This window comes from Daejeonella lutea (assembly GCF_900168015.1).
Taxonomy (GTDB): Bacteria; Bacteroidota; Bacteroidia; order Sphingobacteriales; family Sphingobacteriaceae; genus Daejeonella; species Daejeonella lutea.
Map to the genome: position 1 here is coordinate 1 of NZ_FUYR01000003.1, position 371,614 is coordinate 371,614.

The 371,614-nt window shown below is 42.4% G+C and carries 306 protein-coding genes, 4 tRNA genes, 1 pseudogene and 1 riboswitch; of the genes and pseudogenes, 190 read left to right on the top strand and 121 right to left on the bottom strand.

The features are described from left to right. Window positions 1-363: 363 nt before the first annotated feature. Window positions 364-1,281 (bottom strand): class I SAM-dependent methyltransferase, encoded by a 918-nt coding sequence (locus B5X60_RS13615; protein WP_170878459.1) that lies wholly within the window; start codon window positions 1,279-1,281, stop codon window positions 364-366. A gap of 113 nt (window positions 1,282-1,394) precedes the next feature. Further along, entirely contained in the window at window positions 1,395-3,323 is a 1,929-nt protein-coding gene (gene dxs / locus B5X60_RS13620) for a 1-deoxy-D-xylulose-5-phosphate synthase (RefSeq protein ID WP_079703281.1), read from the bottom strand. 572 nt (window positions 3,324-3,895) lie between these two features. Between dxs and B5X60_RS13625 the strand changes: the two genes are divergently transcribed. The 3 genes from B5X60_RS13625 to B5X60_RS13635 all read left to right on the top strand — a co-directional run bounded on the left by B5X60_RS13625 (window position 3,896) and on the right by B5X60_RS13635 (window position 9,516). Further along, complete coding sequence (locus tag B5X60_RS13625; RefSeq protein ID WP_079703282.1) at window positions 3,896-4,648, top strand: segregation and condensation protein A; 753 nt, start codon at window positions 3,896-3,898, stop codon at window positions 4,646-4,648. A 455-nt stretch (window positions 4,649-5,103) separates the two neighbouring features. After that, complete coding sequence (glyA, locus tag B5X60_RS13630; RefSeq protein ID WP_079703283.1) at window positions 5,104-6,375, top strand: serine hydroxymethyltransferase; 1,272 nt, start codon at window positions 5,104-5,106, stop codon at window positions 6,373-6,375. A 12-nt stretch (window positions 6,376-6,387) separates the two neighbouring features. Further along, window positions 6,388-9,516, top strand: coding sequence for a PAS domain S-box protein (locus tag B5X60_RS13635; RefSeq protein ID WP_079703284.1), 3,129 nt, complete (start codon window positions 6,388-6,390; stop codon window positions 9,514-9,516). A gap of 169 nt (window positions 9,517-9,685) precedes the next feature. On the opposite strand, the gene B5X60_RS13640 is transcribed toward B5X60_RS13635, so the two are convergent. The 3 genes from B5X60_RS13640 to rlmN all read right to left on the bottom strand — a co-directional run bounded on the left by B5X60_RS13640 (window position 9,686) and on the right by rlmN (window position 11,983). Then, the gene (locus B5X60_RS13640) at window positions 9,686-10,414 is read right to left on the bottom strand and encodes a ComF family protein (RefSeq protein ID WP_245803526.1); all 729 of its coding nucleotides are present in this window, start codon (window positions 10,412-10,414) and stop codon (window positions 9,686-9,688) included. Next, window positions 10,411-10,803: a GxxExxY protein gene (locus B5X60_RS13645; protein ID WP_245803527.1), complete on the bottom strand. Its 393-nt coding sequence runs from the start codon at window positions 10,801-10,803 to the stop codon at window positions 10,411-10,413. The genes B5X60_RS13640 and B5X60_RS13645 overlap by 4 nt, the downstream gene beginning before the upstream one ends. 139 nt (window positions 10,804-10,942) lie before the next feature. After that, window positions 10,943-11,983: a 23S rRNA (adenine(2503)-C(2))-methyltransferase RlmN gene (gene rlmN, locus B5X60_RS13650; protein ID WP_079703285.1), complete on the bottom strand. Its 1,041-nt coding sequence runs from the start codon at window positions 11,981-11,983 to the stop codon at window positions 10,943-10,945. 141 nt (window positions 11,984-12,124) lie between these two features. Between rlmN and B5X60_RS13655 the strand changes: the two genes are divergently transcribed. From B5X60_RS13655 to B5X60_RS13755, 20 genes are all read left to right on the top strand, one after another. After that, on the top strand, window positions 12,125-13,297 hold the full coding sequence (locus tag B5X60_RS13655) for an amidohydrolase family protein (protein ID WP_079703286.1): 1,173 nt from the start codon (window positions 12,125-12,127) through the stop codon (window positions 13,295-13,297). Between the two features lie 146 nt (window positions 13,298-13,443). Continuing rightward, on the top strand, window positions 13,444-14,388 hold the full coding sequence (locus B5X60_RS13660) for an NAD(P)H-dependent flavin oxidoreductase (RefSeq protein WP_079703287.1): 945 nt from the start codon (window positions 13,444-13,446) through the stop codon (window positions 14,386-14,388). Between the two features lie 352 nt (window positions 14,389-14,740). Next, window positions 14,741-15,013, top strand: a complete 273-nt coding sequence (locus tag B5X60_RS13670) for an acylphosphatase (protein ID WP_079703289.1) — start codon at window positions 14,741-14,743, stop codon at window positions 15,011-15,013. Window positions 15,014-15,031: 18 nt separating this feature from the next. After that, entirely contained in the window at window positions 15,032-16,582 is a 1,551-nt protein-coding gene (locus B5X60_RS13675; RefSeq protein ID WP_079703290.1) for an oligosaccharide flippase family protein, read from the top strand. A gap of 55 nt (window positions 16,583-16,637) precedes the next feature. After that, on the top strand, window positions 16,638-17,072 hold the full coding sequence (gene dut / locus B5X60_RS13680; protein WP_079703291.1) for a dUTP diphosphatase: 435 nt from the start codon (window positions 16,638-16,640) through the stop codon (window positions 17,070-17,072). A 264-nt stretch (window positions 17,073-17,336) separates the two neighbouring features. Continuing rightward, window positions 17,337-19,067: a tetratricopeptide repeat protein gene (locus tag B5X60_RS13685; protein ID WP_079703292.1), complete on the top strand. Its 1,731-nt coding sequence runs from the start codon at window positions 17,337-17,339 to the stop codon at window positions 19,065-19,067. Beyond that, window positions 19,045-19,866: a DUF4292 domain-containing protein gene (locus B5X60_RS13690; RefSeq protein ID WP_079703293.1), complete on the top strand. Its 822-nt coding sequence runs from the start codon at window positions 19,045-19,047 to the stop codon at window positions 19,864-19,866. Before B5X60_RS13685 ends, B5X60_RS13690 begins: the two co-directional genes overlap by 23 nt. 14 nt (window positions 19,867-19,880) lie before the next feature. After that, window positions 19,881-21,146 (top strand): murein hydrolase activator EnvC family protein, encoded by a 1,266-nt coding sequence (locus B5X60_RS13695; RefSeq protein WP_079703294.1) that lies wholly within the window; start codon window positions 19,881-19,883, stop codon window positions 21,144-21,146. A gap of 53 nt (window positions 21,147-21,199) precedes the next feature. After that, entirely contained in the window at window positions 21,200-21,580 is a 381-nt protein-coding gene (locus tag B5X60_RS18580; RefSeq protein WP_079703295.1) for a Sec-independent protein translocase subunit TatA/TatB, read from the top strand. A gap of 11 nt (window positions 21,581-21,591) precedes the next feature. Continuing rightward, window positions 21,592-21,795 (top strand): twin-arginine translocase TatA/TatE family subunit, encoded by a 204-nt coding sequence (gene tatA / locus B5X60_RS13705; RefSeq protein WP_079703296.1) that lies wholly within the window; start codon window positions 21,592-21,594, stop codon window positions 21,793-21,795. A 156-nt stretch (window positions 21,796-21,951) separates the two neighbouring features. Next, window positions 21,952-23,391, top strand: coding sequence for an Asp-tRNA(Asn)/Glu-tRNA(Gln) amidotransferase subunit GatA (gatA, locus tag B5X60_RS13710; protein ID WP_079703297.1), 1,440 nt, complete (start codon window positions 21,952-21,954; stop codon window positions 23,389-23,391). Between the two features lie 147 nt (window positions 23,392-23,538). After that, window positions 23,539-24,921, top strand: a complete 1,383-nt coding sequence (locus tag B5X60_RS13715; protein WP_170878460.1) for a lytic transglycosylase domain-containing protein — start codon at window positions 23,539-23,541, stop codon at window positions 24,919-24,921. Window positions 24,922-25,020: 99 nt separating this feature from the next. Beyond that, complete coding sequence (locus tag B5X60_RS13720) at window positions 25,021-27,345, top strand: NADP-dependent malic enzyme (protein WP_079703299.1); 2,325 nt, start codon at window positions 25,021-25,023, stop codon at window positions 27,343-27,345. Window positions 27,346-27,350: 5 nt separating this feature from the next. Next, on the top strand, window positions 27,351-27,935 hold the full coding sequence (gene ruvA, locus B5X60_RS13725; protein WP_079703300.1) for a Holliday junction branch migration protein RuvA: 585 nt from the start codon (window positions 27,351-27,353) through the stop codon (window positions 27,933-27,935). Between the two features lie 45 nt (window positions 27,936-27,980). After that, complete coding sequence (gene sov / locus B5X60_RS13730; RefSeq protein ID WP_079703301.1) at window positions 27,981-35,012, top strand: T9SS outer membrane translocon Sov/SprA; 7,032 nt, start codon at window positions 27,981-27,983, stop codon at window positions 35,010-35,012. A 109-nt stretch (window positions 35,013-35,121) separates the two neighbouring features. After that, the gene (gene gcvH / locus B5X60_RS13735; protein WP_079703302.1) at window positions 35,122-35,502 is read left to right on the top strand and encodes a glycine cleavage system protein GcvH; all 381 of its coding nucleotides are present in this window, start codon (window positions 35,122-35,124) and stop codon (window positions 35,500-35,502) included. After that, window positions 35,503-35,907, top strand: a complete 405-nt coding sequence (locus B5X60_RS13740; protein WP_079703303.1) for a VanZ family protein — start codon at window positions 35,503-35,505, stop codon at window positions 35,905-35,907. A 245-nt stretch (window positions 35,908-36,152) separates the two neighbouring features. Further along, window positions 36,153-36,368, top strand: coding sequence for a FeoA family protein (locus B5X60_RS13745; protein ID WP_079703304.1), 216 nt, complete (start codon window positions 36,153-36,155; stop codon window positions 36,366-36,368). Between the two features lie 3 nt (window positions 36,369-36,371). Further along, window positions 36,372-38,486: a ferrous iron transport protein B gene (feoB, locus tag B5X60_RS13750; RefSeq protein ID WP_079703305.1), complete on the top strand. Its 2,115-nt coding sequence runs from the start codon at window positions 36,372-36,374 to the stop codon at window positions 38,484-38,486. A gap of 2 nt (window positions 38,487-38,488) precedes the next feature. After that, window positions 38,489-39,097: a SprT family zinc-dependent metalloprotease gene (locus B5X60_RS13755; RefSeq protein ID WP_079703306.1), complete on the top strand. Its 609-nt coding sequence runs from the start codon at window positions 38,489-38,491 to the stop codon at window positions 39,095-39,097. A 189-nt stretch (window positions 39,098-39,286) separates the two neighbouring features. Here B5X60_RS13755 and B5X60_RS13760 read toward each other — a convergent pair whose 3' ends face one another. Both B5X60_RS13760 and B5X60_RS13765 read right to left on the bottom strand, forming a co-directional pair. Continuing rightward, window positions 39,287-41,269: an alpha-ketoacid dehydrogenase subunit alpha/beta gene (locus B5X60_RS13760; protein ID WP_079703307.1), complete on the bottom strand. Its 1,983-nt coding sequence runs from the start codon at window positions 41,267-41,269 to the stop codon at window positions 39,287-39,289. 126 nt (window positions 41,270-41,395) lie between these two features. Beyond that, window positions 41,396-42,775: a LutB/LldF family L-lactate oxidation iron-sulfur protein gene (locus B5X60_RS13765; protein ID WP_079703308.1), complete on the bottom strand. Its 1,380-nt coding sequence runs from the start codon at window positions 42,773-42,775 to the stop codon at window positions 41,396-41,398. A 157-nt stretch (window positions 42,776-42,932) separates the two neighbouring features. On the opposite strand from B5X60_RS13765, the gene B5X60_RS13770 reads away from it, so the two are divergent. Then, window positions 42,933-43,586: a hypothetical protein gene (locus B5X60_RS13770; RefSeq protein WP_079703309.1), complete on the top strand. Its 654-nt coding sequence runs from the start codon at window positions 42,933-42,935 to the stop codon at window positions 43,584-43,586. A 165-nt stretch (window positions 43,587-43,751) separates the two neighbouring features. Here the strand turns inward: B5X60_RS13770 and B5X60_RS13775 are convergent, their stop codons facing one another. From B5X60_RS13775 to pdxA, 10 genes are all read right to left on the bottom strand, one after another. Next, window positions 43,752-45,356: a M28 family peptidase gene (locus B5X60_RS13775; protein ID WP_139377485.1), complete on the bottom strand. Its 1,605-nt coding sequence runs from the start codon at window positions 45,354-45,356 to the stop codon at window positions 43,752-43,754. A 22-nt stretch (window positions 45,357-45,378) separates the two neighbouring features. Further along, complete coding sequence (gene rpiB / locus B5X60_RS13780) at window positions 45,379-45,813, bottom strand: ribose 5-phosphate isomerase B (protein ID WP_079703310.1); 435 nt, start codon at window positions 45,811-45,813, stop codon at window positions 45,379-45,381. Between the two features lie 47 nt (window positions 45,814-45,860). Continuing rightward, a complete protein-coding gene (tatC, locus tag B5X60_RS13785; protein WP_079703311.1) occupies window positions 45,861-46,736 on the bottom strand; it encodes a twin-arginine translocase subunit TatC in 876 nt (291 codons plus the stop codon). Window positions 46,737-46,878: 142 nt separating this feature from the next. Further along, window positions 46,879-48,219, bottom strand: a complete 1,341-nt coding sequence (gene accC / locus B5X60_RS13790) for an acetyl-CoA carboxylase biotin carboxylase subunit (RefSeq protein WP_079703312.1) — start codon at window positions 48,217-48,219, stop codon at window positions 46,879-46,881. A 90-nt stretch (window positions 48,220-48,309) separates the two neighbouring features. Further along, window positions 48,310-48,789 carry an acetyl-CoA carboxylase biotin carboxyl carrier protein gene (accB, locus tag B5X60_RS13795; protein ID WP_079703313.1) on the bottom strand — a complete coding sequence of 160 codons (480 nt, stop codon included), beginning with the start codon at window positions 48,787-48,789 and terminating at the stop codon, window positions 48,310-48,312. A 168-nt stretch (window positions 48,790-48,957) separates the two neighbouring features. Next, the gene (locus tag B5X60_RS13800; RefSeq protein WP_079703314.1) at window positions 48,958-49,944 is read right to left on the bottom strand and encodes a beta-ketoacyl-ACP synthase III; all 987 of its coding nucleotides are present in this window, start codon (window positions 49,942-49,944) and stop codon (window positions 48,958-48,960) included. A 15-nt stretch (window positions 49,945-49,959) separates the two neighbouring features. Then, window positions 49,960-50,895 (bottom strand): phosphate acyltransferase PlsX, encoded by a 936-nt coding sequence (plsX, locus tag B5X60_RS13805; RefSeq protein WP_079703315.1) that lies wholly within the window; start codon window positions 50,893-50,895, stop codon window positions 49,960-49,962. A 12-nt stretch (window positions 50,896-50,907) separates the two neighbouring features. Continuing rightward, entirely contained in the window at window positions 50,908-51,099 is a 192-nt protein-coding gene (rpmF, locus tag B5X60_RS13810; protein WP_079703316.1) for a 50S ribosomal protein L32, read from the bottom strand. A 19-nt stretch (window positions 51,100-51,118) separates the two neighbouring features. Next, the gene (locus tag B5X60_RS13815) at window positions 51,119-51,652 is read right to left on the bottom strand and encodes a YceD family protein (RefSeq protein ID WP_079703317.1); all 534 of its coding nucleotides are present in this window, start codon (window positions 51,650-51,652) and stop codon (window positions 51,119-51,121) included. Window positions 51,653-51,797: 145 nt separating this feature from the next. Continuing rightward, window positions 51,798-52,853 (bottom strand): 4-hydroxythreonine-4-phosphate dehydrogenase PdxA, encoded by a 1,056-nt coding sequence (pdxA, locus tag B5X60_RS13820; RefSeq protein WP_079703318.1) that lies wholly within the window; start codon window positions 52,851-52,853, stop codon window positions 51,798-51,800. Between the two features lie 253 nt (window positions 52,854-53,106). Here pdxA and rsmA point away from each other — a divergent pair, with 253 nt between their 5' ends. The 4 genes from rsmA to B5X60_RS13840 all read left to right on the top strand — a co-directional run bounded on the left by rsmA (window position 53,107) and on the right by B5X60_RS13840 (window position 56,125). Beyond that, window positions 53,107-53,886, top strand: a complete 780-nt coding sequence (rsmA, locus tag B5X60_RS13825; protein ID WP_079703319.1) for a 16S rRNA (adenine(1518)-N(6)/adenine(1519)-N(6))-dimethyltransferase RsmA — start codon at window positions 53,107-53,109, stop codon at window positions 53,884-53,886. A gap of 6 nt (window positions 53,887-53,892) precedes the next feature. Continuing rightward, window positions 53,893-54,816, top strand: a complete 924-nt coding sequence (locus tag B5X60_RS13830) for an NAD(P)-dependent oxidoreductase (protein WP_079703320.1) — start codon at window positions 53,893-53,895, stop codon at window positions 54,814-54,816. Between the two features lie 336 nt (window positions 54,817-55,152). Then, window positions 55,153-55,626 (top strand): transcription elongation factor GreA, encoded by a 474-nt coding sequence (greA, locus tag B5X60_RS13835; protein ID WP_079703321.1) that lies wholly within the window; start codon window positions 55,153-55,155, stop codon window positions 55,624-55,626. Window positions 55,627-55,732: 106 nt separating this feature from the next. Next, on the top strand, window positions 55,733-56,125 hold the full coding sequence (locus B5X60_RS13840) for an HIT family protein (RefSeq protein WP_079703322.1): 393 nt from the start codon (window positions 55,733-55,735) through the stop codon (window positions 56,123-56,125). A gap of 24 nt (window positions 56,126-56,149) precedes the next feature. On the opposite strand, the gene ruvC is transcribed toward B5X60_RS13840, so the two are convergent. Further along, window positions 56,150-56,716 (bottom strand): crossover junction endodeoxyribonuclease RuvC, encoded by a 567-nt coding sequence (gene ruvC / locus B5X60_RS13845; RefSeq protein WP_079703323.1) that lies wholly within the window; start codon window positions 56,714-56,716, stop codon window positions 56,150-56,152. 86 nt (window positions 56,717-56,802) lie between these two features. On the opposite strand from ruvC, the gene B5X60_RS13850 reads away from it, so the two are divergent. From B5X60_RS13850 to B5X60_RS13875, 6 genes are all read left to right on the top strand, one after another. Next, on the top strand, window positions 56,803-57,777 hold the full coding sequence (locus tag B5X60_RS13850) for a lysylphosphatidylglycerol synthase domain-containing protein (RefSeq protein ID WP_139377486.1): 975 nt from the start codon (window positions 56,803-56,805) through the stop codon (window positions 57,775-57,777). Next, on the top strand, window positions 57,758-58,891 hold the full coding sequence (locus tag B5X60_RS13855; RefSeq protein ID WP_139377487.1) for a glycosyltransferase: 1,134 nt from the start codon (window positions 57,758-57,760) through the stop codon (window positions 58,889-58,891). The genes B5X60_RS13850 and B5X60_RS13855 overlap by 20 nt, the downstream gene beginning before the upstream one ends. 61 nt (window positions 58,892-58,952) lie before the next feature. Beyond that, window positions 58,953-60,197 carry a PP2C family protein-serine/threonine phosphatase gene (locus tag B5X60_RS13860; RefSeq protein WP_079703325.1) on the top strand — a complete coding sequence of 415 codons (1,245 nt, stop codon included), beginning with the start codon at window positions 58,953-58,955 and terminating at the stop codon, window positions 60,195-60,197. A 49-nt stretch (window positions 60,198-60,246) separates the two neighbouring features. Beyond that, window positions 60,247-60,852: a ribonuclease HII gene (locus tag B5X60_RS13865; protein ID WP_079703326.1), complete on the top strand. Its 606-nt coding sequence runs from the start codon at window positions 60,247-60,249 to the stop codon at window positions 60,850-60,852. Between the two features lie 65 nt (window positions 60,853-60,917). Then, the gene (gene gcvT / locus B5X60_RS13870; RefSeq protein WP_079703327.1) at window positions 60,918-61,994 is read left to right on the top strand and encodes a glycine cleavage system aminomethyltransferase GcvT; all 1,077 of its coding nucleotides are present in this window, start codon (window positions 60,918-60,920) and stop codon (window positions 61,992-61,994) included. 15 nt (window positions 61,995-62,009) lie between these two features. Further along, window positions 62,010-62,729, top strand: a complete 720-nt coding sequence (locus tag B5X60_RS13875; protein ID WP_079703328.1) for a 2-phosphosulfolactate phosphatase — start codon at window positions 62,010-62,012, stop codon at window positions 62,727-62,729. 59 nt (window positions 62,730-62,788) lie between these two features. On the opposite strand, the gene B5X60_RS13880 is transcribed toward B5X60_RS13875, so the two are convergent. From B5X60_RS13880 to rsgA, 3 genes are read right to left on the bottom strand one after another with little or no spacing between them, the layout of a single operon-like run. Next, window positions 62,789-63,115: a nucleotide pyrophosphohydrolase gene (locus tag B5X60_RS13880; RefSeq protein WP_079703329.1), complete on the bottom strand. Its 327-nt coding sequence runs from the start codon at window positions 63,113-63,115 to the stop codon at window positions 62,789-62,791. A gap of 3 nt (window positions 63,116-63,118) precedes the next feature. Then, the gene (dtd, locus tag B5X60_RS13885) at window positions 63,119-63,571 is read right to left on the bottom strand and encodes a D-aminoacyl-tRNA deacylase (protein WP_079703330.1); all 453 of its coding nucleotides are present in this window, start codon (window positions 63,569-63,571) and stop codon (window positions 63,119-63,121) included. Then, window positions 63,572-64,492, bottom strand: a complete 921-nt coding sequence (gene rsgA, locus B5X60_RS13890; protein WP_079703331.1) for a ribosome small subunit-dependent GTPase A — start codon at window positions 64,490-64,492, stop codon at window positions 63,572-63,574. Between the two features lie 386 nt (window positions 64,493-64,878). Here rsgA and thrA point away from each other — a divergent pair, with 386 nt between their 5' ends. The 4 genes from thrA to B5X60_RS13910 all read left to right on the top strand — a co-directional run bounded on the left by thrA (window position 64,879) and on the right by B5X60_RS13910 (window position 69,966). Continuing rightward, window positions 64,879-67,329, top strand: a complete 2,451-nt coding sequence (thrA, locus tag B5X60_RS13895) for a bifunctional aspartate kinase/homoserine dehydrogenase I (protein WP_079703332.1) — start codon at window positions 64,879-64,881, stop codon at window positions 67,327-67,329. Between the two features lie 75 nt (window positions 67,330-67,404). Further along, window positions 67,405-68,340: a homoserine kinase gene (locus tag B5X60_RS13900; protein WP_079703333.1), complete on the top strand. Its 936-nt coding sequence runs from the start codon at window positions 67,405-67,407 to the stop codon at window positions 68,338-68,340. Next, the gene (gene thrC / locus B5X60_RS13905; RefSeq protein WP_079703334.1) at window positions 68,341-69,648 is read left to right on the top strand and encodes a threonine synthase; all 1,308 of its coding nucleotides are present in this window, start codon (window positions 68,341-68,343) and stop codon (window positions 69,646-69,648) included. Window positions 69,649-69,696: 48 nt separating this feature from the next. Further along, window positions 69,697-69,966: a (2Fe-2S) ferredoxin domain-containing protein gene (locus tag B5X60_RS13910; protein WP_079703335.1), complete on the top strand. Its 270-nt coding sequence runs from the start codon at window positions 69,697-69,699 to the stop codon at window positions 69,964-69,966. Between the two features lie 37 nt (window positions 69,967-70,003). Here B5X60_RS13910 and B5X60_RS13915 read toward each other — a convergent pair whose 3' ends face one another. The 6 genes from B5X60_RS13915 to murQ all read right to left on the bottom strand — a co-directional run bounded on the left by B5X60_RS13915 (window position 70,004) and on the right by murQ (window position 78,320). Continuing rightward, on the bottom strand, window positions 70,004-70,531 hold the full coding sequence (locus B5X60_RS13915) for a ferritin (protein ID WP_079703336.1): 528 nt from the start codon (window positions 70,529-70,531) through the stop codon (window positions 70,004-70,006). Window positions 70,532-71,052: 521 nt separating this feature from the next. Continuing rightward, on the bottom strand, window positions 71,053-72,009 hold the full coding sequence (metF, locus tag B5X60_RS13925) for a methylenetetrahydrofolate reductase [NAD(P)H] (protein ID WP_079703338.1): 957 nt from the start codon (window positions 72,007-72,009) through the stop codon (window positions 71,053-71,055). After that, entirely contained in the window at window positions 72,009-75,680 is a 3,672-nt protein-coding gene (gene metH / locus B5X60_RS13930; RefSeq protein ID WP_079703339.1) for a methionine synthase, read from the bottom strand. The genes metF and metH overlap by 1 nt, the downstream gene beginning before the upstream one ends. Before the next feature lie 160 nt (window positions 75,681-75,840). Beyond that, a riboswitch (SAM riboswitch) is annotated at window positions 75,841-75,943 on the bottom strand. 174 nt (window positions 75,944-76,117) lie between these two features. Beyond that, window positions 76,118-76,855, bottom strand: a complete 738-nt coding sequence (locus tag B5X60_RS13935) for a Bax inhibitor-1/YccA family protein (protein WP_079703340.1) — start codon at window positions 76,853-76,855, stop codon at window positions 76,118-76,120. A 33-nt stretch (window positions 76,856-76,888) separates the two neighbouring features. Further along, complete coding sequence (locus tag B5X60_RS13940) at window positions 76,889-77,455, bottom strand: hypothetical protein (protein ID WP_079703341.1); 567 nt, start codon at window positions 77,453-77,455, stop codon at window positions 76,889-76,891. Window positions 77,456-77,495: 40 nt separating this feature from the next. Next, the gene (gene murQ, locus B5X60_RS13945; protein WP_079703342.1) at window positions 77,496-78,320 is read right to left on the bottom strand and encodes an N-acetylmuramic acid 6-phosphate etherase; all 825 of its coding nucleotides are present in this window, start codon (window positions 78,318-78,320) and stop codon (window positions 77,496-77,498) included. Between the two features lie 217 nt (window positions 78,321-78,537). Here murQ and B5X60_RS13950 point away from each other — a divergent pair, with 217 nt between their 5' ends. Beyond that, entirely contained in the window at window positions 78,538-80,127 is a 1,590-nt protein-coding gene (locus tag B5X60_RS13950) for a S41 family peptidase (RefSeq protein ID WP_245803528.1), read from the top strand. 4 nt (window positions 80,128-80,131) lie between these two features. Here B5X60_RS13950 and B5X60_RS13955 read toward each other — a convergent pair whose 3' ends face one another. From B5X60_RS13955 to era, 3 genes are all read right to left on the bottom strand, one after another. Continuing rightward, on the bottom strand, window positions 80,132-80,335 hold the full coding sequence (locus B5X60_RS13955) for a hypothetical protein (protein ID WP_079703344.1): 204 nt from the start codon (window positions 80,333-80,335) through the stop codon (window positions 80,132-80,134). Between the two features lie 22 nt (window positions 80,336-80,357). Then, window positions 80,358-81,659, bottom strand: a complete 1,302-nt coding sequence (gene der, locus B5X60_RS13960) for a ribosome biogenesis GTPase Der (RefSeq protein WP_079703570.1) — start codon at window positions 81,657-81,659, stop codon at window positions 80,358-80,360. Between the two features lie 138 nt (window positions 81,660-81,797). Beyond that, a complete protein-coding gene (era, locus tag B5X60_RS13965) occupies window positions 81,798-82,676 on the bottom strand; it encodes a GTPase Era (RefSeq protein WP_079703345.1) in 879 nt (292 codons plus the stop codon). Between the two features lie 108 nt (window positions 82,677-82,784). On the opposite strand from era, the gene B5X60_RS13970 reads away from it, so the two are divergent. From B5X60_RS13970 to nhaA, 4 genes and pseudogenes are all read left to right on the top strand, one after another. Next, window positions 82,785-82,857: transfer RNA gene (locus tag B5X60_RS13970), tRNA-Met, on the top strand. Window positions 82,858-82,935: 78 nt separating this feature from the next. Next, a tRNA-Glu gene (locus tag B5X60_RS13975) sits at window positions 82,936-83,007 on the top strand. Between the two features lie 376 nt (window positions 83,008-83,383). Beyond that, window positions 83,384-84,499, top strand: coding sequence for a cyclopropane fatty acyl phospholipid synthase (gene cfa / locus B5X60_RS13980; RefSeq protein WP_245803529.1), 1,116 nt, complete (start codon window positions 83,384-83,386; stop codon window positions 84,497-84,499). Between the two features lie 113 nt (window positions 84,500-84,612). Continuing rightward, window positions 84,613-85,785, top strand: a pseudogene (nhaA, locus tag B5X60_RS13985) (Na+/H+ antiporter NhaA). Between the two features lie 16 nt (window positions 85,786-85,801). On the opposite strand, the gene B5X60_RS13990 reads toward nhaA, so the two are convergent. The 3 genes from B5X60_RS13990 to B5X60_RS14000 all read right to left on the bottom strand — a co-directional run bounded on the left by B5X60_RS13990 (window position 85,802) and on the right by B5X60_RS14000 (window position 90,012). After that, complete coding sequence (locus B5X60_RS13990) at window positions 85,802-86,473, bottom strand: DUF2490 domain-containing protein (RefSeq protein WP_079703346.1); 672 nt, start codon at window positions 86,471-86,473, stop codon at window positions 85,802-85,804. Window positions 86,474-86,486: 13 nt separating this feature from the next. Next, the gene (locus B5X60_RS13995) at window positions 86,487-87,059 is read right to left on the bottom strand and encodes a hypothetical protein (protein ID WP_079703347.1); all 573 of its coding nucleotides are present in this window, start codon (window positions 87,057-87,059) and stop codon (window positions 86,487-86,489) included. Window positions 87,060-87,201: 142 nt separating this feature from the next. Next, the gene (locus B5X60_RS14000) at window positions 87,202-90,012 is read right to left on the bottom strand and encodes a TonB-dependent receptor (RefSeq protein ID WP_079703348.1); all 2,811 of its coding nucleotides are present in this window, start codon (window positions 90,010-90,012) and stop codon (window positions 87,202-87,204) included. 147 nt (window positions 90,013-90,159) lie between these two features. Between B5X60_RS14000 and B5X60_RS14005 the strand changes: the two genes are divergently transcribed. Next, window positions 90,160-90,726 carry a hypothetical protein gene (locus tag B5X60_RS14005; RefSeq protein WP_079703349.1) on the top strand — a complete coding sequence of 189 codons (567 nt, stop codon included), beginning with the start codon at window positions 90,160-90,162 and terminating at the stop codon, window positions 90,724-90,726. A gap of 53 nt (window positions 90,727-90,779) precedes the next feature. Here the strand turns inward: B5X60_RS14005 and B5X60_RS14010 are convergent, their stop codons facing one another. Next, on the bottom strand, window positions 90,780-93,038 hold the full coding sequence (locus B5X60_RS14010) for a penicillin acylase family protein (protein ID WP_079703350.1): 2,259 nt from the start codon (window positions 93,036-93,038) through the stop codon (window positions 90,780-90,782). 174 nt (window positions 93,039-93,212) lie between these two features. Here B5X60_RS14010 and B5X60_RS14015 point away from each other — a divergent pair, with 174 nt between their 5' ends. From B5X60_RS14015 to B5X60_RS14025, 3 genes are all read left to right on the top strand, one after another. After that, window positions 93,213-93,422 (top strand): hypothetical protein, encoded by a 210-nt coding sequence (locus tag B5X60_RS14015; protein WP_079703351.1) that lies wholly within the window; start codon window positions 93,213-93,215, stop codon window positions 93,420-93,422. Between the two features lie 117 nt (window positions 93,423-93,539). Then, entirely contained in the window at window positions 93,540-95,399 is a 1,860-nt protein-coding gene (locus B5X60_RS14020) for a mucoidy inhibitor MuiA family protein (protein WP_079703352.1), read from the top strand. Between the two features lie 283 nt (window positions 95,400-95,682). Beyond that, the gene (locus B5X60_RS14025) at window positions 95,683-95,991 is read left to right on the top strand and encodes a hypothetical protein (RefSeq protein WP_139377488.1); all 309 of its coding nucleotides are present in this window, start codon (window positions 95,683-95,685) and stop codon (window positions 95,989-95,991) included. A gap of 218 nt (window positions 95,992-96,209) precedes the next feature. On the opposite strand, the gene B5X60_RS14030 is transcribed toward B5X60_RS14025, so the two are convergent. Together B5X60_RS14030 and B5X60_RS14035 are read right to left on the bottom strand one after the other, a co-directional pair. Beyond that, window positions 96,210-96,575: a hypothetical protein gene (locus B5X60_RS14030; RefSeq protein WP_079703354.1), complete on the bottom strand. Its 366-nt coding sequence runs from the start codon at window positions 96,573-96,575 to the stop codon at window positions 96,210-96,212. A 164-nt stretch (window positions 96,576-96,739) separates the two neighbouring features. Further along, window positions 96,740-97,438 carry an SMUG2 DNA glycosylase family protein gene (locus B5X60_RS14035; RefSeq protein WP_079703355.1) on the bottom strand — a complete coding sequence of 233 codons (699 nt, stop codon included), beginning with the start codon at window positions 97,436-97,438 and terminating at the stop codon, window positions 96,740-96,742. A gap of 68 nt (window positions 97,439-97,506) precedes the next feature. Between B5X60_RS14035 and B5X60_RS14040 the strand changes: the two genes are divergently transcribed. Beyond that, window positions 97,507-97,935, top strand: a complete 429-nt coding sequence (locus B5X60_RS14040; protein ID WP_079703572.1) for a DUF1810 domain-containing protein — start codon at window positions 97,507-97,509, stop codon at window positions 97,933-97,935. Window positions 97,936-98,088: 153 nt separating this feature from the next. Here the strand turns inward: B5X60_RS14040 and B5X60_RS14045 are convergent, their stop codons facing one another. After that, window positions 98,089-98,385, bottom strand: a complete 297-nt coding sequence (locus tag B5X60_RS14045; RefSeq protein ID WP_079703356.1) for a Dabb family protein — start codon at window positions 98,383-98,385, stop codon at window positions 98,089-98,091. A 173-nt stretch (window positions 98,386-98,558) separates the two neighbouring features. Here B5X60_RS14045 and B5X60_RS14050 point away from each other — a divergent pair, with 173 nt between their 5' ends. The 6 genes from B5X60_RS14050 to B5X60_RS14080 all read left to right on the top strand — a co-directional run bounded on the left by B5X60_RS14050 (window position 98,559) and on the right by B5X60_RS14080 (window position 104,041). Next, a complete protein-coding gene (locus B5X60_RS14050) occupies window positions 98,559-99,248 on the top strand; it encodes a TerB family tellurite resistance protein (protein ID WP_079703357.1) in 690 nt (229 codons plus the stop codon). Between the two features lie 44 nt (window positions 99,249-99,292). Beyond that, complete coding sequence (locus tag B5X60_RS14055) at window positions 99,293-99,667, top strand: hypothetical protein (RefSeq protein ID WP_079703358.1); 375 nt, start codon at window positions 99,293-99,295, stop codon at window positions 99,665-99,667. 6 nt (window positions 99,668-99,673) lie between these two features. After that, on the top strand, window positions 99,674-100,123 hold the full coding sequence (locus B5X60_RS14060) for an SH3 domain-containing protein (RefSeq protein ID WP_079703359.1): 450 nt from the start codon (window positions 99,674-99,676) through the stop codon (window positions 100,121-100,123). Window positions 100,124-100,327: 204 nt separating this feature from the next. Further along, the gene (locus tag B5X60_RS14065) at window positions 100,328-100,858 is read left to right on the top strand and encodes a hypothetical protein (protein ID WP_221406254.1); all 531 of its coding nucleotides are present in this window, start codon (window positions 100,328-100,330) and stop codon (window positions 100,856-100,858) included. A 220-nt stretch (window positions 100,859-101,078) separates the two neighbouring features. Then, window positions 101,079-102,866 carry a c-type cytochrome gene (locus B5X60_RS14070; RefSeq protein WP_221406255.1) on the top strand — a complete coding sequence of 596 codons (1,788 nt, stop codon included), beginning with the start codon at window positions 101,079-101,081 and terminating at the stop codon, window positions 102,864-102,866. A gap of 323 nt (window positions 102,867-103,189) precedes the next feature. Continuing rightward, window positions 103,190-104,041, top strand: a complete 852-nt coding sequence (locus tag B5X60_RS14080; RefSeq protein WP_079703362.1) for a UDP-2,3-diacylglucosamine diphosphatase — start codon at window positions 103,190-103,192, stop codon at window positions 104,039-104,041. A 3-nt stretch (window positions 104,042-104,044) separates the two neighbouring features. Here the strand turns inward: B5X60_RS14080 and B5X60_RS14085 are convergent, their stop codons facing one another. The 3 genes from B5X60_RS14085 to B5X60_RS14095 all read right to left on the bottom strand — a co-directional run bounded on the left by B5X60_RS14085 (window position 104,045) and on the right by B5X60_RS14095 (window position 107,780). Then, on the bottom strand, window positions 104,045-105,400 hold the full coding sequence (locus tag B5X60_RS14085) for a GH1 family beta-glucosidase (RefSeq protein WP_079703363.1): 1,356 nt from the start codon (window positions 105,398-105,400) through the stop codon (window positions 104,045-104,047). A gap of 9 nt (window positions 105,401-105,409) precedes the next feature. Continuing rightward, on the bottom strand, window positions 105,410-106,435 hold the full coding sequence (locus tag B5X60_RS14090) for a glycosyltransferase family protein (protein ID WP_079703364.1): 1,026 nt from the start codon (window positions 106,433-106,435) through the stop codon (window positions 105,410-105,412). Between the two features lie 505 nt (window positions 106,436-106,940). Continuing rightward, window positions 106,941-107,780 (bottom strand): ThuA domain-containing protein, encoded by an 840-nt coding sequence (locus B5X60_RS14095; protein WP_079703365.1) that lies wholly within the window; start codon window positions 107,778-107,780, stop codon window positions 106,941-106,943. Window positions 107,781-108,061: 281 nt separating this feature from the next. Between B5X60_RS14095 and B5X60_RS14100 the strand changes: the two genes are divergently transcribed. The 7 genes from B5X60_RS14100 to B5X60_RS14130 all read left to right on the top strand — a co-directional run bounded on the left by B5X60_RS14100 (window position 108,062) and on the right by B5X60_RS14130 (window position 118,458). Next, window positions 108,062-108,433: a PadR family transcriptional regulator gene (locus tag B5X60_RS14100; protein WP_079703366.1), complete on the top strand. Its 372-nt coding sequence runs from the start codon at window positions 108,062-108,064 to the stop codon at window positions 108,431-108,433. Beyond that, the gene (locus tag B5X60_RS14105; protein ID WP_079703367.1) at window positions 108,379-109,461 is read left to right on the top strand and encodes a permease prefix domain 1-containing protein; all 1,083 of its coding nucleotides are present in this window, start codon (window positions 108,379-108,381) and stop codon (window positions 109,459-109,461) included. The genes B5X60_RS14100 and B5X60_RS14105 overlap by 55 nt, the downstream gene beginning before the upstream one ends. A 61-nt stretch (window positions 109,462-109,522) precedes the next feature. Continuing rightward, window positions 109,523-110,863, top strand: a complete 1,341-nt coding sequence (locus tag B5X60_RS14110; protein WP_221406256.1) for an amidohydrolase family protein — start codon at window positions 109,523-109,525, stop codon at window positions 110,861-110,863. A 48-nt stretch (window positions 110,864-110,911) separates the two neighbouring features. Further along, complete coding sequence (locus B5X60_RS14115; protein WP_079703368.1) at window positions 110,912-111,094, top strand: hypothetical protein; 183 nt, start codon at window positions 110,912-110,914, stop codon at window positions 111,092-111,094. A gap of 637 nt (window positions 111,095-111,731) precedes the next feature. Then, entirely contained in the window at window positions 111,732-114,158 is a 2,427-nt protein-coding gene (locus B5X60_RS14120; protein ID WP_079703369.1) for an outer membrane beta-barrel family protein, read from the top strand. A gap of 144 nt (window positions 114,159-114,302) precedes the next feature. Then, window positions 114,303-115,520 carry an exo-beta-N-acetylmuramidase NamZ family protein gene (locus B5X60_RS14125; protein ID WP_317043759.1) on the top strand — a complete coding sequence of 406 codons (1,218 nt, stop codon included), beginning with the start codon at window positions 114,303-114,305 and terminating at the stop codon, window positions 115,518-115,520. A 232-nt stretch (window positions 115,521-115,752) separates the two neighbouring features. Then, window positions 115,753-118,458 (top strand): FG-GAP-like repeat-containing protein, encoded by a 2,706-nt coding sequence (locus B5X60_RS14130; RefSeq protein WP_170878461.1) that lies wholly within the window; start codon window positions 115,753-115,755, stop codon window positions 118,456-118,458. A 169-nt stretch (window positions 118,459-118,627) separates the two neighbouring features. Here B5X60_RS14130 and B5X60_RS14135 read toward each other — a convergent pair whose 3' ends face one another. Next, the gene (locus B5X60_RS14135; protein WP_221406257.1) at window positions 118,628-119,179 is read right to left on the bottom strand and encodes a DUF1349 domain-containing protein; all 552 of its coding nucleotides are present in this window, start codon (window positions 119,177-119,179) and stop codon (window positions 118,628-118,630) included. A gap of 490 nt (window positions 119,180-119,669) precedes the next feature. After that, the gene (locus B5X60_RS14140; protein ID WP_079703373.1) at window positions 119,670-120,092 is read right to left on the bottom strand and encodes a winged helix-turn-helix transcriptional regulator; all 423 of its coding nucleotides are present in this window, start codon (window positions 120,090-120,092) and stop codon (window positions 119,670-119,672) included. A gap of 93 nt (window positions 120,093-120,185) precedes the next feature. Between B5X60_RS14140 and B5X60_RS14145 the strand changes: the two genes are divergently transcribed. The 5 genes from B5X60_RS14145 to B5X60_RS14170 all read left to right on the top strand — a co-directional run bounded on the left by B5X60_RS14145 (window position 120,186) and on the right by B5X60_RS14170 (window position 128,130). Next, window positions 120,186-120,827, top strand: coding sequence for a nitroreductase family protein (locus B5X60_RS14145; protein ID WP_079703374.1), 642 nt, complete (start codon window positions 120,186-120,188; stop codon window positions 120,825-120,827). A 197-nt stretch (window positions 120,828-121,024) separates the two neighbouring features. Next, complete coding sequence (locus B5X60_RS14150) at window positions 121,025-121,615, top strand: TMEM175 family protein (protein ID WP_245803530.1); 591 nt, start codon at window positions 121,025-121,027, stop codon at window positions 121,613-121,615. Between the two features lie 398 nt (window positions 121,616-122,013). Continuing rightward, window positions 122,014-123,315 (top strand): MFS transporter, encoded by a 1,302-nt coding sequence (locus B5X60_RS14160; RefSeq protein ID WP_079703376.1) that lies wholly within the window; start codon window positions 122,014-122,016, stop codon window positions 123,313-123,315. Between the two features lie 69 nt (window positions 123,316-123,384). Further along, a complete protein-coding gene (locus B5X60_RS14165) occupies window positions 123,385-125,361 on the top strand; it encodes a DUF2075 domain-containing protein (RefSeq protein ID WP_079703377.1) in 1,977 nt (658 codons plus the stop codon). A gap of 1,461 nt (window positions 125,362-126,822) precedes the next feature. Next, the gene (locus tag B5X60_RS14170; RefSeq protein ID WP_170878462.1) at window positions 126,823-128,130 is read left to right on the top strand and encodes a sensor histidine kinase; all 1,308 of its coding nucleotides are present in this window, start codon (window positions 126,823-126,825) and stop codon (window positions 128,128-128,130) included. A gap of 309 nt (window positions 128,131-128,439) precedes the next feature. Here B5X60_RS14170 and B5X60_RS14175 read toward each other — a convergent pair whose 3' ends face one another. Further along, window positions 128,440-129,039 (bottom strand): cupin domain-containing protein, encoded by a 600-nt coding sequence (locus tag B5X60_RS14175; protein ID WP_079703379.1) that lies wholly within the window; start codon window positions 129,037-129,039, stop codon window positions 128,440-128,442. 242 nt (window positions 129,040-129,281) lie between these two features. On the opposite strand from B5X60_RS14175, the gene proB reads away from it, so the two are divergent. After that, window positions 129,282-130,316, top strand: a complete 1,035-nt coding sequence (proB, locus tag B5X60_RS14180) for a glutamate 5-kinase (RefSeq protein ID WP_079703380.1) — start codon at window positions 129,282-129,284, stop codon at window positions 130,314-130,316. 199 nt (window positions 130,317-130,515) lie between these two features. Next, the gene (locus B5X60_RS14185; RefSeq protein ID WP_079703381.1) at window positions 130,516-131,763 is read left to right on the top strand and encodes a glutamate-5-semialdehyde dehydrogenase; all 1,248 of its coding nucleotides are present in this window, start codon (window positions 130,516-130,518) and stop codon (window positions 131,761-131,763) included. Window positions 131,764-131,856: 93 nt separating this feature from the next. Here B5X60_RS14185 and B5X60_RS14190 read toward each other — a convergent pair whose 3' ends face one another. The 3 genes from B5X60_RS14190 to B5X60_RS14200 are packed head-to-tail and all read right to left on the bottom strand — an operon-like array spanning window position 131,857 to window position 138,244. Beyond that, a complete protein-coding gene (locus B5X60_RS14190) occupies window positions 131,857-134,649 on the bottom strand; it encodes a carboxypeptidase-like regulatory domain-containing protein (RefSeq protein WP_079703382.1) in 2,793 nt (930 codons plus the stop codon). 9 nt (window positions 134,650-134,658) lie between these two features. Next, window positions 134,659-135,438: a GLPGLI family protein gene (locus B5X60_RS14195; protein ID WP_079703383.1), complete on the bottom strand. Its 780-nt coding sequence runs from the start codon at window positions 135,436-135,438 to the stop codon at window positions 134,659-134,661. Between the two features lie 4 nt (window positions 135,439-135,442). Further along, window positions 135,443-138,244 (bottom strand): outer membrane beta-barrel family protein, encoded by a 2,802-nt coding sequence (locus tag B5X60_RS14200; RefSeq protein WP_079703384.1) that lies wholly within the window; start codon window positions 138,242-138,244, stop codon window positions 135,443-135,445. A gap of 1,112 nt (window positions 138,245-139,356) precedes the next feature. Here B5X60_RS14200 and B5X60_RS14205 point away from each other — a divergent pair. Beyond that, on the top strand, window positions 139,357-139,944 hold the full coding sequence (locus B5X60_RS14205; protein ID WP_079703385.1) for a TetR/AcrR family transcriptional regulator: 588 nt from the start codon (window positions 139,357-139,359) through the stop codon (window positions 139,942-139,944). A 227-nt stretch (window positions 139,945-140,171) separates the two neighbouring features. On the opposite strand, the gene kduI is transcribed toward B5X60_RS14205, so the two are convergent. Together kduI and B5X60_RS14215 are read right to left on the bottom strand one after the other, a co-directional pair. Continuing rightward, the gene (gene kduI, locus B5X60_RS14210) at window positions 140,172-141,002 is read right to left on the bottom strand and encodes a 5-dehydro-4-deoxy-D-glucuronate isomerase (RefSeq protein WP_079703386.1); all 831 of its coding nucleotides are present in this window, start codon (window positions 141,000-141,002) and stop codon (window positions 140,172-140,174) included. Between the two features lie 211 nt (window positions 141,003-141,213). After that, window positions 141,214-142,350, bottom strand: a complete 1,137-nt coding sequence (locus B5X60_RS14215; protein ID WP_079703387.1) for a DUF4861 family protein — start codon at window positions 142,348-142,350, stop codon at window positions 141,214-141,216. 161 nt (window positions 142,351-142,511) lie between these two features. Between B5X60_RS14215 and B5X60_RS14220 the strand changes: the two genes are divergently transcribed. The 3 genes from B5X60_RS14220 (at window position 142,512) to B5X60_RS14230 (ending at window position 144,929) form a co-directional block, all read left to right on the top strand. Beyond that, window positions 142,512-143,702, top strand: coding sequence for a glycoside hydrolase family 88 protein (locus B5X60_RS14220; protein ID WP_079703388.1), 1,191 nt, complete (start codon window positions 142,512-142,514; stop codon window positions 143,700-143,702). An 80-nt stretch (window positions 143,703-143,782) separates the two neighbouring features. Continuing rightward, window positions 143,783-144,571 carry a HipA family kinase gene (locus B5X60_RS14225; protein ID WP_079703389.1) on the top strand — a complete coding sequence of 263 codons (789 nt, stop codon included), beginning with the start codon at window positions 143,783-143,785 and terminating at the stop codon, window positions 144,569-144,571. Continuing rightward, on the top strand, window positions 144,549-144,929 hold the full coding sequence (locus B5X60_RS14230; protein ID WP_079703390.1) for a DUF3037 domain-containing protein: 381 nt from the start codon (window positions 144,549-144,551) through the stop codon (window positions 144,927-144,929). The genes B5X60_RS14225 and B5X60_RS14230 overlap by 23 nt, the downstream gene beginning before the upstream one ends. A 101-nt stretch (window positions 144,930-145,030) precedes the next feature. On the opposite strand, the gene B5X60_RS14235 is transcribed toward B5X60_RS14230, so the two are convergent. Both B5X60_RS14235 and B5X60_RS14240 read right to left on the bottom strand, forming a co-directional pair. After that, entirely contained in the window at window positions 145,031-146,590 is a 1,560-nt protein-coding gene (locus tag B5X60_RS14235) for a M56 family metallopeptidase (RefSeq protein ID WP_221406258.1), read from the bottom strand. An 8-nt stretch (window positions 146,591-146,598) separates the two neighbouring features. Further along, window positions 146,599-146,964 carry a BlaI/MecI/CopY family transcriptional regulator gene (locus B5X60_RS14240; RefSeq protein WP_079703392.1) on the bottom strand — a complete coding sequence of 122 codons (366 nt, stop codon included), beginning with the start codon at window positions 146,962-146,964 and terminating at the stop codon, window positions 146,599-146,601. 333 nt (window positions 146,965-147,297) lie between these two features. Here B5X60_RS14240 and B5X60_RS14245 point away from each other — a divergent pair, with 333 nt between their 5' ends. Both B5X60_RS14245 and B5X60_RS14250 read left to right on the top strand, forming a co-directional pair. Next, window positions 147,298-149,127 carry a MutS-related protein gene (locus B5X60_RS14245; protein ID WP_079703393.1) on the top strand — a complete coding sequence of 610 codons (1,830 nt, stop codon included), beginning with the start codon at window positions 147,298-147,300 and terminating at the stop codon, window positions 149,125-149,127. A 286-nt stretch (window positions 149,128-149,413) separates the two neighbouring features. After that, window positions 149,414-150,841 (top strand): ATP-binding cassette domain-containing protein, encoded by a 1,428-nt coding sequence (locus tag B5X60_RS14250; protein WP_245803531.1) that lies wholly within the window; start codon window positions 149,414-149,416, stop codon window positions 150,839-150,841. Here the strand turns inward: B5X60_RS14250 and B5X60_RS14255 are convergent. Then, entirely contained in the window at window positions 150,834-151,538 is a 705-nt protein-coding gene (locus B5X60_RS14255; protein ID WP_079703395.1) for a DUF4397 domain-containing protein, read from the bottom strand. The genes B5X60_RS14250 and B5X60_RS14255 overlap by 8 nt on opposite strands. A 166-nt stretch (window positions 151,539-151,704) precedes the next feature. On the opposite strand from B5X60_RS14255, the gene B5X60_RS14260 reads away from it, so the two are divergent. Next, window positions 151,705-153,081 (top strand): MFS transporter, encoded by a 1,377-nt coding sequence (locus tag B5X60_RS14260; protein WP_079703396.1) that lies wholly within the window; start codon window positions 151,705-151,707, stop codon window positions 153,079-153,081. 289 nt (window positions 153,082-153,370) lie between these two features. Here the strand turns inward: B5X60_RS14260 and B5X60_RS14265 are convergent, their stop codons facing one another. The 4 genes from B5X60_RS14265 to B5X60_RS14280 form a co-directional block, all read right to left on the bottom strand. Further along, the gene (locus B5X60_RS14265) at window positions 153,371-154,447 is read right to left on the bottom strand and encodes a L,D-transpeptidase family protein (RefSeq protein ID WP_079703397.1); all 1,077 of its coding nucleotides are present in this window, start codon (window positions 154,445-154,447) and stop codon (window positions 153,371-153,373) included. Window positions 154,448-154,506: 59 nt separating this feature from the next. Then, window positions 154,507-154,692 carry an ATP-binding protein gene (locus B5X60_RS18385; protein WP_079703398.1) on the bottom strand — a complete coding sequence of 62 codons (186 nt, stop codon included), beginning with the start codon at window positions 154,690-154,692 and terminating at the stop codon, window positions 154,507-154,509. A 206-nt stretch (window positions 154,693-154,898) separates the two neighbouring features. Then, window positions 154,899-155,564: a response regulator gene (locus tag B5X60_RS14275; protein WP_245803532.1), complete on the bottom strand. Its 666-nt coding sequence runs from the start codon at window positions 155,562-155,564 to the stop codon at window positions 154,899-154,901. Between the two features lie 183 nt (window positions 155,565-155,747). Continuing rightward, window positions 155,748-155,927 (bottom strand): hypothetical protein, encoded by a 180-nt coding sequence (locus B5X60_RS14280; protein WP_079703399.1) that lies wholly within the window; start codon window positions 155,925-155,927, stop codon window positions 155,748-155,750. Window positions 155,928-156,123: 196 nt separating this feature from the next. Between B5X60_RS14280 and B5X60_RS14285 the strand changes: the two genes are divergently transcribed. Further along, complete coding sequence (locus B5X60_RS14285; RefSeq protein WP_139377489.1) at window positions 156,124-156,978, top strand: DUF6929 family protein; 855 nt, start codon at window positions 156,124-156,126, stop codon at window positions 156,976-156,978. Window position 156,979: 1 nt separating this feature from the next. Here B5X60_RS14285 and B5X60_RS14290 read toward each other — a convergent pair whose 3' ends face one another. Next, the gene (locus B5X60_RS14290) at window positions 156,980-158,086 is read right to left on the bottom strand and encodes an amidohydrolase family protein (RefSeq protein ID WP_079703401.1); all 1,107 of its coding nucleotides are present in this window, start codon (window positions 158,084-158,086) and stop codon (window positions 156,980-156,982) included. Window positions 158,087-158,291: 205 nt separating this feature from the next. Between B5X60_RS14290 and B5X60_RS14295 the strand changes: the two genes are divergently transcribed. Both B5X60_RS14295 and B5X60_RS14300 read left to right on the top strand, forming a co-directional pair. Beyond that, window positions 158,292-159,284, top strand: a complete 993-nt coding sequence (locus B5X60_RS14295) for a carboxypeptidase-like regulatory domain-containing protein (RefSeq protein ID WP_079703402.1) — start codon at window positions 158,292-158,294, stop codon at window positions 159,282-159,284. A 47-nt stretch (window positions 159,285-159,331) separates the two neighbouring features. Continuing rightward, window positions 159,332-160,621, top strand: a complete 1,290-nt coding sequence (locus tag B5X60_RS14300; RefSeq protein ID WP_139377490.1) for a glucoamylase family protein — start codon at window positions 159,332-159,334, stop codon at window positions 160,619-160,621. Between the two features lie 92 nt (window positions 160,622-160,713). On the opposite strand, the gene B5X60_RS14305 is transcribed toward B5X60_RS14300, so the two are convergent. From B5X60_RS14305 to B5X60_RS14325, 5 genes are all read right to left on the bottom strand, one after another. Beyond that, window positions 160,714-161,949, bottom strand: coding sequence for an amidohydrolase/deacetylase family metallohydrolase (locus tag B5X60_RS14305; RefSeq protein WP_079703404.1), 1,236 nt, complete (start codon window positions 161,947-161,949; stop codon window positions 160,714-160,716). Window positions 161,950-161,977: 28 nt separating this feature from the next. Continuing rightward, window positions 161,978-164,197 carry a pyrroloquinoline quinone-dependent dehydrogenase gene (locus B5X60_RS14310; protein ID WP_079703405.1) on the bottom strand — a complete coding sequence of 740 codons (2,220 nt, stop codon included), beginning with the start codon at window positions 164,195-164,197 and terminating at the stop codon, window positions 161,978-161,980. 150 nt (window positions 164,198-164,347) lie between these two features. Next, window positions 164,348-166,015 (bottom strand): alkaline phosphatase PafA, encoded by a 1,668-nt coding sequence (gene pafA / locus B5X60_RS14315; RefSeq protein WP_079703406.1) that lies wholly within the window; start codon window positions 166,013-166,015, stop codon window positions 164,348-164,350. A 184-nt stretch (window positions 166,016-166,199) separates the two neighbouring features. Continuing rightward, window positions 166,200-166,574 (bottom strand): bactofilin family protein, encoded by a 375-nt coding sequence (locus B5X60_RS14320; protein WP_079703407.1) that lies wholly within the window; start codon window positions 166,572-166,574, stop codon window positions 166,200-166,202. A 7-nt stretch (window positions 166,575-166,581) separates the two neighbouring features. Next, entirely contained in the window at window positions 166,582-167,430 is an 849-nt protein-coding gene (locus tag B5X60_RS14325) for a M23 family metallopeptidase (protein ID WP_079703408.1), read from the bottom strand. 261 nt (window positions 167,431-167,691) lie between these two features. On the opposite strand from B5X60_RS14325, the gene B5X60_RS14330 reads away from it, so the two are divergent. From B5X60_RS14330 to B5X60_RS14345, 4 genes are all read left to right on the top strand, one after another. Further along, the gene (locus B5X60_RS14330) at window positions 167,692-168,708 is read left to right on the top strand and encodes an acetate and sugar kinases/Hsc70/actin family protein (RefSeq protein ID WP_079703409.1); all 1,017 of its coding nucleotides are present in this window, start codon (window positions 167,692-167,694) and stop codon (window positions 168,706-168,708) included. Next, window positions 168,705-169,331 carry a bactofilin family protein gene (locus B5X60_RS14335; protein ID WP_079703410.1) on the top strand — a complete coding sequence of 209 codons (627 nt, stop codon included), beginning with the start codon at window positions 168,705-168,707 and terminating at the stop codon, window positions 169,329-169,331. Before B5X60_RS14330 ends, B5X60_RS14335 begins: the two co-directional genes overlap by 4 nt. A 286-nt stretch (window positions 169,332-169,617) precedes the next feature. After that, window positions 169,618-170,655, top strand: coding sequence for an LLM class flavin-dependent oxidoreductase (locus B5X60_RS14340; RefSeq protein WP_139377491.1), 1,038 nt, complete (start codon window positions 169,618-169,620; stop codon window positions 170,653-170,655). Between the two features lie 21 nt (window positions 170,656-170,676). Beyond that, on the top strand, window positions 170,677-171,834 hold the full coding sequence (locus B5X60_RS14345; protein WP_079703411.1) for a putative sensor domain DACNV-containing protein: 1,158 nt from the start codon (window positions 170,677-170,679) through the stop codon (window positions 171,832-171,834). Window positions 171,835-171,933: 99 nt separating this feature from the next. Here the strand turns inward: B5X60_RS14345 and B5X60_RS14350 are convergent, their stop codons facing one another. The 7 genes from B5X60_RS14350 to B5X60_RS14380 all read right to left on the bottom strand — a co-directional run bounded on the left by B5X60_RS14350 (window position 171,934) and on the right by B5X60_RS14380 (window position 176,819). Further along, the gene (locus tag B5X60_RS14350; RefSeq protein WP_079703412.1) at window positions 171,934-172,293 is read right to left on the bottom strand and encodes a four helix bundle protein; all 360 of its coding nucleotides are present in this window, start codon (window positions 172,291-172,293) and stop codon (window positions 171,934-171,936) included. Window positions 172,294-172,392: 99 nt separating this feature from the next. Beyond that, window positions 172,393-173,433, bottom strand: a complete 1,041-nt coding sequence (locus B5X60_RS14355; protein WP_079703413.1) for an agmatine deiminase family protein — start codon at window positions 173,431-173,433, stop codon at window positions 172,393-172,395. 1 nt (window position 173,434) lies between these two features. Further along, on the bottom strand, window positions 173,435-174,319 hold the full coding sequence (locus B5X60_RS14360; protein WP_079703414.1) for a carbon-nitrogen hydrolase: 885 nt from the start codon (window positions 174,317-174,319) through the stop codon (window positions 173,435-173,437). 120 nt (window positions 174,320-174,439) lie between these two features. Continuing rightward, window positions 174,440-174,847 (bottom strand): DUF1801 domain-containing protein, encoded by a 408-nt coding sequence (locus B5X60_RS14365; RefSeq protein WP_079703415.1) that lies wholly within the window; start codon window positions 174,845-174,847, stop codon window positions 174,440-174,442. Between the two features lie 154 nt (window positions 174,848-175,001). Beyond that, entirely contained in the window at window positions 175,002-175,718 is a 717-nt protein-coding gene (locus tag B5X60_RS14370; protein ID WP_079703416.1) for a DNA alkylation repair protein, read from the bottom strand. 90 nt (window positions 175,719-175,808) lie between these two features. Further along, entirely contained in the window at window positions 175,809-176,183 is a 375-nt protein-coding gene (locus B5X60_RS14375) for a response regulator (RefSeq protein ID WP_079703417.1), read from the bottom strand. A gap of 93 nt (window positions 176,184-176,276) precedes the next feature. Continuing rightward, window positions 176,277-176,819, bottom strand: a complete 543-nt coding sequence (locus B5X60_RS14380) for a hypothetical protein (RefSeq protein ID WP_139377492.1) — start codon at window positions 176,817-176,819, stop codon at window positions 176,277-176,279. A 125-nt stretch (window positions 176,820-176,944) separates the two neighbouring features. Here B5X60_RS14380 and B5X60_RS14385 point away from each other — a divergent pair, with 125 nt between their 5' ends. Next, on the top strand, window positions 176,945-177,814 hold the full coding sequence (locus B5X60_RS14385; RefSeq protein ID WP_079703419.1) for an MBL fold metallo-hydrolase: 870 nt from the start codon (window positions 176,945-176,947) through the stop codon (window positions 177,812-177,814). 2 nt (window positions 177,815-177,816) lie between these two features. Here B5X60_RS14385 and B5X60_RS14390 read toward each other — a convergent pair whose 3' ends face one another. Beyond that, window positions 177,817-178,464 carry a response regulator transcription factor gene (locus B5X60_RS14390; RefSeq protein ID WP_139377493.1) on the bottom strand — a complete coding sequence of 216 codons (648 nt, stop codon included), beginning with the start codon at window positions 178,462-178,464 and terminating at the stop codon, window positions 177,817-177,819. 173 nt (window positions 178,465-178,637) lie between these two features. Then, entirely contained in the window at window positions 178,638-181,064 is a 2,427-nt protein-coding gene (locus B5X60_RS14395) for an outer membrane beta-barrel family protein (protein WP_079703421.1), read from the bottom strand. A gap of 223 nt (window positions 181,065-181,287) precedes the next feature. On the opposite strand from B5X60_RS14395, the gene B5X60_RS14400 reads away from it, so the two are divergent. Together B5X60_RS14400 and B5X60_RS14405 are read left to right on the top strand one after the other, a co-directional pair. Next, window positions 181,288-182,286, top strand: coding sequence for a sensor histidine kinase (locus B5X60_RS14400; protein WP_079703422.1), 999 nt, complete (start codon window positions 181,288-181,290; stop codon window positions 182,284-182,286). Next, window positions 182,287-182,994 (top strand): LytR/AlgR family response regulator transcription factor, encoded by a 708-nt coding sequence (locus B5X60_RS14405; RefSeq protein WP_079703423.1) that lies wholly within the window; start codon window positions 182,287-182,289, stop codon window positions 182,992-182,994. It begins immediately after the preceding gene. A 396-nt stretch (window positions 182,995-183,390) separates the two neighbouring features. Here the strand turns inward: B5X60_RS14405 and B5X60_RS14410 are convergent, their stop codons facing one another. The 3 genes from B5X60_RS14410 to B5X60_RS14420 form a co-directional block, all read right to left on the bottom strand. Next, complete coding sequence (locus B5X60_RS14410; RefSeq protein ID WP_079703424.1) at window positions 183,391-183,642, bottom strand: hypothetical protein; 252 nt, start codon at window positions 183,640-183,642, stop codon at window positions 183,391-183,393. Window positions 183,643-183,651: 9 nt separating this feature from the next. Beyond that, window positions 183,652-184,050, bottom strand: coding sequence for a hypothetical protein (locus tag B5X60_RS14415; RefSeq protein ID WP_079703425.1), 399 nt, complete (start codon window positions 184,048-184,050; stop codon window positions 183,652-183,654). A gap of 123 nt (window positions 184,051-184,173) precedes the next feature. Next, the gene (locus B5X60_RS14420) at window positions 184,174-185,019 is read right to left on the bottom strand and encodes a bifunctional helix-turn-helix domain-containing protein/methylated-DNA--[protein]-cysteine S-methyltransferase (protein ID WP_079703426.1); all 846 of its coding nucleotides are present in this window, start codon (window positions 185,017-185,019) and stop codon (window positions 184,174-184,176) included. A 183-nt stretch (window positions 185,020-185,202) separates the two neighbouring features. Here B5X60_RS14420 and B5X60_RS14425 point away from each other — a divergent pair, with 183 nt between their 5' ends. Together B5X60_RS14425 and B5X60_RS18320 are read left to right on the top strand one after the other, a co-directional pair. Beyond that, the gene (locus tag B5X60_RS14425) at window positions 185,203-185,748 is read left to right on the top strand and encodes a YciE/YciF ferroxidase family protein (protein ID WP_079703427.1); all 546 of its coding nucleotides are present in this window, start codon (window positions 185,203-185,205) and stop codon (window positions 185,746-185,748) included. A 127-nt stretch (window positions 185,749-185,875) separates the two neighbouring features. After that, the gene (locus B5X60_RS18320; RefSeq protein ID WP_170878464.1) at window positions 185,876-186,052 is read left to right on the top strand and encodes a DUF6496 domain-containing protein; all 177 of its coding nucleotides are present in this window, start codon (window positions 185,876-185,878) and stop codon (window positions 186,050-186,052) included. Here the strand turns inward: B5X60_RS18320 and B5X60_RS14430 are convergent. Together B5X60_RS14430 and B5X60_RS14435 are read right to left on the bottom strand one after the other, a co-directional pair. Then, complete coding sequence (locus B5X60_RS14430; protein WP_079703428.1) at window positions 186,049-188,175, bottom strand: M56 family metallopeptidase; 2,127 nt, start codon at window positions 188,173-188,175, stop codon at window positions 186,049-186,051. The two genes, B5X60_RS18320 and B5X60_RS14430, sit on opposite strands and share 4 nt — an antisense overlap. Window positions 188,176-188,178: 3 nt before the next feature. Further along, complete coding sequence (locus tag B5X60_RS14435; protein ID WP_079703429.1) at window positions 188,179-188,577, bottom strand: BlaI/MecI/CopY family transcriptional regulator; 399 nt, start codon at window positions 188,575-188,577, stop codon at window positions 188,179-188,181. 276 nt (window positions 188,578-188,853) lie between these two features. Between B5X60_RS14435 and B5X60_RS14440 the strand changes: the two genes are divergently transcribed. From B5X60_RS14440 to B5X60_RS14505, 14 genes are all read left to right on the top strand, one after another. Then, a complete protein-coding gene (locus B5X60_RS14440; protein ID WP_079703430.1) occupies window positions 188,854-189,129 on the top strand; it encodes a hypothetical protein in 276 nt (91 codons plus the stop codon). A 155-nt stretch (window positions 189,130-189,284) separates the two neighbouring features. Next, window positions 189,285-189,659 (top strand): transmembrane 220 family protein, encoded by a 375-nt coding sequence (locus B5X60_RS14445; RefSeq protein ID WP_079703431.1) that lies wholly within the window; start codon window positions 189,285-189,287, stop codon window positions 189,657-189,659. 220 nt (window positions 189,660-189,879) lie between these two features. After that, window positions 189,880-190,737, top strand: a complete 858-nt coding sequence (locus B5X60_RS14450; protein WP_079703432.1) for an EboA domain-containing protein — start codon at window positions 189,880-189,882, stop codon at window positions 190,735-190,737. A gap of 85 nt (window positions 190,738-190,822) precedes the next feature. Continuing rightward, on the top strand, window positions 190,823-191,809 hold the full coding sequence (locus B5X60_RS14455) for a TatD family hydrolase (RefSeq protein WP_079703433.1): 987 nt from the start codon (window positions 190,823-190,825) through the stop codon (window positions 191,807-191,809). Continuing rightward, window positions 191,810-192,691 carry a UbiA-like protein EboC gene (gene eboC, locus B5X60_RS14460; RefSeq protein WP_245803533.1) on the top strand — a complete coding sequence of 294 codons (882 nt, stop codon included), beginning with the start codon at window positions 191,810-191,812 and terminating at the stop codon, window positions 192,689-192,691. Window positions 192,692-192,757: 66 nt separating this feature from the next. Further along, on the top strand, window positions 192,758-193,903 hold the full coding sequence (locus B5X60_RS14465; protein ID WP_079703434.1) for a 3-dehydroquinate synthase: 1,146 nt from the start codon (window positions 192,758-192,760) through the stop codon (window positions 193,901-193,903). Next, window positions 193,903-195,111: a metabolite traffic protein EboE gene (gene eboE / locus B5X60_RS14470; protein WP_079703435.1), complete on the top strand. Its 1,209-nt coding sequence runs from the start codon at window positions 193,903-193,905 to the stop codon at window positions 195,109-195,111. Before B5X60_RS14465 ends, eboE begins: the two co-directional genes overlap by 1 nt. A gap of 1 nt (window position 195,112) precedes the next feature. Then, complete coding sequence (locus B5X60_RS14475) at window positions 195,113-196,468, top strand: alkaline phosphatase family protein (RefSeq protein ID WP_079703436.1); 1,356 nt, start codon at window positions 195,113-195,115, stop codon at window positions 196,466-196,468. Between the two features lie 100 nt (window positions 196,469-196,568). Then, a complete protein-coding gene (locus tag B5X60_RS14480) occupies window positions 196,569-197,135 on the top strand; it encodes an RNA polymerase sigma factor (protein WP_170878465.1) in 567 nt (188 codons plus the stop codon). Window positions 197,136-197,250: 115 nt separating this feature from the next. Further along, window positions 197,251-198,294, top strand: coding sequence for a FecR family protein (locus tag B5X60_RS14485; RefSeq protein ID WP_079703438.1), 1,044 nt, complete (start codon window positions 197,251-197,253; stop codon window positions 198,292-198,294). Between the two features lie 97 nt (window positions 198,295-198,391). Next, window positions 198,392-201,781 (top strand): SusC/RagA family TonB-linked outer membrane protein, encoded by a 3,390-nt coding sequence (locus tag B5X60_RS14490; RefSeq protein ID WP_079703439.1) that lies wholly within the window; start codon window positions 198,392-198,394, stop codon window positions 201,779-201,781. A 21-nt stretch (window positions 201,782-201,802) separates the two neighbouring features. Next, on the top strand, window positions 201,803-203,251 hold the full coding sequence (locus B5X60_RS14495) for a RagB/SusD family nutrient uptake outer membrane protein (protein WP_079703440.1): 1,449 nt from the start codon (window positions 201,803-201,805) through the stop codon (window positions 203,249-203,251). Window positions 203,252-203,439: 188 nt separating this feature from the next. After that, a complete protein-coding gene (locus B5X60_RS14500; protein ID WP_079703441.1) occupies window positions 203,440-204,717 on the top strand; it encodes an amidohydrolase/deacetylase family metallohydrolase in 1,278 nt (425 codons plus the stop codon). A gap of 112 nt (window positions 204,718-204,829) precedes the next feature. Beyond that, window positions 204,830-205,276, top strand: coding sequence for a c-type cytochrome (locus B5X60_RS14505; protein ID WP_079703442.1), 447 nt, complete (start codon window positions 204,830-204,832; stop codon window positions 205,274-205,276). A gap of 48 nt (window positions 205,277-205,324) precedes the next feature. Here the strand turns inward: B5X60_RS14505 and dinB (B5X60_RS14510) are convergent, their stop codons facing one another. Then, window positions 205,325-206,476 carry a DNA polymerase IV gene (gene dinB / locus B5X60_RS14510; protein WP_079703443.1) on the bottom strand — a complete coding sequence of 384 codons (1,152 nt, stop codon included), beginning with the start codon at window positions 206,474-206,476 and terminating at the stop codon, window positions 205,325-205,327. 245 nt (window positions 206,477-206,721) lie between these two features. Here dinB (B5X60_RS14510) and B5X60_RS14515 point away from each other — a divergent pair, with 245 nt between their 5' ends. After that, window positions 206,722-207,702, top strand: coding sequence for a sulfite exporter TauE/SafE family protein (locus B5X60_RS14515; protein ID WP_079703444.1), 981 nt, complete (start codon window positions 206,722-206,724; stop codon window positions 207,700-207,702). Window positions 207,703-207,849: 147 nt separating this feature from the next. Here the strand turns inward: B5X60_RS14515 and B5X60_RS14520 are convergent, their stop codons facing one another. Then, entirely contained in the window at window positions 207,850-208,137 is a 288-nt protein-coding gene (locus B5X60_RS14520; protein ID WP_079703445.1) for a hypothetical protein, read from the bottom strand. Between the two features lie 245 nt (window positions 208,138-208,382). Here B5X60_RS14520 and B5X60_RS14525 point away from each other — a divergent pair, with 245 nt between their 5' ends. Further along, on the top strand, window positions 208,383-209,117 hold the full coding sequence (locus tag B5X60_RS14525) for an energy-coupling factor ABC transporter ATP-binding protein (protein WP_139377494.1): 735 nt from the start codon (window positions 208,383-208,385) through the stop codon (window positions 209,115-209,117). Between the two features lie 18 nt (window positions 209,118-209,135). On the opposite strand, the gene B5X60_RS14530 is transcribed toward B5X60_RS14525, so the two are convergent. Then, window positions 209,136-210,314: a glycosyltransferase family 2 protein gene (locus B5X60_RS14530; RefSeq protein ID WP_079703447.1), complete on the bottom strand. Its 1,179-nt coding sequence runs from the start codon at window positions 210,312-210,314 to the stop codon at window positions 209,136-209,138. A gap of 57 nt (window positions 210,315-210,371) precedes the next feature. Beyond that, on the bottom strand, window positions 210,372-211,271 hold the full coding sequence (locus tag B5X60_RS14535; RefSeq protein ID WP_079703448.1) for a glycosyltransferase family 2 protein: 900 nt from the start codon (window positions 211,269-211,271) through the stop codon (window positions 210,372-210,374). 197 nt (window positions 211,272-211,468) lie between these two features. Here B5X60_RS14535 and B5X60_RS14540 point away from each other — a divergent pair, with 197 nt between their 5' ends. The 5 genes from B5X60_RS14540 to B5X60_RS14560 all read left to right on the top strand — a co-directional run bounded on the left by B5X60_RS14540 (window position 211,469) and on the right by B5X60_RS14560 (window position 222,485). Next, entirely contained in the window at window positions 211,469-211,954 is a 486-nt protein-coding gene (locus B5X60_RS14540; RefSeq protein WP_079703449.1) for a hypothetical protein, read from the top strand. Window positions 211,955-212,191: 237 nt separating this feature from the next. Next, entirely contained in the window at window positions 212,192-217,276 is a 5,085-nt protein-coding gene (locus B5X60_RS14545; RefSeq protein WP_079703450.1) for a tandem-95 repeat protein, read from the top strand. Beyond that, a complete protein-coding gene (locus B5X60_RS14550; RefSeq protein WP_079703451.1) occupies window positions 217,276-218,199 on the top strand; it encodes a PorP/SprF family type IX secretion system membrane protein in 924 nt (307 codons plus the stop codon). Before B5X60_RS14545 ends, B5X60_RS14550 begins: the two co-directional genes overlap by 1 nt. Before the next feature lie 8 nt (window positions 218,200-218,207). Next, entirely contained in the window at window positions 218,208-220,277 is a 2,070-nt protein-coding gene (locus B5X60_RS14555) for an OmpA family protein (RefSeq protein WP_079703452.1), read from the top strand. A 42-nt stretch (window positions 220,278-220,319) separates the two neighbouring features. Next, window positions 220,320-222,485: an LruC domain-containing protein gene (locus B5X60_RS14560; RefSeq protein ID WP_079703453.1), complete on the top strand. Its 2,166-nt coding sequence runs from the start codon at window positions 220,320-220,322 to the stop codon at window positions 222,483-222,485. 28 nt (window positions 222,486-222,513) lie between these two features. On the opposite strand, the gene B5X60_RS14565 is transcribed toward B5X60_RS14560, so the two are convergent. Beyond that, window positions 222,514-223,854: a flippase gene (locus B5X60_RS14565; protein WP_079703454.1), complete on the bottom strand. Its 1,341-nt coding sequence runs from the start codon at window positions 223,852-223,854 to the stop codon at window positions 222,514-222,516. 238 nt (window positions 223,855-224,092) lie between these two features. Between B5X60_RS14565 and B5X60_RS14570 the strand changes: the two genes are divergently transcribed. After that, on the top strand, window positions 224,093-225,253 hold the full coding sequence (locus B5X60_RS14570; protein WP_079703455.1) for a glycosyltransferase family 4 protein: 1,161 nt from the start codon (window positions 224,093-224,095) through the stop codon (window positions 225,251-225,253). Window positions 225,254-225,278: 25 nt separating this feature from the next. On the opposite strand, the gene B5X60_RS14575 is transcribed toward B5X60_RS14570, so the two are convergent. The 12 genes from B5X60_RS14575 to B5X60_RS14630 form a co-directional block, all read right to left on the bottom strand. Beyond that, window positions 225,279-226,061, bottom strand: coding sequence for a glycosyltransferase family 2 protein (locus B5X60_RS14575; RefSeq protein ID WP_079703456.1), 783 nt, complete (start codon window positions 226,059-226,061; stop codon window positions 225,279-225,281). A 12-nt stretch (window positions 226,062-226,073) separates the two neighbouring features. Further along, complete coding sequence (locus tag B5X60_RS14580) at window positions 226,074-226,928, bottom strand: glycosyltransferase family 2 protein (protein WP_079703457.1); 855 nt, start codon at window positions 226,926-226,928, stop codon at window positions 226,074-226,076. Between the two features lie 24 nt (window positions 226,929-226,952). Beyond that, on the bottom strand, window positions 226,953-227,567 hold the full coding sequence (locus B5X60_RS18585; RefSeq protein ID WP_079703458.1) for an acyltransferase: 615 nt from the start codon (window positions 227,565-227,567) through the stop codon (window positions 226,953-226,955). Then, complete coding sequence (locus tag B5X60_RS14590) at window positions 227,567-228,775, bottom strand: glycosyltransferase (RefSeq protein ID WP_079703459.1); 1,209 nt, start codon at window positions 228,773-228,775, stop codon at window positions 227,567-227,569. The genes B5X60_RS18585 and B5X60_RS14590 overlap by 1 nt, the downstream gene beginning before the upstream one ends. Next, on the bottom strand, window positions 228,768-230,189 hold the full coding sequence (locus tag B5X60_RS14595) for an O-antigen ligase family protein (protein WP_245803534.1): 1,422 nt from the start codon (window positions 230,187-230,189) through the stop codon (window positions 228,768-228,770). Before B5X60_RS14595 ends, B5X60_RS14590 begins: the two co-directional genes overlap by 8 nt. A gap of 183 nt (window positions 230,190-230,372) precedes the next feature. Beyond that, window positions 230,373-231,560 carry a glycosyltransferase gene (locus B5X60_RS14600; protein ID WP_079703460.1) on the bottom strand — a complete coding sequence of 396 codons (1,188 nt, stop codon included), beginning with the start codon at window positions 231,558-231,560 and terminating at the stop codon, window positions 230,373-230,375. Then, on the bottom strand, window positions 231,561-233,756 hold the full coding sequence (locus B5X60_RS14605) for an exopolysaccharide transport family protein (protein WP_079703461.1): 2,196 nt from the start codon (window positions 233,754-233,756) through the stop codon (window positions 231,561-231,563). Between the two features lie 2 nt (window positions 233,757-233,758). After that, window positions 233,759-234,433, bottom strand: a complete 675-nt coding sequence (locus tag B5X60_RS14610) for a TolC family protein (protein ID WP_079703462.1) — start codon at window positions 234,431-234,433, stop codon at window positions 233,759-233,761. Further along, a complete protein-coding gene (locus B5X60_RS14615) occupies window positions 234,430-235,521 on the bottom strand; it encodes a sugar transferase (RefSeq protein ID WP_079703463.1) in 1,092 nt (363 codons plus the stop codon). Before B5X60_RS14615 ends, B5X60_RS14610 begins: the two co-directional genes overlap by 4 nt. After that, window positions 235,502-235,888 (bottom strand): response regulator, encoded by a 387-nt coding sequence (locus B5X60_RS14620; protein WP_079703464.1) that lies wholly within the window; start codon window positions 235,886-235,888, stop codon window positions 235,502-235,504. Before B5X60_RS14620 ends, B5X60_RS14615 begins: the two co-directional genes overlap by 20 nt. Before the next feature lie 316 nt (window positions 235,889-236,204). Beyond that, window positions 236,205-236,699 carry a hypothetical protein gene (locus B5X60_RS14625; RefSeq protein WP_079703465.1) on the bottom strand — a complete coding sequence of 165 codons (495 nt, stop codon included), beginning with the start codon at window positions 236,697-236,699 and terminating at the stop codon, window positions 236,205-236,207. A gap of 139 nt (window positions 236,700-236,838) precedes the next feature. Continuing rightward, a complete protein-coding gene (locus tag B5X60_RS14630) occupies window positions 236,839-237,618 on the bottom strand; it encodes a sulfite exporter TauE/SafE family protein (RefSeq protein WP_079703466.1) in 780 nt (259 codons plus the stop codon). A 269-nt stretch (window positions 237,619-237,887) separates the two neighbouring features. On the opposite strand from B5X60_RS14630, the gene B5X60_RS14635 reads away from it, so the two are divergent. Beyond that, window positions 237,888-238,187, top strand: coding sequence for a hypothetical protein (locus B5X60_RS14635; protein ID WP_079703467.1), 300 nt, complete (start codon window positions 237,888-237,890; stop codon window positions 238,185-238,187). Between the two features lie 5 nt (window positions 238,188-238,192). Here B5X60_RS14635 and B5X60_RS14640 read toward each other — a convergent pair whose 3' ends face one another. Genes B5X60_RS14640 through B5X60_RS14665 form a run of 6 tightly spaced genes read right to left on the bottom strand, consistent with a single transcriptional unit; the run spans window position 238,193 to window position 245,545 of the window. After that, complete coding sequence (locus tag B5X60_RS14640; RefSeq protein ID WP_079703468.1) at window positions 238,193-239,050, bottom strand: N-acetylglucosamine kinase; 858 nt, start codon at window positions 239,048-239,050, stop codon at window positions 238,193-238,195. 9 nt (window positions 239,051-239,059) lie between these two features. Then, entirely contained in the window at window positions 239,060-239,452 is a 393-nt protein-coding gene (locus B5X60_RS14645; protein ID WP_079703469.1) for a response regulator, read from the bottom strand. Window positions 239,453-239,506: 54 nt separating this feature from the next. After that, window positions 239,507-240,820 (bottom strand): TolC family protein, encoded by a 1,314-nt coding sequence (locus B5X60_RS14650; protein ID WP_079703470.1) that lies wholly within the window; start codon window positions 240,818-240,820, stop codon window positions 239,507-239,509. A 37-nt stretch (window positions 240,821-240,857) separates the two neighbouring features. Beyond that, a complete protein-coding gene (locus B5X60_RS14655) occupies window positions 240,858-243,971 on the bottom strand; it encodes an efflux RND transporter permease subunit (protein ID WP_079703471.1) in 3,114 nt (1,037 codons plus the stop codon). Between the two features lie 4 nt (window positions 243,972-243,975). Next, window positions 243,976-245,085: an efflux RND transporter periplasmic adaptor subunit gene (locus B5X60_RS14660; protein WP_079703472.1), complete on the bottom strand. Its 1,110-nt coding sequence runs from the start codon at window positions 245,083-245,085 to the stop codon at window positions 243,976-243,978. Next, window positions 245,075-245,545 carry a MarR family winged helix-turn-helix transcriptional regulator gene (locus tag B5X60_RS14665; protein WP_079703473.1) on the bottom strand — a complete coding sequence of 157 codons (471 nt, stop codon included), beginning with the start codon at window positions 245,543-245,545 and terminating at the stop codon, window positions 245,075-245,077. Before B5X60_RS14665 ends, B5X60_RS14660 begins: the two co-directional genes overlap by 11 nt. 116 nt (window positions 245,546-245,661) lie before the next feature. On the opposite strand from B5X60_RS14665, the gene B5X60_RS14670 reads away from it, so the two are divergent. Continuing rightward, the gene (locus tag B5X60_RS14670) at window positions 245,662-247,476 is read left to right on the top strand and encodes a M61 family metallopeptidase (protein WP_079703474.1); all 1,815 of its coding nucleotides are present in this window, start codon (window positions 245,662-245,664) and stop codon (window positions 247,474-247,476) included. A gap of 33 nt (window positions 247,477-247,509) precedes the next feature. Here B5X60_RS14670 and B5X60_RS14675 read toward each other — a convergent pair whose 3' ends face one another. Next, window positions 247,510-247,983, bottom strand: coding sequence for a hypothetical protein (locus tag B5X60_RS14675; protein WP_079703475.1), 474 nt, complete (start codon window positions 247,981-247,983; stop codon window positions 247,510-247,512). A gap of 464 nt (window positions 247,984-248,447) precedes the next feature. Here B5X60_RS14675 and B5X60_RS14680 point away from each other — a divergent pair, with 464 nt between their 5' ends. Both B5X60_RS14680 and ggt read left to right on the top strand, forming a co-directional pair. Then, window positions 248,448-250,220, top strand: a complete 1,773-nt coding sequence (locus B5X60_RS14680; RefSeq protein WP_079703476.1) for an AMP-dependent synthetase/ligase — start codon at window positions 248,448-248,450, stop codon at window positions 250,218-250,220. Then, window positions 250,207-251,910 (top strand): gamma-glutamyltransferase, encoded by a 1,704-nt coding sequence (gene ggt, locus B5X60_RS14685; protein ID WP_079703477.1) that lies wholly within the window; start codon window positions 250,207-250,209, stop codon window positions 251,908-251,910. The genes B5X60_RS14680 and ggt overlap by 14 nt, the downstream gene beginning before the upstream one ends. A 2-nt stretch (window positions 251,911-251,912) precedes the next feature. Here the strand turns inward: ggt and B5X60_RS14690 are convergent, their stop codons facing one another. Continuing rightward, on the bottom strand, window positions 251,913-252,500 hold the full coding sequence (locus tag B5X60_RS14690; RefSeq protein WP_079703478.1) for a hypothetical protein: 588 nt from the start codon (window positions 252,498-252,500) through the stop codon (window positions 251,913-251,915). Between the two features lie 71 nt (window positions 252,501-252,571). Further along, a complete protein-coding gene (locus tag B5X60_RS14695; RefSeq protein WP_245803536.1) occupies window positions 252,572-252,973 on the bottom strand; it encodes a hypothetical protein in 402 nt (133 codons plus the stop codon). A gap of 179 nt (window positions 252,974-253,152) precedes the next feature. Between B5X60_RS14695 and B5X60_RS14700 the strand changes: the two genes are divergently transcribed. The 8 genes from B5X60_RS14700 (at window position 253,153) to B5X60_RS14735 (ending at window position 262,481) form a co-directional block, all read left to right on the top strand. Then, window positions 253,153-253,584 (top strand): MarR family winged helix-turn-helix transcriptional regulator, encoded by a 432-nt coding sequence (locus B5X60_RS14700; protein ID WP_079703479.1) that lies wholly within the window; start codon window positions 253,153-253,155, stop codon window positions 253,582-253,584. A 38-nt stretch (window positions 253,585-253,622) separates the two neighbouring features. After that, a complete protein-coding gene (locus B5X60_RS14705) occupies window positions 253,623-256,028 on the top strand; it encodes a 3-hydroxyacyl-CoA dehydrogenase/enoyl-CoA hydratase family protein (RefSeq protein ID WP_079703480.1) in 2,406 nt (801 codons plus the stop codon). Between the two features lie 68 nt (window positions 256,029-256,096). Further along, window positions 256,097-257,275: an acetyl-CoA C-acyltransferase gene (locus B5X60_RS14710; protein ID WP_079703481.1), complete on the top strand. Its 1,179-nt coding sequence runs from the start codon at window positions 256,097-256,099 to the stop codon at window positions 257,273-257,275. A 135-nt stretch (window positions 257,276-257,410) separates the two neighbouring features. Continuing rightward, a complete protein-coding gene (locus B5X60_RS14715; protein ID WP_079703482.1) occupies window positions 257,411-257,761 on the top strand; it encodes a four helix bundle protein in 351 nt (116 codons plus the stop codon). Window positions 257,762-257,861: 100 nt separating this feature from the next. Next, window positions 257,862-259,652: an acyl-CoA dehydrogenase family protein gene (locus tag B5X60_RS14720; RefSeq protein ID WP_079703483.1), complete on the top strand. Its 1,791-nt coding sequence runs from the start codon at window positions 257,862-257,864 to the stop codon at window positions 259,650-259,652. Window positions 259,653-260,508: 856 nt separating this feature from the next. After that, window positions 260,509-260,979: an FKBP-type peptidyl-prolyl cis-trans isomerase gene (locus B5X60_RS14725; protein ID WP_079703484.1), complete on the top strand. Its 471-nt coding sequence runs from the start codon at window positions 260,509-260,511 to the stop codon at window positions 260,977-260,979. 8 nt (window positions 260,980-260,987) lie between these two features. Beyond that, window positions 260,988-261,860: an FKBP-type peptidyl-prolyl cis-trans isomerase gene (locus B5X60_RS14730; protein ID WP_079703485.1), complete on the top strand. Its 873-nt coding sequence runs from the start codon at window positions 260,988-260,990 to the stop codon at window positions 261,858-261,860. Between the two features lie 306 nt (window positions 261,861-262,166). Beyond that, entirely contained in the window at window positions 262,167-262,481 is a 315-nt protein-coding gene (locus tag B5X60_RS14735) for a (2Fe-2S) ferredoxin domain-containing protein (protein ID WP_079703486.1), read from the top strand. A gap of 67 nt (window positions 262,482-262,548) precedes the next feature. On the opposite strand, the gene B5X60_RS14740 is transcribed toward B5X60_RS14735, so the two are convergent. Further along, window positions 262,549-262,977 (bottom strand): CBS domain-containing protein, encoded by a 429-nt coding sequence (locus B5X60_RS14740; RefSeq protein ID WP_079703487.1) that lies wholly within the window; start codon window positions 262,975-262,977, stop codon window positions 262,549-262,551. Window positions 262,978-263,186: 209 nt separating this feature from the next. Here B5X60_RS14740 and B5X60_RS14745 point away from each other — a divergent pair, with 209 nt between their 5' ends. From B5X60_RS14745 to odhB, 3 genes are all read left to right on the top strand, one after another. Further along, a complete protein-coding gene (locus B5X60_RS14745) occupies window positions 263,187-264,605 on the top strand; it encodes a DASH family cryptochrome (protein ID WP_079703488.1) in 1,419 nt (472 codons plus the stop codon). A gap of 282 nt (window positions 264,606-264,887) precedes the next feature. Further along, window positions 264,888-267,677, top strand: coding sequence for a 2-oxoglutarate dehydrogenase E1 component (locus tag B5X60_RS14750; RefSeq protein WP_079703489.1), 2,790 nt, complete (start codon window positions 264,888-264,890; stop codon window positions 267,675-267,677). Window positions 267,678-267,698: 21 nt separating this feature from the next. Continuing rightward, the gene (gene odhB / locus B5X60_RS14755) at window positions 267,699-268,931 is read left to right on the top strand and encodes a 2-oxoglutarate dehydrogenase complex dihydrolipoyllysine-residue succinyltransferase (RefSeq protein ID WP_079703490.1); all 1,233 of its coding nucleotides are present in this window, start codon (window positions 267,699-267,701) and stop codon (window positions 268,929-268,931) included. A gap of 168 nt (window positions 268,932-269,099) precedes the next feature. Here the strand turns inward: odhB and B5X60_RS14760 are convergent, their stop codons facing one another. Then, complete coding sequence (locus tag B5X60_RS14760; protein ID WP_079703491.1) at window positions 269,100-269,837, bottom strand: head GIN domain-containing protein; 738 nt, start codon at window positions 269,835-269,837, stop codon at window positions 269,100-269,102. A 249-nt stretch (window positions 269,838-270,086) separates the two neighbouring features. Between B5X60_RS14760 and B5X60_RS14765 the strand changes: the two genes are divergently transcribed. Then, window positions 270,087-275,153 carry an Ig-like domain-containing protein gene (locus tag B5X60_RS14765; protein ID WP_079703492.1) on the top strand — a complete coding sequence of 1,689 codons (5,067 nt, stop codon included), beginning with the start codon at window positions 270,087-270,089 and terminating at the stop codon, window positions 275,151-275,153. Window positions 275,154-275,155: 2 nt separating this feature from the next. Here B5X60_RS14765 and B5X60_RS14770 read toward each other — a convergent pair whose 3' ends face one another. Beyond that, entirely contained in the window at window positions 275,156-276,796 is a 1,641-nt protein-coding gene (locus B5X60_RS14770) for a M1 family metallopeptidase (RefSeq protein ID WP_079703493.1), read from the bottom strand. 209 nt (window positions 276,797-277,005) lie between these two features. On the opposite strand from B5X60_RS14770, the gene lpdA reads away from it, so the two are divergent. The 8 genes from lpdA to B5X60_RS14810 all read left to right on the top strand — a co-directional run bounded on the left by lpdA (window position 277,006) and on the right by B5X60_RS14810 (window position 283,581). Then, window positions 277,006-278,409, top strand: coding sequence for a dihydrolipoyl dehydrogenase (lpdA, locus tag B5X60_RS14775; RefSeq protein ID WP_079703494.1), 1,404 nt, complete (start codon window positions 277,006-277,008; stop codon window positions 278,407-278,409). Between the two features lie 166 nt (window positions 278,410-278,575). Next, window positions 278,576-279,037 (top strand): sterol desaturase family protein, encoded by a 462-nt coding sequence (locus tag B5X60_RS14780; protein WP_079703495.1) that lies wholly within the window; start codon window positions 278,576-278,578, stop codon window positions 279,035-279,037. A gap of 4 nt (window positions 279,038-279,041) precedes the next feature. Then, a complete protein-coding gene (murB, locus tag B5X60_RS14785; protein ID WP_079703496.1) occupies window positions 279,042-280,055 on the top strand; it encodes a UDP-N-acetylmuramate dehydrogenase in 1,014 nt (337 codons plus the stop codon). Between the two features lie 176 nt (window positions 280,056-280,231). Next, the gene (locus B5X60_RS14790; protein WP_079703497.1) at window positions 280,232-280,768 is read left to right on the top strand and encodes an RNA polymerase sigma factor; all 537 of its coding nucleotides are present in this window, start codon (window positions 280,232-280,234) and stop codon (window positions 280,766-280,768) included. Window positions 280,769-281,280: 512 nt separating this feature from the next. Beyond that, the gene (locus tag B5X60_RS14795) at window positions 281,281-281,961 is read left to right on the top strand and encodes a lycopene cyclase domain-containing protein (RefSeq protein ID WP_079703498.1); all 681 of its coding nucleotides are present in this window, start codon (window positions 281,281-281,283) and stop codon (window positions 281,959-281,961) included. Next, window positions 281,961-282,194: a cytochrome b5 domain-containing protein gene (locus tag B5X60_RS14800; protein ID WP_079703499.1), complete on the top strand. Its 234-nt coding sequence runs from the start codon at window positions 281,961-281,963 to the stop codon at window positions 282,192-282,194. Before B5X60_RS14795 ends, B5X60_RS14800 begins: the two co-directional genes overlap by 1 nt. Before the next feature lie 225 nt (window positions 282,195-282,419). Next, window positions 282,420-282,899: a RidA family protein gene (locus tag B5X60_RS14805; RefSeq protein WP_079703500.1), complete on the top strand. Its 480-nt coding sequence runs from the start codon at window positions 282,420-282,422 to the stop codon at window positions 282,897-282,899. Between the two features lie 142 nt (window positions 282,900-283,041). Next, entirely contained in the window at window positions 283,042-283,581 is a 540-nt protein-coding gene (locus B5X60_RS14810) for a RidA family protein (protein ID WP_079703501.1), read from the top strand. Window positions 283,582-283,879: 298 nt separating this feature from the next. On the opposite strand, the gene B5X60_RS14815 is transcribed toward B5X60_RS14810, so the two are convergent. Both B5X60_RS14815 and B5X60_RS14820 read right to left on the bottom strand, forming a co-directional pair. Beyond that, window positions 283,880-285,874, bottom strand: a complete 1,995-nt coding sequence (locus B5X60_RS14815; RefSeq protein WP_079703502.1) for a DUF4476 domain-containing protein — start codon at window positions 285,872-285,874, stop codon at window positions 283,880-283,882. A gap of 236 nt (window positions 285,875-286,110) precedes the next feature. Continuing rightward, the gene (locus B5X60_RS14820; protein ID WP_079703503.1) at window positions 286,111-286,992 is read right to left on the bottom strand and encodes a bestrophin family protein; all 882 of its coding nucleotides are present in this window, start codon (window positions 286,990-286,992) and stop codon (window positions 286,111-286,113) included. Between the two features lie 103 nt (window positions 286,993-287,095). On the opposite strand from B5X60_RS14820, the gene B5X60_RS14825 reads away from it, so the two are divergent. Together B5X60_RS14825 and B5X60_RS14830 are read left to right on the top strand one after the other, a co-directional pair. Continuing rightward, complete coding sequence (locus B5X60_RS14825; RefSeq protein ID WP_079703504.1) at window positions 287,096-287,980, top strand: M48 family metalloprotease; 885 nt, start codon at window positions 287,096-287,098, stop codon at window positions 287,978-287,980. 59 nt (window positions 287,981-288,039) lie between these two features. Next, window positions 288,040-288,237 carry a DUF2188 domain-containing protein gene (locus B5X60_RS14830; protein ID WP_079703505.1) on the top strand — a complete coding sequence of 66 codons (198 nt, stop codon included), beginning with the start codon at window positions 288,040-288,042 and terminating at the stop codon, window positions 288,235-288,237. A 61-nt stretch (window positions 288,238-288,298) separates the two neighbouring features. On the opposite strand, the gene B5X60_RS14835 is transcribed toward B5X60_RS14830, so the two are convergent. The 3 genes from B5X60_RS14835 to B5X60_RS14845 all read right to left on the bottom strand — a co-directional run bounded on the left by B5X60_RS14835 (window position 288,299) and on the right by B5X60_RS14845 (window position 291,682). Then, window positions 288,299-288,928, bottom strand: coding sequence for a DUF4412 domain-containing protein (locus B5X60_RS14835; RefSeq protein WP_170878468.1), 630 nt, complete (start codon window positions 288,926-288,928; stop codon window positions 288,299-288,301). A 122-nt stretch (window positions 288,929-289,050) separates the two neighbouring features. Beyond that, window positions 289,051-289,794, bottom strand: coding sequence for a glucosamine-6-phosphate deaminase (locus tag B5X60_RS14840; RefSeq protein ID WP_079703507.1), 744 nt, complete (start codon window positions 289,792-289,794; stop codon window positions 289,051-289,053). An 85-nt stretch (window positions 289,795-289,879) separates the two neighbouring features. After that, complete coding sequence (locus B5X60_RS14845; protein ID WP_139377496.1) at window positions 289,880-291,682, bottom strand: GAF domain-containing sensor histidine kinase; 1,803 nt, start codon at window positions 291,680-291,682, stop codon at window positions 289,880-289,882. Between the two features lie 89 nt (window positions 291,683-291,771). On the opposite strand from B5X60_RS14845, the gene B5X60_RS14850 reads away from it, so the two are divergent. After that, window positions 291,772-292,092 (top strand): cupin domain-containing protein, encoded by a 321-nt coding sequence (locus B5X60_RS14850; RefSeq protein ID WP_079703509.1) that lies wholly within the window; start codon window positions 291,772-291,774, stop codon window positions 292,090-292,092. Window positions 292,093-292,135: 43 nt separating this feature from the next. On the opposite strand, the gene B5X60_RS14855 is transcribed toward B5X60_RS14850, so the two are convergent. Beyond that, the gene (locus tag B5X60_RS14855) at window positions 292,136-292,864 is read right to left on the bottom strand and encodes an SOS response-associated peptidase (protein WP_079703510.1); all 729 of its coding nucleotides are present in this window, start codon (window positions 292,862-292,864) and stop codon (window positions 292,136-292,138) included. Window positions 292,865-293,113: 249 nt separating this feature from the next. Further along, a complete protein-coding gene (locus B5X60_RS14860) occupies window positions 293,114-294,034 on the bottom strand; it encodes a PfkB family carbohydrate kinase (RefSeq protein ID WP_079703511.1) in 921 nt (306 codons plus the stop codon). A gap of 127 nt (window positions 294,035-294,161) precedes the next feature. On the opposite strand from B5X60_RS14860, the gene B5X60_RS14865 reads away from it, so the two are divergent. Continuing rightward, window positions 294,162-294,235: transfer RNA gene (locus tag B5X60_RS14865), tRNA-Asn, on the top strand. Window positions 294,236-294,550: 315 nt separating this feature from the next. Here B5X60_RS14865 and B5X60_RS14870 read toward each other — a convergent pair. After that, on the bottom strand, window positions 294,551-295,618 hold the full coding sequence (locus B5X60_RS14870) for a PAS domain S-box protein (protein ID WP_079703512.1): 1,068 nt from the start codon (window positions 295,616-295,618) through the stop codon (window positions 294,551-294,553). 296 nt (window positions 295,619-295,914) lie between these two features. Here B5X60_RS14870 and B5X60_RS14875 point away from each other — a divergent pair, with 296 nt between their 5' ends. From B5X60_RS14875 to B5X60_RS14900, 5 genes are all read left to right on the top strand, one after another. Then, a complete protein-coding gene (locus B5X60_RS14875; RefSeq protein ID WP_079703513.1) occupies window positions 295,915-296,472 on the top strand; it encodes a TetR/AcrR family transcriptional regulator in 558 nt (185 codons plus the stop codon). Window positions 296,473-296,523: 51 nt separating this feature from the next. After that, on the top strand, window positions 296,524-297,171 hold the full coding sequence (locus B5X60_RS14880) for an NAD-dependent epimerase/dehydratase family protein (RefSeq protein WP_079703581.1): 648 nt from the start codon (window positions 296,524-296,526) through the stop codon (window positions 297,169-297,171). Window positions 297,172-297,259: 88 nt separating this feature from the next. Beyond that, window positions 297,260-298,360 (top strand): MBL fold metallo-hydrolase, encoded by a 1,101-nt coding sequence (locus B5X60_RS14885; protein WP_170878469.1) that lies wholly within the window; start codon window positions 297,260-297,262, stop codon window positions 298,358-298,360. A gap of 799 nt (window positions 298,361-299,159) precedes the next feature. Next, window positions 299,160-301,547 (top strand): TonB-dependent receptor, encoded by a 2,388-nt coding sequence (locus tag B5X60_RS14895; protein ID WP_079703582.1) that lies wholly within the window; start codon window positions 299,160-299,162, stop codon window positions 301,545-301,547. Window position 301,548: 1 nt separating this feature from the next. Further along, on the top strand, window positions 301,549-302,676 hold the full coding sequence (locus B5X60_RS14900; protein WP_079703516.1) for a PepSY-associated TM helix domain-containing protein: 1,128 nt from the start codon (window positions 301,549-301,551) through the stop codon (window positions 302,674-302,676). A 1-nt stretch (window position 302,677) separates the two neighbouring features. On the opposite strand, the gene B5X60_RS14905 is transcribed toward B5X60_RS14900, so the two are convergent. Together B5X60_RS14905 and B5X60_RS14910 are read right to left on the bottom strand one after the other, a co-directional pair. After that, window positions 302,678-302,902, bottom strand: coding sequence for a hypothetical protein (locus B5X60_RS14905; protein ID WP_079703517.1), 225 nt, complete (start codon window positions 302,900-302,902; stop codon window positions 302,678-302,680). A 298-nt stretch (window positions 302,903-303,200) separates the two neighbouring features. After that, entirely contained in the window at window positions 303,201-305,630 is a 2,430-nt protein-coding gene (locus tag B5X60_RS14910) for an outer membrane beta-barrel family protein (protein WP_079703518.1), read from the bottom strand. Between the two features lie 457 nt (window positions 305,631-306,087). Between B5X60_RS14910 and B5X60_RS14915 the strand changes: the two genes are divergently transcribed. The 12 genes from B5X60_RS14915 (at window position 306,088) to B5X60_RS14970 (ending at window position 318,900) form a co-directional block, all read left to right on the top strand. Next, complete coding sequence (locus tag B5X60_RS14915) at window positions 306,088-307,374, top strand: PAS domain-containing protein (protein ID WP_079703519.1); 1,287 nt, start codon at window positions 306,088-306,090, stop codon at window positions 307,372-307,374. A gap of 65 nt (window positions 307,375-307,439) precedes the next feature. Continuing rightward, window positions 307,440-308,183 carry an ImuA family protein gene (locus B5X60_RS14920; RefSeq protein ID WP_079703520.1) on the top strand — a complete coding sequence of 248 codons (744 nt, stop codon included), beginning with the start codon at window positions 307,440-307,442 and terminating at the stop codon, window positions 308,181-308,183. A gap of 1 nt (window position 308,184) precedes the next feature. Next, a complete protein-coding gene (locus tag B5X60_RS14925; protein ID WP_079703521.1) occupies window positions 308,185-309,687 on the top strand; it encodes a Y-family DNA polymerase in 1,503 nt (500 codons plus the stop codon). Continuing rightward, on the top strand, window positions 309,684-312,911 hold the full coding sequence (locus B5X60_RS14930) for an error-prone DNA polymerase (protein ID WP_317043760.1): 3,228 nt from the start codon (window positions 309,684-309,686) through the stop codon (window positions 312,909-312,911). The genes B5X60_RS14925 and B5X60_RS14930 overlap by 4 nt, the downstream gene beginning before the upstream one ends. Before the next feature lie 424 nt (window positions 312,912-313,335). After that, window positions 313,336-313,719 (top strand): GreA/GreB family elongation factor, encoded by a 384-nt coding sequence (locus B5X60_RS14935; RefSeq protein WP_079703523.1) that lies wholly within the window; start codon window positions 313,336-313,338, stop codon window positions 313,717-313,719. Window positions 313,720-313,779: 60 nt separating this feature from the next. Then, window positions 313,780-313,962 carry a hypothetical protein gene (locus tag B5X60_RS14940; protein WP_079703524.1) on the top strand — a complete coding sequence of 61 codons (183 nt, stop codon included), beginning with the start codon at window positions 313,780-313,782 and terminating at the stop codon, window positions 313,960-313,962. Window positions 313,963-313,972: 10 nt separating this feature from the next. Then, window positions 313,973-314,362, top strand: a complete 390-nt coding sequence (locus B5X60_RS14945) for a GreA/GreB family elongation factor (RefSeq protein WP_079703583.1) — start codon at window positions 313,973-313,975, stop codon at window positions 314,360-314,362. Window positions 314,363-314,425: 63 nt separating this feature from the next. Further along, the gene (gene dinB / locus B5X60_RS14950) at window positions 314,426-315,547 is read left to right on the top strand and encodes a DNA polymerase IV (RefSeq protein WP_079703525.1); all 1,122 of its coding nucleotides are present in this window, start codon (window positions 314,426-314,428) and stop codon (window positions 315,545-315,547) included. A 53-nt stretch (window positions 315,548-315,600) separates the two neighbouring features. Next, window positions 315,601-315,939, top strand: coding sequence for an LptA/OstA family protein (locus B5X60_RS14955; protein ID WP_170878470.1), 339 nt, complete (start codon window positions 315,601-315,603; stop codon window positions 315,937-315,939). Window positions 315,940-315,959: 20 nt separating this feature from the next. After that, complete coding sequence (locus B5X60_RS14960; protein WP_079703527.1) at window positions 315,960-316,850, top strand: phytanoyl-CoA dioxygenase family protein; 891 nt, start codon at window positions 315,960-315,962, stop codon at window positions 316,848-316,850. Window positions 316,851-316,860: 10 nt separating this feature from the next. Then, window positions 316,861-317,676, top strand: coding sequence for a sugar phosphate isomerase/epimerase family protein (locus B5X60_RS14965; protein WP_245803537.1), 816 nt, complete (start codon window positions 316,861-316,863; stop codon window positions 317,674-317,676). A gap of 33 nt (window positions 317,677-317,709) precedes the next feature. After that, a complete protein-coding gene (locus B5X60_RS14970) occupies window positions 317,710-318,900 on the top strand; it encodes an App1 family protein (RefSeq protein ID WP_221406261.1) in 1,191 nt (396 codons plus the stop codon). 99 nt (window positions 318,901-318,999) lie between these two features. Here the strand turns inward: B5X60_RS14970 and B5X60_RS14975 are convergent, their stop codons facing one another. Together B5X60_RS14975 and B5X60_RS14980 are read right to left on the bottom strand one after the other, a co-directional pair. After that, window positions 319,000-319,701 (bottom strand): hypothetical protein, encoded by a 702-nt coding sequence (locus B5X60_RS14975; protein ID WP_079703528.1) that lies wholly within the window; start codon window positions 319,699-319,701, stop codon window positions 319,000-319,002. Between the two features lie 150 nt (window positions 319,702-319,851). Continuing rightward, window positions 319,852-320,415 carry a GNAT family N-acetyltransferase gene (locus B5X60_RS14980; RefSeq protein ID WP_079703529.1) on the bottom strand — a complete coding sequence of 188 codons (564 nt, stop codon included), beginning with the start codon at window positions 320,413-320,415 and terminating at the stop codon, window positions 319,852-319,854. Between the two features lie 365 nt (window positions 320,416-320,780). Here B5X60_RS14980 and B5X60_RS18325 point away from each other — a divergent pair, with 365 nt between their 5' ends. The 19 genes from B5X60_RS18325 to B5X60_RS15070 all read left to right on the top strand — a co-directional run bounded on the left by B5X60_RS18325 (window position 320,781) and on the right by B5X60_RS15070 (window position 345,578). Continuing rightward, on the top strand, window positions 320,781-320,954 hold the full coding sequence (locus tag B5X60_RS18325; RefSeq protein WP_221406262.1) for a hypothetical protein: 174 nt from the start codon (window positions 320,781-320,783) through the stop codon (window positions 320,952-320,954). Window positions 320,955-321,057: 103 nt separating this feature from the next. Next, complete coding sequence (locus tag B5X60_RS14985; protein WP_079703530.1) at window positions 321,058-322,002, top strand: glycerophosphodiester phosphodiesterase family protein; 945 nt, start codon at window positions 321,058-321,060, stop codon at window positions 322,000-322,002. A 322-nt stretch (window positions 322,003-322,324) separates the two neighbouring features. Continuing rightward, window positions 322,325-324,034, top strand: coding sequence for an FAD/NAD(P)-binding protein (locus tag B5X60_RS14990; protein ID WP_079703531.1), 1,710 nt, complete (start codon window positions 322,325-322,327; stop codon window positions 324,032-324,034). Between the two features lie 94 nt (window positions 324,035-324,128). Beyond that, a complete protein-coding gene (locus B5X60_RS14995; RefSeq protein WP_079703532.1) occupies window positions 324,129-325,964 on the top strand; it encodes a sulfatase family protein in 1,836 nt (611 codons plus the stop codon). A gap of 105 nt (window positions 325,965-326,069) precedes the next feature. Continuing rightward, on the top strand, window positions 326,070-326,669 hold the full coding sequence (locus B5X60_RS15000; protein WP_079703586.1) for an OmpA family protein: 600 nt from the start codon (window positions 326,070-326,072) through the stop codon (window positions 326,667-326,669). Between the two features lie 12 nt (window positions 326,670-326,681). Continuing rightward, window positions 326,682-327,218, top strand: a complete 537-nt coding sequence (locus B5X60_RS15005; protein WP_079703533.1) for an NADPH-dependent FMN reductase — start codon at window positions 326,682-326,684, stop codon at window positions 327,216-327,218. A gap of 227 nt (window positions 327,219-327,445) precedes the next feature. Beyond that, a complete protein-coding gene (locus tag B5X60_RS15010) occupies window positions 327,446-328,042 on the top strand; it encodes an RNA polymerase sigma factor (RefSeq protein WP_245803538.1) in 597 nt (198 codons plus the stop codon). 295 nt (window positions 328,043-328,337) lie between these two features. Beyond that, a complete protein-coding gene (locus B5X60_RS15015) occupies window positions 328,338-328,874 on the top strand; it encodes a hypothetical protein (RefSeq protein WP_079703535.1) in 537 nt (178 codons plus the stop codon). A gap of 126 nt (window positions 328,875-329,000) precedes the next feature. After that, the gene (locus B5X60_RS15020) at window positions 329,001-329,495 is read left to right on the top strand and encodes a hypothetical protein (RefSeq protein ID WP_139377498.1); all 495 of its coding nucleotides are present in this window, start codon (window positions 329,001-329,003) and stop codon (window positions 329,493-329,495) included. Window positions 329,496-329,769: 274 nt separating this feature from the next. Next, window positions 329,770-330,588, top strand: a complete 819-nt coding sequence (locus tag B5X60_RS15025) for a fimbrial biogenesis chaperone (RefSeq protein WP_139377499.1) — start codon at window positions 329,770-329,772, stop codon at window positions 330,586-330,588. A 6-nt stretch (window positions 330,589-330,594) separates the two neighbouring features. Further along, window positions 330,595-332,130 carry a hypothetical protein gene (locus B5X60_RS15030; protein ID WP_079703538.1) on the top strand — a complete coding sequence of 512 codons (1,536 nt, stop codon included), beginning with the start codon at window positions 330,595-330,597 and terminating at the stop codon, window positions 332,128-332,130. A gap of 60 nt (window positions 332,131-332,190) precedes the next feature. Continuing rightward, window positions 332,191-334,998 carry a carboxypeptidase-like regulatory domain-containing protein gene (locus tag B5X60_RS15035; RefSeq protein WP_079703539.1) on the top strand — a complete coding sequence of 936 codons (2,808 nt, stop codon included), beginning with the start codon at window positions 332,191-332,193 and terminating at the stop codon, window positions 334,996-334,998. A gap of 174 nt (window positions 334,999-335,172) precedes the next feature. Continuing rightward, window positions 335,173-335,568, top strand: a complete 396-nt coding sequence (locus tag B5X60_RS15040; RefSeq protein ID WP_079703540.1) for a hypothetical protein — start codon at window positions 335,173-335,175, stop codon at window positions 335,566-335,568. Between the two features lie 126 nt (window positions 335,569-335,694). Beyond that, complete coding sequence (locus tag B5X60_RS15045) at window positions 335,695-336,534, top strand: ThuA domain-containing protein (RefSeq protein WP_079703541.1); 840 nt, start codon at window positions 335,695-335,697, stop codon at window positions 336,532-336,534. A gap of 30 nt (window positions 336,535-336,564) precedes the next feature. Beyond that, window positions 336,565-337,113 (top strand): hypothetical protein, encoded by a 549-nt coding sequence (locus B5X60_RS15050; RefSeq protein ID WP_079703542.1) that lies wholly within the window; start codon window positions 336,565-336,567, stop codon window positions 337,111-337,113. Between the two features lie 261 nt (window positions 337,114-337,374). Continuing rightward, window positions 337,375-343,041: a HAMP domain-containing protein gene (locus B5X60_RS15055; RefSeq protein ID WP_079703543.1), complete on the top strand. Its 5,667-nt coding sequence runs from the start codon at window positions 337,375-337,377 to the stop codon at window positions 343,039-343,041. Window positions 343,042-343,058: 17 nt separating this feature from the next. Beyond that, on the top strand, window positions 343,059-344,279 hold the full coding sequence (locus B5X60_RS15060; RefSeq protein ID WP_079703544.1) for a hybrid sensor histidine kinase/response regulator: 1,221 nt from the start codon (window positions 343,059-343,061) through the stop codon (window positions 344,277-344,279). 31 nt (window positions 344,280-344,310) lie between these two features. Then, window positions 344,311-344,526, top strand: coding sequence for a hypothetical protein (locus B5X60_RS15065; RefSeq protein ID WP_079703545.1), 216 nt, complete (start codon window positions 344,311-344,313; stop codon window positions 344,524-344,526). A gap of 95 nt (window positions 344,527-344,621) precedes the next feature. Then, window positions 344,622-345,578: an acetyl-CoA carboxylase carboxyltransferase subunit alpha gene (locus tag B5X60_RS15070; RefSeq protein WP_079703546.1), complete on the top strand. Its 957-nt coding sequence runs from the start codon at window positions 344,622-344,624 to the stop codon at window positions 345,576-345,578. Between the two features lie 95 nt (window positions 345,579-345,673). On the opposite strand, the gene B5X60_RS15075 is transcribed toward B5X60_RS15070, so the two are convergent. Next, the gene (locus tag B5X60_RS15075) at window positions 345,674-348,829 is read right to left on the bottom strand and encodes a glycosyltransferase family 117 protein (RefSeq protein ID WP_079703547.1); all 3,156 of its coding nucleotides are present in this window, start codon (window positions 348,827-348,829) and stop codon (window positions 345,674-345,676) included. 320 nt (window positions 348,830-349,149) lie between these two features. On the opposite strand from B5X60_RS15075, the gene B5X60_RS15080 reads away from it, so the two are divergent. The 7 genes from B5X60_RS15080 (at window position 349,150) to B5X60_RS15110 (ending at window position 356,704) form a co-directional block, all read left to right on the top strand. Then, window positions 349,150-349,223: transfer RNA gene (locus B5X60_RS15080), tRNA-Gln, on the top strand. A 94-nt stretch (window positions 349,224-349,317) separates the two neighbouring features. Then, the gene (locus B5X60_RS15085) at window positions 349,318-350,262 is read left to right on the top strand and encodes a ribose-phosphate pyrophosphokinase (protein ID WP_079703548.1); all 945 of its coding nucleotides are present in this window, start codon (window positions 349,318-349,320) and stop codon (window positions 350,260-350,262) included. A gap of 83 nt (window positions 350,263-350,345) precedes the next feature. Continuing rightward, entirely contained in the window at window positions 350,346-350,921 is a 576-nt protein-coding gene (locus tag B5X60_RS15090) for a 50S ribosomal protein L25/general stress protein Ctc (protein ID WP_079703549.1), read from the top strand. 89 nt (window positions 350,922-351,010) lie between these two features. Continuing rightward, the gene (gene pth / locus B5X60_RS15095; RefSeq protein WP_079703550.1) at window positions 351,011-351,571 is read left to right on the top strand and encodes an aminoacyl-tRNA hydrolase; all 561 of its coding nucleotides are present in this window, start codon (window positions 351,011-351,013) and stop codon (window positions 351,569-351,571) included. A gap of 265 nt (window positions 351,572-351,836) precedes the next feature. Further along, window positions 351,837-354,266, top strand: coding sequence for an outer membrane beta-barrel family protein (locus tag B5X60_RS15100; protein ID WP_079703551.1), 2,430 nt, complete (start codon window positions 351,837-351,839; stop codon window positions 354,264-354,266). A 17-nt stretch (window positions 354,267-354,283) separates the two neighbouring features. After that, the gene (locus B5X60_RS15105) at window positions 354,284-354,634 is read left to right on the top strand and encodes an ArsC family reductase (protein ID WP_079703552.1); all 351 of its coding nucleotides are present in this window, start codon (window positions 354,284-354,286) and stop codon (window positions 354,632-354,634) included. Between the two features lie 63 nt (window positions 354,635-354,697). Beyond that, the gene (locus tag B5X60_RS15110; protein ID WP_079703553.1) at window positions 354,698-356,704 is read left to right on the top strand and encodes a M1 family metallopeptidase; all 2,007 of its coding nucleotides are present in this window, start codon (window positions 354,698-354,700) and stop codon (window positions 356,702-356,704) included. Between the two features lie 55 nt (window positions 356,705-356,759). Here the strand turns inward: B5X60_RS15110 and B5X60_RS15115 are convergent, their stop codons facing one another. Further along, entirely contained in the window at window positions 356,760-357,047 is a 288-nt protein-coding gene (locus B5X60_RS15115; protein ID WP_139377500.1) for a hypothetical protein, read from the bottom strand. A 129-nt stretch (window positions 357,048-357,176) separates the two neighbouring features. Further along, the gene (locus tag B5X60_RS15120; RefSeq protein WP_079703555.1) at window positions 357,177-359,618 is read right to left on the bottom strand and encodes an HRDC domain-containing protein; all 2,442 of its coding nucleotides are present in this window, start codon (window positions 359,616-359,618) and stop codon (window positions 357,177-357,179) included. A 185-nt stretch (window positions 359,619-359,803) separates the two neighbouring features. Between B5X60_RS15120 and B5X60_RS15125 the strand changes: the two genes are divergently transcribed. From B5X60_RS15125 to B5X60_RS15150, 6 genes are all read left to right on the top strand, one after another. Beyond that, window positions 359,804-360,583 carry an NIPSNAP family protein gene (locus B5X60_RS15125; RefSeq protein ID WP_079703556.1) on the top strand — a complete coding sequence of 260 codons (780 nt, stop codon included), beginning with the start codon at window positions 359,804-359,806 and terminating at the stop codon, window positions 360,581-360,583. Between the two features lie 342 nt (window positions 360,584-360,925). Further along, on the top strand, window positions 360,926-361,339 hold the full coding sequence (gene rpsL / locus B5X60_RS15130; protein WP_079703557.1) for a 30S ribosomal protein S12: 414 nt from the start codon (window positions 360,926-360,928) through the stop codon (window positions 361,337-361,339). 19 nt (window positions 361,340-361,358) lie between these two features. Then, window positions 361,359-361,826, top strand: coding sequence for a 30S ribosomal protein S7 (gene rpsG, locus B5X60_RS15135; RefSeq protein WP_079703558.1), 468 nt, complete (start codon window positions 361,359-361,361; stop codon window positions 361,824-361,826). A gap of 15 nt (window positions 361,827-361,841) precedes the next feature. Further along, window positions 361,842-363,947 carry an elongation factor G gene (fusA, locus tag B5X60_RS15140; protein ID WP_079703559.1) on the top strand — a complete coding sequence of 702 codons (2,106 nt, stop codon included), beginning with the start codon at window positions 361,842-361,844 and terminating at the stop codon, window positions 363,945-363,947. A 134-nt stretch (window positions 363,948-364,081) separates the two neighbouring features. Continuing rightward, on the top strand, window positions 364,082-364,387 hold the full coding sequence (rpsJ, locus tag B5X60_RS15145; RefSeq protein WP_079703587.1) for a 30S ribosomal protein S10: 306 nt from the start codon (window positions 364,082-364,084) through the stop codon (window positions 364,385-364,387). Window positions 364,388-364,451: 64 nt separating this feature from the next. Beyond that, on the top strand, window positions 364,452-365,618 hold the full coding sequence (locus tag B5X60_RS15150; RefSeq protein ID WP_079703560.1) for an MFS transporter: 1,167 nt from the start codon (window positions 364,452-364,454) through the stop codon (window positions 365,616-365,618). A gap of 79 nt (window positions 365,619-365,697) precedes the next feature. Here B5X60_RS15150 and B5X60_RS15155 read toward each other — a convergent pair whose 3' ends face one another. Together B5X60_RS15155 and B5X60_RS15160 are read right to left on the bottom strand one after the other, a co-directional pair. Beyond that, complete coding sequence (locus tag B5X60_RS15155) at window positions 365,698-366,198, bottom strand: hypothetical protein (RefSeq protein WP_079703561.1); 501 nt, start codon at window positions 366,196-366,198, stop codon at window positions 365,698-365,700. A 69-nt stretch (window positions 366,199-366,267) separates the two neighbouring features. Further along, entirely contained in the window at window positions 366,268-366,789 is a 522-nt protein-coding gene (locus tag B5X60_RS15160; protein WP_079703562.1) for a hypothetical protein, read from the bottom strand. A 366-nt stretch (window positions 366,790-367,155) separates the two neighbouring features. On the opposite strand from B5X60_RS15160, the gene B5X60_RS15165 reads away from it, so the two are divergent. From B5X60_RS15165 to B5X60_RS15180, 4 genes are all read left to right on the top strand, one after another. Next, window positions 367,156-368,439 carry a gliding motility-associated C-terminal domain-containing protein gene (locus B5X60_RS15165; RefSeq protein WP_079703563.1) on the top strand — a complete coding sequence of 428 codons (1,284 nt, stop codon included), beginning with the start codon at window positions 367,156-367,158 and terminating at the stop codon, window positions 368,437-368,439. Between the two features lie 3 nt (window positions 368,440-368,442). Next, window positions 368,443-369,378: a PorP/SprF family type IX secretion system membrane protein gene (locus B5X60_RS15170; protein WP_079703564.1), complete on the top strand. Its 936-nt coding sequence runs from the start codon at window positions 368,443-368,445 to the stop codon at window positions 369,376-369,378. Between the two features lie 5 nt (window positions 369,379-369,383). Further along, the gene (locus B5X60_RS15175; RefSeq protein WP_079703565.1) at window positions 369,384-370,154 is read left to right on the top strand and encodes a hypothetical protein; all 771 of its coding nucleotides are present in this window, start codon (window positions 369,384-369,386) and stop codon (window positions 370,152-370,154) included. Window positions 370,155-370,205: 51 nt separating this feature from the next. Next, window positions 370,206-371,614: hypothetical protein (locus B5X60_RS15180; protein ID WP_221406263.1), on the top strand; the 1,409-nt coding region annotated here is incomplete at its 3' end.

Consider the following 371,614-nt stretch of genomic DNA (forward strand, 5'->3'; position numbering starts at 1 on the left):
CGCTATAATACGACGATCACTATTGCAGTTCTCCAAATAACCAACCAGCATAAGCTTCATAAATACAACCGGATCAATGCTACGCTGGCCCTCTGAACCATAATACTTATTCGTTGCTTTATATAAAAAGCTGAAGTCGATTATCTGATTTAATCTCCTGTAGAAATTGTCCTCAGGTACAGCTGAAGAAAGTTGAAAATTGAGGAAGAGCTTTTCTTGATATTTTTTCTTTCCCTGCATGATCTAATTTCAGGAAAAGTGCCTTTTTAGAAAAACATGAATTATCAACCGATGTTAGTTGTGCAACGGTCACCTAAAGCAAAAAGTATGTGAATTTCCGCCGGCAAGAGGCGGTAACAAACGTCATTCTTCAGCCGAATACCTAAAACCCCGATAAGAAGCAAGCAACTCCCTATCACTCAACAAATATCCCTCTTCCTTTCTCCCTAAAAAATAAAAGCCACTAGCTGCATCAATGGTTCCTGTGCTCTTGTTAAGTATAATATCGAAGTATTTTATCCAAAAAAATAAAAATGTTCCGCCATAACTTAAGATGCGGTCGACTTTTTTGGTGTTAGCAAAGCTCGTAAGAAAATATTTTAAAGACCATACCAGTGCAGAACCAGCTCCGGCAACGACACCGCTGCTGATTTCATTGAATTTCCGGAACATGCGGCGGTGGCCAAGATGGGTAAATCTTAAAAAGTCATATTTGCCCCCGTGTACCTGCTGCATAAACGGTGTTTCAGCATAGATAAGGCCTTTGTTTTTCAGAACACGGTGCATCTCCCTTACACATTGAAATGGATCAAGTACATGTTCCAGGACGGCCTGGGCGATAATCAGATCAAAGCTCTCGTCTGCGAATGGAATTTCATGGGCATCGCAAATTACCGTGGTATTTGGGCCATAAGAAACATCGGTCTCGACCAACATGTCGTCTGTATCCAGAATTTGTTTTAGGTGTTTAATGCCCACCCCGTCCACACTACCACCCAAAATCAAAATCCGCAGGGGTTTTTGGCCTTGGAGGAGGAAAGCCATATCCTGATAGTTTTTCTCACTAACATTGTTGTAAGTTATATCTGGCTGAACCTTTTTGAGAAAACGTATTGTCTTATTATTGTAGGTCTTAAAAAATATATCGCCTTCAACTTCAAAATCTTTTTGTTCAAAAAGATCGTTTTGCGGGTTTATAAGAATGGGGATGCCGTTAAAAACAGGGTATGTGGCGTTACAACCAGCATCTGTGCATTTGAAAATATCATCTCTAAATTGCATTGGTTTTTTACACGCAGGGCAGACAATGATTTGCTCTAAGGCAGATTGATCCATTCTAATTTATTCAGATAAGGTTGGGGAATTTACTACTTGTTTAAATAAATCTAAACGTCTCAGGAAGCGATTGATTTCGTCGTCCGGCTTACAGCTAGTTTTTCAACGGACTTAACTATACCCTTGCTGTCATAACCACATTCTGCCCATAGCTCTGGCTGTTCGCCGTGTTCAACTACTTTATCAGGTATACCCAGGCGAATGACATTGGCAGAATAATTATTATCAGCCATAAACTCGATAACTGCGCTACCCATGCCGCCTTGTATGCAACCATCTTCGACGGTAATTACGTTTTTGAATTTGCTGAATACCTGATGAAGTACTGTTTCGTCGAGAGGTTTTGCGAAACGCATGTCGTAGTGGGCTGGATGGATCCCCTCGGAGTTTAATTCGAGACAGGCTTTAACTGCTTCATTTCCGATATGTCCAATACTTAAAATGGCCACGTCCTCACCATCACAAATCATCCTGGCTTTTCCTACCTCGATGGCTTTCATAGGCCGTCTCCAGTCAACCATAACACCATTTCCCCGCGGGTACCGGATACTAAATGGTCCCATATTTTCCTGTTGAGCAGTGAACATCAGGTTTCTAAGCTCTTCTTCGTTCATTGGGGCCGATACGATCATATTTGGAATACAACGCATGTAAGCCAGATCATAAGCACCGTGGTGAGTTGGTCCATCGGAACCAGCGAAGCCGGCACGATCCAGGCAAAAAACCACATTAAGCTTTTGTATTGCAACATCATGAACGACCTGGTCATACGCCCGCTGCATGAATGTGGAGTATATATTGCAAAAAGGAACCATTCCCTGAGTAGCTAGCCCGGCCGAAAACGTAACAGCGTGCTGTTCTGCGATACCCACGTCGAATGCGCGGTCAGGCATCGCCTTCATCATTATGTTTAGCGAAGATCCGGAAGGCATTGCGGGGGTAACGCCCATGATCTTTTTGTTTTGCTCAGCTAATTCGACAATGGTATTGCCAAAGACATCCTGATATTTAGGAGCTAAAGGTTTGTCTGAATTAGTTTTTTTGATTTCACCCGTTATTTTATCGAATAGGCCTGGAGAATGCCATTTTGTTTGGTCTTTTTCTGCCAGAGCATAACCTTTTCCCTTAACGGTTACGCAATGGAGCAATTTCGGTCCAGGGATATCTTTAAGGTCATTAAGAACTTTAACCAGGTGTTTAACATCATGGCCATCAATTGGTCCGAAGTATCTGAATTTAAGCGCTTCGAAAAAATTGCTGCGTTTTAATAATCCGCCTTTTATGGTTTTTTCCACTTTCTTGACCATTTCATGGGCATTAGGACCCAGATCGCTGATTTTAGTCAGGACGTACGATATGTCATCCCTAAAGCGGTTGTATGATTTCGAAGTGGTAATGTCTGTCAAATATTCTTTTAAAGCGCCAACATTTGGGTCGATTGACATACAGTTATCGTTTAGGATAACCAGGATATTCGAATTTTCAATTCCACCATGGTTTAATGCTTCAAAAGCCATCCCGCCTGTCATGGCGCCGTCGCCTATTACTGCAACATGCTGACGGTCGGTTTCTCCTTTATATTGTGATGCGACTGCCATACCCAGCGCAGCTGAGATGGAGGTCGAGGAATGGCCTACTCCAAACGTATCATATTCGCTTTCGGATCTTTTTGGGAAGCCGCTTATTCCTTTATAAATGCGGTTGGTATGGAACGAATGTCTTCTTCCCGTCAGGATCTTATGACCATAAGCCTGGTGGCCAACGTCCCATACAAGCTGGTCGTACGGGGTGTTAAGTACATAATGAAGTGCAACTGTTAATTCAACAACGCCCAGGCTAGACCCAAAATGGCCACCGTTAACCGAGACCGTATCTACAATAAACTGTCTGAGTTCGTTGCAGATCCGAACGAGGTCTGCCTCGCTAAATTTTTTAAGATCAGCAGGATAGTTTATCTGCTCAAGAAATTCGCCCGCCTTAACTTCCATGTAGGTTTTGTAATAGTTGAATTTACAAAATTAAGTTATTTAATGGGAAGTAGAAAATGAAGAAGGAGGAATGAAGGAGGAGGAATGAAGGAGGAGGCAGGAAGTAGGAAGTAGCATGCAGGAGGCACGAGAAATTATGATATTGAAGTTCCGCTTCCCCCTTATTAATCGCAACACCCCATTCTTACGCGATTATTTCGACGAACGGCCAAAACTTCAATGTATAAGTTCTCCCGTCAAGCTCGGAGAAATCTCAATCTCCCCACTACCGCCCGTCGTCATTCCGACCGAAGGGAGGAACCTCTTGATCTATATTGGGTTCCTCCCTTCGGTCGGAATGACGTTTATATGCCATAAGGAATAGAGATTTCTTCTCGCATCACATTTCTCGACGAATTAGAGGAACCCGCCCGCTCGTCGAAATTCTCATAAGTTAAGGTAGGATACTTTGTTAGTCCTCTCCGCCCAGCTCTGACTTCAGACCTCCGACTTCCGACTTCATTCTTCATTCTTCCTGCCTCATACCTCATACTTCCCATCTTTAAAACATTTCTCGTAACTTAACCTGCCCAATGCAACCCGCCGACAACTTCGAAATCCGTCTCCCACAATTTGAAGGCCCTTTTGACCTTCTCTTATTTTTCATTGAGAGAGACGAGCTTGATATTCAGGATGTCCCGATTGCAAAAATTACGGACGACTTTCTCGAGTATCTGCATCACATGAACAGCCTCAATATCGAGTTGGCAAGCGAATTTATTTTTGTTGCTGCCACGCTGATGCGGATCAAAGCGAAAATGTTACTGCCGCGACCCGACCTTGACGAGGAAGGAAACGAGATTGACCTCAAGCGGGATCTGATACAAAAGCTTATTGAGTATAAAAAGATAAAACTTGTAACCGAAGAGTTTAGACTCCTCGAGAACGAGCGCTTTCAACTGGAAAAACGCGGTAACATCCCGTTCGATCTGCAGCAGGTTGCTTTAACCTCCGAACCGGGTGAGGAACTTGAATCTTTTGATTTGTACAAATTGATGATGACCTATGTGAGGGTTCTCAATAAAAGCAAGCAGCGGGATAGTCATGCAGAACATATCGTAGAGCAATATCCTTATAATATTGAAGATCAAAAAACTGTAATAAAGCAGCTGCTCGAGATAAACAAAAGACTTGATTTTAAACACCTGCTGTCAAACTCTGAGAATAAGGTACATTTTGTTTATAATTTCCTGGCATTACTGGAGATGATCCAGCAGGATCTGATCACGATACAGACGGGGCTGGGGTATAATAATTTTTGGGTTGAAGGGAAGGGTAATCAATAAAATTGGTGGGAGATTCCCGCTTTCGCGGGAATGACAATTGTATCTATAAAGTTGGTGGGGTGAGGATTTTGCGGCAAGGGCCGCAAAATCCTCACCCCACCCAAACAGCACAGCGCCCGTGTCATCCCCACGAAAGTGGGGATCTCCTCTGCGTGTACTCTGCAGCTTTGCATGCTAGTTATCTGCGCTTTTGCTGGTTCTCTGAGAGCTCTGTGTTATTATTAGCTGTGCAACTCTGTGTCCCTCCGTGCTCTTTGGGGTTAAAAAAACTAATACGGCGACCTCTGCGTCCTCTGTATGTACTTTGCGTTTTCTGTGGTAAAAATCGATGGTCAGGCAAGCGCCAAGCGCTCAACCAAAGCTTTTCCCCCCTTACTTTAATGTCAATCAAATCTTAATTTGTATTTTTACCCTTAGTATTTATTTTATATCCCCCAAAACACTTTATTACATCCATGAAGAGAGATAAACTTATTTTTAGTCTGATTGAAGAAGAACAAGAACGTCAGGAAACTGGCCTGGAGTTAATAGCATCAGAAAATTTCGTAAGCAAGCAGGTAATGGAAGCTGCTGGTTCAGTTCTGACCAACAAATACGCGGAAGGTTTGCCTGGAAAGAGATACTACGGGGGATGTGAAGTTGTAGATGAAGTTGAAAATATTGCAATAGAACGTGCAAAAGAATTATTCAATGCCGCCTGGGTAAACGTGCAGCCGCATTCAGGTGCTCAGGCTAATGCTGCAGTGCTTCTTGCACTTTTAAACGCTGGTGACAAGATTCTTGGATTTGACCTGTCTCATGGTGGACACCTGACCCATGGCTCGCCAGTGAATTTTTCGGGAAAACTCTATCAACCATTTTTCTATGGTGTTGACAAGGAAACGGGCCTGATCGATTATAAAAACCTGGAAAAAGTAGCTCTTAAGGAAAAGCCTAAATTGATCATTTGCGGGGCTTCGGCATATTCCAGAGACTGGGATTATAAGTTTATCAGAGCTGTAGCGGATAAGATCGGTGCTTTGGTGATGGCTGATATTTCTCACCCGGCAGGGCTTATCGCACGTGGTCTGCTTAACGACCCGCTTCCGCATTGCCACGTAGTAACTTCAACCACGCACAAAACTCTAAGGGGACCACGTGGTGGTATGATTATGATGGGTCAGGATTTCGAAAATCCAATGGGGCAAAAGACTCCAAAAGGAGAAATCAGAATGATGTCATCTGTATTGGATATGGCAGTGTTTCCAGGTACTCAGGGTGGACCATTGGAACATATTATAGCAGCAAAAGCGATAGCCTTTGGCGAGGCTCTTAGTGAAGGATATATGAAATATATTATCCAGGTAAAGAAAAATGCCGAGGCAATGGCCGAAGCATTTGTGGAGCGTGGATATCAGCTAATATCAGGAGGGACTGACAACCATATGATGCTGATTGATCTGCGGAATAAAAATATCACAGGTAAGGACGCCGAAAATGCTCTCGGCGAGGCGGCTATAACTGTTAATAAAAACATGGTTCCATTTGATGATAAATCGCCGTTTGTAACTTCAGGAATACGTGTTGGAACTGCCGCAGTAACCAGCAGGGGTATGAAAGAAAAACAAATGATCAAAATTGTTGAACTAATTGATGAAGTGATTTCTAACCCTGGAAGTGCTTCCAATTTTAAGAAGATTCGGAAAAAGGTTAACGAGATGATGGAAAAATTCCCATTATATTCTTAAAATAAACATCGAATGCTTGATTCTGTTGCAGGGGACCTTGAGAGTTTCCGGTTACAATCTTTGGAGAGTTACCGGATCATTGATTCTTTGCCAGAAGAAGAGTATGACCGCATTACGCGGCTAGCTTCATACATCTTTAAGAAGCCGATTGCGGTCATTGCTTTCGTTGATCATAGTGGTGTTTTCATTAAGTCGCAGCATGGTATCCAGATTGAAAATTACCTCAGGAACGAATCAATTTGCAGATTCACCATTGAAGAAAATCAATTAGTAGTAATACCTGATGCCAGCCTGGATCCCCGTACAGCGAATCTTTCGGGTGTGCTGGCCGATCCTAAAATAAAATTTTATGCCGGTGCTCCTTTACGGTCTCCAGACGGACAAGCCCTGGGCTCCTTAGCCTTAATGGATGTTGTCCCCGGCGATCTTAACAACGAGGAAAAACAGGCATTAACCGATCTTGCGGATGAGGTGGTCGCTCATCTTGAAGCCCGGAAAAAGAATTTGGAACTTCAGGATCTCATCTCCAAACATGAAGAGATCAGCACGATGTTTAATAATTCGGCAGAGCTGCAAAGTATTATGGACCGGAATGGGACCATCCTTGTAGTTAACAAAGCTGTTGAGAAAATGCTGGGCTATACCCCTGAAGAAGGGGAAGGTAAAGCAATATGGGATTATTTCCCTGAAGAGGACCTGCAGAGGCTTGTTCCTATTTTTACTGAAGGCTTGTCTGCCGGAAAGAAGAACTTCGAAGTTGAGGCCAGGATAAAATTGAAAGATGGTACCGCAAAATGGATGGGATGGTCGCTCGCTGTCAAGAACAATAAATGGTATGCAAATGGCAGGGATATAAGCGAACAAAAGAAAATGATTGCGGAGCTGGAGCAGTTATCACTTGTTGCGAATAAAGTCAACAATGGAGTGGTAATTAGTGATAGCAGGAGCCGCGTCATATGGTCCAACGAGGCTTCGGAAAACATCACAGGGTATAGTCTTAAAGATCTACAAGGACACCGGCTGGGCGATATATTATCCGGCGAAAAAACCGATAAAGAAGTTTTGGGAAGTGCCCGGGAGAAGACAAAAAACAAACTTCCCTTCAATGTCGATCTTTTGGCTTACAGGAAAGACGGAACACCTATCTGGTTATCAATATTAAACTCCGTTGTTCTTGACAGTTACGGAAATATTGATAAAGAGGTTGAGGTGATTATCGATATAACATCGCGGAAAAAAGTAGAAGAAGATCTCGAAACTCTTTCGCTGGTTGCCAGTAAGTCTGCCAGTGGTGTAGTTATTCGTGATGGCCAGGGCAAGGTTATATGGATAAATTCTGCTACAGAGGCCATGCTGGGATACAATCTTGAGGAGCTTCAGGGTAAGCGATTGAGTGAAGTGGTGGTCGGTAATGTCACTGATACAGCAACATTGGAAGAGGCCCGGCAAGCGATTGCAGAGAACAAATCTTATCGGATTGATCTGCAGATATACAGGAAAGATGGAACACCAATCTGGATTCACGCGTCTACAACCCCGATACTGAATGATGCGGGCGAAATTGAGCGGCAGGTCGAAATCATAACTGATATAACTGAACGGAAAAATACTGAAGAGCAACTTACCCTACTGTCTCTGGTAGCAAGCAAAACAATAAATGGCGTAGCTATTAGTACAAGTGATGGAAAAATAAAATGGGTCAATGATGCCCTCGAAAAGCTTACTGGCTACACTCTTGAGGATTTCAAAAATACACGTCCCGGTGACTTACTGGCCGGTGAAGGGACAGATAAAAATTTGCTTGAGGCAGCCCGCAAGAATGCTATGGCGTCTATTCCCTCGACCATTGAAATACTAAATTATAAAAAGGACGGTACTCCTATCTGGCTTTCAATTTCGAATACGCCTACTTTTACTAAAGATGGAACACCAGATCAGCAGGTGGAGATCATAAATGACATTTCAGAGCGTAAATTAGCAGAGCAGGAACTAATTAAGACCCGCGAGGAAGCGCTTCAGTTGAGCAAGGCGAAAGAAACCTTTTTGTCAGTCATGAGCCACGAGATAAGGACACCTCTAAATGCCGTTATCGGGATGTCTCATATTTTGATGGATGATAATCCTACGGAGTCGCAGATGGAGAATTTGAAGATTCTCGGCTTCTCTGCTCAGAATCTGCTCAAGTTGATAAATGACATTCTCGATTTCACAAAAATTGAGACCGGGAACATGGTTCTGGAAAATGTAAATGTTAATCTTAAGGAACTGGTGTCTCAGACTTTGAATTCACTTCAATTCAAAACCGCAGAAAAGGCGGTAGTTCTTAAATCAGAAATAGATCACCGTATCCCCACATACGTTAAGGGTGATAATACGCGTTTATATCAGATACTGATCAATCTGTTAGGTAATTCTGTTAAATTCACTGAAGTTGGAGAGGTCAAGCTGAAGCTGGACCTTGTCCAGGAAACGAAGAAAACGGTAAGAGTTCGTTTTGAAATTTCAGATACAGGGATTGGGATAGAACCTGATAAAATTGACTTAATATTCGAATCATACACACAGGCTAGTTCAGACACGACACGGAAATATGGGGGTACAGGATTGGGGCTTGCTATTACCCGAAGCCTTCTGCTTTTGCACAATTCCAGTATCGAGGTTGAAAGCGAGCGTGGAAAAGGCTCGAAATTTAGTTTTATTATCGACTTCAATCGCTCTCAGGAATCAATTATGTTAGAAGAAAATAAATCTCCCGTTGAGCAGTTACAGGCGACAATACTGGTAGTTGATGACAATGAAATCAATCGCATACTAGCCAGTAAAGTTCTTTCGAAATGGGGTGTGAAAGTAGATTTTGCCGAGAACGGAAAAGTTGCTCTTGATAAAGTTGTTGACAGTCAATATGATCTCGTGCTGATGGATCTGCACATGCCGGTAATGGACGGTATGGATGCTGCCCGTGCAATTAGAAAATTAGGAGGAGCTTATACAAAATTGCCAATCGTTGCCCTTACAGCATCTCTTTTTGCCCATGAGCTAGAAACAATTAGTGAATGTGGAATGGACGGATATGTAATGAAGCCATTCGTTCCTGGCGAACTTTATGCGAAGATAAGCACGCTTCTTAAGCGCCGGGGCTGATAAAGAAGAAAAAGCCGGAACCTAAAAGGTATCCAGCTCTTTCTATCTAAATTAACGCTCTCGATATATTATACGCTGAAACCTTCGATATGTTTCATGAGTGGTAAAAAAAACTTCAATTAGTTTTCAAGCATTTGATTTTCAGCCGAATAAATTTTTAAGGAAAGAGCTATTCAGCAAAAGCAATTGTAGCGACACTAATTCTGACGTTATTGAGCTCGAGCAACACGATGCAACATGCCTCCAATGTTGCCCCTGTCGTCATGACATCATCAACAACAAGAATGTGTTTATTCCTCAATGCATTTTCATCCAGGCACATAAATGCTCCACTAAGATTCTCATACCTGGCGAATCGTGATTTTTTTGTTTGTGTGTCCGTGTTTTCTATGCGGATTAAATTGTTCGATTTCATAGGTACAGCCAGGGTTGATGCTATCCCATTTGCGATATATTCACTCTGATTGTATCCGCGTTTTTTTAATTTTCCTGGATGGAGTGGGACGGGAATAATAAAATCCGGGATCTGCCATGACTCGGAAGTTCTTAATGCATGGGCATATAGCTGGCCCATTCTGAAACCTGCCTCAGGCTTCTTATTATATTTCAGCTGATGCATGATATTCTGCACTCTTCCCCCTTTGTTGAAATAGACAAATGACGATGCCTGGACGAATGAAAATCTGCCCCAGAGCTGTTTCGCGAGTCTGTTTTGCGGATCGTTATGGAAGTTTGTTACTGGAAGATGATAAATGCAGTTTGTGCATATTGATTGTTCGTTGTTAAACAGGTTTGTGCCGCAGCCGGCGCAAAGGTCTGGGAAGAAGAGGGAGATGAAATCGTGAAGGTATGGAATAATTTTACCACGGAGAACACGGAGAATTACACAGAGTTTCACAGAGAGTATGGGCCGTTAAGCAGGCGTTTGATGCCATCTTTTAATCGAACGACATTAAAGTTTATTAGCAAACCAATTTTATAGTTGCCCAACTTCATATAGTTTATCGTTTGTGCAAGGTGTACATCACTAAGAGATGCAACACTTTTTATTTCAACAACTAAGGTTCCCTCTACTAAAAGATCCACTCTATAACCACATTCGAGTTCTACGTCTTCAAAGATTAAAGGGACGGATTTTTCTGTTTCAACGAAGATCCCTGATTCTCTAAGTTTATAGGCCAGGCATTCACTATAGGCCCTTTCCAGCAGTCCAGGGCCTAAAGCCGAGTGAACTTCAATTGCTGCCCCGATAACGATACCCGTAATTTCATTCTTGGAAATGTCCATTCTCTGTGTCCTCCGTGTCTTCTTCGTGCTCTCTGTGGTTTGCCCACTAAGTCTGTCAAAGTCGCCTATTGGATTTGAAAATAACTATTTCTCTTAGCGGTTAAAGTTGGGTGGGATATACTATTTAGAAAACGGAGAATTAACTCTTCACCGCCAGCTGTCCGCAGGCCGCGTCAATGTCTTTACCCCGGCTTCGGCGGATATTGGTATTGATACCTTGCTTGCGCAGATAGGTAGCAAATTGATCGGTTTTATCGATGTCAGCATTCTCAAAATCAGCAAAACTGATTGGATTATATTCAATAATATTTACTTTACAAGGGATGTGTTTACAGAACTTTGCGAGTTCCTCAGCGTCTTGTAAATTGTCATTAAAGCCATTAAAAATGATGTATTCGTAAGTGACCGGATTCCTGGTTTTGGAAAAATAGTATTTAAGAGATTCTGCGAGTGCCTTCAAAGAATTTTGCTCATTGATCGGCATAATTGTATTTCTTTTTTCATCATTGGCAGCATGCAGCGATAGCGCAAGGTTAAATCGTACCTCATCATCACCAAGTTTACGGATCATCTTTGCAATCCCAGCCGTGGAAACCGTAATCCGTTTCGCAGCCATGTTCAAACCATCTTTCGCGGTTATCCGTTCGATCGATTTAAGAACATTAGCGTAGTTTAGCAGCGGCTCGCCCATTCCCATGTATACGATGTTCGTGAGAGGAGCCTGGTAGTTTTCTTTCGCCTGGCGATCAATCAGCACAACCTGGTCATAAATCTCATCGGGATTAAGATTTCTCTTTCTATCCATGTAACCTGTTGCACAAAATTTACAGGTGAGGCTGCAACCGACCTGGGAGCTGACACAGGCGGTCATTCTATCTGTTGCCGGTATGAGTACACCTTCAATTATATTATCGTCATACAATTTGAAGGTATTTTTTATTGTTTTATCAGAGCTGAACTGAGATTGGTGAATGTTTACATTATTAATTGTGAACGAGCTCTTCAATTTCTCCCGCAAAGGCTTTGATAGATTAGTCATTTCTTCAAAGTCAGTACAAGATTTTTCCCACAGCCATTCAAAAACTTGTTTAGCGCGAAACGCGGGTTCACCCAGTGCAGAAAAATGCTCCCTAAGCTTATCTATAGATAAGGCCCTGATATCAGTTTTAGAATTCTCCATGAGATTCTGCAAAGTTACCAATCAAAATTTGGAAAAAAGTATTAACCTTTTTACATGATGTTCGTATGACCGAGTGACAAATTGTTATATTTAAATATTTATTTAACCTGTGATTAATCATTTCCCTTCCGCAACCTCGGCATGATCAAATATGTTAGTGCTGATTACATTTTTCCCATTAATGCCCCGCCGCTAAAAAATGGGATTGTTTCATTTGATGAGCGAGGAGAGATCCTTAACTTATACGAAAAAGCTAATGCCGAAATAAATGGACCTGTTGAACGCCTTGAAGGGGTAATTGTTCCGGGATTCATTAACTCCCATTGCCATCTGGAGTTGTCGCATATGAAGGGTAAAGTTGCTCCGGGTTCCGGACTTATTCCTTTTCTTACTAATGTTATCACTCACAGATCATCGGAGGAGAAGGAAATCCTGGAGGCCATGAAGGACGCGGATCAGGTTATGCAACAGAACGGGATAGTTGCAGTTGGTGATATATCGAATAATCTGCTTTCTAAAAACATTAAAAAGGAAAGTTACATTCATTACCACACATTTGTTGAGTTTCTGGGCTTCGAGCCAAAAAATGCGGAAAGCATATATAAAAAAGCCATTGCTTTATTAAGAGATTTCTCGCCGAGCCCGGCATCGCTAGCGCCCCATGCGCCATATTCTGTTTCTAAAGATTTGCTAAAGTTATTTCAAAAGAATTCTGAAGGGCGTTCGGAACTTACCAGTATGCATAATCAGGAAAGTGATGATGAAAATCAATTATTTCGATACAAGACTGGGAAGTTTCTTGATTTTTATAAGGCACTGAACATAAATATTGATTTTTTTAAGCCGCAGGCACGAAATTCCATCCAGTCGGTAATTCCCATATTTGCACCTCAGCAAAGGATACTGCTCGTTCACAATACATACACCAGTTTGAAAGACATTTATTTTGCTAACCGTTTTAATCGTGATATTCACTGGTGTTTTTGTCCAAAAGCCAATATTTACATCGAGGGAAGACTCCCCAAAATCGAGATTTTCCAGTTTCACGACTTTAACATCACAGTAGGAACTGATAGTCTTGCATCTAACGATAAATTGTGTATTCTTTCTGAATTGAAGATGATTAAGCAGCATTTTCCTTCCTTGGCCTTTCCGGACATCCTCCGTTGGGCGACAATTAATGGAGCACGATTTTTAGGTATCGATAATAAATACGGTTCGATAGAGCAGGGGAAAAAACCGGGACTGAACCTTATAACGAATACGGATGGTTTGGAGATTACATCACAATCTGAAGTGAGGAGAATAGTTTAGTGAGTTGAGAATTGAGAATGGAAAGTTGAGATTGAAGATTGAGAATTGGGAGTTTGAAAATAAGGATTGACACAACGTTTAAATTTCTCAACTCTCCATTTAGCTATATTTGCTCTTTGTCGGGAAAAGATCCAACTTTACTTCTCATGAATGCTATAAAAAAGCTTTTCAACATCGAATTCCCAATTGTTCAGGCCGGTATGGTGTGGTGCAGCGGGTGGCGTTTAGCTTCAGAGGTTTCAAATGCTGGCGGACTCGGTCTTATTGGGGCCGGATCTATGGGGCCGGACTTATTGCGCGAGCACATCAGGAAATGTAAACAGGCTACTTCAAAACCATTCGGGGTAAATGTACCCTTATTGTATCGTGATATCGACCGGGTTTTCGAGATTTTGGTAGAAGAAAAAGTCGACATCGTTTTTACTTCTGCCGGGGATCCTTCAAAATGGACAACATATTTAAAGGAAAATCAAATTAAGGTCGTACATGTGATCGCAAACAAAAAATTTGCCCTGAAAGCGGAAAAAAGCGGCGTTGATGCCATTGTGGCTGAGGGCTTTGAAGCAGGTGGACATAATGGAAGGGAAGAAACGACTACCATGTGCTTGATTCCCGAAATCTGCGATTCTGTTAGAATCCCTGTTATTGCCGCAGGAGGTATCGGAAGCGGGAGAGCTATGCTTGCGGCCTTCGCACTTGGAGCTGAAGGCGTGCAGGTAGGTTCGCTGTTTGCAGCTTCAAAAGAATCGTCGGCTCACGATAACTTTAAAAGGGCAATAATTAACTCAAACGAGGGTGATACCAAATTGAGTATGAAATCACTCATTCCCGTAAGATTAATGAAAAACGACTTCTTTCATGAAGTGGAAAAGGCCGAGGCCAATGGAGCTACCCGTTCGGATTTAATGGAACTTTTGGGTAAAGGAAGAGCAAAAGCGGGTATGTTCGAGGGTGATCTGGATGCGGGTGAACTGGAGATAGGTCAAATTGCATCAAGTATTCGTGAGATAAAACCTGCCCGGGATATTTTAATGGACTTGTGGCAAGAATTTATTAGTGAAAAAGAGAGGATTCGGAAGATGGTGGTTTGAGTGGGGTCTAATGTTTATTTGATGTTATTTACAGAAGTAAAAAATTGGTCGGGCTTTGCCGATGTTTGAAATTGGATTTTATAGAGAGCTGAGAGGTTCCAGCGTTCGCTGGAATGACAAATCGTTGGGGCAAAATAGGGAGATTCCGGCCATCGCCGGAATCTGAGTTTATCACCTTTCACTTTTTGTAACATGCCGTTTTCAATTGAGTTGCAGGCTCAGATTCCAGCGAAAGCTGAAATCTCCATACTCAATATTAATGCGTTGTCATTCCGGCGAAAGCCGGAACCTCCGGTCAATTATTTTAATAAGTTAAAGTACATTTAGTAGTTTGCCTTTTTTTAAAGTACTTATGAAACATTTAGATATTATCATCTCAGGTCGTGTTCAAGGTGTGTTTTTTAGAGCTACAAGTAAGGCAGTCGCCGATCAGCTTGGTATCAAAGGAACAGCACGTAACAGACCGGATGGGACAGTGGCCATAGAGGCAGAAGGCGATGATTTCTCCCTTGAACTCTTTCTGGAGTTTTGTCATAAAGGCTCTGATCGCTCAGCAGTGGAAAATGTCGAAGTGAAGGAAGGCGAAATGAAAAACTATCGTAATTTTGAAGTTGTACGAAAATAATGCTAATCATTCTCCCCATTGTCAGTAATTAAGAAATTTGCAGGCCAGACTGCTATTTATGGGTTAAGCACTATTATTTCCCGGCTTCTCAACTTCATACTGACGCCGATTTACGTTCGTATTTATCCGGCCAAGGTCTACGGGATTTTTACTGTGATGTTCAGTTGGGCTTCAATTCTAAATGCTGTACTAGCGTTCGGAATGGAAACCACCTTTTTTCGCTACCTCAATAAATATGAAAACGACAAGCAAAAGGTTTATAATAATACGTTTATAGCAATTCTGGCCCTGTCGACTGTTTTCCTGGCTTTCTCTACGCTTTTTGTGGGGGAAATTGCCGCCTGGATGCAGGAAGGAAAACGTTATGATGAAGATTACGCGACATTTATCAAATTCTTCATTTGGATACTTGTCGCCGACGCCTTAGCTGTTATACCGTTTGCAAAGGTTAGAGCTGATGGTCGGCCTGTTCGCTACAGTTTTTTAAAGTTTGTCAATATTCTAACGTTTGTCGGACTGAACCTTTTCTTCATTTTTGTAGCCCCTACGATAATAAGCAAAAATCTTCCCGGTGCAGCTTTCTTATCCGAATGGTTTCGCCCAGGTTGGGTGGGATATGTCTTTCTTTCCAACCTTATTGCAAGTGTGTTGACCCTGATATTGTTGATTCCAGAACTTTTACAAATTCGCTTAAACTATGATGGTAAGCTGCTGAAGGACATGATGTATTATAGCATTCCAGTCCTGATTGCCAACATATCATTTATAATCAATGAAAATTTAGATAAGGTATTTCTTGAAAAATTGTTGCCTCCAAATATCTCGACAACTGAGGTGGGGATCTATGGCGCCTGCAGTAAGATTGCGATATTCCTCAGTATTTTCATCCAGGCTTTCAGGCTGGGGGCCGAACCATTTTTCTTTAGTCACTCAAAAAACAAAAATTCAGGAGTGACGTATGCCAAGATCATGAACTACTTCATAGTAGCCGTCTGCCTGATATTTGTATTGTTAGTAGCGAACATCGAACTTCTCAAATATTTTATTGGGGGCGGTAATAGTATTCTTGCCTACTTTTCGGGAGAAGCCACAGATACGAGCGCCGAAGCTTTACGTCAACAGGCTTTGTACTGGTCGGGCTTGAAGATCGTACCTGTGCTGCTCTTCGGATACCTTAGTCTGGGAATTTATATTAATTTGTCTATTTGGTATAAATTATCCGACCAGACCCGATATGGGTTGTATATATCTGGCATCGGGGCATTACTTACAATTGTCTTGAATTTAATTTTTATACCGCAATTTAGCTTTGTTGCCTCCGCCTGGATATCCCTGACAGTTTACTCCTCAATGGCGGTCCTATCGTACATCTGGGGGCAAAAGAATTACCCTATTCCCTACGAGATAGGGAAAAACATCAGCTACATACTAACATCGGTGACAATCGTTTTTGTATCATTTGTAGTATTTGACCGTAATTTAATCATTGGAAATACCCTGTTTGTTATATTTACGTTAGTTACTTTTTATATTGAGAGAAAAGAATTAAGAAACCTGCTAAGATCATAGAATTAGCGTAATAACTGTATCTCATTTCTCATATCTTTTCTCTCACATCTCAAATATGAACATTAAGATTATCAACAAGTCCGAACACCCTTTACCTGCTTACGAAACCCAGGCGTCTGCTGGTATGGATCTTCGGGCAGATCTGACGGAGCCGGTAATAATTGCCCCGATGGAAAGAAAACTTATCCCAACCGGATTGTTTATCGAGCTTCCTGTAGGCTTTGAGGCGCAGATCAGACCGAGAAGTGGATTGGCACTAAAGCATGGCATTAGTATTTTGAATTCGCCGGGAACTATAGATGCGGATTATCGGGGGGAACTAAAAATATTACTTGTTAATTTTTCAGATAAAGAATTTGAAGTAGAAAATGGCGACCGTGTCGCGCAGATGATTATCTCAAGGCACGAACAGGTAAGCTGGGAAGAAGTCAATATCTTAACAGAGACTGTTCGGGGTGAAGGGGGATATGGGCATACGGGCTTTGTTTAGGTTGAAAGTTGAAAGTTGAAAGTTGAAAGTTGAACGTGGAAAGGTGAAAGTGGAAGGTGGAAGTTGGAGAGTTGAAAGTGGAGAGTGGAGAATTGAGTCGCGCCTGGGACTGATTACGGATTACCAAACTCGGTCAGGTAGACTATTTCCTCTTCCCTATTTCCTGATTCCTGACTACTGATCACTGTTTACCTGATTACTGCTTACCGATTACCCGATTACCAGTTTACCTGACTACTGCTTACCCGATCACCGATACAAAAAATGAAAACAAAACTCCTCTTTACATTTGCCCTGGCGATCATCGTGATAGATGCTGCTGCTCAGAAAGTCCCGGGCGGCCCGGTAATCGTAGTGGGTAAGGTTTTAAGCCAGAAAGATAGTTTGCAGGCACGGGAAATCTATTTCGACGGTTTGCATGAGAAATTGATGGAAAATTATCCTCGTGCAGCTGTTTCGTTTAACAAAGTTCTCGAAATAGATCCCGCCAATGATGCCGCGATGTACGAGCTCGCAAATATGAGTTTTGCTCAGAATAAACAAACTGAAGCTGAGCGGTTAATCCGGAATGCAGTAACTGTAAAGCCCGACAATGAATGGTACTGGTCGTTTTTATCACAGATATATAAGAAAACAAATAATATTTCGGAACTGATCCTAGTTCTCGAAGAGCTTATCAGACTTAGGCCGGATAAAGAGGACAATTATTACGATCGCGCAAATGCTTTTATGATCCTTAAAAAAACTGATCAGGCAGTTGCTGCATACGACGAAATTGAATCCAAATTCGGCTCATCACAGGATCTGTCTGCAGCAAAACAGCGAATACTACTGCAACAAGGGAAGCCTGAAAAGGTCGAGCAAGAACTTGAGAAGCAAATCAAAGATCAGCCGGACGATGTGCGCAATTATTTATATCTCAGTGAAGTTTATACCAAATCCGGGGATAGAAATAAAGCTATAGCAGTATTAAATAAGGCAAAGGCTGTGGATCCTGGGAATGCGATGATCAGGCTAGCCCTTGCAGACAATTATAAAGCTCTAAAGCAGTTTGACAACACATTCATCGAGTTAAAGGTTGCATTTGCTGATCCGAACCTTAATGTTGATGAGAAGGTGCGGATAGTGCTCTCTTTCTTCCCTATGTTTGCTGATTTCAAGGCACAAGCTTATGCTAACGAATTATCGTCTATCATGACAGCGACTCATCCTGAGGAAGCAAAGGCTTTTGCAGTATATGGTGATGTGCTTTTTCAGCAAAAAAAGTATGCTGAAGCACGCGATTCCTACAAAAAAGCACTCAAGCTTAATGACCAGATCTATCAAATCTGGGAACAGCTTTTAAGGATCGAAGTTAGTCAGGGCGATTTCCAGCAGGCCATCGCTGATGGAGAACAGGGGCTTGCTGTTTTTCCAAACCAGGCGGAATTATATCTGTATACCGGTATCGCTTATGCCCAAACCAAAAAGCACGAAAAGGCCGTTTCTTACTTAAAAAACGCGGCGGACCTGGAAACTGAAGATCAGGAAATTCGCACACAGATCTTTTCCACTCTCGGTGATTCCTATAATGCGTTAAAAAAGTATAAAGAGTCTGATGAATCCTATGAAAAAGCACTTGAAATACATCCCGACAATAGTTATGTCCTGAATAATTATGCCTACTACTTATCATTGCGCGGTGAAAATTTGGACAAAGCGGAAAAAATGTCTAAACGGGCGGTGCAATTAAATCCAAATAACGCATCCTCCGAAGATACATATGCCTGGATTCTGTTTAAGCTTAAAAGATATACTGAAGCGAAAACCTGGATCGAACGTGCTCTCAGGAATGATACCACAAATAGTTCAACTCAAATGGAACATTATGGGGATATTTTGTATTTATTAGGAGAGAAAGATCTCGCATTACAGCAATGGATAAAGGCGAAAGGAACGGGTGCCGGATCAGAACAATTAAATAAAAAAATTAATGAGAAGAGATATGTTGAATAGGGGGCTTGCTATTTTATTAGTGTTGGGCTTGCTTGCATCATGTAAGGCGAAGAAAGCAATTATAACGTCGGACCCTAGAAGCGATACGGCAGCTGTGATTACGAGCAATCAGCCTGCCGATTCAAATAATGCAGGTATTGCTCAGAAGATCGCAGACATTAAGAGTAAGCAGGCGAATTTCAACACCATGTCGGGAAAAGCAAAAGCTGCCCTCAGCATCGGCAATAATTCCAATGATGTGACAATGAATATCCGGATCAAGAATAACGAAGCGATATGGGTTTCTGTTACTGCAATTGCCGGACTCGAAGTCGCGAGGGCTTTAATAACCCCGGACAGCGTCCGTGTAATTAATCGTCTCGAAAATGAATATATAAAGAAGCCTTTTAGCTATCTCTACGAGTTTACTAACAACAAGATAAATTTCGCGACCTTACAATCCGTGTTTGTGGGAAACCTTATTCCAGAATTTGTTTCAGATTCCACAGAACTGAAGGTTACTGGAGCTGAAACGGAACTGGAAAGTATTATAGGGTCGATGTTATACAAGTTGACGCTGAACGACCAAAGTAAAGTAACACATTCTGATTTGCGTGACACCAATGCAGGGCAATCGCTATTTGTGGGTTACGGTGATTTTCAGCTGGTTTCTCAACAAACTATTCCGCATTCGATGGTTATGAAGTCCCAGGCAAAAAATAAAAGTATAAGTCTGGATCTCAAATTTTCTAAAATTGAACTTGATGTGCCGATTGACATACCATTTCGGGTTCCGGATCGTTATACGATCAAAAATTAGATACATTTGTATTAATGAAGTTGCTGAGGTATTTCTTATTCCTTTTTATTTTATGTCTGGGTTCTGTGGCCTTTGGGCAGAGCAGCTCGGAGCTGAAGCGGCGCAAGGAAGCTTTAACCCGTGAAATAGAGTCGCTCAATCGAAGCCTAAATCAAACTTCTAGCAGTAAAAATCTTTCATTAAAACAAATACGTGCATTAAACGCGCAGATCCGTCTCAGGGAGGAAAAAATCAGCACGATTAATTCTGAAGTAAGGCTTTTAGATAACCAGATTTCTGATAATACTAATGTTGTTCGCTCACTTCAAGCCCAGTTAGACAAGTTGAAGAAAGAGTATGCAGGAATGGTGCTCTTCGCTTTCAGGAATCAAAGCTCGTACAGTAAATTGATGTTCATTTTTGCGTCTCAGAATTTTAACCAGGCATATAAACGGTTAAAATACCTTCAGCAATTCAGTGAATATCGCAAAAAGCAAGCAATGTATATCGAAGGTACATCTAAGGACCTTAACATTAAAATCGAACAGCTGGACCGCAATAAACAAGAGAAAAGCAACTTGTTAAGCGATCAGGAAAAGGAGCGACGTACTTTAGGTGTACAGAAGAACAGCAAGTCAAAGGTTCTCACCGGACTTAGTCGTGAAGAAAAGAAGTTAAAGCAAGAGCTTTCCCAAAAACAAAGAGAATCTGCGACTTTGAACAGGGCAATCGCAAATGCAATTAATCGTGAGATTGAAGAAGCCAGGAAGCGAGCTGAAGCGGAAGCCAGGGCGGCAGCGGCCAAAGCAAAGGCCGAAAATAAGGAAGCACCGGACGCTAAACCGATTTCGAGAGGGTCAAGTATCCTAGCTGCAACGCCTGAATCAGCCAAACTATCATCTGATTTTCTGGGCAGCCGGGGTAGTTTGCCCTGGCCGGTAACGAATGGGATAATTATTGAAGATTTCGGGAATCATACCTATGGGCGAAATGTGACAACTGAGAATAATGGAGTGGATATAAAAACTGCTCCGGGATCTGCCGTGAGAGCTGTGTTTAGCGGGGAGGTAGCTGCAGTTCAGAACTTCGCCGGGTCATATGCCGTATTGATCCGTCATGGGGAATATTTCACTGTTTATTCAAATTTACGCACAGTCAGTGTATCAAGAGGACAAAAAGTCACGTTAAAGCAGAACATTGGTACAGTGATCACTGATGCGGTGGATGGAACCACAGAAATCCATTTTGAAGTAAGGAAGGGTGCCGAGCCTATGAATCCTGCGGGCTGGCTGGCAAATTAATTTGATTTTTAGGTATTTTTAATGCCTATATTTGTATATTGATTTTTTGAAAAATGTATAGTTCAATTTTATTGTTTTTAAATATGGGCGGGCCGGAAATGATTGTCATTTTCCTGGTTGTCCTGTTGTTGTTTGGCGGGAAGAAGCTTCCGGAACTTGCACGTGGGCTTGGTAAAGGTTTAAGAGAATTTAAAGATGCTTCTGACGGTATAAAGCGGGAAATTCATAATAATATTAATACGGTATCTGAGGCTACAGCAGATATGGATAAAGTTAAGACTGAAACCACGTACAATGTGGATCCTGGTTCACCGGATTATGATCATGGGGTTCAGCCAGACGGAAGTTTTAATGTTGATCCTGAAGCGCCAGTTGTACCAGAATCCGATAATTCAGGAAAAGTCAGTACTGAAGAAACAAAAATCGCACACTAAATAAAGAAAATATGTTAAGCTCAACTTTGTTGATTGCAGGACTTGGAGTTACTGAGATTATTCTGATTGTGGTAGTTGTTCTGCTGTTATTTGGTGGTAAAAAGATACCAGAACTTATGCGTGGATTGGGAAAAGGGATTAAGGAATTTAAGACCGCTCAAAATGGTGAAGGTGATAATGCCGCTGCCACACATAAAGACCAGGATAATAAGTAATTAGTCATTATAATCTCCCAATATCCATGCTACTGGATTTTGCTGGAAATTATTTTAATTTGCCAGGAGAAGTTGCTTTAGAGACGATGAAGTAATTATCCCTGGCAGGCAGTTTGTTATCTAAGCTGTTTTATCTAATAATACCACATTCCATTTATGGAAGGTTTTTCATCTCTCGCCCAAGTACAATCCGCTTTAGTTTCCCGTGATCTGAAATTACCAGATCTTGTTACCGGCTACCTTCAAAGGATAGAGGAGCGAAAGGAACTTAATGCGTTCCTTGAAGTGTTTCCCGCAGAGGCACTTTCTGCCGCCTCCCGCATACAAGAGAAAATTCTAGCCGGAAAGGCGGGCAAACTTGCTGGCATGGTTATCGGCATAAAGGATAATATCTGTTATCTCGATCACAAGGTCTCCGCGTCATCCAAAATCCTGGATAATTATACTTCTCCTTTTTCATCAACAGTTGTAGAACGACTTTTGGCTGAAGATGCAATTATCATCGGCAGACTTAATTGTGATGAATTCGCGATGGGAGCATCGAATGAATCGTCCTTTTATGGACCGGTTAAAAATAATGCGGATATAACAAAAGTTTCTGGAGGTTCTTCAGGCGGTTCGGCTGTGGCTGTGCAGGCGGGTCTTTGCCATGCTGCCCTTGGCACTGATACGGGAGGCTCAGTGCGTCAGCCAGCATCGTTTTGCGGCGTGGTTGGTTTGAAACCGTCTTATGGACGTGTTTCACGTCATGGAATAATTTCTTATGCATCATCGTTCGACCAGGTCGGACCGCTCACCCGTTGCGTGGACGATGCTTCCCTGCTTCTTGAAGTAATAGCCGGTGTAGATGAAAAAGACAGTACTACCTCAAGTTGCCCGGTTCAAAGCTATTCTAAGATGCGCGAGTCAGGAGGAAAAAGGAAAATAGCTTATTTGTCGGAAGCGCTTCATTCCAGTGGTTTGGACGAAGATGTAAAACTTGCTTTTGAAAGAAGTATTAACTCGTTACGGGAAGAAGGTCACATTGTGGAGCCCGTATCATTCGCGTTGCTCGAATATGTCGTTCCTGCCTATTATATCCTGACTATGGCTGAAGCGTCATCAAACCTTGCGCGTTATGACGGAGTTCATTATGCCTATCGGAGTGATCAAGCAATTGATCTTGAAACAACCTACAAGAGATCTCGTTCTGAAGGATTTGGGCCGGAAGTGAAAAGGCGTATTGTGTTAGGAACATTCGTTCTTTGTGCGGGTTATTACGACGCCTATTATGCCAAGGCGCAAAAAGTTCGAAGACTTATCCGCGATAAAACGGATGAAATATTAGCTGAATTTGATTTCATTATGTTACCTACAGCGCCCACCCCGGCTTTCTCAATTGGAGGAGCAAGTGATGATCCTGTTGTTAATTATCTTGCAGATATTTTTACTGTCCAGGCATCTCTAGCGGGAATTCCTGCAATATCTTTACCCGCGGGCAATAATCCCGATGGTCTTCCGTTAGGTATTCAGTTTTTGGGGAAACGTTTTGAGGAGGGTGACTTGTTATCGTTCTCGAAAAATATTGAGGAGCTGCTCAAGGGAAGCAGGAAGTAGGAGGCAAGAGGTTGGAAGTAGAAGGTAGGAAGCAGGACATGCCAGTTCGAACCGGGCCTAAGTCTTGATACCTGATACCTGATACCTGATACTTGATACTTTCTAAAGTTGTTTAACTGGCGGTTTCTACCGCGTTTCTGAGAATATATGATAAGAACCTTTACTTTTGTCATTCTTGTATTGCTTTGCATGCTCGATAGGGCTACAGCCATTGCGCATGGAGTTTCAGGCAATCCCGTGAACATAGAATCTATTATTCATTTCCCTGCTGATACCGCTTTTCTATCAACCTCCATTGGTCACCCTTCACTTTCAGCTCAAAATTTGACCTTTAAACGCAGACTTGATTCGCTTGAAAAATCTGTGCCCCTAAATTATAACGAGTACGTTCAGAGCTATATTGACATCTATCTTAGCCGGGGTGAGCAAATGGGTAAAATGCTGGGATTGTCAAAATATTACTTTCCAATTTTCGAAAAAGCATTAAAAGAAGCCGGGCTTCCGGATGAGATTAAATTTGTTACCGTAATTGAGTCTGCACTCAACCCTCACGCAGTTTCTCGATCCGGTGCAGTCGGACCATGGCAATTTATGTATACAACCGCTAAGGGCTATGGTTTGGTAATGGATAATTACGTTGACGAACGCAAAGATCCCGTGAAAGCAAGTTATGCCGCTGCACATTATTTTGTTGATGCATATAAACGAATAGGTGACTGGCTGCTTACAATTGCCGCATTCAATTGTGGTACCGGTGCGGTAACCAGGGCAATTGAGAAGTCGGGTGGCATAGCTGACTTTTGGAAAGTACGGTCTTTTCTGCCGAGAGAGACCCAAAATTATGTCCCAGCGTTTATAGCCACTGTTTATGCCATGAATTATTATCGAAGTCATGGAATTCAATCGAAAGCAGCCGATTTTAATGTGCTCACAGATGTGATCGAAGTCAATCGGCATGTTTCCATTGCAAGTATTGCAAAAGCAGCAGATTTCGATCTTAAAGAATTGCTGCTTTTGAATCCATCTTATAAAAAGCAAATTATTAATGGCTCCATTCAATCACCCAAGTCGCTTGTGATCCCTGGGGTAAATAACAATGCATTTGCTTCATTATATGACGTGCTTAATGGGGGCACAAATACCAATGCATCAGTGATCGCGGCTTCAATGAAAGAAGCATTTGCCGAATTGCCAAAAACTAATCCAGTATATCATCGCGTTCTGCCGGGTCAGACTTTAACGTCTATCGCGAATAAGTATGGAGCGGAGGTTCAGGACCTGAAGGTTTGGAACAGATTAAAAACTTCCACCTTAGTTCCAGGTCAGAATATTCGGGTATCGGCTGCTTCGAAACCATATGCAGAGCCTAATGAGAGCAGCTCCATGAGTTATGTTGTGAAAGTAGGTGATACCTTGTCTGGTATAGCCGACAAATTCAGCGGTATGACCGTCTCAAAAATTAAAGCTCTGAATGGCTTAAGTAAATCGGTTATTTCTCCAGGCATGAAATTGATAATCAGCCAGTTGTAATTTTAAATTGCAGGCGGCAATTGGCGCTCATTCCAAGTTTTAAATCATTATATAAAGAAAAGAATTGTAATTTTGGGGGACTAACCAATTCAAACCTTAATGAGTAAGACTAATCGTAAACAAGATGCACTTGACTATCATTCCCAGGGCCGTCCTGGAAAGATCCAGGTAGTTCCAACAAAGCCTACAAATTCACAACGCGATCTTTCTCTTGCATATTCTCCAGGAGTTGCAGAACCGTGTTTAAAAATAGCCGATAATAAAGAAGACGTTTATAAATATACTGCTAAAGGTAATCTGGTTGCAGTAATAAGTAATGGGTCGGCAGTGCTCGGCCTTGGCGATATAGGTCCTGAGGCTGGTAAACCTGTTATGGAAGGTAAGGGTTTGCTTTTCAAGATATTTGCGGATATCGACGTATTTGATCTTGAGCTCGATACTAAGAACATTGACGAATTCGTCATGATTGTCAAGGCTCTTGAACCAACTTTCGGCGGTATCAACCTGGAAGATATCAAAGCACCTGAATGTTTTGAAATTGAACAAAGACTGAAAGAAGCGATGTCTATCCCGGTCATGCATGATGACCAACATGGTACCGCTATTATTTCTGCCGCTGCCCTTATTAATGCCTGCGAAATCCAGAAGAAAAAGCTTGAAAGAGTAAAGATAGTTGTGAATGGCGCTGGGGCAGCTGCTATTTCATGTACACGTTTGTACGTAAGTCTCGGTGCTAAGAGAGAAAATATTGTCATGCTCGATCGCTCAGGTGTTATTCGTACAGATCGTGATAATCTTGAAGGTACCAAGGCCGAATTTGCAACCTCAAGGAAGATCAGTACGCTCGCCGATGCTGTAAAAGACTCAGATGTTTTTATTGGCCTTTCTTCGCCCGACGTGCTTACCGCTGAGATGCTCAGGACGATGGCGAAAAATCCCATTGTTTTTGCAATGGCTAATCCAAATCCTGAAATTGCTTATGATCTTGCTTGCAAGACCCGCAAGGATATTATTATGGCGACCGGCCGGTCTGATTACCCGAACCAGGTAAATAATGTTCTCGGATTCCCATATATATTTAGAGGTGCTTTGGATGTAAGGGCGACTGGTATCAATGAGGAAATGAAGAAAGCGGCAGTTTTTGCAATTGCCGACCTTGCAAAGAGGACAGTACCTGAGGCTGTGAATCTGGCGTATAATTCCAGAAACCTGAAATTTGGTAAAGACTATATTATTCCGAAGCCAATTGACTTCAGACTCATCACATCTGTATCGCCAGCCGTTGCTAAAGCTGCGATTGATTCAGGAGTGGCACGGAAAATCATTACAGATTGGGAAGCTTACAATGAGGAGCTAAAAAGCCGGTTGGGGATGGATGATAAGTTGCTGCGGGCAGTTACAAACAAGGCCAAGACATCTCCCAAACGCGTTGTATTCGCTGAGGCGGATAACTATAAAATATTAAAGTCAGCTCAAATTGTTAAGGATGAAGGGATTGCAATTCCTATTTTGCTTGGCAATAAAGAGAAGATCAAACAGATCATCGCCGACCATGAACTTGAGTTGGATGGTGTTGAGATCATCAATCCCCTTGAGGAAAAGAATGTATGTGCCCAGTATGCCGAATTCTTGTACAAGAAGCGTCAGCGCCGGGGTGTAACTCTTTACGAGGCTAAAAAGCTGATGCGCGACCGTAACTATTACGGGGCGACAATGGTTCAGTTTGGTCAGGCTGATGCGCTTATTTCCGGGCTTACGAAAGATTACGCAACCACAATTAAGCCGGCCTTACAGGTTATCGGTATTGAAGAAGGTGTTAACAGGGTTGCGGGAATGTATATGATGCTTACCCAAAAAGGCCCTGTATTTTTCGGGGATACCACGGTTAACGAAAATCCTACTTTAGAGGAGCTGGTTGATATTACAGTTTTAATGGACAGGTCGGTTAAGAAGTTCAACATCCAGCCTAGGATTGCTATGCTTGCTTATTCGAATTTTGGCTCCAATGATGGTAATGTACCAGAGAAAGTTCGCCAGGCAGTTAAAATATTGCATAAAAATTATCCGGAGATCGTGGTTGACGGTGAAATGCAGGCAAATTTTGCGATGAATCCTGATCTGTTAAAAGATAACTATCCATTCAGTACTTTAATAGGGGCGCCTGCCAATGTCCTGATGTTTCCCAACCTCGAATCGGGGAATATTGCGTATAAATTACTACAGGAATTAGGTGGTGCTGAAGCGGTAGGGCCTATTCTTCTGGGACTTAAGAAACCGGTTCATGTATTGCAGCTGGATAGTTCTGTTAGGGAAATTGTTAATATGGTGACTATCGCAGTTGTTGATGCACAAACCAAAGAGGAGCAGGCAGCATCCTCCAGAAAAAAAGGCATTTTCAGTCGCGCACCTAAAACTCAGAATTAAAAAGCATGTACGCCTATATAGACGGAAAACTTGTTTTTAAGTGCCCTACGTATGTTGTAATAGACGCAGGCGGAGTTGGTTATCAAATCAACATTTCGCTCAATACCTATGCGTCATTGGGTGAGGTAGAGCGATGTAAACTTTTTACCTGGCTTCACGTGAAAGAAGACGGGCATACCTTATATGGCTTTCATGATGAGGGAGAAAGACGGCTGTTTCTACATTTGATTTCGGTATCGGGCATTGGGCCCAATACCGGAAGAATGATACTTTCATCTATTACACCTGCAGAAATTCAGACGGCAATTGTGAAAGGTGATGTTCCCCTGATTCAACGGATAAAGGGGATTGGACCAAAATCGGCGCAAAGGATGATACTGGAACTACAGGATAAGTTAAAGAAGGAAGGACCAGATTCGCTCATTTCGATGCCACATAATAATACAGCAAAAGACGAGGCACTTTCGGCGCTTGTAATGCTTGGCTTCACCAAGAATGTTGCAGAGAAGGCTTTGGATGCCGCTATAAAATCAGAAGGTGAAAATTTAACAGTTGAGCGCCTGATAAAAATTGCTCTAAAAAGCTTATAATTACTATCAATACTAACGAAATTGAAAAGTGCTGCGTCGTTTTACTTGACTAAGGTTTGCTTTGTCTTCCTTGCGCTTTTTAGCATTACAGCTTTTGCACAAAACACTCCTGCGGCCACTGACACGTCAAAGTTAAAATACCCTTTCGAAGATTCCAGGTACATCCAACTTAAGCGACCTTCGGGAATAACACTTCCAAACCCTTCGAATATTCAAAGAAGCGTGGAATTCGACCCGGTTTCAAAACGATACATTATCAGGGAGAAAATTGGGGAGAGATTTTACCGTTCGCCTCAATATTTGAGCATTGAGGAATATCAGAAGTATGAGAATGAACTTATCAAAAAGAACTATTGGAAACAACTGGCGGACCTTCCTCTGGCGGAAGCAAGAGAACCAGGTTTTATCCCTCCGGTTAAAATAAACAGTAAATCCTTTGAGAAGATATTTGGTGGATCTACCATCGATATCCGGCCCCAGGGCTCTGCCGATCTTACTTTCTCGGGAAGAATTAATAGGAACGAGAACCCTTTATTCAATGAAAGACAAAGGACACAGGGGAACTTTGACTTCGACCAGCGGATACAAATGAATGTTGTTGGACAGATTGGGGAGAAGCTGAGGATAACTACAAATTATAATACTGAAGCACAGTTTGATTTTGAGAATCAGGTAAAACTCGACTATACTGGAAAAGATGACGAGATCATCCGAAAAATTGAAGCCGGGAATGTTAGTCTTCCTCTGAGTACCTCTTTGATATCAGGAAGCCAGGCATTGTTTGGTGTTAAAACACAGCTCCAGTTTGGCCGACTCAATGTCACTACAGTATTTTCCCAGCAGAAGTCGCAGCAACGCGAAATTACGATCACTAATGGGTCTCAACAGAATGAATTCAGCATTTCTGGAGATAATTACGAAGCAAACCGACATTTCTTTCTAGCTCAATATTTCAGAAATAACTACAATCGTGCACTTGAAAACCTGCCGATCATTAGCTCAAACATTAATATCACCAAAATTGAAGTTTGGATCACTAACCGTGCTAATAACTCTGCAAATTCAAGAGATGTGCTTGGTTTAATTGATTTGGGTGAAAATAATGTTTACAACAGTGTTCAGGTAAGAGGTGGTGCGGGATTTTCAGGCTTGCCAGCCGGATTTTCGGGACCGGGCTTTAACCAGCAATCTAACAACCTGCTTCAAATTTTGCCTCCCGGGGCACGTCAGACAAACAGCAATGATGCCAATGCATTTTTTCAGGCAAATGGCGGAACTGACAATTTTGCGAAGCTCACGTTTGCTCGAAATCTTACAGATAAGGAGTTTACCCTGAACTCCAGACTAGGATACATTTCCCTGAACACTGCTTTAAATGCCGATGAGGTGCTCGCAGTCGCTTTCCGTTACACTGTGAACGGCGAAGAATATCAGGTTGGGGAATTTTCAACCGACGTGTCGGTCGATAATACAACTCCCCAGGTATTATTCGTCAAACTCCTTAAGAACGAAACTTTGAAAACGAGTTTACCGACCTGGGATCTAATGATGAAGAATATTTATTCATTAGGTGCTTACTCGGTGAGCCGGACAGATTTTAGGTTAAATATTTTCAGATTGGGCGAAGATACCGGTGTCGAGACACCTCAAATTCTTGAAGGGCAGAACACAAATGGAAAACTCTGGCTGCAGTTGACTAACCTTGATAATTTAAATCAACAAAATGACAGAAAGCCCGATGGCTTCTTTGACTTTGTAGAGGGGATCACCATTGATGCGCAGAATGGACGAATAACTTTCCCCTTGGTTGAACCATTTGGTTCAGACCTGGCCCGACGTTTTAACCCGGTGTCAGAAAGAAATCTGATCGATAAATATGTTTATCAGCCATTGTACGATTCGACTAAGGTACTGGCCCAGCAATTATTCCCACGACTTAACCGATATCAAATCCGAGGTACCTACCAGTCACAGGCAAGTTCAGAATTTCAGCTTAACGCGATAAATGTTCCCCAGGGGTCGGTGCAGGTTATCGCAGGTACATTGCCTTTACAGGAAGGTGTCGACTTTACGGTGGATTATAATGGGGGTATGGTGCGAATCCTTAACCAGGCACTTCTAAATTCAGGGCAGCCCATCCGCATTAAGCTTGAGAACAATGAGCTTTTTGGGTTGCAGCAGCGATCGCTAACCGGGTCCAGATTTGACTATCGGGTTAATGACAAGCTTAACCTGGGCGGGACATTTATGAACCTCACCGAAAAGCCGCTTACTGAAAAAGTTAATATCGGAGAGGAATCTATTTCAAATACTATTTGGGGTTTTGACGCAAATTATAGCTCTCCGTCGAGATGGCTTACGCGGATGGTGGACAAAATTCCGTTTATCAATACTAAGGAACCATCTTCCCTAACCTTTAATGGTGAATATGCTAATTTAATCCCGGGTCACCCAAGAGCACTAAATTTTGCCGGAAGCAGAAATGGAGCCAGCTACCTGGATGATTTCGAGGCAAGCCGATCTCTTATTGATATTAAAAGTGCTATCGCATGGCAAATCTCAGGGACACCGCAACTTTTCCCAGAATCGCGTTTGAACAATGATTTATCTTACGGATATAACCGAGCACGACTGGCGTTCTATAATATTGACCCGATATTCTTTGTAAGCGGTAATTCTCTCACTCCGGATAATATTAAAAAGGATAAAAATGAACTTTCTAACCATTATGTCCGGCAGGTTTTTGAAAGAGAGGTTTTTCCATTCAAGGAATCGTCGACAGGGCAGGCGATAATACTGCCAACGTTTGACCTTGCATTTTATCCAATGCAGAGAGGCCCTTACAACTTTACCACTACAGGCTTGAACCCTGATGGAACGCTTAACAATCGCAGGAACCGCTGGGGAGGTATTTTCAGAAAATTGGAAACGAACGACTTTGAAGCGCTGAACATTGAATTTATTGAGATGTGGATGCTTGACCCCTTCATTGGAAAACCCTTGCATCAGGGAGGGGACATGTATTTCAATCTTGGGAATATTACTGAGGATATCTTAAAAGATGGTCGTAAAAGTTTAGAAAACGGCTTACCCGTAGATGGGAATGTTGCAAAAACTGATGCAACTCAGTGGGGCCGGGTTCCGAAGCTGCAACCAGTTATTCAGGCATTTGATAATAATTCCGGAGCTCGTGCTTTCCAGGATGTTGGACTTGATGGTTTGTCGAGCGTCGATGAAGGCACACAATTTGGAACGTTTGTTTCCCAGGCAAGGTTAGCGATTAGCGATCCGCAGGCGAGAGCACTGTTGGAACAAGATCCGGCTTCTGATGATTACCAATATTATCGAGGCTCAGATCTGGATCAGCAAAATGCAGGTATTCTAAAACGGTATGAAAAGTATAACAATCCCGAGGGAAATTCAAAAACCCCCGAACAATCGATAGCGCAGACTGGTATCGAAAATACTGCTGCAACATCCCTTCCGGATGGGGAAGACATTAACAGGGATAATAACTCGACCCAGGCTGATGAGTATTACCAGTATAAAGTATCGATCCGCCCGGGCGACCTGGCTGTAGGCAGAAATTATATCACTGATATCGTTAATGCAAATGTAAAATTGGCGAATGGAAAAACTGAAACGGTTCGCTGGATCCAGTTCAAGATTCCGGTAAATGATTACATACAGAAAGTTGGAAATATTGAAGATTTTAAATCGATACGCTTCATCCGTATGTTCATGACAGATTTTGCGGATACTGCTATTTTGCGTCTTGCAAAGCTGCAGTTGGTACGGGGAGAATGGAGAAGATATAACTCTGAAAATAATCCAACGAAAGTTCTTGCAGATCCGTCATTGTTAAGCCCCGGTCTTGACAATTCTTCAATCGATGTAACTGCCGTCAATATTGAAGAAAATGGGAAAAGGAGTCCGATACCCTATGTTTTGCCTCCTGGAATCGAGCGTGAGCGTGATATTACTAATTTCCGCGGCGAGTCAAGGCAGAATGAGCAGTCACTTGCATTAACTGTTCGAAATCTTAGAGATGGCTATGGACGAGCTGCCTTCAGAACTACTTTTAACGATTTCCGTTCTTATAAAAGGATTGAAATGTTTATACATGCCGAATCTGATCAGTCAGGCTCCACCAGAGACAATGATCTCCGGGCATTTCTACGGGTAGGTACCGATAATCAGGACAACTATTATGATTATGATATTCCTCTCAAAATAACTCCCCAAAACACAAGTGATCCTGAAGCAATCTGGCCTTCGCAAAATAAAATTGATGTCCAATTGAGTTTGTTTCAGGCTGCTAAAGCGGCGCGGAATAAAGCCATATTTAATGGGCAGCCCTGGCCAATCAATCGCCCTTTTGTCTACCAGGATGGTGTAAATACAATTATTGTGAAGGGCCAGCCGGATTTAAGTAAAGTCCGGGTTTACATGCTCGGTGTTAGAAATCCTCTTAGAAATCCTGCTAGTCCCGGGGGAGATGATGGACTCGATAAAAACGCAGAAATTTGGTTCAATGAACTTCGTTTAACTGATTTTGATGAACGAGGCGGATGGGCAGCAACAGCACGCCTTAATGCTAAACTCGCCGATTTTGCGGATATAACGATTTCAGGAAGTAAAAGCACAGTAGGTTTTGGCTCGATCGATAAAAGAGTAAGCGAACGTAACCGGGAAGACGATGTCTTGTTTGACCTGTCAGGAAGCATGGAGCTTGGAAAGTTTTTCCCTGAACGTACCGGAATCAAAGTTCCTATGTATATAAATTTTTCGTCGCAGGTAGGAAGTCCGCAATATGATCCACGGAACCAGGACACGGAGTTCAGGCAGGTATTGGAAAATACACGCAGGGCCTCGAGAGATTCTTTACGGTTTATAACGGAAGATTACAGCTCAAGGAAAAGTATCAATTTTACGAATGTTCGTAAAATTAAAACTAATCCTCAAAGTAAGACACACCTGTGGGATATTGAGAATTTGAGTGCCACTTACGCATTTAATTCATTTAATCATCGCGATTATATTAATGAGAGCACTATTCAAAAAACCTATCGCGCGGGTCTTCAATACAACTATTCAAAGCAGGCAAAATCTATAACGCCTTTCGAGAAGCTTATAAAATCAAAAAGTCTTGCGCTATTACGTGACTTTAATTTTAGCCTACTGCCTTCGGTACTTAATTTTAACATAAGTGTAGACCGGCTTTATTCTGAAAATACCTTACGGGATAACGACCCTAACAATTTTCTGCCGATCAATACAAACTTCAACAAGAACTTTCAAATGTCACGCTTATACGGTGTCAGCTGGAACTTAACGCGTTCAATGCAGCTGGATTTCAATGCGACAAATTTTTCTGTTATTGATGAGCCAGACGGACGTATCAATGGTTTGAAACGAGATACTTTATGGCAAAATTTGAAGCGGCTTGGGCGGACAACTGATTATAATCACAGTCTGAACCTTACGTATAACTTGCCTGTCAATAAGATCCCTGGTCTCGACTGGATTAACATCGCAACTGCATATCAAGCCGGCTTTAACTGGCAGACGGAACCACTTATAACGCTCAGAGATCCTTTGATTGACGTTGGGAATACGATTCAGAACGCACGTACCATTAAAGTAAATCCCGGCCTGAATCTTACGCAGTTGTATAATAAGTTTGGATTCGTACGTTCTGCCGCTCAGGCGGAAAGCGGCCCGGGAAAGTTCCTGATAAATTTACTAACGAGTTTAAAGACGGTAAATGGGACATATTCAAGAAGTCAGGGAACTTTTCTCCCAGGTTACCTGCCTTCAACTGATTTCATTGGTCAGGATCTGGATGCAAGTGCTCCGGGCTATGATTTTCTCTTGGGCGGCCAACGGGATATTCGAGGACGAGCAATTGCAAATGGCTGGATTACCAGAGACTCTCTTCTGAACCAGCTTTATATCACAACCAAACGAGAGGATATGAATTTTCGGGCCCGGATTGAGCCTATACGTGACATGATTATTGACCTAAACGCCATCAGGGGTCAAAACTTTAATTATTCAACCAACTTTAAATTTGTGCCTAACAGGAACAATTTTGAGAACCTGACCCCGGTGACAACCGGAGATTATACCATTTCATTTTTTACGCTAAGGACAGCATTCAGCAAAGAAAATAAGAGCAATAATTCCTCCAGGCTTTTCAGGCAATTAGAGGAGAACAGGGCAATTATTTCAAGAAGACTGGGGGAAACTAATCCCAACTCCACAGGAACCACGGGCGGCTTTGCTGATGGATATAACAAGGCATCCCAGGATGTATTGATTTCCTCATTTCTCGCCGCATACACTGGCAAAGACGCTAATAAAGTTTCGCTAAATCGTTTCCCCAAAATACCAGTACCTAACTGGAATATAACTTACAATGGTTTAAGCAAACTTGGCATTTTTAACGAAATGTTCACATCTTTCGACTTGAGACATGGGTACAGATCTTCATATACCGTTAACGGTTTCAACTCACTGGCGCGTTATCAGGAAACAAACGGAGCTGTAAGTGTCCGCGATGCTAATGGTAATTTCCTTCCCTTTTACCAGTTTTCTCAGGTCACCTTATTCGAGCAATTTCAGCCACTCCTTGGTGTGGATGTGAGATTAAAAAATAATATGACGTTTTCAGCTGAATACCGGAAGTCACGAGCATTGAGTTTTAGTCTTTCAAATAGCCAAATGGCGCAACAAAAGGAAGATAATGCTGTTTTTGGATGGGGTTATCGGACAACCAATTTCAGGTTTCCATTTGGATTATTCAAAGGACTTAAACTGGACAACGACATGGCATTCAAACTTGATTTCGCATTGAGTGACCGGAAGCTGGTGATATACAGAGCTGATGTCCTTGATGCGGAGGTTACCTCCGGTGACCAACGTATTACGATCCGGCCAAATGTTGATTACGTACTTGACCAGAGGTTTACTATCCGGATGTTTTACGATGGAAATATCACGAAGCCATATACATCACAAACATTCAATACCTCTTTCAGTAATTTTGGGGTGAATTTGAGGTTTACACTGTAAAAGGAATAAGGAGCAAAGATCAAGGAACAAAGACCTGTCTTTGTTCTTCTTTTGCCTTGGTTCTTTGTTCTCTTTAAAGTACTTTTGACCTATAACAAAACCATATAAAATGAATTTTCCTGAAGAACTGAAATATACTAATGACCACGAATGGGTACGGGTTGAAGGTAATGTTGCCTATGTTGGTATTACCGACTTCGCACAGCATGAGCTTGGTGATATCGTTTACATAGAAATTGATACACTTGGTAAGGAAGTTACAAAAGAGGAGCAATTTGGCACAGTTGAGGCAGTAAAAACTGTTTCGGATCTATTAATGCCTGTCACAGGTAAAGTCACCGAACTAAACAAAAAATTGGACACCAATCCTGAGCTTGTAAACACCGATCCTTATGGCGATGGCTGGATGGTAAAAGTTGAGCTTTCCGATCCCTCACAAGTAGACAGTCTTTTGTCTGCATCTGCTTATAAATCGCTTGTAGGAGCATAAATGTTAAAAACAATCCGTCATCAGTACCTGGCCATTCTATGGGCGATTTTTACCGTCGTTATGTGCGAGATGCCTATGTCGGATACACAAAGTAAGCTGGGATTTACATTTTTTGAAGGTTTCGACAAACTTGCTCATACAGGCTTCTTCTTCGTACTTACTGTTCTTTTGTTTTACGGAAAGATCAGGGAACAGAGCAGTTATTCTTATCGCGCTGTGACCATTCTGAAGATCTTGTTAATAACTACAGCCTTAGGGGTGTTAATTGAGGTTTTGCAAATGAAGTATTTCACTTATCGTTCGGCAGAATGGTGGGATATATTTGCTGATCTTACAGGAGTAGGGATGGGAATTTTTAGTTATATTTTTTTACATAGAGTCAGGTTCAATGAAAAACTTATATAGAATTGGCTGTCTCCTGATTGTTTTGAGTTTAGGATCCTGCAGTATTTTCAAAAAGGGTTGTAAGTGTCCTAAAATTAGCAAGTACCAAGCGACAAGCTTAAAAATTAATTAAGCTCTCGGGACCAAAATTGTGGGCAATGATCGCCTCCTTGGCAATGTAAATTTTATCACATCTTTCAGCAATGGCCTACCCTTTATTTGGAATTAATTCAAATAAGCTTTATTTTTGTATATAATTCGCAGCTATGAAGCTTTCACAATTAGAACCAGGTCAATCAGGGATAATAAAGGAATTTACTGACCTCGAGATGTCTATCAAATTGATGGAAATGGGGTGTCTGCCGGGGGAATCAATTGTTGTAGAACGCATAGCTCCGCTTGGAGATCCGATGGCTATTACTGTTTCGGGATACTCACTCAGCCTCAGGAAGCATGAAGCTTCAACCATCATAATGCAATAATAGGTGAGTCAGGATTTAAAAGTTGCATTGGTTGGAAATCCCAACTCTGGAAAATCCACGCTTTTTAATGTTCTTACCGGGCTCAGTCAAAAAATCGGGAATTTTCCTGGTGTTACTGTTGAAAAGAAAGAAGGCTTTACAAAACTTCCTGATAATCGTTCTGCCCGAATAATCGATTTACCCGGCACGTACAGCTTTTACCCGAAAAGCAGGGACGAGCGGATTGTTATGGATGCGCTTGCTGATAAGACCAGTTCTGTACATCCAGACCTTATAGTTTTCGTTGCAGATGCCTCTAACTTAAAGAGAAATCTGTTGCTGTTTTCTCAGGTGGCTGATTTGCGAATTCCGATCATAATTGCTCTGAACATGATGGACCTGGCATCACAGGCTGGAATTGAGATCGAAGTAGATGAACTTGCTCTAAAACTTGGAGTCCAGATAGTGCCTATTTCAGCGAGGAAAGGTGAAGGTATCGATCAGTTAAAGATGGCGATCAGCCAAAGCAGTTCAATCCCAACGCAATTCAGTTCTATAGATGTCCCGTCGCTGGCACCAGACCTTATTCACGCAATTCGAAGGGATCTTAATATACCTTATCCTTACGTCGCACTTCAGCTTGCCCATCAGCATGAGCAGCTTTCATTTCTGTCGTCGGAGCAAAATAAAAGGATAGAAGAAATAAAAAGTGAATTCTCTTTCCATTCACAGCAATCTCAGGCAACTGAGACTATAGGGAGGTATAATTTTATAAATGACGTCCTTTTTGACACTGTTAAATTAAACAGCGATCCCGGAAAGGAAACTATGAGTAACCGGATAGATAATATCCTTACACATAGGGTATTCGGATTCGTAATATTTTTTGCGATCCTTTTCCTGATCTTTCAATCGATCTTCGCGTGGTCGGAGTATCCAATGTCTTTAATTGAAAGTCTGTTTGTTTGGATGACAGATATCGGCCATCAATACCTGCCCGCGGGTGCGTTTGCTGATCTTATGATTGATGGAGTTTTGGCTGGCCTAAGCGGCGTCCTGATTTTTATTCCGCAAATCGCTATTCTCTTTGCTTTTATTTCCATTCTGGAGGATACAGGATACATGTCGAGGGTTACTTTCATGATGGATAAGATCATGCGAAAGGTGGGTTTGAGTGGGAAATCAATAGTGCCAATGATTGGCGGTTTCGCATGTGCTGTTCCCTCAATTATGAGTACGCGTAATATTGAGAACTGGAAAGACAGGATGATTACCATTATGGTAACCCCACTTATTGCTTGTTCAGCACGCCTGCCAGTTTATACTCTACTGATATCGATGGTTGTACCTGACCAAAAGGTTTGGGGCTTTATTAACATGCAGGGAATAGCCTTAATGGCTTTATATGTGCTGAGCATTATCAGTGCTATCGTTGTGGCCTGGGTTATGAAGGTGATTATTAAATCGCGTGAACGCGGTTATTTCATCATGGAGCTGCCGGTTTACAGAATGCCCAGATGGAATAATGTTTTGCTTACGATGTATAAAAGTGTAAAAGCTTTTGTGTTCGAAGCGGGTAAGATCATCATCGCCGTTTCTATAGTATTGTGGGTATTATCGTCGTATGGACCTTCGGGACGTTTCGATGCGATTGATGAAAAATATAGCTCAGTGACCATCGCCCAGGAGTACCCCGCGGATGACATTTCCCGAATGGTTTCTTCAGAGAAACTGGAGAACTCGTACGCTGGTCTGATTGGGAAAGCTATTGAGCCGGTCATCAAGCCCTTAGGCTTTGATTGGAAAATAGGTATTGCACTCATCACTTCTTTCGCTGCCCGCGAAGTTTTTGTCGGCACGATGGCAACAATTTATAGTGTCGAGGCCGATGATTCAAATTTGGCATCAGTTCGAGATAAAATGTTGTCGGCAGAAAATCCGGAAACAGGACTGCCTGTTTTTACGGTGGCGGTGGCATTCTCATTGATGGTATTTTACGCCTTTGCTATGCAGTGCGTTAGTACAATAGCAATTGTTTACAGGGAAACAAAGAGCTGGACCTGGCCAGCGATTCAATTTGCTTACATGACCACACTAGCTTATATTGCGAGCCTGATCGTGTACCAATTATTAAAGTAAATTTGGATAAAGTCAACGTACTTAGTAATTACCTCCCGGAAGGAGCTGCTCCGGTTATTGCCCGTTGGATAGATTATTTTAAGTGTGAATTTAAGATATCGAGGGGGAGAAGCACAAAATATGGAGACTATAGACATCCATATAAAGATGAGGGCCATCGTATCTCTGTCAATTACAATTTAAATCCCTATGCATTCTTAATTACCACCGTTCACGAATTTGCGCACCTGCTTACCTGGAATGAGCACAAGCGTAAAGCCAAACCCCATGGCCTTGAGTGGAAGAGTAATTTCAAAAGAATGATGAAGCCGTTTTTTGAACAAACTATATTTCCACCTGATGTGAAGCAGGCGATAGTTAGCTACCTTGAAAATCCCTCAGCTTCCAGCTGTACAGATTTGAATTTATTCCGGGTTCTGAATCGTTATGATAAAAAGCCTGAGGGCGTTGTGCATGTGGAGAAGCTTCCGATCAATAGCCTGTTTTCAATAAAGAACAAACGGATTTTTAAGAAAGGAGAGTTGGTTAGGAAAAGATATAAATGCGTAGAAATTAAAACTGGCGCTGTGTATCTGTTTAACCCGCTTGCAGAAGTAATGGTGGTTAATTAGGTGGCGCTGTGTTAAGTCAAGTTTGATATAGGCAGGTGAGCTTTACATTGTGTGCTAGAGCAAATGGAGAACGTATATTTTAAACGCAAAGATCGCCAAGGTTTTCGCAAAGAACGCAAAGCAGGTTTAGCAAAATCACTGTTCATTTGTCTCTACTCAATGTTCTTTGTTCCTTGCTCAATCGAATGTCTAATAATTCAGCAGGCTGCTAATTTGATCGTGAAGTCTCGCCTTTGCCAGAAAGTTATCCTCCAAAGCTTTGTTCATTGGTATAGCAGTATCGAGACTTGCACAGCGCTTAACGGGAGCATCCAGATATTCGAAACAATGTTCTGCAATATGAGCACTGATCTCTCCCCCAAATCCGCCAGTTAACGTGTCTTCATGAAGAATAAGTACTCTGCCTGTTTTTTTAACTGAAATTTCGACGGCATTTTTATCCCAGGGCTGTAAACTTCGAAGATCAATTAGATCTGCAGAGATTTCCTGATGCTCATTTAAATACTCAATCGCCCAATGTACACCGAGTCCATAGGTAATAATGCTTATTTGTTCACCTTGCCTTAGCATTTTCGCCCTGCCAATTTCGATCGTGAAATAATCGTCGTACACGGGTTCGGCTATCGCACGGTAAAGATATTTGTGTTCAAAGAATAAAACGGGGTTAGGGTCATCTATAGCGGCAGATAAAAGGCCTTTTGCATCCGACGGAAAAGCCGGATATACAACTTTTAGTCCTGGCGTTTTTGTAAACCAGGCCTCATTACTTTGTGAATGAAACGGCCCGGCTCCAGTTCCAGCACCCGTTGGCATTCGTATCACGACATCAGCTTTCTCCGCCCATCTGTAATGAGTTTTTGCCAAATTGTTTATAATCTGGTTAAAACCGCAGGTGACAAAATCTGCGAATTGCATTTCCATCACCGCCTTGTATCCTTTTATTGACAGGCCCAGCGCTGCGCCGACAATTGCTGATTCACAAATTGGGGTATTCCGTACTCGTCCCTTACCAAATTCTTCAACAAATCCCTGAGTGATCTTAAAAGCACCACCGTATTCGGCAATGTCTTGCCCCATGATGACAAGTTCAGGAAATTTTTGCATGGATTGCCTCAAGCCATCGCTTATGGCATCTATATAACGTTTATCCGTCTTAGTAGCGTCGTCGGCGACTTCAATTGCAGAAGGTGAATATGGAGCATACATGTCAGTAACTTCAATACTAGTGTCGGCGACAATTTCATCTTCAGCGAAAGCTAATTCTATTTCTGCATCAATCTCAAGTTTAAATTCCGCGCGAATTTCACTTACGAGTTGCTGATCTAAAATTTGTTCGTTCAGAAGATACTCTTCAAAGTTTTTAACCGGATCCTTCTTCTCCCATTCCGTAAAGAGCTCCTGCGGAATATATTTTGTTCCTGAGGCCTCCTCGTGCCCTCTCATTCTAAATGTCATGCATTCAACGAGCACTGGCCGGGGCTTTTCCCGGATGTCCAAAGCAATGTCGTTGATGGTGTGATAAACTTCAAGGATGTTATTTCCATCAATTTGATGGCCCTCCATACCATAACCTATTGCACGATCCACCAGGTTTTTGCAGCGATACTGCTCATTTGTGGGGGTAGATAGTCCGTAGGCGTTGTTTTCAATTATAAAAATCACAGGAAGGTCCCAAACCGCGGCCACATTTAAGGCCTCGTGGAAATCACCCTCGCTCGTTGCACCTTCCCCAGTGAATACCAGCGTTGCATTTTTCTCATTTCTCAAGGTATCAGCAAGTGCTATACCATCGGCCAAAGCCAGCTGCGGACCCAAATGGGAGATCATCCCCACAATTTTATACTGCTGAGTTCCAAAGTGGAAGGACCTGTCGCGGCCTTTTGTGAATCCTGAACTTTTGCCCTGCCATTGGGCCATTAAGCGGGATAGTGGAATATCCCTGCTGGTAAAAACACCCAGGTTACGATGCATTGGAAGTATATATTCTTCAGGGCGCATGGCAAGGGTTGTCCCAACAGCAATAGCTTCCTGGCCAATCCCTGAGAACCATTTTCCAATTTTTCCTTGTCTTAGAAGAATAAGCATCTTCTCCTCGATCATTCTTGGCTTAAGAAGATTCTTATAAAATTTAATCAGAGTTTTATCGCTGAGGTCTTTGGGATCAAAATTCATTGGTTTGGGCTATGGGCTGTGAGCTATCAGCTATGAGCTAAAAATTAAGATGTTTAATGTTCTAAAAGTCTCTCACGACTGAGAATGCGTTTAAATTGAATTTTTGAAATTTTTCAGGTTTCAGTTTCAGTTTTCACCTCTTTCCGTCCATTGTTTACTGAATGATTGCTTGGATACCCCGGGTAAGTCCCTATGTTTTCCCCAACTCTTTTTGAAAAACGTTTTCAGAAGTATATTTTTTAAACCACCCCCCAGCATATCCATCATTTTTCTTTTCATCATGCCCATTTTCCATCCTTTCCATCCAATGCCTTCCGACCTTGGGTTTAATCCCGCATTGACGGAATCTCTGCGGTTTAAAAGGAGCATTTTATGAATGTCGATTTTTACCGGGCAAACTTCAGTACATTTTCCGCAAAGGCTTGATGCGTAACTTAGGTGCTTGAACTCCTTCATTCCGGCCATGTGTGGTGTGATGATTGATCCAATTGGCCCACTATAGGTGGTTTCGTAAGTATGGCCTCCAATATTTTTGTAAACGGGACATGCATTTAAACAGGCCCCGCAACGGATGCAGTACAAACCCTGACGCTGATCTTTTTGCGCAAGAAGATTTGTTCTGCCATTATCCAATAGTATGACATACATCTCCTCCGGTCCGTCAGATTCGTTTGGCTGTCTTGGTCCGCTCAGAATTGTATTGTAAACTGTGAGATTTTGTCCTGTGCCATGTGTTGCAAGCAAGGGCCAGAATAGGTCCAGATCCGCCATCGAGGGAATAATCTTCTCAATACCAACGATTGCAATATGGATCTTCGGGAAAGTAGTTGTTAATCGGGCGTTACCCTCGTTTTCGGTCAGGGCTATACTTCCCGAGTCCGCTATTAAAAAATTTCCGCCTGTGATGCCTACATCTGCGGATGTGTATTTTTCCCGGAGTAACTCTCTGGCTTTTAGTGTTAGCTGCTCGGGGGTGGCATCGATAGGGGTGTCGAATTTTTCATTAAAAAGCCTTGCGATATCTTCTTTGCTAAGGTGCATCGCAGGTGTAACAATATGGTAGGGTCTTTGACCGAGTAGCTGGACAATATATTCACCAAGGTCGCTTTCAACTGTTTCTATGCCATTGTGCTCCAGAAATTCATTTAAATGAATTTCTTCGGTGACCATTGACTTCGACTTAATTACATTCTTTGCATTAACTTTTCTCAGGATATTCAGAACTTCATTATTAGCCTCTGCCGCATCATTTGCCCAGATAACCTTGCCACCCCGGCGCTGAAAATTGGATTCGAATTCAGGGAGGAGCTTGTCGAGGTTCTCCATCACCTTCCATTTAATTGTATGAGCTTTACGCTTTGAGTTTTCAAGGTCGGAAAATCTGGAAAGACCTCTTAAAACGGCGGTATCATACTTGCCAATATTATTGTTGATGATACGCCTGTGATCCAGATCAAAGGCTTTATCCTCAGAAGTGGAAACAAATTCAGATGCCAAAGTGCTCATGTTGCGAATTTAGTTATTTTGGGTGTTACCGCAGGTATGGTTTTGATTTCATTAGCGATTTTTAGAATCCAATGGACACTCAATTTTTTAATCTTTTATTGTAACTCTTCCTCAGGTTCTATCGTCTATCTGTTATCAATTATCAAATACTTTTGTTATGAAATCTATAACCACACTTATTTTGCCAGTTATTCTGGTATTAACGTCATGCAATGCTAACGTATATAAAGACAAATCTTTTTTCTCAAAAGCAAATCTAGATGGCCAAACGCTGGCGGTTCTTCCGGCGGAAGTGACCTATACCGGCAACTTGCCAAAAAATTGGGACGATGCTCGAATTTCTAGAATGGAAAATGAAGCTAGCTCAAGATTGCAGCAGGAAGTTTATGAGGATTTTCTCTACCATGCGTCAGATAGGGATATCAGGAAAAAATATGGAATAAAGCTTATTGATATTAAATTAGTTAACGATCGGCTTGAAAAAAGCGGAATTTCATTTAAGGATTCGTGGACTATGCCTTCTGAAGAGATAGCGAAGATAGTGGGAGCAGATATGGTAATACGTGCAAGGGTAGAAAACATCCGCTACATGTCTCAGGCCGCTGCTACGGGAATTAATATAGGGGCTTCTGTTATTGAAGGTTTGCTGAATAAGGGAAATAATACGACAGTCGGTGTTCCAAGAACTAGATCTGGTGAAACCGATATGGACCTTTCCTTATATCATCATTCGCAGTCACAGGCAATTGTGCGTTTCGATGCCGAACATCGCTTAAGGACAAGTAAGCTGCCTGTATATGTGAGGAATTAGAGAAGCAGGAAGCAATAAGCAGGAACAAGGAACCAAGAGCAAAGAACCAAGACCGTTAATGCTTAGTTGACGATTTTGGTCCTAAAAAAAAACATCGTTCAATTTTATTTGAACGATGTTTTTAAGTCTATGATTATTATCAGCTGTCAACCGTCAACTGACGAATTATCTCGAGTTAGGCATATCATTCTTAACGTCAACTACCGGCCTTTTATCCCTGTTTGCAAGATCCCAACCAGTAAAGAATACAAGTTGTGCGCGTTTGGTTAGCAAGGGGAAATTGATTTTCTTAAACTCGTCAGAAGGCTTGTGATAATCCTCGTGAACGCCATTGAAATAAAACACGATCGGCACGCCATGCTTAGCAAAATTATAATGATCTGATCGATAGTAGATCCGTTCAGGATCTTTTGGATCGTTATATTTATAATCAATTTTCATTTTAGTGTATACCGCATTGGCATTTTCACTAATCTTATGCAGATCTGTACTAAGTTTGTCTGAACCAATCAGATAACAGTAGTTCGCTGAATCAGCGGAGCCTTTATACTCTTCTCCGACCCGTCCAATCATGTCGATATTCAGGTCAGTAACGGTGTTTGCCATTGGAAATACTGGATGCTCTGAATACCACTCAGAACCCAGCAATCCCTTCTCTTCTCCGGTAACTAAAAGGAAGAGAATGCTTCTTCTAGGTCCTTTACCCTCTTTCTTTGCTTTAGCATAAGCTCTCGCTATTTCCAGAACGCCGGTGGTGCCTGAGCCATCATCATCTGCACCATTGTTAACTTTATCTTTTCCACCGTCTGTCGTCAATCCGATATGGTCGTAGTGTGCTGAAAAAACTAGTACTTCATTTTTTAAATCGGAGCCTTCTAAATATCCTAGAACGTTTACCGACTTTACATCTTTCAACGAAGGACCATAGTTCATGTTTATGTCCGACTTCAAAGTTTGAGTCTGTGCAGCGCCGCTATTATCAATAGATGATTTTAAGCCGTCAAAAGTTTTCCCGGAGTTTTTGAGTATAAGGTTGGCAGTTTCTGGAGTGATGTAAACGATCGCTGCAGATCCCGGACGGGTAGAAGGAGCAGTGTTTTCTTTTTTCAAACTCAATCTGCCCGAAGCCGGACGATATTGTTTTAGCGAATTACTTACATCCGGGCTGACAGCCAGAATTAAAGCAGGGCCTTTGCTCATGATATTCTGCAACCTTTTGCTACGGCTAGTTGTCCAATCCGAAGGAGTTGCGGTTTTACTGATCACCGATACTCCATTTGTCATCGGCTCTCCTTTATTGATCAGCATCACAACTTTGCCCTGAATGTTTGAATTTTTCAGATCATCGTAATTGTCAGTAGTGATACCATATCCCGCGAATACAATATCGCTTGCAGTGATTGTTTTTGAGGCACCGCTTCCTGTAAAGATAAAGTCTTTACCGATGGTAAGATTTGTCCCGTTAGCAGTAAATGAATTAACCTCAAAAGCAGTTTCTACAAGAGGTACGTCCTGAAAATAAGAACCATTTACCGGAGCAGTAAGTCCCAGTTTCTTGAATTCTCCGGCAATGTAATCTGCAGCCTTTTGTCCGCCAGCTTTCCCCGTTTCCCGTCCTTCAAATTTGTCCGAAGAAAGGATCTTTAAATGTTTTTTAGCAAGTTTTGGAGTAATTACTCCCGCATATTTTTGTGCAACGGGGTCCTGTGCAAAAGTATAGCTGGAAATCCCCAAAACTAGTACTGCCCAGAGTGATTGTTTAATATTCATTGGTTGTTTGGTTAGTTTAATATTAGCAGGATATCTTATTGACCCTGTTTGCATGACGTCCGCCCTCGAACGTTGAATTTAAAAATTTAAAAGTAATTTCCTTTGCTAATTCTGTAGATACAAACCGCGCCGGAATACAGAGAACATTCGCATTATTATGGCTTCGCGCAAGTTCAGCGAGTTCGCCATTCCAGCAGATAGCTGCCCGGATTCCCTGATGTTTATTCGCTGTTATCGCCACCCCATTAGCACTTCCGCAAATTAAAATGCCCAGATCAAACTCTTCATTTTCCACTGCGCTCGCTACGGGATGAGCGAAATCCGGATAATCTACAGAATCCGTACTATAAGTTCCAAAGTCTTTAACGGTATATTCTTTCAGGAATTCTATAAGAATACTCTTGTATTCAAATCCGGCGTGATCGCCGCCTATTGCGATGCTGATCGGGTTATTCATCAGTTGAAAAAATTAAATTATCAAATAAAATCTGGTCAAGAGTATTGTTAATTTTTATAGAATTCAAGTTCAGCCTGTTTTTTTCGACGCTCAACCCTTGCCGAAACATATATACTTGCTTCATAGAGCAAAAATAAAGGTAAGCTCACGGTAAACATGGTAATGAGATCAGGAGTTGGTGTGACTACTGCCGCAATGATGAGAATAATGACTGTTGCGTAGCGACGCGATGATCTCATAAATGCTGGCGTCATTATTCCAAGTTTTGACAGGATGAAAATGATGACTGGGAGTTCGAAAGTTATACCCGCTCCAATAGTAAGGGTAGCTAAAACGGAGAAATATGAATCTATATCAATGTTGTTGTTTATGATTTCACTAACTTCCCAATTTGCGAGAAAGTTTATGGATAATGGTGATATTATATAATAGCCAAAAAGTACCCCTGTAACAAACAGCAATGAGGCCCAAAAAACGAATCCACTAGCAGATTTTCGCTCATTTTCATGAAGGGCGGGTTTTACAAATCGCCAAATTTCAAAAAGAAGATATGGAAACCCGAAAACGACACCCAACATCAATGAAGAATTCAACTGGAGGGTGAATTGTCCACCTAATTGAGTGTTTATTATAATAAAATCAAGTTTTTTTACGCAAAAATCTTCACCGAGATTAAATTTTTCTGTGACCGCGCACATCATTCGATATGTCCAGAAATCAACCTGTCCTGGTGCCATTATAATCTTCTCGAAAATAAAGTCGTAAAGGCTATATGCAGTAATTGCGAAGACGATTACTGCTATGGCAGCCCTAATAAGATGACCACGCAATACATCAAGATGATCAAAAAATGACATCTCAGCTTCGATAGTTTTGCCTTTTTCTTTGATTGCTTTAACCAGATCAGTTCGTTCCTTGCTCATAATTTTCTAAAACAAAAATACCATTCTGTTTGATTTGAGAATGGTATTCTTAGGATATTTAATCGACATCAGTTTATTTGTGACAGTGTATTTGTAACGCCCGGCAAATAATCTAACAGTGCATTCAATTGCTTTTATTCTACTACTCTGTAAGGTCAAAACTCTCCATGAACTTAGTGGTGAAATTACCTGCCCGGAAGTTAGGGTCTCTCATTAAGCGTAGGTGAAACGGAATCGTCGTTTTCACACCTTCTATTACAAACTCACTCAGCGAACGTTCCATGGTGCTTATTGCTTCTTCACGGGTCTGCGCCACGCAAATTAGCTTTGCAATCATTGAATCGTAGTTAGGAGGGATCTGATATCCCGCGTAGACATGAGTGTCTACACGAACACCATGTCCTCCGGGGGAATGAAAGTGTGTAATCAATCCAGGAGAAGGTCTGAAATTATTGAATGGATCTTCCGCATTTATCCGGCATTCAATAGCATGCATTTCAGGAATATAATTTTTACCGGAAATTGGGATTCCTGCGGCTACTTTGATTTGCTCTTTGATAAGGTCGAAGTTGATAACTTCTTCTGTTACCGGATGCTCAACCTGAATCCGGGTGTTCATTTCCATGAAATAGAAGTTGCGATGTTTATCTACAAGAAACTCAACAGTTCCTGCTCCTTCATAGTTCACAGCCTGGGCTCCTTTTATAGCAGCTTCACCCATTCTCGTCCGTAACTCCGGAGTCATAAATGGGGAGGGAGATTCTTCCACCAGTTTTTGATGACGTCTTTGAATAGAGCAATCTCTTTCAGATAAATGGCAAACTTTCCCATACTGATCGCCGACAACCTGAATTTCGATGTGTCGTGGATCCTCAACGTATTTTTCAAGGTAAAGCCCGTCATTGCCAAAAGCTGCAGAAGATTCTTGTCTTGCAGAATCCCATGCCGGTTCAAATTCCTCATCGTTCCAAACAATCCGCATCCCTCGGCCACCACCACCAGCTGTTGCTTTGAGTATAACTGGGTAGCCTATTTCATTTGAAATTTTTATTCCTTCTTTAACATCAGTCAGCAAGCCTTCAGACCCTGGAATTGTTGGAACACCAGCGATCTTCATTGTTTCCTTAGCGGATGCCTTATCACCCATTCCATTGATCTGCTCTGCAGTAGCGCCAATAAATTTGATTCCGTAATCGTGACAAATGGCAGAGAATTTGGCATTTTCGGATAAAAAGCCGTATCCTGGGTGAATTGCATCTGCATTTGTTAATTCGGCAGCAGAAATGATATTTGGGATGCTCAGGTAAGAGTCTTTACTTGCGGGCGGCCCAATACAAACGGCCTCATCGGCAAAGCGTACATGTAAGCTGTCCCTGTCAGCCGTTGAGTATACCGCGACTGTCTTTACACCCATCTCTTTACAGGTACGAATGATCCGTAAAGCGATCTCACCACGATTTGCAATAAGTATTTTCTTAAACATAGATTTCTTTGTCGGTATATGTGAACTTAAATGGCAGAAGCGTGTTTCGTTTAACGAATCTCGTTTCCCGCAACTCGTTTCTCATCACGATTAAGCCGGTTCAACCAGAAATAAGGGCTGATCATATTCCACCGGGCTCGCATTGTCGACTAATATTTTAACGATACGTCCGCTTACTTCAGATTCAATTTCGTTAAACAATTTCATCGCTTCAATGATGCAAAGCACCTGGCCAGATTTAATTTCATCTCCAACATTTACAAACAGAGGTTTATCGGGGCTTGAGGAACGATAAAAAGTGCCAATCATTGGCGATTTCACAGTAATGTAGTTAGAAGAATCATCTTTTGCTGGTGCCTGCGGAGCCGCTGGTGCACTCGCTGGTGCCGCTGCCGGTGACTGAGGTGCAGCGCCAATTTGTGGCGGAGGTGCTGTGACCGCTGCGGTAACATAGGTCGGTGCCTGATTCGTCTTTATGGTAATTTTAAACTCTTTCTGCTCAATTGATACTTCATTTACTCCAGATCTGGAAACAAACTTGATGAGTTCCTGAATTTGTTTAATATCCATTTTTTATAGTTTAGTTTTCGATTAGTCTAAATTTATAATAATTTCAAGTATGAACCCGAATTTGAGTGATAAAAGTACAGCATCGCTTTTAACTTTCAACTCTTCACTTTCAACTATTTAGTAAGCTGGGTGGACACTGTCAACTGTCAACCCTCAACTTTCAACTGATTAATAAGCCCACTTCAAATAAATAGATCCCCAGGTAAATCCTCCGCCAAATGCTGCCAGGATAAGGTTATCTCCTTTTTTGAGCTTTTTTTCCCACTCCCACAAACATAAAGGAATAGTACCATTTGTGGTGTTTCCATACTTTTCAATATTGATCATTACTCTCCCGGGGTCAATTCCCGTCCGATTGCTGGTAGCATCAATAATTCGTTTGTTAGCCTGATGTGGGACAAGCCAGGCAATATCATCAGCTTTAAGATTATTCCTTTCCATCACTTCGGCAGCAACATCTGCCATATTCGTAACTGCGAATTTGAAAACCGCCTGGCCTTCCTGGAACAGAAAATGCTCGTCGTTGTCGACAGTCTCGTGACTTGCGGGCCTCAAGGAACCTCCAGCTTTTTGATGAAGATATGGGCCGCCGGATCCATCACTTTTAAGGATTGAGTCAATCACTCCATATCCATCAGTATTTGGCTCAAGCAAGACAGCTCCGCAGCCATCACCGAAAATAATACAGCTCTTACGGTCTTTATAATTAATGATGGATGACATTTTATCTCCCCCAACAACCAGCACTTTTTTATGTTTACCTGCTTCAATAAATTGTGATCCGGTAGCTAAGCCAAATAAAAAACCCGAACACGCAGCGTTCAGGTCATATCCCCAGGCATTATCAGCGCCAATTTTATGAGCCAGCACATTGGCTGTAGCCGGGAAAACCATGTCCGGGGTAGTGGTACAGAAAATGATCAGATCAATCTCGGAGGCGCTGATTCCCCGCTTCTTCAGTAATCCATTTACAGCTATGACAGCCATGTCTGACGTTCCCAAATTACCTTTGAGGATTCGGCGTTCTTTAATGCCAGTTCGCGTGGTGATCCACTCATCGTTGGTTTCGACCATACCCTCCAGTTCTTTATTTGTTAAAATATATTCTGGTGCGTAGCCATCAACAGCTGTTATTGCAGCATGGACTTTTGACATAATATTTGGGGATAATTATTTAAACGCTTCTTTGATCTTATCGACAAACTCTGCTTCAATCATCGTTCGGCAGAGCAGGACCATATTTTTGATTGCTTCAGGACTGGAAATACCGTGACCGATCAAAACAGGAGCATTTACTCCCAGGATCGGACTTCCGCCATACTGCTCGTAGTTGAATCTGTCAAAAAATTCGTCTTTGAAGCCTTTCTTAAGGGTAAGGATATAAAAAGTTTCAGCTAATTTGAGCATAACATTGCCTGTAAATCCGTCGCAGACTATAACATCTGCCTTGTCATTGAACAGATCACGGCCTTCAATGTTTCCGACAAAGTTCAGGTTAGTTTTTTGAAGCAGCGGGAAGGTTGCCTGAGTAAGGACATTGCCCTTTTCTTCTTCCTCACCAATATTCATTAAAGCTACCTTGGGATTTTGGACATTATACACATGTTCGGCATATAAGCTGCCTAAAATGCCAAATTGCGCTAATACATCCGGTTTGCAGTCTGCATTAGCTCCAACGTCGAGCATGATGCCAAAGCCGGATTTTAGTTTCGGAACGTTTGTAGCAATTGCCGGACGAATTACCCCTGCAACAGGCTTAACGCTGAACATTGCGCCGACAAGCATGGCTCCGGTGTTTCCTGCAGAGGAAAATGCATCGATGTGCCCGTCTTTAAGGTGCTGAAAGCCTAGACTTATACTAGAATTAGGTTTTTGAAGTACAGCTTTTGCCGCATGTTCACCCATACCAATCATTTCTGTGGTATGTATATATTCAAAAACTTCAGGGTCGATCCCGTTTTCGGAGATCAGGGGTAAGGCTTGGTCCTTATCGCCAAAAAGAACAATCTTTTGACCTGGCAATAAGGCTTTTTGGGCTTCTATAGCTCCCAAAACAGTAGCTTTGGGAGCGAAATCTCCGCCCATTATATCTAAGCCAATCTTCATTTCTGAGAGATCTTAGGCTACAGACGTACTTTCAATAACCATTTTACCGTTATAATATAAGTTGCCATCAACTGTATACGCACGGTGAGGTAAATGTACTGCACCTGTAGTCTGGCAGGTAGTTAAACCTGGAGCCACGGCTTTATAGTGGGTTCTTCTTTTATCTCTTCTCGATTTAGAGATTTTCCGTTTTGGATGTGCCATCTTTTCCTATGTATTAATTTTACTTTTTAATATTTTTCAGTGCTTCCCAGCGGGGGTCAACATCCTCTGATTCTTCACCCGAGCCGCCCGATAGCTCTCTAAGTTTTTTTATCATTTCCTGGTCACACCATTCCGTGTTACCCTCGTCATCGCAGCGGTTAATATATGGTACCGCCAGATTAATATACTCATAAATCAATGATGCCACATTGATCTCGTTCTCATTCTTTGTCAGGACAATGATCTCTTCTGTATCTTCTTCGAGATCTACATTTCCTGTAAATTTTGCAATCTGACGTTCGTCAATTTCTACCTGATAGGGGTAGTTACCCAGACAAACATCGCAACCCAACATCATCTCTCCCGAAATACGAAAATGCAGGATCATCATAGTCTCCTGTTTTTCCAATTCCAGATCAACTTTCAACTTCCCGCTTTTAACCAGGGAATATTCAAATTCTCTGAAAAATGTATCGTCAACTTCAAATTCAAATTGATGAACTCCAAGTTTTAGTCCGGTATACGGAATGCTATATTGCTGTAACGATTTCAAAGCACGCCAATTGAGCCTGCAAATTTACGAAAATTTATTTAGTTGGGAAACAGTTTTTAAAAACAGGAACCAGGAAGCAAAAATCGAGAACCATGATGCTTCCCAAGCGGCCTCGAGAAGTGGTACAAATCAATTCTAAGTATCGCTAATCACGGTCTTTTGAAAACTTACTGAGTTTTAATGGGTTTGAGCTGAGTTCAACGCTTTCTCGTCTTCGCTCAACGATATTAATTGCGGTGAAAAGGGCCTCACGGAATGAACTCTCGGAAGCCTGATTTTTTCCTGCAATATCATACCCAGTGCCATGGTCGGGTGAAGTGCGGACCACAGGAAGCCCCGCGGTGAAGTTTACACCGTTATGAAATGCAACTTGTTTGAATGGAATTAATCCTTGATCGTGGTACATCGCAAGAACCGCATCAAACTGCGAGTATGTATGAGCTGCAAAGAACCCATCGGCTGCATATGGGCCAAACGCAAATACGCCCTTGGCATTTGCTTCCGTGATAGCAGGAATAATAATCTCCAGTTCTTCCTTACCGATAAGGCCATTGTCACCTGCATGGGGATTCAGGCCAAGAACTGCAATTTTCGGTTTTTGGATCCAGAAATCTTTTTTCAGACTTTCGTTCATCAGTGCAAGCTTAGAAACAATTTTCTCCACGGTGATCTTTTCCGGGATTTCCTGTACCGGGATATGACCTGTTACAACGCCGACACGAATATCTTCACTCACAAGAAACATGAGCGAATCGGGCGAATTTGTTTTCGCCTGAATATACTCGGTGTGACCTGCGAACTGAAAATTTTCGCTTTGGATATTGTGTTTATTTATTGGCGCAGTTACGATCGCATCCGTGTTTCCAGCGATCAGATCATCAAGCGCCTTTTCAAGTGAGATAAAAGCATATTTTCCGCCCGTTTCGGTAGTCAATCCAAGTTCAATCTTTACATCCTCCTCCCAGCAATTGATCATGTTAGCTCGTTTATTTTGAGCCATTGAAGCATTGCTGATGACATTAAAATTGAATTCGTTAATGGCCATGGTCTTGCGATGGAACGAAGCAACTTTGGTATGGCCATAAACGATCGGGGTGCAATAATCGAGGACACGGTTGTCCATCAGGGTTTTTATGATGACCTCGAGGCCGATACCATTTACGTCGCCAATTGAAATACCTATTTTGATTTTATCGCTCATGCCTTTGTAATATAAGCTCACTGATTAATTAAAAGCCAGATAGCCTTTTTATGTACGCAAATTAAAGACTTTAATCTGTAAGTTGTACGTTTTACATAATAGGTTTTACGTCTATTGAGAGCCGGAAGCATAAATCTTTCTCCGGCAACGGATTTTGAAAATCCGAATATTTGTGCATTTAAAAGGCAACTTACAAACTAAATCGTTTAAGGTATAACTCTGCTAATTCCCTACCTTTGTGTAAAACAACCAAATGAGCTTAGTTAAGGCAAAAAAGCACCTCGGCCAACATTTTCTGACCGATAAGAATATCGCAGAGAAAATTGTCAATAGCCTTAAATCAAGCGATCACTATTCTGATGTCTTGGAAGTCGGGCCCGGTATGGGAATCTTGTCAGACTTTTTGTTGAGTAGAGATAGTCCTCGGGCTCATCTGATAGATATTGATACTGAGTCATATCATTTTTTGAAGAAAAAGTATCCACACCTCGGAGAGAGGCTAATAAATGGCGATTTTCTTGAGCTTGACTTCAAAAAAATTTTCTCCGGGAAACTTGGTATAATTGGTAATTTCCCTTACAATATCTCGTCTCAAATCCTCTTTAAAATATTGGATAACAGGGATCAGGTGGTTGAACTTGTAGGGATGTTTCAAAAGGAAGTTGCTGAAAGATGTGCGGAGAAGCCAGGTAGCAAGGAATATGGGATACTGAGTGTTTTCCTTCAGGCTTATTTTAAGGTTGAGTATTTATTTTCTGTGAAGCCCGGAGTCTTTAATCCTCCGCCAAAAGTTACTTCGGCTGTCATACGCTTAACACGCAACGAAGTTGGGAAACTTGATTGTGATGAGAAACTATTTTGGCAGGTCGTTAAAGCCGGTTTCAATCAGCGACGGAAGACTTTACGTAATGCTTTGTCAGCATTGGTTAGTAAAGAAACTATGCAGGATGACCCCCTCCTGGAACTTCGGGCCGAGCGTCTGAGCGTGAATGATTTCGTCAGGCTTACGAATTTGGTTAGTGAATCACGATGAATAACAATGGATAGAAAGATACTCATTGCCGATCAACTTCATCCGGTATTTAAAGAACGCGCTGAGAAGTTAGGATATCTATGTGATGATATGCCGGGGATTACCCGGGCAGAGACCTTGGATATACTTAAAGATTATTCAGGTATCGCTATACGTACAAAATTTCTTATAGACAGAGAAATTATTGATGCTGGCACCAAGCTCAGATTTATTGCCCGTGCCGGCGCAGGTATGGATAATGTAGACGAAGAATATGCTATTTACAGAGGGATCACTTGTATAAACGCTCCGGAAGGCAACCGGGATGCAGTCGGTGAACATGTGATTGGAATGCTGCTAAGCCTCTTAAATAAGTTGCAGAATGGCGATCACCAGATCAGGAATGGCGTTTGGGATCGGGAAGGCAATAGAGGATTGGAGCTCAAGGGCAAAACTGTGGCAATAGTTGGATATGGGAACAATGGAAGGAGTCTTGCGCGCAAACTAAGCGGTTTTGAAGTCAATGTAATTGCCTACGACAAATATAAAACTGGATTCAGTGATGCCTATGCAACTGAGGTCAGCATGGAACAAGTAGTAAAACAAGCGGATATCTTGAGCTTTCATATCCCATTAACCCGGGAGACAAAACACTTATTTAACGATGAGTATCTTTTTCATTTCAAGAAACCAATTGTGCTGCTAAATGCTTCACGCGGGGAAGTTGTAAATACGCAAACGGTGGTTAAAGGTTTAAGCGATGGAAGAATATGGGCTGCCGGATTGGATGTCCTAGAAGTTGAGAAATTTCCTGACCTCGCTGAGCAAAATTGGTTTAATGAATTAAAAAAAAGCGATAAGGTTATTTTGAGCCCCCATGTGGCTGGTTGGAGTGTTGAATCTTATCGTAAGATCTCAGAGGTACTCGCTGAAAAGCTCAAGCTTATCTAAATCATTCAGGGCCAGCATACTCAAATTCCTACGGCGTCCAATATTAGAAGCCTTCGGGTTAGGGATAGCAGCGAAAATCATTTTTTGTGAAACAAAAAATATTGAAGCGAATAGCCCGGCGCCGCACAACGGCGCAACCTCCAAAACTAACAAATTGCAATTTTATAATCGATAGTGCTTAAGTGGAAGAAACTCAAAATGCAATCTTTATCTCAATAGAATTTGGAATTCTAAAGTCAAAAATATTATCTTCGTATTGATACGAGCAAGACTATATTGGCTAATGCCGACATAGTCTTGTTTGTTTTTATAGAATTACCATAAAAAGAGAGAGATATGACGGACGTAACTTATTACACCCAGGAAGGATTAGATAAATTAAAAGAAGAACTTCATCAGTTAAAGACCGAAGGCCGGTCACAAATATCAAAAGCAATTGCTGAGGCGAGAGATAAAGGTGATCTTTCGGAGAATGCTGAGTATGATGCAGCTAAAGAAGCTCAAGGTCATCACGAATCCAAAATATCTAAATTAACGAACATTTTGGCAAATGCCAGGTTAATTGATGAGTCGAAACTTGATACATCCAAGGTGCTTGCTTTGTCGATCGTAAAGATTAAAAACATTCAAAACGGTGCTGCGATGACCTATCAGCTGGTTTCTGAAACCGAGGCTGACCTAAAATCCGGAAAAATATCGGTAAAATCACCTATCGCGCAAGGTCTCTTAGGTAAGTCGGTGGGCGATAAAGTGGAAATCGTCGTCCCAGCAGGTAAAATCGAATTTGAGATTGTAGAAATATCCCGATAAGAGAGCCAGGAATCAAGAGCTACGAATCAAGAATCAAAGACCAAGACAGTAGCCAATTAATCGACAAGCAACTTACAACGTATAACCTATTACGTATAACTCATTTATGGCATCGATCTTTTCAAAAATTGTGTCCGGTGAAATTTCGGCGCATAAAGTGGCAGAAACTGTACAGTATCTGGCTTTCCTGGACATAAATCCGCTTGTGGAAGGTCATGTGCTGGTGATCCCGAAAATAGAAATTGATTATTTGTTCGACATGGACAGCGAAAACTATGTTGGGTTAATGATGTTCGCCCAAATAGTTGCTAAAGGCTTAAAACAAGCAATTCCATGTGAACGAATTGGAATGACTGTGATTGGTACTGAAGTGCCACACGCACATATCCACCTCATTCCGATGAATAATATGGAGGATATGAATTTTGCACGGCCCAAGTTGAAGTTGAGTGAAGAGCGCTTAGCTGAGATTGCAGACAGAATCAGGGAAAAGCTTTAAGATATATCTCCCCTGCTGTGAGTTTCACTTGATCCTTTTGACATTATCTTTGGCAAACGCAGCCCAGCCCGTGTAGTTTTTTTTATCTCCCGAAGATGTCATTTTCTGGAACGAATGGCATACGGCAACGGCCAGGCCATCTGTAGCATCGAGAAATTCTGGCGTTTCGGTGAACTTCAGCAAAGTTTTGAGCATTGCGCTTACCTGTTCTTTTGATGAGTTTCCATTGCCAGTGATAGATTGTTTAATCTTTCGTGGTGAATATTCGAAGATGGGGAGGTTTCTGGATAATGCAGCAGCCATGGCGACTCCCTGTGCTCGTCCTAATTTTAACATCACCTGGATGTTTTTTCCATAGAAAGGAGCTTCCACAGCCAGGCAATCGGGGTTATAATGATCAATTAACAGAACGGTCTTCTCGAAAATGTGTTTAAGTTTGTGGGGATGGTCGTCAAGATGGTCAAGCTTGACAACGCCCATGCATAAAAGATCAATATTGCTTTTTACTTCCTTTACAATACCATAGCCCATAATGCTTGTTCCGGGGTCTATTCCTAAAATTATCCTCTCCTTTGCTTTCTCTTTTAGCATGCCTCAATATTAGTGATTTGCCGTCAAAGCTGCCCTAAAATTTAAATTCGGCAAAGGTTTTTCTTAACATTGTAGAAAGAAATCATTTGAATCGCCAAACCAAGAAAGTTTTAAGCATTATTATCAAGATCACCGTGCTGGTGCTTGCTTTTTGGATTATTTTTCAAAAGCTCAGTAATAATGAAAACATTAGTAATTTCAGATCGCTGACCAATAAACTTTCGCCATCCAGCGTACAGGCAGTACTTGCCGGCCTTTTGCTCTTAATGTTTTTGAACTGGTTTGTTGAAGCATTGAAATGGAAATATCTCTTGCGAAATGTAGAAAAGATCACAACCTGGAGGGCTGTTGAATCTGTTTTTTGCGGACTCACCTGGGCTGTTTTTACACCGAACAGAATTGGCGAATATGGCGGGAGAGTTTTTTTCCTCTCGCCACGTAAACGAATAATAGGGGTAATTTCTATGGCAGTGGGAGCCGTCGCACAAATGGTCATTACCAATATACTTGGATCCCTGGCTTTATTATGGTTTGTTGGGAGCTTCATGCTCCTAAATATAATCGTTAACTTCGCTCTTACTTTCCTGGTAGCAATATTTTGCAGCTTCTTCCTTCTGTTCTATTTTAATATTCAGGTAATTGATGGTCTACTTGCTAAAGTCAAGTTTATTAAGCCCTTCAGAAGATTTTTTAGCATCCTTGCCAAATATAAAAAAGCAGACTTGTTAAGAATATTGTTGTATTCACTTGCCAGGTTCACGGTATTCACTATCCAATATTGTCTTATTATACACCTGCTTATTCCCGAGATGTCTATCTTTTCGATGGTTCTTATGCTGTTTATTTTCTTTTTCATCCAATCGGCGCTTCCGTCTTTGGATATCTTTGATATTGGAGTGCGAGCATTAACAGCTACTTACTTTTTTGGATTTCTTACTAATCAGGAAGTAGCGATAATGGCTGCAACAGCCTCAATTTGGCTGGTAAATTTAATTATTCCAGCTGTACTGGGTTCCGTTTTCGTCTTAAAACTCAATTTCTTTGGTAATACTCGCGGCTAGTATCCTAACTGGATGCCTCACATTGTTTTATGTTTTCATAATTCTTTATCTCTATCGGGGATGGGATAGAATCCCCCTTTTTAAGAAACAAGGTGTCGACCCCAAGACTTTTGTAAGCATTATTATCGCTGCAAGAAATGAGGAAGGAAAGATTGAGAAGACCATCGGAGATATCTTAGCACAGAATTATCCCCGAGAATTATTTGAGCTTATTATAGTTGATGATCATTCAACTGATCGAACTTCCGAAATAATTACATCGTTTGCATCTTCAGGGGTTAAACTTATCAAGCTGAATGAGGCCGAGTTCTTAAACTCATACAAAAAGAAGGCTATTTCTGAAGCAATCAACTTTTCAACTGGAGAATTAATTATTACGACTGATGCGGATTGCAGGATGAATACCACCTGGCTCAGAACCATCGTAGAGTTTTATCATACGGGAAACTATAATATGATCTCCTCACCAGTTACTTACTTTGAGGAAAAAAATGCTTTTGAAGAAATTCAGACACTTGAATTCCTGTTTCTTATAGGTTTAGGAGCTGCAGGAATAGGTAATCGGATACCTGCAACATGTAATGGAGCCAATTTAGCCTATCGCAGGGATGTATTTATTAAGTTGAACGGATTTCAGGGAATTGACCAGCTTGCATCCGGTGATGATGAATTGTTCCTCCATAAGGTCAGTTCAGCTTTTCCGGGGACAATTGGATTCTGTAAATCCCCTGACGCAATAGTGTACACCCATGCAAAATCGAATCTTGCGCAGTTTATTCAGCAAAGGAAACGGTGGGCATCAAAAAGTACGAAGTATAAAAACAAGAGCGTCATATTTTTAGGTGTAGCTGTATGGCTTTTCAACCTTTCCTTCATTGTAAACTTCGGCTTGGGATTTATGCATACGGGATTTTGGAACATCGGTTTTATAGCACTGCTTTTAAAGATGTTTGTAGAAATTATCTTTTTATTCTCTTTATGCACTTTCCTGGGGCGAAGGCGACTTTTATGGTACGTGCCATTGTCCACAGTACTTCATATAATTTACATAGTATTCATTGGCATCGCAGGCAATTCGGGCAAATATAACTGGAAGGGAAGGATGGTGAGATGAGCCTTTTTTATTCCGTAACAATTCCCTACTTTTAAACACATCATCACCAATAGGTATTGTATTGGCACATCTACCAACTTCAGTAATTAATGATGAGAGTGAGTTAATTCAACTCCTGCTAAAACGACAGGCAGAGTTAAATTCACTTCTAGAAATAACCCAGGCAATTAATAAAAATAGCTCCTCGAACGTTTTGTTTGAGATGCTTGAAGTTATTCTGAATGTTCACCTGAAAATAGGAAAGGTAAGGCTGCTAATCCGGGAAGGCGAACATTTCTATTGTGCCGCACGATTCGGAGGGGATTTCGAAAATGCTAAAACTCTTCAACAGACCTGTCAGGCACTGTCGGATTTCAAGAATATTACGGCCTTAAGAAATAATGCCGATGCGTTGTTAAATAAATATGAGTATTTCGTGCCTGTATTTCACAAGGACGAATTCCTCGCATTTGTTTTGATAGGAGACTTTGATATAGGTCATGAGCTATTAGGCAACGACCTGAACTTTGTCGAGACTTTAATAAATGTAATAGTAGTTGCTCTCGAGAATAAGAAATTATTTAAAGAACGGGTTGACCGCGAGCGCTTACAGCGGGACATGGAACTTGCGGTTGAAGTTCAAGGGATGCTGATTCCACGAAGCCTGCCAAAGACGGGATCCGTAGAGGTTGGTGCGACTTATTTGCCGAATCAAAATATTGGAGGAGATTATTTCGACTTCATTAAACTTGGACCTGAAGAATTTTTATGGTGTATAGCCGATGCCTCAGGGAAGGGCGTTTCCGCAGCATTGCTCATGGCGAACTTGCAGGCAAGTCTACGTGCGTGGTCGTCAGTGGAAAGTGATCTTGTTAAAGTTACGGAACGGCTAAATGAGATTGTAGTATCCAATACCAACGGCGAACGTTTTATTACCCTTTTCCTGGGCCTTTACAATGAAAAAACCCGCGAGCTTCGATACGTGAACGCTGGTCACAATCCCCCAATCCTGATGAAGGATGGAAAAATAAAATTCCTCAAAGATGGGACAACCATTATTGGGGCTTTCGATAAGCTTCCTTCCGTAAGGGTTGGCACAGAAATTTTATCACCAGGTAGTCTTATTTTCAACTACACAGATGGCTTAGTTGAAAGTGCGAACGAAGACGTATATATTACTGACGAGGAATTAGTTGATCATTTGGTTAACAACAGCAACTTGTCAGTTGACGACCTCAATGAAGCTATTTTAAGAAACATTCAGCTGACGAATAACGCCCGGATGAACTCTGACGACATTACAATTCTATCAATCAGGATCTTATAAAGTTCATGAGGAATTTCTAAATTTGTGCTATCAAAATCGCCGGAATAAAATGCTGTTGCCGTATTTCCAAAATGAATTTATTGAAGCAGGATGCGATGAGGCGGGACGAGGATGTCTTGCTGGACCGGTGTATGCGGCAGCTGTCATACTTCCAAAAAATTTCAAGCACGATGTTTTGACTGATTCAAAACAGCTGGGTGAAAAAGATCGATATAATTTACGTGACTGCATTGAGCGGGAAGCTATAGCTTTCGCCGTTGCTGAGGTAGATCACGAGGAAATTGACCGAATTAATATCCTTAATGCTTCGTTTAAGGCGATGCATCTTGCTCTAGAGAAACTTCACATTTCTCCGGGTTTTATTATTATTGACGGAAATCGGTTCAAAGCGTATCAAAAAGTCCCTCATCAATGTGTGATAAAAGGAGACGGTAAATATTATTCTATCGCAGCAGCATCCATCCTCGCAAAGACTTACCGCGATGATCATATGCACCGGCTGGCACTTGAGCATCCGCAGTATGACTGGTGCAACAATAAAGGATATCCTACAATTAAACATCGCGATGCAGTAATTTCATATGGCATGTCCCCGTATCATCGCAGAACCTTCCGCGTTACTGACCCTCAGTTGGCCTTATCGTTTGAAGAATAGGTTTTCAAATTAGCCTGCTCTTTACCCGTTTTTAATTACTTTTGCGGCAATCAATATTTGCCTGAATGAAGAATGTAGCTTTAAATGATGTCCATATTAGCCTTGGTGCCAAAATGGTTCCTTTTGCAGGATTTAACATGCCAGTACAATATAGTGGCATCAATGTGGAGCATGAGACGGTTCGCAAGGACGTGGGTGTTTTCGATGTAAGCCATATGGGTGAGTTTATTCTCAAAGGTGAGGGTGCTCTAGATCTGATCCAAAGAGTAAGCTCTAATGATGCTTCCAAACTTTTTGACGGTAAAATCCAATACTCATGTCTGCCAAATGAAACGGGTGGTATTGTTGATGACCTGCTGGTTTATCGGATTGATGAGAAAACTTATATGTTGGTTGTTAATGCATCGAATATCGAAAAAGACTGGGACTGGATATCCTCTCATAATACCGGTGGTGTGGAGATGAAAAATATCTCCGATCAAACTTCTTTACTTGCTGTACAGGGGCCAAAAGCTGCTGCGGCTCTGCAAAGCCTCACGGATGTTGATCTGGCAGCAATGGAATATTACACATTTAAAAAAGGTGCATTTGCAGGAGTTGAAAATGTACTGATCTCCGCAACCGGTTATACAGGCGCGGGAGGTTTTGAATTATATTTTGAAAATAAACACGCTAAGCATATTTGGGATGAAATATTCAAAGCTGGAGAGAAGTTTGGAATAAAACCTATTGGACTTGCTGCCAGGGATACGTTGAGATTGGAGATGGGCTTCTGTTTATATGGTAATGACATTGACGATACGACTTCCCCAATAGAAGCCGGATTAGGGTGGGTAACAAAATTTACCAAGAATTTCGTGAATTCAGAAAACCTGGCTGCTCAAAAGCAGGAGGGAGTTAGCCGTAAGCTTGTAGGCTTTGAAATGATTGACCGCGGAATACCTCGACATGACTATGAGATCGTGGATGTTAATGGGAATGTAATTGGCAAAGTAACCTCCGGAACTCAGGCTCCCTCTCTTCAGAAAGCGATAGGTATGGGTTATGTTGCCAAGGAGTTTTCAAAAGAAGCTACAGAAATATATATAAAGATCCGCGATAACAATGTGAAGGCCAGGGTTGTTAAATTTCCGTTCAAATAAACATTTAAGATCTGCATGCATAAACGTAATCTGGAAGTTTGCCTGACACCTGCGCTTCTCCATCTTTATGACTTTAAGGCAAGTATCGTTGTAGTCATAGACATATTCAGGGCAACGTCATCGATCTGCTATGGAATCGAAAACGGTGCCGAGGCAATTATTCCTGTTGCAACAGTAGAAGCGTGCGAATCTTACAGACATTCTGAATTCTTACTTGCAGCCGAACGAAACGGTGAAGTAGTTGCGGGATTTGATTTTGGAAACTCTCCGTTTTCCTATATCCGTGAAAAAGTAGATGGTAAAACCATTGTGTTAACAACAACGAATGGGACCCATGCCATTAATCTTTCAAGGGGAGCAAGTAAAATCGTTATAGGTTCGTTTTTAAACATTACAGCCCTTTGCAATTGGCTCAAAACACAGCCGAATGACGTCCTGCTTTTATGTTCGGGGTGGAAAGATAAAGTTAACCTTGAAGATTCTTTATTTGCAGGTGGAGTCGTGCATTTACTTAAAGACGAAGACTATCACCTGGATGATTCTGGAATTGCTACCGAAGATCTTTATAATCTGGCAAAAGCAGACCTCAATGCATATCTGAAAAAAACCTCCCATAGCGAGCGCCTAAAAAAACTCGGAATTGAGGAGGATATTGCTTTTTGCCTAAATCTCGATGTCACCAAAAGTATCCCCGTGCTCGATGGGGAGCGGTTGGTGAAGATGGAATTGGAATAGCTCTATTCTCTAAATCCTTCGATGTGAATTATTATTGCAAGGAAGGACGGATAAGGATATTACCGCAGTTTAGTATTGTTCTCATGTCTCTCGGCATCCCGTATGCTTTTCTTCTCAAGATTCTTTTGCAGCGCTTCAGTGAGATTAATACCAGTTTGATTTGCCAAACAGATCAAAACAAACAGAACATCTGCAAATTCATCCCCGAGATCTTGATCTTCTTCTGATTTTTTAAAAGACTGTTCACCATATTTGCGGGCCATTATACGCGCTACTTCACCTACCTCCTCCATCAGAATTGCTGTATTTGTAAGCTCATTGAAGTATCTTATCCCTGTGGAATTAATCCACTTTTCAACCGTATTCTGTGCTTCCTCTATGGTCATAACTTATTCTTTTGATTTTGAATCGATTTGGATGGTCACGGGCCCATCATTTACCAGCCTTATTTTCATATCGGCGCCAAAAATTCCGGTTTGGACTGGTTTTCCAGTTACTCTTTCAAGTTCTGCAATCATTTTTTTGTAAAGAGGTATAGCTATATCGGGTTTCGCAGCTCGGGTAAACCCAGGTCTGTTACCTTTCTTTGTAGATGCGTATAAAGTAAATTGACTGATTAGTAATATATCACCGTTAACGTCGCCTAGTGATTTGTTCATTGCACCATTTTCATCCGAGAAAATCCGCATGTTTGATATTTTCTGGGCAAGCCAGCTGAGGTCCTCATCCCCGTCTGTTTCCTCAATGCCTAAGAGCACCATAAGACCCGTATCGATTTGTCCTGTAGTTTTTGTATCTACTGAACAGGAGGCGCTGCTTACCCGTTGTATGATTGCTCTCATTTACGCTCTTGTGTCGTTATTGTGATAAATACTTAAATAGCTTTCATAGCGTGAAGGTTCAATTTCATCGTGCTCGACTGCTCGCAGCACAGCGCAACCAGGTTCATTTATATGTCTGCAGTTGTGAAATTTGCAATCGCCCATAAGTTCCCGAATTTCCGGGAAAAGTCTTCCCAGTTCCTGCTTTTCGATGTCGAAAACGCCCAGCTCGCGGATACCTGGAGTATCAATCAGATATCCGCCGAAAGGCAGTTCAAACATTTCTGCGAAAGTGGTAGTGTGTTTTCCTTTATCGCTCCAGTCTGATATGTCTCCGGTCTTTAACTTTGATCCGGGAAGCAAAGCATTTATAAGAGTTGATTTTCCTACTCCGGAATGGCCGCTTACGAGTGTAACCTGATCTTTAAGCAATTCCCTTATCTGATCAATATTGGTTTGTTCAATCGCGGAAACGCTGTAGCACGGATAACCAGCTTTTTCATAGATTTCCTGGTATTGCCTCAGTATATCCAGTCCTTCATTACTAAAGAGATCTAATTTGTTAAATATTAATTTCGCCGGGATGGCGTATGCTTCGGCAGTGACTAAAAAGCGATCGATAAAACCCAGGGAAGTGCGGGGAGAAGCCAGAGTAACGATCAAAAATGCCTGATCGAGATTAGCCGCAATAATCTGAGCTTGCTTCGAGAGATTAACTGATTTACGAATGATATAATTTTTGCGGGGATGGAGTGAGATGATGATACCCGTATTCTGATCGGGTTCCCGCTCTATCTCCACCTGATCGCCCACCGCTATGGGATTAGTAGTTTTTATATCCAGTGTTCTGAACTTGCCTTTAATCCGGCAATTAATTGTTTCACCGCTTTGAGTGATGACTTCATACCAGCTCCCGGTTGATTTAATTACTAAGCCTTGCATTGAATACAAAGATACGAGATAGTTGCATACCTGCTATTGTCACCTCTTGGTTGCTGCTTTACAAGTTGTTCTATTAGTATAAGCCAAAAAAGAGCAAAAGAAATAAGATCCAATAAATAAATTTGCTAATTCGAAAACTAAGCCCGTAATTAGCGCCACAGAAAGAAGCAATGAATATTAATTTTTATACCACAACAACCAATACCACAACCACGCTTACGCGATGGGGAAGGTCTTGTATGGTGTAATAAAAAGCATAAAACATCAAAAGCGCCTTCCTCCGACAACGGGGAAGGCGCTTTTTTTTATCAAAAATTTAAGCTCATATATTTCATCCAGCCAATTATTCGGACGGGTGCACAACAATTGAAACAAAATAACTAGAAATGAAAATTTTAAAATTCGGAGGCACATCAGTTGGGTCAGTTGAATCGATCAGCAAGCTATTACAAATCGTGGAACGGGAAGATCAAAGTACAGGAAATCCTGTAATTGTTCTTTCGGCAATGAGTGGGGTCACGAACTTGCTTTCTGCAATGGCTGATAAAGCTTCCCAGGGAGGAACTTTTCAGGATGAGTTGAAGCAACTGGAAGAGCGCCATTTCGATGTGATCAAAGAACTTTTGGCTGTTTCACGTCAAAACCCTGTTTTTACACAGTTAAGAATATTGTTCAATGAGATTGAAGATTTACTACAAGGTGTTTCAATGTTGCGCGAGCTTACTCCAAGAACCCGTGACCTGGTTTTAAGTTACGGTGAGCGATGCTCAACATTCATGATTAGTAAAATTGCGGGGCAGGAAAAGGATAACACCATTTTTGTGAATGCCGCCGACTTAGTAAAAACGGACAGCAGCTTCGGGCAGGCAAAGGTGAATATGGAGCTAACAGAGATACTGATCCGTGATTATTATGAGAAAAATAAATCCAAGATGTTGTTTGTAACCGGCTTTATTGCAAGTAACGATGAAGGACGTATAACAACACTCGGCCGTGGTGGTAGCGACTATACTGCAGCGATATTTGGTTCAGCGCTCAACGCAAGTGAGATAGAGATTTGGACAGATGTAAACGGAATGATGACTGCCGATCCGAGAATGGTTAAAAAGGCATTTTCATTACCGGAGTTGTCTTATACTGAAGCTATGGAGCTTTCATTTTTCGGGGCAAAGGTGATTTATCCGCCAACAATGATCCCGGCGTTTATGAAAAAGATTCCGATCGTAATCCGTAATACGTTTGAACCTGACTTTATCGGTTCAGTAATTAAGCATAATTGCGACAGTTCGGATCTTGCAATTAAAGGAATTTCATCGATCAATGATATAAGTATAATAAATATTGAAGGAAGCGGAATGGTAGGAAAAGCTGGCTTCAGCGGCCGCTTGTTCTCTCTTCTCGCACGGGAACAGATCAATGTAATCCTAATTACGCAATCTTCATCAGAGCACAGTATCACATTTGCTATACATCCCACTGATGCCGCAAAAGCTCAACGTGTCATTGAACATGAATTTGAGTTGGAACTATTGGCAAAAAAATTGGAAGCTCCGATATTTGAGAAAGGTTTGGCGGTACTCGCAATTGTAGGGGAAAATATGAAGCAAACTCCTGGTATATCAGGCAAGCTTTTTCATGCACTGGGTAGAAATGGTATCAATGTAAGAGCAATTGCTCAGGGTTCATCTGAATATAATATCTCTGTTATCATATCGCACGATGACTTGAACAAAGGTTTGAATGCAGTTCATGATGCCTTCTTTGTTGATCTTAACAAGACGCTAAACCTGTTTTGTCTGGGAACGGGTAATATAGGTAAAACATTATTCCGCCAGGTTCAGGAGCACCGCCAGTTTTTGCAGGAGCATAATGGCATTCAAATTAGGGTAGTAGGAATTGGCAATACCCGGAAAATGTATTTTGATCCGGACGGTATAGATCTGGAGAATTGGGAGACTACACTTGATTCAGCCGGTCAAACGGCCGACCTATCTGCTTTCGTGGAGAAAATGAAGAATTTGAATCTTCCAAACTGTGTTTTTGCTGATAATACTGCCAGCTTAAAGCCAATAGAGTTTTATCATGAAATATTTAGCTCAAACATCTCAATCGTAACATGTAACAAGATAGGAAATTCATCAAGTTATAGTCAATACAAATTGTTTAAAGATACTGCCCGGACCCATGGCGTGGACTATTTTTATGAAACCAATGTCGGCGCAGGTTTGCCGATAGTTCGAACACTTAAGGACCTTATGGTGAGCGGCGACAGGGTTTTAAGCATCGAAGCGATTCTTTCAGGTACCATCTCCTATATTTTCAATAACTATAAGGGTGATGTTACTTTTCATGATATTGTGAAGCAGGCACAGGAGAAAGGCTATACTGAGCCTGATCCACGTGACGATTTGAAGGGCACAGACTTTATGCGTAAAATGCTAATCCTTGCCAGGGATGCTGGATATCCGCTTGAAGCTGAAGATGTGCACATTGAAAGTATGCTGCCCCAGTCTTGTATAGATGCTCAGTCGGTAGATGAGTTTTACGCCGAACTAAAAAAAGAAGGGGCATTTTTCGAAAATCTGAAGAAACAGGCCCAGGCTGAGAGGAAAGTTCTCAGATACATTGCTAAACTTGAAGACGGCAAAGCTACTATCAATTTGCAAATGGTAGACGACACTCATCCTTTTTATGCGCTTTCCGGGAGTGATAATATAATTTCTTTTACAACAGATAGATACAAAGAACGTCCAATGGTAGTAAAAGGACCGGGTGCCGGAGCCGATGTAACTGCCGCCGGGGTTTTTGCGGATATCGTTAATGTTGGTGCACAATAGATCTTTCCGAACAAATGAATTTGATAATTTTGAAACAGAGGAAAATGGCTTTGGCCCAGAAGGGAATTTTATATTATGGATAGATCAGTAAAAGTCTTTGCCCCGGCTACGGTAGCGAATGTTGTTTGCGGATATGATGTACTCGGCTTTGCAGTGGACCAGCCCGGAGATGAGGTGATCATGCGTATTAAAGATGAGCCTGGAGTTGTAATTACAAAGATCAGCGGCGACGAAGGCCGTTTGCCTTATCACCCGGCAAAAAATACCGTCAGCGTCAGCGTCCAGCATTATCTTGATCATATTGGCCGCCCTGAGGTAGGGGTGGAGATCGAGCTATTTAAGAAAATGCCCATTGGCAGTGGACTTGGTTCCAGCTCTGCAAGTACAGTTGCCGGGCTGTTTGCCATCAATACCTTAATGGGAAACCCATTAACGCAGATGGAGCTTGTCCCCTTTGCCATGAAGGGCGAGGAAATGGCTTGTGGGACAGGTCATGCTGATAATGTTGCCCCAGCTTTGCTGGGCGGTTTTGTTCTGATCAGAAGTTATGAACCCCTTGATATTATACGGTTACCATATCCCGAAGAGTTATATTGCTCGATAGTATTTCCACATGTAGACGTTCCTACCCGCGACGCCAGAAAGATCATTCGCAGCAACGTGTCGCTTAAGGATGCCGTTGTGCAATGGGGGAATGTCGCTGGACTGGTCAGCGGGTTATTTCTGAAAGATATTGATTTGATCTCCAGGAGTATGAAGGATGTAATTGTTGAGCCTGTGAGATCTATCCTGATCCCTGATTTTTATAAATTGCGGGAAATCGCTATGGACAACGGAGCGTTAAGCTTTGGTATCTCGGGATCAGGTCCGTCAGTATTTACGTTTACACGAAATGCTGATGACGCCCAAATCATTAATGAAAAACTTAAGAAACATTTCCTTTGGCTTGATACTGAAAGTATTTCCTATCATTCCCCAATAAATTCAAAAGGCCCGATAATTTTAGATTAGATGCAACTTTACAGTACAAATAATAAAGACCTTAGGGTATCTTTCAAAGAAGCAGTTTTTAACAGTTTGCCTGCCGATAAAGGTTTATATATGCCTGAATCAATTCCAGAATTGGATCCTGATTTTCTGCGCAATTTGCACACCTTCAGTCTTCCCGAGATTGCTTTTAATGTGGCAAGGAATATTCTCAATGGAGACATCCCTGATAGTGACTTGAAGAAAATTATAGATGATGCTATAAATTTTGACGCCCCATTAGTGAAGCTTGAAAAACAGGTCCACGTGCTCGAACTTTTCCATGGTCCATCTCTTGCATTTAAAGATTTTGGAGCACGTTTTATGAGCCGGGTGATGAGCTATTTTCTGGAGGCCGGTGAAAAGGAGTTAAACGTATTGGTTGCGACGTCGGGCGACACTGGTGGAGCAGTTGCACTAGGGTTCTTAGGCGTTCCTAATACGACGGTAACGATATTGTATCCAAAAGGTAAAGTAAGTCCCATACAGGAATTGCAGTTAACTACGAACGGTCAAAATATTCGCGCTGTTGAGATTGAAGGCACATTTGATGATTGTCAGGCTTTAGTAAAACAGGCTTTTATTGATCCGGATTTAAAAGCCCGGTTCCGGTTAACATCTGCGAATTCAATTAATATTTCCCGTTTAATTCCGCAGACTTTCTATTATTTTAATGCATATGCGCAATTACAGCGATTGGGCAAGCATGAAGTTATTTTTGCGGTTCCCAGTGGCAATTTCGGAAATATAGGAGCAGGATTCCTTGCATGGAAAATGGGACTGCCGGTCAGGAAATTCATTGCGGCCACTAATATCAATGACACGGTTCCTGTTTTTTTAAGCAGCGGCGTCTACCAGGCTAAGCCGTCTGTGCAGACTTTCTCGAATGCAATGGACGTTGGTGATCCGAGCAACTGGGTAAGAATCATGGATCTTTTTAAGGGTGATAGGTCAGCATTGAAAAGATTTTTGACTTCCTACACTTTTACTGATTCAGAGACGCTTAATGCGATTAAGGAAGTTTTTGATAAACATCAATATATTATGTGTCCGCATACAGCAATTGCATGGCTGGCATCTAAACAATGGTTAAATGATAATCCAGGTAAGAATTCAGATATAATTTTTCTGTCCACCGCCCATCCGTGTAAGTTCCCAGATATATTTTCGGAAGACCTGGTTGCGAAAATTGATGTACCATCCCAGGTCAAAGAGCTTGAAGGTCGGGCAAAGTTTGCGGTTAGCTTAGGCAAGGATTTTGCAGGTTTCAAACAGTATTTGCTCGGGTCATAGTTAGGTAGTTTGCCCTATGCTAACGTAAAAAGCAGTACCTTAATTTTTATGGGGAAATTCTCAGTTCCTGAAAACACAATTTATATCTGCCAGGGCAGCAAATGTTCTAAGCGGGGCAGCCGGGAGTTGTATAAAAACCTAAAGCATTACTTAAAAAGCCAAGGGGTAAAGGATGACATCGAACTTGTTGTCACCGAATGTACTGATAGATGTAAATACGCTCCTGTGTTGGCAGCACAACCCGCTAATATCTGGTTAAAAGAGTATACTGCTAAAGAAGTAGTGAAGCTGGTAGATGATATTTTGAACAAGGAATAACGTCGGAAGACTGAAATCTTTCAGACTCCAGCTTCAGTTATTCTGCAGAATATTTAATGTTTCCGATATTTTTATCAATATCCCAGTATCCGGTACCGTTTTCGCCTATAACTTCAAATAATTCAAGGGCTCTTCTCGCTACATATTCTTCTTCTCTTTGTTCCCTCAGGAACCAGTTTAGAAATTCAAGGGTAACATAATCTTGTTCTTTATGGCACCGCGCAACGATGTTTTTGAACGATTGGGTGATGGCAATTTCCTGATCCAGGGCATCTTCAAATACTTCGCGGAAAGTACCAAATTCGATCTTTATATTATTTATATCCGGCGAAATCGCAGTTCCACCCATATCGAGAATATATTTATATATCTTCAATTGATGCTCTCTCTCTTCATTAGATTGTTTGAAGAAAAAGTCAGCAGATCCATCGAAACCATTGCGATCGCACCAGGAAGCCATTGATAAATAAATGGCCGAAGAATGAGCTTCTTTTTTCACCTGTTGATTCAGAAGAGATTCTATTTCTGCTGACAGCAGGCTTTTAATACGCATCAGATCTTTCATAACTTTTATTGTTTATTGTGATTGCTATTAAAACAAACTTAATAATAATAAGTTCCTAGAATCTAAAGAAAGGCAATATGGAGTTAATCTAATTAAGATATAACCAGTCTGTCAAGGCAATCCGTAATGATATGATTCAGCCTAAACATAGTGAAGGCGCCCTGAAGTATTTCTTTAAGGTATATGATTTCAATGCCTGATAATACAAAGCAGTTATCTTTCAATAGAATAATTTCGATATCAGCGTGCTCGATCAAGGTGCACATATGACCAAGATCAACCTTATCTATTATTTTTTTTAAATCGTTTAGGGATTGAAAGCTGAGTCTGGAGGTCTTCCCGGAGAAAGTTAGGTAAAGGCAGTTCTCAACATCTGATTGATATATCGAGCCTTTTGCTGTGACAAAAACTTCTATTAATTCAGTTGTATCGAATCGATCTCTTCCTAACATTGCTTACAAAGATCGGATTATTTAGAAGTAATCCAAATAAATTCTGCAAATATTAGGTCATTTCATCTGCTAAAAAATCGCTTCAGCTATTCGTTTAGTGGGCCCCGGATTACTCATGGTATAGAAGTGAAGAACGGGAGCACCAGCTTTCATAAGTTCTTTACATTGCTGGATCATGAATTGAATTCCAACTTCTTTTACCTCTTTCTCTGACTTGCATTTTAGAATAGCCTCACTCAGATCTTCCGGCAGGTCAATGTGGAATATTTTTGGTAGTGATATTAGTTGTTTTGAAGAAGTTATGGGTTTCAATCCAGGAATAATAGGCACATTTATTCCATTTTCACGGCACTTTTTCACGAAATCGATATATTTCGAGTTATCGAAGAACATTTGGGTTACGATAAACTCGGCTCCCATGTCAACCTTTTTTTTCAGAAAACTAAAGTCGGTCTTAAGGTTTGGCGCTTCAAAATGTTTTTCGGGGTAGCCGGCTACGCCAATGCAAAATTGGGTTTTGAAAGCAGTATCATGATCTTCGTGTAGATAAATACCATTATTCATATTTGCTACCTGTTGCAGCAAATCTGTCGCGTAAGCATGGCCGCCAGGCGTCGGTATAAAACCAGAATCGGCATGACGGGCATCACCACGAAGCACAAGGACATTATCTATTCCCAAAAACTGAAGATCGATAAGCGCGTTTTCGGTTTCTTCCTTAGTGAAACCACCGCAGATAAGATGAGGAACCGCATCAACCTTGTATTTATTCATAATGGCCGCACAGATGGCAACGGTGCCTGGACGTTTACGGTACGAAACCTTTTCAAGCAAGCCGTTATCGTGTTGTTTATAGATATAGTCTTCGCGATGATAGGTTACATCAATAAAAGGCGGATTGAATTCCATCAAAGGATCAATCGCGTCGTAAATTCCCTGGATACTTTGTCCCTTTACTGGCGGGAGGAGTTCAAAAGAAAATAGGGTTTTGCCGGCGGCATTTTGGATGTGTTCTGTGATTTTCATTAATAACTCAAATTGGGGCTTAACCACCTTTCCACATCTTCCAGCGGCATCTTTTTCCTTACCGCATATTCTTCAACCTGGTCCTTGTTAATTTTTCCAAGCCCGAAGTAACGTGACTGCGGATGGGCAAAATAAAATCCACTGACCGCTGCTGTCGGGAACATTGCGAAGCTTTCGGTAAGGTGAATTCCTGTTGTTTTTTCGGCGTCGAGAATTTCAAATAAAGTCGCTTTTTCTGTGTGGTCCGGACATGCAGGATAACCTGGGGCAGGTCGGATTCCCGCATACTTTTCTTTTATCAGTTCTTCATTTGAAAGAGTTTCATCTTTTGAGTAAGCCCAAAATTCTTTCCGCACAAGTTCATGCATCCGTTCTGCGAATGCTTCAGCTAAACGATCCGCCAGGGCTTTAACCATGATGCTGTTATAGTCGTCATAATTCTTTTCATACTCTGCGACCAATTCATCAACGCCTATTCCTGTTGTCACTGCGAAACCTCCCCAATAATCTGCAACTCCGGATTCTTTAGGTGCGACAAAATCAGAAAGCGCATAGTATGGCTCCCCAGCAGCTTTTTCAGCTTGCTGCCGAAGAGTGTGGATAGTCCTGAATACTTCTGTCCTGCTTTCGTCTGTATAAAGCTCGATGTCATCGCCTACAGAGTTTGCTGGCCAGAAACCTATTACTCCGTTTGCTTTCAAGCTTTTGCCTTTTACTAGTTTATCAAGTAGCACCCTTGCTTCGTCGTATAATTTTTTTGCCTCCACTCCGACAAACTGATCGTCAAATATCTTAGGGAAACTTCCGCGTAACTCCCAGGTATGAAAGAACGGTGTCCAGTCGATATAAGGGACTAATTCATCGAGTGAAAAGTCTTTGAAAACTCTGGTTCCGATGAATGCTGGCCTGGGTGCAATCGATCCATTGAGATCGATCTGGAATTTCTGCGCTCGAGCTTCTTCTATTGTTTTAAATCGCTTATCTGATTTTTTGCTTAGGTGAGCTTCTCGCGCTTTTGTATATTCATTATGGATCCCAGTAATATACTCCTCCTTATTTTCATCACTCATGAGGGTGCTGCATACGGTTACACTTCGTGAAGCATCAAGAACGTGAACCGTCGGCCCCGAATAATTCGGAGCAACTTTTACAGCTGCATGGATTCGGGACGTTGTTGCTCCACCAATGATCAGTGGAATATTAAACCCTTCACGCTCCATTTCCTTGGCAAAGTGAACCATCTCGTCGAGAGAAGGAGTGATCAAACCACTGAGACCAATGATATCAACTTTTTCCGCCTTTGCGGTTTCGATGATCTTTTGTGCCGGCACCATAACGCCTAGATCAATCACCTCAAAATTATTACAGGCAAGTACAACACCAACGATATTCTTGCCAATATCATGAACGTCACCCTTTACTGTTGCTAGTAATATTTTACCAGCATTTTTACGCTGATTGCTGTCAGCATTATTTAATTTCTCTTCTTCTATAAAGGGCAGTAAATAGGCAACAGCTTTTTTCATTACCCTCGCAGATTTTACAACCTGCGGCAGGAACATCTTACCCTGTCCAAACAGATCGCCGACAATACCCATACCGTCCATTAGCGGGCCTTCAATCACCTCGAGAGGCTTCGCATATTTCTGACGGGCTTCTTCCACATCATCATCCAGGTAATCTATAATTCCTTTTACAAGAGAATGCGACAAACGGGATTCAACGCTTTCTTTGCGCCACTCCTCGTCTTTCACCATTACCTTACCCTTGGTTTTAATTGTCTCAGCGAAATCAACCAGGCGTTCAGTTGCATCTGGTCGGCGATTTAATAGAACGTCTTCTACCAGTTCCAGCAAATCTTTAGGTATCTCTTCATAAACTTCAAGCATGCCCGCATTCACGATCCCCATATCCAGACCAGCTTTAATAGCGTGATAAAGAAATGCAGAGTGCATTGCCTCACGGACCGTATTGTTTCCTCTGAATGAGAATGAGATATTACTTACACCCCCACTTACTTTAGCGAGAGGTAGATTTTGTTTTATCCATCGTGTTGCCTCGATAAAGTCCACAGCATAATTATTGTGTTCTTCGAGACCGGTTGCGACAGTTAGAATGTTTGGATCGAAAATGATGTCCTGCGGCGGGAAGTTAACTTCGTTCACGAGTATATCATATGAACGCTTACAGATCTCTTTTCTTCTTTCAAGTGAGTCAGCCTGCCCGTTTTCGTCAAATGCCATCACAACCACGGCAGCACCGTATTGAGCAATTTTCCTGGCTGATTTGATAAATGCTTCTTCCCCTTCTTTCAGACTAATTGAGTTGACGATACCTTTTCCTTGAAGGCATTTCAGTCCAGCCTCAATAACCGACCATTTAGAGGAGTCGACCATGATCGGAAGTTTTGAAATGTCAGGTTCTGACGCGATTAGATTAAGGAATTTAACCATCGATGCTTCTGAATCGATCATTCCCTCGTCCATGTTTACGTCAATGATCTGTGCACCGCCCTCAACCTGCTGACGTGCAACAGAGAGTGCTTCTTCAAAATCACCGTTCAAGATCAATTTTGAAAATTTTGGTGATCCGGTAATGTTTGTACGTTCGCCAATATTCGCAAAATTGGTTTCCGGAGTCATCGTAACCGGCTCCAATCCACTTAGTCTTAAAAATGGCTCCGGCACCGGAGGAACCCTCGGTGGGAATTTCGCAGCTTTCTCAGCGATGCATTTAATATGCTCAGGTGTGGTACCGCAGCATCCGCCGACAACATTTACAAAGCCGCTGGCCATGAAATCTTCTACCAAATGAGCTGTTTCATGAGGTAGCTCATCATAGGCACCAAACTCATTTGGTAATCCTGCATTTGGATATGCCGAGATATAACATCCGGCTTTTTGAGACAACTCTTCGATGTGCGGCCGCATATCTTTAGCTCCTAAAGCGCAATTAAGCCCAATACTTAAAAGATTCGCATGGCTCAGAGAATTCAAAAACGCTTCAACGGTCTGGCCAGATAAAGTCCTTCCGCTGGCATCTGTGATAGTGCCAGAGATCATAATCTCTATTTTTTTACCGATTTCGTTTTCATAATTCTTAGCCGCAAAAAGTGCCGCTTTGGTAATTAATGTGTCAGTGATGGTCTCGAACAAAAGTACATCTGCACCCCCATCGATCAGGCCTTTTATTTGTTCGTAATAGGCGTCGACCAGTTCATCAAAAGTTACAGCACGATATCCCGGATCATTCACATCGGGCGACATAGAAGCCATTTTGGTAGTTGGGCCCAAAGCTCCGGCCACAAAACGTGGCTTATCAGGATTTTTCAAAGTGAATTCATTAGCAACTTCTTTTGCTATTCGCGCCCCTTCAAAGCTCATTTCATAAGAAAGATCTTCCATTTGATAATCAGCCATGGAGATACGCTGTGTGCTAAACGTATTTGTCTCGATTATATCTGCCCCAGCCTCCAGATATTCGGCATGGATAGCTTTTATAATATCCGGACGGGTAATATTCAAAAGGTCGTTATTACCCCGTACATCACAGGGGTGATCTTTAAATCGTTCTCCACGAAAATCCTCTTCTGTTAGCTGGTAACGCTGGATCATCGTCCCCATCGCACCATCGATTACCAGAATGCGTTTTTTTAGTTCTTCTCTTATCATGTAAGTATCAAGTATCAGGTATCAAGTATCAAGTGTCAAGTATAATGTATCAAGATCGGGCATCATAAGACATGATGAAGCGTGTCAAAGGGCAATTCGAATATGTCTTGATACTTAATACTTGTTACTTGCTGATCAAAAAGTCGGTATTATTGACCTTAACTTATCTGTTCCCGAAATATTCGGGATAGAATGTAGCACCTTGTTAGCACAGGTTGCTAAGACTTCGCAGGGTCTAATCCCTCCGTCTTTCTGAATAAGCAGTGCAAAGGTGGGTGATTTTTTGCTGAAAAGCAAATTTGGCTATCTGTTACCAGCTTTCAGTTGCCAGGCTGGATGCATAGGCAAGTGCCCAATATAGTTATTCGGTACTTATTAAGCTTTAACAGCGTTTAGAAATCCACTTTGCCTGGCAACAGGTAACGGGTAACTTGCAACTACTTCCTTCCTCCAAACAACCTCAACAACATAATAAACAAATTAATAAAGTCAAGGTACAAGGTCAATGCACCCATAATTACCATTTTGTTTGCCGAAGCGTCGCCGTATTCAATTCCGGCAGCAATTCGTTTCAGTCGCTGCATGTCGTAAGCAGTGAGGCCGATGAAAAGAGCTACACCGATGAAGCTGATTATATAATCAAGTTGGCTACTGCCTAAAAAGAAGTTCACAAGGCTCGCAACAATGATACCCACCAGGGCCATCATAAGAATTGAACCGAATTTAGTTAAATCCGTGTTGGTAGTGTAACCCGCAATGGCCATTACAGCAAATAGAACTGATGCAGAAATAAAGCAGCCCAAAACCGATGCAGACGTATATACCAAAAGAATATAACTTAAGCTGATACCTGTGGCAGCTGAATAGAGCACGAACACCAGGGCCAATACGGGGAATGACAATCTGTTTAATCCAAACGACATCAGCAGCACGAACGCCAATGGGGCGAACATCGCAATTGTTCCTAGTCCGGTTCTACTTCCAGTTGCGGGATCAATAAGTAATCTTAACAAGCCTGCATCTGTCGAAAAGAAATATGCAAAGCCGGCTGAAAGTCCCAGTGCAATAAACATCCAAAGGAAAACATTTGGAAGAAAGTTCCTGGACGTGATTGTACCACCGCGTTGTACTAATGGATTTTGATCGAATTCAAATGCGTTTCTTACTTCTGGCATAACAATGTTTTTTATAAAATTAGTGAAATTTTATTAGTTCAGACGTCTTCCTAATTCCAGCTCAACATTTTTGAAAAGCTGTAAAGGCTTTAGGTTCCTCCAATTCATATCATCGAGGTTGCCGCCAAAATTAATGTAGTAGTCAATGTTATTGCGCTTAAATTCACTGATTACATGCTCTCGAAAGTTGATTCCAGCTATCCAGCCTTCGTCCGCATCCTGGAACCACTCCTCATAATAGCAATCATCGGAGGAATGAAAATTTAGAACATTCTCACCAATCAGGATGAATTTGTTGATGCCGTCTGTTACCATGAGATCGAGAATTTCCCGCTTAAGCGTCATGATATCATTGTGGAGGGCGTCATTCCATTCACCGATAAATTCGATGACAGCATAACCCCGGTCATAATCAGCATAAAGTACTTTAAGATAAAGTGTTTGAGAACCAAAGAAATCCCATTGCGGATGAATTAGATAATTGTAGATCTGCTTGTCGAATTCAAATTCACTGTACTTTGTATCAAAGAATGGTGAACGAGGGTCTTCGGAAGCTACATAATCATCGCGCCATCGGTAATATGGTTCTATTTCATGCATTGGCTTTTTTATTTCTGAACGGAGAATTGTTCAATTAATTTTATGCCAGATCCATGTTATTTTTTGGTGCATTATCAATGGCTTTGCGAACGCTGCCGTATTTATCCAACAGCTTTTGGGCTGATTCCTGATCTAAATTAGTGGACTGCATAACCATATTCACAGCACGACCTACGAGCTTATTATTAGTCATTTGCATATCAACCATTTTATTGCCCTTCACTCGTCCCAGGCGGATCATAGTTGCAGTACTGATCATATTCAAAACCAACTTTTGTGCTGTGCCCGATTTCATACGGGTTGATCCTGTAACAAACTCAGGCCCAACGACAACTTCAATTGGGTATTTTGCTTCTTTAGCTATCGCACTGTGCTCATTACAAACGATACACGCGGTTTCCAAACCGTTTTCATTGGCCTTGCGCAGGCCACCGATCACATATGGTGTTGTTCCTGATGCAGCTATCCCAACTACCACATCTTTATTATTTATTTCATACGTTAACAAGTCCTTCCAGGCTTGTTCCATGTCGTCTTCAGCATTTTCTACGGCTTTACGGATGGCCTTATCTCCACCAGCAATAATTCCGATCACCATATCAAAGGGTACTCCGTAAGTTGGAGGGCATTCGGAGGCATCGAGTACTCCCAGTCTGCCACTGGTTCCGGCACCGATGTAAAACAAACGGCCTCCATTACTGATCTTTTCCACGATCACAGTAACTACTTTTTCAATTGCAGGTATTACTTTTTCAACAGCATATGGTACAGTAGTATCTTCCTTATTAATGCCGTGCAACAATTCTGCAACCGACATTTTTTCAAGATCATTATAATTTGAGTCCGCCTCCGTAGTTCGTTTCATTTTTTAAGTTTGATGCCGCTAAAATCGGAATATTATCCAATAGCTTAAAATATTAATCAACTAATATACATTCCTGCTATTTATCCACCCAAAAAAGGTAAAAAATGCTATATTTTGTAATTTTATATAACAAAGATAGTGTTAAACGTACATTAAGCGACTAACTTTACGTTCTGATTCTGGGATTACATTAATGGGCTCTTTTACGAGGAAAAATTTGTCAGTTGCCGCAGGTTACGCGGCGGTGTTAGTTGCTGGTTTACTCCTGGGGCCCAGGATAACTTCGTATGATGGCAGTCCCCGCAAAAAATCACTGCTCGGATTTGAACTTGGCGATCGATCTGACAAGGTAGAAGAAGTTCTTCAGATTATAAATGAAAACTATGTAGACTCTGTTACGATAGATACAGTCCAGAACATGGCTATCCAGGAGATTCTGAAACATCTCGATCCTCATTCAGCATATTTAGCCCCGTCAGAAGCCCAATCTTTAACCGAGGACCTGGAAGGTAATTTCGATGGAATTGGGATCGAATACTACATTTTAAACGATACCTTACTGGTGACATCCGTTAGCCCGGGAGGTCCGGCGTCAAAAGCTGGACTAAAACATGGTGACAAAATTCTTTCCATCAACAAACATCAGGTTTCCGGGATAAAGATTACCCCTAAAAAGATAGTGGAACAGATCAGGGGAAAAAAAGGAACTCCTGTTGAGATTCTGGTTAAAAGGGATACTACAAAGAGAAACTTCAGTGTATTAAGGCAACGGATAGTAGTTAGTAGCATCGATGCCGCTTATATGTTGAACGAACAGAATGGTTACATTAAGATCAGCAAGTTTGGGGCACATACTGACGAGGATTTCGCAGCACAGCTCCAAAGGCTTCAGAAACTGGGAATGAAGAATCTCGTTCTTGATCTCCGCGACAACGGCGGCGGGTATCTTAGCGCAGCTACGGGCCTTGCAGATGAATTTCTTAAGAATAATGAGCTGATTGTTTATACGGAGGGACTGCATGAACCCCGGACAGACTATTTCGCCAGTTCAAAAGGAAATTTTGAGCAGGGCAAGCTCGTCGTGCTGATTGATGAGAACACAGCATCCGCCAGTGAAATAGTGGCCGGCGCAATACAGGACCTAGAACGTGGAACTATTATCGGCCGTCGATCATTTGGTAAGGGCTTGGTTCAGGAGCAGTTTGATTTTGGAGATGGCTCAGCGTTGAATCTGACGATTGCACGCTACTATACGGCATCGGGGAGGTCCATTCAAAAATCCTATAAGAAGGGCAATGAGGCTTATTACGGCGAGGTAGGCAATCGCTATAAGAACGGGGAACTGGTATCCGACGGTAAAAATTTGAGTGATACTTTGTTTGACAAAAAGAAAACATTTACGACAAAATCGGGCAAAGTTCTTTATGGGGGCGGTGGAATAATGCCGGATATTTATGTGCCGGTGGACACTAGTGGTTTCACTAACGTATATTATGCCCTCGGCACTAAAGGCATACTGAATGATCTAGTGTTCAATCACCTGGTTAAAGCTAATCCTAAATATAACTCTTCGGAAGAAATCGTAAAAAGCTTTAGACTTGGCGATCAGGAAATAAAAAAAATTGTTCAACTGGCTGCTGCCAAAAAAATAAAAATCACTGAGAAGCAGGTGGAAATATCTCGTAAGGAAATAGAGACACAGATTAAGGCTTTATTTGCCCGCTACTATTTCGGCGACGAGGGGTATTATAAAGCTTTAAACTCCGGCGACCAGGCCATTGCCCGCTCGCTCGAAGTTTTAAAATAGTTTGTTACTTTATTGAATCTACAACAACGGTGTCAAGGCCGGATGAATCTGCAGATAAGGTATCAGCAGCCATCGCAGCGTTTAAGATCGAATCAGCTTCAGCTGCCTGCGCAATCGAATCCTGAGTTTCTTTTTCTTTTTTATCAACGCTGTTACACGCTGTAGCAACTAGAACCGCTGCAAATAATGTAAAGATCAACTTTTTCATATTTATCTGTTTTTAGTGAATATTATTTCTGTCTGAAATAGATCTGAATTGGAACTCCGGTGAAATCAAAATTCTCCCTGAGTTTGTTTTCAATGAAGCGTTTATAAGGCTCTTTAATGTATTGTGGTAAATTACAAAAAAATGCAAACATAGGGGAGGACCCATTTATCTGGGTCACATATTTAATCTTCACATACTTACCTTTGACAGCTGGCGGAGGATAGTTTTCAATGATGGGCAGCATCACGTCATTCAGTTTCGAGGTTGGAATCTTCTTTAATTTATTCTCGTAAACTTTTGAAGCTGCCTCTAGGGATTTGTAAATCCTCTGTTTTTCAACAACCGAAGTGAATACAATTGGTACATCAGTAAAGGGTGCTATTTTATCCCGAATGGTATCCTCAAATACACCTGTAGTTTTAGTGTTTTTTTCGATTAGGTCCCATTTATTTACCAGGATGACCACACCTTTCTTATTCTTTTCGGCGAGGTGAAAAATATTAATGTCTTGTGATTCAATTCCTTCAACAGCGTCGATCATCAGAATAATTACATCCGCCTCTTCGAGTGCCTTGATGGTACGCATCACCGAATAAAACTCTATATTCTCTTTTACTTTTGTCTTTTTACGTAATCCAGCCGTATCAATAAGCATAAACTCATGTCCATATTGATTGTAATGGATGTGGATGGAATCACGGGTAGTGCCGGCAATCGGTGTAACAATATTTCTTTCTTTGCCTATAAGGGCGTTTATAAGGGAAGATTTTCCAACATTAGGTCGGCCAACAATCGCATATTTTGGAAGCTGGTTTTCGTCTTCCGGCTCGTCTTCAAAATGTTTAATCACTTCATCTAACAACTCTCCAGTACCTGAACCTGACATGGCCGAGAGAGAATAGATCTCACCAAGTCCTAAGCTGTAGAAAATGCTTGCATCATTCAGCCGTTGATTATTATCAACTTTGTTTACAACCACAAAAACGGGTTTATTGCTACGGCGCAGCAGTTTGGCAATATCGTCATCAAGATCAGTAACTCCTGTAACCACATCAACCATGAAAAGAATCACTGTGGCTTCCTCAATGGCAATTACAACCTGTTCGCGGATTGCAGCCTCAAACACATCGTCAGAGTGCGCTACGTAGCCGCCGGTATCAATTACCGTAAAGTTTTTGTCTGTCCACTCAGCAGTGCCGTAATGCCTGTCACGGGTGACACCACTGTAATCATCAACTATCGCTTTGCGCGTTTCAGTCAGTCGGTTATATAATGTCGACTTTCCTACATTGGGACGGCCTACTATTGCTACTATGTTGCTCATTATTTTTGATTCAGGATTCAAGAGCCAGGATTCAAGACAAATCAAAGTCGTAAATCAAAGGCTCTTAAACCTAATATGATATATTTTTATCTTAGAGCCCCAAGGCTTGATTCTTGGTTACTGGCTCTTGTTTTATTTTCAGTCTTCGTATCCGAAACTTTTCAGATAATTCTTCCTGTTCCGCCAATCCGGAATAACTTTTACGAACATCTCCAGGAAGACTTTCTTTTGAAGGAATTCTTCCATGTCTTTGCGGGCGTAAGTTCCTACTCTCTTTAACATTTCCCCGGCCTTACCGATAATGATATTTTTCTGTGAGTCACGCTCAACGATTATTTCAGAGCTTATGCGAACAATTTTAGGTTCATCCTTGAAAGCGGTGATAATGACCTCGGTGCTATATGGAATTTCTTTTTCATAAAGCTTAAACACTTTTTCACGGATGATCTCCGACACGAAGAAGCGCTCATTGCGATCGGTTAGTGTGTCTTTGTCATAGTATGCCGGATGTTCAGGGAGATTATCCATGATAAACTGCATAACAGCAGGGACGTTATGATCATGCAAAGCCGACACTGCAAATACCGCTTTAGGCTTTAATGTTTCTTCCCAATACGCTACCTTTTCCTTTACCAGATCCTCCTGTGATTTGTCGATCTTGTTGATTACCACTGCAATAGGTGAAGTAGTTTTCGCCAATTTTTCCAACACATCATTTTCATCGTATTTTTCATTGATGTCGGTGACAAAAAGAATAATATCGGCGTCAACCAGCGAACCATTGACAAAGCTCATCATGGATTCCTGCATTCCGTACACAGGCTTGATGATTCCCGGAGTGTCCGAAAATACGATCTGATAATCATCTTCATTTACGATGCCCAGAATTCGGTGTCGAGTAGTTTGTGCCTTAGGAGTTACTATGGATAGTTTTTCACCAACCAAAGAATTCATCAGCGTGGATTTTCCAACGTTCGGCTTTCCGACAAGACTAACAAATCCGGCTTTATGAGACATGTAAAATTTATTTTGAAATTTATTTGGACTGCAAAGAAACGAAATATATCTTTGCAGTCCAATTTAAAAGCAACACAGAGACGTTCTTTAAGCTTAAAATTGTCACAGTGCGGGATGGAGCAGTTGGTAGCTCGTCGGGCTCATAACCCGAAGGTCGTCAGTTCGAGTCTGGCTCCCGCTACCTAAGAAGAGACGAAAGTTTCTTCTTTAATTTTCGAGCATACGTAATACGAATGACGTAAAACGTACAACTCACAATGGCCCGTTCGTCTAGGGGTGAGGACGCCAGATTTTCATTCTGGAAACAGGGGTTCGATTCCCCTACGGGCTACTAAACCCACTTTACTTCAGTAGAGTGGGTTTTGTGCTTTAGGAGCATTTTATTCAAATTGCCGGGCTGGCTTAAGAAATTCTATATTTTATTATTCATCAAAAGAATTGCCGAAATATAACGTCACGGCCGATAACAACCGCAAGGTTTATCTCTAATGTTATTCAATTAGAATCCTAACCCCCCCCCGCGAAACCCCGAACCAATTGAGGAAAGACCGCACCTCCAGTTACCGCGCCGCTGGTGATTTTTCTCACTCTACTTATTCTAAATCTCACATAAAAAATAAACTATTAACAAAGCGGTGCTAACATTTAACAATGAGTTAAAAAAATTCCCTGATTTTTTTATTTTTGGTATCTAGACCAAAACGACATTGATATCACTCCCGAAAATTTTCGCTGACGCCTTTCTTACTGTAGGGGTTACTGTAAATGGCAACAAACCCTGGGATATCCAGGTGCATAATCCCAAATTGTATGACCGGATCATAAGCCAAGGCCCATTGGGCTTCGGAGAGGCGTACATGGATGGCTGGTGGGACGTTGAAGCATTGGATGAATTCTTCTTCCGAGTGCTCTATCATCGACTCGATAAAAAATTACCAAGGGACTTTAGAACACTCTTTTACTTCCTAAGATCTAAGTTTAAGAACCTGCAAACGAAGGACCGTGCCAAAGAAGTTGCGCATAAACACTATGATATTGGCAACGAGCTTTTTGAGAAAATGCTTGACAAAAGGATGATGTATTCTTGTGCATATTGGGAAAAAGCAACAAACCTGGACGATGCGCAGGAAGCTAAGCTCGACCTTATTTGCCGCAAACTTAAGCTAGAGAAGGGTATGCGCCTGCTAGAAATTGGTTGTGGCTGGGGAACGTTTGCAAAATATGCAGCGGAAAATTACGGAGTTTCTGTTGTGGGGCTAACTATTTCAGAGCAACAAGCAGTCCTTGCCAGAGAAATTAACAAAGATCTTCCCGTGGAAATCCGTGTACAGGACTACCGTGACGTCCACGGGCAATTCGAGAGAGTCGTTTGTATCGGCATGTTAGAGCATGTTGGTTATAGGAATTTTCGACAGTATATGGAAGTTGCTGAACGGAATTTAACCCAAGACGGCATTTTTTTAATACACACAATAGGAGGCAACTACGATGCGAAGACTACAGACCCTTGGATAGATAAATATATTTTTCCAAAGGGAATGCTGCCCTCTGCCAGCCAGCTTTCAAAAGCCTGGCAAGGCCTTTTTGTCCTCGAAGACTGGCAGAATTTTGGACCGTATTACGAACCTACGTTGCTAGCATGGCTTAAAAATTTCGAAAATAGTTGGGATAGTATTAAAGAAAATTACGACGAAACATTTTACAGAATGTGGCGGTATTATTTAAATGCCAGCGCTGCCTCGTTCCGTGCGAGGAAAAATCATCTTTGGCATATCGTGTTGACAAAGCCCATGCATGTTGGACTTTACGAATCGATTCGCTAAGTAACTTTGGAATACTCAGAAGATGTTTGATAATCTGATTGTAGCCTAAAAAACTTCAATAGCGAAATATTTTTCCGAGACATGCAGCGACATCAATAGTTCGTAACTCATTTGTGCCTGTTATAAAATTTAATTCATTTAAGGATTTTTTTAATTCCAAAACGGCTGGTGGAGTTGTATTACTCTGCTGCGTTGTCATTAGCGTGGCTATTGCGAATTCAACCGGCGGTGAAACCTATTCTCATTTATTAGCCACCGAAATCGGTGTAAATACTGGGAAAATCGTTTTACGCTATCCTGTTCTTCTTTGGATTAATGATGGCCTAATGGCCATTTTCTTCTTGCTGGTAGGTTTGGAAATAAAGCTGGAGCTTGTGGAAGGCGAGCTCTCTTCGCCAAAGCAAGCAGCACTTCCGGTATTTGCGGCTATTGGGGGAATGATTGTTCCCGCCCTGATCTTCGGACTTTTTAATAATACACCCACTTCAGGTGGCTGGGGTATACCGATGGCAACCGGCATTGCCTTTGCAATTGCTATACTTTCACTGCTGGCCGATCGCGTTCCCCTGGCGCTCAAGATATTTTCAACAGCACTGGCTATTGTTGACGATCTGGGGGCAATAGTCGTCATCGCTGTTTTCTATTCTACGGATATTCATTATGATTAACTGGTCTATGCAGCAGGTGTATTAATATTTCTCATCGCGCTTAACAGGCTTAAGGTTATGAGCTTTATGTTTTATTTACTTCCGGGTTTATTGCTGTGGTATTTTATTCATCACTCAGGGATTCATGCGACAATAGCTGGAGTACTTACAGCCCTTACCATACCAACAACTCCCGATGACACAGAATCGCCCTTAGAAAAGCTCGAATATGCACTAACGCGCCCTGTGAGTTTTTTCATAATTCCTCTTTTTGCACTGGCTAACACCAATATCAAGCTGGAATCAGGAATGATTGAGGGCTTATTCAGTAATTTGGGACTAGGAATTTTATGGGGACTGCTTTTGGTAAGCCTTTGGGTATCCCTAAACATGTCATGGGTATCAGTTAAGCTAGGCTTTAGTGTTCTCCCTAAAAATACCAGATGGGCACAAATTGGTGCTTTGGGGATATTAGGTGGCATTGGCTTTACTATGTCAATCTTTATCGCAATGCTTTCTATTAGCGATGCAGCTTTCCAAACCGAAGCGAAATTTGCTATTCTCGTGAGTTCTATTCTTGCCGGTACTTTAGGTTTTATTTTGTTGAAGCTCCTCCCACAATCCAGTGAAAGCAAGTAACCCCCTATTCACCCAACTAGAAGCTGTGATAAAAGCCTACATTCAGGAACAACTTGTGAACCGGAAGCGGGTCTAACACTTTTTCCAGCCTATAATCAATTCCGGTTTCTATTTGATCTCTGTCAGAAAAATTATAACCGAGTGAAGCCAGCCCGCGAATTTCTAAATTGGCTTCTGCTTTCTGAAGGATACCCAGGTATTCATTGTTTAGCTTGAGATAAAATTCTTTTGCATCAACTTCCTGCCCGTTTAATGCTTTTTCCCAGCTAAGCCGATAACGCAATCTGAATTGCATTGACTTATCTTTTTCTAAAGTTTGGTCTGTCCTGAAGCGATGTGCCAATCTTGAACCCACTAATTTCTGTGTAATTGAATATTGCTGGATAAAGCGATGGGTAAATGAACGCTTTGACCGCCTGATCAAGTAGCCAGCTCCCAGTGCGTCCTGACCGGCAAGTTTTTTTGTAGCTACGAACTCCAGATCCAGCCGCTCGAACTGTCTCTGGTTCATATCGTCGGGATAAGGATTTTGCAAGAAAACCTGTCTGCCTTCGGTCTTTGCATTCACTTTCCAGCTATCACTAATTTTAAAATCTGTATTGATCTGTGGGATTAATCCGATCTGATTTTGTGCGGAACCCAGAACTGATATGCTGAGAAAAAAAACAATAAACAGGAAGAATCTCATGAAATATCAGGATTTAATAAATCAAGTTGTGACTATTCCTCTCAATTATGGTTGATGTGCGGATCACCTTTCCGTTTTCGTCCATTAAGAATTCATAATATCCTGTCTGGCGGTTTTTCGTGCCTCTAACTGTAATTTCATAATTGATCACATGCTTTCCCGGTGCAGGTTCTTGTCTAATTAATGAGGAAAGAACTTTTGAATCAGCGAGCCATTGGACCTGCGTTTTTTGGATCCGGTACTTAGAAAAATTTAAATCCAGTTGTGTCGCTATAGCTTTTCTGGTAGTTTCTGGCAGATTATTAAAGCTGACTACCACCTCCACATCTTGTAAATCGCCGGCAGTATTAAATTTGACGCTGTAAAGATTACCGCCCTGCTTTCCCTTTGCCTCAATTGCCTTACCACTCAAGTTGTCTTCACCATACCATTTTATTTTGCCAGTCCCGAAACTACTCCGAACAAAATCAAGGGCTTTTGAAGGGACTTCCGACTGTTTTATACGATACTCTCGCTCAAGCTTTTCTTGAGCAAATGCAGAGGTAACCGTAAAAAACAGGAACAGTAAAATTAATTGCGTTTTCATAATATCAGTTCAGCTTAATCCTAAATCGAGGATGGGGCGAATCTGACAAAGGTATTTCTTTTAGTTGTACGCGGGCCAAACCCTTCAGTATTGATACATCCGGGCAGATCGGAACAGGCTCCGCCCGGCGTAATTTAATACGTCAACCTACAGTATTCCTCGGATTAGACCTACCCTGAGTCGGGCCAGCTTTATTTATTCTAAAATTTAACATCATATAGAAATATCTTGTCATGCTGTTGAAGCGAATATCTTCGATTCGGCTGGCATTAATCGTTCTGTCAATATTGGTGTTTTGGTTTAGTATATCAAAACCCCTGAGAGATAAGGTGATTCTTCTTTTCATCATATACTGTTCAATTCCGGAATTGAGCAGGAACATATTGTTATTAAAGCCATCTGCCCGGCCTGCGGTTCCGTTATATTGAAGTTCAGAAGTAATTCGCGTATTTTTTATAAATTCCCAACTTAGGCTGGTGTTATTATAAAAGCTGAAATATTTATTATCAATGGCTGCCGGTTGTGAATTGTTAACCATGCTGTACTGAACACTAAAATAAACCCCGGCATTAAGCTTTCCATCAATATCATAATTGAAGCTGGCATTAGGGCCTACGTTGTAACGATCGGTTATGTTTTTTGCTAAGTTTATGAAAGACGATGTATGTGAAGCGAAAAGATTAAGCCCGTATCCCATTCTCAGGTTTTTCACTCCTGTTGGTTTCCCAAAATAAGTTCCGGTATTAATGTAATAATTCCCGTCGACGTTTACAGGTTGTACGTTTTGAACACCATCCTGGTAGCGTACGCTGTTTCCGAAATCATCCAGGGCGTAGTTGATCAGGAAATACCCATTCCAGTATTTGTTATTATCTGCACTGAAGGTATTGAAATTTATCGCCATGCGATGATTTTTCCGAGCCTCAAGCTCAGGGTTCCCAATACGCTGGTATAGTGGATTTGTGTTGTTCTGAACCGGCTGCAGATCATTAGAAGACGGAAGATTTACGGAAGAGTTATAATTTAACTGAATGGTGTGATTTGCCTTATTCTTGAAGCTGATATTTAAACGTGGGAGAAAATTGTAATATGTTTTTTCCAGTTGGTTGATGGTACTGCCGCCACTGTTAAACGCCGCTACGTTCAGCCCAGTTTCCTGTAATGCAAATCCGAAATTATAAGTCCACTGTGCTCCTGTATTGATAAAGCCGAATCTCGCTGCATGCAGCCAGTTCATATTGTCTGTGCGGTTGGAAAGGGCCGGAACTATGGTTTCATACCGACCGGTAATCGTATTATATTCGTAGGTGAGTTGCTGTGCATCTACGGTGCCGCGATTATATCCATAGCCAGCATTGGTGCTCCAAGCCTTGTTTAGTTGGCGATTGTAAGTCAGGCCGACTGTATAGGTTTTAGAATCATTGTCCTGCCCGGCCTGCTGATCAAGCCTCGTAACTTCCGATGCCCCGTTGGGGTATGTATTGATCAATGAACGATTTATCCAGTCCGCATTATACGTGTTTTGTGTGCCGTTTAGACGGAGAGCGACAGAGCCTTTTTTTATTCGACGTAAAACAGAGAACTCGCCAAAAAGCGAGGGTGTAGCATTTCGCTGATCAAAAAATTGGGTGCCATCGTTGCTCCTGCCTGTACCATCAAATGCTGAGTTGAATGAACGGTTATAGATGTTACGAGTATAGTTAAGGATAATATTAGGGCGGAAAATAATATCTGTGAGCGAGTCAGGATGATATTCTGCACGAAGGTTAAACCGGTGAGCCTCGTTATCGGAATTCCGGTTGGTGCTTTCGGCAGTTCGCAGTACGTCCGTTTGATTGATATCCTGAATATTTGAAAGCCTGTCGCCGATACCCTGAGAGAAATTCGTAAAATAGCTGCTGCTGATAGCGAGTTTATTGTTCTTACCCCAGCTATTGCTATAGTTTATGCCCCCGCTGTGCGTTGTCACTTCTCCAATAGCTGTATTATCAAAAACTCCCGACCCGCTGATCGTAGTGCGACCATTGTTAACGTTTATTGAAAAGCTTCCCCCGGCTGGTGGCGAAAAAATATTCCCCACATTACCGCCTGAAAAGCTGTTCAGGTCGTCATATTGATAACTGGAGTTGCTGATATTGTTACTCATGCCAAGTACTGCAAACTGAAGATTTTTATTGAAGTGGTTTGCGCTCAGATAACCGTTATATCTTTCAGTTGTACCTCCGAAAGCATTCGCATTTCCAAACCAGCCCCTTTTCTTATCCTCTTTTATTGTTAGATTCAGAACTTTTTCACGCTGACCATCGTCGATTCCCGTTGCTTTCGCTTCCAGTGTTTTGCTGTCCACAACCTGTACTTTAGCTATCGCATCAGCCGGAAGGTTCTTGGTTGCGGTTTTAGGATCACTGCCAAAAAAATCTTTACCATCTACCGTGAGGCGGGTCACTTTTTGCCCCTGTACCAGGATGTTTCCATCCCGATCAATTTCAACTCCAGGTAGTTTCTTCAACAATTCTTCTACCACAGCATTAGGCTGGGTTTTGAAGGAGTCCGCATTATATTCAATGGTGTCTTTTTTGACTTTGACGGCAAGCTGTTCACCAGTTACTACAACCTCTTTTAGTGATAGAGCGTCTTCCTCTAGTTTGAAAACTCCCAGATTAATACTGCCCGAAGTCACTTCAACTGGTTTAATGAGTGTCTTATAGCCCAGGAAAGATATTCGGAGCAGATATTTGCCTTGAGCCGGGCTCTTCAGGTCAAATTCTCCCCTGGCGTTTGTCAATGCTCCGGTGCGGCTGCTGGAATCAGCCTGTTGTGTGAGTAAAATGGCCGCATAGGCTATAGGTTCGTTATTAGTAGCGGAAACAACTTGTCCACTGAGTTGCAAGTCTTGTGCAAATAATTGCGCCGATATCAGGCAGGTAAAAATTAAAACGATAGTCTTTTTCATGTTTCTTTTCGAAGGATTAGCTGCCTTCGCTTAAAAAGACTCATCACAAATTCAAATGTGACAGTTGTAGAAATATTTTTTTTGACTCTTCAGTGAAATCAGGTTTACAGATTGAATCCTTGGCTTTATTCTTGCTTTGTGGACGCCATGAAAAGGTTATTAACGGCTTTTGTTTTTCTATTTTTTATTTCATGCAATCAGACTCAGGAACCTCCTGAGGTTAAGTCAGCAGATTCAATTGTTGCTCCTGTTCCAAAATCTATCGAACAGGTTCCCGCTACGAAAGAAGACCCAATAGAATTTATCAGGGAAAAAGTGGAAAAAATAAATACCATGAAACTTGAGAAAAAGCACTTTGAATTCGTTTGCGATGTGAAGATGATGGTTGATTACTTTTATGTGGATGGTAAAATTGTAAAGATCGCTGTTGACTTCGGCACTCTTGGTGATTCGTATGCCAGGGAAGGCTATTACTATGACTCCGGGAAATTGATCTTTAATTATGAATTTGTGGAAGGCGGTCCGGCTTGCGAAGGGTGCATAAAGACCGACGAATATCGCTCCTATATTCTCGATGATAAAGTCATAAAATATCTTAAGAACAAAAGCGAAGCTAGCTGCAGAAAATGCGATTTTTCTCTATCATCAAGACAATACAAATTGCTTCAGGCAAGAACAGCGGAAGAAATTAAGGCTATTTTGTGCCCTCAATAACTTCTAATCTCCATTCTCAATTTTCAACTCTCCACTCTCAATTCTCATTTAAATTACTCCTGCCCAGGCCGATACTCTTTAATCACCCCTTTCTTAATATCTTCCTCGGTAAAGGCAACCTTTTTCATTTGTTTATTGGCGTACAGTTCCAACTGATCAGCAAAGTATGGAGAGCCATCTTTATTGCTTTCTCCATAGGTCAGAACGGAATATGCGCGCGGTGTTTTTCCGAATTCAACAGCGATAACCCAGCCGTCACCACCGCGGGTTTCACGCTTCATTTTATCAGTTTTATGGGGGATAAACCAAAGTACGCTGAACGTACCAAGTTCACCAGTGGCACCGCTGATCGGAATATCTTTACCGGCGATTCGTGCACGGTTCACATCGCCCCATGCCAGGTCCCAACTCCCATACCTTTTCTTAGCTGTCTCAACGGCTTTTATAAAGGCTTCCACAGCGCGGCTTTCACTAGCTAGTCCTTTCGGAGTTGTTGCTGGATAAGCGGGTGTCCAGACCTCTGCGAATAATGCATTGCCCGGGGCGGGAAAGCCAACGGATGCCGCAGTGCCAGGCACACGTTTGCCACCGTTTGAAAGCTCAACGTAATGCTCCCACCAGATTTCGAAAAGTACACCGCCCTTGCTTTCGCGGTTTACGGTATTATCCCAGTCTTCCATCTGCTTCAATGCGTCTGCAATTTCGCCTGTGGGCGAGGATTTTTTTACAGCAGCAATCAGATCTGCTTTCACGCGTTCCGCCAGAAGCATGCGCTGGCTATACTTCAGCTTTACTACGTCCTCGAGTGAGAATTTTTTCTTGTTGGCGATCATGTCTAAAGCATGCTGACTGCGAAGCCTGAGAATTGGCTGCGAGAAATGCGGTGGGAACTTCGACGCATCTATTACCTCGTTCAGGTTGGTATAGTGGAACGGATCGTTCTCATTATGCAGATAGCCACCCTTCGGATTGAGCAATTGCGGGAGCTTATCGAAGGGAATGATATTTCGCCAGACCTGGTCGCTGCGTGTAACAGCTATAGCGCTGGTGTCTCCGCCTGAAGGATGCGGCAAGTCAGGTGTCATCGCATTCCAAACATAGTAGATATTACCATCAGCATCGGCATAGGTGAAATTGGAGCTGGTCTTCGCTTGGATCCTCATAGCCTCCTTGTACTCCGCAAGGTTGCGGGCTTTCATCATCATTAAAAATTGTTCTCCCAGCCGATATTCGCCATTACCTGCGTCGCGGATGACATATATCTTCCCATTTTCGCGATGGAACACTGGGCCGAATGGCGTAAAGAGAAATTCACGGGTTTCTTCACCAGAACCTTCACCATTCTTGAATTTGACACTTACTCGTTTCTTTTCGATTGGCAAGGATGTACCATCAATCAGGAAATGATCTGGCAGTGTGGGAGAAACCTGGAATGAATAGATCTCATCGCTGTCGGGATCATTATTAGTCGTTGAAAAGCCTAAGCGCTCGTTATATCCGCCAATGGTGATCAGAGGTCCCCCGATGCGGAAATCGCCGTAAAAATTCAGGATCCCGGGCACTTCAAGTTGCGCTTCGTAATAACCTGCGTTCCAGGCAAGATGCGGGTTACGAAGTAAAATGGCTCTGCCGGAAGTTGTGCGGCTTGGCGCTAACGCAAATGCATTAGAACCCTCGTCCGGGTGAGGAGCTTCCTCTTTTTCAGCCAATCTAGCCCAGACTGTACTGCCTTCTAAAACCTGCATTCCGACTTCTTCGGTAAGGGTACGACTGTTTGCATTCTGGCGTTGTAGAGTCCGCATAAACCCTTGCACAGATCCGCCGGTAACACCTCCTATACTCTGGGCATGAACGTCATAACCAGTAAAATTCGGTTTTATCCACTCCGGAAACTCGCTTTTATGACGTTCAATATATCTGTTCATCCCCGCCGCAAAGCCAATAAGTACATCCTGGGTTTCTTTTCTTAACAGAGAGAATGTTTCAACCGCCCGGCTATATCGCAATTTGTTGGAAGCATCCCGGTCGAGGCTCTGCGCTCGTTCCTGCGCATTCATATCATGAAATTGGCTCCACTCGCCGCGTGCCCTTACCATACCATCAACAACGCCCCGGCCATAATCTTCCAGCTGGACATATCCTAAGCCAAATCCTGCCGCCTGCATATTCTCCGCTTTAATATGTGGTACGCCATAGGCCGTACGCCTGATTACAACCTGATCAGCAAGATCCTGCGCGGTAAGCCCCAGACTTGGTAATTGGATAAGGAGTAATAGCCCTGCCAGGCCCAAATAGTAGGAAGGTGATTTCATATTTTTTAGTGATTCGGTTTAACAGTTTGCCCCATTCTCTTAATCTCAATCCTAATTTAGAAACTAAATGTCGATCGTTTAGTCTTTTTCCATTCCATCAATTATATTACACGGAAATCGTATTCAAAAGCATATTCAGACCAACTTTAAGACCGTTAAATCCGTATATTAATTATGGCACGCTTAGAAAAGTTAATTTCAGAAAGAGCAAAGGCCTATCATAGAATAGACGCTCTATACATTCTGCTCAGCACGATGGATGCTGATTCTCCGCAATATACGGAACATCGCAGTGAAATTGCTGCGTTGAAACTTCAGGTAGTTAAACTGCAAAGGCAAATTGTAATATCAAGAATGAAAAAGGCTGAACATTTTTTCAGCTAGAGATTTCATGTTTGCTTCTCAACATGCTATTTAATTAGTTCGATTCCAAGGTAAAGGCAAGTTATAGTGCAAAAAATAATGTAACTTCCTTGGTCAATTTACCTAATCGAAATTCCCATGATTCGTCACATAGTTCTGTTGCTGTTAATATCAGTTTTTACCGCAGTTAGTTACAGCCAGGAGAGAAAGATACCATCCGAATCAAAAATAGAACGTGTAATTGTTTTTCTTCAGGGTGCTCAGGTCGAGCGTGCAGCCACCTTGTCAATTCCGTCAGGGATCTCAATTATCGAATTCGGGGGATTATCACCTGATATCGACGAACAAAGCATTCAGGTTAAGGGCACTGGAAATTTCACCATTCTTTCGGTTAACAGACAAAACAACTTTCTGAATGAGCAGAAATATAATGAAGAGATAAAAGTACTCGAAGATAAGATAGCTAATCTAAGGACTGAGATTGAGAGGGAGGAAGCTGAACTGATGATCCTGGGAAAAGAGCAGGAAATCCTGGCGGCCAATCAGAGTATTGGTAATGGCGGGGCTGGCCTCGATTTGAATAAACTTAAACTAGCGCTGGAATTTCATAAGCAGCGCCTGACAGAAAACAGGGCTAACCAAATAAAAACACAGAAAACCCTTGATCAGCTGCGGGTTCAGCTTTCGGCGGTACAGCAGCAGGCTAGTGAACTTCGGGCTAAAGGTAGAAGCAATACAAGTGATATCGCGGTGAAGGTTGATAGTAAAATAGCTTCCATTGGAAGCTTTAAAATTACTTATCTCGTAAAAAATGCAAGCTGGTATCCTTCTTATGACTTGCGTGCTACCGATGTGAATAAACCGATTGACTTAATATACCGCGCAAATATCACACAACGCAGCGGTGAAGAGTGGAACAATGTTAAGCTTGTCCTTTCTTCGGGGGACCCATCACGAGGGGGAAATAAACCTGTTTTGAAGCCTTACCGTGTAGGGTATAATGTTTTTGATCAGGGTGCTGCTTCAGCAATCACCAGTGTTCAGGGAAGGGTTGTTGCTGCTTCCGGGAATCTGAGTTTACCTGGTGTTATTGTCCGGGTAAAAGGCAGTTCAATTGCTACAACCACCAACCAACAGGGCGCCTATTCGATCCAGATACCTTCGCCCGGTTCAGTTCTTGTATTTTCTTTGATCGGTTATGAAAATGCGGAACGGCCGGTAACAAGCAGTCTCATGAATGTAAGCCTTAATGAATCAGTTCAAATGTTGAGTGAGGTAGTAACTACTGGTTATAGTAGCAGCGTTTCCGGGAAAGTTGCAGGCGTCGCCATACGTGGGAATTCAAGTATGTCAAGCACAATCCCTTTAGAGGTAGACGTTTTACAGGGTCAAACAACAGTTCAGTTCGACGTGGCTCAGCCCTATTCAATTTCAAGTGATGGCAAACAGTTAACGGTTCAACTCTCGAGTAATACCCTCAATGCTGATTATAAGTATTTCGCAGTCCCCAAATTAAGCGAGAATGCGTATCTGACGGCGGCTATCACAGGCATTAACGACCTTAGTTTAATGAGCGGCGAGGCAAATATATTTTTTGAAGGCGCATTTTTGGGCAAGACCCTTCTAAACGTACAGAATACCAGCGATACATTATCTATTTCTTTAGGCGTAGACAGAAACATTATCGTCAAGCGGGTTAGACAAAAAGAAGAAAATGAGAAGTCTTTTACCGGAGCTACTCAGCGTGCCACTCGTTCATTCCTGTATTCTGTTCTTAATCGAAAAACAGCGCCGGTAAATGTCACGGTAGAAGACCAGCTACCTATATCTAACAGTAGCGAAGTTACTGTGGAGAGGCAAGAACTATCAAATGCAAAGGTTGATGAGCCTACTGGTACCCTGTCCTGGGACCTTCAGCTTCAGCCCAACGAAAAGAAGGAGTTCCAGATGAGATATCAGGTCAGGTACCCGAGGAATAAGCCCGTGCGGCTTGAATGATAAATAACATGCACGCAAAACAACGGCATAAGTAGGTCGACACAAAAGGAAGGATACATTTGCCTGGAAGCTGAAGGTGCTGAGATTGAATGTCGTAATTTCCAACTTATCGCGCTAGCTTCCGGCGTAACGTCAGCAGAACAGACTGCTGCATTGCTGCCGTAGTAAATCTTTCCGATATTTTTCTTGATAAGCCACCAACCCTGTGGTACAGGCTTTGCAATAAATCATTAGCTATTTAACTGATAGTGATTACTTAATGATTCATCTAAACATCAAAGCCATGTTTGATATATATCTTACAGAAACCGGCCACAGTGGTTTGTTTTCAGCTAAAACAGTACATACAACAGTGGGAAGCCTTTCTTTCCGTTATAGTGGCCCTCACAGCCTGGTGGTCGTCTCACTTGACGTTGAGCCAAGCCTGAATTTAAGGCCTATTGCCTACGAACTGCTTGACTCCCTGCATAGGTATGCGTTTGATAATGATTGCTCAATCAATTTTCGTTGTCCTAAAGCAAAGGCAATCAATGACCAGCAAATTGCACAGGAATTAATGCAACTGTCTCTACTTCAGGCAGTGGCAGCATAATCAGCTTGGATTTTATCCACATAACGCAAGTTGTTAACATTAAGTTGCCGATTAGCATAATGCGCCTCCGTTTTTAAATCATAACGGAATCCAACGACCGACACACTGTATTTTGGCCGGCAAGCTCATAGAATAGGCCACTCCCTACTATCCATTATCTACCTGTGCGTCCCAATTGCACCATCTCCAATATCAACCCTACATTCTCTACACTTAACTCAAAAAGAGTCATTCTCCGGTTCTGGATTTTCCCAGTCAGTTTCATCAGCTTTTTCTTGCTGGCTTAATCCGCTACCTGGTCCCTGGTGGTATGGAGCGGCCGGATCTTTAAATTCGCTGCTGGGTTTGGACCCCGGACCCGTATATTGGCTCACGTCAAGGCCACGTTCATCATCAGTGGGCTGACCACCAACATAGCCTACCGTTTCATTCGGGTGGCCGGTCTTTTTTCCCTGAGAAAGCTCAAGATCGTCTTTGACGACCTCTGCGTCAGCTTTCTTGTCCTCCGTTTTTACGGCTTTGGCGTCACTTTTACTTTGATTTTGTTCGTGAAACTCGCCCCTGGTATGGTTTTCAAAAGTCATGGTCGGAAATTTAGTAATTACTATAAAGAGATTTTTAATCCAAAAATGTTTTGATTACGGATAAATAATGCGATTGTACCCGGTCCTGGAGCAAAATGAAATCATACACGTGTTTACTTCAGGAGAATTTGAATTTGGGAATTAATAGATACTTTGGACGGTGTTTAATTGGTTATTGAATCAAATGCCGCAAGATATTTATCAATGTAAAATTGCTTGCTGCGGTTTTTGTACTGCATGATAAACCTTGGGTGTTCCAGGGGGACAATCTTCTTGAAGAACCCATGCTCAACGTTAAGCTTATTTAGGAATTTCTCGTTTTTACCAGTACCAAAGCAAAAACAAGTCGTCCTTTCAACTCCTAGTCCAATGAGTTTGTTCAGGCTGTCGATCATAAATCCCTGAACGGCATTGATCAGTTCCCGGCTGTCGTAATAATTATAGTTTGTTTCCTTTCCATTTTTATCTATGGATGTAAAACCTAGCGGGCAGGGCGAATTTATATAGAACCTGCTGTAGAATGCCTCCGGTCCTCCGAATGCTTCAATCACCTCGTACACGAAAACAGACGAGGGTTCATGGGACATCCTGCCAGTATAACCGATATTAAGCTCATTAATAAGTCGCTTTGGATCCGTGAACGGTATGCCAGTCAGGCCGCCACCCAGCCGGCTGGGATTTATCCCTAAAATCAGGTGGCGCGAATTCTGGTCATTATAATATTTGCGGTAAAAGTCCTCCACGATGTTCATGGTAGCTGGAAATTCTTTGAATGGATTCATGATGCGAATCCCTGGCGGCAAAGGGTTTCCGTTATAGCTTATCTCCCTGTTGAACTGAATGGCTTTATCTGCGAAGGTCATAGAATAAAATTAACGCACAATATCGAAAATCATTTTTAAAGCGTTTTTGTTATCAGAATATGGCTGTAATGACAACTCAGGAATTTGGACCTTTTTATACTGCCCAAAAGCACAATTTCGCCCGGGCCTTTAGTGAAGTTAAAGACGGTAAAAAGATGAGTCACTGGATGTGGTTCATATTCCCGCAGCTCGCGGGACTGGGTTCGAGCGAGATGGCACAACTGTATGCGATACAAGACATCGCGGAGGCTAAAGCGTACCTGAACGATCCGGTCCTTGGTGAACGTCTCGTCAGCATTTCAAAGCAAGTGCTTGTTCATGGTGATAAAACTGCCAGTGAGATTTTTGGAACACCTGATGATCTTAAGCTAAGATCTTCGATGACACTATTTAGCCTTGTCCCTGGCACCAACCCCGTTTTTCAGGAAGTCCTCAATATGTTTTACGGCGGAGAACCAGATCCGCGTACGATAGCATTACTTAATCAAGGACCTTAGTTCCAAAAAAATAGAATATAGCAAGCCAAACTAGTCCCTTGATAAAAAAGAACAGGAAGCCGGCAAGTCCCAGCTTTTTAATCCATGTTTTGTATTTTGGTCCCATCTGCCGCAAATGTAAAAATATGGCAAGTACAGGTGGGTGAAACTTATTTATTCTGCGTCGTATATCACCACTCTTTCGAAGAATACTCTGAATTCTTCCAAAAAAGCCTGATGCAGCGCATGGTTTTGATAGACATTGTGGCCATCCATATCGTCGAATGCCAATAACAAGCTAAAAGTATAGGAGGTATCTACAACAGCGCGTTCAATTGGTGCGGGAGTGCCAACATGAAAGAATTTCGCAACTTCTATGTCTTTCAATGTTTCGAGGCTTTTACGAAAAGCAATTTTTTGATCTGCGGTGGTATCGGCTTTAAGCCAGAATAAAACGTGGTGTGATATCATTTGTATATTTTTTTCAAAGATAGAAAATGAGCGATGACCTGTCCAGGTAGTTCCATCTTATTTTTTTAATGTAAAACAATCGGGTGACGGCTTGGTTAGAAAATTACTAACCAGTATGACCTGAGGGGTGAGGTTGGAATTTTATCCGCTCTTGGCCATTTAAAATTATCCTTATGGAAGAAAGTAAGCTTTTGAACGATTACACCTCGGAGGAGAAAACAGCCTACCTACACGCTATTGCATCACTCGCAACTGCCGATAGGTCTGCCTCGCCGGAAGAACTTGAATACCTAACTGCCCTTGTCTCAAAAACAGGCCTCTCAATAGCTGAGCAGGAAAGCATTCTCACTTCGGCAAAAGACCCCAATGGTGAGAGTCTGCCGGAGAACCTCGAATTACTCAAATCAAGTGAACTGCGATTTTCCCTCTTAGCGGACCTGATACAGTTTGCCGGGGCAGATCAGACTTATTCTGAAGAAGAGAAGAAAAATGTGGCTGAGATCGCCCGCTTTCTGAATGTTAATCAGGATCAATTTGCTGCGCTGGACCAGTTCGTAGATGAAACGAAAGATAAAAATCTCAGCCCTCAGGAAGTTGAGCAATCAAACTTTCTCTCGGGGACAGGTATCGAAGAGAAACTAAAGTCGGTAGGAATTAACCTTGGGAGCCTGACCAAAGGATTATTAGGAACTCTTGCCCCACTGATTTTGGGCAAAGTTCTGGGAGGAAGCAGGTCATCCGGTTTTCCAGGCCTAGGCTCCGGCGGCTTAGGCTCATTGATTTCAAGCATCACCAGGGGTAATTCAGGAAGGCGTGGTTCGGGAGGTTTGTTGGGAAATATATTGTCCCAGTTGACACGTTAAACTTTAAATCAAACTTACACACCAATTATACTAAATAGCTAGAAATGAAAAACTTCAAACTACTCACACTGGGCGCAATGTTCTGTTTTGTTCTGTTCGCCTGCGGCAAAAAGGATGCTAAGCTGGCCAATACCTGGCAAGTAACAGGTATTGATACTGAAACAGATATCCCTGACTCTCTAAGGAATGCGATGATTGCCAACTCTAAAATGGTCTTCACCGAAGACGGTAACTACACAACTTCCGGCGGAATTGGTGCTGATCAGGGAACGTATACCGTGGACGAAAATGTCAAGAATTTATCAACGGTTTCAACTGCAGGGAAAAGCAGTGAAGTGTACACGATTAGTAAACTCGACAAAGACAATCTAATTCTAATAAACAAAGGCAATACCGTTACTTGTATTGCTGTAAAATAAAAAATCATGGGACTATTTGATCAGGTAAATAAAGCAGTTGTAAATCAGCAGCAGCAAAATAATTATGGCGATGTTTTAAAAAAGGCAGGGATAAATATTCCAAACCTTTGGGTACAGGATGTTGATGGAACTTTAACCATTGCAGGTACCGTGCCCGATATGCAAACAGCGGAGAAAGCCGTTGCAGCATTAAAGTCGCAGCCAGGAGTTGTGAATGTTTTTAACCTGTTGGAGATGGAAGACCTGACCAGCAAGAACATCAAAATGAAAGTAATCACCCAATCATCGAATCTGAATATCAGAAAAGGTCCGGGCACAGATTATGAAATCGTAGGGAAAGCGAAACATGAATCACAGGTGCAGCTAATCAAAAAGATGTACAACGATTGGTACTATGTGCGTACAGAGGACGGAGTTGAGGGATTTAGCTCGGCGAATTATTTGCAGGGGATTTAGCATAGTATAAAGTATCAGCTATCAAGAATCGACATATGGGGTCGGAAGGGTAACAGGGAATGTTCACTTTTCGACCTTTTTTAATAAACAAAATCGAAGCAATCTTAAACGACCGCCTCTTTTTGGTAACACCTGATAAAAAAAACCCTTTCCGAAAGCGATTGGCATGGTAATAGATATCCTTTCATTCTAAATCCTATGATCATGAAAAAGTATTTTCTATTGGCTGCCCTCGTAATTGCGGCCCTGCAACCACTAAAATCGTCAGCACAAATAAATGTAAATGTTAATCTGGGTAGTCAACCTCTTTGGGGACCTGTAGGCTATGAGCGCGCCGAGTACTATTATCTGCCCGATATTGAAACCTACTACCACGTGCCCAGCAAACAGTTTATCTATTTAAACAATAACAACTGGCTATTTGCTTCAAATCCTCCATCACGGTATTCAAACTACAATTTATATAATGGTTATAAAGTAGTATTAAATAGTCCTAAACCTTACCTGAGCTTTACGAACCACAAAGTAAAGTACGCAAAGTTCAAGGGAGCCAAAGGGCAATCTTCCATCAGGTATAGTAACGACCCAAGATATACCCAGGTAATTCGCGCAAATCGCAGCAAAATTACCACAGGGAATACGAAAAAAATAAGCGGAGGAGCTGCTTACAAAGCGCAGTATTCCGGAGGTAAGGGAAAAGGTAATGGAAACGGAAAAGGGAATAAGAAACACTAAGAGCTTCCAGCAGTTATTACGGCCTCAGATTGATTTCTGGGGCTTTTTTTGTTTTCTATTATCCTATCTCTAGGGTAACTCGGGTATGATTAATATCCCCTCATTAATAATGTTACATTTTCTGGAGCACCACTTGCTCTTTGTTCGCAGTTTAATTTCTAAATTTAGTTTGTCATAGCTCCGACAGATAGTTTTAGAATTATAAAAATCGATATCACAAATGAGTAAACTTTACCAGACTTTTCGCACCCGCCGCATGCCGAAGATCTATTTTGCGGCTTTCATAATTTTCTTCACAATTTATGGTTTTACCCATTATCAAAGCTCAAAACTCCCGCCAGGAGATCCGAACAATGCCGGCCTTATTTTGCCGGATGGATTTGAAGCCCTCGCAGTTGTAGACAGCTTGCCGGGATTTGCAAGGCATCTCGCCGTGAACGCCAATGGCGACATTTACGTTAAAACCCGCCTTCATGCCCGTAACGATGGCTATGGAAACATCGCCATGCGTGACACCGATAATGATGGTAAGGCTGATATAATTACTCCGTTCAATAAGTACGAAAGCAGTCAGTATGGTACGGCAATGAAAATCCATAATGGATATCTTTATTATAGCTCGAACCTGATTGTTTACCGCCAGAAACTTGAGCCAGGCAAATTAGTGCCGGAAGGTAAAATCGATACCATCGTATGGGATATGCCACCAAGTCATTCGCACCAGACCAAGCCTATCGCATTTGATGGCAGAGGCTATATGTACGTAGGCTGGGGATTGGGATCGGATGTTTGTACCAATGGTAGACCAGGTGCAATGGGCGCTGGGAAGGCTGATCCGGAAATCCCGGGTGAAGGTTGCCCGGGTATGATCGACCACGGCGGGATCTGGAAATTCAGCGAAAGCAAGCTTAATCAAAAACAAGAACAGGGTAAGCGAGTTGCAACGGGTATGAGAAGTATTGTTGGTATGGATTGGGATAAAACTACAAATGCTTTATATGCGGTAGTTCACGGACGCGACAATTTCAGAATGTTATGGCCGGGCATGTATTCTCCATGGGAGAGTGCAGTGCTTCCATCAGAAGAACTATTCAAGATCCACGATGGTATTGATGGGGGATGGCCATATTACTATTATGACCATATCAGAGGAAAAAAATACCTGAATCCTGAGTACGGTGGTGACAAAGTTAAAGAAGGAAATGGTGCAAAACTGACAAAGCCTGTTATGGGCTTCCCGGGTCACTTCGCACCAAACGATATTTTATTTTACAAAGGAAATCAACTACCTGCCCGTTATAAAAAAGGAGCATTCGTGGTTCTTCATGGCTCTACTATTCGCCAGCCTTACCCTCAGGCAGGATATTTTGTAGCCTTTGTTCCAATGGAAGGCGGGAAGGTAACTGGTCCATGGGAAGTATTTGCAAATGGTTTTGCAAAGAACCCGATCCTAACGGCAAACTCAGCGGGTTATCGCCCAATGGGTATTACCGAAGGTCCGGATGGATCACTTTACATCAGTGAAACTGAAAAAGGTAAAATCTGGCGTGTGATGTACAAGGGCGATAAAGCAAAATTCGGTCCTGCACAACTCGCAAAAATGGTTACTGAAAAGAACACTGCTGCTAATATCAAAGACCCGGATCCAATAAAAGATGATCTGGATAGAGGCAAGCCAGTTGTAGCATCAGCAGTTTATTCAATGTATTGTGCCGCTTGTCACCAGAGAGATGGTAAAGGCGACAACAGTCGTTTCCCGCCACTGAATGAATCAGAATGGGTGAATGGAGATAAGAACAGGCTGATCAGTGTTGTACTGAATGGCTTATCCGGCCCGATCAAAGTTAAAGGGCAGGACTATAACGATCCTATGCCCGCTCACGGCAGTTTCCTGAGCGATGATCAGATCGCCGAAGTATTAACTTATATAAGATCAAACTGGGGTAATACCAGCAGCGCGGTGACTAAAGATGAAGTTGCTGCGATGAGGAAAGCGACAACGAAATAGGGGAGAGATTTCCGTTATTAAAAGGCTGCTGACTTAATGTTAGCAGCCTTTTTTGTTTGCTGCACAGCCCCCGGCATACCGGTTCCACTACTTTCAACTATTCGCTTGGGGTTCCTCCCTTCGGTCGGAATGACGGCCTCCGATTTGGAGGGAGGAGGGAGAGGGAGAAAAGCGAAGCTTCTTCTCCCTCTCCCTCTATAAAAAATATACCCGTCATTCCGACCGAAGGGAGGAACCTCAGGAAGCTTTTCATTTCCCCAATTCCTTAATCCCACCTTAACATCCAGGTCATCTTCCGTCCATTACTTTGCAAACAAACCACCATGCCCAAACGCGAAGTCGATCTCGTAGTAATCTCAGATATCCATCTCGGCACCTACGGCTGCCATGCTAAAGAGCTTCTTAGTTACCTGAAGAGTATCAAACCCAAAAAAATAATTCTGAATGGTGATATAATTGATATCTGGCAGTTCAGTAAATCTTACTGGCCGGAGTCGCATATGAAAGTACTGCGGAGGCTTATGAAGTTTGTTTCAGAAGGAGTTCCGGTTTACTACCTCACCGGTAACCACGACGAAATGCTGCGCAAATTTGCCGACTTAAAGATCGGCAGCTTCAGGCTCTTAAACAAACTTGTGCTTAATCTCGATGGTAATAAAGCCTGGATATTTCATGGTGACGTCTTCGATATTACCATGCAAAATTCCAAATGGCTGGCGAAATTGGGAGCGGTCGGCTATGATACCCTGATCCTGCTGAATAGCTTTGTGAACTGGTGCCTTACATCCATTGGGAAGGAGAAAATGAGCTTTTCTAAACGAATAAAAGCCAGTTTCAAAGATGCCGTAAAGTTCATTAATGATTTTGAAAATACTGCTTCAGACCTTGCAATAGAAAAGGGATACAAATACGTTGTTTGCGGCCATATCCATCAGCCGGAAATGCGCGAGATAATTTCCCCGAAAGGAAAAGTACTATATCTTAATTCGGGGGATTGGGTGGAAAGCCTGACCGCTCTTGAATACCACGATGGACAGTGGAGCATTTATAAATATCAAACAGAGAGTCTTGTTGATATGGTGGCTGATACAGAAGATTTCCTCGACAATCAGGATCTTGAAGCAATGCTTGACATCAAATCGCTGTTCACACAATTCAAAGGGGCAAAGGTTTAAAGATTATCCTTTCAGGAAGTTAGCATACCAATGCCCGGACGATTTAATGATTCTTTGCTGTGTATCAAAATCAACATACACTAATCCGAATCGGGGATGGTATCCCTCCGTCCACTCAAAATTATCGGTCAGGGTCCATGCAAAATAACCTTCGACATTTAACCCTTCACTACGGGCTCGTAAAACTTGCGCCAGGATATTTCTGATGTAATCAGTTCGCTTGGTATCATTGATCTCCCCCTTTGAAATTACGTCGTCAAAAGACGCCCCGTTTTCAGTGATGTAAAGTTTCTTTATTCCCTTATAAGCATTAAACTTTTTGATCATTTCGTAAATCGATTGAGGATAAACCTCCCAACCCATCGACGTAAACGGGACATTCCTTTTACGTGCCTTTACCAATGAAGCCTGAACATAAGGAGTGAAAAAGGAGCTCTTTACGATTTCCCGGGTGTAATTCTGGATGCCAATAAAGTCGAAATCAAAAGCCATCTTATCCTCATCACCCGGATGAAAATACTTTGCTGTTTTTTTCAAGAACCAAAGGTCATCTTTCGGATAACCCATTCCAAGAATAGGCTCGATGAACATTCTATTTAAAAGCGCGTCAATTCGATGTGCGGCAGCAATATTTCTGGGATACGAATTAAATGGCTCAACCAGAGAACAGGAAAAAGTAGTCCCAATTTCTGCGTCCGGAAGCAGGTCTTTCAGGATGCGGCCCCCCTCACTAATGCTCAACACAGTGTGATGCACTGCCGGAATGAAGTTTTTTGCCCCTGTTCTTCCAGGCGCATGTACACCCAGGAAGTATCCGGCGCCGGTGAAAGCCATGGGCTCGTTCATCACGATCCAGTTCTTTACTCTGTCGCCGAAGTGCTTTGCGCAAACTACTGCGAATTCGGAAAACCAGGAGATAACATCCCGGTTAGTCCAGCCCCCTTTTTGTTCCAGGGCATGTGGCAAATCCCAATGATATAATGTAAGCCATGGATCGGTACCATTCTCCAGGCACTTGTCAATTACCCGGTTATAAAAGTCGATGCCTTTTTGATTTACGGCACCTGTCCCATTGGGTAGTATCCTGGACCAGGATGTAGAGAATCTGAAGTTGGGAATGTTGAGTTGTTTAACAAGGTCTAAATCTTCCGGATATCGGTTATAAAAATCGCAGGCTATTTTGCCGTGATGGCCATTTAGTATTTTATTCTTTCGTTCGGTGTAAACGTCCCAGATCGAGCTTCCTTTTTCATCTATATCGTGGCTCCCTTCAATCTGATATGCGGCTGTTGAAACTCCCCACTTAAAATCTTTTCCGAACAGATTCCGGCTTAAACCGCCATCAGTGTCAATATCCATTAATGTCAATCAAATAAATAATGCTTCGTCGCTGTCAAAAGTACTGTCACCTTTATGCTTGTTAACAATCATGTCAACAATTTGCTGTGTAATATCAGGATAATTAACAGATATTTTCTGCCCGTTTTTTAACCATTCCTCAATCATTGATTTGTATCTAGGTTTGAGGCTTTTAATTACCGGAACGGCCATGGCCTTTAAAGCTGCAGCATTGAGGTGCTGCTCATATTGATTTTTCATTGGAATCACCATCAGCTTTTTACCGAGAAAAAGTGCTTCCGCGGGTGTTTCGAACCCAGCCCCGCAGAGTACCCCGGCTGATGATGCCATACTTGCGGTGAATTTTTCGCCATTAACTGGCTGGATAGTGATGTTTTTTGTCCTCGAAAGTTTTGAATTATGCTTTGAAAATACATCCCATTTAACATCGGGGAATTCGGAAAGGAAGTTAATCAATCTTTTATCATCATACGATGGGAGGTATACGGTATAATGACCTTGATTGCTAAGCTCCTGCGTCCGCACCTGTGAACGTATGACGGGAGTAAAGATATTCTCGCGGAAAGGAGAAAAATGAAAACCATATTGAGCACTGGACGGCGCGTAATTATTTAATAACAGCTTGCCCATCATATCTGCATGCTCTGGCCGGGGCAGTCCGGGACTAAGAACCGCTGACTGATGGCTAAGTGAGATACAAGCTTTATTCTTGAAATAGCATGCCCAGGCACTAACCGGTTCGAAATCTGTAATTACAAGATTGTAATCTTCAACAGGTAAATTTTTTATCGATCGGATTAGCTTCCTGATATTCGTGCGGGCAAATGTCTTCCATAAGCTCACACCCCCGGATTTTCCAAAGATGAAGCTCAAGCCAGACAACTTATATTTTACAGAAAACGGCAGGCTTAAATCTCCCTGGCTACCGCTTACCAGAATGTCAACTTCCCCATGCTTTTGCAGACAGGGAACGATATCCAACGCACGGCTTAAATGACCATTGCCAGTCCCCTGGATTGCATAAAGTATTTTCATGTCAGCCGCGTACTAAATGGTCCGGTATGTTTATGATCTCCTTGTCGGAAAGGTGAATAAAATGATCTCATACGAAGCTGAAATATAAACCTGGATATTCCCGGCAGCCAGGTCAGGGGATTCAGATATTTAACAATTTCCATTACGCAAGTTAAAGAGGCGATATTACCCCGGGATTTATTCCTTGTAATCAGATTGTTAACATTCTAGCCAGAGTACTGTTCGACCCCGAAGGGATGTGATATCATGAAAATGCAACGGGAGGTTCCCGCTTTCGCGGGAATGACAACCCGGTTAGGGAATATGGGGAGATTCCAGCCTCCGCTGGAATCTTAGCCGGCCGCAATAAGCTTGAACACCGGTGCAACCATGCGGTTCCAAACTTCGATCCTGACGAAGGTCAGGATCTCCCAATTAACTCACTATATTTGTCATCCCAGCGAACGCTGGGACCTCTTAACCTTAACTTTATATCAAATTCCTTCAGGGTCATTCATATTTTTACTTACTTTCCCCTTCCCATCCAAAGCAAAGCGTCAATAATCAATTTGTTCTGTGTCTCGTTAACAAACTGCCACGACAGCGTCTTATTTGTGTTATCATATTTGTGCTCGTAGTCAATATCATTGTGTCCCATATTGACGTATAGCATCTTGTAATTTTTATTAGTCCACACCACAGGGTAGTAGCCGCTGTGCCAGATCTCATGCAGCTTCGGACCAGTGCCTAATGGGAAACTAGACTGATCAATTGAAAGCAGCACATTGATGTTTGGATTTGCTTTCAGGTCATTTGACCAACTATACCACTCATTGGGGGATGACTTGAATGTTCTCGGCAAGTGTTTAGTGGCGGGGTGCTTACGGTCCTCTACCTTGAGAACGGCCGATGTAGGCCTCCAGGTATTCCCTTTGTACGAGCCTGAGCCAAGAAATTCATTGTAATACCAATCCCACTTCTTCGGATCTTGTGTAAAGGCCGAAACGTGAAAGCCAATAAATCCGCCGCCGTTTTCCATATACTTTTTGAACTCTTCACGCTGCGCTGGTGGAACAACATTATCCAGAAATAAGATCGCTTTATAATCTTTCAGATACTCCGCATTGAGATTGCTCCATTTCTTCGTTGAATCATAAGTGAAATTGAACTCTTCAGCCATTTTTGGAAACCATCTGTTCGCCTCATGAGCAAAGCTGATATGTGCCTGATCCCAGTTAGCGGAATAAAAGGCAAGGACTTTGAAAGCGGGTTTTTTGTTTTGTCCGTAGGAGATGTTTGTTTTAAAGGTTAATAACAGCCCCGCATAGATTAGTGAGGTAATTGCTGATTTGAATGGCGCGCGCATTTGATATGTTTAAAATCTAAATATAAAAAGTGTTTACTGATTTCGCTATTAGGAATTATGTAGCGAATAATTTTTGGAAAGTAACGGTAGTGCTTTTGGCTGCCGCTAGTCCCGTGATCCGCTGCAAGAACCGGCGGCAAAGTTTTCGGCAAATTTAATTGGGAATCTGCCGGTTGCTTTTCGCTACTCCCGGGTTTAGTTACTCAGGACACTGCGGATAACCCTGGAACAAAATTTAAAATAAATTTTTAATACTTAGAACTTCTAAGTATACTTGATTTATGAAAGAGCTGAACAAAGATCTAATGGCAAGTTCATTAGCCCCGATCGTGTTGATGATATTAAGGGGAAGAGAAAGTTATGGCTACGAGATAATCCAGGAACTTCGTGATAAAACCAAGGGACAGCTAAGCGTGGCTGAAGGAACTCTTTATCCTATCCTTAAAAAAATGGAGGCTAAAAAATGGATTGAGAGCAATTGGAAGACTGCTGATACCGGGCGCGAAAGAAAGTACTATATGCTGACTTCTGAAGGTAAGAGAGAGCTTGAGGAGCAGTATTCACAATGGAATTTTATAAATGAATTAATCGATAAGCTATGGAATCAACCAAATTCAATCTCAGGGAGTCAGTTGACAATTACATCAGCCTGATTCAAAATCAAGGAGCACTAACCGGATCAGATGTTAGAGAACTGACGGATCATCTGTTGGATGCGATTGAGGAATTGCATAAGCATGGACTTTCCGAAGAAGAGGCATTTGTAATTGCAGCTAAGAGGTTAGGTAATGAGGAAGTTTTAACCCAGGAATATGCAAAGGTAAATCCTTCAGTAAACACCAATAAAGTATGGGCCTACCTTTTCCTTGGATATAATCTTCTTTACATGTTTTTTGCTCTGATATTTGCGTCATTCGGCGGTTTTTATTTCCTAATTTTTGAAAATTTTGGCACAAGTTCAGTTAGTGTAGGCCTGATTGCCACCATGCACCTCTTATTTAGTTGCCTGATTTTATTTCTCGTCTCTAAGAAGACATTAATTTCCTCATTTATTGACAGACAAGTTCGAATTAACCCGATGCGAATTGTCATAATATCCTTTGTACCCCAAATCGCGCTTTTCGTATTAACGCCCTTGCTCCCTATTACATTTCGTGCGATAATTTCTGTGGATCCTTTTAATTACGCTCTCCGAGAATTTAGGGGATCCATAGTCGAGTTTACATTCTACATAGCTGTGTTTAGCATTCTCGGTGGTATCTTGTCACTAATCTTTAGCATTAGCAACTCTGGAAAAATAACCCTAAAGTCATTATTTGAAAAACCGTCCATACTCTTTTTGGTTTCCTTTGGGATTCTAGTTGAGCTATTTTCTACATCCAGTCGCACTATACCTGCCCTGTATGTTTGGCAAAATGCAGTTGTATTCGGGCTTATTTATGCAGCTGCTGCTTATTTGATAACCATTTATAATGCCTCCACAAATGCACCCAAGTATCTAGTAATCTTTGCGCTTTTTGGATTCGTTACTGAATTATTATTAGGCTTTAACAAGATAGTAGAGAATGGCAACTATTACAACAATATGTTTTTTTGTCCGGCACTCCTGTCAGGACTAGTACTGGGTTGGTGGATTGGCACTGTTCACAGAAAAACTAAACTTATTCCCGACCAGACCTGAGATATTTTGCGCCGAAAGGAATAGATTTACAGAACCGGCTTAGACTCTTAATTTCTGTAATATGAAGCGCCTACTTAAAATATTTGCCATTGCATTAACTGCAATGTTTGTGTTGGTGAGCATAAACGGATCAGCACAAAACACTTCAACTAAAACGCTCCTCAAAAACGCAACCCTGATCGATGGCAATGGCGGCAAACCACTGCAAAATATTGATATCCTTATTGACGGTGAAACGATCTCGGAAATAGGCACAAATTTAAGTGCTTCGGGTGCTAAGCTGGTTAATTTAAAAGGCAAGACAGTTATGCCAGCCCTTATCAGTGCACATGTGCATGTTGGAGTAATTAAAGGTAATGAAGGTGGCGCTAAATTTTACACACGTCAAAACATTATATCGCAGCTAAAGAAATACCAGGATTATGGCATAGGAACCGTACTTGCTATGGGTACCGACAGACCGCTACTTTTCGAAACTGGTCTGCGGGATTCATCAGTGCGGGGGCTTTTGCCTGGCGCAAGATTATATTCCGCCGGATATGGCTTCAATGTTCCAGATCCAACCGTCAGCCACGATTACTTTTTAGGAAATTTATACCGCCCAGCGTCCGTTGCCGAGGTTCCGCTTATGATGGAACAGCTCGCTAAACTGAAGCCTGAAGTAGTAAAGCTTTGGGTTGATGGTAAAATGAAACCTGAGGTTTATCAGGCTATCCTGCAGGAAGCTCATAAGCATAATATAAGGGGGCTTGCACATGTCTTCTATCTTTCGGACGCCCGCAAGCTAGTAGCTTCAGGCATTGACATCTTCGGACATAGTATACGTGACAGCGTGGTTGACAATGCTTTGGTTGAGCAAATGAAGGCCAGGAATATTCCATACATCCCCACACTTACACTCGACCTTTTTGCGCATGCTTACGCGGGAAAACCATATTGGCTGAATGATAAGTTTTTTAAGAAGTCCCTTGAGCCTGGAGTTTATGAGATGCTAAGCTCCGAGAAATATCACAATGATCAGAAAGCATCATCTGCCAGTGCCCGCGCCGCCGCCGCATTTCAAATAGCCATGAAAAACGTAAAAAAGCTGCACGATGCAGGAGTGATGATCGCGCTCGGAACCGACTCCGGTTCATTTCCTTATCGTCCGCAGGGATTTGCAGAACACCTGGAACTGGAAATGCTGGTCAAGGCTGGTCTGACTCCATTGCAGGCAATAACAATCGCTACGCGAAACGCTGCTCGAGTATTGAGAATCGAAAAGAGCTTCGGTACTTTGGAGAAAGGAAAAGTTGCTGATCTAATTATTCTAGGCTCCAACCCCGTGGAAAATATTAAGAATACGAGAGATATTGAGGGGGTTTATAAAGGAGGGATGGTGGTAAGTAGGGGACAGAAATAAAGTATTAAAGCTAAGTCAATAATAAATTTCGTCCCGCTTGTAGCCGGGATGGGCAAGTACTTTTCCTGCAGCAGAAAAGTACCAACCTGCCTGCCGGCAGGCAGGAATGCCGCCGCTGCGCCTGATGCTATTAAAGCTAGTGCTTTGGCTTGGCATGTGATTGCCGCACCAGCCCTGCCTACCGGCAGGCAGGCAATGCGGAATGACGGTGAACGGAGATTCAGTGCTTAGGCTCAAGAAGCGTACACATAGCCTAGCTGGTGGATTGATGTGCGCCTGCGGCCCGCGGTATGTCGTTAGGTACGCGTGTAGCTGACACTAATAGATCTTCAAACTCTGCAAGTTGCAGAACTCGCCCTCCTGAGATTTCGAAGCAAAGGCGCGTTTTAGACCCATAAACTCATTGCCATTGTTTGCCAGCCTTTAAGCAATGCAGAAGTGTTGCAGTCGCATTCAGTTTCGCACTGACTTTCACACGGCTTGTATTGCGCCTTGGGGCTAAAATGTGGATTTGCAAGAAATATCAGGCAGGCGCGGCTGTTACTCGTTTTTGTTTGTTGTTTTTTAAGGCACTCGTGGTCTCCCGCTGGTCGGCATGCCTACTTTCCAGCTGAAGGGACCTCCGGAGGAAGCTTGAGGGCCCTTGAAAACAATTAAACGACCGAAAAACGTAGGTGCCAGTCCGCCGGCACAAGGAGGAATAAATTATTTTTACCCGAAGGAAGGATAATAGGTACCCGCTGCCATGAGCAGATAAAAAATATTAGGCGAAGTCAATCTTGCAACAACCCGCAACAATTCTTGCATGATCTTGCAGGAATAGACAAAAAGTTTCTATCTTCATTATTAATAAGCCCTGCATCTACCTATGTTCAAATCTACCTTCTGCCTTTCACTGCTGGTCTTATTACTTTTTAAACTACAATTAACAGCTCAGCCCGTGGCTCACCAGATCACCGGGCAGGTTGTTGATGAATCACAGCGGCCGCTTCCTGCAGCCACTGTGATTCTTTCTGATCTGCAGGGTAAACAATTCTCTAAAGTATCGACGGATATAAATGGGCGTTTCAAAGTTTTAGTCGACGTAAAGGGTGAAGTCAATCTAAGTATCAGTTTTACAGGATATAAAACATACCAGACAGTATTAAGCTTAAATAGCAGTAAAGATCTTAGTCTTATAAGATTAGTGCCAGGCGAAAATTCTCTCGCTGAGGTAGTTGTTCAGGCTAAGCAGGACTTGATTGAGCTTGAGGGCGGAAGCATAATCTACAATGTTTCAAAAAGCATTGATGCACAGGGAGCCACAGCACTTGATGCGATAAAAAAGGCACCGGGAATTTACGTGGATAATAACAATACCATAACTCTTAATGGCAAACAGGGAGCGATGATATTATTAGACGGTAAGCAGACTTATATGTCGGGACAAGAACTGACCGACCTGCTTCGCTCGATGCCTTCTTCGGGTATCAGATCTGTTGAAATCATCAACAGTCCGACGGCAAAATATGATGCTGCGGGTTCGGCAGGAATCATTAATATCAAAACTCTTAAATCACAGATTAAAGGTTTTAACGGTAATCTGACGACAGGTTTGGCTTACGGCGTCCACGTACGTCAAAATCAGGATCTCTCGTTAAACTACCGAAAAAACAAGGTCAACGTTTACGGAGCCTACAATCATTTCCTGGGATACTATTCTTATCTCTACGGATCCGACAGGATCCAGAACGCTAAAACCTACGACAGCTTTACCGATGACACCGATAAGAGGAACAGGATGGGCAGTCGGTTTGGTGCGGATGTCACACTCGATAAAAAGAATACCCTGGGAGTCCTGCTGACGGGCAACTTTATTTTTGGAGGAGGACTAACTGATACAAAAACTGATATAGGCAACGCTGTATCTCCCGCAACTGTTCAGGTCCTGGATGCGGTTAACGATTACTATCACCAGCTGACTCAGCGTTACAACATGAACCTCAACTATAAGTACGAAGATACACTGGGCAGAATCATTAATGTGGATGCAGATTATGGTTATTTCAAGAAAACAAATGGTAACCTTCAATCGAATATTTACTCCGGAGGGCAGAACAATATTATTAGTGAGAACTATTACAGGTCCCTAAACGCTATAGATATAAATCTGAAAGCCTTTAAATTTGACTATACTACCAATCTGGGTAAGAGTAAGCTTGAGACTGGCATGAAATTCTCCGACATCAGTGCTGACAACGACTCGAAGTTCCTGCATGTATTATCTGCCAAAGATAGTCTGGACGACCGCCGTTCCAATGCATTCGCATACGATGAGCGAATAACCAGTGGCTATGTGAATTTGAAACGCAATTACGCAAAGTGGAGCCTGCAGGGTGGCCTCCGTTTGGAAAATTCCTCATCATTAGGTCAGCTTCGGTTCAAATCGGCTGGCTCTCATCAGCAGGACAATATCCGGCGCAGCTACCTAAACCTTTTTCCGTCTGTAAGCGCGTCATATAAAGCTTCCGCCAGCCATAATTTTTCACTCGGATATTCCAGGAGAATCGACAGGCCCGCCTACCAGGATCTGAACCCTTTCGTTTACATGCTCGATGAGCTTAATTTTTGGCAAGGCAACCCATTTCTGCAGCCGCAGTTATCTCATCGCGGCTCGCTGACATATGCTTATAAAAGCGCTACCATTGTCGGTCTGACCCTTGCGCATACTGATCAGTACAGCACACAAATTACCGATACCCTCGATGTAAACAAGGTCATGCTGGTTTACCGGAATCTTGGGATCCAGAATAACCTGTCCCTCTCACTAACCCAAAATGTTTCACCAGCAAAGTGGTGGGATATTTCGTTTAATAGTACCCTTTACCAGATAAGGAATAAAATTTCATTCGACCAGTATCGCGACTTTGACCTAAAGCAAGCCGCAGCGCGCATGAACCTGCAGCAGACATTCAAACTGCCGAATAAATTCACGGCTGAAATCTCCGGCGCCTTTACATCAAGAAGACTTACCGGAGCGAACAATATCAGCCGATCATTGAGCCAAATAGATCTTGGTTTGCAAAAGAGTATCTTTAATTCAAAAGGAATGCTAAGGCTAGTTTTGAACGATATTTACCAGGGAAACAGAGGCAATTCTGTTCAACGTTACGAAGGCTTCTACATGCGCAGCTACAGCTACTACGAAAGTCGCCAGTTGCGGCTTAATTTCACTTATAAATTTGCGGATGCGAGTGTGAAAGGTCCAAGGTCGAGGAATTCTGCGCTGGGGGATGAGAATGGGAGGATAAAGTAATTGAGATCCGATAGCTATCGGATGGAGAATTGAAAAAAACAATGGGGATTCGGAGGAATTGTTATTCGATTTAATCGGGGAACATTTCCTTCCACATAATTATATACCTTAGTCGAACGTTCCTTTTTAAATACCTAAATGAAAATGACCTTAATCCTAACCTTCCTTCTGGCTGTTTTCGCTGCATGCAGCAATACTGATCTTCCAAAAGAAAAAGCTGATTCTGCTAAGATTGCAAACCAGACTACTCGTCAGGCGGCTATTATTACCGGTGCACAACAGGTCGATAAATACCTGCCCATGCTGAAAGGCAAAAAGGTGGCGCTGGCTATTAACAACACTTCGGTAATCGATGGCAAACTTAGTATGGATACCTTGCTGAAGCTAGGAGTGAACATCGTCAAAGGTTTCGGTCCTGAGCATGGATTCCGCGGAAAGGCCAGTGCAGGTGCAAAAATAGGTGATGAAACAGACGAGAAAACCGGCGTGCCTCTCATATCCTTATACGGCTCAAAATACAAGCCTACAAAGGCAGATATGCAGGGAATAGATGTCATGGTCTTCGATATGCAGGATGTTGGCGTTCGCTTCTACACTTATCTTTCAACACTGCATTACATTATGGAAGCCTGTGCGGAGAATAATGTTGATCTGATCGTTCTTGACCGCCCGAATCCTAACGACGGCTATGTTGACGGACCCGTTCGCGAACCTGATCAGGAATCATTCGTCGGAAAGCACGCAATTCCAATCCTTCACGGTCTTACATTTGGTGAATATGCCGGTATGATCAATGGGGAAGGCTGGCTTCCGGGAAAGGCGAAAAGTAAGCTGACCGTGATTAAAATGCAAAACTATAACCACGGTAAACCATACATTCTCCCTATTGCACCCTCACCAAATCTAAATACACAGCAATCCATACTACTTTATCCTTCATTGTGCCTTTTTGAAGGTACAGTGATCAGCCAGGGGCGTGGAACTCTATATCCTTTCACCGTTCTTGGCAATCCTGAACTGAAAGGTAAATATGACTTCTCGTTCAAGCCAGTTTCTATACCCGGAATGAGTGAAAGTCCACCGCATATGGACAAAGATTGTTACGGAATTGATTTGAGAACGTACGACACTGGTACTTTTGCAAAAACCGGACGGATCAACCTTACCTGGCTCAAGCAGTTCTACGCAGATTATCCTAATAAAGCACAGTTCTTTCGTGCGGCAAACTTTGATCGGCTGGCTGGTACTAGCAAACTTAGAACCCAGATCATCGAAGGAAAATCTGAAGAGGAGATCCGTCAAAGCTGGGAACCGGCTTTGGGGCAGTATAAGGAGACGAGGAAGAAGTATCTGCTCTACTAGTTGACAGTTGACAGTGGACGGTTGACAATGTCGTTCTGACGAATAAACCGTCAACAAGATTTCTCTTTTCATGAATAAAACGTGTGTCGAACCGATTAGGTACGTATGCTAACTGTCAACTGTCAACTGTCAGCTTTGAACTGTCAACTTTTTCCCTATCTTAATGCTGTTAAACAACACCAGCCTCTGAATGTCCCTGAGATATTGTCTCTCCCTGCTTATTTTTTTCCTGTTGGCAACGGTAGCGATCGCTCAGCCAAAAATCACGGGATTCGCACCAAATCGCGGACCGGCAGGGATTAACGTTACCTTGGTTGGAAATTTCAACGCTGTACTTACAAATAACATAGTCTATTTTGGTGCTGTTAGGGGGCGTGTAATTGGTGGTTCGCTTTCTACATTGCTTGTAAACGTTCCGCCGGGAGTAAGTCACGAGGCAGTATCAGTTTTAGATATTGCTACGGGTTTAACTGGATTTGCAAGACATCCATTTGTGATGAACTACAACGGAACATCCAGTCTTACTCCTGCTTCTTTTCCCAGCAGAAATGACTTCGCTGCACAAAACAATATAACAGGAATTGCGATTGCAGACCTCAACAACGACCCTAAGCCTGACATCATCACGGCCAATGGTAGTTCGCTCAATATCTCTGTTCTTCAAAATGCTAGCTCCGTAGGCAGTGTTAAATTTAACACGCATATCGACTTCCCCATTTCTTCCTCAGGCATTCTGGGGGCTATTGCTCTTGCCGACTTCGATGGCGATGGTCGCAAAGATGTTGTAGTTGCAAATGTTTCGCAGAACAAGATCATTGTTTTAAAGAATGTAACTACTAGTCAGGGGCCTGTAAATTTCACTAACAAGATCGAATTTGAAACAGGTAATGAGCCGCATTCCATAGCCACTGCAGATTTTGACCTGGATGGGAAGATTGACATAGCAGTTTCAAATACGAAGTCTGGAACAATATCGGTATACCGTAATATTTCCAGCCCCCAGGCCATCGACTTTGCCTCAAAAGTGGATGCACAATCTGGCGGAAATGTGAAAGGCATTTCACTGACCGACGTGGATGCCGACGGCCGGGTAGATATTGTGGCAGCGAATCAGCTCCCAAGTGGTATATCGGTAATTCGTAATATAGGGAATTCAAATATTGGTTTTGCACTACGGTTTGATTTCCCCGGAGGTAGTCAGTTGGAAGATATTGCAGCTGGCGACATGAATGGTGATGATCAGATTGACGTGGTGTCTACCAGTAAAGGGAACCCGGTGAACAATGTGACAATTTTCCGGAATACCAATAACGTAAAGTTGATGAGCTTCCTTCCCGGCCCTGATCTTTCTACAAATGCTTCCGCAATCGGTGTAGATCTGGCTGACCTTAACGGAGACAGCTATGTCGATATAGGCATTGCAAACAATTCATCAAACAGTATTTCGTTATTCAGCAACATTGGAACGGGTGGCAATATGGTCTTTGAGCCTCCGGTAAATTATGCAGCCGGTCAGAATCCGGGACCAATTGCCATGTGCGATTTTGATCTTGATGGGAAAACTGATATTGCAGTAGCGAATAGCGGCAGCAATCTTGTGTCGGTTTATCTTAATGAAAATTCTCCCTGTCCCACAAAAGCAACTTTGGGCGGATCCGAATGCATTGGCGGAAAACTGTCCGTGAGTTCCAGTCAGCCTCCTACCGCAATTTCCTGGCTCCTTAACGGACAAACGATTGCTGGTCAACAGGGAGCCGATCATACGATCCTCAAGACAGGAAGCTACACAGCAGTGGTAACCTTTGCCGGTGGATGTTCTGTAACAACGAATCCTGTTTGGATAGGAGAGAATAAAGCCGAAGTAAAGCTCACGGTAAATTCTGCAGCCTTATGCTCGTCCACTACATCGGTATTTAACGTATCAGCAGCGGGGGCAAGCGCTGCAACCATTTATCAATGGAAAATAAATGGAGTTAATTCAGGAGTGCTAACCACTTCTGTTACATTCTCGCCCACTGGTTTAAAGGTTGGCGATCAGGTGAGCGTTGAAGCCTTCGTAGCAAATGCTTGCGGGACGATATTCCCTGCTGCCAGTAACGTCATCACTATGACTCCTCCTTCTTTAGAGGCGCCTGCAATTATCATCCGGACAGACAACACAGAGGTCTGTACTGGCGCGAATGTCATATTTACACTTTTGGCAACTTATGCCGGCTCAGCTCCGTCCTACCAATGGATGCGAAATGGAGTAGCCATACCCGGAGCTACTGCTGGTATCTTAAATATAAGCCAGCTCGCTGATGGCGACCGGATCAGCTGTGACGTAACGAGCAATGATCCCTGCCAGGCAATTACCCAGGCCAAAAGCAATGAGATAAAGATCGCTATCATGTCGACTCCAGCGCCAGAGATTACTATCATGAGTAATGCGAAGCTTGTCTATAATGGGGCTGCAGTCACATTCACAGCATCCACACAAAACGCAGGGCCTCAGCCGGAGTATGAATGGCTGGTTAATGGAATAAAGTCGGGAACTAATGCCCCTGTTTTTGTTACCCGTGAATTGCAGGAAGGGGATGTGGTAGAGTGCCGGCTGCTAAGCAACTTGAACCTTGCATGTAAAGGAATTGAAACTGTCTTATCAAATGCTATCGCGATTTCGATCACCGACATTACAACAGTTGAGCCGCCTAGCGCTTTTTCGCCAAATGGCGATGCAGTAAACGATACCTGGGAGATCCCTGGAATAAGTGCCTTCCCCGAAAGCCGGATTAAAGTGTTCAATCGCTACGGATCAGAAGTCTACAATTCTGTCGGCTACGAAAAACCCTGGACTGGAGAGTATAATGGCGCAGTTATCCCCGTCGGCGTATATTACTACTGGATAGTTCTTGGTAATGGAACCACGGTTAAAGGGAATGTGACGGTGTTGAGGTGAGGAACGTTATACGTTATACGTTGTACGTTATACGTTCACGTGTTAATGCTTAAGTTATTGGTTGTAAGTGTAAAGTATAATACAGTTTATAGTAACTTCCAACTTCCAACCTACAACCTACAACTCTTTCCAAGCGTCTAGATACGTACAACGTATAACGTACAACGTACTACTCCTTCCCCATATACTTAATCTGACTATACTCCACCGCACAATCCTGTCCTACCGGGGATTGAGAGTAAAACCCAATCATCATATTATCAGTCTTATGATAAACAAAATTACGGACCACCTCCCATTGCCTGCCATCCTGTGAGGTGAGGAAAGTAAAGACGCGGCCGACCTTGGTCACGCGAAGATAGATCTCCCGGTTCTGCGGTATATTAAAATAGCTGTCGTCTGTGATCTTGTTTTTAACTACTGAATTTCCCAGGATCAATTTATCGCCAGTATATTGAAACAGGATTTTCGCCCAATTATCCTTGTCGCTGTAAACCAGCACAGCACCGCCATCATACCTGCCTTCAAAATCAGGTTTAACCTTTGCAGAGAAGTCGAAATCTTTTGCAGGAGTAAAGAGCAGTTTCGGAGCATTGTTGAAAAAGGCCGTCCCGCTAGCCGGATTATGCAGGTCAGTTTTCTCGCCGGCTGTCACGATCAGGGCGCTGTCAGAAAGGATTTTTACCTCCTTCATCTTGTCGATCACTATGAATGGTGGCATTGCTTTGATGGAACCGGAATAAACTTCTGGGTTTTGTGCTTTTAAGAGCGTCGGAATTAGGAGGAGGAGGGTTATTAACCGGGACATCTTGTTTAGTTGACAGTGGACAGTTGACAGCGACGAGGGATTTCAACCTGACGTACCTTCTCAGATTTAAATTCTCACTACTAAGTTAATCAATGCGAATAACTTTTAATGCGTTTAGAAACAGTCAACTCTCAACTCCTTTGCAGCGTTTAGTAATTATCAACCGTCCGCTAGTTGGAGCGTTTAGAAACTGTCAACCGTCAACTTTCAACTGTCCACTAGTTGGAGCGTTTAGAAACTTTCCACTTTCCACTTTCCACTATCAACCGTCCACAAGTTGCAGCGTTTAGAAACTGTCAACTGTCAACCGTCAACTTACAACCGTCCGCTAGTTGGAGCGTTTAGAAACTTTCCACTTTCCACTTTCCACTTTCCACTGTCAACCGTCAACCGTCCACTGACTTTAGTTCTGCTTAAGAATATACCTTTCCCTCGCCTCCAGCACCGCCTTCATATTATCATTCGCCCAGTTCGATAAACTAATAAGCTCGACTACCAAACTCCTGCCGAGGGTTGTTAATTCATATTCAACTTTTGGTGGGATCTGAGGGAATATGGTGCGCGTAACAAATCCGTCTTCTTCAAGGGTCCGGAGAGTTACAGTCAGCATTCTTTGTGAGATGCCTTCAACCTGATTCTTGAGTTCAGTAAACCGCAGCTTATCACTCTTACCTAATATGATCAGGGTATGCATAGTCCACTTATCGCTTATCCGCGCCAGCACATCCGTAATGGGACAATCATTTGTCTTTTTGACGTCACAAAAGTGATTTATGATTTCTTCCTTGCTGCCTTTTTCGGCTAATTCTCCATTAGTTACCTTCATACAACTGGGTATTATTAGTGTTCCTTATTGTGTAGTCCAAAGTTACTAAATAATTTTGAGTTATTAAAAGTAACTAACATATCAGGAATAACCATGGATATCATATCAACATTGAACTGGCGGCATGCTGCAAAAGCGATGACAGGCGCCACTATCCCACAGGAAAAAATAGACGTAATTTTAGAAAGCATCCGCTTGTCGGCTTCATCAATGGGTTTGCAGCCTTACAAGGTTATAGTGATAAGCGACAAGGAGCTGTTAGAAAAGATAGAACCAATCGCGATGAATCAACCTCAGATCTCTAAAGCTTCACACCTGATAGTGTTTGCAGCCTGGGAACGCGTAACTGAATCGCATGTGGATGCTTTTATTAAAAATATGGCTGATGTCCGCAATGTCGAAGAATCGTCACTTGCACAGATGAGAGCTTACGGGATGAATATGGTGGCACAGTCGCCGGAGGATAGTTTCAGGTGGACAGCCCGTCAAACTTATATCGCACTGGGTACCGCACTTGTTGCCGCCGCTTCCGTGCAGGTTGACAGCACCCCCATGGAGGGTTTTTATAACGACCAGCTTGATGAGTTGCTGGGATTGAAGGAGCTGGGTTTAAAGAGCGTCTCCATCTTACCATTAGGATACAGGGATGAGGAAAAGGATTGGCTGGCGCCGCTGAAAAAGGTTAGGACGCCGAAGGAGGAGTTGTTTGTATTTGATGAGGAATTGGTAGGTTGAGTTTTACGTTGTACGTGATACGTTATACGTTTTCTAAACGCTGCGAAAAAGTTACCGATAACTATAGACGTTTACACGTGAACTTATAACGTATCACGTACAACGTATAACTTTAAGCGTTAACACGTGAACGTACAACGTATCACGTAAAACGTACAACTTTTTTCCTATTTTGCTTCCACCTAAACCACCATCACATGATCACCAAAGGACGCCTGGAAGCATTCAGCGATGCCGTTATCGCCATCATCATCACCATTATGGTATTGGAACTTAAAGTTCCTCACGATGCCAGCGTGGAAGCATTAAAGCCACTGATCCCCATTTTTATAAGCTACATATTAAGCTTTATTTATATCGGCATTTACTGGAACAATCATCATCATATGCTGCACGCAGCTAAATCCGTAAATGGAAGGGTCCTCTGGGCGAATATGCATTTACTGTTCTGGCTTTCAATGATACCATTTGTGACAGCATGGATGGGGGAGAATCACTTTGAAATGTGGCCGGTTGTATTCTACGGGATCGTATTAATCCTGAATTCAATTGCATATTACATTTTAGCGCAAACTCTTGTAAAACATCATGGTAAAGATTCGCTGATAGCAACTGCTGTAGGTCACGACCGGAAAGGTAAAGTCTCAACTGCGCTGTATGCGGTTGGTATTGGCTTAGCCTTTGTGAACGCCTGGATTGGGATTGCTGTGTATACTGTTGTAGCTATTATTTGGTTAATACCGGATACGAGGATTGAGAGGGTGCTGGTTGAAGGTGAGAAGCATTAATTTTTCCGCTCATGGCCGTGGAATGGCCTAGTTCTTTTGCTTTAGGTCAAAAGAACCAAAACCCCACCGCTGCGTCTGCTGCTTCGGAAGCCACTACTGAGGCTCGGGTTGTGCAATCCGCACGAGCCGAGGCGGATAAAAACGTCAACGGAGATTCAGTGGTTTGGCTCAAGAAACGCACACACCGTTTAGCTGGTGTAGAAGTGCTGGCCTGCGGTCCGCGGTGTGTAGGTCTCCAGCTCCCCTTTTTTCAAGGGGAGCTGTCAGCTTCTTCAGCTGACTGAGGGGTCTATTCGCCCAGTGTCCCTATCTGGAGCCGGGTCCGAATGGCTTCAGCCGGGCGGAGGGGGAAGATAAAATTCTCAATCAAAACGCTATTTTAGCAATAAAAAACCTCCTTGCCCGAACCAGATCAAATTTCAAAAAAACGCTTAAAAGCAATCTTTGGCGGCAGCATCGGCAACCTCGTCGAATGGTACGACTGGTACGCCTACTCCGCATTTGCCTTATACTTTTCTGCTTCCTTTTTCCCTGCCGGGGATAAGACTGCACAGCTGCTGAATACCGCGGGTGTTTTTGCATTGGGATTTCTGATGCGGCCTATCGGTGGCTGGATGTTTGGCCGGATTGCGGATAAAGTAGGTCGCAAGCAGAGCATGACGCTTTCAGTGTTATTAATGTCCTTCGGTTCCCTGCTGATTGCTTTTATTCCAACATATAAGGATATCGGTATCGTCGCGCCGACCGTACTGCTCATCGCCAGGTTATTGCAGGGATTGAGTGTCGGCGGCGAGTACGGTGTTTCGGCAACTTACCTCAGCGAAATGGCCAGCAAGAACCGGCGAGGCTTCTATTCAAGCTTTCAATATGTTACCCTGATCGGCGGACAGTTAATTGCGCTCGGCATTCAGCTCATATTGCAGCGCTGGCTTTTAACCGAAGAGGAACTTCATGACTGGGGCTGGCGAATTCCCTTTATCATCGGGGCTATCCTTTCATTAGTCGCCCTTTACCTTCGCCAGAGCCTGTACGAAACCAAAGCCTTCGAAGCCCAGAGAAATAAACCCGACGAGCGCAAAGGAACAATTAAAGAATTGCTGAAACATCCCCGTGCCCTGTTGACCGTCATCGGCCTCACCATGGGTGGAACCCTCGCGTTCTACACCTACACCACTTACATGCAAAAATTCCTGGTGAATACCGTGCATCTCAGTAAAAGCGAATCTACCCTCATCTCCTTCTGGAGCATGCTGATCTTCGCCCTGATGCAGCCCGCATTCGGTGCCCTGTCCGATCGTATCGGCCGCCGCCCTCTGCTCATCGGCTTTGGGGTTTTGGGAACAATATTTACTGTGCCACTGCTCACCACTCTCGGCCAAACCACCTCACAATACCAGGCATTCTTCCTCCTCCTCGCCGGACTGATAATCGTAAGCGGCTACACCAGTATCAATGCCATCGTTAAAGCCGAACTTTTCCCAGCCCAGATCCGGGCTCTGGGTGTAGGACTACCCTATGCGCTTACAGTAGCGATCTTCGGCGGTACTGCTGAGTACGTTGCCTTGTGGTTAAAAGGAATCGGAAATGAGGAATGGTTTTACTGGTATATCACCGGGTGTATATTCTTGTCGCTGATTGTTTATGTGGGGATGAGGGATACGAAGGAGACGTCGGAGTTGGAGAAGGATGTGCAGGGATAATATGTATTGCCAAATCTTTTATGCTACAATAATTCTTTTTGTAGTAGCTTACAACTTAACGCTGTGTAGATGACAAGATTTTTTTATTCCAGTTCTATTAGTTCCTTTTTAGAAGCACCAGAAAATGAAATACTCGGAATCCTTGCCAAGAATAATGAATTCGCGCTAGAGCAAACACAACGAGATGCTTGGCAACAGGAAATTGAAATACTAAAGACTTCGCTAAAGTCATTTACAGGGGGGGTGTTCTTTGAGTACGCCATTCCAAGAATGGGACGAAGGGTGGACGTTATACTAATTATTCAAAGTGTGATATTTGTTGTCGAATTCAAAATTGGAGAAAAGGATTTTCTTTCTAGCGCTATCGACCAAGTATGGGATTACTCGCTTGATCTGAGAAATTTCCACGAGACCAGCCAGAATAATTTAATTGCTCCAATTTTAGTTGCAACTGCAGCAAGATCCATTCCTTATAATCTCTATGAAGATACTGCAAACGATAACTTATTGGTGCCGATAAAAGCAAATTCTACTACTCTTACCAGTAGCATCGAAAACGTACTGTCCGTTTCGAAAGGTAACCCAATCTTTATGGAAGAATGGAGCAATGGTAGATATTCACCCACACCGACCATTATTGAAGCTGCAATTGCGCTATATAGCGAACATTCAGTAATCGATATATCAAGGAGCGACGCTAGTGCTATTAATTTAACTGAGACAAGTAATGCTGTTTCAGAAGTTATTCGGGACGCGAAATCTAATTCAAAAAAAGCTATTTGTTTTGTTACAGGCGTTCCGGGGGCTGGTAAGACTTTAGTGGGGCTAGATATTGCGACACAAAACTTGAGCAAAAATGACAATTCCACTTCAGTATTTTTATCTGGAAACGGCCCCCTAGTAGCTGTACTCAGGGAAGCATTAACAAGAGACAAGGTTCGAAGGGAAAAACTAAACGGTAATAAAATAACGAAGGGAGAAGCCTTGCGGGGTGTGAAGACATTTATCCAAAATATACATCATTTCAGAGATGAATGTTTAGTTGATGAGAGTAGGGCTCCCTTTGATCATGTGGCTATTTTTGATGAAGCTCAACGAGCATGGGATCAAGTCCAAACGGCAAATTTCATGCAAAGGAAAAAAGGCAAGCCAGGCTTTACTTTTTCCGAGCCAGAATTTTTGATCTCATGTTTAGACCGTCATAAAGATTGGGCTGTTATTGTTTGCTTGGTTGGCGGAGGCCAAGAAATTCACACTGGGGAGGGAGGCATAGCCGAGTGGATCGCATCATTAAATCGATCGTTCCCTCATTGGGAAGTGAATATTTCCTCGAGATTGATGGATAGCGAATACGCTGCTGGAAAAGCATTGCAGTTATTCACAAACAAGTCGTCTGTTTCCGTGACGGATGAGTTGCATCTTGCAGTTTCGATGAGATCTTTCCGTGCAGAAAATGTATCCCATTTGGTAAAAAGCATATTGGATTTTGAAATTACAGAAGCTCAAAAGAACTTAGCATTAATTAAAGACAAATACCCTTTGGTACTTACCAGAGATCTAGCAAAGGCCAAAGCATGGTTAAAGTCGAACGCTCGTGGAACAGAGCGGTATGGTATTGTTGCTTCGTCGCAAGCTCAAAGGTTGAAACCATATGCGATCGATATTAGAGTTCCCATCGATCCAGTACATTGGTTTTTGGATCCGAAAGAAGATGTAAGGTCTTCGTATTATCTCGAAGATGCGGCAACAGAATTCCAAGTGCAAGGTTTAGAATTGGATTGGGCTTGCGTCACTTGGGACGGTGATTTCCGTTACTCCGATGATGGTTGGGCTCCCTTTTCGTTCGTTGGAGACAAATGGCAAAACATTAAAAAAGAAGCACGACAACAATATATCAAAAACGCATACAGAGTCCTTTTGACGAGGGCTAGACAAGGTATGGTGATCGTCGTGCCTTTCGGGAGTAGTGAAGACAACACGAGAAGGCCGGAATATTATGATGGGACATTTAATTATCTTCAGAGTATCGATTTGGAAATGATTTAGTTGAGGTCTATTTCAAGATTCAACCTGCCGAAAATACTTATTGAACATTTTCGTTTTTAAAAGGGTGTCAAAGAACTACTAGATGTTACACTTCATCTGATGCACACACCCAAATATCCCCAACTTCCATCCCAACTCTCAAATTTTGACCGAAAATGACCGAAAATGACCGCCTGACCAGTCAAAATTTAGTCAAAACAGGGGTCAAATCTGTGTTTTGTTCGTACCTCCTTCGTACCTTGTTCGTCTAACATGCCGTTTAGACTACCGCCAGCGCAATATGAGACGAACATGGTACGAACTTGGACACTACTTGGTACGAAGGAGGTATGGGGAGGTGGGAGCCTTGATACTTAATACTTGATATTCAATACCACTCCCATTCGCAAACCTCATCGTCCCTTTCCCGTAATCACAGCTTTTAAAAAGAGTACTTTCAGACCTTTGTGTAAACCCCTTAGTGTAAAAAGAGCTTCAGTGTGTTTTATATTTCCGGCAGTCCGGACAAAAAAATTTCAAACAGAGAAACTTGGAACTTTTTTCGACCTGTCTCTTACAAATTTAACTTTGATGATCACGTCGCGTGTTTACCTCCTTTTTTGCTAAATTTTAACCGTTCTGGGGAAGTTTCTGGCAGTTGGTGATAACTTGTGTGGTTGGGCTTCCAAATTTGCTTAAAGAGCTTTATTTAAGGTCGAGATTAAAAATCTGTTAAAATCGCCCATTAATGGGCTTTTAAGGCCGTTTTTCTTCAAAAGCTGAAATATTCCTTCGACAAAATGACGATTTCTTCGACTGTTCTTCGACTGCGCTTCGACTCGGCTTCGACTGCTGTTCGACTCGCGTTCGAGACAGATTCGAGACAGGTTCGAGACAGATTCGGGAAGGCTTCGTGTATTCTTCGCTTGTTCATCGACCCGGCTTTTGGAGGGCTTTGTGTATTTTAGTGAGTTTGTTTTGGCCTCGATCAGGGGAGCTTCGACGGCATCCGAAAAGATTCCGAAAGGGAGTTGAAGAATTGGGGGAGGTGGGGCGAATTTGTGTGGTATCTGTCTTCCCTCTGTCCCGTATTTGGGTTGGAAGATGGTGTAAAAGATCAAAAAAGCCCCTCAGTCAGGCGAAGAGCCTGACAGCTCCCCTTGGCAGGGGAGCACTAACGTACACACCGTAATCCTATTAATCCTAGTTCAGTTTTAAGCATCAGTAATCCTTTAAATCCTATCATCCTATAAATCCTAATCCAAACAATTAATCCTATTCCAGACAATTAAATCCTATCATCCAATAAATCCTAATCATCCTAATCACCGTTCCCTAAATTCACAAAACTAAATCCAACAAAAATTCGTAGTACCTATTGGAAGTGGTTGAGATTTACACTCTTAAGCAGAATATTGCGGAAATATATAAATGAAAATATATACATTCGCACCCTGCTTTTACCAAAAGAAAAACATCTTAATGAGATCAGATAATCGCTTAAAAAGAGTCTGGGTCGAATTAGTGGGCGAGAGTGCCGAGTTTCGTAATGTCAATATAGCTGTCAATTCAATATGCGTAATAACCTGCGGGTTATTATTTATAATGATGGTCTCGGATCTCATGTTGGGATTGTATGAGGTCTCAGCAATTGTTGGAGGACTGATACTGATCAACGCAATACTGTTTTACTTCTCGCGATACAAGAAGAAGTACAATCCAGTTATCCTGATCTACACTATCGTAAGTTACATTGCGCTTGGGCTTAGTTTCGTATTTAACTTTGGGATAAATGGTCCTACCGTCCTTGGATTTTTTCTTACTTTTTTGCTGCTGGTAGCAATAGTAAAAAGGAAATACCATTTATCTATTGCTATCGTTCATACGGCCTTTCTGGTAGCATTGTATTTTGCGGAGTATGTACTGCCGCACTGGTTTATTGGAGGGTATTCGTCGGATCTTATCCGGATTGCCGACTGGTCTATTGCTTATATGATCTGCCTGGCATTTACTTATTTTATAGTGATGTTTCTGAGGGATAGTTATAAGCGAGAGCGGATCCTGGCACAGCAGCAAGCCATGGATATCACCGAGCAAAATGAGAGGTTGAAGAATCTGATCGCAGAAAAGGATAAGCTGTTTTCCCTGATCTCTCATGATATTGCATCTCCGCTGACCCTCATTCAGGGCTACCTGGAGATGCTGGGCGATGATATTCCAGCTGATCAGCAAAGGGAGGTCCGGGAAGGTCTTTTATCACTTACCCGGCGTACTTCTGATATGCTCGTCAATATGCTTACCTGGTCTAAAAGCCAGATGAAAGGTGTAAAGATCAACACGCAGTCTTTTAACGTGAACGAGCTCTTGCAAAAAAACCTGCCTCTTTATCATTCAATCGCCGAGGCGAAAGATATACGGATCGACACATCAGCGTGTAATGATGTGATTATACATGCGGACGAGGAGATGACCAAAGCCATTTTTAGAAATTTACTCAGCAACGCCATAAAATTCACCCCTTCTGATGGAGAAATAAGGCTGGCAATAGAAAGGAACGGATCGCTGTGCTACATCCATGTATCGGATAACGGAATCGGCATGTCGCCCGAAAAGCAGAAAGAGCTTTTTACCCTTAATTCCAAAGCGACATACGGAACCCACAACGAGACTGGTGTAGGACTAGGCCTGGTGCTGTGCAAGGAATTCGCAGAATTGCAAAAGGGAATTATAAGAGTGGAGAGTGCCGAGAATGAGGGGTCGAGGTTTACGGTGGGACTACCATTAGGTTAGAGCCAAGTATCAAGAATCAAGAATCAAGACTTGGGGGAGGTGGTTTTGGGGTTTGCCGAAACTATTATTACGAATTGAGAATTGAGAATTGAGAATTGCGGCGGGGAGCTGGCTTTGTCGATTGTCTTAGTGGAGAACTAAGGCGATGAATAAAAATTACAAATTACCAATGAACGAGCATGTGGCCTGTGAATGCATCGTTTAAGTGGTCAGGATGACTTTAATATTTAATAACACTTCTTCTAATTGAATGTCCTCGTCACGGGTCCCTAACCACGAATCTTGATACTTGATACTTGCTACCTAATACTAAACAGCCACGTGCTGCAATATCGCCACCACCTTATCAGACAATATCTCGACATCGTGATGCTCGTACAACGGGATTGCCATAAAATCACCTTCTTCCATATAGCGTACCTGATTTCCCACGGTACATTTACATCGCCCTTTCAGGATCAGGAAGCTTTCGTGTGATTCTTCGTGAACTTCATCCGGAATATGAGTATTGGTAACAACCAGCATCTGTACAACATTCTCAGATTGCTGCAGCACTGATGTGAAAACAGTGTTTTGTTCAATCTGCTCCGGGATCATATCTTTTACAAGATCGAGCCATTTGCCGTGATCAGAAAAAGAATTGATTAGCGGTAGGTCCTGCAAATTCATTTCCTTCTCTTTTTCCAGATTAGTGATACTTTCACTGATCTTATCCTTTACATGAGGGGGTGGCGCTATGCTCTGACTGTGTGCATATCTCTCCAGCGCCGACTGAATCTGGTCGAGTTCAGCGCGAATCTCCGGAAACACTGATAGCATGCGCTCCACCTCTTCCCGCTCATTAGGGTCGAGCTGGTCGAGGGCATAGAGTTCAAGGATGCCGCTTTCTATGTAAGACTGGAGGTTCATGGATTAGTGGCTGCAAAGGTAGGAATAAATTGGGATACGAGATACGAGCTGCGAGATATGAGTTTTTGCTTTTCGGTGAAAGAACGAGAGATTGCTTCGCTACGCACGCAATGACAAATTATACGTGGTGGTGTGGATTGTGCAGGTTAAAACTAGGCTCTCCTTCACGGAGACGCGACGGAGCAATCTCTTAATCCTGCATTTCGGAACTTTTCCTAAATTCGCCTTTATATAAAAACCTCGTGTCAAAACCTATACTCGTATTAAAATTCGGAACAGCATCCATTACCACCAGCAAGGGTGAGCTTGATGAAATTGTTATTGCTGACATTGCCCGTCAGGTTAATGAAATTCATAGTAAATACAACCTGGTCATCGTTTCATCCGGTGCAGTGGGTGCCGGCAAAAGATTCCTTAAAAATTACAGTGGTACCTTGAATGAAAAGAAAGCGGCAGCCTCAATTGGCAACCCCCTTTTAATGAATACTTATTCGCGGTACTTTTCCCCTTACGGGATATCTATAGCTCAAAGTTTATGCGAGCGTCATCACTTTTCAAATCGTGATCAATTTCTGCAGTTGAAGAAAACTTACGAAAAGTTATGGGCGAGCAATATTATTCCTATCGCCAATGAGAATGATGTGGTGAGTAATCTTGAATTGAAGTTTTCAGATAATGATGAACTTGCTACACTTATAGCTGCGGGATTTGGAGCTGAGCAGGTGCTGTTTAGTACATCTGTTCCCGGAGTTCTGGATGCTGAGGGGAACGTAATTCCCGAACTGGATACATCTGACAAGAAAGTACTCCTGCTTGCCAACAAAGAAAAGTCTTCTGCTGGCCTGGGGGGCATGACTTCCAAGCTAAACTTTGCACGACTGGCTAACCTGATGGGAATCGGCGTGGTAATATTTGGGGTCCGTACAGAAAATGGTATTCTGAAAGCGCTTGAAGCGAAGACGGGAACCTTATGCCATGCTCAGAAGATCAACCTGCCTGCACGTAAAAAATGGCTTGCCAGTGGAAGCCTCGTCAGCGGTCGCATTCAAATTGATGCCGGCGCATGTAAAGCTTTGCTAAAACGCCATAGCCTGCTCGCTGTTGGTATTAAAAAGATCCTGACCGGCTTCGAGAACGGGGAGATCATTGAGATTTTGGACGAGGATAATAATGCGGTTGCCGTAGCGAAAGCCAAAATCGCCTCATCGTCGCTGGGCAAAGATTTTAATGTGAAGAATTTGGAGGTAGCGCATGCGGATAATATTGTGCTGCTATAGGGGAGAATTAAGAATTAAGAATTACGATCCGATAGCTATCGGATTGAGAATGGCTGGGTGGAGATGGAGGGGACCCCTCAGTCCGCCGAGAGCGGACAGCTCTCGCCCCCAATTGGGAATTCGTACTTCATATTTCGTAATTTGCCGTCGTTTAACAACAGACGTCCCGTTGTTCAGACACGATTAATTTTATATACAAATGGAAAGCATAATTTCTCTTCTCGAACAGGCATCCCTTGCTACGACTGCTGCGCGTAGGCTTAGCGATGAGAAGAAAGTGTCGATTTTAAATACCCTCGCCGTCAAGCTTAGAGATAACGTAGTTGCGATAGTATCGGAGAATAGAAAAGATCTGGATAAAATGCCGGATACAGACCCTAAAAAAGACCGGCTGCTGCTTTCGGAATCAAGGATCAATGATCTTTCTATAAGTGTTGAGGAGATCAGCTCTTTGGCTGATCCATCGGATCATTTGCAGTATGAAAGTACATTGGCTAATGGATTGTCGGTGAAGAAGATTACGGTGCCACTGGGTGTTGTGGGGATCATTTACGAGTCGCGGCCAAACGTGACAGTTGATGTTGCCGCTTTGTGTATCAGATCGGGTAACGTTTGTGTGCTGCGGGGCGGGACTGATGCATTTTTCACCAATAGTGTTCTTGTTTCCCTGATCAGGGAAGTGCTTTCTGAATTCGACGTTGATGAAAACATGGTGCAGCTCTTGCCTGCCGACAGAAAGTTTATGCCTGAGTTATTAACCGCAACAAAATATGTAGATATATTAATACCGCGCGGATCCCAGCAGCTGATTGATTATGTCCGTGAGCATGCATCTGTACCGGTTATCGAAACCGGTGCCGGAGTCTGTCACACCTATGTTGAAAGTACCGCTGATCTGGGGAAGGCTGCTGATATAGTAACCAATGCAAAGGTAAGCCGGCCCTCAGTTTGTAATTCGCTTGATACGGTAATTGCGGACAAAAAGATTGCAGCGGATTTGCTAAAATTACTGGCTCCGAAATTACTGGATTATAATGTGGAGATATTTGCGGATGATTTCAGCTATGAGATTCTCAAAGACTTACAGTATCCGCACCTGGTGCAAGCGGTGGAGGAAGACTTTGGACGTGAGTTTCTTGATTTCAAATGCTCGGTAAAGACGGTCGATAATCCTGATGAAGCACTGAAACATATTCGCACGTTTTCTTCTAAACATTCGGAAGCGATCATCTCCGAAGACAAGGATCTTTGCGAGCGTTTTCTACGCGAAGTTGATGCGGCAGCAGTTTTCGCTAATGCTTCAACACGTTTCACCGACGGCGGCGTATTCGGCCTCGGAGCTGAGATCGGTATCTCAACCCAAAAACTTCATGCTCGCGGTCCTTTCGCGCTTGAAAAACTGGTGACCGAGAAATGGGTTGTTAGGGGGAGCGGACAAATTCGTTAGCTTAAACTGAAAGTGGAAAACTGAAAGTTGAAGAGCACGTACCGAGTGTCCCAACGCGTGGGCAAAAATAAACATAGGTACGCCGGGTCAATTTCAGTTTTCAGTTTTCAGATTTCCGTTTACTACAATTTTTCGGCTAAAAAACCCCAAGCCTCCAGCCATATCCACCCCTTCCAAAATAACCGTATAAGTTCCCGGCTGATCTGCGGAGTAGAAGGATACGCGGGCTCGGCCATCTGTGCCAGTGATGATATTGGGTTCCCAGTGTATGGTTGAACGCAGGTCGGCCAAGGCGGGTTTGGTTTCCTTAACAAGATATCTCGGGCGGTAGAAAGTAGCCGGAAAACTATATGGCAATGGTTTGTACAAATAAACTCCTGGAGTTTTCTTCAGGAAAGCTCCATTGCCTGAGCGGGTAGTGAGCTCAATATAAATTGGAGGCGGGCCTTTCGCTGTTAATTTACGTATGAATTCTGGATCATACGAAAGGCCGTATTTTGAGGATTTCATGATCTCAGCACCAGTAATATCTTCTGCAGTTAGATATTTCATGTAAGCATCTTCTCCAACGCCCATACTGCGAACAAAAACTCCATCAATTACCAGGTTTATTTCCGCACTCAGCATATAGTATTTTAGAGTGTCCTGTTCCTCCATGCTCGCTGCCCTTTTTACGATAGTTCGAACATTGCCGAATCGCTTCTCCAGTACTTCCAGCAGGGTTAGTTTACGTGCTGCCTCCATATCTTTTTCGTCAAGTATATAATCTGCGTTGCCTGCCCCGTTCCTGTTTTTGGAATCTTTGATGATCTTCTTCGCTGTTACCACAACCTCCCCCAGCACATTTACTCCGGCTGGTGCATCATAACGATGCTGTTCCTCAATCACACTTTTGGTGGCTTTTAGAAATATCGTGTCGGTATTAATATACCAGGGGGTGAAACGCTCTTTGGCAGGACTAAATACCGGAGGAATAAATTCGTCGACCTCAATTCCCACGTTAAAGCTCGCTCCCCGTTTATTCCTGCTCTGAATAACATATACGGCAGTATCAGCAAGTGGCATGTTGTCGAATCGAAAGCGTCCGTTCGCATCTGTAAGTGTATCAATAACAAGCAAGGGTTTTTTAGATAAAAGCACAAGCTGGGAATTGCCTATTCCCTTATTAAACATGTTCGTCACTTTACCGGTAATCGCAAATTGGAGTTCAGGGACGTAGAGCAGCGGTTTTTTTGGCGCGAAGACTTCCGGCCAGTTAAATCCGGTCCATCCCTGCGTCATTAACAGCAAATCAAGATTTGCCCAGGCCTGGGATGGTTCACTGGAACTCAGGTAATATCCGGGATCCTCAACAGAGCCCTTCAATCCTGAAGTGATGAGCATACTGCTTAGTATGTTGGCTGAATTTACACTGTCATTCTTTACATGATTATCATCTGTTACAGCAAGTGCAAAGCTTCCAACGACAGGGTTTCCAGCCTGATCATTAACCTGGATCTCAAGTGAAATGCTATCGCGACTTGAATATGATGGTTTGTTAGTATTAAGCTTTATGTTGAATTGATCTTCACGGTTGATAAAGATCATCCGCTCATTTCGGGGAGCATTTAATTCATTAAGGAGGGTTATTTTTGATACCCCGCTTGCGAATAAATTCTTCTCCATCCTGACCCGGGTAAGCGGCTGCTTAAGCAAAACCGATGCGGCATAATACAGGGCTCCATTGTTTTGCGCAATCAGTTTATAGAAACTGTTTTCTCCGATGAGATCAGGACTTGCCTGGATCAAGACATCAATAATTTCAGAATTAACCCGGTTTACGACTTTAACGACTGTTCCGGAAGTTTTAACTGCTGGCAGTGGATAGTCCTTTTTGCTCCCGTCAGACATTATGACCTGTGCTGTATAGGTCTCGGCAGGCGCCGGGGTAAAAACCAAGCTGCCCATTCCTTTGTGGGTGGAGCTGAAATTTGCTACTTCATGCATCTTGCTGTCGCGAATAACTCCGCTTATATCAACGCCTTTTCCATCTTCAGCGATAGCTTTAAAGCCCACATCGGAAGCAAGCCCGGCGACAAGCTGGCCGCCCTCTGGCATAAACTGAAGGTCAATGTTCTTCGGCCTGTTTAAGGGAAGAGGAATAGCAAGTTTTCGGTTTCCCTGACCTTTTCGCATGTCCTCCGCGATAATTGATAGCGAGTTGGGATCGGTTCGTTCAGGCAGGTTAAACTGAAGATCCATGTCGCCATAAAGTGAAGTTTCTTTGTCTGCTCGATAGATGGTTCTTTTGCCATCCATTACCCGCACACGCATCGGTCGAAGTCCCACAGCCGCCTTTTCAAGATCTCGGAACTGCATGGAAACGCCGAGTATGTCTTTGCCTTCTGCGCTTGAAAGGTTCATTTTAGAATTCACCAGCCAGCTATTCTGCCCAGGCTCACTGATCAAAAAGGCTTTGCTGAAGAGATATTCCTCACCAAAATTTCGCATCCAGTTCGTGTATGCCCGAAAGGTGTAGGTACCTTCAGCAAATTCGTCAGCATTTAACGCAATGTTGCCCCAGGTAACGCCTACCACAAGAGGCAGCATCATTCTCTTTACAACCTTATTGCTATCCGTCGCGATCTCGATATACATGAGTCCGCTTTTCGTGGAGTTGGTTAGCTGGGCCGCATCAAACGCATAAGCCTTAAACCAAATGGTATCAGTACTCAGGTAATGGGGCTTGTCGAACTGGACATAGATTTTCTCTATGCTGCGTGCAATGTTGTAGGAACGGATAGAATCTACCAGGGTGTTTAGCTGGGACTGGCGGAGATCCTGGGCGGAAGTACTTGTCCGACAAAGAACGATGAAAACTAATAGCCAGTAACGAGTATAAACCACGTATAAAGGTTAAAGTAAATAGTTTTTGACTTGCATTTGTGCATATTCTCCCCAATTTTTTAAAGCATTCTTAAGCGTACTAAGGAGACCAGCACTGGTAGTAACTTTTCCCTTTTTTGGAGGGACTATTGTTCCTGCAGGAAGTGCTTTATCATTAACTATTTTTGCGAACCAAGTTATGTTTTCATGCGGCAGTGCCACACCTAGGATCATCCCCGGCAAACCTGTAAATGATTCAGGACCTCCGGATACCGGTATCTCATCAGTATAAAAGGCAACAACATAAACGGAATCCATCACTAATGCGTTTGCTCTCCGGCAATTGTAGCCGGCGATATCACGAGTCTCGGAAGTCAGTTTCCACTTGATTTTGCGTGTGCTATCGGTTACAAGAAAAAGCTCTTCAAAGATATTTTTTTGAGCGGTGCTTTGGTTAGTTGCAAGGTCAGTATAAATGATGTTGTTTTGATTGGCGGCAGGAAGCTCGCTAAACATCGTCCTTGTTGGTGTTTGCTCGATGATGGGCGTATAGAGGGTTTTGGTTTTAGAAAAAGACAAAACACTTTTCATTACCTTGAACTGGGGCTGGCTTTTTTTGTATTGGTCAAGTGCCGGTAAATAGTAACTTTCGTTGTTCTTATTGATTTGTTTTTTTATCTGAGCATGCATGTTCACACTCTTCTCAAATTCTATTGTCCCTTCTGTAGCGAAGCGAGCATGCTGGGCCAAAGTGATTTGGCTGTTTAGCAAGAATATAAACAGAAAAAATTTATTAGCGATTTTTTTCATAGGATTAAGGTTTCGGTGCTGCTGCTGTTGGTCCGCCCATCTTACTGAGATCGTAGATCACTGAGAACATACCATAGCGTTTAATAGTTGTATAACTGTTTTGAACGATCATATTGTTTGTCGCTCTACGGGTAAAGCCAACGTTTTGGTTGAACAAATCATTCCCTGAAAGCTGAAATTTTAAGTTTTCCGCTTTGAAGAAGCTTTTTGTAAGTGTCGTACTTACCAGCAACCTGTCGAAATCTTCTGCGAATGATTGTGTTTTCTGCTGATACAAGTATGTGCCATTAACTCCAATGACGATTTTGTGAGGGAGTGTGACGTTAGCATTAAAACGGACATTATATATCCAGCCATTATTATTCATTTGTTTTTGAAGACTTGCCTGGTTAGTATTATAGGCCGGGTTGAAAGTCAGGTTGAAACTATGTTTTTTCACAACATATTTTGAGAAGTTTATCGATACGCCGTAATTGTTAGATGCAGTTTTGTTCAGTTCATTATTGATCATGTTGTAGTAAGTGCTCGAATTGAGGTCGGTCCCTAAAGAAATTCTATACTCGGTGGTTGGAATTTTCAATCCATATGAGCCGTAGAAATAGACACTTTGAGGTGTTTTTCCGCTGAGATTAATAGATTGATAAGTGCTCTTTCCGGCAGCATCTGTCACTGTATTATTCACAATCGCGTTCGAGGTAAAACTATAAGACAAATATCCCTGGATGGCCCTGTCAGCTATAACCTTATATGAATAATAATTTGCGCTGACGCTGCTACGGAAAGAAGGATCCAGATTTGTGTTGCCTAAAGTAATATTTAGGGGATCTGTATTCACTCTGACAGGCTGAATCTGATTTAGCGTAGGCTGAGTTGAATTGCCATTATAGCGAACGCTGAACGTCTTTTGCGTTGAAAAATTGTAAGAATAACTTGCCTGAGGCTGCCAATTGGTGAATGAACGTTCGTATTTTACCTGACGATCCAGATCAGTTTGGTTAAAGTCGACGAAGTTAGTCCTGTTGCCGAAATTTATAACAGTTTTCCCTTTTCTATAGTTGAAAATTGCACCTACCTGGCTATTTATTTGCTCTAGGTCGAAATTATTGCTGAACTGATTATCCAGAATATTGTATTCGCCAGAGGCAGACTGGTTGAATGATTTGCGATCGGAATTATTTTTGGTCAAGCCCAAGCCATAATTAACGACTACAGAAAAAGTCTTAGATAAAGGCTCCGTGTAAGCAAGGTTTGCGTTCGACAATGAACTCGTCGATATGTCGGTTTTTAGCTGGTTGATATTTTGAATACTGTCAAGCGTTCCTGTGGAATTGAAGAAGGAGTTTTTTGAATTTAGGAATCCATTTGCATCATCTTTATTAATGCGTTGTACAAGGTTAAGTGATAAGGAACGTCCTTTCTTTTTCAACTTTTTATTCCAAAGCGCTGTGGCGTTGAACGCACTTTGGTCGCTTTCATTTGTTAATGACCGTGTACTGCTGTTTAATGCGATACCATTCCCACGCGCGCTGTTTGAAAGAAAGTTTGTTTCGGTATTACTTTGCTTTAAAGTTCCATCCACAGATATCTTCAACTCCGACGTGCTGTCGACCTTTACAAGGTATGTTGCATCAAGTTTATGACGAAACATATAATTATCAAAGTTACGGTTTGAATTGCTGTTAATAATACCGGTTGGAAGATTGTTCTGGTTCAGTGAATTGTTTATGCCACCGACATTGATCGAACCAATTTTATAGTTAAGATTTATGGAATGTTTATCAGTAGCCCACTTTGTGTCATAATGGACTCCGCCACTCCTAGTCTCAGGTATGCCCTCTCCATTATAACGACCATCATAAGAATCAAGTTCACTGTCACCTGAACTGCTGATATAAAAATAACCTTCGTCTGAGTACGTGAGGTTCTGACCACCATATTTACTGTTGTCATTCCATGCAAGCCCCGTTTTTGCTGTATTAGCTATTGTGCCATATGCGGAGAATTTCTTTTTCCCTTTAAAAACGTTAAACATCGCTTGCCCATCATAAAACTCGTCGTTGCCACCTCCGGCTTCTACTTTCCCAAAGTATCCGCTTTTGCTGTTTTCCTTAAGTTTGATGTTCACTGTTTTCGTTCGTTCTCCGTCATCAATTCCTGTGAACGTCGCCTGATCACTCTTTTTATCGTAAACTTGTACTTTGTCTACCATATCGGCACGTATATTCTTCGTCACTAAAGTAGGATCATCACCGAAGAATTCTTCACCATCGACCAAAACCTTATTTACGGTTTGTCCCTGAGCGGTGATCTTCCCATCCTTATCTATTGACATTCCAGGTATTTGCTTTAACAGATCTTCTACTTTTGCGTTGGCTTCAGTTTTGAATGCCGCAGCGTTAAATTCAGTGGTATCACCCTTGATCACCATTTCTGCAACCGTACCTTTTACGATAACTTCCTGAAGCAGACGAGCGGTCAGCATCATGCGAATACGGCCGAAATTGGCGGTTGGCTTTGCAGCATTAAGAGAAAAGCGCTCAGTATAATCTGCATAATCGGGATAGGACACCATTAGAATAAAGTTACCTTCTTTCAGATTGTTCAAAGAAAAATTGCCGTCGCCATCAGCCCGGGTGTATTTCACAAGGGTAGAGTCTTTGGAATTTAGTACGACAATTGTGGAATTAACCAATGATACATTAGAAATTGTATCACGTACTGAACCTTTTACTGAAAAAGGATTTTGGCCGTATGAAAAGGCCGTAGAAAGGCAAACAAGTATGGCTGCCAGGAAAGATGTCCTCATTTTGAACAACAGGTTAGATGAATAATAATACCTCAGTTATTTCTGTCTTGGCTCTTTCACATAAGCAAGGTAACTAATCCTTTAGTTTTAATAGTCACCGTAATTGGGGATTTTTGGTTAAAAAATGTTAAAAATTAAGATGTTATGTTAAAATATGTCCTAATGAAATTTTTGATCGTTAAAACGTTAGGAGGAAATATTTATTGTTTGAAGGAGTATTTTTTTTCTTTTGAGTTATAATTATATGTTACATGAGAATGGGATTCTCTAGTAGTACCCTTTCCCCGCTCATAGCCCGGAGGGCCTAGTACTTTTCCTGCAGCAGAAAAGTACCATGCCGACCAAAGGAAGACCACGAATTCCATTGAAACAATAAGCAAAAAATGAGTAAACGCCGCCGCTGCGCCTGGTGCTATTGAAGCGACTGCTAGGGCTTGGCCTGAAGTTGACGCACCAGCCAATGCGGAATGACGGTGAACGGAGATTCAGTGCTTGGGCTTAAGAAGCGTACACATAGTTTAGCTAATGTAGAAATGGTGGCCTGCGGCCCGCGGTGTGTACGCTAGTGCTCCCTTTTTGCAAGGGGAGCTGACCCGCATATTGCGGGGCTGAGGAGTCGATCCCCTTATAATTACATCTCACTCGTTTTCGTGCTTCTCGTTAGGTACGCTTGGTAGCTAACATTAATAGCTCTTCTGACCCTGCAAGTCGCAGAACTCGCCCTCCTGAGATTTCGCAGGAAAGGCGCGTTTTAGCCCCAAAAACTATTTGTCAAAATTTACGCGCCTTCAAGCAATGCAGAAGTGTTGCAGATTCTCTCAAATCCGCAGTCCCGAGGACACGGCTTGGATTGCGTATTGGGGCTAAAATGTGGATTTACAAGAAATATCAGGCAGGCGCGGCTCTTTGCCTACTTTCCAGCTGAAGGGAAAGTAGGTGCCAGTCTGCCGGCATAAGGCAGATAAAATTTGGCTTGACCTAAAGCAAAAGGACTAGGCCATCCCGGCTATGAGCGGGTGGGATATCAATGCTTCGATAAATTTGCTTCACTATGTGTAAAGTAGAATTTTTAAACAATTTCCATATCTTGTATAAATACTAACCAGTATGCCATGTCAAAATCTACTAACACCCGCGCAACTATTCTCCAGAAAGCATTTGACCTGATCTACATCAGAGGTTATCAGGCTACAAGCATCGACGATATAATCGCTACCACTCAGGTGACTAAGGGCGCTTTTTATTATCACTTCGCTAATAAGGACCAGATGGGACTGGCGGTTATTAACGAGATCATCCTGCCTGAAATGTACCAGGGATTTATTCAGCCTTTGAAAGGGAGTGAGAAACCTGCAAAGGACATTTATAGAATGATCCGGCATATTTTATTTGATATTCCTTTTTTCAAGGTGGAATACGGTTGCCCCTTGGCTAATTTGATAAGTGAAATGGCTCCCTTGAATCAGGATTTTAAACTTGCGCTAAATAAGATCTCGGATAAGTGTATCGATGCTTTAAAGGATTCTTTTAAGCATGGTAGAAAAGCCGGTAAAATTCGGTCAGGGATAAATGAAGAAGAAACGGCATATTTTATACTTTCCGGATATTGGGGTATACGGAATATTGGTAAGACCCAAAATACGGCGGCTTGTTATGAAGCATATCTTGGGGAATTGAAGAGGTATTTGAAGGGGTTGTAAGGGATTGTTCCCCGACTGTATCCCCGATCTAGTCGGGGACGGATCTCCTGCCAACGCGGCGTAGCTTGCGTTCTCTATGAATTTCAATTTGCTGCGGTTAAAGCTACAGCGGAGCTACATGTACAGACTTTTAGCAGATGTAAAGGCTGACTGACAAGAGCGGCTGGCGGCCGCGTGTCGTGACGAGATCCGCGATCTAGTCGGGGAACGGTAGGTGTGGGAAACGGTTACCGCAAATCTTTAACCAGCACCGGATCCATATCCGCATAGTCCTGATTCTCCCCTGCCATAGCCCAGATAAAGCCATAATTAGAAGTACCGCAACCTGAATGTATCGACCATGGAGGTGATAGTATCGCCTGGTCGTTTTGAACCACAAGGTGCCTTGTTTCCTGGGGTTGCCCCATATAGTGAAATACCACCTGGTCTGACGGGAGGTCAAAGTAGAAGTATGCTTCCATGCGCCTGTCGTGGGTATGCGATGGCATAGTATTCCAAACACTCCCAGGGTGGAGGAGGGTGAGGCCCATTACCAGTTGGCAGCTTCTTTTCCCCTGCAGGTAAATGTATTTATAGATCGATCGCTCATTAGCAGTTTCCTTGCTTCCAATATTTACGGGAGCAGCTTCTTCCTTTTTAATCAGGGCGGAGGGATAGGATTGATGCGCTGGAGTTGAAAAGAGGTACAGTTTAGCAGGATCATCTTGGGAAACACTTTTAAAGGTTATGCTTTTGGTGCCCATTCCAACGTAGACTGCATCCAGCTTATTTATTTTGAAAGATTCATCGTCGGCAACAATTTCACCCGGACCACCCACATTGATTATTCCCAGTTCTCTTCGTTCCAGGAAATACTCTGATCGCAGGTTGTCGAAATTAGGCAGCTCCAGGATCTTGCTTGCAGGAACTACGGATCCAACAATTGCCCGATCATAATGAGAATAGGTAAAGCTGAATTTATCATGCCACATCAGATCCTCAATCAGGAAATTGTTTCTGATCTCTTCGGTATTCATCTTTGCCACTTCCTGAGGGCTGTTTGCGTAACGTTGGTTCATTTTTTTGGTGGGTTTATTGGGTAATTAGGTATTAGGTGTTAGGTATTAGGTATTAGGTATTAGGTATTAGGTATTAGGTATCAGGTATCGGGTATCAGGTTTCGGGTATCAGGTTTCAGGTATTGGGTATCAGGTTTCAGGTATCAGCCGGTCAAGCTACAAGTTTTCAGATGAGGTACGTTTCCAACTGTCAACTGTCAACTGTCCACTGTCATTTAACTTTAACCTCTAAAGGCTTATCAATCTTATTTTTATAATTACGTAAGTAGGTAAACCATTCATCAGCAGTTGTGATCTTTCCAGCCCGGTTCCATGCTCCCCCGTTGTAGTAAACAAGTGGAGTATTGTTTTTTATAGTCAACCGGCTCAGGTAATGCCCATTTGCTGCTTTAACTTCTTTGGGTTTGCTCGTTAAAAGCCCGATCCCCATTATTCCTTTGTCCTTTACTTCCGGCTCCCAGTAGCCGATGATTCCGTTCTTTTGATCAAGAATTACCGGGCTTTCCTGCGGACGTTTTACAATTCCGGCAACAACATCTGCCTCTTCGGCTCCAGCAATGTTGTATTTCACTTCAACACGGTTAAGCTGCGAGCCGGCATCCAGTGAGATTGTCTTAGTCGCCAATATATCCATGTCGCCAACTTTCCACGGATCGTATCCCAATTGGAAGGTAGAGCGTAATGGTCCGTTATCCAGCACCTTGAAATGATGGTAATTTTTAGAAAGGATGATAGAATCTTTGTAATAGGGAGCGATATCACCTGCCCCGAGTGTTATCCCTACCTGGTAGTAGTCCATACCTTCGCCCTTGTCTGTGTGATAGTCATTGCCCTTGTACCATGCGTCCAAAACTAGCTTGTCTGTTCGTTTAGACCAAATATCGGTGCCCGTGGCATTATCACTCGCGGTTTCCAATGCCTTACCATACATCCTAAAGGCGATAAGATCGTTCTCCCATGCGAAATCATCCTTTCTTTCCGGTACATATCGCGCGTAGGTTTTCGATACAGTTCTCGCAGCCTGGCCAGCTACGATATCGTAATTAAGAGTTTGCTTAGGCAAGAGCTTATTTACAGCTACCAAAAGGTTGACAGGTTTGTCGCCGCCTTTGTATTCCAACTGATAGGGCACCTCCATTTTGCTGGCGGTTTCAATCACTTTAAAGGATGCTTGCTGAACTTTCGCTTCAAGTCTTGAGAATTCAATTTCAACAATCTCGTTTTCCCTTGTCATCGAGGTAGGATTACTTATCTGAAGTCTGGCGAGCGGCTTTTGCTGCGCCGTTACCGTAATCGCCGAAAATATCGGTCCGATGCAGAACAAAATATGCTGTGTAATTCGTTTCATATACTCAATATCTTAAAATAAATTTAAAGTGTATAAAATACACGAGTAAGCTTTTTATATCTTAGTCTTCCGGAAACGTTCTGGCACTGACAAAAATATCATAAAATTCATTCAGGGGTGTTCATTTCCATTGTTTATTATCATTCATTATTCTGTTTCTTATGAAGACTCAAAAATATAGGTTTCTGCTTCTGGTCATTGTTGGTATGGCTTTCTCCGCGCAATTGATTGCACAGCCAAAAATTAATGTCAAAGAACAGTTTGCACTCGCAGAAAAGCAGTATGCGCTGATGCTGAAAACACATCCGGATACGGATAAAACTCCGCAATCAGTGAATCCGGATGGTACACTTAGGGACATGCCCACCGAGTGGTGGTGCAGCGGTTTCTTTGGAGGATCATTATGGAAATTGTATGAGTATACAAGAAAGCCAGAATGGAAAGACGCTGCTCATTTATGGACTATGGCTGTTCAAAAAGAACAGTATAATACGGGCACCCATGATCTGGGTTTCATGGTATACATCCCATTCGGCACTGGTTTCCGCCTGACAAAGAATCCTGTTTACAAGAAGGCTATGTTAAACGGGGCTGAATCACTTTCAACCCGTTTCGATCCGAAGAGGGGAGTTATTAAATCATGGAACGACTTTCGCGGACATAAATATCCGGTGATCATCGACAACCTGATGAATCTCGACTTCCTGTTCTGGGCGACCCGCGAAACAGGCAATAAGAAATATCATGATATCGCAGTTACTCACGCTAACAGCACGATAAAAAATCATTTTCGGCCGGATAACAGCAGCTACCACGTATTGCTTTATGGACCGGATGGAACGGTGGAAGGACGCAAGACAGCTCAGGGTGCTGCCGATGAATCGGCATGGGCAAGGGGTCAGGCGTGGTCGTTATATGGTTATACTTCAATCTATCGCGATACCAGGGACAAGAAATATTTAGATCAGGCAATCAAAATCGCAGACTTTTATATCAATCACCCAAACTTGCCAGCGGATAAAGTGCCCTACTGGGATTTTAATGCACCAAAAATTCCTAATGAAGAAAGAGATGCCTCCGCAGCCGCGATAACATCTTCCGGGTTGTTTGAATTAGCCGGATATGTTGATGCATCCCGCAAAAAACAATATACAAACGCTGCTATAAAAATGCTGGAAAGCCTTTCCTCGCCGCAATACCGCGCCAAACTGGGAGAGAACAATAATTTTCTGCTTAAACACTCTACAGGCCATAAGCCGGGTAATAGCGAGATCGATGTTCCTTTAATTTATGCCGACTATTACTATTTGGAGGCGTTGATGAGGTATGACGGCCTTCGGCCAAGGCAATAGGTTTTAGGCATTAGGTCGGGCCTAACGTCTTATGCCTACGCCTGATTGCTCCTTTCCAAAAATAACCCGACTTTAGCCAAATGTCATCCAACTTAAGATCAGTCACCGTCACCCGCTACGTTACGCCGCTTCGCGAGGGCGGTTCTATGCCGGCGATTGCGGAGGCGGATGACGAGTTCCTCTATGTCATTAAATTCAGGGGTGCTGGCCAGGGTCCCCGCGCGTTGATTGCTGAGCTTATCGGCGGGGAGATAGCAAGGTTACTGGGACTGCCAATACCTGAGCTGGTATTTGCTACACTTGACGAAGCGTTTGGTCGTACCGAAGCCGACGAAGAGATACAAGATCTATTAAAATTTAGCGTAGGCTTAAACCTGGGATTGCATTACCTGTCGGGTGCGATCACCTTTGATCCTGTGGTGAATAAAGTCGAGCCGCTGCTAGCGTCTAAAATAGTTTGGCTGGATTGCCTACTGACTAATATGGACCGTACCTGTCGTAACACCAATATGCTTATATGGCACAAGGAGTTGTGGCTGATCGATCATGGAGCATCACTGTACTTTCATCATTCATGGCAGAACTGGGAAGAACAGGCTACGAAACCATTCTTTCTGATAAAGGAGCATGTGTTGCTTCCGATGGCATCGGAGTTGGAATCTGTTGATGTAGAATTCCGGAAACTATTGACCAGTGAGAAAATTCGCACTATAGCCGCAATGATCCCTGATGACTGGCTCAATGATGAAAATACTTTTAAGACCAAGCAAGAATATCGTGATGCCTATGCCGTGTTTTTGGAAACGCGTGTAGCTCATTCAGAAAATTTTGTAAACGAAGCCCAAAATGCAAAACAAGCACTTATTTGAGTATGCCGTGATACGCGTTGTACCCAGGGTAGAGCGCGAAGAGTTTCTGAATGTTGGAGTTATTCTTTATTGCAAGGGACTGAAATTCCTGCAGTCGAAATGTGACCTCGACGAAGCTCGTCTGGCAGCTTTTGCAAAGGATATTGACATGGAAGAGATCAGGGAAAGTCTCCGTTCTTTCGCCCAGATAAGTGCTGGTAAAGATGGCGGGCCGATTGGAAAGCTGGATGCAGCATCACGCTTCAGATGGCTTACAGCAACACGTAGTACCGTGGTTCAGACTTCAAAAGTGCACCCGGGATTTTGCGAGGACGCTTCGGTTACTTTGAAGAGGCTTTTTAAGGAGCTCGTCGCTTAGGAGTTGAGAATGGAGAATTGAGAATGGAGATTATAGCACAGCGTCTAGTAATTCTCAACTCTCAACTCTCAACTCTCCAACCGATAGCTATCGGGTCTCCACTATTTCGTCGTAATCACGATCACTCCATCCTTCGCTTTCTCCCCATACTTTGACACTGCGGAGGAGCCTTTGAAAATCTCTATAGTTCCGATGGTAGTAACCTTAATATCGTCAAGACGTTCTTTCGTAATTTCCTTACCATCCAGGATGATCATTTCATTATCGATATCGCTCAATGAAATTTTTTGATTTTGATTTAGTGAATAACCGACTACTGTAACAGGTTTCAAACTGCCATTGGATTTCCCGACACCGAAAGCTTTAGTTTCGATTTCGATTACACCATCTTTTCCTTTCTCGCCGTATAATTTAGTTGCGTTTTCACCTTTCAGGACTTTGATGGATTCAATGCGTTCTGAAGCCAGGTGTCCAATTCCATTTATCTGCGGTTTGCCGTCCAAAACATATAAAGGCCTGCCACTAACCGTAGTATCAAGTTCAATTAGCGTACGTCCCATCGAACTGTTTAGAGGCTTCCCAGTAACTACAACCACTCCCTTAACAATTTTATTGGTATCAAAAGCAGTATTTGTTATCGTGCTCGAATTTAAATTAGTTTTTAATTCGGTGTATTTTGCTTTAATTTTTCCTGCGGGTTTGCTCTGACTAACGGTAGTCTTCTGCCGTATTAGATCGATAGAAGATAACTGTGGCAGAGCTTTGAAGGTTTCTGTAACATGCCCAGTAAAATCAGCCTTTGAAATTCCTGTTATGAGTACCAGAATCATAATTGCCGGCACCAGCAACAGGTAGTTGCTTTGGTTTATCCTATTTGAAGGTTTCTTATTAATCATGGCTATTCTCTTTTTTATAGTTAAAAAATGAAAGTTGTTCACTGGCATGGAATGCTGCGGGAGCACGTGGCTTCTAAGTAAAGTGTACTGGTATTCTTTGGCATCTATTCCCGAGCGGATAACCTCCTGGTCAGTAATGAATTCAAGGTTGGCTTTTATGGCTTTTTTCATCAGCCAGACTCCTGGGTTGAACCAGTAGAATATGGTACTTAGCTCGGCCAGCATAACATCTAATGTATGCAGCTGCCTGACATGTACCTGTTCGTGTTCCAGAATTGAATGAAGTTCACTTTCTTCATGGCATTCAGGATTCAAGTATATGGTGCGCCAGAAGGAGAAAGGGTTAATGGCTTTTGTGATCTTCCTGAATTTAAAGCTTCCCATCTCCATTGATGTTGAGCGTATGTGCAGTACAAGAAGGGATATCAGCTGAATTGTCAGGCGAAGCGACATGAATATCACACCTGTCCAGAAGACCATTAACAGCAGCTGCCAGTAATTGCCGGCACTGTTCTCTGCGCGATTAATCACGTAAGTTACCGACCCCTGCCAGTCAGGTGTTAGCAAATTGATTTTATCTTTCAAGTGCTCATTGCGGCTCAACAAACCTGACACATTGATCAGCGGATAAAGCGCCGAATACAATAGACCGGTCAGAAGATAAAAGCGGTTTAGCGTGTGAAAGGTATAACGCTGCAGGATAAGATGATAGCCGGCGTAAAAGAAAAGGAGGGCGATGTTCACTTTGAGTAAATACAGGAGCATTTCAGGCATCATGGCTGCTTTCCTTTCTCGATCATCTTTATGATCTCTTTTAAATCGTCTGCACTTATTTTTTCCTGATTTGCAAAGAATGTGACTAGTTCTTTATACGAGTTACTGAAGTAGTCGTTGACAAATTCGCCCATGAAGGTCTTCTTATACTCTTCTTCCTTTATTAGCGGGGTATAACAGAGCGTATTGCCAACCTTTTTTCCAAGAATAAACTTTTTCTTTTCAAGGTTCTTTACGGTAGAGGCAAGAGTTGTGTATGGAGGCTTAGGTTCCGGGATACTATCTAAGAATTCCTTGATCGTACCGGTCTCTGAATTCCAAATGGCTTGCATGGCCTCTTCTTCATTGGGTGTTAACTTCTCCATTTCTACGAACTTTTCGTAAATGTATTACGAAAAGTTCGTAGATGCAAGTGAAATGTAAAATTATTTTGCTTTTACGAGTTCAATGGATATTAGTAACATTCACTTTTGCGTCATGCCCCGTCGCCTTGATCCCTGATTGGAGCATTGAAGAGGGGTCGACGGATAGGTTTTTTGATTTTATCTTTACAGTGATTGGTTCGTCTGAGCGACAGCAATATACCCGGAAGTGGAAACAACGAAGAGCAGGACTGCGAAGAATTGTAAATATTTCATCAAGTAAATATAGAAATCGGAGTCTCTGTAATAAAAAATTACCTTTGCTGTCCTATTAAAATGTATACAACAAACACAAATTCCGAAGTAAGGGCTCGATATCAGGAGGCATTTTCCAGTGCAAATGTACGTGTTAAAGAGTTTGAAAAACTTCTGAACCGATATTCAATCCTGCGTTTAATTACTATCGCAGCCGGCATAATCCTTTTTTATCAATCCTTGAAATTTGAAGGCTCGTGGCTTCCGGTATTAGTGTTTTTTGCTGTGATTGTTACCTTTTCTTTTCTCGTCAGAAAGCAGAATGACTTAGAAAGAAAGCGAGATCATTACAGGGATCTGGCAATTATTTATGACAATGAAATTCAGAGCATTGCCAGCAGGCAGAATATTTATAATAATGGCTCGGAATGGGAAGATGATCTGCATCCCTACATTTCAGATCTTGACATTTTTGGAAAAGGGTCGCTATTTGCATTATTAAACCGCAGCGCAACAAGCTTGGGAAATGCCAAATTAGCCGCCTGGTTGAAAAAGCGGGCGCCGATCGCTGAGATCAGGCGTAGGCAGGATGCAGTTGAGGAAATAGCTGCAAAAGCGGAGTGGAAACACAATTTTCAGACGGTGCTGCTTTTCTCAAACAATGCAAAGGACGATCAGATCCAGGGGCTCTTCAATTATTTGAAAACCGGATCGCAACAAGAAGCGAAATGGCTCAGGCTTTACATAAAATTGAGCCCATGGATTTTTTTTGGATCCGGTATGCTGGCATGGTTCTTCCCGATTTTCATTTTACTGATCATAGGAATTGGGATTGCGAATTGGCTTATCACCCAGGCGTATAATGCCGCTGTTATGAAAACGGATACCCTGATCGGGAAAATGAGCAAAATACTAAATCATTTTTCCGACGCGATAGGTGCAATTAGGTCTGAGCAATGGAGTTCTGAAAATTGTATACGCTTGTCTTCCGATCTTAAAGACAATAGGCAAGATAAGTTGGCGGAACAGTTACGTAGTTTATCGTCTCTCATTAACCAGCTCGCCCTAGGAATGAGCTCAATTGGCCCGGTGATTAATTTTATCATGCCCTGGAATGTTCTGTATTTCCTTGCTATTGAAGACTGGAAGAAGTCGAATAAAGAAAATGTCGAAGATGCTTTTGATGTCATCGCCAATTTTGAGGCACTGATCAGCCTGAGCAGTATCAGGACTAATTATCCTGAGTGGACTTTTCCAGAATTGATTGAACGTGAGAAGTATACCTTAATCACTCGGTCTATTGGCCATCCCCTGATATCACCTGAGTTAAGGGTTGTGAATGATTATTCGCTGGATGATGAACTTAAGATCGACATCATTACCGGATCGAACATGGCCGGGAAAAGTACTTTTTTGCGGACTTTGGGAGTAAATGCAATACTCGCCCTGGCCGGAGCTCCGGTTTGTGCAGAAAAAATGAAGGTCAGCCCAATGCTTGTCTTCAGCTATATGCGCATCCGGGATTCGCTGAATGAAAGTACATCAACTTTTAAAGCTGAGTTGGATCGTTTACAGCGACTTCTCGAAATTCTGCAGACGGAAGACAGGGTTTTCTTTTTAATTGATGAGATGCTTAGGGGTACAAATTCTGTCGACAAGTATCTGGGATCCAAGGCTGTTATAGAAAAGCTGATCGCCCAGAATGCTGTGGGTATCATCGCCACCCATGATCTTCAGATTGCAGAGCTGGAACAAAAATATCCTGATTATATCCGCAACTTCTATTTTGATATTCAAATAGAAGGTTCCGAAATGAAATTTGACTATAAGTTGAAAGAAGGGGAGTGCAAAACGTTTAATGCATCGTTGTTGTTGAAGAGGCTGGGGATCGGTGGAGAGGACGGTGAGTAGTGTTCTAGTATTCAGTAATCAGTTATCAGTTTTGGGCGGACTAGACGCTGGCGTTTCGACATTCAAATGGTTGAATGTTTCTTCGTTCAATAGTACATTAGGTACGTTCGCACTTGATTACTGATTACTAATCACTGATTACTGATCACCCATTACCTCCGCTTTCTCAAGGATATTTTTTCAATATTTGCTTTCCATAAAAAGTAGTTCGTTGCCCGTGTCAGAAACCATCCTCTCCTTCCAAAACATCAGTATCCGGAGCTTCAACAAAATCATATTCGAAGATTTGAATTTTAACCTACGAAAGGGGGAGCATTGGGCACTTGTGGGTAAAAGCGGTTCAGGGAAAAGCATACTGCTGGATGCGTTTGCAGGAAAGAGTTCCTTTCCAAACGGAAGGGCGAAGTACCCGGCAATAGATCATTACATCAGAGAAGCTAAAACAGATGACCCTCTGTTAAACCGCTTTAAGTTAATTGCCCAGGTTTCGTCGCGGCATCATTTTACAAATCTTTCAAATACCACCGACCTGTATTATCAGCAGCGTTTTAATTCCATGGATTCAGAGGACTCGCAAACGGTTAAACAATACCTTTCAGCAGTAAGATCGTATCGTCCTGAAGGCATCTGGACCCTTGAACATACTGCGGCGAGATTAATGTTGACACCGCTGTTGGATAAGCAACTGATCAAATTATCAAATGGAGAAACCAAGCGTCTGATGATCGCAGCGGCATTGGTCAGAAATCCGATTTTGTTATTGCTGGATAATCCTTTAACCGGCCTGGATATATCCTCAAGAGCCGGCTTTGACAAACTAATGCAGGAAATTGCTGATTCAGGAATCAGTGTAATAATGTCCAGTTCGCCTAACGAAATCCCTGAGTGTATTACTCATGTTGCTGTTGTTAAAGACGGATTTATCGAGCAGGTTCCAAAAACTTTATTTAAGCCTGAACATCACACTCGTCCGGAAACTGCAGTCGATATCGGGGAGCTGAAAGATCTTCTTTCAACGGGAACTGCCCAGGATTACAAGATCATTGTCGGTATGGATGGCGTCACCATAAGATACGGCGAGAAAATAATTCTCGAAAATATTAGCTGGCGGATCAACCAGGGTGAAAGGTGGATGCTTGGTGGTCCGAACGGCGCCGGAAAATCAACGCTTTTAAGTCTTATTAACGGCGACAACCCGCAGGCTTTTGCGAATAAGATAATTCTGTTTGATAAGCCCAAGGGCAAAGGTGAAAGCATCTGGGACATTAAGAAGAAAATCGGCTTCGTGTCGCCGGAACTTTTTCAATATTTCCCGGTGGAAAGTTCATGTATGCAGATCATCGAATCTGGTTTTTATGACACTATGGGCCTCTTCAGAAAATCAGGGGAGGCGAAGGCTGCCATATGTCTCCGCTGGATGCGTTTGCTTGGGATCGATCAACATTCCGGGACACTTCTGAAAAGCGTCCCGGTAAGTGTGCAGCGATTATGTCTGTTAGCGCGGGCACTGGTAAAAAATCCACCCCTGTTGATTTTTGATGAGCCCTGCCAGGGTATGGATGCTGAACAGCAGGAGCGCTTCCGAAATCTTGTAGATGAGATCTGTAAAATTAGCGCAGTGAGTCTGATTTATGTTAGCCATTATGAGTCAGAAAAGCCCAGCGCTGTAACGAAAATTCTCCGACTGGATAATGGCAAGGTTATTTCTATTTGACAGCAATCATCTGAAGTGATGTCGCATGTGCCGGATCTGGCGAATCCTTCATTCCCCTGACCCAAACTGTATAAAATTTACCGGCTTCAATGTCGAGGTTTTGCTGTGCAAGGGCGATGTTACCTCCCTTTTCATAAATACCCATTGAATATTTGCCCGGGTCAACGGCCACAAAATCACTTCCGCACTTGAATGGGATATCTGTAAAGAGAATAGCCGGGGAGACGAGCCTAAAATCCAGTGATTTAGAATCAGGGCTCATATTGAGGAATCTCAATTTGGCTTTCCCTGGCGCAGGTGCAATAAGTTCATCTTCAGTTATTACATGAGTAACAGAGTCAGGACGGCCGGTTACAAAAAACGAATAGTGCTTGTCTTTCTTAAGGATATACGCCTTCGAAACGTAGGTAATTGAGGATATCTGCTTTTTTACGGTAAAGGTTTGCGGTCCGGAATTGGTGAATTTATATGGGATGGTATCGGTGTACGAAATCATGCTGTCGCCGTTGATTCTGTTCCCATCGATGAACAGATCAATTGCTGGCAGCCCCGGAGAGGCGTGGATAAACATGATTGCGGAGCGAGCTGGTTTTAACTCATCACCTTTTCCGCAGCAAATCAGTATTAAAGAAATCAATGCCGCTATCAGGATCGATCGGCTCGAATTTTTGGAGGTTTTAGTTGGTATGATGTTCATAGTTCAAAGGTTTGGTTGAGACTATGTACGGACAAAAAAATATTATGTAACAGAGTTTAACCTTTTTTAACTTTCCGGATCACGGATATTTTACGCCATGTAAAGAGGGTTTAGCTGGAAAATATCTAAATTTCCTTTTTGCTAATTCATCCTCAAAGACAAACACATGAGTGCAGCTATCGCAGAACCATCCTCTCTCAATCCTGAAAAAAAGAATAATCTAAAACTTGTGATAATAGCGTCCAGTGTTGGGACCCTTATCGAATGGTACGACCTTTTTTTAGCGGTAATCCTTGCAAGCATACTTTCTAATCAGCTCTTTCCGGCCGGGGAAAATAAGTTTATTGAAACCCTGGCTATCGTGGCTACTACGTACCTGATCAGGCCTTTTGGATCCCTGCTTTTCGGGAATATGGGCGATAAATCTGGCAGGAAAAATTCCTTTTTGATTTCCCTCCTGTTAATGGGTGCTGCAACTTTTCTCATCGGGTGTATCCCGACCTTCAGTCAGGTAGGCTGGCTGGCGCCTGTATTGTTTTTAATTCTCCGTCTTTTTCAGGGACTGGCTATCAGTGGAGAGTATTCAGGTGCGGTAATTTATGTTGCTGAGAATGCTCCGGCTAATAAACGGGGATTTTATACCGGATTTATACAAACGACTTCATCCATTGCACTAATTATGTGTTTGCTGGTTGTTTTTGCTACACGGGGACTAATGAGCGAGGCAAGTTTCAATTCGTTTGGATGGCGAATCCCATTTCTTTTCAGCTCCGTGCTGGTGATGATAAGCTATCTGATTCGCAGGAAATTGCATGAAAGCCCGGTATTTGCACAGCTCAAAAAAGAGGGTAAGACCAGCAGCGCGCCAATAAAAGAAACATTTAAATCAAGGAAAAATGTCGGGCTTATCCTGTCAGCCATATTTGGAGGTAACGCTGCACAGAGTGCGATCATGCAAACCAATCAATTCGTCGCTTTATTCTTTCTGCAGAGAACGGTAAAGCTCACTGATACTACTTCTATTCTTATACTAGCGGTCGGGATTCTTTTAGCGGGGCCGCTGTTCCAGGTATTTGGAGCGCTGAGCGACAGAATTGGGAGAAAGAAGGTTATTCTGGCTGGCCTTTTTCTAGGCCTGTTTATTATCCCCGTAACATTTTATACATTTCTTGAGCTGGGGAATCCTATGCGATTGGATACGGTCCAGCATATTGACACTCAAACCACACTTATTTTTATTGGGCTTATATTTGTGCTGACAGTAGCCAGTGCGCTGGTGTATGGCCCGATGGGTGCATTCCTAATGGAGCTTTTTCCTACCAAGATCAGGTACACCAGTATGGGATTTACCTACAATGTAGGGAATGGCGCAATTGGTGGTTCAACTCCGGTTATTACCGAATTGATCCGGTCTTCTGTTGTGATCAGCTTCGCTTTCTCACCTTACACGGGCCTTATTTATCCCCTTGTCCTTATCGTGATCGGTATTATTGTGAGCATTTTCTTCGTTAAAGAGACGAATGGAAATAGGCTGGAGGATTAAAGTAGTTAGTAGTAAGTATCAAGTAGCAAGTATCAAGTAGCAAGAATCAAGATATGAGGCTCTCTAGCTGAAAAGAAAGGGAGAATTGGGTCATTGGTGGCGGGCAATAGGTGTTAGGTATTAGGCATCAGGTCTTTGAGTATCCGGCTGGCTGGAAATAATTGATAGCCGAAAGCTCGCAGTCTCTAGGTTTTCCGCAGTCGGAAAAGCCCTAATGCCTAACCCCTAAAGCCCTAACAATAAGATACCCTTGTAAAACTTAACCTTAACATGAAAAAGCAACTAGGCTCTACAGCCCCGCCTGTTCCCTGTCGTGCCCGTAAATATCGTCGCGGAAATTAAGTGTTCCACCAGCATCGACCCATGCGGTGTAATAAATGATGTCCACGGGAATTTTTGTCGTAAGCTTTACCCATTTCTCAGAACCAGCGCTCATTGCTTCCAGAATTTCCGTACCTGTCCATTGAGGTTGGTCCTTTAGCAGATACTGAGCAAGTTCATACGGCTGGCTCAGCCGAATGCAGCCATGGCTAAATGCTCGTTTTTTCTTTTCAAACAAAGATTTTGAGGGCGTGTCATGGAAATAAATGTCATATTTATTGGGGAAGAGAAATTTAACATCACCTAAAGCATTATCAGGCCCTGGCTTTTGCCTGATCTTAGGCAGTCCATCAGCTTTGCCGACTATTTCCATGTTATTGTCAGCGAGATATGAACCATTTCTGTTTATTGCGGGTAATATCTCATTTCTGACGATACTGGCTGGAACATTCCAGTAGGGGCTGAAAACTATCGTCTCAAGCGTGTCCGAGAAAACAACTGTTGGATTCGATGTCTTGCCAACGACTATATCCATACTAAGAACTTCCCGGTTATCTTCCATCACATACAATTTAAATTCAGGGATATTTGCAATTATTCTGGTGCCAGTGCTTTTAGTTGTATCCTCTTTGATTCTGCTCATATTTGTGCTAAGCTGCTCAATACGTTTTTCAAGTGGCATATTCAATGCCTTCATAAACGCCGGCCCGATGGCACCATCGTCTTCAAGTCCGTGGCGTAACTGGAATTGCTTAACAGCGTCTTCGAGAGCCGGACTAAAAACATTACCGTCACGTACACGGCGGAGATCTCCAAGTAATCTTAGGCGTTCTTTTATCACCACAAGCACTGCCGATGTGTCTTTGAGCTTCAGCACAGGCTTTGGTGACGTGATAGTAGACCATTCGCCTTTCGTGCTTAGGGCCTGATACTGACTCAGTGCTTTTTCAAGTAACTGATATTGTTTGCCGCCAAGGTCTTGTGCGTAACTGTGCGCAGAAGTCAATACCAGGCAAAATATAAATGCTATAAATCGGTTTTTCATTTCTCAGGTTTTTGACTAAGCAGGCAAAAGTCAAGCCAGTAATGCCTGGCCAGTGCGCATTATTCCTGTCGATTTTCAGACAGTTTAACCTGCACCGAAGTTCCGGTTCCTAATTTTGACGTGATTTGAAGCTTCCTATCATATAAACTGAGCCGGTTTTTTATGCTGCTTAATCCTGCGCCAGATGCATAATCATTAATTGTAGAAAAGTGTTTGCGCTGACGGCAGCTTAAATTCTTTCTCATACGGATCCTTCGGTACCATACCGATGTTGTTTAACATCTGTTCAGCGGATTTACGAAGGGCATTGAGGGGAGGAATGTGATGCTCCCCGGAGGGCTTTTTTGATTTTTTTGCTAGTCATTGATCACGCTCATTACCAAACCTTCCGGGAAATAATCCTTACTATGTATTGGCAAGGTAATCTAACTTTCGCAGGATTCGTCAGCTTTTAACTAACCATTCCCCTGAGAACGGCATATCTGATGAGCGCAGCTGAATTTCTCGACTGAGTTTTGTCGATCAGGTTCTGTCGGTGCCCCTCTACAGTACGTTTGCTTGTGAATATCTTATCAGCTATTTCCTGGTTAGTGTAGCCTTCTGCGATCAGAGATAATATTTCTTTTTCACGTTTTGAGAGATCAACAACCGGCAGGTCGTCTGTTGTGGCGTAAGATCGGCCAAGTTGGCGATCCAATAGCTCTATAGACAATTCAGTGCATAAATATCTTTGTCCGTTATTGAATATATGGCGTATACCAAACAGGAGTTCTTCTGAGCTTACATTTTTTAACATATAGCCATTAGCTCCAGATTGGAATGCTTTAAGAACGTATTTTTCATGCGAGAGCATGGACAATACAACAGTCTTTAATTTTGGGTATGCTTCAAGCAAACCAGGGATCATATCTATTCCGTTGATACCTGGCATGTTTATATCTGTTATGAGCAGTACTTCATTAGGATTTATTGTGCCGCTTTCGAAAAGCTCTAATAATTCATTGCCATTACATGCTTCTCCTACAATTTCAATGTCTACTTCATTTTCTAAAAGCGACCTGATACCGCTCCTTACTATCTTATGATCTTCAGTTAGTACAATCTTAATCAACGACATTCTATAGGTTTAATGGAGTAAATGTAATCCAATTGATTTATACGCTACGAAACCCGTATTAATACCTGATTATTATAATATAACTAAAATTAATAGCGTTGATGGTAATTAATATTTCGCCTGCTTGTAGTAAATTAAGCGATAGCAAATAGTGTCAGTCGATTATATCACAGAAATTTGATTTTACATTGAGTCCACAATGGCCGTGTCTCTTATTGGTGTAGTATCCACGATGACACTATCGACCGGCATAATTGAATCTACAATCGCTGAGTCTGTAATATTTTCCGTTTTGCTGTTTGAATTGCAACTCACCAGAGCCATTCCGGCAATGGTTGTGTAAAAAAGAATTTTATTTTTCATGGGTATAGATTTTTAAAGATACTCGGCTGATTTGCAGTTCACCTAATTAAACCGCGTTCTTATGACAACAATTTGGAACCGTTTGGGTTTGGATAAGTAAACCCACATATTAAAAGCCCGGCAGAAATTAAAAAAACAAACCTTGAAAGGGATATCGATATTGTTAGTTCTTATCAGCGTATTATCCGCTTGTAATATGAAAGATTCAAAACCTTCTTACGAGAGTTCTAAATTGTTAGCAAGATACCCATCGGGATCAACACTTTGTCAACTTGAAGGTAAGTTTTATATAATGGGCGACGATGCAGCTGATGTTCTGGTTCTGGATGGAAAATGGAACGAGCTGCATCGCATAGCAATTTTTCCAAAAGGCGATCAGCTCCGACTACCAAAGGCTTCAAAAGCTGATGTTGAATCATCAGTTGTATTTGATAATAATGGGAAGCCGGCTATTCTTTTTTTAGGATCAGGATCGCATTCGCCCCATCGTGATAGCATGTTTGTGTTGGACCCGGAATTAAAGCATGTAAAGCGTGTGGATGCTAGTTCGTTCTATGATGAACTTCGTGGTGAAGTTAAGGAATTAAATATAGAAGCCGCCGCCATGCTTGATAATCAACTACTCCTTGGGCTGAGGGGCAACAATACGTTCCCAGACAATTATATGGCTCTTGCTGATCATTCCGGTGCGACATTTAAATTCCATCGGAAGATTCTGATTCAAGCGCCTGTACCGCATGCCGGTATTTCAGGAATGGACTATGATGCCAGGCAGGATATACTTTTCATAACCTTTTCATCGGAAGATACCGCAAATGCCTATGATGACGGGCAAATAGGAGAGAGCTACCTGTCAATAGTTAATAATGCAAAGCAGTTATTGAAAAAGGATAAGCTTGTACTCACTGAATTTCTAAAGCTAAGCGATCTTCATCCTGAATTTATTGAACAAAAAATTGAATCGGTGTCCTTAAGCAATGAGCCCGGTCGGTTGATGCTCATTGCTGACGATGATAAAGGCAACACTAAAATTTTCAGCCTGAGATACTAAATTATTCCGGGAACTGACTTTTATCTAAGCCGGGAATTATGCGTAATGCGTTCTTATAATAGATTTTCTTAAGAACCTGATCGCTTAAGCCGAGTCCGTACATTTTCCAATAAGCATGGTATTTTTTATGGTACGGAAAGTATTCATCCTCGGTTTCCAGCACCCTGAAGTAGGTAGTGTACTCAGCCGGTACCCAGCTGTCTTTGCCAAAGAGTATCCTGTCCTGATATTTATCGAAGAATAGTTTTGCCCGTCGTGGCTGTCTGCCGAGCTCGGCTATGACAGCCCCAAATTCGACATTAAAATTAGGATAGGTATCGAGCAGCTTGCCAAGGTGATCCAGATCGTTTGCAAACCACCCGAAATGTGCAATAATAAAAGTAGTTTTTGAATGCTTTTTAACGAGATTATGCTGCTGTTGTATAAGCTGTTCCCAGGAGTAACCATCTGAAGCACTCCGGTTTCTGCCAGGTTGGGTAAGCAATTCAAGCCAGCGCTCATTGCTTGCATCGGGAGTGTCCCAAAACTGCTTGGGGTCGGCAGTGTGAATTAAGACCGGTATTCCTAATTGAGCGCATTTTTGCCATATCGGATCCAGGCGTGCATCATCCACAGCGACAACTTTCCCATCCTTATCCTTAACTGAAAATCCCAGAGTCTTGAATATTTTAAGTCCCTTTGCTCCAGCCTTAACATCATCCTCCAGCTGCTTAACAGTTTTTTGGATCCAGCCTTCCTCACCAACTCCATTAAAAGTGATGTTTGTGAATAGAACGAGGCGGTTAGGAGTTGCCTGCGCAGCATGTTTAACCGCAGAAGCAAGGTACTCGCCGCCCCTTCCACTCAGGTTCACCATTATTTTCATGTTCAGCTTATCCATTTCTGTAAGCAGCGAGCCCAGATTCTGAGAAGCCATGTTATTCTGGTGATTGTGGACATCAATAAAAGGAAATTTGGCCTTGTTAACTATATGTTCTGGTACGACTAGTGAAGAAGGGGGGTTGTAAGTTTCAAAATCAATCCGGTTTTTATCTGATTGGGCTATACTACATTGACTAAAGCCCACTAATGCGGCGATATAAAAATATTTCTTTCCAAAAATGTCCATGATCTACGGTTAATCAGGCATGAATTTAATATATAGTATTGGAATAAGGCAAAGGGAATGAGAAAATTACATTCAACACAATAGGAAGAATTGAGCACCGTAATTTAATAATTACAATGTTTGGCATTTTGTGCAGTTGAATTAAATCATTAAGAGGTAAATTTGATTGAATCTATCCCGACGGGAAAGAAATTTGAGATAATTGATGCGAAGACTGCTCACCCTTTTCCTCATTATATTTTCTCTGGATGTGTCAGGACAGACCATCAAGGGGCAAATTTTGGTCTACGGATCAGAAGAAGCCTTATCTAATGCGAATGTTTACTATGACGGGGGGTACAGAGGGGTGATATCTGATTCCACCGGACATTTTCAGTTAGAGCCTATGTCAACTGGTAAAAAGCCTATAATTATTAGTGCGGTTGGGTATCATTCAACTTTGATTGCTGACTATACGAGCGAGGAATTTTTAAAAGTTTATCTTGAACCTAAGACGTATTCACTGGATGGGGTTGTTGTAACTTACGACGGCATGTCAAGAGAGGAAAAGGAGGCCATATTCAAAGCGGAATTTCTGGGCATTTCGGAGAATGCACGAGAATGTGAGATATTGAATATAGATGATGTTACCCTGGTATATAATTCCAGACGAAAGACTATAGAAGCCACGGCAGAGGAGCCAATTATATTGCTCAATAAGGCTCTGGGATTTAAAATAACATATTATCTGGAAGCCTTCAAATACTCACCCGGAAATATTTATTTTTCGGGAAATTATTTCTTTGAACCCGATTCAACTTTGGAAAAGAAAGAACTAAACCGTGTAGAAAGGAAGAGAAAACAAGCTTATTTTGGATCAAGGATGCATTTTATCAGGGCGCTTTATGAGGATCGTCTCACTAAGGAGGGGTTCAGGCTGCTGAATATGTTCGATAGGGATCAGGATTTTAGCGGGCTTGTTGTTGACGGCGAAAAAGGGAGAAGTATATTTATGAAATCCCGGCTTGTGGTAATTTATAAGGCAAATCAGGGCGCACTTACTTTTCTCGATAAGAACAAGGATTTCACGCGAATTGATAAAAGCGGATACCATGACCCTATGGGAATTACATGGTCTGGGAGTATGGCCAATCAGCGAATGGCCGATTTATTGCCTTTTGAGTATCAGCCTGACGCTCGTAAAGAAGATAGAAATTGAAAGCCCTGACTATTTGCTTGTGCACTTTTTTCCTTGCCAGCTGTGCGATGAAACAGAACGGCCTTGCAGTGCGGGATAAGTTATCCGACGAGGAAATCCTCGACTCAGTTCAGTATCATACTTTTCAATATTTCTGGGACGGAGCAGAGCCTGTTTCAGGGGCGGGCAGGGAGCGTTTTCATGAAGATGGTTTATACCCACAAAATGACAAAAATACAGTAGCCACCGGGGCTGCCGGTTTTGGAATTATGGCAATCATTACCGCGATTGATCGCAAGTTTGTTCCCCGGAATGAAGGAGTCCAGCGTCTAAACAAAATCCTTGGTTACCTGGAAAAGGCAGACCGGTTCCACGGTGCCTGGCCCCATTGGATGGAAGGTGAAACTGGTAGAGTCAAGCCATTTTCTAAGAGGGATGACGGAGGTGACTTGGTAGAAACTTCTTTCGTAGCGCAGGGCCTGATTTGCATACGCCAGTATTTCAAGGCTGGCAACTTCCAGGAGCAAGCGCTGGCGGCAAAGGCGACTCAGTTATGGGAAGAAATTGATTTTAATTTTTACCGGAATGGTAAAAATGTTCTTTACTGGCACTGGAGCCCTCAGTATCAATGGCAGATGAATTTTGCCGTCAGGGGTTATAATGAGTGCCTGATCATGTATGTACTCGCTGCGTCATCTCCAAAATACGGAGTCCCGGCAGAAGTTTATCACGAAGGCTGGGCACAAAATGGTAAGATAAAGCGGGTAACAAATTACAAGGGAATTCCTTTGCAGCTTTTTCATCAGGGGGATGCAAAGAACGGCGGGCCTTTATTTTGGGCACACTATTCATTTTTAGGTTTGAACCCGAATGGATTGTCAGACCGGTATGCAGATTATGGTCAGGAGGTAAGGAATATGGCAAAGATCAATTACCAATGGTCGGTGGATAATCCTGGCGGGTTCGAAGGATATTCTCCGGAAAGTTGGGGATTGACCGCAAGCTATTCAGTAACGGGATATGCCGCGCATGCACCTTCATTAAAAGAGGACCTTGGTGTTATTTCTCCTACAGCAGCATTGTCTTCCTTCCCTTACACCCCCAAAGAATCTATGGCGGCCATGCGCAACTGGTACACGAATAAAAAGGATAAGATTTGGGGTAAGTATGGTTTTTATGACGCATTCAGCGATCAGGCGGCATGGTATCCTAAAAAATATCTTGGAATAGATCAGGGCCCGATCGTAGTTATGATTGAGAACTACCGCTCAGGTTTGCTATGGGAGCTATTTATGAAGGATAAAGACGTTCAGTCCGGGCTAAAAAAACTGGACTTTGTAAGCCCATATCTGAAATGATTTGATTTTTAATCAGGATATCTTACGTTCGACACCCTGTCAACCGTCAACCGTCAACCCTCAACAGTCAACCCTCAACCGTCAACCGTACACTAGTTTCTCCCTCTCCCATCAACCACTAGTGGTGTATTGATGCCATTAAGATTATAAACAACTTTGCCTGCCCTGATCGTTAGTTCGGTTTCCAATTTGCTTGTGGCATCCATTTTAAAGCCCGTATAATCGAAGAAGCCAAATTTACCTTCACGAATATTGAACACAGCAACATCAGCTATTGAGCCAACGGATAATGTTCCAAGGTCTTCTCTTTTAATCACTTTTGCCGCGTTCTGAGTTGTAGCTTTGACTACCGATTGAAGATCCATTCCCATCCGCATGAATTTTGACATCACGTCGATCAGGCTTTTCATGGCTCCATTCACTGCACCTTTGTTCATGTCTGTGCTGATCGTGTTAGGATAAAAACCTTGCTGCAAAGCTGGTATCGCTTGAGAGTATGCGAAACTGATCCCTCCAAATCCCACATCGAAAATGATCCCTCTTTTTTGTGCCTCGACAATGAATGGCCGGATTTTTTTTGTTTTAGGATCTACAATGGATTCCCGGGATTCACCGAGCTCTGCAAAACAATGAGTAAATACGTCGCCCGGGCGCAGGTGTTTAAAGAATAGTTCTTCCAGAGGATGTGCCGGCCTGGTACCTCCGAAATCAACCATTACAGGAATATTACCGATTGTTCCGGCACCGACAGCGCGATCAACAGCTGTCCAGTCTGCGCCATTGTAATGCGCGGTTTTAATGCCCACAATGTACTGTTTGTTTTTAATTGCAAACTCGCCGGTTAATTTAGAATCCATATCAGCGGTATTCTGTTCGGCCGTACCACCTGCAAAACCTTCGCCCACAATATTAAGCCATGAAAGAACGCGGGTTTCAGACTTGTCAATTGTTTCCGCTTTAAATCGCTCAAATGATTTCCATCCTGAGCTTCCGGCATCGACAGTAGTTGTAATCCCGCCTCTGAATGTAAATCCATCGGGAACCGGGTCACCGGCACGCATTCCATGAAAGTTATGAGAATGAATGTCTATCAGTCCTGGCGTAACATATAATCCTTTCGCATGTACGACCTGCTTTGCCAATTTAGGATCAATGTTCTTCGCAACCTGCACGATCTTGTCGCCGTTGATTGCTATATCCATCAGCTCATTTATATTGTTTTTAGGGTCAATTACATGACCGCCTTTTATAACGATGCTGTACGTCTGAGCAGATGTTGTTGAAGCATATATGCAAAGTGCAAGGAGGGTAAAGAATATTTTTCTCATCTTTTGGTGACAGATTTTAGTTGTCAATTTATTTCGGCAAGGCAAATGAAATGATATATCCTGCCGGATTCGCTGCGTCTCCGCCCACTGAAATTGCAATATATTGTTTGCCCTTACTCCAATAGGTACTGGGGTTTGCATTTGCTATACCCGGGAGAGTGTATTCCCAAACGACTTTCCCTGTTTTTTGATCGAATGCCCGGAACTTCCTGTCACGGGTGCTTCCGATAAATAACAGTCCACCTTTAGTTACCAGTGGCCCGGCTGAACCGCTGGCTCCGGTTTCAGGTGCCCCTGGTAGCTGACTGTCAGGGGTATTGCCCAGGGTTACTGTCCACTCAAATTCTCCAGTATTTAAATTGATAGCGTGGAGCTGGCCGAATGGAGGTTTTATTCCTTGACGTCGTTCATTATCTGTAAACTGGCCATATGCTGTCAGGTTTAAATATTGATCATCCTGCTTAATGTCAGCAATTTTGTTTGCCGCATTATTGGCCTGGATTTCTTTAAGAAAGCTTTGCTCTCTACCCGCGCGTGGAGCTGCCGGTTCTTTATCAAAAAGATAGGAGATTATCGCTTCTTCTTTACCTGCGATGACGCTGGCGAATGAAGGCATTTTGCCACCACCTCTTTTTATTTTATTAAGGGCATCTTCGCGGCTCATCCGTGTTTCGATTGCTACAAGCGAGGGGTTTCCGGATTCGTCACCGTTTTTGTCAGGCATGTGACAAGCAACACAATAGGTATTATAAAGTGCTTTTCCCTGGGCATACACAGTAAGGTTAGCCGTTTCGTTTTGAACAACCTTTTTCATAGTTGCGATTTCGGGAGAATCGTTAGATTTTACGTAGATGATCCCTTTCGTAGGATCCACCGCTCCGCCACCCCAGCTTGAACCCCCACGGCTTCCAGGCATCATAAAAGTTCCTTTTATAGCTGGGGGTGTGAAAGGACCCTCATATCTGAAAGACTTAAACCGCTTCATCAGAGTGTCGTGAGATGCCTTGGAGTAATTCGCAATATCAGATTCTGTGATAATTTGACGCGAATAGGGCTTTGGTTTTGTTGGAAAGGGTTGCGTAGGAGAGGCAACCTCACCAGGGATGTCAGACGCAGGAACGGGCCGTTCTTCAATTGGCCACAGTGGTACGCCAGTATCACGATTAAAAGTGTAGATGTATCCAAGTTTTGATGTTTGCGCTACTGCATCGATTTTTTTTCCATTATGGATAACCGTGATCAGATTTGGTGCTGCGGGAAGATCGTAGTCCCACAGATCGTGATGAACGGTCTGAAAGTGCCATCTGTATTTTCCTGTCCTGGCGTCCAAGGCCACTACAGAGTTTCCGAAAAGATTATTACCAATCCTGTCTTTTCCGTAATAATCATAAGTTGGAGACCCGGTCGCAAGGAAAATCATTCCGCGTTTCTCGTCCAGCGTCATTCCACCCCAACTATTAGCTCCACCAACGTATTTCCATGCATCTTTTGGCCAGCTATCGTAACCAACTTCTCCCGGTTGTGGTACAGTATGAAAAGTCCACACCAATGCACCTGTTTTTACATTGTAAGCACGAATATGACCCGGTTCAGCACCATAGAGTTCGGATACTTCGTTACCAATGATATATAGGTCCTGGTAGATCGTACCAGGAGTAGTTGGAATGACCGAGATCTTGTCGGGTTCACCTCGCATACCCACATTCATGCTCACTTTACCGCCATTGCCAAAGCTTGTTATAAGCTGACCAGTAGCCGCATTGACTGAAAATAACTGATCTCCGCCAGTAAACATGATCCTTTTATCCGCGCCGTCTTCATAATAAGTTACACCTCTTCCAACCCCACCTCCGGCGCCACCGTTAAAAGGATCGAAGCTCCAGATCTGCTCGCCTGTTGTTGCATTTAAGGCGTAAACGCGGTGCCTCGCAGACATAGTGTACATAACACCATCGATTATTATGGGATTACTTTCACTGCTTCCACCCCGTGAGCCCTGCGGAGCATCACTGAATTTGTGAGTCCACGCAACTTCCAACTGATTCACATTGTTCAGATTCACCTGATCAAGAACTGAATAGGCTGTACCTTCACTATCTGCCTTGTAAACACTCCAGGTCCGATTGATATCTGCTTTACTGGTCGCAACCAGGGTCGGGTAAACCTTGCACCCGGTATATATCAGGGTGCCCAAAAGTGCTGTTAAGATTGCTGATCGCTTGGTTAGCAAGGTGTTGCGTATGGTCATTTTCTGCAGTCGTATTTAAGTTAACGGTTCAATTTAGGTAACAAATCAGGATATTGCGCGGACACGAAGTAAAATTTGTCTTACAATATATAAACCGCTGGTACAAAAAAGGCGGCCAAAAGCCGCCTGGTGATAATAGGATCATTGAGTTTATTTGTAGGCTTCATGCACGGCTACTCCAATATTACCGTTAGGCTCCTGTATTTTTAAAAGCCCAGTAATTGTTGGTGCAATATCTGTCATATTGTGAGAAGCATTAGTTTTTCCGTGTTTGATTCCCCATCCCATTAACAGGAATGGAATGTGGGTGTCGTCCGGACTAACTGTTCCGTGGGTGGCCCCGGTAGGTGAAGCCCCCGAACCTGAGTACCAGGCAGGTTTAAGTATTATCTGAATCACTCCGCTTCGTTCACGGTTATATCCATTAATAATACGCTCACGATAACTTGCCGGGATATTAGCAGTTTGAGCTTGTTCCATATCAACCACAAACGCAACACCTTCTTTTTTCTTCAGGAATTCAATAGTTCTTGTCTTGATTTCTGCAATATTTCCTTTTCCGGCCTCAATTGCCGCGTAGTTGAGACTTACCTGATAATTGCTAAAACTCCTGATAGCTCCTTTTACTTTAAATTCGTTCTCTAACAGAGTATTTAATTCTCTCATATTGGCTGAAGTCTGGAAGACACCGGTATTGATTCTATTATCTGCCATGAAGCCCGAATTGTGTTGTACTGCATGGTCAGCAGTTAAAAATACTGTGTAGTTTCCTTTACCAACTTTGGTATCCAAATAGGTAAGAAATGAAGCCAGATCGCGATCAAGGCGCAGATAGGTATCTTCAACTTCTATGGAATTTGGACCAAATTGATGACCGATATAGTCCGGAGAAGACACACTTACTGCAAGGAAATCGGTGATATCGTCTGCTCCAAGGCTTTCATTTTCTACCGCCGCTTTAGCAAGGTCAAGTGTCAAACTGCTGCCATAAGGCGTGCTGGTAATAAGAGTGTTCCACCTTGCGCTCATCTCTGAGGTTTTGATCGGAAAAGTTGAGCTGGTCATACCGGCGAACCTGCCTTCATACCGATTATCATCTTTCGAGCTTTGAACGTATGTGTTGATCGGGTACAATGTATTCCAGTCCTGTTTTAGATATTTTTCGTGAAGTCGCTGTGCATTAAAATTACTGACCCAGGCTGGAAGTGCATTCATATAATAGGTGCTGGTAACCCAATTGCCCGTGTCTTCATCATACCAATATGCGGCATTTGCAGCGTGACCGCCCGGAAGGATACTTCCCCGGTCTTTCGACGCTACTGCAATTACTTTAGAACGGAAATTCGTTGCCAGACGAAGCTCGTCCGTCATTGTTGTAGATAAAAGGTTGCGTGGCGACATTTGGCCAGCTACAACAGTGCTGCTGCCAACAGTAGAAACCGTTGTATCTTCCACACAATACACTGTCCTGCCAGTTGACTGCTGAATAAAGTCATTGCCAGCCATTCCATGTATTGCTGGCACAGATCCGGTGTAGACACTAGCATGTCCGATAGCAGTTACACTAGGGATATAATTAATGTAGGTATTCTCCGCAGAAAAGCCCTCATTAAGCATGCGTTTAAAGCCTCCACTTCCGTAGCGCTCGTAAAATCGGTACAAGTAATCCCAGCGCATCTGGTCTACCATAATGCCAACCATTAGCTTGGGCCTTGGTACAGTTGTCTTAGGTACAGGTGGCGAAGGCCTCTTTGGCTGAGCTGAAACAGCCAATGTTGTAATTACTAATGCCGTGATTACCAGAGTTTTAAAAGTCATGAGATTTGCAAGGTTAATTTGTATAAATATCTTAAAAATAAGATCACGGGATGTAAAATGTTCAATACTTATTTAATTGAAAGTTGAAAGTTGAGATTAGAGTGTGGAGAGTTGAGAATTGTACAGCGTTTAGTTAATTCTCAACTCTCAACTCTCAATTGAAACCAGTTACACATTGCCGTCTCTATTGCACCGCAACCAGGTGCTCTACAACTGCATCTTTGGCCATGCTTACCATTCCAGTGTAAACGGCTCCCCGCTCAACCTGGAAAGTCCTGGTCTGGATTTCCCCTAATATTTTTCCGGAGCTTTTGATTTCAATGGATTCAGCCTTAACTGTTCCGTTAACAGTGCCGTAAACGACAATTTCCCTTGTGTTTATATTACCGTCGATCAGTCCATCCTCACCAACAATGAGTCCTTCGCCTATGAACAGGTCACCTTTTATATGACCATCAATTCTGACAAAAACGTCAGATTCTATTTTTCCCGTAACGACACAGCCTTTGCTGATGAGTGTGGGAGTTGCAGAAGACTGAGCGTTTTTGGAATTTCCCATAATATTGTTAGTTAAAGCTTAGGTAGCTGCCGGGATTAATAGGTTTCCCATTTTTCCGGACTTCATAATGAAGGTGATTTCCGGTTGAGTGGCCTGTGGAACCAACTTGTCCGATAACCTGACCCGTATTTACAATTTGACCTTCTTTTACATTTACCTTGGATAAATGTCCGTAAAGAGTTTCTAGATTATTTTTGTGGCGTATCTTGACGCATTTACCGTATCCCTGGAACCAACCTGCAATAATTACTTTGCCATCGGCAGTGCTTTTAACCGCATCCCCCCGACGACCTTTGAAATCTATTCCAGGATGAAATTCTACCCGGCCGCGTCTTACAGGATCGCTTCTATATCCAAAGCGGGAGTTCATCACAAAGTTTGCAGGATAGCCGATAGGTGTAAATGCTATGCCCACCAAAACCTCTTCAAGCCTGTCGTTGTACAGAGCATAAGTTTCTTCAGCAGTTAACTCAGTCGCAGATTCGTTGTTGCCGCCGACATCTTTAACTGTAAATCCTTTAATACCTCTTTTTATCAGGTACTGGTTAATTTTCTTAAGCTTGTCTTCAATATTCTGAATGTAATTACGCGCTTGCGTAGTATCCGCGGCTACAGGGATCTGGCTTTTCAAGTGTGCGATTTCCCGTGCATATGCAATACGTTCCTGCTTGATCTTGCTGATCTCAAGCGAAAGAAAAATAATTGTAACTGTTAATAGAAGAAGAGTTAAACAAATTGTAAAAGCGTATTGCTTAATGCGGTTTATGTGCTTTGTTTTGACACGGAGGGATTTAGTTTCCCCTTTTGTAGTGCCAACGACCAACACTGTGCTGAAATCGGATTTAGAAACTATCATCAGTCAAGTTTAAAAAAAGAGCAGGCAGATGTGCTGTTTTAATAAGTAGCTATGATACTACATTTTATTGTTTTTAAAAAACATTTTATCATTTTAATTGTATGTTTATCCCAATTAAATAATAATATCTATTTTAGGGATCGGTTGTATTTGTTTAGGTATAGAGATGGAGAAATGCGAGAGGGGAGTAGCTAAAAATACTTTCGAAAATCGCTTTCAAAATCAAATTAACGTATACATACACTTTAAACGAATCTTATAATGTTTGCAATTCAGTCGTTTTCAAGCCTAATAGAAAACAGTAACTCTAACCTTAGCAATACATCAAAAGACCTGTTAAACGGTTTGAAAATCTTCCATGAAAATCAGTGGTATATCTGTGGAAACCTGGCATTAAATGAGGGGCAGTTGCCTCATAAGTTAATAAACTCTTCGCCAGCCGATTTAGACTATCAATTGTTGGTAAAATCAGGACTCTTGCTTGTCGCTGATTCGGTAGAGCAGCCACTAACGATCACCACTGGCTTCCCGTATTCTACATACCGAATTTACAAAGACATGGCTACGGATTTTCTGAAGAAAACCCACATTATCGAATTTGACGCATCAACCCATAGCAGCAGCGCTAAACGTTCTGTTATCCTTGATGTGAATAATGTAGAAGTTATCCCTGAAATTGTTGGCTGTACAATTGCGCTGAGGAAAGGTGAGCAGCAGGCTGATGGAAATTTTTTCGTCCTCAGTTGCGGCTTCGGAACTTTTGAGTCGGTACTCAGTATGGATTCAGGTATTGTTGAGCAAACGATGGTTAGTACGCATGGATTAAAATATGCAGTGAACATGCTTATTAGTGAGCTTGAAAAAACCCACTACCTTGGATTCAGGAATGCACACCTTGTTGACGAGGCCTTCCAAAAAGGTTACATTATTCTCAACAGGAAGAATGTTGATCTGAGGGAAATGAGAAGAAATGTTCTGAGATCATACTACAATGAAGTTATCTCTCCGAATTTAAGGAATGTGATAACTGACCAGAATTTAATGAAAGCAAACAAAGTATATCTGTGCGGAGGTGCGATGTACTATCAGGATCTTGTTGATTGTTTCAAAAATGAATTTGGAGAAGTCGCAGAGTTGGAATTTGTAGCTGATCCGGCAACACTTGCCAGTAAAGGATATGCGCTCAATTCGCTTCGTGTCTCAGGCGGGAAGAAAAATTCTTCCGTAGGACTAGACATTGGTAATGCAACTACAGTAGTAACGACAATAAAAGAATGACAGGGAAGGCAGTAAATTTTATTCAGAAGTTTCTAAATAAAAAGCACAGCCGGCAAGAGATTATTGCAGATTTTCATACCACAATTATTCGTGTGGATGACAATTTTATTTCATCAAGCTCAATCATCCTTGATGAAATATTAAGGGGTAATATCTACTCTTTAAAAGAAGTTATAGTAGCCGGAACAGCTGAAATTACAGGAAACGTTACATCCAGGACAGCCTCGATCAGTGGCAAGGTTTACGGTGATATCATTTCGATAGATTACGCTGATATAAAAAGTACTGCTGTGATATCCGGTCATATCCGCGCAAGTTCGATATCTATAGAGCCAGGTGCCGTAATAAACGGATCCATTCGCATCGAAGGCAATATCGATGAACGAGACCTTATTGAAAAAGTTGAGAACAGGCTCCCTTCCCCAAAAGTGAAGGAGCCTGCTTTCCTCACTTATATTATTCCTGAGGAAGTTTCAGACCTTGAAGCCCCAGTTAAACCCGAAATAAGACCGGCTGAAATTAATAAAAGGCCTGGTGCTACCGTCTCGCTTAAAACTAAGACTGCAAAGTCCTCCGATCCTGAGCAGGAAGGAAAACATGCTGCGCCGACTAGCTGGTACTAGTTTTAGTAGTAAGAATCAAGTATCAAGAACCAAGATTCGGGGTTAGGTCATTTGTCCTTAAAATAGAAGTCAGAATTCAATCTTAACAACCCCTCTTTGTTCGCCCGCATGATATCCGCCCAGTCTTGATACTTGATACTTGATACTTGATACTTGCTACTAACTTTACATTCCCACGATCTTATTGTGACTTTCAAATTATACCCTCGGTAATCTTTTGCCCCCCTAAATATTAATTTTACGCCATAAGCCCTATGCAGAAATTGCGGGGTAATTGTTAAAATATATGGTAAATATTTCGGAAGAAAACACGCCGCTAGCCTTGTCCGTTTTGGATCTGGTTCCTGTGGTTTCTGGTAAAACCCCCGCAGATTCTTTTAAAAATACGCTTGATCTGGCCCAGGAGGCAGAGCGCTTTGGTTATACACGCTACTGGATGGCTGAGCATCACAATATGGCGGGAATTGCCAGCTCAGCAACGTCAATTCTGATTTCTCATGTCGCCGGCGGGACTTCAACCATTCGGGTTGGTTCCGGTGGCATCATGCTGCCCAACCATTCGCCGCTGGTGATCGCGGAACAATTTGGTACTTTGGAATCGTTATTTCCTGGCAGGATTGATCTTGGGTTGGGCCGTGCTCCGGGTACTGATCAACTGACCGCCATGGCATTACGTCGCAATCTTGAAGGTGCGGGAGAAGATTTTGCCCAGAATCTTGCGGAACTAAGGGAGTATCTTTCTGCAGACAACGCGGGCGCGCGTGTGAGGGCGATACCCGGGGAGGGGCTTGATATCCCAATATGGCTTTTAGGATCAAGTACCTACAGTGCGCAGCTTGCCGGGTTACTTGGTTTGCCATTCTCTTTTGCCAGCCATTTTGCTCCAAATCTGCTTTTCACCGCTCTGCAAGTTTATCGAGATAGCTTTCGTCCATCGAAAGTTCTGCAAGAGCCTTATGCGATGGCCTGTGTGAACGTTATCGCAGCAGATACTGATGCGGAAGCAGAACGTCTGGCGACCTCTCTATACATGGCTTTCCTCAATGTGATCAAAGGTACCCGAACTACCCTTCAGCCACCAGTGGACAGTATGGATTCTGTGTGGAATGAAGCTGAACGTTATGCTACCCAGCAAATGTTGAGCTATACGTTTGTGGGATCTGCAGAAACAATAAAAAATAAGATGCAGGCTTTTGCTAACGAAACCGGCGTTGACGAGATAATGGCTGCAGGGATGATCTACGACCACGATGCGCGGGTGAAGTCGTATAAGATTCTTTCAGAATTACAGCTTCAAAAAAATGTAGCGTATATTAGATCATAATAACTGCCTAACCAGAATCACATGGCTGAGCTAAAAACAATCTCCGGCGAATCTACTTATAAAGCTGCTGCTGCTGTAGCGGATAGGGTAGTTAATATATTTACCCAACATCTTGATGAAGCTATCGCAAAGGGAGAGACCGATCTGGCATCTGTTCCCTCTTCACAGCATGTAGAACAGATTTTAGACACTGCATTTTGGGCCAGTTTGAGAAGGGAGGAGGGTAATTCGCCTAAAATCTCCATTGCTTTTCTTTCGCCTGATCAGGCAGAATTACCACTGCGCTTTGAACATAAGCTTACATTTAGTCCTAATGTTCTGACCAAACTTGGACCAGGGGTGGAACGACCGGGTGTTCACTTAGGCGTATGGTATGATGATGACGGTTTATACATATGGGGCACAACCCATAAAATTCCTAATTACTGTTTTGTACTTGATGTATCTGAGCCTGGCCTGCTCGTCATAAAACACCGGCGAGCTAATGGTTTTGGAAAATTCACCAACATTGTTGTTTTAATAGGAGACCAGATTAAGGTTGTTGATGAGGATAGTCGTAACCTGCCAGATTGCCCGGTGCTGCTAACATCATTACTCGGATTTAGTTCAGTATCGCCGAACCATTCGGTAAATGTTTTAATACAGATCGCTACATCGATGCGGGCTCATAAACATGGAGGGTCGCTTTTAGTAGTTCCCTCAAAAAGTAATGCCTGGCGCGAATCGATTATCCATCCGATGAAATATTCAATTTATCCGGCCTTTTCCGGTCTTGCCAATCTGATGAAGCAGGATGTGAAGAACTGGAGTAACGGCGTGTGGCAGGGGGAGTTAAGCAGAGAGATTGATAGTATAGCAGGCCTTACGGCAATTGACGGTGCGACAGTTATTACTGATAAGCATGAGGTTTTGGCCTTTGGGGCAAAGATCAGCCGCACAGAAGGCAGCCCGCGCGTAGAACGGATACTTGTAACCGAACCAATAGTAGGAGGTGATGGCGTAATTGTTAATCCGGCAATGACTGGCGGGACTAGACATATGTCAGCTGCCCAATTTGTCCACGACCAAAAAGATGCGATTGCACTTGTAGCTTCTCAGGATGGTATTTTTACAATTTTTACCTGGTCGCCATGTGAGAATATTGTGCATGCGCACAGGATTGATAGCCTTTTATTGTAGTAACAACCTTCCTTCCGGCAAGGTATCAAGTATCAGGTATCAAGTATCAAGAAAATTGAAAGTAAATAAGATGTATTTTCTTCATCGTGATATATGTGTCTAGATAGGAACCTTAATCGATTGTTCAAGCCCGAAAAGCATTTTCTGTATTTCAGAAATTTTAAAAATGATCTCACTCATTATTAACTGGTCGATAAAATTTAAACGATGAGCAATTATAATTTGGGTCTCCAATTCGAAGATTGAACCTGTACTTATCGATAGGAAGTTTTTAAACTCTTTATTAGATTTTCTACCGGCACCTTCAGCAATATTCGATGGAATCGATACTGCTGCTCGCCGTATCTGACTTGTGAGGCTATACTTCTCATCAGCAGGGAATTCTCTTGTAATCGAGTATATTTCTGTAGTAAGATCAATTGATCTCTGCCAAACAGTGAGATTCTTAAAGTTGTGCATCCCACAAAATTCATAATATCCAGTTTACTGCCACTACAAAGTGTCGGAATATTTATTTAAAGGCACCGTTTCTTGATACTTGATACCTGATACTTGATACTAGCCAGGTATTTGCTGACTCAAGCAATGTAGCGTCCCAAATCCCCAAATAAGGTCAATAGCATTTATGGGAATAACTTCACGATCTGGAAAACAATCCGCAATAATGTTCAGCGCATGCCTGTCATTCGGGTCGTTGAAAGTAGGGACTAAAACGCAGTTATTCAGTATAAGGAAGTTTGCATAACTCGCCGGCAGGCTGAGATTCTCAAACTCCAGCTTCTGAGGCATCGGCAAAGTGACAATATTTGGTTTTTTACCGTTCTCCAGCTTCGCGTTTTCAAGCCGTTTTAAGTTATCCTGGAGTGAATCGTAATTGTTTGATTTCGGGTCAGATTCCACAACAGTAATGATTGTGTCTTCATTTACAAAACGGCACAAGTCATCAATATGACCATGCGTATCATCTCCCTCGATTCCATCTCCCAGCCAAATGACATTCGTTATGCCCAGATATTCCATGAAAACAGCTTCATAATCAGCTTTAGTGAAGCCTGGGTTACGAACCTGGATCGTGGGGTGCATCAGGCATTCTTCTGATGTCAACAGGGTGCCTTTTCCATTGACGTCGATAGCGCCTCCTTCAAGAATCACAGGTTTGCCTTTATATACCACCTGAGTTAAAGGAACTTTTAAGAATTCGGCAAGCTTTGCGGGAATGTGTTTGTCCAGCTGAAAGTTTTTATACTTGGCCCAGCCATTGAAGTTGAAATTAAGAGCTTCTCTTTTTGAACCATTCTGCACGATAATTGGTCCTGAGTCGCGCATCCAGCTTCTGTTCGTTCGATGGGTGATAAATGATATCTTCTTAAGGTCAATGTGGGCTGCAGTTAACATCTCCTGGACTGATTCTCTCTGTCTTGTGTCGGCCACAATTAAGAAAACCTGTTCAAAAAGAGAAACTTTCTTGATGAACTCTACGAAATCCCATTTAATGGCATCATATTTTCCCGGCCAGTCTTTTCCGCTGTGCGGAAAACATAAAAGTATACCCTCTTGCTTTTCCCATTCAGCGGGAAACCTTCTGATAGATGTACTCATTCTATCGTGCCCTTTTGGTGATATCCTCGTAAGAGTCTATTCTCCTGTCGCGGAAGAACGGCCAGTTTTGTCGGACGTTTTCCTGGAGATCAAGATCCACTTCGGCGATCAGAATCTCCTCTTTGTCTTCCGATGCCTGAGCAAGAATTTCTCCCTGCGGTCCGCAAATGAACGAAGATCCCCAGAATTGGATGCCATCAGTTCCAGGGACATATTGCTCGAGCCCGATACGGTTGGCAGCAGCGACATACACGCCATTTGCTACTGCATGGCCTTTCATTACGGTCATCCAGGCATTTTGCTGCTTTTCGCCATACTCGTCTTTCTCCTTAGGATGCCAGCCAATTGCTGTTGGATAAAATAGAACTTCTGCTCCCTGCATTGCCGTAAGTCGTGCGGCTTCCGGATACCATTGATCCCAGCAGATCAGGGTGCCGATTTTCCCTTTATTTGTCGGAAATGTTTTGAAGCCAATATCTCCCGGAGTGAAATAGAATTTTTCATAAAAATGAGGATCATCTGGAATATGCATCTTCCGGTATAACCCGGCTTCACTTCCATCAGTGTTTATTATGTAGGCACTGTTGTGATAGATCCCCGCCATCCTTTTTTCGAAGAAAGGCACTATGATAACCACACCGAGTTCTTTAGCCAGAGCGCTGAATGCGGTGAACGAGGTACTGTATAAGGGCTCCGCCAATGCGAAGGCATCGGTACTTTCATCCTGACAGAAATAGTGTGCGCTATAAAGCTCCGGAATGCAAATAACCTCAGCGCCTTTTGCTGCAGCGTCACTCACCCATTTTAGGCATTTTTTAAGGTTATTCTCAGGAATGTCGTTAAGGCTAACCTGAACCACGGCGATCTTATATTTCTTGTTGGGCATAATTGTGTCTCTCAATAAAATACAAAATTACTGAAAATATTGTTTGGGGAAAGTAATAAGGAAGCTGAGTACGACGAAAAGGGTGGTAGTGCTAATATGTACGAGCATACGAACCCTATATTACTTTTCAACTGTACTAAGCCAGTCAGTGATCACTTTTCTAAGGCTGCCTTCTTTTGCCTTAACATCGTCAGCACCTTTAAAATTCACCATCCTCCTCCCATCAGTATAGTTTCCCTCGAGCAGGCCTGTATTATTAACAATTTTAGCCCCTGTAGGAAAAACAAGCATCAGTCTCCCTCGATGAAGATTTGTGACTGCAATGTCCCGTTTGTATTCTTTGGGGTCGAATGGTTGCATTTCGCCATTATAAAAAAAGCTAGGGGAATTCCATTTAATGTGCTCTGAGATTCCATCAATGCTCAGGAAGATCTGACGGATTAGTTCCACCGCTTCAGCAATTGGTTTGTCGAGTTTTTCAATAAACCGTGTTACTTGTTCTGAGTCGGAGAGTTTTGATTGAGCCATTGTTGATTGATTATAAATGAGAATTCAGTTTTTTAACCTGGAGGTACGGCGTTTAGATGCGTTAGGGGGTGAAGCGAAAATCATTTTATGAGCCTGCTCATAAAATATTGTAGCGGAACACCCGGCCCCCGCACCACGGGGGCAACGCCCAAATTTACCCTAACTTCTTCATCTTGATATAATATTCCCTTATCGCCTTATCATACTTTTCAATAGCCCCCCGAAGCATGGTTCTTGGCATGGTCGCTGCATAATTGTCAAGAAACTTCAACAGTCTCTCAGGCTGCTTATCGCCCGCAAACCTTAACATCCACCCTGTTGCTTTGTGAATCAGGTCTTCTTTATCACCCAGCAAAAGCTCCGCAAGTTTAAAGGTATCATCAGTTTCGCCTTTCCTTATGAAGTAACAAGTGCTTAAAATTGCTGTGCGACGTTCCCAGAGATTTTCTGATGCGGCAAGTTGATACAGAATTTCGCGCTGCTTGTCGTGCAGGTAGCATCCGGTCATGTACAGGCAACCAAGGTCTACCAGATCCCAGTTGTTAATGCGGTCATGGCGTCTCATGTAAAGGTCGTAAAACTCCTTAAGCCTTGCCTGTGTTGTCTTTTTGTTTCTTGAAGCTTTGTCCATTATGCTGACGGCACCCGCCCGGGCCTCATGTATATCAGACTCTAAAAGCTTTTCAATTTCATCGATTTCCATATCACAGGCCTGTTTCGCAAGTTCGAAAAGCTGGCCCATTTTTACTCCAATGAACTGGTCGCCCTCGCCATACTGGCCTTGTCCTGACTTGAAATAACGCTCAATCTTTTCCTTCTCCGGGTCTGATCGCAGGGAGTTTAATTTAAAGAGGAATTCGTCAGCAGTCATTAGTATAGCTGGTCAAGTCCATAAATTGGGTTAAGCCATACTAAACTAAATAAAAGGTTTGATTATGTTAAAGGGGAAATGACCTGCTTTTTACTCCTTAATGGATTTGGCAAGACAATCTTTGATGACAGCCATAAAATCGTCAAGATCGAAAGGCTTGCTTATAAATGCGTCACAATCATAAGTGCCGAGCGATTGTATAACTTTTGGATAACCTGAAAAAATTATGACCGGCAAATGCGAGGTGCTTGGTTCTGACTTAATCATGTGACAGAGTTCCCCGCCATTTATCCCGTAAAGCAGGTAATCGATGAGGATAAGATCTGGATTTTTGTCATGGATCATTTGAAATATATCTTCAACAATCGGGCTGGTTTCAACGGAATAGTTCTCCATTGTAAGAGCCGCGTTAACAGCTTCCAAGATATCCTGATCATTATCGATTACAAGAATGCGTTGTTGCATAGGCAGTGTTTTTCTAGCTAAACAACGTCTTCGTTATTTTGTTAGTTCGCCAACAAAAAAGATACTGAATAATGACAGTCCTGCTTTTTGCCGTTATTTAAACGTAATTCCCAGACCGATACGAAACGATCCAAGGTTAAAACCTTGTTGAACAAATGTTGACGGATAGTCAATTTCCTGGTAGTTGTAGCCTGTTTGAACGCCAAGATTCAGCCCATTGTTTACCGCCACGGAATATGAGAGCCCGGCTCCGGCTGTAAGTCCCCGGTTAAGATTGTCGAATAGCTTGATTGAATAACCGCCGTATGCGTCAAGTTTAAGGCCCGTTAGTTCCGGATTAAAAAAATATGCAGCGTTAAAGGTAATTGGAAGAGTATTGTACGTTGCGCCGGTACTTCTTTTGTAGTTATCTGTGCCGAGCGCGATACCTAATCCGTAATTTTTATTTATGATACGGGTTATTCCGGTTCGGGTCCTGAAGGCATTAAATTCCGCATTGTTGCCGAACGTATTGTTGAGATGGATCAGCCCGCCCACTTCCGTATAATTTATTATTTTCCTTTCCTGAGCATAGGTGTTACAGACAGCCAGGAAAATAATCGTTAAAACGAGATATTTAAATACAGATGGTTTCATATTAAGGATAATGGGTAATTTAAACATGGATAATTGCGAATATAAGTACTGCTAGCTAATTTATTTAGTAGTTTTTATATAATTTTACGGTTCAATAATATACGAAATTTATCCGCTTCTGATTCATGTCATTATACATCACATCGTTAAATTCTGGAAGCAATGGAAATTGTTATTATCTGGCCAATGAGGAGGATGCTGTTCTTGTTGATGTGGGCCTAAATTGCCGTGAAACTGAGAAGAGGATGGCCCGTCTGGGATTATCAATGAATAAAGTCAGGGCTATTTTCATATCCCATGAACATTCAGACCATATAAGCGGATTACCGGTTATTGCCCGGAAATATCAGCTTCCGGTTTATATAACTCCCGGTACTCTGACTGGCGGTCGACTTACTTTGCAGGAAGAACTTGTCAGAACCTTTAATGCTCATGAGTGTGTCCATATTGGAGAGCTTGTGATTACTGCATTCCCGAAATTGCATGACGCATCAGAACCCCATAGCTTTATTGTTAGCTGCCGGGAAGTAACTGTCGGGGTATTTACTGATATTGGCTTTCCCTGTGAAAACCTGATTAAATATTTTAAACGTTGTCATGCAGCTTTTCTTGAAGCGAATTATGATGATGACATGCTTGACAGAGGACGTTATCCTTATTTTTTGAAGAAGCGGATCCGTGGAGGATACGGACATTTGTCGAATAAGCAGGCATTGGAGCTGTTTAAAACTTGTAGACCTCCGCACATGAGTCATTTGCTGCTTTCCCACCTTTCAAGGGATAATAACTCCCCGGATCTGGTTCTGGAATTATTCAGGAGTTCAGCAGGAGACACAGAAATTGTCGTTGCGTCACGCGACTGTGAAACCAATATCTATCACATAAAGGCTGTGCAGGGAAAAGGTATGAGAGAACATGCAAGGGTTGAGGAAGTCAGGATTCCGGCACTTAACCTCCCTGTTGCGGAACATGTTCAGTACTCGCTTTTCCAGTAAGCTCAAACCTTTACCAATCCATTTTTTATTGCGTATAACATTACCCCGGGGCGGGAGGGGAGGTCTAGTTTACGAAAAACTGCAGCTCTGTGTTTCTCCAGCGTATTTACGCTGATGTTCATTTCAGTAGCTATTGCCGAATAACTCATAGGCGTACAGCATAATCTCAGGAACTCCAATTCTTTTGATGAAAGCGGGGGAACAGAGATGTTGCCCGTCTTAACAGATCTCATGAATTTTGCAGTTACGATATTATTCAGATAAGAACCATTGTATGCAATCTCGCGGACTGCGGTTACAAGATCTTCCGGGTTGGCGTTTTTTAGTAAATATCCGCCCGAGCCGGATTGTAGCATCCTGGTAATCGTGTCTTCTTCATCGAGCATGCTGAGTGCAAGAATGCCAATGCCCGGATAATGCTTTTTTAACCACCTTGAACTTTCATATCCGTCCATATGAGGCATGTTAACATCCATTAAAACGATATCCGGGATAACTTGCGAGTTCTTGAGACTGGCTTGCATTTCGACTCCGTTATCGGCTTCAAAAACCACTTCTATATCTTGCTGATTAGAGAGAAGTTCAGATATCCCCGCCCTGAATAAACGGTGGTCATCAATTATCGCTATCGTTATTTTTGCCTTGTCCAATTCGGTAGAAATTGACCGGAATATAAGGAAAAGTTTACGTTTTACGGTCAGATAATATGTTGCATATCGTTTGAACAACGATGAAGTTTGTACTTTATTAATTAACGCCTGAACAGCGTTTATATACTTACAGCAAACCTGCCGCAGTCAGGGTATAACGTACAACGTATCACTTATCTTTCCACGCTATCATCATTCACAATAGTTCTCTTATTCTTTGCAATCTGGCTTTTAAGTTTACCAAAGCGATAGTTTACAGAGAATGCGAAACCGCGATAAAAGTTTCGGGCGTCATTTTTCTGGTTAAAACCTGGTCCAAATCTCTCATCGATATTATTACGATATTTATTGAAGGGATTCGTGATCAGGCTCGTCAACGTCAGTTTATCCTTAATCAGCTCCTTATTTAAACTGAATGAACTGCCGATAAATCCATTTTTGTTTTCCTGAATCCCAACAGAACGGGTGTTTGCAGTGAGGTTAGTACTCACCCTCCAGCCTTTTTCAAATCTGTAGCCAGTATTAATGTTCAGGTAGGCCATTGGACCGCTGTTATCGACAAATTCACCATTGATGAAGGTACGAGACCAGATATACCTGACATCGGTATTAAAAGTTACATTCATACGGCTGCTAAGGGGTTGGCTGATATACACGTTTGATCGAAGAACCTTTGCTTTATTTATGTTTGCAAAACGGGCAGTAGTAACTTTGCTCACCGGATCATAGGTCGATACCGGCATGACAAGCCCGTTCATGACCATATATGCCGCGGCGAAACTTAGGGTTGTTTTTTTTGATCGATTGTAACCCAGATATACCATATTGGTGAAGGCTGGATTGAGATCTGGATTACCGGAATTATAGTATTCGGGATTGGACCGATCCACAAAAGGGTTTAGCTGGGTTATTCCCGGGCGCTGCATCCGCGTTGTGAAAGTAAGACTCATCATACTCAAGTCTTTGAATTTCTTGCTGATGGCCACCGCAGGGATTACGTTTAGATAGTTCTGCCTAACTGATGAAGAGGTCGAAAAGAAATCAGCATTGACAATCGTATTCTCAATTCTCGCCCCGGCTTTAAATCCCCAGGTCTTAATATTGAACTGGTAGGTATTATATGCGGAAAAGATATTCTGCTTGTTCTCATATAGGTTAGAAAATGCCGGTATGTTCTCGTACGAGGCTTTTATTTCATCATATGAGTGGTAATTGAAAGCACTATTATTTGTTCTGAAGATGCCTTTTACTCCACCTTCAACATTTATTCTTCGGAATGGATGCACATAGTCAATCTGTACGGTTTGTTCTCTTGAAGATCCATCGTTTTCCTGGATATAATTTGGAGTGTTATAACTTATTCTGTCAGTAATATTCAGATTGTTTAGCAGCTTATTGTCGTATTCCAGGAAACGGTATGATAATGTTAACAAACGCGACTTGTTAGATCTGAATCCAAGTTGATAATTTAGGCCCGCATCAGCACTGCTTCCGTTTTCATGAATATCATTTGTTAATGTATAGCCCTGTATGCTGCCTGAGCTGTTACTTAGAAGTGAACTTTGTATCGCATCTCCAAGTAATTTGTTCCTGCTTACATTAAACTGCCCGGATATCAAATTCAGGCTATCAAGTTCATAGCTTATATCAAAGCCCACATAAGCGGTTTTTACATCTGACTTTTTGATGCTGTTCTGAATAAGATTAGTTGGGTTAAGACCTGTTGTAGACCGCACGTTAAAATTTTCTGCCGCAGGGGATAAGTATTGACTTGCACCTCCCAGAAATGAGGCACCTAATTTATCATGTTTAATGGTGAATGACCCTCCTGTCGCAGGCCCTCCAAGTGGAAAGCGTTCGCTCAAATTTATCGATCCGTTATAACCATTGTCAACCTTTTTGTCAGTAACGATATTAATTATTCCTGCAACACCTTCGACATCATATTTTGACGAAGGGCTAAATATCACCTCTACGTTTTTGATACTGGATGCAGGCATGCTTCGGAGGATATCTTTTGAATTTCGTTCCATCATTCCGGAAGGTTTACCATTGATCAGTATTTTGTAGCTTTTATTTCCATTCATCATCAAATTATCGTCGCCGTCAACAGATAGTAAGGGCACTTTTCGCATTATCTCCAGAACTGTACTTCCTTTGCTTTCCGGATCAGCTTTGATGTCGTAATTTATCCTATCGGTTTCCTGTTTAATTATAGCCCGGTCAGCTACCACTTTGACTTCAGACAATTTATAGGACTGCGACCCAAGACTAATCTGACCAAGATTTAGGTCTGAGTTTTTTAGTTCCAGCGAAATAGTTTTCGAATTGTAGCCAATACTGATCAGCACTACGCTATAATTTGCCGGACTGATTTTATCAAAAGAAAACGATCCGTCGGCCTTGCTTAAGGTCGTTTTTATAACTACGTTTTCCTTGTCTTTAAGGCTTATTGTTACAAAATCCAGTGGTCTTTTGTTCGTTGAATCGTTGACAAAACCTGAAATTATATATGGGCGGGAAATTGATTGTGCTTTTAAGAAGATAGGTCCTGATGTTAATAGAGTTGTCAGGATGAGTAGGACACTGCTGGCTTTCATATTGTTCGGTGTTGTTTATGATTATGAAGCAAAAGTATCCCCTGCAAAAAAACCTCTGCAACGGGCCGGGCAGACAACTAATAATCACTGATAAAAAAGGTTATTTAAGGGATGAAACTATTCAACACTCTAAAAAGGGTTTTTGCAAGTGATTTTGAGCTGTTCGTAATATATAATTAGCTTTACAAGACGACACCCTCATATTTGTTGAAAAATCTGGAAATTGAAACCATCTAAGCTTCATCTTATTATTTCGGCTACTGCCAGCGTCCCTTTTTTCTGGGTTGCGGAAAGATATATGAATGCGTTTCGGATCCGGGAGACCGAAGCTTTGGCAACTGCCGCCACAATAAGTTTTTTTGGAATCATATTTATTGGCAGATACCTTGCTATCAAGTGGGCAAGTGTAATTCCATTCCCGCTTCGGCATCAATATACGGTGCTCGGAGCCCTTATAGCATGGACGGGTCTTTTTCTTTTGATTTATCCAAATTTTAACCCGCTACATAGTATGCCGGGCATCAATCTTCTGATGTACTGGATTCCATTTATCTTGCTATCCTTATCCGTAGGTTTCCTGATTAAACTGGTGCGTATGAATGAAAATGCACTTGACGATGCCAGGAAGAAAGCAATGCAGAGTCAATCTGAATTACAGCTTCTACAGTCTCAAATAAGTCCACATTTTCTGTTTAATACACTTAACAACCTCTACGGGATATCACTTACGCGGCATGAGAAAATTCCGCCTCTTCTTTTGAAGCTTTCGGATTTGCTTCGGTACTCAGTTTATGATGCAAAAGAACTTTTCGTGAAGTTAACTGACGAACTGAACTACCTCAACAACTACATTGAATTTGAGAAAATCCGCATCGGCGACCGGCTTGCAATAACTACCGAGTTTGTTCGAAAGGATAATGATATTCATATAGCTCCTATGATATTAATTATTTTCGTCGAAAATGCTTTTAAGCATGCAAAAAATTCAACGGATCAAAACGTCTGCATTGATATCAGGTTAGAAACGTCAGAAAACTCAATTCAGTTCTCCATTAAAAATTCTTATCAGGAGAACCAGGAGAAAGGAATTGATAAATACAGTGGCTTTGGACTTGCTAATGTCAGAAAAAGACTGGATTTGCTTTATCCGAACAGATATTTTCTGAAAACCGATATGATAGATGATTTTTATAATGTTTCGCTGCAGCTCAAAGTATTGTAAATGAGGAAATATACGTGCCTTATTGTTGATGACGAGCCGATAGCGAGAGAGATTGTGCAAACGTATTGTGCGTACCTTCCCCAACTAAAAGTTTTTGGATCGTGCGCTAACGCCCTTGAAGCCAAAATTATTTTGCAGGAGAACGATATCGATATCTTATTCCTTGACATCAATATGCCTGTGCTGGACGGTATTGCATTTCTTAAAACCCTCAAGAATCAACCTCAGGTAATTTTTACGACAGCCTACAAGGAATACGCATCAGACGCCTTTGACCTTTCAGTATGTGATTACCTGCTGAAACCTTTTTCTCTCGAAAGATTTATAGTTGCAATCGACAAGGCAATTGACAGACTCCACGAAAGGGTTCCGATTAACCAACCCCTTGGAAGAAAAGAGGAAGATTTTATTTTCATCCGTACGAGCGGTAAAATTTATAAAATACAATTTGTAGACCTGCTATATGCAGAGGCAAGCGGGAATAATACCCGCCTTGTTACTTCTGAAGCAATTTTACTTCCTGCCATGACACTAACAAATGTTGAAGTCATGCTGCCGCCAGCTGATTTTTTAAGAACCCATCGCTCTTTTATCGTGAATAAGTCGAAAATTACGCATATCGAAGGAAACAGGGTATACATAGGAAAAATTGAAATACCGATTGGAAGCAATTACAGGGAAGGATTTTTGAAGAACCTCGGCTTCTAATATAATCCCTGTGGGCAAGCTTATTCTACGACCGTTGCTTTACTATTAGTTAGTTAAAATCGGTGTGCCTTTCTTTTGATTAAATACCGTTTAAAATAGCGGCTAATTTTTTGATAAATAAATGAGGTTTCTGAGAATCCCCGGAATTAATGGGTACTTTCCTTTTATAACTTTCGGGACAGTTCCGGGCCAGCTTCGGTATATTTCCCGAACAGAGTTCGGATATTACCTGGAAGTTTTACAAATCTGTCCCATAACTAAAGTTAACCAGGTATGAGGAATGGTGATATTATTCCTGACCTTCTTTAAATACTGGCGTGAAAAATTTCTGATTGGAGAATTTGAATTTTCGTTTAACGAAAATTCAGACTTTGCTGGAAGGTGGTAATGGCTATGCTAAGTCGCTTTACCTTTATGTTCCCAATGGTCTTTGATGATTACACCTGCGTTATCTGTTTTAAAGCGCCTTGAAAACCTTTCACCTTTGATCCGGCCGTCAAGTTCCTTTTTGCCCAAAAATAATAAAATGGGTCGACCCAGTTCATCTGTTTTGAAGGCCATATGGTACTTTTTGAAAGGCTTTTCAATCATTGAATCTGGCTCATAAATCTTGTTCAAGACTTTCCGGACGGGTTCCTTCAACTCCATAAATCTGAATTAGATTTGTTTATTCCTTCCGGACATCATCCAGGTTGAATTAAAGTGCTCGTCGTCGCTGTCAGGCTTAAGTTCATCGGGGTATGGATTCAGCTTATCTTCATCGGCATTTTCAATCTTATGCTCATTGCTGGCAGCTTTTGATTGAGGGTTTACTTCATCAGGCGATGGATTAATTCCGTTATCACCTGAACGTTCATCATCACCGTTACCGCTGTCTTCCCGGTATTCTTTTTCCTCAGTTTCCGGGGAATCTCGGTCAGGGTCAAAATCAGAAACGCCTGCGCCGCTTGCATGCCCGAGGCTCATATCATTGCCAATATCGAGCTTGTCATTTTGCTGTTCTGTCTGCGAAGGTTGTTTTTGGTCCTTTCCAGGATTTTTGTTGGTGTCGCTCATGGTGCCTCCATATTTTATTTATATAACAAGCATCAAGCAAACTAGTTTTAGTAATTTCATTCCGCATATCTGAACAGATCTATTGGAACTGTCTTTTTTGGGGACATCTACATGCGATGTTAATTAAGTCTTATTCACTTTTGAGGCTTCCCATCCGATAATTGCGCTCTTGCGGGTGAGCCCCCACATATAGCCGCCTAGTGCGCCGCCGGACTGTATAACCCGGTGACAAGGGATAAGGAAAGCAACTGGATTACTGCCAATAGCTGTACCGACTGCACGGGATGCATTCGGGCGATCAATCCGGGTGGCAATGGTTCCATAGCTTGTCAAGTCACCCATAGGAATCTTTAGAAGTGTTTCCCAAACTTTAAGCTGAAATGATGTTCCTTTGAGATGTAGTTTTATGTGGTCAAGTTTTGTCCAGTCATGACTGAAAATGTAAAGTGCCTCTTGCTGGCGCTGGTCAAGAAAATGGGAGAATTGTGCATGTGGAAAGAGGAGTTTTAACTGCTTTAACGAGTCGAATTCATCGTCAGTAAAGGCCATATGGCAAATTCCTTTTGGTGTTGAAGCGACTAGGATGTTGCCGAAAGGGCTTGCGGCGTAGCTATAATTAATTGAAAGTTCTGCACCGCCATTTTTATATTCCCCTGGAGTCATTCCCTCTATTTGAACGAATAAATCATGAAGTCTGCCAGTGCCTGACAGGCCCGATTCATAGGCGGCATCAAAAAGCGTTACCTGTTTATCTTTCAAAATTCCCTTGGCATATTCAACACTGACGTATTGCAGGAATTTTTTTGGGCTCACTCCGGCCCAATCTGTAAAAAGTCGCTGGAAATGGAAGGGGCTTAAATTTATTTGTTCAGCAAGCTCCTCAAGTGAAGGCTGCTTCCTGAAATTTTTTCTTATGTAGTCAATCGCATTTGCAATTCTGGCATAATTTATCTCTTGAGTTATAGTCATTTGGGAATTCTTTATATGATACAAATCTATGCTGACAGGAGCCGGTGGAAAACCCGAAACTTGCTCAAGTTAATATGAGATGAATTTATACGTTGGCCTTTGTATTTATACTGGTTTTTTAAAACGACTAAACCTTTCAAAAAACAGGTTGTTAGACCTTTACAAATACTAAACAAAGATATTATGAAACAGCAGAGCAAAACAATGTCTAAAGAAGACAGAGAAAAAGATAAGTCAGCATTGCTGAAACTCTTTACAGATGAAATTAAGGATATTTATTGGGCTGAAAAGCATTTAGTAAAAGCCCTTCCAAAGATGGCAAAAGGTGCAACATCATCGGAGTTAACTGCTGCGATTGAAAAGCATATTGGTGAGACCGAAGTTCATATTACGAGACTCGAAGAAGTTTTTGGAATTCTTGGTATTAAACCTCAGGCAAAGAAATGCGATGCTATGGCTGGATTGATCGAAGAAGGTCAGGGCGTTTTGGAAGATACTGAAGATGGAACAATGACGCGTGATGCAGGAATTATTTCTGCGTCTCAAAAAGTAGAGCACTACGAAATAGCGACTTATGGAACATTGCGTGTTCTTGCAAATACGCTTGGTTTGACTGATGCGGCTGAATTGCTGGAGACTACTCTGGAAGAAGAAAAAACTACCGATGTCGGTCTCACCGTAATTGCTGAAGGCTTTGTTAATGAAGCTGCATCTCAGGAAGTAGAATAACGCTTAACCTTTATAGTGATGGAAAGCCATGCCACCAGGTATGGCTTTTTTTTCGCGTTATATCGTTGTTTAAAAATTCGAAATCAGGCTCATCACTCTGTTAGTTGTTACAAAAAAAACAGTTGTTATGACAAAGTATTCAGAAAAGGCCTCTGAAAAAGTTGAGGAAGCCTTGCATGAAAAAAACGAGGGTACCATTAAAACCGGAAGCGGAAAAAAGGTGACCTCGAGAAAACAAGCAATAGCAATCGGTTTATCGGAAGCGCGAAAAGAAGGCGCAAAAGTTCCTAAAAAGAAAAATTAGTTTTTTCTATACGTGAAATCTATAGTGTGATCTTTTCTTTTAAGCATTTTTGATAAGATTTGATCGCGTATTTCAGAACTCTGCTTAATTCCGTCGACAATAAGTTCATTGTTGTTAATTCTGTAGGAAAACTTCTTTGGATCTTTTACCAAACCCTCAGTGATCAGCTCTTTTGTAATCTGGTGTGTAAGATCATTTGGGTTTACTGCCTGGTTTGTATTCAGCTGCTGCGAGGAATAATTTCTCCTGATCGGCCTGATTGGATCCGGAGAATTTAACCCTTTTCCTGTGATTTTTGCAGGCTTATATGCTGGTGTAGGTTTTATTTCGATATCAGTTTCAATTTTTGGGGTAGTATTAATACCAGGCTTCACATCCGGCGTTGCTCGAATTTCCAGTTCTGGAACTACATTGATTTTTGGAGACTTTGCAGGTCTTGCTTTGATTGCTTTTATTCCAGCACGAGGCTCCAGATTAGGCGCTGAAGGAGATTGTGGTGTGTAGGGGACTGGAGCAGTTAATGGCGATACTGACGGTGTAGGAGGTACAGATGGTGCCGCTGGTGCTGCCGGCGCGGCGGGAGCAGTAGGCGGCAAAGTATCTGCAAATGCAGACAATGGTTCCAGATTAGAAATATCAGAAAGAGCGGTAAATTTCTCTATGGCAAAATCCTTGTTTAGCACTAATTTGCCAAGCAATTTTAATGGCTCTCCTTTAAAATGAAGTTCTTTCCGTGGATTTTCAAAAGCTTCGAATGTTGTGAAATTTCCTCTGGGAACTGATTTATTATGACTGTTTTCAGTCGCGTTAACAGCCTCGTTGAACTGGACAATTTCTATTATAGTATTGGTATAATCAGCAAGATTTTCTTTCGCAACCTTCCTGTTATTGACGTAGAGTTCGGTAACCTCATCATCCTGTATTACGATTTTATACGACTTTCCATTGTGATCGGCATTGAATGTAGTTGATCCACCATTTATGGTAATTTCATGAATTTTTGCAGCTGGAATGGTGTCAGGGATTAATGTAAAGGATTTAACGGCTGGGAATGCCTTTTCAAATGTTGAAACCACAGGGTTAAATGTTTTGCTGATGTGTTCTTTTGCTCCATCTGTAAAAGCAAGACTCAGCAGGCCGGAAAATACCAGGCCAGATGTTAAAATAAATTTTTCCATTGGATTTAAGGTGTCGTTTTGGTTATAAATGATTCTTTTGGCTCGCTTTACCAAACTGTTTTCAGAACCGGTGAAGGCGATTGATAATTGATTGTGGTGATTACGGTATTCTTCAAATGATATCAGAGCGCGAACGTATTCTATTTTTCCGCTGCTGCTTGCAATAGCGAGGTCATCACAGCAGTTTTCACGTTCAATTCGAATACGTTTGGAGAGCCACCATATCGCCGGGTTAAAGAAGAAAACCACTTCAACCAGGCTTTGGAAGATGTTGATAAAATAATCCTGCCGCTTAATGTGCGCCAGTTCATGGAGGATAATTGCCTCTACCTGCTCTGCAGGAATTGCAGCAAGCATACCCACAGGAACCAATATCATGGGCTTAAAATAGCCCACAGTCAGAGGTATGGCTGTTAAACCCGATTCGGCAAAAGTTACTATTGATTTAATGCCCATTCTTTTTGACCAGATTTGGACAAGCGATGTCCATTTATCTCCCGGATTAAAAATTTCCTTGTTCTTAAGATTTGAGACACGGTAGATACCCAGCGACAATTGGACTCCATTGAAGCATATAATTATGAACCATGCCAGTACAATGCTATTTGAGTAAAGGTTTAGCGTTGAAAAAACCTGATCTAGTAAATCCGCTTGTGCAATTGTTTGAATTTGAGGTCCTTCAATAAGAAGACTTCCTTTTTCGAATGATATCTCCGCAGGAGTATCAGCAAACTTAAAAAATGTCAATAGTGAGCATAGTACAAACAGGACCATGCCGCCGGCAAGAAAATTATAACGTACTGAAGGCGATAATTTTCCTGATCCGAGTAAGATCAATCCGGTAAATGCGGCTATAGCTGCCCCTTGCCATAGTGAATGTAGAAGGGTGAGATACACGGCCCTTGTAAGAGCTTCTGAATCCATAAAATCAACTATTAAGTTCATTTGTTATTTATTATTGTCCAGGTCTTTTAATATTTTTCTAAGTTCATCAAGCTCTTCCCGGGAAGTTTTTTTGCTTCCAACTAGCTGCATCACCAATTTCGATGGAGAACCATTGTAAAGAGTGTTAACAAAACGATCTAGTAAGTGACTCTTTGTTTTATACTCTTCCTCTGCCGGTCGGTAGATATGTTTCATGCTGCTTTCATCTCGAAGAAGCAAGTTCTTTTCGGCCATGATTTGCATTAATTTTAGTGTCGAGGTATAATTAACCTCCCGCTGCTCGTTGAGTTTATCATTAACAAGCCTGACTGTTGACGGGCCAAACTCCCATAAAACCTGGAGGATCTCGAGCTCAGATTTTGTGGGTTCAGGTTTTTTGACTTTTTCTTCTTTCTCTTCCATATAACTAAGGTAGGAAACTTTTCGTACGAATTGTAATCTAGCTTAATTTTTTTTTGTTAAATTTTGTTAAATAGTTGTTAAGGCTATAGGATGGCAATAAAATGGTGGTTTTCCAGTATTGTTAATGGTTTATGATTTGCAATATTTGGTAGCCTAACAGATTATTATGACCCTGCATCTACCTATGCCATTACCATAATAACCTTAAGGAATTTCAAAATTGGTAGTGGAGTAAAAGACTGAAAGCAAGGCTGTATAGCTAACATACCATGTTGAATGGAGATAATAATTAAAAGAGCATCATTTAGTGCTGACGACTTCAATTCTGAGAATACTTATAGACAATTTGGTTCTGCGAAAAATCTAGACGGATTTGTAGCAATAGAAATAGCCGATCAGTCATTTGATGCATTTAAAGAAATACTGCGTGAAACGTATGCAGGTCTGGATTCTGAATATGGGCGTCATGCGTTGGAGCAACAGCATTCGGAAACACTGGAAAAACGTCAGATGATGATCAGCCAGATTATTACGAAGATATTTAAACCCTGAGAAGGGCAAGGAACCATGTGGAAGGTATAAAGATTCTTTACAGCCTAAATTTTCAGTCCTTAATCTAATTAACCGAAATATATGCTTTGCTAGTTAATCATTGCAAATTTATCCGGGAGAACATTCTATCTTCGGTTTATTAAAGGTCTAATTAAATGTTTCTGATCATACTTAATATCCTTTTCTGCCTATCATTTCTTCTTTTTGCGTGGTTTAATCTCAATGACGGAGATTCCTGGCTTTGGGTTCCCATTTATGTTGCCGCAGCCTTATGTTGTGGTCTCGCAGCTTATGGACTGTATTACCCGGCGGTTTATATTGTCCTTATCACGTTTTATTTAGCCTATGCTTTGATGTTGTTTTTTGCAAAGGATGGTGTTAGAGACTGGGTAATTAAATACAAGCAGCCGAGTATCACCGAAAGCATGCAGGCAACCAAACCTTACATTGAGAAAACCAGGGAATTCTTCGGCCTGCTTATCGTTGCAGCAGCACTTGCTATCAATTTTTTTACAGTACCGGGTTTGTAGGATTAATAAATCATTTTTGACAATTTCAAATTAAAACGGCCTTGAGTATGCTTATAATGGCCACTATTGGAATCTCTTAATCTGCGGTAAGCTCTTTTCCCGAGAGACCTAGTCATTCAAGTTTCGTTATCGAATCTGATTGAGCATCTTCCATTCAAATTGTAATTTGTTTTTGCTAATTTTCGCAAGTTAAAGCTGTAACCAGGGATAATTCAATAACATGTTTGATTACGATGCAGAAAGATTACGTGGTGTCATGGTGGAAATTGCCCGTTCAAATATTTCCTCCGACGCCTGGGATTGGCTTCATGAGAAAATTAGTTTAAGCGAAATTTCCAGTATCAATTCGATATTTTCAAGGATGCCGAGAATGACTGGCAAAGATGCCGTGCGTGTCAGTCCATCTGACGCAGAAAGCTTGGAAGATTTGAAGCCAGGATTTGGGCTGGTGAATTGGACAGCAGACAGACTTGGGCGCGTATGTTTATTAATGCATATCGACCCATCAGACAAGGAAAGGTATTTGAAAACCGTTGAGGATCTTTTTCTCGCTGCTGAAATGGGGGAGCTCGTAGCTCTGTACTCCGCCCTGCCCTTATTGGCTTACCCAGAACATTGGAAATTTCGATGTGCTGAAGGAATTAGGAGTAATATGGCCAATGTGTTGGAAGCGATAATGTACGCAAATCCGTATCCTGCAAAGTATCTTGATGAAAGCGCCTGGAACCAATTGGTGATGAAAGCCTTTTTTACAGAAAAAGATATTAAACGTATAAACGGCTTTGATGAACGGGCTAATGCAGAGCTTGCCCGCATTCTTTCAGATTATGCTCATGAACGCTGGGCAGCTGGCCGGAGTGTGAATCCTCTTTTATGGAGAGCGACATCTGGATTTATAGATCAACAGATTAAAGATGATCTCGGAAAAGTTTTGTCGGATGGTGACCTCAGAGAAAGGAAAGCTGCTGCGCTCACAATTTTTAAATCAAATTCGCCTGAGGCAAAAGGGCTTTTGAAAAATTACGCCGACTTAGTATCAGATATCGAGAATAAGAAATTAACCTGGGACACGCTGTGAACGAGATCTCGCAACTTGCCTCCCGATACCTGAGCAGGCAAAAAACAGTTATTATTAAGTTAATTCGCCATTAGAAAATACGAGTATGTGCTGCACTCACTCATTTGAAGATCGAAAACCAGCTACAGTTCCTGCTGAAAAGCTTGATCTGGAAGCTGTTCAGGGGATGAAATTTTTTGATCCTCATGTTCACATGACATCACGAACTACAGACGATTACCAGGCTATGGCAGATTCTGGTATAGTGGCTTTGATTGAACCAGCTTTCTGGCTCGGCCAGCCGCGAACGGGGATAGATAGTTTCAGGGACTATTACAGTAGTTTGATTGGTTGGGAACGATTCCGCTCCTCTCAATTTGGGATTAAACACTATTGCACTATAGGACTTAACTCACGCGAAGCAAATAACGAGAAGCTGGCAGAAGAGGTAATGGAATTGCTTCCCCTTTTTATTTATAAAGAGGGTGTTGTAGGGATTGGAGAAATTGGTTTCGATGATCAGACTGCAGCTGAGGAGAAATACTACCGGGCACAACTGGAACTTGCTAAAGAATCTGGTTTACCTGTTCAGATCCATACACCACACAGGGATAAGAAAAAAGGAACGCAGCGCAGCATGGACATAGCCATCGAGCATGGACTGGATCCTTATAAAGTTATTGTTGATCATAACAATGAGGAAACTGTTAAAGAAGTGCTTGACAAAGGGTTTTGGGCGGCATTTACAATTTATCCATTTACCAAAATGGGTAATGAGCGCATGGTTGAGGTCGCGAAACAGTATGGACCTGAAAGGATCATGATCAACTCTGCGGCTGATTGGGGGATAAGTGACCCATTGGCGGTACCAAAGACAGCAGCTTTAATGAAGATAAAAGGGATTGGTGATGAGGCAATAAAGTTGATCACCTACTCCAACGCGATAAAGGCGTTTGCACAAAGCGGGCAGATAGATGAGAAGGATTTCGTTAATTCTGCATCCGTAGATCAAAGTCAGAAATTCGAGGGAAATACAGTGCTTCGCGGTGGACAGCAGCCACGTACTAATAAATCCTCTATTATCATTAGTTAGGTGGGCAAAATTCATACCTACCTGCGCTTAATGCGCCCGGCTAACGTCGTAACCTCTATTGCAGATGTACTTGCAGGGATCGCAATTTCCGGATATTTTTTGAATGGGAACATAAATTACATTTCAGTTTTTCTCTTATGTTTCTCAACAGCCTGCTTGTATGCTGGAGGAATAGTTTTTAATGATATTTTTGACGCCGACCTCGATAAAATCGAACGTCCTGAGCGTGCAATTCCAAGTGGTGCTATAACCATCAGAGAAGCTTGGCTCATTGGTTCATCACTTCTTGTCATCGGCGTTTTTTCCGCCGTGGAATTCAGGTTGTTCTCAGGTATTATCGCTTTTGCGATTGCTGTTGCGGCATTGCTTTACAATAAGTTTACCAAGCATTCTTCGCTATTGGGACCTTTGAATATGGGTCTTTGCCGGGGATTGAATCTATGGCTTGGGTTAAGTATTCTATCATACAGTTTTAATCAATGGCAGATCCTGGGATTGATTCCGCTTATCTATATCTTTTCTATCACAATGATCAGTCAGGGCGAGGTTCATGGAGGAAATGTTAGAAAGCTTTATATCGGAGGGTTCTTGTATATTATTGTGATCTGTTTTATCCTGACGGCTTCACGCATCCAGGATAATATGCTTCTAACGCTTGTTTTTCTTCTGCCTTTTGCTTACATGATATTAACTCCGTTGTTCAATGCGATCGAAGATCCAATTGCCAAGAACATTGGAAAGGCAGTTAAAGCTGGAGTAATCTCCCTGATATTAATGGATGCAGCCTGGGCGGCAGCTTTTGGGTCGTACGTTGCAGCGGTGGCTATTGCTTGTCTTTTGCCAATTTCCATTTGGCTGTCAAAGCGTTTTGCCGTTACTTAGCATATAATTATTTATCATTTAAATTACAGGCTCATCCGTAAATAACGGCTCTGGTCCGCTCTTGATATGGAACACCTACAGCAGTCATTTACAATAAAATTCGAATACAAAGTTTATTTCACTTCACACTTATTTGAGGTTTCCAATAACATATTCAATGCCTTTCTTAATAATACTGGTTCACCTGAGATTCCCCGGAAAATTCTTTTTGTTATAGATCAGGGCGTTATTACTGCAAATAATGATCTTATATCCCAAATAAAAAATTATTTCGACCGTCACCAGACCGTTCAGCTTGTCAACGATTTTATTGTCATCCCAGGTGGTGAAATTGTAAAAAATGAAACCCGATATTTTGACGAGATTCTTGAGGCAGTTAACACGTATAAGATTGATCGTCAGTCCTACATCGCGGCAATTGGCGGTGGATCCGTACTCGACCTGGTCGGATATGCAGCAGCAGTATCTCACAGAGGTATCAAGCATATTCGTATCCCGACAACGGTGCTTTCCCAGAATGATTCAGGTGTTGGGGTGAAAAACGGAATAAACTACTTCGAGAAAAAGAATTTCCTGGGAACTTTTGCTCCGCCAATAGCAGTTTTTAATGATGACCAATATCTTAAAACATTGAGTTATCGCGATTGGCGTTCGGGTATTTCTGAAGCGATCAAAGTAGCTTTGATTAAGGATCCAGTCTTTTTTACATGGCTCGAAGAAAATGCTGCTGCCCTTGTTTCCCGTGACCTTAAAACGATGAACTACTTGGTTCACCGATGCGCTGAGCTACATATGCAGCATATCGCGGGTCGTGACCCTTTCGAAACCGGATCATCAAGGCCCCTGGATTTTGGTCACTGGAGTGCACATAAGTTAGAACAACTTTCGAATTTCGAAGTTTTACATGGCGAAGCTGTAGCGATGGGCATGGCATTAGATACCGCGTATTCAAACATGTGCGGGCGTTTGTCAGGTGGCGAAACCGATCGTATCATTAGCTTGTTGAAGGTCCTCGGTTTTGAAATAACACATCCTTTAATGGAGGTCGATGCAGATGACAGTGCAATATTGCGCGGGCTTGAAGAATTTCGCGAACACCTTGGAGGTAGACTAACCATCATGCTTCTTGATCGTATCGGTGTTGGAGCAGAGGTTCATGAAATAGATTACGAGTTGCTAAAACAAGCCGGGAAAAAACTTAAATCGTATTAATGAAACTGAGAGCTGGTCATCTAACTTATTGTACCAATATTCATGCTGGCGAATCATGGGGAAACCATTTTGAATCCCTCCGGGCTAATTTTCCGTTAATTAAGCAGCTGGTGTCACCGCATCAGCGGATGGGGATCGGTCTTAGGCTTTCAAATACTGCCAGCGTTGAGCTTCAAAATTCGGATAGACTGGCCGAGTTTAAGTCATGGCTTATAGAAAGCAATGCCTATGTTTTCACGATGAATGGATTTCCTTATGGCGACTTTCATCACGCAGTGGTAAAGGATCAGGTGCATGCCCCAGACTGGACTACCAAAGAAAGGGTTGATTATACACTCCGCATGTTTGATATCCTGGCTGAGCTGCTGCCTGAAGGTATCGATGGAGGGATATCCACATCACCTTTGAGCTATAGATATTGGCATCAGTCGTCTGAGAAATTGTCACGCGCTACGAGCACAGCCACAAGTAACATAATTTGCGTCCTGGAGAAATTAATTCAATTTAAGACAACTCATGGTACGGTAATGCATCTGGATATTGAGCCAGAGCCAGATGGTTTATTGGAAACCGGGAGGGAATTCATTGACTGGTACCAGAATGTGCTTCTCCCGGAGGCAAAAAATACCCTGGGAGGTAAACTTAGTATGTCCGCGGATGCGATAGATGAAGCAGTTAGAGAACATATTTGCCTCTGCTATGATGTTTGCCATTTCGCAATTGGATATGAACCCCATCAGGAGATACTTAATGAACTTGCGTCGAAAGATATGCGAATTGGAAAAATCCAGATAAGTGCTGCCTTAAAATCGGATTTGCCGGTAGATGTATCTTCCCGGAAGGCAATTTCAGAGGCATTCGAAAAATTCAATGAACCAACATATTTACATCAGGTAGTTGCAAGTACGAAATATGAGGAGCTTATCCGCTATCGTGATTTGCCACAGGCGTTGGATGATATTGAAAATCCGGAAGTGAATGAATGGCGGGCACACTTTCATGTTCCGGTTTTCTTGGAAGACCTGGGTATTCTTAAATCTACACAGTCTGATATCATAGAAGTATTAAGAATTCAAAATGCGAAATCTTTTACAGAACATCTTGAAGTGGAGACTTACACATGGGAGGTTTTGCCTGCATACTTAAAAGTCCCAATTCACCAGTGTATTGTCAGGGAACTAAATTGGGTGAAAGACGTTTTAGAATAAGATGAAAAAAACAGTTGTTATTGACGTTGTAGGTCTTTCTTCTTCAATAATTGGAGAACAGACCCCCTTCCTGAAAAAATACATGCACGGTAAATCTATGGTTAATATCGAGCCGGTATTGCCTGCGCTAACAACCACTGCGCAGTCTACATATGTAACCGGGAGATATCCGGATGCAACTGGGATTGTAGGCAATGGTTGGTATGACCACATTGATTGTGAGATCAAATTCTGGAAGCAGTCTAATAAACTTGTAGGTGCTGAAAAGATTTGGGAGAAGGCAAAGAAAGAAGATTCATCATTCACTTGCGCAAAAATGTTCTGGTGGTATAATATGTATTCATCAGCAGATTATGCCGTTACACCACGGCCTAATTATCTGGCCGATGGCCGTAAAATGCCAGACTGTTATTCACAACCTTCCGAGTTGCGGGATATCCTCCAGGAAAAGTTGGGCCAGTTCCCCTTGTTTCAATTCTGGGGACCCGGTGCTAACATTAAGTCGACGGAGTGGATAGCTGACGCTTCAGTACTTACTGATGAGTTATATGACCCAACGCTCACACTTATATACCTACCGCACCTTGACTATTGCCTTCAGAAATTCGGGCCGGATCTCTTAAAAATTTCTAAAGAGTTGAACGAGATCGACGAAGTAATTAAGAAGCTGGTCTTATATTATGAAGAGCGGGGAGCCGAAATATTGATATTGTCAGAATATGGGATTTCACCGGTAAGCAAACCGATTCATATTAACCGGTTCTTGAGAGAAAATGATCTTCTGAATATACGAGTTGAGAGGGGGCTTGAGCTCTTAGACGCGGGCGCTTCCAAAGCATTTGCAGTAGCTGATCACCAAATCGCTCATGTGTACATAAATGATAAGTCTGTTTCGGAAAAAGTAAGGTCATTGCTCGACACCGTGCCGGGGATTGAGCTAGTTCTTGATAAGGAGGGTCAAAAATCCCATCACCTTAACCATGAGCGTTCGGGCGACCTGGTTTTAGTGGCGGACAAAGACAGCTGGTTTACATATTATTTCTGGCTGGATGACTCTAGGGCTCCCGATTATGCAAGATGTGTCGATATTCATAAAAAGCCTGGCTATGACCCGGTGGAGATGTTCATGAGCTCCAAACTGCGGGCAGGATACAAGTTGTTAAAAAAGAAGACAGGATTTCGTTATGTAATGGATGTGATTCCTCTTGATGCTACCCTGATCAAAGGATCACATGGACGTACTAACATTGAAAGTCATTATAAGCCTGTGTTGATATCAAATGCCCGGTCCTTGCCGGACCAAATTGCCCCGACTCAGGTATTCGACGTTATTTGGTCGGCTTTAACTGGTGATTAATCATTAGTGAGAATCAACTTTTTTCAATTCTACCTACCTTGATGAGTATAATAATATATTTATTTAATTTTTTTAAATTAGCATAGCATACTTCAATAAGGTGAAAAAACAGTTTAAGGAGCTTCCTGGTATTGTTAAAAGGCTTGCCGAAGCAAGTTCGGAGGCTGCTTATCAGGAACTTTTTAATATTTTATATTCGCCGCTCAGAAAATTTGCATTTTGTATGCTTCACTCCAATGAAGAAGCGGAGGAAGTTGCAGAAGATGTACTGGTGACATTATGGCGCAAGCGCAAAACGCTTTCGGATATCAATAATATTCACGTATACGCACTGGTAATTGCTAAGAACTTATCTCTGAATATCCTTCAAAAAAGGTCCCGATACAATACGGCTTCATTGGATGAAATAGATGTCAGTTTTTGCTTTGATAATTCTACCCCTGAACAGATCATCATAGACAACGAGCTTAAAAAGCGACTTGAAAATGCTATTCAGTCCTTGCCTCCCAAATGTCAGCTAGTATTTAAACTCGCCAAGGAAAATGATTTGAGTTATAAAGAAATTGGAGAGGTTTTATCAATTTCTGTCAAAACAGTCGATGCACACCTTGTAGCAGCTACCCAGAAGCTCGCAAAAATATTTAAGGAAGAATTTCAGATTAAATGAGCTGGTAGTTCGGGAGCCGAATAACTTCTAAATAATTTACAGCTGCATTAAATTTTCAGATTGACTAGGGAGTTCCTCTAAATCTCATGTCCTTTTATCAAATGCCTTATTTTTAATGGACGAAAATAGAATCGTAGAATTATTAACCAGAAAGATTGCGGGTGAAGCCAGTGCCGAGGAGTTGGGGGAATTGTCATATCTCTTGACAAAATATCCGGATTCTGTGTATTATGAAGCCTTGCTGGAGCAAGTATGGGAAATTGGAAAGAAGGATGACATTGAGGATTTAGCCGGAGCATTCAAGAAGCATAAGTTTAAATTTAAGGATGACTTAAAGTTCAAATCATACAGTAATCTAAAGGAACTATTTAACAGACCAGCAGTTTTTGCGATAGCATTTGCATTTCTTTTTTTTTCAGCGGCAGCATTTATTCTAAATAAATACGACCAGCGTGTTCCAAAACAAAGGATAGAGATCATAGCCGGGAAGGGCGTGCGAAAGGAGATCAAGTTACCTGATGGCACCCTGGTTAGGCTTAATAGCGATAGTAAAATATCCTATGATCCGGATATGCTTAAGAATGATCAGCGTGAAGTAAAACTTACCGGCGAAGCATTCTTTAATGTTGCGCATGATGGAAATCATCCTTTCATAGCTACCACAAGCAAAGTTGCTGTAAGGGTTTTGGGCACTTCATTTAATGTTAAGGAGTATCCCGGAGAGCGGAAATCGGAAACAACACTTCTCCAAGGGTCAATTGAGTTGACCATTAATAATCGTTCCGATCAAAAGTTTCTTCTCAAGCCTTTAGAGAAATTTGCGCTGGTAGAAAAAAGCAGTAAGGCTGCTGCGACCAATAATAATTCTGTTCTGATGATTGAACATATCTCCCCCGTTAAACTTGGAAGTACTGAGTATATCAGTGAAACCTCCTGGGCAGAAAACAAACTTGTGTTTCAGAATGAATCTTTCGAAGACCTACTGCCAAAACTTGAGAGATGGTACAATGTAAAGATCGAGTTGAACGATACGAAAATCAAGTCATTTCGTTTTACCGGAATTTTTATAGACGAGAATGTTGTTGAAGCTCTTGAAGCAATGAAATTGATTAAACCCTTTAACTATAAACTCACTGCTAATGAAATAAAGATTTACTAAGCAAAAAAGCAGGAAATGCGCCAACATTCCCTGCCCTAAAAATCCAATCGTAGTTCGCACTACATATCAGATTATTAACCTTGTAATTCACAAAATTATGAAAAAAAAAGAACTATGCTACAAAGTTCTATTTCCTGAAATCTCGCAAAAAAAGCTCTTATTAATGTTAAACTGGACAATCATACTTACTTTTCTGCTTGTCTTGAAAGTGTCAGCAAACGGATATTCACAGAATGTGAGAGTGGATATTGATCTGCATGACGTAAAGTTCAAAAAAGCTTTTGCCATTCTTGAACAAAAAGCCAATATCCGGTTATTGTACAGCGAAGAGAATTTGCCGGAAGGGAAATACGTAAGCCTCTCCGTAAAGGATACCCCGGTTATGGATGTACTGGGAATGATCCTCAAAGATACTGATCTCAAGTATCGTGTGATGGAGAATGGCCTTGTGGTCATATCACCGCAGGGTAAAGAAGATAAAGACATAGTTATCCGCGGTCAGGTTACCGACTCAAAAGGGGAAACGCTGCCTGGGGTGAGTGTAAAAATCAAAGGTACTGCGATAGGGACCTCTACGGATGCTGATGGCAGATATACGCTGAATGTTCCGGACAACAGCACAATCGTATTTACTTATATCGGATTTTTGACCAAAGAAATATCCATCACGAATCAGAGTACAGTGGATGTGCGTTTAGAAGCTGACTCAAAATCCTTGGATGAGGTCGTAGTTATAGGATATGGCTCACAGAAAAGAAGTGAAATTACCGGAGCTATTTCTACTGTTGGTGGGAAGGATATTGCCACCATTACATCGGGTGGTGTACAAGAGGCACTTCAGGGACGTGCTGCAGGGGTAAATATCACCCCCACAAGCGGTCAGCCTGGTGGTGCCCTCGATATGAACATTCGGGGTGTTGCCACATTTGGAAACGGTAATCCTTTGTTTGTAATCGATGGTGTGCCCGTGCTTAGTGAAGGTACTAGCAGGAATTTCAACCCCATCGCTACGATATCTCCGGACAATATCGAGTCAATTCAGATCCTGAAGGATGCTTCAGCAGCTGCAATCTATGGTGCGAGAGCCGCAAACGGAGTAGTATTGATAACCACAAACCGCGGGGCCGCAGGAGAGAACAGAACGCAGGTCAAGATTTCCAGGGGAGTTTCCAATGTGGTGAACAAAATACCGATGATGACCTCCGCTCAATATATCCCATATGCTACTGAAGCTTACGTAAACAGTGGCCGCGCAATACCAGTTTCTTTTATTGAGCCCAATCTTTCGAAGAACTTAGCCAGGAGTACAGATTGGCAAAAGGAAGGGTTTAGTTCGGCCGTGTTGCAAAACTATTGGTTTGGCGTATCGGGCGGCAATGACAACGCAACCTATTCCTTTTCGTCTGGTTACCTGAATGAAGATGGAACTCTGCCGCAAAGCGGATTTGCACGTTATTCTGTCAATATTAACTCTGATTTTAAAATTGGAAAATTTCTGAAGATCGGGGAAACTCTCGGATTAAGCCGGGCAGTCTGGGATGGTACCTTTAACCAGGCTTCCTCACCAATGCGACAACTACTTCAGCAATCGCCAACTGTTCCTGTTTACCATCCGACGGATGACGGGGGCTTTGATGGTCCGCGGTTGGAGTATTCCCCAGTAGGCCGTGCTAATACGATCGGGGATTTTACCCTTTTTGAAAACTACCGTAAGCAGAATAAAGTGCTGGGTAATGTCTATGCAAACATCGACATCTTACCAGGCCTTTCGAATCGAACAAGTGCCGGAGGTGAGTTTTCCCTGGATCGCACTTTTTCATTTACGCCTACTTATGTCATGGGCGATCGGGTCAACGCACTGGCAATTCTTTCAGAAGGGCGTGGAGATGAAAATGTTTATCTACTTGAGAATATTACGACCTATAAGAAGACTTTTAATGAAGTTCATGCATTGACTGCACTGGTAGGATTTACCCAGCAGGAAGCCTGGTCTACAGGTACAAATGTGGGTGTAAGGACTTTCGCCAGTAACGATCTACGTACCGTTGCTGCGGGTTTCGAACAGAGAAGTATCGGTGGCAACGAAACAGGTTGGGCGATCCAATCTCAGATTGGACGATTAAACTACAGTTTCGATAATAAATATAACATCATGGCTGTTGTCCGTCGCGACGGTTCTTCCCGCTTCGGAAGTAATAACCGGTATGGGGTATTTCCTTCGATTTCAGGAAGCTGGGTAGCAAGTAATGAATCTTTCATGCAAAAGTCTCCCGCATTTTCCAACCTGACCTTACGAGCCAGCTATGGACAGGTGGGCAGCCAGGATGTGAGTGATTTCGCTCAATACGCAACTATTGCTTCAGGAGTGAATTATATTTTTGGTACGGGGCAGGCACAGATACCCGGCTCAACTTATTTAAACAGCGGTAACTCAAATCTAAGATGGGAGGTTACGACGCAAACAAATGTCGGCCTTGATCTGGGATTCCTGGATAACCGACTGTCATTTGTAATGGACTACTATATCAAAAATACTGATGACATCCTTGTACAACTTCCTATTCCAACAACTTCGGGGATCAGAAGGACAAATGGTCCGTTTGTAAATGCGGGTTCATTGCAGAATAAAGGCTTTGAGTTTAGTGCGAACTACCAGAATAAGGCTCTCGGGGATTTCAGTTATAGTTTCTCAGGCAATATTTCGACAAATGAGAATAAGATAACATCTCTGAATTCCGGTCTGCCAATTTTTGCTCAACTCAATAGCGGTAAGCAGTCTGCCATAACTGTTACCCAGGAAGGCGGTGAGATTGGGGCATTTTATGGTTATGTGATGGAAGGGATCTTCAAAGATGCTGCTGATGTTGCCGCACATGCTTCTCAGCCTGGATCTGGACCCGGTGATGTAAAATTCAAGGATCTCGACGGGAATAAAGTAATTAATGCCCTGGATCAGCAAGTGATTGGAAGCCCGTCGCCGGATTTTGCATATGGCTTAAACACAAATCTCAAATACAAGAATCTGGACATGGTAATTTTCCTTCATGGGAAGCAGGGACAGGATCTATATAATTTAGTTTGGGCAGATTTGAATGAAGGAGAAGGCGATAATAATGCGACCACAGAAATGCTCCAGCGTTGGACTCCGACAAATCCGAGTTCTACTATTCCCAGGGCCGTTACGGGTAATCCAGGCCAAAATACCCGGCCATCTTCCAGGTTCATAGAAGATGGGTCATTCCTCCGGCTTCAGAACGTTCAGTTAGGTTATAATTTTTCTTCTTCCTTAGCGAAAAAGCTAAGTGCGCAACGAGTACGTGTTTATGTGTCAGGTCAAAACCTGCACACTTTCACCAAGTACAAAGGATTTAATCCGGAGATTGGAAAATTGACCGAAGGGTCCCGCAGTTCATTAACCAAGGGTATCGACTTCGCGATGTACCCACTTCCAAGAACATTTGAGGCGGGTATTCAGGTTGATTTTTAATTATAAGAAAGGAGAAATTACATGAAAACCACTATAAAATCATTCATCGTATTATTATCAGTCCTGGCTCTTGCCGGATGCAACAAAGATTTTCTGGATGTTGAACCACCTAGTTCGCTTACCGGGAACTCATATTTCCGAAATGCTACGGACGCAGAAGCTTCAATCGCAGCAGCCTACAAGCCTCTTCAATCGACCGGTAATCTTGCAAAGATTACCGAAGCTCCGCTAGAGGATATAGTTATTTTTAATACACAAGGCTTAAACCTCGACTCGTGGAGCTTTGACGCCAATGATGCAATAATCGATGACGTATGGCAAAATGCGTATGAAGGAGTGTTCCGTGCAAATGTTGTTCTCGGGCAAGTGCCCAAGATCAGTATGCCTGATGCGCAGAAAAACAGGATACTGGGAGAAGCCAGGTTCTTGCGGGCTTATTATTACTTTCAATTAGTCACTAACTTTGGAGATGTGCCCCTGGTAAAGGAAGCTGATCCTGCTGATCCATCAAAAGCGGCATTAGCAAGAAGCCCACAAACGGAGGTTTATACGTTTATTGTAGATGATCTCAAACAGGCTGAAACCCTATTGCCAGCACAGTCTGCTTATGCTGCGGCAGATATTGGACGCGCTTCTAAAGGGGCAGCTCAGGCGTTATTGGGTAAGGTTTATCTCTATCAGAAAAATTACCCACTTGCCGAGTCAACTTTGAATACAGTGATTAACACTGGGGGGTATTCACTTGTGCCTAATTTCGCTGATCTGTTGATTAAGGATAATAATTCAGAATCAATCCTGGAGGTTCAATTTGCAGATCTGCCTGGTCAGGGTACGGCACGCATCACCAATGATTATCCTCAGGGACAGGGCGGCTTCGCTAATTTGTTGCCGTCTCAAAGCCTTGTAGACGCGTTTGAAAACTATTCAGGTCCAACAGCTATCAACGGAAAAGACCCGAGATTATTCCACTCTATTTTTCGTGATCAGGATCCCTATGATGCGGTATCTCCACGGTTCCTGAAAGCATGGACCCCAACCGGCTACGCCCGCAGAAAGGGAATGTTTCCCGTGATCAGAACGAATAATGGGAATCTGGGGATTAATTTTCCTTTAATAAGACTTGCTGATGTGCTGTTAATGTATGCTGAAGCGGCTAATGAAAATAATCATCCGGCAGATGCAATCAATGCAATTAATAAAGTCAGGGCCCGGCCTACCGTTGCCATGCCACCACTTCCTGCACCTGGATATCCGGTTGGAACGAAACAAGAGATTTTTAATGCAATAGTGCACGAAAGGAGAGTAGAACTGGCCTTCGAGTATCATCGCCTGAATGATCTTCGCCGGTGGGGACTTGCAGCTGCTACCCTGGGATCATTAGGGTACACTGATCCAAAGCACAAATATTTTCCGATACCGCAGCAGGAGATCAATACAAATCCCAAGCTGGTCCAGAATCAGGGATATTAATTCTCTGCTTGATCATGAATCACCACAGGAACCTGTCCCGACGCCAGTCTGGATGGGTTTCTTAACTTTCCTGGTCAACTTATACCAGTGAAAAAATTACAGTCTAAAGCTCTAGTTTTTTCAAATTTTTTAATAACATTTAGACTTAAGAATTTAATGCTCAAATGTTATTTAACAGCCTTTAAATCATGAAGATAAAGAACTTACTAATCCTTGCTTTCTGTTTGTTAAGCATCCATTCGATTGCGCAGGACGCCCAGCCTGCTTACGCCATAATTATAAAAGGTGGTCACGTGATGGATCCTAAAAATAATATTGATGGGGTTATGGATGTGGCAATCAACAAGGAAGGCAAAATTGCAGCCGTGTCAAAAAACATCGATGCTAAATCTGCTGCAAGGGTTCTGGATGCTAAGGGCCTCCTTGTTATTCCAGGAATAATAGATATGCATACACATAATTTTGCTGGAGTTGAACCCGACCGGTATTTGAGAAATAGCTACTATGCAAACATGCCTGATGGCTTTACATTTCGTGTTGGTGTTACCACCGTGGTTGATGCTGGTAGCGCCGGATGGAAAACCTTTGAAAAATTTAAAGATCAGACCATCGACAGATCAAGAACGCGGGTCTTGTCTTTCTTGAATATCGTGGGCGAGGGTATGCCTGGAGGTGCTTTTGAGCAAAGTAATGAAGACATGGATGCACGTAAATCTGCAGAGATGGCTACAAAATACCGCAACCTTATCGTTGGTTTCAAAGTGGCACACTATAACAAGCCAGACTGGGTGCCAATTGACCGGGCCATTGAGGCAGGAAAGATGGCAGGTAACCTGCCTGTGATTGTCGACTTTGGGGGTGGAGGATTGTCGCTGGAGGAGTTAACAATGAAGAAATTCCGCCCAGGTGATATTTATACGCATACCTATGGCGGTGGCGGCTCAGGCCGTGAAGCAATTACAGATGAAGCTACTAAACAGCTGCGGCCTTTCGTATTTGAAGCACAGAAAAGGGGTGTGATCTGGGACGTTGGCCATGGTGCTGCGAGCTTCTCTTTCGCACACGCTATACCAGCGAGTAAAGCGGGTTTTTGGCCTGATGTCATCAGCACGGATCATCATGGGGGCAGTATGAACTCTGCGATGAAGGATATCCTAAATGTTATGACTAAAATGAGAGCCCTGGGAATGAGTGTTCCTGCAATTATAAAGTCAGTTACCTGGAAGCCTGCTCAGGTTATACACCATGAAGAACTGGGTAATTTATCGGTTGGCTCAGAAGGCGACGTGACCGTTCTTCGGATTCGTAAGGGGAAATTCGGTGTATATGACCAGATGGGGCAGAAGGTGCCCGCTAAAGAGAAGTTTGAAGCCGAGGCTACAATTAAAGGCGGAAGAGTTTTCTACGACTTGAATGGGCTTACTACACCAATCCCGCGGGTGGCAAACGGGCTTCCAGCTCTCTAGTAGTCTAAAATATTATTAAGGTATTATCAAACTGAAAAATAAGGGTGCAGAAAAATCTTCTGTACCCTATTTCGTTATTATCTTATGATCTGTTCCTCTAGAGTGGCCCTGGATGTATAATCAGAAACTGTTGATAGTTTTGGCAGCCGGCTTATGTACTTTATCTTTTTCTATAAAGGATATTAAGGTGCAGGAGCCGTGGATAGCTCCTGCTTATGCTGATACTCTTGTTAGCCCGTATCTTATCGAGCCATTGACTTTACCGCAGGGCCAGGAAGTCTACACCATTTACTGTGCCTCATGCCACGGCCACCAGGGCAATGCCGACGGATCTGCAACAAAGGATCTGAAAGTTAAGCCCCCCAAATTCCAGGATAAAAAAGTAAGCAGTCAGACTAATGGGGCTATATTTTGGAAGATTCGGGAAGGGCGAGGGGGAATGCCTTCGTTTAAGGACCGTCTTTCTGAAGAGCAAAAATGGCAGATGGTTGAATACATAAGAGACATTTCCAAGCCATTTGACCAGCAGCTTAATCCATTAAAGACCCGTCAACATTAATTTAAATCGATCCCTTTCGGAAGTTAATACTTGTTGCCTTCCCAGCCTTCAAAAGCGTAGACCAATTGTTGAAGCTAGCTTTACCGACTTTTCGCCAAAACGATTACGGATTTTGTCCATGGCCTGATATAAGTTGTATCGTTCTTCTGATGCACTGTAAAGGCCAATCTGCTCATGTCCGCTCACTAGATCTGAAAGGCGTACCCCAACCAATCTAAGTAAAGTTTTATGATCATAAGCTTTGTCAAAAAGTTCTTTTGCTCTGGTAATTAAAAGGGAATCGAGTGAGGTATATGGAATCTTTATTTGCTGTGTATGGGTTTCGAAATTTGAATATCGGATAGTAACCGTGATGCAGGATGTGAGTTTCTTCTGCGAACGCAGCTGATAGGTAAGTTCCGTTACCATTGACGTCAGCAGCTGCTTAATGCGTTCAGTGTCGATCGTGTCGGTATGAAACGTGCTTTGAGTGCCTATTGATTTCCGTTCACGGTAAGAACTGACCGGGGAATCATAAACACCATTTGCTTTTTTCCAAAGCTCAGTCCCTACTACACCGAAGAAATCGTTTAGCTCATCCCTTGAGATCTGTGCCAGCTGACCAATAGTAAACACGCCGCGTTCAGTGAGTTTGCTAAATGCTGACTTCCCCAATCCAGGAATCTTTTTTATGGATAAGGGCTGAAGAAAGGCCGGTACATCAGCTCTTTTCACCTCCAGTTCCCCATTGGGTTTAGATTCATTTGTGGCCATTTTAGCCAGCGTCTTGTTGCAGGAGAGACCAAAGGAAAGGGGAAGGCCAGTTTCTTTTGTGACTGTCTGTCGTAGCTCCTGCGCAAATCGCATCGTATTATGAAAGCGGTCCATCCCCGTCATGTCAATGTAGTGTTCATCAATTGAAGCCTTTTCCAGGACAGGAACTCTCTCACGTAAAATATCCGTAACCATGTGAGAGTATTTGCTGTAATCTTCCATATTACCGCGTACAAATATTGCATGAGGGCATAAGCGTGCAGCGAGCCTTGATGGCATGGCAGAATGAACACCATATTTCCGCGCTTCGTAACTGCAGGAAGTAACAACACCCCGCCCAGAACTTCCGCCCACGATAACAGGTTTGCCTACCAGGCTTGGATCTTTAAGAAGCTCTACAGAAACAAAAAAAGCATCCTGATCGATGTGAATGATCTGTTTGTCCATTGTGTGCACAATACTTGACTGTAAATATATACTAATAATATTAGTAACTTGGCTTTCTTCTCAAAATCTTTACCGAGATGATAGGGGGGACGAGTACTTTAGGATCAGATTTCTATGTGCTTGTCTCAATCAGAAAAGTGGGTAATCAACACAATGCTACAGCCCCAGGCAGTACTTTCTTAAAATAAATTCCCTCCATTTCGAAAAACTTGCCTATAATTGCCGACTATTTCTATAGACTTTATATGACCAAGGTGACAGAGCCTGATTTCAAACCTATTGTAATACAGCCAGCAACAAAAGCAGAGCTGATCAAAAAGAATACGGATAAATCCCAGGAGAAGCGGTGGAAGAAAATCGCTTACCTGTCCCTGCTCACCCTGGCTGTTTTATTTATTGGTTTTGCGGTCTATTCATACGTAACGTATGATTCACTCATCTCTATTAGTAAAGATCTGTATGCTCAGATGGATGAGAAATTCCTTTGGATGCTTGTTGTTGGATTTTGTGCGCAGTTGGTTGATGGCGCATTGGGTATGGGTTATGGTGTGATCTCAACAACCCTTTTACTCTCAGGCGGGCTGAACCCTGCAGTGATATCCGGAAGCATCCATACGGCGGAGATGTTTTCAAGCGGTGCTTCAGGCTTTAGTCACTATCGCTTTGGGAACGTCAATATGAAGCTTTTCAAAACCCTGCTTTTCCCTGGTATTGCTGGTGCAGTGATAGGAGCCTTGCTGCTTGGATATGCCGGCGAGAACTATTCAACGTGGATACGGCCCGTAATATCCATTTATACGCTGCTCCTTGGGATAAAGATCCTGATGAATGCATTTAAGGAAAAGCAAAAGGCCCAAAAGGTAAAAAGGGCAGGATGGCTGGCCGGAGCCGGAGGATTTCTGGATTCATTTGGTGGCGGCGGCTGGGGACCACTGGTTACCAGTACCCTGATTTCTAAAGGCCGAACCCCGAAATATGTTATCGGCTCGGTGAGCTTGACCGAGTTCTTCGTGACTATGGCAAGCGCACTCACATTCTTCGTGATACTCGGAGTTAGTCACTGGCAATCGATTATTGGCCTTATCGCCGGTGGAATTCTTGCCGCACCTCTTGCTGCACGACTGGTTGGCAAACTCCCCCTGAAGAAGATGTTTATTGGTGTAGCTACGATCGTTATTATATCCAGTATCAGGATAATCTGGAATTCGATTGATAAGCTTTTCTAAGGAGTATCAAGTAGCAAGTATCAGGTATCAAGATACTAAACGCTGCAGCAAGTCGCCTGCTCTCCGCCAAGTCTTCATACTTGATACCTGACACCTGATACCTGGCTCTTCGTTCAATGTAAGTTCCCACTTTACACTAAACCTGCCTTATCTTTTAAAGTAATCCGCAATAGCAGTATGATAAACAGTCTTTCCTTCTGCCACCCTTGACTTACACTCCGCATACTTCAGCGGATCCTTCAGCACCTGCTTCGCATAGAGCACCGCTTTGCGAAAGACCTCGTTACTTGCCTGCTGTTTATCACTCAGAATGACTTTGCTTCTATCCGGAATCTTTGATACTACCGTTCCGTAACTGTACTGCTTAAACAGCAGCTGTCCGTTAACCTTCCCGCTTAATCCGTACATCACAACATTTCGTTTTTGTTTTGCCATGGTGTGTCGAGTTTTTTCCTATCACGCAGGCAGTTCTAAGGAAGTTTCATTTGCCGTTCATTTGCCGTTCATTTGCCGTTGAAAGGCATGTGAGCAAAAGGCCTGAACTTGGATATCATCGTTATGATCGTTAACTTTAAAATTAAATCCACGACCATGAAACCTGCATGAGCTTCCCGCTCACCCAACGAAATGAATATCTGCTCATGCAAGCTTCATTACCATTAAAAACAAATTTTATACAGATGAAAAATTATATCAAAATACTAGGTTTAAGCCTGTCTGCTATTATGCTGATAGGTGTGTTAAGCTTCACGTATAAAGCACAGAATAATAGTATCATTAATGGCGCATGGAAATTTCAAAACGGGCCGGTGGAGCAGGTCCTGGTCATTAACGATGGCTACTTCATGCACACCACTTTTGATAAATCGAAGAAGCAGCTGATTGCTACCCGGGGCGGGGCATATAAGTTTGCTAACAGTCAGCTCGAGGCAACAATAGAGTTCAGCCCTAACTTTAAAGAAGAAATTGGACAGACGAAAAAGTATTCTTTCTCGACAAATAAAGACCGCCTAGCCTCCGACATAAATGGCAAAAAGGAAATTTGGACCATGCTGGATAATGGTAAAGGTCCGATGGTAGGCACATGGAGAAGTTCCGGCCGTATGGTGGATGGCAAGGTTGTATTAAGTCCGCCGCGGGCAAGAAAAACCTTTAAATTAGTGACCGGTTCAAGATTCCAATGGGCAGCCATCAATGCTGAAACAAAAGAGTTCTTTGGTACCGGCGGAGGCAGCTACACCTATGCCGATGGTAAATACACTGAAACTCTGGATTTCTTCACGAAGGATAGTACCCGCGTTGGTGCCTCACTAACGTTTGACGGTAAAATTGAAGGTGATCTCTGGCATCATTCCGGATTAAGCTCTCAGGGAGCTAAGATGTATGAGATCTGGAAAATGGAGCCCAAGCAATAGGTTACCACCGCATTCGCTTTAATTGTTGCCTGATTTGCGGATCGCTTTCTCCCAGACGGCGCTTTGCCGATTGCTGAGATACCTGCCGATTCCCCTTATTACGGCATAATTCATTACACAAAAGTAGTAGGGGATGAAAAAAACTTTTATGCGCATCTGCCGGTTCTCCAGAGCCATCCCAGCCACAGCAGCCGCATAAAATAATACCTGCCCGAAAAGCAATGACCAGTAGATGGGGTGAATCCTTTCAACTACTAGCTGGATATTGAGGATCACTAAAATGATCAATAGGAATGGGACGATAGTCCACCGTAGCACGCGATGGCTAATGTATTGAAAGCTCAGCAGGCCATATTTAAAGATATTCAATAAAGGCAATAACCTCATGATCGACTGGATACCTCCCGCAGCGATGCGGATCTTTCGTTTCAGTTCCTCTTTGATATTGTGGGATGCGTATTCTAGTGCATATGACTCTGGCTCATAAACGATCCGGTATTTCTGCTGAGCGATGAGCATGGAGATCATAAAGTCATCGAGTATGGTATCGTCGGGCACGGGCTTATATAATTCTCGGCGCACACTGAAAAGCTCGCCTGCAGCGCCCACCACCGTATTAAGTTCCGAATCCCACTTCTTCAATGCTGATTCATATTTCCAGTAAAAGCCTTCACCAGCCGTGCCCGCGTCTGCAGATTCCTCTACTCGTATTCTCTTTTCCCCCGCAACAGCGCCAATCGTTTTATCAGAATAGTGCCGTGCGATATTTACCAAAGCCTGTTTGTTCAGAATGGTATTGGCGTCGGTGAAGATGACTATTTCGGAAGATAATGTATCAAATGCCCGGTGCATGGCAGCTACTTTACCCAATCGCTCAGTCCGGTGCATCAGCCTGATCTGAGGATATTCGGAAATGATATCAGGTGTATTGTCGCTGGAACCGTCAGTTATAAATAAGCTCTCAAGCTTGCCAGATTCATAATCGAGCTCCAGGGTATTGGCTATCTTCTCACGTATAAAAAGTTCCTCGTTATAGGCAGCGATTACAAGGGTGCATGAAGGCAGATTTTCAATCAGCGGCAGCGGTCGTTTACCCCTGAGCATCCGCCTGAGGCGAACCAGCAAAAACAGGAGGGCACCATAGCCCACGAAGGTATAAACGATTAGAGCAAAGGTTATCCAGAAGGTGATGATCATAGAGACCAGTTTGTGTATTTGCCCGTTAAGGTATAAAATTTCTGGCCAGGGTTAATTTTATAGCTCATAGCTATCTGTTTTATGGGTAAGGTTCCACCATATGGCTTTGAAAAAGGATGATGCAAGATCAAGCCTTTTACTGATTAAATAGCCAATTAAATTCCGTGGAGTAACCACAAATAAGTAATAAATGCAGAATATCAAGACAGATAACGCCGGTGCATTTCTGCGGATAAAAAGAATCCGGTTACGTGTCATAAAGTATTCTTTCAACGGACTGGCAGCACCCACCGACAATGATTCCTTATGCCTTATCTGAGTTTTTGGTGCCAGCCAGATGGTGTAACCCGCCCTTCTGATCTTCTCACACCAGTCCATCTCTTCAAAGTATAGAAAATAGTTTTCAGGCATAGGGCCGGGTTTGTCGAGGGCTTCCACTCTGACCATCATAGCCGCACCGTGGGCATAGGATGTGGGTCCCAAATGTGCGTCGTACTGCCCCTGATCAAGCTCAAATTGCCCAATGCACTTATTACGGCCGGTATTGTAATTCATGGCAGTAAATCCGGCGTATTGTATAATTTCTGGACGATCGAAGTAAACAATCTTCGGACTTACAGCACCAATTGACGGGTCTTTATCCAAAATATCAACCAGTGCTGATATCGTATCTTCAAAAAACTCGGTATCGTTGTTTACAAAGAATAGGTAGTCGCCCTCAGCTTGTTTTATGCCCAGATTATTACCGCCGGCAAAGCCGAGATTTTTAACAGATCGGATATACTTGGCGTCCGGATAGTGATCCCGCATCCACCCGGTCTGGTCGGTTTTACTCCCATTGTCGACAACTACAATCTCCAGATTACTGTATCTGATCGATCGCTTTACTGAACGCAGGAGCTCCAGTGTAACATCCGCATGGTTGTAATTTACTGTAATGATGGATACTCTTTTCAATCTTGGCGCATGCTAGGGGGGTAAATTAACAAAAAATAATGCGGAATTGCGTGCGGTGATTTATTATGCCAGGGAGCTGGTAATTAATCAATTATTACATCTTTCAGCAAATATGTAATATTATTATCTTTACCCTTCAGGCGCCTGTGGTCAGTTCTCTAACCTATTGCCTGCTACTACTTTTAACAAGGATTATTTTGGAAAACACAAGCGAACAAGGCACAGGCCTGGCCCGTTTTAACGGCAATCATGCATCGAAAGAAACTGTAGAAAGCCATCTTGACAAGCTTATTGACATGCTTTTAGAGGAACCATTGGAGTATAAACAATCCCTGCTATTGCAGGACAAGATCAATACCCTGACGGATCTTTTGAATAATGAGACGAATCATTCCAGCGGCATGTATAGCATCAAAATAGAGAGTGCAACAGCTAGGCGACATAACCTTGCTACCAGGTTTTCAAGGATCATAAGAATGATCATTGCTGTGCTGCTGATATTACTTGGTTTCGGGATGATCATTATGCCTGCGCCGCCATATTTTGAGATGTTCACCCTTTTTTACCTGAACCCCAATGATGGAGTGACAATAATGGACGTAATTTCATTAATTGTGGCATTCACAGGTGTTTCCTTGCTGATTTCATCCATTCTGAAATTCAATTCGGGGCTTGTAAAATGAGGAATGATTTCCCCGCATCGGGGTGCCACTTCTACATGTACACTGTTGATTTTCTATGTAGTATCAAATAATCGCCTTTGATAGCTAATGAGCGACGAATTATCCTCCTCAGGAACCATGGCTTAATATTTGGATATTAGGGGGCGTGAATTGCCTTTTAGCTGCTCTCAAACAGAAAAAATTAGGTATATTGAAATGGTATTTTTTTGGGGAACAGATAAGGTTGTAATAGGTTAAATGAAGGTTTTTTTTACTTTTTTACTGGGGTTAATAATTCTTACTGCTGAGAGTACGTTTGCTCAGTTTCCATATACGGATAGTTTCAAAAATTCTACTGCAACAGGAACTGTGGTAGGTGGCGGTGCTAAATTGACTGCCGGAACTATTGACCCGGAAGGTAATGGTTACCTACGGTTAACGGAGAATACAGCAGAGCAAAGTGGATTCGCCCGAAATACCACTGTTTTCCCATCGGATAAAGGTCTGCTGGTAACTTTTGAATATTACTCATACGGTGGGCAAACAACGGAAACCGCCGACGGGATCTGTTTCTTTCTTTTTGATGCCACTGTACTCAATGATCCAGCTGATCCAGCAAACGGATATAATAATCCGGGTTTTCAAATTGGAGGTATTGGCGGTTCCTTAGGGTATGCCGGGTATAATGGTGCGCCAGGTTTAAGAAAGGGATTTCTAGGTATTGGATTTGATGAGTTTGGGAACTTCGCTACGAATGATGGTGGAAAAAAGGAGGGAAGCTTAGGGGTTGTTGATAAAATTCGGCAAAACGTTACGTTGCGAGGCGATGGATATGGTACAAGTAATGGTGCAGGCAATTATGAGTTTTTAAAGCGTATCATTACTACAACTGAACTTACCCCCGGTTTTAATGTGGAAGGAAAGGTTGATGGTCGGACACCGGGATTCAATTCATCTAATCCTGGCTACCGAAAAGCTACAATTGAAATTCTTCCAAATGGTGCTAATTCTTATAAGATTAACGTCTGGATTGTAGAAGGAGGTGTTGCAACTCCTCATCACCCGGTGGTTGATTTTATTTACAACGCGACAATACCACCAAATTTGAGCTATGGCTTGGCCGCATCAACCGGGGGATTCACAAATTTGCACGAAGTAAGGAATATTGATATCGTAATACCTCCTTCTTCCGCAGTGAAACCCGTTGCAGTCGCAGATGTTTCCACAACGTCTGAGGATACGCCAGTTACATTTAGTATTATCTCAAATGATTACGATGCGAATGGTAATTACACACTTAACCTGGGCAGTATAGACTTAAACCCAAGTGTTGCTGGAGAGCAAAAAACATTGACAACTACTGATGGAACGTATACGGTTAATAATTCGGGGATTGTCACATTTACACCAGCATTGCATTTTAGCGGAGCTGCTGCAGCCATTTCATATACAATAAAAGACAATGGCTCAGGCGGGGTTGTTCCAATCGAGGAAAGTTTGTCAGCAACGATCAACGTAACTGTTACGGCTGTTAACGATGCCCCTGTTGCCACTGTGCCGACGGTAATTGAAATCACTGAAGATACTCCGAAAGCTATAACCGGCATTTCTTTTTCTGACCCGGATGCCGCTGGTGCTACAGTTGTTGCTAGCTTTTCGGTAGAAGCAGGGGCTCTTACCGCAGCATCAGGCGGTGGGGTTACTGTTAGTGGTGCTGCTACCGCAATAACTTTGACAGGAACGCTTGCTAATATTAATGCGTTCATAGCGGGCGGCGGGGTGAATTATGCACCCGTAACCAATTCAAATGTTGACGTAATTTTAACTGTAGGAATAAACGATAACGGAAATGTAGGTGCAGGTGGAGCTTTATCTAGTACTAAAACATTGATTTTAGACATTCAGCCAGTAAACGATCCACCCATTCTGACAAGTATAACTAAGTCGGGTAACGAAGATTCGATCATACCTTTTTCAGCAGCTGATTTTACATCGAAGTTCTCAGATGTTGATGGTAATTCTATCACCAAAGTTAAGATAGTGGGCCTGCCACCGGCTGCTGAGGGTGTTTTGAAAAAAGGAGATGTGCCTATTACTGCAGGAGAAGAGATCTCATTCGCCGACCTTCCTTCCATTACATTTACTCCGGCACTAAACTTTAATGGAACCGTCGCCCCGTTTAGCTGGAATGCGTTTGATGGCACTGTATACGCCGCGGTAGATGCAACAATCAATATCACAGTCAACCCGGTAAATGACCCGCCGATAGTTAATAATATAGATAAAACCGTCGCTGAAGATGTGACCATGACTTTTACGGCAGCTGATTTTACAGGTAAGTACACCGACGTAGAAAATAATCCCCTAGTTAATATCACTATAGTAAGTCTGCCCTTGAATGGTTCCCTGAGAAAAAGTGGAAGCCCGCTTATAGCAGGGGCAGTGGTTCTTGCTTCAGAACTTGCTAGCCTGACGTTTGTTCCCACGACTAATTTCAATGGTAACACCAGTTTCCTTTGGAAGGCATCTGATGGTAATAGTGATGCCGTTTCCAACGCAGCAGTTAACATAGTGGTTACTCCTGTTGACGATCCCCCTGTAGCAGTCAATGACGCAGCTTCCACTGAATCCGGCACCGCCGTAACCTTTAGCGTTGTTGCAAATGATACGGATCCGGATGGACCTGGTACTATTGATATTACTACGGTTGATATAGATCCTGCGACCGCCGGAATTCAAACAACATTCGTTGTAGCGGGCCAGGGGACTTACATAGCAAATAACAATGGGACAGTAACGTTTACCCCACTGTCAAATTATGATAGTGGCGTTGGTACAGCAACACCTGTTTTGTATACAGTGAAAGATAATACCGGACTCACAAGCAACTCCGCTTCAATTGCCGTGAAAGTAACTCCTAAAGTTGCCCCAGTTGCAAACGCTGATGAAGCCACAACTGCTGAAAATGTAGCGGTAACTGTGAATATTTTGGCTAACGATACAGATGCCAACGGGAATAATACGATCAACACTGCGACTGTTGATTTGGATCCGTCTACCGGCGGCAGACAAAATAGCTTCACGGTTGCGGGCCAGGGCAGCTATACCGTTAATAATGCTGGCGTTGTCACCTTTACACCGGTGCAATATTACAATAGCGCTCCGGGTACTGCTACGCCTATTTCCTACACCGTTAATGATAATAGTGGGTTAACAAGTAATGCCGCTACAATTACCATCACGGTTACTTCGGTACCGGACGCACCCGTGGCAGTAGCAGACGCAGTAACAACTAATGAGGATAATTCGGTTACGTTCAGCGTTATTGCCAATGATTTCGACCGGGATGGCAATAGCACCATCGACCCAACAAGTGTTGATTTTGATCCGGGAGCTGGAGTAAAAACGAGTCTTGTTGTCGCGGGTGAAGGGACTTACACTGCAAACCCAAATGGCACAGTTACCTTTGTACCTGTTGCGAATTACAATAGTGGTGTAACTACGGCAACACCGATCAGCTATACTATCAAAGATAATACTGGTCTCACGAGTAACGCTGCTACAATTACGGTAACTGTAAATTCAGTAAACGATTTACCAGTAGTTTCAAATGTTCCAAAAAGCGGAACCCAGGGACAGACTGTTACTTTCACCGAAGCTGATTTTAAGAGTAAATACACGGATCCTGAGAATTCTCCTTTAACCAAAATCAGGGTGGTAAGTCTTCCTCAAAATGGCACCTTGCGATTATATGGCGCAAGCATTACCGCTGGACAGGAAATTCAGGTAACCGACCTCGAAGGAATTACTTTTGTTCCTGTCGCGAGTTTTAATGGAATCACCAGCTTTTCGTGGAACGGAAACGATGGAGCTGGCTATGCAGCAGTAAATGCTAACGTTGTAATTACTCTCAGTGCGGTCAACCAGCCGCCTGTTTTAACACCTGTTATAAGGAATTACACCGGGAATTCAGTGGTAACCTTTGCAGCTAGTGATTTCACTAATCAGTTCACTGATCCGGAAGGGAATACGTTAACAAAGATCAAGATTGAAACTCTTCCTACTTCTGGTAAACTGAAATTATTCGGAGTAGATGTTATTCCTGGACAAGAGATCCCTGTGGGTGATATTTCCGGACTAACCTATGTTCCTGAACCAGGTACCAGTGGGACTTACAACTTTACATGGAATGGTTCAGATGGAACAACTTACGCAGCTGCAACATCTACAGTATCGATAAATGTCACGCCAACAAACGTACCCCCTGTTGTAAGTGATATTGCAAAAAGCGGAACTGGCTTCGCGGATATCACATTTACCACAACAGATTTCACTTCAAAATTCACTGATGCGGATAATAACAGCCTCGTCAAAGTAAAGGTGATTAACCTTCCCCTTAATGGTACGCTGCGACTCAATGGAGTAAATGTTATTGCCGGTCAGGAAATACCTCTGCTGGATTTGCCTAAGCTGAGTTTCCAGTCGGCGCTTAACTGGAGTGGTACTACAAGCTTTGCCTGGAATGGTTTTGATGGACAGGTGTACGCTGTTAATAATGCAAATGTGACGATGACCGTTATCCTGCCGGTAGATCCAAATGCAAAGATCGGTGTTGCAAAGAGCCTAACCTCAATTAGTGATGGTGTAAATGGGACGTATGATGTCAAATTCACCTTTACCCTGGCTAATTACGGGCCTAATGCTCTGGAAAATATAAGTCTCAAGGATAATCTGGCGCTTGCATTTGCAGGAACCGAGTTTACAGTAAAGACTATTACTGCAACTGGAAATTTAAGGGTCAATACTTCATTTAACGGAAATGGCGATACGGAACTGTTATTGCCTGCAAGCCGTCTAACAGGTGGTGAAGAGAGAAAGGTGGAGCTGGAAATAAATGTAAGACTGGTATCCAAATCTGGATCTTTCTTTAACTATGCAATTGGCGAAGGTACATCAGCAATTACCGGAGCTAAGGTTCAGGACAGATCAACAAACGGCCTCAAAGCTGACCCTGTAGTAAATGGCGATGTCAGTTTATCGGAAGTTACATCGATAGACCTGGCCCCGCGGCCAACGTTTATTCCTGATGGGTTTACTCCTAACGGTGATGGAATAAATGATAATCTGATCATTCAAAATACCTTGAATCAGAAAATATCACTGGAGGTGTTTAACCGTTGGGGAAACCGCGTCTTCAGATCGGTTGACTATAAAAACGATTGGTCCGGACGCTGTACGGAAGGAATATATCTTGGTCAAGATATCCCTGATGGTACGTATTTCTACGTCGTCATGGTCGATAATAAGAGTAAATATGTTGGAAGCTTAACGGTGCAGAGGTAATGGTGAGATTTCTAAGAGCGATAATTTTTAGTTTGGGGCTGCTTACAATTGCTGCTGATGCCGCTAATGCGCAGCAGAATGCTATGTATTCTCAGTATGTTTTTAACACTCTGGCCTATAATCCTGCATATGCTGGCAGCAGGAACGTGTTTTCAGCAACCGCGCTATACCGAAACCAATGGTCGGGAATTAAAGGTGCCCCAACCACAGCAACTTTAACTGCTGATGCACCTTTCAAAGGCGATAAGATTGGATTAGGCATCCAGCTAATTAATGATGAGCTGGGTGTTACAAAGACTACTGGTGCAGCCTTGAGTGGTGCATACAGAATTACGATGCAAAACGATGCGAAGCTGTCGTTTGGCTTGCAGGGTAGTATCAGCAAGTTCGCCGCTAATTTCACTTCTCTGGATCTGGGAAGCGGCGGGAATGATCCGATCTACCAGCAGGACATTAACAAGGTGCTTTACAATTTTGGTTCAGGGATCTATTATTCAACTGAACGGCTTTACATCGGGGTGTCAGTTTTAGACATGCTGAATAATCGGCTGGGCGAAGATGCATCTGAAGCGAGACAATCTGGGCATGCATATGTAGCGACAGGGTACGTATTTCCGCTTAGCGAAGATTTTAACTTAAAAACTGCGGTCCTGTTGAAAGGTGTTAAAGGCGCTCCAGTACAGGCAGATCTTAATTTGACTTTATGGATTAAGGATATTTTAGCAATTGGGGGTGAATATCGTACTAGTGCTGATATTTCAGGATCGATGGAGGTGCGTGTTACACCACAGGTGCGCTTAGGTTATGCGTACGACCGTAGTACAACAAGCCTGAAAAGCTTTAACACTGGCAGTCATGAATTTATGATCAGATATGTATTTTCATTTGATCAAAGTAATGCTTTATCACCGCGATATTTTTAAAGACATCAATGAACAGACTCATCGCACTACTTTTAGTTTTAGTACTACACCTTGGCGGAGGTAGCTGCTTTGCTTTTTTTCAGGAAGACGATGGGCCGTTAATGCAGAAGGCAATCAGGGAGTATAATGCGCTCAGATTTGTATCGGCTATTAAGGAATTAACCAAGGTTATAAAGAAAGATCCTCTTAATATCAAAGCGCAGGAGCTGCTGGCATCAAGTTATCGTAACACCAAGGTATATGATGAGGCTCTCCATTGGTACGCTGAGCTTACCAATCAAAAACATATCAAGCCTGAATGGGCATTGTATTACGCAGAAGCGCTGGCAAATAAAGAGCGATATGAAGAATCTGAAAAATGGTACAGGAAATATTTAGCACTGCAGCCAACTGATAGAAGAGCAGCGGCTTTCAGCAAAGCTAATCTTGGTGCTTTGAGCAAAGACGAGGGAAACTGGGACATTGAGTTTTTGAATATCAATAGTGATGCGTCTGAATATTCACCTATGTTTTACAAGGACGGACTGATATTTATCAGCAACCGGAATGAAAAATCTCGCTACATGTTTGCATGGGATCAGACCCCTTATACAGATATGTTTATAGTTGATGATCTGGAGGATATCCGTGAAAGCGACGAGTCATCTATCGAACGCCGTTTGAGCGGAAAAAGTGATAAACCTAATTCCCTGGTAAGCCTCTTGTTTGGACATGGCAAAGCTGATAGTGCCGGTGCCAGTGAAATTGCACGACTCCTGCAAGGGAAAGTGAGGTCGAGTTACCACGAAGGCCCGGCGGTAAGATTACCTGAGGGCTCCTTGATGTTTACAAGAAATAATTACAATAATAAGAAAGCCGGCAGCAGCAGTGCAGGGATAAATAAACTTAAGCTGTATACCGCTTTGGGGGATAATTGGGACGAAATTGTTGAATTTCCTTATAACAATGATGAATACTCAACCGGCCACCCGGCAATAACTCCTGACGGTAGGGTATTGATATTTGCATCTGACTCACCTCGCGGTTATGGTGGCACAGATCTGTATTACTGTGTAAGAACTTCAGAGCGGGGTAACTGGGGAAGACCGGTAAATCTTGGTCCTAAAATTAATACTGAAGGCAACGAACAATTCCCCTATGTAGACAAGAATGGGAAATTATACTTCTCTTCCACTGGTTATCCGGGACTTGGCGGTCTTGATATTTTTGAGGTGATGCTAAAAGATATGAAGCCTGTTGGTAAACCACAGAATCTGGGTGCGGGCATTAACTCTCCTGCTGATGACTTCGGCTTGATAAAAGAAGATGGGACTGACAATGGCTACTTCAGTTCAAACCGTCGCGGTAATGATGATATCTACAAATTTAAGAAGCTTGCCTTCGCTGTTAAAGTTCAAGGTTTAGTTCTTGACTCCAGAACAAATACACCAATTGCAGGTAGCAAGGTTTTGGTTAAGCATAATGGAATTATTGATACCCTGCAAACCAATCCGTTTGGAGAGTTCACAATGCCTCTCGGGAAATCTGATGATTACGAGCTGAGCGGTAGGGCTCTCGCCTATGTTAGTAAGGAAGAGTTCATAAGTACCAGAGGTATCGACAAAGATTCTACCATTAGAATGGTTTTGAGGCTGAATAAGGCAGAGAATGTTCAAAAATGGGTTTTAACTAATTGTGATTCCTTGAAAACTGCTTTTGCATTTGAGAACGTCCATTACGAATTGGATAATGCTGAGCTGCGCAGTGAAGACTTCGACAAACTTAACCGTGTAGCGGATGTGATGAAAAAGAATCCACAGATCAGTGTCATCACATCAAGTCATACAGACAGCCGCGCGTCTGATAGCTATAACAAGGATTTATCGCTCAGAAGAGGTCAGTCGGTTAGGAGCTATCTTGTAAGCCGGGGTATTAGCGCTGATAGAATAGAAGTAAAATATTACGGTAAGAGTCGACTCGTCAATTCGTGCGAAGACGAAATGAATTGTTCTGAGGCGGATCAGGCCTTGAACCGTAGAACCGAATTTGAAGTAATTATAAATAACGTGAATCTGGCACAGCTAGATTGCAAAAAATGATATTAGAAAAAAAACATTTGAATAACGCTTAAACTCACAATCATGATTAAAAATCGACTCGTCCTTCTTTCAGTTTTAGGACTTTTCTTTTTCTCCTGCAAAAAGGTTGATCAAGAAACCGCAGAAACCGGTAACATTAATAAATTGGTAATTCCTGAAGGCTTTACCTGGGAAAGTTCAAGAGATATAAACTTCGAAGTAAAGATCACGGACACGCGGTTCCAAAGCGCTGTGCATGTGGTGTCGATTTATGATGGAGACCCTTCACAAGGTGGCAGGTTGCTTTCTAAAGGCTCGGGTTCAATAAGCGACCCTTTCACTACGCTAATCTACCTGGCTAATACGATTAAAGAGGTATTTGTAGAAAAGGTCGCACCTGATGGTACAACTACGATACAAAAAGTAGCGGTCGGTTCTGATCCGAAGGTTAGTTTGTCATTAAGCGCTGTTAGTCCTAAAAACACAACTGCTGACAGTGGAGCTAAAATTTCTGGATTGGATGATAGCCCGGACTGCAATACAGGTTGTACTCAGACGGTTACTACCTCAAATACAAACCTTAATGTGAACAACGGCGACGTAGTTTGTGTAACCGGTAATAATATTACTATAGGATTTAATGGTAACGGCGGCACGGTGAGAATTTGTGGTACCAATGTAACTGTGCAAAATGCGAGCCTGAACGGGAGCGCCAAACTTATTATCACACGCACCGCTAGCGTAGTATTCAGTAATTTGAATACTAATGGTAACTCTTCTGAATTCACCAATTATGGAACTACAACCATCAACGGCTCGTTTTCTCCTAAAAACATCTTCACCAATGAAGGGACACTAACAACGACTGGCGATTTTGATTTGAACACTAGCACTGTATTTTTAAATAATGGTGTGATCAATGTCGGCGCAACAATGAATGTGAATACTAGCAGTGTAGCCACAAATAATGGATCAATTACCACAGCACAACACTTTCAGTTAAATAGTCAAAGTGACTTCATTAACAAATGTTTCATTTGGGCGAAAGGCGATTATAACCATAATAGCGATATGTTCAATTACGGACTTATCAAGGTTAATAATACCACTACTGTGAATGGAAACGACATTCTGACTATGTATAATGGTGCCATGCTTTCTACTAAGGATATGAAACTCAACGGACAATCAATCGGTGTTGGCACCAGATCACTTATAAAGGTCTCTGGAGTTTCCACCCTGAATGGTGGCAGCAGCGTACAGAATTCCCTTCAATACTGTGATGCCAATGGTATCGAAACTAATAACACAATTTTCAGTGGTGGTGCAACACAGGCATGTAACCTATACATTCCTGTCACTAACTGTAATGCAGAGGGAAATGGCACACCTCCACCAGTGGATACTGATGGAGATGGGGTGCTGGATTCACAAGACGAGTATCCAAGCGACGCTACTAAGGCTTACAATAACTATTACCCTTCAGCAAGTCTTGAAACTGGTGCAACCCTTGCATTCGAAGATCAATGGCCAAAGAAGGGCGATTATGATATGAATGACCTTGTCATGAACTACCGTTATAAGATTGTAACAAATGCTCAAAACAAAGTAGTACAAGTAGTTGGTAACTACAATCTAATGGCTGTAGGGGGAGATTTCAAGAATGGTTTCGGTATTGAGTTCCCGGTAAGTCGTTCCAGTGTCACCGGCTTGACAGGAGGAACGCTTGAAACTGGGCAGTCGAAAGCAGTAGTTATCTTCTTCTCAGATATGCATACCCAATTAGCAAACTATAATACTAAGCCTGGAGAACCTGTTTCTGCTCCTAAGAGTTATACGGTTAGCTTCAATATTACGAATGGTCCCTTACTCAGCACTTTTGGTTTAGGGGCGTATAATCCATTCACCTGGAATAGTGGAATTGCCGGCGGAAGAGGTTATGAAGTTCACCTTCCTGGGAAGACGCCAACAACCCTTGCGAATACAGCGTTGTTTGGTACTCTGGATGACAGGACTAATGTGTCTCAGTCTAAATATTACGTCACATCTACTGGTTTGCCTTGGGCAATAAATGTTCCAATCAAGCCGTTCAAATATCCAATTGAGGCTGCAGAAATTGGTAGTGGTTATCTCAAATTTGAGACATGGGCCACATCTGGCGGCACTCAGTTTCTGGATTGGTATTCCAATACGGAGACTGGTTATCGTAACACCAGTAAATTGTTTTAATAAGATTCTGTAAAGTTAAGCATGTATGTCAGGCCTTTTTAAAGAGGGGCCTGACATATTTGTTATAAAACTCCGGATAAAACTCCCATGCGTATTTCAAGGTATTAAACGTTTGTACATTTAATTCCCGTTTAAGAATAAACTGACTTAAGAAGAAACCCACAATACTTGAGCATAAAGTGGCATACGCTGCACCCATTACACCCCACCTGCTAATAAATAAATAATTAAGAGCAATATTGATGGCGGCTGTTATTACCACCATATAAAAGTTGAGTTTTGGCTTACCTATAGAGTCCAGGATATTTCCAAACTGTCTCGCGTATGGGATAAACAGACAGTAAAGGAGAACAATTTTGAGTAGCGGAACTGCGTCGTCGTACTTGTCTCCGGCGACAATAAGCACAACAATATCTGCGAAGCAAAAGATTAGGAAAACTCCGGGTATAAGGATGGCCATCAACACTCCTACAGATTTTTCGTACAAATACTTTACGGCATGTTTACCCTCGGTTTCACTTCGTCTGGCACTCTGAGGGAACACAATTATTGCAATTGCATTAGTAGGAATGTCGATCAAATTAGTGATCCTAACCGCAATATTAAAGGCCCCAGATGCAACCGGCGATAAAATCGCTCCTAGCATCATCTGATCAATTGTTGTCGAAAGGATCGAACTTAAGGAAGTTCCGAACGCATATTTCCCATAATTGAAGAGCTTCTTTGCCCAGCCGTAACTAAATTGAAAGGCCAGATCAAAATATTTCCTTGAGAAAAAGTATGAAACTATCGCGCTGATGAAGAATGAGGCAAATTGCGCATAAACAAGGTTTTTAAGGATAATACCCGGGCTGAAAAAATAACAATAAAAAATATATAGAAAGAAGATTCCTTGTCGGACAAAAGCACCCACAAATACACCTTTGAATTCCAGATTGGCCTGTTCAATTGAGTTGAACATGGTAAGTATGCCCGACACGACGAATACCCAACTATATAAGTGAAATATTTCTAGTAGCTCCGGTGCATCCCATACCTCTGTAAGTATGCGGGCAAGTAAAAAGTTTAAAAGGATACATAACAACGTAAGTATAGCACTGATACTAAATGAAGCAGAGATTATTTTTGTATGTTCTTCCTTTTTTTCGAATGCAAGGTACTTAATGAGTGCATTTTGAATGAGCCCGCCTCTCATAAATTCAAGGATCGTGACCGTTGACATATAAAGAGCCCAGACACCAAACTGATGTTTATTTAACAGACGCACCAGAAAATAAAATCCGCCAAATGTAAATGCCACACCTGTTAGATTTTGTAAAACAGTGTAGAATGCGGAACTCATCCAATATTCTTCCTTTGGGCGTTTCATACCTTAATCAACAAGTTTAGGATAACTTGAAATAGACGTACATTCTGGAATCATTACATTCTTATCTTTTACGATTAGGGGATTGAGTTGTCTCCATTGGCGTGAATATAGCCATTTCTTGGATTGATTCCCCCGATTCGATAAGTGTCGCTAAATTAAATTGCCTGAATTATTAATATCTTAGAAACGATTTCTAAACCGCAGTCTCTGATTTCAGCGACACATAAAAATCTGATAAATGAACAATAGGTTAACGATTTATATCGTAGGTGATTTTAAATCAGAAGCCGCTGACGGACTTGCAGAATTTAGCTATCAGAATGTAAAACTGCTGAGAGACGAGTTCATATTTGAATTCGTAGAGTTCGATGCACTTCAACCAGAGGAGTATTATAAACTTGAAGTCAGAGAGGGAATAGATGTTCATCGTTTTGGGGTTAAAGGATTGACATTTTTCACTCTTCCCACTAATTACTCAAAATGGATTAAGGGGCTTAACAAATCGGCAGGTTTATTTCATTTGCATCACATATGGAATATTAGAAACTACCTGATAGCAAGACACCTTATAAAAAATAATATTCCGTATTTGATTACCCCCCATGATTCCTACGTCTATAGTAAAAGTTATAATTTGAGCCGGCCTTTATTCAAGAGGTTATACCGTCGTGCGTTCGTGCTGATATTTGATAAATATGTGCTCGATCATGCCCGGGTGGTCCACGCATTAACAAATCATTGTGTACCTTCTTTGCAATTGATCACCCATTCTAGGATAGAAGTCGTTGAGAATCAAATTTCGGATCCACATATTCCTCTTTCTATTGCCTCGGTTAAAATGCAAGTTTGTTTCATTGGGCGGTTTAATGTGTTTCAGAAAGGAATAGACTTGGCTCTCCGCGCCTTCGGTCTTTTTAAGAATAATGGAACGAATCCAGGGGTTCAATTTGTATTAGTAGGACCGGGCGACAAACACGCAATTAATTTGGTAAAGTCGTTATGTGAAGATTTACGACTTGAGATTGACCGTGATGTTTTTTTTCCTGGAAAGGTTTCTGAAGTTGAAAGAAATTCCTTTTTACAGGAATCAATGGTTTATATGCAATTATCCAGGCATGAGGGGTTTGGACTTAGTGTGGTACAGGCATTGGCCAGTTATAAGCCAGTTATTGTTTCTGAAGGAATTCCAATCGGCGAAACTATTGAAAAATACAATGCTGGCTATGTTGTTGAAAATACTCAGGAGGCTGCTGAAGCTCTTCATAAGATTTTCACTATGCCCACAGAAGAATATTTGCAAATGGCAAATAACGCCCGCCGATGTTACTTGCAAGAATTCCATTCAACTGTAATTAAGCCCAAGTTAATCTCACTTTATACTTTGGCAGCAGTTAAATAGGTCAGCTATCAGAAAATAAACCTGATCAGTTTTTCTGTTTGGAGAAGCGGATATCAAAATTGTATTTGAACTGCCTGTAAAAATACCTTAGTGCACTCACTACGGCATTCGAGCTTAGTGTCCAGCTTTTCCGGGTCACCGTACTTGGCTCCGAAGAAGGATTATATTGTTCAAACAACGTTTTGAATTTATCATAAATCAAACCTTTCCCCTGATTCTGGATAAATGATAGACACATTTTGTACTCGGCTTTGTCAGATGGAATTTTCTCCCTATAGCGACCAAATTTAGTGAGGAAATCAGAACGACGAAGGTGCGGGTGGTCGCTATAAAGGTATATTTTAGTGTAATCTAACCCTAGTGGCTTGAACAACATCTCCGAAAAACCCTTTTTATATGGTATGGTGTATGGGTATGGGAGATAAGAATAAAATCGGATTGTATCCAACTCGGAACGCTCTTCCATCATTACTAGCGCGTCATGGAATGAACCGGGAAAGTTTCGTAAGGGAATAAAATCTTCCTGAACATAAAGAGTATATTTGGTAATCACGGCGTCCTGACCCTTGTTCAGATTGTGAGCCAGGCCTTTATTCTTCGAAGTTCCAATTAATCTGAAATTATATTCGGTACTTAATTGCTTTAATAATGCTTGGTGAGAATGATTGCTGCAATCGTCTGAAACTACAATTTCCCCAAAACTGCAATTCAGCCCGCGAAATCCCGATAATAGTCGCTCCAGCGATTCACTTCTATTATAGTGAGTCACTAAAAGAGTAACATCATGAAATTTGTGAACTGCATTCATCTTAATTTAAATCTACTTGCCGAAATCTTGATCTTTGGGAAGTTTGGAATGCAAATTAAAAGTAAATCGTTTAAGTTCTTTTATCAACCTGCTTCTGAGAGCCTGCCCAAATCCGCCATCGCGTTGCAATGTTCTGGGGCTTGTCCATGCTCTGGCTTTATTCGATCTAACCTGTTTTACTTTGCCATACTTCATTAAAGCCAAACAAAGCTGTCCGTCATCTCCCCAAAATCCGGTTTGAATAAAGCCCACTCGCAGTCCCAGTTCTTTGATAAAACCCATACTTATTCCATACGCATTAAAGTAGGGCCGGTTGATATGACGATATTCAGCAACTACATCTTTCATTTTTTCAAAGATTGCAAGTTGCCATCTTGGGTAATGTACTTCGTTAAGAAATGAATATCTTCCATAAACACAAACAACATCTTGCTTCGATAGAACTTTAATCATTTCATCCACCCAGCAGTCCGGGTAAAGACAATCGGCATCCGCAAGCAAAATATATTTGCCTGCTGCATTTTCCTGGCCTAGTTGACGGGCTGGACCGCAACCTTGTTTTATTTCAAACAGTGATTTTACATGAAGCTGATCGAGTGTTTTTTGCGTGTTATCCTTTGAATTATTATTAATCACAATAATTTCTAATGGAATTTCAGTCCGCATTTTTGATAAGCTTGCAACACATTTCAGAATATTTATTTCCTCATTCCAAGCTGCAATAACGATACTGACTAAAGGATCCGGCTTTTGAATTTTATCTAAGTCACAGTTTATTTGATCAAATACCTCATTTGGAATCTGGTCGAAGGATTCAAATGGGAATTGAAATTGGTCCAGCCAGGATGGTGTTTTGAAGAAGTTCATTTAAGGGAATCTATTCACAGAAAATCAGGTTTTCTCCCATTTTCCAAGTTCAAAATTATATTTTTTTATAACCTTCGCTGGGTTCCCAACAGCAACTGCATAGGCCGGAACATCTTTGGTAACCACACTACCAGCACCAATTATTGCATGATTTCCAATTTGGACCCCAGCCGTGATTGTTACGTTAGCAGCAATCCACACATTGTCACCAACAGTAATTTGTTTGGTTGATATTTCCTGCCTAATTGGAGGAACTTTGATATCTTCATAGCCATGATTCATACCTGACAATACAACATTCTGGGCAAGCATTGTGTAAGACCCTATTTGTACAGGGCCGATAATTACATTTCCAACTCCAACGATAGTATCATTCCCGATTATGATGTCGCCAACAGCATTATTCAACGTTGAAAAACTTTCAATGAGAGACCTGCAGCCTAGCGAAAAATTTCGAAAAGGGAACAAGTCGGTTTTAGTGACAGAACGTATAACAGAGCCCCTGCCACGATGGTGTTTAAAGGGATTTAAAAAGGCTTTAACCCACCACCTCGGCCGATATTCATTCGAAGGGATCAACATCCACAAAACGACTTTCTTTAACTTCGGATCAGACTTAATCTTGGAAATCAAACTCATTATTTTGCGGTTGTTTTATTTATTGCATTGTAGATTTCATTTGCACTGTTTTCCCATGTGTGAGTCAGTGCGAATTGTCGGCGGCTAATCTGAAGTTCTTCAGAGTCGTCATTGAGTGCCTTATCAATTAACTCGACATATTCAATAGCATTTTCAGCAAGATAGGTGTAATTGCTAAATATCTGCATAGCCTCTGTCCGGGTAGCCACCACGGGTTTTCCCATCGCGAGGTATTCGTCTATTTTTCGAGGGTAATTCCCTTGTGTAACCTGGTTAACTAATTGGGGATTTAAACATACTGCAAATGCATTGATGTAGGACGGCAACAGTTCCATGGGTTTCGGACCTGTGAATAAGATATTCTTATAACTGTGGAGCATAGACTGTTTAAAAGTTTCATCTTCAGGGCCGACAAGTACAATTGTCCAGTCTGGCCGGCAAGTTGCTAGGTGTTCAATTATCGAAATGTCGATTCGAATACTTTGCAATGCTCCCACATAGCCTACAATTTGTCCGGCTAATGATCGAAGTTCTGCCGGTATCACCTGTGCAGACTTTGGATTGAAAATGCTGAAATCACATCCTTGTCCAACATAGAAAGAGTTTCCATTAAATTGTTGACAGTATCGGGCGAGAAAAACCGAATTTGCAACGCAAAGATCACTTTTTGCAATTAGTTTTGGTTCAATTCGTTTACCGTGTTTTGCCCAGTAGTCCACTCCGAGTAAAAAATCCCTGGAGTAATATACGCTGCATGAGGGATTTAAAAAGTCTTTAAGATAAAAGCTTCTGAATATATCGTTGTCATTAAACAAAACAATCTGTTCAAAATTCAGCTCTTGAACTGCTTTTCTTATGGAATTAGAAATGATAAGATTATTTCTTTTGTTCAGCCAATCAAAGACCCATGGGATTTTAATCCAGTTAATGGATTCAATCATGGAGTCGGGATATAGTTCCCAAATATTGGTGTCAACTTTTCTCAATCCTTTTTCTCGGCCCCGTATGACATTGATCCGCTTTTTAACTTTTGGATCATTGGATTTTGTCCAATACGTTTTTCGGTCAAGCGGAGAGTTTACATACAAAACCCGATTTGATTTTGAGAACTCAATAGCGAGATTTTTGCAATTGCTGCCAAGATCAACATCCCAGGGTTGAAGCCCGACAATAACAATATCTCTATTTTTGATGGTATAATCAGGCATTCAGAAGGTGATTATTTTCCTGGTCAAGCCGGAGGGTGACATTTATAAGTGCTACAACCAAATAAAAATATACGTTAGTTGGGAATTGGACCAGAGCTTCCTGAGGATAATTTCCCACGTTTAAAGCAAATACTATCAGTGTCATTGCTAAACAGTAACTTTTAAGTTCCGGATCCTTGATTTTATAATAGTTGTTAATGCCTGTTTTGAGGATTACGAATATTAAAGTGCAAAAGATTAGAAGTCCTATCCATCCTAGTTCTACAGCAACGCGTACATATCCGCTATCTGGAGGAAACGATGCTAAAAAAGATCCGGGTGAGAATTTTTGCCCCCACACTCCTGTTGAGCCGAGACCTCCACCCATTGGGTGGCTCTGAATATAGGGCTGTATCATCTTCTGATTTATTGCCCGTACATTAAACGACGCATCTTCGGAAGGCTTGAATGCCGATTGAAACCGGAACAATGCTGGATTGCTTGTGGGTATATTAATTAATATCAATACGATTATGCCCCCAAGGGCGGTTAACATTAAAACTTTCTTATTGAATACCAATATTGACAATAAAATCATGGCCGCTGGAAATAAAACATAGGCTCCCCGGGTCCCTGAATAGATCATATTTAAAAGAAAAAATGCGATCATGAATCCTAGAATCCATTTTTTTGCCCTGGAAACAGGTCCGAACATTAAGCCAACACACAATAATGAACTAACCACCATGTTGTATGAAAATGCCACCGGATCAGAAAAGATTGAAAATTTTCTCCAGACGCCCCCAATAAAAAGTAAGTTCATGATCAACGGATCAGAATTTAAGTACTCTTCTTCAAACTGGAAAAATCCAAAATGGTGCTGCTTAAAACCATACAATGCAGCAAACATACTTAAGCTTAGCCATACCTTAATTATCAGTTTCAAAAAGTCACGTGAGCGAATATGGTAACTGAAAATAAAGTATGATAACATAACTATTGCCACACTACGAATGGTGTACATCCAGGCCATTCGTGATGTACTGCTGGGATTTATTATCTCAAGAAAGTTATAACCTATCCAAATTAAAATTAATGTACTTATTGGGCCCTTCAGAATGGTCCAATCTGGATTGTATTTCTGTTTGATAAATAATCCTAAAATCAACAATGCAAGAAGCCCATCCATTAACGTACCTAATGGAAAACTCGTAAGTCCCATCCGCATAATCCACATGATAAGGTAAGCCGCAATAAGCATTACAAGAATTCCAACTTTTGGATGTGCAATGACTCCATAAATCAAGGGAATAGCAACAGTTCCTACCAGGATTAGTGCACTAGTTTTCACCCCTCCTTGGTAAATGAGATAACCAGCTCCAATAGATACGGTGAGGAGCACAATGATTAGCGTAAGAAGTCGATTGTTTTTCAAATCCAATTCAGTTATTGAGTTGCCATCACAAAAACAATATCTTGACGAAAAAAACAAAAACGCTAACAAATGCGGTGACTATAGCGGCGATCCGTGTTGTGTTTTGTAACCGTTCAGCTGAAGTCTTCCTTTCTCTAAGGTCTTCGATTTTCATAATATAATAATAATGTTAATCATACTTCATTATTCGACAGGCAGTTCGGACGAGTGTGTATGGCGTGTGCTAATTGGTTGCTTATTCAAATTCGATAGTTTAACCAAAGAAAGAACCTGATAGTAAATGAATTTAGGGATACTTACGAGCGAACGATAAATCCGCCGATCCACATTTGAACTCATCAAAGCCAGGGCGAATCCTATTATAAAACACAAGAGTCCGGCAGACCAGTAAAACATAAAATTGGATCCAATCACAACATTTATGCTGAAGAAACATACAGAGAATATCAGGAAAAGAAAAAGTGGAGGACGAAGTAGGATAATTCCAAATAGGGTTTGATTCCAGTTAAATGAGGTTACACCTGATCCGATAAGCCGGAAGCCGTAGGAAAAATATTTGAACCATGTATTGATCCATCGGGAACGTTGATTTACAAGTTGATCAGTCTGCGCCGTTTTTTCGTCGTATACAACAGCTTTCTCCGCGTAAGCAATCCGAAAGCCTTGTTTCACAATTTCATATTGAAGAACTTTATCAAATCCCGCCCCTTTAATATCATTTTTTTCAAGAAACGATTTATATAGAGTTGTTGTAAATGCCATTCCTGATCCGGCCAATGTAGCAGACGACCCTAGGGCGAAAAGTACCTTTCCGTCATAAAAATGATAATAAATATCTCTTGCAGCATCAAGGCAGGCATAAGTTGTATCTAAATTCTTAGGTGATCTGAGGCCCTGAACAGCATGGAATCCCATCTTAAACACATGTTCCAGCTCGTTGATAAATTCTGCATCTACAAGATTGTCGCTATCGATGATTGTAACTCTATTGTGTTGGCGTCTGAATCTATTCAGAGCATAAAGATGAGATCTGGTATTACTTGCAAGGACAGTTTCAGGTTTGAGTAGAATAACTCGGGAGTCGTTGAAGTGAAGATTTGAAACATTGCTGCAATTATCCGCAACTACATAAACGAGATAATTCTGGGAGTTAATATTGAGTATTGAATCGATCGTTTTCTGAAGATGATGAGTATATTGATATGCAGTGACGATGATCGCATAGTCTCCTGCTTCCCAAGATTCATTTTCTTTTGTTGGTACGTACTTAAAAGCACAATAAAAGACAAAAAGGAGTAATGGCAATAATAGATTATAGCCAATGGACAACTGAATGAAAATCCAGGTGTAATGTAATAATCCCTCTATCATTTATTCAACAACAGTTGCTAGCTCGATCTGCTCGGTTACTTTTCCTTCAGGTTTCACCTTGTTTAGCACCCATCCTATAAATTTCCCATTTATAGTGGAAAGGTAATGTATATGTTGTTTTTTCGCTGCAGTTATTGATTGATCAGCCTGAAACACACTTAAGGTTTTGTCTGAAAATAGAATCCACTCTTTAGCTTTATTAAGAGATTCAAGTGGCGGTGTCTCAACAATTATTACATCAAAGATAGTTTTCAATTCATCCAAACGTTCCTTGATGATCTTTTCATCGGCTAATTCAAACAATGATTTATCCCCGCCGCGATTTCCCATAACCATTATCCCCGCATTAAAGTCGGCACCGGGAATTTCTCCGGTTTTTAGGTAATCTTCAATAAACAATTTGGTGTTCGAATTTTCCGTTACTGATGAATGGTCAAAGTTGCCATCTACTAGTAAAACCTTTTTACTAACCATCACGTAAGTATAAGCAATACATGCTGCTATTAGGGTTTTGCCTTCACCCTCGCCTATGCTTGTGATGTTGAGAATGCTTCCCCGGTTACCCGACAATGCAAGCTCTTTGTTTACTTCAAATCGCGTAGAACGTAGTTGTTTTTTAAACTCTTTCATTTCCGCGGTTCCATGTAAGTTTTTCCAAATACCCTTCAGATCCAACGTCCTTTTGCCAACAAGATTTAAATATCCTAAAACGGGAATTTGGGTTGCTGCAGCCAATTCCATAGGACGCCGGATTCGATCGTCCAGGTAAAAAATGACGAAGAAAACCAGCAGGCAAAATGCACCACTTATAATCCCGCTCAAGAGTACTAACAACATCTTTTTAGATGGCTGAGCCAATCCAGGCATAGCCACGAGTGTCTGGCGAAGCTTAATAGGGAACTCAGATTCCATTTTAATCTGATTATACTGAGTTAAAAGGTCCTGATATTCTTTACTTACCGTCTCGATATTTCGATCAAAAGATTGGATTACCGCTTCATGCGGTACTAGATTGTCAAACTTTCTTCCGATAAAGTTCAGGTGTCTTTTTAGTGAATTAAGACCATAGGTTGCGAGGTCCAGTTGCAGTTGCAGGTTTAACTTTTGCTGCACAAGGTCTTGTTTTGTATTAAGTGGGTTATAAATGTACTTATCAGACTGACTATTAATTTGCGACGTTATCACCCTTTGAAGAGAATCAATAGATTTCTTATATGATTCATCGAAGTCATTTTGTACATATTTATCATATAATGAATGTATTTCTGCTCGGGTTGATAATATATTCTGATTGATATCTGTCAAAGTAGATTCAAAATACTTTCGATCCTGAGGATCAAACCGTTTGTCAATATTAGCAATGGCACCTCGATAAGATATTATGTCTTTTTCTGCCTGCTGAATGCGAAATTCATAATCAGCAGACTGTGTCATTATTTGTGATGACTGCTCATTCAAATTAAGAATCCTGTTATTGATCTTATATGACCTTAAATTGGCAATACGATTCTGAAGAGTATCTGATTTTTGATTCAAAAGATTTTCCAGAAACTTAACAGATGATCGCTGATTCGCCTTAACGAGGGTTGTATAATAGTTAGTGAATTCATCACTTAACGTATTTACGACAAATGCTGAAAGGTCAGGACTTTCTGATGTATAATCCAGGTTGATAAAATCTGTGGCGCCTAGACGATATACACCCAAAGAGGATTTAATGGATTCGTCGTCATATTCCATTGACCTAAGAACCGAATAAAGTCCATTTTGATCAGGGTCTCTTAAATTGAGACTTTCCTTTTTTTGATATTTATCACGGAAAACATCAATCGCATGTTTAATCGCATCCTCATTTAACTCTTTTAATAAAGGGCTTTTAGGTTTGAAGGGTTTTGCCGTAAGATCATGGATTATTAATTTGTATGAAACCAAAGTAAGCATGCTTTTTGAGCGCATTACTTCAATCATATTGATAAATTTTTGGTTAATCCGTGAATCCTGCAACATCGCATCATCGGTAAATGACATCTGCTGGGTTTCATCCACAATACCCGTTGCTATTTGAGCTTCGGACCAGTAAACATCCGGCAAATTCCGAACGATAAAAAACGTCACCATTATGGTCAAAAGTGGGACAATAACTACAACCAGGCGATATTTCCAGATGAGAAGAAAGAATTTTTTTAACTCATCCATAACTACAGAACTTCTTCAAGCTTTTTATTAAGGAGTTCTTCAAGCAGAGCCTTTGCAGAGAGAAAATTTGATTCTATAGCAATTTTATTCTGCATTGCTGTAGATAATGAATTTTGACCTAGAGTGTAAGAGTCAAAATTAATCTCGCCTTTTTCATATTTTGTTCTGATGTCACGACTAACATTTTGAATGTCAGATACCAGCTTCGATTGAAGCTTTAGTGCGTTTAACTGCTGTAAGTACGCGAAATATCTTCGTTTTACTTCGCTCTCGATAGTGAGATAATATTCCTGCTGATCATATTCAGCTATCTTACGTTCAAGTTTTGCCTGTTTAACGTTTGCAGGCTTCTGTAGTACAGAGCTAAGATTAAAGGAGACACCGGCCTGATAGCCATCGAAAATTATGGGATTATTTAAGTCCAGTGTGTTTTTAGGCTTATAAACATAAGTGAAACTGAAAGCGTCCAGCCAGGAAAGTTGTTCTTTCGAAATGTTTGCGTTCGCAATATCAATGCGAGCTTTGTAGGCATTTATACGAGGATAATTTTCTTTGGCAGTCGCTATTAATTTCTCGAGATAAACGGTAGAGTAATCAGTGATCGTTTCCTGTGCTTTACAAACGTTGGAAGAGTATAGTACGAAAAGGATCAATAGTAAAGTATAGTGTTTGCTCATTCTTCTTTATGTAAGATTACAGGAATTGTTTGCAATAATATTTGTACGTCAAACCAAAACGAATGCTTGAGTGCGTAGAAGTTATCGAATTTTTTCCGCTCTCGTTCTGATACGTCTTTCGCTCTGCTCTTAATTTGCCATAATCCCGTAACTCCCGCTGGTCCCATAAACCGTAGTGACCATTCATTTGATGTCAGCATTTCAGCCTCATATAAGGGTAGCGGCCGGTTACCCACCAGTGACATTTCTCCCCTTAAGACGTTAAACAGTTGCGGGAGTTCATCGATACTAGTTTTCCTGATAAATTTACCAACTAAAGTCGTCCGGGGGTCATCGCCCAATTTGACAAAAACAGGCCGACGTTTATCTGTTTCAGCGGAAGAAACATATTTGTTAAGATTAGATAAATCAGTCAGTTGCTTGTCTGCATCAACTCGCATCGACCGAAATTTGTAGAAATTGAATATGTTATAACCTGTGCCTACCCGTTTGCTTTTATAAATTACGGGTCCCTTCGAATTCAATTTAATTGCAATTGCAGTTAAAATAAGAATTGGCGAAACTAAAAGGATTAGAAAAAATGAAACTACAATGTCAAAAACCTTTTTTCCTAAAGGGAATTTATAAGAAATCTCAGCCTCTTTAAGTACTGACAACTGAGGTTTTACCAGCTTAAATTTTATTAGAAAATTAATCCGCTCTATTAAATGTTCAGTGGGAAATGGCAGCACATAATAGTCATGGATCTTCAACTGGAGAGCTTTAAGTTTCCACTCTTTTTTTCGACTACTTGAAAGGAGTACAATTATCAGGTCCTTCCACAGTGGATTCTTCTTTAACTTTTTTATGAATTCAAAGCACTCACCATTCGCATCGGTTTCAATTAGTATGACATCCGGCAAGGTCATAATCGACTGGTTGCTCAAATATTCATGTAAGTCATTTAGAACCGAGAACCTGTGTATATAAAAGAAATCCGGGAAATCATTTATGATTGGAGCGCATTTGTCAGTCCCCGCATAGAGTAAACTACGCTGAAGATTCTCAACCCGTCTTACAGTAGCTGGATTAGTTATTTGCGAGATCATATTGGTAAAGCGCTGTGCTGATTGATAGCTTTAGTTCTGTCGGATTGAATGGCTTCTTAAAAAAGTAATCCGCCCGATATGGCATCTGTTCCACAATTGTCTCCAGGTTATCTGCTCCAGAGAGTAAAATCACTGGAGTATCTCGGTAAAAACCACTTATTTTAAGATTACGAATGAACGACCCGCCGTCTATATAAGGCATCTCCAGGTCCGAGATAATTAAGTCAGGATCGTTACCATCTTCAAGCCATGAAATTGCATCGGCACCATTCTGTTTTATGATGAGATTGTATTCCTTGGACAGTATAAAATTGAGCAGTTTCAGGATACTTAGTTCATCATCAACAACCAGAATTTGTCTTTTCATAGAATTCGAAAAATAGAGATCCTTATATCAAATGAAAGAAGTTATTACCTTACAGCTATCAACCAGTGCACGTTTTGTTTGCACTAAATAGGTATAAAATCCAGTCCCTTAAAAATACTATTTTTTTGAAACCTAAACCAACTAATCCCAATTTATTACGACAGGATAGACAAGGGGAATGCCAGAGATAAAAATGCCCTTTAGGTTATGTATATTGACATTTTCGATTAGCGGAATCTCAGTTCGAGGAAAATATTCCACAAATGTGGTAAAATATTTACCACATATTTTTGAGCCTGAATTTAGGGGGTAAAAACTAGTTGTTCGAGAGCATTGGATAGCCTTTCGCGATCCAGTTTTGCTTGATATTTACAGGTATATTAAGGAGCTTTCCATTATGAAAACCCATTTGTTTCATCATGCTGAATGCAGGCCGAATGTTAGGACATTTGTCGAAAGGACAACACCCGCAATAGATGACTACTTTGGTATTTTTTGGGACCGACTTTAATTGTGCCTGCAGCTTATCTACATTCTCTTTTTTACTTGCTGCACCCATAGACTTAGCGCCCTGAATGTTTTCTACTACACCAATGTTTAAGATAAGGGGATGGGAACTCTTTTTACCTTTTAAAATTGAGGCTAACTCGGCAGGCTCAATAAGATCTTTGGATGTCCAAAGGTTGGGTTTATCAAGTGACACTGCAGATCCCTGAGATATCTGTGCTTTTGCAATGTTTGAAACCGCCATGGTACAAAACAGCACGATCAAGGAAAAGTATTTTATCACGGAAATCGATTTATTTTTCATGTCGGTTCAGTATTGGGAAATCAAACGCTGTTATTTAGGTAGATATTGCCGCTAGTGCCTTAATTCTTAAAACTCATAGTGTTCGGACATTCAAAAATACATAGAAAATCATTTTATAAATTACCTTGACTCGATACTGCTAAAATATAATCTCCTTTGCGAGGATAAACACTCCGGTGAGTAGAAGGAACCATCCAAATATTTTCTTAATTCTGGAACCGGGCAATCTCCCTGAAAGCCAGTTGCCCAGAAAGGTGCCGGAAATACTCAAGGATGTTATGGATAATAATGTGACCCAATTGATAGGATGGTGAAACAGATCTCCTGCAAATCCTACGAGGGAGTTCAAAGCAATGATCAATAATGAGGATCCGACAGCAATTTTAATGTCGAGGGAGGCATAGAAAATAAGTGCCGGAATAATTATGAAACCTCCGCCCGCACCAAGTAAGCCCGACACAACTCCTACCAATATACCCAAAAGTATAAGGCCCTGGGTCTGCGGCAATACTGGCCGCCTGATCTCCTGGGGTTTTAATATGCCAATGGCCGCTGCGATCATTAAAATCGCGAATAAGATGAGTGTTACAATTCCCCGGTAAATTACGATATCACCGTACTGAAAGATAACCTCTGGGATGGATGGTATCAGGAATTTCCTGATCAAATAAACTGTTAGCAGTGAAGGCAGGCCAAATGTGAAAGCTACCTTAAAATTAATTTCGTGCTTCATCCATTTTTGTACCGCACCGACCGCGCTGGTTGAACCTACTATAAAGAGGGAATATGCTGTTGCCAGAACGGGTTCGATGTGAAAAAAGTAAACCAGAATAGGAACTGTCAATACAGAACCGCCTCCGCCAATCATTCCCAGGGAGATGCCGATAAACAATGACGCAAAATAACCAGCGATCTCCATAACAGAATTTTAAATCAAATATGAGAAAGAATTGTGTGACTACTCGATTTAAAAAACGGGTCGCCATGAAATCCGTATTGTAGACTATTTAGAAATGGTGTGTTTATTTTCTGACACATCTAAGTAGCTGGTTAATAGTGCTATTGAAAAATGAAAAAATAAATACCCATTTTGATATCGTGGTGCTTATTTTCCACGAAACAGGTTCTTGCCCGTTAATCTTTGGCTTGGTTTTCGAGGATGATAGATTACACAAAAACTAATTCGCCATGGCAAGAAGTAAAATCACTGCTATAAAAGACTGGATGAAAGGTATGGGCTTTAAACTAATTAAGTCTCATGTCATCAATGGCAGATCAACCAAAATTAACTACTATAGTTTAGGCAGCTTCGGCATTTACGAAGAAATCTCTAAAGGTATTAAGGGCGGGAAGAAAATAGCAGGAGATAAGCTTCGTTTTATTTCATGGACACCATGGGGCGTAGATTTTGAGGTGAATTCAGTGAACGACCTCAGTAAAGCTTATCAGGATTCCATCAGCTATAATCCTGACGTGGTATTTGGTTGATCATTCTACAGACTCTTTACTTCATTGTTGAGAATAAAACTGGAAAGTTCCTCGATAGGGTGCTTTAGGATTTTCCCTACCCGCACACCTTTTTCTTCGCAAACTTTGGTGAGTATCTCCTTGAAATGAAATGCTATTGACCCGACGAAATGGCAAACTTGCTTGTCATAGTCAGGGTAGGATTTTATGTTGGTCTCGACGAACTCATCAAAGCCAACAGTCAGCATTTTAATGATAAAAGGGTGATCTACATGGTCACTCATAAATGGCGCAAATGATGCCAGAAATGAGTTAGGTGCTGGTTGCTGGTAAATACGCTTGATAACGGATTCCTTATCTACGTTGTACTTTTTCTTAAACGATACAGATAACTCTTCCGGCATCGTACCATAGAGATAGGAAGTTAAGAGCTTTCTGCCAAAATTGGTCCCTGATCCTTCATCACCCAGGATATATCCTAAGCCGTGTTTGCTTTCATGGATCTTAGTACCATCGAAATATGAGATATTGGATCCCGTGCCTAAAATACAGCATATACCTTCAGAAGCACCGCATGTTGCGTATATCGACGCAATGATATCAATATCGACACTGACAAACGCATTCTTAAAGACTTTGGAAAGTGCATTTGAGATTATTTCCCTCCTGTCCGGGCTGGAACATCCCGCACCAAAGAAATAGATCTCCTTAACCTCGTCAACATACGGCTGAATTTCACTTGCATTCTGGAAAACCTGCGTAATTTCTTTCTCTGATAGAAAAAATGGATTTATTCCTTTTGTCCTGAAGTGAATGGTTTGGTTGTCCGGACGTGTTAATATCCAGTCGGCTTTCGTCGAGCCGCTGTCAGCAACTAATAACATAGTAAATCTTTAAATTTCTTCAAGTATCTGGTTGGTTAAAGGCTTACCTATAAACCTAGATACAAGATGATTTTCATTTATCCTTTTTATATCCTTAGGGTCAAGTGATGAAGAAAGGACAAAAATCTTAATTAAATCTGGTTTCAAGTTCGGGAGTTCGATAAGGGATCTCAAAAATTCAAATCCATTCATTATCGGCATCCTCAAATCAAGGAATATTACTTCGGGAACATCGTTTCCGGTAACTAATGAGTTACGGACGAATTCGAAAGCCTCTTCAGGGGAATCAATGACAGTGATCGTTTCTGCGTAATGGGCGTTGTCCAATATTTTACGATTGATCAAATTGTCTATATGATTATCGTCAATGAGAAGAACATTTTTATATCGGTACGAATTCATCCAACCAAAAATACTAAATCTTTGCACTTTAGCAAATAATCCACTGCTATGGGCCTACTCAAGAGACAAGGTTCCGGATAGTTGCTGAAGAGAAACTTCGGCAAGTTTAGCCTGATACTGGGCATTTGTATAACGCGCACTGGCGTCGATATAATTCCGTTGTGCTTCCCTGAATTCAAGGGGAGCGACACTTCCCAGCCGGAATTTCTCCATCGTTATGTCCAGATTCTGTCGGGCCACCTCCAGGTTTTGCTGTTCAAGCCTTACCAGTTCAAGGTTTGTTTGAAATGTTTGATAAATAGAAGTCAGCTGGGCTGAAATATTCTGATTAATCTTCTCATATTCCAACTTCGCATTGTCAATTTCAATCGACGCATTCTTTTCATTTCTTTTCTGCAAAAACCCATTAAAGATATTCACAGATGCCGTCATCCCATAATTGAAGCCACGGCCCACAGAACTACGGGCAAAGCCCAGTTCGGAGGTAGATTTATTGAAGTTATAACCGGAATTTAAAGAAACCGTAGGATAACGACCTGCTTTAACCTGCTTCAGGTTGAGTTCAGCAATACGTTTGTTTATGAGAGCAACCTGCAGATCCGGGCTTTGTTCATTTGCTGAAGTTTGAAGATCAGCAAGCAGGAGCCTGTTTTGAATAATGATCGTATCCGACACCGTAAAATCGGTATTGATATCTCTTGCCATCAATTCATTCAGCCGTATTTTCGTGCCACGGTAGATGTCAATTTGTCTTAAGAGATTAGTTGTATCGGTGTTCAGGTCGACCGATGCAGCCAGCACCTCAAGTTTGGCTGCCCTGCCAATCAGGTATCGATTCTGCGAGTTTTTTAGCCTGAGACGGGAAATGTCCACCGCACCATTCAAGGCTTTTATTTGCTGCTGCTGCTGCACGAGGTCATAGTAGTTGTTAACCACATCAGCAAGTGTAGTTTGCACAGTAAGCTTAAAGTTGGTTTCTCCGAGCTTTTGGAGTTCTTTAAGCCTGTCATACCGGGCGAACATACCGAACCCATCAAACACCTGCCAATTAAAGGCCGGACCATAAGATAAATTGGAGTTCCGGGCACCGTTTCGTTCCTGAGTGACACCACTGGAGAGCGTTTGAGTAGTGTTGGAGCTGGTGTTATTCGTACTGAAATTCCCGGTAACGATTGGGAACATCCCGGCATTGGCCCTACTCACATTCGTTTTGGCAATCTCAATGTCATTGCGGGTTAGCCTGATATCGTAGTTGTTCTCCAGGGCAAGTTGTACAGCTCTTTCCAGTGTCAGCCGCTCCTGCGCCCTGGAAAAGGGAGATGCGAGTACACCGACAACCAGATATAAAATTATTGTTTTCCACTTCATTGGTAAATTGGATAGTCTTCAGCTTAAATTGAATCAGTTAGTTGTGCGCGAGTTCAAGCTTTTCTTCTTTCGTCTTATTTTCATCAGGAATCTCCGGAAGTGCTTTATGCTTCTTCGACCACATCGAGTAGATCGCCGGGATCACGTAAAGAGTAAGCACCAGAGAGAATAATGTTCCGCCAATAATTACTATACCCATACTCATCCTGCTTTTTGCGGCGGCACCGAGAGCCAAAGCAATTGGCAATGCACCGAGCGCGATGGCCAAGCTAGTCATCAGGATTGGCCTTAGCCGCGCCACCGATGCTTCAACGATTGCTTCGTGTAGCGGTAAACCGCGCTCCTTCAACTGGTTCGCAAACTCCACAATCAAGATCCCGTTCTTCGTCACCAACCCAATAAGCATAATCGTTCCGATCTGGCTGAAGATATTCCAGGTCTGACCGAATAGCCAGAGCGACAGAAATGCACCAGCCACAGCCATAGGTACAGTGATTATAATGATCAACGGATCGATAAAGCTTTCAAACTGCGCTGCAAGAATCAAATAAACAAGTAGGAGGGCAAGACCGAAGGCAAAAAGCGTATTTGATGAACTTTCCTGGAAGTCGCGCGATTCTCCGCCCAGACTTGTAGAGAATGTATCGTCGAGCACTTTTGCTTTTATAGCTTCCATAGCTGCAATTCCATCCCCAATACTTTTACCAGGGGCCAGTCCCGCAGAAACAGTTGCCGACAGGAACCTGTTATTGTGGTATAATTGCGGCGGACTACTGCGTTCTTCAACAGTAACCAGGTTGTCCAGCTGGATCAATTCTCCCTGATTGTTTCTTACAAAGGTCGAAGTTAGGTCCATCGGGTCATCACGGTCTGATTTGGCATACTGTCCCATTACCTGGTATTGCTTTCCGTTCATAATGAAGTAGCCAAATCGCTGGCCACTGAGTGCTAATTGAAGCGACTGTGCAACATCAAGCACTGACACGCCCAAACTTTGCGCCTTATCCCGGTCAATGGTTACATTAATCTCAGGCTTGTTAAACTTCAGGTTGACATCAGTACTGGAGAAGGTAGGATCCTGTGATGCCTGATTCATAAACTCAGGGATTTTCTCCTGCAGCTTAGCAAAATTAGGTGCCTGAATAATAAATTGAATTGGTAGACCTCCCCGTCTGTTTACAGCAATAGTTGGCTGCTCAGTCACGAGAGTCCTGCCTGTAGTAAACTTCTTGGTTATTTTGCTCAGTGCAGTTACAACCTCCTTTTGGCTTCTTTCACGGTCGCCCGGATCCACTAGCGCCAGACGCATAAAGCCCGAATTGGCTGATCCGGAACCTCCAAAGCCCGGGGCGGTATAGATGATATTTACTTTCTTTTCAGGGATAGAATCGTTGACAACTTTTGCAAGTTCCAGCATAAACCTGTCCATATACTCAAAGGTGGTTCCTTCGGGGGCACTGGCCTGGACACTAACAAAGCTTCGATCGTCGTAAGGTGCGGTTTCTTTTTGAAGCAGAGTCCAGAACAGGGCGATCATACCGATACACACCACGATGATCGGGAAGCTTACCCAGCGCCTGGTCATGAAATTCTGTAATGATTCAGCGTAGCCAGTCGTCATCTTCACGAAGTAGGGCTCCGTCATCGTATAGAACTTTGATTTCTTCTGCACCCCGCCTTTCATCAGGTAGGCGTTAAGCATAGGAGTAAGGGTCAGCGATACGAAAGCCGAAATAAGTACAGCCGCCCCGATGACTATCCCAAATTCCCTGAAGAGCCGCCCTACAAATCCTTCGAGGAATATTACCGGCAGGAATACCGCAGCAAGTGTTATAGAGATGGAAATAACTGCCCAGAAGATCTCATTAGACCCCTTGATTGCGGCCTCAAAGGGCGACATCCCTTCCTCGACCTTTTTATAGATATTCTCCGTTACCACAATTCCGTCATCCACCACTAATCCTGTAGCAAGTACGATTGCAAGCAATGTGAGTACATTCACAGAGAAGCCGAAAATGTACATAATGAAGAACGTCGCGATAAGCGATACCGGAATGTCGATCAGCGGCCTGAATGCTATACTCCAATCCCTGAAGAACAAATAAATAATCAGAATTACCAGTACCAGTGAAATAAGAATGGTTTCAGAAACCTCGATTACTGATTGTTTAATAAATACTGTATTATCAATAACCAGCTCCATTTTAATGTCTTTCGGAAGCTCTTTCAGGATCTGCTGATACCTTTCGTTAACAAGCTTGGAGATCTCCAGATAATTGGTTCCCGGTTGCGGTGTAATGGCAAGTCCGATCATCGGTGTTCCAGACTCACGCATAACACTCTCCATATTCTCAGGAGCAAGAATTGCTTCGCCAACATCACTAAAACGGGTTATGCGGTTTGAATCTGTTTTTAGAATCAGGTTATTAAAACCCTCAACGGTATTGAGATTACCAATTGTCTTAATTCCCAGCTCTGTGTTATCTCCGGTAAGTTTACCAGATGGAAGGTCAACATTCTCCCTGGCGAGAGCATTACGAACATCCAAAGGGGTAAGGCCATAAGCTGATAACTTATTAGGATCGATCCACAAGCGCATCGCGTAGCGCTTTTCGCCGTAAATATTGAGACTGCTGACACCAGGTACGGTCTGGAAACGGGGTACAATTACGTTATCCGCATAATCACTTAATGACAGCGAACTACGGGTATTACTTTGCAGCGTAAACGTCATGATAGGCTGTGAATCCGCGTCCTGCTTAGAAACTACCGGCGGTGCACTGATATCCTGAGGCAGACTTCTGGCGGCCTGAGAAACTTTATCCCTGATATCATTAGCCGCTTCCTCCAGGTTTTTATCCAGAGTAAACTCAACTGTAATATTGCTCGATCCCTGGCTGCTTGAAGAGGTTATATTACGAATACCATCTATGGAATTAATCGCCTTTTCGAGAGGCTCCGTTATCTGAGATTCAATTACATCGGAGTTTGCACCGGCATAACTTGTCCTCACAGAAATTACAGGGGGATCAATCGACGGAAATTCCCTGATGCCCAAAAAAGTAAATCCAATAATTCCGAATAACACAAGAACCAGGTTCATGACGATAGTCAGGACCGGCCTTTTTATGCTGGTGGATGATAAACTCATACGATTAATTTTTAGTGATCTTTACCTTTACCGGACTGTCTGGCTTCAGAGCCATGATTCCTGTTGTTAAAAGAGTGTCACCTGCGCTCAGGCCTGATATTACTAAAACTTCTTTTTCTGTACGGGTACTGGTTTCAATCAGTACTTCGGTAGCCTTGCCATTCTTACTTACAAACACCTTTTTCCCGCGTTCTACTGGTACGACAGCTTCAGATGGAATCAGGATAGCGTTAGTTATCTGTGCAAGCGGTAAATCAACTTTAGTGAACGAGCCCGGAAGTAAAAGTCCTCCAGGGTTGGCCGCCCTCGCTGCAATCTTCAAGGTTCTGGATGTTTCATTAATGCCCGGGTCAATTGCATAGACGGTAGCAGTATTTCTTCTTTCGCTGCCTGATACGGTAAAGTGAATATCCGATCCGGTACGAATCTGCTGGGCATACTTTTCAGGAACTGAGAATATGATCTTCACAGGGTCTGTGCTGCTCAGACTTGCCACCACCGTTGCAGGAGTTATGTATCCGCCTACAGAAACCGTTTTTAATCCGATGCGACCACTAAATGGAGCTACTACAACAGTTCTTGAAATTTGTGCCCGGATTAGGCGCGTTGCTGCCTGTAGTGATCGTTTATCAGCAAGAGCGATATCATATTCTTCCTTACTTATCGCTTCTTTTTTAAGAAGCATGTTCGCACGCAGCTCTGTTTCCGACGCTAGTTTTTCTCTGGTTAATGCCTGAGATAACTGTGCCTGCAGCTCAATATCATTTATCTTGAGCAGCGTCTGGCCCCTTCTTACATTGCTGCCTTCACGGAAATAGATGCCTTTGATCAGGCCGGACACTTCTGATCTGATCTCAATCTGCTCATTAGCCTCGATCGAGCCAGTCACAGAAAGTGAATTTGAGAAGCTTTTAGGGGTAACAATAACGCCATTAACAGGAACTGGGGGACCACCTGGTCCACCCGGTCCGCCTCCCGGCCCCCCGGCGCCACGACCTGCACCGCCGCCTCTTCCTCCTGCATCTCCCTTTTGACTGTTAGCTTTTATCCGATAGGCAACAAAAGCACCGAACAGAATTACGAGCAGGGCGTAAACAATATATTTAGTCTTCATAGGTCTTGATCATAGGGTTTATCTCAGAAGAGGGAGTTGGTACAATATCTGATAAATTATCCTGAATGCTGCGGAGCACTTGCATGAAAATTAACTTGTCAGCAGTATTGATATTTCTAAGTGAACGGTTATTTAATTCTTCAATGGCTCCTTTAATTACCGGCAAATCTGTTCTGGCCTTTAATGTAAGCTTAATCAGCTGTTCACGCCGATCGTTCGGATTTTTTTCACGGATGATATAGCCGTTCTCACCCAAATAATCCAGCATGCTTACCATATATGACTTATCAATATGTAATAATTCTGCCAGTGCTTTTTGTGATAAGGCTTCATGGTGCGTATCAATTAAAACTAAAACGTAGTGATACCTGTCTATAGATAAATGAAGTAAGCTTTTAGACAGCCCGTACAAGTATCTCTTGGTAACAGTGGTTAGTGCTTGGGCAAGAGGCTCTTCCATAATCCTACACAAAGCTATTTGTATACTTGCAAATTAGTTGGTTGTAGCAACTATTTTACAGCGAGAGATTGTAATCAGACTTTGAAAGAAGATAACAAAACTTAATTTTGACACCTATGCATATACTTAAATCGACGTCCCTTATTATTTTTATGGTAATTATTTCAACCACGTTAAGCGCCCAGGAGAAAATAGCTTTTAAAGTTTCTTTCCTGGAACCGAAGGCTCATTACGCAGATGTCGAAATGGACATTTCAGGCCTTAAGGATGATCAGATAGATCTGAAGATGCCTGTCTGGACACCAGGCTCATATCTTATACGTGAGTTTGCAAAAAATGTAGAGGGTTTCCAGGTATCGGGGGCTTCGGGTGGAGCGCTGAGCTTTAGCAAGGTAAATAAGAACACCTGGAGGATTAATACTGCGAAGAATTCTGCTATCAAAGTAAAATACCGTGTCTACTCCTTTGAGATCTCGGTACGGACAAGTTTTGTGGATGAATCGCATGCTTTTCTTTCACCCGCAGGATTGTTTCTTTACCCAGCAGGAAAACTGAAAATGCCATCTACGGTAACAATCATTCCACATGCGAACTGGACTAAAATATCAACCGGTCTAGATAAAGTCGCGGGTAAGGAAAACACCTTTGCTGCCAGTGATTTCGATATTCTGTATGATTCGCCGATAGAAGTAGGCAACCAGGATATCTTTGAGTTTACTGCTGCAGGGGTGAACCATGAAGTTGCCATGTATGGCGGAGGCAACTATGACAAGGAGGTTTTGAAGCGTGATATAGCCAAGATCGTTCATGAGCAAACCAAAGTCTTTGGAGTGAATCCGAATAAACGATATGTCTTTATTGTACACAACTTCAATTCTGGCGGCGGCGGATTAGAGCATTTAAACTCTACTGTTTTAGGCGCTACCAGGAATGCCTACAATACTGAAGTCGGACTGCTCCGCTTTTTAGGTTTGGTTTCGCACGAATATTTCCATCTCTGGAATGTAAAACGGCTGCGGCCTATCGCCCTCGGCCCGTTCAACTATGATGAGGAAAACTATACCACTAATTTATGGATAGCCGAGGGTTTCACGGCCTATTACCAGGATGTGTTTACGCAACGCGCCGGGCTGCAAACCCCGGAACGTTTCATTGCCAGCCTGGCATCAGCTATTAGTACAGTAGAAAATACACCGGGTAATAGGGTAGAAACTGTTGCGGATGCAAGTTTTGATGCGTGGATCAAGCAATATCGCCCGAATGAGAATTCGCCAAATTCAACGATCTCATATTACAGTAAAGGTTCGCTGATCGCTTTAATAATGGATCTGGAGATCATACATTCTACACAGGGAAAAGCTGGACTGGACGAAGTGATGAAGGCTATGTATGATGAATATTACGTGAAAAAGAAACGCGGTTATACCGATGCGGAGTTCAAAGCTATGGCGGAAAAAATAGCCGGGCATTCATTAACGAATATTTACAACGATTACATAAACGGCCTCAAGACGATTGACTATAACAAATACTTCGATTATGCAGGTCTTGCAATTACAAATGAAGCCGCCCAAAGCAATGAGCCCTACCTGGGTATTGCTACCGCCTTAAGGGAAGGTAAAATGATCATCTCGCAGGTTGCACGCGGAAGCGGTGCCTGGAATGATGGACTGAATGTGAATGATGAGATCATCTCCATCGATAATTACACAATAGCCAAGACTAAGACAGGGAATACCGAGATGCTGAAATACGTGGCTGGCAGGAGTGTTGGCGAGAAAGCCCGGGTGACAGTAATTCGGGATGGCCAGGAAAAGGTTATTGATGTAAACTTAGGAAGAAATCCTGCAGTGAAGTACAGCATCTCTGCACTTCAAAATCCTTCCGCAGCTCAGATGGCTGTACGGAAGCGATGGTTAAAACTAGAATAAACAAAAAAGCAGCTTCACAGCTGCTTTTTTTATTTAAAACGTTAAGCGTATAGCCAGGCCGACATCTCCTGTCCCGAAATTTGTATCGGGAGTCAGCTCAAGTCTTGGTCTCCAGTCGACAGCCAGGTTCAAGGGAACTCCGTCAAATTTATAGTCAAGGCCAAGAACGCCGTCAGCGCTCAGGAACAGATCGCCCTCAAAGTTCTTCACCTTGTATGAGCCTATACTACCACCACCTCCGTAATACCATAACAGCCCCGGAGCTCCGCCAATCGGATTGTGAACCTCATACAAGCCTGTTAACAGGAATCTTTTAAAATTATCATTACTCCTTACCGAAAGGTTAAGGTCCAATGCTTTATTCGTATTGAGGAAAGTTTTGAAGTTAACGCCATTGTAGGGTCCGATCCTTACACCAATAGCATTTTCATAAGATTGTGCATTTGCATTCGATCCGCCAATTAGGAACAGACCGGCAGTTAAACATAGTAATAGTAGCTTCTTCATAATGTGTGTTTTTTGCACTGGCTTTTCAAATACAGTGCCAGTTACTCGGGTTTAGATTGAAAATTTTCGTTATAGATAATAATTGTATAACGGCGGTTAAGTCATTAACGTATATCGATTTATTTTAAATCGAAATTACCAAGCTACATTCTGTGAGGGTTCAATTAAAATTTACGATGAAATAGGGCGGGGACAGGACCGCTGGAACTAAATGTGTGGCTGCGCTTTACTAAAGCTGCGAACAAACTTATCGGAGGCCAATAATAAGGTTTGCCAAAGCCCCTTTTAGGCAATACTTTCAACGGCAAATGAACGGCAAATGAACGGCAAATGAACGGCAAATGAAATTGCCTTAATCAATGGGAAATACAGGCTTTTACAAGGCCTCTTCGAATTTTCTTATTTCGAATGCTTATTTTCATTAAATTGCTAAATTTCCATTATCAAGTATTCTACTAGAAATTATGGCCGAAATAACCCGGGTTTTTGATCTTCTGAAGCACTCACTGGACAAGTTCAAGAAGGACGATCTGGTAGCGGCGAAAAGGAACGGCGAGTGGATAAAGTATTCAACTGAATATTTTGTTAAGCAAGTTGATGCGTTGAGCCTCGGCCTGATTGCAAAGGGAATTAAGAAAGGCGATAAGGTAGCTATCATGTCGCCCAACCGGCCGGAATGGAATATCTGTGATTTCGGGATCATGCAGATCGGGGCTACCCAGGTTCCCATGTATCCGACGCTGGCGGAAAATGATATCAAGTTTATCGCGAAAGATGCGGATATACGGATTGTCTTTGTGTCAGATAAGACCCTGTATGAAAAACTAAACACGGTAAAAACCCGCGACGCAGCGAATTTTGAGATCTATACTTTTGATGAAGTTCCAGGTCTTCCTAATTGGGAGGATGTAATTGCCCTGGGCAAGGAAAAGGAATCGGTGGACCTGGAAGAATATCGCAGAGAAATAAAGCCAGAAGACCTTTTAACATTAATTTATACTTCAGGTACAACCGGAACTCCAAAAGGAGTCATGCTGACACATAATAACCTGGTGAGTAATATTCGGGAGTCGTCAAAGCTCTATCCCGCAGGGTTTACCAAAGCCATCAGTTTTCTGCCCCTATCACACGTGTTTGAGCGGATGGTCATTTATATGTACCTGTACCTTGGAATATCAATTTACTATGCGCAGAGCATGGAAACTATTGCTGCCGATATAGCAGATGTTAAACCGCATGGATTTACTACTGTTCCAAGGCTCCTTGAAAAAGTATACGACCGGATTGTGGAAAAGGGATCGCAACTGACGGGGGTTAAGAGGAAGTTGTTTTACTGGGCATTGGATTTAGGACTTAATTATGAAATGGATGGTGCAAATGGCCCATGGTATGAGTGTCAGTTAAAGATTGCCAACAAGCTGGTGTTTAGCAAATGGCGGGAAGCATTGGGCGGAAATATTATGGCTATTGTCTCGGGCGGTGCGGCCTTGCAGCCAAGGCTTGCCCGGGTATTCTGGGCAGCAGGCATGCCGGTGCTGGAGGGTTATGGCCTTACCGAAACTTCTCCGGTTATCAATGTAAACGGACTGCGGAAAGGAGAGGCCAAATTCACTACGGTTGGCCGGACTATAAAAGACGTAGAGGTAAAGATTGCTGAGGACGGGGAGATCCTGTGTAAAGGTCCGAATGTAATGAAGGGTTACTATAATCGCCCAGATCTGAGTGCCGAAGTCATTGATAAGGATGGGTTTTTCCATACTGGTGATATCGGAGAGATTGTTGATGGGCAGTACCTTCGAATCACGGATAGGAAGAAGGAAATATTCAAGACTGCGGGGGGCAAGTATATCGCACCGCAAATGCTCGAGAATAAGTTTAAAGAATCTATTTTCATCGAGCAGGTAATGGTTATCGGAGAAAACCAACGGTTTCCGGCAGCCCTTGTTTTACCATCATTTGCAACATTAGAGAAGTGGTGCGAAAGAAAGGAGATTCCATATACTACCAACGAGGAAATGGTTAAAGACCCGCAGATCATTGAAAAGATCTGGTCTGAAATGGAGAAGTTTAATCAGGAGTTCGGGAATTGGGAACGTGTTAAAAAGATTGAATTACTTCCGGTAGAATGGAGTATCGATGGGGGAGAATTAACCCCGAAGCTTAGTTTAAGAAGGAAAGCTATTTTAGAGAAATATAAATCACAGGTTGAGAAATTATACAAAAATGCAAACGAATAAATCACACTTCACTAGTCTGAGAGCGGTTATGCTTGCCGCTGTTTTCCTGTCATCATGCGTAGGTGGGCAAATAGGAAAGAATAACAGTGGAGAATATAAGAACGGGATGGTTGTTTCTGCCCACCCGTCGGCTTCTAAGGTAGGACTTGATATCATGAAGAAGGGCGGCAATGCGGTTGATGCAGCCGTAGCTGTACAGTTTGCACTGGCAGTCGTTTATCCGAATGCAGGCAATATCGGAGGCGGGGGGTTTATGGTTTACCGTTCTGCAGACGGTGAAGTTGCAGCCCTGGATTTCAGGGAAAAGGCACCTGGCAAAGCTTTCCGCGATATGTACCTGGATGCTGCCGGCAATCCAATAACAGATAAAAGTCTGTACGGGCACCTGGCTGCCGGCGTTCCCGGCAGTGTTGATGGGATGGTACAGGCACACAGCAAATACGGGAAACTTACCTGGGCCGAAGTTGTTCAGCCCGCCCTGAATCTGGCGCGCAATGGTTTTCCGATTACCGAGAACCAGGCTAGGGAGTTTGCCGGTCAGCAGTCTAGCTTTAAGAAATATAATCCTGGAAAAACTTATTATATAAAAGATAAATGGGCAGCAGGAGAGCTTTGGGTTCAGGAAGACCTGGCCAACACCCTTGAACTGATTCGGGATAAAGGGCGTGAGGGATTTTATGCAGGAACTGTGGCAGATCATATCGTCGCTGAAATGCAGTCGGGTGGGGGATTAATAAGCAAAGAAGACCTTAAGAATTACCACGCGGTATGGCGCGAACCAATTGTGGGTACGTACCGGGACCATAAAGTGATAACTGTACCACCTCCGTCAAGCGGCGGCATCGCATTACTTCAACTCTTGAACTCAGTGGAACCATTTCCATTAAAACGCTGGGGTTATAATTCAGATTCAACTGTTCAGGTAATGGTTGAGGCAGAGCGGAGGGTATATGCCGACAGGGCATCGCACTTAGGGGACCCGGATTTCTACAAAGTGCCTCAGAAGTATCTCATTCTGCCTGTTTACTCTAAATTCAGAATGAGTAATTTCAATTGGGATAAGGCTACACTGAGTACTGATATCAAAGCAGGTGAGGTGCCGAAGGAGAGCGAAGAAACCACCCATTTTTCCATTGTAGACCGGGCTGGAAATGCGGTGTCTATCACTACAACAATCAATGGCAGCTACGGATCAAAGGTTTTTGTAAAAGGTGCAGGCTTCCTTCTTAATAATGAGATGGATGATTTTTCAGTGAAGCCTGGTTCGCCTAATATGTATGGTTTGCTGGGTGGTGAGGCTAACGCCGTTCAGCCTAACAAGAGAATGCTTAGCGCGATGACTCCGACCATCCTGGAAAAGGAGGGTAAGTTATTTATGGTGGTAGGCACCCCAGGTGGATCAACTATTATTACCTCGGTGTTTCAAACTATCCTGAATGTGGTGGATTTCGATAAGAGTATGCAGGCAGCCGTCACAGCAAAAAGATTTCACCATCAATGGTTCCCTGACGAAGTTGTCATGGAAAGGAAAGGTCTGGATAGTATGACGGTGGTCAGGCTCACCCAAAAAGGATACAAATTCAAGGAAAGAGGTGCGATAGGTAGAGTGGATGCAATCCTGAAAACCAAATGGGGTTATTACGAAGGTGGTGCAGATCCAAGAGGGGATGATACCAAGCTTGGCTGGTAAGCTTAGCTAGCAGGAGTTCCCTTTTTAGATTCTAGCACTACTATCAAACCCGAAATGATAAAGTGGGCCAGCACGATACCAAGTAAGGTGAATTTTGTAGCAGCAAAGAAATAAGCCAGGTAAGCATAGATGTCTTCCGGCGGATAATAGATCAGCTTGATAAGGGAAAGGTTCTCGAGATAATCACACAAAACAGCTATGAATGTTAAGATGCTGATGTCTCTAAATCTGTTAAACATGTGCCCTTTAGGCAATTTATGACAAATCCATGCCGTGGCATAATAAAAGGTTGCGCCATATAACAGCGGAAAGATAAAATCAAGGAATATACTCCTGGTGAGCAAGTCTAACTGTCCTGAATCTCGTAAGCCTGCCAGAAAACTTATTGCATTACTTGCTGTTCCGATATACTCGAAATCAATAATAAGCCCGGAATCCAGCGGCGCGGTCATAGTACGCATTACCATAAGCCAGGCTGCTGTTAGAACCATAAAAATCAGGAAGCGCAAACCTTTATCTTTCATTATTATCCGATAGCTGTTTAACGACTGTGAAATTTCAAAACCTCCTTTAACCTGCCTATTTGGCATTTACTGAACGATTTTCTAATCCTAAATTAGTATTAAATTATTAATTTTTAGGATTGTAACCCCAACCCGGCCTATTTTCTGAATGGGTATTGTTTAAACGAGACTTGACTCATTCCGCCCTTTTCATAAATAGCAATGCAGCTTTTTTCCATTTCAGCGGGTATATTATTATCGCCTAACGAAACGGTAGCAGGGTATGGTTTACCTGCCTCGAAAAAGTAAATCCTCGTTGTTCCGTATTTGGTATGAGGCATGTAATTGCCGTACTGCTCCATTTCTTTCCATACCTCGCCTTCAACAGTAACAGCGTAAACGCGAATAACCGGACCGCTATTCTGCTCGTTTCTCACAAATGCAACCTCTTTAAAACCGCCTTTAAGGTCTTTAATTCCCGGCTCGCTTACCGCATTCCAGATCATCGCGGCCACCAGCACTATCGCACCGATGATTATGTAGTTCTTTTTATTCTTCAATTCAGATTGATCTTTTGATTGCTGGCAAAGGTACTTACTATATGCAATTCATCTGCCTGTTAATTAAGCATTTCCTAAAGGAGAAAGTTCTCCGTCTATAGAGATTAATAAAATCAACAATATGCTTGCATCTTAAATTTCTATTCATAAATTTGTTATGCTTGCATAGCAAATATTGAATGAAACCTGAAGAAACTGTAGACTATTTTCTAAAGATCGTTTGGCAAACGGTAGCTAACAAATACAATCAGATTGCTTCTGAGTATGGGATCACCCAGGCTCTTGGATATATGCTGATAAACATCCACGAGGAAGGCACGGCTGTTTCACAGATTGCTTCCCTTTCTGGGGTGAAGTCTACCAGCCTATCCAGAATGTTGAATAATATGCAGGAACTCGGCTTGATCTATAGAGAAACAGATCCGGCAGACAAAAGGTCTGTAAAGATATTTCTAACGCCATTTGGTGTGGAAAAGAGACAGATTGCCAAGGATGTCGTGAAGAAGTTTAACGAATACCTTAACGCGCACATATCAGATAAGGAGCGTCTTCAGCTGATCAAAAGCCTGAACAAGATAAATCAACTAACCTTTGATTATAAACCTCAGTAGTTACTGTTCATGGTTAGGAAAACTTGAAATTTGAAAGAATGAAACGAACGATAAGAAAAGTAGCAGTATTGGGTTCGGGGATAATGGGTTCCCGGATTGCTTGTCACTTTGCCAATATTGGGGCTGAGGTATTGCTGCTTGACATGGTGCCGAAGGACCTGACAGAAGAAGAAAAAGCTAAAGGTCTAAGCCTGGACAATAAGGTTCTGCGAAACAAGATAGTTAACACAGCGCTCGAGAGCACTCTGAAATCTAATCCGTCGCCAATATTCAGTAAAAAGGTTATCAGCAATATAACCACAGGCAACTTTCAGGACAATATGAAAGATATTGCCGGATGTGACTGGGTAATCGAGGTCGTGGTTGAGCGTTTGGACATTAAAAAACTCATTTATGATGAGGTAGAAAAATATAGAACGCCAGGTACGCTGATCAGTTCAAACACTTCAGGAATCCCTATCCATCTAATGGCCGAAGGGCGTTCAGATGACTTTCGGGCTCACTTCTGCGGAACCCACTTCTTTAATCCCCCTCGTTACCTCCGGTTACTTGAAATAATACCGGGACCGGACACAAAACAGGATGTGATAGACTTTCACATGCACTACGGGGATAAGTTCCTCGGCAAGACGACCGTTCTTTGTAAAGATACCCCGGCTTTCATTGCAAACCGCGTAGGAGTTTATTCCATTATGGCTTTACTGCATCTGGTAGATAAAATGGATCTTACGGTTGAAGAAGTTGACAAATACACAGGTCCTGCTTTGGGCCGGCCGAAATCTGCCACTTTCCGGACAACAGATGTCGTGGGTCTGGATACAATGATCAATGTTGCGGGGGGGCTGTACAGCAATCTTCCTGACGATAAAGCTCATGATTTATTTGAGCTGCCAGCCTATGTGAAGAAGATGCAGGAGAATAACTGGCTGGGAGATAAGACACAGCAAGGCTTTTATAAAAAGATAAAAGGTGCGGACGGCAAATCCGAGATCCTCGCGCTCGATCTAAAGACTTTTGAATACAAACCACAGCAAAAGATAAAATCACAGACTCTTGAAGCTACGAAAGCCGTAGAGAATCTTCGCGAACGGATGAAAGTCTTTGCGAAAGGAACAGATAAAGCCGGCGACTTTTTCCGGACATCGTTCTTTGGCTTGTTTGAATACGTATCCGATAGAATTCCCGAAATATCTGACGAGCTATACCGGATAGATGACGCCATGCGAGCCGGTTTCGGCTGGGAACTTGGACCATTTGAAGTTTGGGATGCTTTGGGTGTAAAGGAAGCAGTTGAAGGAATGAATGCGCTGGGAAACCAAGCTGCCCCCTGGGTACAGGAAATGCTTGAAGCCGGGAATACTTCCTTTTATAAAGTGGAGAATGGGGTTAAGAAGTACTATGACATCCCAACTAAATCATATCTACCTGTTCCGGGGACTGATGATTTTATCGTTCTAGACAATATCCGCGACAGCAAAACCATCTGGAAGAATTCCGGCACCTCAATTATTGACCTGGGAGATGGAATATTGAACCTCGAGATTCACACCAAGATGAACACCATTGGAGGAGAGGTAATCCAGGGACTTAATAAGGCAATAGATCTTGCTGAAAAAGATTATCGTGGACTCGTAATAGGAAATGATGGAGCCAACTTCTCCGCTGGAGCTAATATTGGGATGATCTTTATGGCTGCCGTTGAACAGGATTGGGATGAAATAAATATTGCTATCCGGATGTTCCAGAACGCCATGATGAGGGTTAGGTACTCATCCATTCCCGTCGTTGCAGCGGCCCATAACCTTACTCTCGGCGGTGGTTGTGAGTTGTGCTTGCATGCAGACCACGTTCAGACCAATGCTGAAACCTATATGGGATTGGTTGAGTTTGGAGTTGGCCTAATTCCCGGGGGCGGAGGTTCAAAAGAATTCGCTCTGCGTATTTCCGACGAGTTTAAGGAAGGACAAATAGAGCAAATGGCTCTAAGAGACCGGTTTTTAACGATCGGTATGGCGAAAGTGTCGACTTCCGGTGCAGAGGCTTACGAACTTGGTTATCTCCAAAAAGACAAGTACAGCATAACTATGAACCGCAGCAGGCTGATAGCGGATGCCAAGGAAAAGGCGATTGAACTTGCCGATGCGGGTTATACCAAGCCGGTTCAAAGGAAAGATATCCGGGTGTTAGGCAAGCAGGGAATGGGAATTGTTTACGCCGGAGCTAATTCGATGTTCGCAGGAAATTTAATTTCCGAGCATGATAAGAAGATATCTGAAAAACTGGGTTACGTTTTATGCGGTGGTGATTTGTCCGCGCCTACACTCGTTACAGAGCAATACCTCCTCGATCTTGAACGGGAGGTGTTCCTATCGCTTTGCGGAGAAAAGAAGACTTTAGAACGGATTCAATCAATATTAACTAAAGGGAAGCCCCTAAGAAATTAATAAAAAAGATGATCTGAGTGGTTGGAAATTTCTCGAATCTCGCATCTCATTTCACAAATCTATCAAAAATGGAAGAAGCATATATAATAGCGGCTTATCGTACAGCAGTTGGCAAAGCACCCAGGGGTGTATTTCGTTTTACGCGCGCTGATGAATTAGCAGCCGAAGTTATAAGGAACTTAGTTGCAGCCGTTCCTAACCTCGATAAAGAAGAAATAGATGATGTCATCGTCGGGAATGCAACACCCGAGGCAGAGCAGGGTCTGAACGTGGCGAGGATGATATCGTTAATGGGACTTGACACCGATAAGGTGCCGGGAGTGACGGTTAACCGGTACTGTGCTTCAGGTTTGGAAACCATTGCTATCGCTTCAGCTAAGATCAGGTCGGGCATGGCAGACTGTATAGTTGCCGGTGGTGTCGAAATTATGTCGGGTATGCCTTTCGGCGGATGGAAGCTTGTGCCGAACGCAGACGTGGCTAAAAACCACCCCGACTGGTACTGGGGAATGGGGCTTACTGCAGAGGCTGTCGCCAAAGAATACAATGTCAGCAGGGAAGATCAGGATGAGTTTTCTTATAACTCCCATCAAAAAGCGATTGCTGCGATTAAGAATGGTCATCTTAAAGAAGGTGTTCTTCCGATTACCATAAAAGAAAACTACCTGGATGAAAATCTTAAAAAGAAAACCCGGGAGTATGTGGTTGATACCGATGAAGGGCCTAGGGCGGACACAGCTCTGGATAAGTTAGCCAAGCTTAAACCTGTTTTCGCTGCGGGCGGATCAGTAACGGCTGGGAACTCTTCCCAAACATCAGACGGAGCTGCTTTTGTCTTAGTTGTTTCAGAAAGCATGCTTAAAAAGCTGAATGTGCAGCCAATTGCCAGGCTTGTTAGTTATGGAGTTGCCGGTGTACCACCAAGGATTATGGGCATCGGTCCGATCGAAGCCATTCCGCTAGCCCTTAAAAAAGCAGGCATGAAGAAAGAAGAGCTGGATCTGATAGAACTTAACGAAGCATTTGCTTCACAATCACTCGCCATTATACGCACTCTCGACCTTAACCAGGAAGTTTTAAATGTAAATGGAGGAGCAATAGCGTTAGGTCATCCCCTGGGCTGTACTGGAGCGAAACTCTCTGTGCAGCTATTTAATGAATTAAAAAGACGAGAAAAGAAGTTTGGTATGGTGACGATGTGTGTGGGAACAGGACAGGGGGCAGCGGGGATTTTTGAAATGCTATAGGTTAGAACCAGGAGCCAAGAATCAAGAACCAAGATGTGTGCCGTAAACTAAATAGTGTATAACTAAAAACATTGAATGTGGGAGTTTGTAAGAGAAGGCGTGTAAATCGTAATATTCTTTTATTTGAAATTCTCTATGCACAACTTTAAGAAATTAAACATTTGGGTAGATGCCATGATTTTAGCAAGAGAGGTTTATTTTGTAACATCCAAATATCCAAAAGACGAAAAATATGGTTTAGTTTCACAAATGAACAGAAGCGTAGTCTTTGTTCCATCTAATATTGCAGAAGGTTCTTCACGATCTTCAGCCAAAGAATTTTCGCATTATCTAAAAATAGCATTGGGATCTTTATTCGAATTAGAAACTCAAACAATATTGTCTTATAATTTAAAAATAATGACAGACAGTGATCTTGATCATCTGTCAGAAAAAAATTCAACACTGCAAAAAATGATCAATGGATTTTTAACCAGTCTAAAGTAGAGATTTAAACGAGATGCATCTAATTAACCTTTCAGCTCATAAAGAATAGGACTGTTCTGATTCTTGGCTCTTGGTTCTTGGATCAAAAAAACCAATAACAATGGAAACACTAAATAAAAAAACTATCCGCGGCGGTGAATTCATCATCCGCGAAACGTCTTGTGATGAAATTTTTATTCCTGAAGAATTTGACGAGGAGCAACTGATGATCCGGAAGACCTGCGAAGATTTCCTTGAATCCGAGGTTTACCCGAATTTGGATCGAATCGACACCCAGGAAGAGGGACTGATGGAAAGCTTAATGAACAAGGCTGGAGAGCTTGGCTTGCTGGCTGTTTCAATTCCAGAAGAATACGGTGGGTTTGGGAAGAATTTCAATACCTCTATGCTTGTTGCCGATTCCATCGGGCCAGGTTGCTCGTTTGCAGTGGCACTGTCGGCGCATACAGGTATCGGCACACTCCCAATTCTCTACTATGGAAATAAGGAGCAAAAAGACAAGTACATCCCAAAACTTGCCTCAGGTGAGTGGAAAGCATCCTATTGTCTTACCGAACCTAATTCCGGCTCAGACGCCAACTCTGGTCGGACCAAAGCGATGCTCAATGCCGAAGGCACCCATTACATTATAAATGGCCAGAAGATGTGGATCACCAACGGTGGCTTTGCTGACATCTTCATCGTATTCGCAAAGATAGATGACGATAAAAACCTCTCTGCATTTATCGTAGAGAAGGATTTTGGGGGTATTTCGATGAACCCAGAGGAGCACAAGATGGGCATAAAGGGCTCATCGACCCGCCAGGTATTTTTCAATGATTGTCATGTTCCGGTTGCTAATCTGTTGTCGGAAAGAGAGAATGGGTTTAAGATCGCGGTGAATATTCTGAATATCGGACGGATTAAGCTAGGTGTCGCTGCGATTGGCTCATCCCGTCGGGTTTTGAACCAGGCAATCAACTATTCCAACGAACGTATACAATTTAACCTTCCCATTTCGAAGTTTGGAGCAATTCGCTATAAGCTTGCAGAGATGGCTACCAGGAATTTTGCTATAGAAAGTGCTGCCTACCGTGCGGGTCAGAATATTGATGATGCCTACGAAGCACTTGTAGCGGAAGGAATGGACCCTTCCAAGGCGAAACTAAAATCGACGGAAATGTTTGCTGTAGAATGTGCTATTCTCAAAGTTTGGGGATCGGAAGTGCTGGACTATATCGTCGATGAAGGTGTGCAAGTATATGGAGGCATGGGCTATTCTGCTGATGCTCCGATGGATCGAGCTTATCGAGACAGCCGCATAAACAGGATTTTTGAAGGAACGAATGAAATCAACAGGATGCTCATACTTGATATGCTCTTGAAAAGAGCAATGAAAGGCGAACTGGATTTGATGACGCCAGCACAGGCTGTGGCGGGAGAACTAATGTCCATTCCTGATTTTGGTGACGAAGATGATACATTATTTGCGGCAGAGAAGAAGATATTGGCGAATTTGAAGAAAGCTGGTCTGATGATAGCCGGAGCTGCCGTCCAGAAATTAATGATGACCTTGTCTAAAGAACAGGAGATCCTGATGAATATTTCAGACATAATAGGATTCGTTTACGTCGCTGAATCCACCATTCTAAGGGTTGAAAAACTTGTAAAAATGAGAGGTGAAGAAGCTTGCCGCGGACAACTGGATATGATGCGAATTTATTTGTATCAGGCTGTCGATAAAGTTGCTATTGCAGGCAAAGAAGCCTTGTACTCATTTGCCGAAGGCGATGAACTTAGGATGATGCTGGTTGGCTTGCGAAGATTTACGAAGACTGAGCCCTTTAATATCAAGGAAACACGGCAAAGGGTTGCAAAACAACTGATTGAGGCTAATAAATACTGTTATTAATTGAAAGCGGAGAGTTGACAGTTCTCACGTCTAGCATACAAAAATACACTAAGCCTTATCTTGGCTCGTCCTTAAGGCAAGAAATTTAAGCCTACTGCTTGACTGAGTAAGTGACATATGTTTGTAACAGCTAATGACGTATGCCTTGGCTCCCGAAATCATCAGCCTTCAGAAGCAATAAGGCTTGTAGTGACCCGTACTTCTGTCTTAGTAGTTTAACTTATTGGTTTGGGGATGGAACTCTTCTCACAAGGTCTGAGTCCAGCCCATAGGAGAATCTAATAGCGGTGTGTCTTCAAAAGAAGAAGATTGACGAGTTTTCATGTCTTCCTGATACATTTCATAGACCAAGTAGGGGTCTGGTAGGGGTCTTCTTTGGCTATTCTTTGGCGAATGATGCCAAAAACGGCCTTTTACCCAAGCAAGACCCAAAGAAGACCCAAACAAAAGGCCTTTTTTATACTTATTCCCGATTTGGTACAAAAACCCGATTTAAAGTATAAAATTGATTCATGGGAATTTTAAGATTTCAGTCCGCAAAAGGTGCCGGTTCTGCAACGAAGCGCAGACTGACAAAGATCAATACACCTGGTTGATTACACTAAGCCGTCTGAAATTTAAATTAGTCGTTCACATGGACTTCCGCAATTCTCGTATATAATGGTGGTGTTTTGAATCAGTTAAGTGCCGTTTACTAACTTTCAACTGTTAACTCTCACCTCTCAACTACAAAAAATACAATGCTGTACCCACAGCACAGCATGTGTATTTTTTGTTAAATAATGTTAATCCTTACTTTTTCAACTTTAAAAGGATAAATTTGCAACTCTTGTAAAATACAGTAGAATAATTTTGAATGAGATTTAGATATTTACTATTAATTATCCTTCCCTTACTAATAGTGCTGGGCTCGTGCGGTAAGAAGTGCAACGACGAAAAACAGGTTAATATTGACGATTCGATTATCCAGAAATTTCTAAGTGAAAAAGGGATAGCAGCTCAGAAACATTCAAGTGGCATTTACTACCAGATTCTTAGTCAAGGTTCTGGTAATATCGCGTATTCAGCCAATACCTCAATAACAGCTAAGTACACTGGTCGGCTTTTAGACGGAAAAATATTTGATAATGGAAGGGGAGAGGCAATTACGTTCAAATTGGGGGGAGTAATAACAGGCTGGCAAATTGGTATACCACTTATACAAAAGGGCGGTAAGATCCGTTTGATTATACCTTCTGGATTAGCATATGGCTGTGATGGCCGTGATGAGATTCCGAAAAATGCAGTTCTCGATTTCGATGTCGAACTGGTAAATGTTACAAATTAACGAAACTCATGAAGCAATTTTTTAAATACGCCTTGCCCGGATTTCTTTTACTAAGCATTTTCGTTGCTTGTGAAAAGGAATACGAATCCATTGAAAGCATAGACGATAAAAATGTGACAGCCTATATACAGGCAAATAAGTTGAATGTAGTAGAATATCAGGATAGTGGTATTTACTACCAGGTGACCAACCCGGGCTCAGGTGCTGACGTTGAATATTCTGATCAGGTTCCAATGATATTTACCATTAAATCCATTGACGGTAAATACTCAGCTCTTGATACTTTTAGCTCTTCAAACCGATATTACAATTATCTGGGTTATTTCAACCCAGAAGGTGTTCGCGTCGGGATTAAAGAGGTTCTAAAAAAGAAATCTGGCACAATTCGAATGATCATCCCATCCCGTTCAGCTTTTGGTCGTAACGGCTCAGGTGACATTCCCGGAAATGCATCCCTTGATCTTACCGTAACAGTTCTAGACAAGAATAAGATGGCTGCTTACGAAGATTTTACCATTCAGAAGTATATTCAGGCTAATTCATTAACAGGCTTTACCAAAACCACATCAGGCTTATATTATAAAATAGATGTCGCAGGTACCGGAAGCCCGATAACTGCGGATTCTACTGTGAAAGCGGAATATGAGGGAAAGCTTTTAAACGGAACTATTTTCGACAAAACAGGTGCCGGAAGCTCAGCGACTCTAGGTTTGACTGACGTAGTGAAAGGATGGCAAGAAGCAATTCCGTTGATTAAAGAAGGCGGGACTATTCGGATGATCCTTCCGTCTTCATTAGGTTATGGGTTGGAAGGTTCGACCGGAATCCCTGCGTTTTCGGCACTCTTTTTTACCGTGAAGGTTACTGAAGTCACGAAGTAGCTTTTGCCGATAGTTTAAAACTAATATTTCCTGCTTTAAATCTCATTCATCGCTGCTGTAGGCGTAGGGTATTTGAACTTGTAACCCTTGCTACGCTTACGGCAGGAAACTTTTGCACGCCTAAGTATCATCAGGCTCATCTCAGTTATCGCGATTTTCAGAGCGAACTATTCATCTCAGTGATTCGCTCAGCTTCCTATTCCGCCCATAACGAGTATTGTTTTAGTCATTTTTTGAGAGCACAATTACTATTTTTGATCAATCGTACTGCTTAGTTAATCCATATTCAGAAAAGCCCCCAAATTCATGATCTATAAAAAGCATATTTTCATCTGTACCAATCAACGGCCTGAAGGTGCAAGAGTAAGTTGTGGGGAGGAGCATGGTTCGGCTCTTACCGCTGAATTTAAAAAGCTTATGAAAGAGAAAGGTTTGACAGTCGGGATGCGGGCCCAAAGAACCGGCTGTTGTGAGCTGTGTGAATACGGACCAATAGTAGTGGTTTATCCCGAAGGTGTATTCTATGGAAAAGTTCAATTAAGTGATGTGAATGAGATAATTTCTGAGCACCTTCAGAATGACCGTCCCGTTGACCGCCTATTAATTCCCAAATTATCTTAGTTTAACCTAAAAGTATTCCATCTGGGGTTCACTTCCTCGCAGATTAAGAACCACGATCCGCAATTACTTAACTGCTAATATAACTCTGTAGCTGCTCTATGGTTTGCTTCTGATCTTCAATTACAAATTTAACCAGATCGCCAATAGAGATCATACCCCCCACTTTTCCATCTTCGACTATCGGCAGGTGTCTGATGTGACGGTTAGTCATAATTTGCATACATTGATCAATAGAAGAGCTAAACCTGATGGTTTCCAAATCTGCCGTCATAACTTCAGCAATTAGGGTTTCTCTGGAAGATTTACCCTGGAGAATTATCTTTCTGGCATAATCGCGCTCCGTGAAAATTCCTTTTAACGCTTCGCCTTCCATGACAAGAAGCGCACTAATATTTTTGTCCATCATTACCTGAAGTGCATCCAGTACTGAAGTCTCAGGGCTTACCGAATAAATTGAATTTGATTTGTTTTGGACGATGTGCTTTACGGTCTTCATAACATCAGGATTAGCTTTTACTAAATATAAGTATATTTCTTAAAATAATTTTTAGAAGCTTGCCTGGAAATTTATGAGTTGTAACAGTGTATTTGAAAATCTTACACGAAAATGAAGTAAATGTCATGGTTTAGGACGTAACTTGGTCAAGTTTTAACTTATCCCATAGCTGGCAGCCTTATCAGCGGCTATTACATAGCTAATAAAATATGAGCGGTAAAACCATTCTAGTTTGGTTTAGAAAAGATTTACGAATTCACGACAACGAGATATTGACGGAAGCTGTACGGAAAGGCGATACCGTAGTTCCCGTTTATTGTTTCGATCCGCGGCAGTTTGAGACCACGTCTTTTCAAACACAGAAGACTGGCGCTATTCGGGCGAGGTTCCTGATCGAATGTGTGGCTGATCTTCAGCAATCCCTACAAAAACTTGGTGCTGATCTCATAATCCGAAAGGGCAAACCTGAGGATATTTTACCAGAGTTGGTAGGTAAATATAATGTCAGCGAGGTTTATCATCATCGGGAGGTGGCTTCCGAGGAAACGAGAATCTCAGCCGATGTTGAGAACGCCTTATGGCGCTTGAAGATTAATCTCAAGCATTTTATTGGTCATACGCTATATCATAAAGAGGATTTGCCTTTCCCGATAAATAACATTCCAGATGTATTTTCTTCCTTCCGGAAAAAGATTGAGCGGGATAGTTCAGTAAGAAAATGTATAGAGTCGCCTGGCCCCTTCAAAATACCTCAAGATATGGAATGCGGTCTATTGCCTTCCTTACCTGATCTTGGATTTCAAGGAATTGGGGATGCCGAGGAACGTTCTGTCATGAAGTTCAGAGGGGGGGAAACAGAAGCTTTAAAGCGCATGCATAATTACTTCTGGGAAACCGACGCAATTAAGAATTATAAGCATACCCGGAACAATTTATTAGGCCCGGATTATTCTTCAAAGTTTTCTGCGTGGATAGCTCTCGGTTGTCTTTCACCGCGTGAAGTTTATTGGGAGATCAAGAAATATGAACAGGAGCGGGGTTCTTCGGATTCTACTTACGCCTTGTATTTGCAGCTGCTTTGGCGGGATTATTTCCGGTTCATGTTTAAGAAGTATGGCAACAAATTTTTCCAGAAAATAGGGTTTAAAGGGGTTGCTCCCGAGGAAACTGAAAATCAACAGGATTTCTTTGAGTTTTGGAGAGCAGGAAAGACTGGTATCCCATTCGTTGACGCAAATATCCGAGAGCTTAACACCACGGGTTTTATGAGCAACCGAGGAAGACAGAACGCAGCAAGCTTTTTGGTAAGGAATCTCAAAGTTAATTGGATGTGGGGAGCGTCGTACTTTGAAGAAAAGCTGATTGATTATTGTCCGGCAAACAACTGGGGAAACTGGGCTTATATAGCCGGAGTAGGGAATGATCCTAAAGAGTACCAACATTTCAATGTTTTGAAGCAGGCGCGGGAATTTGATCCTAATGGTGATTATGTGCGAATGTGGATCCCGGAACTTGCAATGGTTCCAGGTGCTAAGATCCATCAGCCCTGGACCTTGTCAGATCAGGAAGTAAGGGAATATCATGTCGAGGATTATAAAGCACGGCCAGCATTTGCCCCGGAAGTATGATCAGTATTCGGTGGTCCGTAATCAGTATGCAGTAATTAGTGATCAGTAATCGGGTAATCGGCGATCAGGTAATCATTGTCGAATCTTTGTAACTGTTGATTCCAAATTCTTTGTCGCTAAAGCATAACCGTTTGCGACTGATTACTGATTACTGATTACCACTTACTTTTCCCTCACGCGGTCAACACAAGTGTTACATGCTAATTTCAAATTAGCGCCTACTTATTACCGATTCTATCCTTAAAATCTTATTTTTGTGTCGCAAAAGATTTTGTTTTTTAAATGGATAACTTATCATACATCAGTAACGCGAATTCTGCCTACATCGATTCTCTCTACCAATCTTACAAAGAAGACCCAAATTCAGTTGATTTCGGCTGGCAGAAGTTTTTCGAAGGTTTTGACTTTGGTCGCGGTTCTGAGGCAGGCGTTGTAAGTGCTGAAACTCCTGATCATTTTTTTAAAGAGATTAATGTTTTAAACATGATCAACGGCTATCGCCAGCGTGGTCATTTATTTACGAAAACAAATCCTGTACGTGAAAGAAGGTCTTATTATCCTGGAAAAGAGCTTGAAACATTTGGCTTACAGGAATCTGATCTGGAAACTGTTTTTAATGCGGGTGTGGAAGTAGGCCTCGGTCCTGCAAAATTGAAAGATATTATTGCTCTTATCGAGCAGACGTATTGCCAATCGATTGGCGTAGAATATAAATACCTTCGTAATCCTGAAAAGTTAAAATGGTTTGAGCAACGCATGGAAAGCGAGCGCAACACCCCGAACTTTAGCATTGAAACGAAGAAGCGGATACTTGGGAAACTAAATGAAGCTGTTGTTTTCGAGAATTTCCTTGGTACAAAGTTTCTGGGACAAAAGCGCTTTTCACTTGAAGGAGCCGAAGCTGTTATTCCTGCGCTTGATTCGGTAATTGAAAAGGGTGCAGAGCTTGGTATTGAAGAATTTGTAATTGGTATGGCACACAGGGGACGATTGAACGTTCTTGCCAATATCATGTATAAGACCTACAAGAATATCTTTTCTGAGTTCGAAGGAAAAGGGTTCGATGTTAACACTCCTTTCGGAGGTGACGTTAAATACCACCTGGGATATTCGACAGACGTTGAAACGCAGTCTGGTAAAAAAGTTCACCTTAGCTTATGTCCAAATCCATCTCACTTAGAGGCAGTAGACCCACTGGTAGAAGGTATGGTACGGTCAAAAATTGACTTTAAATATGGCGGGGATTACAAGCGGATTGCACCAATCTTAATTCATGGTGATGCATCTTTGGCTGGTCAGGGAATCACCTATGAGGTTTTGCAAATGGCGAAGCTTGAAGGTTACCGTACGGGAGGAAGTATCCATTTAGTCATAAACAATCAGGTCGGTTTCACTACAAATTACAAAGATGCCCGCTCATCCACGTATTGTACCGACCTTGCGAAAACCACATTATCACCTGTATTCCACGTAAACGGGGATGATGTTGAAGCAATAGTATATGCTATAAATATGGCGGTGGAGTATCGTCAGAAATATCATAACGATGTTTTCATTGATATTCTATGCTACCGTCGTTTCGGTCACAATGAAGCTGATGAGCCTAAATTCACGCAGCCTTTACTTTATAAAGCGATAGAGAAACATCCTAATCCAAGGGAGATCTACAACAAAAAACTACTTGAACAAGGGAGTGTTGATGCCAATCTTGCAAAAGAGATGGAGAAGAACTTCAGGGCATTATTGCAGGAAAGGCTGAATGAGGCGAAGGAGGATGAATCTTATTCTGCAATGAATTCTGTTCTTGCCGGATCATGGAAAGGTCTTCGTTTAGCAACAAACTGGATCGGTTCGAAGTCTGACACCAAGGTGCCTGCCAAAAAGCTTTTGTCAATAGCCAAAGCTATTTCTACGCTGCCAGGAGAGAAGAAATTTTTCAAGAAGATTGAAAAGTTATTTGAGGACCGTAAGCGAATGTCAGAAACGAAAGTTTTTGATTGGGCAATGGGGGAATTAATGGCCTATGGATCACTCCTTGAAGATGGTTTCAGAGTGCGTGTTAGCGGTCAGGACGTTGAGCGGGGTACTTTCTCACACAGGCACGCGGTTCTAACGCTTGAAGATTCAGAAGAAGAGTATGTTCCATTGGCACAACTAGACAAAGGGCAGGCAAAATTTGAAATATATAACTCCCACCTATCCGAATACGGTGTTCTGGGATTTGAATATGGCTATGCCTTAGCTAATCCTATGGCACTGGTAATTTGGGAAGCTCAGTTTGGCGATTTTGTCAACGGTGCCCAGATCATGATTGATCAGTTTATAACCAGTGCAGAAACAAAGTGGCAACGCTCTAATGGGCTTGTAATGTTGCTGCCTCATGGTTATGAAGGACAAGGCCCGGAGCATTCGTCTGCAAGAATTGAACGTTTTATGGAAGCTTGTGCCGATGATAATATCCAGGTAGCTAATTGTACTACTCCTGCCAATTTCTTCCACCTGCTGCGCAGACAATTGAAACGTGATTTCCGCAAGCCACTGGTTGTGTTTACGCCAAAAAGCTTGTTAAGAAGTCCGCAGTGTGTTAGTAAGCTTGAAGAATTTACCGAAGGCGGATTCCGTGAGGTGATTGATGACAGCTACGTTAAAGCTTCTGATGTGAAGCGAGTGTTATTTTGTTCCGGTAAAATCTACTATGATTTGCTCGAGAAGCAACAAGCTGATAAGAGAACGGATGTGGCAATTGTTCGATTAGAACAACTTTATCCGACGCCTTACGAACAAATGGATGCCATCAGGACCAAGTATAAGAAGGCAAAAGAGTATGTGTGGGTTCAGGAAGAGCCAGAAAATATGGGTGTCTGGCCATATATCGCCAGGAAATTCCGCAAGTCGGAATTTGATTTTGATGTAGTTTCCCGTAAGGAGAGCAGTAGTACTGCTACAGGTTATGCCAAGCAGCACATCGCACAGCAGTTGTTTGTTGTCGGACAAGCATTTGAAACCTCTGCCGGCCCGGAAGTGAAGAAAAAAGTAGAAAAGACAACACAAAAAGTTGTTAATATTGACTAATAGAAATAACCAAAAACCATTATGAGTTTAGTGATCAAAGTTCCGCCAGTTGGCGAATCTATTTCAGAAGTAACATTGTCCCAGTGGATCAAAAAAGACGGGGACTATGTAGAAATGGATGAAGTAATTGCCGAATTAGAATCTGATAAGGCAACCTTCGAACTAACCGCTGAGAAGGCAGGGACTTTAAAGACAATTGCTAATGAAGGCGATACACTAGAGATTGGTGCACCTGTTTGCAGCATTGAAGAAGGCGGTAAGTCTGAAAGCAAACCTGCAGCCCAGGAAGCTGCTCCTGCAAAGGAAGAGTCTAACGCACCTGCAGCTAAATCCGAAGAAAAGGGATCAACTTATGCATCCGGAACGCCCTCACCTGCTGCAGCGAAAATACTTGCTGAAAAAGGTGTTGATGCCGCCGGTGTTAAGGGGACCGGAGTAGATGGACGTTTGACCAAGGAGGATGCGCTTAAAGCAGAGGCCGGCAAAAAGGCCGCACCAGCTGCTACGCCTGCTGCTGCACCAGCTTCTCCTGCTAGAGCTGGAGTGCCTGGTTCACGGGTTGAACGCCGCGAAAAGATGTCTTCTCTGCGAAAAACGGTAGCTAAGCGTCTTGTGGCAGTCAGAAATGAAACTGCGATGCTAACAACTTTCAATGAAGTTGATATGCAGCCAATCATGGATATCCGTGCCAAATACAAAGATAAGTTTAAAGAAAAGCATGGAGTGGGTTTAGGATTTATGTCCTTCTTCACTAAAGCAGTTTGTGAAGCCCTTAAGGATTTTCCGTCCGTAAATGCCCGTATAGAGGGTGAAGAGATTGTGTTTAACGAGTTTGCTGATATTTCAATTGCGGTATCTGCCCCGAAGGGTTTGGTCGTTCCGGTAATTAGAAATGCAGAGTCAATGTCACTCGCTCAGATCGAAGCTTCCGTTATGGAACTGGCGGTTAAGGCCCGCGACAGTAAGTTGACTTTGGAAGAAATGACTGGAGGAACCTTTACGATCACCAATGGTGGGGTATTCGGATCTATGATGTCGACACCAATTATTAATGCACCGCAATCAGCGATATTAGGGATGCATAATATAGTCGAACGCCCCGTAGCTCTGAATGGTCAGGTTGTTATCCGACCGATCATGTATGTGGCTTTGTCATATGACCATAGAATCATCGACGGACGCGAATCTGTGGGATTCCTGGTGAGGGTTAAGCAGTTATTGGAAGATCCTGCCAGATTATTGTTGGGAATATAAATAGTGATACGTTGTACGTAATACGTTTTACGTTACTGGCCTAACGCACAAAGCCCGCTGATCTTCAGCGGGCTTTGTGGTTAGGCTGTAATGTTGTCAGTCCAGACTTCAATAAGGTGGTACTTCGGAAGGAAATCCCAATCCTCCAATCCTACTCTTTGCTCTTAATTAAAGTTTAGATATTCTACCCGAGCCGCTCTTAGACGACTTAACATCAGCACTTCCGCTGTATCTGATATTTCCAGATCCGCTCATGGCTGCTTCCAGTGATTTATTCGCGTTAACAGAGATATCTCCTGAGCCGCTTACCCTGGCGCTCGTTACGTTGGTTCGGAGGCTATTACCCTCAAAACCTCCCGAGCCATTTACATTTATCTTCGCATTTTCGGCCCTGCCGCTTGCCTTAATTTCTCCAGATCCACTAATGGTGGCTAAATAGTTTGTTGCATCAACCGTAAGGGTAATACTTCCCGATCCGCTTAGAGTGGTGGTTACGTCAGACGATTTAACGGTGCCTTTGACATTTATGTCGCCAGAACCACTGAGTGTGATGCTTTTTAAGGATTTAGCGTTCACATAAATGTTGACCTTTCCACTCCAGCTATTTTTCCAGCTTCCGGTGCTTTTTTTATTCCTAATCTTCAGAATGCCATTTTCTACTACTGTTTCAATATCTGCTATCTGATCCGCATCTCCTTCAAGCTTCAAGCTTTCAGTATTTCCCATAGTTATGGTAACATTGTAGCTGCCGGCTGATGTGATTCCTGTAAAGCCGGAAACATTTCGGGTTTCATCAGCTACAGATTTTGTGCTATTTACCACCGTGATCAATGCGGCATAAGAGTCAACATGGGAACTGGCTACCAGTAGGGCCAGGATAGCGAGGTATGTTTTAAAAACTTTCATATTATTAGTTTAGGTGTGTTTATGATCATAAGACGAGCCGTGGGAAGAAACGTTGCAGTAAAATGATAAATATTTTTTAAAGCACTGATAATAACGGTATAATCACCCCGTTTTTGTTTCTTTAATTGCGGAATTAACCACCCTCAATTACAAGGACTAACCATCCAAAACCTTATCCTTCGTTAGAATTTATTACGGCATTTGTCATGGGGATGGCATCTGTTCGTTTAGGCTTTGCTTATAAGTTTAATGAGGAAACTTTTACTGTTTGTGCTTTTAACCATGGCGTTTTCTGGGGTTTATTCACAATCTTGTGATGCACCCAAGGCAAACGGCGTAACGATATGTGCTGGTTCTACAACTACACTCACTGCGTCAGGGGGTGGGGGTGAGTATCGGTGGTACAATTCGCTTTCTGATGGGACATTACTTGCCACAGGTGGAGAATTTGTAACTCCCGTTCTGAGCACTACAACCACCTATTTTGTTGAGGTAGTTAATAATGATTGTATAAGTCCGAGAACGGCAGTAACGGTAACAGTGGGGGTTAAGCCAACTGCTGCCGGAGCTAATATATGTGCAGGCACCTCGGTGACACTAAACGCCGGTGGAACAGGAGGAGTTTATCAATGGTTTGATGCGGCAACGGAAGGAAATTTACTTCATGAAGGGAGCTCATTCAAAACACCCGAACTTCTTACGTCGACGACATATTTTGTTCAGACAACAGTAGACGGATGCACGAGTTCACGAACCGCTGTTGCAGTTACAGTAAATGCAAGGCAGGACCCACCTGATGTCCCGGATCGATCAATTTGCGCTGGCTCAACCACCATATTGACGGCTTCAGGCTCATCCGGAGGCATTTATCAATGGTTCGATGTGCCGGAGGGTGGCCAGCCACTTATAATTAGTCCTGATTACACTACACCTGCTCTCAACACTACTACAGTGTTTTATGTTCAGTCGGTATTGAACGGTTGTACAAGTTTGCGTAAAGCCGTGACCATTACAGTAAACCCGATTCCTGCCGTGCCGGCAGTGTCTGGTATTACTATTTGCAGCGGATCAGTGACGACACTAAAGGCCAGTGGGGGTGATTCATACAATTGGTATGCTGTTCCTTCGAGGGGCAATCCTATTGCCACAGGAGCAAATTTCACCACTCCGGCACTCAACAGAACCACTACTTATTACGTTGAAACGGTATCGAATGGCTGCGCAAGTCCAAGAACTGCAGTAACCGTGAATGTCACCCCAGTGCCAGAACCACCAAAAGTTTCCGGGCAGACAGGATGCCTGGGGACCGCTTTAACTCTGGTGGCGCCAAGTGTCGACGGTGTCACCTATTCCTGGTTTGATGCAGCTGAAGGCGGAACACTACTGGCTCAAACAACAACTTTTACTACTCCTATCCTAAATGCCAATACAACCTATTTTGTACAGTCGGAAAATAGTGGTTGTGTAAGCACCAGAACTGCGGTGAACGTAAATTTGGTTTCGGCTCCCAAGGCACCAGTTATAGCGGACATCACAACTTGCTCGGGCAATACAATAGTTTTAACCCCGGATTCAGTGGAAGGGAGCGTCGAATGGTATGACGCTCCCGTTGGCGGAAATTTACTGCTAACCGCCCCTCAGTTTACAACACCCGTTTTGACGGCAAATACGACGTACTATGTACAGAACTCCTTAAATGGTTGCCCAAGCGAACGTGTTCCCGTTAAGATAACGGTTAAAGCAGCACCGCCAACACCGGTTGTTGCGGACTTAACGATCTGCCCCGGTAACACTACAGTCCTGGCAGTTGCTCCCTCGACCTCCTCAACGCAGGCAGGTAATGTGGAATATCATTGGTTCGATGCGGCAGGTAACTTACTTGGAATTGCTCCGACGTATACCACTCCTGCACTGAATGCGGATATTACCTATTATGTTCAGGCTGTACTAGATGGATGTACCAGCGCAAGGATTCCTGTTACTGTAAAGATAGCCACACCACCCGGCAGATTATTCCGATATCCGTCCGGAACTTATTGCAAAGATAGCCGTGATCCAGTCCCAATCAAATTCACGACACTCACTGGTACGTTCAGCGCAATGCCGGCTGGTGTCGTATTTAAAAATACCGCTACCGGTGAAATCGACTTAAATGCGAGTGCGGTTGGAGATTATATTGTCACGTTCAAAGCGAATGCTCCATGCTCGCCATCCACTTTTGTGGAGTTACGGATAACACGCACAACAAACGCCGAATTCAAATTGGAAGGACCGTATTGCCAGGGAGAGACAAATCCGTTTTTAACCTATCCCACAGGAGGAAGCGGTGGAGTAATTAGCGTCTCCACGAGCGGATTGTTCTTTGCAAGCGACGGCTCAATCGATCTCCAGAGAACCCGCCCGGGCACATATATTATTACGAATACAATCCCGTCTAACGGAGGCTCCTGCGTTTCGACGTCTGCATCAGATACTGTCGTGATTTTGCCATCAGTACTGGTAAATGCCGGAATAGATCAGGTAATTATACCCGGGTCTAATGTCAATTTAACAGGTACGGTCGGTTATAGTTCAAATCATTCATGGTCAGGTGGAAAAGGCACTTTTAGTGATGTTACGAGCCTTAAACCAACTTACACCCCAGCGCCCGATGAGTCGAACATCAGGCTATTCCTTACCGCAAAAGGTGTTGCTCCCTGCCTTACAGAGAAAATAGATACCATTGATATTGCCGTTCTTTTTCCGCCGATAACGGCAGATCAAACTATATGCTATGGTAGCACAGCAACTATCAGTTTGAATAGTGAATCGAATTATACCTATGAATGGTATGATTCGGCATCGGGGGGAACACCGATGTTAAGTAATCCCTCGTTCATTAGCCCTGCGTTAACCAGGAATACAACCTATTATGTGAGATCAACACTGGGAGGTTTGGCAAGTCCAAGAATGGCGGTTAGAATTACTGTACTTCCGAGGATAGATGCACCCAAAGCAAATGGAACGGCAATTTGTGCGGGTGGTACAGCTAGCCTTAATGCCACAGGGTCAGGAGGGACGTTCAGATGGTACGATGATGCTGCGGGTGGGAATATATTGAGTACGGAAGCTGTATTTATCACTCCGGCACTGACTTCTACAACCACTTACTACGTACAACAGGTATCGGGCAATTGTGCGAGCTCGATGACGCCTGTTACGGTTACTGTTGCCCCAAAGCCAGTAGTCACGAGTGCTGCTTTGTTCACAATATGCGATTCCACTTCCTTGAATTATCAGATTACCGCGAGCCTTCCAGGCACCAGCTTTTCATGGAGCAGGGCTGCAGTTCCGGGTATAATTAATGAAGCATCGACTGGACAAACGTCACCGATCATTAGAGAAACTCTTAACAGTACTTTAACTTCACCGGTTGAAGTTACTTATGTGATAACCCCATCACTGAATGGCTGTATTGGAGACCCTTTCAACTTTGTGGTAACGGTTGACCCAAGCCCCAATGTACTAAGTGCTTCGTTCGGGCAAATTTGTAATAATTCAGCATCCAACTATACTATTGAGTATAACATGGCGGGAACCAATTTCAATTGGAGCAGGGCTGCAGTTCCAGGCATAAGTAATCGTGCGATAGGCGGTCAGATGTCCCACACTATCAGGGAAGTTCTTACTAACACAACCAATGCTCCGGTAGATGTTACTTACATATTCCATCAATCATATGCCGGTTGCGCCGGTACTCCATTCAAATATGTTGTCACGGTGAATCCGTCACCTCAAATTACCAGTAAATCAGCCGAGGTAATCTGCAATAAGTCGCCATTGAATTATACAATAACAAGTAATATTAAAGGCGCGACCTTTACCTGGAGCAGAGCCGCCGTTGCAGGAATCAGTAATGAAGCAGCAGACGGAGTGGAAAAGTCTGATATTAGCGAGACTTTAATCAACACCACCAGATCTGCAATTACTGTTACATACAGAATTACAGCAGTTTTTAATGGATGTCAGGCACCGATTTTCAACTATCGGGTTACAGTTAACCCAACTGCAGCTCCGGTTATTAAAGCATCGACCAAAGTTTGCGAAGGTGATAGGATTACCCTAAGTACGACACAAATTGCGGGAGCAACCTATTCCTGGAAAGGCCCTAATGGATTCCGATCAAATCATTTGAACCCTTTAATCAACAGAGCAACGGAAGCAAACGACGGCCGGTACAGCCTCGTGATCACCATCAACGGATGTGTCAGCGATACTGCATATGCGGATATTGAAATTGTTGATCCCCCAACCGCAAATGCGGGTGCAAACCAAACCTTGTGTATCAGCACGAGCGGTGTTGTACTGAAAGGGATAATAGGAGGAGGGGCCTCGGCCGGAGCGTGGACCAGCAGCGGCAGCGGTGTATTTTCACCTTCGAACACGGATGTAAACGCAACATATGTCCCCTCTCAGAACGATAAGAATGCCGGGTTCGTTAAGTTGTCGTTAACTGCTACAAGTACTTGTGCTTCAGCTGTGTCTTCGGTTGATATAACCTTCGTTCCTATTCCGGTTGTAGATGCCGGCGCAGATAAAGAAGTGTGTTCTCAAAGTCCGAATGTGACATTAAATGGCAAGATTTCGATTCCTCAAAATGTTATATGGGCCAGTTCAGGCACTGGAACTTTCCAGCCCTCAAACACAAGCCTGAACGCCATCTATGTTCCCAGCAGTAAGGATATCAATAAGGGGAGTGTGGTGCTGACGTTAACTTCTGCCGGCCTTAGTGTATGCCTACCGGTAATGGACGAAATTAATATTAAGATTGTTCCGCCGCCGTCTGTCAATACTGGTGCAGACATATTATTGCCGCTTGGTAGAACAATCACACTAAACCCGAATGTTAACTATAAGGATGTTAAATATCTTTGGACCCCAGGCACGAACCTTAGCGATAATACTATTAAAAACCCTGTTCTAACTGGCGTAGCCGACCAGGTTTACAAACTCACCGTAACCGATAGCCGCGGCTGTGTAACTGAAGACGAAATATTTGTGGATGTTTTAATGCCCATCGTTACTTACAATACATTTAGCCCTAACGGTGATGGTATTAATGATCTGTGGAATATTCCTGAACTGACGACTTATCCCAATAATACAGTTACCGTGTTCAACAGGTATGGCGACAAAATTTTTAGTTCGGTGGGATACAAGAATCCCTGGGACGGGACTCACAACGGCTCCCCAGCGCCTGTGGGGACTTACTATTATGTGATCGATACGAAATTCCCCGGACTTGTACATTCGGGCTATGTTACTATACTGAAGTAGGATTACTCAACCTTCTTCACCGTAATAAAGAAATTCTCCAGATCAGGAGTGAAATCGGATTTTAACTTCATGGTCTTCCATTCGGTTGTAGGCTTGATCCATTGATGCTTAGAGCCGGAGAGAATCCTGACAGGCATATCAAAGTCCCGGACTTGTGATACCCAGCGATAGCTGACATTTCCGCCAGCAGCTTTGTATTCAAGCACCGGAATTCCAGTATAGCGGAGATACTGGTCAAACGTTTTTGTTAAGTTTTTGCCTGCCTTTCCATTGATGTATTTGACCACTTCTTCGGTTGTTGTGGTCTTCAAACCGAGATCTTTATTCAATCCGCGTAAGATTGAACGCCACTTCTCATCATTATCGATTATCGTGCGCAGAGTATGGACGAGGTTGGCTCCTTTATAATACATATCTCCAGAACCTTCTGTATTCACATCGTAGGGCCCAATGATTGGCTTGTCGTTCGATACACTCTTCCTCACTCCGGCAAGATATTTGGCTCCTGCTTTCTTTCCATCAATACTTTCCACGAACAGCCCTTCCGAATACATTGTAAATCCTTCATGAATCCACATATCAGCGATGTCCTTGGATGTGATATTATTTCCGAACCATTCATGTCCGGCTTCATGTATGATGATGTAATCCCACTTCAGACCGTATCCCGTGCCGGATAAATCTGTGCCCATGTAACCGTTCAGGTATTTGTTCCCATATGCCACAGCACTCTGATGTTCCATTCCAAGGTAAGGGGCATCAATCAATTTAAATCCATCGCGGTAGAAAGGGTAAGGTCCAAACCAATTCTCAAACACCTTAAGCATTGGCTTAACATTCGCACCAAACTGCTTCTTTGCTTTCTCAAGATTTTCCCTCAGGACGTAATAATCAAGTGTGAGGTTACCATTCTCGCCCTGATAAGAATCGTTGAAGTGTACATAGTCGGCGATATTGACGGTAACGCTGTAATTATTTATCGGATAAGAAACAAACCAGTTATATCGTGTATATCCGTTGTTGAGTTTTTCTGTGGAGCGAAGGCGGCCATTACTTACATCCATCAGGCCATCCGGCACAGAGATACTGATCATCATACTGTCTACCTCATCCGACTGATGATCCTTTGTTGGCCACCAGGAACTGGCACCAAAGCCCTGGCAGGATACTCCTACCCAAGGCTTGCCTTGTTTGTCCTGGGAAAAAGAGAATCCACCCTCCCATGGTGCACGTTTCGCAACTGTGGGCTTGCCGCTATAGAAAACAGTAAATTCTTCTTTACTAGCTTTTTTTATCTCGTTAGGGAAATCAATAAACACAGCGTTGAACTCCCGTTTGTAGGGAAGTTCTTGTCCATGATATAATACCTTATCTACAGTCAGATTTTCGAAAAGATCAAACTGCAGACGTTTGAGATTGTCAGTTGCAGTGAATTTAAACACGTTTGAGCCGCTAATAAATCTGTTTTCAATATCAATTTTCACATCAAGGTGATAAAAGTTTATATCATAAGAACTTCTTAAAGGAGTCAGTTTCCCGCGCAGGGTATCGGCCTTTGTAAATACAGGAGCCTTCTGCTGGGCGAAGCTTGAAACTGCACCGATGAGCATAATAGATAATAGCAATAGCGACCTTAGGTTCATTATTTTCGTTTTAATTGGTAGTTGGAGTATAAAATTAAGAAAAAAAGCGCTGTTTATATCGCATGCGTCATCGTCACTTTCCGGGCGGTAATGGTCATAATAAAAAACTTACCACCTAATGACTCAGGTGTCTCTCATCTCCAGCTTCTCGAATCTCGTTTCTCATACCTATTTCTTAACTTTGCCTTATACTTAAAAATTATCCTTACATGCAATTCGACGTAATAGTTATTGGTAGTGGTCCGGGCGGATATGTTGCCGCGATTCGTTGTGCTCAGCTGGGCTTGAAAACAGCAGTTGTTGAAAAATATAGTACCTATGGCGGTACCTGTCTGAATGTTGGCTGTATTCCATCGAAAGCCCTTTTGGATTCATCTGAACATTACCATAATGCATTGCATAATTTTAAAGAGCATGGTATTAACCTGAAAGATCTGAAGCCAGACCTTAAACAGATGGTTAAACGTAAAGATGATGTTGTTGCCCAAACAACCGGTGGAATCGCTTTCCTGTTTAAGAAAAATAAGATCACACCATACCAGGGTATGGGCTCTATGGTCGACAAGAACACAGTGAAGATCACGAAGGCGGATGGTACAACAGAAAATATAACAGGTAAGAATGTCATCCTGGCAACAGGCTCAAAGCCTACAGAACTACCATTCCTTAAAACGGATAAGAAAAGGATCATCACCTCAACAGAGGCATTAAACCTGAAAGATATACCTAAGCACCTGATTGTGATAGGTGGTGGAGTAATTGGACTTGAGTTAGGATCTGTATATGCAAGACTAGGTTCTAAAGTGACTGTGGTAGAGTTTATGGACTCGATCATCGGCACTATGGATAAAGGTCTAGGCAAAGAGCTGCAAAAAGTTCTTACCAAGCTGGGAATGGAATTCCTGCTTAGCCACAAAGTAACAGGAGCTACGGTTAAAGGAAGTAAGGTCACAGTAACCGCCGATAGTCCGAAGGGCGAAAAAGTTAGTATAGAAGGTGATTATTGTATTGTTGCTGTGGGTCGTACGGCTTATACAGACAGCCTGGGCTTGGAAAATATCGGTATAACCCTTGAAGAGCGCGGCAAAAAGATCCCGGTGAATGAACATCTTGAAACTTCCGTTGAGGGAATATATGCCATTGGTGATGTGGTTAAGGGCGCTATGCTCGCCCACAAGGCTGAGGATGAAGGCACCTACGTTGCTGAACGTATTGCAGGACAAAAACCTCATATAAACTACAACCTGATTCCGGGCGTTGTGTATACATGGCCGGAAGTAGCCAGTGTAGGAGAAACCGAAGAGCAATTGAAAGAGCGCGGCGTTAAATACAAGTCAGGATCTTTTCCATTCAAAGCCAGTGGCAGGGCCCGTGCAAGTATGGACCTGGATGGATTTATCAAGGTTCTTGCAGATGTGGACACCGATGAAATTCTTGGTGTACACATGATTGGACCAAGAGCGGCTGATATGATTGCCGAAGCAGTAGTTGCGATGGAATTCAGAGCTTCTGCTGAGGATATTGCTCGCATCTCCCACGCACACCCGACTTTTACTGAATCGTTCAGAGAAGCGGCGATGGCAGCCACGGAGAATAGGGCGATCCATATGTAGTTGTACGTTATAAGTTATACGTTGTACGTAAGCACAGCGAACTATGCGCACCGTTTCTTGCAGTATAACATTATACCTGGAACAGCTTTTAGTAACATATAACAGAACCTAATACTTAGCACCGCGTTTAGTAAACGTACAACGTATAACGTACAACGTAGAACTGATGCATTTTATAACAAACCTATTCCTAATAATTACAACCGTCGCCGTCATGGAGGCGCTCTCCTGGTTCATTCACAAATACCTGTTCCACGGGCCTTTATGGTTTATTCACAAGACTCACCACAAACCGCACCATTCCTGGTTTGAGTTTAATGATGTCTTCAGTATCCTTTTTGCCGGCATCTCACTTTATTTAATGTGGGATGGAAGGGAAAGTCTGAATACAGGTTTTTGGATAGGAGTGGGGATATCGGTATATGGTCTAATATATTTTATCTTTCACGACTGGTTCATACATAACCGGTTTAAGTCGTTCAAAACCAATAACCGGTATCTGCTTGGGATACGACGAGCGCATAAGATCCACCATAAGTCTATGGAGAAAAATCCTTCAGAGGAATTTGGATTATTACTAGCTTCGGGGAAATATTTCAGAAGAGACAAAAAAGATCAGGCGCTATAAATCTATGAATGTACAGGAAAACGTTTCTTTAAAGCACCTGAATACTTTCGGCGTTGATGCCCACGCCCGTTGGTTTATTGAAATTGATGCTGAAGATGACCTGAAAGCTGTCTTTGCCGACAAACATCTTAAGTCACTACCTCACCTTGTTCTTGGAGGCGGCAGTAATATGCTCTTCACTGGTGATTATGAGGGGCTGGTGATTCATATGAATATTCACGGGATTGCTAACAGGATTGACGGTGACGATGTGTACCTCACGGCTGGTGGGGGAGAAGTATGGAATGATCTGGTGAATTATGCGGTAGATCATGAATTTGCCGGGATGGAAAATCTAAGCCTCATTCCCGGTTCTGTAGGTGCATCTCCCGTTCAAAATATAGGTGCTTATGGTGTTGAGTTGATGGATATTTTCCATTCCTGTCGTGCATTCGAGATTTCTACAGGCATTATGAGGGTATTTACCCGTGAAGAATGTAATTTCAGTTATCGGGACAGCGTCTTTAAATCTGAATATAAAGGCAGGTTCATTATCACTGAGGTTACCTACAAGCTTTCAAAGACCTTTATTCCTAATGTTAGCTACGGGGCCATCCAGCAGGAACTGGACAATCGCCATATTGTGTCGCCGACAATAAAAGATATCTCAACAATAGTATCATACATTCGGGTGAGCAAATTGCCAGACCCTAAAACCATAGGTAATGCCGGCAGTTTTTTCAAGAATCCAATCATCCCGGTAGGCAAATTTATACAGTTGCAGTCCAATTTTCCAGACATAGTACACTACCCGTCAATACCAGGTTTTATCAAGCTGGCAGCAGGATGGATGATTGAACAATGTGGATGGAAAGGTAAGGTCTCAGGCAACACAGGCACATGGAAAAACCAGGCGCTCGTATTAGTCAATCATGGCAATGCTTCTGGTAATGAGATATTTAACTTTTCAGGCGAGATCATCAAGAGTGTGCAGGATCGTTTCGATATTGCCCTCGAACGAGAAGTTAATATCATATAATTTCCCCTTTTTTTTCTTTCATCATCTTAATACCCGACTTACTATGTCGGCAGGTTTTTTAGCTATGGCCTAAAAAGGCATAGACTTTGTCTGTTATAAAATGTCTACTTAAAAACACTTTGTTTTTTTGAATTGCGAAGAAATAACTGATTTGTTTACTACTAAACCTAAACAAGATGACCACGATCGAATTCAATACCCTCGTTACGCGTCAGGCGAGCTCTCTAAAAATGTACGCGTTACACTTTACCCATGATTCTGACGACGCGAACGATCTGGTGCAGGACACCATGTTGAAAGCTATTACCTACTATAATAAATTTAAAGAAGGAACAAATCTGAAAGGATGGTTATATACCATCATGAAAAACACGTTTATCAATAACTACAGAAGATTCGTAAAGATCAGCTCTTTTGTAACTAAGTCTGACGATATATCTTCCGCCAACCTGATGTACAGTGCTACCAAGAATCAGGGTGAACCTAAGTTTGTCATGGAAGACATTAAAAACGCGCTGGGTAAACTACCTGATGAATATTATGTTCCTTTCACTATGCATTTTGATGGCCACAAATACCACGAAATTGCTGAACATTTAACTATCCCTATTGGAACCGTTAAAACAAGAATCCACGTTGCGAGGAAATTACTAAAGAAATCATTGAAACCTTACGATACCGATTTCCGTAACACACAATATGCTGTTAACTAATACGGCATACTAGTAAGCATCATCATAAACTAAACATCATATACTTTTACAATGAGAACACCGGGGGCAATTCCGGTGTTTTTTTATTTGTGGTAATCTCAGAGACTACAGAGCCTTATTATATTTAATGCGGTCGTAGAGTAATAGTACGGTGCGGGCAGGGAATGGGTACCCGGCATGCTGATGGTTATTGGTGTTAATCGATAAGAATTATGTTAGGGGAAGTGGTTTGTATATTAAGCAAAATGATTTGTGGAAGCAAAGATAGCTTATTGGAGTATTAGGAAGTACATTTTGGGCTTTGCGGCGGGAGCCGCACTGCGCTTTTCGCTTCAATATTTTGTCCTTCGGCCAAAATGATTTCTGCTGCAGTCGCTAACCCGGCACCTAAGATGTAGTTAATTGCTCAAAAATTATGCTTCCTAAAACAGACTTCTAAAGTCTATGATGAATTTACACTTATATTTAAGCGTTCTGCATAATGCTTGTATTTTAGGAAACCATAACGAATAATGAAGTCCGCTTATCTATTAATCAACTTCCTTACAATCTTATTTCCGGTGCTGTTGTCCTTCGACAAGCGTGTCCAATTCTTCAAAAGCTGGAGGTATATCTTTCCCGGTTTGTTTATCACCGGGCTGGTTTTCCTGGTTTGGGATTATCTGTTTACAGTATTCGATGTGTGGTCGTTTAATCCGGACTATGTTACCGGTCTGTACATACTCGACCTGCCTATCGAAGAAATTTTGTTCTTTATAACCGTGCCTTTTGCTTGCATCTTTATTTATGAGTGTTTGAATTATTACATAAAAAAGGATTTGCTTCACGATCTTGCCCGACCGATTAGTATCGTGTTAATTATTGCCTGTATGGCTTTCCTAGTCCAGTTTTATGACAGGGTCTATACGCTTATAACTTTTGGCTTCCTGCTTGTAGCGTTGGTCTATGCGGAGTTTATTCAGCAAATTAACCTGGGAAGGTTCTATCTCGCTTACTTTGTATCCCTGCTGCCTTTCTATATTGTCAATGGTATTCTTACTTCAATTCCCATTGTGATGTATAATGACGCGGAGAATATGGCCTTTCGAGTTGGGACAATTCCATTTGAAGACCATTTTTATTCCTTGTCGATGCTCTTGATGAATATTATGTTATTCGAATATTTTAAAAAGCGCGATACTGCAGCACGTTGATGGAACTTCAGGAATACACACGTAATTACCTCGCGCTTAGAAACGGGCAGGATAAGCCTGAGATCTGGGTGGCTTATAAAGGCGTTATCTACGATGTGACAGCGAGCCGCTTATGGAAGAATGGTAAGCACTACGAGCATTGGGCTGGTCAGGATTTGACAGACGAGCTGAAGGATGCGCCACATGCGGAGGGCGTGTTTGAGCGGTTTAAAGTTGTGGGGAAGCTTGTTTAATTACGCATCCACAGCAAATTAAACCTGCCTGCCGGCGTAGATGTCGTAAACTACTTACAGAGAGTGCAGATGGGATGTCAATTAGATGCGAACAGTCTAGAAAGTAACATTTTCTCTGCGTTCACTACTGTAAGAAACAGTCGTCACGCAACAATTGTAAAATCTTCATGCCCTTTCCACTTAATCCCTTGGGTTTATTATATTTAGTAAACCAACCTTATCTATATGAATCGCAAGGAAATACTCACTGGTTTAACATTATTGCCTCTAGCAGGTGCGGCAGTATCGGCAGCGTCTCTTATGCCTCAGCCGCCAGCCGAGCCGGAAGAATGGCTGCCCAAAAAGCAGCTGATACGTGGAGCGAACTCCTCATGTCTTCGCTCAGGTCACCTGCTGTTTGTAGGAGGGATTGGCGGGTGGTATGCCAACCGTCGCGCTGAACCCGGCGACGCCAAAGTTCAGATCACAAGTGCTCTTAACACAATGAAAGAAGCACTTGAAGCAGCTGGCTCGGGTATGCACAATGTGCTCCAGATCTTTATGACGGTCTGCGAACCTAATAAGAACCTCGCGCGCCTTAATGAAGGCTATTACGAATTCTTTCCGAAAGATCCGCCGGTACGTTCCTTTAGCAGCTCGAAAGCATCGCAGATGGGCCGCGATGGAATACTCGTACAGGTGGGATGTATTGCTTATGTGGATTAGAAGGAAGTATCAATATCAAGTAGCAAGTATCAAGTAGCAAGTATCTAGTATCAAGTATCTAGTATCAAGTATCAAGGAGCCAGACTGGTGCACTAACCAATCGTTTAGACCCTAATGTCAAACTCCTAAAACCTAACCTAATATGAATCGCAGAAATTTACTAAAAAGCCTCACGCTGTTGCCGCTTGCCGGCGCTGCAGTTATAGCGCCGGTTGAGTTAAACGCGCAGAGCAAGAAGAAGAAAAATCAATGGACACCGAAGAAGGAGGTGGTCCGTAAAAGTAATAGTGGTGGAAATACCAATACTGTCGTTCAAACTCCCCAGGGACCGGCACCTGTTCTTTCCGGATGTGTTCGCTCAGGGCACCTGCTTTTTGTATCAGGAATTGGAGGGTGGTATCCGGAGCGCCGAGCTGAACCGGGGGATATCAAAGTTCAGATCAAAAGTATCCTGGATACCTTAAAGGAAGTGCTTGAAGGAGCAGGGTCTTCAATGGCAAATGCCCTTAAAGTACACATGACGGTAGTTGAACCGAATAAAAATATCGCCGCGCTAAACGAAGCCTACCGTGGATATTTTCCTGATCCCGCTCCGGTAAGGTCGTATACAGGCACCAGTGCCGATTTGATGGGCAGAAGTGGGGTGCTGGTTCAGCTGGATTGCATAGCGTACGTGGACTAGGTTAGTATCTAGAATCAAGTATCAAGAATCAAGAATCAAGACCAGGGCGGTTTAACGACCAAAGGGCACGTAAGAGTTAATGCTTATTATATACCTCAGCGTAGGAAGAGCGTAGGACGGAGCCGGCTTAGTGAGGTCTTAATCAGTCCTAGACTTTAGTTTCACCGCTCATAGAAGATTCTAGTTGCTTTTTATGATAAAAGGCCTTCCAATAGTCCTGAAAGGCCCTTTATGTTATGTGACATTAACTGCTTTGCTTCAGACTTCCGACTTCTGTCCTCAGTCTTCAGACCTCAAATTAATTCCCCGCCACCTGATAGGTATTTACATACGCAGCAAGTTCGTCCTTACTAGCTTGTAGTTTGAACAGATCATTTAATTGTGTAAAGTTCGCAGGGTCAGTAATGCTTCTGTAAGACAACTTGGCTAACTCCAGGCGGTTTGGCTCTGAGTTGATTAAGCCGATAAGTTGTTTAACCTGAGCAGTGGTAAAGAAGTTATTCGGGTTAGCAAATATATCTCTCTCTGCCTGAACTTTAAGTAATTGCAATAGGTTACTTCTGACGGTTAATACCAGGACACTAAAGTCACTGTTTGACATTGGTGTTCTAACACCCGCATTTGCCGATACTCCGGTTTGTGCTGAAGCATAGTTGTTAAATTCGGTTCTGTAGGTAGCATTGGTAAATAAATCGCCGAGCTGATAGAAAACGGCAGGGTCCATAACAGAACGGAATGATTGCTTAGCTAACTCCAACCTGTCGTATTCTGATGTTACAACAGTCAGCAATTGCCTGATTTGTGCCGTGCTGAAATAGTTGTTTGTATTTATAAAAACATCTCTTACTGCGTCAGTTTTAAGTGCCTGCGAATATTTAGCCTGGATGTTGTTCATCAGGATATTGAAGTTGGCAGCTGACATTTGAGCTTTCACTCCTGTATTAACTACTACTCCACCTTTTGAGATTACAAAGTCGTTGAACTCCGTACGGTTTGCGGTGCTCGCAAAAACATCATATAAGGTACCAAAGTTATTTACATCACTTACGGCAGGATATGATAACTTAACCAGTTCCATCCTGTCTGTTTCAGAAGTAACCGCTCCAAGCAATTGTCTTACCTGGGTGGTTGTATAGTAGTTGTTGGTATTTACAAATGCATCCCTAACAGCTTCAGTCTTCAAGGCTTGTGACCATTTAGCCTGTATATTCTGCATCAAAATATTGAAGTTGCTCGAAGTTATCAGCGTTCTTACGCCGGTATTGACGGCAACACCACCCTTTGCGACAACAAACTCGTTAAATTCAGTACGGTTTGCAGTGCTGGCGAATACATCATACAAACCTGGAAAATTATTTGTATCAGACACTACGGGATAAGCTAGTTTTATCAGATCCATCCGGTCAGTTTCTGAAGAAACAAGTCCCATTAATTGTCTTACCTGTGTTGAAGTATAGTAATAATTACTATTTACCAGAGCTTCTCTAATCGCTTCACCTTTTAACGATTGTGACCATTTGTTTTTGACGTTGGTTACCAGGGTGTTAAAGTTTGCATCTGTAATTGCAACACGAGTAGCAGGATCAGCAGTTACATCGCCTTTTGCCTGAACATACGCAGCGAATTCATTCCTTCTGGACGTACTGGTGAATATATTGCCAATAGCAGCATAATTCTGCGGGTCTGTTACCGTAGAGTAAGCAAGTTTAGCAAGGTCCAGCTTATCGCTCTCAGAGGTCACCATAACCAGTAATTGTCTAACCTGCGCGCTAGTGAAATGATTGTTGGTATTTATAAAAGCGTCCCGCACTCTTTCAGCTCTTACAGCCTGGGAGTTTTGTGCCTGTATACTTTGCTTTAAATTGTTAAAAGCAACGGTTGCCATGGGTGCAGAAGTTCCCGGGTTCATTCCTTCAGACATATCTTCACTGAATGCTACAGAACCATTAGCCCGAACTGTAATATTCATTTCATAACCTTCTCTCAGCACGAAGTTATTGGAATAGATAAGTGTGTTCTGGGTGCTGGCGTTAGTAGCTATGCTGTTATTTCTCAGTTTGTATACCTTCAATGCCCGGTTACCAGTAAGAATGTTGTTTACAGCTATTTTATATACTGTTGCACTATTATTCGTGTTAGTATTTGAAAAATAACGCCTATCGTCAATCCGAACCTCGTAATTGTTGGTAGTCTTGGTAATACCCCGGAATATAATATTCACAGTGCTGGTGGTTTGTGCGATCCCTGGAATTGCAAGGAAGCAAACCATTATGGTACTTAATAACGTTTTCATTGGTCTAATTTGTTTTAGTATTAGTTAGTTGGGGTATAGATAGCAATATCCTTGCCAGTTGGGAAGTTCTACCGTTGAGGGCGCGGAGATATGCGCAGGGAGCGCAGAGCTAAGTTTTTATCTCACAAATAAATACCGTACTAGTTACCACCTTGCAGTGCATGACCCTCGCGACCTTTAGGTGTACTATGCGGTCTTTGCAATAAGATGAGTATGTTATGTAATTAGGATTTGGGTCAATGCAGGATCTCCGCCACATGCGCGCGGATATTCTCACCCATTTTCTCAATCGGGAGATCATCAGGGTCAACACCAAATGGATCTTCGATAGACTCGGCAATCAGTTCGAGGGATGCCATTACATAGAATATGAATGGTACAGCTGCAATTACAAAGTACCCCATTGAAGAAACGTACCCAACCGGGAGAGTGATCACATATATAAAAATGAATTTCTTAATGAATGAGCTGTATGACATGGGGATTGGAGTGTTCTTAATTCGTTCACAGGCACCGCAAATGTCTGTAAATGCCGTCAGCTCGTTATTTATCACGATCATTTGGTCACCGCTGATAATGTCTCCTTTGTAAAGGTTATTCGCGCGCTCTACGATCATCGAGGCAACCTGGTTAGGCCCATGCTTTTGCTCGTCCAGGGATTCAAATTCAGGGTGCTCCACTTCGTCCAGCATGAAACGCGTTTTATTTGCACGCAGGTGGGCAAACAGCGTATCAGCAAATAAAGGTATACTCTTTCTGAAAAAGCTGCGGTTAACCTTGTCGTCTTTATCGAGCATGGCATTCATCTTTATAGCAAGGTTACGGCTTGAATTGGTGAGGGAGCCCCATTGTTTCCTCGCTTCCCACCAGCGGTCGTAGGCAGTATTGGTTCGGAATACGAGGAGTATCGACATCACAAAACCTAGCAGGTTATGTACAAGTGTTACGTTTTTAATCCAACTGATCTCCGAAAGTTTAAGATACTCCAGCTCCCAATAGGCGATTGCTGCGGAATAAAGTGCCAGTGCTAATAGCAGAGGAAATAATTTCCGCGCGGTATCTGAACGATGCAGCGAAAAGGTAGAGTGGATCCAATCTTTTGGATTATAGACGATCATGCAACAAACTTAGTGAAATGAGATTAAACAGGAAACTTACGGCAAAAAACGGTGTTATAAGATAATTGCAGATCGCTCGTTATTAAGTTAATAAACCAATTATATGAAAAAGATAGTGCTGTCGCTTTTACTATGTTCTCAGTTTGCCTTTGCACAGCAGACTAACCAGTGTGGGATTTTAATTCCGCCACCATCACTCATAAATAATTTTCTGAACGTGTATGAGGCTGGGGCATATGTACGGACGATCCTTGATAGTGTAAACTGGCAGAAAAATTTCACCCTGCAGGAGCAGACCGGTATTAATAATGCTTATGCGACAATTATAAATAACAGGCGATTTATCATCTATGATAACAGATTCCTGACTGCTCTGGATCAGTATTCAAATACCAAGTGGGCTTCAATTAGCGTGTTAGCTCACGAGATTGGCCATCACTACGAAAATCACCTTGTATCCGGCAACGGAAGTACTCCAGCTAAAGAGCTTGAAGCTGATTACTTCTCTGGTTACGCTTTGGCCAAGATAGGTGCGAGTCTCAGCGATGCGACAGCGGCGATGTCGAAGATATCTCCTGTTCAGGGAAACTCGAGCCACCCGGGAAGAGCCGCACGGGTGGATGCCATTCAGAAAGGCTGGTACTATGCCAAAGGAGTCAATACTACAGCAACCACAAAAGCACGCCCGCCGGTGCCGCAACCGCAACAAAACCCACCACCGCCTGCCGCTGAAAGCGGATGGATCAATCTATCTTTATATGGCAATAACGCGATGACGGTATATCTTTCAGATGACGGCCGGAACTTTAGTCCGGTTGCGATGAAAACCACCCAGCCCTTTGTGTTTAAATATGAGATCTATAACTACGGGTTTTTGAGACTGGTAAACAGCCCGAATGCTGTAACCTACAAATTGATGCACAATAAAGATTACTCGATCATCTGGAACAGGAAGACGAATAACTGGACGGTTGTTGAGGTTAAATAGTAGTAAGTACTAAGCAGTAAGTATCAGGTATTAAGTATCAGGTATTAAATATCAAGATTATGCCATGGTATAATGGGGATTTCCCGCCACCATATAAGAACCAGCCAGTGAAGCTCAGAAACAAGGCGGTTGAAATTGCCAATGCGCTTTTGGAGGAAGGGGCTGAAGAGGGGATTGCTATCGCCACTGGCCTTAAGCGGGCGAGGGAGTTTTTTATGAGAGAAAAGAGTAATAAAAAAGCAAAAAACAAAGAATAAAGACGGGAAGTATAGTTCACGCCAAAGCGTAATCTTGTAAATCCGCAATCCTATATCCTAGTCAGTTCTCCAGTAAATATCCCTGTGGATACTCGAAATCTTTTACCGCCAACTTCATGGGTGTAATTTTCTGTGCAACTACTGTCCAGATGTATCCTTCCTTGGGGTAAGTTATGATGTACTTTAGTGATAATGCTCCGCCTGTGGCTTCAAGGTAAGCGTTGAAGTCGCCGAAGTTATGTTTAGAGAATCCTTTATAATCAATGCGAAGTTCAGGTGTGTAATAATATATGGTGCTGGTATTATCAGTTTCAACTTGAATCCCCTCGCAATCATATCCCAGAATTTTTTCCTTTTTGTCGAGCCTGGTTATTTTATATTGCTGTGATGACCTGTAAAGGCCATCGATGCGGCGTGCAGTTTTGTTGTTATCAAATCCGTAATAGGTATTGGTTCGGCCGTTATAAAGCTGTATGATATTATTGGACTCGTCGTAGGATTTATAGTTGCTGTCGTTTACAAAGTAATGCTGCTCTAGTCCTAACTTTGTTCCGAGCTTATCGGTGATATCGTTTCCCTGCAGATCCGTGAATGAGTATTTATACTGAATCTTTCCCGTAAATTTAGAAGAGCCGGGGATTGCAGAACTACAAAAAAAGGCTAAAGCCAGTAATAGAAGACAGTTTTTCAAGATATGAGAGCTTGACCTAAAGTAGCTAATATCGAAGGAATTGGCAAGTTTATCTTCGACATGTAGCCCCCGGAATTTAATATCAGGAGTAACCAGATATTCAATTACAAGAATTAAAATAGTTAGGTAGCAAATTCTGAAAGCAGTCCAGCAGAATGCTGATCAAGATATAACTCGCAACTCCCATGCTGTTGTAAAATACTGGAGGGGTACATGTTACTAACTTCCTGTTCCACACAGTTCCTCACGGCCTCAGCCTTTCGTTTATCAGGAACCGAACAGATAATGTGTTTTGATTTCATGATTTGACGTACCGACATACTGATTGCCTGAGCAGGAACTTCGTCAATAGTCTTAAACCAACCCTCGCCAAGCTGCTGCTGACGGCATTGTGCATCGAGGTTAACAACCATGTAGGGTTCTTCTGTCTCAAAGTCAGCAGGCGGATCATTAAAAGCCAAATGACCATTCTCGCCGATACCGACCAATGCTACATCGATTGGGTTCCGAGTTATCAAATCACCCAGGCGCCGGCATTCTGTTTCAGCGTCAGTTTCACCGTCAACAAGATGTACCGCCTTTAAAGGCCCTACATTGGCAAGAAACCTCTCTTTCAGATACTTTCTAAAACTTGCCGGGTGAGACTCGGGTAAACCAATATACTCGTCGAGGTGGAACATAGTTACCTTACTCCAGTCTACATCTTCTTGTATGAGTTGATTGAGTGTTTCAAACTGGCTTGCCCCGGTCGCGAGGATAATATTTGCTTTGCCGGAATCGGAAATTGATTTTCGTATTAATTGTGCGGCTGTTTTTCCGGCAGCTAGACCAAGTTCGAGCGGGTTGGCTTTGATTATGATATCCATGGAGGGAAGTTACAGGTTTGCGGCAAGTTTCCAGCAAATTAATATCTATCCGTGAGGGGTATTTAAATCCTTTTAGCTTTAGGAACTAATTCTCATCAGGTATAGTAAACCAAAATGTGCTTCCGTTGCCAATCTGGCTTTCTACCCCAATTTCACCACCGTGTTGCCTGATAATCTCTGAACAAATGTATAAGCCAATACCAAGCCCACTATATTTTGAACCGGAATGGTCGGCACGCCAGTATCGGTCGAATAAGCGGGTCTGATGTTCAGGCGGAATCCCTGGACCAAAATCCTGAACTGATATTTTGGTGCTGTGCTCCAACTTTTCGACATGAAGGATTATCTGGCCTGATCCCGGGGCATATTTAACTGCATTGTTCACGAAATTAACAATTACCTGATCTATGCGATGCTCATCGGCATAAAGAATCACATCCTTATCACCCGTCGTGATCAGGTCATACTTTCCGCCAAAGCGTATATGGTTACAACAAACGTCAAGCATCTCCGCAACGTTGAAAAGGGTTTTATTCAGTCGTAGGTGTCCCTCTTTAAACTGGTGCATGTTCAGCAGATCTTCCACCATCATTTCCAGCTTATCCATGCTATTATTTGATGCCTCAACTAAGCGGGGTATAAGCTGACTGTTTGGGTTGTTTTTCAGCCTGTCAAGCATTTGTAGATTAGCTTTTAAACTGGTAATTGGTGTTTTGAGCTCATGGCTGGCAATACCGATAAAATCATCTTTTCGCTGCTCAAACTCCTTGCGCTCGGTAATCAGTAATGTGACACCAATCATACGGTTTGCACCGGTTTCTCGATCCTTCATTAACTTACCCGATGCGCTTATCCAATGTCTTGAGCTATCCGGCCAAAGGATTTCGTATTCGGCAATATATGTTTTGTTGTTTTTGACTGCATCGTTAATTTTCTCCTGAACATAGTCACGGTAATCTGGAAGTATGGAATTTAAAAACTCTTTAAAATCGAACTGAGCATCGGGTGTCAGCCCGAAGTTCTGTTTACATAGTGGAGTGCAAATCATTCTTCCTGTCTCGAGGTTCAGATTATATGACCCGAGTCGGCCCGCCTCTAAAGCCAGATCAAGTCGGTCCATACTCTCTTTCACTTCATCGTGTGCAACAGCCAGTCGGTTTTGACTTAATGCAAGATCTTCCAATGTAGAGCTTAATTCTTCGTTCGTGGAAGTCATCTCCTCATTAATCGCCGTGAGTTCTTCATTTACTTCCTGCTGGCGGGCTATTTCGGTTAAGGACGACAATCTTAACTCCACTTCATCCATGACTATTTTTGCCATACCGGACAGGATCTTCTGCTCATCTTCACCAAAAGATCGGGGCTGTTTGTCTATTATACAGAGTGTTCCAATGAGGAAACCATCGTGTGTAGTTAGAGGGGCACCTGCGTAAAACTTTAAACCGAATGAGCCGGTGACATTCGGATTAGTCAGAAGGCAGGGTTCATCTCCGGCATTCTCGAAAACAGTCACGTCAGGTTTCAGAACTGCCAATGAGCATAAGCTAACGCCGCGTGAAGTCTTCTTTGCGTTGCCCATTCCCACATTGGCTTTAAAATAAACTTCCTCTTTATCAACCAGGGAAATTAATGAGATTGGAACATTAAATATCTGTGTGCACAACCGGGCAACATTGTCAAATGCATCTTCTGGTGGTGTATCCAGAATCTGGTAGCGGCGTAATGCGCCTATCCGTTTTACATCATTATCAGGGATAATGTTAATTCCAAAGGTATTCTCCATTGCGTTTATATAAGCAAAAACGCTAAATATAGTTTTAATTACTTTTTCATAACAGATGGCACAACTTGCTGGAATGGGATTACTTATGCCGGTATTAAGTAACAAAAGTTTATCTTTTACGATAATAATTCTGCCTATTTCAAAGGCGCGATTTGAGGGATTTTACCCGATATTTAAAGCTAGAAACATTAATCATGATCGATCTATCCACTCTGCAAGAAAAAGAAGTAATTAAGGGATTCCTAGGAAGGTTTGTCCATACACCAACCATGACATTGGGTTACTGGAATATCTCCTCGGGTGCAATCTTACCGGCACACAGCCATGTACACGAACAAGTTACTCAGGTAGAAGAAGGTGAATTTGAACTTACTGTTGATGGGATCACGAATGTCTACACAAGGGGCATGGTGGCTGTAATACCTCCCAATATTGTCCACAGCGGTAGGGCACTAACCGACTGTAAGGTGTTTGATATTTTCCATCCGGTGAGAGAGGATTATAAGGCTTTGTAACCTTATTTAGCCAAATCTAACCTTCAGCATAGGATATTTCCCTTTAGCAAAACTGACTTACACCTTCATAGTCGATCCGGGTCGTTATGTCGTTTCTGTCGGACTGAACTTTACTTGAATTCACGTCTTTGCTGACAGTATAGGCCGCCATTTCTTCATCAGCATGGGGTTGCATTAAGTCGATGATACTTTGACGGGGTAGAGTAGGATCGATCCAGGTATCGACATCAGATTGCTTCAAAATTAAAGGCATACGCTGTTTCACGTTATGGATCTGGGTCATTAGTTCATTCGATGGCGTAGTGATAATCGAAAAGGTTTTTATGGTCTCATCCGTATCTTTATTTTTCCATGAACTATAAATACCTCCTACCAAAAAGTAATCAGAGTTTCGCGGGTATATGAAGTACGGATATTTTACTCCATCAATATCCCTGCTTTCGTAAAAACCGGTCAATGGGATAACACAGCGCTTAGAGCTGATGGAAGTTTTGAAAGAGGCCAGGTCAAATATGGTTTCAGACTTTGCATTCAGTGTATTGTTGCTCAGTTTCCTGGCATCAGAAGTCGTCTTTACCCAAAACGGAATGAGTCCCCAGTTAAATAGATGCAGCGCGTCCACACCCTCAATGTTAGCTATTACGGCGAAGTTTTTATGACTAAATCCGTTCGAATGATGCTGTTCTTCATAGCTCTCGGTATTGATCATTGTTCGTTTAAAGTCATTCTGCAGCTTTTTTGCCGAAGCTTTTTGTTGGGCATGGTAACACATCTTCTGTTATTTATTGCTTTTTTATCATGCCAACTTAGGGCGGGTTAAAAGGCTATCCTAACGATTGGGGTAAATTTGTTTCTCGATAAGACTAATTTACAAAATTATCCAGGCTGAAAAGTCATTTTGTACAGTCATCCCGAAAGTTTATGATGCAACAGATTTGTATTCATAAAAAAGCCGCAAGCGTGGAACTTGCGGCGGTATGATTATTCGATATATGATCAGGCATCAACTGACACCCGATGGCTATTTTTCTATAATAAAGCTGCTTAGGTTTACAAATTGTTCAACCCTCTTGGAAATCTGAGCCTTTGTAAGATCTTTAATCTTTTCAGTGCCAAATTTCTCAACACAGAATGAAGCTAATGCAGAGCCATAGATGATTGCGTTCTTCATGCTCGCGAAGTTTATCGTGCCTACCTGAGCAAGGTATCCAATGAATCCGCCCGCAAATGTATCACCCGCGCCCGTCGGGTCGAATACTTCTGCCAAAGGCAAAGCCGGTGCAGAGAAAATAAGGTCATCATGGAATAAAAGTGCTCCGTGCTCACCTTTTTTAATGATCAGATACTTTGGTCCCATCTTTAATATTTTCTTGGCCGCTTTAACTAAGGAGTACTCGCCTGAAAGCTGACGTGCTTCGGCATCATTAATCGTTAAGACATCAATGTTTTTGATAACTCCCAACAGATCATCCAGAGCAATATCCATCCAAAAGTTCATGGTGTCCAAGACGATCAGTTTAGGACGTTTTTTAAGTCGACTGATAACGGTTTGCTGAACCTGTGGAGTTAAATTTCCCAGCATCAGGTACTCACAATCCTGGTAACTGTCTGGTATGATCGGATCGAAATCCGCTAGCACATTAAGCTCTGTTACCAGCGTGTCACGGCTATTCATGTCGTTATGATATTTGCCAGACCAGAAAAACGACTTCTCACCTTTCTTTATCTGAAGGCCTTCTGTGTCGATACCGTGATCGTTAAAGCTTTTGATATCACCGGCATGGAAATCTTCGCCGACTACACCGACGATCTTAACCTTGTTATAGAAGTATGAAGCTGCAAGGCTCGCATAGGTAGCCGCGCCACCCACAATTTTCTCTGTTTTCCCGAAAGGAGTTTCAATTGCATCGAAGGCAACGGTACCAATTATTATAAGGCTCATATTTATTTTAAAAAATTTTGATGCAAATATTGGATTAATAATTTAAAATCCCGAATATTGCACTCCCGAAAGGGAGAAACGTATACTCGTTTCTAAAACCGGAGACCATGATAATGGTCTGAGAAATTCCCGAGTAGCTCAGCCGGTTAGAGCATCTGACTGTTAATCAGAGGGTCGCTGGTTCGAGCCCAGCCTCGGGAGCAAAATGAAAGCCTTACAGAGATGTAAGGCTTTTTCTTTTTAAGACTTTTCGTAGCGACATGGATTAGGACATTTGTATTTGTTCCTGCACTTGCGGCATTAATCAGAGGGTGGCTGGTTCTCCCGTATCTACGGGATCGGAAGCAAAATGAAAGCCTTACAGAGATGTAAGGTTTTTTCGTTTCAAGGATTTTCTTAGCGACGTGGATAAGGTCATCGGTATCCAGTCCCGCACGTGTGGGATTAATCAGAGAGTGGCTCGTTCGAGGCCCAACTCGGGAGATTGTTTAAAGGCAATTCAGCATCACCTTGTCATTAGGCATGTTCACCGCCTTCAATAGCGCTAATCTTATCATTAATGAGTCGAACCATTCCGTCTAATTCATCAGCGCATTTACCAATCAAATTAATAAACTCTTCCTTTTCGGATGGGTCGGCAGATTCTCTTATCAGGTCCATTAAGCCCAGGATCGAAGCGACCGGCCGACGGACTTCGTGCGAACTGGTCCATGATATTTCCCTCAGGACAGTATTTTGCCGAAGAATTTCGTTTTCGTACGCAACACGATTGGTGATATCACGGAAATTACAGACGATCGCATTGATGTGCTCATCAGCTAGTAAATTCGTGAAAAGGCATTCTAGCCAAATGTAATTCCCGTCCCGGTGAAGTGATCGATAGACAATAATTACGGGCAGAGCCGGATTTTGAACCATTTTTTCGAAGGAATCTTGCACCCTTTCCCTGTCTTCCGGGTGAATGTGAGCATTGATATCCTTGTCAATGTTCAGCTCATTACTCCACCCAATGATGCGTGTAGCAGATGGACTATTATAGAAAACCCTAAATTCCCTGTCTAACAAGGTAATGCCATCATGACTATGTTCAATGAGTTTGCGAAAGCGCAGCTCATTTGCCACAACGCGGCTCGTTTGTTGTCTAACACGTTGTTCGAGTTCTCGATGCATTGCCTCACGCTGTTCCTCGATTATTTTACGCTCAGTTTGGTCACGGGTCATTTTCGCAAATCCCACATGCTTGCCGTCATGATATAAGGGAGTAAAAACGATATTAGCCCAAAAGCGTGAACTGTTTCTCCTGATACGCCAGCCCTCACTTTCATAAATACCATTTTGAAGTGCAGCGTCGAGATTGTGTTGAGGTAAATTGCTCAAGATGTCTTCGGGCAAATAGAAAGTAGAAATATGCTTGCCAACAATATCTTCTTCTTTATAACCTTTAATTCTTTCTGCTCCAGCGTTCCAGGTGAGAACATAGCCCTGGGGATCGATCATAAAAATTGCGTATTCTTTAACACTGGCAATGAATAATTTGAACAGCGTCTGATCTACAACAGGAGCTTTGTTGGTAATAGTCTGCATGGTTCCCAGAGGTAATTTGCTTAAGCAAGTTAATATTTCTCCAATACTTTATTATCAATATAACGAATTCTCTTACATCATTTTGTACTAGAATCCTTTTTTTCTCCTGGTCCCGGATGCAGGCTTCACCTCGAATGCCTATAATCGAGGCAGATAAACATGGTTCATGGGAATGAATAATCCCTGAACTCTTAGAGAAGGCAGCATAGTGAATACATCCGACTAATCCTTCAGAAAGTTCTTTCAAAATAAAATTTAGATTTGGAATATTCATTCCAATTTCTCACCTTTGTCCTGTGGATAAGAAAGAACAGATAATCCTTGCTGCCATGCGTTTGTTAACCGAACGCGGGGTTCAGGCAACCCCCATGTCGGCTATTGCGAAAGCTGCTAACACCGGTATGGGCACGATTTACAATTATTTCGCGACTAAAGAAGAACTGATCAACGCGATTTATCTCTACATCAAACGGTCCGAAATTCACCTGGTTGCCAAAGCACTGGAATCGGATTCTTCGCTTAAATCCCGCTTCTTTAGCTTTTACACAGCGTTTATAAGTTTCTATTTCAAATACCCTGAAAGTTTTGCTTTTATGGATCAGTTCCACAGTTCTCCAATTATTACTCAGTCGACTCGTGATGCCGGACAGGCTGATTTTATGCCAGTCATATCACTTATTCAGCAGGGGCAACAGGACGGGATCATTAAAAACATGGATCTGGATGCGCTACTGCATTTCCTGGCTGGAACTATTACTACCTATGTACGATGGGTGAAGGGCAGTGGGAAAGATAATGATCAGGCTTTGGTTGATCAGCAGCTTCGCCTGGTGTGGGATGCAATAAAAGAGTAAAAAAATTTAACATAGTATGGAATGAACGTTCAGTCCATTAGACAAAACATTATGAAGAAATTAAAAGTGATTATTACAGGTGCTACGGGAATGGTTGGTGAAGGGGTATTGCTACATTGCCTGCAAAGCGAAGAGATCGAAAAGGTGCTAATGATCAACCGTAAGTCATACAAATTTTCCCATCCTAAGTTACGCGAGCTCTTGGTTCCTGACTTTAATAATTTGGCGGATTATAGCGAGCAGCTGACAGGATTCGACGCGTGCTTTTATTGCGCCGGGGTAAGTTCTCTGGGGATGAAGGAAGCTGAATACACCCGTATTACATATACTACTACCCTCAATTTTGCAAAGGTGCTATATGCCTTAAATCCGCAAATGATCTTCAATTTTGTAACCGGTACTCTCACCAAAACCAATGGTTCTCAAATGTGGCAGCGCGTAAAGGGCAAAACCGAAGAGGATCTGATGGCAATAGGTTTTAAGGGCCAGTATAATTTCCGACCAGGTTTGATGAAGCCGGTTGCCGGACAGCGAAACGTTAAGGGTTTTTTCAAACCCGTTATTGCAGTCCTCTCCATTCTGATCCCGAATCAGACACTTACATTACATCAGGTCGGCGAAGCAATGATCCACACGATTACAAAAGGCTACGACAAGCAGGTGCTGGAAATCAGCGATATAAAAACACTGGCAATTTAATTCAGACAAACTGTAAACGTCCCTGGTCCCTATTCTTTGTCCGAATTTACATTCCATGAAGCGAGTTTATAAAATATTGAAATACATTATGATCACATTAATTTCACTGGTGGCTCTGTTGAGCCTGGTTACCTTCTTATTCCTGCAGCACCCTCAGTTTCGCCAGGCGGAATCAACCGGGCGTTTTGAGCGGATTAAACAATCCAAGCACTACAAGGATGGTGCTTTCGCGAACCTTAGCTTTACTCCTAATCTCACGGAAGGCTATTCGATGACAGGCGTTCTTTATGACTTCATTTTTAACAAGAACCCGAGGAAAAAGCCATCAAAGGCGATACCGCATGTACAAACCGATCTGAAAAGCCTACCTGCCGACAGCAATGTGGTGATCTGGTTCGGGCACTCGTCCTATTACATGCAGGTCGACGGCCTCAAAATCCTGGTCGACCCGGTATTTAGCGGTAATGCATCCCCATTACCGGGTACAACCAAAGCTTTTGAGGGGACGAACACCTATGGCGTAAAAGATCTTCCAGAAATTGATTATTTGCTGATCAGTCACGACCATTACGACCACCTCGATTATAAAACTATAAAAGAATTGAAGGGAAAAGTTAAGCATGTGATCTGCGGTCTCGGAGTAGGTGCCTATTTTGAGCAATGGGGATATAATGCGGAAATCATTTCAGAACGTGATTGGAATGAAACCATCGATCTGACAAACGGTATCAAGATCCATACGCTAACAGCACGCCACTTCAGCGGCCGCACCTTTAAACGCAATAATACCCTGTGGCTGGCTTATCTGCTGGAAACTCCTGAGCAAAAGATCTTCATTGGAGGTGATGGCGGTTACGATAAACACTTTGCTGAGATTGGAAAGCGCTTTGGTTCGATCGATTTAGCTATACTGGAAAATGGCCAATATAATGTCGCCTGGCGAGCCATTCATTGCCTTCCGGAAGAAGTTGTCCAAGCTGCGAAGGATCTGAATGCTAAACGGGTGATGCCAGTGCATTCAGGCAAGTTCTCCCTGGCCCAGCATAGCTGGGATGAGCCGCTTAATGAAGTGTCGCGTTTGAGTAAAGAGGCGAACATCCCATTGGTTACACCAACTATTGGTGAGGTGGTTTGGATGGAAGATGAGGGGCAAGTGTTTAGGGAATGGTGGAAGGGAGTGGAGAATTGAGGTTGGGAGTGGAGAATTAGAGCGTGAAATAGTATTGGCTCTGGCCGTTCGCAATTGCCATGCTCAATGGATTATGCTCATTGCACCTTCTCTGAATAATATTTCTCAAATATTATATTCCTCTCTTCGGGGAGCCTAGTAACTGACAGGTGGAAACACACAACACTTTTCTAAAAACCGCACGAAAACCGCAAAATTTATCTCATCTCTCGGGTACTCTCTAAATACTGCTTTAACACTGAGATCACACTCTCTAAGTACTGAGATAAGAACTCAGTGTGGCTGCAATCTTTTGCTGTTTTGATAGAAGTTTAGTGATTTTTGCTGTTTTTTGCGCCCCCTGAAAAACATGCTGTTTAATGGTTTTAAAAATGGATGGCAAGCGGGTGAATTAGTTGCCACTTTTCTCACGCAAAAGACCAAAATTCTAAGCTCATCTTCTCGTTTTGCTTGATGCCACAGAAAATCTATAACTAATTAATAATCAGAGATATAAATATCATTAAATCCTCAAAAATCTGTCTTTTTTTCTTGTGATTATCAATCGTTTTTTGTATCTTATAAGGTGCAGGATTGCCTGCTCGTTCTTTGAAATCTTGGAATTTTATCACCTTAAGGGAGGTGCATTTATCATAAGGCGAAAGCCTTTCTATCATATTTGAAAGCACCGGATGTTTCCGGAAACTTCCGGTGCTTTTCAAGATTACCTTACTCTTATTTATAATTATTCTAAATAATTTGCATTTGTCAGATGACTCTCTTTTCTTTGTCGCTGTTTATAATCAATCTAAATAAGAAAATGAGAAAGATACTTTTACTTTTATTATGCGTAATCACACTGGGGGTAGATTCCCTCACAGCTCAGCAGCTCTTAGGTGAGCTTCGCGGCAAAATCACCACGTCCGATGGACTTCCTGCAGGATTTGTTTCTATTGGGATCAAAGGATTAAATACGGGCACCCTTTCTAAAGAGGACGGAACCTACAGGTTAGTCAGGTTAAGACCCGGAAGATACACCATCAAGGTAAGCGCTCTTGGCCTGGAAGCACGTGAACAGGAAGTTACCGTTCAGGCGGGTAAAACCATTCAGACAGACTTTGTATTGACTGAGAATGCCCAGCGCTTGAAGGAGATTGTCGTTACCGGATTTCAAAAGCCCTATAACACTGATGTTCCTTCATCAAGCTTAAGGCTCAATCAGCCGCTAAAGGAAGTTCCTCAAAATATACAGGTAGTTACCTCGGGTACCTTGTCTGATCAGCAGGTCATCAGCATGAGCGATAACCTGATCAGAAACGTCAGTGGTGCTACCCGGCTTGAGCACTGGGGCGATATGTACACCAATATCACCATGCGGGGCTCGCAGATCCAGGCGTTCAGAAATGGTTTCAATGTGGTGAGTTCTTTCTGGGGGCCCCTTACCGAAGACATGAGTTTTGTTGACCGCATTGAATTTGTTAAAGGCCCTGCGGGCTTTATGCTCTCTCAGGGTGATCCAAGCGGATTGTATAATGTAGTTACTAAAAAACCTACCGGCCAGACAAAGGGAGAAGCCAGTCTAACTCTTGGAAGCTACGATCTGTTTAGGACCGCGCTCGACCTTGACGGGAAGCTCAGCAAAAGCGGAAAGCTCTTGTATAGGCTCAATGTAGCTGCTCAGAACAAGGGATCGCACAGGGCTTATGAGTATAATAATCGCTACAGCTTTGCACCCGTGCTATCCTATCAGCTAGATGAGAAAACCAAGCTTACCGCTGAATACACCATGCAGTACGCTAAAATGTCAAATGTGGGCTCGTACTATGTATTTGGAACAAATGGCTATGCAACTCTTCCTGTTGGCTTCACCATGATGGCTCCCGGACTGGAACCAACCAGGATCAAAGACCATAGCGGATTGCTTTCACTGGAGCATGCTTTCAGCAGCAAGTGGAAACTGAATGCCCAGGCAAGTTATTTCAACTACGGGCAGGTTGGTTCATCCATGTGGCCTGTATCGGTTGCTGCAGACGGGAAAATAGTTAGAGGTCCCAGTATTTGGGATGCAAAGAGCGAAATGGCTATGGGTCAGATGTTTCTTACGGGAGATGTAACTACCGGAGCAGTACGTCACAGAATTCTGTCGGGATTAGACGTAGGTAAAAAAGATTACATGGCCGATTGGGGACAGTACCACAACCTTGACGAAGCAGGAGGGGAGTTTGATGTGAACAACCCGAATTATGGTGTTCCTAGTAATGGTTTTCCGGTATGGGATCGTTCAAAAGGCATTGAAGAGCGGGCTGTATTGGCTGGCGGCTTAATGGATCAGAGGTATACTGGATTGTACCTGCAGGATGAACTGGGCTTCCTGGAAAACAAGCTGAGGCTGACATTAGGCGGGCGCTATACCTTTGTTTCCCAATCATCCTGGGGTGGTGCAGCTATTGAAGCAAAGCATTTTACACCACGATTGGGGATCAGTGCATCAATTGATAATCAGACATCCATATATGGCTTATATGATCAGGCCTTTACGCCGCAAAACGGTCGTTTGGCAGGTGGCGGCGACGTGAAACCTATTACGGGAAACAATATTGAATTTGGAATAAAGAATGATTGGTTTGGAGGTTCATGGAATACAACCCTCGCAGCTTATCGAATACTTAAAAATAACGAGCTAACAGCGGATCCGAATAGTCCGCCAACCTCGGGTTTGAGTATCGTACTTGGTGAAAAGAAATCAGAAGGAATTGAATTCGACCTACGGGGCGAAGTGTTTAAAGGACTGAATCTGGTGGCAAATTATGCCTATACCAATGCGCGTGTCACTGAAGTTTCCCCAGGTGTTACCTCGGTAAGTGTGGGAGATGTGATACCAGGATATGCAAAACATGTAGTCAACAGCTGGCTCAACTACCGCATCCAGTCAGGCTTTTTAAAGGGTGCGGGAGCTTCGGCTGGCTTCACCTATCTCCTTGACCGGGCAACAGACACATGGAGTGATACCGATGTAAGGCTACCTGATTTCTTCAGGCTTGATGCCGGATTGACCTGGCAGAAGGACCGTATCAACATCACTGCTAATGCATTCAATGTGTTGGATAAGTACTTATATAGCGGCTCGTATTATACCTGGTTGAACGCCTTTTACTGGCAAACCGAAGCTCCGCGGAATTTCCGTATGAGCGTTGGCTACAAGTTCTAGTATGACTATCAGAAAGGCAATTGGAAAAGTTCACTTATGGCTCGGACTGGCGTCCGGGCTGTTTGTATGCTTTCTTGGAATTACAGGCTGTATCCTGGCATTTCAACGTGAGATTGAAGATGCGACGCAATCGTATCGGTTTACGGAAGTTCAAAAAAAGCAGGTACTTGCTCCATCTGCTTTAAAAGCAATCGCCGATAAGGAATTACCTGGCAAATCAGCACACAGCATTGGCTATGAGCCCGGCAGATCCTCCATGGCGGTTTATTACGATGCCCTTCCCGAAGAATATTATTATATAGTTTATCTGGATCCTTATAGCGGGAAAGTTCTTAAAGTAAAGAACATGGAAGATGACTTCTTTCGAATCGTCATTATGGGCCACTATTATCTCTGGCTTCCACCTGAGATCGGTCAGCCTGTACTTACAACCGCCACCCTTATCTTCCTGATCCTCATGATCAGCGGAATTATACTTTGGTGGCCGAAGCATAAGGCCGCAGTTAGACAGCGGTTTTCAATTAAATGGAATGCAAAGTGGAAGCGAGTCAATTACGATCTGCATAATGTTTTTGGTTTCTACATGACCTGGGTAGCCATCTTTGTTGCCTTAACTGGTATGGTGATGGGCTTTCAGTGGTTCAGAACTTCGGTGTACTGGGCTGCATCAGGCGGAAAGCCTTTAGTGGAATATTATGAGTCTTTTAGTAAGGCGCCCGCAACTAAGACCGAAGCGCCGATACCTGCGGTAGACAGGCTTTGGTACCAGGTGCAGCAAGAGTTTCCAGGCTTTGAGGGAAGCATTGAGATGCACCCTCCGGAGGATGATAAATCGGTACTTGAAGTGGCGATGAACCCCACTACAGATACGTACTGGCGCTACGACTACAGGTTCTTTGATCAGCATACTTTGCAGGAATTAAAAGTAGACCATGTGTACGGCAGGTTCGCAGATGCTACAGTTGCTGATAAATTACTTCGCATGAACTACGATATCCACGTTGGTGCAATAGGAGGACTTACAGGTAAGATCATTGCATTCTTTGCAAGTTTGATCGCAGCTAGTTTACCAGTGACCGGCTTTTTGATTTGGCTGGGTAGGAGAAGGAAAGCCAGACTCTCAACTTAGTTCAGTTGTTTTCAATCTGCCCACTAATAAACGCCAGTTCTTCAACAGTAAGGGCTTTGCCTTCTTTATTCTGCCACCTCCCGTTCTGATGCCGTTGAATGACAGATAATAAGTCTCCATCCTTTATGAGATGAAATTCGGAATGGTCAGTTTGGTGTTCAGCGAACACATCTATACGGTCACAGCTATGAAAAGACTGTGGGCAGGCAATTTCGAAGGAAGTCATTTAATTGAGCGTTAATGCTCAATGATAGTGAAATAAAGCTTACAGCGATAAGCAAGCGTGAAAAAGATATACACACTTTATCCACTAAGAGTATTTCGTACTAAGTAGCAAGTATCAAGTATCAAGTATCAAGATCGCCGTACCTGATGTGATAAAGGAGTGGTCAGCGGAAGAGAATGTTGCCGGACATAAGGGATTAATCAAAAAGCCCTGCAATTACAGAGCTTTTTAATCATTCCAAGTGTCGGAATCCCATCAGACTTCCGACCTCCGACATCTGGCTTCCGACCTCAGACCTTTACCCCCCATTCGAAACGTCATCGTTACTGATACCCCTCTTGTTCTTCTTGATGGCTTCCTTAAGTTTGCCAAAGCGATAGTTCAAACTTGTGCTTACGCCTCTGAAATACGTCTGGTTATTATCGGTTTGAGTGAAATTAGGTCCAAAGGACTCAACGCGGTTTGTTCTGTATTTGCTGAACGGATTATTTACGGAAGCTGAAAACGATAATTTATCCTTGACAATATCTTTGTTGGCACTGAGCGATGTAGCGATATACGCATTTGATGTTCCCTGAATGGATAAGTTAGGGCCATTTAAATAAGCGTTCCCGCCTAACCGCCAGCCTTTCTCCAGGCGATAGGTTGTGGATACAGAACCACCGTACATCAGTCCGCTATTCCTGATCTCTACATTATTTACCAGACCGCGTACTTGTCCGTGGATCAATCGCCCGTTAGCACTAAGCGACCATACTTTGTTGACTGGATAGTTTACATTAAAATCTGCTCCATAGGCCAGTGCCTTGCCAGTATTCCCAAAGCTGCTCCGCGTGATATTGGTTGCCGGATCGAATGCTGATGTCGGCATGATCATCGTTTTAATCCAGTTTACACGGAAAGAAGCATTGAACGATACCTTTTTAGACTTGTTGTAATTGATCCTGAAATCATTGCCCACCGACGGACGCAAATTAGGGTTTCCGGTTGTTTCAAAGCTTGGGTTTGAACGGTCAACAAAAGGGTTAAGCTGATAGATACCCGGACGTTGTATACGAAGCGAATACGCTACATTCAGACTGCTCCGGTCTTTGAATGTGCGGTTTACATTTATCGAAGGCGTAACATTGAAATAGTCCTGCTTAACCGATGATGCGGTAGAGATAAAGTCGGCATCTATAACTGTTTCCTCAATTCTCACACCTGCTTTGAATCCCCAATTCTTCAGATTGTACTGGTAACTATTATAAGCACCGAATACATTCTGGCTGTTATTAAAGTTGTTTGTACGTGACGGGTCGAGTTCAAAGAGTGAGTTACCTGAATTGAACGCCAGATATTGGAAATCACTGTTGTTTTTCCTCAAAATTCCTTTAACACCTGCTTCAATATTAAGCTTCTTGACAGGATGAACATAGTCAATCTGGAAGGTTTGCTCAGAGGCTTTACTTTCATTGAACTGCCTGTAATCGGGGGTAGCATAGTTCAGTCGGTTAGAAACACCAAGACTAGATTGTTGCTCATTATTAAACTCAAAGTAGCGGTAGGAGAAAGTCAGCAGTCGTGCTTTGTTTTTCTTAAAACCTAACTGATAATTTAAGGCACCATCCAATCCCCTTCCATGTCCGTTATTGACATTCGCCAGGTCATAAGTTTGCATAATCCCCCCTGAATTGTTGAGCAATGAATTCTGACTGCTTAAGCCATCTGAATTATTTCCATTGACGTTAAATTGAGCAGAGATCAGGTTAAGACTATCGATCTCATAGCTTAGCTCAGTTCCAAAGTATCCACTTTGATTGTCAGATTCTCGGCCATTGTTCTGACTTAAGCTTGTTGATGTACTTCCGGTTGTTGTTCTAACTATCGATGCTCGGGTGGCCGGCGAATGCGAGGCATTGGCACCACCGAATCCCGACATGCCGAACTTGCCTTGTTTAAAAGAAAATGAACCTCCCACGCCTGGGCCGCCTACTGGAAATCGGTGACTGGCATTTAGTGAAGCGTTGTAACCGTTATCTACTTTTTTGTTGGTAATGATATTTATGATACCAGCGATGCCTTCTGAATCGTATTTCGCAGGTGGATTGGTAATCACCTCAATACTTTGAATGGTTGATGCGGGCATACTTTTCAGGATGTTCTTCGCATCACGCTCCATCATGCTTGAAGGCTTACCGTTAATCAAAATTTTATATCCCGCCTGACCCTTTAACAGAATGTTGTCCTCGGCATCTACAGAAATAAGTGGTACTTTCCGCATCATATCAAGCACAGTATTGCTTTTGCTTTCCGGGTCAGCCTGAAGATCGTAAGAAATCTTGTCAACTTCCTGTTTGATAATGGGCTTATCAGCTACCACCACTACCGCTGCAAGCTGATTAACTTTTGGAGATATTAAAACAGTACCCAGGTCTGCTACCTGTTTCGTATTATCCGTAAGATCAACTGATAAAACTTTCGGGACATATTCTACACTGATAATTGTAACCGTGTATTTCCCGGCATTAAGTTTATCAAAGGCAAATTTGCCATCTTCTTTTGTGGCTAATGTCCTGACAACTTGCTTCGCCGCATTTTTTAAGCTTACAGTGATATAATCCGCAGGTTTTCTGCTCGCAGAATCACTTACAATTCCTTTAACAGAATATGCAGCCGGAGTTTGTTGAGCGTAGCCGTTCAACAATGCGAAGCTTAAGAGTATAAGGAGTAAAGATTTTAATTTCATAACCAATTGTGTTAAATGTGATGCTAAATAAAAGGACTCTTGTCTATTGAGTCAATACAAAGATATATAGTTAAGATATTACTATGCAATACATAGTATTGTTATTTTACGTAAATAATTTTATTAATCTGTATGTCAGTATATTAAATTATGCTTGCTAGAAATTTAGATCTTGTTTCTAAGCAGATTATCGAGAATTAAAGTTTAAACTTGCTAATAGGACTACCAGAAAGTTACCTAGGTTACTAAATGCAGAATTAGTTTAGGGTACAGAGTTGTAACTCCCCAAATTCAATTCCATGGGACAGTTAGGATTATAAAGTCGTACAGGAAAATATTAGGGCAAAGCCTTTTTTTCTTCTGGTATCTTATTTGTTGTGTTTCAATAACACCAGCTCTCAGCAACACCGATCTCTAAAAGAGATATCTTTTTCCTCTTATTCATCGTACTAGGATTATGCGTTTAAGAAGCCTGTGGATACCTATTATATTTCTCTTGCTGGGATTTTTCTGGGCGCTAACGAGTGAGCCATTAGTTAATTTCCTTTATTCCAATTACACTAGTGTTTCAGAATCCACTATCAGAACTTTAAACAGATTATACTTTGTTATCATAACTGGAATACTGCTCTTTTATTTAATCTGGAGACAACAGCGCAAGCGTGAAAGGTCTGATCAGCAGTATCGTGATCTTTTCTTTGCTAATCCGAATCCCATGGGAATTTACGAGTTAGAATCGTTGCAAATTATAGAAGTTAATAATGCAGCTATCAATAAATACGGCTACACCAGAAGTGAATTTCTAAATATGTCGATTATGGATATCCGTTCCGGCGAACAGGAGACACTTGTAAAGTCTATAGATTTCGTAGAGAGCCAGATTGCAGATGACCAGGTTTGGGAGCATAGACTGAAATCCGGAGAATTGATCACAGTCTCTGTTGCTTCACATCGATTGACGTTTAACGGTAAAAAGTGCAACATGGTAATGATTACTGATATAACCCCGATTATACGCGCTAAGCAGCAGTTAGAAACTGCTTATCGTGTAGAAAAGCAGCTTAATAAGGAACTCGATCATAATTTGAAACTGATCGAACGAAGTCACGAGGATAGCCGGAAAATGGGTGAGGTAATCGATAAGGTTAGTAATCTCATAATAATATTTGGTCCTGACGACACCATATCATGGGTCAACAAGGCATTTATTGATTTTACTGGTTATTCGCTGGAAGAATGTGTGGGAAAGAATCCTGGAAAGTTACTCACTGGTCCCGCAACAAGTCCTAAAACTCTTGCTACATTAATTCAAGCTTTAACCATCAGGAAGTTCGTTACTACAGATATTATAAACTATAAAAAAGATGGTACACCTTATTGGGCTGAGCTCAATATATCTCCCATTTTTGATCGTAATGGCGAGTTTGAGTTCTTCATATCCATTGAAACCGTTATAACAGATCGTATGGAAAAGCAGGAACGCCTCGACAGGCAGTATCAGGCTTTTCGGGAGATAGCCTGGACAAACTCCCACGAAACCCGCAAACCACTTGCAACACTTCTTAGTGTGGTGGACCTTATGAAGCATGCAGTTAGTGAAGCTGAACGTATCGAATACACAGCCATTATTGAGCAATGCTCTTTAGAACTTGATGAGATTATCAGGGACAGCGCATTGAAGATAAACAATCTTGAGGATGAGATGAACCCAGCATCGGAAAAGGAAGTAAAAATTGACACATGATTATCTTTTACACCCTAACATAAATACTAATATTTTTAGCATTATATTTGTGGTATTATTTCAATATGTATTTACCACAGACCAAAAAAGATATCATCAATCAGCTGCAAAAGAGCATTTTGCTGATGCAGGGGTTTACACCTCCTGTTTCTGCTGCGGCTGATTCTGTGGGTCTTGGTGCTATTGAAGCAGCATTTCCAAACGGAGTCTTTCCACGTGGTGCTATTCATGAATTTCTTAGTGCTGCACCGGAACAGGCAGCAGCTAATGGAGGCTTTATAAGCGGAATACTGAATACTCTTATGCAGCAAGGCGGGGCCTGTCTCTGGATCAGTATGTCGCGTACACTATTCCCACCTTCATTGAAAATTTTTGGTGTAGAGCCCGACCGACTCATCTTCGTTGACCTCAAACGTGAGAAGGACGTGTTATGGGCTATGGAAGAAGCACTGAAATGTAATGGACTGGCGGCAGTAATTGGAGAATTGAGTGAGATCAGCTTTACTCAGACACGCCGGTTGCAATTAGCGGCAGAACAAAGCCGGGTAACAGGTTTTGTATTACGGAGTAATCCCAAAAAGCTAAGTGCCACTGCTTGTGTGGCCCGATGGAATATTAGCTCTTTACCCAGCGAACTTGAAGAAGGGATGCCTGGGGTAGGTTTTCCGCGATGGACTGTAGAATTATTGAAAGTACGCAATGGTAATCCCGGAAGTTGGGGTATTGAATGGTCTGATGGGGGTTTTAGGTCTATACGTAGCCAACCAAAGGTAGCATTGCTGAAAAGGGAAAGACTCAAAGTCGGGTAATATGTCAAAGCGGTTTGTTGCGATATGGTTTCGTCATTTGCTGACGGATTGGCTTGCCCTCCGCCGGCCTGATCTCCGTAATCTGCCATTCGTTATAGCAATTAAAGACCACGGCCGTCTCCTGATTACTGCAACGAACAATCTGGCTGAAACTGAGGGGATTTATCCGGGTATGCTTGCTGCTGATGCAAAAGCACTCGTTCCTTCCCTGGAGATCATAGATGACATTCCCGGCAAAGGAAATAAACTATTAAAAGGTATTGGAGAATGGTGTATCAGATATACACCAATTATCATAATGGATCCATCTGATGGGCTTATTCTGGATATTTCAGGCTGTGCACACCTTTGGGGTGGTGAGCATGCTTACCTTCAAGAAATAATTTCCCGATTAAAAGGTAACGGTTACGACGTCCGTGCTGCCATAGCGGATACAATAGGAACTGCCTGGGCTGTAGCCCGCTTTGGGAAGATTAATCCCATAATTGGATTTAATCAGCAAGCCGAGGCATTGCTTTCTCTACCTCCTGCTGCATTACGACTTGAGTCTTCAGTTCTTGAACGTTTACAAAAGCTTGGGCTCAAAACCATCAGCAGCTTTATGACCATGCCACGCTCAGTACTTCGTCGCCGTTTTGGTGAGGGTATATTGCTGAGGTTGGATCAGGCGCTTGGAAATGAGGACGAGTTTTATACAAGTCTGCTTCCGGTAAAGCCCTATGAGGAACGGCTACCATCATTGGAACCTATTCGAACTGCTGTTGGTATCGAGATAGCCGTCCAGAAGCTTCTGGAGATGCTATGCAAACGCCTGCAGCAGGAAGGAAAGGGTATACGAACAGCTGTTTTTAAAGGATACAGGATTGATGGTAAAGTAGTGCAGATGGCTATCGGAACAAACCTGGCATCACATAACATCCAGCATTTATATAAGCTTTTTGAGCTCAAGATTTCAACACTCGAGCCTGCACTCGGCATTGAGCTTTTTACCCTTGAGGCTTCCAAAGTTGAAGATATTCCACCACATCAGGAAGCTTTATGGACAGGGAAGCCAGGACTTGAAGACGGATCTCTGGCAGAATTGCTCGACAGACTGGCGGGTAAAGTAGGGGCAGAAACAATCCACAGATACCTTCCCGACGAGCATTACTGGCCGGAGCGCTCAATAAAAACTTCTTGTTCTATTAAAGACAAACCCTCCATTCGGTGGCGGACAGATAAACCCCGACCCGTACAATTGCTGGCCCAACCGGAGAAAATCGATGTAACGGCCCCAATACCCGATTATCCTCCTATGCTCTTTCGATATAAGGAAAAAGTCCACCATGTGAAAAAAGCTGATGGTCCTGAACGCATTGAGCGTGAATGGTGGCTGGATGCGGGACAGCATCGGGATTATTATCATGTGGAAGATCAGAACGGTCAGCGTTACTGGCTCTTCCGTTCTGGCCATTACAATGAAGATGGTGCTAATGAATGGTTTATACATGGATTTTTTGCATGATGAGCTATATTGAGTTACAGGTTACAAGCAATTTCAGCTTCCTGCGTGGTGCTTCTCATCCGGAGGAACTGGTTGAACAAGCTGCAGCATTTGGTTATAGTGCAATTGCCATCACTGATCGTAATACATTTGCCGGAATCGTGCGGGCATTTGCTGCAGCTAAAATAAAGGGGATACGCCTGATTCCGGGTTGCCGACTGGATCTCTTAGATGGAACTAGTCTTTTAGCCTATCCCACTGATCAGGATGCCTATAGCCGGCTTTCAGGGCTACTCACCATTGGAAATCTTCGTGCAGAAAAAGGACAGTGCCACCTATATAAATCGGATGTTTATGCACACAGCAAGGGCATGAAGTTTATTGCGATACCTCCCTCAAGCTTAACAGAAACATTTGAGTTTGAAACTTCCTTTCAGAGTGATATGAAAGAATATAGGAAGGAACTCGGGAAGGAGCTTTACATGGCAGCCTCGCGTTCATATCTTGGGGATGATCAGAAAAGATTTTACAGGCTTTCCGGTTTATCGGCGGAGCTGGATATTCCCCTTGCGGCGACAAATGATGTGCATTATCATCATCCCTCACGCCGTGAACTTCAGGATGTTCTAACCTGTGTTCGTGAAAAGTGCACTATACATAATGCAGGTTTTCGTCTCTATCAAAACGCTGAGCGGCATCTAAAACCCATGGAGGAAATGCTCCGGCTATTTAGGCAGCATGAAGAAGCTATACAGAATACACTTGCTATATCCGAGGCCTGCCAGTTTTCCCTCAGCAGTTTGAAATATGTTTATCCTCGTGAACTCACAACAGAGGGCCGAACACCAATTGAAGAATTAGAACACTTAACCCGTGAAGGTTTGATAGAGCGCTTTGGTGATGAAATTACTGATAAAATACAGAAACAGATTGATGAAGAACTTGAATTTATACGGAAGAAGGATCTGGCTAGTTATTTCCTTACAGTTCATGATTTTGTTCACTTTGCAAGGGAGAAGAATATACTTTGCCAGGGACGAGGTTCAGCGGCAAACTCTGTAGTCTGTTATTGTCTTGGCATCACTTCCGTTAATCCAATGAAGATAAAGCTGCTTTTCGCGAGATTTATGTCGGATGCCCGCGATGAACCGCCAGATATAGATGTAGATTTTGAACATGAGCGACGGGAAGAGGTGATCCAGTATATTTATGAAAAGTATGGTCGGGATCGTGCAGCAATAGTAGCCACAGTTACACAATTACATTTCAAGGGCGCTGTTCGGGATGTTGCGAAAGTAATGGGCTTATCAGTGGACACCATTAACAGATTGTCATCTTCAGTTTGGCACCATGAAGAAGTTTTTAATGATGATCATATTGCTAAGCAGGGGCTAAATATTACTGACCCTCATTTGCGCAAAACACTTGAACTTACCAGTCAGATGATTGGTTTTCCCCGTCAGCTGGGGCAGCATACCGGGGGCTTTGTAATTACACAGGGTAAGCTCTCCGAACTTTGTCCAATCATGAACGCCCGAATGGAGGAGCGGACCTGCATTGAATGGAATAAGGATGATATAGATGCACTAGGATTTCTAAAAGTTGACGTACTTGCTTTAGGGATGTTAACCTGTATCCGCAAAGGATTTGAGCTTGCTCAGAAACATTATGGGCTAAATCTCACCCTGGCGAATGTGCCGCAGGACGATCCAGATGTGTATGAGATGATTAGTCATGCTGATACTATTGGAGTATTTCAGATAGAAAGCCGTGCTCAAATGTCTATGCTCCCGCGCTTGAAGCCCAAAGAATTTTACGACCTGGTTATCGAAGTTGCTATCGTAAGGCCCGGGCCAATTCAGGGCGATATGGTGCATCCCTATCTAAGAAGACGGAATGGGGAAGAGCCAGTTGAATATCCATCTAAAGAACTTGAAGGCATATTGAGCAGGACTTTAGGGGTTCCATTATTCCAGGAACAGGCGATGGAAATAGCGATTGTTGCTGCTGGATTTACTCCTGCAGAGGCAGATGGCCTGAGACGCAGCATGGCCACATTTAAGGCTCACGGGCAGGTAACTCAGTATGAGAAAAAGCTTATTGAAGGGATGATAGCCAACGGCTATCAAGAAGAATTTGCGAAGCGTATTTTCCGACAGCTGGAAGGTTTTGGAAGCTATGGATTCCCGGAAAGCCATGCTGCAAGCTTTGCCCTGCTTGTTTATGTATCATCGTGGATGAAATGCCATTATCCGGATGTATTTGCAGCTTCATTACTTAACAGTTTACCCATGGGATTTTATCAGCCTGCACAGATAGTTATTGATGCACGCAAACATGGAGTTGAAGTGAGGCAGGTAGATATTAATCATTCAAAATGGGATAATATCCTTGAAGAAAAGTCTGGGAAATATCATGCATTACGCCTGGGTTTCCGGCAGATCAGTGGTATGAGAGCCGATGATTGTAAAGTATTGGAAAAGGCAAGAACGAAGCCTTATCGACAGATTACGGAACTTCGTGATGCTGGAATTTCACAGGCAGCTCTGGAAAAATTGGCTGATGCGGATGCCTTTCGTTCTATCGGTCTTGATAGGCGGGAAGCATTATGGGAAGTTTCTGCCCTGGCTGATACACCTGTGGCTTTATTTGCCGGTCAGCCTTCAGAAAGCACAATGGAAGGCCAGATATCCCTGCCGCTCATGGCAGAATCTGAACATGTTATTCATGATTATGCTACCACAGCTTTATCCCTTAAAGCCCACCCGGTTAGTTTTGTTCGGGAAAAATTAAGTCTTTTACATGTGCGTTCTGCATCGGATCTTACTCAGGCAAAGGATGGAGATTTAGTGAAAGTTGCGGGGCTGGTGCTTGTCCGCCAAAGACCGGGAACAGCCAGCGGTATTTGCTTTATTACGATCGAGGATGAGACAGGAACTACCAATCTGGTTGTGTTCAAGAAGCTTTTCGATCAGTACCGTAAGGAGATACTTGGGGCAAAGCTGTTAATGGTTGAAGGGCAACTTCAGATAGAAGGTGAGGTTGTACATGTTATTGTTAAGCGGTGCTTTGATCTGTCGAAATTATTAAGGGGTTTAACACCTTCTGATACAGATAATCTGCCTGTTCTTACACTATCACGTGCTGATGAACGAAGTGAACCCGTTTCGGGGGGAAATAAAGGAGTTGCTGAAGTTAGGGCTGCCAAGAAAGATGTGTTTTACAAAGGGCGGAACTTTAAATAGCGACTAATTGCCCCCATTAGCACATTTCAGGGCACTGTCTTTTAATTGTCAAGTATAGTTTTGAATTAGCTTCTGCTCGATTATAGTGCTATATTTGTACTAGAACAGGCGTTTATTTCTTTATGGAATTATCTAAAATCCATTCGGCATTTATGAGGCGATTTGCACTAGGAGTGCAGGTAGCTGCACATTTGGCGGCTGGTGTATTCTGTTCCAGTTATTCTTTTGGATATTCTTTCCAATCAACAAGCAAAGACTTTATTAAGTAAGCCCCGGCGTTTCACGACCGGGGCCACCGGCCTTTTTTCTAAATCGAATTATGCTTATGCCTGTGTGTTCCAGCTATTTGTTAGCTGACACTGTTTCGCATTAACCAGAAACGGCCGGATAAATTCACTAATTATTTCTTGTTAAATACCTAATAATGGAAACGAATAAAATAGTTCTCTCTAAGGGAATGTACGGTCTTTTAAAAACACACTTAAAAACTAATAATAAGCTTTCTGTCTTCAATAAAACGAAACTTGAAAAGGAGCTGAAAGCAGCTCAAATCCGTGTAAGCAGCGAAATCCCTGTGGATGTTGTATCAGTAAACCGAAATGTAAAGGTTCTGGATATTGCAACAGACGAAGAGCTGAATTTCGACCTCGTAGCACCTGCCGACGCAAAGATTAAGAACAACAAAGTATCGATTCTTTCGCCTGTAGGAGTAGCGCTGATCGGTTATCCCGAAGGAACTCACGTGGAATGGGATATGCCTGAAGGTTTAAAAACCTTCATAATCCAAAAGGTAACTCCTTTATCATAAAATGCATCTGGATGGCGGGAAAGCCTGCCATCCTCTTTTCTAAATCTTTATTCAAAAACGATGAAAATTATATGTCCTGACCATAAGGGCGTTGTCGAAGTGACAGGAGCCCCCTATATAAGTGTTAAGAATGTCCTGATCGAGGATCTGGTTATTGAATGTCCGGTCTGCGAAGACGAAGTGATGATTACCGGCCGCTTTGATTACGATGAAAGCGGACAACCCTCAAAAATTAAACAATAAACATATTAAGATGAAAAATGCACAGCTTATACTATCCAAAAGCGATCATGAGCTTTTGAACAATCACTTGAAACTAAGCACCAACTTATCTGAATTTAACAAGAAGAAGCTTGGTCTGGAGTTAAAAACAGCACGGGTTATTTCCCCTGACGATATGCCTGGGGACGTTGTATCGGCAAATTCATATGTACAGATACAGGATGTAGAAAGTGGTAAAACCTTTGACTTCCATCTCGTAAATCCGCGGGAAGCGGATATTAAAACAAATCGCTTGTCTGTACTTGCACCAATAGGAGTTGCCCTTTTAGGCTACCGGCCAGGAGTTGAAGTTGACTGGGAGATGCCTAATGGCCTGAAGGTGTTTCGCATTGTACATGTTGAGCGGAGGGAAATTGACTAACAAGCACAAAAAAGATTCATGAAAGGAGATTAGACTTTATACGAAAAGTATATTTGTGTACGTATGGAAGAAGCCACGCAAACTGCATATCGTAAGATCATTCATATAGACATGGATGCTTTTTATGCATCTGTGGAGCAGCGTGACAATCCCGAATACCGGGGCAAGCCATTAGTAGTTGGTGGCTTGCCTGAAGGCCGGGGAGGCGTAGTAGCTACGGCAAGCTATGAAGCACGCAAATTCGGAATCCGATCTGCGATGCCGTGTAAGCAGGCTCAGAAACTTTGCCCCGATGCTTTATTCGTTATGCCCCGATTTGAAGCGTATAAAGAGGTTTCGCAGAAGATCAGGGAGATATTCAGCCGGTATACTGATTTAATAGAACCCCTTTCTTTAGATGAAGCCTATCTGGACGTCACGCAGGATAAACTGGATATCGGATCGGCAATGGAGATTGCCCGGCAGATTAAAACTGCGATCAGGGAAGAACTTCAGCTAACTGCCTCTGCTGGTGTTTCGATCAATAAGTTTGTTGCTAAAATAGCCTCAGATATCAATAAGCCCGATGGTCTGAAATTCATCGGGCCTTCTGCCATTGAGCGATTTATGGAAGAACTCCCGGTTGAGAAATTCTACGGGGTAGGGAAAGTAACAGCGTCAAAAATGAAAAGCCTGAACTTGCATAAGGGCGCTGACTTAAAGAAATTGTCAATGAACGATCTCGTGCGCCACTTCGGCAAGGCGGGAAATTTTTACTATGAGATCGTGCGTGGGGTTGATAATCGTGCAGTACAGCCACACCGGGAATCGAAGTCGCTTGCTGCTGAAGATACGTTCGCCTATGACCTGACCACGCTGGAAGAGATGGAGATTGAGCTGGATAAGATTGCCCAGATAGTTTGTAATCGCCTGCAAAAAAAACAACTTCAGGGGCGAACCATCACTCTCAAAATTAAATACAGTGATTTTAAACAGATTACCAGGAACCGGTCTTTCCCTGAACCTGTAGACGGAGTTGAGCTTATATCTGCTACTGCCAAGGAACTAATTGCATTAGCCTTTATGGAAGGCCAGAAGGTTCGGTTACTGGGCATCTCGTTATCAAACTTCGGAATCCAGCAGGATAACCTAAAAGCCAGGAAGAGCAGTGATCAACTGGAGCTTTTTGAGGATGATATGCAGTAAGTTTTATTATATTTATAGTACTCCAATCAATAAACGACTAAATGATCAACACTATGAAGGGCATCACTCTGATACTATTTATGTTTATGTGCACAGCTGTATATGCGCAAAAGCCAGGCAAGCTGACAAGCGGCGAGATGAAGTATAGCGCCGCAGATTCAATAGTTACGGACACTGAAAACAATACTATCCATTTATATGGAAAGGCATCTTTTCAGGACAACAACGTCAGCTTCCAGGCGGACAATATACTGATTGATAAGAGGTCTAATAAGATAATTGGTACAGGCCTAATTGTAGTGACATCTGCCCAAGCTGTTAAAAGTCACGCAGATGCAAAAAATAGAATTCTGAGATATACCATTGGCGAACGGGTGGTTACTATCGAGTAGCCTTAGTATTTGCATTAGTTATGGATTACCAGGATCTTTCCAAAATTCACACTCAGATCTCTGATATGTTCAGGTGGCCTGAAACTCCATCTCAATGGAAGCAATATCGCCTTTCACCTGAGCAGGTTAATAGTTATAAAGAGCTCGGGTACGCTAGTGACATTAAGTTTCTTAACGGTGAGCAGGTTGATTTTCTAAATGAAGAACTAAGCGGATTGATTGATCCGCAACACCCTGGAAACTCCTTGTTCCATGAATACAATTCGAACGAATCTCATGATCCCAATGTGGTTCTGTTCCACGCCCTCGGGGCATGGCGGGTAACAACTGGCTTTCACGATGTACTATGGAATCCGGCATTCGTGATGGCTGCTTCTCAGTTATTGGGAGATAAAGCTGTTCGTTTCTGGCATGACCAGCTTTTCTACAAACCCGCCTTACATGGAGGCGTAGTGGCCTGGCACCAGGATTACTCTTACTGGACGCGCACAATTCCGATGCACCACCTTACCTGCTGGGTAGGGCTCGACGATGCAACAATAAATAATGGCTGCCTTTATTACGTTCCGGGAAGCCATCGCTGGGGACTCCTGGATAAGCCAGATCTGGCTGGTGATATGGATGGTTTGATGCAATATCTTACCGATCAGCAGAAGGAGGAGTTCCTGCCTGTGCCTATCGAACTCAAGAGGGGCCACGGAACTTTTCATCACCCGCTGTTGGTTCATGGATCTTATGAAAACCGGTCGAAGCGAATGAGGCGAGCATTTGTGCTGAATGTATTCTCTGACGGCACCCTTTCCGACACGGATAATGAACTTATGCAGGGAGCTACACCTATCCCGAAAGGGCAAAAAATGAGCGGTCAGTTCCACCCGCTGCTTTTTGATCCATCATTAGCTGGCGTCTAAGAACAATTAAATGATGAGAATTTCCTATTTCTGCACCACCTGGGGCCAGAAGAACGAAAGCTGGGATGCATTTTTCCGAAAGGTAAAGGACGCTGGATATGACGGAGTGGAAACCAGTCTGCCGCCGACAGATGAGCAAGAAGATTTCCTTGATAACCTGAGCAAACATCAGCTTTATTTCATCGGTCAGCATTGGGAGACAAGTACGGCTGATTTTGAAGCTCATAAAGCGGAGTATACAGCGCGATTAAAAGCACTAACAGAGCTAAAGCCACTCTTCATTAATTCGCATACTGGTAAAGACCACTTTAACTTTGAGCAAAATGTGGCCTTGCTTCAAATTGCCTCCTGGATATCACACGAAAGTGGAATACCAGTATTTCATGAAACACACCGGGGCAGGTTTGCCTTTGCCGCTCACATTACAAAACCATATCTGGAACTTGCTCATCCAGACCTGACCCTTGATGTATCGCACTGGTGTAATGTAGCTGAGAGCTTGCTCCAGGATCAGACATCGGCGCTCAACGTTGCAATAGATCACACACGCCACATACATGCCCGGGTTGGCTTTGAACAGGGACCACAGGTCCCCGATTTTACCCTGCCGCAATATCAGGCTGCTTTGCAGTTCCATTTCGAATGTTGGGACCGGGTAGTCATCATGAATAAAAACAAAGGGACGGAGCTGCTGCCTATTACAACCGAATTCGGCCCCCCACCTTACATGCAGGTCAATTCTACACTTGATCCTACTGAAAAGCAATGGAAATTAAATACAGATCTGATGAACTTGCTTAAGAAGAGATACATCGCACAGACCTAGGAAATCGCATTAATTTAAACACATCCAGTCAAAATGCGTTTCAATAGAAACGTGTTAGATATGGCTGCCTGGAAAAAACTGTTTAATGATTCTACGTCCATTGTCGAAAATCAATTCGACAACCTCCTTTTTAAATTGCGCAAGCGACTGAAACTTAATGATCCGCTGCAGATTGTCACTTATCGCAGTTACGGAACCGTCAACCGGCTATATATCAAAGGCAGAGTGCTTGAAGACAAAGGAATAGATGCAGCTACTGACCGGGATACCATCTTTCATAACCTGGTAAATATGTACCACAGGTTCCAGAGTGACGAAATTCCGGGAGCCACACTTAAAGTGAATTTCCAGGAGCAGGAGCATACGGTGATCACTGACGAGGAAGGATATTTTATGCTGAACCTTGCTCCTGAAACACCAATTAGCCCGACTTATATGTGGCACGAAATTGATGTGGAGCTTACCGATGCACCTATTGAATTTCAGCCCGGACTAAGCACTCAGGCACAGGTACTAGTTCCGCCCGCTGATGCGGAATACGGGATCATCAGTGATATTGACGATACCATAGTCCACACCAGTGCTACTGATGTGCTGGCTATGTCACGAAAGGTGTTTCTGCATAATGCAAAGACCAGGATGCCTTTTGCCGGGGTATCAGAGTTTTATAAGTCGTTGCAACTGGGGCGTAATGGTAAGCGCAATAACCCTTTCTTCTACGTATCCAGCAGTCCCTGGAACATGTATGATCTGTTGAAGGACTTTCTCGATCTGAACCAGATTCCGGAAGGACCGCTTTTACTCAGGGATTTTGGACTGCAGGATAATAAGTTTATCAGCTCGGGGCATATGGGGCATAAATTTAAGGAGATTGAGAACATCATGCTCACCTACCCGCTGCTCAACTTTGTATTAATTGGGGACAGCGGACAGGAAGATCCAGCCATTTACCGGGAGATCGTTAAAAAGTTCCCGGGAAGAGTTTTGGCAATATATATCAGGGATGTGCAACTGACCGACCGGGAAAAGATTGCAATGGACATATCGGCTGAGTTGAAAGACTTCGTTGAACTGGTAATTGTGGACAATACAGTTGAAGCAGCTGAGCACGCCGCTAAATCAGGTTTGATTTATACTCAAGCCATACCAGAGATCGAGGAAGATAAGAAGAAGGATAAAGGTGAGATTGCCGGCAAAGAGGAGGTTTCCATAACTGGGCCGTAATCACCTCCTTCTTTCCGCAGTCAGGTTTGAAACTGGCAGGTCCACACCCATTCCGGTTATTAAATAATTCAAACAGAGCCTTGACCTTAGTTGAAATGATTACTTCTTGGTAATCTGGGCGTCAGCAATAAGGAGGAAGTTAGCCTTAAGTTTTTCAAACAAGGCTACATTCTTCGAACTGTTAACCAGTATCATATTGTCGGCGCCACTTCTGGTAGTTTGCCCGAAATCGGATAAGGTTAGGTTTTTAGCGAGTTTACTAAGATCAAGGTTGACATTCACATCGTACTTATCGCCTTTAATGGTTAAGGCTGGAGGGGTAAGTGTCAGCTCGTAAGTCTCATTAAATTGAATCTCAATAGGAATTTTTGTTCCGGAAATTTCAGTATAGGTCCCTAATAGCACTAAGGGTTTGTTTGTAGCAGACTCTTTCAGCCTTAACCTAAGTTTGATGTCGCTGTACGTGCCGGTCGGAATAGCCACGCTTCCACTCACCGTTGAGACCTTAAGGATATCGATATTTGACAGTTTCTCAAACTCCACTGCAAATGGGGTATTATCCTTCTTCGCACCAAAGTATATCTGCTGGATATTCACGGTTCCCGACTTCCAGGTTATGCTTCCATTTGAAAGCGGCGCTACCGGGGTTCCACTGGCAGAGGCTGTCGAACTTAGTGAAGCACTAAGGTTTGAAGTTTTAAAATTATAAGTAAGCTCTCCATCGTTAACAGAGTCTTTCTGACAGCCATTTAAAACGGTAGCAAAGAATACTATTAAAACACTTTGTAATGCTTTTTTCATGATTTGATAGTCAAAGGCTTGAACTTATATTTCTAGAGCTGCTTGTACAACATAAGTACAATCAACCCTAAAGATACATTGTATACGGAAGAATTTGTTGTTAGGTTACCCAGTGGGAATTAAATCCTGGGGCTATCTATGAGATGATAATCAAGGTTTTATGTCCGGTTTGTGGCCGTCGCGCGCCGTTATGGCAGCCCATTCATCTTCAAGAATACTCATTTCCATAAGGTTCCAGTATTCGTCGCCATGCCTTTGGATATCCCGTAGCACTCCATCAACAAGAAATCCACATTTTTTGTAGCACTTAATTGCAGGCAGGTTAGAGTCGTAAACACCCAGGCTCATACGATGAAGATGCAGCTCTTCAAACCCAATCTTCATCATTGCTTTGACCATTTGCTCAGCAATGCCTTTCCCTCGTTCGGAATTTGCAACAAGCACCCGCGTAATGCGTGCCGACCTGTTTTCTCTGTTAATTGCTGTTAGCGAAATATGGCCAACTATGCGGCCGCTTTCGGTCTCAGTGGCCTTGTATATAAATGTTGAGGAGTGCTCAAAATCATTCGCATCTTCAATATACCGGTCAAGTTTCTTGGTTGAAAGCGGGAACCTGAACTGAGTGCCAGCCCACTGCACCAGCAATTCCTCATCCTGAACCCAATCAAGTAAAGTCTCAAAATCTGCGCTGGTAAAATATTCTAATTTAATCATATGGAGAGCTGCCTGTCTTTCGGGACTTACTTAATGCTGAGTCTGATAACAGTCTTTGGATGTGTTGGTTTGAGTGCTAATCACTTCAGGTAAAAATGCCGGTTGCCTGCGTATAAATATCGCGACACAGGTCCTGCAAATATTACCATTTTATTTTTTTTCATTGTACCGAACAGTTAATTCATTACCGACTTCATCATTGCTTATAAGTTGGGGTGTTTTTGTGGAATACTTACGGCTCCGGCATCCATAAAATAAAACGACATGGCAGAGTTAACTAACCCATCGAATCAAAATTCACGCGGCACACGGAGTTCCAGCATTCCCAGAGTAGACCTGACAGCAATGGTCGAACGAGCGGGGTGTTGGATGAAACAGGAAAAGGTTTAATTCTTCTGATTAAACCGAGCGACAAATCTGAATACGGTGATCTGGTAAATATCCTGGATGAAGTATCTCTAACTAAAGTGTCGACGTATGCGATTGTTGATATCGATAAGGCGGAACTGGATATGATGCGGTCGAAGCAAATATATTGACGGTTTTTATTTTAGGGAGCCTAAGCACGGAAGTGTAATGATAATTACCTTTGAATAGTGGAAACTGTGGAAGCATAGTCCGCCGGGCACCCAAATGAATTCTATGAAGTCTGTTTCGAACCTAATTATTTACAGCGCATTCCTCTTTCTGATTTTACCTCCACGCGCATTTTCTCAGAGGAAGACAATTAACATTTTTAAAATTAATAATAGCCAGCAGCTGATCGACTATTTCCGGTACACAGGAAACGACCTGCCGATAGTGAGCGGGCACCGGGGCGGTAACACGAAAGGGTATCCTGAGAATTGCATTCCTACCCTTGAAAATACATTGAAATATACTCCGGCATTCTTTGAAATTGATCCTCGTCTTACCAAGGATGGATATGTTGTGCTGATGCATGATGCTACTCTGGACCGTACGACTACCGGCAAGGGTAAAGTTTCCGATTATACTTACGCAGAACTGCAACAGTTCCGGCTTAAGGATCCGGAAGGGAATGTAACCCCTTATGCAATCCCGCTGCTGCTGGATGTGATCAAATGGAGTAAAGGAAAAACAGTTCTTAATCTTGATCACAAAGATGTACCGCTTGAACTGACTGAAAAGATCGTTAAAGAATCAGGAAATGAAGTGATCATGTATACCGTTCACAATCCCGATCAGGCTAAATACTATCTGAAGAGCAATCCGAAGGCCATGTTTTCTGTGCATATCCTCACAAGAAAAGCCTTTGATGACTACGATAAAGCCGGAATTCCATGGCAGAATATGATCGCCTATATCGGTTCGAAGAACAAGCCTGAGAATAAAGAACTACTCGATCTGCTGCATGCAAAGGGAGTAATGTGTATGATCTCGGCTGCGCCCTCTTACGATAAACTTACTGACAATAATGAGCGGGCTTCCAATTATCGCGACACTTTTAAGCAGGGTGCGGATATTCTTGAATCTGACCTGCCAGTTGAAGTAGCCGCAGCAATTAAATCGCTGGATGTAAAGAAGAGCCCAAAACGGAAATACCATTCCACCCTAAAAGTAAAATAGCATCATTCATAGGCATAGGTCCCAGGTAAAATGAGAGCACGATCCTATCGGATGGTGCTCTTTTTTTTTGCCCCAGGGTGTAAGTCTGTTTCTGTTTAACGATAGCGGTTAAACCTCCATTTTTTAGCCCTTGTCTCAACGGCAAATGAACGGCAAATGAACGGCAAATGAACGGCAAATGCAGGACGGACAACTAAGTTAAAATAAACCACATAATGACACAGTACAAATACTCAATGTCAGCCTAAAAGCACCATAAATAACCTCATTCTAAAACCTATCTATAAAAAAGATGTTATCACATCGAATTCATAAAAACCATATGACGGAGAACAGCATGCGATTAGCAATACTAGGGGGTGGCCCGGCAGGATTATTCATGTATAAACGCTTGATAGAATCCGGCAGGAAGGGACTTACCGTCGATATCTTCGAACGGAAGGGCGAGTTAGGCACAGGTATGCCCTACAGCGTGGACGGAGCGAATGAGGAACATATTACCAATGTTTCGGACAATGAAATACCCGAGCTGGTCATGTCTATCGAGGAGTGGGTGAAGATTGTACCCAAAGAAATCCTTGATACATTTTGCATCACTCCGGAAAACTTTAATGAATTTAAGGTTCTGCCAAGATTATTTTTTGGACAGTATCTATCAGCACAGTTTAAGCTTTTGCAGGATAAGGCAAAGGAAGCCGGCATAGTAACACGCCTTCATCTCAATACTAATGTCGCTGATATCATAGACAAACCCCAGGAGGGCATTGTTGCTGTTGAAACAGAAGATGGAAGTATTTTAAGCTTCGACAGGGTGGTGATCTGCACAGGACATAAATGGCCTTTAGTTAATGAAGGTAAAGTAGAGGGATATTTCGATTCTCCCTACCCGCCTTCAAAGCTCCGGCTCAAACTGAATCACCCGGTTGCGATAAAGGGTTCGTCCCTGACAGCAATAGACGCCATCAGGACATTGGCCAGGAATAATGGCGAGTTTATCAAGAATGAAGATGGGAGTATAAGGTTTCAACTGGCAGAGCAAAGCCCGGATTTCAAACTGGTTATGCATTCAATCGACGCGCTCTTACCCGGCATCCGGTTCCATCTGGAGGATACGCATCTTACCAACGACTCATTGCTTACCCCGGAAGAAATTGAGGCACATAAGCAAGCCAATGATGGCTTCTTATCGCTCGACTTTGTGTTTGAGAAGAATTTTAAGGAGATATTCAGAGATAAAGACCCGGAATTCTACGGTAGAATAAAGGATTTGACTCTCGAGGATTTTGTAGCATCCATGATGGATCTGCGGGAACGGCTGGATGCGTTCCAATTGTTTAGAGCAGAATATGCAGAAGCGGAGAAGTCTATCAGGCGTCAGCAATCGGTGTATTGGAAAGAAATGCTGGCGGTATTAAGCTTTGCCATGAATTACCCGGCTAAGTACCTTTCGGCAGAAGATATGCAGAGGCTTACTAAAGTACTGATGCCATTGATCTCTATCGTTATCGCTTTTGTTCCTCAGAGCTCGGCGAAAGAAATGCTGGCTTTGTATGATGCGGGAGTTTTGGAGCTAATTGCAGTTGATAAAGCCAGTGAGGTGGTACCCGAAGCGACGGGCGGGGTAACTTACAAATACACCGACGAAAAAGGCAAAGCCGTTTCTACCCATTACAAGACGTTTGTAAACAGCATTGGTCAGCCACGACTATCCTTTGAGCAGTTTCCTTTTAAAAGTATGATAGAGAATGAGACGATCAGTGAGGCTCATATCCGGTTCAGATCTACGACAGCAGGGAAAATGGCATTAGCAGCAGGCAACGAAGATGTTGTGGTTGATGATCAGGGTAATTGCTATTTAAAGGTGCCAGGTATAACCATTAACGATAATTTCCAGGTAGTAGATAAGTACGGCGTGGCAAACGACAGGATCTTTATCATGGCCGTGCCCTATATCGGGGGCTACAATCCGGACTATTCTGGCCTAGATTTTTGTGAAGAGGCCTCGGCACGGATTATAGAGTATATAAACTGATAGTTCGAGAGGCCGACTGAACGTTTCGGGAGCCAGATCTTGATTCTTGATTCTTGATACTTGATTCTTGATTCAACTTGTATAGCTTTATGTCATGAAACACATTCTGCTGCTGTTAGCCATCTTATCTCCCTTTATCACGCGTTCTCAAAGCAAGCCTAATATCGTCATTTACATTACGGACGACCAGAACCAGGAGGATGTTGGTGCATACGGAAACACCGACGTCCGCACTCCAAATATGGATCAGCTTGCTAAAGAAGGCATGCGATTCAATAAAGCCTATGCGGCTTCTTCAATGTGTTCACCATCCCGGAGTGTGATGTTCACCGGCCTGTATCCGTACCGGAATGGCTCGCAGATGAACCATTTCACCACCCGGCCAGGCATTGGTAACCTGCCGGCATTCTTAAAAGAGGCAGGATACCGTGTTGTAATCGCAGGCAAAACCGATGTATTCCCCTTATCAGCTTTTCCTTTTGAACACATCGGCAAAGAGTTCGGCAAGTACGAGCCAGTTGCAAACCGTACTGACCGCAGGCAGGAAAGTGTGAAGATGATAGAGTCGCATTTTAAGGAGAAACCAGAACAGCCGCTATGCATCATCATCGCCCCATGGCTGCCGCATGTCCCCTGGGTAAAGAACGTAGATTATGATCCAGCGAAGATAAAGCTGCCAGACTACCTTGCTGATACGAAGGAAACGCGTGCAGCAGTTGCATCTTACTATCAGAGTATTACTACTGCAGACAGTCTGCTTGGCGAAGTTATGACGACCGTGGATCGGGCAGGTAAGAAAGATAATACCGCATTCTTCTATTTTGCGGACCAGGGAGCACAGTTTCCAGGGGCTAAATGGACGGTGTATGATAAGGGTCTCAGAGTTCCGTTTATTGTGAGATGGCCGGGTCAGGTGGCAAAAGGAAGTACAAGTGATGCTCTGATTTCCCTTGTAGATCTAACACCGACCCTGGTAGACATGGCGGGACTAAAGCCGAAGACGGGCCTCGATGGAAAGAGTTTTAAGGATGTACTAACGAAAGGGAAGAAAGAACACCACGAGTATATTTTCGCGGAGACATCGGTAGAACCTCATTACTGGTATAACTACACACCTTCACGATCTGTTTTAACCGCTTCGGGACTTCACTACATCCGGAACTATCATCCGGGTCGCAGGTTTATCACCCATATTGATAAGGTAGAGCGCAACATGTTTTACTTTGACTCCTGGGTAGAGTCGGCTTTGAATAATAACAAAAGCAAATTCCTGCTTGACAGGTATAGCTACCGTGAGCCTGAAGAACTATTTAACCTGATTAATGATAAGAATGAGTTTGTTAATCTAAGCGGGGCTCCGGCATCCAGGTCAGATTTGTTAAAGCTTGCCGGCTTATTACAACAGGAGCTGGACCGGCAGGGTGAAAGTGAGGCTTCAATTGTTCATGGACCACTTCCAGACTTTTACGATCGCTCTTATGAGATCAGGCAGAATACCGGAGCGTCTGATCTATCTTTTAACCGCAAAGTTTGGAACCCAGACACACTTTATATCACGGGGTATTTGGATGGTATAGATAAAGGCGGGATAGTGTGCGACTATTTCGGGCAATTCAAAGTTAGCGCCTATCAGAATAAGATTGGGGTAGAGTTTGCTGATGGGAAAGTATTTTACGGTAGCCCATTGGAAGAACCGAGGGGGAACCTGGTGTTCAGGCTTACCAATAAAGGGCAGGTAGAAATTCATTTTAACGGGGCAGCAGTTCTGCAGCAGGATGTGAAGGCCGACTTTACAAAGATAAAAGCAGGATACGTAACTTCCGGCAAGCTGCAGGGCCTGGATGTAAGCGGGAAATACCAGACGTTTGTAGGGAAGATTACAGGCCTGAAATTCTCCATGAATACGTTGTCGAGAGCCCCGCAGCAGTAGCCAGGTCTTCAATATCTATTACTTTTCCTATGCATGTGGAAAACACTTGCTTGGAACGAATACGTGTTAATGGGTAGTTTAGCCTTTATTATTTATAAGCACTTAATGAGAACACTTACAAACAGATTATCGCTGCTGACCTTTATCACGGTTCTGGCATTCGCTACAGCATGTAAACCGAAGAAAATGATTACCCAGGCAGCGCCGGTACCTGTACAAGCACCCGTTGAAGAAGAAAAGCCTAAGCCAGCTCCCGTTGCCGAAACGGATTCAGATGGAGATGGAATTGCCGACTCAAAGGATAATTGTCCGAACAAGGCAGGCTCTGCCGATAACAATGGCTGCCCCGAGGTAGTTGCCCCGGCACCAACTTTTAATTACCAGAATATCCTTTTTGAATTTAACTCAGCAGTGCTAAAAACTTCCTCATACTCTATTCTTGACGAGATAGCCAGAGAGATGAAAAAGTACCCGGACATGAAGTTCAGCCTTAACGGACACTCTTCAGCGGAAGGAACTGAAACCAGGAACCTGACTCTTTCCATTGATCGGGCTACTGCGGTTAAAAGCTACCTGGTTTCGGCCGGCATCAACGGGCGTAATCTGGAAGCAAAAGGTTTTGGTGAGTCCAAGCCCCTTAATACCAACAATACCGAGGCGGCAAGACAGCAAAACAGGCGCGTTGAGATAAAGAAAGATAATTAATCGATTAGGGGCATGAACATAGCAATTATCTCTGGCAGTGCCAGGCCAAAACGGCAATCGCATCAGGTTGCTCTATCGCTTAAAGGCAAGCTTGATTTACTGAAAAAGGATAATTGGCTATGGGACGTGAAAGAAAGTAACTTACCATTACTCGATTATACATTTGACTCGCACCCAGCCCCCGGCGAGGTTCTTAAGGCTTTAAAGCCCAGGCTTGATGCAACAGATGCTTTCGTAATTGTTTCGCCAGAACACAATGCCAGCTATCCCGGAAGTCTCAAGAATAGTATGGACTATTTCTATAAGGAGTATGGGAATAAACCTTTCGGCATCATTAGTGTTTCAGCTGGCGTGCTTGGGGGAATCAATGCGGTAAGAAGTCTCCAGCAATATATTATTAAACTGAATGGGATTGTTTGTCCTCAGTTTCTCATCACCCCAAAGGTTCAGGCTTTATTTAAAGATGGTCAGCTCACCGACGAATCATACGGTACAAGAATGGATCAGTTCGTAGATAACTTCATTCATTTTGCCGATAAAGTTATTTGACCAATTAAGGCGGTTGTTCATTAATTTCATTTTCGCTGTATTTTTTAGACATACAACCTGTACAGATTTGGTATAAACCAAGCTATTGAATTCGATTGCATCAACTGATATTCAGTGGTTTGTCGTAAGAATTGTAACAAATAGCATGTTGATTCTATTAATTAGTAATCTTCATCTAAAATTCATGTTCGTCAATCATTTTTATACTATCAAAAAGTATAAAAGCGATGATGTCACTGGTATTACCTCTCGAAGATGTTCAAGCCATCAGTAAGAAAAGAAGCAGAAAGCTCCGTTTATCTGAAGATATGCTTGTCGTGGGCTTAAAAAACAATGATAGCCTGGCTATGTCCGCTCTCTATCAAATGTATTCTGACTCACTTTATAAAGTTATTTCAACTATAGTAGTAATTGAAGAAGTTGCACAGGACCTTTTGCAGGAAACCTTCATAAAAATCTGGAAGTCGTTTGCAAAGTACGACGCAACTAAAGGTCGCTTATACACCTGGATGGCACGATTAGCCCGTAACCTTTCTATTGATTACCTGAGAAGCTCAAATCATCGGAACGCTACGGTATGCGAAGATCTTTCTGAAGTTGGCCAACAAGTTGATATGACTTTCCAGACAAATTATAACCCAGAGCTGATTGGGGTAAAGGACATGACTAAGATCCTGACTAACGATCAGAAATCAGCACTGGAGCTGGTATACTTTAAAGGGTATACACATGTGCAGGCTGCCGAGGAGCTTAATATCACATTAGGGATTCTACGTTCCAGATTACAGTCGTCTATCAGTGAACTGAGGAAAGTTTACGCTTAAAAGTCAATTACGAGTTTACTTAGTTTAGATTGTTTAGTTTGTAGAAAAGGCCTGGATTCGTTCGGGCCTTTTTGCTGTAGATCAGTCTGGAATGAGAATCAGTTTCCCCAGTTGAGGAAATGAATCCCTCCATAATTCCCCACTTTCGAGGATTATAAGCTTATTTGGGCGATTTGGGGTACTTACAGAGATTGGTCTTGTGTTTGTCTATATGTGTTCAACAGAGAGAAATTAATCTAGAACAAAATAAAACCAAACATGAGGCTTAAAGCAGCTTCATCACAACAAGAAAGACATGAAAAAAGTATTACTAGTAATCGCAATCGTTGCCGTATCAATCATCAGCAACAAATCATTTGCTCAAACTGCAAATGCAAACATCACACTATCTGATGTATTATCATTCTCAGTTAGCCAGCCGGCAGCTCTTGATGTAAACTTCGATACCGAAGCAAAGTATAACAATGGTATTACATCTTTAGCAACCGACCACATCACGGTAATTTCATCAAGAGGTTATGTTGTTAAGGCAATTGCTGGAACAGTAACAGGTACGGCAGCATTGGCACCGGGTTCAGTAAAGTTAACTCCGGCTATCGGTTCAACTAACGCAGGAAACTCTGCAGGTATAACTTACGGATCAGCAGTTACATTACCTGCATCAGGTGGTACAGCTGCAACAGTGATAACTGCTACTAATACTTCATGGAGCGGTGCTAATTCAACAAACAAGTTCAACGTTTCATATCTGATCGGTGCTGGTGGTACTTACGCTGGTAAAGCAACAGGATTGAACGTTATTCCTGTAGTTTACACAGTTACTCAGCAATAATAAAGCATACCCAGGGGAAGCCCTGACGGCGTTGTGACATACAACAGCAATAGAATAATTTATACAAGCCGAAACATCGAAGAAGGAATTGAAATGAGAAACGGGTTATTTTTACTTGTATTCGTCATGCTCTCACTAATAAGTAATGCCATGTTTGCCCAGTCGGTGAACATGGCTATTACTTTGAATGATGCGCTGACCTTTACTGTGAATGAACCTAAATTTCTGCCTGTAGAAGCTGATAAAAATGATAACAGAATACAAGCCGTAGCGAGTGATCAGATCAGTGTTGTAAGTAACAAAGGATATATCGTTAAAGCTATATCCGGGATTCCGAGAGATTCACGAGCCGGCACTGACGGCTTAGTGCAGGTTAGTTCACTTATTGGAACTACGAACAAAGGGAATACGAACGGTTTGATCTTGGAATCAGATGTCGTCTTGCCTCCAGCTGGGGGAACACCGGCAACAGTAATTACGGCGCAGAACACCTCCTGGAACGGTTCTGTCTCCACCAACAAATTCAATATAGCCTATAAGATAGGTAGTCAGTTTGCGTATATCGATAAGAACGCTTCCCCAAGTATAATCCCTGTTATATTTACCGTAATACAACCTTAGCGATAGCGATGGAAGTTATTTTTACTTCTCAGGCTTAGGTTGGTTATTACAATCTTGAGTATCCAATTCCCCAATTGGGCAAGAACATCCCAGTCTTATTAACACGGTTTAACTAAAATAGCCAATCAACGCATTTAAACGCCTTTTTTGTGTTTGGACTCCCTTTTGCCTATTACATACAAGATGACAATCGGCGTACATGGTTAGTACCAATAAAGCACGTATTTATTCGTTATACCGAAGTCTTCTGCAAAAGCATTTTTATATTTACTCTATGAAAAAACTAATCTGCCTTTTATCTCTGATTGCTCTGATCGGTTTTAATACAAACGTGATGGCACAGGCTGGGATGACTGTTAGCCCTGGAAAGCTTTATTACAAGCTTGGACCAGGTGCCTCTGCTACCCAAAAGATTGTCGTAAGCAACCCCAACAACAAAGAATTGGAAATCGGTGTTTCAATGAATGACTGGGATTATGACACTTTAGGAAATAATCAAACATATGATGCGGGAACGTTGAAAAATTCAGGTTCTGCATGGATTCAGGTAATGCCTGGGTCGTATTTCACACTTCAACCCAACGAGAAGCGTGAACTTGATATCATCTTTACAGTACCAAGTGATGCGAACACTTCAATTCCGGTACATACAGCCATGTTGTTTTTAACACAACTGAATCCAGGCGATGCAAAAGCACAGGATGGAACATCCATTAAGGTTAGCGTTCGGATGGGAGTGAAGATCTACCATAGCTTCTCACAAACTGATGAGCGGGATATAGAAGTAGTAAATTTTACGGATATACTTCCTGCAAAAGAAGACAAGGCAACAGGAGGATTTCTTGAACTAAATCTGCAGAATACCGGCAAGACCTGGCTTGAAGGAAAGGTGAAATGGGAGATCCTCAATACTCAAACGGGTGCAAAAACAAAACTGGACGATCAGGACATATTTTCATTGCCAGGTGACAAACGAATTGTCCGTCAGTCGTTACCAGCTAACATTGCAAAGGGAAAGTATACCGCAACAGCAGTAATTAACTATGGCAATAAAGATGAGTTGAAGCTGGTTGAATTGGAGTTTGCGCGATAGATTCAGATGAAGTTTATTCACCATAATTATAACCGCACTTACAGGTTTTTCCTGTCGGGTCTTATTGGAGCTCTGGCATTCTTTGTTTCGATAGGAGCTTCAGGACAAACAGTAGATTTCTATAAAGGTTCTGATTGCACCATTGCAACTTCATCTGATATTAGCACCGGATGTACCGCAACCAATTACATTTTTGTTCAGTATCAGAACTTCCCTCAGGGTGGACTTAATCTGCCTGCAGGCTGGACGCTAAAAGTTCAGGCTAACGGTGATTTTACTAACGGTACAAATGTAATTTCTGCTCAATATGTTTCTATAGGATTTAATTCTGTAGATGGGGGGCCATCTGGCGTAAGCGGAACCGGCAATCAAGCTCTGAGCAAAATCACTCCAGCGACTTTGATAAATACAACCACAGCGCTGCAATCACCACCTCATTACTATTTTGTGCACAAGCTTAACATGACGATCGCAGGTGGCAGTCATTTACTTGCAGGTTCGGGCACTTATAGTACAACACTTACTTTAACATTAGTTGCTCAGAACGGCACGATCGTGGCAACAAACAGCAACGTACCGGTATCTTTTATAGTTAGCTTTAACAATAGCTGTACTGGAGCAACCATAAATTCTTATTTCAGCAATCAACCCGTATTTACAGATTACGCGGCACAGATGGCGGGAAGAACAGTGACAGACGCTGTGAGTATTCAATACGCACCAAATCAGGCCGTCTGTACAGGCTGGAGTTTGAAGGTACGTGCTAACGGTAATTTCATGAACGGAAGTAATTCCGTTCCGGCACAATATTTCGCGCTACGCTTCAACCGGGTAGCGTCGGGCTCACCTACTGCTGCCCAGATAGGAGTTACAAATAATGCTGTAGCTCTGGCCTATTCGGATGTTGCTTTGATAGATCAGTCAGATCAGGGATTTACAGCCTATGCCGGAACAGAGCATAAGTTCGATATGATCATAGCCGGAGGTAACCATTTATTAGTACCCAATGGGACCTACACTGCAAGTTTAACATTTACTCTGTATAACCAAAACAATCAGGTGGTGTCTACAAAAATACAGGATGTGTCGTTTCAGATTAATTCCAGTACTAATAGCTACACCGTTGTTCTGCAGAATTCATCTAATGTGGTGAACATGGTTTTTAATACACTCGCTAACTACCAGAGTGGAGTATCAGTTTCAAAAGCACGAGGCTTAAAAGTGACCGGTTACAGCGGATACCAGATCCTTATCAAGACGAGCGGCTCAAATCTTGAGAATGAAAATGATGAAACTATCCCGGTAGGAGCAGTTAACGTTGAAACTACTAAGTTCACTTCTACAAATGGAGCGGCTATAAATGTATATACACGAGCCTTATCAACGGCAGACCAGATAATAATCAATAATCCTGTGTCTCACCCGAGCCATCAGGTTGTTGAATACAACTTGAGATACTATACCGCGGCAGCAGATTCGCGGCTTTTAAACAAGTCAGGTACGTTTAACACTACAGTTCTCTTTATTGCTATCCCACGCTAATCATTTTCGGGTGGATCTATTCAGGGTTACAGATTGAAAACGGAATCGAAATATATCAAAATGTCAGAACGGATCAGGCCTGCTTTCAGAAAACTGACATCCGTCCTCATAGTTCTGCTTTTTTTTGCTTCATTCAATGGATATGCGCAAGATTCGCTGCTTGTATTCCAGCCTTCAGTATCAACGGTAAACGCGTCGAATGAGGATCTAATCGACCTGACCGTTAAAATAGTCAACAAACGAAATGTTTCGGTTTCTGGGCTAGTAGATGTAAATATTCCATCTACGATCAATTTAATTAGCAAGAATAAAGTCGCAATAACGTTATCTCCCGGGGATAGTACCTTTATTCCGGTTAAAATATTTGTGACTAAGCGGGCAGCATCCGGCAAGGATCATCTTGTCCGTTTTTTACTGGCTGAACCATCCAATAATATTCTGGCTACAGCAGAAACCAAACTGCGGGTCTCGATCAAAAGGAATGTCAATATGTTTGCCCTTGTGTCAAGTATTCTTCTTGATCCGGCGAGTGATTCCATTAAAATTCCTATTCGAATAACTAACCCGGGGAATACTCCACAAAAGGTTACGCTGATAAACCGGTATCCGTCAATATTTCAGGACGACGCGTTTCATACCACAATGCAATTCGTCATTCAGCCAACGGCTGATACCTTGATAACATTTGTTAAGCCAGTGATCAAGAAGATGTTGAATTCTGAAGGATTTGACGTGACATTCAGTGGACTGTATGATAACGGCGATATATTTGGTATGGCATATGTGAAGGTTCAGAGTGCGCGTAATGAACGTGCTTTCCGGGATGAATCGTTGAGTGATTCATATAACCTTAACAGCATTACCCTAAGTTCTCAAAGCATGTTCTCTCCAAATCAGTCGTACTTGATAACAGGACGCGGTAACCTGGAACTGCAAAAGGGAATGCTCGGTTATAATCTGGATCTGACAACTTGGAAGAATTCTTATTCCCCACCAATGGCCCGAAGTACTTACCTTACCTATAATAATGACAAATTTGGATTTGCTGCTGGAAATATAAATAAGAATTTGGATATCAATTTGAGCGGAAGGGGCGCAAGTTTTTCTGTTACAGATACCGCTTCAGATAACGCATATGAGGTCGGATTTATAGATGGTAACTCCAACCTTCTTGGAAATAAGTCAAATACATTCTTCCCTGTTGGTAATGCCGGCTGGGGCACTTTTACACATACCGCTAAGAACTGGGAACTTGCTTCGTCAGCAATTTATGAGGTTAATCCAATCCTTAATACTAGGAGCGCGATTCTGGGGAATAACTTTACGTTGACTAAATACAAAGGGCTACGGGCGATGGCTTCCTTAAGCGGCGGTTACACTACTGAATTTGAGAATGGTAATAAAACAGAACCAAGTTTTGCTGGAGGTTTACTAATAAACGGTACAATAAAAAAGTTGGTAATTAATAGCCAGAATTATTACAGTTCGGGATATTATCCCGGAATGAGGAGAGGAGCCTTATCATTTAATGAACGGATCACCTGGCTGCGCGAAGGTTCCAATATCTGGGCTGGAGTAGATTATAACCATTATGCTCCTAAAACCCTGTCTAGCTTCCAATCATTCCTGCCGGTATTTAGCACAACCCGCGCAGAACTTGGGATGTCCGGTACCATCTTTAAAAAGCTAAATGTTTCTATCGCACCGGTGTACACCAGGGAAACGAACAACTCTTTTAGATTCCAGAACCTTCCGGAAGAACAGCATTCGCTTATGGCCTGGAATGTGAATAACTCATTTAATTATCCGATTTCGAGCAGCCAGTATTTGTCGATTAACACAGAAACAGGGTTTTACAGTTCGACCTTTGACCCGTCGCAGCGTTTCCATTTCCGTTCCAACCTGAACTACAGAAAGGGAATGTTCAATTTGAGTTCCACAGTGCAGATGGGAACTTTCTATATTGGCGAAGCTGCAAATAATTTCCTGCGGAACGTAAGTTCACCCAGGTTGATCAATATTATCCCATCATTCCAAAAAAGCTTTCTAAGAAATAAGTTAAGGACTGAGACCGGCCTCGCTTTTATAAATAGTAGCGCGTTTGGGAATAACTTTTATTTAACGGGAAGAGCGGAATACGATTTCAAGCCAAAAACAGCTGTCTATTCTTCGATTAATCATAACAGGTACGGGGATTATAACCTGAGTATTCTGGAAATGGGAATCACGCAGAAACTATCTCTCCCAAAGGTTGGTGCAAAAATCAGTGATTTAGAAGTTTTTGTTTTTCAGGACGCGAATCAAAATAATGTATTTGATGAAGGTGACACCAAGGCTGTAGGGCATCTGTTATATATAAATAATGTAGCTTTCATTACCAGTTCTAACGGGATTGTTGATTATAAAAAACTTCCATATGAGGCATATAGAATATCGCTTACCAATACAAAAGGATGGTATGCTCCCGACCAAAATGTAAAACTGGATGAGAAAAAAGAACGGGTTGAGATTGCATTGAAACGTACAGGTACGTTAAGGGGTACCTTAAGTTTTGTGTTTAACGAATTCAGCTACGAAATCAATCGTAACCTCCAGGGAATTACGGTTGTTGCCAATGGTGAAAATAACGTTAAGCATATAACAAAGACAAATGCTGAAGGCCAATATATTTTCTATTTACCTATCGGCCAATATTCTATAAGTGTTGATAGTGGCAATCTACCTCCAGAAGTGGAAGTGGAGAAGACTCCGGACACGTTTAGACTAACTGCTGAAAGTCCTCAAACCGTCAATGTGAAACTGCTCGTCAAAGCACGGAAAATTCAGACGAAGAAATTTACCTCTCCTAACGTAGCGCCGCGTAACTAGCTTTAAGTCTGATTAAATCCTGTCTGGCATAACGCAATGGCGCGTTTAATGCGGTTACTTCTCAATATTCTTACCTCCTATAACTGTTTTCAAGGACTTTAAATTTAATCGCAACCTTTTGCTATTTGGATCGTATAAATATATATTTCTATATTTAGTCATATTGTTACGTCCATGAAGGCAATAATTCTTTGCATTTTTACGTTGTTACTGGTTACTGTCGCCAAGGCGCAGTCATCAACTGCATCGTTGAACATAACGCTGACGGACGTTCAGAGCGTTACTTTTAATAATCTTGCTTTAAATGAAGTGGTTTCAGAAAATCAAGGAACTCCACAAAGTGGCCCACTTCAGATGTTAAGTCAATCGGCATCCCAGGTAAAAAAGATTGCCTCGAATCATTCAGAATATCAAAGGTTGTACAAAGAGTTTTACTCCAATAAAACTGCTGTTGGCTCACGGTCTTTAGAAAAGGGTTCTTATCGAATCGCTGCTACAAATACTCCAAACTCCGGTGCGAAGCACATGAACACCTCCAATCTGGTTATATATCAGATCGACCCTCGTTAACCTAACGCGTAAAGGACGCGTGTCCAATTTCCGTCAACTTTTCTAACGGATCGCGAATGTTACTTTTAGAGGGGTAGTTTTATCTGAAAAAGATTTTATCTTTTCATTTTATTAAGCTCGTTTAAAATGTCTAGTGTTCTGCGTTTTAGTTTAGTCTTTTGTTTCTTTTTAAGTGTAATGGGCATCGTCAATGCTCAAAGTAAACCCAGGTTCAGGGTAATAGCTTTTTATACAGGAAAAAATGATCAAGCCCATATTAGCTATGTAAAGGAAGCGTTGAAATGGTTTCCAGAGACAGCGTCAAAAAATAACTTCTCATTCGAAGCTACAACTGACTGGAATAGCATGAATGATGCATTTCTGGCGAATTACCAGGTTGTGCTTTTCCTGGATACCCGCCCTGAAAAACCAGAACACCGTGCTGCCTTTCAAAAATTCATGGAAAATGGAGGTGCTTGGATGGGCTTTCATTTTGCAGCCTTTGCTTTGACTCCTTCTGCATATCCCCAAAATTGGGATTGGTATCATAATACATTCCTCGGGTCAGGCCAGTATGGTAGCAATACCTGGAGGCCGACTTCAGCTATCTTAAAGGTTGAAGATAAAAACCACCCAACCACAAAGGGGCTTGGTAAAACGTTTAATGCGTCCCCAAATGAATGGTATCGCTGGAAAAATGACCTCAAAGCAAACCCGAATATTAAAATTCTGCTTTCCATTGACCCCGCAAGTTTTCCATTGGGTACTGGTCCGAAGCCGCACGAGATCTGGCACGAAGGTTACTATCCTGTAGTTTGGACAAATACAAAGTATAAAATGCTTTACGTGAATATGGGCCATAATGACATTGACTACGAACGTAAAGTTGATAATACCAATAGTACTTTATCCTTTACTTTTGCAAATGAAAATCAGAATCGGTTGATCACTAACGCCCTGTTGTGGTTAGGGTCTAAGAAAAAATAGAATTATGTTTTGAGATCAGATTGTAGTGCTATGAGAATTTGGGCGGGTATTTTTCTTCTTTTCATGCCATTCGTTTTACTGGCACAGGAGGTCGTGTCCATTAAGGAAGGTAAAGCTTACAATCAAGATGAATTAGCCCCATTTCTGCATAAACTAACTAAGTCCAATGATTTTGTGATTTCCTACCGGATGCAGTTTACAGACAAACCAACTGAAAAGTCGGATTATTTCATTTTGGCAAAAAACGATAGCAATCTGGCAGCCTTCAGTTACATTGAAAAAAATCAACAGTTGAAACCGATAAATCTTGCAAATAAGAACCTGCTTTTGGTATGGGATACATTTGTTCAAAATGAGCTTTTTTCGATTAAGAACGAGAAAGATATTCCAAATTTTTGCCTAGAAAAATATCAGATATACAATTCGCATAGCTATGAATTCGTTCTTATTGGTAAGAGGGTTATGAAACGTCTCTTATATTACGATCCCGAATACTACGATAATGTCTGTTATGGCATGGCAGAACGTAGGAAGATAATCAACAGTGTATCTGTCATAAACTACGTTGTGAACAATTAGCTACGCGAAACCTTCTGGTAAAAGGTCCCGTAAACAAACAGGTATTAATCACTTAAATGCTTTTTCAAAAAACATTATTTTTATAAAACAATTTGTTGGGAAACAGGTATTGTATCAGTGTATTACCGAGGTAATATTTCTGACAATGGTGAGGGATATTAATTGAACAATTAAGGCAAATTGCTATTCAACAATTATCTTTTTCTACCAGAACCACCTTCACAAAAATTAATGTCATTGTAATTCATACGCTCTAAATACATGGAAGTAAAGTCAGACACATTAGAGAACCAGCATAGCAGTCTCAACGGTAGTGCTAATGGGGCTCAGGAAGCACTCGATCTGAAAGTTCTGCTCAACGTTTTGTCGATGGTGAAGAATGGTAACCTGAGTATCAGGATGCCAGTGACTCAGGCAGGTATTAACGGTAAGATCTGCGAAGTTTTAAATGATATTATCGACATAAATCAGCGTCTCGTAAGTGAAATCTCGGCAGCTGAGAATGTTATAGGAAAAAAAGGCAACCTGAGCAAGAGGATTGCAATGCCCGAAGCAAAAGGCGAATGGGCTAGAGGTGTAAACTCGCTCAACAGCCTTATCACGGATCTTACTTCCCCGGCACTTGAGATTGCAGGGATGATCAACTCAGTTGCGAATGGAGATTTGGCCAAACAAATACCACTTGAAATTAATGGTCAGCCATTAAAAGGGGAGTTCCTGAGAATGGCCAAGGAGTCCAATCAGATGCTTTCGAAGCTCCAACTTTTTTCGATGGAGGTTACGCGGGTTGCACGGCAGGTAGGATCGGAAGGAAAGCTTGGAGAACAGGCCAAGATTAAAGGTGTGGCTGGAGTATGGGCTGAACTCACGGATTCGGTGAACCAGATGGCGGGTAACCTTACAGCTCAGGTGAGGAATGTTGCCGCTGTGACAACAGCTGTTGCTAAAGGAGACCTTTCCCGGAAGATCACGGTGGAGGCGAAGGGCGAGATTCTAGAGCTGAAAAACACAATAAACACCATGGTGGATCAGCTGAACTCATTTTCTTCAGAGGTTACCAGGGTGGCACTCGAAGTAGGTACTGAAGGTAAGCTTGGTGGACAAGCGAAAGTTCCTGGAGTTGCTGGAACATGGAAGGATTTGACGGATTCAGTAAACCGGATGGCCGGTAATCTTACATCACAGGTGAGGAATATTGCTGGGGTAACCACTGCGGTTGCAAACGGTGACCTTTCCAAAAAGATCACGGTTGACGTTAAGGGGGAGATGCTCGAGTTGAAAAAGACTATCAATACGATGGTTGACCAGTTGAACTCTTTCGCATCCGAGGTTACACGTGTGGCCTTGGAAGTGGGTACGGAAGGAGAATTGGGTGGTCAGGCAAAAGTTAAGGGAGTTGGTGGTGTTTGGAAGGATCTTACCGATTCCGTGAATCAGATGGGAAGTAATCTTACCGATCAGGTGCGGAACATTGCTGGTGTAACCACTGCCGTTGCAAAAGGAGATTTGTCTCGAAAAATTACCGTTGACGCAAAGGGTGAGCTTCTAGAGTTAAAGAACACGATCAATACGATGGTGGATCAGTTGAACTCATTCTCGTCAGAGGTAACACGTGTGGCAAGGGAGGTAGGATCAGACGGACAGCTGGGAGGACAGGCAAATGTGCCAGGAGTCGGGGGAACATGGAAGGATTTAACGGATTCGGTGAACCAAATGGCCGGTAACCTTACAGGCCAGGTTCGGAACATTGCGGAAGTAACGACAGCTGTAGCGAAAGGTGACCTTTCAAAAAAGATCACAGTTGACGTAAAAGGCGAGATGCTGGAGCTTAAGATCACTATTAATACGATGGTGGATCAGCTAAATTCCTTCGGATCGGAGGTAACGCGGGTTGCACGTGAGGTAGGTTCTGAAGGCCAGCTTGGTGGTCAGGCGAACGTGCCAGGGGTTGGTGGTACCTGGAAAGATTTAACAGATTCCGTGAACAAGATGGCGGATAACCTGACATCGCAGGTGAGAAATATTGCCGAAGTAACTACGGCGGTGGCTAAAGGGGATTTGTCGCGGAAAATTACCGTGGATGCCAAAGGGGAACTTCTCGAGTTAAAGGACACTATCAATACGATGGTGGATCAGCTGCGGGGGTTTGCTTCCGAGGTTACGCGTGTAGCGAGGGAAGTGGGTTCTGAAGGTCAGTTGGGAGGCCAGGCTAACGTGCCGGGTGTTGATGGTACCTGGAAGGATTTAACGGATAGTGTGAATAAAATGGCAGGTAATCTTACCGCCCAATTAAGAAATATTGCAGACGTTTCTATCGCTGTGGCGAATGGTGACCTATCCAAGAAAATTACCGTTGACGTACGGGGTGAGATCCTTCAATTGAAAGAAACGATTAACACCATGGTGGATCAGCTCCGTGGTTTTGCATCCGAGGTAACGAGGGTGGCACGTGAGGTGGGAACGGATGGTAACCTGGGTGGACAAGCTTTTGTACCGGGTGTAGCAGGAACATGGAAAGATTTGACGGATTCCGTGAATCAAATGTCGAGTAACCTTACATCTCAAGTTCGTAACATCGCCGAGGTTACAAAAGCTGTGGCAGGTGGTGACCTTTCCAAAACCGTAATTATCGACGTAAAAGGCGAGATGATGGATTTGAAAAACACTATCAATACGATGGTGGATCAGCTAAACTCCTTTGCTTCTGAGGTTACACGGGTAGCTCGTGAGGTTGGTACAGAAGGTAAATTGGGTGGTCAGGCTCAGGTGAAAGGTGTAGGTGGGACCTGGAAGGATTTGACAGATTCGGTAAACCAAATGGCGTCTAACCTTACGGGCCAGATCAGGGGTATCTCGAAGGTGGCAACCGGAATCGCGAAAGGTAATTTGAAACAACGGTTATCAATTAATGCACTTGGTGAGGTTGCTCAGTTGACAGATACGATTAATGAGATGATCGACACGCTGGCGGTCTTTGCAGACCAGGTAACGACAGTTGCCCGTGAGGTAGGGGTTCAGGGCCGATTGGGCGGACAGGCAAGTGTGCCAGGTGCTTCAGGAACATGGAAAGATCTTACCGAAAACGTAAATCAGTTGGCTCAGAATCTTACTACTCAGGTGCGCTCCATTTCTGAGGTTGCATCCGCTGTAACCAAGGGTGACCTTACCCGAACTATTCGTGTGGACGCAAAAGGTGAGCTTGAGGCATTAAAGGATACGATCAATCAGATGATTGCTAATCTGAAAGATACAACATTGAGAAATCATGAGCAGGATTGGCTTAAATCTAACCTGGCCAAGTTTGCTCAGATGCTACAGGGACAGCGTGACCGAAACGCCGTTGCTAACAACGTGCTTTCCGAACTTGCCGAATTAGTAAATGCCAGATACGGTGCTTTCTACATTCTTGAACAGCCAGAATCTTCTGACGATCCAAAACTAAAACTGATTGCCGCCTATGCACAAAAAGGCAAAATTATGCGGAACCAGGAATTCTCTCTTAATGAGGGATTGGTAGGGCAGTGCGCATCGGATAAAGAGCAGATTAGATTAAATAACGTCCCGGGTGAATATTTAAAGATAAGTTCCGGAATTGGAAGTGCTCCTCCTTTGGACTTGGTGATTTTACCGGTTTTATTTGAGAATAATGTAAAAGCTGTAATCGAGCTGGCTTCTTTTGAAAACTTCAGCGATACACACATCGATTTCCTTGATCAGCTTACGGAGAGCATTGCGATCGTACTTAATAATATTGAGACAAATACTCGTACAGAGGAACTTTTGTCTCAGTCGCAATCACTGGCGGGGGAGCTTTCATCTCAGCAGGAAGAGTTGAGGCGGGCAAATGATGAGCTGCATGATAAAGGAAGATCACTGGAGGAGAAAGCTGAGCAGCTAACCCTTACTTCCAAATATAAATCCGAGTTCCTTGCAAATATGTCGCATGAGTTAAGAACACCACTTAACAGCTTATTGATACTGGCTCAGCAGCTTTTCGAGAATCACGAAGGTAACTTGAACGAAAAGCAAATAAGCTATGCAAAAACAATTCACTCATGCGGAGACGACCTTATCCAGCTGATAAATGACATCCTTGATCTTTCTAAGATAGAATCAGGAGTAATTTCGGCCGATATTATGTCGGTTGGGTTCAGGGAGATTGCATCGTTTGTGGAGACGACCTTCCGGCCTATCTCAGAAGCAAAGAATCTCAAGTTTGAGATTGATATTGAAGAAGGCCTTCCTGAGGTTATGGAGACTGATATTCAGCGTTTGAACCAGATCCTTAAGAATTTGCTATCAAACTCCTTTAAGTTTACCGAAAAAGGCAGCGTAAAACTGAATATTTACCGTCCAGACATCGAAAAATCAAATCCAATTCCGGGTGCCGATTCTGTAATCGCATTCGCAATTGAGGATACAGGTATTGGAATTTCTCAAACGACACAGGGGATTATCTTCGAAGCATTTCAACAGGCCGAAGGTTCTACGAGCCGTAAATACGGTGGTACCGGACTAGGTCTCTCTATCAGTAAGGGGTTTGCAGAGCTTTTAGGTGGAACTATTGGCGTTCAGAGCGACTTGGGTAAAGGAAGTACATTTACATTATACCTTCCCTTGAAATATAGTGAGGTGCCGGTGCCAGCAATTTTAAACGATCTTAAAGTTAAAGAAGAGTACGCGCCGGTGCATACCAAAACAATGCAAAATGACCCCGTTGAAGTGGTAATTGATGATGACAGGCACAATATTCTGCCCTCAGATAAGGTACTTCTTGTGATCGAAGATGATTTGCGTTTCACAAAAATTGTTATTGAAAGATCGCACAGTTACGGTTTAAAGGTAGTGGTGGCCACCCACTATCTGGCGATATTTGATGCCATAGCGAAATTTAATCCGATTGCCATAACCCTGGACGTTAAGATGCCTGAATCTAATGGCTGGAAAGTACTGAAAGCCCTAAAAAATAGTCTGAAATTCAGGCATATTCCTGTGCATTTGATTTCAGGTGAGGATGATCGATCTGCTGCTTTGAAATTTGGGGCAAGAAGTTTCCATTTGAAACCATTGTCCAATAGCGCCCTCGATGAGCTTATCATAGGGATAGTTAACTTCCATGAGCAGACTAAAAAGCGTGTGTTGTTGATCGAAGACAATGAAGTCGAGCTGGAACATCTTTCAAAACTTCTAGTAAATGACCATGTAACTGTCGTACCTGCAACCACAGGTAAAAAGGCGATCGCTATTCTTAAAAAGGAAATGTTCGATTGTATTATCGTCGATTACACACTTCCTGATGCCAAAGGCCTTGACCTGCTCAAGCAAATAAATTTGTTAAAGCGGCCTCAAACGACAGTCTTGCTGCATTCTGCCAGGGATTTTACATCCAATGAGTTGATTCAGTTGAAGCGGCTTACGTATAAATTGATAACCAAGACGCCAACTTCACATGGGACAATTCTTGAGGAAGTCTTAAACCTGCTTCACATTGACGTTAAGACGTTAAGCAATACGAAACTGGATCTTATAAGTAAGGTTAGGGATAATTCAGATATTCTGGATGGCAAGACTGCGCTGGTGGTTGACGATGATGTGCGAAATTTGTTTGCCCTTACAGCAGCTTTTGAACGTTCAAAGCTCAATGTTATAACAGCTGAAAGCGGAAGGGAGGCTTTAGAAATTCTAAGTGCGCAAAAGGGCATAGATATTGTGCTTATGGATATAATGATGCCCGAAATGGATGGCTATGAAACCATACAATGGATTAGGAAGGAAAACAAGAATAAGAACTTGCCTATTATTGCTGTAACTGCTAAAGCGATGCTTGGAGACAGGCAAAAGTGCATCGCCTCCGGCGCATCAGATTACATTACAAAGCCAGTTAAAACAGATCAGCTGTTGTCGCTGATGCGTGTTTGGTTATATTAATTTAAAACGCGATTAATTTGGATCCGGTTAAAATACTTTTAGTAGATGACAATGTGGACAATCTTATGTCCATGCAGGTAGTTTTGGAAAAAGATGAATATGCTTTTGTCACAGCAACTTCTGGTCGTGAAGCTTTGTCAATCCTGTTGAAGGAAGAAGATTTTTCTCTCATTCTGCTGGATATCCGGATGCCAATTATGGATGGATATGAAACAGCTGAAGTGATATACCAGCGTGATAAGCTAAGGAATATTCCCATCATTTTTATCAGCGGTCAGGATGATGAAGAGGCTGCAATATTTAAAGGCTATCAGGCGGGTGCTGTTGATTATATCCGTAAACCTTTCAATACCCAAATTCTCAGGTCTAAAGTTGCGATCTTTGTGGAGCTTTATCGTAAGAATCAAATCTTAAAAACCCAGGAGGAAAAGCTTACGCGGATAAATGGGGATTTGCGAAAACTGAATCAGGAGTTGGAAGATAGAGTAAAGGACCGTACAAAGGAACTCGAAAATCTTAATCACGAGCTTACAGATCTGAATATTTCCAAGGATAAGTTTTTATCGGTTATATCCCACGATTTGCGGAACCCCCTAACTGCTCTTTTAGCCTCATCTGATAGATTGAAGAAGAGTAAGGTTGAGAATGTGGAAGAAGTCCAGCATCTTGCTACAATAATTCATCGCACATCCAATAAAATATTAGAACAGCTAAATGAACTGGTCAATTGGGCGAAAAATCAACGTGAGAAAACAGCGTTTAACCCGGTAAGTATTCAGCTTAGAACCGGCATTGATATCTCCCTCGAGATTTTGAAACCAAATGCATCACAAAAGGATGTGAAGTTGGAAAATAATATTCCGGAGAACATTTTTGTGAAGGCTGATGTTTTTATGCTTCGCTCCATACTTCAAAATGTGGCGATGAATGCCATAAAATATACTCCTGAAGGGGGTATTGTCACCGTTTCAGCATCATTTTCAGACAATATGGTTGAAATTTGTGTAATGGATACAGGAATAGGGATGAGCAAGGAAGTGCAGCAGTCATTATTTACAAGTGTCAGCCCAGTATCCGTAACGGGTACAAACAATGAACAGGGATCGGGTTTAGGTCTTTTGCTCGTTCGTGATTTTGTAGCTCAGCATGGAGGTTCGATACAAATTGAAAGTGAGCTAGACAAAGGCACATGCTTTAAGTTTACCGTTCCTGCTGACAGCGTGGCGGAGACTGCCTGATGCAGCGTTGAGTATAAATAATTTAATTTTTATGATAGAAGGAATAAATTTCATTACTGATGAAAAAGGTCACCAGAAGGGAATTATCCTCGACCTTCCAGTACTAAAGAAACATAAAATTAAAGCTTCTGAAGTTATTGAAGCACTATCGGGTTTACAGCAATTGATCGACAATGCGGAGCATGACTCCAAAGAAGCCGGCAACTGGGGATCGGCAAAAGAAACACTTAAAAATCTGCATCCGTAATGCTGAAGCGGTAGATTATTTGTGGTATATTCAATTAAATCGTTCTTTTCGCAAAATTTAATTTTCCTAATTTAGCCGGCTCATTAAATTCATACATGACTACATCATTCGATTTTGAAAAACCTATTGCTGATCTTCAATCACAAATTGATAAGGTCAATCAGGTAGCAGATAAGACCAAGGTGGATATGTCGGCCACGCTGACTGAGTTGGAGGCAAAGATCGAAGCAACCCGACATGAAATTTATTCTAACCTGACCGGATGGCAAAAAGTCCAGATTTCACGCCACCCTGAACGCCCATACACACTTTCTTATATCGAGATGATTTGCGATGACTTCATCGAAATGCACGGCGATCGGACTGTCAAGGATGATAAGGCGATAGTTGGAGGTTTTGCGAGCATTGGTGGTGAAACCGTGATGGTCATTGGTCATCAAAAAGGTGTTAACACTAAGATGAGGCAGTACCGCAATTTTGGAATGGCTAATCCTGAAGGGTACCGGAAAGCCTTGCGATTGATGAAATTGGCTGAAAAATTCAATAAACCTGTAGTTACTTTCATAGACACCCCTGGCGCATACCCGGGTCTGGAGGCTGAAGAACGTGGTCAGGGGGAAGCGATTGCGAAAAACTTAATGGAGATGTCAGTGCTAAGGGTGCCAATTCTTTGCTTTATTGTGGGTGAAGGCGCATCTGGCGGTGCTTTGGGAATAGGTATTGGAGACCGTGTTTACATGTTGGAGCATACCTGGTACTCCGTTATTTCACCAGAATCATGTTCGTCGATCTTATGGCGTAGCTGGGACTTCAAGGAAAAGGCAGCAGATTGCCTTAAACTGACCTCCGAAGATATGTTCCACAATAAACTGATCGATGGAATAATAACCGAACCACTTGGAGGAGCGCATCATAATCCTGAACAAATGGCAAAATCCATACAAGATCGGATCATCAAAGACCTTAAAGAATTAAAACCCAGAGATATCGACTCAGTTATTAATGAGCGGATCGAAAAGTTTTGTGCAATGGGAGTTGTTGTCGAATCGTAGGGAACAAATTACACACAAAGTCATAAAGTAAAGGCCCTTACCGATTAATGGTAAGGGCCTTTGCTTTATAAAAGGTTTTGTTAGATCATTTACACTTATCGTAATCCCATGAATTTGCTGTCCATGGCGCTGTATCGCGCTTGTAATTTCTTATTGAGATCAGCCTGTTTGTTTTGAGCTGTAAGTTTTACCATTTCGGCAATCACATACATCCCGAGCTGCATTTCTCTAGCATTTAGATTTTCTTTTGTTTGAGCAATCGCCGATAGGTAGTTCAATTGATCCTCAATATAATCGGCCGTATTTATGATTAGTTCGTTAGCCTTTGCGGGCTCTTTAACTTTATAAAGCAAGTCGGCCATGTAGTATTTCCTGATCGTAAAATTGAGCGAGTAGTTATTGTCAGGAACAACTTCAATGCATTTTAACAACGCCTTGCGGGCTTCTTCTACCTTACCTTGCTTATAAAGGTTTTCTGCTAGTATATTGAAATGATTTATGATAGTGAAGCTCATTCTAAGTGATTCGGGATCTAAATAAGAAGCATTTTTCATGTTGCCCCATTTAAACTTCGTCATCATGTTATTGTACATGGCATCTGTGTTGGTCAGTTCTGGTTTGTCTCCCGATGCTGAATCAGCAACCTGAGGCTTTAATGGCAGCAAACGGTATGCAAAGCCTTCGTTATACAGGTAATTGTCCAAGCCTATATAATTGTCAGAAGGTACAGTTATCGCAAAATATATAGGTCTTTTCCAGTCGTTATGAGCCAGGATATCAATTAACGCTAATTCAGTCTTGGTTACGTAATTCTTATTGTACGACCAGTCCATTGATGGCGCAAGTAAGGATTGATAATTAGCCGGAACAGTTTTGGTAGCAATAACCTGTGCAGGATCTACTGTAATTTTGAAGTTTTTAGAAGGCAGGAAATTTTCTTTTGACCCATCCTGATAAGTCGCCTTATCTGCTTCGTCCTCAGAAGTTAAGATATCAAACAGATTTTTCAATTCGACGCTTCCCGGAACCTGGTAGTCCTGATATCCCATTACGTCACGAACTCCCTGAACAAATTTTTCGTCTGCCATAGTTATTGGCAGTGCATCAGCCTGGTTCACCTTCTTTTTCATCTGCCGGATATACCAGTCTGTGCCTAAAAGGCTAAGGTTTACAACCCGTACATCTGGTCGAATGTTCTCAACTTCCTGCGCATACCAAAGAGGGTATGTATCATTATCTCCATAGGTGAAAAGGATTGCGTTCGGTGCACAAGATTCAAGATAATCGGCCGCCATATCGCGGGCAGTGAACTTCGTAGAACGGTCGTGATCATTCCAGCCATCTTTTGCCATCAACATTGGGGCAGCCAATAAGCCTATCACAGTAGCAAGTACGGCAGCAGTCGGGGCTTTGACCTTAGAGCGGAAAAAGTCGGCGATTCCTGCAACACCGAGGCCGATCCAAATTGCAAAGGCATAAAATGATCCGGTATATGCATAGTCACGTTCACGAGGCTGTAAAGGGTTTTGATTAAGGTAAAGTACAATTGCAACTCCTGTAAAGAAAAACAGCAGCCCAACTATTCCAGCGTCTTTTTGATTCTTTTTGAAATGCCACAGGGCACCGATAATTCCAAGTATAAATGGTAAAAAATAATATCGGTTGTATCCGCCGTTTTCTACCTGACTTTTAGGAAGATCATACTGGCCTCCCAATAGCAGGTTATCAATAGGTTTTATCCCCGATAACCAATTGCCCTGAGTATAATTTCCATGGCCTTGTTCGTCGTTTTGTCTGCCAATAAAGTTCCAGGCGAAATAACGGGCATACATAAAACCTGTTTGGTAGCTCATTAGAAAGCCAATGTTATCAATAAAAGTGGGTGATTGAGTTTCGGTCATTCCCATCCAATCGCGATAAGTCGCCACATGTTGGGGGTCGTCACTATACATTCGGGGCATTATGGTATTTCGATCATATACTCGCTCGTATTTTTGGCCAGCAGACTCATATTTTTCTTTCCCCTTTCGATAAATAATATCACCCTGTTTACTGTCTATGGGTTTTGAATCAAAATACTGACCATATGCTAACGGTCGGTCACCATATTGTTCACGATTTACGTAGCTCAATAGTGAAAAAGCATTATCAGGATCATTATTATTCAGGGTTGGGTCAGCTTTAGCGCGAATGACAATCATCGCAAATGAACCATATCCGAAAATGATAAACACAATCGATACCAATGCAAGGTTGAGTACGCGACGTTTATCGCGAATTTTTAACATATACTCTAATATGGCAAGGATTATTCCTGAGACAATGAGACCGCCGATTCCACCACCTATGGTCATTAGAGCGACAAACGCAGTAACAGCGGTAAGCAGGTGGGCTTTCTCACCATTAATCGTATAAAATATACCTGCGGTAAGAGCAGTTACTACAAGAATTCCAAAGAAAACTATTCCTGTTCCAAAACCTAAACCGAGAGTGTTTACAAAAAACAGATCGGAATAAGCGGCAAATTTTATCATGTACTGAACAATACCATATTGGATAAAAGCAAGTATGATTATACCAGCCAGCAATGTTAAAAGCGTTCCAGATGAAGTCCTCACTGCAGAGCGCCTGAAGTAGTAGACCAAAGATATAGCTGGGATTGCGAGGAGGTTAAGCAAGTGCACCCCGATAGAAAGTCCCATTACATAAGCAATGAAAATAAGCCATCTGTCAGCATATGGTTCATCAGCATGCTGATCCCATTTCAAGATCGCCCAAAAAACAACAGCCGTGCATAATGAAGAAAGGGGATATACCTCTGCTTCAACGGCCGAAAACCAGAATGAGTCTGAAAATGTGTAAGCTAGGGCACCAACAAGGCCGGAACCCATGATCGTGATCATTTCACCCTGTGTTAAACTGACGCCGGGTTTAGCGATGATTTTACGTGCAAGCGCTGTAATTGTCCAGAACAGAAATAGGATGGTTGCTGCACTGGCCAATGCAGAACATATGTTTATCCAAAATGCCACCCTGCTTGTATCTCCACCTGCAAGAAGAGAAAAAACTTTGCTTACCATCAAATACAATGGCGCTCCGGGCTGATGGACTACTTGTAATTTATAAGCTGAAGCAATAAACTCTCCCGAATCCCAGAAACTAGTGGTCGGCTCCAGAGTAAAAGTATATACAATTAAGGCCGTCAGGAAACATAGCCATCCCAACAAATTATTGGTTCTATTATAGTTCATAGAGTTCAGTTCAAATATTGCTGCCGAAAATAGTGAATTTGACGTACAAATGGCGCAAGGTTTAACACTAATTAACACTGGGACGCAGGAAAACAATAGCTCAGATACAACTCTCCACTTCCATAACGGACTGGTAAGTAAGCGCTCGTTCCTTATTTTTCAGGTTGACGAAGCTTTCACCTTGTTGAACCCTCATTTTATATCGATGATTAAGGTTGTGGTCTACTCGCGACAACAAAAATCGATTTTCATTTGCACTTTATAGTTTATCACACTATATTTGCATTCCATTTCAAAAAGACCTTCTTTTTGATTTTGATTGCCCGATAGTATAATGGTAGTACGACTGTTTTTGGTGCAGTTTGTCTTGGTTCGAATCCAGGTCGGGCAACCATAAAAATTTCGAGTTTCGGAATTGTAGATAATAAGGCCGTAAACGACCTGACATATTGAGTATCTGTTTTTAATCATCGATATCCGAAACAAAAATGCCTCTATCTTTTAATCCGATCAAATTATTCGCAGGCTCAGGCACTATTGACCTTGCAACCAAAATTGCTGCGGCATATGGTAAAAGCCTGGGGGACGTTGTCCTTTCACGCTTTAGCGACGGTGAATTTCAGCCCCATTTTAATGAATCGGTACGTGGTTGCGATGTTTTTCTAATCCAGTCGACCAATCAGCCCAACGATAATCTTATCGAGCTGTTATTGATGACAGATGCTGCAAAACGGGCTTCAGCTCATTATATTACTGTGGTCGTTCCATACTTTGGTCTAGCCAGGCAGGATCGAAAAGATAAGCCCAGGGTAGCTATTGGCGCTAAGCTTATGGCGAATTTGATTACCGCAGCTGGGGCACACCGAATAATGACAATGGATTTGCACGCAGCCCAGATCCAAGGTTTCTTTGATATACCGGTTGATCATTTAGATGCATCGGTAATCTTTGTGCCCCATATCAAAAGCTTGAATTTACCAAATCTGACTATTGCATCACCAGACATGGGAGGCTCATACAGAGCACGCACATTTGCAAAATATTTCAACGCAGAAGTGGTTATCTGTGATAAACAGAGAAAGCGGGCAAATGAAATTGAATCTATGTCGATTATCGGAGATGTTACCGGGCGAGATGTGGTTTTGATCGATGACATTTGTGATACAGCAAGGACACTCGCGAAAGCTGCTGAACTGATCATGGAAAATGGGGCGAATAGTGTAAGGGCTGTATGTACACATCCGGTTCTTTCAGGTGATGCTTATAAAACAATTGAAAACTCAGCGTTGGCGGAAATGATCGTAACCGATACTATTGCAGCCAAGCAGACCAGCCCTAAAATAAGAGTGCTTTCCACAGCTGACTTGTTTAGTCGAGCCATCGCAAATGTTAACGAACATGGCTCTATGAGTGCTTTGTTCAATATTGATTAAAATAAAGAGATCAAAAGAAGTTAGTTTGATTGTAGGAGTATCCAATGGTCAACGACAAATAAACAATAACAAATAAATAAAAAATGAAATCAATTGCTATTAGCGGTTCTCCAAGAGAGAACGTAGGGAAAAGAGACGCTAAAGAGCTGCGTTACGAAGGTAAAGTGCCTGCAGTTCTTTATGGTGGAAAAAACCAAATCCACTTTTCTGTGTCTGCATCTGATTTGAGAGGTTTGGTGTATACACCAGAAGTTTCATTCGTTGCGCTGGAAGTTGCTGGGGTTAAAGCACAAGCTATCATCCAGGATGTACATTTTCACCCATTAACTGACCAACCACTTCACGTGGATTTCTTGGAACTTGATGAGAAGAAACCAGTAGTTATGCAGATCCCTGTAAAACTTACCGGAACTTCACCAGGTGTAAAGATTGGTGGTAAATTAGTTCAAAAGCTTCGTAAACTACGTGTTAAAGCTTTACCTAAAGATATGCCACAGTATGTTGAAGTTAGCATCGAAAAACTTGATGTTGGTAAATCAGTGGGTGTAGGAGAATTAAAATTCGACAACTTCAAAATAACAAATAATGCTGAAGATACCATTGTTTCTGTAACCATGTCACGTGCGTTGAAACAAGCGGAGAACGAAGCGAAGAAATAAACCAAGGAATGGTTTAAGAAGAAGTCCCGGTTTACCGGGACTTTTTTTTTACTCAAGCATTCCTGCAAACTTTCTCATATTTGCATAGCATGAAATACCTTATTGTAGGCTTAGGAAACATAGGCCCTGAATATGCCGACACCCGCCATAATATCGGATTTATGATTGCCGATGAATTGGCTAAGCAAGAACATTCGTCCTTTTTTAATATGAGGCTGGCCAACTATACAGAGTTTAGCTATAAAAGTCGGAAAGTTCATTTAATTAAACCTACAACATATATGAACCTGAGTGGAAAAGCGCTGAATTATTGGATGCAAGATTTAAAAATTCCTGTTGAAAATGTTTTGGTTCTTGTTGATGAGCTTGCGCTTCCCCTGGGAACTGTAAGACTCAAACCTAAGGGCAGTGCTGGTGGACATAATGGTCTTAAAAGTATAGAGATGGCTTTAGGACATTCTAATTATTCTCGCTTGCGATTTGGTGTGGGGGATAATTTCCCCAAAGGCCGTCAGGTAGATTATGTTCTTAGTGGTTTTGATGATGATGAACAGCCTGAGTTACCGGCATTGATAGATCGATCGGTGGAAATGGTTAAAAGTTTCATTGCTGTCGGGCCTGAACTTACCATGACCAGGTTCAATAAATAATCAGCACGATAATTCCTTATAGGGGCGAAAGCTATTAACTAAAGAACTAGTTGAAAAACTAGTAGTTTAGTTTTAAATTGCACAGAGTAAAAACTATGTCCGGCAATTTATGGAATTTCAATAGTTTTTTAATCTAATGGTATAAGGTCTTTTAACACTAGTTAACACGGTTTAACATTTGGGCTAAGTTTTTTAGTGCAACTTTATTGCTATAAAGCAACTTTGGCGAATTTTTACAGTCCTATCAAAAAACTAAATTAAAATTATGAGATTTTTTCTACTTGTTCTTCTGGGTTTCGGAGTTAACGCCACTGCGCAAACTGCAGCCCCTCTAACAACATACGACATAAAAGGAAGTGTCGTTGATTCCGCGTCAGGGAAGGGCCTAGACTATATCACAGTAGGATTAAAAACAGATAAAAATATTGGTGTTAAGTCGGGTCTTACCGGTACTGACGGCAAGTTTACATTTACCGGAATAAAAGCTGGGAAGTACTCATTGGTGATCGTTGCCGTAGGTTACAAACAAAGGAATATTTCGTTCGATCTTTCCGAAAGCAAAGATATGGGGCCGATTCTCATAACAGCATCAAACACTAATCTAAAGGAAGTTATTGTTTCAGCAGATCGGCCTTTAATTAAGCAAGATATTGATAAGATTTCATACGATTTACAGGCCGATCCTGAAAGTAAAATAAATAGCGTCCTTGAAATGATGCGGAAAGTACCATTACTTTCATTGGATGCGGAGGAAAACATTCAGCTTAAGGGTAGTGGCAATTACAAAATCCTTATCAATGGAAAGCCTTCAGGCATGGTCGATAAAAATCCGAAAGATATTCTTCGGAGTATGCCCGCTTCAAGTATACAGAGTATTGAAGTGATTACTAATCCCCCGTCAAAGTACGATAGTGAAGGTCTGGCAGGTATTATCAATATAATTACTAACAAGAAAATTGACAACGGATATAATGGAAGTGTCAATTTTAACCAGCGTTTTCCCGTTGGCGGGCCTGGTGTGGGTGGATCATTCAATTTCAAACAGGGCAAGTTTGGAGCATCAGGGTATGGAGGATTTAATTCTTATAGCTCGCCTGCAACTGACAGTTATAACACGAGGTTAACGACGGGGGCCGCTCCAACAGATCTTACACAAAACTCTTCACGTGATTTTGATAGTAATAATGGATATCTAGGTACTGAACTTAGTTTTGAGATCGATAGCCTAAACCTTATTTCCGGTCAGTTTGGACTTAATGGCGGAAAGTTTGCGAACACTTCCCTGGCAAAATCAATATTAAGGGGCTCGACTGGAATAATTCAGGGATATGATATTTTAAACGTTGGGAAAAGTCTGCGGGATGGCTATGACGCATCGTTGAATTACCAGCTTGGATTTAGGAAGAATAAAAACAGGCTTCTGACTTTCTCCTACCGCGTTTATACCTATGGAGAAGGACAAGATAATAGTTTGACGGTTTCGAATAGGTTGAATTATAATATTCCAGATTATAGTCAAACCAACGATGGTTACTCTTCCGAGCAAACCGTACAGGTAGACTATGTACATCCGCTTAAAAAATTTACAATTGAAGGCGGTATAAAAGGTATCATCAGAGCGAACGAAAGCGATTTCCAATACAACAACCTGAATGCTGTAACGGGTGAATATGTTCCAGATCTCTCAAGAACTAATAAGTTTAATAACGACCAAAGTATTTGGGGAGCGTATAACTCATACCAGTATAATTTAAAAAACTGGGGATTTAAGGGAGGACTGCGTCTTGAAGAAACAATAGTAGATGCGGATTTCGTTTCATCCGGAGCTCAAATCGAACAAAATTACTTCAATCTTATACCTTCCGTTTCAGTGAACCGGAAGTTTAAAAATATGAGCAGCATCAGTTTTGGATATACTCAGCGAATTCAGCGTCCTGGCATATGGAACCTTAATCCATTTGTAGACAGGTCTAACCCCAATTTTGAATCAACGGGAAACCCGAATCTGAGACCAGTACTTTCAAACAATTTTCAAGTCAACTATAGCAAATTCAAAAAGGGATCCATTAACATCGGCATGAGCTATGCATTCTCCAATAATACTATGCAACGTATTGCTGTGTTTGATCCAGCTACAAATATCACACGAAGTACTTTTGAAAATATAGGGAAAGATAAATCGATAGGCAGTAATTTCAATGTTAATTATCCGATTACTAAACAATGGAATTTCAGTTTAAGCGGTAATCTGAATTATGTGTTTATTGAAGGGATTGTAAATGGAACGCTGACTAAAAACGATGGAATGAGGGGATATTTCTTTGGCTCTAGTGGTTACCGTTTTGAAAAAGGTTTGCGGATAAATGCTAACATGCAGTACATGACTCCTTACATCATGCTGCAAGGAAAAGGAAACTCGAATGTTTACTTTGGATTAAGTGCTAGTAAGGACATAATTAAAGACAAACTATCTTTCTCTGCCTCTACAAACAATCCATTTAATAAGTTCAGGAACTTCACTAACCAAACAAACGGCGGTAATTTCAGTCAGTTTAGCAGCTCAACGAGCTACTTCAGATCTTTCGGGGTGAGTATGAACTACCGTTTCGGCAAACTCAAAGAAGCCATTAAAAAGAACAAGAGAGGAATCAGTAATGATGACGTATCCGGCAGTAGTTCGGGCGGAACTCAGTAATTTTTATATTTGCTTTTATGAAAGTATATGGAATTAAAAATTGCAATACAGTAAAGAAAGCTCTTGATTGGTTGAAGGAGAATAAGATCGAATACGATTTTCATGATTTTAAAAAGCTGGGGATCACAGATGGGAAACTTGAAGAGTGGTCTGCAAAGCTGGGTTGGGAGCCACTGGTAAACAAGCGTGGAACAACATGGAAACAGCTTGATTCCGAACGGCAAGCGTCTATAAATTCGAAAGCAGAAGCATTCAAGCTTATGCAGGAAAAAACAAGCGTTATTAAACGGCCTGTGATTGAAAACGATCATGGAATACTTCTTGGCTTTGATGAGAATGTCTATAAAAAGCATTTTGATATTGCTTAAGCGAGTTTCCAATCTCTGATGTCATAATATTTTCCTTAATTTGTCTCTTTAAAATTTTTTCAGATGGGCAGGTTAAAATTCTTTACACTCACGTTAATTTGTTTAGCGGCGACGTTACACACGTATTCACAGCAAGCCGCTTCCGGGCAAAGCGTTACCTTGCAGTCGGCATCCAAGTATGACTACCACGACACGTTCGGTCCGGTTTTTTATACCAAAAATGGCGATGAAGTCAGGTCTGCGAGTGGCCAGCCCGGACCAAAATATTGGCAAAACCGGGCAGACTATAAATTGTCTGTAAGGCTTAACGACCAAACAAATGAGATTACGGGCACCGAGATTTTAACCTACACCAATAATAGTCCAGATAGAATGTCTTTCATCTGGATGCAGCTTGATCAGAATCTTTTTAAGGAGGATTCACGAGGACACGCATTGATACCTCCGGGAGGCAGCAGAAGCGGTGCCCACGGTCAGAAGTTTGACGCGGGTTATAAAATTAAGTCGGTAAAAATTGTAGAGCTGGAAAACGGCCGCTCAGTAGAAAAAAGCCCGGAATACTTTATCGATGATACTCGTATGCAAATATACCTTCCGTCAGAGTTGCCAGCTGGTGGTGGAAAGTTGCAGGTAAAAATAGAATACTCATTTATCTCTCCAGAGTACGGTTCTGACCGGATGGGAATTCTAAATACCAGGAATGGAAAGATATTTTCTGTGGCTCAGTTTTATCCACGGATGTGCGTATACGATGATGTGGCGGGATGGAACACTATCCCATATTTGGGACCGAGTGAGTTTTATCTTGAGTATGGCGATTTCGACTTGAGCATTACCGTTCCGGCAAACCATATAGTTGTGAGTTCGGGTGAGTTGATGAATCCCAAAGAGGTATATACCGCCGAGCAACAAAAACGTTGGGCTGATGCTGCCCAGAGTGATAAAACAGTAATTATACGCTCGGCGTTGGAGGTTACTGATTCGAAATCAAGGCCGGCGGGTAAAAGTGAACTCACGTGGAAATTTACTTTAAGGAACGCGCGGGATGTTGCATTTGCGTCGTCAGCAGCATTCATAATTGATGCAGCCAGGATGAATCTTCCTAGTGGTAAAAAATCCATGGCAATCTCTGCCTATCCTGTTGAAAGCGATGGGCCTGCGGCGTGGGGAAGATCCACGGAGTATAATAAAGCATCAAACGAATTTAACTCCAAAAAGTGGTTGGAGTTCCCTTACCCGGCAGCAACAAATGTTGCTTCAAATGTTGGAGGAATGGAATATCCGGGAATCGTTTTTTGTGGAGCAACCGCAAAAGGTGAGGGCCTTTGGGGCGTAACTGACCATGAGTTTGGCCATGCATGGTTCCCTATGATAGTAGGGTCGAACGAGCGTGTCCATGCGTGGATGGATGAAGGGTTCAATACATTTATTAACTCACTGGCTAGCGAGGACTTTAATAACGGAGAGTATAAGCCGAAACCTTATGACTGGCATGCTTACGGAAAATTACTAACCAATTCAGCTTTGGAACCGGTGATGAGCAGTCCCGATAATATGAAAGAACCTAGTATAGGTTACCTGGCCTATTATAAACCTGCTGCTGGACTTACATTGCTTCGTGAGCAGGTATTAGGTGCAGAACGTTTCGACCGGGCTTTTAAAGAGTACGTCAGGCGGTGGGCATATAAACATCCGACACCAGATGACTTCTTCCGAACGATGGAAAATGTATCAGGGGAAAATCTTGCATGGTTTTGGCGCGGATGGTTCCTGAATAATTGGAAGCTGGATCAGGCTGTTGCTGGGGTATCTTATGTAAAAAATGATCCTAAGCTAGGTGCCTATATCACGCTGGATAATCTGGAGAAGATGGCTATGCCGACAATCCTTCAGATCGAAACAAAAAGTGGTAAGGTTAGCCGGATCAAACTACCGGTTGAAGTTTGGGAGCGGAACCTACGTTTCACTTTTCTTTATCCATCAGAAGAGGAGATCAAAACCGTAATATCTGATCCGGACAAGGTGATGCCTGACTCCAACTCCGCTAACAATATCTGGACAGCAAATTAGTAGAGGGACAATAAAGGAAATTGCATTCAGAATGAACTGAATGCAATTTCCTTTATTAGAAAATGTTGATGATCCGGCGAGCCTGACGCTGCAGTTTCCTCGATTTCTTGATCTTGGAACGATCAGTTTTTCCTTTCCTATACACTCTGGCTACCTTCCTTACCACCTTTTTCATTTTCCGTTTCTTTACTCTTTTGCTTTTGGCAGAGCTTTTTTCACTCTTTCCAAAAATTAATTTTATTACAGTATTTGAAGTGGTCGTAGTCGCTGCTTCAACTCGGGCTTCCGGAATTACTGCCGTAAAAAGAAAGAGGAATACAAGGAAGAAAATGCTCTTTTTCATAACGTTGACGATTTTGTTCAAAAAAAAATTGGGTTTAATGAAATGACGCACATTTTGCGGATTACGTTGCATCCTTACGAAAATATCAAACATTATATTGCTTGTACACTAAATGTGGAACTTTCTAGTTTAAAAACCCTGAGTTTGGATGTATTTCAGATGGTTCATGACAGCCTTTAAGTCGCCATAGGAAATAGTCTCGCCCAGTTCCATTTTCGTTTCACTTGTTGTTTTCCCGGGATTTTGTACAATATGTGCCATGATACGCGCTACTTTAATTTTGCTCACTATATCAAATACAGATATTTCCCCGCTGGTAATAAAATTTGCTAAATGTGATTCAATAGTTCCGGTTGTTAATGCCCTATCGCTGGCAATTTCAGCAACAGTTTTCCCGGATTGAAATAGAGCAAGAGAAACTTTTTTGGAGTCAATCTTGGCGGGTTTATCTTTTACGGGCAGGATGATTTCACTTCGTTCAATGTCATTTTCACGGCAATAAGAATTTATAATTTCTAGAATTTCAGGCCCGAATTGTTTGACTTTCATTTTGCCAATTCCTTTAATAGTTTCAAGTTCACCGAGGCTTGAGGGAAGTATCTCTACAAGTTCAAGAATTGATTTCTGGGCGAGTACGAGGTAAACGGGCATGTTTTTTTCTTCTGCAAGTTCATCCCGCCATTCTTTTAATCTTTGATATAATTCCGGATGGGTAATGTTTTTTGATAAGGCAGCTTTTGGCTGAAAGCTTGGGTTAGCGGATGATTGATCAATTTCCGTATCTGCCTTGGTTTTTAGGTAGGAAGATGTAGAAAAACCTCCCGAACAAAGTTTCATTAAAGCAAGCTTGACGTTAATTTCTTTCGATAATCCATCCATTATGTCACTAAGGGTGGACTTTACCGATTTATTGTCGGTGTCGGTATTTAATCCGGGCAAGCTACCTTTCAAAGCAGAATTAATTTTTTCGTTAAAATAAGCGCTGGCTTTTTTAACTCTTATTTGGAGTTCTGAATTATCCTCAGGCAGAGAATTCTCACCAAGCAGACTTCGAATTTGTCTTTTAAAGGTTTCGCCAATTTCAAAAACCTCCTTGTCTGCTGTAGCTTTGATATTGTCCAATACTGTCTGGAATTGCGGATTCAGGATGGTATGATGATCTTCAAATACCTTTCGGAGTTGATATAAAAAGGCTTTGATAGAAGTAAAATCAAAAAGCTCGTAAAGAAGATCTTGCTGAAATTCAATTTTTGCATCATTTAGATCCGCCTCGCTTGGTTCATTTGAGTTTCTGGTATATTCAGCAACCGTCCCATCAGTTTTTACACTATTGAATGCAATTGGGGAACGAAGGACCATTCCTTCAAAACTTTTGCAACGGCTAAGTGCTACATACACCTGACCGTGAGCAAAAGCCAGATTTGCATCGATAATGGCTTTTTCAAAGGTTAGCCCCTGACTTTTGTGGATGGTAATAGCCCAAGCCAGTTTTAACGGGTATTGGGTAAAAGTGCCAATCACTTTCTCCTGTACTTCCTTCGTAAGGGGATCGAGTACGTATTTAATGTTGGTCCATTCGACCGGACTTACGGCAATTTCAGAATATTCACCCGGGCATTTTACATAGATAAGTTCATCTGTGATGTTCGTAACCACGCCAATTTTGCCATTATAATATAAGCGCTCACGCGAAGAATCATTTTTAACAAACATGATTTGCGCACCTTTTTTTAATTCGAGCTCCGGAACCGTAGGATAGGAATATTCGGGAAAATCATCCTGTATACGTGCGCTGAAAAACTTTGCAGGCTTTTCAATTTGAGCAAGCTTGGTTTCATTTATATCCTGCGCAGTTTTGTTATGTGTCGTAAGGATAATATAACCCTCATCGTCGGCCGGATTAAAATTTGGGATGTACCGTTCATTGAGTTTATTCAATACGCCCTGATCAATTTCGTTTTGACGTACGCTATTCAAAAGGCTGATAAATTTTGTATCTGCCTGGCGGTAAATGTGTTTCAGCTCTATGCTAACAGGTTTGGTTTGGCTCAATGCCTGGCTGCTGAAGAAAAACATATTTGGGTAGAAACTCTTTAACATCATCCAGTCTTCATCTTTAACGACCGGGGAAAGTTGGTGCAAATCGCCAATCATTAGAAGCTGAACGCCTCCGAAGGGCTTATGATGATTTCTATACCGCCTCATCACCTCATCAATGTGATCAAGTGTATCGGCTCGTACCATACTGATTTCATCAATAACCAGTAAATCGAGGCTTCTAATCAGATTGATCTTGTCTTTGCTAAACCTTTTATGTTGGCCGTTTTTATTTGTCGTGCCGGGGATATAGGGGCCAAATGGAAGCTGGAAAAATGAATTTATAGTAACACCCCCGGCATTAATAGCAGCCACACCTGTTGGTGCTACAACCGTCATACGTTTTGGAGACGATTTCTTTAGGTGGTGTAGGAAGGTTGTTTTACCTGTCCCTGCTTTACCGGTAAGAAATATATTCCTGTCGGTGAATTGTACGAAGTTAAAAGCCAGTTCAAGCTGGGCATTTTGTTCCATTTGCTTTAATTCGGGAGATGTGCGGCAAGATAAAAATTTAATTCTTAAAGGCAGGATTGATGCCTTTCGCTAAGCCATTTATACCACTAAATGAACTAAGAATTTAGCGGGTTTGCCTCCTGCTGAAAATCAAAAGTGGAAGAATCTTTAACCTAATTCGTACATTTATTGGCAAATCCATTTACATGAAAATAAGATTTTTAGTACTTCTAGCATTATTAGTTAGCTTTTCAATAACTTCTATCAGCCAGTCCCGCTCCCAGACATATTTTGAGATTAAAGTCTATCATTTTGAAAGTCTGAATCAGGAAGCTATGATCGATGGATACCTGAAAGATGCTTTTCTGCCGGCTTTGCACAGAACAGGTATAAAGAATATTGGGGTTTTTAAACCTGTTGGAAACGATACACTTGCTGACAAACGGGTGTATGTCCTGATCCCATTAAAATCTGCAATACAGTATGCGGACCTGCCCGAAATACTCTCGAAAGATTCAAAGCTGCAAGCTGATGGCAGAACTTACCTAGAAGCCACACCTGATAAGGTACCTTATAAAAGAATGGAATCGATATTCCTTAAAGGGTTTGCTGATATGCCGTACCTGCAGCTTCCATCGTTGAAGAATGATCTCTCTAAACGTGTTTATGAACTGAGGAGTTATGAAGGACCCACAGAGAAGATGTATGCAAGGAAAGTGGAGATGTTTAACAAAGGTGGCGAGATCGCATTATTTAAGAGGCTCGGGTTCAACGCTCTTTTTTATGGAAGTGTGATCGCCGGAAGCAGAATGCCTAACCTGATGTACATGACAACCTTCGAAGATATGCCATCAAGAGATGCCCATTGGAAAGCTTTTTCAGCCTCTCCGGAATGGAAGGAGCTTTCCGCTATGGAATATTATAAACGCACGGTTTCCAGGAACGAAACCATTCTGTTGAAGCCGGTAAGTTATTCCGAAATTTAAAGGTAGTTAACGGATAAAATGCGGGTCCTTCTCATCGCATTAGCGTATGGAGCGCCAATGTTCGGTAATTTTTTGATCAACGTACCTTGATTTCAGGATCAGCGATCTTGCTATAACCATCCTGCTCAGGGGCGTAAAGTATTTATATAGACTCTGAAAAAGGACCCAGTACCGCCAGATCAGAGCTCTTGCCGTACCTGCTTCAGCGCCGATGCGGAAAAGATCACTTTTTTCTAGTCAATCGCTTGAAAATCAAAAATAACTTCGTACTTTTGCAGTCCCTAAATGAAAGCGGTAAACAGCTCATTCAGGTTAAAAACAAATAAACACTAAAAGGAAAAAATGCCTACAATCCAACAATTAGTTAGAAAAGGTAGAGTAGCTCTGGTGGATAAGAGTAAATCCCCAGCGTTGGACAGCTGTCCACAGCGAAGAGGAGTGTGCACACGTGTGTATACCACTACCCCTAAAAAACCAAACTCAGCGATGCGTAAAGTTGCCCGTGTGCGCTTAACCAATGGAAAAGAAGTGAATGCTTACATCCCTGGTGAAGGTCACAATTTACAGGAGCACTCAATCGTGTTAATCCGTGGTGGTCGTGTTAAAGATTTACCTGGAGTTCGTTACCACATCATCCGTGGTGCTTTAGATACGTCCGGCGTAGCTGGTCGTAACCAACGTCGTTCTAAATACGGAACAAAGAAACCAAAACCTGGACAAGCAGCAGCTGCACCAGCTAAGGGTAAAAAGAAATAATTAAACGGAGGAAAGCAACATGAGAAAGTCAAAACCAAAAAAGAGAATCTTACTGCCTGATCCAAAGTTTAACGACGTAATGGTAACCAGGTTTGTAAATAATATGATGTATGACGGTAAGAAATCTATCGCATACTCTATTTTCTACGACGCAGTTGAATTAGTAGAGAAGAAAACAAGCGAAAACGGGTTAGAGTCCTGGAAAAAAGCTTTGAATAACGTAATGCCTGCTGTTGAAGTTAAATCACGCCGTGTGGGTGGTGCAAACTTCCAGGTTCCTACCGAAGTTCGTCCTGAGCGTAAAATCGCTTTAGGTATGAAATGGCTGATCAATTACTCACGTAAACGTGGTGAAAAAACCATGACTGAGAAATTGGCTGGTGAGATCATTTCAGCTTCTAAGGGTGAAGGTGCTGCAGTTAAGAAGAAAGAGGATACACACAAAATGGCTGAAGCTAACAAAGCATTCTCTCATTTTAGATTCTAATCAGGAAACAACACAATGTCAAGAGATTTAAAATACACAAGAAATATCGGGATCGCTGCTCACATTGATGCGGGTAAAACTACAACAACAGAGCGTATCCTTTACTACTCTGGTGTTAGTCATAAAATTGGTGAGGTACACGATGGTGCCGCTACAATGGATTGGATGGCACAAGAGCAGGAGCGTGGTATTACCATTACTTCAGCAGCTACTACAGTTAACTGGAAATACAGAGATAATACTTATCACATCAATATAATTGATACCCCTGGGCACGTGGATTTTACCGTAGAGGTAAATCGTTCCCTTCGTGTACTTGATGGTTTAGTGTTCTTGTTTTCTGCAGTTGATGGTGTTGAGCCTCAATCTGAGACTAACTGGAGACTTGCAAATAACTACAATGTTGCCCGTATCGGTTTCGTTAATAAAATGGACCGTTCTGGTGCTGACTTCTTAAAAGTAGTTAAGCAAGTAAAAGACATGCTGGGTTCTAATGCAGTTCCTTTGCAATTGCCAATCGGTGCCGAAGATTCATTCAAAGGTGTTGTTGATTTGATCAACTTCCGTGGTATAGTTTGGAATGAGCATGATAAAGGTATGACCTTTACTGAAGTGCCAATTCCTGCTGATATGGTTGAAGAGGCTACGGAGTGGAGAGAGAAGTTATTGGAATCAGTTGCTGAGTACGATGAGACTTTGATGGAGAAATTCTTCGAAGCTCCAGAAACTATTACTGAGCGTGAGGTTCTTGATGCCTTGCGTAAAGCAGTTCTTGATGCGAAGATCGTACCTATGGTATGTGGTTCGTCATTCAAGAATAAAGGTGTTCAAACCATGCTTGATTATGTGATGGAATTATTGCCATCACCAATGGACGTTGAAGGTATCGTTGGAACAAATCCTGATACAGGTGAAGAAATTCTTCGTAAACCGAGTGAAAAAGAGCCATTTGCCGCTCTTGCATTTAAAATTGCAACGGATCCTTTCGTGGGTCGTTTGTGCTTTATCCGCGTTTACTCAGGAAACCTTGAAGCTGGTTCATATATTCACAATATGCGTTCTGACAATAAAGAGCGTATCTCACGTATCTTCCAGATGCATGCGAACAAGCAAAATCCTATTCCAAATGTTGGAGCTGGTGATATTGCTGCGGTTGTTGGGTTTAAGGATATTAAAACTGGAGATACCCTTTGCGATGAGAAACATCCTATCGTATTAGAGTCTATGAACTTCCCTGAGCCGGTTATTGGTCTTGCGATCGAGCCTAAAACTCAGGCGGATGTGGACAAATTAGGTATGGCTTTAGGTAAACTATCTGAAGAAGATCCTACGTTCCGTGTTCAAACTGACGAAGAAACCGGTCAGACTGTTATTTCTGGAATGGGCGAGCTTCACCTTGATATCATTATGGATCGTCTTAAACGGGAGTTTAAGGTTGAAGTAAACCAAGGTGCTCCTCAGGTTGCTTACAAAGAGGCAATTACAGGAACTACTCAACACCGTGAAACGTATAAGAAACAAACTGGTGGACGTGGTAAATTTGCTGATATACAGGTTATTATTTCTCCTGCTGAAGAAGGTAAAAGCGGTCTTGAATTTGTTAACGAAATTTCGGGTGGTGCTATTCCACGTGAGTTCATACCTTCTGTACAAAAAGGTTTTGAAGCTGCAATGGTGAATGGTGTACTTGCAGGCTATCAGCTTCAGGGAATGAAAGTTCGTTTAATTGACGGATCATTCCACGCGGTCGATTCAGATGCACTTTCTTTCGAGATCTGTGCGAAGTCAGCTTTCCGTGAAGCATTGCCTAAGTGTAAGCCAGTGTTGATGGAGCCAATTATGAAGATTGAAATCCTTACTCCTGAAGAAAACATGGGTGATGTTATCGGTGATATGAACCGTCGTCGCGGACAGCTTTTAGGAATGGACACCCGTGCAGGTGCTCAGGTAATTAAAGCTACTGTGCCTCTTTCTGAGATGTTTGGTTACGTAACACAATTACGTACTATTACTTCAGGACGTGCAACTTCTACGATGGAATTCGATCACTATGCTGAAGCTCCTAGGAACGTTCAGGAAGAGGTTGTTGCAAAGGTGAAGGGTAAGAAAGCCAACGCTTAACCAAGAGTAAAGAACAAAGAGCAAGGAGCAAAGACTCTGGACCATGTGTCTTTAATCTTTGTTCTTTGCTCCTTAATCAAAATAAACCGGTTACCGTTACTAATAGCTCTAACGTTAACCATAAACAAACAACAATGAGCCAAAGAATCAGAATCAAATTAAAATCTTACGATTACAATCTGGTAGATAAATCTGCTGAGAAGATCGTTAAAACCGTTAAGCCGACAGGCGCGGTGGTTAGTGGACCTATTCCATTGCCAACTGAAAAGAAGATCTTTACAGTACTTCGTTCACCGCACGTAAACAAAAAGGGACGTGAGCAATTCCAGCTTTGTGCTTACAAGCGTTTGCTGGATATCTACAGTTCTAACTCAAAAACTGTGGATGCTCTGATGAAACTTGAGCTTCCAAGCGGAGTTGAAGTAGAAATTAAAGTTTAAGGCCTCGAAACCAAAAAAGCTACCATCTGGTAGCTTTTTTTTTGTTATTATAGTTCCATCATTCATGTCTGTTATTTCTGTACCGCTGAACCGCCGAAAAAGTCGTTTGGCGGTAAGCGCCGTATTCTTTGCTTACGGTCTGACTTTTGCCAGTTGGGCTTCCCGTATTCCTACAATCCAGCAGGAACTAAACATATCTGATAGTGGACTCGGGCTTGTTCTTTTCGCATTACCGGCAGGACTATTTCTATGTCTCCCTTTCTCAGGTTGGTTAATCAATCATTTTGGAAGTAAGCGGATTGTTGTGATTTCCGGGATTGTTTATACACTACTTCTTTTAGTTATTGGTATTGCTCAGAATTTATTTCAATTAGTGTCAGTACTTTTGGCTTTTGGTTTTTTTAGCAACCTTCTGAACATAGCTGTAAATACCCAGGCCGCTGGAGTAGAAGCGAGCTACGATAGGCCTGTAATGGCCTCCTTTCATGGCATGTGGAGCCTGGCGGGATTTGCAGGAGCTGCAATTGGTACCCTAATGATGGGCTTTGAGATAAGTCCGGGGTATCATTTCGTATTGATTTTCGCTTTAATGGTTTTAATCATGACATTAAACAGCGGAAATTTATTGACTGTCGACGCCGGCCAAACCAGTGACGGTCTCAAGTTTGTAATGCCTGACAGGTCTTTGCTAAAGCTGGGTGTCATCGCCTTTTGTTCACTAATTTGCGAAGGAACAATGTTCGATTGGAGTGGCGTTTATTTTCTCAAGATTGTCAAAGCAGAACCGGCTTGGGTGGGTGCAGGATATACAGCATACATGATCGCTATGGCTTCAGGTCGCTTCATTGCAGACTGGCTAACACATAAAATTGGGGTTCAGAGAGTCTTGCAATTGAGTGGATTTTTAACAGTTACGGGATTACTGATTTCTGTGTTTTTCCCGCAGGAATTACCTTCAATAATTGGATTTTTGATTGTTGGATTAGGGGTATCTTCTGTAGTGCCATTAGCTTATAGTGCAGCTAGTAAATCGAAGACTATGCCCGCCAGTCAGGCACTCTCGACAGTAACAACTATTGGTTTTCTCGGCCTGCTAGTCGGGCCTCCAATTGTGGGGCTCATCGCGGGTGAAACTGATTTAAGAATAGCATTTATATTTCTCGTTTTAATGGGAATAATGGTCTTTGTTTTATCGTCATTTGGAAAGTTTCGGGACAGCGCAAACAGTTAATAAACAGCATCATGACGTAATTTTAGATAAAAAAAGCCCACTTTTGAAAGTGGGCTTTTTTTGATAATAATCGGTTAGATTAGTTCTTCGGTTTCACCTTAACTGTATCATCTTCTACCTTCACTTTGCCAGCATCAGTTTTGGTTTTCATGTCACCGTCAGCTTCGATTTTCACCTTGCTTCCGTCTTCATTTTTAATTTTTATATCATCGCCATCACGCTTAATTTTGGTTTCATCCAATGTCCATTTTCCGTCGCTTTTCATGATCGCATTGTTCACAACTACACCTGTCTGAAATAGTGTATCACCACTGTTATCGATGTAGAATTCAACGGGAACTTTTGTGATGCTGTCAACTGCCCATCCTGTTGTTGGATCTGCTACAATGTATACCGTTTTGCCTGTGCTTAAATTGGTATAACTTCCAGGTACAACTTGTGCAGTAGAGGTTGTCGTCATTTCTGTAGACTCGCTCATCATTGTTGTGTCAGTTGCCCCGTCTTCTGCATTTTTATTGCTGCAAGCTACGATTGCAGAACTTACTACTGCAAATGACAGAACTTTTAATAGATTTTTCATGTGGTTTATCGTTTAGTTTTTGATTGATATATAACAAGACAGTTCGGGTATTGTTTTTATTTGAAAACCTTAATCATCATTTTTTTTCTTGACTACTCCGTCTTCAATTTTGATTTTTGAGTCACCATCTTTGATTTTAACGTCACCATCTTCCTCCACTTTTTTCTTATAATCCCCATCCTTCAATTTTGAGTCACCGTCACCCTCAACTTTGAGCTTATAGTCGTCGCCTTTAACCTTGTAATCATCTCCATCAAACTTCTTTTTATAATCAGCGTATTTAACTGTTACATCTTTGTCTTCAACAATCACTTTGGTATCATCAACTTCATAATAATCATCGTCAACCCGTGTGATTTTGTTATTTACAACAGCGCCGGTGGTGAAGATTGTATCTCGGTTATTGTCCACGTATAAGTAAACAGGCTTTTGTGTTTCACTGTTTATTGCATAGCCTGTTTCAGGGTCGGCAACGACTTGAATAGAGTCGCCGGAATTGAGATCTACATAGGTTCCTGGAACAACTTCTTCCTTCTTTGTACAAGCTGCGAACAAGATGATGCCCGCTAAAAATAGTCTTGAGATTTTCATAATTTCTTGGTTTTGGTTTTCTGCTTAACATTCTGGTTATCAAATAGTTTTAAAGAGATATCGAATTTCTTTCTAGGCTGTATTCGAGCCGGGTAAAAAATTGCCCAAAATGGGGAATTATTTCTCCTAAATGAGACCGTATTTTAATAGGGCTGGATTATAAATTGCTTTGCAATTAAATTAATATCCCCTAACGGCTTCCAATCGAAGTATTTGAAGAAAAGAAGTTTAAGCCCTGCGTTTGAGACAAAAAAAGCCTCTGATGGTATGATTATCGCTTTATTACGCGCGAATGATTAACTGAGGATTAAGAGTAGTTTGATAAATGAGGTGCAACGATTTAGAAGAATAGAAATTTTAGTATTCTTGTTAGTATTTTTTCTCGCTCCTAAGCTTGCAAAAGCTCAGGAATTGATTGAAATGTCTATTGCTCCGGGTGAGTCGCTTTCGGTTCATTCAGGTGAGGGTGTAGGGATTTTTTCCAGTGTGAAAAATGCGGGCTCGTTTGGTTCTCATCCAAACGCCGTGGTTAGCTTTTTTGGGCAACGTTGGACGAACAGGCCCTCAGGGCGAATTGCTGATGAAAGTATTAACGGCAATAGCGGGCAGGGTGGAATTTTTAGATTTAGATCTGCAGCTAATTCAACTCAATTTATCGAAAGCCAGAATCTTCAGGCTAACGCAGGATTCACCAATTTAACCATCAGAAACTCCGGCAATGTCAACCTGGAGGGATCAGATCTTCATATTCGCGGTAGTTTGAATTTTGAAGCAGGCCACCTCATTCTCAACAACAGGAACGCTGTTCTGTCGGAGAACGCAACTATCGCAGGATTCGACAAAGATAAATTTGTAGTTACTGGTTCAGCCACAAACGGAGGTTTCCTTGTTAAAAATTCCACGGGACAACAACAACCAGACATGGTATTTCCGATTGGTACCGACCCGGGAAGTTACACTCCAGCATCGGTAAATTACCGCGGTGTTACGCAGGATATCAAAGTTCGGGTTTTCGACAATGTTTACAGCAAAGCAGTTTTGGGAATACCAGATAACGTGAATTACGTTCCAAAAACATGGAATGTTTCTTTTTCTGCAACTGATCCGAATGCGGTAATAATTTTGAATACTCAGCACAATGCTGGTGACGAGGGTGCAAATTTTGCATCAAATCGGCTAACAAGTTTCTTAAGTCGCTATTCAACGTCGACCGAACTTTGGGACAACGTTACGCCAACAGCACTTGGTAGTGGTACCCTTACCTCAGGCGCAGCTATTGCCAATGCCTACTTGCATACCCGTACTGGAATCACCGGATTAGCACTTAATGAATATTTCTCCAAATCGGTTGTGAAAGTGACAGCTGGAATAGCTGGTTTAAGAATTCCCGCGGGTATTTCTCCTAATAATGACGGACTCAATGAGAAGTTCATAATTGAGAATTTGAAACCTACTGATAAAGTTAAACTTGATATCTACAACAGATGGCAAACTCTCGTTTTCCGCGACGGGAATTACAAAAACACATTTGACGGGATAGGGAACCAAAAGGGCTTGGTCAACAATGAGCTTCCTGATGGCACCTACTATTATATTTTGAATATAAATACGGAAAAACCCATTACAGGCTACATCGTAATAAATCGGTAATTGATGAATAGAGTGAAATTATATTGGAGTATCAGAGTGGGGATTTTCTCATTCCTCTGCATATCAACGAGCTTATCAGCTCAGCAATTGCCGCTGTACTCTGAATATATGTTCAATACTTTTGAAATTAATCCAGCCTATGCAGGAGCCCGCGAATCTGTTCAGATTACTTCGATGTACCGTAAACAGTGGACGGGCTTCAAAACCGCACCGCAGAGTACTTTTCTGTCAGTAGATATGCCGATTCCCGATAAAAGAATTGGCCTTGGTATTAAAGTGGTTGACGATAGGGATGAGATTACAAAAACTGTCGGAGCACAGGCAGCATATGCCTATAAAGTTCCTGTGGGAAGTTCATCAACTCTGGCTTTAGGACTTCAGGCGGGAATAATGAATTTCAAATCGGATTTTACCAAAATAGATGTCATCGATCCCAATGATCCGAGTTTCAGCCAGGTGGTGAATTCCACCAAGGCAAATTTTGGTACAGGGATATTTTTCAACACCGAATCTTTCTTTGTCGGCTTGTCTTTGCCCAATCTGATCAGACATAATTTAAGAAAAGACGACGCAGTGAGCTTGGGCGATATCAAGCAGAATATGCACATCTACTTCAATACAGGTTATGTGTTTTTTCTCGCTAATGACTTTGTTTTTAAGCCCTCAGTACTTGTCAGAGGCCTGGTTGGCAGTCCGGTTTCTGTGGATGTCAATTCAAATTTGTGGATCGCAGATATGCTGGGTCTGGGAGTTTCCTACCGGAACAAAAGTGCGCTAGTGGGGATGATAAATTTGAGAATTCTACCGGAGTTGTACGCCGGTTATGCATATGATCATAGTATTTCCAGACTCAATATTATTGCTAAAGGCTCACACGAACTTATTTTAAGGTACGAAATCTCGAATGGGAGGACGGCTTTATCACCCCGATATTTTTAATTCTTATGGAAAATAAACGATTACCCTCCAGCCCTAAGCGGATTAAAACAGACATCAAATTTACACTGATCTTCATGGTCGGTTTCTTTTGTTTTAAGACCTCTGTGGCCCAGGTTAAGATTGGTACTAATCCAGACCAGGTCCAGCCTTCTTCAATCCTGGAGTTGGAAAGCCAAACAAAAGGTCTTTTGCTTCCGAGGTTGCAGGATACGACTGCAATCAACGCACTTAACCCAGCTGATGGGATGCTAATCTATCTCGAGAAAACACCTGGAAATGGTTTGTACGTTCGGAGAAATGGTAAATGGAATTTTCTAACAGGTGTTGGGACATCAACGAATCCAAATACTCCAGGCTTTGATCCAAGTACCCTAAACCTTGCAACGATTGGGGGGAAAGTTAATCCCGCTACTCAAATAGCGGCTGCGCCGGGTACAGTTACAGGTCAGGTTCTTTCCTGGAATGGAACGGGCTGGGAGGCGAAAACAATAACCCAGATGACAACAGCCGTGATTGAAAAGGCTAAGGAATTTAATACAGCCTCAGGAGGAAATGTTGTGATTGAAGCAAATAGCACAGGGGTTGTTAAAGTTCCGGTGAGCGGGGCGGTCCCTGGTGACATCGTGGTTGTGTCGCTTACAGGTGATACACCTGATTTCTCGGTTTATAATTCGTGGGTTAGCGGTGCCAATGAAGTCAGTATCCGGTTTGCAAATTATCAATCCGAGCCAGTGACAATTATCGGTACTCAATACAAAGTAATAATCCTTAAATAAAATATCCTCAGTTGACGGAGTAAAAAATAAGTGCATTCTAATTCCCATTATATGAAATACGTTTTACGAAAAATCTTCCCATTAGCCTTAGTGTCGAGCTTATTTTTTGGAGCTTTAAGTAATGCTCAGGGCCAAACGCGTCAAATTAGGCTTGGCGACAATATGGGTGATCAAATCGCCAATAAAGATTTGGAAATGAGCAATAAGCAAATCCTCAATACGGCGGGAATTGCAATTGGAGTTGCTTCCATTTCAAACAGTAGTGTAGCACTGCAGGTAGATGGCACGGATAAAGCCATTCTGATCCCACGTATTACAAATTTGACAGCAATTGCTTCACCAGAAAATGGGATGATGGTGTACAATACCGCTGACAATAAGTTTTACGTTCGTCAGGCGAATACCTGGTCAAGTTTTGCCGATGGATCAGGGTCAGTAGTTTCTATGAATGGGAAAGTAGGAGCTGTGACTTTTGAAGGGGATGAAACAACAATTACGGTCAATAACTCAGGTGATAAAATAATAGTTTCTGCAAAGAGTGCTTCAGCAATATGGAATGCCAACAAGTTAAACGGCAATAATGTTGCTTCGACCAATCCTGTTTCCGGACAGGTTTTAGGATGGAATGGTACGCAATGGATGCCGGTTGATATGACTGCTAACACGGCTTTGGTTGTAACTAATCCAGCACAGACGGCCATTACTTCGGTTGGTACCCTAACAGGTTTGACAGTTACAGCGCCTATTGTTGGAAGTGTTACAGGAAATGCAGGTACAGCAACCAAACTAGCCGCACCGAAAAAGATCAACGGTGTTGACTTTGATGGTTCAACTGATATTACACTCCCAGGAACTTCAGATGCAGGTGCCTTAACGGGAACTACATTAAATCCATCTGTTCTTAACTCATCGCTTACTTCTGTCGGTACTTTATCGAACTTAACAGTTACGAACCCAATTGCCGGCAGTATTACAGGCAATGCGGCAACCGCAACAAATGCAGTCAATGCCGCAAGTGCTGCGAAATTAACTACCCCTCGAACAATTAACGGAGTGACTTTTGATGGCACAGCAAATATCACTTTGCCGGTAGATGCAAGCGGTATAACTGGAACTGAACTTCCCGCAAGCGTCGTGAAGTCGTCGCTTACATCGGTTGGTACCTTATCAGGATTAACTGTTACTGCTCCAATAGCTGGATCAGTGACTGGGAATGCAGGGACAGCTACAAAGCTGGCAACTGCAAAAAAGATCAACGGTGTTGATTTTGATGGCTCTGCAGATATCACGATTTCTGCTGCTGCAGATGCCAACACCTTAACCGGAACAACACTAAACCCGGCGATCGTTAGCTCTTCACTGACTTCAGTAGGAACCCTGGCTAACTTAACAGTAACTAACCCGATTGCAGGGAGTATCACGGGTAACGCTGCAACAGCAACGACCGCTACTACTGCAAC

Coding starts and splice junctions, on each gene's coding strand:
- B5X60_RS13615 (WP_170878459.1), bottom strand. CDS start 1,281: ATGCAATTTAGAGATGATATTTTCAAATGCACAGATGCTGGTTGTAAC.
- dxs (WP_079703281.1), bottom strand. CDS start 3,323: ATGGAAGTTAAGGCGGGCGAATTTCTTGAGCAGATAAACTATCCTGCT.
- B5X60_RS13625 (WP_079703282.1), top strand. CDS start 3,896: ATGCAACCCGCCGACAACTTCGAAATCCGTCTCCCACAATTTGAAGGC.
- glyA (WP_079703283.1), top strand. CDS start 5,104: ATGAAGAGAGATAAACTTATTTTTAGTCTGATTGAAGAAGAACAAGAA.
- B5X60_RS13635 (WP_079703284.1), top strand. CDS start 6,388: ATGCTTGATTCTGTTGCAGGGGACCTTGAGAGTTTCCGGTTACAATCT.
- B5X60_RS13645 (WP_245803527.1), bottom strand. CDS start 10,803: ATGGACATTTCCAAGAATGAAATTACGGGTATCGTTATCGGGGCAGCA.
- rlmN (WP_079703285.1), bottom strand. CDS start 11,983: ATGGAGAATTCTAAAACTGATATCAGGGCCTTATCTATAGATAAGCTT.
- B5X60_RS13655 (WP_079703286.1), top strand. CDS start 12,125: ATGATCAAATATGTTAGTGCTGATTACATTTTTCCCATTAATGCCCCG.
- B5X60_RS13660 (WP_079703287.1), top strand. CDS start 13,444: ATGAATGCTATAAAAAAGCTTTTCAACATCGAATTCCCAATTGTTCAG.
- B5X60_RS13670 (WP_079703289.1), top strand. CDS start 14,741: ATGAAACATTTAGATATTATCATCTCAGGTCGTGTTCAAGGTGTGTTT.
- dut (WP_079703291.1), top strand. CDS start 16,638: ATGAACATTAAGATTATCAACAAGTCCGAACACCCTTTACCTGCTTAC.
- B5X60_RS13685 (WP_079703292.1), top strand. CDS start 17,337: ATGAAAACAAAACTCCTCTTTACATTTGCCCTGGCGATCATCGTGATA.
- B5X60_RS13690 (WP_079703293.1), top strand. CDS start 19,045: ATGAGAAGAGATATGTTGAATAGGGGGCTTGCTATTTTATTAGTGTTG.
- B5X60_RS13695 (WP_079703294.1), top strand. CDS start 19,881: ATGAAGTTGCTGAGGTATTTCTTATTCCTTTTTATTTTATGTCTGGGT.
- B5X60_RS18580 (WP_079703295.1), top strand. CDS start 21,200: ATGTATAGTTCAATTTTATTGTTTTTAAATATGGGCGGGCCGGAAATG.
- tatA (WP_079703296.1), top strand. CDS start 21,592: ATGTTAAGCTCAACTTTGTTGATTGCAGGACTTGGAGTTACTGAGATT.
- gatA (WP_079703297.1), top strand. CDS start 21,952: ATGGAAGGTTTTTCATCTCTCGCCCAAGTACAATCCGCTTTAGTTTCC.
- B5X60_RS13715 (WP_170878460.1), top strand. CDS start 23,539: ATGATAAGAACCTTTACTTTTGTCATTCTTGTATTGCTTTGCATGCTC.
- B5X60_RS13720 (WP_079703299.1), top strand. CDS start 25,021: ATGAGTAAGACTAATCGTAAACAAGATGCACTTGACTATCATTCCCAG.
- ruvA (WP_079703300.1), top strand. CDS start 27,351: ATGTACGCCTATATAGACGGAAAACTTGTTTTTAAGTGCCCTACGTAT.
- gcvH (WP_079703302.1), top strand. CDS start 35,122: ATGAATTTTCCTGAAGAACTGAAATATACTAATGACCACGAATGGGTA.
- B5X60_RS13740 (WP_079703303.1), top strand. CDS start 35,503: ATGTTAAAAACAATCCGTCATCAGTACCTGGCCATTCTATGGGCGATT.
- B5X60_RS13745 (WP_079703304.1), top strand. CDS start 36,153: ATGAAGCTTTCACAATTAGAACCAGGTCAATCAGGGATAATAAAGGAA.
- B5X60_RS13760 (WP_079703307.1), bottom strand. CDS start 41,269: ATGAATTTTGATCCCAAAGACCTCAGCGATAAAACTCTGATTAAATTT.
- B5X60_RS13765 (WP_079703308.1), bottom strand. CDS start 42,775: ATGAGCACTTTGGCATCTGAATTTGTTTCCACTTCTGAGGATAAAGCC.
- B5X60_RS13770 (WP_079703309.1), top strand. CDS start 42,933: ATGAAATCTATAACCACACTTATTTTGCCAGTTATTCTGGTATTAACG.
- B5X60_RS13775 (WP_139377485.1), bottom strand. CDS start 45,356: ATGAATATTAAACAATCACTCTGGGCAGTACTAGTTTTGGGGATTTCC.
- rpiB (WP_079703310.1), bottom strand. CDS start 45,813: ATGAATAACCCGATCAGCATCGCAATAGGCGGCGATCACGCCGGATTT.
- tatC (WP_079703311.1), bottom strand. CDS start 46,736: ATGAGCAAGGAACGAACTGATCTGGTTAAAGCAATCAAAGAAAAAGGC.
- accC (WP_079703312.1), bottom strand. CDS start 48,219: ATGTTTAAGAAAATACTTATTGCAAATCGTGGTGAGATCGCTTTACGG.
- accB (WP_079703313.1), bottom strand. CDS start 48,789: ATGGATATTAAACAAATTCAGGAACTCATCAAGTTTGTTTCCAGATCT.
- B5X60_RS13800 (WP_079703314.1), bottom strand. CDS start 49,944: ATGTCAAAAGTCCATGCTGCAATAACAGCTGTTGATGGCTACGCACCA.
- plsX (WP_079703315.1), bottom strand. CDS start 50,895: ATGAAGATTGGCTTAGATATAATGGGCGGAGATTTCGCTCCCAAAGCT.
- rpmF (WP_079703316.1), bottom strand. CDS start 51,099: ATGGCACATCCAAAACGGAAAATCTCTAAATCGAGAAGAGATAAAAGA.
- pdxA (WP_079703318.1), bottom strand. CDS start 52,853: ATGAGCGATAAAATCAAAATAGGTATTTCAATTGGCGACGTAAATGGT.
- rsmA (WP_079703319.1), top strand. CDS start 53,107: ATGAGCTTAGTTAAGGCAAAAAAGCACCTCGGCCAACATTTTCTGACC.
- B5X60_RS13830 (WP_079703320.1), top strand. CDS start 53,893: ATGGATAGAAAGATACTCATTGCCGATCAACTTCATCCGGTATTTAAA.
- greA (WP_079703321.1), top strand. CDS start 55,153: ATGACGGACGTAACTTATTACACCCAGGAAGGATTAGATAAATTAAAA.
- B5X60_RS13840 (WP_079703322.1), top strand. CDS start 55,733: ATGGCATCGATCTTTTCAAAAATTGTGTCCGGTGAAATTTCGGCGCAT.
- ruvC (WP_079703323.1), bottom strand. CDS start 56,716: ATGCTAAAAGAGAAAGCAAAGGAGAGGATAATTTTAGGAATAGACCCC.
- B5X60_RS13865 (WP_079703326.1), top strand. CDS start 60,247: ATGCTGTTGCCGTATTTCCAAAATGAATTTATTGAAGCAGGATGCGAT.
- gcvT (WP_079703327.1), top strand. CDS start 60,918: ATGAAGAATGTAGCTTTAAATGATGTCCATATTAGCCTTGGTGCCAAA.
- B5X60_RS13875 (WP_079703328.1), top strand. CDS start 62,010: ATGCATAAACGTAATCTGGAAGTTTGCCTGACACCTGCGCTTCTCCAT.
- B5X60_RS13880 (WP_079703329.1), bottom strand. CDS start 63,115: ATGACCATAGAGGAAGCACAGAATACGGTTGAAAAGTGGATTAATTCC.
- dtd (WP_079703330.1), bottom strand. CDS start 63,571: ATGAGAGCAATCATACAACGGGTAAGCAGCGCCTCCTGTTCAGTAGAT.
- rsgA (WP_079703331.1), bottom strand. CDS start 64,492: ATGCAAGGCTTAGTAATTAAATCAACCGGGAGCTGGTATGAAGTCATC.
- thrA (WP_079703332.1), top strand. CDS start 64,879: ATGAAAATTTTAAAATTCGGAGGCACATCAGTTGGGTCAGTTGAATCG.
- B5X60_RS13900 (WP_079703333.1), top strand. CDS start 67,405: ATGGATAGATCAGTAAAAGTCTTTGCCCCGGCTACGGTAGCGAATGTT.
- thrC (WP_079703334.1), top strand. CDS start 68,341: ATGCAACTTTACAGTACAAATAATAAAGACCTTAGGGTATCTTTCAAA.
- B5X60_RS13910 (WP_079703335.1), top strand. CDS start 69,697: ATGGGGAAATTCTCAGTTCCTGAAAACACAATTTATATCTGCCAGGGC.
- B5X60_RS13915 (WP_079703336.1), bottom strand. CDS start 70,531: ATGAAAGATCTGATGCGTATTAAAAGCCTGCTGTCAGCAGAAATAGAA.
- metF (WP_079703338.1), bottom strand. CDS start 72,009: ATGAAAATCACAGAACACATCCAAAATGCCGCCGGCAAAACCCTATTT.
- metH (WP_079703339.1), bottom strand. CDS start 75,680: ATGATAAGAGAAGAACTAAAAAAACGCATTCTGGTAATCGATGGTGCG.
- B5X60_RS13935 (WP_079703340.1), bottom strand. CDS start 76,855: ATGCCAGAAGTAAGAAACGCATTTGAATTCGATCAAAATCCATTAGTA.
- B5X60_RS13940 (WP_079703341.1), bottom strand. CDS start 77,455: ATGCATGAAATAGAACCATATTACCGATGGCGCGATGATTATGTAGCT.
- murQ (WP_079703342.1), bottom strand. CDS start 78,320: ATGAAACGAACTACGGAGGCGGACTCAAATTATAATGATCTTGAAAAA.
- B5X60_RS13955 (WP_079703344.1), bottom strand. CDS start 80,335: ATGAAAAAGTTGATCTTTACATTATTTGCAGCGGTTCTAGTTGCTACA.
- der (WP_079703570.1), bottom strand. CDS start 81,659: ATGAGCAACATAGTAGCAATAGTAGGCCGTCCCAATGTAGGAAAGTCG.
- era (WP_079703345.1), bottom strand. CDS start 82,676: ATGTCTCATAAAGCCGGATTTGTTAGTCTTGTCGGAAAGCCGAACGTT.
- B5X60_RS13990 (WP_079703346.1), bottom strand. CDS start 86,473: ATGAGATTCTTCCTGTTTATTGTTTTTTTTCTCAGCATATCAGTTCTG.
- B5X60_RS13995 (WP_079703347.1), bottom strand. CDS start 87,059: ATGAAAACGCAATTAATTTTACTGTTCCTGTTTTTTACGGTTACCTCT.
- B5X60_RS14000 (WP_079703348.1), bottom strand. CDS start 90,012: ATGAAAAAGACTATCGTTTTAATTTTTACCTGCCTGATATCGGCGCAA.
- B5X60_RS14005 (WP_079703349.1), top strand. CDS start 90,160: ATGAAAAGGTTATTAACGGCTTTTGTTTTTCTATTTTTTATTTCATGC.
- B5X60_RS14010 (WP_079703350.1), bottom strand. CDS start 93,038: ATGAAATCACCTTCCTACTATTTGGGCCTGGCAGGGCTATTACTCCTT.
- B5X60_RS14015 (WP_079703351.1), top strand. CDS start 93,213: ATGGCACGCTTAGAAAAGTTAATTTCAGAAAGAGCAAAGGCCTATCAT.
- B5X60_RS14020 (WP_079703352.1), top strand. CDS start 93,540: ATGATTCGTCACATAGTTCTGTTGCTGTTAATATCAGTTTTTACCGCA.
- B5X60_RS14025 (WP_139377488.1), top strand. CDS start 95,683: ATGTTTGATATATATCTTACAGAAACCGGCCACAGTGGTTTGTTTTCA.
- B5X60_RS14030 (WP_079703354.1), bottom strand. CDS start 96,575: ATGACTTTTGAAAACCATACCAGGGGCGAGTTTCACGAACAAAATCAA.
- B5X60_RS14035 (WP_079703355.1), bottom strand. CDS start 97,438: ATGACCTTCGCAGATAAAGCCATTCAGTTCAACAGGGAGATAAGCTAT.
- B5X60_RS14040 (WP_079703572.1), top strand. CDS start 97,507: ATGACAACTCAGGAATTTGGACCTTTTTATACTGCCCAAAAGCACAAT.
- B5X60_RS14045 (WP_079703356.1), bottom strand. CDS start 98,385: ATGATATCACACCACGTTTTATTCTGGCTTAAAGCCGATACCACCGCA.
- B5X60_RS14050 (WP_079703357.1), top strand. CDS start 98,559: ATGGAAGAAAGTAAGCTTTTGAACGATTACACCTCGGAGGAGAAAACA.
- B5X60_RS14055 (WP_079703358.1), top strand. CDS start 99,293: ATGAAAAACTTCAAACTACTCACACTGGGCGCAATGTTCTGTTTTGTT.
- B5X60_RS14060 (WP_079703359.1), top strand. CDS start 99,674: ATGGGACTATTTGATCAGGTAAATAAAGCAGTTGTAAATCAGCAGCAG.
- B5X60_RS14065 (WP_221406254.1), top strand. CDS start 100,328: ATGAAAAAGTATTTTCTATTGGCTGCCCTCGTAATTGCGGCCCTGCAA.
- B5X60_RS14070 (WP_221406255.1), top strand. CDS start 101,079: ATGAGTAAACTTTACCAGACTTTTCGCACCCGCCGCATGCCGAAGATC.
- B5X60_RS14080 (WP_079703362.1), top strand. CDS start 103,190: ATGCCCAAACGCGAAGTCGATCTCGTAGTAATCTCAGATATCCATCTC.
- B5X60_RS14085 (WP_079703363.1), bottom strand. CDS start 105,400: ATGGATATTGACACTGATGGCGGTTTAAGCCGGAATCTGTTCGGAAAA.
- B5X60_RS14090 (WP_079703364.1), bottom strand. CDS start 106,435: ATGAAAATACTTTATGCAATCCAGGGGACTGGCAATGGTCATTTAAGC.
- B5X60_RS14095 (WP_079703365.1), bottom strand. CDS start 107,780: ATGCGCGCGCCATTCAAATCAGCAATTACCTCACTAATCTATGCGGGG.
- B5X60_RS14100 (WP_079703366.1), top strand. CDS start 108,062: ATGAAAGAGCTGAACAAAGATCTAATGGCAAGTTCATTAGCCCCGATC.
- B5X60_RS14105 (WP_079703367.1), top strand. CDS start 108,379: ATGGAATCAACCAAATTCAATCTCAGGGAGTCAGTTGACAATTACATC.
- B5X60_RS14110 (WP_221406256.1), top strand. CDS start 109,523: ATGAAGCGCCTACTTAAAATATTTGCCATTGCATTAACTGCAATGTTT.
- B5X60_RS14115 (WP_079703368.1), top strand. CDS start 110,912: ATGGGCAAGTACTTTTCCTGCAGCAGAAAAGTACCAACCTGCCTGCCG.
- B5X60_RS14120 (WP_079703369.1), top strand. CDS start 111,732: ATGTTCAAATCTACCTTCTGCCTTTCACTGCTGGTCTTATTACTTTTT.
- B5X60_RS14125 (WP_317043759.1), top strand. CDS start 114,303: ATGACCTTAATCCTAACCTTCCTTCTGGCTGTTTTCGCTGCATGCAGC.
- B5X60_RS14135 (WP_221406257.1), bottom strand. CDS start 119,179: ATGCCACCATTCATAGTGATCGACAAGATGAAGGAGGTAAAAATCCTT.
- B5X60_RS14140 (WP_079703373.1), bottom strand. CDS start 120,092: ATGAAGGTAACTAATGGAGAATTAGCCGAAAAAGGCAGCAAGGAAGAA.
- B5X60_RS14145 (WP_079703374.1), top strand. CDS start 120,186: ATGGATATCATATCAACATTGAACTGGCGGCATGCTGCAAAAGCGATG.
- B5X60_RS14150 (WP_245803530.1), top strand. CDS start 121,025: ATGATCACCAAAGGACGCCTGGAAGCATTCAGCGATGCCGTTATCGCC.
- B5X60_RS14165 (WP_079703377.1), top strand. CDS start 123,385: ATGACAAGATTTTTTTATTCCAGTTCTATTAGTTCCTTTTTAGAAGCA.
- B5X60_RS14170 (WP_170878462.1), top strand. CDS start 126,823: ATGAGATCAGATAATCGCTTAAAAAGAGTCTGGGTCGAATTAGTGGGC.
- B5X60_RS14175 (WP_079703379.1), bottom strand. CDS start 129,039: ATGAACCTCCAGTCTTACATAGAAAGCGGCATCCTTGAACTCTATGCC.
- B5X60_RS14185 (WP_079703381.1), top strand. CDS start 130,516: ATGGAAAGCATAATTTCTCTTCTCGAACAGGCATCCCTTGCTACGACT.
- B5X60_RS14195 (WP_079703383.1), bottom strand. CDS start 135,438: ATGAAAAAAATCGCTAATAAATTTTTTCTGTTTATATTCTTGCTAAAC.
- B5X60_RS14200 (WP_079703384.1), bottom strand. CDS start 138,244: ATGAGGACATCTTTCCTGGCAGCCATACTTGTTTGCCTTTCTACGGCC.
- B5X60_RS14205 (WP_079703385.1), top strand. CDS start 139,357: ATGTCAAAATCTACTAACACCCGCGCAACTATTCTCCAGAAAGCATTT.
- kduI (WP_079703386.1), bottom strand. CDS start 141,002: ATGAACCAACGTTACGCAAACAGCCCTCAGGAAGTGGCAAAGATGAAT.
- B5X60_RS14215 (WP_079703387.1), bottom strand. CDS start 142,350: ATGAAACGAATTACACAGCATATTTTGTTCTGCATCGGACCGATATTT.
- B5X60_RS14220 (WP_079703388.1), top strand. CDS start 142,512: ATGAAGACTCAAAAATATAGGTTTCTGCTTCTGGTCATTGTTGGTATG.
- B5X60_RS14225 (WP_079703389.1), top strand. CDS start 143,783: ATGTCATCCAACTTAAGATCAGTCACCGTCACCCGCTACGTTACGCCG.
- B5X60_RS14230 (WP_079703390.1), top strand. CDS start 144,549: ATGCAAAACAAGCACTTATTTGAGTATGCCGTGATACGCGTTGTACCC.
- B5X60_RS14235 (WP_221406258.1), bottom strand. CDS start 146,590: ATGCTCCTGTATTTACTCAAAGTGAACATCGCCCTCCTTTTCTTTTAC.
- B5X60_RS14240 (WP_079703392.1), bottom strand. CDS start 146,964: ATGGAGAAGTTAACACCCAATGAAGAAGAGGCCATGCAAGCCATTTGG.
- B5X60_RS14245 (WP_079703393.1), top strand. CDS start 147,298: ATGTATACAACAAACACAAATTCCGAAGTAAGGGCTCGATATCAGGAG.
- B5X60_RS14255 (WP_079703395.1), bottom strand. CDS start 151,538: ATGAACATCATACCAACTAAAACCTCCAAAAATTCGAGCCGATCGATC.
- B5X60_RS14260 (WP_079703396.1), top strand. CDS start 151,705: ATGAGTGCAGCTATCGCAGAACCATCCTCTCTCAATCCTGAAAAAAAG.
- B5X60_RS14265 (WP_079703397.1), bottom strand. CDS start 154,447: ATGAAAAACCGATTTATAGCATTTATATTTTGCCTGGTATTGACTTCT.
- B5X60_RS18385 (WP_079703398.1), bottom strand. CDS start 154,692: ATGAGAAAGAATTTAAGCTGCCGTCAGCGCAAACACTTTTCTACAATT.
- B5X60_RS14275 (WP_245803532.1), bottom strand. CDS start 155,564: ATGTCGTTGATTAAGATTGTACTAACTGAAGATCATAAGATAGTAAGG.
- B5X60_RS14280 (WP_079703399.1), bottom strand. CDS start 155,927: ATGAAAAATAAAATTCTTTTTTACACAACCATTGCCGGAATGGCTCTG.
- B5X60_RS14285 (WP_139377489.1), top strand. CDS start 156,124: ATGAAAGATTCAAAACCTTCTTACGAGAGTTCTAAATTGTTAGCAAGA.
- B5X60_RS14290 (WP_079703401.1), bottom strand. CDS start 158,086: ATGGACATTTTTGGAAAGAAATATTTTTATATCGCCGCATTAGTGGGC.
- B5X60_RS14295 (WP_079703402.1), top strand. CDS start 158,292: ATGCGAAGACTGCTCACCCTTTTCCTCATTATATTTTCTCTGGATGTG.
- B5X60_RS14300 (WP_139377490.1), top strand. CDS start 159,332: ATGAAACAGAACGGCCTTGCAGTGCGGGATAAGTTATCCGACGAGGAA.
- B5X60_RS14305 (WP_079703404.1), bottom strand. CDS start 161,949: ATGAGAAAAATATTCTTTACCCTCCTTGCACTTTGCATATATGCTTCA.
- B5X60_RS14310 (WP_079703405.1), bottom strand. CDS start 164,197: ATGACCATACGCAACACCTTGCTAACCAAGCGATCAGCAATCTTAACA.
- pafA (WP_079703406.1), bottom strand. CDS start 166,015: ATGACTTTTAAAACTCTGGTAATCACGGCATTAGTAATTACAACATTG.
- B5X60_RS14320 (WP_079703407.1), bottom strand. CDS start 166,574: ATGGGAAATTCCAAAAACGCTCAGTCTTCTGCAACTCCCACACTCATC.
- B5X60_RS14325 (WP_079703408.1), bottom strand. CDS start 167,430: ATGATAGTTTCTAAATCCGATTTCAGCACAGTGTTGGTCGTTGGCACT.
- B5X60_RS14330 (WP_079703409.1), top strand. CDS start 167,692: ATGTTTGCAATTCAGTCGTTTTCAAGCCTAATAGAAAACAGTAACTCT.
- B5X60_RS14335 (WP_079703410.1), top strand. CDS start 168,705: ATGACAGGGAAGGCAGTAAATTTTATTCAGAAGTTTCTAAATAAAAAG.
- B5X60_RS14340 (WP_139377491.1), top strand. CDS start 169,618: ATGGTAAATATTTCGGAAGAAAACACGCCGCTAGCCTTGTCCGTTTTG.
- B5X60_RS14345 (WP_079703411.1), top strand. CDS start 170,677: ATGGCTGAGCTAAAAACAATCTCCGGCGAATCTACTTATAAAGCTGCT.
- B5X60_RS14350 (WP_079703412.1), bottom strand. CDS start 172,293: ATGCACAACTTTAAGAATCTCACTGTTTGGCAGAGATCAATTGATCTT.
- B5X60_RS14355 (WP_079703413.1), bottom strand. CDS start 173,433: ATGAGTACATCTATCAGAAGGTTTCCCGCTGAATGGGAAAAGCAAGAG.
- B5X60_RS14360 (WP_079703414.1), bottom strand. CDS start 174,319: ATGCCCAACAAGAAATATAAGATCGCCGTGGTTCAGGTTAGCCTTAAC.
- B5X60_RS14365 (WP_079703415.1), bottom strand. CDS start 174,847: ATGGCTCAATCAAAACTCTCCGACTCAGAACAAGTAACACGGTTTATT.
- B5X60_RS14370 (WP_079703416.1), bottom strand. CDS start 175,718: ATGACTGCTGACGAATTCCTCTTTAAATTAAACTCCCTGCGATCAGAC.
- B5X60_RS14375 (WP_079703417.1), bottom strand. CDS start 176,183: ATGCAACAACGCATTCTTGTAATCGATAATGATCAGGATATCTTGGAA.
- B5X60_RS14380 (WP_139377492.1), bottom strand. CDS start 176,819: ATGAAACCATCTGTATTTAAATATCTCGTTTTAACGATTATTTTCCTG.
- B5X60_RS14385 (WP_079703419.1), top strand. CDS start 176,945: ATGTCATTATACATCACATCGTTAAATTCTGGAAGCAATGGAAATTGT.
- B5X60_RS14395 (WP_079703421.1), bottom strand. CDS start 181,064: ATGAAAGCCAGCAGTGTCCTACTCATCCTGACAACTCTATTAACATCA.
- B5X60_RS14405 (WP_079703423.1), top strand. CDS start 182,287: ATGAGGAAATATACGTGCCTTATTGTTGATGACGAGCCGATAGCGAGA.
- B5X60_RS14410 (WP_079703424.1), bottom strand. CDS start 183,642: ATGGAGTTGAAGGAACCCGTCCGGAAAGTCTTGAACAAGATTTATGAG.
- B5X60_RS14415 (WP_079703425.1), bottom strand. CDS start 184,050: ATGAGCGACACCAACAAAAATCCTGGAAAGGACCAAAAACAACCTTCG.
- B5X60_RS14420 (WP_079703426.1), bottom strand. CDS start 185,019: ATGACTATAACTCAAGAGATAAATTATGCCAGAATTGCAAATGCGATT.
- B5X60_RS14425 (WP_079703427.1), top strand. CDS start 185,203: ATGAAACAGCAGAGCAAAACAATGTCTAAAGAAGACAGAGAAAAAGAT.
- B5X60_RS18320 (WP_170878464.1), top strand. CDS start 185,876: ATGACAAAGTATTCAGAAAAGGCCTCTGAAAAAGTTGAGGAAGCCTTG.
- B5X60_RS14430 (WP_079703428.1), bottom strand. CDS start 188,175: ATGAACTTAATAGTTGATTTTATGGATTCAGAAGCTCTTACAAGGGCC.
- B5X60_RS14435 (WP_079703429.1), bottom strand. CDS start 188,577: ATGGAAGAGAAAGAAGAAAAAGTCAAAAAACCTGAACCCACAAAATCT.
- B5X60_RS14440 (WP_079703430.1), top strand. CDS start 188,854: ATGGAGATAATAATTAAAAGAGCATCATTTAGTGCTGACGACTTCAAT.
- B5X60_RS14445 (WP_079703431.1), top strand. CDS start 189,285: ATGTTTCTGATCATACTTAATATCCTTTTCTGCCTATCATTTCTTCTT.
- B5X60_RS14450 (WP_079703432.1), top strand. CDS start 189,880: ATGTTTGATTACGATGCAGAAAGATTACGTGGTGTCATGGTGGAAATT.
- B5X60_RS14455 (WP_079703433.1), top strand. CDS start 190,823: ATGTGCTGCACTCACTCATTTGAAGATCGAAAACCAGCTACAGTTCCT.
- B5X60_RS14465 (WP_079703434.1), top strand. CDS start 192,758: ATGGAACACCTACAGCAGTCATTTACAATAAAATTCGAATACAAAGTT.
- eboE (WP_079703435.1), top strand. CDS start 193,903: ATGAAACTGAGAGCTGGTCATCTAACTTATTGTACCAATATTCATGCT.
- B5X60_RS14475 (WP_079703436.1), top strand. CDS start 195,113: ATGAAAAAAACAGTTGTTATTGACGTTGTAGGTCTTTCTTCTTCAATA.
- B5X60_RS14485 (WP_079703438.1), top strand. CDS start 197,251: ATGGACGAAAATAGAATCGTAGAATTATTAACCAGAAAGATTGCGGGT.
- B5X60_RS14490 (WP_079703439.1), top strand. CDS start 198,392: ATGAAAAAAAAAGAACTATGCTACAAAGTTCTATTTCCTGAAATCTCG.
- B5X60_RS14495 (WP_079703440.1), top strand. CDS start 201,803: ATGAAAACCACTATAAAATCATTCATCGTATTATTATCAGTCCTGGCT.
- B5X60_RS14500 (WP_079703441.1), top strand. CDS start 203,440: ATGAAGATAAAGAACTTACTAATCCTTGCTTTCTGTTTGTTAAGCATC.
- B5X60_RS14505 (WP_079703442.1), top strand. CDS start 204,830: ATGTATAATCAGAAACTGTTGATAGTTTTGGCAGCCGGCTTATGTACT.
- dinB (WP_079703443.1), bottom strand. CDS start 206,476: ATGGACAAACAGATCATTCACATCGATCAGGATGCTTTTTTTGTTTCT.
- B5X60_RS14515 (WP_079703444.1), top strand. CDS start 206,722: ATGACCAAGGTGACAGAGCCTGATTTCAAACCTATTGTAATACAGCCA.
- B5X60_RS14520 (WP_079703445.1), bottom strand. CDS start 208,137: ATGGCAAAACAAAAACGAAATGTTGTGATGTACGGATTAAGCGGGAAG.
- B5X60_RS14525 (WP_139377494.1), top strand. CDS start 208,383: ATGAAAAATTATATCAAAATACTAGGTTTAAGCCTGTCTGCTATTATG.
- B5X60_RS14530 (WP_079703447.1), bottom strand. CDS start 210,314: ATGATCATCACCTTCTGGATAACCTTTGCTCTAATCGTTTATACCTTC.
- B5X60_RS14545 (WP_079703450.1), top strand. CDS start 212,192: ATGAAGGTTTTTTTTACTTTTTTACTGGGGTTAATAATTCTTACTGCT.
- B5X60_RS14550 (WP_079703451.1), top strand. CDS start 217,276: ATGGTGAGATTTCTAAGAGCGATAATTTTTAGTTTGGGGCTGCTTACA.
- B5X60_RS14555 (WP_079703452.1), top strand. CDS start 218,208: ATGAACAGACTCATCGCACTACTTTTAGTTTTAGTACTACACCTTGGC.
- B5X60_RS14560 (WP_079703453.1), top strand. CDS start 220,320: ATGATTAAAAATCGACTCGTCCTTCTTTCAGTTTTAGGACTTTTCTTT.
- B5X60_RS14565 (WP_079703454.1), bottom strand. CDS start 223,854: ATGAAACGCCCAAAGGAAGAATATTGGATGAGTTCCGCATTCTACACT.
- B5X60_RS14570 (WP_079703455.1), top strand. CDS start 224,093: ATGAACAATAGGTTAACGATTTATATCGTAGGTGATTTTAAATCAGAA.
- B5X60_RS14575 (WP_079703456.1), bottom strand. CDS start 226,061: ATGAATGCAGTTCACAAATTTCATGATGTTACTCTTTTAGTGACTCAC.
- B5X60_RS14580 (WP_079703457.1), bottom strand. CDS start 226,928: ATGAACTTCTTCAAAACACCATCCTGGCTGGACCAATTTCAATTCCCA.
- B5X60_RS18585 (WP_079703458.1), bottom strand. CDS start 227,567: ATGAGTTTGATTTCCAAGATTAAGTCTGATCCGAAGTTAAAGAAAGTC.
- B5X60_RS14590 (WP_079703459.1), bottom strand. CDS start 228,775: ATGCCTGATTATACCATCAAAAATAGAGATATTGTTATTGTCGGGCTT.
- B5X60_RS14600 (WP_079703460.1), bottom strand. CDS start 231,560: ATGATAGAGGGATTATTACATTACACCTGGATTTTCATTCAGTTGTCC.
- B5X60_RS14605 (WP_079703461.1), bottom strand. CDS start 233,756: ATGGATGAGTTAAAAAAATTCTTTCTTCTCATCTGGAAATATCGCCTG.
- B5X60_RS14610 (WP_079703462.1), bottom strand. CDS start 234,433: ATGAGCAAACACTATACTTTACTATTGATCCTTTTCGTACTATACTCT.
- B5X60_RS14615 (WP_079703463.1), bottom strand. CDS start 235,521: ATGATCTCGCAAATAACTAATCCAGCTACTGTAAGACGGGTTGAGAAT.
- B5X60_RS14620 (WP_079703464.1), bottom strand. CDS start 235,888: ATGAAAAGACAAATTCTGGTTGTTGATGATGAACTAAGTATCCTGAAA.
- B5X60_RS14625 (WP_079703465.1), bottom strand. CDS start 236,699: ATGAAAAATAAATCGATTTCCGTGATAAAATACTTTTCCTTGATCGTG.
- B5X60_RS14630 (WP_079703466.1), bottom strand. CDS start 237,618: ATGGAGATCGCTGGTTATTTTGCGTCATTGTTTATCGGCATCTCCCTG.
- B5X60_RS14635 (WP_079703467.1), top strand. CDS start 237,888: ATGGCAAGAAGTAAAATCACTGCTATAAAAGACTGGATGAAAGGTATG.
- B5X60_RS14640 (WP_079703468.1), bottom strand. CDS start 239,050: ATGTTATTAGTTGCTGACAGCGGCTCGACGAAAGCCGACTGGATATTA.
- B5X60_RS14645 (WP_079703469.1), bottom strand. CDS start 239,452: ATGAATTCGTACCGATATAAAAATGTTCTTCTCATTGACGATAATCAT.
- B5X60_RS14650 (WP_079703470.1), bottom strand. CDS start 240,820: ATGAAGTGGAAAACAATAATTTTATATCTGGTTGTCGGTGTACTCGCA.
- B5X60_RS14655 (WP_079703471.1), bottom strand. CDS start 243,971: ATGAGTTTATCATCCACCAGCATAAAAAGGCCGGTCCTGACTATCGTC.
- B5X60_RS14660 (WP_079703472.1), bottom strand. CDS start 245,085: ATGAAGACTAAATATATTGTTTACGCCCTGCTCGTAATTCTGTTCGGT.
- B5X60_RS14665 (WP_079703473.1), bottom strand. CDS start 245,545: ATGGAAGAGCCTCTTGCCCAAGCACTAACCACTGTTACCAAGAGATAC.
- B5X60_RS14670 (WP_079703474.1), top strand. CDS start 245,662: ATGCATATACTTAAATCGACGTCCCTTATTATTTTTATGGTAATTATT.
- B5X60_RS14675 (WP_079703475.1), bottom strand. CDS start 247,983: ATGAAGAAGCTACTATTACTATGTTTAACTGCCGGTCTGTTCCTAATT.
- B5X60_RS14680 (WP_079703476.1), top strand. CDS start 248,448: ATGGCCGAAATAACCCGGGTTTTTGATCTTCTGAAGCACTCACTGGAC.
- ggt (WP_079703477.1), top strand. CDS start 250,207: ATGCAAACGAATAAATCACACTTCACTAGTCTGAGAGCGGTTATGCTT.
- B5X60_RS14690 (WP_079703478.1), bottom strand. CDS start 252,500: ATGCCAAATAGGCAGGTTAAAGGAGGTTTTGAAATTTCACAGTCGTTA.
- B5X60_RS14700 (WP_079703479.1), top strand. CDS start 253,153: ATGAAACCTGAAGAAACTGTAGACTATTTTCTAAAGATCGTTTGGCAA.
- B5X60_RS14705 (WP_079703480.1), top strand. CDS start 253,623: ATGAAACGAACGATAAGAAAAGTAGCAGTATTGGGTTCGGGGATAATG.
- B5X60_RS14710 (WP_079703481.1), top strand. CDS start 256,097: ATGGAAGAAGCATATATAATAGCGGCTTATCGTACAGCAGTTGGCAAA.
- B5X60_RS14715 (WP_079703482.1), top strand. CDS start 257,411: ATGCACAACTTTAAGAAATTAAACATTTGGGTAGATGCCATGATTTTA.
- B5X60_RS14720 (WP_079703483.1), top strand. CDS start 257,862: ATGGAAACACTAAATAAAAAAACTATCCGCGGCGGTGAATTCATCATC.
- B5X60_RS14725 (WP_079703484.1), top strand. CDS start 260,509: ATGAGATTTAGATATTTACTATTAATTATCCTTCCCTTACTAATAGTG.
- B5X60_RS14730 (WP_079703485.1), top strand. CDS start 260,988: ATGAAGCAATTTTTTAAATACGCCTTGCCCGGATTTCTTTTACTAAGC.
- B5X60_RS14735 (WP_079703486.1), top strand. CDS start 262,167: ATGATCTATAAAAAGCATATTTTCATCTGTACCAATCAACGGCCTGAA.
- B5X60_RS14740 (WP_079703487.1), bottom strand. CDS start 262,977: ATGAAGACCGTAAAGCACATCGTCCAAAACAAATCAAATTCAATTTAT.
- B5X60_RS14745 (WP_079703488.1), top strand. CDS start 263,187: ATGAGCGGTAAAACCATTCTAGTTTGGTTTAGAAAAGATTTACGAATT.
- B5X60_RS14750 (WP_079703489.1), top strand. CDS start 264,888: ATGGATAACTTATCATACATCAGTAACGCGAATTCTGCCTACATCGAT.
- odhB (WP_079703490.1), top strand. CDS start 267,699: ATGAGTTTAGTGATCAAAGTTCCGCCAGTTGGCGAATCTATTTCAGAA.
- B5X60_RS14760 (WP_079703491.1), bottom strand. CDS start 269,837: ATGAAAGTTTTTAAAACATACCTCGCTATCCTGGCCCTACTGGTAGCC.
- B5X60_RS14765 (WP_079703492.1), top strand. CDS start 270,087: ATGAGGAAACTTTTACTGTTTGTGCTTTTAACCATGGCGTTTTCTGGG.
- B5X60_RS14770 (WP_079703493.1), bottom strand. CDS start 276,796: ATGAACCTAAGGTCGCTATTGCTATTATCTATTATGCTCATCGGTGCA.
- lpdA (WP_079703494.1), top strand. CDS start 277,006: ATGCAATTCGACGTAATAGTTATTGGTAGTGGTCCGGGCGGATATGTT.
- B5X60_RS14780 (WP_079703495.1), top strand. CDS start 278,576: ATGCATTTTATAACAAACCTATTCCTAATAATTACAACCGTCGCCGTC.
- murB (WP_079703496.1), top strand. CDS start 279,042: ATGAATGTACAGGAAAACGTTTCTTTAAAGCACCTGAATACTTTCGGC.
- B5X60_RS14790 (WP_079703497.1), top strand. CDS start 280,232: ATGACCACGATCGAATTCAATACCCTCGTTACGCGTCAGGCGAGCTCT.
- B5X60_RS14795 (WP_079703498.1), top strand. CDS start 281,281: ATGAAGTCCGCTTATCTATTAATCAACTTCCTTACAATCTTATTTCCG.
- B5X60_RS14800 (WP_079703499.1), top strand. CDS start 281,961: ATGGAACTTCAGGAATACACACGTAATTACCTCGCGCTTAGAAACGGG.
- B5X60_RS14805 (WP_079703500.1), top strand. CDS start 282,420: ATGAATCGCAAGGAAATACTCACTGGTTTAACATTATTGCCTCTAGCA.
- B5X60_RS14810 (WP_079703501.1), top strand. CDS start 283,042: ATGAATCGCAGAAATTTACTAAAAAGCCTCACGCTGTTGCCGCTTGCC.
- B5X60_RS14815 (WP_079703502.1), bottom strand. CDS start 285,874: ATGAAAACGTTATTAAGTACCATAATGGTTTGCTTCCTTGCAATTCCA.
- B5X60_RS14820 (WP_079703503.1), bottom strand. CDS start 286,992: ATGATCGTCTATAATCCAAAAGATTGGATCCACTCTACCTTTTCGCTG.
- B5X60_RS14825 (WP_079703504.1), top strand. CDS start 287,096: ATGAAAAAGATAGTGCTGTCGCTTTTACTATGTTCTCAGTTTGCCTTT.
- B5X60_RS14830 (WP_079703505.1), top strand. CDS start 288,040: ATGCCATGGTATAATGGGGATTTCCCGCCACCATATAAGAACCAGCCA.
- B5X60_RS14840 (WP_079703507.1), bottom strand. CDS start 289,794: ATGGATATCATAATCAAAGCCAACCCGCTCGAACTTGGTCTAGCTGCC.
- B5X60_RS14850 (WP_079703509.1), top strand. CDS start 291,772: ATGATCGATCTATCCACTCTGCAAGAAAAAGAAGTAATTAAGGGATTC.
- B5X60_RS14855 (WP_079703510.1), bottom strand. CDS start 292,864: ATGTGTTACCATGCCCAACAAAAAGCTTCGGCAAAAAAGCTGCAGAAT.
- B5X60_RS14860 (WP_079703511.1), bottom strand. CDS start 294,034: ATGAGCCTTATAATAATTGGTACCGTTGCCTTCGATGCAATTGAAACT.
- B5X60_RS14870 (WP_079703512.1), bottom strand. CDS start 295,618: ATGCAGACTATTACCAACAAAGCTCCTGTTGTAGATCAGACGCTGTTC.
- B5X60_RS14880 (WP_079703581.1), top strand. CDS start 296,524: ATGAAGAAATTAAAAGTGATTATTACAGGTGCTACGGGAATGGTTGGT.
- B5X60_RS14885 (WP_170878469.1), top strand. CDS start 297,260: ATGATCACATTAATTTCACTGGTGGCTCTGTTGAGCCTGGTTACCTTC.
- B5X60_RS14895 (WP_079703582.1), top strand. CDS start 299,160: ATGAGAAAGATACTTTTACTTTTATTATGCGTAATCACACTGGGGGTA.
- B5X60_RS14900 (WP_079703516.1), top strand. CDS start 301,549: ATGACTATCAGAAAGGCAATTGGAAAAGTTCACTTATGGCTCGGACTG.
- B5X60_RS14905 (WP_079703517.1), bottom strand. CDS start 302,902: ATGACTTCCTTCGAAATTGCCTGCCCACAGTCTTTTCATAGCTGTGAC.
- B5X60_RS14910 (WP_079703518.1), bottom strand. CDS start 305,630: ATGAAATTAAAATCTTTACTCCTTATACTCTTAAGCTTCGCATTGTTG.
- B5X60_RS14915 (WP_079703519.1), top strand. CDS start 306,088: ATGCGTTTAAGAAGCCTGTGGATACCTATTATATTTCTCTTGCTGGGA.
- B5X60_RS14920 (WP_079703520.1), top strand. CDS start 307,440: ATGTATTTACCACAGACCAAAAAAGATATCATCAATCAGCTGCAAAAG.
- B5X60_RS14925 (WP_079703521.1), top strand. CDS start 308,185: ATGTCAAAGCGGTTTGTTGCGATATGGTTTCGTCATTTGCTGACGGAT.
- B5X60_RS14930 (WP_317043760.1), top strand. CDS start 309,684: ATGATGAGCTATATTGAGTTACAGGTTACAAGCAATTTCAGCTTCCTG.
- B5X60_RS14935 (WP_079703523.1), top strand. CDS start 313,336: ATGGAAACGAATAAAATAGTTCTCTCTAAGGGAATGTACGGTCTTTTA.
- B5X60_RS14940 (WP_079703524.1), top strand. CDS start 313,780: ATGAAAATTATATGTCCTGACCATAAGGGCGTTGTCGAAGTGACAGGA.
- B5X60_RS14945 (WP_079703583.1), top strand. CDS start 313,973: ATGAAAAATGCACAGCTTATACTATCCAAAAGCGATCATGAGCTTTTG.
- dinB (WP_079703525.1), top strand. CDS start 314,426: ATGGAAGAAGCCACGCAAACTGCATATCGTAAGATCATTCATATAGAC.
- B5X60_RS14955 (WP_170878470.1), top strand. CDS start 315,601: ATGAAGGGCATCACTCTGATACTATTTATGTTTATGTGCACAGCTGTA.
- B5X60_RS14960 (WP_079703527.1), top strand. CDS start 315,960: ATGGATTACCAGGATCTTTCCAAAATTCACACTCAGATCTCTGATATG.
- B5X60_RS14965 (WP_245803537.1), top strand. CDS start 316,861: ATGATGAGAATTTCCTATTTCTGCACCACCTGGGGCCAGAAGAACGAA.
- B5X60_RS14970 (WP_221406261.1), top strand. CDS start 317,710: ATGCGTTTCAATAGAAACGTGTTAGATATGGCTGCCTGGAAAAAACTG.
- B5X60_RS14975 (WP_079703528.1), bottom strand. CDS start 319,701: ATGAAAAAAGCATTACAAAGTGTTTTAATAGTATTCTTTGCTACCGTT.
- B5X60_RS14980 (WP_079703529.1), bottom strand. CDS start 320,415: ATGATTAAATTAGAATATTTTACCAGCGCAGATTTTGAGACTTTACTT.
- B5X60_RS14985 (WP_079703530.1), top strand. CDS start 321,058: ATGAAGTCTGTTTCGAACCTAATTATTTACAGCGCATTCCTCTTTCTG.
- B5X60_RS14990 (WP_079703531.1), top strand. CDS start 322,325: ATGACGGAGAACAGCATGCGATTAGCAATACTAGGGGGTGGCCCGGCA.
- B5X60_RS14995 (WP_079703532.1), top strand. CDS start 324,129: ATGAAACACATTCTGCTGCTGTTAGCCATCTTATCTCCCTTTATCACG.
- B5X60_RS15000 (WP_079703586.1), top strand. CDS start 326,070: ATGAGAACACTTACAAACAGATTATCGCTGCTGACCTTTATCACGGTT.
- B5X60_RS15005 (WP_079703533.1), top strand. CDS start 326,682: ATGAACATAGCAATTATCTCTGGCAGTGCCAGGCCAAAACGGCAATCG.
- B5X60_RS15010 (WP_245803538.1), top strand. CDS start 327,446: ATGATGTCACTGGTATTACCTCTCGAAGATGTTCAAGCCATCAGTAAG.
- B5X60_RS15015 (WP_079703535.1), top strand. CDS start 328,338: ATGAAAAAAGTATTACTAGTAATCGCAATCGTTGCCGTATCAATCATC.
- B5X60_RS15020 (WP_139377498.1), top strand. CDS start 329,001: ATGCTCTCACTAATAAGTAATGCCATGTTTGCCCAGTCGGTGAACATG.
- B5X60_RS15025 (WP_139377499.1), top strand. CDS start 329,770: ATGAAAAAACTAATCTGCCTTTTATCTCTGATTGCTCTGATCGGTTTT.
- B5X60_RS15030 (WP_079703538.1), top strand. CDS start 330,595: ATGAAGTTTATTCACCATAATTATAACCGCACTTACAGGTTTTTCCTG.
- B5X60_RS15035 (WP_079703539.1), top strand. CDS start 332,191: ATGTCAGAACGGATCAGGCCTGCTTTCAGAAAACTGACATCCGTCCTC.
- B5X60_RS15040 (WP_079703540.1), top strand. CDS start 335,173: ATGAAGGCAATAATTCTTTGCATTTTTACGTTGTTACTGGTTACTGTC.
- B5X60_RS15045 (WP_079703541.1), top strand. CDS start 335,695: ATGTCTAGTGTTCTGCGTTTTAGTTTAGTCTTTTGTTTCTTTTTAAGT.
- B5X60_RS15050 (WP_079703542.1), top strand. CDS start 336,565: ATGAGAATTTGGGCGGGTATTTTTCTTCTTTTCATGCCATTCGTTTTA.
- B5X60_RS15055 (WP_079703543.1), top strand. CDS start 337,375: ATGGAAGTAAAGTCAGACACATTAGAGAACCAGCATAGCAGTCTCAAC.
- B5X60_RS15065 (WP_079703545.1), top strand. CDS start 344,311: ATGATAGAAGGAATAAATTTCATTACTGATGAAAAAGGTCACCAGAAG.
- B5X60_RS15070 (WP_079703546.1), top strand. CDS start 344,622: ATGACTACATCATTCGATTTTGAAAAACCTATTGCTGATCTTCAATCA.
- B5X60_RS15075 (WP_079703547.1), bottom strand. CDS start 348,829: ATGAACTATAATAGAACCAATAATTTGTTGGGATGGCTATGTTTCCTG.
- B5X60_RS15085 (WP_079703548.1), top strand. CDS start 349,318: ATGCCTCTATCTTTTAATCCGATCAAATTATTCGCAGGCTCAGGCACT.
- B5X60_RS15090 (WP_079703549.1), top strand. CDS start 350,346: ATGAAATCAATTGCTATTAGCGGTTCTCCAAGAGAGAACGTAGGGAAA.
- pth (WP_079703550.1), top strand. CDS start 351,011: ATGAAATACCTTATTGTAGGCTTAGGAAACATAGGCCCTGAATATGCC.
- B5X60_RS15100 (WP_079703551.1), top strand. CDS start 351,837: ATGAGATTTTTTCTACTTGTTCTTCTGGGTTTCGGAGTTAACGCCACT.
- B5X60_RS15105 (WP_079703552.1), top strand. CDS start 354,284: ATGAAAGTATATGGAATTAAAAATTGCAATACAGTAAAGAAAGCTCTT.
- B5X60_RS15110 (WP_079703553.1), top strand. CDS start 354,698: ATGGGCAGGTTAAAATTCTTTACACTCACGTTAATTTGTTTAGCGGCG.
- B5X60_RS15115 (WP_139377500.1), bottom strand. CDS start 357,047: ATGAAAAAGAGCATTTTCTTCCTTGTATTCCTCTTTCTTTTTACGGCA.
- B5X60_RS15120 (WP_079703555.1), bottom strand. CDS start 359,618: ATGGAACAAAATGCCCAGCTTGAACTGGCTTTTAACTTCGTACAATTC.
- B5X60_RS15125 (WP_079703556.1), top strand. CDS start 359,804: ATGAAAATAAGATTTTTAGTACTTCTAGCATTATTAGTTAGCTTTTCA.
- rpsL (WP_079703557.1), top strand. CDS start 360,926: ATGCCTACAATCCAACAATTAGTTAGAAAAGGTAGAGTAGCTCTGGTG.
- rpsG (WP_079703558.1), top strand. CDS start 361,359: ATGAGAAAGTCAAAACCAAAAAAGAGAATCTTACTGCCTGATCCAAAG.
- fusA (WP_079703559.1), top strand. CDS start 361,842: ATGTCAAGAGATTTAAAATACACAAGAAATATCGGGATCGCTGCTCAC.
- rpsJ (WP_079703587.1), top strand. CDS start 364,082: ATGAGCCAAAGAATCAGAATCAAATTAAAATCTTACGATTACAATCTG.
- B5X60_RS15150 (WP_079703560.1), top strand. CDS start 364,452: ATGTCTGTTATTTCTGTACCGCTGAACCGCCGAAAAAGTCGTTTGGCG.
- B5X60_RS15155 (WP_079703561.1), bottom strand. CDS start 366,198: ATGAAAAATCTATTAAAAGTTCTGTCATTTGCAGTAGTAAGTTCTGCA.
- B5X60_RS15160 (WP_079703562.1), bottom strand. CDS start 366,789: ATGAAAATCTCAAGACTATTTTTAGCGGGCATCATCTTGTTCGCAGCT.
- B5X60_RS15170 (WP_079703564.1), top strand. CDS start 368,443: ATGAATAGAGTGAAATTATATTGGAGTATCAGAGTGGGGATTTTCTCA.
- B5X60_RS15175 (WP_079703565.1), top strand. CDS start 369,384: ATGGAAAATAAACGATTACCCTCCAGCCCTAAGCGGATTAAAACAGAC.